At 63.7% G+C, this 461,373-nt stretch carries 344 protein-coding genes, 1 other RNA gene and 8 pseudogenes (2 of these 353 running past the window's edge); 201 read left to right on the forward strand and 152 right to left on the reverse strand.

Features of this window, described 5'->3' with window-relative positions:
* The 5 genes from petA to NFH98_RS07485 all read left to right on the forward strand — a co-directional run.
* Window positions 1-467: the 3' portion of a ubiquinol-cytochrome c reductase iron-sulfur subunit gene (gene petA / locus NFH98_RS07465; protein WP_045993364.1), read on the forward strand. Its footprint begins 133 nt before the window's first position; only the last 467 of its 600 coding nucleotides appear in the window; its start codon lies beyond the left edge, outside the window; the stop codon is at window positions 465-467.
* Window positions 467-1,726, forward strand: coding sequence for a cytochrome b (locus NFH98_RS07470; RefSeq protein ID WP_045993365.1), 1,260 nt, complete (start codon window positions 467-469; stop codon window positions 1,724-1,726). The genes petA and NFH98_RS07470 overlap by 1 nt, the downstream gene beginning before the upstream one ends.
* On the forward strand, window positions 1,726-2,496 hold the full coding sequence (locus NFH98_RS07475; protein ID WP_045993366.1) for a cytochrome c1: 771 nt from the start codon (window positions 1,726-1,728) through the stop codon (window positions 2,494-2,496). The genes NFH98_RS07470 and NFH98_RS07475 overlap by 1 nt, the downstream gene beginning before the upstream one ends.
* A 177-nt stretch (window positions 2,497-2,673) precedes the next feature.
* The gene (sspA, locus tag NFH98_RS07480) at window positions 2,674-3,300 is read left to right on the forward strand and encodes a stringent starvation protein SspA (protein WP_045993367.1); all 627 of its coding nucleotides are present in this window, start codon (window positions 2,674-2,676) and stop codon (window positions 3,298-3,300) included.
* Window positions 3,301-3,391: 91 nt separating this feature from the next.
* Entirely contained in the window at window positions 3,392-3,898 is a 507-nt protein-coding gene (locus NFH98_RS07485) for a ClpXP protease specificity-enhancing factor (RefSeq protein WP_349622433.1), read from the forward strand.
* Between the two features lie 188 nt (window positions 3,899-4,086).
* Here NFH98_RS07485 and NFH98_RS07490 read toward each other — a convergent pair whose 3' ends face one another.
* From NFH98_RS07490 to NFH98_RS07505, 4 genes are read right to left on the reverse strand one after another with little or no spacing between them, the layout of a single operon-like run.
* Window positions 4,087-4,677: a BON domain-containing protein gene (locus tag NFH98_RS07490; protein ID WP_108132656.1), complete on the reverse strand. Its 591-nt coding sequence runs from the start codon at window positions 4,675-4,677 to the stop codon at window positions 4,087-4,089.
* Window position 4,678: 1 nt separating this feature from the next.
* Window positions 4,679-5,272: a phosphoheptose isomerase gene (locus NFH98_RS07495; protein WP_045993370.1), complete on the reverse strand. Its 594-nt coding sequence runs from the start codon at window positions 5,270-5,272 to the stop codon at window positions 4,679-4,681.
* A gap of 43 nt (window positions 5,273-5,315) precedes the next feature.
* Window positions 5,316-5,690: a YraN family protein gene (locus NFH98_RS07500; protein WP_108132657.1), complete on the reverse strand. Its 375-nt coding sequence runs from the start codon at window positions 5,688-5,690 to the stop codon at window positions 5,316-5,318.
* Window positions 5,677-7,431 (reverse strand): penicillin-binding protein activator, encoded by a 1,755-nt coding sequence (locus tag NFH98_RS07505; RefSeq protein ID WP_349622434.1) that lies wholly within the window; start codon window positions 7,429-7,431, stop codon window positions 5,677-5,679. Before NFH98_RS07505 ends, NFH98_RS07500 begins: the two co-directional genes overlap by 14 nt.
* A gap of 46 nt (window positions 7,432-7,477) precedes the next feature.
* Between NFH98_RS07505 and rsmI the strand changes: the two genes are divergently transcribed.
* From rsmI to lpxC, 17 genes are all read left to right on the forward strand, one after another.
* Window positions 7,478-8,332 carry a 16S rRNA (cytidine(1402)-2'-O)-methyltransferase gene (gene rsmI / locus NFH98_RS07510; RefSeq protein ID WP_108132659.1) on the forward strand — a complete coding sequence of 285 codons (855 nt, stop codon included), beginning with the start codon at window positions 7,478-7,480 and terminating at the stop codon, window positions 8,330-8,332.
* A 288-nt stretch (window positions 8,333-8,620) separates the two neighbouring features.
* Window positions 8,621-8,972: RNase P RNA component class A (gene rnpB / locus NFH98_RS07515), an RNA gene on the forward strand.
* A 142-nt stretch (window positions 8,973-9,114) separates the two neighbouring features.
* Window positions 9,115-10,071 carry a 16S rRNA (cytosine(1402)-N(4))-methyltransferase RsmH gene (gene rsmH, locus NFH98_RS07520; RefSeq protein WP_349622435.1) on the forward strand — a complete coding sequence of 319 codons (957 nt, stop codon included), beginning with the start codon at window positions 9,115-9,117 and terminating at the stop codon, window positions 10,069-10,071.
* Window positions 10,072-10,080: 9 nt separating this feature from the next.
* A complete protein-coding gene (ftsL, locus tag NFH98_RS07525; protein WP_052704393.1) occupies window positions 10,081-10,404 on the forward strand; it encodes a cell division protein FtsL in 324 nt (107 codons plus the stop codon).
* Entirely contained in the window at window positions 10,401-12,125 is a 1,725-nt protein-coding gene (locus NFH98_RS07530; protein WP_349622436.1) for a peptidoglycan D,D-transpeptidase FtsI family protein, read from the forward strand. Before ftsL ends, NFH98_RS07530 begins: the two co-directional genes overlap by 4 nt.
* Window positions 12,126-12,148: 23 nt before the next feature.
* The gene (locus NFH98_RS07535; RefSeq protein ID WP_349622437.1) at window positions 12,149-13,657 is read left to right on the forward strand and encodes a UDP-N-acetylmuramoyl-L-alanyl-D-glutamate--2,6-diaminopimelate ligase; all 1,509 of its coding nucleotides are present in this window, start codon (window positions 12,149-12,151) and stop codon (window positions 13,655-13,657) included.
* The gene (locus NFH98_RS07540; protein WP_349622438.1) at window positions 13,654-15,039 is read left to right on the forward strand and encodes a UDP-N-acetylmuramoyl-tripeptide--D-alanyl-D-alanine ligase; all 1,386 of its coding nucleotides are present in this window, start codon (window positions 13,654-13,656) and stop codon (window positions 15,037-15,039) included. Before NFH98_RS07535 ends, NFH98_RS07540 begins: the two co-directional genes overlap by 4 nt.
* Window positions 15,040-15,048: 9 nt before the next feature.
* Window positions 15,049-16,131 carry a phospho-N-acetylmuramoyl-pentapeptide-transferase gene (gene mraY, locus NFH98_RS07545; protein WP_108132663.1) on the forward strand — a complete coding sequence of 361 codons (1,083 nt, stop codon included), beginning with the start codon at window positions 15,049-15,051 and terminating at the stop codon, window positions 16,129-16,131.
* 7 nt (window positions 16,132-16,138) lie between these two features.
* Window positions 16,139-17,554, forward strand: coding sequence for a UDP-N-acetylmuramoyl-L-alanine--D-glutamate ligase (murD, locus tag NFH98_RS07550; protein ID WP_349622439.1), 1,416 nt, complete (start codon window positions 16,139-16,141; stop codon window positions 17,552-17,554).
* The gene (gene ftsW / locus NFH98_RS07555) at window positions 17,551-18,795 is read left to right on the forward strand and encodes a putative lipid II flippase FtsW (RefSeq protein ID WP_045993378.1); all 1,245 of its coding nucleotides are present in this window, start codon (window positions 17,551-17,553) and stop codon (window positions 18,793-18,795) included. Before murD ends, ftsW begins: the two co-directional genes overlap by 4 nt.
* A 29-nt stretch (window positions 18,796-18,824) precedes the next feature.
* On the forward strand, window positions 18,825-19,877 hold the full coding sequence (gene murG / locus NFH98_RS07560; RefSeq protein WP_349623107.1) for an undecaprenyldiphospho-muramoylpentapeptide beta-N-acetylglucosaminyltransferase: 1,053 nt from the start codon (window positions 18,825-18,827) through the stop codon (window positions 19,875-19,877).
* Window positions 19,878-19,941: 64 nt separating this feature from the next.
* On the forward strand, window positions 19,942-21,354 hold the full coding sequence (murC, locus tag NFH98_RS07565; protein ID WP_045993379.1) for a UDP-N-acetylmuramate--L-alanine ligase: 1,413 nt from the start codon (window positions 19,942-19,944) through the stop codon (window positions 21,352-21,354).
* Complete coding sequence (locus NFH98_RS07570; RefSeq protein WP_045993380.1) at window positions 21,351-22,277, forward strand: D-alanine--D-alanine ligase; 927 nt, start codon at window positions 21,351-21,353, stop codon at window positions 22,275-22,277. Before murC ends, NFH98_RS07570 begins: the two co-directional genes overlap by 4 nt.
* Window position 22,278: 1 nt before the next feature.
* Window positions 22,279-23,004: a cell division protein FtsQ/DivIB gene (locus NFH98_RS07575; RefSeq protein WP_108132665.1), complete on the forward strand. Its 726-nt coding sequence runs from the start codon at window positions 22,279-22,281 to the stop codon at window positions 23,002-23,004.
* A 230-nt stretch (window positions 23,005-23,234) separates the two neighbouring features.
* Complete coding sequence (gene ftsA, locus NFH98_RS07580) at window positions 23,235-24,524, forward strand: cell division protein FtsA (protein WP_045993382.1); 1,290 nt, start codon at window positions 23,235-23,237, stop codon at window positions 24,522-24,524.
* Between the two features lie 34 nt (window positions 24,525-24,558).
* A complete protein-coding gene (gene ftsZ, locus NFH98_RS07585) occupies window positions 24,559-25,746 on the forward strand; it encodes a cell division protein FtsZ (RefSeq protein WP_124804360.1) in 1,188 nt (395 codons plus the stop codon).
* A 126-nt stretch (window positions 25,747-25,872) separates the two neighbouring features.
* Window positions 25,873-26,784 (forward strand): UDP-3-O-acyl-N-acetylglucosamine deacetylase, encoded by a 912-nt coding sequence (gene lpxC, locus NFH98_RS07590; RefSeq protein ID WP_045993384.1) that lies wholly within the window; start codon window positions 25,873-25,875, stop codon window positions 26,782-26,784.
* Window positions 26,785-27,009: 225 nt separating this feature from the next.
* Here lpxC and NFH98_RS07595 read toward each other — a convergent pair whose 3' ends face one another.
* Window positions 27,010-27,486 carry a DUF721 domain-containing protein gene (locus NFH98_RS07595; RefSeq protein WP_045993385.1) on the reverse strand — a complete coding sequence of 159 codons (477 nt, stop codon included), beginning with the start codon at window positions 27,484-27,486 and terminating at the stop codon, window positions 27,010-27,012.
* A gap of 163 nt (window positions 27,487-27,649) precedes the next feature.
* On the opposite strand from NFH98_RS07595, the gene NFH98_RS07600 reads away from it, so the two are divergent.
* From NFH98_RS07600 to NFH98_RS07615, 4 genes are all read left to right on the forward strand, one after another.
* Window positions 27,650-27,994 carry a hypothetical protein gene (locus tag NFH98_RS07600; RefSeq protein WP_222569329.1) on the forward strand — a complete coding sequence of 115 codons (345 nt, stop codon included), beginning with the start codon at window positions 27,650-27,652 and terminating at the stop codon, window positions 27,992-27,994.
* Window positions 27,995-28,064: 70 nt separating this feature from the next.
* Complete coding sequence (gene secA / locus NFH98_RS07605) at window positions 28,065-30,806, forward strand: preprotein translocase subunit SecA (protein ID WP_045993387.1); 2,742 nt, start codon at window positions 28,065-28,067, stop codon at window positions 30,804-30,806.
* A gap of 76 nt (window positions 30,807-30,882) precedes the next feature.
* Entirely contained in the window at window positions 30,883-32,100 is a 1,218-nt protein-coding gene (gene argJ / locus NFH98_RS07610) for a bifunctional glutamate N-acetyltransferase/amino-acid acetyltransferase ArgJ (RefSeq protein WP_222516966.1), read from the forward strand.
* A gap of 234 nt (window positions 32,101-32,334) precedes the next feature.
* Window positions 32,335-33,282 (forward strand): Nudix family hydrolase, encoded by a 948-nt coding sequence (locus tag NFH98_RS07615; RefSeq protein WP_045993389.1) that lies wholly within the window; start codon window positions 32,335-32,337, stop codon window positions 33,280-33,282.
* 210 nt (window positions 33,283-33,492) lie between these two features.
* Here NFH98_RS07615 and NFH98_RS07620 read toward each other — a convergent pair whose 3' ends face one another.
* The gene (locus NFH98_RS07620; RefSeq protein WP_348827896.1) at window positions 33,493-34,395 is read right to left on the reverse strand and encodes a carbon-nitrogen hydrolase; all 903 of its coding nucleotides are present in this window, start codon (window positions 34,393-34,395) and stop codon (window positions 33,493-33,495) included.
* Window positions 34,392-35,456 carry an agmatine deiminase family protein gene (locus NFH98_RS07625; RefSeq protein ID WP_348827897.1) on the reverse strand — a complete coding sequence of 355 codons (1,065 nt, stop codon included), beginning with the start codon at window positions 35,454-35,456 and terminating at the stop codon, window positions 34,392-34,394. The genes NFH98_RS07620 and NFH98_RS07625 overlap by 4 nt, the downstream gene beginning before the upstream one ends.
* A 142-nt stretch (window positions 35,457-35,598) precedes the next feature.
* Between NFH98_RS07625 and NFH98_RS07630 the strand changes: the two genes are divergently transcribed.
* Window positions 35,599-36,840, forward strand: coding sequence for a lipoprotein-releasing ABC transporter permease subunit (locus NFH98_RS07630; RefSeq protein ID WP_045993392.1), 1,242 nt, complete (start codon window positions 35,599-35,601; stop codon window positions 36,838-36,840).
* Window positions 36,833-37,564, forward strand: a complete 732-nt coding sequence (locus NFH98_RS07635; protein WP_045993393.1) for an ABC transporter ATP-binding protein — start codon at window positions 36,833-36,835, stop codon at window positions 37,562-37,564. Before NFH98_RS07630 ends, NFH98_RS07635 begins: the two co-directional genes overlap by 8 nt.
* 204 nt (window positions 37,565-37,768) lie before the next feature.
* On the opposite strand, the gene NFH98_RS07640 is transcribed toward NFH98_RS07635, so the two are convergent.
* Complete coding sequence (locus tag NFH98_RS07640) at window positions 37,769-38,302, reverse strand: DUF2062 domain-containing protein (RefSeq protein WP_045993394.1); 534 nt, start codon at window positions 38,300-38,302, stop codon at window positions 37,769-37,771.
* 288 nt (window positions 38,303-38,590) lie between these two features.
* On the opposite strand from NFH98_RS07640, the gene NFH98_RS07645 reads away from it, so the two are divergent.
* The 7 genes from NFH98_RS07645 (at window position 38,591) to murB (ending at window position 46,420) form a co-directional block, all read left to right on the forward strand.
* A complete protein-coding gene (locus tag NFH98_RS07645) occupies window positions 38,591-40,936 on the forward strand; it encodes a DNA internalization-related competence protein ComEC/Rec2 (protein ID WP_349622440.1) in 2,346 nt (781 codons plus the stop codon).
* Window positions 40,937-41,081: 145 nt separating this feature from the next.
* Window positions 41,082-42,818, forward strand: a complete 1,737-nt coding sequence (gene msbA / locus NFH98_RS07650) for a lipid A export permease/ATP-binding protein MsbA (protein ID WP_045993428.1) — start codon at window positions 41,082-41,084, stop codon at window positions 42,816-42,818.
* Entirely contained in the window at window positions 42,819-43,871 is a 1,053-nt protein-coding gene (gene lpxK, locus NFH98_RS07655; RefSeq protein WP_349622441.1) for a tetraacyldisaccharide 4'-kinase, read from the forward strand.
* A 41-nt stretch (window positions 43,872-43,912) separates the two neighbouring features.
* Window positions 43,913-44,134, forward strand: a complete 222-nt coding sequence (locus tag NFH98_RS07660) for a Trm112 family protein (RefSeq protein WP_349622442.1) — start codon at window positions 43,913-43,915, stop codon at window positions 44,132-44,134.
* Window positions 44,135-44,148: 14 nt separating this feature from the next.
* Window positions 44,149-44,928, forward strand: a complete 780-nt coding sequence (kdsB, locus tag NFH98_RS07665) for a 3-deoxy-manno-octulosonate cytidylyltransferase (protein WP_045993396.1) — start codon at window positions 44,149-44,151, stop codon at window positions 44,926-44,928.
* A gap of 23 nt (window positions 44,929-44,951) precedes the next feature.
* A complete protein-coding gene (locus tag NFH98_RS07670; protein ID WP_124804364.1) occupies window positions 44,952-45,422 on the forward strand; it encodes a low molecular weight protein-tyrosine-phosphatase in 471 nt (156 codons plus the stop codon).
* A 26-nt stretch (window positions 45,423-45,448) separates the two neighbouring features.
* A complete protein-coding gene (gene murB / locus NFH98_RS07675) occupies window positions 45,449-46,420 on the forward strand; it encodes a UDP-N-acetylmuramate dehydrogenase (RefSeq protein WP_349622443.1) in 972 nt (323 codons plus the stop codon).
* Window positions 46,421-46,560: 140 nt separating this feature from the next.
* Here murB and rne read toward each other — a convergent pair whose 3' ends face one another.
* Window positions 46,561-50,109, reverse strand: coding sequence for a ribonuclease E (gene rne, locus NFH98_RS07680; protein ID WP_349622444.1), 3,549 nt, complete (start codon window positions 50,107-50,109; stop codon window positions 46,561-46,563).
* A gap of 569 nt (window positions 50,110-50,678) precedes the next feature.
* On the opposite strand from rne, the gene NFH98_RS07685 reads away from it, so the two are divergent.
* The 4 genes from NFH98_RS07685 (at window position 50,679) to sppA (ending at window position 55,197) form a co-directional block, all read left to right on the forward strand.
* A complete protein-coding gene (locus tag NFH98_RS07685; protein WP_045993400.1) occupies window positions 50,679-51,626 on the forward strand; it encodes an RluA family pseudouridine synthase in 948 nt (315 codons plus the stop codon).
* Between the two features lie 232 nt (window positions 51,627-51,858).
* On the forward strand, window positions 51,859-53,085 hold the full coding sequence (locus NFH98_RS07690) for a bifunctional alpha/beta hydrolase/OsmC family protein (protein WP_045993401.1): 1,227 nt from the start codon (window positions 51,859-51,861) through the stop codon (window positions 53,083-53,085).
* Between the two features lie 160 nt (window positions 53,086-53,245).
* Complete coding sequence (locus NFH98_RS07695) at window positions 53,246-53,890, forward strand: HAD-IA family hydrolase (RefSeq protein ID WP_108447678.1); 645 nt, start codon at window positions 53,246-53,248, stop codon at window positions 53,888-53,890.
* Window positions 53,891-53,958: 68 nt separating this feature from the next.
* A complete protein-coding gene (gene sppA / locus NFH98_RS07700; protein ID WP_349622445.1) occupies window positions 53,959-55,197 on the forward strand; it encodes a signal peptide peptidase SppA in 1,239 nt (412 codons plus the stop codon).
* Here the strand turns inward: sppA and NFH98_RS07705 are convergent.
* Entirely contained in the window at window positions 55,185-55,805 is a 621-nt protein-coding gene (locus NFH98_RS07705) for a Maf family protein (protein ID WP_349622446.1), read from the reverse strand. The genes sppA and NFH98_RS07705 overlap by 13 nt on opposite strands.
* Window positions 55,806-55,955: 150 nt before the next feature.
* On the opposite strand from NFH98_RS07705, the gene NFH98_RS07710 reads away from it, so the two are divergent.
* From NFH98_RS07710 to NFH98_RS07780, 15 genes are all read left to right on the forward strand, one after another.
* Window positions 55,956-56,489: a YceD family protein gene (locus NFH98_RS07710; protein ID WP_045993405.1), complete on the forward strand. Its 534-nt coding sequence runs from the start codon at window positions 55,956-55,958 to the stop codon at window positions 56,487-56,489.
* Window positions 56,490-56,514: 25 nt separating this feature from the next.
* Window positions 56,515-56,685 carry a 50S ribosomal protein L32 gene (gene rpmF / locus NFH98_RS07715; RefSeq protein WP_010627954.1) on the forward strand — a complete coding sequence of 57 codons (171 nt, stop codon included), beginning with the start codon at window positions 56,515-56,517 and terminating at the stop codon, window positions 56,683-56,685.
* 34 nt (window positions 56,686-56,719) lie between these two features.
* A complete protein-coding gene (gene plsX, locus NFH98_RS07720; protein WP_083970469.1) occupies window positions 56,720-57,793 on the forward strand; it encodes a phosphate acyltransferase PlsX in 1,074 nt (357 codons plus the stop codon).
* Between the two features lie 9 nt (window positions 57,794-57,802).
* Window positions 57,803-58,750, forward strand: a complete 948-nt coding sequence (gene fabD, locus NFH98_RS07725; RefSeq protein ID WP_349622447.1) for an ACP S-malonyltransferase — start codon at window positions 57,803-57,805, stop codon at window positions 58,748-58,750.
* Window positions 58,751-58,810: 60 nt separating this feature from the next.
* Window positions 58,811-59,554 carry a 3-oxoacyl-ACP reductase FabG gene (gene fabG, locus NFH98_RS07730; protein WP_045993432.1) on the forward strand — a complete coding sequence of 248 codons (744 nt, stop codon included), beginning with the start codon at window positions 58,811-58,813 and terminating at the stop codon, window positions 59,552-59,554.
* Between the two features lie 121 nt (window positions 59,555-59,675).
* A complete protein-coding gene (gene acpP, locus NFH98_RS07735) occupies window positions 59,676-59,909 on the forward strand; it encodes an acyl carrier protein (protein WP_021820799.1) in 234 nt (77 codons plus the stop codon).
* Between the two features lie 266 nt (window positions 59,910-60,175).
* Window positions 60,176-61,414 carry a beta-ketoacyl-ACP synthase II gene (gene fabF, locus NFH98_RS07740; protein ID WP_045993406.1) on the forward strand — a complete coding sequence of 413 codons (1,239 nt, stop codon included), beginning with the start codon at window positions 60,176-60,178 and terminating at the stop codon, window positions 61,412-61,414.
* Window positions 61,415-61,417: 3 nt separating this feature from the next.
* Window positions 61,418-62,236: an aminodeoxychorismate lyase gene (pabC, locus tag NFH98_RS07745; protein WP_349622448.1), complete on the forward strand. Its 819-nt coding sequence runs from the start codon at window positions 61,418-61,420 to the stop codon at window positions 62,234-62,236.
* Window positions 62,237-62,342: 106 nt separating this feature from the next.
* Window positions 62,343-63,347 (forward strand): endolytic transglycosylase MltG, encoded by a 1,005-nt coding sequence (mltG, locus tag NFH98_RS07750; protein WP_108132683.1) that lies wholly within the window; start codon window positions 62,343-62,345, stop codon window positions 63,345-63,347.
* A gap of 32 nt (window positions 63,348-63,379) precedes the next feature.
* A complete protein-coding gene (gene tmk, locus NFH98_RS07755; RefSeq protein WP_108132684.1) occupies window positions 63,380-64,060 on the forward strand; it encodes a dTMP kinase in 681 nt (226 codons plus the stop codon).
* The gene (locus tag NFH98_RS07760; protein WP_108132685.1) at window positions 64,051-65,052 is read left to right on the forward strand and encodes a DNA polymerase III subunit delta'; all 1,002 of its coding nucleotides are present in this window, start codon (window positions 64,051-64,053) and stop codon (window positions 65,050-65,052) included. The genes tmk and NFH98_RS07760 overlap by 10 nt, the downstream gene beginning before the upstream one ends.
* Window positions 65,053-65,158: 106 nt before the next feature.
* Window positions 65,159-65,995 carry a TatD family hydrolase gene (locus NFH98_RS07765; protein ID WP_108132686.1) on the forward strand — a complete coding sequence of 279 codons (837 nt, stop codon included), beginning with the start codon at window positions 65,159-65,161 and terminating at the stop codon, window positions 65,993-65,995.
* 119 nt (window positions 65,996-66,114) lie between these two features.
* On the forward strand, window positions 66,115-66,717 hold the full coding sequence (locus NFH98_RS07770) for a DUF1285 domain-containing protein (RefSeq protein ID WP_349622449.1): 603 nt from the start codon (window positions 66,115-66,117) through the stop codon (window positions 66,715-66,717).
* The gene (locus NFH98_RS07775) at window positions 66,717-68,921 is read left to right on the forward strand and encodes an ATP-dependent helicase (protein WP_349622450.1); all 2,205 of its coding nucleotides are present in this window, start codon (window positions 66,717-66,719) and stop codon (window positions 68,919-68,921) included. Before NFH98_RS07770 ends, NFH98_RS07775 begins: the two co-directional genes overlap by 1 nt.
* Window positions 68,922-69,034: 113 nt before the next feature.
* A complete protein-coding gene (locus NFH98_RS07780; protein WP_348827906.1) occupies window positions 69,035-69,895 on the forward strand; it encodes a sulfurtransferase in 861 nt (286 codons plus the stop codon).
* Window positions 69,896-70,086: 191 nt separating this feature from the next.
* On the opposite strand, the gene NFH98_RS07785 is transcribed toward NFH98_RS07780, so the two are convergent.
* Both NFH98_RS07785 and NFH98_RS07790 read right to left on the reverse strand, forming a co-directional pair.
* Entirely contained in the window at window positions 70,087-71,346 is a 1,260-nt protein-coding gene (locus NFH98_RS07785) for a dicarboxylate/amino acid:cation symporter (RefSeq protein WP_349622451.1), read from the reverse strand.
* Window positions 71,347-71,658: 312 nt separating this feature from the next.
* Window positions 71,659-73,326, reverse strand: a complete 1,668-nt coding sequence (locus NFH98_RS07790; RefSeq protein WP_045993415.1) for an electron transfer flavoprotein-ubiquinone oxidoreductase — start codon at window positions 73,324-73,326, stop codon at window positions 71,659-71,661.
* A gap of 379 nt (window positions 73,327-73,705) precedes the next feature.
* Between NFH98_RS07790 and NFH98_RS07795 the strand changes: the two genes are divergently transcribed.
* The 11 genes from NFH98_RS07795 (at window position 73,706) to NFH98_RS07845 (ending at window position 82,708) form a co-directional block, all read left to right on the forward strand.
* A complete protein-coding gene (locus tag NFH98_RS07795) occupies window positions 73,706-74,458 on the forward strand; it encodes an electron transfer flavoprotein subunit beta/FixA family protein (RefSeq protein ID WP_045993416.1) in 753 nt (250 codons plus the stop codon).
* The gene (locus NFH98_RS07800) at window positions 74,455-75,381 is read left to right on the forward strand and encodes an electron transfer flavoprotein subunit alpha/FixB family protein (protein WP_108132691.1); all 927 of its coding nucleotides are present in this window, start codon (window positions 74,455-74,457) and stop codon (window positions 75,379-75,381) included. Before NFH98_RS07795 ends, NFH98_RS07800 begins: the two co-directional genes overlap by 4 nt.
* Window positions 75,382-75,687: 306 nt before the next feature.
* Window positions 75,688-76,542 carry a DUF3450 domain-containing protein gene (locus NFH98_RS07805; RefSeq protein ID WP_349622452.1) on the forward strand — a complete coding sequence of 285 codons (855 nt, stop codon included), beginning with the start codon at window positions 75,688-75,690 and terminating at the stop codon, window positions 76,540-76,542.
* Window positions 76,542-78,008 carry a MotA/TolQ/ExbB proton channel family protein gene (locus NFH98_RS07810; protein WP_349622453.1) on the forward strand — a complete coding sequence of 489 codons (1,467 nt, stop codon included), beginning with the start codon at window positions 76,542-76,544 and terminating at the stop codon, window positions 78,006-78,008. Before NFH98_RS07805 ends, NFH98_RS07810 begins: the two co-directional genes overlap by 1 nt.
* On the forward strand, window positions 77,986-78,525 hold the full coding sequence (locus NFH98_RS07815; RefSeq protein ID WP_045993418.1) for a MotA/TolQ/ExbB proton channel family protein: 540 nt from the start codon (window positions 77,986-77,988) through the stop codon (window positions 78,523-78,525). Before NFH98_RS07810 ends, NFH98_RS07815 begins: the two co-directional genes overlap by 23 nt.
* Window positions 78,518-78,928 carry an ExbD/TolR family protein gene (locus NFH98_RS07820; RefSeq protein WP_045993419.1) on the forward strand — a complete coding sequence of 137 codons (411 nt, stop codon included), beginning with the start codon at window positions 78,518-78,520 and terminating at the stop codon, window positions 78,926-78,928. Before NFH98_RS07815 ends, NFH98_RS07820 begins: the two co-directional genes overlap by 8 nt.
* Window positions 78,925-79,746: an energy transducer TonB gene (locus NFH98_RS07825; protein WP_108132695.1), complete on the forward strand. Its 822-nt coding sequence runs from the start codon at window positions 78,925-78,927 to the stop codon at window positions 79,744-79,746. The genes NFH98_RS07820 and NFH98_RS07825 overlap by 4 nt, the downstream gene beginning before the upstream one ends.
* A 33-nt stretch (window positions 79,747-79,779) precedes the next feature.
* Window positions 79,780-80,994, forward strand: coding sequence for a tetratricopeptide repeat protein (locus tag NFH98_RS07830; RefSeq protein ID WP_349622454.1), 1,215 nt, complete (start codon window positions 79,780-79,782; stop codon window positions 80,992-80,994).
* Between the two features lie 51 nt (window positions 80,995-81,045).
* Window positions 81,046-81,381: a hypothetical protein gene (locus NFH98_RS07835; protein WP_349622455.1), complete on the forward strand. Its 336-nt coding sequence runs from the start codon at window positions 81,046-81,048 to the stop codon at window positions 81,379-81,381.
* Window positions 81,382-81,481: 100 nt separating this feature from the next.
* On the forward strand, window positions 81,482-81,919 hold the full coding sequence (locus NFH98_RS07840; RefSeq protein WP_349588897.1) for a copper chaperone PCu(A)C: 438 nt from the start codon (window positions 81,482-81,484) through the stop codon (window positions 81,917-81,919).
* 135 nt (window positions 81,920-82,054) lie between these two features.
* Complete coding sequence (locus NFH98_RS07845) at window positions 82,055-82,708, forward strand: SCO family protein (protein ID WP_349622456.1); 654 nt, start codon at window positions 82,055-82,057, stop codon at window positions 82,706-82,708.
* Between the two features lie 148 nt (window positions 82,709-82,856).
* On the opposite strand, the gene xthA is transcribed toward NFH98_RS07845, so the two are convergent.
* Together xthA and NFH98_RS07855 are read right to left on the reverse strand one after the other, a co-directional pair.
* On the reverse strand, window positions 82,857-83,672 hold the full coding sequence (gene xthA / locus NFH98_RS07850; protein ID WP_349622457.1) for an exodeoxyribonuclease III: 816 nt from the start codon (window positions 83,670-83,672) through the stop codon (window positions 82,857-82,859).
* Complete coding sequence (locus tag NFH98_RS07855) at window positions 83,672-83,935, reverse strand: hypothetical protein (RefSeq protein WP_045993474.1); 264 nt, start codon at window positions 83,933-83,935, stop codon at window positions 83,672-83,674. Before NFH98_RS07855 ends, xthA begins: the two co-directional genes overlap by 1 nt.
* Before the next feature lie 214 nt (window positions 83,936-84,149).
* On the opposite strand from NFH98_RS07855, the gene rhlB reads away from it, so the two are divergent.
* Together rhlB and dinG are read left to right on the forward strand one after the other, a co-directional pair.
* Window positions 84,150-85,424 (forward strand): ATP-dependent RNA helicase RhlB, encoded by a 1,275-nt coding sequence (gene rhlB / locus NFH98_RS07860; protein WP_124804378.1) that lies wholly within the window; start codon window positions 84,150-84,152, stop codon window positions 85,422-85,424.
* A gap of 102 nt (window positions 85,425-85,526) precedes the next feature.
* Window positions 85,527-87,674: an ATP-dependent DNA helicase DinG gene (gene dinG, locus NFH98_RS07865; RefSeq protein ID WP_349622458.1), complete on the forward strand. Its 2,148-nt coding sequence runs from the start codon at window positions 85,527-85,529 to the stop codon at window positions 87,672-87,674.
* A gap of 181 nt (window positions 87,675-87,855) precedes the next feature.
* Here dinG and NFH98_RS07870 read toward each other — a convergent pair whose 3' ends face one another.
* Window positions 87,856-88,929 (reverse strand): 3-deoxy-7-phosphoheptulonate synthase, encoded by a 1,074-nt coding sequence (locus NFH98_RS07870; RefSeq protein WP_045993477.1) that lies wholly within the window; start codon window positions 88,927-88,929, stop codon window positions 87,856-87,858.
* Between the two features lie 301 nt (window positions 88,930-89,230).
* On the opposite strand from NFH98_RS07870, the gene rpoE reads away from it, so the two are divergent.
* The 12 genes from rpoE (at window position 89,231) to acpS (ending at window position 100,990) form a co-directional block, all read left to right on the forward strand.
* Window positions 89,231-89,833, forward strand: coding sequence for an RNA polymerase sigma factor RpoE (rpoE, locus tag NFH98_RS07875; RefSeq protein ID WP_108132698.1), 603 nt, complete (start codon window positions 89,231-89,233; stop codon window positions 89,831-89,833).
* 276 nt (window positions 89,834-90,109) lie between these two features.
* Complete coding sequence (locus NFH98_RS07880; protein WP_045993479.1) at window positions 90,110-90,850, forward strand: sigma-E factor negative regulatory protein; 741 nt, start codon at window positions 90,110-90,112, stop codon at window positions 90,848-90,850.
* Between the two features lie 91 nt (window positions 90,851-90,941).
* A complete protein-coding gene (locus tag NFH98_RS07885) occupies window positions 90,942-92,045 on the forward strand; it encodes a MucB/RseB C-terminal domain-containing protein (RefSeq protein ID WP_349622459.1) in 1,104 nt (367 codons plus the stop codon).
* A complete protein-coding gene (locus tag NFH98_RS07890) occupies window positions 92,042-92,467 on the forward strand; it encodes a SoxR reducing system RseC family protein (RefSeq protein ID WP_349622460.1) in 426 nt (141 codons plus the stop codon). The genes NFH98_RS07885 and NFH98_RS07890 overlap by 4 nt, the downstream gene beginning before the upstream one ends.
* A gap of 195 nt (window positions 92,468-92,662) precedes the next feature.
* Window positions 92,663-94,084, forward strand: a complete 1,422-nt coding sequence (locus NFH98_RS07895; protein WP_222516985.1) for a DegQ family serine endoprotease — start codon at window positions 92,663-92,665, stop codon at window positions 94,082-94,084.
* Window positions 94,085-94,290: 206 nt separating this feature from the next.
* Window positions 94,291-96,108 (forward strand): translation elongation factor 4, encoded by a 1,818-nt coding sequence (gene lepA / locus NFH98_RS07900; protein WP_045993482.1) that lies wholly within the window; start codon window positions 94,291-94,293, stop codon window positions 96,106-96,108.
* A 93-nt stretch (window positions 96,109-96,201) separates the two neighbouring features.
* Window positions 96,202-97,005 (forward strand): signal peptidase I, encoded by an 804-nt coding sequence (gene lepB / locus NFH98_RS07905; RefSeq protein ID WP_045993483.1) that lies wholly within the window; start codon window positions 96,202-96,204, stop codon window positions 97,003-97,005.
* Between the two features lie 57 nt (window positions 97,006-97,062).
* A complete protein-coding gene (gene rnc, locus NFH98_RS07910) occupies window positions 97,063-97,752 on the forward strand; it encodes a ribonuclease III (RefSeq protein ID WP_045993484.1) in 690 nt (229 codons plus the stop codon).
* On the forward strand, window positions 97,749-98,648 hold the full coding sequence (gene era, locus NFH98_RS07915; RefSeq protein WP_045993485.1) for a GTPase Era: 900 nt from the start codon (window positions 97,749-97,751) through the stop codon (window positions 98,646-98,648). Before rnc ends, era begins: the two co-directional genes overlap by 4 nt.
* Before the next feature lie 79 nt (window positions 98,649-98,727).
* Entirely contained in the window at window positions 98,728-99,426 is a 699-nt protein-coding gene (gene recO, locus NFH98_RS07920) for a DNA repair protein RecO (RefSeq protein ID WP_349622461.1), read from the forward strand.
* Window positions 99,427-99,715: 289 nt separating this feature from the next.
* A complete protein-coding gene (gene pdxJ, locus NFH98_RS07925) occupies window positions 99,716-100,525 on the forward strand; it encodes a pyridoxine 5'-phosphate synthase (protein ID WP_349622462.1) in 810 nt (269 codons plus the stop codon).
* An 84-nt stretch (window positions 100,526-100,609) separates the two neighbouring features.
* Complete coding sequence (gene acpS, locus NFH98_RS07930; protein ID WP_108132704.1) at window positions 100,610-100,990, forward strand: holo-ACP synthase; 381 nt, start codon at window positions 100,610-100,612, stop codon at window positions 100,988-100,990.
* 48 nt (window positions 100,991-101,038) lie between these two features.
* Here the strand turns inward: acpS and NFH98_RS07935 are convergent, their stop codons facing one another.
* Window positions 101,039-103,948 carry an ATP-binding protein gene (locus NFH98_RS07935; RefSeq protein ID WP_349622463.1) on the reverse strand — a complete coding sequence of 970 codons (2,910 nt, stop codon included), beginning with the start codon at window positions 103,946-103,948 and terminating at the stop codon, window positions 101,039-101,041.
* 170 nt (window positions 103,949-104,118) lie between these two features.
* Between NFH98_RS07935 and cysM the strand changes: the two genes are divergently transcribed.
* The 5 genes from cysM (at window position 104,119) to ppc (ending at window position 112,329) form a co-directional block, all read left to right on the forward strand.
* Window positions 104,119-105,015, forward strand: a complete 897-nt coding sequence (gene cysM, locus NFH98_RS07940) for a cysteine synthase CysM (protein WP_045993187.1) — start codon at window positions 104,119-104,121, stop codon at window positions 105,013-105,015.
* A gap of 1 nt (window position 105,016) precedes the next feature.
* Window positions 105,017-106,471 carry a TRAM domain-containing protein gene (locus NFH98_RS07945; RefSeq protein WP_349622464.1) on the forward strand — a complete coding sequence of 485 codons (1,455 nt, stop codon included), beginning with the start codon at window positions 105,017-105,019 and terminating at the stop codon, window positions 106,469-106,471.
* Window positions 106,464-108,722, forward strand: a complete 2,259-nt coding sequence (gene relA / locus NFH98_RS07950) for a GTP diphosphokinase (RefSeq protein WP_108132708.1) — start codon at window positions 106,464-106,466, stop codon at window positions 108,720-108,722. Before NFH98_RS07945 ends, relA begins: the two co-directional genes overlap by 8 nt.
* Window positions 108,719-109,600, forward strand: coding sequence for a nucleoside triphosphate pyrophosphohydrolase (mazG, locus tag NFH98_RS07955; protein WP_108132709.1), 882 nt, complete (start codon window positions 108,719-108,721; stop codon window positions 109,598-109,600). The genes relA and mazG overlap by 4 nt, the downstream gene beginning before the upstream one ends.
* 80 nt (window positions 109,601-109,680) lie before the next feature.
* Complete coding sequence (gene ppc / locus NFH98_RS07960) at window positions 109,681-112,329, forward strand: phosphoenolpyruvate carboxylase (RefSeq protein ID WP_124804386.1); 2,649 nt, start codon at window positions 109,681-109,683, stop codon at window positions 112,327-112,329.
* A 127-nt stretch (window positions 112,330-112,456) separates the two neighbouring features.
* Here the strand turns inward: ppc and NFH98_RS07965 are convergent, their stop codons facing one another.
* The 7 genes from NFH98_RS07965 to NFH98_RS07995 all read right to left on the reverse strand — a co-directional run bounded on the left by NFH98_RS07965 (window position 112,457) and on the right by NFH98_RS07995 (window position 121,518).
* Entirely contained in the window at window positions 112,457-113,932 is a 1,476-nt protein-coding gene (locus NFH98_RS07965; RefSeq protein ID WP_349622465.1) for a sigma-54 interaction domain-containing protein, read from the reverse strand.
* A 120-nt stretch (window positions 113,933-114,052) separates the two neighbouring features.
* On the reverse strand, window positions 114,053-115,645 hold the full coding sequence (locus tag NFH98_RS07970) for a sodium:solute symporter family protein (protein ID WP_349622466.1): 1,593 nt from the start codon (window positions 115,643-115,645) through the stop codon (window positions 114,053-114,055).
* Window positions 115,642-115,842: a hypothetical protein gene (locus NFH98_RS07975; protein ID WP_045993193.1), complete on the reverse strand. Its 201-nt coding sequence runs from the start codon at window positions 115,840-115,842 to the stop codon at window positions 115,642-115,644. The genes NFH98_RS07970 and NFH98_RS07975 overlap by 4 nt, the downstream gene beginning before the upstream one ends.
* Before the next feature lie 136 nt (window positions 115,843-115,978).
* Window positions 115,979-117,232, reverse strand: coding sequence for a M20 family metallo-hydrolase (locus NFH98_RS07980; protein ID WP_349622467.1), 1,254 nt, complete (start codon window positions 117,230-117,232; stop codon window positions 115,979-115,981).
* 318 nt (window positions 117,233-117,550) lie between these two features.
* Window positions 117,551-118,210 carry an outer membrane beta-barrel protein gene (locus tag NFH98_RS07985; protein ID WP_222516995.1) on the reverse strand — a complete coding sequence of 220 codons (660 nt, stop codon included), beginning with the start codon at window positions 118,208-118,210 and terminating at the stop codon, window positions 117,551-117,553.
* Between the two features lie 363 nt (window positions 118,211-118,573).
* Window positions 118,574-119,587, reverse strand: a complete 1,014-nt coding sequence (locus tag NFH98_RS07990; protein ID WP_349622468.1) for a ketopantoate reductase family protein — start codon at window positions 119,585-119,587, stop codon at window positions 118,574-118,576.
* Complete coding sequence (locus NFH98_RS07995) at window positions 119,584-121,518, reverse strand: DNA topoisomerase III (RefSeq protein ID WP_349622469.1); 1,935 nt, start codon at window positions 121,516-121,518, stop codon at window positions 119,584-119,586. The genes NFH98_RS07990 and NFH98_RS07995 overlap by 4 nt, the downstream gene beginning before the upstream one ends.
* A 206-nt stretch (window positions 121,519-121,724) precedes the next feature.
* Between NFH98_RS07995 and NFH98_RS08000 the strand changes: the two genes are divergently transcribed.
* Together NFH98_RS08000 and NFH98_RS08005 are read left to right on the forward strand one after the other, a co-directional pair.
* A complete protein-coding gene (locus NFH98_RS08000; RefSeq protein ID WP_253029409.1) occupies window positions 121,725-122,969 on the forward strand; it encodes an ABC1 kinase family protein in 1,245 nt (414 codons plus the stop codon).
* Window positions 122,970-123,037: 68 nt separating this feature from the next.
* Window positions 123,038-124,879 carry an SEC-C metal-binding domain-containing protein gene (locus tag NFH98_RS08005; RefSeq protein ID WP_349622470.1) on the forward strand — a complete coding sequence of 614 codons (1,842 nt, stop codon included), beginning with the start codon at window positions 123,038-123,040 and terminating at the stop codon, window positions 124,877-124,879.
* A gap of 215 nt (window positions 124,880-125,094) precedes the next feature.
* Here the strand turns inward: NFH98_RS08005 and NFH98_RS08010 are convergent, their stop codons facing one another.
* Entirely contained in the window at window positions 125,095-126,471 is a 1,377-nt protein-coding gene (locus tag NFH98_RS08010) for an AmpG family muropeptide MFS transporter (RefSeq protein WP_253029410.1), read from the reverse strand.
* 215 nt (window positions 126,472-126,686) lie between these two features.
* On the opposite strand from NFH98_RS08010, the gene rfaH reads away from it, so the two are divergent.
* The 3 genes from rfaH to ccoM all read left to right on the forward strand — a co-directional run bounded on the left by rfaH (window position 126,687) and on the right by ccoM (window position 128,226).
* Complete coding sequence (gene rfaH / locus NFH98_RS08015) at window positions 126,687-127,229, forward strand: transcription/translation regulatory transformer protein RfaH (protein ID WP_045994239.1); 543 nt, start codon at window positions 126,687-126,689, stop codon at window positions 127,227-127,229.
* Window positions 127,230-127,251: 22 nt separating this feature from the next.
* Window positions 127,252-127,758 (forward strand): FKBP-type peptidyl-prolyl cis-trans isomerase, encoded by a 507-nt coding sequence (locus tag NFH98_RS08020; protein WP_253029411.1) that lies wholly within the window; start codon window positions 127,252-127,254, stop codon window positions 127,756-127,758.
* Window positions 127,759-128,112: 354 nt separating this feature from the next.
* Window positions 128,113-128,226, forward strand: coding sequence for a cytochrome c oxidase subunit CcoM (gene ccoM / locus NFH98_RS08025; protein ID WP_349622471.1), 114 nt, complete (start codon window positions 128,113-128,115; stop codon window positions 128,224-128,226).
* A gap of 167 nt (window positions 128,227-128,393) precedes the next feature.
* Here ccoM and NFH98_RS08030 read toward each other — a convergent pair whose 3' ends face one another.
* Window positions 128,394-130,115, reverse strand: coding sequence for a proline--tRNA ligase (locus NFH98_RS08030; RefSeq protein WP_045994237.1), 1,722 nt, complete (start codon window positions 130,113-130,115; stop codon window positions 128,394-128,396).
* A gap of 305 nt (window positions 130,116-130,420) precedes the next feature.
* Between NFH98_RS08030 and NFH98_RS08035 the strand changes: the two genes are divergently transcribed.
* Entirely contained in the window at window positions 130,421-130,906 is a 486-nt protein-coding gene (locus NFH98_RS08035) for a hypothetical protein (RefSeq protein WP_253029412.1), read from the forward strand.
* A gap of 134 nt (window positions 130,907-131,040) precedes the next feature.
* On the opposite strand, the gene NFH98_RS08040 is transcribed toward NFH98_RS08035, so the two are convergent.
* Window positions 131,041-132,252, reverse strand: a complete 1,212-nt coding sequence (locus tag NFH98_RS08040) for a benzoate/H(+) symporter BenE family transporter (protein WP_083970565.1) — start codon at window positions 132,250-132,252, stop codon at window positions 131,041-131,043.
* 285 nt (window positions 132,253-132,537) lie between these two features.
* On the opposite strand from NFH98_RS08040, the gene NFH98_RS08045 reads away from it, so the two are divergent.
* Window positions 132,538-133,131: a helix-turn-helix domain-containing protein gene (locus tag NFH98_RS08045; protein WP_349622472.1), complete on the forward strand. Its 594-nt coding sequence runs from the start codon at window positions 132,538-132,540 to the stop codon at window positions 133,129-133,131.
* 19 nt (window positions 133,132-133,150) lie between these two features.
* Here NFH98_RS08045 and NFH98_RS08050 read toward each other — a convergent pair whose 3' ends face one another.
* The 6 genes from NFH98_RS08050 to NFH98_RS08075 all read right to left on the reverse strand — a co-directional run bounded on the left by NFH98_RS08050 (window position 133,151) and on the right by NFH98_RS08075 (window position 138,837).
* Window positions 133,151-134,197, reverse strand: a complete 1,047-nt coding sequence (locus tag NFH98_RS08050; protein WP_349622473.1) for an N-acetylmuramoyl-L-alanine amidase — start codon at window positions 134,195-134,197, stop codon at window positions 133,151-133,153.
* Window positions 134,198-134,217: 20 nt separating this feature from the next.
* Window positions 134,218-135,024: a DUF3307 domain-containing protein gene (locus NFH98_RS08055; protein WP_349622474.1), complete on the reverse strand. Its 807-nt coding sequence runs from the start codon at window positions 135,022-135,024 to the stop codon at window positions 134,218-134,220.
* Window positions 135,021-135,653, reverse strand: coding sequence for a hypothetical protein (locus NFH98_RS08060; protein ID WP_286985064.1), 633 nt, complete (start codon window positions 135,651-135,653; stop codon window positions 135,021-135,023). The genes NFH98_RS08055 and NFH98_RS08060 overlap by 4 nt, the downstream gene beginning before the upstream one ends.
* Before the next feature lie 157 nt (window positions 135,654-135,810).
* Window positions 135,811-136,989, reverse strand: coding sequence for a vWA domain-containing protein (locus NFH98_RS08065; RefSeq protein WP_349622475.1), 1,179 nt, complete (start codon window positions 136,987-136,989; stop codon window positions 135,811-135,813).
* Window positions 136,989-137,834: an AAA family ATPase gene (locus tag NFH98_RS08070; protein ID WP_108132724.1), complete on the reverse strand. Its 846-nt coding sequence runs from the start codon at window positions 137,832-137,834 to the stop codon at window positions 136,989-136,991. The genes NFH98_RS08065 and NFH98_RS08070 overlap by 1 nt, the downstream gene beginning before the upstream one ends.
* A gap of 85 nt (window positions 137,835-137,919) precedes the next feature.
* On the reverse strand, window positions 137,920-138,837 hold the full coding sequence (locus tag NFH98_RS08075) for an NAD(P)-dependent oxidoreductase (RefSeq protein ID WP_348815846.1): 918 nt from the start codon (window positions 138,835-138,837) through the stop codon (window positions 137,920-137,922).
* A gap of 164 nt (window positions 138,838-139,001) precedes the next feature.
* Here NFH98_RS08075 and NFH98_RS08080 point away from each other — a divergent pair, with 164 nt between their 5' ends.
* Both NFH98_RS08080 and NFH98_RS08085 read left to right on the forward strand, forming a co-directional pair.
* A complete protein-coding gene (locus NFH98_RS08080) occupies window positions 139,002-139,718 on the forward strand; it encodes a LysE family translocator (protein ID WP_349622476.1) in 717 nt (238 codons plus the stop codon).
* 22 nt (window positions 139,719-139,740) lie between these two features.
* Window positions 139,741-140,538 carry a metallophosphoesterase gene (locus NFH98_RS08085; RefSeq protein WP_349622477.1) on the forward strand — a complete coding sequence of 266 codons (798 nt, stop codon included), beginning with the start codon at window positions 139,741-139,743 and terminating at the stop codon, window positions 140,536-140,538.
* A gap of 1 nt (window position 140,539) precedes the next feature.
* Here NFH98_RS08085 and NFH98_RS08090 read toward each other — a convergent pair whose 3' ends face one another.
* The 4 genes from NFH98_RS08090 to NFH98_RS08105 form a co-directional block, all read right to left on the reverse strand.
* On the reverse strand, window positions 140,540-141,673 hold the full coding sequence (locus NFH98_RS08090; protein ID WP_349622478.1) for a nucleoid-associated protein: 1,134 nt from the start codon (window positions 141,671-141,673) through the stop codon (window positions 140,540-140,542).
* A gap of 73 nt (window positions 141,674-141,746) precedes the next feature.
* Entirely contained in the window at window positions 141,747-142,508 is a 762-nt protein-coding gene (locus tag NFH98_RS08095; protein ID WP_108132729.1) for an ABC transporter permease, read from the reverse strand.
* Complete coding sequence (locus NFH98_RS08100) at window positions 142,505-143,437, reverse strand: ABC transporter ATP-binding protein (RefSeq protein ID WP_108132730.1); 933 nt, start codon at window positions 143,435-143,437, stop codon at window positions 142,505-142,507. The genes NFH98_RS08095 and NFH98_RS08100 overlap by 4 nt, the downstream gene beginning before the upstream one ends.
* Window positions 143,438-143,603: 166 nt before the next feature.
* Window positions 143,604-144,149 carry a cytochrome b gene (locus NFH98_RS08105; protein ID WP_349622479.1) on the reverse strand — a complete coding sequence of 182 codons (546 nt, stop codon included), beginning with the start codon at window positions 144,147-144,149 and terminating at the stop codon, window positions 143,604-143,606.
* Between the two features lie 385 nt (window positions 144,150-144,534).
* On the opposite strand from NFH98_RS08105, the gene NFH98_RS08110 reads away from it, so the two are divergent.
* Window positions 144,535-144,987, forward strand: a complete 453-nt coding sequence (locus NFH98_RS08110) for a cupin domain-containing protein (RefSeq protein ID WP_261392186.1) — start codon at window positions 144,535-144,537, stop codon at window positions 144,985-144,987.
* 276 nt (window positions 144,988-145,263) lie between these two features.
* On the opposite strand, the gene NFH98_RS08115 is transcribed toward NFH98_RS08110, so the two are convergent.
* On the reverse strand, window positions 145,264-145,542 hold the full coding sequence (locus NFH98_RS08115; RefSeq protein WP_349622480.1) for a peptidylprolyl isomerase: 279 nt from the start codon (window positions 145,540-145,542) through the stop codon (window positions 145,264-145,266).
* A gap of 166 nt (window positions 145,543-145,708) precedes the next feature.
* Between NFH98_RS08115 and NFH98_RS08120 the strand changes: the two genes are divergently transcribed.
* A complete protein-coding gene (locus tag NFH98_RS08120) occupies window positions 145,709-146,245 on the forward strand; it encodes a 2-thiouracil desulfurase family protein (RefSeq protein ID WP_348815852.1) in 537 nt (178 codons plus the stop codon).
* Between the two features lie 11 nt (window positions 146,246-146,256).
* Here NFH98_RS08120 and NFH98_RS08125 read toward each other — a convergent pair whose 3' ends face one another.
* A complete protein-coding gene (locus tag NFH98_RS08125) occupies window positions 146,257-147,528 on the reverse strand; it encodes a ChaN family lipoprotein (RefSeq protein ID WP_349622481.1) in 1,272 nt (423 codons plus the stop codon).
* Between the two features lie 354 nt (window positions 147,529-147,882).
* On the opposite strand from NFH98_RS08125, the gene NFH98_RS08130 reads away from it, so the two are divergent.
* Window positions 147,883-149,091 (forward strand): methyltransferase, encoded by a 1,209-nt coding sequence (locus NFH98_RS08130; RefSeq protein WP_349622482.1) that lies wholly within the window; start codon window positions 147,883-147,885, stop codon window positions 149,089-149,091.
* Between the two features lie 163 nt (window positions 149,092-149,254).
* Here the strand turns inward: NFH98_RS08130 and NFH98_RS08135 are convergent, their stop codons facing one another.
* Window positions 149,255-150,553: a cation:proton antiporter gene (locus tag NFH98_RS08135; protein WP_349622483.1), complete on the reverse strand. Its 1,299-nt coding sequence runs from the start codon at window positions 150,551-150,553 to the stop codon at window positions 149,255-149,257.
* A gap of 558 nt (window positions 150,554-151,111) precedes the next feature.
* Between NFH98_RS08135 and NFH98_RS08140 the strand changes: the two genes are divergently transcribed.
* The gene (locus NFH98_RS08140; RefSeq protein WP_349622484.1) at window positions 151,112-151,771 is read left to right on the forward strand and encodes a DNA-3-methyladenine glycosylase family protein; all 660 of its coding nucleotides are present in this window, start codon (window positions 151,112-151,114) and stop codon (window positions 151,769-151,771) included.
* Window positions 151,772-151,900: 129 nt separating this feature from the next.
* Here NFH98_RS08140 and NFH98_RS08145 read toward each other — a convergent pair whose 3' ends face one another.
* Window positions 151,901-152,374, reverse strand: coding sequence for a secondary thiamine-phosphate synthase enzyme YjbQ (locus NFH98_RS08145; protein ID WP_213231798.1), 474 nt, complete (start codon window positions 152,372-152,374; stop codon window positions 151,901-151,903).
* 181 nt (window positions 152,375-152,555) lie between these two features.
* Between NFH98_RS08145 and NFH98_RS08150 the strand changes: the two genes are divergently transcribed.
* Window positions 152,556-153,005 (forward strand): carboxymuconolactone decarboxylase family protein, encoded by a 450-nt coding sequence (locus NFH98_RS08150; RefSeq protein ID WP_349622485.1) that lies wholly within the window; start codon window positions 152,556-152,558, stop codon window positions 153,003-153,005.
* Window positions 153,006-153,092: 87 nt separating this feature from the next.
* On the opposite strand, the gene NFH98_RS08155 is transcribed toward NFH98_RS08150, so the two are convergent.
* The 5 genes from NFH98_RS08155 to NFH98_RS08175 form a co-directional block, all read right to left on the reverse strand.
* Window positions 153,093-153,917, reverse strand: a complete 825-nt coding sequence (locus tag NFH98_RS08155) for a phytanoyl-CoA dioxygenase family protein (RefSeq protein ID WP_349622486.1) — start codon at window positions 153,915-153,917, stop codon at window positions 153,093-153,095.
* Complete coding sequence (argE, locus tag NFH98_RS08160) at window positions 153,914-155,116, reverse strand: acetylornithine deacetylase (RefSeq protein WP_162816360.1); 1,203 nt, start codon at window positions 155,114-155,116, stop codon at window positions 153,914-153,916. The genes NFH98_RS08155 and argE overlap by 4 nt, the downstream gene beginning before the upstream one ends.
* Before the next feature lie 25 nt (window positions 155,117-155,141).
* Window positions 155,142-156,557, reverse strand: coding sequence for a YfcC family protein (locus tag NFH98_RS08165; protein WP_052704477.1), 1,416 nt, complete (start codon window positions 156,555-156,557; stop codon window positions 155,142-155,144).
* Window positions 156,558-156,648: 91 nt separating this feature from the next.
* Window positions 156,649-158,187: a histidine ammonia-lyase gene (gene hutH / locus NFH98_RS08170; protein ID WP_222517010.1), complete on the reverse strand. Its 1,539-nt coding sequence runs from the start codon at window positions 158,185-158,187 to the stop codon at window positions 156,649-156,651.
* Between the two features lie 287 nt (window positions 158,188-158,474).
* Window positions 158,475-159,872 (reverse strand): aminotransferase-like domain-containing protein, encoded by a 1,398-nt coding sequence (locus NFH98_RS08175; protein WP_349622487.1) that lies wholly within the window; start codon window positions 159,870-159,872, stop codon window positions 158,475-158,477.
* A 107-nt stretch (window positions 159,873-159,979) separates the two neighbouring features.
* On the opposite strand from NFH98_RS08175, the gene NFH98_RS08180 reads away from it, so the two are divergent.
* Window positions 159,980-160,591 (forward strand): LysE family translocator, encoded by a 612-nt coding sequence (locus NFH98_RS08180; protein WP_349622488.1) that lies wholly within the window; start codon window positions 159,980-159,982, stop codon window positions 160,589-160,591.
* A 47-nt stretch (window positions 160,592-160,638) separates the two neighbouring features.
* Here the strand turns inward: NFH98_RS08180 and NFH98_RS08185 are convergent, their stop codons facing one another.
* The 14 genes from NFH98_RS08185 to NFH98_RS08250 all read right to left on the reverse strand — a co-directional run bounded on the left by NFH98_RS08185 (window position 160,639) and on the right by NFH98_RS08250 (window position 174,668).
* Window positions 160,639-161,055 carry a RidA family protein gene (locus NFH98_RS08185; RefSeq protein ID WP_045995003.1) on the reverse strand — a complete coding sequence of 139 codons (417 nt, stop codon included), beginning with the start codon at window positions 161,053-161,055 and terminating at the stop codon, window positions 160,639-160,641.
* Window positions 161,056-161,193: 138 nt separating this feature from the next.
* Window positions 161,194-161,535 (reverse strand): MliC family protein, encoded by a 342-nt coding sequence (locus tag NFH98_RS08190; protein ID WP_108447738.1) that lies wholly within the window; start codon window positions 161,533-161,535, stop codon window positions 161,194-161,196.
* A gap of 104 nt (window positions 161,536-161,639) precedes the next feature.
* A complete protein-coding gene (locus NFH98_RS08195; protein WP_349622489.1) occupies window positions 161,640-163,586 on the reverse strand; it encodes a cation:proton antiporter in 1,947 nt (648 codons plus the stop codon).
* A 360-nt stretch (window positions 163,587-163,946) separates the two neighbouring features.
* Entirely contained in the window at window positions 163,947-164,117 is a 171-nt protein-coding gene (locus NFH98_RS08200) for a hypothetical protein (RefSeq protein ID WP_157033145.1), read from the reverse strand.
* A gap of 17 nt (window positions 164,118-164,134) precedes the next feature.
* Window positions 164,135-164,344 (reverse strand): hypothetical protein, encoded by a 210-nt coding sequence (locus tag NFH98_RS08205; RefSeq protein WP_349622490.1) that lies wholly within the window; start codon window positions 164,342-164,344, stop codon window positions 164,135-164,137.
* Window positions 164,345-164,489: 145 nt separating this feature from the next.
* A complete protein-coding gene (locus NFH98_RS08210) occupies window positions 164,490-165,404 on the reverse strand; it encodes a hydroxymethylglutaryl-CoA lyase (protein WP_286984928.1) in 915 nt (304 codons plus the stop codon).
* Complete coding sequence (locus NFH98_RS08215; protein WP_222517015.1) at window positions 165,404-167,554, reverse strand: acetyl/propionyl/methylcrotonyl-CoA carboxylase subunit alpha; 2,151 nt, start codon at window positions 167,552-167,554, stop codon at window positions 165,404-165,406. Before NFH98_RS08215 ends, NFH98_RS08210 begins: the two co-directional genes overlap by 1 nt.
* Window positions 167,551-168,417: an enoyl-CoA hydratase-related protein gene (locus tag NFH98_RS08220; protein ID WP_222517016.1), complete on the reverse strand. Its 867-nt coding sequence runs from the start codon at window positions 168,415-168,417 to the stop codon at window positions 167,551-167,553. Before NFH98_RS08220 ends, NFH98_RS08215 begins: the two co-directional genes overlap by 4 nt.
* A 20-nt stretch (window positions 168,418-168,437) precedes the next feature.
* Window positions 168,438-170,045 (reverse strand): carboxyl transferase domain-containing protein, encoded by a 1,608-nt coding sequence (locus NFH98_RS08225; RefSeq protein ID WP_349622491.1) that lies wholly within the window; start codon window positions 170,043-170,045, stop codon window positions 168,438-168,440.
* A gap of 12 nt (window positions 170,046-170,057) precedes the next feature.
* A complete protein-coding gene (locus NFH98_RS08230) occupies window positions 170,058-171,227 on the reverse strand; it encodes an isovaleryl-CoA dehydrogenase (RefSeq protein ID WP_045994997.1) in 1,170 nt (389 codons plus the stop codon).
* Window positions 171,228-171,672: 445 nt separating this feature from the next.
* A complete protein-coding gene (locus tag NFH98_RS08235) occupies window positions 171,673-172,176 on the reverse strand; it encodes a cupin domain-containing protein (RefSeq protein WP_349622492.1) in 504 nt (167 codons plus the stop codon).
* A gap of 172 nt (window positions 172,177-172,348) precedes the next feature.
* A complete protein-coding gene (locus NFH98_RS08240; protein ID WP_349622493.1) occupies window positions 172,349-173,197 on the reverse strand; it encodes an ABC transporter substrate-binding protein in 849 nt (282 codons plus the stop codon).
* A gap of 50 nt (window positions 173,198-173,247) precedes the next feature.
* On the reverse strand, window positions 173,248-173,973 hold the full coding sequence (locus NFH98_RS08245) for an ABC transporter ATP-binding protein (protein ID WP_045994994.1): 726 nt from the start codon (window positions 173,971-173,973) through the stop codon (window positions 173,248-173,250).
* Complete coding sequence (locus NFH98_RS08250; protein WP_108132752.1) at window positions 173,970-174,668, reverse strand: ABC transporter permease; 699 nt, start codon at window positions 174,666-174,668, stop codon at window positions 173,970-173,972. The genes NFH98_RS08245 and NFH98_RS08250 overlap by 4 nt, the downstream gene beginning before the upstream one ends.
* A 157-nt stretch (window positions 174,669-174,825) precedes the next feature.
* Here NFH98_RS08250 and NFH98_RS08255 point away from each other — a divergent pair, with 157 nt between their 5' ends.
* Window positions 174,826-175,716: a substrate-binding domain-containing protein gene (locus NFH98_RS08255; RefSeq protein ID WP_349622494.1), complete on the forward strand. Its 891-nt coding sequence runs from the start codon at window positions 174,826-174,828 to the stop codon at window positions 175,714-175,716.
* 230 nt (window positions 175,717-175,946) lie between these two features.
* Here NFH98_RS08255 and NFH98_RS08260 read toward each other — a convergent pair whose 3' ends face one another.
* Both NFH98_RS08260 and NFH98_RS08265 read right to left on the reverse strand, forming a co-directional pair.
* Entirely contained in the window at window positions 175,947-177,263 is a 1,317-nt protein-coding gene (locus NFH98_RS08260) for an HlyD family type I secretion periplasmic adaptor subunit (protein WP_349622495.1), read from the reverse strand.
* Window positions 177,260-179,032: a type I secretion system permease/ATPase gene (locus tag NFH98_RS08265; RefSeq protein ID WP_108447747.1), complete on the reverse strand. Its 1,773-nt coding sequence runs from the start codon at window positions 179,030-179,032 to the stop codon at window positions 177,260-177,262. Before NFH98_RS08265 ends, NFH98_RS08260 begins: the two co-directional genes overlap by 4 nt.
* Before the next feature lie 760 nt (window positions 179,033-179,792).
* Between NFH98_RS08265 and NFH98_RS08270 the strand changes: the two genes are divergently transcribed.
* Complete coding sequence (locus tag NFH98_RS08270) at window positions 179,793-194,531, forward strand: carbohydrate-binding protein (RefSeq protein WP_349622496.1); 14,739 nt, start codon at window positions 179,793-179,795, stop codon at window positions 194,529-194,531.
* Between the two features lie 677 nt (window positions 194,532-195,208).
* Here the strand turns inward: NFH98_RS08270 and NFH98_RS08275 are convergent.
* Window positions 195,209-196,579 carry an HlyD family type I secretion periplasmic adaptor subunit gene (locus NFH98_RS08275; protein WP_108132759.1) on the reverse strand — a complete coding sequence of 457 codons (1,371 nt, stop codon included), beginning with the start codon at window positions 196,577-196,579 and terminating at the stop codon, window positions 195,209-195,211.
* A gap of 112 nt (window positions 196,580-196,691) precedes the next feature.
* On the reverse strand, window positions 196,692-198,383 hold the full coding sequence (locus NFH98_RS08280; protein WP_349622497.1) for a type I secretion system permease/ATPase: 1,692 nt from the start codon (window positions 198,381-198,383) through the stop codon (window positions 196,692-196,694).
* Between the two features lie 521 nt (window positions 198,384-198,904).
* On the opposite strand from NFH98_RS08280, the gene NFH98_RS08285 reads away from it, so the two are divergent.
* From NFH98_RS08285 to sodC, 13 genes are all read left to right on the forward strand, one after another.
* A complete protein-coding gene (locus tag NFH98_RS08285; RefSeq protein ID WP_349622498.1) occupies window positions 198,905-205,048 on the forward strand; it encodes a carbohydrate-binding protein in 6,144 nt (2,047 codons plus the stop codon).
* Window positions 205,049-205,229: 181 nt separating this feature from the next.
* On the forward strand, window positions 205,230-205,412 hold the full coding sequence (locus NFH98_RS08290) for a hypothetical protein (protein ID WP_045994856.1): 183 nt from the start codon (window positions 205,230-205,232) through the stop codon (window positions 205,410-205,412).
* Between the two features lie 19 nt (window positions 205,413-205,431).
* On the forward strand, window positions 205,432-205,707 hold the full coding sequence (locus tag NFH98_RS08295) for a hypothetical protein (protein WP_349622499.1): 276 nt from the start codon (window positions 205,432-205,434) through the stop codon (window positions 205,705-205,707).
* A gap of 154 nt (window positions 205,708-205,861) precedes the next feature.
* On the forward strand, window positions 205,862-206,626 hold the full coding sequence (locus tag NFH98_RS08300) for an AraC family transcriptional regulator (RefSeq protein WP_349622500.1): 765 nt from the start codon (window positions 205,862-205,864) through the stop codon (window positions 206,624-206,626).
* A 370-nt stretch (window positions 206,627-206,996) separates the two neighbouring features.
* Entirely contained in the window at window positions 206,997-208,049 is a 1,053-nt protein-coding gene (locus NFH98_RS08305; protein ID WP_045994863.1) for a TRAP transporter substrate-binding protein, read from the forward strand.
* A gap of 64 nt (window positions 208,050-208,113) precedes the next feature.
* Window positions 208,114-208,758 carry a TRAP transporter small permease gene (locus NFH98_RS08310; protein ID WP_348827948.1) on the forward strand — a complete coding sequence of 215 codons (645 nt, stop codon included), beginning with the start codon at window positions 208,114-208,116 and terminating at the stop codon, window positions 208,756-208,758.
* Entirely contained in the window at window positions 208,755-210,032 is a 1,278-nt protein-coding gene (locus NFH98_RS08315) for a TRAP transporter large permease (RefSeq protein ID WP_108132764.1), read from the forward strand. Before NFH98_RS08310 ends, NFH98_RS08315 begins: the two co-directional genes overlap by 4 nt.
* A gap of 41 nt (window positions 210,033-210,073) precedes the next feature.
* A complete protein-coding gene (locus NFH98_RS08320) occupies window positions 210,074-211,108 on the forward strand; it encodes a histone deacetylase family protein (protein WP_349622501.1) in 1,035 nt (344 codons plus the stop codon).
* An 81-nt stretch (window positions 211,109-211,189) separates the two neighbouring features.
* On the forward strand, window positions 211,190-211,546 hold the full coding sequence (locus NFH98_RS08325; RefSeq protein WP_108132815.1) for a RidA family protein: 357 nt from the start codon (window positions 211,190-211,192) through the stop codon (window positions 211,544-211,546).
* Between the two features lie 8 nt (window positions 211,547-211,554).
* Entirely contained in the window at window positions 211,555-212,766 is a 1,212-nt protein-coding gene (locus NFH98_RS08330) for a histone deacetylase-like amidohydrolase (RefSeq protein WP_349622502.1), read from the forward strand.
* Window positions 212,763-213,806 (forward strand): branched-chain amino acid transaminase, encoded by a 1,044-nt coding sequence (locus tag NFH98_RS08335; protein WP_349622503.1) that lies wholly within the window; start codon window positions 212,763-212,765, stop codon window positions 213,804-213,806. Before NFH98_RS08330 ends, NFH98_RS08335 begins: the two co-directional genes overlap by 4 nt.
* A gap of 450 nt (window positions 213,807-214,256) precedes the next feature.
* A complete protein-coding gene (locus NFH98_RS08340) occupies window positions 214,257-215,615 on the forward strand; it encodes a Na+/H+ antiporter family protein (protein ID WP_124804418.1) in 1,359 nt (452 codons plus the stop codon).
* A gap of 273 nt (window positions 215,616-215,888) precedes the next feature.
* Window positions 215,889-216,422 (forward strand): superoxide dismutase [Cu-Zn] SodC, encoded by a 534-nt coding sequence (gene sodC / locus NFH98_RS08345; RefSeq protein WP_349622504.1) that lies wholly within the window; start codon window positions 215,889-215,891, stop codon window positions 216,420-216,422.
* Between the two features lie 64 nt (window positions 216,423-216,486).
* Here the strand turns inward: sodC and NFH98_RS08350 are convergent, their stop codons facing one another.
* The 9 genes from NFH98_RS08350 to NFH98_RS08390 form a co-directional block, all read right to left on the reverse strand.
* Complete coding sequence (locus tag NFH98_RS08350) at window positions 216,487-217,320, reverse strand: RNA methyltransferase (protein ID WP_349622505.1); 834 nt, start codon at window positions 217,318-217,320, stop codon at window positions 216,487-216,489.
* A gap of 103 nt (window positions 217,321-217,423) precedes the next feature.
* Window positions 217,424-218,710, reverse strand: a complete 1,287-nt coding sequence (locus tag NFH98_RS08355) for a GNVR domain-containing protein (RefSeq protein ID WP_348815887.1) — start codon at window positions 218,708-218,710, stop codon at window positions 217,424-217,426.
* Entirely contained in the window at window positions 218,707-218,916 is a 210-nt protein-coding gene (locus tag NFH98_RS08360; protein WP_253028577.1) for a hypothetical protein, read from the reverse strand. The genes NFH98_RS08355 and NFH98_RS08360 overlap by 4 nt, the downstream gene beginning before the upstream one ends.
* An 825-nt stretch (window positions 218,917-219,741) precedes the next feature.
* Complete coding sequence (locus NFH98_RS08365; RefSeq protein ID WP_349622506.1) at window positions 219,742-221,031, reverse strand: GNVR domain-containing protein; 1,290 nt, start codon at window positions 221,029-221,031, stop codon at window positions 219,742-219,744.
* Window positions 221,028-221,270 carry a hypothetical protein gene (locus NFH98_RS08370; protein ID WP_349622507.1) on the reverse strand — a complete coding sequence of 81 codons (243 nt, stop codon included), beginning with the start codon at window positions 221,268-221,270 and terminating at the stop codon, window positions 221,028-221,030. The genes NFH98_RS08365 and NFH98_RS08370 overlap by 4 nt, the downstream gene beginning before the upstream one ends.
* A 441-nt stretch (window positions 221,271-221,711) precedes the next feature.
* Window positions 221,712-222,650, reverse strand: a complete 939-nt coding sequence (locus NFH98_RS08375) for a homocysteine S-methyltransferase family protein (RefSeq protein WP_349622508.1) — start codon at window positions 222,648-222,650, stop codon at window positions 221,712-221,714.
* 189 nt (window positions 222,651-222,839) lie between these two features.
* Entirely contained in the window at window positions 222,840-224,483 is a 1,644-nt protein-coding gene (gene groL, locus NFH98_RS08380; RefSeq protein WP_045994578.1) for a chaperonin GroEL, read from the reverse strand.
* A 69-nt stretch (window positions 224,484-224,552) separates the two neighbouring features.
* Window positions 224,553-224,846 (reverse strand): co-chaperone GroES, encoded by a 294-nt coding sequence (locus NFH98_RS08385; RefSeq protein WP_045994577.1) that lies wholly within the window; start codon window positions 224,844-224,846, stop codon window positions 224,553-224,555.
* Window positions 224,847-225,351: 505 nt separating this feature from the next.
* Window positions 225,352-225,897, reverse strand: coding sequence for an FxsA family protein (locus NFH98_RS08390; RefSeq protein WP_108132773.1), 546 nt, complete (start codon window positions 225,895-225,897; stop codon window positions 225,352-225,354).
* A gap of 441 nt (window positions 225,898-226,338) precedes the next feature.
* On the opposite strand from NFH98_RS08390, the gene NFH98_RS08395 reads away from it, so the two are divergent.
* Window positions 226,339-227,100, forward strand: a complete 762-nt coding sequence (locus NFH98_RS08395) for an SDR family NAD(P)-dependent oxidoreductase (RefSeq protein WP_045994575.1) — start codon at window positions 226,339-226,341, stop codon at window positions 227,098-227,100.
* 42 nt (window positions 227,101-227,142) lie between these two features.
* The gene (locus tag NFH98_RS08400) at window positions 227,143-228,225 is read left to right on the forward strand and encodes an Rpn family recombination-promoting nuclease/putative transposase (RefSeq protein ID WP_349622509.1); all 1,083 of its coding nucleotides are present in this window, start codon (window positions 227,143-227,145) and stop codon (window positions 228,223-228,225) included.
* 120 nt (window positions 228,226-228,345) lie between these two features.
* Here the strand turns inward: NFH98_RS08400 and NFH98_RS08405 are convergent, their stop codons facing one another.
* The gene (locus tag NFH98_RS08405; RefSeq protein WP_308812428.1) at window positions 228,346-228,705 is read right to left on the reverse strand and encodes a ComEA family DNA-binding protein; all 360 of its coding nucleotides are present in this window, start codon (window positions 228,703-228,705) and stop codon (window positions 228,346-228,348) included.
* A gap of 317 nt (window positions 228,706-229,022) precedes the next feature.
* Here NFH98_RS08405 and pyrF point away from each other — a divergent pair, with 317 nt between their 5' ends.
* Complete coding sequence (gene pyrF, locus NFH98_RS08410) at window positions 229,023-229,724, forward strand: orotidine-5'-phosphate decarboxylase (protein WP_349622510.1); 702 nt, start codon at window positions 229,023-229,025, stop codon at window positions 229,722-229,724.
* Between the two features lie 3 nt (window positions 229,725-229,727).
* On the opposite strand, the gene lapB is transcribed toward pyrF, so the two are convergent.
* Genes lapB through NFH98_RS08425 form a run of 3 tightly spaced genes read right to left on the reverse strand, consistent with a single transcriptional unit; the run spans window position 229,728 to window position 231,563 of the window.
* The gene (lapB, locus tag NFH98_RS08415) at window positions 229,728-230,906 is read right to left on the reverse strand and encodes a lipopolysaccharide assembly protein LapB (RefSeq protein WP_348827962.1); all 1,179 of its coding nucleotides are present in this window, start codon (window positions 230,904-230,906) and stop codon (window positions 229,728-229,730) included.
* On the reverse strand, window positions 230,907-231,212 hold the full coding sequence (locus tag NFH98_RS08420; RefSeq protein ID WP_045994572.1) for a LapA family protein: 306 nt from the start codon (window positions 231,210-231,212) through the stop codon (window positions 230,907-230,909).
* 54 nt (window positions 231,213-231,266) lie between these two features.
* Complete coding sequence (locus NFH98_RS08425) at window positions 231,267-231,563, reverse strand: integration host factor subunit beta (protein WP_045994571.1); 297 nt, start codon at window positions 231,561-231,563, stop codon at window positions 231,267-231,269.
* A 238-nt stretch (window positions 231,564-231,801) separates the two neighbouring features.
* On the opposite strand from NFH98_RS08425, the gene NFH98_RS08430 reads away from it, so the two are divergent.
* A complete protein-coding gene (locus tag NFH98_RS08430; RefSeq protein ID WP_045994570.1) occupies window positions 231,802-232,104 on the forward strand; it encodes an FAD assembly factor SdhE in 303 nt (100 codons plus the stop codon).
* A gap of 28 nt (window positions 232,105-232,132) precedes the next feature.
* A complete protein-coding gene (locus NFH98_RS08435; protein ID WP_349622511.1) occupies window positions 232,133-232,681 on the forward strand; it encodes a hypothetical protein in 549 nt (182 codons plus the stop codon).
* On the opposite strand, the gene dinB is transcribed toward NFH98_RS08435, so the two are convergent.
* Both dinB and lexA read right to left on the reverse strand, forming a co-directional pair.
* Window positions 232,667-233,725: a DNA polymerase IV gene (gene dinB / locus NFH98_RS08440; RefSeq protein ID WP_108132778.1), complete on the reverse strand. Its 1,059-nt coding sequence runs from the start codon at window positions 233,723-233,725 to the stop codon at window positions 232,667-232,669. The genes NFH98_RS08435 and dinB overlap by 15 nt on opposite strands.
* 40 nt (window positions 233,726-233,765) lie before the next feature.
* On the reverse strand, window positions 233,766-234,431 hold the full coding sequence (gene lexA, locus NFH98_RS08445; RefSeq protein WP_108132779.1) for a transcriptional repressor LexA: 666 nt from the start codon (window positions 234,429-234,431) through the stop codon (window positions 233,766-233,768).
* 309 nt (window positions 234,432-234,740) lie between these two features.
* On the opposite strand from lexA, the gene NFH98_RS08450 reads away from it, so the two are divergent.
* Window positions 234,741-235,421: a TetR/AcrR family transcriptional regulator gene (locus NFH98_RS08450; protein WP_045994566.1), complete on the forward strand. Its 681-nt coding sequence runs from the start codon at window positions 234,741-234,743 to the stop codon at window positions 235,419-235,421.
* A gap of 21 nt (window positions 235,422-235,442) precedes the next feature.
* On the forward strand, window positions 235,443-235,961 hold the full coding sequence (locus tag NFH98_RS08455) for a L,D-transpeptidase family protein (RefSeq protein WP_349622512.1): 519 nt from the start codon (window positions 235,443-235,445) through the stop codon (window positions 235,959-235,961).
* Window positions 235,962-236,098: 137 nt separating this feature from the next.
* On the opposite strand, the gene NFH98_RS08460 is transcribed toward NFH98_RS08455, so the two are convergent.
* Both NFH98_RS08460 and pilB read right to left on the reverse strand, forming a co-directional pair.
* Window positions 236,099-237,238, reverse strand: coding sequence for a type II secretion system F family protein (locus tag NFH98_RS08460; protein WP_349622513.1), 1,140 nt, complete (start codon window positions 237,236-237,238; stop codon window positions 236,099-236,101).
* A 367-nt stretch (window positions 237,239-237,605) separates the two neighbouring features.
* A complete protein-coding gene (pilB, locus tag NFH98_RS08465) occupies window positions 237,606-239,468 on the reverse strand; it encodes a type IV-A pilus assembly ATPase PilB (protein WP_349622514.1) in 1,863 nt (620 codons plus the stop codon).
* Between the two features lie 322 nt (window positions 239,469-239,790).
* Here pilB and NFH98_RS08470 point away from each other — a divergent pair, with 322 nt between their 5' ends.
* The 15 genes and pseudogenes from NFH98_RS08470 to NFH98_RS20990 all read left to right on the forward strand — a co-directional run bounded on the left by NFH98_RS08470 (window position 239,791) and on the right by NFH98_RS20990 (window position 256,115).
* The gene (locus NFH98_RS08470) at window positions 239,791-240,219 is read left to right on the forward strand and encodes a pilin (RefSeq protein ID WP_349622515.1); all 429 of its coding nucleotides are present in this window, start codon (window positions 239,791-239,793) and stop codon (window positions 240,217-240,219) included.
* A 96-nt stretch (window positions 240,220-240,315) separates the two neighbouring features.
* Entirely contained in the window at window positions 240,316-241,707 is a 1,392-nt protein-coding gene (locus tag NFH98_RS08475) for an MBL fold metallo-hydrolase (RefSeq protein WP_349622516.1), read from the forward strand.
* A 109-nt stretch (window positions 241,708-241,816) separates the two neighbouring features.
* Window positions 241,817-242,270: pseudogene (locus tag NFH98_RS08480) on the forward strand (transposase); the annotation flags it as partial.
* A 71-nt stretch (window positions 242,271-242,341) separates the two neighbouring features.
* A pseudogene (locus tag NFH98_RS08485) lies at window positions 242,342-243,739 on the forward strand (DDE-type integrase/transposase/recombinase).
* Window positions 243,740-243,806: 67 nt separating this feature from the next.
* A pseudogene (locus tag NFH98_RS08490) lies at window positions 243,807-244,270 on the forward strand (IS30 family transposase); the annotation flags it as partial.
* Between the two features lie 409 nt (window positions 244,271-244,679).
* Window positions 244,680-245,870 carry a hypothetical protein gene (locus NFH98_RS08495; RefSeq protein ID WP_349622517.1) on the forward strand — a complete coding sequence of 397 codons (1,191 nt, stop codon included), beginning with the start codon at window positions 244,680-244,682 and terminating at the stop codon, window positions 245,868-245,870.
* Between the two features lies 1 nt (window position 245,871).
* On the forward strand, window positions 245,872-247,107 hold the full coding sequence (locus NFH98_RS08500; RefSeq protein WP_349622518.1) for an O-antigen ligase family protein: 1,236 nt from the start codon (window positions 245,872-245,874) through the stop codon (window positions 247,105-247,107).
* Between the two features lie 6 nt (window positions 247,108-247,113).
* Entirely contained in the window at window positions 247,114-249,390 is a 2,277-nt protein-coding gene (locus tag NFH98_RS08505) for a polysaccharide pyruvyl transferase family protein (protein ID WP_349622519.1), read from the forward strand.
* A gap of 479 nt (window positions 249,391-249,869) precedes the next feature.
* Window positions 249,870-251,035 (forward strand): IS3 family transposase gene (locus tag NFH98_RS08510; RefSeq protein ID WP_349622520.1). Its coding sequence is split into 2 segments (ribosomal slippage): window positions 249,870-250,131 and window positions 250,131-251,035, totalling 1,167 coding nucleotides; the frame shifts between segments, so codons are not numbered across the junction.
* A gap of 30 nt (window positions 251,036-251,065) precedes the next feature.
* Window positions 251,066-251,473, forward strand: a pseudogene (locus NFH98_RS08515) (IS3 family transposase); the annotation flags it as partial.
* Between the two features lie 174 nt (window positions 251,474-251,647).
* On the forward strand, window positions 251,648-252,838 hold the full coding sequence (locus NFH98_RS08520; protein ID WP_349622521.1) for a glycosyltransferase family 4 protein: 1,191 nt from the start codon (window positions 251,648-251,650) through the stop codon (window positions 252,836-252,838).
* Window positions 252,835-253,623, forward strand: a complete 789-nt coding sequence (locus tag NFH98_RS08525) for a WecB/TagA/CpsF family glycosyltransferase (RefSeq protein WP_349622522.1) — start codon at window positions 252,835-252,837, stop codon at window positions 253,621-253,623. Before NFH98_RS08520 ends, NFH98_RS08525 begins: the two co-directional genes overlap by 4 nt.
* A complete protein-coding gene (gene gmd, locus NFH98_RS08530; RefSeq protein ID WP_349622523.1) occupies window positions 253,620-254,744 on the forward strand; it encodes a GDP-mannose 4,6-dehydratase in 1,125 nt (374 codons plus the stop codon). The genes NFH98_RS08525 and gmd overlap by 4 nt, the downstream gene beginning before the upstream one ends.
* Window positions 254,745-254,752: 8 nt before the next feature.
* A complete protein-coding gene (gene fcl, locus NFH98_RS08535) occupies window positions 254,753-255,721 on the forward strand; it encodes a GDP-L-fucose synthase (protein WP_349622524.1) in 969 nt (322 codons plus the stop codon).
* 241 nt (window positions 255,722-255,962) lie between these two features.
* Window positions 255,963-256,115, forward strand: coding sequence for a helix-turn-helix domain-containing protein (locus tag NFH98_RS20990; RefSeq protein ID WP_502878760.1), 153 nt, complete (start codon window positions 255,963-255,965; stop codon window positions 256,113-256,115).
* A 79-nt stretch (window positions 256,116-256,194) separates the two neighbouring features.
* Here the strand turns inward: NFH98_RS20990 and NFH98_RS08540 are convergent.
* Window positions 256,195-256,983: pseudogene (locus NFH98_RS08540) on the reverse strand (IS5 family transposase).
* Window positions 256,984-257,693: 710 nt separating this feature from the next.
* Between NFH98_RS08540 and NFH98_RS08545 the strand changes: the two are divergent.
* From NFH98_RS08545 to NFH98_RS08565, 6 genes and pseudogenes are all read left to right on the forward strand, one after another.
* Window positions 257,694-259,103 carry a mannose-1-phosphate guanylyltransferase/mannose-6-phosphate isomerase gene (locus NFH98_RS08545; protein ID WP_349622525.1) on the forward strand — a complete coding sequence of 470 codons (1,410 nt, stop codon included), beginning with the start codon at window positions 257,694-257,696 and terminating at the stop codon, window positions 259,101-259,103.
* An 11-nt stretch (window positions 259,104-259,114) separates the two neighbouring features.
* Window positions 259,115-260,497: an undecaprenyl-phosphate glucose phosphotransferase gene (locus NFH98_RS08550; RefSeq protein ID WP_349622526.1), complete on the forward strand. Its 1,383-nt coding sequence runs from the start codon at window positions 259,115-259,117 to the stop codon at window positions 260,495-260,497.
* Between the two features lie 413 nt (window positions 260,498-260,910).
* A protein-coding gene (locus NFH98_RS08555; protein ID WP_349622527.1) for an IS3 family transposase occupies window positions 260,911-262,076 on the forward strand; the annotation gives its coding sequence in 2 pieces (ribosomal slippage) (window positions 260,911-261,172 and window positions 261,172-262,076; 1,167 coding nt in all).
* A 31-nt stretch (window positions 262,077-262,107) separates the two neighbouring features.
* Window positions 262,108-262,296, forward strand: a pseudogene (locus tag NFH98_RS20995) (IS30 family transposase); the annotation flags it as partial.
* A gap of 64 nt (window positions 262,297-262,360) precedes the next feature.
* Window positions 262,361-263,680 carry an O-antigen ligase family protein gene (locus NFH98_RS08560; RefSeq protein ID WP_349622528.1) on the forward strand — a complete coding sequence of 440 codons (1,320 nt, stop codon included), beginning with the start codon at window positions 262,361-262,363 and terminating at the stop codon, window positions 263,678-263,680.
* Window positions 263,681-263,924: 244 nt separating this feature from the next.
* Window positions 263,925-264,038 (forward strand): annotated as a pseudogene (locus NFH98_RS08565) (transposase); the annotation flags it as partial.
* A 119-nt stretch (window positions 264,039-264,157) separates the two neighbouring features.
* On the opposite strand, the gene NFH98_RS08570 reads toward NFH98_RS08565, so the two are convergent.
* On the reverse strand, window positions 264,158-264,319 hold the full coding sequence (locus NFH98_RS08570; protein WP_349622529.1) for an integrase core domain-containing protein: 162 nt from the start codon (window positions 264,317-264,319) through the stop codon (window positions 264,158-264,160).
* A 176-nt stretch (window positions 264,320-264,495) separates the two neighbouring features.
* On the opposite strand from NFH98_RS08570, the gene NFH98_RS08575 reads away from it, so the two are divergent.
* Window positions 264,496-266,175, forward strand: a complete 1,680-nt coding sequence (locus NFH98_RS08575) for an IS1634 family transposase (RefSeq protein WP_349622530.1) — start codon at window positions 264,496-264,498, stop codon at window positions 266,173-266,175.
* A 61-nt stretch (window positions 266,176-266,236) separates the two neighbouring features.
* Window positions 266,237-266,443 (forward strand): annotated as a pseudogene (locus NFH98_RS08580) (IS66 family transposase); the annotation flags it as partial.
* A 47-nt stretch (window positions 266,444-266,490) separates the two neighbouring features.
* Here the strand turns inward: NFH98_RS08580 and NFH98_RS08585 are convergent.
* Window positions 266,491-267,837, reverse strand: a complete 1,347-nt coding sequence (locus NFH98_RS08585) for a PIG-L deacetylase family protein (protein ID WP_349622531.1) — start codon at window positions 267,835-267,837, stop codon at window positions 266,491-266,493.
* Window positions 267,821-269,008 carry a glycosyltransferase gene (locus tag NFH98_RS08590; protein WP_349622532.1) on the reverse strand — a complete coding sequence of 396 codons (1,188 nt, stop codon included), beginning with the start codon at window positions 269,006-269,008 and terminating at the stop codon, window positions 267,821-267,823. Before NFH98_RS08590 ends, NFH98_RS08585 begins: the two co-directional genes overlap by 17 nt.
* A 293-nt stretch (window positions 269,009-269,301) precedes the next feature.
* On the opposite strand from NFH98_RS08590, the gene NFH98_RS08595 reads away from it, so the two are divergent.
* From NFH98_RS08595 to NFH98_RS08610, 4 genes are all read left to right on the forward strand, one after another.
* Window positions 269,302-270,399, forward strand: a complete 1,098-nt coding sequence (locus NFH98_RS08595; protein ID WP_349622533.1) for a glycosyltransferase — start codon at window positions 269,302-269,304, stop codon at window positions 270,397-270,399.
* Window positions 270,400-270,474: 75 nt separating this feature from the next.
* Window positions 270,475-271,497, forward strand: coding sequence for a UDP-glucose 4-epimerase GalE (gene galE / locus NFH98_RS08600; RefSeq protein WP_349622534.1), 1,023 nt, complete (start codon window positions 270,475-270,477; stop codon window positions 271,495-271,497).
* 189 nt (window positions 271,498-271,686) lie between these two features.
* Window positions 271,687-272,814 carry a glycosyltransferase gene (locus NFH98_RS08605; protein ID WP_349622535.1) on the forward strand — a complete coding sequence of 376 codons (1,128 nt, stop codon included), beginning with the start codon at window positions 271,687-271,689 and terminating at the stop codon, window positions 272,812-272,814.
* Between the two features lie 11 nt (window positions 272,815-272,825).
* The gene (locus NFH98_RS08610) at window positions 272,826-273,782 is read left to right on the forward strand and encodes a glycosyltransferase family 2 protein (RefSeq protein ID WP_349622536.1); all 957 of its coding nucleotides are present in this window, start codon (window positions 272,826-272,828) and stop codon (window positions 273,780-273,782) included.
* Here NFH98_RS08610 and NFH98_RS08615 read toward each other — a convergent pair.
* Complete coding sequence (locus tag NFH98_RS08615; protein WP_349622537.1) at window positions 273,746-274,480, reverse strand: lipopolysaccharide kinase InaA family protein; 735 nt, start codon at window positions 274,478-274,480, stop codon at window positions 273,746-273,748. The genes NFH98_RS08610 and NFH98_RS08615 overlap by 37 nt on opposite strands.
* Before the next feature lie 3 nt (window positions 274,481-274,483).
* Entirely contained in the window at window positions 274,484-275,590 is a 1,107-nt protein-coding gene (locus tag NFH98_RS08620; RefSeq protein WP_108133857.1) for a glycosyltransferase, read from the reverse strand.
* 195 nt (window positions 275,591-275,785) lie between these two features.
* Between NFH98_RS08620 and NFH98_RS08625 the strand changes: the two genes are divergently transcribed.
* Entirely contained in the window at window positions 275,786-276,784 is a 999-nt protein-coding gene (locus NFH98_RS08625) for an NAD-dependent epimerase (protein ID WP_349622538.1), read from the forward strand.
* A 143-nt stretch (window positions 276,785-276,927) separates the two neighbouring features.
* Entirely contained in the window at window positions 276,928-278,271 is a 1,344-nt protein-coding gene (locus NFH98_RS08630; RefSeq protein ID WP_349622539.1) for a UDP-glucose dehydrogenase family protein, read from the forward strand.
* A 173-nt stretch (window positions 278,272-278,444) separates the two neighbouring features.
* Here the strand turns inward: NFH98_RS08630 and NFH98_RS08635 are convergent, their stop codons facing one another.
* On the reverse strand, window positions 278,445-279,248 hold the full coding sequence (locus NFH98_RS08635) for a GumC domain-containing protein (RefSeq protein WP_349622540.1): 804 nt from the start codon (window positions 279,246-279,248) through the stop codon (window positions 278,445-278,447).
* A gap of 217 nt (window positions 279,249-279,465) precedes the next feature.
* On the reverse strand, window positions 279,466-281,283 hold the full coding sequence (locus tag NFH98_RS08640) for a putative bifunctional diguanylate cyclase/phosphodiesterase (RefSeq protein WP_349622541.1): 1,818 nt from the start codon (window positions 281,281-281,283) through the stop codon (window positions 279,466-279,468).
* A 297-nt stretch (window positions 281,284-281,580) separates the two neighbouring features.
* Between NFH98_RS08640 and NFH98_RS08645 the strand changes: the two genes are divergently transcribed.
* Window positions 281,581-282,408 carry a 2OG-Fe dioxygenase family protein gene (locus NFH98_RS08645; protein WP_349622542.1) on the forward strand — a complete coding sequence of 276 codons (828 nt, stop codon included), beginning with the start codon at window positions 281,581-281,583 and terminating at the stop codon, window positions 282,406-282,408.
* Window positions 282,409-282,711: 303 nt separating this feature from the next.
* On the opposite strand, the gene NFH98_RS08650 is transcribed toward NFH98_RS08645, so the two are convergent.
* The 6 genes from NFH98_RS08650 to NFH98_RS08675 form a co-directional block, all read right to left on the reverse strand.
* Entirely contained in the window at window positions 282,712-283,833 is a 1,122-nt protein-coding gene (locus tag NFH98_RS08650; protein WP_349622543.1) for a pyridoxal phosphate-dependent aminotransferase, read from the reverse strand.
* 108 nt (window positions 283,834-283,941) lie between these two features.
* Window positions 283,942-285,372, reverse strand: a complete 1,431-nt coding sequence (locus tag NFH98_RS08655; RefSeq protein WP_349622544.1) for an FAD-binding oxidoreductase — start codon at window positions 285,370-285,372, stop codon at window positions 283,942-283,944.
* On the reverse strand, window positions 285,372-287,132 hold the full coding sequence (locus NFH98_RS08660; protein ID WP_349622545.1) for an ABC transporter ATP-binding protein: 1,761 nt from the start codon (window positions 287,130-287,132) through the stop codon (window positions 285,372-285,374). The genes NFH98_RS08655 and NFH98_RS08660 overlap by 1 nt, the downstream gene beginning before the upstream one ends.
* Window positions 287,133-287,135: 3 nt before the next feature.
* Window positions 287,136-287,969 carry an ABC transporter permease gene (locus NFH98_RS08665; protein ID WP_045993012.1) on the reverse strand — a complete coding sequence of 278 codons (834 nt, stop codon included), beginning with the start codon at window positions 287,967-287,969 and terminating at the stop codon, window positions 287,136-287,138.
* A complete protein-coding gene (locus NFH98_RS08670; RefSeq protein ID WP_045993011.1) occupies window positions 287,966-288,946 on the reverse strand; it encodes an ABC transporter permease in 981 nt (326 codons plus the stop codon). Before NFH98_RS08670 ends, NFH98_RS08665 begins: the two co-directional genes overlap by 4 nt.
* Before the next feature lie 95 nt (window positions 288,947-289,041).
* Window positions 289,042-290,739, reverse strand: coding sequence for an ABC transporter substrate-binding protein (locus NFH98_RS08675; protein WP_083970426.1), 1,698 nt, complete (start codon window positions 290,737-290,739; stop codon window positions 289,042-289,044).
* A gap of 258 nt (window positions 290,740-290,997) precedes the next feature.
* On the opposite strand from NFH98_RS08675, the gene NFH98_RS08680 reads away from it, so the two are divergent.
* The 3 genes from NFH98_RS08680 to NFH98_RS08690 all read left to right on the forward strand — a co-directional run bounded on the left by NFH98_RS08680 (window position 290,998) and on the right by NFH98_RS08690 (window position 294,283).
* Complete coding sequence (locus NFH98_RS08680; RefSeq protein ID WP_045993010.1) at window positions 290,998-291,696, forward strand: GntR family transcriptional regulator; 699 nt, start codon at window positions 290,998-291,000, stop codon at window positions 291,694-291,696.
* Window positions 291,697-291,924: 228 nt separating this feature from the next.
* A complete protein-coding gene (locus NFH98_RS08685; RefSeq protein WP_349622546.1) occupies window positions 291,925-293,232 on the forward strand; it encodes an ArgE/DapE family deacylase in 1,308 nt (435 codons plus the stop codon).
* Between the two features lie 406 nt (window positions 293,233-293,638).
* Window positions 293,639-294,283 (forward strand): lysozyme, encoded by a 645-nt coding sequence (locus NFH98_RS08690; RefSeq protein ID WP_349622547.1) that lies wholly within the window; start codon window positions 293,639-293,641, stop codon window positions 294,281-294,283.
* 72 nt (window positions 294,284-294,355) lie between these two features.
* Here NFH98_RS08690 and NFH98_RS08695 read toward each other — a convergent pair whose 3' ends face one another.
* Entirely contained in the window at window positions 294,356-294,976 is a 621-nt protein-coding gene (locus tag NFH98_RS08695) for a TetR/AcrR family transcriptional regulator (protein WP_045993008.1), read from the reverse strand.
* Window positions 294,977-295,104: 128 nt separating this feature from the next.
* Window positions 295,105-295,572 (reverse strand): DUF3592 domain-containing protein, encoded by a 468-nt coding sequence (locus NFH98_RS08700; protein ID WP_349622548.1) that lies wholly within the window; start codon window positions 295,570-295,572, stop codon window positions 295,105-295,107.
* A 119-nt stretch (window positions 295,573-295,691) separates the two neighbouring features.
* Between NFH98_RS08700 and NFH98_RS08705 the strand changes: the two genes are divergently transcribed.
* Both NFH98_RS08705 and NFH98_RS08710 read left to right on the forward strand, forming a co-directional pair.
* A complete protein-coding gene (locus tag NFH98_RS08705; protein ID WP_261395632.1) occupies window positions 295,692-296,153 on the forward strand; it encodes a tellurite resistance TerB family protein in 462 nt (153 codons plus the stop codon).
* A 136-nt stretch (window positions 296,154-296,289) separates the two neighbouring features.
* Window positions 296,290-297,531, forward strand: a complete 1,242-nt coding sequence (locus tag NFH98_RS08710) for an NAD(P)/FAD-dependent oxidoreductase (RefSeq protein ID WP_349622549.1) — start codon at window positions 296,290-296,292, stop codon at window positions 297,529-297,531.
* A 237-nt stretch (window positions 297,532-297,768) separates the two neighbouring features.
* Here the strand turns inward: NFH98_RS08710 and NFH98_RS08715 are convergent, their stop codons facing one another.
* Complete coding sequence (locus NFH98_RS08715) at window positions 297,769-298,311, reverse strand: hypothetical protein (protein WP_349622550.1); 543 nt, start codon at window positions 298,309-298,311, stop codon at window positions 297,769-297,771.
* A 260-nt stretch (window positions 298,312-298,571) separates the two neighbouring features.
* Here NFH98_RS08715 and pyrC point away from each other — a divergent pair, with 260 nt between their 5' ends.
* The 4 genes from pyrC to NFH98_RS08735 all read left to right on the forward strand — a co-directional run bounded on the left by pyrC (window position 298,572) and on the right by NFH98_RS08735 (window position 321,265).
* Window positions 298,572-299,612, forward strand: a complete 1,041-nt coding sequence (gene pyrC, locus NFH98_RS08720) for a dihydroorotase (protein WP_045993004.1) — start codon at window positions 298,572-298,574, stop codon at window positions 299,610-299,612.
* A gap of 468 nt (window positions 299,613-300,080) precedes the next feature.
* Window positions 300,081-310,694: a cadherin-like domain-containing protein gene (locus NFH98_RS08725; protein WP_349622551.1), complete on the forward strand. Its 10,614-nt coding sequence runs from the start codon at window positions 300,081-300,083 to the stop codon at window positions 310,692-310,694.
* Window positions 310,695-310,723: 29 nt separating this feature from the next.
* Window positions 310,724-320,812: a cadherin-like domain-containing protein gene (locus NFH98_RS08730; protein ID WP_349622552.1), complete on the forward strand. Its 10,089-nt coding sequence runs from the start codon at window positions 310,724-310,726 to the stop codon at window positions 320,810-320,812.
* A 123-nt stretch (window positions 320,813-320,935) separates the two neighbouring features.
* Window positions 320,936-321,265 carry a hypothetical protein gene (locus tag NFH98_RS08735; protein WP_045994806.1) on the forward strand — a complete coding sequence of 110 codons (330 nt, stop codon included), beginning with the start codon at window positions 320,936-320,938 and terminating at the stop codon, window positions 321,263-321,265.
* A 103-nt stretch (window positions 321,266-321,368) separates the two neighbouring features.
* Here NFH98_RS08735 and NFH98_RS08740 read toward each other — a convergent pair whose 3' ends face one another.
* The 5 genes from NFH98_RS08740 to NFH98_RS08760 are packed head-to-tail and all read right to left on the reverse strand — an operon-like array spanning window position 321,369 to window position 327,354.
* Window positions 321,369-323,297, reverse strand: a complete 1,929-nt coding sequence (locus NFH98_RS08740) for an EAL domain-containing protein (protein ID WP_349622553.1) — start codon at window positions 323,295-323,297, stop codon at window positions 321,369-321,371.
* A 33-nt stretch (window positions 323,298-323,330) separates the two neighbouring features.
* The gene (locus tag NFH98_RS08745; RefSeq protein WP_349622554.1) at window positions 323,331-324,041 is read right to left on the reverse strand and encodes a transglutaminase-like cysteine peptidase; all 711 of its coding nucleotides are present in this window, start codon (window positions 324,039-324,041) and stop codon (window positions 323,331-323,333) included.
* Window positions 324,042-324,065: 24 nt separating this feature from the next.
* Window positions 324,066-325,241 carry a cation diffusion facilitator family transporter gene (locus NFH98_RS08750; protein ID WP_286986241.1) on the reverse strand — a complete coding sequence of 392 codons (1,176 nt, stop codon included), beginning with the start codon at window positions 325,239-325,241 and terminating at the stop codon, window positions 324,066-324,068.
* Window positions 325,238-326,407, reverse strand: a complete 1,170-nt coding sequence (locus tag NFH98_RS08755; RefSeq protein ID WP_045994810.1) for a 1-acyl-sn-glycerol-3-phosphate acyltransferase — start codon at window positions 326,405-326,407, stop codon at window positions 325,238-325,240. The genes NFH98_RS08750 and NFH98_RS08755 overlap by 4 nt, the downstream gene beginning before the upstream one ends.
* Window positions 326,404-327,354 (reverse strand): recombination-associated protein RdgC, encoded by a 951-nt coding sequence (locus NFH98_RS08760; protein WP_108133792.1) that lies wholly within the window; start codon window positions 327,352-327,354, stop codon window positions 326,404-326,406. The genes NFH98_RS08755 and NFH98_RS08760 overlap by 4 nt, the downstream gene beginning before the upstream one ends.
* Before the next feature lie 208 nt (window positions 327,355-327,562).
* Here NFH98_RS08760 and NFH98_RS08765 point away from each other — a divergent pair, with 208 nt between their 5' ends.
* The 8 genes from NFH98_RS08765 to NFH98_RS08800 all read left to right on the forward strand — a co-directional run bounded on the left by NFH98_RS08765 (window position 327,563) and on the right by NFH98_RS08800 (window position 338,907).
* Window positions 327,563-327,982: an acyl-CoA thioesterase gene (locus NFH98_RS08765; RefSeq protein ID WP_349622555.1), complete on the forward strand. Its 420-nt coding sequence runs from the start codon at window positions 327,563-327,565 to the stop codon at window positions 327,980-327,982.
* 142 nt (window positions 327,983-328,124) lie between these two features.
* On the forward strand, window positions 328,125-330,878 hold the full coding sequence (gyrA, locus tag NFH98_RS08770; RefSeq protein ID WP_349622556.1) for a DNA gyrase subunit A: 2,754 nt from the start codon (window positions 328,125-328,127) through the stop codon (window positions 330,876-330,878).
* A 103-nt stretch (window positions 330,879-330,981) separates the two neighbouring features.
* Window positions 330,982-332,085, forward strand: coding sequence for a 3-phosphoserine/phosphohydroxythreonine transaminase (gene serC, locus NFH98_RS08775; protein WP_286986290.1), 1,104 nt, complete (start codon window positions 330,982-330,984; stop codon window positions 332,083-332,085).
* 102 nt (window positions 332,086-332,187) lie between these two features.
* Window positions 332,188-333,282 (forward strand): prephenate dehydratase, encoded by a 1,095-nt coding sequence (pheA, locus tag NFH98_RS08780; protein ID WP_045994814.1) that lies wholly within the window; start codon window positions 332,188-332,190, stop codon window positions 333,280-333,282.
* 47 nt (window positions 333,283-333,329) lie between these two features.
* On the forward strand, window positions 333,330-335,633 hold the full coding sequence (locus NFH98_RS08785; RefSeq protein ID WP_349622557.1) for a bifunctional prephenate dehydrogenase/3-phosphoshikimate 1-carboxyvinyltransferase: 2,304 nt from the start codon (window positions 333,330-333,332) through the stop codon (window positions 335,631-335,633).
* On the forward strand, window positions 335,630-336,331 hold the full coding sequence (gene cmk / locus NFH98_RS08790) for a (d)CMP kinase (RefSeq protein WP_349622558.1): 702 nt from the start codon (window positions 335,630-335,632) through the stop codon (window positions 336,329-336,331). The genes NFH98_RS08785 and cmk overlap by 4 nt, the downstream gene beginning before the upstream one ends.
* 176 nt (window positions 336,332-336,507) lie before the next feature.
* Window positions 336,508-338,184 carry a 30S ribosomal protein S1 gene (rpsA, locus tag NFH98_RS08795; RefSeq protein WP_253028711.1) on the forward strand — a complete coding sequence of 559 codons (1,677 nt, stop codon included), beginning with the start codon at window positions 336,508-336,510 and terminating at the stop codon, window positions 338,182-338,184.
* Window positions 338,185-338,526: 342 nt separating this feature from the next.
* The gene (locus tag NFH98_RS08800; RefSeq protein WP_045994818.1) at window positions 338,527-338,907 is read left to right on the forward strand and encodes a histone-like nucleoid-structuring protein, MvaT/MvaU family; all 381 of its coding nucleotides are present in this window, start codon (window positions 338,527-338,529) and stop codon (window positions 338,905-338,907) included.
* A gap of 424 nt (window positions 338,908-339,331) precedes the next feature.
* Here NFH98_RS08800 and NFH98_RS08805 read toward each other — a convergent pair whose 3' ends face one another.
* The gene (locus tag NFH98_RS08805; RefSeq protein WP_045992373.1) at window positions 339,332-340,138 is read right to left on the reverse strand and encodes a helix-turn-helix transcriptional regulator; all 807 of its coding nucleotides are present in this window, start codon (window positions 340,136-340,138) and stop codon (window positions 339,332-339,334) included.
* 361 nt (window positions 340,139-340,499) lie between these two features.
* Here NFH98_RS08805 and NFH98_RS08810 point away from each other — a divergent pair, with 361 nt between their 5' ends.
* Window positions 340,500-340,796, forward strand: coding sequence for a hypothetical protein (locus tag NFH98_RS08810; RefSeq protein WP_045992371.1), 297 nt, complete (start codon window positions 340,500-340,502; stop codon window positions 340,794-340,796).
* Window positions 340,797-341,087: 291 nt separating this feature from the next.
* On the opposite strand, the gene NFH98_RS08815 is transcribed toward NFH98_RS08810, so the two are convergent.
* The 4 genes from NFH98_RS08815 to NFH98_RS08830 all read right to left on the reverse strand — a co-directional run bounded on the left by NFH98_RS08815 (window position 341,088) and on the right by NFH98_RS08830 (window position 343,905).
* Window positions 341,088-341,972, reverse strand: coding sequence for a DNA replication terminus site-binding protein (locus tag NFH98_RS08815; RefSeq protein ID WP_222517241.1), 885 nt, complete (start codon window positions 341,970-341,972; stop codon window positions 341,088-341,090).
* Window positions 341,973-341,975: 3 nt separating this feature from the next.
* Window positions 341,976-342,212 (reverse strand): DNA gyrase inhibitor YacG, encoded by a 237-nt coding sequence (yacG, locus tag NFH98_RS08820; protein WP_045992369.1) that lies wholly within the window; start codon window positions 342,210-342,212, stop codon window positions 341,976-341,978.
* A 49-nt stretch (window positions 342,213-342,261) separates the two neighbouring features.
* Entirely contained in the window at window positions 342,262-342,867 is a 606-nt protein-coding gene (gene coaE, locus NFH98_RS08825) for a dephospho-CoA kinase (RefSeq protein WP_349622559.1), read from the reverse strand.
* A 180-nt stretch (window positions 342,868-343,047) separates the two neighbouring features.
* Entirely contained in the window at window positions 343,048-343,905 is an 858-nt protein-coding gene (locus NFH98_RS08830; protein WP_349622560.1) for a prepilin peptidase, read from the reverse strand.
* Window positions 343,906-344,103: 198 nt separating this feature from the next.
* Between NFH98_RS08830 and nagZ the strand changes: the two genes are divergently transcribed.
* Together nagZ and NFH98_RS08840 are read left to right on the forward strand one after the other, a co-directional pair.
* The gene (nagZ, locus tag NFH98_RS08835) at window positions 344,104-345,117 is read left to right on the forward strand and encodes a beta-N-acetylhexosaminidase (protein WP_349622561.1); all 1,014 of its coding nucleotides are present in this window, start codon (window positions 344,104-344,106) and stop codon (window positions 345,115-345,117) included.
* A 22-nt stretch (window positions 345,118-345,139) separates the two neighbouring features.
* Window positions 345,140-345,718 carry a hypoxanthine-guanine phosphoribosyltransferase gene (locus NFH98_RS08840; protein WP_045992365.1) on the forward strand — a complete coding sequence of 193 codons (579 nt, stop codon included), beginning with the start codon at window positions 345,140-345,142 and terminating at the stop codon, window positions 345,716-345,718.
* 274 nt (window positions 345,719-345,992) lie between these two features.
* Here NFH98_RS08840 and NFH98_RS08845 read toward each other — a convergent pair whose 3' ends face one another.
* A complete protein-coding gene (locus tag NFH98_RS08845; protein ID WP_349622562.1) occupies window positions 345,993-347,729 on the reverse strand; it encodes an AMP-binding protein in 1,737 nt (578 codons plus the stop codon).
* A gap of 127 nt (window positions 347,730-347,856) precedes the next feature.
* Window positions 347,857-348,312, reverse strand: coding sequence for a MerR family transcriptional regulator (locus tag NFH98_RS08850; protein ID WP_083970354.1), 456 nt, complete (start codon window positions 348,310-348,312; stop codon window positions 347,857-347,859).
* A gap of 305 nt (window positions 348,313-348,617) precedes the next feature.
* On the opposite strand from NFH98_RS08850, the gene NFH98_RS08855 reads away from it, so the two are divergent.
* From NFH98_RS08855 to NFH98_RS08875, 5 genes are all read left to right on the forward strand, one after another.
* The gene (locus NFH98_RS08855; RefSeq protein WP_213230695.1) at window positions 348,618-349,784 is read left to right on the forward strand and encodes an acyl-CoA dehydrogenase family protein; all 1,167 of its coding nucleotides are present in this window, start codon (window positions 348,618-348,620) and stop codon (window positions 349,782-349,784) included.
* Window positions 349,785-349,833: 49 nt separating this feature from the next.
* A complete protein-coding gene (locus tag NFH98_RS08860; protein ID WP_349622563.1) occupies window positions 349,834-350,961 on the forward strand; it encodes an enoyl-CoA hydratase/isomerase family protein in 1,128 nt (375 codons plus the stop codon).
* Window positions 350,962-351,020: 59 nt separating this feature from the next.
* On the forward strand, window positions 351,021-351,929 hold the full coding sequence (mmsB, locus tag NFH98_RS08865) for a 3-hydroxyisobutyrate dehydrogenase (RefSeq protein ID WP_045994917.1): 909 nt from the start codon (window positions 351,021-351,023) through the stop codon (window positions 351,927-351,929).
* Window positions 351,930-352,066: 137 nt separating this feature from the next.
* Window positions 352,067-353,248, forward strand: coding sequence for an acyl-CoA dehydrogenase (locus NFH98_RS08870; RefSeq protein WP_045994918.1), 1,182 nt, complete (start codon window positions 352,067-352,069; stop codon window positions 353,246-353,248).
* On the forward strand, window positions 353,245-354,549 hold the full coding sequence (locus tag NFH98_RS08875; protein ID WP_349622564.1) for a CaiB/BaiF CoA transferase family protein: 1,305 nt from the start codon (window positions 353,245-353,247) through the stop codon (window positions 354,547-354,549). The genes NFH98_RS08870 and NFH98_RS08875 overlap by 4 nt, the downstream gene beginning before the upstream one ends.
* A 154-nt stretch (window positions 354,550-354,703) precedes the next feature.
* On the opposite strand, the gene NFH98_RS08880 is transcribed toward NFH98_RS08875, so the two are convergent.
* The 5 genes from NFH98_RS08880 to ppsR all read right to left on the reverse strand — a co-directional run bounded on the left by NFH98_RS08880 (window position 354,704) and on the right by ppsR (window position 360,886).
* Complete coding sequence (locus tag NFH98_RS08880; protein WP_349622565.1) at window positions 354,704-355,813, reverse strand: DUF1513 domain-containing protein; 1,110 nt, start codon at window positions 355,811-355,813, stop codon at window positions 354,704-354,706.
* Window positions 355,814-355,817: 4 nt separating this feature from the next.
* Window positions 355,818-356,930: an imelysin family protein gene (locus tag NFH98_RS08885; protein ID WP_349622566.1), complete on the reverse strand. Its 1,113-nt coding sequence runs from the start codon at window positions 356,928-356,930 to the stop codon at window positions 355,818-355,820.
* Window positions 356,927-358,366 carry a di-heme oxidoreductase family protein gene (locus tag NFH98_RS08890; RefSeq protein ID WP_349622567.1) on the reverse strand — a complete coding sequence of 480 codons (1,440 nt, stop codon included), beginning with the start codon at window positions 358,364-358,366 and terminating at the stop codon, window positions 356,927-356,929. The genes NFH98_RS08885 and NFH98_RS08890 overlap by 4 nt, the downstream gene beginning before the upstream one ends.
* 127 nt (window positions 358,367-358,493) lie before the next feature.
* Window positions 358,494-359,774: an imelysin family protein gene (locus tag NFH98_RS08895; RefSeq protein WP_222517230.1), complete on the reverse strand. Its 1,281-nt coding sequence runs from the start codon at window positions 359,772-359,774 to the stop codon at window positions 358,494-358,496.
* A gap of 278 nt (window positions 359,775-360,052) precedes the next feature.
* Window positions 360,053-360,886, reverse strand: a complete 834-nt coding sequence (gene ppsR / locus NFH98_RS08900; protein WP_045994921.1) for a posphoenolpyruvate synthetase regulatory kinase/phosphorylase PpsR — start codon at window positions 360,884-360,886, stop codon at window positions 360,053-360,055.
* 417 nt (window positions 360,887-361,303) lie between these two features.
* Here ppsR and ppsA point away from each other — a divergent pair, with 417 nt between their 5' ends.
* The 3 genes from ppsA (at window position 361,304) to NFH98_RS08915 (ending at window position 366,381) form a co-directional block, all read left to right on the forward strand.
* Complete coding sequence (gene ppsA, locus NFH98_RS08905) at window positions 361,304-363,676, forward strand: phosphoenolpyruvate synthase (RefSeq protein ID WP_213230706.1); 2,373 nt, start codon at window positions 361,304-361,306, stop codon at window positions 363,674-363,676.
* Window positions 363,677-363,848: 172 nt separating this feature from the next.
* Complete coding sequence (locus tag NFH98_RS08910; RefSeq protein WP_349622568.1) at window positions 363,849-364,400, forward strand: hypothetical protein; 552 nt, start codon at window positions 363,849-363,851, stop codon at window positions 364,398-364,400.
* Between the two features lie 142 nt (window positions 364,401-364,542).
* A complete protein-coding gene (locus NFH98_RS08915) occupies window positions 364,543-366,381 on the forward strand; it encodes a gamma-glutamyltransferase family protein (RefSeq protein WP_349622569.1) in 1,839 nt (612 codons plus the stop codon).
* A gap of 71 nt (window positions 366,382-366,452) precedes the next feature.
* On the opposite strand, the gene NFH98_RS08920 is transcribed toward NFH98_RS08915, so the two are convergent.
* Both NFH98_RS08920 and rraA read right to left on the reverse strand, forming a co-directional pair.
* Window positions 366,453-368,327, reverse strand: a complete 1,875-nt coding sequence (locus NFH98_RS08920) for a glycerophosphodiester phosphodiesterase family protein (RefSeq protein WP_349622570.1) — start codon at window positions 368,325-368,327, stop codon at window positions 366,453-366,455.
* 141 nt (window positions 368,328-368,468) lie between these two features.
* Window positions 368,469-368,954 carry a ribonuclease E activity regulator RraA gene (gene rraA, locus NFH98_RS08925; RefSeq protein WP_045994927.1) on the reverse strand — a complete coding sequence of 162 codons (486 nt, stop codon included), beginning with the start codon at window positions 368,952-368,954 and terminating at the stop codon, window positions 368,469-368,471.
* Between the two features lie 708 nt (window positions 368,955-369,662).
* Between rraA and NFH98_RS08930 the strand changes: the two genes are divergently transcribed.
* Window positions 369,663-374,618, forward strand: coding sequence for an Ig-like domain-containing protein (locus tag NFH98_RS08930; protein WP_349622571.1), 4,956 nt, complete (start codon window positions 369,663-369,665; stop codon window positions 374,616-374,618).
* Window positions 374,619-374,811: 193 nt separating this feature from the next.
* On the opposite strand, the gene acnB is transcribed toward NFH98_RS08930, so the two are convergent.
* Window positions 374,812-377,415, reverse strand: coding sequence for a bifunctional aconitate hydratase 2/2-methylisocitrate dehydratase (gene acnB / locus NFH98_RS08935; protein WP_045994929.1), 2,604 nt, complete (start codon window positions 377,413-377,415; stop codon window positions 374,812-374,814).
* A gap of 251 nt (window positions 377,416-377,666) precedes the next feature.
* Here acnB and NFH98_RS08940 point away from each other — a divergent pair, with 251 nt between their 5' ends.
* The 5 genes from NFH98_RS08940 (at window position 377,667) to NFH98_RS08960 (ending at window position 400,805) form a co-directional block, all read left to right on the forward strand.
* Window positions 377,667-378,140: a DUF1289 domain-containing protein gene (locus NFH98_RS08940; protein WP_222517224.1), complete on the forward strand. Its 474-nt coding sequence runs from the start codon at window positions 377,667-377,669 to the stop codon at window positions 378,138-378,140.
* The gene (locus NFH98_RS08945; RefSeq protein ID WP_222517223.1) at window positions 378,137-378,769 is read left to right on the forward strand and encodes a MiaE family protein; all 633 of its coding nucleotides are present in this window, start codon (window positions 378,137-378,139) and stop codon (window positions 378,767-378,769) included. The genes NFH98_RS08940 and NFH98_RS08945 overlap by 4 nt, the downstream gene beginning before the upstream one ends.
* A gap of 32 nt (window positions 378,770-378,801) precedes the next feature.
* The gene (locus NFH98_RS08950) at window positions 378,802-382,713 is read left to right on the forward strand and encodes an ATP-binding protein (protein WP_045994932.1); all 3,912 of its coding nucleotides are present in this window, start codon (window positions 378,802-378,804) and stop codon (window positions 382,711-382,713) included.
* A gap of 405 nt (window positions 382,714-383,118) precedes the next feature.
* Window positions 383,119-394,623 (forward strand): retention module-containing protein, encoded by an 11,505-nt coding sequence (locus tag NFH98_RS08955; RefSeq protein WP_349622572.1) that lies wholly within the window; start codon window positions 383,119-383,121, stop codon window positions 394,621-394,623.
* Window positions 394,624-395,258: 635 nt separating this feature from the next.
* Window positions 395,259-400,805 carry a retention module-containing protein gene (locus NFH98_RS08960; RefSeq protein WP_349622573.1) on the forward strand — a complete coding sequence of 1,849 codons (5,547 nt, stop codon included), beginning with the start codon at window positions 395,259-395,261 and terminating at the stop codon, window positions 400,803-400,805.
* Between the two features lie 222 nt (window positions 400,806-401,027).
* Here NFH98_RS08960 and NFH98_RS08965 read toward each other — a convergent pair whose 3' ends face one another.
* From NFH98_RS08965 to queC, 4 genes are all read right to left on the reverse strand, one after another.
* Entirely contained in the window at window positions 401,028-401,333 is a 306-nt protein-coding gene (locus tag NFH98_RS08965) for a YkgJ family cysteine cluster protein (protein WP_124804677.1), read from the reverse strand.
* A 111-nt stretch (window positions 401,334-401,444) separates the two neighbouring features.
* Window positions 401,445-402,290 (reverse strand): 6-carboxytetrahydropterin synthase, encoded by an 846-nt coding sequence (locus tag NFH98_RS08970; RefSeq protein ID WP_124804678.1) that lies wholly within the window; start codon window positions 402,288-402,290, stop codon window positions 401,445-401,447.
* The gene (queE, locus tag NFH98_RS08975) at window positions 402,290-402,943 is read right to left on the reverse strand and encodes a 7-carboxy-7-deazaguanine synthase (protein ID WP_124804679.1); all 654 of its coding nucleotides are present in this window, start codon (window positions 402,941-402,943) and stop codon (window positions 402,290-402,292) included. The genes NFH98_RS08970 and queE overlap by 1 nt, the downstream gene beginning before the upstream one ends.
* The gene (gene queC / locus NFH98_RS08980; protein WP_349622574.1) at window positions 402,936-403,667 is read right to left on the reverse strand and encodes a 7-cyano-7-deazaguanine synthase QueC; all 732 of its coding nucleotides are present in this window, start codon (window positions 403,665-403,667) and stop codon (window positions 402,936-402,938) included. The genes queE and queC overlap by 8 nt, the downstream gene beginning before the upstream one ends.
* 257 nt (window positions 403,668-403,924) lie before the next feature.
* Here queC and trhP point away from each other — a divergent pair, with 257 nt between their 5' ends.
* On the forward strand, window positions 403,925-405,241 hold the full coding sequence (trhP, locus tag NFH98_RS08985) for a prephenate-dependent tRNA uridine(34) hydroxylase TrhP (RefSeq protein WP_124804681.1): 1,317 nt from the start codon (window positions 403,925-403,927) through the stop codon (window positions 405,239-405,241).
* A gap of 98 nt (window positions 405,242-405,339) precedes the next feature.
* The gene (locus tag NFH98_RS08990; RefSeq protein ID WP_045990888.1) at window positions 405,340-405,750 is read left to right on the forward strand and encodes an SRPBCC family protein; all 411 of its coding nucleotides are present in this window, start codon (window positions 405,340-405,342) and stop codon (window positions 405,748-405,750) included.
* 63 nt (window positions 405,751-405,813) lie between these two features.
* On the opposite strand, the gene NFH98_RS08995 is transcribed toward NFH98_RS08990, so the two are convergent.
* The 9 genes from NFH98_RS08995 to NFH98_RS09035 all read right to left on the reverse strand — a co-directional run bounded on the left by NFH98_RS08995 (window position 405,814) and on the right by NFH98_RS09035 (window position 416,340).
* The gene (locus tag NFH98_RS08995; protein WP_124804682.1) at window positions 405,814-407,319 is read right to left on the reverse strand and encodes a GGDEF domain-containing protein; all 1,506 of its coding nucleotides are present in this window, start codon (window positions 407,317-407,319) and stop codon (window positions 405,814-405,816) included.
* 310 nt (window positions 407,320-407,629) lie between these two features.
* On the reverse strand, window positions 407,630-407,866 hold the full coding sequence (locus NFH98_RS09000; protein ID WP_045994332.1) for a DUF2789 domain-containing protein: 237 nt from the start codon (window positions 407,864-407,866) through the stop codon (window positions 407,630-407,632).
* Between the two features lie 98 nt (window positions 407,867-407,964).
* Entirely contained in the window at window positions 407,965-409,011 is a 1,047-nt protein-coding gene (locus NFH98_RS09005) for an asparaginase (RefSeq protein WP_124804683.1), read from the reverse strand.
* 43 nt (window positions 409,012-409,054) lie between these two features.
* The gene (locus NFH98_RS09010; protein WP_045994330.1) at window positions 409,055-410,284 is read right to left on the reverse strand and encodes an MFS transporter; all 1,230 of its coding nucleotides are present in this window, start codon (window positions 410,282-410,284) and stop codon (window positions 409,055-409,057) included.
* Window positions 410,285-410,366: 82 nt separating this feature from the next.
* On the reverse strand, window positions 410,367-410,867 hold the full coding sequence (locus NFH98_RS09015; RefSeq protein WP_045994329.1) for a hypothetical protein: 501 nt from the start codon (window positions 410,865-410,867) through the stop codon (window positions 410,367-410,369).
* Window positions 410,868-410,986: 119 nt separating this feature from the next.
* Window positions 410,987-412,333 carry a DEAD/DEAH box helicase gene (locus tag NFH98_RS09020; protein ID WP_124804684.1) on the reverse strand — a complete coding sequence of 449 codons (1,347 nt, stop codon included), beginning with the start codon at window positions 412,331-412,333 and terminating at the stop codon, window positions 410,987-410,989.
* A gap of 218 nt (window positions 412,334-412,551) precedes the next feature.
* Window positions 412,552-413,133, reverse strand: coding sequence for a PqiC family protein (locus NFH98_RS09025; protein ID WP_124804685.1), 582 nt, complete (start codon window positions 413,131-413,133; stop codon window positions 412,552-412,554).
* A gap of 82 nt (window positions 413,134-413,215) precedes the next feature.
* Window positions 413,216-414,904, reverse strand: coding sequence for an intermembrane transport protein PqiB (pqiB, locus tag NFH98_RS09030; RefSeq protein WP_108133774.1), 1,689 nt, complete (start codon window positions 414,902-414,904; stop codon window positions 413,216-413,218).
* Window positions 414,901-416,340 (reverse strand): PqiA/YebS family transporter subunit, encoded by a 1,440-nt coding sequence (locus tag NFH98_RS09035; RefSeq protein WP_071211148.1) that lies wholly within the window; start codon window positions 416,338-416,340, stop codon window positions 414,901-414,903. Before NFH98_RS09035 ends, pqiB begins: the two co-directional genes overlap by 4 nt.
* A 170-nt stretch (window positions 416,341-416,510) precedes the next feature.
* Here NFH98_RS09035 and NFH98_RS09040 point away from each other — a divergent pair, with 170 nt between their 5' ends.
* The 6 genes from NFH98_RS09040 (at window position 416,511) to NFH98_RS09065 (ending at window position 424,843) form a co-directional block, all read left to right on the forward strand.
* The gene (locus NFH98_RS09040) at window positions 416,511-417,500 is read left to right on the forward strand and encodes a calcium/sodium antiporter (RefSeq protein ID WP_108133773.1); all 990 of its coding nucleotides are present in this window, start codon (window positions 416,511-416,513) and stop codon (window positions 417,498-417,500) included.
* 306 nt (window positions 417,501-417,806) lie between these two features.
* A complete protein-coding gene (locus tag NFH98_RS09045) occupies window positions 417,807-419,216 on the forward strand; it encodes a cytochrome ubiquinol oxidase subunit I (protein ID WP_108133772.1) in 1,410 nt (469 codons plus the stop codon).
* A gap of 4 nt (window positions 419,217-419,220) precedes the next feature.
* Window positions 419,221-420,219, forward strand: coding sequence for a cytochrome d ubiquinol oxidase subunit II (cydB, locus tag NFH98_RS09050; protein ID WP_108133771.1), 999 nt, complete (start codon window positions 419,221-419,223; stop codon window positions 420,217-420,219).
* A 130-nt stretch (window positions 420,220-420,349) separates the two neighbouring features.
* Window positions 420,350-422,014 (forward strand): thiol reductant ABC exporter subunit CydD, encoded by a 1,665-nt coding sequence (cydD, locus tag NFH98_RS09055; RefSeq protein WP_260425379.1) that lies wholly within the window; start codon window positions 420,350-420,352, stop codon window positions 422,012-422,014.
* Window positions 421,998-423,800: a thiol reductant ABC exporter subunit CydC gene (cydC, locus tag NFH98_RS09060; protein ID WP_124804687.1), complete on the forward strand. Its 1,803-nt coding sequence runs from the start codon at window positions 421,998-422,000 to the stop codon at window positions 423,798-423,800. The genes cydD and cydC overlap by 17 nt, the downstream gene beginning before the upstream one ends.
* A 47-nt stretch (window positions 423,801-423,847) precedes the next feature.
* On the forward strand, window positions 423,848-424,843 hold the full coding sequence (locus NFH98_RS09065) for an adenosine deaminase (RefSeq protein WP_124804688.1): 996 nt from the start codon (window positions 423,848-423,850) through the stop codon (window positions 424,841-424,843).
* 316 nt (window positions 424,844-425,159) lie between these two features.
* Here NFH98_RS09065 and NFH98_RS09070 read toward each other — a convergent pair whose 3' ends face one another.
* The 6 genes from NFH98_RS09070 to xdhA form a co-directional block, all read right to left on the reverse strand.
* On the reverse strand, window positions 425,160-426,122 hold the full coding sequence (locus NFH98_RS09070; RefSeq protein ID WP_124804689.1) for a cytochrome-c peroxidase: 963 nt from the start codon (window positions 426,120-426,122) through the stop codon (window positions 425,160-425,162).
* A gap of 648 nt (window positions 426,123-426,770) precedes the next feature.
* Window positions 426,771-427,817, reverse strand: coding sequence for an oxygen-dependent tRNA uridine(34) hydroxylase TrhO (gene trhO / locus NFH98_RS09075; protein WP_124804690.1), 1,047 nt, complete (start codon window positions 427,815-427,817; stop codon window positions 426,771-426,773).
* Between the two features lie 153 nt (window positions 427,818-427,970).
* The gene (gene guaD, locus NFH98_RS09080; RefSeq protein ID WP_124804763.1) at window positions 427,971-429,266 is read right to left on the reverse strand and encodes a guanine deaminase; all 1,296 of its coding nucleotides are present in this window, start codon (window positions 429,264-429,266) and stop codon (window positions 427,971-427,973) included.
* A 294-nt stretch (window positions 429,267-429,560) separates the two neighbouring features.
* Window positions 429,561-430,400, reverse strand: a complete 840-nt coding sequence (gene xdhC, locus NFH98_RS09085) for a xanthine dehydrogenase accessory protein XdhC (RefSeq protein ID WP_124804691.1) — start codon at window positions 430,398-430,400, stop codon at window positions 429,561-429,563.
* Complete coding sequence (gene xdhB, locus NFH98_RS09090) at window positions 430,397-432,805, reverse strand: xanthine dehydrogenase molybdopterin binding subunit (RefSeq protein WP_124804692.1); 2,409 nt, start codon at window positions 432,803-432,805, stop codon at window positions 430,397-430,399. Before xdhB ends, xdhC begins: the two co-directional genes overlap by 4 nt.
* Window positions 432,789-434,267 carry a xanthine dehydrogenase small subunit gene (gene xdhA / locus NFH98_RS09095; protein WP_124804693.1) on the reverse strand — a complete coding sequence of 493 codons (1,479 nt, stop codon included), beginning with the start codon at window positions 434,265-434,267 and terminating at the stop codon, window positions 432,789-432,791. The genes xdhB and xdhA overlap by 17 nt, the downstream gene beginning before the upstream one ends.
* A gap of 364 nt (window positions 434,268-434,631) precedes the next feature.
* Between xdhA and NFH98_RS09100 the strand changes: the two genes are divergently transcribed.
* Window positions 434,632-435,303, forward strand: a complete 672-nt coding sequence (locus NFH98_RS09100) for a TetR/AcrR family transcriptional regulator (protein ID WP_348828027.1) — start codon at window positions 434,632-434,634, stop codon at window positions 435,301-435,303.
* Between the two features lie 186 nt (window positions 435,304-435,489).
* On the opposite strand, the gene NFH98_RS09105 is transcribed toward NFH98_RS09100, so the two are convergent.
* A complete protein-coding gene (locus NFH98_RS09105; protein WP_249742876.1) occupies window positions 435,490-436,917 on the reverse strand; it encodes an NCS2 family permease in 1,428 nt (475 codons plus the stop codon).
* Between the two features lie 294 nt (window positions 436,918-437,211).
* Between NFH98_RS09105 and hrpB the strand changes: the two genes are divergently transcribed.
* The 3 genes from hrpB to NFH98_RS09120 all read left to right on the forward strand — a co-directional run bounded on the left by hrpB (window position 437,212) and on the right by NFH98_RS09120 (window position 441,413).
* Window positions 437,212-439,794: an ATP-dependent helicase HrpB gene (gene hrpB, locus NFH98_RS09110; protein ID WP_348828028.1), complete on the forward strand. Its 2,583-nt coding sequence runs from the start codon at window positions 437,212-437,214 to the stop codon at window positions 439,792-439,794.
* A 110-nt stretch (window positions 439,795-439,904) separates the two neighbouring features.
* Window positions 439,905-440,837, forward strand: coding sequence for a glutaminase (locus tag NFH98_RS09115; protein WP_349622575.1), 933 nt, complete (start codon window positions 439,905-439,907; stop codon window positions 440,835-440,837).
* A gap of 108 nt (window positions 440,838-440,945) precedes the next feature.
* Window positions 440,946-441,413 (forward strand): YchJ family protein, encoded by a 468-nt coding sequence (locus NFH98_RS09120; protein WP_348828030.1) that lies wholly within the window; start codon window positions 440,946-440,948, stop codon window positions 441,411-441,413.
* 214 nt (window positions 441,414-441,627) lie between these two features.
* Here NFH98_RS09120 and hutU read toward each other — a convergent pair whose 3' ends face one another.
* The 3 genes from hutU to hutI all read right to left on the reverse strand — a co-directional run bounded on the left by hutU (window position 441,628) and on the right by hutI (window position 445,657).
* Window positions 441,628-443,319 carry a urocanate hydratase gene (hutU, locus tag NFH98_RS09125; protein WP_045994314.1) on the reverse strand — a complete coding sequence of 564 codons (1,692 nt, stop codon included), beginning with the start codon at window positions 443,317-443,319 and terminating at the stop codon, window positions 441,628-441,630.
* Between the two features lie 36 nt (window positions 443,320-443,355).
* A complete protein-coding gene (hutG, locus tag NFH98_RS09130) occupies window positions 443,356-444,339 on the reverse strand; it encodes a formimidoylglutamase (RefSeq protein WP_287164515.1) in 984 nt (327 codons plus the stop codon).
* 106 nt (window positions 444,340-444,445) lie between these two features.
* Window positions 444,446-445,657, reverse strand: a complete 1,212-nt coding sequence (gene hutI / locus NFH98_RS09135) for an imidazolonepropionase (protein WP_349622576.1) — start codon at window positions 445,655-445,657, stop codon at window positions 444,446-444,448.
* A gap of 705 nt (window positions 445,658-446,362) precedes the next feature.
* Here hutI and NFH98_RS09140 point away from each other — a divergent pair.
* On the forward strand, window positions 446,363-447,685 hold the full coding sequence (locus tag NFH98_RS09140; protein WP_349622577.1) for a YjiH family protein: 1,323 nt from the start codon (window positions 446,363-446,365) through the stop codon (window positions 447,683-447,685).
* An 85-nt stretch (window positions 447,686-447,770) separates the two neighbouring features.
* Here NFH98_RS09140 and hutC read toward each other — a convergent pair whose 3' ends face one another.
* Window positions 447,771-448,478: a histidine utilization transcriptional repressor HutC gene (gene hutC, locus NFH98_RS09145; RefSeq protein ID WP_349622578.1), complete on the reverse strand. Its 708-nt coding sequence runs from the start codon at window positions 448,476-448,478 to the stop codon at window positions 447,771-447,773.
* A gap of 167 nt (window positions 448,479-448,645) precedes the next feature.
* Between hutC and NFH98_RS09150 the strand changes: the two genes are divergently transcribed.
* The gene (locus NFH98_RS09150; protein WP_349622579.1) at window positions 448,646-449,347 is read left to right on the forward strand and encodes a DUF938 domain-containing protein; all 702 of its coding nucleotides are present in this window, start codon (window positions 448,646-448,648) and stop codon (window positions 449,345-449,347) included.
* A 61-nt stretch (window positions 449,348-449,408) separates the two neighbouring features.
* Here the strand turns inward: NFH98_RS09150 and NFH98_RS09155 are convergent, their stop codons facing one another.
* From NFH98_RS09155 to NFH98_RS09170, 4 genes are all read right to left on the reverse strand, one after another.
* Complete coding sequence (locus tag NFH98_RS09155; RefSeq protein ID WP_348828036.1) at window positions 449,409-450,359, reverse strand: NAD-dependent epimerase/dehydratase family protein; 951 nt, start codon at window positions 450,357-450,359, stop codon at window positions 449,409-449,411.
* Window positions 450,360-450,422: 63 nt separating this feature from the next.
* Window positions 450,423-451,715, reverse strand: coding sequence for a TRAP transporter large permease (locus tag NFH98_RS09160; RefSeq protein WP_108447856.1), 1,293 nt, complete (start codon window positions 451,713-451,715; stop codon window positions 450,423-450,425).
* A gap of 6 nt (window positions 451,716-451,721) precedes the next feature.
* Window positions 451,722-452,234 carry a TRAP transporter small permease gene (locus NFH98_RS09165; RefSeq protein ID WP_349622580.1) on the reverse strand — a complete coding sequence of 171 codons (513 nt, stop codon included), beginning with the start codon at window positions 452,232-452,234 and terminating at the stop codon, window positions 451,722-451,724.
* Between the two features lie 141 nt (window positions 452,235-452,375).
* Complete coding sequence (locus NFH98_RS09170) at window positions 452,376-453,350, reverse strand: TRAP transporter substrate-binding protein (RefSeq protein WP_045994306.1); 975 nt, start codon at window positions 453,348-453,350, stop codon at window positions 452,376-452,378.
* A 167-nt stretch (window positions 453,351-453,517) separates the two neighbouring features.
* On the opposite strand from NFH98_RS09170, the gene NFH98_RS09175 reads away from it, so the two are divergent.
* Window positions 453,518-454,558 carry a LacI family DNA-binding transcriptional regulator gene (locus NFH98_RS09175; protein ID WP_349622581.1) on the forward strand — a complete coding sequence of 347 codons (1,041 nt, stop codon included), beginning with the start codon at window positions 453,518-453,520 and terminating at the stop codon, window positions 454,556-454,558.
* 60 nt (window positions 454,559-454,618) lie between these two features.
* Here NFH98_RS09175 and NFH98_RS09180 read toward each other — a convergent pair whose 3' ends face one another.
* The 7 genes from NFH98_RS09180 to NFH98_RS09210 all read right to left on the reverse strand — a co-directional run bounded on the left by NFH98_RS09180 (window position 454,619) and on the right by NFH98_RS09210 (window position 460,503).
* On the reverse strand, window positions 454,619-454,888 hold the full coding sequence (locus NFH98_RS09180) for a hypothetical protein (RefSeq protein WP_349622582.1): 270 nt from the start codon (window positions 454,886-454,888) through the stop codon (window positions 454,619-454,621).
* 162 nt (window positions 454,889-455,050) lie between these two features.
* On the reverse strand, window positions 455,051-456,301 hold the full coding sequence (locus NFH98_RS09185; RefSeq protein WP_231498723.1) for a TRAP transporter large permease: 1,251 nt from the start codon (window positions 456,299-456,301) through the stop codon (window positions 455,051-455,053).
* Window positions 456,301-456,801 (reverse strand): TRAP transporter small permease, encoded by a 501-nt coding sequence (locus NFH98_RS09190; protein ID WP_240184143.1) that lies wholly within the window; start codon window positions 456,799-456,801, stop codon window positions 456,301-456,303. Before NFH98_RS09190 ends, NFH98_RS09185 begins: the two co-directional genes overlap by 1 nt.
* Window positions 456,802-457,839: a TRAP transporter substrate-binding protein gene (locus NFH98_RS09195; RefSeq protein WP_108133743.1), complete on the reverse strand. Its 1,038-nt coding sequence runs from the start codon at window positions 457,837-457,839 to the stop codon at window positions 456,802-456,804.
* Window positions 457,840-458,245: 406 nt separating this feature from the next.
* Window positions 458,246-458,518 carry a type II toxin-antitoxin system YafQ family toxin gene (locus NFH98_RS09200; protein WP_349622583.1) on the reverse strand — a complete coding sequence of 91 codons (273 nt, stop codon included), beginning with the start codon at window positions 458,516-458,518 and terminating at the stop codon, window positions 458,246-458,248.
* Window positions 458,518-458,775 (reverse strand): type II toxin-antitoxin system RelB/DinJ family antitoxin, encoded by a 258-nt coding sequence (locus tag NFH98_RS09205; RefSeq protein ID WP_108133741.1) that lies wholly within the window; start codon window positions 458,773-458,775, stop codon window positions 458,518-458,520. Before NFH98_RS09205 ends, NFH98_RS09200 begins: the two co-directional genes overlap by 1 nt.
* A 108-nt stretch (window positions 458,776-458,883) precedes the next feature.
* On the reverse strand, window positions 458,884-460,503 hold the full coding sequence (locus tag NFH98_RS09210; RefSeq protein ID WP_108133740.1) for an OpgD/OpgG family glucan biosynthesis protein: 1,620 nt from the start codon (window positions 460,501-460,503) through the stop codon (window positions 458,884-458,886).
* 279 nt (window positions 460,504-460,782) lie between these two features.
* On the opposite strand from NFH98_RS09210, the gene NFH98_RS09215 reads away from it, so the two are divergent.
* Window positions 460,783-461,373, forward strand: the 5' portion of a protein-coding gene (locus tag NFH98_RS09215) for an HlyD family secretion protein (protein WP_349622584.1). Its footprint extends 471 nt past the window's final position; 591 of the gene's 1,062 nt are visible here — the first part of the coding sequence; the start codon lies at window positions 460,783-460,785; the stop codon falls past the right edge of the window.

A 461,373-nucleotide genomic window follows, 5' to 3' on the forward strand; every position in this document is an offset into this window, starting at 1 on the left:
CGGCGGGTGCGCCCGTTCAGGCGGATATTTCGAAGCTCGAACCCGGGCAGCGAATGACCGTCGAGTGGCGGGGCCGTCCTGTATGGGTCATCAATCGCACGCCGGAGATGATCGAACGTACCGAGGCGTTGACCGACGAGGTGCTGGCAGACCCGGATTCCGCCAAGCCGATGCAGCCGGACTATGCCGGCGGTTCGCTGCGCTCCATTCGGCCCGAGATCGGTGTGCTGGTCGGCATTTGTACGCATCTGGGCTGTTCACCGCTGTTCAAGCCGGAGCCCAACGCCGAAGGCGTCGGTGTCGATGACTGGCCCGGTGGCTTCTTCTGCCCGTGCCATGGTTCGCGCTTCGACCTGGCGGGCAGGGTGTTTCGCAATGTGCCCGCTCCGGTGAACCTGGAAGTTCCACCCTACTACTTTGTCAACGAGTCGGTCATCGTGGTCGGCGAAGACGGGGAGGGCGCATAATGGCGAATCCCAACAAGGCCAAGGCCGAACGCGGTTTCATGCGCTGGGTCGATGATCGCTTCCCCGCCACCCAGATGTGGCAGGAGCATCTGTCCGAGTACTACGCGCCCAAGAACTTCAACTTCTGGTACTTCTTCGGCTCCCTGGCGCTGCTGGTGCTGGTCAATCAGATCCTCACCGGTGTCTGGCTGACCATGAGCTTCAACCCCAGCGCGGAGGGTGCCTTCGCCTCCGTCGAGTACATCATGCGTGATGTCGAGTACGGCTGGCTGATCCGCTACATGCACTCCACCGGCGCCTCGGCGTTCTTCCTGGTGGTCTACCTGCACATGTTCCGCGGCCTGCTCTATGGCTCCTACAAGGCGCCGCGTGAGCTGGTGTGGATCTTCGGCATGGCGATCTACCTGGCGCTGATGGCCGAAGCCTTCATGGGCTATCTGCTGCCCTGGGGACAGATGTCCTACTGGGGTGCCCAGGTCATCATCTCGCTGTTTTCCGCCATCCCGAGTATCGGTCCCGATCTGGCCCAGTGGGTGCGCGGTGACTATCTGATCTCCGGGATCACGCTGAACCGCTTCTTTGCCCTGCACGTGGTGGCGCTGCCTATCGTGATCCTGGCGCTGGTGGTGTTGCACATCATTGCCTTGCACGAGGTGGGGTCCAACAATCCCGATGGCATCGATATCAAGGCCAAGAAGGACGAGACCGGCAAGCCGCTGGACGGCATTCCCTTCCATCCCTACTACACGGTGAAGGATATCGTCGGAGTGGCGGTGTTCCTGTTCGTGTTCTGTGCGGTGATCTTCTACTTCCCGGAAGGCGGCGGCTACTTCCTCGAGAAGCCCAACTTCGAACCGGCCAACCCGCTGAAGACGCCGGATCATATCGCCCCGGTGTGGTACTTCACGCCCTTCTACGCGATCCTGCGCGCCATCACCTTCTCGCTGTTTGGTCTGGACGCCAAGTTCCTCGGGGTCATCTTCATGGGGGCGGCCATTGCGGTGCTGTTCGTGCTGCCCTGGCTCGACCGCTCTCCGGTGCGCTCCATGCGCTACAAGGGCTGGATCTCCAAGGTGATGCTGGTGCTGTTCGCGATCAGCTTTGTCATCCTCGGGGTGCTCGGGGTGCTGCCGCCGACCGGCGCCAGGACACTGCTGGCCCAGATCTGCACCGTGATCTACTTCGCCTTCTTCGTGTTGATGCCCATCTATACGCGGCTGGAGAAGACCAAACCCGTTCCTGAAAGGGTGACTGGCTAATGAAAAAGCAACTGTTCGCACTGCTCTTCGCGCTGGTCCCGCTTTGCTCCTTCGCCGCGGGTGGCGAGGGGGTGCACCTGCGCAGCATGTCGCCGGATCTGGAGAACCAGGCCTCGCTGCAGAACGGGATGAAGCTCTACGTCAACTACTGCATGGGCTGCCATTCCCTGGAGTACCAGCGTTTCTCCCGCGCGGCCGAGGATCTGGGGATGCCCCAGGATCTGGTCGAGGACAATCTGATCTTCTCGCCGGAACTGGGGTACAACGACCAGATGCACAAGGCGATGAGTGCCGAGGATGCCGAGGTATGGTTCGGCAAGGCGCCGCCGGATCTGACCCTGGAGGCCAGACTGCGCGGCACCGACTGGATCTACAGCTATCTGCTGAGCTTCTATCGTGACAGCGAGCGTGCCACCGGGGTCAACAATGTGGTGTTCCCGGCGGTGGGCATGCCCAACGTGCTCGAGCCGCTGCAGGGGGTGCAGGAGAAGGTCTGTGCAGCCTCCGATCATGCGGTCGGTGACGCCGAACTCGATCCGCTGACCGGCAAGTACCAGTCCTGCGAGACCCTGCAGGTGACGTCGCCGGGCAGCATGGAGCCCAAGGAGTTCGAGCAGGCGGTGTATGATCTGACCAACTTCCTGGCCTACGTGGGTGAGCCGTCCAAGCTGCATGCCCAGGCGCTGGGACCGAAGGTGCTGATCTTCATCCTGCTGTTTGGCATCATCGCCTACTTCCTCAAGCGCGAGTACTGGCGAGACATTCACTGACCGATTGGTCCACCATGGCGGGCGCGGGGTCGATGACCACGCGCCCGTTGCCTTTTCTGGTATCATCGTTGCGCCCGGGCGGACCCGCTGCGGGAGCAAAGATGTGCCCCTGATGCCCCCCCGAGAAGGGGGTTGTCGTGTTATCATCCCGGCTTGAACTGATGCGAGGATTGTTTCATGGGTGTAGTGGCCAAGCGGTCGTCGATGATCTTCTACTCCGGTGGCGAGGACCATTTCAGCCATCGTGTGCGGATCGTGCTGGCTGAGAAGGGCGTGGCCGTGGATATTGTCGAGGTGACCGACGACAAGCATCCCGAGGAGTTGGCGGACCTGAACCCTTACAACAGCGTCCCCACGCTGTTGGATCGTGACCTGGTGCTCTACGAGTCCAAGGTCATGATGGAGTATCTGGACGAGCGTTTCCCGCACCCGCCGTTGCTGCCGGTCTATCCTGTCGCGCGTGCCCAGAGCCGACTGTGGATGCATCGTATCGAGCGCGAGTGGTGCCCGATGGTCGATCGCATCCTGTCCGGCAGCAAGAAGGAAGCCGACAAGGCGCGCAAGGAGCTGCGTGAAAGCCTGATCGGTATCTCGCCGATCTTCGAGGACATGCCCTTCTTCATGAGCGAGGAGTTCACCCTGGTGGACTGCTGCCTTGCGCCGATCCTGTGGCGTCTTCCTGCGCTCAATATCGAGCTGCCCGAGAAGCAGGTACGGCCGCTGATGGGCTACATGGAGCGCGTGTTCGCCCGTGATGGCTTCCGTGCTGCGCTGTCCGAGGCCGAGCGCGAAATTCGTCCCTGATGTTTTGCTTGAACGGAATGCCTGAGCCGTGTGTGTCCGGTCGCCACCGGAGTCGCCCGAGTTCCCATTCGCCAACCAAGAGGGCCATATCATGAAGTCGAGCCGTCCCTACCTGGCCAGGGCGCTGTACGAGTGGCTGCTGGATAATGAATTGACGCCGTATATCGTCGTCGATGCGGAGTACGAGAACGTCGAGGTTCCCAGGCAGTTCGTGCAGAACGGCCAGATCGTGCTGAACCTTGGCCCTACCGCCGTGCGTGATCTGGACATGGGCAACGACGTGATTCGTTTCTCGGCGCGCTTCAGTGGCAAGTCGGAGTTGCTGTTTGTACCGCTGCCTGCACTGATTGCCCTGTACGCCCGCGAGAACGGCGTCGGCATGGTCTTTGGTCACGAGCCTGAGCTTCCCGTCGAAGAGGCCAACGACGTCGATGCGCCGGCCCTGGAGAGCGTCAAGGATTCGTCAGAGGAGGATTCTCCTGCCGCTTCCGATGAGGACGCAGGCGGTGAGTCCGATGGCGGCGATGGCGTGGATGAAGGTGTCGAGAGGTCCAAGCCGCCTCGCAAGGGGCGTCCATCCCTCAGGGTGATCAAGTAAGGCCATCGGGCGCATCGCGCTCTAAAGGTGGTCGGCGGCGAGCTGTCGTCGGCTTGGTCTGCTGGAAAAGCGGGGCCTCTTCACAAGCGTGATCTCATAAAAAGCGGCGAGCCCTCAGGCTCGCCGCTTTTTTGTGCATCTTTTGCGCTTGAGGGGCGTGCCTTCTTGCGAGGGCACGCCTGTCGCCATCAGTCGATGTAGTCGAATACCTTGACGATACGCTCCATGCCGCCGGCGTTGGATACCACATTGACCGCACGGTCGGCCTCGGCGTGGGTCACCAGGCCCATCAGGTAGACGGTAGCGTTCTCGGTGACTACGGTGATGCGGCCGGAGTCGACCTGATCGCTGGTGGCGAGGGCGGTACGTGCCTTGGTGTCCAGCCAGGCGTCGTTGAGGCGCTGACTGGTGGGCAGGTTGGCCGCCACGCTGAGTTCATTGTGGACCCGGCGAACGTTGCGCACCTGGCTGACGATCTCTTCGGCGCGCTGCTTGAGCTCTTCGCTGGGGACCTGGCCGGTCAGCAGTACCACGCCGTTGTAGCTGTCGACGTTGATCCTGGCGTCCTTCAGGCGTGCATCGACGCGTCCCAGGTTGTGGGCGGCCTTGGTCTCGATGCTCTCGTCCTCGACGGTCGCGCCCAGGGTGCGCTCGCCGTAATCCTCGTCGATGGTGCCGGGGTTGGTCACCGAGGTTACGGTGGTGCAGCCGGCCAGCAGGGCGGACAGCAGCAGGGCGGTCATCAGGGGGCGTGTCGAACGGGAATCGCGTTGCGTCATGTTATTCACTCGCACCAAAGAGTTGTTCGTCGATAAGGTCACACAGGCAGTGGATCACCAGCAGGTGAACCTCCTGAATACGGGCTGTGGAGGTGGCCGGCACCCGGATCTCGCAATCGTCCTGTCCCAGCAGGGAGGCCATGTTGCCGCCGTCCCGTCCAGTCAGGGCCACCACCGTCATGTCACGGTCATGAGCGGCCTGGATGGCCTGGATGACATTGGCCGAGTTGCCGCTGGTGGAAATCGCCAGCAGCACGTCGCCAGGCTGGCCCAAGGCGCGCACCTGCTTGGAGAACACCTCGTTGTAGCTGTAATCGTTGGCGATGGAGGTCAACGTCGAGGTGTCGGTGGTCAAGGCCAGGGCCGGCAGACTGGGGCGCTCGCGCTCGAAGCGATTGAGCAGTTCGGAGGAGAAGTGCTGGCTGTCGCCGGCGCTGCCGCCGTTGCCACAGGCGAGAATCTTGCCGTCGGTGACCAGGCTCTGGACCATCATCTGGCTCGCGACCTCGATGAACGGTGGAAGCACTTCGCTGGCGTAGGTCTTGGTGTCGATACTGTCGTTGAACTGTCCGAGAATTCGGCTCTGGAAATCCATGCTGCCTTCCTGGTCCATGGGGGCTCGCCGGGAGCCCGCTGTGTCAGTTTGCTTCGAATGCACCGGCGATCCACTGGATGTCGAGGCTCGGTGACGAGCCGGTAACGGCCAGGACATCGAAGCGGCAAGGACATGATAGCCCGTTGCGGTGGAGATAAAAACGCGCCGCCTGGATCAGGCGGCGTTGTTTGGTGATGGTGATTGTTTCTGCAGGATGGCCGTGGCGGATGCTGCGGCGGTGGCGCACTTCGACGAACACCAAGGTCTCGCCGTCGCGCATCACCAGATCGATCTCGCCTCCCTTGGCGCGCTGGTTGCGCGAGATCGCTATCAGTCCACGCTGGCACAGCCAGGCCTCGGCGTGACGCTCGATGGCCTGGCCGCGGGCGACGGCGTCTATGGCGTCAGGGCGCCGCATCACCGAGGCCGTCACTGAACACGGGTGCCGGCACGCCGCTGCTGAACTGCGCCCATGGCAGTTCGCGGTAGATGCGGCCATCGCCGGCGGCGCTCAGGGTGCCGGTAGCGCCCTGCATGCGTGAACCCGGCAGGGCCTGGATCTGCGGCATGCGGCGTGCCAGTTCGTAGGCGTCGACGCCCATCGCCATCAGGCGGAAGATGGCTGGCTTGTTCTCGGCCTTGAGCTCTTGATAGGTGTCGTAGAACGGGAGGGCCTCGGCACCGCCCACGGCGGCGTCCGGAATGTTCCAGGGAATATCGGGGAACTGCACGCCGTCGAGGTCGCGGTCCAGGCGCGACTGAGGGGTGCCTTCGTAGAGGTGTGAGGTGGCGTACACCGGTAGATCGGAGGCCGAATAGTATTCCAGTGTCGGCGGCACCTGGCGGGCGAAGTCCGGCAGGGCCAGCAGGAACAGCATGTCCGGACGCGGGTTGCTGATGGCGCGGCGGGTGCTGTCGGTGGCCGAGGCGCCGGGGTTGTAGCGCACTGCCGTGGCGATATCGCCGCCCAGTTCGCTCCAGGTGTTCCAGAAGGCCTCGCCGACCCGCTGACCCCAGTCGTTGTCCGGTACCAGCATGGAGGCGCTGCGGTGGCCGTCCTGCCAGCCGCGGCGGGCCGCCTGGCGGGCTTCGTCTTCTGCCGACAGGCCGTACTCGTAGAGGTTTTTGGTCTGGTTGGAGGCAGACTGGCCGTAGTTCAGCGCCAGGGTCGGCAGGGGCACCTCGGCGCGGCTTTCGAGTCGGGTCACGTCGCTCTTGTCCAGCGGGCCGATGACCACCTGGGCGCCGCTGCTCTGGGCCTGCTGATAGAGTTCGTCGAGATTGCCGTTGGAGGCGTCGAAGAAGCTGAGCTGGGCCCCGTTTCCGCCGCCGTTGACCACATTGGCCTGGTGGCTGCGAATTCCCTTTTCGATGGCGTCGGCGACGCCGGAAAGCGGGCCCGACTCGGGCAGCAGCACCGCGATGCTCTGCACGCTCTTGCCACGCAGTTCACGCAACTGGGTGATCTGGGTAGGCAGGCGACGGTTGGCGGGGTGGTCCGGATTAGCCACGCGCCAGTCATCGAGACGAGCGAATAGCCTCTGGATGTCACCGCCGCTCTGGTTGACCAGGCGGGTCAGCTCGAGCCAGCCGGTGACGATGGCATTGCCGGGCTCTTCAAGTGCCTCGAGCTGGCGGCCGTTGAGTGCGCTCAACTGGTCCCAGATGGCGTCGTTGATGTCCTCGCGGCCGGTGGCGCTCTGCACCTGCATCAGCAGGCGAGCCGACTCGAGTGGTTCGCCCAGCTGGCCCAGCGCCAGCCCCTGGCGCAGGCGCAGCAGATTGGCTTCGTCGTTGGGCAGCTGCATCTCGTCGAGCACGCTGGCGGCTCTGACGACCGCCTGGGGATCGCCCTCACTGTCCCCCAGTTCGGACAGCAGCAGTGCCCACTGACGCCGGCTGTCGCCGGAGAGCTGGCTGTCGTCCAGGCTGTTGAGGACTTCCAGTGCCTGGGGGCGGCGTCCGGAGCGTGCTAGGATGTCGGCCGCCCTCAGCCGGGTCTGCGCGGCTTCGGCGCCTTGTTGCTGGGCGGCTTGCGCCAGTAGTTGGTCCGGGTCGTCGTCCATGGCCCGCTGTACGATGCTCGGCGTGAAGCTGCAGCCGGCCAGCGTGATGGCCAGTACAGCGGCGGCCACGGGGCCGCGAGTCAAAGTCCTCATGAATCCTTCCTTGTCCGTGTTCCGGATGGCAGCCCAGGGAGCCAAGATGTCAGAAGCGAAAGCTGGTTCATTGTACGTGGTCGCCACGCCAATTGGGAATCTGGAAGATCTCAGTCCCCGCGCCGCCCAGGTGCTGGGCCAGGTGGCGTTGGTCGCGGCGGAGGATACCCGCCACAGTGGCCGCCTGATGCGTCATCTCGGTCTGTCGCCGGCGATGATTTCCGTGCACGACCATAACGAGGCGTCCCGGGTCGAGACGCTCAGGCAGCGGCTCGTCCAGGGCGACGATGTGGCGCTTATCAGTGATGCCGGGACTCCCTTGATCAGCGATCCCGGCTACGTCGTGGTGCGTGAGCTCAGGGCGGCGGGTTTTCGGGTGGTGCCGATCCCCGGTCCCTGCGCCCTGGTCACTGCGCTGTGTGCCGCCGGGCTGCCTACCGATCATTTCAGTTTTCATGGCTTCCTGCCGGCCAAGGGTGCGGGGCGGCGAGCGCGCATCGAGGCCTGGAGGAATTCACCCGTCACCCAGGTCTGTTACGAGTCTCCCCATCGTATCCGCGACACCCTGGCCGATCTGGCCGCCGTACTGGGCGAGCGCAGAGTGGTGCTCGGGCGTGAGTTGACCAAGACCTTCGAAACCTTCCTCGACGGCAGCGCCGCGGAGCTGCTGACACTGATGGAGTCTGACCCTGATCAGGCGCGTGGCGAATTCGTGGTGATGGTGGCCGGGGCCTCGGGGCCGGCACCGGACCAGCGAGCGGTGGATGATGAAGCGCTGCTGCGCGCGCTGCTGGCCGAAGGGGTGGGGGTCAAGCAGGCCGCGGCCGTGGCCGCGCGCGTGCTCGGCGGGCCGAAGAAACAGTGGTACGCCCAGGCGCAGGCATTGAAGGACGCCGATTGAATCCAGCCCCGGTTCGCTGCCAGGGGGTCGTTAGGACGAGCTATGGGTTGTCCCGGGCCCGCCACGGCAAGGCGGGGATTGAGGGCGTCGAGAGGGCATCGAGAGGGCATCAGGAGCGATCGCCTGAAGAGGCTGGGGGTTGTCCCAGGCCCGCCACGGCAAGGCGGGGATTGAGGGCGTCGAGAGGGCATCGGGATCGATCGCCTGAAGAGGCTGGGGGGTTGTCCCGGGCCCGTCACGGCGAGGCGGGGATTGAGGGGGTGGCAGGGCACTGGTATGCTTGCCGCGGGAGTTGGCCAGACAGTCGCCGCCGCTTGATGCGGGGGAGGAAAGTCCGGGCTCCATAGGGCGGAGTGCCAGGTAACCCCTGGGCGGCGTGAGCCGACGGAAAGTGCAGCAGAGAGTAGACCGCCTACGTCTCCCTCGGGAGGCCGGCAAGGGTGAAAGGGTGCGGTAAGAGCGCACCGCGCGCCTGGCAACAGTGCGTGGCACGGTAAACCCCACTCGGAGCAAGACCAAATAGGAACCCGTTGGCGTGGCCCGCGCTGGGTTCGGGTAGGTTGCTTGAGGGTAGTGGTGACACTGCTCCTAGAGGAATGACTGTCCTCGACAGAACCCGGCTTATCGGCCGACTCCCCATTTTTCTTGCGCGCTCGGGCCTGGCTCGAGCGGCGCGATCACGAGTTTGTGCGGCCAGGAGTCCAGTGGCGTGAGGGTTTTCCACCGCTGACGGCGCTGACGGCTGGCCGCGCGTAGGAACACCGCCGTCGAACGAGACCCGCATGCCGTCACCTTCCCCTGAATCCTCCGTGCGCGGCTTCGCTCATGAAAGCGTCCTGCTCGACGGTGCCGTCGACGCCCTGGTGCATGATCCCGCCGGCGTATATCTGGATGGCACCTTCGGACGAGGCGGTCATTCCCGCGCCATCCTTTCCCGCCTTGCACAAGACGGCGGCCTGCTGGCCCTTGATCGCGACCCCCAGGCGATCGCCGAGGCGGCCAGCATCGAGGACCCACGCTTTACCATCGAACGTGCCGAGTTTGCGCGGCTGAGAGAGGTTGCCCGTGACCACGGTCTCGATGGCAAGCTGTCCGGTATCCTGCTCGACATCGGCGTGTCCTCTCCTCAGCTTGACGATCCCGATCGCGGTTTCAGCTTCCTGCGCGACGGCCCGCTGGACATGCGCATGGACCCGACCCAGGGCGAGAGCGCGGCCCAGTGGATTGCGCGTGTGGGCGAGGCCGAGATGGCTTCGGTGTTCAAGCGTTACGGCGAGGAGCGCTACGCTCGTCGGCTGGCGCGGGCCATCATCGCTCGGCGCCAGGAACGGCCTTTCACCCGCACGGCCGATCTTGCCGAGGTGGTCAAGGCCGCCCATCCCGCCTGGGAGAAGGGCAAGCATCCCGCCACTCGCGTGTTCCAGGCCATGCGTATCGAGATCAACGGTGAGCTCGATCAGCTCGATCAGGCGCTGGAAGCCGCGCTGGAGGCACTGGCGCCCGGCGGACACCTGGTGGTGATCAGCTTCCACTCGCTGGAGGATCGACGGGTGAAGAGATTTATCCGCGATCACGTCAAGGGCGATACCCAGGTGCCCCGGGGTATACCGCTGCGCGACGATCAGATCGCGCGACGGCTGGAGTCACTGGGCAAGGCGATGAAGGCCAGCGCCGAAGAGGTCGAGGCCAATCCACGCTCCCGCAGCGCCGTCATGCGCATGGCGCGCAAGCGCTACTGAGGACCTTCCATGGCTCAAGGACGACTGGACATCAACGCCTTTGGCTGGCCGCTGCCGCGCACCATGTCGCCACGCCTTTTGCTGGTGGTGGCGCTGCTGCTGGCATGCCTGGTGTCGGCGCTGGCGGTGATCAGCGTCAGTCACCAGACTCGCCAGCAGTATGCTCGGCTCCAGGAGCTGGAGCGTGAACAGCAGCAGTTGCAGACGGAGTGGGGGCAGTTGCTGCTGGAGGAGAGCGCCTGGTCGACGCCGTCGCGTGTCGAACGCCTGGCGGTGGAGCGTCTGGAGATGCGGCTGCCCGATATCCATGACATCGAGGTGATCACGCCATGACCGCGGAACTTCCCCGGGGCGTGACACCTCGCCGCCCGCCACCGATGGAACCGATGGGGCGGGCGCGCTACGTGGTGATGATGACGCTGATCCTGCTGGGCCTGGGTCTGCTGGCCGGGCGGATCGTCGATCTTCACGTCATCGATCGAAACTTTCTTCAGGTGCAGGGGGACGCCCGTACCCTCAGAACCGATCCGATCCCCGCCCACCGGGGCATGATCACCGATCGTCACGGCGAACCGCTGGCGATCTCGACTCCGGTGGTGACGCTGTGGGCCAACCCCCAGGACCTGCCCGCCGACGACATCCAGCGGTTACGCCTGGCCCAGGCGCTGGGCCAGGACCTCGATGCCCTCAACGAGCGCATCGCGCGTTACAGCGAACGTGAATTCATGTACCTGCGTCGGCGCATGACCCCGGCCCAGGCCGAGGAAGTGCTCAAGCTGCGGGTGCCTGGCGTCCACGCCCGGGAAGAGTACAAGCGCTACTATCCTGCCGGCGAGGTGACCGCCCAGTTGCTGGGGGTCACTAACGTCGACGACCAGGGCCAGGAAGGACTGGAGCTGGCCTATCAATCCTACCTGTCCGGTGAGCCCGGCAAGCGCCGCGTGCTCAAGGACCGCCGTGGACGTCTGGTGCGCGACCTGGAGGTGCTGCAGGAGGCAGAGCCAGGCGGCAACCTGACGCTGTCCATCGATCAGCGACTGCAGTACATGGCCTACCGTGAGCTCAAGGCTGCCGTGGATGAGAACGACGCCGACGGCGGCGTACTGGTGATGATGGACGCGCGCAGCGGCGAGGTGCTGGCGATGGCCAATCAGCCCTCCTACAACCCCAACAACCGCGCCGGCCTGGACCCCCAGGGGCTGCGCAACCGGGCCATGGTCGACGTGTTCGAACCGGGCTCGGTGATGAAGCCGCTGGCCATGTCGGCGCTGCTCGAGACCGGTCGCTTTCCACGTGACACCGTGGTGGATACGTCGCCTGGCTGGATGCGAATCGACCGCTACACCATCCGCGACGTCTCCAACAATGGCGAGCTGACCCTGGCCGGGATCCTGCGCAAGTCCTCGAACATCGGCATGGCCAAGCTGACCCTGCAGCTCGACGACCCGGTGGTGCCAGATCGCTACCGCGCGCTGGGCTTCGGCCAGGCCCCGGGCACCGGCTTCCCCGGAGAGGCCACCGGCAACATGCCGGCGCCGGCGGTGTGGTCGAGCAGTCAGTGGGCCGCGCTGTCCTACGGTTACGGTCTGTCGGTCACCGCCTTGCAGCTGGCCAGTGCCTATACCTCCATCGCCAATCATGGCCAACGCCTGCCGCCGTCGCTGCTGCGCCTCAACCGCGCCGCCCAGGGCGAGCCGGTCATCGAGCCTGACGTCGCCGACCGCGTCCTGGCCATGATGGATGAGGTGGTGGCACCAGGCACCGGCGCCCGACGCGCGCTGGTGCCCGGCTACAGTGTGGCCGGCAAGACCGGCACCGTGCGCAAGAGCGGCAGCGGTGGCTACGAGCAGAACGCCTACCGGTCGTTGTTTGTCGGGATTACCCCGGTCTCCGACCCGCGCATCATCACCGTAGTAATGATCGACCATCCCCGGGGCGACGCCTACTACGGCGGCGCCATCGCTGCCCCGGTGTTCTCGCGGGTGGCGGGCAGTGCCCTGCGCATCCTCGACGTACCGCCGGATCGCCCCGAACAGGAGGGCGACAGCCCATGACGCAGAAGGCGACGGAATCCGCCATGACCCTATCCCTGGCGCGTCTTGAAGACGTGCTGACCCAGTTCTGGAGTGAGCTTGCGCCGAACGCCGCGGTCGCCGGCGAGGTGGCGACCTGGCTCACTACCGACAGCCGCGAGGTGTCGCCCGGCGCGACCTTTGTCGCGATCCCCGGCGTCGCCGCCGATGGCCGCGACTACATCGACAAGGCACTGGATGCCGGCGCCTGCCTGGTGCTGGCGGAAGGTCCGCAAGACGCTCCGCCGCGGGTCGATGGTCGCGTACTGTGGCTGCCCGGGCTGCGCGCCCGACTCGGCGAGCTCGCGCGCACCCTGTATCAGGTGCCCGATGGGCTCGAGCTGATCGGTGTCACCGGCACCAACGGCAAGAGCTCGGTGACCCACTATATTGCCGAGCTGTCCCGCGCCACGGGCAGCGACTGTGGCCTGATCGGTACCCTGGGTCACGGTCGCCCGGGTGCCTTGACCCAGGGCATGCTGACCACCCCCGAGCCACTGGCGCTGCAGCGCCAGTTGGGTGAGCTCGCCGACCAGGGCATCACTCGGATAGCCATGGAAGTTTCCAGTCACGCCCTGGAGCAGGAGCGGGTGGCGGGCTGTCGCTTTACTGCCGCGGTGTTTACCAACCTGAGCCGCGACCACCTCGACTATCACGGCAGCATGATCGCCTACGCCGCCTCCAAGGCGAAGCTGTTCAAGCGCCCGGAGATCAGTCTGGCCGTGGTCAATGGCGACGATCCCCTGGCTCGGCTGATGCTGGCGGGCATCGGCGAGGGCACCCGGGTGCTGGCCTGTGGTGAAGACGATGCCGTCTCGCTCAGGGTGCTGGATGTCGAGCCCGACGTCGGTGGGCAGCGTGCGCTGATCGCCACGCCGGAAGGCGAGAAGGTGGTGGTGCTGCCGCTGCTTGGTCGCTTCAATCTCGACAACGTCCTGCTGGCCATGGCCACCCTCTACGGTCTGGGTGTCGGCATCGACGAGCTGGTGACTGCCGCCGCGACCCTGACGCCGGTGCCGGGACGGATGCAGGCGTTGACACGGCCCGGGGCTCCCACCGTGGTGATCGACTACGCCCACACGCCGGATGCGCTGGACAACGCCCTGGCGGCGCTTCGCGCCCACCTGCCCGGACGCGGGGCGCTGTGGTGCCTGGTCGGCTGCGGCGGTGATCGCGATAGCGGCAAGCGCCCGCTGATGGCCCAGGCGGCCGCAGGCCAGGCCGATCGACTGGTGATCACCGACGACAACCCCAGAAGCGAGGACCCGGACGCCATTCGCCAGGCGATGCTCGCGGGGCTGGAGGGCCAGGCCCGCCAGCAGGCATGGAACATCGCCGGTCGCGGTGACGCCATCGCCCGTACCATCGCCGAGGCGAGCGCCGATGACGTGATTCTGATCGCCGGCAAGGGACACGAGGCCTACCAGGAGATTCAGGGCGTGCGCCACGACTTCTCCGACCTGGCCGAGGCCGAAGCCGCCCTGGACCAGCGTCGACAGGGGCGGGACCAATGAGCGCGCCAGGGCTCTCGTCGCTGGGGTCGGCGTGCCGTGCGCTGGGTGTCGATGAAGAGGGCCGCGGCCTTCAGGGGCTTGCCAACTCGCCGATAGCCGCCATCGTCACCGACACCCGTCGGGTGGCGGCGGACACGCTGTTCGTGGCCTTGAAGGGCGAGCGCTTCGATGCCCATGACTTTATTGCTAAGGCCCGCGAAGGCGGTGCCGTGGCGGCGGTGGTCGAGCACCCGGTGGACGACCCCTTGCCCCAGCTGGTGGTGGGCGATACCCGCATGGCGCTGGGGCTGCTGGCCCGTGAGCGGCGCCGGGCCTGGGGCGGTCCGCTGGTGGCGGTGACCGGCAACAGTGGCAAGACCACGGTCAAGCAGATGCTGGCGACATTGCTGGCTCGTCAGGGCGAGACCCTCGCCACCCACGGCAACCTCAACAACGATATCGGCGCACCCTTGACGCTGCTGGCGCTTGCCTCGGACCACCAGAGAGCCGTGGTGGAACTCGGCGCCAATCACCTGGGCGAGATCGCCTGGACGGTAGCGCTGGCCGAACCCCAGGTCGCCATCATCACCAATGTCACCGGGGCCCACGTCGGCGAGTTCGGTGGCATGGGGCGCATCGCCCAGGCCAAGGGGGAGATTCTCGGCGGACTCGGCCCCGAGGGCGTCGCCGTACTCAACCGTGACGACCGCTACTTCTCGCTGTGGCAGAGCCTGGCGTCGCCCCGCGAGGTGATCGATTTCGGACTGACGCCCGAGGCGCGCCTCCATGCCGGGGAGCTGGTCTGCGATACGCTCGGGCGCTATGCTTTCACGCTGACTTTCGACGCTCAGGTGCTGGGGCGTGTCGAGCTGCCGCTGATGGGTCGTCACAACGTGTCCAATGCCCTGGCCGCAGCGGCCGGGGCGCTGGCCATGGGACTGCCCGCCGCCGACGTGGTGGCGGGGCTTGGCGAGGTGGTGCCGACGCCGGGACGCCTGACCGTGGAGGAGGGGTTACGCGGTGCGCGGCTGCTCGATGATACCTACAATGCCAACCCGGGGGCGATGAAGGCGGCCATCGACGCCCTGCTGGGACTGCCCGGCCCGCACTGGTGCCTGCTCGGCGCCATGGGAGAGCTGGGTGAAGCGTCTGCCGATCTGCACGCAGAGATCGGACGCTACGCGCGGGAACGCGGCATCACATTTCTCGGTACTCTGGGCGAGGCGGCCGAGACCGCCGCCCGAGCCTTCGGCGAAGGCGGGTACCATTTTTCTGATCAGGCGGCGATGGTCCGCCATGTGCGTCAACATCTGCCCGAGGCGGCCAGCGTGCTGGTCAAGGGCTCCCGCGCCGCGGGGATGGAAGGCGTCGTGGCGGCCTTGCGGCCGGATGTTTCAAGGTGAACCTGATACATGTTGCTTTTCCTGGCTGAATTGTTGGCGAACTATCAAAGCGCCTTCAACGTCTTTGGATACCTCACCCTGAGGATGATTCTGGCGACCATCACCGCGCTGGTGCTGTGTCTGTGGTTTGGCCCCCTGATGATCCGCCGTCTGGTGGAGCGTCAGATCGGCCAGGCGGTGCGCGACGACGGTCCCCAGTCCCACCTGTCCAAGGCCGGTACGCCGACCATGGGCGGCGCCATGATTCTGATGGCTATGGCCGTCAGTACCCTGCTGTGGGGCGATCTGACCAACCATTATGTGTGGGTGGTGCTGGTGGTCACGCTGGGCTTCGGCGCCATCGGCTGGGTCGACGACTATCGCAAGGTGGTGGAAAAGAACCCGCGTGGACTGCCGGCCCGCTGGAAGTACTTCTGGCAGTCGGTGATCGGCCTGGGGGCTGCCGTGGTGCTCTACCTGACCGCGGCCTCGCCGGTGGAGACCAGTCTGATCCTGCCGCTGCTCAAGGACTTCGTGCTGCCCCTGGGTGGCTTCTACATCCTGCTGACCTACCTGGTGATCGTCGGCTCCTCCAACGCAGTCAACCTGACCGACGGCCTGGACGGCCTGGCGATCATGCCCACGGTGATGGTCGCCATGGGCCTTGGCGTCTTCGCCTACGCCAGCGGCAACGCGGTATTCTCCGAGTACCTGCAGATTCCGATGATCCCCGGTGCCGGCGAGCTGGCGGTATTCTGCGCCACCATTTCCGGCGCCGGACTCGGCTTTCTGTGGTTCAACACCTATCCTGCCCAGGTGTTCATGGGTGACGTCGGCGCCCTGGCGCTGGGTGCGGCCCTGGGCGTGGTCGCGGTGATCGTGCGCCAGGAAGTGGTGCTGTTCATCATGGGTGGCGTCTTCGTCATGGAGACCATCTCGGTGATCCTGCAGGTCGGCTCCTACAAGCTGACCGGTCGTCGTATCTTCCGCATGGCGCCGCTGCATCACCACTTCGAGCTCAAGGGCTGGCCCGAGCCTCGCGTGATCGTGCGCTTCTGGATCATCACCGTGGTGCTGGTCCTGCTGGGTCTGGCCACCCTCAAGATCCGCTGAGGTGGCCATGGACGCCAGTCAGGATGTGCGACTGCCGCAACGCCATGTCGTGCCCGCCCACCTGAGCGTGGTGGTAGGGCTCGGCCTGTCGGGGATGGCGATCTGTCGTCATCTCAAGCGTGAAGGCCGCGATTTCATGGTGGTGGACACCCGCGAGGCGCCGCCGGGACTCGACGTCTTCCTGGCGGACTTTCCGGGGGTGCCGGTGCGCCTGGGGCCGCTCGATGGATTGGTGCTGGACGACGCGCGGGAGGTGATCCTGAGCCCCGGCATCGACCCCCATCAGGCGTGCTTCGAGGCGCCGGCCAGGCGCATCGATCCGGACACCGGCGAGCCCCGTCTGGTGGGTGAGATCGCGCTGTTCCGGCGGGCCTGTCGCGCGCCGCTGGCGGCCATCACCGGTGCCAACGCCAAGTCCACCGTGACCACCCTGGTCGGCGAGATGGCCCGCGAGGCGGGGCGGCGGGTGGCCGTGGGGGGTAACCTCGGTACCCCGGCGCTGGACCTGCTGGTGCAGGAACCCGAGGCGGATCTCTTTGTGCTGGAGCTGTCCAGCTTTCAGCTCGAGACGACCCCGTGTCTGGGGGCCGACAGTGCTGCCTTCCTTAACCTCAGCGAGGACCACCTCGATCGCCACGGCGACATGGCCGGCTATCGCCGCGCCAAGCTCGCGATCTTTCGTGGTGCCAGGCACGCGGTGGTCAACGCCGAGGACCCCCTGACCTGGCCGGACGAGGCGTTGCCTGCACTGTCACGCTTCGGCGTGACGGCGCCGCAATCCGGCGACGACTGGGGCGTGGTGGAGCACCAGGGCGAGCCCTGGTTCTTCCACGCGGACCAACCGCTGTTGCCGGTGGCTCGCATGCGCCAGAGCGGCCGTCACCACCAGGCCAATGCGCTGGCCGCCCTGGCCATGGGCCAGCGTCTGGGTTTTCCGCTGGAGGCCATGGCCCGGGTGCTCGAACGTTTCAGCGGGCTTGCCCACCGCAGCGAGTGGCTCGCCACCATCGACGACGTCGACTGGATCAACGACTCCAAGGGCACCAATGTGGGCGCGACCCTGGCCGCCATCGCCGGTCTCGGCCCGACCCTGGATGGGCGTCTGGTACTGCTGGCCGGCGGTGTCGGCAAGGGTGCCGATTTCTCGCCGCTGGCCGCCCCCCTGTCGCGCTACGCCCGTGAGGTGGTGCTGTTCGGTCGCGACGCCGAGGCGCTGGCCCAGGCCCTGAAGGGCGCGGTCGCCATCACCCGCGTCGACGACCTGGACGCCGCCATGTGTCGCGCACGGGAGGTGGCAAGGCCCGGTGATGCGGTGCTGCTGTCACCGGCCTGCGCCAGTCTCGATCAGTTCGTCAACTATCAGGCCAGGGGAGACGCCTTTCGCGCCTGGGTGCAGGACCTTTCCAGCGGAGCCAAGCCATGAGTCGTCTCGCCCGATCTCGCCAGCGCCTCGGTGCCCTGCGCGAGCGTCTTTCCACCCGCGACCATGCCTTCGATGGCTGGCTGGTGGTGGCTACTCTGTCGCTTCTGCTGATCGGCTGGGTGATGGTGACGTCGGCCTCCACCGAGGTGGCGTCGAGCCTGACCGGCAACGCCTGGTACTTCAGTATTCGCCACGGCATCTTCGTGCTGGGTGGGTTGACCGTGGGGTGCCTGGCGCTGCGCGTCCCCCTGGCCTGGTGGAAGGCCAATGGCCCGCTGCTGCTGGTGGTGGGGCTGGTGCTGCTGTTGCTGGTACTGCTGGTGGGGCGCGAGGTCAACGGCAGCCGCCGCTGGCTGTCGATCCCCGGGGTGCCCTTCAATCTACAGGCCTCGGAGGTCGCCAAGCTCTGCTTGATCGCTTACATGGCGGGCTATCTGGAACGCTTTCTGCCACAGGTCAGGCGTCAGTGGGGGGCCTTCCTGCGCCCGTTGGTAGTGGTTGGAGTGGTGGCCGTGCTGCTGATCCTCGAGCCCGACTACGGCGGTGTGGTGGTCATGACCAGCTGCGTCATGGGCATGTTGCTGATGGCCGGGGCGCCCTGGGGGCGCTTTCTGCTGTTGTTCGTGCTGGTGGGAACCCTGGGTGCCATCCTGGCGGTGGCCGAACCTTACCGCATGGCGAGACTGACAAGTTTCATCGATCCCTGGGCGGACCAGTTTGCCAGCGGTTACCAGCTGACCCAGGCGCTGATCGCCTTCGGTCGCGGCCACTTGATCGGCATGGGCCTCGGTAACAGCGTACAGAAGCTGTTCTACCTGCCGGAGGCCCACACCGACTTCGTCTTTGCGGTGCTCGCCGAAGAGCTCGGCATGGTCGGCGCGATCGCCGTGGTCGGCCTGTTCGCACTGCTGGTGTGGCGGGCCATGGCGGTAGGGCGTCGGGCCGAGCTTGCGAGGCTGCCGTTTGCCGCCTACCTGAGCTATGGCATCGCCCTGGTGATCGGCGCCCAGGCCTTTATCAACATCGCGGTGAGTACCGGCATGTTGCCGACCAAGGGGTTGACCCTGCCGCTGTTGTCCTACGGTGGGTCGAGCCTGGTGGTGAGCTGTATCATGGTGGCGTTGTTGCTGCGGGTGGACATCGAGACGCGCGAGCGCCAGCGTCGGCAGTCGCCGGCGGCGCGGCGTGACCAGGCCCGCGAAGCGCCCAGGAGAACCAAGGCTGCAGGAGTGAAGCCGTGAGTGACACACAGGGAAGGCGAGCGCTGATCATGGCCGGCGGCACCGGGGGGCACGTCATCCCGGCGCTGTCGCTGGCCAGGGGATTGCAGCAGCAGGGCGTCGAGGTGGCGTGGCTGGGTAGTCCCAGAGGTATCGAGAATCGCCTGGTGCCCGAGGCCGGCATAGTGCTTCACCAGATCGCCATCAGCGGCCTCAGGGGCAACGGTCTGGCGGGCTGGCTCAAGGCGCCGGTGCGCCTTGGGCGCGCCGTGTGCCAGGCGAGAAGCGTGATTCGCGAGTTCGACCCACAGCTGGTGGTCGGGCTCGGAGGCTTTGCCAGCGGTCCCGGCGGGCTTGCCGCCCGACTGTGCGGCAGACCGCTGGTCATCCACGAGCAGAACGCCGTGGCCGGGCTGACCAATCGTGCACTGTCGCACCTGGCCAAGCGAGTCTACGCCGCCTTTCCCCAGGCCTTCGGTGGCCGCGCCGAGGTCGTCGGCAATCCGGTCAGGGATGACATCGCCGCCCTTGGCGAGCATGCACGTGTGGCCGACCAGATGCGCGGACGACGCCTTCGTCTGCTGATGGTCGGTGGCTCCCTGGGGGCGCTGGCGCTCAACCAGCAGATGCCCAGAGCGCTGGCCGAGCTACCCCCCGAGTCGCGTCCCGAGGTGCGCCACCAGGCCGGTAGAGACAAGGACCAGGCGACCCGCGAGGGCTATCAGGCTGCCGGCGTTGACGCCGAGGTCAGCGACTTTATCGCAGATATGGCCGACGCCTACGATTGGGCGGATCTGGTGGTCTGTCGCTCCGGCGCGCTGACCGTGGCGGAGCTGGCGGCGGCGGCCAAGCCGGCGCTGTTCGTACCTTTCCCCCACGCCGTGGATGATCATCAGACGGCCAACGCCCAGGCGCTGGTCGGTGCCGGTGCCGCGGCGCTTATTCAGCAGCGTGACATGAATCCGACGTCCCTGGCCGAGCGCCTGGGGACCTTGCTTGAGCCCGACACCCTGGCGGCCATGGCGAGCAAGGCAAGGGCCGAGGCCCACCTTGACGCTGTGGAACGGCTGGTGGCGGGCTGTATGGAGACAGGTTTTGAGTAATTCGACCCAAGGGCCGGTCCCCGGCCAACTGAGCTCATCCGCTGCCACCAGGCCCGGTCTCGGCATGCGGCGCATTCGTCGTATCCACTTCGTCGGCATCGGCGGCGCCGGCATGTGCGGCATCGCCGAGGTGCTGGCCAATCAGGGCTACCAGGTCAGCGGCAGCGATCTGCGTCATTCGTCGGTGGTGGCGCGACTCGAACAGTGCGGCGCCCAGGTGTTCATCGGACACGCTGCCGAGCACGCCGCCGGTGCCGATGTGGTGGTGGTATCCACCGCCGTGGACGCGGACAACCCGGAGCTTGTGTGGGCCCACGAGCATCGCGTGCCGGTGGTACGTCGCGCCGAGATGCTGGCCGAGCTGATGCGCTTCCGTCACGGCATCGCCGTGGCCGGGACCCATGGCAAGACCACCACCACCAGCCTGACCGCCACTCTTCTGGGTGAGGGCGGGCTGGACCCGACCTTCGTCATCGGCGGCAAGCTGACCAGCGCCGGCACCAACGCCCAGCTGGGGCAGGGCGACTACCTGGTGGCCGAGGCGGACGAGTCCGATGCCTCCTTTCTGCACCTGCAGCCAATGGTCAGCATCGTCACCAATATCGATGCCGACCATATGAGCACCTATGGTGGCGACTTCGAGCGTCTCAAGCACACCTTCATCGAGTTTCTGCATAACCTGCCGTTCTACGGTCTGGCGATACTGTGCATCGATGACGACAACGTGCGTGGCCTGCTCGACCGCATCAATCGCCAGTTCGTCACCTATGGCTTCTCCGACGACGCCGACTATCGCATCGAGAACTTCACCCAGAGTGCCGGCGAAGTCCGCTTTACCGCAGTGCGGCCCGGCAACCTCGAGGATCTCGATGTCAGTCTGGCCATGCCGGGCCGTCACAATGCGCTCAATGCGCTGGCGGCGATCGCCGTGGCCAGCGACGCCGGGGTCGACGCCGAGGCGATTCTGCGGGGACTCGCGAGCTTTGCCGGGGTTGGCCGTCGCTTCCAGGTACACGGTCACTTCGCCGCGCCGAACGGTGAAGGTGAGGTGATGCTGGTGGACGACTATGGTCACCACCCCCGCGAGGTGGAGATGGTCATCAAGGCGGTGCGCGATGGCTGGTCCGAGCGCCGGCTGGTGATGGTCTACCAGCCCCATCGCTATTCGCGCACGCGCGATCTCTATGAGGACTTCGTCAGGGTGCTGTCCGGCGTCGATACGCTGGTACTGCTCGACGTCTACAGTGCCGGCGAAGCCGCGCTGCCCGGCGCCGATGGTCGCAGCCTGGCGGGTTCCATCCGTCAGCGTGGCGAAGTCGATCCGATCTTCGCCCAGGACAAGGCGGAATTGCCGGCGCTGCTGGCCAAGGTGCTCAGACCCGGCGATATCCTGATTACCCAGGGCGCCGGTGACGTGGGTGGCATCTCCCAGCGTCTGGCGGATGCCCAGCTTCAGTTCGACGAGGTGATCCTGTGACACGACAAGTACAGTCCTACGGCCATGTGGTGGTCATCTACGGTGGCCATAGTGCCGAACGAGAAGTGTCGCTGAACAGCGGTGCCGCCGTGCTGGCGGCGTGTCAGCGCCAGGGCCTTGAAGTGACCGGCTATGACCTTGCCGAGGGCGGCGTTGCCGGGCTGCAGGCGCTGAACCCCGATCTGGTGTTCATTGCCTTGCACGGCAGGGGAGGGGAGGACGGCTGTCTGCAGGGGGCCCTGGAACTGGCGGGAATCCCCTATACTGGCAGCGGTGTGCTGGCCTCGGCGCTGGGCATGGACAAGCTCAGGACCAAGGCGCTGTGGCAGACCCTGGGTCTGCCGACGCCCGAGAGCGTGCTGCTGTCGCCCGAAGCCGACTGGAACGAGGTGGCCGACCGACTGGGTCTGCCGCTGGTGGTCAAGCCGGTCCATGAAGGTTCGACCATCGGCATCAGCATCGTCAACAGCCGTGATGAACTCGAAACCGCCTATCGTGAGGCCGCCACCTTCGATACTCGGGTGATGGCCGAGCGTTTTGTGTCGGGAGACGAATTTACCTTGTCGGTACTTGGCGACAGCGCGCTGCCGGCCATTCGCGTCGAGGTGCCCAGCGGCTTCTACGACTACGAGGCCAAGTACCTGTCCAACGAGACGCTTTACCACCTGCCCTGTGGTCTGGATACCGAGCAGGAGACCGCGCTGGGCGAGCTGTGCCTGGCGGCGTTCGAGGCGGTGGGCTGTCAGGGCTGGGGCCGCGTCGATGTGATGCGCGACGCTGAAGGTCGGTTCTGGCTGCTCGAGGTCAATACCGTGCCCGGCATGACAGATCACAGTCTGGTGCCCCAGGCGGCGGCCCATGCAGGCATCGACTTCGACGAGCTGGTCCTGCGTATCCTCGATACCGCCAGGGAGCGCGGCTGAGATGGCCAGGCGCGGCACCTGGCTTGGCGTCGTGCTGCTGGCTGCCCTGGTGGGCGCCGGTGGCAAGGCGCTGTGGTTGTGGCTGGATCGGCCCATCGAGCGAGTGTCCATCGGTGGTGAGTTGCACCACGTGGACGCCAGCTACCTCAAGGGCCAGCTGGCGCCGCTGGTCAGGGGCCGGACCTGGCTGTCGGTGGACCTGGAGGCGCTGCGTGAGCAGGCATTGCAGGTGGGCTGGCTCAAGGAGGTGCGTATTCGTCGCGAGTGGCCCAATGCACTGACCTTCGAGCTCGAGGAGCAGCGCCCGGTGGCGCGCTGGAACGACGATCAACTGCTCAACGGCGATGGCGAGCCCTTTGTCTTTGCCCCGGTGGAGCCGCCCATGGGACTACCGGATATGGCGGGACCCGGTGGCGCTGGTCCCGAGGTGCTGGCCTACTTCGATGACCTGGGGCAGCGGCTGGATAAGATGGGGCTCGGGATCGACCAGCTACGTCTGGAAGCCCGCGGCGCCTGGCGCTTTCAGCTGGACAGCGGCGTCTGGATCATGCTCGGCCGTGGAGATCTGGACGCCCGCCTCGGGCGCCTCGAGGCGGCCTGGCGGCGTGAACTGGGTGAGGTCGCGTCGCACATTCGCTACATCGATCTGCGCTACCCCAACGGCGTCGCCGTGGCCTGGCATGGCGAGACGGAGCCGGTCGATGATGAGGCCGCGACTCGCGGTTAACGAAAAGACGGCATGGATCAGACGCGAGAACGGAATTATATGGCGACACTTTTCCGGCCATCGGCAAAGTTTTCTCGGTTTCTTTTGTTTAAATGTGTCCGTATCGTGGAATGAATGTACGCCCCGGGCTGGTCGAACAAGCGCTATTGTTCCTATAATCGTCCCAGGTTTTTTTATAACAGAGGCAGGTTCCGAGGTAACGGAATCCGTTCAAGGAGATTTCCCGGCTCATGGCAGGTCCATCCAACGTGTCCAATATGGTAGTCGGGCTGGATATCGGAACATCCAAGGTCGTCGCGATCGTGGGGCAACCCACCGACGATGGTGGTATCGAAATTGCCGGTATCGGCTCTCATCCCTCCCGTGGCATGAAGAAGGGAGTGGTGATCAATATCGAATCCACGGTCCAGTCGATTCAGCGTGCGGTTGAAGAAGCTGAGTTGATGGCCGGTTGCGACATACATTCGGTTTATGTGGGCATTGCCGGCAGTCATATCAGTTCCATGAATTCCGACGGGGTCGTGGCGATCAAGGAGCGCGAAGTTGCGCCTTCCGATATCGAGCGAGTGATCGACTCGGCGCGGGCCAGGGCCATTTCCGAAGGGCAGCGGGTGCTGCACGTGTTGCCCCAGGAGTTCGCCATCGACACCCAGGGCGGTATCCGTGAGCCGCTGGGCATGTCGGGTGTGCGTCTGGAGGCACGCGTTCATCTGGTGACCGCCGCACTCAACGCGGTACAGAACATCGAGAAGTGCGTGCGTCGCTGTGGGCTCGACGTCGACGCCATCATCCTCGAGCAGCTGGCTTCCAGTCATGCCGTGCTTACCGAGGATGAGCGTGAACTGGGCGTCTGCATGGTCGACATCGGCGGGGGCACCACCGATATTGCGGTATTCACCGAGGGCGCCATCCGCCACACTGCGGTGATACCCATCGCCGGCGACCAGGTCACCAACGATATCGCCATGGCGCTGCGTACCCCGGCCCAGTACGCCGAGGAGATCAAGGTCAAGTACGCCTGTGCGCTGACCCAGCTGGCTTCCAGCGACGAAATGATAAAGGTGCCGAGCGTCGGCGACCGTCCCGCCAGAGACCTGTCTCGACAGTCGCTGGCCGAAGTGGTCGAGCCGCGTTACGAGGAATTGTTCACCCTGGTGCGCGACGAACTGCGCCGCAGCGGCTTTGAGGATCTGGTCGCCGCAGGGGTGGTGTTGACCGGTGGCACATCGCGCATGGAAGGTGTGGTGGAGCTTGCCGAAGAGATATTTCACATGCCGGTCAGGGTCGCTTGTCCGCAGAATGTGAGGGGCCTGGCCGACGTGGTGCGAAATCCGATTTATTCGACGGGTGTCGGTTTGTTACATTACGCTCTACATGAGGCCCGTCAGGGTCGTGTCCACCAGGGGCAGGGTGGCACCATCTCGTCGCAATCGAGACGCGAGGACGTCTCCCGGCGTGGACCAGAGGAAAGGACTCCGGCGCTGGAAAAGATCAAAGGCTGGTTCAAAGGAAATTTCTGAAAGGGCCGCACAAGCGGCTCAGGAGACGGGGCAAATGTTCGAAGTCGTAGATAGCGCGCCCTCAAGCAGCGCGGTCATAAAGGTCATCGGCGTCGGTGGCGGCGGCGGCAATGCCGTCAATCACATGGTCGAGAGCAGCATCGAAGGGGTGGAGTTCATCTGCGCCAATACCGATGCCCAGGCGCTCAAGCGCGTCTCCGCCAAGACCGTGCTGCAGCTCGGCAGCGAGATCACCAAGGGGCTCGGCGCCGGTGCCAACCCTGACGTGGGTCGTCAGGCCGCGATGGAAGATCGTGAGCGGATCGCCGAGTTGCTCGGTGGCGCCGACATGGTCTTCATCACCGCCGGCATGGGTGGCGGTACCGGCACCGGCGGGGCACCGGTGGTCGCTCAGGTCGCCAAGGAGTTGGGCATCCTGACCGTTGCGGTGGTCACCCGCCCGTTCCCCTTCGAGGGCCCCAAGCGCATGCGCGCAGCGGAAGAGGGCATGAAGGAGCTGTCCGAGCATGTCGACTCGCTGATCACCATTCCCAACGAGAAGCTTCTGTCCGTGCTTGGCAAGAGCGCGACACTGCTGACTGCCTTCAGCGCCGCCAATGACGTCCTGCTGGGTGCCGTGCAGGGTATCGCCGAGCTGATCACCAGCCCGGGCATCATCAACGTCGACTTTGCCGACGTGCGCACCGTGATGTCAGAGATGGGCATGGCGATGATGGGCACCGGTGGTGCCACCGGCGAAAATCGCGCACGCGAGGCCGCCGAGAAGGCGATCCGCAGCCCGCTGCTCGAGGATATCGATCTGCACGGCGCTCGCGGCATCCTGGTCAACATCACCGCTGGGCCGGATCTGTCGATCGGTGAGTTCAACGACGTCGGCGCCACGGTGCAGGAGTTCGCCTCCCAGGACGCCACCATCGTCGTGGGTACCTCCATCGACATGGACATGACCGACGAACTGCGGGTCACCGTGGTCGCGGCGGGTCTCGACAATCAGGTGTCACGCCAGCAGAAGCCGGCGGCGCAGCAGCAGGTTCGTCGTCCCGAGGCGCGCCAGCGTCCTCAGCAGAGTGCGATCAATCGCGCCCAGGGCGGCGCCGGTGTGGCCGCAGCGAGCAAGCCAGAGGCGCAGGAATCACCGCGACCGCAGGCCGAGAAGCGCAAGTCTCAGGAGTTGGACGATTATCTCGATATTCCTGCCTTCCTGCGGCGTCAGGCGGACTGATCGAGAGCAGAGTGCGCGAAATTTCCGGGGTGCAGGGATCGAAAGGCGATGTTTTTTTGTTGAAACGTCCGTTTGGTGTTATAGTGAACGGTGTTTGATAACCAACGACTGCCTGGCGACTGCACAATGATCAGACAACGTACCCTCAAGAATGTCATCCGCGCCACGGGCGTGGGACTGCACTCCGGCAAGAAGGTCTACCTGACGCTTCGCCCCGCGCCGGTGGACACGGGCATTGTGTTCGTGCGCACCGACCTCGAGCCGGAGGTCCGCATTCCCGCCCAGGCGTTGAATGTGACCGACACCACTCTCTGCACCGCCCTGTCTCAGAATGGTGAGAAGGTCGCGACCGTGGAGCACCTGATGTCCGCCTTCGCGGGTCTCGGCATCGACAATGCCTACGTCGATGTGAGCGCGCCCGAAGTGCCGATCATGGACGGTAGTGCCGGACCCTTTGTGTTCCTGATCCAGTCCGCCGGGATCCAGGAGCAGAGCGCGGCCAAGAAGTTCATCCGCATCAAGCGTGAGATCAAGGTCAGCGAAGGCGACAAGGAAGCCGTCTTCCTGCCCCATCAGGGCTTCAAGGTCTCCTTTGCCATCGACTTCGATCACCCGGTGTTCGAGGACCAGAAGCAGACCGCCATGGTCGACTTCTCCACGACGTCCTTCGTCAAGGAGGTGTCTCGCGCGCGGACCTTCGGCTTCATGCGTGATCTCGAGTACCTGCGCTCGAACAACCTGGCGCTTGGTGGCAGCCTCGACAATGCCATCGTGGTGGACGACTACCGCATCGTGAACGACGGTGGTCTGCGCTACGACGACGAGTTCGTCAAGCACAAGGTGCTGGACGCCATCGGTGACCTTTACCAGCTCGGTCACAGCCTGATCGGCGAGTTCCGTGGCGTGAAGTCCGGTCACGCGCTGAACAACCAGCTGTGTCGTGCGCTCATCGAGCAGCCCGAGGCCTGGGAGATCGTGACCTACGAGAGCGAAGCCGAATCGGCGCCGATTTCCTACGCGGCACCGGCCATGGCGTGATGCGAGCCTCGGTGATGGCCAGGCCAAGGTTAGCCCCGCAGATCGCCAGTCTTCCGTAGCAACTTGTCTTCGGCCATCACTCGCTTGAACGCCGCCCCTCGGGGCGGCGTTCTGCTGTCTGGGGTTTCATGTTCGCCTCATGTTCACGTCGTGTTCGGCGTCGCCAAGCGGCGCGGGCAGGGTCGGGAGGCCGCGGCGATTCATGCGCGGGGAGCGCCGATGGCGTTAGGCGTCGTCTTTCCCTGAAGGCGATTCGGCGTGGGCCGCCAGGCGCTCCAGGGCGCGCTTGAGTCGCGGATCCTCGACATCGGCGGCGCAGCTCGAGAGCTCGTCACCGGCCTGGGCGGGCAGGCGCCTTACCTGGCGCGGCGCAACCTTGGCCGGGCGCACTGGGCGTACCTTGAGGTGGAAGCCGGTCACCGCCTGGAACTCCGGCAACTGGTGCAGGCAGTCGAGCAGACGCGGCTGCTCGTAGCGCAGACGGGTCAGCCAGGCTGCGCCATCGGTGATCAGGGTCAGGCGGCCGTCACGGAAGCCACCGACAAACAGGTGTTCCGCCAGGGTGGGCGAGAGTTCATTGCGCAGATGCTCCTGAGCGCGCTCGATCAGGCGCGCCATGCGCATCAGTCCGCCCAGTTCGCCGCGGCCCTGAAGAAGCCCTGTCATGGACTGGGCGCGGAACCGCTTAACCTTTATACTCATGTGCTTGTGTCTTGGGATGCCCCAGGATCAATGAATTTGTTGCTCGGCGGCGTTCGTCTGTGGAACGCAGGTGTCATGGCCGTTTGCATGATGGCCGCTCGAGTGATGGGCAGCCGGCATGGCGCCGGCCCGAGACTAGCACGCCAGGGAGTTCCCCGACAGCATGACTGCCATCGACCCACATCGCTGCTGCCCCCGCGAGGCTCGTGCCCGTCGGGTGGCCAGATGGTGGTTGGCAGGGCTGCTGGTGGGCTGCCTGCTGCCGGCGAGCCTGAGCGCCGCCGAATCTCCCCGAGCCACCGAGCGACTGGTGCAGATCTGCATCATGGCGCCGGCGGTCATCCGGGCCCATACCATGCTCAAGGCCTGCCGCCATCGGCTGGCCCGACATCCCCTCAAGACCCTGCCCAAACCATCGTCCCCGTCGGTGGCCTGGTCGGCGCCAATGCTGGTGCCGGTGGCCGCCCTCGACGTGGTGTCCCGCCGGGGTCCTCCTGACATCGCCTGAATTCGATGAAGCGTGACGGTCGCCAATGCCTGGCGGCCTCTTTTTCAGGTTCCAGATTTCAGGAAGTTTCATGATCAATTCTCTGCTGCGTAAAGTCGTCGGCTCCAAGAACGACCGCGACGTCAAGCGCATGTCCCGCCAGGTTCGCGCCGTCAATGAGCTCGAGCCGAGCCTCGAAGCCCTCGACGACGCTGCGCTGGCCGCCCGCACCGCTGAGTTCCGTGAGCGTCTGGCGGCCGGTGAGTCGCTCGATGCCCTGTTGCCCGAAGCCTTTGCCACCGTGCGCGAGGCCAGCAAGCGGGTGATGGGCATGCGTCACTTCGACGTACAGCTGATCGGCGGCATGACCTTGAACCGCGGCCGGATCGCCGAGATGAAGACCGGTGAGGGCAAGACCCTGGTCGCGACCCTGGCGGTGTACCTCAACGCCTTGCCCGGCAAGGGCGTGCACGTGGTCACGGTCAACGACTACCTGGCCCGGCGTGACGCCAACTGGATGCGCCCCCTGTACGAGTTCCTCGGCCTGTCGGTAGGCGTGATCTACTCCGGCCAGACCTCCGAGGAGAAGCGTGACTCCTACGCCTGCGACATCACCTACGGCACCAACAACGAGTTCGGCTTCGACTACCTGCGCGACAACATGGCGTTTTCGCTGGAAGACAAGGTTCAGCGGGAACTGCACTTTGCCATCGTCGACGAGGTGGACTCCATCCTTATCGATGAGGCGCGCACGCCGCTGATCATCTCCGGTGCGGTGGACGAGAACACCGAGCTGTACAAGGTGGTGGATCGGCTCGCCAGGGAGCTCACGCCCTGCACCGACGAGGAAGATCCCGAAAGCGGCGACTTTACCCTCGACGAGAAGCAGAAGCAGGTCGAGGTGACCGAGCGCGGGCACCACAAGGTCGAGGAGCTGATGCGCGCCCAGGGGCTGCTCGGCGAGGACGACTCGCTCTACGCCGCCCAGAACCTCAACCTGTTGCAGCATATGCACTCGGCGCTGCGTGCGCGCCACCTGTACCACCCTGACGTCGACTACATCGTCAGCGAGGGACAGGTGGTCATCGTCGACGAACACACCGGGCGTACCATGCCGGGCCGTCGCTGGTCAGAGGGCCTGCACCAGGCGGTGGAAGCCAAGGAGGGTGTGACCGTCCAGCGCGAGAGCCAGACCCTGGCCTCCACCACCTTCCAGAACTACTTCCGCCTGTACGAGAAGCTGTCCGGGATGACCGGTACCGCCGATACCGAGGCCTTCGAATTCCGTCAGATCTACGGGCTCGATGTGGTGGTCATCCCCACCAACAGGCCGCTGGCGCGCAAGGACATGAACGACCTCGTCTACCTCAGCGCCGAAGAGAAGTTCGAGGCGATCATCGAGGACGTCAAGGTCCAGGTCGAGGCCGGCCGTCCGGTGCTGGTGGGTACCGCGTCCATCGAGACGTCCGAATACCTGGCCGAGTTGATGCGCAAGGCGGGCATCGACTTCAACGTGCTCAACGCCAAGCAGCACCAGCGCGAGGCCGAGGTCATCGCCCAGGCCGGGCGCCCAGGTGCGGTGACCATCGCGACCAACATGGCCGGTCGTGGTACCGATATCGTGCTCGGCGGCAACTGGGAGGCCGAAGCGGCCAAGCTGGAAAACGCCAGCGACGCCGAGGTCGAGGCATTGAAGGAGGCCTGGCGCGAGCGCCACGAGGCGGTGCTGGCCGCCGGTGGTCTGCACGTCATCGGCTCCGAGCGCCATGAGTCACGGCGCATCGACAATCAGCTGCGTGGTCGTAGTGGCCGCCAGGGCGACCCGGGCTCGACCCGCTTCTTCCTGTCGCTGGAAGACAACCTGATGCGTCTGTTCGGTTCCGAACGGGTGCAGAAGCTGATGCAGGCGCTTGGCCTGGAGCGGGGCGAGGCCATCGAGCACAAGATGGTGTCCAACGCCGTCGAGCGTGCTCAGAAGAAGGTCGAGGGACGCAACTTCGATATCCGCAAGCAGCTGCTCGAGTACGATGACGTGGCCAACGATCAGCGTCGCGTGATCTACGAGCAGCGCAACGAGATCCTGGCCGCCAGCGACGTCTCCGACAACGTCATGGGCATTCGTGAAGAGGTGCTGGACGAGGCCATCAGTGCCTACGTGCCGCCCCAGAGCCTGCCCGAGCAGTGGGACCTGGCGGGGCTCGAGGCTCACCTCAAGAGCGAGTACCAGTTGGACGCGCCGGTGGTGCAGTGGGCCGAGGAGGACGAGCGCTTCCACGAGGAGCAGCTGCGCGAACGCCTGCAGACCCAGCATCGCGAGACCTACCAGGCCAAGGTCGCCATCGCTGGCGAGGAGCTGATGCGGCGCTTCGAGAAGCAGGTCATGCTGCAGGTGCTGGACACCCGCTGGAAGGAACACCTGCAGTCCATGGACCATCTGCGTCGTGGTATCCATCTGCGTGGCTACGCTCAGAAGAATCCGAAGCAGGAGTACAAGCGCGAATCCTTCGAGCTGTTCCAGAACCTGCTGACCAATATCAAGGCCGACGTCACCCGTATCCTCAGTCACGTGCAGGTGCGTGCCCCCGAGGAGGTGGACGCCCTGGAGCGTCAGCGTCGCGAGGCCCTTGCGCGCGAGAGCGCCCAGGCGGCCAGTCGCCACGACGCACCTGCCGCGACGGACGCCGAGATGGCCGACGAGGGCGGCGAGCGTCACGTCAACGAGGTTGCCGATCAGCGCCCGGTGCGTCGAGACGCCCCCAAGGTTGGCCGCAATGATCCCTGCCCCTGCGGCTCCGGCAAGAAGTACAAGCAGTGCTGCGGCAAGCTCAGCTGAGCAAGCCTCGCAACCCATGACGACGGCGACCCCGGGCTTCAAGGCCTGGGGTCGTCTTTGACGCAAGGAGAAAACAATGGCAGTCGGTGACAGCATTTTTCCGGCAATGGGGCCGATCCCCGGGGTTCGCCTGGGCAGTGCCATGGCAGGCATCAAGAAGCCGGGCCGGCGTGATCTGGTGGTGATCGAGGTGGCCCCGGGCGCCAGGGTGTCCGGCACCTTTACCCGCAACGCCTTCTGCGCGGCGCCGGTCCATGTGGCCCGCCAGCATCTGGCCGCGGGCGACGCGGTTCGCTACCTGGTCATCAATACCGGCAATGCCAACGCCGGCACCGGCGAGATCGGCATGCGCGACGCCCACGCCACCTGTCAGGCGCTGGCCGAACTCGCCGAGGTGTCGGCCGACCAGGTGCTGCCGTTCTCCACCGGCGTGATCGGCGAACCGCTGCCGATGGAGCGACTTCTCGGTGGCCTGCCAGAGGCGCTCGACCAGCTCGACGACGGTGGCGACGCCTGGGCTCGGGCGGCCGAAGGCATCCTCACCACCGACACCCGGACCAAGGGCGCGACCCGCCAGGTAACGCTCAAGCAGGGCACTGTCACCCTCAATGGCATCGCCAAGGGGTCGGGCATGATCCGTCCCGACATGGCCACCATGCTGGGTTTTGTCGCCACCGACGCGGCGATCGAGTCCGAGCGTCTTGATGCCCTGCTCAGGGAGGGCGTCAAGCGCTCGTTCAACAGCATCACCGTGGACTCCGATACCTCGACCAACGACGCCTGCATGCTGATCGCCACCGGCCAGGGCGCAGCACTCGCCGATGACGATGACGAGCGGATATTTCGTCAGGCCCTCGATGAGGTGCTGGTGGAGCTGGCCCAGGCGATCATTCGCGACGGCGAGGGTGCGACCAAGTTCGTCACCCTGGACGTCAGCGGCGCCCTGAGCGTCGAGGAGGCGCGCGAGGTAGCCTTTACGGTGGCCCATTCGCCGCTGGTAAAGACCGCACTGTACGCCAGTGACGCCAACTGGGGCCGTATCCTCGCCGCGGTGGGGCGTGCCCGGGTCGAGGACTTCGATGTCGATCGGGTGACCATCGATCTGGGCGATGTGCGCCTGGTCGAGAACGGTGGGCGTGCAGAGGGCTACAGTGAGGACGCCGGCAGTGCGGTGATGGCGGCAGAAGAGATCACCATTGCCATCGATCTGGGGCGTGGTGACGCTGCCGCGCGGGTGTGGACCTCCGACCTGTCCCACGACTATGTTTCGATCAACGCCGACTACCGCAGTTGATTCCGCATGGGTTCGTCGGCGGCAGATGAATCTCGGCCAGTGAATCGGTATCCTGTGTCGTTTTTTTGCCTGTCCGGCGGGTAGCGGTGGAGCCGATCCATCGGCGATGCATCAGCGGCAGATGAATCTCGGCGAGCGAATCGGTATCCTATGCCGACTTTATATCGCCCTCCCGACTGAAAACTGGTGCGGGCGTGGCCCGCGAACCGAAGCTGGTATTGTTGAATGAACACTATGGTGAAGAGAAGGGTGCACGTGGCGGCGGCCGCCATCATCAGCCCGAACGGTGACGAAGTGCTGCTGGCCCGGCGTCCTTCCAATGTGGACCACGGCGGCCTTTGGGAGTTTCCCGGTGGCAAGCTGGCGCCCTACGAGACCGGGCTTGAGGCGCTCAAGCGCGAGCTGCACGAAGAACTCGGCATCGAGATTCGTCGCGCCCAACCGCTGATTCGCATCCACCACGAGTACTCCGACAAGCACATTCTGCTCGACGTCTGGCAGGTCAAGGACTTCTCCGGTGAGCCCTTCGGTCGAGAAGGACAGGCGGTACGCTGGGTGCCCATGGGCGAGCTGATTGGCTATCCCTTCCCGGCCGCCAACCTGCCGATCCTGCGTGCGGTGATGCTGCCCTCGGAATACCTGATCAGTGACGAGGAAGCCGACGAGGACGCCTTCGACGCCAAGCTCGAGCGGGCCCTCGAGGAAGATGGCGTGCGTCTGGTTCAGCTGCGCGCCAAGACCCTCGACGAGGACGCCTACGTGGCCCGTGCGGAGCGTGCCCTGGCGCTGTGCCGTCGATACGGTGCCAAGCTGATGCTCAACGGTGAACCGGAGCTGCTCGAGCGGATCGATGCCGATGGTATCCATCTGACCAGCGAGCGGCTGATGGGCCTGGAGCGTCGCCCCATCGCCGAGGCCAAGTGGTTGGCGGCCTCGACCCACGACAAGGCCCAGCTCGACCAGGCCCACGCCATTGGCTGCGACTTCGTGACCCTGTCACCGCTGCGCACCACTCCGTCCCATCCGGAAGTGGCACCGATCGGCTGGCATGACTTCCAGCAACTGGTCGAACGCGCCGGCATGCCGGTCTACGCGCTGGGGGGCATGACGCGCCACGACGCCAGCCATGCCCGCGCCGTGGGGGCCCAGGGGATCGCGTCCATCCGTGACTTCTGGCGCTAGGGCATTGGCGAAAAGGGCCAGCACCGGCCGTTAGCTACCAGATGCAAGAAACCCCGCCAGGAAGACCTGGCGGGGTTTCTTGCGTTCAGGAGCATGTCGTTCCATTGCCGCGTGGCTCTGTTCTCAAGCTCGACGAGCGTCGGCGCTTTTCGTACAAGCCCTGGGCTTTATGCGAGAAGTCGACGAAGCCCGGCTCTTTGGCGGCAAGCCTTAGTCGCGGTAGCGGCGGGTCAGGTCCCCATAGGCGTCGATGCGCCGGTCCCGCAGGTAGGGCCAGATCCGCCGCACGTTTTCGCCATGGTCGAGATCCAGGGTCACCAGCAGGGTCTCGGGCTCGGTGCCGGCGTGGGCCAGCAGCTCCCCCTGGGGCCCGGCGACAAAGCTGCCGCCCCAGAAGTCGATGCCCTCGCTGACCTTCGAGTGATCCTCCTCGTGGCCCACCCGGTTGGCGACCAGCACCGGGACACCGTTGGCCACGGCGTGACTGCGCTGGATCAGCGTCCAGGCGTCCTTCTGGCGCGTCTTTTCGGCGTCGTCGTCGCCCGGCGCCCAGCCGATGGCGGTGGGGTAGAGCAGCAGTTCGGCACCGGCCAGGGCCATCAGGCGCGCGGCCTCCGGGTACCACTGATCCCAGCACACCAGTACCCCGAGCCGGCCCACCGAGGTGTCGATGGGGGTGAACCCTTGTCCGAGAGTGGCGTCATGGTCTCCGGGGGTGAAGTAGAACTTCTCGTAGAAGCCCGGGTCGTCGGGGATATGCATCTTGCGGTAGTGACCCACCGCGCCCTTGGCGCCGTCGTAGACCACCGCCGTGTTGTGATAGATGCCCGGCGCGCGGCGCTCGAACAGCGAGCCCATCAGCACGATGTCGAGCTCCGCGGCGAGTTCGGCCAGTCGTGTGCCGGTGGGCCCGTCCAGCGGCTCCGCCAGGTCGAACAGGGCCGGATCCTCGTACTGACAGAAGTAGTGGGTGGCGTGGAGTTCCTGCAGCATCACCAGTCTGGCACCACGGCCTGCGAGATCGCGGATACTCGCTTCACTGGCGTCAAGGCTTCTGGCCTTGTCGGGCCAGGCGGGTTGCTGGACCAGGCCTACGGTCAATTGGCGCGTCATCGGCGGTCTCCTTCGGCGGTGGTGGTGGCGGCGGCGAGAGCCCCCTGGGGCCACTGCATGGTCAGGCAGTGCAGGCTGCCGTGTTGAACGATGGCGGCGCTGGCGTCCACCGGGATGATATCCCGGTCGGGGAAGGCCCCGGCCAGGGCGTCGAGTGCCGCCAGGTCGTGACGATCGCCGTAGACCGGCACCAGCACCGCCCCGTTGATGATCAGGAAGTTGGCGTAGGTGGCCGGCAGGCGGTGGCCATCCTCGGCGTCATGGCAGGCGCCAGGCCAGGGCAGCGGTACCAGGCGATAGGGCGAGCCGTCGGCGCGGGTCAGCGCCTTGAGCTCGCGCTCCATGGCGGCGAGCTCGGCGTAGTGCGCATCGCTCGGATCATCGCAGCGCACATAGGCGATGGTCTGGGGATCACAGAAGCGCGCCAGGGTATCGATATGGCTGTCGGTATCGTCGCCTTCGAGATGTCCGTGGCAGAGCCACAGCACCCGGTGGATGCCCAGCGTCTCGGCCAGCCAGGTCTCGATATCGGCCCGTGACATCGAGGGGTTGCGGTTGGGATTGAGCAGACAGGCCTCGGTGGTCAGCAGCGTCCCCTCGCCATCGGTCTCCAGGGCGCCGCCCTCCATGATCACCGCGCTATCGCTTGTCGCGCAGGCGATCAAGCCGGCATCCTTGAGCTGGCGGGTCAGGGTGTTGTCGCGATCGGCCGGAAACTTGCCGCCCCAGCCGTTGAAGCCGAGGTCATGGAAGGTAACGCCGTTGCCGTCACCGGTCGCCAGCGGGCCATGGTCCCGGGCCCAGGTGTCGTCGGCGTCGACCACGGTCAGGCGCAGACGCTCGGGTGGCGCGCCTCGGGCCACCAGGCGGCCTGACAGCGCCTCGCCGGTAGCGTGGTCGGGCACCCCGATGATCACGCTCTGATAACGACTGATGATCAGGGCGAGCTGCTCGAGCATCGCCTCGATGGCGGGCAGCGTCGGCGCCCAGTCGCTGTCGCGGCGGGGCCAGGTCAGCTGGACGGCATCCTGAGGGTGCCATTCGGGTAGCAGGCGGGGCATGGGTGATGTCCTGGGGCCAAGAAACGGCGAAATGTAGGCGGCTGTGACCGAAGATGCAAGGATCTCGCAATTCCTCTGCCATGGCGATGCAGTCGCTCGCAAAAAACCGTACCATGACGGCCCGCCGACAAGGAACGAGTCCATGCTTGATCGATTGCCCTTTCTGATCGGGTTGCGTTATGTGCGAGCCAAGCGACGCAACCACTTCATTTCGTTCATCTCGCTGACCTCCATGCTGGGTCTTACCCTGGGCGTGGCGGTGCTGATCCTGGTGCTCTCGGTGATGAACGGCTTCGACCGGGAGCTGCGCCAGCGGGTGCTGGGCATGGTGCCCCACACCCAGATCGAACAGGCCGGTGGGATGACCGACTGGCAGCCCCTGGCCGAGCGCCTGACCCAGCGCGAACATGTCATCGGGGCGGCGCCCTATATCCAGCAGCAGGGCATGTTCTCGGTGGCCGGGCGCAATCAGGGCGCCATGGTCAACGGCATCGAGCCCGAGTGGGAGAGCCGGGTGTCGATCGTCGACGAGAACATGTCGCGTGGCTCGCTGGACGACCTCAAGGCAGGGGAGTGGCACATCGTGCTCGGCTCCATCCTCGCCAACAACCTCAACGTCGACGTGGGGGACAGCGTGACCCTGCTGGTGCCAGAGGCCTCGATCACCCCGGCAGGCGTCTTCCCCAGGCTCAAGCGCTTCACCGTCAGTGGCATCTTCAGTGTCGGTGCCGACCTGGACGCCAACCTGGCCTACGCCAACATCGAGGACATGCAGACCCTGGCGCGCATGGGTGACAGCATTGGCGGGCTGCGTCTGGAGCTCGACGATCTGTTCCTGGCCGGTCAGGAGACCCAGGCCATCGTCAATGAGCTGGGCGGTGGCTATCGCGGCTACGACTGGACCTTCACCCGGGGCAACCTGTTCCAGGCGATCCAGATGGAAAAGCGCATGATCGGCCTGCTGCTGACCGTGATCATCGCCGTGGCTGCCTTCAATATCGTCTCGACCCTGGTGATGGTGGTGACCGACAAGCACGCCGACATCGCCATCCTGCGGACCATAGGCGCCACCCCGGGTTCGATCATGGGCATCTTCATGGTCCAGGGTATCGCCATCGGGGTGATCGGTATCGTCATCGGGGTCGCGCTGGGTATTCTGCTGGCGCTGACGGTGTCCGATATCATTGCCTTCGTCGAGTCGACCCTGGGTATCCACTTCCTCGACGCGGGGGTCTACTTCATCAGTGACCTGCCGTCCCAGCTGATCTGGAGCGATGTCTATCAGATCGTGGGGGCCGCCTTCGTGCTGACTTTCCTGTCCACCCTGTATCCGGCCTGGCGCGCGGCGCGGGTCCAGCCTGCCGAGGTGCTGCGCTATGAATGATTCGGTAATCGCCAAGCCTGGTGTCGAGGCGTCGACCCCCGCCGGCAACGATCTGATGCTCGAGTGCCGCGAGTTGTCCAGGGTCTACGATGAAGGTCCCGCCGACCTGGTGGTGCTCGACCAGCTCGAGCTCAAGGTGCACGCCGGCGAGCGAGTCGCGGTGGTCGGCAGTTCCGGCTCCGGCAAGACCACCCTGCTCAACCTGCTCGGAGGCCTCGACAGCCCCAGCGCCGGCGAAGTACGGGTGGCCGACACCGTGTTGCACAAGATGGGCGACGCCGAGATCGGGCGCTTCCGCAATCGCCACATCGGCTTCGTCTACCAGTTCCACCATCTGCTGGCGGAGTTCTCGGCGCTGGAGAACGTGGCGCTGCCGTTGATCATTCGCGGTAGCCGCAAGCGTGACGCCGAGGACAAGGCGCGTGCTCTGCTGGACAAGGTAGGGCTGGGCCCCAGGGCCGAACACAAGCCCGGCGAGCTGTCCGGCGGTGAGCGCCAGCGTGCGGCGATCGCCAGGGCCTTGGTCACCGATCCCAGCCTGATGCTGATGGACGAGCCCACCGGCAACCTCGACAAGCACACCGCCGCCAGCATCCTGGCGCTGATGGATGAGCTTGCCGCCAGCGCTCGCTGCGCCTTCGTCATCGTCACCCATGACCCGGCCCTGGCCGCCCATCAGGACCGCGTGCTGAGACTCGACAACGGCAAGCTGCACGCCGAGTAGGTCTTTCGCAGCGTCCAGAAGAAGCCAGAAGAAGGCCCCGATGCAATCGCATCGGGGCCTTCTTTCGTAGGGGATTGCTTGTCCGGGCTTTCTCGGCAGACCAGCGGGAACGGCGCCGGGCCGAGCAGGGCCTTTTGCGCAGGCTGAGTCAGTGCGGCTGGGGCAGTGTGGCTGGGTCGATGCGGTTGAGTCAGTGTGGTTGGTTCAGTGCGGCTGGGTCCTGCGGCGTCGCCGGCGCGCGCGTGCCTTCCAGCTGCGTGCCACCTGCCAGCGCCATAGCAGGCGTATCACCAGGTTGGCCAGGCCGCCGACGGCGATCGCCGCCACAAGCGAGCCGATCAGCAGGGACGGCAGGATGTCCAGCAACTGGGACTGCAGCCAGTCGGTGGTCAGCCGATGGGGCGCCTCCAGCGCCGGGCGTTGCATCAGCCAGGCGCCGAGACAGTAGTTGGCGTAGAAGATGATCGGCATCGTCAGCGGGTTGGTGATCCACACCAGAGCCACCGACAGCGGCAGATTGCAGCGTCCGACACGGGCACCGAGGGCGGCAACGACCATCTGACACGGGATCGGCAGCAGCGCGCTGAACAGGCCAACGCTGAAGGCGTTGGCCACGCTGCGGCGCGTCAGCACCCACAGGGCGGGGTCGGCGATCAGGTGCGCCATGAAGCGTAGCGAGCGCTGCCGGCGCAGGGCGTCCGGTGAGGGCAGATAGCGCTTGAGTAGTCGACGCGGCATGGCGAATCAGCTCGAGGCTGCGGATGCGTGGCTATTATCCATACAAGCCGCCGCCCTTGCCATGACGTCGGCCAACGATGGGCATGCGCGACGCCGCCGACAGGCTGCCGGGCTTCGGGGCCCCAAGCCTCCAGGGCTCCAATGCTCCAGGGCTTCGGGGCCCCAAGCCTCCAGGGCTCCAGAGAGAGGGCGATGGAATCTGACGAAGATTGGCAACGATCGATACGTCGGCCGCCAGGCCGCTCCTGTCAAGGCACCTGTTCCCTCTCGCTGGCATGGGCGCTGGCCTTGGGCAGCGTCCTTGGAGGCGCCGGTCTGACGCTGCCCGAGGCCGCCCTCGGCCTGAATCTGCTGACAGCGGCGGCACTGGTATCACTGGCCTTGCGCCGGACGGCGGCGCTGCTGGTGTGTCTGGCCGGGCTGTGGGTGCTTGGCTGTCTGTTGCAGCAGCAGGCGGCCCGCTTGCCCTCGGGGCTTGCCGGGGTGCCGCTGACGGTCGAGGGGCGGGTGTTGGCAAGTCGCCAGAGCGATGGCCTGCAGCGTCTGACCATGAGGGTCGAGAGCTGCCGTCCCCTGGAAGCCGGACTGCCTGACTGCTCGGGACTCGAGCGGATACGGGTCAGTCGCTATAGCCCCATGGACGGCGAGGTCGGGGCCGCGCCGGCAGCAGCGCACACGATAATGGCCGTCGGTGAGCGCTGGCGGTTCGATGTACGACTGCGCCCACCTGGTGGCCTCGCCAATCCCGGGCGCTTCGACTATCGCCGCTGGCTGTGGCGGGAAGGCATCCACGCCACCGGGTCGGTCATCGCACAGCCGCCGCCGCAACGCTTGGCCGCCGCACCCCGGGACCCACGCCGAGTGTTACTGCGACAGCTCGATGGCCAGCCGCTGCATGAGACGACGCAGCGCTGGCTGGCGGCCTTGACCCTGGGCCGTGGCGAGCGGCTCGAGGCCGATGACTGGGCGCTGCTCAACGCCACCGGGACGACCCATCTGGCGGTGGTGTCCGGGCTGCACGTGGGCCTGGTGGCGGCGCTGGCGCTGACCCTGTCGCGACTGGTGGCGCGGTTGATTCAGCCGGGGCGCTGGCGGCTGTTGCGTTGGCCGTGGCTGGCCGCCGCAACGGCCACCACCGGCTTTGTCTGGCTGGTCGGCGCCGAACCGCCGGCGCTGCGGGCACTGGTGATGGTCCTTATCGCTCTTTGGGTGGCCGGGGGGCGGCATTCTCCTTCGCCGTGGCAGGGCTGGGCACTGGCCTGGGCGGTGGTCGTGCTGTGGGATCCTCTGGCGCTGTGGCGCCCCGGGCTTTGGCTGTCCTTCGGTGCCGTGGCCCTGCTGATCCTGATGTGGCAGGGCAGGCAGGTGCCGTCCGGGCTCAAGGGTGCCTTGGCGGCGCTATTGCGTACCCAGCTGTTGCTGGCGCTACCCATGGCGGGTCTGGTGCTGCTGGCGATGGGTCAAGTGGCGCCGTTGGCCCCCTTGGCCAATCTGGTCGCGGTGCCCCTGGTGACGCTGGTGCTGGTGCCGCTGGGGATGCTGGGCTGGGTGCTGTCGACGGTGTCGTCTGAGGCGGCGATGGCGAGCTGGTGGCTGTTCGAAGCGGGCCTTGAGGTGATGCTGGCGTCGTTGCGGATGTTCGCCGAACTGTCACCCGGTCTGTCGCTGCGAGAAGGAGGGCGCTGGACACTCGGTATTCTGCTGCTGGGCCTGGGCGCGCTGCTGTTGCTACCTGGCCTGGGTGCCGGGCTGCGATCAGCAAGCGTCCTGGCACTTGTTGCGGCCATGGCGATGATTCCGGCCTTCGGTGGCAGGCCCGGACCGGGCGAGGTGCGGCTGATGGTCTGGGACGTGGGGCAGGGGTTGATGGTGGAGCTGATCACCGCCCGTCATCGACTGCTGTACGACAGCGGTCCTCGCTTTCGCTCCGGCTTTACGCCGCTGGCGTCCATCTGGGCATCTCCGCAAGCCTTCGACGAGGTGGTGATCAGCCACGCCGACCAGGACCACGCAGGAGGACTCGCCAGCCTGGTGCGCGAGCATCGGGTGGCTCATTGGTGGTACCCCGAGGGCGAGACGCTGGCGCTGTCGGCGCACGCGCCGCGACACCCTTGTCATGCCGGCGAGGGCTGGCGCTGGGACGGTGTCGACTTCACCTTTCTGTGGCCGCCTGCCTCGGCCGGCAGCGCAACGGCAAGCGACGTTGCCGGGCATGGCAGCAATGATCGCTCCTGCGTGCTGCTGGTGAGTACCGCCGGTGGCAGTGTGTTGCTTACCGGCGATGCGGGAAAACGCGTCGAGCGCTTTCTGATTCCTCGCTTGCCGCTGGCGCCTGAGGTACTGGTGGTGGGGCATCATGGCAGCGCGGACAGCACCGGCGAGGCCCTGGTGACGGCCAGGCCGCCCCGCCTGGCGGTGATTTCCCGCGGTGCCTACAATGGCTTCGGTCATCCTGCCGACCAGGTGGTGCGTCGCCTGCGACGCGCCGGCAGTTGCCTGATGGACACCGCTGTGGATGGGCGAGTGAACATCCTCCTGTCGCAGGTCGGGATAGCGGCGGCGCAGGGTATCCATCCCCGTCTGACCGGTGGCGGTGTCGAAGGCCCCTGCCATGGGGTAGAATCGCGGCACTGAATCTCACTGCCCTGTGTGTCGGCCGGCCAGGAGCGACGCCGCGTCCGCTGTCGGCGGCAGACGGCCGTGCGGGCCCGGGTGATCGCCACCTGGCCATCCGTGGCGGCCAGACAGGACCGATTCCCTCGCAACTGGAGCCAACGTGATCGAATACTCCGGCTGGACGCTCTACAAGCGTCTTCTTGGTTACGTCAAACCCTTCTGGAAGTCCTTTCTCGTCGCCGTGGTCGGCTACGCCATCTACGCGGCGTCCAGTACCGCCCTGGCCGAGATGATGAAGCGCCTGATCGATGGCATCCAGAATCCCGACGCCGCCTTTCGTCTGTTTCTGCCGCTGTTCGTCGTCGGCATGTTTGGCGCCAGGGGTGTCGGCACCTTTCTCGGCACCTACTTCATGAGCAACGTCGCACGCAACATGGTGCACGCGCTGCGCTGTGACGTCTTCAACCATATGCTGCGCCTGCCGGGGCGCTTCTTTGACAATCATTCTTCCGGCCACCTGATCTCGCGGGTGACCTACCATGTGGAGCAGGTGACCGGCGCAGGCACCAAGGCGATCACGGTAATCCTCCAGGAGGGCCTGTTTGTACTCGGCCTGCTGGGCTATCTGCTGTGGACCAACTGGATGCTGACGCTCTTGTTCATGGCCGTGACGCCGCTGATTGGTGGCGTGGTGAGCTACGCCAGCAAGCGCTTTCGGCGCATTTCCAAGCGCATCCAGCGCTCCATGGGGGACGTCACCCACGTCGCCTCCGAGGCCTTGACCGGCTACCGCGTGGTGCGTACCCACGGCGCCGAGAAATACGAGATGGGGCGCTTCCACGACGCCAGTGAAGTCAACCGTCGCCAGAGCCTGAAGGAGGCCCTGACCAAGGCCACCAGCACCCCGGTCATTCAGATGCTGGTGGCACTGTCGCTGGCGCTGCTGGTGTGGCTTGCCATGTCACCGGCGCTGATGGACAACATGACGCCGGGCGAATTCGTGGCCTTCATCACCGCCGCCTCGCTGATGGCCAAGCCGATTCGCTCGCTCAGCGAGATCAACGGCACCATCCAGAAGGGTATCGCTGCCTCCAGTGAACTGTTCGGGCTGCTCGACGAGCCTGAGGAACGCGACACCGGAACGCTGATGCCCGAGCGCCTGCAGGGGCGGATACAGCTCGAACAGGTGCGCTTCGCCTACGGAGACGATCAGCCCGAGGTGCTCAAGGGCATCGACCTGGACGTGCGCAAGGGCGAGATGGTGGCCATCGTCGGCCGCTCGGGCAGCGGCAAGTCGACCCTGGTCAGCCTGTTGCCGCGCTTCTACCGACCGACGGGCGGGCGTATCCTGATCGATGGCACCCCCATCGAGGAGTACCAGCTGACGGCGCTGCGACAGCAGATTGCGCTGGTGTCCCAGCAGGTGACGTTGTTCAACGCCACCATCGCCGAGAACATCGCCTACGGGGTCCCCGATGCCGATCCTGCTGACATCGAGGCAGCGGCCCGCGCCGCCCACGCCCATGAGTTCATCGAGCGCATGCCCGGCGGCTACCAGGCGCTGGTCGGAGACAACGGCGTGATGCTCTCCGGTGGTCAGCGTCAGCGCATGGCGATCGCTCGGGCGATCTTCAAGGATGCTCCCATCCTGATCCTCGACGAGGCGACCTCGGCGCTGGACACCGAGTCCGAGCGCCATATCCAGGCGGCCCTGGAAGAGGTCTGCAAGGATCGCACCACCCTGGTCATCGCCCACCGCCTGTCGACCATCGAACGGGCCGACCGCATCCTGGTCATGGAGCAGGGCGAGATCATCGAGCAGGGCTCCCACGCCGAGCTGCTGGAACGCGACGGCGGTGCCTACGCCGCGTTGCACCAGCTGCAATTCCAGGAGGCGTAGATGGGGCTTGGGCAGCGCTGGCTCGAGGCGGCCTATCGTGGGGCTCCCTGGCTTGCCGTCCTGCGGCCGCTGGAGGCGCTCTATCGCCGCGAGGTACGCCGGCGAGCCGACGCCTTTGCGCGTGGCGACAAGCCGGTGTGGCGCGCTTCGGTACCCGTCATCGTGGTCGGCAACCTGACTCTCGGCGGCACCGGCAAGTCGCCGCTGGTCGCCTGGATGGGGCGGCACCTGGCTGAACGCGGCTTTCGCCCCGGGATTCTGTCACGGGGCTACGGTGGCAAGGCCGATGGCTACCCGCTGCACCTTGCCGCCGATACACCAGTAGCGGCCAGCGGCGATGAGCCGCGAATGCTGGCCGATCAGACCGGACTGCCGGTGGTGGTCGACCCGGACCGCCCGCGTGGGGCCCAGTGCCTGATCGATGCCGGTTGTGACGTCATCGTCACCGACGACGGTCTTCAGCACCATGCCCTGGGGCGTGATCTCGAGGTGGTGGTGGTGGACGGCAAGCGAGGCTTCGGCAACGGGCGCTGCCTGCCGGCAGGGCCGCTGCGCGAACCGCTGGAGCGGCTGGAGCGCATCGACGCGCTGATCGTCAACGGCGAATCGTCGAGCGCGCTTGCCGCCGACGGCTTCACCATGCAACTGGAGCCCGCCTGCTGGCGCAGGGTCGGTGACGACGAGCGGCGTCCACTGACGCCGCTGCCTTTCGCCACGCCGGTCACCGCGGTGGCAGGGATCGGTCATCCGGAGCGTTTCTTTACCACCCTGTCGGAGCTGGGGGTCGCCCATCGACCGGCCCCCTTTTCCGACCACCACCGGTTCAGCCCGGCCGACCTGACGACCAGCGACCAGCGACCTGTGGTGATGACCGCCAAGGATGCGGTCAAGTGTCGAAGCTTTGTTCCCGACGATTGCTGGGCCCTGGATGTCGAGGCTAGACCCGAGGCGTCCTTCGTGGCCTGGTTCGATCGGCGAGTGTCCGCCTGGCGAGGCACCGACGATGCGCAGGTCGCTCATGATACCGGGATCGCGCAGCGGCAGAGTGACTGAGCACTGCCGCCGAAGGCTCAAATTCAACAGGAGAAACGATGATGGACAAGGAACTACTGGCGATGCTGGTGTGCCCCCAGTGCCAGGGCAAGCTGCGCTACGACCGCGATGCCGGCGAGCTATGCTGCCAGTTCGATGGCCTGGCCTATCCGATCCGTGACGGCATCCCGGTGATGCTGGTCGAGGAGGCGCGGGTCATGGAGGTCGACCAGACCCTCAAGACCAACCCCGGGCGGGGCGCCTCCAGCACGGACCAGACGTGAAGGAGCGCTAGCCGATGCAGGATTTTATCGTTGTCATACCGGCGCGTTACGGCTCGAGTCGTCTGCCCGGAAAGCCGCTGGCGGATATCGCCGGCCGCCCCATGGTCGCCCGGGTCTGGGACCAGGCCCGGCGCTCCTCGGCGAGTCGAGTGGTGATCGCCACCGACGATGCGCGCATCGAAAGCGTGATGCTCGAACTGGGCGCCGAGGTGGTGATGACCCGCGAGGACCATACCACCGGGACCGATCGGCTGGCGGAGGTGGTCGAGCGCCTGGCGCTGCCGGACGAGGCGGTGCTGGTCAACGTCCAGGGGGACGAACCGCTGTTGCCGCCCGAACTGATCGATCAGGTGGCGGGGCGGCTGATGCGCGACGAGGGCGCCTCGGTCGCGACCCTGGCCGAGTCCATTGGCGACGTCGACACCTTGTTCAACCCCAATGTGGTCAAGGTAACCCGGGCCGCATCGGGCAGGGCGCTGAGCTTTTCTCGCGCCCCGATGCCCTGGGACCGGGAGGGCTTTCGTGAGCCTCCGACGCTGCTCACCACCGACGCCTGGCTACGCCATATCGGCCTCTATGCCTATCGAGCGAGCTTTCTGCGGGCCTTCAGCCAGTGGCTGCCGGCTCCCATCGAACAGCTCGAACAGCTCGAGCAGTTGCGCGCGCTGCACTATGGGCACGCCATCCAGGTGGCGCTGGCCGAGCAGACGCCCGGGGCGGGGGTGGACACCGCCGAGGATCTTGAGCGGGTTCGCGCCCATTTCGCCGGCCAGCAGACGTCGCCGGACCAGTGAAGGCCAACGATCAGGAGACAAGCATGCGGGTACTGTTCGTATGTCTGGGCAATATCTGCCGCTCGCCCACCGCCGAGGGGGTAGTGAGGCAGCGACTCGAGGAGCACGGTCTGGCGGACCGGGTGGTGCTGGATTCCTGCGGCACCGGGCCCTGGCACGTAGGTGAGCCACCGGATGCCCGCGCCCAGCAGGCCGCGCGCAAACGGGGTATCGACCTGTCGGCCCTGCGCGGTCGCCAGCTCGAGGCCGCCGATTTCGAAACATGTGACTACCTGCTGGCGATGGACGCCGACAACCTGAGCGTGCTCGAGCGCCAGGCGCCGGCGAATTGCCAGGCCCATATCGGCCTCTTGATGGAGTTCGCCGGGGAGCCCGGCGTTGCGGTGCCGGACCCCTACTACGAGGGCGGCTTCGATGGCGTCTACGCGATGATCGAGCGAGCCGCCGATGGCCTGGTGGCCACCTTGTCGCAGCGTCTGGGGGCGTCCTCTTGAGGCCCGTCATAGGCCTCGATCAGGACTTGACCCGAGCCAACACCCTGGGACTGCCCTGTATCGCCGAAGAGGTCGTCGACGTCTTCAGCCGTGATCAGCTCGCCACCCTGGTCAGGCAGGTCGAGGACCAGCGACTCACGCTGCTCTCCGGCGGCAGCAATCTGATTCTTCCCGACTATCTGCCGGGGATGACGCTGCGACCGCGCCTCGATTACTGGTGGGTCGAGCGGCGCGGGCAGGACGCCCTGGTGCATGTCGGCGCCGGCGTCAACTGGCATCGGCTGGTCATGGCGCTGGCCTCGAAGGGGTGGTGGGGCATCGAGAATCTGGCACTGATTCCCGGGCACTGCGGTGCGGCACCGGTACAGAATATCGGTGCCTATGGTGTCGAACTCGCCGATGTGCTGGAGTCGGTGACCCTGGTCCATCGCGACAGTGGCGCGGTGGAAAGCTTGCCGGCTGGTGCCTGTGGCTTCGGTTATCGGGAGAGCCGCTTCAAGGGGGAGTGGGACGGCAAGGTCATCATCACCGATCTCACCCTCAGGGTCAGCCGTCACGGCGCGCCGAAGCTTGGCTACGGCGACCTGGCGTCCCGGGTGGGGGAGAACCCCGCTCCTCTGGCGGTGGCCGAGGCGGTCTGCCAGGTGCGCCGCGAGAAGCTGCCCGACCCCGAGCAGCTCGGCAATGCCGGCAGCTTCTTCAAGAATCCTGTGGTCGAGGCAGCGCGTGCCGGGGCACTGCGCGAGAGCTATCCGGGTATGCCGGCCTATGAGCTGGAAGACGGACGGGTAAAGCTGGCGGCGGGGTGGCTGATCGATCAGTGCGGCCTCAAGGGCTGGCGACAGGGTCACTTTGGCGTCCATGATCGTCAGGCGCTGGTGCTGGTGCACCACGGTGGCGGCAATGCCACGGAATTGCTGGCGTTCGCCGACCAGGTGTCGGCGCGGGTCGCCGAACGCTTCGGTGTGACGCTCGAGCGAGAGCCGCGCCTGGCCTGATTTGTAGCACCTGACTTGGCCAGCACCTGACTTGGCCAGCACTGACTTGCCGGCACCGGAGGCGCTGTGTGAGTAACGAAAGCGCATAAATGAAAACGCCCGCGTCCTTGGACGCGGGCGTTTTGCTTTCCGGCGAGTGATCAGCTGTTGTGGCCGTCACTTGCCTTTTCGGCCTCGAGCTTGCGACGCTCGCGCGGGTCGTTGTGGGCCCGGCGACGGCGACGGCGGCGAGGCGCCTGGCCATCATCAGTGGCGCCACTCAAGGCGTCGTCTTCGGCCTTGGCGTCAGTCTTGGCTTCTGTCTTGGCGTCGTCGGCCTTGGCGTCAGTCTTGGGCGCCTCGGCTTTCTCTTCCGCCTTGGCATCGGCCTTGGGTGCCTCCGCTTTCTCTGCAGCTTTTGCTACGGCTTTCTCTGCAGGTTGGGCGTCAGCCTTGGGAGTCTCGGCCTTTGGCGTCTCGGCCTTGGCTTCGGCTTTCGGCTCGGCTTTCTCTGTAGGCTTGGTGTCAGCCTTGGGAGTCTCGGCCTTTGGCGTCTCGGCCTTGGGGACCTCAGCCTTGGCTTCGGCTTTCGGCTCGGCTTTCTCGTCAGCTTTCTCTGCAGGCTTGGTGTCAGCCTTGGGGGCCTCAGTCTTGGGAGCCTCGGGCTTGGGAGCCTCAGCCTTGGCTTCGGCTTTCGGTTCGGCTTTCTCTGCAGGCTGCGCGTCAGCCTTGGGAGTCTCGGTCTTGGCTTCGGCTTTTGGCTCGGCTTTCTCGTCAGCTTTCTCTGCAGGCTTGGTGTCAGCCTTCGGAGTCTCGGCCTTGGCTTCGGCTTTCGGCTCGGCTTTCTCTGCAGGCTGCGCGTCAGCCTTGGGAGTCTCGGCCTTGGCTTCGGTCTTTGGCTCGTCTTTCTCTACGGGCTTGGCGTCGTCCGACTTGGGAGCCGCGGCGTTGGCGACGGGCTTGGTATCCGCCTTGGGAGCCTCGGCTTTGGCGTCAGTCTTGGCGTCAGCCTTGGGGGCTTCAGTCTTGGAGGCTTCGGCCTTGGCGCCAGTCTTGGCGTCAGCCTTGGGGGCTTCGGCCTTGGCTTCGGCTTTTGCTTCGGCTTTTGCTTCGGGCTGGGTCTGTTCGGCCGTAGCTTCCGTAGCGCTTGCCTGGCCCGCATCGGGCTGAGCTTCCTGAGCCGCGGCCGCTTCCGCCTGCAGGCGTTGCTGCTCTTTCAGCGCCTCCGGGTTGATGGCGTGCTTGCGGCTGCGGTTGCGCGGATTGTTGCGGGTGCGCTTGGGCTTGCTGTCCTTGGCAGCATCGCTGCTGGCAGCATCTGCCTGCTGCGTTTCACCGCGGCTGGCGGAACGGGGCGACTTGTTGTCGTCGCTCTTGCGGCTATCCGGCTGGCGGTTTTCCTGTTGACGACCCTCCTGCTGACGACCCTCCTGCTGACGTCCTTCAGCCTGGCGGTTGTCCTGCTGACGATTGTCGTCACGGCGAGAGCGCTGGCGGTTGTCGTTGCCGTCATTTCTGTCGGCTCGAGTGTCTGCCTTGCTGTCGGTGCGTGCGTCGTTTCGAGTCTCGCTGCGAGCGTCGGTGCGGCCGTCGCTCTTGGCGGCCGGCTGACGGCGATCCTGCTGGCGACGGTCCTGGCTGTTGCCATCGCTACGGTTGGATCTATTGGTGCTCTGACGCTGGCCGTTCTGGCTGCCACCACGGCGACTGCGCTGGCGCGTGTCGCTACCGCGCTGCTGGCCGTTGTCGCTGCGCTGTTGGGCGCCGCGTTGAGCATTGTCGTCGCGACTCGAGGACTGAGTGCGAGTGCTGCTCGAGCCTTGGCTGCCGCTCGCGGCGCCGTTACTGGTTTCTTCCTCGCCGCCGAGGAAGCGGGCGAAGCCCTTGACCAGTCGACCGAACAGGCCGGCGTTCTGAACCGCCTGACGAGACTCTGCGGGGCTCTGACGGCCTGACTGGCGATTAGCCTGAGGGCTGCTCTGCCTGCGGCTGGACGACGAGGCCTGGCGACCGGATTGAGCGCCCTGAGCGCTGGGCTGACGACTGGGCTGTGCGGGCTTGTCCTCGCTGGCAGCCTCTTCCTGGCTCAAGGAAGCGGGGGCAGGAGCGTTGTGGACCACGCTCTTGACCGCGGCTTCGGCGCGTTGCACCGGCTTGCCGAAGGCGGCGTCGGGCTCCTTGCCGACCTCGGTGTCGGTGGACAGCTCGAAACTGGAGGCGTTGGCGGTGCCTTCCTCGTCGACGTGGTCGTCGCGCAGACGCTGGACGTCGTAGTGGGGGGTGTCCATGTCCGGGCTTGGCAGGATGACCACGCGGACGCCCTGGCGACGCTCGATATCGGCCAGGATGGCGCGCTTCTCGTTAAGCAGATAGGTAGCGACAGGCACCGGCAGGATGGCGCGGATCTGAGCGCTGCGTTCCTTCATGGCCTCTTCTTCGATCAGGCGCATGACCGACAGCGAGAGCGAACGCACGTCACGGATGGTGCCCTGGCCGTCACAGCGGGGGCATACCACGCCGCTGGTTTCGCCGAGGGACGGGCGCAGACGCTGACGCGACATTTCCATCAGGCCAAAGCGCGAAATACGGCCGATCTGTACCCGGGCGCGGTCGAGCTTGAGGGCATCGCGAGCGCGGTTTTCGACCTCGCGCTGGTTGCGTGCTGGCCCCATGTCGATGAAGTCGATGACCACCAGGCCGCCGATGTCACGCAGGCGCAACTGGCGAGCGATCTCGTCGGCCGCCTCCAGATTGGTCTGCAGCGCAGTCTCTTCGATGTCACTGCCGCGTGTCGCTCGCGCCGAGTTGATGTCGATGGACACCAGCGCCTCGGTGTGGTCGATCACGATGGAGCCGCCGGAGGGCAGCTTCACTTCACGCTCGTAGGCGGTCTCGATCTGCGACTCGATCTGGAAGCGCGAGAACAGCGGCACCTCGTCGGCGTAAAGCTTGATCTTCTGCTGGTAGGACGGCATCACCTGGCGAATGAAGGCCAGCGCCTCCTGGTGCACCTCGGGGCTGTCGATCAGTACCTCGCCGATATCCTGGCGCAGGTAGTCGCGCATGGCGCGAATGATGACATTGGACTCGCGGTAGATCAGGAAGGGGGCGGCGCGCTTGCCGGCTTCCTCGGTGATGGATTCCCACACCTGTACCAGATAGTCGAGGTCCCACTGCAGCTCTTCGGGCGAACGACCGATACCGGCGGTACGCACGATCAGGCCCATCTTGTCGGGCACGCTGAGCTGGCCCATGGCTTCCTTCAGCTGGGCGCGTTCCTCGCCCTCGATGCGACGCGAGATGCCGCCTGCGCGGGCGTTGTTGGGCATCAGCACCAGGAAGCGGCCGGCCAGGCTGACAAAGGTGGTCAGGGCGGCGCCCTTGTTGCCACGCTCTTCCTTGTCGACCTGAACGATGACTTCCTGACCTTCCTTCAGTACTTCCTTGATGCTGGGGCGGCCGGAAGGCTCCTTGACGAAGTACTCGCGAGCAATTTCCTTGAGGGGCAGAAAACCGTGGCGTTCGGCGCCGAAATCGACAAAGGCGGCTTCGAGGGAGGGTTCCACGCGGGTGATCTTGCCGCGATAGATATTGGCTTTTTTCTGTTCCCTGGCACCGGATTCGATGTCCAGGTCGTACAGGCGTTGTCCATCCACCAGGGCGACACGCAGCTCTTCGGGCTGGGTCGCGTTGATGAGCATCCGTTTCATGTTGTCTCGCAATATGGGCGCGCCGGAGGGCGCCCATGGGCAACGGCAAGGGTGAACCGTTGGTGCAGCGTGCTTGTGCTCAGCGCATGTCGCGGAAGCTGCGCCCGGCCGCGACGTTACTTCATCAGGAACGTCACGGCATGATCATGTTGAGTACGGGGCGGAGGGAGGACGTGTCTCGGTGGGGCCTTGCCCATCCGGTCCTGCCGTCACCGCCAACACCTGGCATTCATCGATTCACCGCTGCCGGCCTCCGGCACGGTGTTGTACGTCTCCCGGCGACGGCCCACCCCTTCGGAAAGGTATCCAGCTGGGGTGGAGCGCGCCGGGCTCGGTGTTGTCACTTGACATCGGCGGCGGGACCTCTGTGGGTCGTCGCGGCCTCTGTGGCAAACGCTGTGTCAGTCACGTTTCGCTCGGGCCTGCGTGTCTAGTCGTGCAGGCGCTTGCAGGGGTCAATCGGACCCGGGGAGCGAACAAGCAATATAACAGCAATGCCAGGGGTCAGCAATTGGCGACAAGCTGCGCTAGAATGGCGCTTTATTGCGGGTTTCGAGTGGGGTGACAGCGTGGCCGAAGGGCGTGAAGTGCAGTGGGTGGAAGTGACCGAAGGCCAGGTCGGCCAGCGCGTCGACAATTTTCTGATGAGTCGCCTCAAGGGCGCCCCCCGTTCGCTGGTGTATCGCATCGTGCGCAAGGGTGAGGTGCGCGTGAACAAGAAGCGGGTCAAGGCGGATACCCGTCTGGCGCTTGGCGATCTGGTGCGTATTCCCCCGCTCAAGCTGGCACCGCAGGAGGCAGTGCGCGAGGTCAGCGATAATCTGCGTAATCTGCTGGCCGGCAGCGTGCTGCTGGAAGGGCCTGACTGGATGGTCTTGAACAAGCCGTCGGGACTGGCGGTGCACGGCGGCAGTGGTGTCAAGATCGGACTGATCGAGGCGCTGCGGCAGGTGCGCGAGGACCTGGACTTCCTGGAGCTGGTGCATCGGCTGGATCGGGATACTTCAGGGTGTCTGCTGCTGGCCAAGTCCCGGCCGGCGCTGCTTGCGCTGAACCAGTCGCTCAAGCAGCACAAGATGAACAAGCAGTATCTGGCGCTGGTGGCAGGCCGCTGGCCAGCCCGTCGGGATTTCGTCAGTGCCCGCCTGGATCGCTACGACGCCGGCAACGGCGAGCGTCGAGTCAGGGTCGATCCGCAGGGCAAGGTGGCTCGGACCCGCTTTGGTGTGCGTGAGACCTTTGCCGGTGCAACCCTGGTGGAGGCGGAGCCGATCACCGGGCGTACCCATCAGATTCGCGTCCACGCTGCCCACGCCGGACACGTGCTGTTGGGCGACGACAAGTACGGTACCCGAGAGGGCGCTCGCCTTGGGCGCGAACTGGGGCTGGATCGCCTGTTTCTGCATGCTGCCTCGCTGACCTTCCCCGAGCCGACCAGTCAGCGGCCGGTGCAGATTCGCGCTCCCCTCGACGATGCCCTGGAAACTGTGCTCGACAAGGCTCGGCGGCGACAGTGAAAGATGTCGCCGGCGGCCTTGCCTGGTGCCCGCCTTGTGGCAAGAAAGACTGAAATTACAGTGCGCTAAATGAGCAAGTGTGGGTGAATCGCTGTGTCTGGCGGACGTGGTGAGCCCGCGCCGGGCAGGCGAGCCAGGTTGCCAAACGATCGTCCTCGGCCAAGGATTCAGGTAAGGCATCGGCGGTTTGTGCCGGCGATGCGCCCATGAGTCTTCGGAGGGTAGGACGGTCATGCGTGTCATCAGCGAAAGAGAACAGTTTCCCGGTCACGACGGCAACCAGCTGGCGGCGAGGTTCGACCGGCCGGAGGTGGGTGAGCCCCAGGCGGTGGCGATCTTCGCCCATTGCTTTACCTGTACCAAGGATATCCTCGCCGCCAAGCGTATCGCCGCACGACTGGTGTCGCGGGGCGTGGCGGTATTGCGCTTCGATTTCACCGGTCTTGGTCATTCCGAGGGTGAGTTCGCCAATACCCATTTCAGCTCCAACGTGGATGACCTGGTGGCCGCCGCCAAGCATCTCGAGGGGCGTGGGCTGTCGCCGTCTCTGCTGGTCGGTCATTCGCTGGGCGGCGCGGCGGTGATCGCCGCCGCCGAGCGACTGCCCGGGGTCAAGGCGGTGGCCACCGTCGGGGCGCCTTACGACCCGGCTCATGTGGTGCATAACTTCGGCTCGAACCTCGACGTCATCGAACGCGAAGGGGAGGCCGAGCTGGTCCTGGCGGGTCGTCCCTTTACCATCCGCAAGGCCTTTATCGAGGATCTCCAGAGTCAGCGTCAGCACGAGCGCATCGAGAACCTGGGGCGTCCGCTGCTGGTGCTGCACGCGCCCAACGACGAAACGGTGGAGATCGAAAACGCCTCGGCCATCTTCACCGCCGCCCGTCATCCCAGAAGCTTTGTTTCGCTGGATGACGCCGATCATCTGCTGACCCGGCCCCAGGACGCCGAGTACGCCGCCGAGGTCATCGTCGGCTGGGCGTCGCGCTATCTGGGCCTGGAGGCGCCGAAGCCCCCCGCTGGAGCGCCTGAAGGCGTCACCCGAGTATCCGAAGCCGATCCTGCAGGTTTTCGCCAGGACGTGGTGGCGGGTGCGCACCACCTGCTGGCCGACGAGCCGCTTTCCTACGGTGGGACCAATCTCGGTTTTACGCCGTACCAGCTGCTGGCGGCGGCGCTCGGCTCCTGCACGGCGATGACCGTGCGCAGCTACGCCAGGCGCAAGAAGCTTCCGCTCGATGATGTCACCGTGGACGTCTCCCATGACAAGATTCACGCCAAGGATTGTGGCGAGTGCGAGGCGACCAGTGGCAAAATCGACCACTTCGAACGTGTCCTTTTCCTGACGGGGGATCTCGACCAGGAGGCCCGCGACAAGCTCTTGGCCATCGCTGACCTGTGTCCGGTGCATCTGACGCTGGAAGGCAAGGCAAGGGTGGTGACTCGGCTGGCCGACTAGCCCTGGCGGGCGCATGCCGCTGTCACCGGCGGTCGCGGTGTCTGGCGGTCTCTGGTGCTGCGCCGAGCCGGTCTGCGTGCTTGAGTGACCCATCATCGGGGAAGAGGCATTTATCCATGGGCGATGGCGTGGACGCCGTCGTCTCTCGAGGAGTTGTCTCTTGCGCTATGACCTGACCATCTTTGACTGGGATGGCACCCTGATGGATTCCATCGCCCGGATCGTATCCTGCATGCAGGCGGCTGGCCGCGAGGCCGAGTGGGGCGAGCTGGGGGAGGGCGAGATTCGCGATATCATCGGTCTCGGCCTGCCGGAAGCCATCGCCACACTGTGTCCGGGTATCCAGCCGGAGCAGGCCGAGCGTTTGAAGGCACGCTATGCCTGGCACTTCGTCGAGGGTGATGCCACCCCGGTCACCTTCTATCCCGGCGTCGAGGCGGGTCTGGCCTCGCTATCCTCGACCTCGGCGCTGGCCGTGGCCACCGGCAAGAGCCGTCGCGGGCTCGATCGTATCTTCCGCCAGAGCGACACCGGTCGCTTCTTTCGTGCCAGTCGTACCGCCGACGAGACGCGTTCCAAGCCGGATCCCCTGATGCTGGTCGAGCTGCTCGAAGAGTGCGGCGTCGACGCCTCCCGCGCCGTCATGATCGGCGATACCGAGTACGATATGGAAATGGCGCGTGCCATCGGCATGCCGCGCATCGCTGTCTCGTATGGTGTGCACGATGTGCAGCGGCTGTCGCGCAGTGAGCCGCTGCTGGTGGCGGATCGCTTCGATCAGGTGCTGGATCACCTGGCTGGCTGAATCGCGTCGATCGTCTGGCAAATCGTTTTCTATTCCTGGTTGTCGCCAGGCTTGCAAGGAGTGGTGGGATGTCGGATACCCCCAAGGATGACCCCTGGACCCAGGGGGAGATGTCGTCGTCCAGCGGCAAGGGAGCGGCGGCTGCCGGCGGTAGTGGGCCGGACAAGAGCGGTGGCAGCGGGTCGGCTGAATCGTCCGGCGGCAGCGGGCCGGCTGAATCGTCCGGCGGCAACGGGCCGGTTGGATCGGGCGGTGGCAGCGGGCCGGCTGAATCGTCCGGCGGCAGCGGGCCGGTTGGATCGTCCGGCGGCAGCGGGCCGGCTGAATCGTCCGGCGACAGCGCCGAAGTATTGCGGGAGCGCCAGCGCCTTGCCCAGATCGAGAGCATGGACCGCTGGATCCAGAGCGTACTGGTCGAGCAGCGGCGCAGTCGGCGCTGGAAGCTGTTCTTTCGTTTCGCCTGGCTGGCGCTGCTGCTGGGAGTGGCGGCGCTGGTGGGCTTTGCACTGCTGATGGTGCCTGGCGATGAGCGAGAGCAGGCCAGGCATCTTGGGGTGGTCAAGGTCGACGGTGTGATCGATAGCGAGTCGCCGGCCAATGCCGAGCGCCTGATCGAAGGTATCGAAGCCGCCTGGGAGTCGCCCAGCAGCGCCGCGGTGGTATTGCATATCAACAGTCCGGGCGGCAGTCCGGTGCAGTCCCAGCGGGTCTACAAGGCGGTGATGGCCCTGCGCGAGCGCGGCGACAAGCCGATCGTCGCGGTGGTCGAGGACCTGGGGGCCAGCGGCGCCTATTACATGGCGTCTGCGGCGGACGAGATTGTCGCTGCGCCGTCCAGTCTGGTCGGCTCTATCGGCGTCATCTACGCCGGCTTCGGGCTGGAGGGGGCCATCGATGACCTGGGTGTGGAGCGGCGCGTCTTCACCGCAGGCGACAACAAGGCCTTTCTCGATCCCTTCTCCGAGATGCGTCCCGAACAGCAGGCGTTCTGGCAAGAGGTGCTGGATACGACCCATCAGCAGTTCATCGATGCGGTCAAGGCAGGGCGCGGTGATCGTCTGGCCGATGATCCCCGGATCTTCAGCGGCCTGATCTGGACCGGAGAGCAGGCGCTGGAGCTGGGCCTGGTGGATCGCCTGGGTACCCTGGACGAAGAGGCCCGTCAATGGCTCGACCAGCCGCGGATCGAGGACTACACCCCATCCCAGGACCCCTTCGACCGCCTGGCTCGGCGCTTCGGTGTGGGCGTGGCCCAGTGGATGGGGCTGCCGCAGGCGTCATCGCCGGTGCGTTATCAGTTGCCCTGATCGCCGTTCGCGACATCGGTGGCGGATGCCGCCAGGGGGTCGGCGCCAGCCTCGCGCAGCCACCGGCACAGCAGAATCAGAGGGAGGCCGATCAGACTGTTCGGGTCGTCACCCACCAGGCGCTCGAACAGGGTGATGCCGAGGCCCTCCATGCGAAAGCTGCCGGCGCACTGAAGCGGCTGCTCGCGGGCGACGTAGGTGCTGATCTCGGTGTCGGTGAGACGGCGAAAGACCACGTCATAGTGCTGGTAGCCGACCCAATGGCGATGCTCGGCGGTGTCGAGCAGCGCCAGTCCGGTGACAAAACGCACCCGGTGCCCCGAAAAGGCTCGCAGTTGTGCGCAGGCGCGCTCCTGGGTGTGGGGCTTGCCCAGGATCTGGTCGTCGAACAGGGCTACCTGGTCGGAGCCGATGATCAGGTGGCGCGAGTAGGCGTCGGCCAGCGCTTCGGCCTTGGTCAGCGACAGCCGCTGCACCAGTGATGTGGGCGTCTCGTCTGTGCGCCGGGTCTCGTCGATGTCCGGGCTCGCCCAGGAGAAGGGCAGGCCCAGCCGTTCAAGCAGTTCGCGGCGCCAGGGTGAGCTGGAGGCAAGCACCAGTGGGGTCATGCGTCCTTCCTTGCAATGTGTGGAGTCGTGTCGGGGAGGCCCGCTATGGGCAGGTTGTGCTCGTCGGGTTCGAGCGGATCCCGGGACATGGTAACCTATTGAGCACAGGGCTTTGACAGGGGCGGAACGAGTGCCTATCATTGCGCGCCTATGTTGACCTCACGATTGCCCGGCCGGGTCGAGCCCTACAAGCTCGCCGCCCAAGCCGAACACCTCGAAGGCCTGGTGGCGCTGGCCGACATGAGCCGCCTGACCGAAGAGGTCGGCGCTCAACAGGGCGATGCCAGCGCCTGGCTGGAATTCGCCATCGACGCTCAGGGGCGTCGGGTGATCCGGGGGCGCCTGGAGGCCGATCTGCAGCTGCCGTGTCGCCGCTGCCTCGAGCCCATGGCCCAACATGTCACGAGCGACTTCCTGCTCGGGCTCGTCAGCAGTGACGACCTGGCCGCCGATCTGCCGAGCACCCATGAACCGGTGCTGGTGGAGAATGAACAGCTGGACCTGCTGGGCGTGGTCGAGGATGAACTTATCCTCAGTCTGCCCCAGGTGGTCTACCACGACGAGTCAGAGTGTCCTGTCTCGCGCGACCAGCTGAGCAGCGGGGCGGATGCCGAAGTCTCGGAAGCGCCCTCTGGCAGTCCCTTTGACGTGCTCAAGCGCCTCAAGGGCAACACCGATACCTGATCGATTTTTTGTGGAGTGATTTCCCATGGCAGTTCAGCAGAACCGTAAGACCCGTTCCAAGCGCGGCATGCGTCGTAGCCACGACGCCCTGAGTGCACCGACCCTGTCCCAGGACAAGGAGACCGGCACCACTCACCTGCGTCACCACGTCTCCCCGGACGGTTTCTATCGCGGTCGCAAGGTCGTCGACGTATAAGTTGACGACGCCTCGATAGCGCCTGGCCGCCGGGATGCGGATTGCCGTAGATGCCATGGGCGGGGACAAGGGTCCCCGCGCCACCGTGGCGGGGGCGGCCAGGGCAGTCATCGAGGACCCGCAGCTCGACATTCAGCTGTTTGGCCCTGCGGGCCTGCTGGATGACGAGATTTCACGCCTGCCGCGGCCTCTGGCCGCGGCGGCGTCGCATCTGCACCTGTGTGACGCACCCGATATCATTCCCGCCGATATGCGCGCCTCTCAGGCGCTGCGCCGAGGCCATGCTTCAAGCATGGCTCGCATGCTTGACTGTGTGGCGGCGGGTGAGGCCGATGTCGGCGTCAGTTCCGGCAATACTGGCGCCTTGATGGCGCTGTCGCGCCGCGCCCTTGGCATGGTGCCGGGCGTGCCGCGCCCGGCCATCAGTACGGCGATTCCGACGCGAGGCGACGGACGCTGCTATTTGCTTGATCTGGGTGCCAATGTGGATGTGTCGGCGGAGCGCCTGGTGGACTTCGCCCTGATGGGCGATATCATGGCGCGCCACGTCGACGGTCTGGCGGCTCCACGGATTGCCCTGCTCAACGTTGGGGTGGAGTCGACCAAGGGCTCCCTGGCGGTACAGCAGGCCGATGCGGCACTGCGCCAGGTGGCCGGGATCGACTATCTTGGCTTTATCGAGGGCGATGGCGTGTTTGCCGGTCAGGCGGACGTCGTGGTCTGTGACGGCTTTGTCGGCAATGTGCTGCTCAAGGCCAGCGAGGGCCTGGCCAAGATGCTGGTCGGTCGCGTCCAGGCGACCTTCGAGGCGCACTGGGGGAGTCGGCTGGTGGGGATGCTGGCCCGTCCGGCGCTCAGACGATTGAAGAGTGAACTGGATCCGGTTCGCTACAACGGCGCCAGCCTGCTGGGGCTGGCGGGTATTGTGATAAAGAGTCATGGCAGCTGTGACGCTCAGGGTTTTTACTACGCCCTGAAGCGCGCCTCCCAGGAGGTCAGCCGTGACTTGCCGAGCCGGCTGGAGGCCGAGCTCGACCATCGTCGTCCATCTTCCGGTCCCTTGTCAGGGGGCAGTGTGGATATGGATGATGGCCAACAAGAGCTATAGGTGATCAAGATGACTCAACCGCTTGCCCTTATCTTCCCTGGGCAGGGGTCGCAACAGGTCGGCATGCTGCGCGATCTGGCCGAACGCTACAGCGTGGTGAGGACGACCTTCGAGGAGGCCTCGGAGGCTCTGGGTTACGACCTGTGGCAGGTGGTCCAGGAGGGTCCTGCGGAGGCGCTCAATGCCACCGCCTGCACCCAGCCGGCACTGTTGGCCTCCAGCGTGGCGATCTGGCGCGTGTGGCAGGAACTCGAGGGCCCGCGCCCCGGTGCCATGGCCGGCCATAGTCTCGGCGAATACAGCGCCATGGTGTGCGCCGGCGCGCTTTCCTTTGCGGAAGGGGTCCGTCTGGTTCGCCTGCGCGGCGAAGCCATGCAGCAGGCCGTGCCGGCCGGGCAGGGCGCCATGGCGGCGATTCTTGGTCTGGACGACGCGGCCGTCGAGCAGGCCTGCGCCAAGGCGGCCGACGGGGACGTGGTCTCTGCTGTCAACTACAATGCTCCCGGGCAGGTGGTGATCGCCGGCAGCAAGGCCGCCGTGGATCGTGCCATCGCCGCCTGTCAGGAGGCCGGGGCCAAGCGCGCGATGCCGTTGCCGGTATCGGTGCCTTCCCACTGTGACCTGATGCGGCCGGCCGCCGAGCGGCTGGAGCAGGCGCTTGGTGATATCGAGCTCAAGGCGCCGCGCTATACCGTGGTGCAGAACGTCGATGCCCAGGCCCATGCCGATGTGGCCACCCTGCGCACTCGTCTGATCGAGCAGCTCTACCAGCCGGTGCGTTGGGTCTCCTGCGTCGAGAAGATGGTCGACGGCGGTGCCGAGGTGTTCATCGAGTGCGGGCCCGGCAAGGTCCTCACCGGCCTCAACAAGCGTATTGCCCGGGGCAGTCGCGGACTGGCGGTGAATGATCCCGACAGTCTCAGTGCCGCCCTTGAGCTGGCTCGCGAGATCAGCTGATCGAAAGCCTCCTGGCCCGGCGCTGTGCCGGGCGACAACGACGAAGCAATGGAAGTGACCATGACAACCGAGCCTAGAGTCGCCCTGATTACCGGGGCCAGCCGCGGTATCGGCCGTGCCATCGCCCACGAGCTGGGGCGGCAGGGTCGCATCGTGATCGGCACCGCCACCACCGATGCCGGTGCCGACCGCATCGATGCGGACCTCAAGGAGCAGGGGTTTCAGGGCGCAGGGCGCCGCCTCGACGTCACCGATCCGACCAGCGTCGAAGCACTGCTGAAGTCGATCAATGACGAGTTTGGTGCGCCGACCATCCTGGTCAACAATGCCGGTATCACCCGTGACAATCTGCTGATGCGAATGAAGGAAGATGAGTGGGATGGTGTACTCGACGCCAACCTCAAGTCGGTCTTTCGCCTCAGCAAGGCGTGCCTGCGTGGCATGAGCAAGGCCCGTTGGGGCCGTATCGTATCCGTCAGTTCGGTGGTCGCCACCATGGGCAACGCCGGCCAAAGCAACTATGCTGCCGCCAAGGCGGGCATGGAAGGCTTCACCCGGGCGCTGGCGCGCGAGGTGGCCTCCCGTGCCATCACCGTCAACGCCGTGGCGCCTGGCTTTATTGCCACCGACATGACCCAGGCGCTGTCCGAGGATCAGCAGACGATGCTCAAGGGGCAGGTGCCTCTGGCGCGTCTGGGGCAGCCCGAGGAAATCGCCGCGGCGGTCGGGTTCTTGACCAGCGATAGCGCAGCCTATATCACTGGCGAAACCCTGCACGTCAATGGCGGGATGAACATGCGCTGAATGCGCTTCCTGCGTGTGTTGCGTCGACCCGAAGGGGTCTATAAACTACCCCGCAGTTTACTTGCGGAATTAACCAGCTGGTCATCAGAACGGCTAACGTGAACGACTGGAGTATGTCTAAATGAGCACCATCGAAGAGCGCGTGAAGAAAGTTGTGGCAGAGCGCCTGAACGTCAAGGAAGAAGATATTCAGAACTCCTCTTCCTTCACCGAGGACCTGGGCGCTGATTCCCTGGACACCGTTGAGCTGGTGATGGCGCTGGAAGAGGAATTCGATACCGAAATTCCTGATGAAGAAGCCGAGAAGATTACCACCGTTCAGGAAGCGATCGACTACGTCAACGCCAACCAGTAAGACCGGCTCGGTGTTCCGAGTCAGTCTGCCGGTGGCGGCGATGGCCGCTTGCTGAAAGGCGGGGATGCAATCCCCGCGGAAGCCGTCCTGGTTCGCCAGGGCGGCTTTTGCGTGTCCAGGCCTCGAAGGCAGGGTCCTGTGCCAGCGTTCCCGGTAAAGCCTCGGCGCCGGGGGGAGCACAGCGGCCTGTGTCTCGGGTATAATGCGCGCAACCGACGGTCCTCCACAGTTGGGCCGTAACTTTTTGGATGTCTGGAGGAAAGCTGATGTCTCGTAGAAGGGTAGTGGTGACGGGCCTCGGCCTGGTCACACCGGTGGGCAACACCGTCAAGGAAAGCTGGGACAGCATCCTGGCCGGCAAGAGCGGTGTGGCGCCCATCGAGCACTTCGATGTCAGCGGCTTCAACACGCGCTTCGGCGGTTCGGTGAAGGACTTTGATATCAGCCCCTACCTGAACCCCAAGGATGCCAGGAAGATGGACCTGTTCATCCAGTACGGTATTGCCGCGGGGGCTCAGGCCATCGAGGACGCCGGTATCGAGTGCACCGAGGAAAATGCCGATCGCATCGGCGTGGCCATCGGCTCGGGAATCGGTGGGCTGCCGATGATCGAGCACAACCACAACGCACTCAACAAGAGCGGCGCCCGGCGTATCTCGCCGTTCTTTGTGCCCGGCTCCATCATCAACATGATCTCGGGCAATCTGGCGATTCAGCACGGCTTCCGTGGTCCCAATATCGCCATCACCACCGCCTGCACCACCGGTACCCACAATATCGGCTACAGCGCCCGCACCATCGCTTACGGCGACGCCGACGTGATGGTCTGTGGCGGTGCCGAGATGGCGACCACACCGTTGGGGCTGGGCGGCTTCTCCGCCGCGCGGGCACTGTCCACCCGCAATGACGATCCCCAGGCGGCCAGCCGCCCGTGGGACAAGGATCGCGACGGCTTCGTGCTGTCCGACGGCGCCGGCGTGGTGGTGCTGGAAGAGTACGAACACGCCAAGGCACGTGGGGCGACCATCTACGCCGAGCTGATCGGTTTCGGCATGAGCGATGATGCCTACCACATGACCCTGCCGCCGGAAGACGGTCGCGGCGCGGCGGCCTCCATGGCCAACGCGATCAAGGACGCCGGCATCGACGCCAGCGAGATCGACTACATCAACGCCCACGGCACCTCGACCGCCGCCGGTGACCTGGCCGAGAGCAGGGCGGTGGAGAAGGTCATGGGCAGCGCCGCCCAAAGCGTCGCGGTCAGCTCCACCAAGTCGATGATCGGCCACCTGCTCGGTGCCGCCGGTGCGGTGGAGGCGGTCTTCAGCATCCTGGCGATTCGTGATCAGGCGCTGCCGCCCACCATCAACCTGGACAATCCCCAGGAAGGGTGCGTGCTTGACTACGTGCCGCATACCGCCCGCGATGCCAAGGTCGACGTGACCCTGTCCAACTCCTTCGGCTTCGGCGGCACCAATGGCACCCTGGTGTTCAAGAAGGCCTGATGGATGAATAGGCCGCCCGAGCCGACATTGCCCCTGAGTGACCGGGGGCTGGCCTACGGCGATGGCCTGTTCGAGACGGTGCTGGTGCGCGACGGCACGCCGCTGTTGTGGTCTGAGCACCTGGCACGACTGCTGAACGGCTGCCGGGTGCTCGACCTGCCCCCGCCCCGTACAGAGGCCCTGGCATCCGCCCTCGCTGGCGCGGGGCCGGGGCTTGGTGTGCTCAAGCTGGTCTACACCCGGGGCAGCGGTGGGCGGGGCTACGCGCTGCCGGCGTCCTCAGACCCCAGGCTCGAGGCGATATGGTCGAGCTTCGCACCCGATCAACAGCGCTGGGCAGCCGGGGTCAGGGTGCGTCGCTGCCGCCTGCGCCTGGCACGCCAGCCCGTGCTGGCAGGGATCAAGCATCTGGCCCGCCTCGAGAACGTGCTGGCACGAGCGGAGTGGCAGGATCCCGACATCGCCGAGGGGCTTCTCGAGGATGATCGAGGCCAGCTTGTCGAAGCCACCGCCATGAACGTGTTCTTTCTCGCCCGGGGCGCCGAACAGGTATCGACCCCGCCGCTGGATCAGTGTGGCGTGGCAGGTACCCTGCGAGCCGCCTTGCTGGAACAGGGCGCGGTGGTGGAGGCGCCGTTGCTGGCTGACGAGCTTTCGTCCTGCGAGGCTTTATGGCTTGGCAACAGCGTCCAGGGCGTGTGGCCGGTCGCGCGACTCGACGACAGCGAAGGGCAGCCCCAGCATGGCTGGGAGCTGAGTGATGTCCATCGCGCCTTTCAGCACCGAGCCCACCGCCTGCTGGGGTATGCCGGGGCCGACTGAGTCACCCGGGCGCTTCCAGCCGGGGTGCCTGCATCCGCTTTGCCGTACTATTCTGACCGCTTCAGACAAGCGCCGTGCGCCGGCGCGACCAGACTAAGGAACTTCCATGCGCACCGCGCTCAAGGTCTTGCTCACTCTTGTCGTCATTGCCGCTATTGGCGGCTACGGCGCTTATCACTATTGGCAGACGCGTCTGCAGGCCCCGATCACCCTCGATGAACCGATGCTCTACGAGGTGCCGCCCGGGGCCGGTTTCAATCGGGTGGTGGATGATCTCGAGGCCCAGGGTGTGCTGGCCGACGCCTGGGCCTTCAAGCTGTTGACGCGAGTGGAGCCTGATCGTGTGCCGTCGCTGAAGGTCGGCGAGTACTCGCTGGAGCCAGGCATGAGTGGCATGCAGGTACTCGATAAGCTCGCCAGCGCCGAGGTGGTCACCTACAGCGTGACCATTCCCGAGGGCTGGACCTTCCAGCAGATGCGTGCGGCCCTGGCCGAGGCCGAGAAGCTGGCCCACGCCAGTGCCGAGATGAGCGACGACGAGATCATGACGGCGCTGGGGCACGAGGGCGAGCATCCGGAAGGACGCTTCTTCCCCGATACCTACACCTACCACAAGGGGGTGGAGGATCTGGAGATTCTGCGCCAGGCCAATCAGAGCATGGAAGCCCTGCTTGAGGAGGTGTGGGCCGATCGCGCCGAGGATCTGCCCATCGATACGCCGTACGAGGCGCTGATCATGGCCTCGCTGATCGAGCGTGAGACCGGCGCCCCCGAAGAGCGGCGTCAGATCGCCGGGGTGTTCAAGCGCCGCCTGGAGCGTGGGATGCGGCTGCAGACCGATCCAACGGTGATCTACGGCATGGGCGATCGCTTCGAGGGCAATATCACTCGGGCCGACCTGCGCGAAGCCACCCCCTACAACACCTACGTGATCGATGGCCTGCCGCCGACCCCGATCGCATTGCCGGGGCGGGCTGCACTGGAGGCCGCCGTCGACCCGCAGGAGGGCGACACCCTGTACTTCGTCGCCAAGGGAGATGGCACCCACCACTTCTCCCGCACGCTGCGTGAGCACAATAACGCCGTCAATCGTTATATTCGGCGCCGTTGACGCGGACGTCTCCCGAACCAGGAGTGGTATCCATGACGCAGACACAACCGGCCGAGCCCACCTCCGGCGCGCGCGGGCGCTTCATTACCCTGGAGGGCGGAGAAGGCGTCGGCAAGTCCACCAACCTGGCCTTCGTGGTCGACGCCCTCGAGGCGCGTGGCATCGAGGTGGTACAGACCCGCGAGCCCGGCGGGACGCCTCGGGCCGAGGCCATTCGCGAACTGCTGCTGGCGTCCAGCGACGAGCCGCTGGACAGTGACGCCGAGCTGCTGCTGGTGTTCGCGGCACGGGCCCAGCATCTTGCCCAGCGTATTCGCCCGGCCCTGGAGCGCGGCGCCTGGGTGGTCAGCGACCGCTTCACCGACGCCACCTTTGCCTACCAGGGTGGCGGTCGAGGCCTGCCGTTCGAGCGCATCGTCCAGCTCGAACGTCTGGTCCAGGGAGAACTGACGCCGGATCTGACGCTGTTGCTGGACATGCCGCTGGACGCGGCGGAGCGTCGCCTGGCGGGTCGTCTGGACCGCACCGGCACGCGCAAGGATCGCTTCGAGCAGGAGCGCCGCGACTTTTTCGAGCGGGTGCGCCTGGCCTACCTGGCCCGGGCCGAGCAGGCACCGCAGCGGATGGTCAGGATCGACGCTGACGCCAGCCTCGAAGAGGTGCAGCGGCGGATCACGCGGGTACTGGACGAGCGGGTGGCGCAATGGACGTGAGTAGTAGCGTCGCCCAGCCGCCGATGCCCTGGCTGGCGCCGCGCTGGCACGAACTGGTGCGGCTGATGGACGCCGGTCGTCTGCCCCATGCCGTGCTGCTGTCGGGCCCCCGCGGGCTCGGCAAGCAGTCCCTGGCCGAGGCACTGATTGCCCGCGCCCTGTGTGCCCGCCCAGGCGAGACCGCCTGCGGTGAGTGCCACAGTTGCCATATGCTGGCCTCGGGCTACCATCCTGACCTGCTTCGGGTGGCGCCGGAGGAGGGCAAGCGGATGATTCGCATCGACCCGATCCGTCAGGTCAATGGCTTCGTCTCCCAGACCGCTCAGCAGGGTGGGCACCGGGTCATCGAGATCCGTCCTGCCGAGGCGATGAACGTGGCCGCGTCCAACGCCCTGCTGAAGAGCCTGGAGGAGCCGGGGCAGGACACCCTGTTCGTGCTGGTCTCCGACATGCCGTCCCACCTGCTGCCGACGATCCGTTCGCGCTGCCAGCAGTGGACGCTCAAGCCGCCGGAACTCGAAGACTGCCTGGACTGGCTGTCGAAGGAACTCGGTTCCGAGGACGAAGCACGCTTCTGGTTTCGAGCCGCCGGTGGGTTGCCGCTGGCAGCGCGACAGCTGGCCGAGCCGGGCTCGCGGGCGCTGCGTCAACAGCTGCACGAGACCTTCGACGCCCTGGTACGTGGCGCCGAACCGGTGGCCGAGGCGGCCCGGCTGGACCGCCAGGCCATCGATGCCATCCTGTGGTACGGTATCGCCTGGCTGGAGGATCTGATTCGCTTGGGGCTTTCCGGCGAGCCTGAAGGCCTCAGAAACCCCGACCTGGCACCGCTCTATCGTCAGGCGGTGAAAAATGGCCGGGTGCGCGACTGGTTCCGCCTGCTCGACTACGCCCGTGAGCAGCGTCGGTTGCTCAGTGAAGGCGGCAATCCCAACCCGCAACTGGTGCTCGAGGCCTGGCTGGTCCGCTGGGCGGCCCTGTTGCGTTCCTGAGCGACGTCGTGTGCCCAGACGTCCTCCCCGGAGGCTCGCTGGCGTCTCTGATCATCGTCGCCGGTATTCGTCCCTGACATCCGTATTCAAGCCCCGAGAGATCTTCATGTTCGTCGATTCCCACTGCCATCTCGATCGCCTTTCTCCTGATACCCATGGCGGCGATCTGTCGCGGGCCCTGGACGCCGCCCGCGAGCGCGGCGTCCAGCAGTTCCTGGCCATCAGCGTGACCCTCGACGGCGTGCCCGAACTGGCCGCAATTCGCCAGGCCCACGACGACGTGGTGATCTCCGCCGGGGTGCATCCGCTGCATCAGGTGGAGCACGAACCCGGCGTTGCCGAGATTGTCGCCTGCGCCAAGGAGCATGGTGCCGTGGCCATCGGCGAATCGGGACTGGACTATCATTACGACAGTGTTCCCGCCGAGGTGCAGCACGAGCGTTTCGCTCGCCATCTGCAGGCTGCCACCGAACTGTCGCTGCCGATCGTGGTGCATACCCGGGAAGCGAGGGAGGACACGCTCTCGCTGATTCGTCAGTACAGCGATCCCGAGGTCGGCGGGGTGCTGCACTGCTTCACCGAGGACCTCGAGATGGCGCGGGATGCGGTGCGCCTGGGCTTTTATATCTCCTTGTCGGGGATCGTCACCTTTCGCACCGCCGAGTCGCTGCGCGAGGTGGCAAGAAAAGTACCGCTGGATCGTCTGCTGATCGAGACCGACAGCCCCTATCTGGCGCCGGTGCCGCACCGTGGCAAGCCCAACGAGCCGGCCTGGGTGGTCGACGTGGCCCAATGCATTGCCGACGAGCGGGGAATCAGCGTGGAAGAGGTGGCGATGCAGACCACCGCCAACTTCTACCGGCTGTTTCCCAAGGCCCAGCCTGCCGCCCCGGAGGACCTCAAGCAGGCCCTTCGCGACGCGGGCTTTGTGGACCAGGGCTAAGCGGGCGTTGTGGACCAGGGCGAAGCAGGCTTTGTTGTGAACAGGGCCCATGGCCCCGGTCGGCACGGGCACCGGTCTGTTGGCCGGGCCTTGAGCGATAACTCGACGAGGTAGCCTCCATGCAACTCGATCACATCCTGAACGGCATCGCCGAGCTTGGTGAGCGTCCGCCCTTGTCTGACTGGCAGCCCGAACCGAGCGGCGAGATGGACCTGGTGATCGCCCGGGACGGGCGCTGGATCCACGAAGGCAGTCCGATCCAGCGTCCTGAGCTGATGCGCCTTTTTGCGCGCATCCTGCGACGGGAGGACGACGGCCACCACTACCTGGTCACGCCTATCGAAAAGTGGCGGATCAGCGTCGAGGACACCGCCTTTGTGGTACTGGAGGCCGAGCAGGCAGACGCTCGGCTGGAAGGCCAGTCAAAAGGCCAGCCAGAAGACCAGCCAGAAGACCACGTAGACAAGCGCTGGTGGCTGACCACCAACGTCGGCGAGCGTATCGCCCTGGGGCAGCAGCATCGACTATCGCTGTCGACGACACCGGCGGGCGAGGAGGTGCCCCAGGTGTGCCTGCCCTACGGCGTGAGTGCTCGACTCGGGCGTAACGTCTTCTACCGTCTGGTCGAGCAGGCCGAAGCGTGCACCGAGCGCGGCGAGCTGGGGCTTACCAGCGACGGCGTGTGGCAGCCGCTGGGACGCCTGGAGGGTGACGCGCACTGATGGCTTCACCTGCATTGGAGCGGCTCGCGCTGACGCCCGAACAACGCTGCGTTGTCGCCCACCCGGCAGGCCACGCCAGGGTCGCGGCGGTGGCCGGAGCGGGCAAGACCACCACCCTGGTGGCCAGGGTGCTGCACCTGCTGTCCCACGGAGTCAGCGCCCGGCGCATGATGGTGCTGATGTTCAACCGCGCCGCCCGGGAAGACTTTCAGCGCCGTCTGGTGGCCATGGCCGAACCCGGCATGGAACTGCCGGAGGTGCGTACCTTTCACTCTCTCGGACATCGTCTGAGTCAGAGCCTGACCCGCTGGGGCGCGCTGCCACGGCGCGAACTGCTGACCGCAGACTGGCAGCAGGAGCGACTGCTGCGCCAGGCGACCCTGGAGGCGTTGGCCCAGGTCGACGAGGATCGCGACGCCGCGCTCGAGCCCGATCGCATCGAGGAACTCGCCCACTTCTGTTCGCTGGTCAAGGCCGAGGTGATCGACCCCCAGTTGCTGTATGAGCGGCTCGAGCTTGGCGAGGGGACTCGCCACTTCGTCGTCGCCCACCAGTGTCTCGAGACATTGCTGGCCGATCACGGCGTGATGACCTATTCGGATCTGCTGTATCGACCGCTGCTGGCACTCGAAGGTGATCCCGCGCTGCGCCAGCGGGTTCAGGGCTTCCTCGACCATGTGATCATCGACGAGTATCAGGACATCAATGCCGCCCAGCAGCGGTTGTTGGCGGTGCTGGCCGGCGACCAGGCTTCGGTGATGGCGGTGGGTGACGCCAACCAGTGCATCTATGAATGGCGCGGTGCCCACCCGGAGGCCATGCTCGAGAACTTTACCCGGATCTTCGGTGCCGCCACCGACTACCCCTTGTCGACCACCTTTCGCCATGGTCACGCCTTGGCGCTGGCCGCCAATCATGCCATCGCCGGCAACCCGCGTCGCCCGGACCAGCTATGCCTGGCGGCGCCCACCAATCCGCGTACCGAGCTCAAGGTGGCACGGGGCGCCAGTGCCTTCCTCGATGGACTCAAGCGCTGGGTGGAAGCCGGCCGTCGTCTCGACGAAGCCTGTCTGCTGGTACGTAGCTGGACCCTGTCGGTGCCGATGCAGCTGGCGCTGTTGCGCGAAGGCATTCCCTTTCGCCTGGCCCGGGAGGATCGCTTCGTCTTTCGCCTGCCGCTGGTAGAGGCACTGGCCGGCTATCTATCGCTGGCGCTGTCGCCCGAGCAGCTGCGCGACCCCGGCGCGCTGATGCCGATGTTTGCCCAGCCGACCTGCTTTGTACCACGTGAAGTGCTCGCTGGCCTGGTGCAGCGCCTGGCCGACACCCAGACCTGGCCAGGGCCGGGCGATGCGCTGCTGGCGCGACTGAAGCCGCACCAGAAGCGCACCCTCAAGCGTCGCTGGCAACTGCTGTGCGAGCTGCCGAAGCTTGCCCATCTTTCCGCCGACGCGCTGCTCGAGCACGTGGTCGAGGAGGTCGAGGCGGAAAAGGTACTCAAGCGCGCCGCCTCCCGCCGCGACAAGGGCGAGGAGGACGTGCGCCTGCTCGACGTTCTGATCGAGCAGGCTCGGGAGGTCGGCGACATCGCCACCTTCATCGAGCTGCTGCGACGCCCGGTGCAGAACCGCGACGAAGGGGTGTTGATCAATACGGTTCATGGCGCCAAGGGCCTGGAGTGGCCGCTGGTGATGGTGGGGGCGGTCAATGAAGAGGACTTTCCCCACTACAGTCGTGACAACCCCCTGTCCCCCGAGCGTCTCGAGGAAGAGCGCAGGCTCTACTATGTGGCCATCACCCGGGCCATCGAACGCCTGGTCATCCTCCACGATGGCGGCGATCATCGTCCCAGCCGCTTTATCCAGGAGAGCGCCTGCCGCGACGCCAGCGCCGTGGCCAGGGCGCTGTACCGATGCGCTGACGGAGCCGACCCCGAGGAGGTGAGCGTCGCCGAGCCGGCACTGGTGGGGCGCTATCTGAATGCCCTGGGGCAGCCGCTGCCGATCAAGGCGCTTGAGCGAGCGCCAGGCAATGGCCATTACCAGGTGGGTGAGCGCATTCGCCACGGCGTCTTCGGTGACGGTGAGGTCGCCTTGGTGGAAGGCGACCCCGCCAATCCGGTCATCGAGGTGCGCTTCGATCGTGCCGGCAAGCGCCGCCTGATCGCCCATCGCGCCCCGATCGAGCGGCTGTCGAGCGCCTGATCAGGGCGCGGGCCACTTGTCGAGACGCGCGAAAGCGCTTCGATACGATAAGGCTCCGAAGCGATAAAGCCTTGCGCCACCAGACAGTGTTCTGACATGAGAAGGAGTTCGTCATGACCCATCCCTTGATCGACGCCGATAGCCTGCGACACGCGCTAGACGGCGACACCCCGCCGCTGGTGCTGGACTGCCGCGTGCGCTTGAACGACCCCGAGGCCGGGGCGGCGCTGTGGCGTCAGGCGCATGTCCCTGGCAGTCTGCACCTGGATCTGGACCGTGACCTGTCCGGGCCCAGGGACGCTGGCTCCGGGGCAGGCGGACGACACCCCTTGCCGAGCCACGCCGACTTCACCGCGACCCTTCAGCGACTGGGCGTCGCGCCTGAGCGCGAGGTGGTGGTGCTCGATGATGCCGGCGGCCAGCTGGCGGCGGCGCGGGCCTGGTGGATGCTGAGCGAGTGGGCCGGCCACCCGCGGGTGCGCCTGCTCGACGGTGGCCTCGCCGCCTGGGAGAGCATCAATGGCGACTGGGAGGTGGGGGAGGGTGCGCCTCCTGCGCCGTCGCAGTGGACACCCGAATTCGACGACAGTCGTTTCGTCGTCCTCGAGGAGATGGCGTCGACTGCGGCGCTGAAGGTGGACGCCCGGGCCGGTGAGCGCTATCGCGGCGAGGTCGAGCCGATGGACCCCCGAGCCGGGCATATCCCTGGTGCGGTCAATCGCCCCTGTAGCCTCAATCTCGACGACAATGGACGCTTCAAGTCGCCGGAGGCTTTAGCAAGAGAACTGCCCCAGAAGTCGCAGCAGGATCCTGGCGTGATTGCCTACTGCGGCTCCGGCGTTACCGCCTGCCATGACATTCTCGCCTATCGCCTGGCGGGTCTGCCGGCCCCGCGGCTCTATGTCGGCTCCTGGAGCGAGTGGAGCGGCGATCCCGCACGCCCGGCCGAGACCGGCCCCGCCACCGCTTCCTGACGCCACTGCTGACGGCGCCGCCTTGTGGCGCCTACAGCGGTCCTTCAGCGTCAACACCATCAACGAGCACGGCCCCGTCATCAGGTGACGGGGCCGTGCTCGTTGGACTATCAGCATGGCGCTGAATCATCAGTACCTGGTCGAGGTGGGGCCTGGCTCTCCTGCGCAGCCGGGCCCTGTCGATTCATCGTCTAGCGGCCTGCCTCGCTGGCGCCTGTCTGGCCAGAGTCTGGGTGGGCGGCTGGGTGGGCGGCATGGTGGCGGCCCTCCAGACGGCTCAGCAGCATGGCGTTGGCGGTATTGCCCATCACGTTCAGAGAGGTGCGGAAGCCATCGGTGAAGCGGTCCACCCCGGCGACCACGGCGACGCCTTCCAGCGGCAGCCCTGCAGCCGACAGCACGGTGCTCATGGCCACCAGGCCAGCGCCCGGCACGCCAGCGGTGGAGAAGGATACCAGCAGGCCGGTGGTGAAGATGGTGGCGGCCAGGGTCAGGGTCACCTCGACGCCGAACAGCTGCGCCACGAAGAGCGCATTGAAGCCCTGGAGCACGGCGGCGCCGTCACGTTTAAGGGCGGTCCCGAAGGGCAGGGCGAAGGCGCTGAGCTGGTGTGGCGCACCGTAGGCCCGGGCATTGTTGAGGGCGATCGGCAGGGTGGCGTTGGAGCTGGCGGTGCCAAGGGCAAAGCTCAGGGCCTCGCCGAAGTGGCGCAGGTAGGCCAGGGGGCGGGCACCTGTGATCGCCAGCAGGGCCAGATAGAACACCGCCATGGCGACGATGGCCGCCAGCAGGCCGATCACGTACAGGCCGAGCTTCAACAGCAGGTCGAACCCCTGGGTGGCCACCACCGAGGCGATCAGCGCGAACACACCGATGGGCGCAAGCTTGAGTACCATCGACAGGATCTTGAGAGTCACGTCGTAGCCGCTCTGCAGCAGCGAGACCAGCGGCCGACTCTGTTCCGGTAGCTGGCGGGCGGCCACGCCGACCAGGGCGGCGGCCAGGATGATCTGCAGCAGGTTGGCCTCGGCCAGCGCCTCGAAGGGGTTTTTCGGTACCAGGCCCACCAGCCACTGGGCCAGCGGGGTCGGGTCGCGGGCCTCGACGCCGGCGGCCTGAGCGCTGTCCACGCCGAGGCCTGGGCTCAGCCAGGCGGCCATGCCCATGCCGATGGCCAGGGCCACCGCGCTGGTCAGCACATAGAGCATCAGCAGCTTGCCGGCGTAGCGTCCGACGCTTTCGCTGCGATCGACCTGGGTAAAGCTCAGTACCAGAGCGCAGAACACCAGCGGCACCACGATAAATTGCAGAAGGCGCAGAAATACCTGACCCAGCGGGGTCAGCAGTTGGGTATCCAGGACGCCCGCCCACTGGGGCAGGAACAGATTGACGGCGCCGCCGGCCAGGATCCCGAGGATCAGGGCCAGCAGTATTTGACGGGTGTGGGCCATGGTATCTCCCTGTAGCGGCCTCGATCACGGCTGCCCTGTCGCTGTCCCTGGCCTGGAGCTCGACCGGATAGGCCGATGACAAGGCGGGTGTGCGGCAGGGGGGGGGCGATCGATAAGGGGGCACACTATTAGGGCTCGGCGATGTCTTGGCAAGAAGCCCAATAGACCGATTTGTTATGACGTTAAGTGTATGCCCAGCAATAAAAAAACGGACGGGGCTGGGCCCGTCCGCTGAGGGTGTTGGCTAACGGGCGTGTCAACGCCCTGGGTCATGGTGGAGGCGCGTTCGGCAGCGACGCGGCCCGCCCGCGATCACATATTGGGATAGTTGGGACCACCGCCGCCTTCCGGGGCGACCCAGGTGATGTTCTGGGCGGGGTCCTTGATGTCGCAGGTCTTGCAGTGGACGCAGTTCTGGAAGTTGATCTGGAAACGCGGCTGGCCATCGTCACCCTCGACCACTTCGTAGACCCCGGCGGGGCAGTAGCGCTGAGCGGGCTCGGCGTACTCCGGCAGGTTCTTGTGGATCGGAATTTCCGAATCCTCGAGCTTGAGGTGGCAGGGCTGGTCTTCCTCGTGATTGGTGTTGGACAGGAACACCGAGGAGGGCTTGTCGAAGGACAGCTTGCCGTCGGGCTTGGGGTAGTCGATCTTCTCGAACTCGCTGGCGGGCTTGAGCGCCGCATGGTCCGCAGTGGTGTCGTGGACCCTGGGCAGCTTGCCGCCGAGCAACTGATCGACGAAGTTGTAGGCGCCACCGCCCACGGTGCCGTACTTGTGGATCGCGGGACCGAAGCTGGCGGTCTGCTCGAGCTCCTTGTAGGCCCAGCTGTCCTGCCACCTGGCCTCGAACGCCTTGAGTTCGTCGCCGCCCTCGTTGCCGTCCTTGAGCGACTCGAACACGCTTTCTGCCGCCACCAGACCGGACTTCATGGCGGTGTGGATGCCCTTGATCTTGGCGAAGTTGAGGGTGCCGGCGTCACAGCCGATCAGCAGCCCGCCGGGGAAGGTCATCTTCGGCAGGCAGTTGAGGCCGCCCTTGGCGATGGCACGGGCCCCGTAGGCCACCCGCTTGCCGCCTTCCAGGTAGCGCTTGAGCACCGGGTGGTGCTTCATCCGCTGGAACTCGTCGAACGGCGACAGGTAGGGGTTCTGGTAGGCCAGGTCCATGATCAGGCCGACCACCACCTGCTGGTTCTCGGCGTGGTAGAGAAACCAGCCGCCGTGGGTGTTCTTGTCCAGCGGCCAGCCGGAGCCGTGCAGCACCAGCCCTGGCTCGTGCTGTTCCGCCGGTACGTCCCACAATTCCTTGAGACCGATGCCGTAGTGCTGGGGATCCTTGCCCTCGTCCAGGCGGAATTCGCGGATCAGGCGCTTGCCGATGTGGCCACGGGCGCCCTCGGCGAACAGGGTGTATTTCGCACGAAGCTCCATGCCCGGTGCGTAGCCGCCTTTCTCGCTGCCGTCGGCGGCCACGCCCATGTCGCCGGTCAGGATGCCGCGTACCACGCCGTCCTCGACGATGGCGTCCTGGGCGGCGAAGCCCGGGAAGATCTCGACGCCCAGGGACTCTGCCTGTTCGGCCAGCCAGCGGCACAGGTTGCCGGCGCTGATCACATAGCGGGTGATGTCGCCACCGGTGTTGTGCATGCTCTTGGGCACCAGCGCGTTGGGCAGCTTCTGGGCCTTCTCGGCGTCCTTGAGCAGGTACAGCTCGTCACGCACCGCCGGGGTGGTCAGCGGGGCGCCACGCTCCTCCCAGTCGGGGAACAGCTCGAATAGCGCGCGGGGCTCGAGCACCGCTCCGGACAGAATATGGGCGCCCACCTCGGAGCCCTTCTCGACCACGCAGACGGTCAGTTCCTGCTCGGCCTCGTTGGCCTGCTGCATCAGTCGGCAGGCGGCGGCCAGTCCAGACGGACCGGCGCCGACGATGACCACATCGAACTCCATGGTGTCGCGTTCTACTTGTTCTGCCATCGGGTGCTTTCCTCCTCGGCGTGACGTCGGGGTGCCACCAACGTCGTACAGATTTTAAACGGTCGTTTGCTTCACGGTGTGTCCCATGATAGGCATAATAGCGTCGTCGGGTCATCCTTACGATGGTCGACCCTCCCCAATGGTCGACTCGGCATGCGGGGATTGTTGCCAAGGCCCGGCCTGTGGCACATTGAAGGTACGCACCGAGCCCCTATCAAACGCTTGCATGAAACGCATAAGGGCATAGCGAAAAGTTCTCAATCGTGGTGTCCTCTCGGGACACGCGATGCGTAAATCGATGCGGTGCCCGTCACCGCCAACGTGTTGATGGTTCCTTCCTTACATTCAAGGTTCCCCAGATGAACCAAGCGAGGACAACATGAAAGTACTCGTCGCGGTCAAACGCGTCATCGACTACAACGTCAAGATCCGGGTCAAGCCGGATGGCAGCGACGTTGACTTGACCAACGTCAAGATGGCCATGAATCCCTTCTGCGAAATCGCCGTGGAAGAGGCGGTGCGCTTGAAGGAGAAGGGCGTGGCGACCGAGGTGGTGGCGGTGACCGTGGGGCCGAAGGCGGCGCAGGAACAGCTGCGCACGGCCCTGGCGCTGGGGGCCGATCGCGCCATCCACGTCGAGAGCGACGAGCGCGTTGAATCGCTGGGCGCGGCCAAGGCACTGGCCAAGGTGGTCGAGAAGGAAGCGCCGCAGCTGGTCATCCTCGGCAAGCAGGCGATCGACTCCGACAACAACCAGACCGGTCAAATGCTGGCCGCGCTGACCGGCATGGCCCAAGGCACCTTCGCCTCCGAGGTGGAAGTCGAAGGCGAGACCCTCAAGGTCATCCGCGAGATCGATGGCGGACTGCAGACGGTGTCGCTGAAGCTGCCGGCGGTGGTCACTACCGACCTGCGCCTGAACGAGCCGCGCTACGCCAAGCTGCCGGACATCATGAAGGCCAAGAAGAAGCCGATGGACGTGATGACCCCGGCCGATCTGGGCGTCGAGGTGGCCAGCCGTCTCAAGCTGGTCAAGGTCGAGCCGCCGGCCGAGCGCCAGGGTGGCGTCAAGGTGGGCTCGGTGGACGAGCTGGTGGACAAACTGAAGAATGAAGCGAAGGTGATTTCATGAGCATTCTGGTTCTGGCAGAACACCACGACGGCCAGCTGGCCGACGCCACCGCCCACGTGGTGGCCGCCGCCCAGGCTATCGGTGGTGATATCGACGTGCTGGTCGCCGGTCAGGACGTGGCCGCCGTGGCCGAGGCCGCAGCCAAGCTGGATGGTGTCAGCAAGGTGCGTGTCGCCGACAGCGAGACCTTCGCTCACCTGCTGGCCGAGCCCACCGCCGACCTGCTGGTGGCCCTGGCCGACGACTACAGCCATGTGCTGGCGGCCGCTTCCACCACCGGCAAGAACGTGCTGCCGCGCCTGGCGGCACTGAAGGATGTGGCCCAGATCTCCGAGATCATCGCGGTGGAGAGCGGCGACACCTTCAAGCGTCCGATCTACGCCGGCAACGCCATCGCCACCGTCCAGAGCGAGGACGCGCTCAAGGTCATCACTGTGCGTTCCACCGCCTTCGACGCCGTCGGCCAGGGTGGCTCCGCTGCCATCGAACCGGTCGAGGCGAGCATCGACAACAGCCTGTCGAGCTTCGTCGGTGAAGAGCTGGCCAAGAGCGATCGTCCCGAGCTGGGGGCTGCCCGCGTGGTCATCTCCGGTGGTCGCGGCATGGGCAGCGGCGAGAACTTCAAGATCCTCGACAACATCGCCGACAAGCTGGGCGCCGCCATCGGTGCGTCCCGTGCGGCGGTGGATGCCGGCTTCGTGCCCAACGACATGCAGGTCGGCCAGACCGGCAAGATCGTGGCGCCGGACCTGTACATCGCCGTGGGCATCTCCGGAGCCATCCAGCACCTGGCCGGGATGAAGGACTCCAAGGTCATCGTCGCCATCAACAAGGACGAGGAGGCGCCGATCTTCCAGGTCGCCGACTATGGCCTGGTGGCCGATCTGTTCGAGGCCATTCCGGAGCTCGACAGCAAGCTCTGAGTGCAAGATGTAGAAACGGCTGTGCCGGCTAGGCCGGCAACGCTGACAAACGCCGTGGCGGCCAACGCCACGGCGTTTTTATTGGTGGGTGTCTGGCATCGATGTGCATGGCCGCCAACCCCTCGCCAGGCGTGCCGATCCGCTGTCGGACAGGGGCGTCGATGCCCTTGCCCGAGAGGTGTTGACAGCGATGAACTCGGGGTAGAGGCACCTTGCTCGCATTGATAACAATTCGTGTTTCGGGTACTGTCGTGGCATTTGACGCGGCGCCCCAAGGCGGCGCGAGAGCAGGTCGGAGGCCTTGGAATGGCGAACAAGCAGATCAACGGGCGGCCCTTCGCCGGGCCATCACAGGCTAGCCCCAGCGATGTGGTGACGGCTGGCGCAGCGGCAAGGAACAGCCTGCTGGGCGTCTCCTGTGCGCTGGCGCTGGCGCTGGGGCACAGCGGGGTAGCCCAGGCACAGAACACGGCGGACAATCTCGGCGACGAGGCCCTGGCGGCCCAGACGACCCAGGCCGAGCTGCAGGCGCGGATCGACCAGGCCGACGACGAGGTGCGTCAGCGTATCGAGGCGCTGCGCCAGGCCGAGCAGGAGGCCCAGCGGCTTCAGTCCTACAACCAGGCGCTGGCCCCCCAGCTCGAGCAGCTCAAGGCGACCCTCGAGCAGCGCAGTCAGGGCATGGCGACCATGGCCGAGACCCGCGACGCCCTGCCGGGCCTGTTGAACGACATGACCCGCCGCCTCGACGCCTGGGTCGATCAGGACGTGCCATTCCTCCATGGCGAGCGCAAGGCCCGGGTGGCGTCGCTCGAATCCTCCCTGGCCAACCCCGAGCTGACCGCAGCCGAGAAGCTCGAGCGGGTGCTGGCGGCCTGGCGTGCCGAGCTCGACTATGGGCGCGATCTCGATGCCTGGCGCGGCACCCTGGAAGAGGGCGATCAGACCCGCGAGGTCGACTTCCTGCGACTGGGACGCGTGGGCTGGTACTACCTGACCCCGGATGGCCAGAACGGTGGCGTATGGGACGACGGAGGCTGGCAGTCGCTGTCCGCTGCCGAGCGCGACCAGGTGGAGAAGGGCCTGCAGATCGTGCGTGACCAGCGTGCACCGGAACTGCTGACGCTGCCGCTGACCCAACCGATCGAGGAGCGTTCCTGATGGTGTCTTTGACGGATTTCCCGGTGTCGCTGAACCGGCACAACCCGATGGGCAAGGGCCTCGCCCGCAGGCTGGTGCTGGGTGCCGCCGTGACCGCGCTGCTGGCCGCCGCTGCGCCTGCCGCCATGGCCCAGCAGCACAGCGATAGCGACAGCGTACTGTCGAGCTTCAAGCTGGAGCGAGAGGCCGCCGAGGCGCGTGATCAGGCGAGGTTGGCCGAGCTGGTGGAGGACAGTGACGCGCTGTCGGCCGCGCTCGAGGAGGCCGAGGCCCGTCGTGACGCCGCCCGGGAAGAGCGTGAGCGTCTGGAGGCCGAGATGGCCGAGGCGCGTCAGGCGCTGGACGAAATCGGTGCCCAGCGTGATGCCGAGGGCGGCGACCTCAACGCGGTGTTCAGCGCGGTGGCCGGCACCAGTGGTGAGCTGAGAGACGATCTCGGCCAGAGCCTGCTGACCCTGGGCGCCGACGTCGATTTGCCGCCGCGGCTGGACGACGACGCCATCCTGACCGTCGCCCAGATCGAGACCCTGGCCGACAGCCTGATGGGGCTGACCGCCGAGACCGGACTGGTGCGCCGATTCGAGGCGCCGGTGGCCGCAGGCAGCGGTGAGGTCGCGCCACGCCAGGTGACCCGTGTGGGTGACCTGATGGCCTTTGGCGGCGGCCAGTTGCTCGAGCGGGTCGGCGACGAAGGGCGGCTCTCCGCCCTCGAGCACACCCCGGAGCGCGTCGGCGCTGTGCTCGACGCTTATCAGTCAGGCGATGGCCAGCTGCTGCCGGTGGATCCCGTCGACGGACGGGTGATCGAGGCGCTGTCGCGCCAGCCCACGCTGCTCGAGCGCTTCCATCAGGGCGGTGCGGTCGGCTATGTGGTGGTCACCCTGGGCGCCCTGGGCCTTTTGATCGCCCTTGGCCAGTATCTGTACCTGCTGCGGGTCAGCATGACCACCCGTCGCCAGCTCGCCAACATGGATGAGCTGTCCAATGACAACCCCCTGGGCCGGGTGCTTCAGCGCTTCCACGCCTTCGGTGCCGGCCATGCTCCCGAAGCCCTGGAGGCACGTCTGGACGAGTCGATGCTGGCCGAGCAGCCGCGTCTCGAACGCGGCCAGGCACTGGTCAAGATGCTCGCTGCGGTGGCGCCGCTGCTGGGCCTGCTGGGCACGGTGACCGGCATGATCGTGACCTTTCAGTCGATCACGGTGTTCGGCACCGGCGACCCCCAGTTGATGGCCGGCGGTATCAGTCAGGCGCTGGTGACCACGGTGCTGGGCCTGATCACCGCGGTACCGCTGCTGTTCGCCCATACCGCCATGTCGTCACGCTCGCGCGCCCTGATCGGCACCATGGAAGGCCGCGCCAGCGCGGTGCTGGCCGACCGTCTGGAAGCCGATCGCAAGGCCCTGCAGCCGGCCACCGACGCTAAGCAAGGAAGCAGGCGCCATGCCGATGCACCCCTGGCTTGATCCCCTCGTCCGGCTGATCGACGCCGGCGGGCCGGTGCTGGTGGTGATCGCCGTGGTGGCCATGCTGCTGTTCTCGGTGGGGCTCGAGCGCTGGTGGTTCTTTCGCTTCCACTATCGCCCGGCCCGGGCCGAACTGATGCGCCGCTGGGTCGAGCGGCCCGACCACCAGAGCTGGAGTGCCCGCACCCTGCGCGAGGTCTGGGTAACGGAGCTGATCCGACGCCTGCGTGGCCCCTTGCCCTGGTTGAAGCTCCTGGTGGTGATCTGCCCGCTGCTCGGGCTGCTCGGCACCGTGACCGGCATGATCACGGTATTCGACAGTCTGTCCATGGCCGACAGCAACCAGGCCCGCGCCATGGCCGACGGCGTTGCCCGGGCCACCTTGCCGACCCTGACCGGGATGGCGGTGTCGGTGGTGGGGCTTCTGTTCATTACACGGCTTGAACATATCATTCGGCGCGAGGATCAGCGGCTGCACGACCGCCTTGCCCGCGCCGCGGAGGATGCACATGCGTAGACGTCGACTGTCCGCCGGCGCCGAAGAGGCCAGCGAGGTCAACCTGACCCCGATGCTGGACGTGGTCTTCATCATGCTGATCTTCTTCATCGTGACCACCAGCTTCATCAAGGAGAGCGGGGTAGAGATCGAGCGGCCCGAGTCCAGCGCCGCCTCTTCCCGTCCCGACGTCCAGGTGCTGGTGGCGATCACACCGGAAGGCGCCTTGTGGGTGGACGGTGAGCCGGTGGACATCCATCGCGTCGGCACCACCGTCGCCGGCATGCTCTCCGAGGATGGCTCGGTGGTGATCCAGGCCGATCGCAACGCCGCCACCGGGGTGCTGATCGAGACCATGGACCGGCTGCGCGACGCCGGTGTCGAAAAGGTTGCCGTCGCCGCCGAAAGGAGCTCCGACGCATGAGGCGAGTGGTCTCTCTGGCGGCGGGTAGCCTGCTGACCCTGGTACTGTTCGCCCTGCTGGCGCTGCTGGTGGTGCCACCGGAGGCCGAGCCTGAGCTGCGCGAGGAAATCACTCTGAGCCTGGCCGAGGCGGTGGCGCCCCAGGCCGAGGCCCCGGCGGAGGCCTCCGCTGCTTCGGCATCGGCGCCGCCACCTCCACCGCCGGTGGCCGCCGCGCCGCCGCCGCCGAGCCCGGCCCAGACCGCTGTCAGCGAGATCCAGTTGCCGGACCCCGAGGTGGTACCGCCGCCACGAGAGCCCAAGGCGCTGGACAGCGCCTTGCCGGAGCTGACCGAGACGCCGCCAGAACCTGAACCTGAGCCCGAACCCGAGCCCAGGCCCGAACCGAAACCCCGGCCGGAGCCGACGCCGCAGCCTGAGCCCGCACCGCAGCCCGAGCCCGCACCACAGCCAACGCCAGCGCCCAGCGTGGCCACCAATGCGACCAGCAACACGGGCAGCGCCAGTGCGGCGGGGGCCGGCGCCGCCGCGCCTGCCTCCAACGAGCCGGTGGACGTGGGCACCTCGGCCCGGGCCACGCGCAAGGTGCCGCCGGAGTACCCGCGCCGGGCCCAGCGTCGTGGGCTCGAGGGCTATGTGGTGATGCAATTTATCATCCGCGCCGACGGCAGCGTCGATCGCGGCAGCATTCAGGTACTCGAGGCCAGCCCCCGCCGGGTATTCGAGGACGCTGCGCGTCAGGCCATCGCCGGCTGGCGCTTCGAGGCGGCGTCAGGGCTTCGGCGGGCGCGTCAACGACTCGAGTTCCAGTTGAGATAGATGTCGAGATAGCCACACAAGGGGTCGATCGCCATGGCAGTACTGTTGAAGACCACCCCGCTGGGGCGCTACCTGCAAGGCACTGGTGCCGCCTTGGCGCTGGGCCTGATGGCGGGTCTGGCCGGCGCACTGGCAAGTCCTGCGGCAAGCGCCGCGCCGACCCTGTCCGGTGGCATCATCGCCGACCTCAAGGGCCTCGAGCAGCGCCTGGCCGACGACCCGGCAGGGGTCGAGGCCAAGGCCGAGAGCCAGGCCGAGCGGCTCACCGGAGGCAACGCCTCGGACCGCTGGGCCAGGGCGCTCTACCTGCAGCTTGCCGCCGGGGCGGCGTCGGCCCAGAACCGGCCCGAGGAGGCGGCCGATCACCTGGCCAGCGCCCGCCGGATCGATGGGGTCGAGCAGGCCCAGCGAGATCGCTGGCTGCGCCAGGAGATTGAACAGCGCATCCAGGCGCAGCAACGTCAGCAGGCGCGGGCGCTGCTGGAGGACTGGCTGTTACGCCACGAGGATGTCGAGGCACTTTGGACCCTGGCCGAGCTGGCGGCCGCCGACGAGGACTGGGAGGCCGCCGCCGATGGGGTCGAACGGGCCAAGGCGGCGGACCCGCAGCCGAGTCAGGCGCGGCTCGATTTCGCCGGTGGCGTGATGCACAAGAGCGGTCGTCTCGATCAGGCCCTGGCGGCCCTGGAGGCGCGGCTTGCCACCGATCCTGCTGATGCCGATGCCTGGCGCCGGGCCGCGGCCATGGCCCAGCGCCTGGGTGATCCGGTCCGGGCCGCGGCGCTGTGGGAGGCCGGCTGGCGTCAGGGCGCCCTGTCCGGCAACGATGACCTTGAACGTCGCATCGAGCTCCACTTGGCCGCCGGTACCCCCGCACGCGCCGCCGAGCTGCTCGAACGGGCGCTGGCGGAAGGCGTCCTCGAGGATAGCGAGCAACGTCGCCGGTTGCTGGCCGAGGCCTGGTTTCAGGCTCGCGACCATGACCAGGCGCTGGACGCCTGGCAGACTCTTTCCGAGCGTTCCGACGCTGGCTCGGACTGGCTCCGGTTGGGACAGATTGCCGCAGGCTGGGGCCGCGAACAGACCGCGCGCGAGGCATTGAACCGCGCACTCGCCAAGGGCGAGGACGAGGCGCAAACCTGGCTGGGCGCGCTGTCTGCGGGCTCGCAGACGGGGCAGGGCGCGGCCGCTGAACCTGGCGCTGGCGCCACGGATTCACCTCGAACCTCCGATGAAGGCGCTGGCTGAGGCGGCTCGCTGCCTTGTGGCAAAAATGACCCTCAGCGTAGAATTCGCCCCATGAAGAATTCCAGAAGCCTCATATTGCTGGTCATCGTTCCCGCGGTGGCCGTGGTGCTGCTCGGGGCGGCCATCTTTGGCTCCCAGGCGATGTCCGACAGCCGTCTGGACGATGACACGCGCGCCGCCCTGGCGGCGTCACTTCAGACCTCGGCACCGATCGAGCTCGCCAACTTGCAGGAGGTGCGCTACGGCTATGGCGTGTGCGGCTCCTATCGGCTGGCATCGGACGAAGGCTTTGCCTCCTTCTATCTTGATACTCAGAGCGGCGAGGTGGAGCTGGACGTCAACTCCCGTCGTTTCAATACCCACTGTGGCCTGTCGGCGCTGTGCTGACGGTCTCCATCGACGGTGACCGGTGTTGGTCGGCGTTTGACGACTGAGCCACCTTCGTCGACACAGGCTCGTGCCGGCACTTTCTCAAGGAGACGTTTTCATGCGCATGTTCAAGGGCACCCTGGTTGCCGGACTGCTGTCGCTGCTGGCGGCTACCCCGGTGCTTGCCGCCGAGCTAGAGATCAGCGACGCCAGGCTGCGCATGCTGCCCGGCGACCGCCCTGGTGCCGGTTACTTCAAGCTCTACAATGCGGGCGACGAGCCGGCAGCGGTGGTCGGAGCAGAGACCGACGCCTACGCCTCGGTGGAGCTGCACATGAGCATGGAGAAAGACGGCATGGCCATGATGCACGGCGTCGAGCGCTTCGAAGTGTCCCCCGGCGAGACCCGCGAGTTCGCCCCCCAGGGTTATCACCTGATGTTCATGAAGCCGCAACAGTCGCTGAACATTGGCGATGACGTCGAGGTCCGCCTGATCCTCGAAGGGGATGAGCGCGTCGAGACGACCTTCGAGGTGGTCTCGCCGGCAGCGCTGTAACGACGCTCTTGATACAGCTGAGACTGCTGAGACAGTTGGGTGGGCAAAGTGATGTCGAGAGAACGGTGTCGGGAGCAGGGGCTGCAAAGTAGAGCCGAGACAACGGCCCATGAATTGAAAGTTACGAGGTTGGCAATGCGACAGGGCAGAACCGGCGGCAATGGCAAGGTGCAGAGAAGGGGAGCTGGTGCGAGCCAGGCAGTCGCCAGGGCTGGTGCGGCACTGCTGCTTACCACAGCGCTGTTTGCCCTTGCCGGCTGCGAGGACGTCAACTGGCGTGGCACCGACATCTCCGACGCCATGCCGGCGCTGGACTTCGAGCTGATCGACGAGAACGGCCAGCCTGTCGATGAGGGTGACTACGCTGGCAAGACGACCCTGGTCTACTTCGGCTTCACCCACTGCCCGGACGTCTGTCCCACCGCGCTGGCGCGGCTGTCAGCGGTGATTCGGGAACTCGACGAGCCCACCCGCGACGCCGTCCGGGTGCTGTTCGTCTCGGTGGATCCCGAGCGCGACAGCCCCGAGGTGCTCGACGCCTATACCGAAGCCTTCGGACCGCGCTTTATCGGTCTTACCGGCGACAAGGCTGCACTCGACGCGGTCACCAACCGCTACCGTGTCAGCTATCGTCTGGGCGAACCCGAGGCCGACGGCAGCTACGACGTCGACCATTCCAGCGCCATCTTCGCCTTCGATTCAGGCGGCGACGCCCGTCTGTTGATGCGCGACACCGACCCGGTGGACTCCATCGCTGCAGACATTCGACGGCTGGTGGAGAAGGGGTAGAGGTCCCCATCTTCTTGCAAAAATGCAGCTGGAAAAGCAAAGGGCCACCTGAAGTGGCCCTTTCGCGTCTCGATGGTAACGCGCCTTCACGCCTCGCTGCGTGGCAGCTTGATGCAGTCTCTGGTGCCGCGCGTGGTGTTGTGAAGTTCTAAAGATCCAGTTCGGTCCACACCGGGGCGTGGTCCGAGGGTTTTTCCATGGCGCGCAGGTCGTAGTCGATGCCGGCGTCGGTGACGCGCTCGGACAGCGGTGCCGTGGTCAGGATATGGTCGATGCGAAGGCCCCGCTTGGGTTCGCGATCAAAGCCCTTCGAGCGATAGTCGAACCAGCTGAAACGATCGTCCACCTCGGGGTAGAGGCGGCGATAGCTGTCCTCGAGGCCCCAGGCCTTGATGCCATCCAGCCATTCGCGCTCGATCGGCTGAAAGCTGGTCTTGCCTTCGCGCAGCCAGCGCTTGCGGCTGGCCTCGCCGATGCCGATATCGATGTCGGCGGGCGAGATGTTGAAGTCGCCCATTACCGCCAGGCGTTCGCTGGGGGAGTGGTCCTCGTCGAGCAGGCGCTGGAGCTGGGCGTAGAAGGCGCGCTTGTGGGGAAACTTGGTCGGGTGCTCGATGTTCTCGCCCTGGGGGAAATAGCCGTTGTAGACCCATACATGCTCGCCGTCGGCGGCGCGCAGACGCACGCCGATCATGCGGCGCTGGGCGTCTTCACCGTCGTCGGGAAAGCCATAGCGAACCTCCTCCGGGGCCTCGCGGGTCAGCATGGCGACGCCGTAGTGACCCTTCTGGCCATGGAAGTGCACCTGATAGCCCATGGCTTCCACCGCCTCGCGGGGGAATTCACTGTCCTGGACCTTGGTTTCCTGCAGCCCGATCAGGTCGGGCTGGTGGGAGGCGATCAGCGCCTCGAGCTGGTGCAGGCGTGCGCGGATGCCGTTGATGTTGAAGCACACCAGGCGCATTACTGCTCTCCCTTGTTGCTGTCGCTGTTACTGCTGTCCGGCCCCTTGCCTTCGGGGTGAATCTCGATCGACGGGGCGGCGCGCATGCGCTCCAGCCGGCGTGCGGCCTGGGCCTTGCGCTGCTGGCGCTTCTTGGCGGAGAAGCGCCGTGATGAGGTGACCTCATCGGGATTTTCGTGGCGCCACTGCTTGTAGTCCTTGCGCCGACCGGTACGGATGGTCACCTTGTCGGCCAGGGAACGGGTCTTCTTGCGGCGTGTCATGACGCGGGGCTCCTGTATTCAATGGGCACATTCTATCAGTGCGGGGCCGCCAGGACAGCCGCTAGACACGATTCGATGCGCATCGGGCAAGCCCAAACGGCCAGACGCTGGTACAATACCCGGCTTGAGGAAACTCGAGGGGGCCCTGTGCCGTTGCCTCGACGCTTTCCGCTTTCCTTCAACTTCTCTTCGAGACGGACACACAGCACAGCCTATGAGCGAGTCGGAACAGACCACCGCACCGGCCGAGAGCCGCAAGCCCAAGCGTCGTCGCCGCAAGCCGAGGCGCCGCCAGTCCAACTGGGATCTGCGCCAGTTTCAGGTGCCCGCCGTGGCGGGCAAGTGGCGGTTCCACGACTTCGATCTGCCGCTGCCGCTGATGCGCGCCATCCATGCGCTCGGGTTCGAGTACTGCACGCCGATTCAGGCCGAGGCCCTCACCCACACCCTGATGGGTGGAGACGTGGTGGGCAAGGCCCAGACCGGTACCGGCAAGACCGCCGCCTTCCTGATTTCCATGATGGCCTACTTCCTCGAGGAGGAGGTGCCGGATGGCCAGAAGCCGGGGACGCCGCGCGCACTGATCGTGGCGCCGACCCGCGAGCTTGCCTTGCAGATCGAGAAGGACGCCAAGGCCCTGGCGCGCTTCACCTCGCTCAAGGTGACCAGCGTCGTCGGTGGCATGGACTACCAGAAGCAGCGCGAGGGGCTTGCCGGCAACGTCGATATCCTGGTGGCCACTCCGGGCCGCCTTCTGGACTTCCAGCAGAAGCGAGACATCGACCTCGGTCAGGTCGAGGTGTTGGTGCTGGACGAGGCCGATCGCATGCTGTCGATGGGCTTCATTCCCGACGTCAAGCGCATCATCCGCTACACGCCGAAGACCGAAGAGCGGCAGACCTTCCTGTTCTCCGCGACCTTCACCGAGGACATCCTCAACCTGGCCAGCCAGTGGACCCATCAGCCGGCCCACGTCGAGATCGCGGTCACCGTGGATAACGCCGCCGATATCGATCAGCGGGTGTACATGGTGGGCGACGAAGACAAGCAGCGACTGCTGGTCAACCTGCTGCAGCAGGAGTCGTTCGACCGGGTGATGGTGTTCGGCAATCGCCGCGATCTGGTGCGCAAGCTGCTGGACCTGCTGAAGAAGGCCGACATCAATGTGGCCATGCTGTCCGGCGATGTGCCGCAGAACCAGCGCATCCGCACCCTGGAGCAGTTCCGCGAGGGCGAGATTCAGGTGCTGGTGGCCACCGACGTGGCCGGCCGTGGCATCCATATCGAGGACGTCAGCCACGTGATCAACTACACCCTGCCCGAGGATCCGGAGGACTACGTCCACCGCATCGGGCGCACCGGCCGTGCCGGCGCCAAGGGCGTGTCGATCAGCTTCGTGGGTGAAGAAGACGCCTTCTCGCTGCCCGAGATCGAGCGCTTCATCGGCGATAAGCTGCCCTGCGAGCATCCGCCGGAAGGGCTTCTGTAAGCCCGTCAGGCGTTTGACGCTTGTACGCAGTCAGGGCCGGCCCAGCGCCGGCCCTTTGCGTCTCTCCCCCTTGTCCTTTTTTTCAATTGTCGTGGACCCGCCATGCTAGACGACGCCCTCAAGAGCGAGATTCAAAGCGCCTATCGTCGGGTGCTGGAGGCGCTGGAGCTGACCCCGCGCTACGGCCAGCGGCTGATGATCGCCGAGATCTCCCGCACCCTGGCCGGCATCGAGACCGACGAGGATGGCAAGCGGGTGAGCGATGAGCACGTCTGCGTGCTGGAGGCGGGCACAGGTACCGGCAAGACCCTGGCCTACCTGCTGGCGGCGTTGCCGGTGGCCAAGGCGCGCGGCAAGCGCCTGGTGCTGGCCACCGCCACGGTGGCGCTGCAGGAGCAGGTGCTGCACCAGGACCTGCCGTCGCTGAAGGCCCACAGCGGACTGTCCTTCGACTTTGCCCTGGCCAAGGGGCGCGGGCGCTATGTGTGCGTGGCCAAGCTCGACGCGGCCATGGACGGCGCCGAGGAAAACCCGACCCTGTCGCTGTTCGAGCAGAGCCTGGACGCCGCCACCGGCGATGACTTCAAGGCGCTGGTGGCCGCCATGGGAGATGCCTACGGCAACGGTCGCTGGGAAGGGGATCGCGATAGCTGGGGCGAAGCCATCGACGATAGCCATTGGCGGCGACTGACGGTGGATCACCGCCAGTGCACCAATCGCCGCTGCGGGCACTTCGGTGCCTGTGCCTTCTTTCGTGCTCGGCGCGACCTGGATCAGGCCGACGTCATCGTCGCCAACCATGATCTGGTGCTGGCGGATCTGGCGCTCGGCGGCGGCCTGGTGCTGCCCGACCCTGCCGACTGTATCTACGTCTTCGACGAGGGCCACCACCTGCCGGACAAGGCGATCTCCCACTTTACCCATCGCTTCAGCGTGGGCGGCGGGCTGCGCTGGCTGAGAAACCTCAGGGGCTCGCTGACCGAGCTGAATACGGCCCTGGGCGTGCAGCCGACCCTGGCGCGACTGCTGGGCGCGCTGCCCACCGCGATGGAAGCGCTGGAGCCACGCCTGGGCGAGGTGTTTGCGCTGGGCCACCAGCTGGCCGAGCGGCCCCATGGGCTCAACGACGACGAGGACGGTGCTCAGCACCGCTTCGAGATGGGGCGTGTGCCCGAGGCCCTGCGGGCCCAGGCCGAGGCGCTGGTGGTGCCCTTCGCCGAGCTCTGCCGTCTGCTCGAGTCGATGACCGACATCCTGCGCGAGAGCCTGGACCCGGAGAAGTCCACCGGCCTTGCCCGGGAGCAGGCCGAGGCCTGGCTGCCGCTGCTGGCGCTGCTGCACGGCCGGGCGCTGGAGGCCCACGCCCTGTGGCAGGCCTTTGCCGAGGGCGATCCGGCGGACGCGCCGCCGCGGGCACGCTGGCTGACCCTGGAGCGCTTCCAGGGCGAGCCCGAGCTGATCTTCTCGGCCAGTCCGGTATCCGCAGCCCATACCCTGGCGCGTTCGTTGTGGGGGCGCTGTCACGGCGCTGTGGTGACCTCGGCCACCCTGACCGCCCTGGGCCGTTTCGAGCGCCTGCAGGAGAGGGCGGGGCTGGCCAACCGCTATCGCTACCAGCGTCTGCCGAGTCCCTTCGACTATTCCCGAGCGGTGCTCAGCGTGCCCCGGGAGGCGGTGGACCCCGCCGACCGTGACGGCCACGAGCGGGCCATCGTCGACTTCGTCGAGGCTCTCGACGACAAGGAAGCGGTGCTGGTGCTGTTCTCGTCCCGGGCCCAGCTGCGCGGGGTGGAGAAGGCCCTGTCGCGGGAACGGCGAGAGCGAGTGCTGGCCCAGGACCGTCTGCCCAAGCGTGAGCTGGTCAGCCGCCATCGCCAGCGTATCGACGCCGGCGAGGGCAGCATCCTGTTCGGTCTGGCGAGCTTCGCGGAGGGCATCGACCTGCCCGGCGACTACCTGACCCATGTGGTGATCACGCGGCTGCCGTTCGCCGTGCCGGACGACCCGGTGGGAGCGACGTTGGCGGAATGGATCGAGAGCCAGGGCGGCAACCCGTTCATGCGCATAAGCGTGCCGGATGCCTCGATCAAGCTGGTCCAGGCCTGTGGTCGGTTGATCCGCAAGGAGGCCGACCGTGGCCGCATCACCTTGCTGGATCGCCGCGTGCTGACTCGCCGCTACGGCCGCGCGCTGCTCGACGCATTACCGCCCTTCGTGCGCGAGGTCGACGGCGTAAGCCAGGCCGGCTGAGGGACGCCGCGCCTCGCGAGGCAGGCGTGATATGCCGGCAGAAGCAAAGAGCCCGCCAACTTGGCGGGCTCCTTGCTGTCGTGGGCGTTGCTTCTGCAGGCGTCGCTGGCGCTGGGGATGATGGCGCCGCTGGCGCCTGGCGTCGGGGCCTTTCAGCCCCTTGCCTCGCACCAGGGGCGAATCAATTCACCCGCTTTGCCAGCTCCGGCGCCAGGCGTTCGTTCATGCTGCGGAAGGCCTCCACGGTGGTGTCCCAGTCGATGCAGGCGTCGGTCACGGAGACGCCGTAGGCCATTTCGCTCAGGTCCTCGGTGATCTTCTGGTTGCCCCAGCCGATATTGGACTCGACCATCAGGCCGATGATCGAACGGTTGCCGTCGAGAATCTGGTGGGTGACGTTGTCGAGCACCAGCGGCTGCAGGGCGGCGTCCTTGTTGGAGTTGGCGTGGGAGCAGTCGATCATGATGTTGGGCTTGACCCCGGCCTTCTTCAGCTCCTGCTCGGCCAGCGCTACGCTCACGCTGTCGTAGTTCGGCTTGCCGTTGCCCCCGCGCAGCACGACGTGGGCGTAGGCGTTGCCGCGGGTGCGGATGATCGCCACCTGGCCCTGCTGGTCGATGCCCAGGAAGTTGTGCGGGTGAGCGACCGACTGCAGCGCATTGACGGCCACGTCGAGGCTGCCGTCGGTGCCGTTCTTGAAGCCCACCGGGCATGACAGGCCGGAGGACATCTCGCGGTGGGTCTGGGACTCGGTGGTGCGGGCGCCGATGGCCGACCAGCTGATGCAGTCCTGCAGATACTGGGGCGAGATCGGGTCGAGTGCCTCGGTGGCCAGCGGCAGGCCCAGCTCGGAGAGCTCCACCAGCAGGCGACGGGCGATGTGCAGGCCTTCCTCGATCTCGAAGGAGCCGTTCAGGTGGGGGTCGTTGATCAGACCCTTCCAGCCCACGGTGGTGCGCGGCTTCTCGAAGTAGACGCGCATCACGATGTACAGGCTGTCCTTCACCTCGTCGGCCAGGCGGCGCAGGCGACGAGCGTAGTCCAGCGCGGCGTCCACATCGTGGATCGAGCAGGGGCCCACCACCATCAGCAGCCTGGGATCGGTGCCGTCGAGGATGTTCTGCACGGTCTTGCGGCCCTCGATCACCGTGGCCTCGGCCTCGGGAGAAAGAGGAATTTCCTGCTTCAACTGCTCAGGAGTGACGAGAACATCCTGGGCCAGGACGTTGAGGTTGTTCACCTGCTTGTCGGACATGAGGTCTACCTGTGTGTATCGTGTCAGCGCTGACGTTTCTGCGTGGCTCTACTATCCCTTGAGGGAGGGGTAAATTCAATCGCCTGAGGGAACCTTGTCGCGCACCCGATGTCGGAGCGGCGTCGAGAGATGCACTCAGAGAACGCTTGATGCGAGCCAAGGAAACAGGAACACTTGTGCCTTTTATCATGACGAGACCCATGACCTATACATCGCCGACAGGCGAAAGGTGGCACCCTGTTGCCAAGGGCCAGACCGAGGGTCCGGCGTCGTCAGCCCGACATCGTCGGGGAGGAGAGACATGACGCCCAAGGAAACGGACCAGCAGCTGGTGGCGCGCGCGCAGAAGGGCGATACCCGAGCCTTTGACCTTCTGGTCAAGAAGTACCAGCACAAGATTCTGGGCCTGATCGGCCGCTACATCAGCGACCATGCCGAGGTGCAGGACGTGGCCCAGGAAGCCTTCATCAAGGCTTACCGGGCGCTTGGCAAGTTTCGCGCCGAGAGCGCCTTCTATACCTGGATGTACCGCATCGCCATCAACACCGCCAAGAATCATCTGGTGTCCCGCGGGCGTCGTCCGCCGGGCAGCGATCTGGATATCAATGACGCCGAGATCGTCGACATGAGTGGCCGGCTGGCCGATATCGAGACGCCGGAGGCGTCCATCGCCAGGGACCAGCTCGAGGCGGCGGTATTCGAGGCGATCGAGAATCTTCCCGATGACCTGCGCACCGCCATCACCCTGCGCGAGCTCGATGGTCTTTCCTATGAAGATATCGCCCAGATCATGCAGTGCCCGGTGGGTACCGTGCGCTCGCGCATCTTTCGCGCCAGGGAGGCGGTGGATCAACATATTCAGCCGCTGATGACGACCTCGCGAAACGCCGAGTCACTTCCCTGATTCGCTATCGCGAGCCTGTGAGCTGGTCGTGGGCGCAGGGGTGAGGCAGGGCGACCCCTTTTGTTGCCGAATTCCCCATTTTTTTCAAATTGGGATGAACTGTTCGCCAGATTGGGCGTCTTACCCAGTGACCGGCCCGATGCAACAATCAACGACGGTCGTCACCTGGCGCTCGAGCCGGTGGCGAGTAACCGAGAATCGGTGGCGGAACCTGGCGCATCTCCGGTGGTCTATGGAGCTGGAGGCGCGACGCTTCGTCGAAATGAGGTGTGGAGAATGAGTCTGAACGCACGGGAATCGCTTTCAGCCCTGATGGACAATGAAGGTGACGAGCTGGAATTGCGTCGAGTGCTGAAGTCGCTCGAGAGCGACCAGGACAGCGCCGAGAGCTGGCGTCGTTACCATTTGATGCGTGCCGCGCTGCGCCGCGAGACCGATAGTGACCCCTCGGTGGATCTGTCCGCCGGTATCCTGGCTCGCCTCGAGGATGAGCCTGCGCCGCAGATGGAGGCTCCCGCCGACGGCGCGGTCGCCAAGCGCGGCGGAATGGGGCTCGCACGCGGTGCCGGTATTGCCGCGGCGGTCTCGTTGATGGTGATCAGCGGGGTTCAGTTCTACAACGGCGCCTTCGATGGCTCCATCGACGGTTCCGGTGCCGGTGTGGCCAGCAGCGGGGCTGCGGGTGGCGTAAGCGGCGGTGTAAATAGCGGCGCAGCACAGACGGCGTCCGCCGTGCCAGGTGCAGAGCTTGCCAGCGTAGCGGCATCCCGGCCTTCGCTGATGGATCTGCCGATGTTTCAGTCCGGCACAGGCTCCAGCAATGGCCTGATGACCGTCGGCGCCCAGGTGGCCTCGCCGATGATGCTGTCGCCATCTGCCCAGCAGTCGCGGGTCAGTGACCAGGCGCAGGCCCAGTTGTTGCAGTCGTACCTCGATCGTCATGCCCAGGGGGCGGCCTTCAGCAGTGCCGACAACTGGATGCCGATGCTGCGCAGCACCCCGGCGGAAGCCCGTTGAGGTGATCGATCTGGCATCGAGATAGCAATGATCTGCTCGGCCCTGTGGGGCCGAGCGCATTCTCAGCAGTGCCTGTCAGGACATGATTTCTATGCCACATCAGGGGTCGCTTGCAGCGTTGGCCGGCTGGCTGACGCTTTCCCTTGTCTGTCTTTCTCTTCCCGCCCAGGCCGTTGCCGACCCTGGTGTCGACGCCGTAACGGCGAACGCCGAGGCCTCGGCTGACTCGGTAGCTGATCCGAATAGTATCCAGAGCGTCTACGACTGCAGCGCCTTGACCGCCTTGTCACCTCCCGAGTCTCCGGGAGACTGGTTCGAGCGCAGTGTCTGGGCTTCCCATTGCTACCAGTATCAGGCGCGCGCCGTTCGCATCGTCGATGAGGAAGTGGTGACGCTGTCGGTGGCTCGCGACATCCAGCAGGGCGTCGAGCGCGATCGCCTCCACTTCCTCGATGGCCCCAGTCGCTCGCTGCTGCGAGAGGGGGGCGCCTTTCGCTTCGAGCTCGGTGATAGCCAGGGGGCGGCGCCGGCCTCTCCCCAGGCGCTGGTCGAGCACCTGTCACGCTTCTATCGGCTGCGCTTCGACGGCGAGGAGCGAATCGCCAATCGTCACGCGATCCGTCTGGAGCTGTTGCCGCTTGACGCCATGCGCTACGGCTATCGCATCTGGCTCGACCGCGAGACGGCCATTCCCTTGAAGCGCACCCTGATCGACGAGCGGGGCCAGGTGCTGGATACCTTCCAATTGGTGGCGATGACGCCGCCGGAACGCTACGACGGCAAGGTGGAGCTGCGCCGGCCGCCGTCCTCGGCCAGGCTCGACTGGCGCGCAGGCTGGCTGCCTCGCGGCTTTGTTGCCCAGCCGTTGATGGCGATGGCATCGGACAGCGATGGGCCTCGCCGCCACAAGTTGTACAGCGACGGCCTGTCGACCATCAGCCTGTTCGTCGAACCGGTAGCGGGTTCACGGGTACTAAGGCCGGGTGTCCATCGACTGGGTGCCAGTCACGCCGCGGTGCGCCGAGTGCAGCGTGAAGGCCAGTTGCTTCAGGTGGTGGCGGTAGGCGAGTTGCCCCCCAGCGTGCTGGTCAAGGTGGCCGAAACCCTTGAACTGGCCGAGGGGCAGTCGCAGGGTGTTAGCGATGGTGCGCGCCCTGAGGCGGTGAGCAATGTCCATCAGGAAGCGTCGTCATGAGCACCGACTGCGCGACCGCAGAGGCGCGAGTGGTGGGCTGGACGACCGCAGGGGTCAGGGTAGCGCTGGCGGCAACCGGCGGCTGCGGGCGCTGCGCTGCTCGGGGCGGCTGCGGGGCGCGTTGGCTGCTGCGCAGGAGCGACGATCGGCGTGAGCTCGAGATCGATACCGAGCAGCGTCCCGCCATCGGGCAGACGGTGACCCTGGCCCTGTCCCGGACGAGCCTGGTGCGCGCCAGCGTGCTGGTCTACGGCCTGCCGCTATGGCTGGCGCTGGGGGCGACCCTTGCCGCCAACGCACAGTCGCCGGATCACTGGTCGCTGCCGCTGGTGTTTATCGCGGGCCTGGCCCTCGGCGGCGTGGTGCTGCGCCGGCATCTGCGCCGCCGCGCCGAGGCGTATCGGCCCACCTTGGTGCCGTAGCCCCGTTGTGATAGCTCTGTTGTGATAGCCCTGTTGTGATGGCCCTTTGCCCGAACACTTCACGGGCCCTTGTCGCGTTATTTTGCCCGCTAATGACTGAACCTTTTGGCGGCGTGACGGTACTACAAGAAGCGACCCTCGAGGTTGCGTTCGATGCACTCTGAGTCCTATCTGAGTCTTACGCAGGAGCCTTGCATGAAGCCAATGACTCGCACCCTGTCCATGTGGATGACGCTGGTAGTGGGAATGGTTGTCGCCCAATCCAGCCTGGCCAGGGATCTTCCTGATTTCACCGAACTGGTCGAAGAGGCCGCCCCCGGCGTGGTCAACATCTCGACGACCCGGGTCACCGAGGGCTATTCCACGCCCTTCGGCGATTTCGGTGGCCAGGAAATCCCCGACATCTTCCGTCATTTCTTCGGTGATCGCTTCCCGGTGCCGCCCGGCGGAGGCGGTGGTCGCACCGAGGAGCGTCAGTCGTTGGGCTCCGGCTTCGTCATCGACGCCGACGGCTACATCATGACCAACGCCCACGTGGTGGAGGGCGCCGACGAGATCATGGTGCGCCTCAATGACCGTCGTGACCTCAAGGCCGAGCTGGTCGGGGCCGACGAGAAGACCGACGTGGCGGTACTGAAGGTCGATGCCAGCGATCTGCCGACGCTATCCCTGGGTGACTCCGACGATCTCAAGGTGGGGGAGTGGGTGGCCGCCATCGGTTCGCCGTTCGGCTTCGATCACTCGGTCACCGCCGGTATCATCTCGGCGATCAACCGCACCCTGCCGCGTGACGCCTATGTACCCTTCATCCAGACCGACGTGGCGATCAACCCGGGTAACTCCGGTGGACCGCTGTTCAACCTCGACGGCGAGGTGATCGGCATCAACTCCCAGATATTCACCCGTAGCGGTGGCTTCATGGGGCTGTCCTTCGCCATTCCGATCAATGTCGCCATGGACATCGCCGACCAGTTGCGAAGCGAAGGTCACGTCACCCGGGGCTGGCTCGGTGTGATGATTCAGCCGGTGTCCAAGGACCTGGCCGAGTCGTTCGGCATGGACCGCCCCGAGGGTGCCCTGATCGCCGACGTCGATCCCGACGGACCTGCGGCGCGTGACGGCGTCCAGGCCGGTGACATCGTGCTCGCGGTCAATGGCGAGACGGTGGAGCGCTCCAGCAACCTGCCGCGGTTGATCGGCCGTGTCGCCCCGGACAGCGAGGTCGAGTTGACCGTGCTGCGCGCCGGGGATCGCAAGACCCTCAGCGTCACCGTTGGCGACTGGCCCGAGGAACTGGCCGGTGGCAGCGGTCAGTCGTCCGGCAGCGCGTCGCCGGCACGCCTGGGTCTGGCGGTGCAGTCGCTGTCCGACGCCGAGCGTGACAAGTACGGCATCGACGCCGGCGTGCGGGTCAGCGACGTCGATCCGCGTGGCGTGGCGGCGGCTTCCGGTATCCGGCGTGGCGATATCATCGTCAGCGTCAACCAGGTCGCGGTGGAAAGCGGTCGCCAGCTTAGCCAGCTGGTGCGTGAGCTGCCTGCCGATCAGGCGGTGCCGGTCCGTCTGTACCGTGACGGTCGCTCGCTGTTCGTGGCGCTGCGACTGGCCGACGACTGAGGCGCGTCCCGCTGACCGACGACGCCCGAGGGCCGCCATGGCCCTCGGGCGTCGTCGTCCTGTGATATCGAATCGAGCCGCCGCAACGGCTTGGGATGCGCGGGGCAGGGGATGCCGGTACAATAGCGCCAACTTTTTTTTCCGCGTCATCGGGGCAGGGCGAGCCTGTCGCTGTCCGGTGCGTTCTCAAGATGGAATCATCCTGCATGTCTGATCCTGATAACCGCAAGGTAATCAATAATATACGTAACTTCTCGATCATCGCTCACATCGACCATGGCAAGTCCACCCTGGCCGATCGCCTGATCCAGAGTTGCGGTGGCCTGTCAGAGCGCGAGCTCAAGGATCAGGTGCTGGACTCCATGGATCTGGAACGCGAGCGCGGCATCACCATCAAGGCCCAGTCGGTGACGCTGGACTACCACGCCAACGATGGTGAGACCTACCAGCTCAACTTCATCGATACCCCGGGGCACGTCGACTTCTCCTACGAGGTGTCGCGCTCGCTGTATGCCTGCGAGGGCGCACTGCTGGTCGTGGACGCCGCCCAGGGTGTCGAGGCCCAGTCGGTGGCCAACTGCTACACCGCCATCGAGCAGGGGCTCGAGGTGTTGCCGGTGCTCAACAAGATGGACCTGCCCCAGGCCGACCCCGACAAGGTCGCCCACGAAGTCGAGGAGATCATCGGTCTCGACGCCACCGACGCCTGTCAGGTGTCGGCCAAGAGTGGTCTGGGCATCGATGCGCTGCTCGAGCGGCTGGTGCGCGATATTCCGCCGCCCAAGGGCGACCCCGAAAAGCCGCTGCAGGCGCTGATCATCGACTCCTGGTTCGACAACTACCTGGGCGTGGTATCGCTGGTACGGATCTTCGACGGCGTGCTCAAGAAGGGCGACAAGATTCGCATCCTGTCCACCGGACGTGACTGGCAGGCCAACGAGGTCGGCATCTTCACCCCGCTGCGCAAGGAGACCGACATCCTGCGCGCCGGTGAAGTGGGCTTCGTGGTGGCCGGTATCAAGGACATTCAGGGGGCTCCGGTGGGGGATACCATCTCCCACGCCAAGACGCCGGACGTCAAGCGCCTGCCGGGCTTCCAGAAGGTCAAGCCCCAGGTCTATGCCGGCATGTTCCCGGTCAGCGCCGACGACTACGAAGACTTCCGCGACGCGCTCGAGAAGCTGGCGCTCAACGACGCTTCGCTGGACTACGAGCCGGAAAACTCCGACGCCCTGGGCTTCGGTTTCCGCGTCGGCTTCCTCGGCACCCTGCACATGGAGATCGTGCAGGAGCGTCTGGAGCGCGAGTACGACCTGGACCTGTTGACCACCGCGCCGACGGTGGTCTACGAACTGGCGATGAAGAACGGTGACGTCAGCTACGTCTCCAACCCGTCCAAGCTTCCGGACATGGCCGACGTCGAGGAGATGCGCGAGCCCATCGTGCGCGCCAGCATCCTGGTGCCCCAGGAATTCGTCGGCAACGTCATCAGCGAGTGCGAGCTGCGTCGCGGCACCCAGAAGGACATGCTGTTCCTGGGTAGCCAGATCCAGCTGACCTACGAATTGCCGATGAGCGAAGTCGTCATGGACTTCTTCGACCGGCTCAAGTCCATCTCCAAGGGCTATGCTTCGCTCGAGTACAACTTCGAGCGCTTCGAGGCGGCCAAGCTGGTACGCCTCGACGTGCTGATCAACGGCGACCGGGTCGATGCCCTGGCGGTGATCATCCATCGCGATCACGCCCACAGCCGTGGTCGTGTGCTGGTCGAGAAGATGAAAGAGCTGATCCCGCGTCAGATGTTCGACGTGGCGATCCAGGCCGCCATCGGTGGCCAGGTCGTGGCCCGTTCCACGGTCAAGGCGCTGCGCAAGAACGTGACCGCCAAGTGCTACGGCGGCGACATGACCCGCAAGAAGAAGCTGCTCGAGAAGCAGAAGGCCGGCAAGAAGCGCATGAAGCAGGTCGGTCGCGTGGAGATCCCTCAGGACGCCTTCCTCGCCGTGCTCAAGGTGAACGACTGATGCCCCAGCGGCGGTCGATCCGTCCCGGTGTGACGCCGGGACGGCTTGCCCCTCCCTCAGATACCGACTTACAAGCCACCTGGAAACACTGATATGGACTTCTCCCTGCTGCTGGTGATCGCGGTCGCCGTCACCGGTCTGATCTGGCTGCTCGACCTGGTCTGGTGGCGCCCCCGGCGTCAAGCCGTCACCGCAGCTGCCGAAACCGGCACCACCGAAGGCGTGGATCTGTCCGCTCGGGAGCTTTCGCGCAAGGACCCCTGGCCGGTCGACTACGCCAAGTCGTTCTTTCCGGTGCTGCTGGTGGTGCTGGTGCTCAGAAGCTTCGTGGTGGAGCCGTTTCAGATTCCGTCAGGCTCCATGCGCCCGACGCTGGAGGTCGGGGATTTCATCCTGGTCAACAAGTTCACCTATGGCCTGAGGCTGCCGGTGGCCAACACCAAGATCCTCGATCTGAACGAGCCGGAGCGGGGTGACGTCATGGTCTTCCGCTATCCCCAGGACCCGGCGGTGAATTTCATCAAGCGCGTGGTGGCGCTGCCCGGCGATACCCTGCGCTACGTCGACAAACAGCTCTACGTCAACGGCGAGCCGGTGCCCAAGACGCTGCTCGACGACGCTCCGGAGAGCGCGCCAGGTGAGCTGCTGTTCTCCGAGCAATTGGGCGAACATCAGCATCAGATCTACAATAATCCCCGCGATCGCGGCCCGCTGGTCCACGACGTCGTGGTGCCCGAGGGCATGTACTTCGCCATGGGCGACAACCGGGACCACTCCAATGACAGCCGCTACTGGGGCTTTATCCCGGAAGCCAACATCGTCGGCAAGGCCTTCGCGGTATGGATGCATTGGGACGGTGGACTGCCGAGCTTTTCCAGCGTGAGGACGATCCCGTGATCGCTTCAACGCCGCTTGGTTCTTCCATCGCCAGCACAAAGAGTTAACAGGAGCGTCGTGAGCAATTCCCTGACCCCCTTCAGTCGCCGCATCGGCCATGAATTCCAGGACGCGAGTCTGCTGGAACTGGCCATGACCCACCGCAGCTTCGGTGGGCGCAACAACGAACGCCTCGAGTTTCTGGGTGACTCGATCGTCAACTTTGTCATCGCCGAGGCGCTGTTCGAGCGCTTTCCCGAGGCCCGTGAAGGCCAGCTTTCGCGCCTGAGGGCGCGCCTGGTCAAGGGCCAGACCCTGGCGGAGCTGGCCCGGGAGATGCGCTTTGGCGAATGCCTGCGCCTGGGTTCCGGCGAGATGAAAAGTGGCGGCCATCGGCGTGAATCGATCCTCGCCGACGCCGTCGAGGCGGTGATCGGTGCCATCTACCTGGACGCCGGCATGGACGCGGTACGCACGCGGGTGCTGGCCTGGTTCGAGGAGCGCCTGGCGCGCATCGACCTCAAGCAGTCCCAGAAGGACCCCAAGACCCGCCTGCAGGAGTTTCTGCAGTCCCGGCAGGCACCGCTGCCTCGCTACGAGGTGACCTCGGTGGAAGGCGAGGCCCACGCCCAGACCTTTACCGTGGAGTGCCACGTCGAGATGCTCGACGAACACACCGTCGGCACCGGCGCCAGCCGCCGCCACGCCGAACAGATGGCCGCCGAAAGCGCCCTGCAACGCCTCGATCCCAAGGGAGTCAGCGCATGAGTCAGACCTGTGGATTCGTGGCCATTGTCGGCCGTCCCAACGTCGGCAAGTCCACCCTGATGAACCGTATTCTCGGACAGAAGATCTCGATCACCTCGCGGCGGCCGCAGACCACCCGCCACCAGGTGCTGGGGATCAAGACCGAAGGCGACGCTCAGGCCATCTTCGTCGACACCCCGGGTATCCATATCCTCGGCAAGGACCGCAACAAGGCGATCAACCGCTTCATGAACCAGGCGGCGGTGCAGGCCCTGCGGGACGTGGACTGCGTGGTCTTTCTGGTCGACCGCACCCGCTGGACCGAGGAAGACCAGATCGTGCTGGACCGCCTGGCCAACGTCGAGGCGCCGGTGATCCTGGCGGTCAACAAGGTGGACCGCCTGCAGGACAAGGCCACCCTGCTGCCGTGGTTGGCCGAGCTCGGCAACAAGCGCGAGTTCGCCGCGGTGGTGCCGATCGCCGCCCAGCACGGCACCAATGTGCCGGAGCTCGAGGCCGAGATCGACAAGCACCTGCCCGAGGGTATCCACTTCTTCCCGGAAGATCAGGTCACCGACAAGAGCATGCGTTTTCTGGCTGCCGAAATGGTACGCGAGAAGGTCATGCGCCAGCTCGGCGACGAGCTGCCTTATCAGATGACCGTCGAGATCGAGGAGTTTCGTGACGAGGCCCGGGTGGTGCACATCAGCGCGCTGATCCTGGTCGAGCGTCAGGGCCAGAAGAAGATCCTGATCGGCGACAGCGGCGATCGCATCAAGAAGATCGGCCGTGAGGCACGCCTGGATATGGAGCGGGCGCTGGACAAGAAGGTCATGCTCAACCTGTGGGTCAAGGTCAAGCGTGGCTGGTCCGACGACGAACGCGCCCTCAAGAGCCTCGGCTACGACCTCGACTGAGCCGTTCCCCCGCGCCCCGGCAGGATCATCGACGACGATGGTCCTGTTGTGATCCTGTTGCCCCGACGTCGGGATCCCCATGCAGCTCCAGCCCGCCTTTCTGCTCCACAAGCGTCCCTACCGCGAGACCAGTGCATTGGTCGAACTGCTGACTCTGGACCACGGTCGTGTGCGCGCCGTGGCCCAGGGCGTGCAGCGTCCCGGTAGTCGCTCGCGCAGTCAGATGCAGCCGTTCGCGCCCCTGCACCTGACCTGGCAGGGCGATCGCGAGCTCAAGCGGCTGCGTTTGATCGAGTCCCGTGGCCCGGCGGCGATGCTCGCCGGCGAGGGACTGCTGTGCGGTCTCTACGCCAACGAATTGCTGACCCGCCTGCTGCCGGTGGAGTTGCCGGTGGGGCAGGTGTTTGCCTTTTACACCTCGGCGCTGGACGAGTTGGCGACGCCGGCCTCTCGCGCTGCGGCCCTGCGTCGGCTCGAGTTTGCGCTACTCGATGCGCTGGACGCCGCACCGCGTTTCACCACGCCCGACGGTGGCGGGCTGGATCCCCAGCGGCGCTACCGCTTCGAGCCCGGCAGCCGGGCCTTTGTCGTCGCAGAGCGCGGCATCGACGGGCGCACCCTGCGCCTGCTTGCCGGGGCCGACTGGGGCGAGGCCGGGCTCGCCGGGCCGGCCAAGGCGCTATCGCGTGCGGCCCTGGCGCCGCTGCTGGGCGACCGTCCGCTGCGCTCCCGTGCGCTAATGGTTGCCATGGCCGAGCGGCGCCGCCAGGCGCGCTGACCCTTGTCGCCCTGGCGCCGTTGCTGGGCGACCGTCCGCTGCGCTCCCGTGCGCTGATGGTCGCCATGGCCGAGCGTCGCCGCCAGGCGCGCTGACCCTTGTCGCCCTGGCGCCGTTGCTTGGCGACCGTCCGCTGCGCTCCCGTGCGCTGATGGTCGCCATGGCCAAGCGTCGCCGCCAGTCTCGCTGACGTTTCAGCGCGCTGATATCGCCTGGCCGCGGGTGACCGCCGGCCTGTCGGCGGTGCTACCATAGGGCTCGTCTTTCATCCCCATGACGGAGAACCTTGATGCATCCCCCTCGACTGCTGCTCGGCGTCAACATCGACCATATCGCGACCCTGCGCCAGGCCCGCGGTACCCGCTATCCCGACCCGATTCAGGCGGCCCTGGTCGCCGAAGAAGCCGGCGCCGATGGCATCACCGTCCATCTGCGGGAGGACCGCCGTCATATCCAGCAACGCGACGTGCGCCTGCTGGCCGAGGTTCTCAACACCCGCATGAATCTCGAGATGGCCGTGACCGAGGAGATGCTGGCGCTGGCCGAAGAGGTACGTCCGGCCCACGTCTGTCTGGTGCCGGAGAAGCGTGAGGAGCTGACCACCGAAGGTGGCCTGGACGTGGTCGGCCAGTTCGACGCCATCGAAGCCGCCTGTCGCCGACTGGCCGCCGTGGGGGCAGAGGTATCGTTGTTCATCGATCCCGATCCGGATCAGATCGCCAGCGCCAAGCGCGCCGGTGCTCCGGCCATCGAGCTGCATACCGGCGCCTTCGCCGAGGCCGATAACGACAGTGAGCGGGCGCGCGAGTACCAGCGCATCGTGGCCGCCGCCGAAATGGGCGTCGAGCTCGATCTGATCGTCAACGCCGGTCACGGCCTGCATTACCACAACGTCGAGGCCATCGCCGCCATCCCCGGCCTCAACGAGCTCAATATCGGTCACGCCATCATCGCCCGGGCGCTGTTCGTCGGCCTCAAGGAGGCGGTGGCGGAGATGAAGCGACTGATGCTGGCCGGCTACGAGGCGGGGCTGGTCGCGGCCATCGACGAATTTGAGCAAGAGCACGAGCATGAGCACGACCACGACCATCAGCACTGAAGCGTTGCCGATGTTAACGCCGGCTCGAGGAGGTCTGTCTGTCGGGACTTTGCTCGGGAATACCGGGTCTGTCGGAGCCCTGGCATGATCCTCGGCATCGGCACCGACATCGCGCGGATCGAACGCTTCGATGCGGCCATTGCGCGCCATGGCGCGCGCTTCGCCGAGCGTATCCTGGGGCCGCTGGAAGCCGAGCGCTACACCGAGGCGCCACGGCCTTCGGCCTTTCTGGCCAAGCGCTTCGCCGCCAAGGAGGCCTGGCTCAAGGCACTGGGCACCGGTCTTCGCCACGGCATGCGCTGGACCGAGATACAGGTGGTCAATGATCCCCTGGGGCGGCCGGAGCTGGTGGTCTCGGGGGAGGCGCTACGTCTGGCCGACCAGGCGGGCGTCGGCGCCTGTCACCTGAGTCTCAGCGACGAGAGCGATGTGGCACTGGCCTTCGTGGTGCTCGAAAGGCGTTGATCGTTGCGGGGGGCTGCCCGAAGTGCGAGCGACAGTTGCCCGCGTCGGCTAAACCGGTCCCTTGAGTGGGGTTTCTCCGCTGTCCTGCTGCCAGCGCTCGACCTGGGTCATGGCCTGCTCCAGGTTGGGCAGCAGCGGACGAACGCCGTCGATCCCGCGTGAGCGAAGTCGGGTCTCGAGGGTTTCCACCAGCAGCGCCATGCGCGGTACACCGCAGTAGCGGCAGGCACCGTTGAGGGCGTGGATGCTATCGAGCAGGGCCTCTTCGTCCTCGGCCGCCAGCGCCGCCTCGATCTCTCGACGGGTCTCGTCCAGCGATGCCCCCAGGCTCGCCAGCAATTGCCTGGCCAGCGCTTCGCGCCCACCCGCCAGGCGGGTGCCCAGGGCGATGTCGATGTCGGGCAGGTCGTTGCCCTGGTCATCGCTGTTGTCACGGGTCTGGCCCTGGTCCTTGCCAAGGTCCTTGCCTTGGTCCTTGCCAAGGTTCTTGCCAAGGTCCTTGCCATGGGCCTGGTCTGGGACGTCCGGCTCGACCGAGTCATCAGCGTCACTGGCGTCCTGTCGATACTTGTCGGTGACCGGCGAGTTCGGCGCCGGGGTCGTCTCTGTCAGGCCGCTGCCCAGCCTTTCTCTAAGCAGGCGGTCGAGGCACTCGGTGTCGAGTGGCTTGATCAGCACATCGTCCATGCCGCTTTGCAGAAGCGCTCGGCGCTGGTGTTCCAGCACGTGGGCGGTCACCGCGATGATCGGTCGCTTCGCCCAGGCGGGGCTGAGTTGGCGGATCGCCTGGGTCGTCTCCACACCATCCATGCCACCCATGCGAATATCCATCAGTACCATGTCATAGAGCTGCTGCTGGGCCAGCGCCAGGGCTTCTTCCCCACTGGTGGCCAGGGTCACGCGACGCTCCGGGCCTTCCACCAGTTCTCGCAGCAGCAGGCGGTTGGTCTCACTGTCATCGACGATCAGCAGGCTGGCCATAGAGGTTTGCGTGTCCGGCGAAGGCGGCGGGGTCTGCGAGTTGTTCCATTGGGGCGGTGCAGCCGGGGCCGCTGTCGACGTCTCGTCGGGCACATAGGGCTGGCGAGACGGTAGCGCCGGCGGGGACGTCGGCGCAGGCAGGCTCGGCCTGTGGCGAGTACCGGCGAGGGCGCCCTCCACCGCTTCCGCCAGGGTCTGGCGAGCCAACGGCTTGGACAGTACGCTCGAGCCATCGGGCAGGCCCAGTCCGGGCACATCCGGAAGTCCCGCATTGATCAACAGCAGGGTGGGGCAGTTGCGCTGCCTGAGTCGTGCGCGCAGCTCGCCGATGCGGCCCTCTTCGAGCTCCTCGATGGCGATGGCTTCCAGTGCCAGCGCAGCCTGCTGGGGGCTCGCCACAACCCGGGCGTCCCACTGTTCGAGCATATGCAAAAGGGCCCTGCGGGTGGGGCCGTGGGGTTCCTCGACAAAGATCGAGGCCTGGTCGAGCGCCAGTTCGGGGGCACGCACCTGGCTTGCGGTGCTGGTCAGGGGCAGGGTGAAGTGGAAGGTGGAGCCGTGGTCGAGGGTGCTGTCCACGCCGATGGTGCCGCCCATCTGCTCGATCAGCTGCCGCGAGATGGCCAGCCCCAGGCCGGTGCCGCCGTACTGGCGACTGTGTCCGGCGGTGGCCTGGCGGAAGGCCTGGAACAGCCGTCGCTGCTGGCTGTCACTGAGGCCGATGCCGGTATCGCTGACGCTGATGCGCAGGGTGAAGCGCTCGTGGCGGGACTGTTCGACCATGACCCGCACGATGATCTCGCCGCGGTCGGTGAACTTGATGGCATTGTTGACCAGGTTGGTGATGATCTGGCGCAGTCGCAGCGGATCACCGGTGATTTCCGCCGGTACGTCGTCATAGATCAGGCTGAGCAGCTGCAGGCCCTTCTGCTGGGCCAGTGGCGCCTGCAGCCCCAGCACCTCGTCGACCAGCGACTGGAGGTCCACCGGCACCTGTTCCAGCACCAGACGACCGGCTTCCAGCTTGGAGAAGTCGAGCACATCGTTGACCAGCGACATCAGGTTGTCGCAGGCCCGTTGCACCTGGTCGAGCCACTCGCGCTGACGCGGGTCCAGCGACGAGCGCCCCAGCAGCCGGCAGAAGCCGATGATGCCGTTGAGCGGCGTGCGGATCTCATGGCTCATGTTGGCCAAAAACTCCGACTTGACCCGGTTGGCCTCCACCGCCTGGCGATGGGCCATGTCGAGCTCGATGTTCTGCACCTCGATGGTCTCCATGGACTCCTGAAGTTCCGAGGTGGCGTGTTCGATCTGCTGCTGCAGGTCTTCGCGCGCCCGCGCCTGGTGGTCGATCAGGGCGTTGACCCGGCGCCCCAGCTCGGCCAGCTCCAGCGGGTGGTCCAGCGGCAGGTGGTGGGGCTGACGACCGGCGGCCAGCTGGTCGAGCAGGTGGGCGATGTCATCCAGCGGCTGGGTCAGGCGGCGGCCCAGGGTGAAGGCCACCAGAAACAGCAGAAGGCCGCAGACCAGCAGGATCATGGCGCCCCTGGCGATATCGCTGTAGGTGGCGAGTAACAGCAGCGAGGCGTCGATATCGAGGATCAGGTAGGCGCCGTCCACGGCAGTGATCGGCGTCGTCAACACCCACTGGCGATAGTGCTGGGTCAACAGCCCCTGGCTGGGAGCCTCGACGTTCAGCGCTTCGGCCCGCAGTCGACCGAGTTCAAGCACCACCTGATCCTGCTGCACCAGGCGCAGGGCACGGACGCTGGGAATATCCATCAGGCGATTGGCAGCGGCCTGAACGCCGGCAATATCGTCCAGCGACAGGGCCTCGCCCAGCTCCGGGGCCACCAGCCGCGTGGCGGTAGAGAGGTTTTCTTCCATGGCGGCCTCGCGCAGGGCATGGTCCTGATACAAGGCGAGGCTGATCGCCAGCCCCAGCAGCAGCAGCGGCAGCCCCACGAGGGCTAGCATCAACCGTGTTCTCAAACTCATAGGCGCTGCGTTCCTGGCCGGGAATAGGCGCGGACGAAGAGCGGCCACCGCCGCCTCGTACGTCTCCATGTCACCCCATGGGACCATGCCTGTCCAGTGGCGAGGGGCGTCGATATAATGGCGTCAGATGACGTTACAAGGAAAGTCTTATGGAATTCCCCTACCTCGACCAGCTGGTCGGCAAGACCCCGCTGGTCCGCCTCAAGCGCATCAGCGCCGGGCGCAACAATGTGCTGCTGGCAAAGCTCGAGGGTGACAATCCGGCGGGCTCGGTCAAGGATCGGCCGGCCCTGTCGATGTTCGACGAGGCCGAAAAGCGCGGCGAGATCGCCCCCGGCGACACCCTGATCGAGGCGACATCCGGCAATACCGGCATCGCCCTGGCCATGGTCGCGGCGATGAAGGGCTATCGCATGGTGCTGATCATGCCGGAGAACGCCTCCAGCGAGCGCAAGCAGGCCATGGCGGCCTACGGTGCCAGGCTGATCGAGGTCAGCAAGGAAGGCGGCATGGAAGAGGCCCGGGACCTGGCCGATACCATGGTCGCCCGAGGCGAAGGCAAGTCGCTGGACCAGTTCGCCAATCCCGACAACCCGCTGGGTCACTATCGCACCACCGGCCCCGAGCTGTGGCAGCAGACCGACGGTCGGATTACCCACTTCGTCAGCTCCATGGGGACCACCGGCACCATCATGGGGGTGTCGCGTTACCTGAAAGAGCAGCGCGCCGACATCGAGATCATCGGCCTGCAGCCCGAGGACGGCGCCAGCATCGCCGGGATTCGTCGCTGGCCCGAGGCTTACCTGCCGAAGATCTTCGAACCCCAGCGGGTCGATCGGGTACTGGACATCGGCCAGCACGAGGCCGAAGAACACATGCGCCGACTGGCCCGGGAAGAAGGGATCCTGGCGGGGGTATCCTCTGGGGGCGCCCTGGCCGGGGCGCTCAGGGTGGCCGAAGAGGTCGAGAACGCGGTGATCGTGTTCATCGTCTGCGACCGGGGAGACCGTTATCTCTCCACCGGTCTGCTGGCGCCGGAGTCCTGAGGTGGCTGGACTGGGAAAACGCCGTCCGCCGCGTCAGCGCTCCGGTGTCTCGGGGCTTGCTCACAAGCGCCCGTCGGACACTCGCCGGGCCTACCAGACCGACACGTCCGATGAGCTGCCCGACGAACTCGAGATTCAGGGGCTGTCCCACGATGGCCGCGGGATTGCCCGTTCGCCCGCCGGCAAGACCCTGTTTGTCGAGGGGGCCTTGCCCGGCGAGCGGGTCAGGGTGGCGGTGCATCGCACCCGCAAGCGCTACGACGAGGCCCACCTGCGTGAGCTGATCGAGGCCGCGCCGACCCGGGTGACGCCGCCCTGTCCCTACATCGAGCGCTGTGGCGGCTGTGATCTGCAGCATCTGGAACTCGACGCCCAGCGTCGTCACAAGGCCGTCGTACTGTCGGAGCTGCTGGCCCGTCAGGGCGTCGAGGTCGACCTCGAACGCATCGAGGTGCTGGCCAGTGATGACGTCGCCTATCGCCGCCGTGCTCGGCTGGGGGTCAGGGTCGATGCCGACGGCGGCATCCATCTGGGCTTTCGCGCCAGGCGCAGTCACCGGCTGGTATCGGTGGAGAGCTGCACCGTTCTGGTGCCGGAGCTGTCGTCGCTGCTGGCACCGTTGCACCAGCAGCTGGCGAGCCTCGAGGCGCCACGCCAGGTCGGCCATCTGGAACTGCTGGCCAGCGACGGCCAGGTGACCCTGGTGATCCGCCAACTGCGCGAGCAACCCGCGGACCTGGCACGCTGGCGTGCATGGGCCGATGAGCGAGGCATCGCCGTCGGCGTGCTGGCAGGCCGTGAACAGGTGCGCTTCGAGTGGCTGGTGACCCCGCCCCGAGGACTCCAGGTGACGGTCCCGTCGGCGCGTGGCCCGCTCAGCCTCGGCGTCGGACCGAGCGACTTCCTGCAGGCCAACGCCCAGGTCAACCAGCGCATGATCGAGACCGCGCTGGATTGGCTGGGAACACCTCACCGGGTCGATGAACCCCTGCTGGATCTGTTCGCCGGGATCGGCAATTTCAGCCTGCCGCTGGCGGCGTCGGGCTACGCGGTGAGCGCGGTGGAAGGCTCGCCGGAGATGACCGCACGCCTGGCCGACAACGCCGCGGGCGCGGATCTGGACGTGGCTGCCCTCCAGGGCAACCTGCATGACGAAGGGCAGGTGGCGAGGCTGTTGCGTACCCATGATGCCGAGGTGGTGGTACTGGACCCACCAAGGGAAGGGGCCGAGGCGCTGTGCCGGGCACTGGCCAAAAGTACGGTGTCCCGGGTCTTGTATATTGCCTGTGATCCCGCCACGCTTTCTCGCGATGCGGCACACTTGTTGCAGGGAGGTTATCGTCTGCAACGGGTCGCCATGGCGGACATGTTCGTGCACACCTCGCACCTCGAGTCGATGGTACTGTTCGAACGCCAGGGGCCGTCGCCACGCCAAGGAGTCAGGAAAGATGGTTAAAGTGCGGGAAGACCAGCCGTTGACCGCGGATGGTCGGGTCGATATCGATCAGTGGGTCGCGCGGCTGCAGGACGACGTCAAGCTGGCCGACGCCGATGAACTGGTCGAGGCCTGCCAGCTGGCGCAGTCGCTGGAGCAGGCCTCCGAGCGGCCCCACAAGTCCTGGTTGAAGGATGGCTCGAGCTTTCGCATGGGCCTCGAGATGGCCGATATCCTCGGTGAGCTGCGCCTGGATCAGACCGCCATCGAAGCCGCCGTGCTGTATCGCGCGGTGCGTGAGAACCTGATCAAGCCCGAGCAGGTGGCCAAACGTTTCGGCCGCGAGGTGGCGAGCCTGATCGAAGGCGTGCTGCAGATGGCCGCGATCAGCAATACCCAGGCCACCACCGCCGGCCTGCAGCAGCAGGATCAGCAGGACAACCTGCGCAAGATGCTGGTCAACATGATCGACGACGTCAGGGTGGCGTTGATCAAGATCGCCGAGCGCACCTGCGCCCTGCGCCAGGTCCGCGATGCCCCGCGCGAGAAGCAGGTGCGGGTCGCCCGCGAAGTGTTCGACATCTACGCTCCGCTGGCCCACCGCCTGGGCATCGGCCACCTCAAGTGGGAGCTCGAGGACCTGTCCTTCCGCTACCTCCACGAGGACGACTACAAGACCGTCGCCCGGCAGCTGGCCGAGAAGCGCCTGGATCGTGATCGCTACATCCAGGAGGTGGTGGAGACCCTGAAGTCGCTGATGTCGGCCCAGGGCATCCACCAGTTCCAGGTGGACGGTCGGGCCAAGCACATCTTCTCCATCTGGCGAAAGATGAAGCGCAAGCGCATCGACTTCTCCCAGGTTCACGACGTACGCGCGGTGCGCATCCTGGTGCCCACGGTGCAGGACTGCTACACCATGCTCGGCATCGTCCACTCGCGCTGGCACACCGTGCCCGACGAGTTCGACGACTACATCGCCAACCCCAAGAAGAATGGCTACCAGTCCCTGCATACGGCGGTCATCGGCCCCGAGAACAAGGTGCTGGAAATCCAGATCCGCACCTTCGCCATGCATGAAGAGGCCGAACTTGGGGTCTGCGCCCACTGGCGCTACAAGGGCCACGATACCAATGCCCGCAGCGACAGCTACGAGGAAAAGATCGCCTGGTTGCGTCAGGTGCTCGAGTGGCACGAGGAGATCGGCGAATTCGGCGACCTGCGCGAGGGCCTGACCAGCGACGTGGCGCCGGATCGCATCTATGTGTTCACCCCGGACGGTCACGTCATCGACCTGCCCAGGGTCGCCACCCCCATCGACTTCGCCTACCGCGTGCACACCGAGGTGGGCCACCGCTGTCGCGGCGCCAAGGTCAACGGTCGCATCGTGCCGCTGACCTACAAGCTCAAGACCGGTCAGCAGGTCGAGATCCTGACCGCCAACAAGAGCGCCCCGAGCCGTGACTGGCTCAACCCCAACCTGGGTTTCGTGCGCACCTCCCGGGCCAGGGCCAAGATCCAGTCCTGGTTCAAGCACCAGGCGCGTGACCAGAACCTGGAAGAGGGCAAGGCGCTGTTCGAGCGCGAGATGAAGCGTCTCGACGTCCACGACATGGACCTCGCCACCCTGGCCCAGAAGGTCAACTACGCCAATGCCGACGACATGTACGCCGCGCTTGGCGCCGGCGACCTGCGTATCGGTCAGGTGCTGCACCAGGCCCAGCAGCTGTTCGGCGACAGCGACGAGCAAGAGCACCTAGACCGGCTGCTGGCCAAGCCGCGTCAGAAGCCGGCCAAGACCCCGGACGGCGAGATCACCGTGCTGGGCGTCGGCAACCTCAAGACCAACATGGCCAACTGCTGTCATCCGGTCCCCGGCGAGCCGATCGTCGGCTTCATCACCCAGGGCCGTGGCGTGTCGATCCATCGCCAGGACTGCCCCAACATCCTGCAGCTTAGGGTCGACGAACCCCAGCGGGTGATCGAGGTGGAGTGGGGCGAGCGCTCCAGCAGCCAGTACCCGGTGGATATCGAGATCCAGGCCTGGGACCGCTCCGGCCTGCTGCGTGACGTCACCGCCGTGCTCGGCCAGGACAAGGTCAACGTGCTCTCGGTCAATACCCTGACCAACACCGACGACGGCATCGCGCGCATCTCGATCACCGCCGAGGTGGACGGCCTGGAGACCCTGGGCCGGCTGTTCTCCCGCATCCAGCAGTTGCCCAATATCATCGAGGTCAAGCGCAAGCGCGGTCAGGGAGGGCGTCGCACATGAGCCGGCGCTATTCCATCGATGACCTGCTGACCCTGATGGCGGTGCTGCGGGACCCCCAGCAGGGCTGCCCCTGGGACGTCAAGCAGCACTGGGACACCATCGTCCCCCACACCCTCGAGGAAGCCTACGAGGTCGCCGACGCCATCGAGCGACGCGCCTTCGACGAGCTGCCGGGGGAGCTCGGCGACCTGTTGTTCCAGGTGGTCTACTACAGCCAGTTCGGCAGCGAGGAAGGGCGTTTCGATTTCCATGACGTGGTGCACACGCTGACCGACAAGATGCTGCGTCGCCATCCCCACGTGTTTCCCGACGGCACCCTTGAATCCCGCCGCCAGGGCGTCAGTGCCGCCGAGGTCGAGACCCGTCAGGTCCACTCCCGCTGGGAGGCGCTCAAGGCCGAGGAACGGGAAGGGCGCAGCGGCCCGCAGCAGGGCGAGGCCGAAGCGGTGGTTTCTGTCTCGGCGCTGGATGACGTGCCGCGGACCCTGCCGGCGCTTAGTCGCGCCGCCAAGCTGTCCAAGCGCGCGGCCCGGGTGGGCTTCGACTGGCCGGACACCGACGGGGTGCTCGACAAGCTCGAAGAGGAGCTGGGCGAGATTCGCGAGGCGCTCTCGGCCGGGGATCGCGACCACGCCGCCACCGAGGTGGGCGACCTGCTGTTCGCCACCGTCAATCTGGCGCGCACCCTGGGCGTCGACCCGGAAGCCTGCCTGAGAGGCACCAATCAGCGCTTCGAGAGCCGCTTTCGCCATATGGAGCGGTCCCTGGATGCTCAGGGCACGCCGCTCGGCCGGGCCTCGCTGGAGCGCATGGAAGAGCACTGGCAGCAGGCCAAGCGTGCCGAACGCGCCGAGCCGTCCGATCCGACCATGGACTGACGAGGCCGGCCAGACCCTATCGATAACAAGGCGGGGCCGCACGCTCGGGACCCGCTGGACACCACACCCAAGGAGACCCCATGAGCCACGATCTGCACGAATCCTTGCGCGATAACGTCCGCATCCTCGGCGACAGCCTGGGACGCACCATCGCCGATGATCTCGGACCCGAGTTCGTGTCACGCATCGAGACGATTCGCGGACTGGCCAAGCGGGGCCGCCAGGGCGAAGAGGCCGGCCAGCAGGAGCTGATCGAGTACCTGCGCCGGCTGCCGGAGAAGGACCTGCTGCCGGTGACCCGGGCGTTCAACCAGTTCCTCAACCTGGCCAACATCGCCGAGCAGCACTACCGCGCCCGCTTTCGTCGGGTCGAGGACTACAAGCCGGGGATGCAGCCGGTGCTCGGTGAGCTGCTCGAGCGCGCCCGGCGCGAAGGCCACTCGTCGCGCACCCTGGTCGAGACGCTGGCCAACATGCGCGTCGAGCTGGTGCTGACCGCCCATCCCACCGAGGTCATCCGGCGCACCCTGATCCAGAAGTACGATGCCATCGATGACTGCCTCAGCGCCATCGAGTCCTCCAGCGAGTACCCCGAGCGTGCGGCCCGGGCCAAGGGGCGGCTCGAGGAGCTGATCAGCCAGGCCTGGCACACCGACGAGATCCGCCACGACCGGCCGACCCCGGTGGACGAGGCCAAGTGGGGCTTTGCGGTGATCGAGAATTCGCTGTGGCAGGCGGTGCCGGACTTCCACCGGGACCTGGATAACCTGCTGCTGGAAAGCGCCGGCGAGCGTCTGCCGCTGGACGCCGCGCCGCTGCGTTTCGCTTCCTGGATGGGTGGCGATCGCGACGGTAACCCCAACGTCACCGCCCGGGTCACCCGGGAGGTGCTGCTGCTGGGCCGCTGGATGGCGGCGGACCTGTACCTGCGTGATCTCGAGCAGCTCAAGATCGAGCTATCGATGTGGAGCACCAACAGTGCCCTGCGTGCCGAGGTCGGCAACGTCGCCGAGCCCTATCGCGAGCTGCTCAAGCGTCTGGTGGCGAAGGTCGAGGCCACCCGCGACTGGGCCAAGGCCGAACTCGACGGCAAGAGCTATGACGGCGGGCCGATCATCGAGACCCGGGACCAGCTCTATGCGCCGCTGCTGGCCTGCTACCGTTCGCTGTGCGACGTCGGCCTGGACACCATCGCCAACGGTGTGCTGCTCGATACCCTGCGCCGTGTGGCGGTATTCGGCGTCACCCTGACCAAGCTCGACCTGCGCCAGGAGGCCAGCCGCCACGCCTTGGTGATGGAAGAACTGACCCACGACCTGGGCCTGGGCAACTACCGCGAATGGAGCGAGGAGCAGCGTCAGGCCTTCCTGCTGGCGGAGCTCGAGTCGACCCGGCCGCTGATCCCGCGGCGTTGGGAGTGCTCCGCCGAGACCCGTGAGACCCTGGACACCTTCCAGGTGGTCGCCGCCGAGCACGGCGAGGCGCTGGGCACCTACATCATCTCCATGGCCGCGCAGCCCTCGGACGTGCTCACGGTGGCGCTGTTGATGAAGGAGGTGGGGGGCCGTGTCGGCATGCCCATCGCACCGCTGTTCGAGACCCTGGACGACCTCAATCGCGCCGGCGACGTCATCGATCGGCTGCTGGCGCTGCCCGGCTACCGCCAGTTCGCCGGTGATAGCCAGGAGGTGATGATCGGTTACTCCGATTCGGCCAAGGACGCCGGCCAGCTGGCGGCGGCCTGGGCCCAGTACCGCGCCCAGGAGGCGCTGGTCGATGTCTGCGAAAGCCACGGTGTCGACCTGACCCTGTTCCACGGCCGCGGTGGCACCGTGGGCCGTGGCGGCGGTCCGTCCCACGCCGCCATCCTGTCCCAGCCCCCAGGCTCGGTGAACGGCAGCCTCAGGGTGACCGAGCAGGGCGAGATGATCCGCTTCAAGTTCGGTCAGCCCGACATCGCCCTGCGCTCCATGGAGATCTACGCCTGCGCGGTACTGGAGGCGTCGCTGCTGCCGCCGCCCAAGCCCAAGCCGGCCTGGCGCGACGAGATGGACCGCCTGGCCGAGATCGCCCACGGTGCCTACGTCGGTGTGGTGCGCCAGGACCCCGATTTCGTGCCGTACTTCCGTGCCGTCACACCGGAAGGGGCGCTGGGCCGCCTGCCGCTGGGCTCGCGGCCGACCAAGCGGCGTCAGGACGGTGGCGTCGAGACCCTGCGCGCGATCCCCTGGATCTTCGCCTGGACCCAGATCCGCCTGATGCTGCCGGCCTGGCTCGGCACCGGCGAGGCCTTCGCCACCCGCCTGGCCGAGCCCGGCGGACTCGAGGTGCTGCAGGAGATGCGCGAGCAGTGGCCGTTCTTCGGCACCTACCTGGACATGCTCGAGATGCTGCTGGCCAAGGCCGACGTGGAGCTGGCCGCCTACTACGAGCATCGCCTGGTGGACGAGCCGAGCCTGGAGGCCCTGGGCAACCGCCTGCGCGAGCGTTTCGGCAGGCTCAACGAAGAGCTTCTGAAGATCCTCGATCAGCAGGAGCTGCTCGAGAAGACACCGCTGATTCGCCAGGCCATCGAGGTGCGCAACCCCTACATCGACCCGCTGCATGGCCTGCAGGCCGAGCTGCTGCAGCGTAACCGCGACGCCGACGGCGCCATCAGCGCGGACCTGTCCCGCGCTCTGATGGTGACCATGGCGGGGATCGCCGCTGGCCTTCGCAACACCGGCTGACGCGACCGCGAGCGTTACCCTGAACACCCAGCGCCCGGCCAGATGGCCGGGCGCTGGCGTCTTGGGTGAGCGTATCGGTTGGGTGTGTCGGTCGGGCGTTTCGGGATGTGTTGTGGATGCCGACGTTTCAGTCGGACGAGCTCGACCGATCGCGCTTGAGCCGTCGCATCAACCAGGACTGGCTGACGCCAAGGTCCTGGGCTGCCTTGCGGGTGCTGCCGGCGCGGGACAGAGCGTCATCGATGGCCTGGCGTTCGATCTCGGCCAAGCGCTCGGGCAGGGGGCGGGAATCGTCCAGTGGCAGCGATAGAGCACCGTCGCTTTGGCCGTCGTCTTGCCAGGAGCTCTTGCGCGAGCCGTTGAGGGAAACGCGGTCGGCAAGGCTAGCGGGCACAAGCTCCGGGTGGTCGAGGGCGAGATCGTCGATGCCGATGGTGTCGTCTTCACAGAACACGCTGAGCCGCTCGAGCAGGTTTTCCAGTTCGCGCACGTTGCCAGGCCAGGAGTGGTGGGTCAGCGCCCTCAGCGCGTCGCGCTCCAGGGTGATACGGCGCTTGTGGCGGCGGGATATCCTAGCCAGCAGCTGATTGGCCAGACCGGGGATGTCCTCGGCGCGCTCGCGCAGCGGTGGGATCTCGATGGGCACGATATTGAGTCGGTAGTACAGGTCGGCGCGGAAGCTGCCATCCCGCACCCGGGCGGCCAGGTCGGCGTTGGTGGCGGCGACGATGCGCACCTCGGCCTTGCGCGGCTTGCCGCCCAGCGGGTGGTACTGACGTTCCTGCAGCAACTGCAGCAGTTTGGGCTGCAGCGTCAGCGGCAGTTCGCCTATCTCGTCGAGAAACAGGGTGCCGCCCTCGGCCAGGGCCACGTAACCGACCCGCCCGTCGCGATGGGCGCCGGTGAAGGCGCCGCTCTCGTGGCCGAACAGCTCGGCTTCCAATAGGGCCTCGGGGATCGCCGCGCAGTTGACGTGAATCAGCGGCTTGTCCGAGCGCGGGCTGAACTGGTGCAGGCGATTGACCAGCCAGCTCTTGCCGACGCCGGTCTCGCCGCTGAGCAGCACCGTGGTATCGCTGGCGGCGGCGCGCTCGAGGCGCTCCAGACACCGGCGATAGCGCGGGCTGCGGCTGGATGAGGCGGGACTGGCCTCCGTTGCTACCTGTTCCTGACGGATGCGCTTGAGCTGATGCATGACGTGATCGAGCAGCGCCTGGGTGGTGTCCGGCGAACGCGAGGCCAGTACGTCGCGGTCCAGGTTGCGGGCCTGGACCAGCACCGCGTCGGGTTCGCCGGAGGGGTCGCCGCCCAGGTGAAACAGGCTGCCGTTGACCAGGTAGTCCTTGCCGCGATAACGGTGGACCACGCTGACCGGTCGCCGCTCCTCGATCACGAAGCGGGTGACCGAGGGCGAGAATACCCCTTCCTCCTCGAGCCGGTAGACGTCGCTCTGGTAGAGGTGCTCCGCGCTGGCATCGAGCTGTGACAGGCTCGCCTGGTTAACCCACAGCGGGCGTCCCTTGAGATCGGTGATGAAGATGCCGTCCTCGAGGGCGTTGAGGATGGCCAGTAGCTGTCGGGGCATGAGGGGGCCGTGGTTCATCGAGGCTCCAGGCAGGGTCCAGAACGTCAATGGTGTGCCGGGAGCGCGTGTTAGTAAAGCCAGGCCGGCGCCTCACGGCGCCGGCCTGGTGGATCAGTGACAGCAGCGGTGACGGTGGGCTCAGGTCCCCAGCTTGCTGAACAGATAGCCCCACAGGGCGCCTGCGATGATCACGAACAGCACCATGATGCCCCACACCTGGCGGTATTCGCGCACCAGCTCGCGGGCGCCATCGGGACGGGCCAGGATGTCGCGGATGGTGGTATCGGACAGTCGCCTTGCACGAATGTCGTCGAATACCTTGAGCTCGTACTCGGAAGGCTGGCTCTTCAGTCCCACTGCGATCAGCGCCAGGGTGCCGAGCAGGATGGCCACCTGCAGGTTGTCGATATGCAGCGGCAGGCTGACCAGGCCGTGGCGCTCGAGTTCGCCCACCACGATGAAGGTGATCGAGCCCACCAGCATGCAGGCCAGCGCGGCGTTGGCGTTCATCCGACGCCAGTGCATGGCGGCGACGATGGTCGGCAGCCAGGCCACGGCAAAGATCGCGCCGGCGTAGATCGAGATCCAGTAGATGCCCGCCGGGCGCGAGATCGCCACGGCGCACACGACCAGCGCTACCGCCGCCTGGGAGATGCGGCCGAGTACCACGCCCTTGCGTTCGCTGACCTCACGGTCGAACAACTTCTCGTAGAGGTCGCGGGCCAGGGCGAAGCCGGTCAGCACGAACAGTGTCGAGGCGGTGGACATGATCGACGCCATCAGGCCGGCCAGACCGATACCGGCCAGGGTCGGGTTGGTGTGTTCCATGAAGCCGACGATCATGGCGCGGTCGGTGGGCTCGATGCCGGGCTGGATTACCTGCATGGCGCTGGCCGCCAGAAACACCAGCAGCTGCATGGCCGGGGCGAAGAACACGCCGATCACCGCCACCTTGAGGATGACGAAGTCGTTCTTGGCCGGAAAGACGCGGGACACCAGCGCCGGGGTGCAGGCAAAGAACAGGATCCACACCAGGAACTGGGAGATCGACCAGCCCAGCGGGCGGTCGTTGGCGCCCCCTACCGTCCAGAAGCCGGGCAGGGTCTCGCCGAGGCCCTTCATCGCCTCGAAGCCGGCGTCGCCGATCAACATCGGCGCGATGACGAAGGCGATGGCCAGCATGGTGAAGAACATCATGGTGTCGGTGTAGACCACCCCGTACATGCCGGACAGCGAGCAGAACGCGAGCAGCGCCAGGGTGAAGGCGACGATGATCACCGGGAAGGGGATATCGATGATCTCGGCCAGCACCAGGCCGGCGCCGATCAGCTGGATGATGCCGTAGCCGAGCAGGCCGATCACCATCAGGATCAGTGCGACCACGCTGACCCACTTGTTGTTAAAGCGGTAGTCGAAGAAGTCCATCATGGTGCGGCAGTTCAGCGCCTTCAGCTTGCGACCGATGAACACCACCGCGATCAGGGTGCCGACCCAGGCGCCGAAGGAGCCCAGCGCCGCGATCACCAGCGGGCCTTCGCTGTAGGAGATACCGGCGATCCCCATCAGCGTCACGGCGCTGAGGAAGGTAGCGGCCAGGGTGCCGACGATCAGCAGCGTCGAGCCCTGCTCACCCATGACGTAGAAGTCGTCCTTGTTCTTGATGCGGCGTGCCAGCAGGGCCGCCACCGCCACGTAGGCGGTCAGTACGATGGCAAAGATGGCCAGGGTCATGACAGGTCTCTCAGGTCAGATGAAGTCTTGTTGTGGTTGGTGGTGTCGGCCGAGGAGGAAGCCGCTGCCTCGTCCTTCAGGCGACGAATGGTCGGCCGGTATTCGCGCAGCAGGATGACGCCAACGATGACCACCGACAGGGCGGTGGTCAGAAAGGCGTTGGCAAACAGCAGCAGCACATGGGAGTTGATGTCCATAGGGTATCTCTTGTTGTGAATGGCCTGAGCGTCCGGGGAGCGAGTCGGCTGATCGGGCAAAGGGCCTTTGATGCTATTCCGACTCGTTGAATCGAAATCGATTCATTGTGTGTTGTTCAGGGCGCTGATGGCGATCTCAGTCGCGCTCGGCGCGTGCCAGCACCGCGTCGCACAGCAGTTGGGTGCCCAGCGCGCAGTGCTCAGGCTCGGCGTATTCGGCCTCGTTGTGGCTGATGCCGTCGCGGCAGGGCACGAAGATCATCACCGTGGGGGTGACGTGGGACAGGTGCACGGCGTCGTGCCCGGCACCGCTCATCATGCAGGGGGCATCGAGCTCGCGCGCCTTGACGGCCTCGCGCAGGGAGTCGATCAGGGCGTCGTCGAAGGGGGTGACCGAAGAATGCCAGCGGCGCTCGAACGTCAGCTCCACGCCCTCGGCGTCGGCGGCGTCCCTGGCCAGACGTTCCAGTTCGGCATCCAGTGCATCGAGGCGTTCGTCGCTGACGTGGCGCAGGTCCAGCAGCAGGCGGACCTCGCCGGGGACCACGTTGCGCGAGGGCTCTACCACCTGGAAGTCGCCCACGGTCAGGCGCGCAGCGCCGTCCGGATCCGCCATGACCACCTCGCGCATGCGCTGGATCATGGCGGTCGCGGCGAGCAATGGGTCACGGCGATAGCTCATCGGCGTGGGGCCTGCGTGGGCCGACTGACCGCGCAGGCTCAGGTCGTACCAGCGGATGCCCTGGACCCCGGTGACGATGCCGAGGGGATGGCCCTGCTCCTCGAGCACCGGGCCCTGCTCGATGTGCAGCTCGAAGTAGGCGTCGAGTTCGGGTTCGCCCAGGGGCAGATCGCCGGCCTCGCCGCAGGCCGCGATGGCCTCGCCCAGGGTGACGCCCTTGCTGTCGCTGGCGCCGAAGAAGGTCGCCTCATCGAGTCGGCCTGTCCAGACGCCGCTGCCGCCCATGGCCGGGGCGAAGCGGCTGCCTTCCTCGTTGGTCCAGACGATCAATGACAACGGCCGGCGTGTGGTGATGGCATTGTCGTGCAGGCTGCGCAGCACCTCCAGGCCCGCCAGTACCCCCAGCACGCCGTCGAAGCGTCCGCCCAGCGGCTGGGTATCCAGGTGGCTACCCATGGACACCGGGGGCAGGTGGTCCTCGCGTCCGGCACGCCGGATAAACAGGTTGCCGGCCTTGTCACGCTGCCAGGTGCAGCCCAGCGCCTCGACCCAGTTCAGCAGCAGACGGCGCCCATCGGCATCTTCAGGGGTCATGGCAAGGCGGCGGCTGCCGCCGTTGGGGGAAGGGCCGACCTCGGCCATCTGCATCAGGCTGTCCCACAGGCGGTTGGCGTCGATATCGATGGAGCGGTGGGGGATCGATGACATGGCAGGAGATTCCTTGTGATTTGGTGTTATGCCAAACCACGAAGCTATTCTCATGCCGTAATCAAAAAAATGTATTTAAAATAAGCGCATAAAGATGAGATATGGCGCAAGGCGACGTCAAAAGTCACTGCGTGTAACGCGAGTGAGTCGATTTCGACTCGGTTTGCCGGCGGGGCTAGGCGCTGTCCGAAAAGTCGACGAGCGAAGGTTAGACAAGGCAAAAATCGGTGAGAAAGCGCAGTTTACGGGGTGTAAATGAGCATGTTGATCCGATTTTTAACGCCGTATTACCGAGCGCAGGCACTTTTCAGACGAGCCCTAGAAGGGGAGGTGGAACGAGGCCGTAATCATATTCAGATGCTCAAGTTCGGGGTCATTGACCTCCTCGAACTCGACCTGGCCGATCCAGCTGCGGGTCATCCAGCGGGCCCCGAGACCCTGGACCCGGGTGGAGCCACTGGTGGAATCGAAGGTGTTGCGACCGGTGACCGGATCGCTGACCCACTGGGCCATGCCGGTCTTGCCGTAGACGCCGAAGTGGCCGACACGGAAGCCGGCGACCAGGCTGCCCCCCAGGCTGGTCACGTCCTGGACATGCTGGCTGTCGCTGGAAGACATGGGGACGTCATCGCTTTGTCGATAGCGCAGCTCGGCCCCCAGGTCCCAGCCGGTTTCCTGCTGTGGCGCCATGCCGGCGGTCAGGCGGAAGCCGGAGGTGTAGCCGTCGGGAGTGTGGACCTTGTCGCCCTGCACCAGGACGCCACTGTCGAGCCTGACGATTTCCTGGCCCATGCCGGAAAAGGCCGGGGTGGCCGAGTGGGCAGCGTCATTGTCGGCCAGCGGGTCGGCAGCGTCTTCGCTCGCCAGGACAGGGGCCGAGAAGGCGACAAGGGTCAGTGCCGCAAGCAGGCCCGCCAGCAAGGTGTGCGACGTGGGGCGTCGAGCGGGGAGAGAGGGCAAGCGACAAGCAGTCATCATGGTTGTCCTGGCGGAATAGCCTCCGCGGGTGGCACCTGATCGATCATGCTTCGGTTTTATTCAAGGGCTCGGCACTCAATTCTAGACTCAGCCAACTTAAATCTCAGCAACCTCAGCTCTCACCTTGGCTCTCAATCTTGACGCGGCTCATTTTGAACGAGGCTGATTGAGAACACGGCGCAGTGTGAGCGCAGCTCGTAGTGAACATGGCTCACAAGGGCAAGACCGTATGCGGGGACACGGACTTGTTCGAGGGCCGGCCCGGCAAGGTGATTCGAGTCGATATTCAGGTGGGAGTCGAATCACTGCCAACCGTTAAAATAGCAATCGCTTTTGTGTACCGCCAGCCTGGGTTTGCTCGTTTCAGGCATTCAGAAAGCGCCAATGCGCGTCGAGCTGGGGGCAAGGGAGGCCCAGGCGTGTGGCGGCCTCGCGCAGCGGGCCGAGGATGGCGTCGTGTTCGGTGGGCCGGCCGGCCTCGATATCCTGCAGCATCGAGGCACGGTTGGCGGCGGTCCGCTCGATGACCTGCCAGACCAGGGCGCGCCAGGCGCGGTTGCCATCGTTGACGTCGCTGGCAGCAATGTTGATGGAGGGAACGTCGATGGCGGGAGCGGGAATCTCCAGTGCCGCCAGGATCTGCGCCACCTCGTCGACGTTGGCGTCGACCATGTCGCGGTAAGGATGCCCGCGCAGCTCGCCATTGCGCAGTCGGTAGCGTGCCACCAGGGGGTTGATGGCGGCGTTCACCGCCAGCTTGTGCCACAGCCGGGTGGCGATATCGTCCACCGCCTCGGTGGCCAGGCCGGCGGCGCTCAGGGTGGTGGCCAGTGATCTGGCCAGGGCTTGGGTCTGGAGGGCTTGGGTCTGGAGAGCGTCAGTCCGGAGGGGGTGGGTGTGGGGGCCGTGGCCTTCGCCTGGATGGCCGTCGAGGCCACCGTCGAGATGACCGATGACGGTCTGACCCTGGCCGGCGTGGACGACGCTGTCGTCCGCCTTGATAAAGGCGCCCTCGGTGGTGGAGGCGCACAGCACCGGCCCGCTCCAGGTATCGGTCAAGGGTCGCTGCACGCGCAGCCCGTTCTGCCACAGCACCAGCGGTGTGGCGGCAGGCAGATGGTCGGCCACCGCAGCGAAGGCTGCCCTGGCGGCGTAGGCCTTGGTGGTCAGCATGACCTGGTCGACATCGACGCAGGCAAGGCGTGGCTCGGTGGTGGTGGCCAGTTCAAGGCGCTGGGTCGTGCCATCCGGTGAGGTCAGGGTCTGGATCGTCGGCAGCGGTCGCCGCCCCAGCAGGCGCACGCTCTGGCCGCCAGCGGCAAGCCGACAGGCCAGCAGGCGGCCGATGGCGCCGGGACCGATGATCAGTGTGGTCATGTGGTGCTGCCTTTACGGGAGGGGCGGCGTTTACGCCCGGCGCTGCGGCGTGGCGAGTTGGTGCGGCGGCCTCGCTTGCTGGCGGGGCCGGCTTCCGGCGACTCGCCCTGGGCTGCGCCGAGGGCGGCACTCAGCCGCTGACTGTCGGCGCTGCCCACCAGCGTGCGAAGGTCCTCGACCAGCTGGGCGACGAAGGGTTCCGGTTCGGCCTGGGCTTCGGCGATGCCTTCCAGCCGCTGTTCCCACAGGGCGGTGCGCTCCGGGCGGCTGACCGCTTCGGGCAGCGAGTGGATCAGACCCACCCCCAGGCGTGTGGCGCGCAGCGCCTTGGCCTTGCGCACCAGATAGCCGCGCTCCAGCAGCGTCTCGATGATGCCGGCACGGGTGGCCTCGGTACCCAGGCCGTCGGTTTCCCTGAGGGTGCGGCGTACCTCGGGGTCCTCCACGTAGCGGGCGATATTCATCATGGCCTTGATCAGGCTGGCATCGGTAAACGGCTCCGGTGGGCGCGTCTCGCGCTGTTCGACCTGGGCCTCCAGTGCCTGACAGGCCTCGCCCTCGACCAGCGCCGGCAACGGCGGTGGCTCGTCACGGGTGGTGAACAGGGGCTTCCAGCCGGGCACCAGCAGCGTCTGGCCGGAGGCCTGGAAGCGCTCGTCCAGCAGGCGGAACTCGGCCTTCACCTCCTGGGTTTCCAGCGCCGGATAGAACTGGGCCAGCACGTTGCGCGCGATCAGACGGTAGACGTCGGCTTCCTGACGCGACAGGCGCTCGGCAACGAAGGGCTTGCCGGTGGGGGCCAGGGCGTGGTGGGCACCGACCTTGGCGTCGTCGAAGGCGCGTGAGCGAAGCCCCATGTCGGCGTTGGCCAGCCAACCGGACAGGGTGGTGTCATCGCGACAGGCGCTGGCCAGTTGGCCCGGCAGGCTCGCCAGGTGTTCACGCGGCAGGTAGCGACAGTCCGAGCGCGGATAGGTGATCAACTGATGGCGCTCGTAAAGGCGCTGGCAGATGTCCAGCACCGCCTTGGCCGAGAGCCCGTGGCGGCGTGCCGCATCGACCTGCAGCGCCGACAGAGAGTAAGGCAAGGGCGGCGGCTGGCGACGACGACGGGAGTCCACGCTGCTCACCTGGCCTTCAGCACCCGGCAGGCGCTCTGCCAGCGTCTGAGCAGGAGCGGCGTCGAGCAGCCGACCGCGCTCGTCCAGGCGATGGGGCTCGCCGGGGACCCACCAGGCCTTCAAGGTGCCGGCGCCGACGCGCAGGTGAGCCCACAGCACATAGAAGGGGTAGGGCGTGAAATGACGGATCTCCTCATCGCGGCGCACCACCAGGCCGAGCACCGGCGTCTGCACGCGCCCCACCGACAGCACGCCATCGTGGCCCGCCTGGCGGCCGATCAGGGTCCAGGCGCGGGTCAGGTTGATGCCGTACAGCCAGTCGGCGCGGGCGCGGGTCTGGGCGGCGCGGTAGAGCGGGTAATACCTGGCATTGTCCTCGATCCGCCCGAGTGCTCGAGCCACCGCAGGCCGGTTGAGATCGTTGATCAGCAGACGCTGGACGGGCCCCTTCCAGCCCAGGTGCTCGATCACCTCCTGGACCAGCAGCTGGCCCTCGCGGTCGGGGTCGCCGGCGTGCACCAGTTGGCGTGCCTGTTTCAGGCGCGCACGAATCACCGACAGCTGACCGCGGGCCTTGGGCCTGGGCACCAGCTTCCACTGACCGGGCACGATGGGCAGGTGGTCGCGTCGCCAGGGCTTGAAGGCCGGGTCGTAGGCATCCGGTGGGGCTTGTTCCAGCAGGTGGCCGAGGCACCAGGTGACCTCGGTGTCGCCGACGGACAGGTAGCCGTCTTTTTTCTGTGCTGCCCCGGGCAGCGCCTCGGCGATGGAGCGAGCCAGGCTCGGTTTTTCCGCAATGATCAATCGCATAGCGCACCGGTGCGGGTGAATCGTCTGGATATTCTTCCAGTATGTGTGATGAGATGCCAGGTGTACCATGGAGTGAAAAGTGTACAAGTCCTATATCATTTTTGTGTGCAGATGCGGGTAAGGTGACCGTCTTGTGACGCGCTATCCTCCCGGTGAGGCCAGCGTTGCCAGCATCTTGCATGGCGCCCGTACGGGCAGGAGGCAGCATGCGTCAGTCAGGCCGGACACGCCGGATGCTCGGGTTGTCCGCTCGTACCGGATCGACCCTGCTGCGCTCGAGAATCGGCGGCAAGGCCGATTGGCAGGCGCTCGGCGAGTCGCTGTTTGAAGGCCTTTCCGAGCTCAAGGGGCCGGCGATGAAGATCGCTCAGGTCATGTCCCAGTGGGATGACCTGCTGCCCCCGGCCCTGGCCGAAGAGCTTGCCCGGCTGCAGAAGGATGCTGCACCGGCGCCCTGGGCCGAGATCAAGGTGGCGCTTGAGGCAGAGCTCGGCGACCTCGATGCCCTGTTCGACGAGATCGAGCCCGAGCCCTTTGCCAGCGCCTCCATGGGACAGGTGCATCGAGCCTGGACCCGGGACGGTCGTACCCTGGTGCTCAAGGTGCAGTACCCGGGGCTTGATCGGGTGCTGGAACAGGACCTGGTGCAGGTCAGAAGGCTGCTGCGACTGGGTCGCTGGCTCAAGGTGTCCCAGGCACGCCTCGATGCTCTGTTCGACGAACTCGCCGATGGACTGCGGCGCGAGCTCGACTATCGCGCCGAAGCGGACGCACTGGAGCGCTACCGGCGGCGCTATGCCGATCACCCCGACCTGGTGATGCCGAAGCCCGTGAAGGAGCTCAGTGGTCCAAGGGTGCTGGCGATGGAGTATCTGCCGGGGACGCCCCTGCGTGACCTCGAAGGTGCCGACGATGCCCTGCGGCAGCGGGTGTCGCGCACCCTGGCGGACTGGATCACCGAGGAGCTGTTCACCCACCATGAACTGCACGCCGATCCCCACGCCGGCAATTTTGCCGTCGATGAACAGGGCCGGCTGGTGGTGTATGACCTGGGCGCCGTGATCGCGGTCCCCCGGGAGCGGCTGGCCGGTCTGGTGGCGCTGCTTGGGGCAACCCTGGACGGTGACCCCATGGCCATGGATGAGGCCGTGCGCGGGCTCGGCGGTCGACAGGGAGAGGGCGCGCCGCTGGCGCTGTATCGCGAATCCGCGGAAGCGGTGTCGCCGCTGTTCGCGCCCGGTGAGCAGGACTTCGGCGATGTACGGGTGCATCGGCGTCTGCGCGAGCTGAGCCCCCGGGTATGGGGCGCGCTGGACCGCCTGCAGCCCCCTGCCGGCATGCTGTTGCTGGCGCGTACGCTCAATGGTCATTACTGGAACCTGGTGCGGCTCGAGGGGCGCCTGGACATGCATTCACGGAGTGCACAGTTGCTGGATGCCTACGCCGTCTGAGGCGCGGGTCTGCCCAGCCGGTGCATGCACTGTTAGACTGTGCCGTTTTCAATTTCGGGGAGATAGCGATGCTGGCGTTATGGGTGGATCAACTGCTGGGTTTTGCCGCGGGCGCCCTGGCAGCCATTCGGCAGGATGAACGCTATCCGAGCTTGATGAGCTGGGCGCGCGAGGAGGGGCCTGCCTGCGTGGGCGGTGACAAGGCCCTGGCCCAGGCGCTGGCTCCCGAACTGTGGTCCCAGACGCCCCTGGCACGTCTCGACTTCGCCTGTGAAACCCTGGCACGCCCTGGCCGCAACGAACCTTGCTGGTGCGACTCTGGACGCAAGATGAAGCAGTGCTGCGGCGCCGTCAGCCTGCCCGGTCACCTGCCGCCTCATCTGATGTGGATGCTGTCGCTGAGGGAGTGGAAAGGGGAGACGCTGAAGGCTGCCCTGGCCAGTGGTCGCGCCCCTGCCCAGGCGCTATTGGAGGCAGGGCTGATCGCCGCCGAATCGGGCCTGCGGGGACGTGCCCAGCAGATCCTCGAGTCACTGTTCGACAATGCCGACTGGGAGCGCCTGCCGGAACAGGCCGAGCCCGCCTTCGAGATCCTGCTGGACCTTTTCCAGGAGCGCGGTTTCCACCGCAAGCGCGAGGCGCTGCTGGACGAGGTGCTGGAGCGGGGGCCGATGTTCCTGCGTGGCGTGGCGCTGGAGCGGCTGTGTCTGATGCACCTGGACAACGACGATCTCGACAGTGCTCGCTCCGCCTTCGTGCGTGCCCAGCAGGCCCTTCCCGATTCGCCGACCCTGGCCTATATCGAGGCCATGCTGCTGCTCCACGAAGGTCACGACGAGGAAGCCATGGAGCGCTCGCGCTTCTGGCTACGGCGGCTGACCCGCCAGGGTGATCTCGACCCCGACCAGCTGCAGTTCCTGGCGGACCTGGCCGACAACCCCGGCGCCACCCTGGCCGATCAGCTGCTGTGCGCCGAAGAGGATCTCGGCGAGCCCCTGGTGGGCCTGCAGACCCTGCTGGCGGAGTTGCCACCGCCCCCGCCGATCAAGGTGGTGGAGGAAGACGGGCAGTTGCTGTATCGCTCCACGGCGCGGGAGGACACGCTGTTCGCCGCCTTCCAGGAGGGTTTCCAGGTCGACGTGGACCCGGATGCGCCGATGGGCTTTCTCGGAGATCCATGGTTCAATGCCGCAGCCTGGTTGCCGGCGCTGTGTGCCAACCCCGAACAGCTTGATTCACCGGCGGTGCTGCAGTCGGTGTCGCTGGCGCTGACCAGCCGTTTTGGCAGTCTGCCGTGGATGGCGCCGAGTCTGTTCGAGCCCCTGGCCGAGCGTCTCGAGCGCTGGCTTCTGCAGATTCGTCAGAGTGGCGACGGCGCCTTCCAGTGGGACCAGGAAGACAACGCTCAGCTGCTGCGGGCGGGGCTAGCACTGGTGGTGGGCATGGAACGTGGCTCCCGCCAGCACTCGCGGGAACTGGCCGAGTTGCTGCTGTCGCTGGACGAGCAGGACAGTCTGGGGCTGCGCGAGCTGGTGCTCGACCAGTTGCTGCGTGAAGGCCGCGACGACGAGGCGCTGGAGATCAGCCGCCAGGCCCTGGAGGTCGGCCCTGCCGATGACGAGACGCCGCTGCTGGGCATGTACATGGGGCAGGTGCTGGCGCTGTACCGACTGGGCCAGCTCGACGACGCGGCCCTGGCATTGGAAAGCGCCCAGCGCCACAACGCCCACGCGGTGGCGCTTCTCTGCAGCGACAACCCCAAACGTGGCGCCATCCCCGGCAATGGCCAGCTGGCCGAGCCCGGCACCCGCGCCGAGGCCTGGCAGTACCGTACCCTGATGCGCGATCAGTGGCGTAGCACACCGGGCGCGCTGGCCTGGCTGGAAGAGCGCAGCGGACGGCGCGGTTGATCGCAAGCCCTGTTCAAGGGCGTACTACAAGGCGGCTTCAGCAATGGGGGGGGATCGCTGCCTGCGCTGGATGACGGCTCCGGCTGAGCGTTGGGGCGCGTAGCGCCGAAGGTCTACTCAGACCCCCAGGTACGAGACCGAACGCTGAAGCACTATGGAAAAAGAGGGCCGACAACGTCGGCCCTCTTTTTGTGATGCACACTGCATCGATGGCGTCATGGCTTGTCGAGGCTGACGGGGTGTTTCCCTGGCTCGCGCACATGGTGTCGCCAGACCCACAGCGCCATCAGGATGGCCGGCACGCCCAGCGCTGAGGCCAGCACGAAGAAGCTCGGGTAGCCCATTCCCTCCACCACCAGCCCGCCAAAGCCTGACAGGAACTTTCCGGGCAGCGTCATCAACGACGAGAACAGGGCGTACTGGGTGGCCGTGTAGGCCCGCGAGGTCAGGCTCGACAGGAAGGCGATGAACACCGCGCTTGCCAGGCCATTGCTGAGGTTGTCGCCGACGATAGTGAGCACCAGCAGCGAGTGCTGGGCGCCACTGAGCGCCAGCCAGGCGAACATCAGGTTGGTCAGCACGGTGGCCGTAGCGCCGAGCACCAGGATGCGTCCGATGCCGTAGCGCACCACCAGCACCCCGCCGACTAGCCCGCCGAGGAGACTCATGATGACGCCGAACACCTTGGTCACGGTGGCGATGGTGTCGAGGCTGAAGCCCAGGTCGACGTACAGCGGATAGGCCATCGAGGCCATCGCCAGGTCGCTGATGCGATAGATGCCGATAAACAGCAAAAGTCCCAGTGCGCCCAGACCGAAGCGCCCGAAGAAGTCGAGAAAGGGGCAGACCACGGAGCCGATCAACCAGGCGCCGGTGCGCCGGACCCATGCGGGCCGGCCGCGGCTGGCGCGCAGGAAGGCACGCACCCGGGGCTCCTTGGCCAGGCGACTGGCCAGCGGTTGGCGCGGCGGCTCGGGACGCAGCAGTACGGTGATCATGCCCACCGCCGTCAGTGCCGCCATGCACTGGTAGGACACCTGCCAGGAGAAGGCCGACGCCAGATACAGCGCCCCTGCACCGGCCATGATCAGGCCGCCGCGATAGCCGATGATGTAGGTGGACGCCATCGCCGCCTGGACCTCGTCCTCGGCCGACTCGATACGAAAGGCGTCGATGGCGATGTCCTGGGTAGCCGAGCCGAAGGCCACCATCAGCGCAAACAGCGCCACCGCGCCGAGCTGGGAGGCCGGGTCCAGCGACGAAAGGCCCAGCAGGCCGCCCATGATCAGCGCCTGGCCGGCAAGCATCCAGCTGCGCCGCTGGCCCAGCAGGCTGGTCAGCAGCGGCAGGCGGAAGGCGTCCACCACCGGTGCCCAGAAGAACTTTATCGAGTACAGCAGTCCAATCCACGAGAAGAAACCGATGGCGGCAACCTCGACCCCGCTGGTACGCAGCCAGGTGGTCAGGGTGGAGAACACCAGCAGAAAGGGAAGGCCCGCAGAAAAGCCCAGAAACAGCATGGCCAGCACGGGTAGTCGCAGGTAGACGCGCAGGGCGTCGACCCAGGGATGCTGGCCGGACGAGGTGGGCATGGATAGCCTCCTTGCAGTTGGTCGGCCACAGGCCGCCTTCCGAATGGTAAAATGCGCGCAACATCTCGGTGCGGCTCGACGAATTGTTGCAAAGCCGCAGGGGCGATACCAGCGGTGATCATCAAGGGTCGTCGGCAACGCACCGGGAACCGCGTCAATGACAGGCGATACTGCCGGCTTGGTGGCTGGTGGTGGTTGAGTCTGGAAGGAGTCACATGAGTCACAGCAATATCGAGGCGGGCCTGGGGGGCGATGCCACCCCGCGCTGGTACGTGGTCCAGTGCAAGGGCGGAGAGTCGTTCCGGGCCGCCGAGCATCTGGCCAACCAGGGATACGAGCTCTTTCATCCAGTGCTGGAGGTGCAGAAGAAGCGCCGCAACAAGCTGACCTGGGTCGAGGAGCCGCTGTTCCCCTACTATCTGTTTCTGCGGCTCGACCAGGTCGAGAGCAACTGGCGCCCGATTCGCTCGACCCGCGGAGTGTTGAAGATCGTGACCTTCGGGCTGTCGATGCCGGTGCCGGTCAGCGATGAGCTGATCGACCTGCTGCGCCAGCACGGCGAAGCCAAGGACGACGATCCTGGCCAGCTTTACTTCCGGGCCGGAGAGTCGGTGGAGATCACCGACGGCCCCTTCAAGGACCTCAAGGCGGTATTCGAGAGCCACAAGGGCGAAGAGCGGGCGATCGTGCTGCTCAACATGCTGCATCGCCAGCAGCGCCTGGAAATGCCCGTCGCCGCGCTCAAGCGCCAGGACTGATGTCGACCCCAAGGAGCCCGAGATGAGAGTTTCTCCCCAGTGTGTGGTGCGTCTGCACTATGTCCTGAGCAACCAGCAGGGCGACGTCCTGGACGATTCCTGGAAGCGCGATGAGCCGCTGGAGTATCTGCACGGCCACGGCAACCTGATGGAAGGCCTCGAGCGCGCCCTGGTCGACGCCGAGGTCGGCAGCCGCCTCAGCGTCACCCTGTCCCCGGCCGAGGCCTATGGACTGCGCGACGAGTCGCTGGTGCGCGAGGTGGGACGCCAGGCCTTTCCCGGTACCGATCTGCGCCCCGGCATGTGCTTCCAGACCCCCGGCGATGCCGGCCCACAGATCGTCAGCGTGGTAGAGGTCAAGGGGGACAGCGTGGTGGTGGACACCAACCATCCCCTGGCCGGGGAGACCCTGTCGTATCGCCTTGAGGTGCTCGAAATTCGCCAGGCCACCCGCGCCGAACTGGCCAAGGGGCACCCGCTGCCGCCCGGCACCGAGGCCTCCGAGGTGGAGGACCGCAAGGTCCTCTAGGCTCAGTCCGAAAAGTCGACGAGCGAAGGTTAGACAAGGCAAAAATCGGTGAGAAAGCGCAGTTTACGTGGTGTAAATGAGCATTTTGACCGGGCTGGCGCACCAGACGATTTTTAACGCCGCATTACCGAGCGCAGACACTTTTCAGACAAGCCCTAGGGTCCCGGCAGTGGTAGCTGGAGGCGCTTTCGCTGAAAGGGTGCCACAGACGACGAAAAAGCCGCCTGTTGAAGGCGGCTTTTTCGTCGTCATGGCGGGCCGATGTCTCGCGGTCACCCTTGACGCAGGTCAGCACAATTCAAGGGCCGAGCGGGTACCATGAATTCATCGACACAGAGACAGGAGGACAGCGCCATGTACGTCGACAACGCCGTCATTTTCGGGCTGGGTGCCGTCGCTCTCTCTGTGGCCTTCATGGCCGGCTGGATCGCTATTATCATCCGCGACGCTCACCGTCGCAAGCGATAGTCGTCAACCAGCGTCAGGGGAGGGGGAGTCATCCCCCTTTTTCAACCGACCCTTCGGGGTCGGTTTTTTTTTTTTTGCTTTATTGCACCTGAGCGCACCTGATCTCGCCTGAATTCCATCCGCCTGCCAGGCGCGCCGCGACAAGCCGCGGCGCGCCACGCGGGGCCTTAAAGGGCGATGCGCTGCTTGAGGAACTCGACGATCTCGTCGGCGGGCACCATGGTGGCCTCGCTGTCACGGCGACCCTTGTACTCGAGCTCACCCTTGTCGAGGCTGCGATCGCCCACCACCAGTCGATGGGGCAGGCCCATCAGTTCCTGATCGGCGAAGCGCACGCCGGGACGCAGATCACGATCATCCAGCAGCACGTCGAAGCCGGCGGCGCTGAGTTCGTCGTGCAGGCGCTCGCTGGTCTCGCGCACGCGCTGGGACTTGTGGGCGTTCATCGGCACGATGGCGATATGGAAGGGGGCGATGGCGTCGGGCCAGATGATCCCGCCCTGGTCGTGGTTCTGCTCGATGGCAGAGGCCACCACGCGGGTGATGCCGATGCCGTAGCAGCCCATCCAGGGGTGAACCGCCTTGCCTTCGTCGCCCAGCACGGTGGCATTCATCGCCTCGCTGTACTTGCGACCGAGCTGGAACACGTGGCCTACCTCGATGCCGCGCTTGATCGACAGCACGCCCTTGCCGTCGGGTGACGGGTCACCCTCGACCACGTTACGCAGGTCGGCGACCTTGGGCAGGGCCACGTCGCGCTCCCAGTTGATGCCGAAGTAGTGCTTGCCGTCGACGTTGGCACCGGCGCCGAAGTCGCTCATCAGCGCCACGCTGCGATCGATGACGATCGGCATCTCGAGCCCCACCGGGCCCAGCGAGCCGGGGCCGGCGCCCACGGCGGCGCGGATCTCTTCTTCGCTGGCCATGGTCAGCGGCGTCGCCACCTCCTCGAGGTGCTCGGCCTTGACCTCGTTGAGTTCATGATCACCGCGCACCAGCAGCGCCACCAGGCCGCCCTCGTGGCCGTGCACCATCAGGGTCTTGATGGTCTTCTCGATGGGCAGGCCGTGCTGCTCGACCAGGGTGGCGATGGTCTTGGCATTGGGGGTGTCGACCAGCCTCAGCTCCTCGGCGGGCTCGGCGCGGCGGGCATCGCTGTCCAGGGGCGCAGGCAGGGCCTCGGCCTTTTCCATGTTGGCGGCGTAGTCGGACTCGGTGGAGAAGACGATATCGTCCTCGCCGGAGTCGGCCAGTACGTGGAATTCGTGGGAGCCGGTACCGCCGATGGAGCCGTTGTCGGCGATCACCGGACGGAAGTCGAGACCCAGGCGAGTGAAGATGCGCACGTAGGCGTCGTACATCTTCTGGTAGGTGTCCTTGAGCGAGGCCTCGTCCAGGTGGAAGGAGTAGGCGTCCTTCATGATGAACTCACGCGAGCGCATGACCCCGAAGCGCGGACGGATCTCGTCACGGAACTTGGTCTGGATCTGGTAGAAGTTGGCCGGCAGCTGCTTGTAGCTGGCGATCTCCTTGCGTACCAGGTCGGTGATCACCTCTTCGTGGGTCGGGCCGACGCAGTAGTCACGCTGGTGTCGATCCTTCAGGCGCAGCAGTTCCGGACCGTACTGCTCCCAGCGGCCCGACTCCTGCCACAGCTCGGCCGGCTGCACCGCCGGCATCAGCAGCTCCTGGGCGCCGGCACGGTCCATCTCTTCGCGCACGATACGCTCCACCTTGCGCAGGGTGCGAAGGCCCAGCGGCAGCCAGGTGTACAGGCCGGAGGTGAGGCGGCGAATCATGCCCGCGCGCAGCATCAGCTGGTGGCTGATGACCTCGGCGTCGGCAGGAGTTTCCTTCAGGGTACTGATCAGAAGTTCGGTGGCGCGCATGGGTCCGCAGGTTCCTTCACATCGAGTCTGGTAAGCGCTGGAGGCGAGCAGGACAGCAGGCTGTCCCGTCGATGGCCGTCGAGGGGCATCCTCGGCGACTCGCATCCGGCCATGAAAGTGACGTGCATTGTACGGGGAAGGCGTCATGCCGGCAAAAGCAACCGCCACCGTTGGTGGCGACAAGGAGCGAAGGGTGGCGAACGTGGTAGGATGCGCATGAGTTTTATCATGCTGGGCAGCGGTCGAGTCGTTGTCGGCACCGCTTTCCGTCATTTATGCCAGATTACTGCAAGAGGAAGTTGTTCATGCTGCGTCCGCCCCGTCTGCTTACCGGCCTGGTGCTTGCCACCACCCTGACCTCGCTCGTCGGCTGCGGTACCGTCTTTCATCCCGAACGCAAGGGGCAGATCAGTGGTCGCATCGACCCGGTGGTGGCGGTGGCCAACGGCGTCGGCCTGCTGTTCTTTATCGTGCCCGGGGTGATCGCCTACGCGGTGGACTTCTCCAACGGCACCATCTACCTGCCGGGCACGGGCTCCGCCAGCGTCGATTCTCTGCCCATGGGCGAGGGGCGTGATCTGGCGAGCCTCGAGCGGCTGGTCAGCGAACGTGTCGGTACCGAGGTCAAGCTGAGCGACGAGCTGGTGCGTGTCGAGCAGGTCGAGAGCCTGGATGAGGCCCTGGCCATGGTGCGCATGGCCAGTGACGAGGCGACCCACGCTGGCCGTGGTTTGCCAGCCCGTGCCTTGCCAGCCAGTGCCTCGCCCGACAGCGTGTCGCTGGACGGCTGAGATCGATCACGCCGGGTGCGCCCACAGCACCCGGCGGTTGCTCCTGTGGTTCTTCCCTTGTCTTGTGGTTCTTCCATCGCCGCCTGAGCGGCCGCCCCCGCAGCATCCTTCCCGCAATCTCTACCGCCCCCGACTCAGCGCCTGCGCTGCAGTCTCAGCACGATCAGCCCCGCCACCAGGCCCCAGAAGGCCGAGCCGATGCCCGCCAGGGTCAATGGCGATGCGGTGATGGCGAAGGTGACCAGCACCGCGTCCAGGTTGTCGCCGTCGCTGAAGGCGGTACGTAGCGCACCGCCCAGGGTGGCCATCAGCGCAAGTCCCGCCACCACCGCGATCATGGCGCTGGGCAGGGCGTCGAACAACGACGCCACCGTCGCCCCCAGGGCGCCCAGCAGCAGATAGCCCATTCCCGCCGCAATGCCGGCGGTGTAGCGTCGCCCAGGCTCGCGGTGGGCCTCTTCGCCAAGGCAGGGGGCCGCGCTGATCGCCGCCATGTTGACGCCGTGGCCACCGAAGGGTGCCATCAGCAGCGACGCCAGGCCGGTGGCCCCCAGGCTTGCCGCCACCGGCGGCGTAAAGCCCGCGCTTCTGACCATGGCGAACCCCGGCAGGTTCTGGGTGGTCAGGGTGACCGCGAACAGCGGTATGCCGATACCCAGGCACACCACAGGATCGAAGGCCGGGGTCACCCAGGCAGGACGGGTCAGACTCACGGCAACACCCGCCAGACTCAAGTCGCCGCGGCCCAGGCACAGCGCCACCCCCGCGGCCAGGACCGTGACGATGGCCAGGCGTGGCGCCAGGCGGCGGCACAGCATCCATACACCCAGCAGAGCCAGCGGCAGCCAGGGGTCTGTCTGCACGGTGGTGAAGACTTCCAGCACGAAGGGCAACAGGATGCCGGCCAGCATGGCCGAGGCGATCGACGCCGGCACCACCGCCATGATGCGCTCGACCAGGCCGCTGGCGGCGACGGCGAGCATCAGCAGCGATGACAGCAGGAAGGCACCGACGGCCTGGTCGAAGGGCACGCCGGGCAACTGGGTCACCAGCAACGCCGCCCCGGGCGTCGACCAGGCGGTCAGCAGCGGCATGCGATAGCGCCAGGACAGCCCCAGCGATGTCACACCCATGCCGATGCCCAGGGCCCACATCCAGGAGCCGATCTGGGCCTGATCGATAGCGGCGGCCTGGGCCGCCTGGAAGATGATCGCGGCGGAACTGGCGTAGCCGATCAAGACCGCGGCGAACCCGGCGGCCAGCGTGGAGGGATGAAGGTCGTCGAGCATCTTCGGGCGATGCGTCTGGCCAGCCTTGGCGGCCAGTGAACTTGGCGAAGCTTTCATGAGACGGTCCAGAAAAAGCCAGGGAAACCGCGGAGCGGGTACATTGGAGTTTGTGCGTTATAACGTCCAAGGCTAGCAGTGGACGTTATAACGCACAAGCATGCTGAAGTGAGAGAAGAGAGAAGAGAGAAGAGACGAGAGACGAGGAACAAGAGAAGAGGAACAAGAGAAGACGAACAAGAGGCAGGAGTCGTGGCGCGTGAGGTGTGGTGTGCTGACCGCAAGCGACGGCGGGCCAGCGGCGTAAACCTTGCGTATACTGGGCCGACCTTTCTGGAGGCCGCCATGCAGGATATTGCCGACCATATCGCCACCACCCTGAAGGGACTGCGCCAGGCTCAGGGCTGGAGTCTCGAGCGTGCCGCTCGCGAAACCGGCGTCAGCAAGGCCATGCTCGGCCAGATCGAGCGTGGCGAGTCGAGTCCCACCGTCGCCACGCTATGGCGTATCGCCAGCGGCTTTCGGGTCAGCTTCTCGTCGCTGTTCGGGAGCCCGACACGGGCCATGGACGGCCCCCTGGAAGAACGGCGCGTGAGTATCGACGATTCGGTATGGGGCAGGGACAGCGCCGGCATGCGCGCCAAGCTGCTGTTTCCCTATGATCCCATGCTGGGTTTCGAGATGTTCGAGATCGAGCTGGCCGAAGGCGCCGAGAGCGCTTCGAGTCCCCATGCGCCGGGGGTGGTGGAGCATCTGGTGGTGGTGGAGGGCGAGCTGGTGCTGGTGATCGACGACGACTGGCATCTGTTGAAGGCGGGGGAGGGGCTGCGCTTCTTCGCCGATCGTCCCCACCTGATGCGCAATGAGGGGCCGGGGACGCTGCGCTTTCACGATGTGATCCACTATCTACCCGGTGCCGCCAGCGACGGTTCCGGTTGAAGCTCGTCCCGTCACGTCGTCAGAGTGCTTTCCGTTGCGCTCCTTGTTCCCATTGCTCCAGCGCCTCGGGTCGATAGCGCTCGAGCAGGGCCCATAGCCTTGCCGCGCTGTCGGCGTCTGGCTGGCCATCGAAGTTCGCCGGTCGAAAGTGCAGTTGGAAGGCCCGCAGGGTGGCGCGACTGGCGTCATCCCACACGCCACTGGCTTCGATCCCGTAGCCCCAGGCGGCCAGCGCCCGCTGCCATTCGATCAGCGCCGGTGGTTCACGCTCGAAGCGGCTGCGGTAGTGGGCGACGCGCGGGGCCTCGGGCCAGGCGCCGATGCCGGCCTCGTGAAGCTTGCGCCAGGGAAAGGCCGGCCCCGGGTCGAGCTTGCGCAGCGGTGCCACGTCGGAGTGCGCCAGCACGTGCTCCGGGGCGATCCGGTGACGCTCGATGATATCCCGGGCCAGCGGAATCAAGGCGTTGAGCTGGTCATCGGGGTAGCTTGCCCAGCGCACCGGGCCCTCGGGGGCATCTAGCTCGCTGCCGACCCAGGGGCGATCGGGCCCCTGGTTGACGATCTCGATGCCGATGGAGGTGTCGTTGAGCCCCACGCGATTGCCCCAGCGGCTGGCGCCGGCGTGCCAGGCACGGCGGCTCTCGGGCACGAGCTGGAACACCACCGGGGTATTCTGCAGGCGGCGTGTGGGCAGCGGCACCAGGTAGTGGCTCGATACCCGGGGCCCGGTCAGGGCGCGCAGGGAGTCGGCCTGGTTCTCGTCGGTGTAGTGCAGGATCAGAAAGTGCACGCGGCTATTGTGGCCTCGGGCCGGATGGCGATGGTCCACCACATAGCCGTCGCGCGGCTCCAGGGCGGGGCCCCGCTGGATCAGCGCTTCGGTGGCCAGGCCGCCGGCAAGGTCGCAGCCGGCAAGCCCCAGCAGCGACACCAGCAGGGTACCGGCGATCAGCCCAGGCCTGCGTCGATCGCGGAGATGCCCCGGCGGAGTCACAAAGGCCGTGGCGTTTTTCCTTGTCCACTTCCCTGTCCACCCGGTCAGCCACCTGGTCAGCCACCTTGTCATGCACTTTGGCATCCGTTCTGTCATCCGCTTTGGCCTCCGAGCCACAGTCGCACCAGCAGGCCAAGCACCAGGGTGCTGGTGACGCTGGCCAGGGTTCCCAGCAGCACATACTCGGTCAACTTGCGGTCTCGGCTCTCCTTCAGGTCACCAAAACGCAGCACGGACTTGGCCGCCAGCAGAAAGCCGACGGCGGTGAGTTGGTCGAGCAGGGTCAGGGTCAGTACCAGCAGGCGCTCGAGGATGCCGATGCGGGCGCCGGCCCGGTCCAGCGTACCGGGTGCCTTGAGTTGTCGAGCCAGGGGGGCCATGGCCAGGGCGATGGCGACCGCCATGGGCCGGGTGACCAGCAGATAGGCGAGCAGCAGGAGCAGCGAGGACGGTGTACTCAGGTGTGCAAGCATCGCTGTCAGTGGCGACAGGCTACCGACGAGCCACAGCCACACCACCACGATGGTCGCGCCGTGCAGGCCCTGGTCGAGCATGAACAGGCTAAGTTGCCGGGTGGGCCAGCGTCGCGTCGCCTTGGTCTTGGCGGCGTCGATCGTCCAGTGGGCGAGCCCCAGCATCATGGCCGCCAAGGTGGCGTCGATGCCGTCGTCGATACCGGCGACAGACCGCAAGGCGCACAGCGCAAGCCAGGCAAGGACGGCATGCACCAGAGCATGCAGTACCAGACTGGGACTGCGTATGCCGCGGGCCTGTCTATCCGCTACCCAGCGGTCCGGTTGCAGCACGAAGTCGCCAAGCAGGTGCGCCAGCAGCAGGGCCAGTAGAAGCGACAGCGACGACGATGACGCTGGTGCGAGATCCAGGACCAGAGTGTTCATGTGCGCTCCTGCGCCGCCGACGCCAGACAGGCCAGGGTATCGCTCAGCAGTGCCCAACGGGCGGTCTTCAGGCGCTTGTGGACACTGGGCTGGCGGATGCCCAGTCGGCCGGCCATCTCGGCCTGGGTCAGCTCGGGCTCGGCCAGGCTGAGGGCCACCACCTGGGCGGAGGGGCTGGACCAGGCGTCGATCATCTCGTCGAGATAGCGTATCAGCAGCGACTCGGCGGTGGTCTCGGACGGGTCGAAGCCAAGGTGAGCGCCATTGGCGGACAGACCGTCCAGGGCCTGCCCTGAGGCCATGAAGGGGGGATCATCGGCGTCGGCCAGGGGGGCGCCCGGGACCCAGCCCGCCGGGCCCCGGGCGACGGCGACACGAGCGTCCCAGCGTTCGTGGGCTGGGCTCTGGCCGATCAGGCTGGCGCGCAATGCCACCGCCGCCTCAAGGCCCCGGTCGCCCTGGCGGATGGCCAGTTGGAAGCCATCGCCACGAAAGCGGTGGAAGTCGCCGTCGTGGCGTCTGGCCAGGGCCTCGAGGGTGTCATCGAGGCAGCGGTAGAGGGCCTCGCGATCACGTTGACGAGAGGCAATCAGGTCGCCGGTGAGTACAGCGATGATGGGATCGGACATGACGCGGATGGCTCCGTGGTGAGCGCGGATAGCGCTAGAGACCTATTACGCCTATTTATAGCTCTTTTAGGCTATTTTCTCACGAAATTGCCTGATGTGGTTATTGCGGGCGACGGCGAGGTGGTGCCAACTGTCCGGTCCCCCAGCAACACTATGGTCATCGCGCCAGTTCGCGCATCGCTTCATCCAGTCCCTCCAGCGTCATGGGATACATGCGCTCGTGGATCAGCTCGCGAATCAGCCGGGTCGAAGGAGTGTACTCCCAATAGCGCGGCGGGTTGGGGTTGAGCCAGACCAGTCGCGGGTAGCGCTCGGCCAGGCGCCTGAGCCAGACCCCGCCCGGTTCCTCGTTGAAGTGCTCCACGCTGCCGCCGGGGTGGGTGATCTCGTAGGGCGACATCGACGCATCGCCGACCACCACCACCTGATAGTCGGCACCGTAGGTGCGCATCAACTCCCAGGTCGAGAAGCGCTCCTTGTGGCGACGGGCGTTGTTGCGCCAGACGCCCTCGTAGAGGCAGTTGTGGAAGTAGAAGTGCTCCAGGTGCTTGAACTCGGAGCGCGCCGCCGAGAACAGCTCCTCGCAGACGCGGATGTGGTCGTCCATGGACCCGCCCACGTCGAGGAACAGCAGCACCTTGACCGCGTTGTGACGCGGCGGGCGCATGCGCAGGTTGAGCAGGCCGGCGTCGCGTGCGGTATCGCGGATGGTGGCGTCGATGTCGAATTCCTCGAGCACCCCCTGGCGGGCGAAGCGACGCAGGCGACGCAGCGCCATCTTGATGTTGCGCGGCCCCAGCGCCTGGTCGTCGTCGTAGTCGCGAAAGCGCCGCTCGTCCCAGACCTTGACCGCACGCCGATGGCGCGAGCCATCCTGGCCGATGCGTACGCCCTCGGGATTGTAGCCGTAGGCGCCGAAGGGGCTGGTGCCGCCGGTGCCGATCCACTTGCTGCCGCCGGCGTGGCGCTCCTTCTGCTCGGCCAGGCGTTGCTTGAAGGTCTCGATCAGCTTCTCGAGCCCACCCAGCGACTGGATCTGCGCCTTCTCCTCGTCGCTGAGCTGACGCTCGAATTCACGGCGTAGCCAGTCGTCCGGGATCAACGCATCGATGGCCGCATCGAGGCCTTCCACCGACCCCATCCAGGCGGCAAAGGCGCGATCGAAACGGTCGAAGTGGCGCTCGTCCTTGACCATCACGGTACGCGCCAGCCGGTAGAAGTCGTCGATATCGGCGAATACTACGCCGGCCTCGACGGCGGCGTGCAGATCCAGCAGCTCGCGCAGCGAGACCGGCACCTGGTGACGGCGCAGGGTGTCGAATAGATCGAGAAACATCAGCGACCCTGACGCCGCACCATGAAGGCGAGGCGCTCCAGCAGAGCGGTATCCTGCTCGTTCTTGACCAGGGCGCCGGCCAGCGGCGGCAGGCTCTTGGCCGGATCACGCTGGCTCAGGGCCTCGCGGGCGACCTCATCGGCCATCAGCAGTTTCAGCCAGTCGACCAGTTCCGAGGTCGACGGGCGCTTCTTGAGCCCCGGCGCCTCGCGCAGCTCGAAGAACACCTCCAGCGCCTGGCTGACCAGCCGCGGCGCGATATCCGGGAAGTGCACAGCGACGATGCGCTCCATGGTGGCGCGGTCGGGAAACTCGATGTAGTGGAAGAAGCAGCGGCGCAGGAAGGCGTCGGGCAGCTCCTTCTCGTTGTTGGAGGTGATCACCACGATGGGCCGGTGACGGGCGCGAATGGTCTCTCCGGTCTCGTAGACGAAGAACTCCATGCGATCGAGTTCCTGCAGCAGGTCGTTGGGGAACTCGATGTCGGCCTTGTCGATCTCGTCGATCAACAGCACCACCCGTTCGTCGGCGGTGAAGGCTTCCCACAGCTTGCCCGGACGCAGGTAGTTGGCGACGTTGTCGACGCCTTCCACGCCAAGCTGGGAGTCGCGCAGGCGACTGACCGCGTCGTACTCGTAGAGCCCCTGGGCGGCCTTGGTGGTGGACTTGATGTGCCAGGTGACCAGCCGGGTGCCGAGCGAGGCGGCGAGCTCCTCGGCCAGCAAGGTCTTGCCGGTGCCCGGCTCACCCTTGATCAACAGCGGGCGCTTCAGCGTTACCGCGGCATTGACGGCCTGCTTGAGGGCATCCGTGGCGACGTAGGTGGAAGTCGAGTCAAACGCCATGGGCGAGGATCCTGAATAACGAAGTGGCAACGAAGTGATTTCAAACGAGTGTACGGTAGCCCCGTGGGCGGAACAATCCTCGGCGTCAGTGCTGGGCGTCGTCGTCTCGATACAGGCGAATCAGCGTTGCCGGGTCCTTTTCACCCTCGCCGCGGGCGAGCCGGCTGCGCATCAGCTGGGCGGCCAGGGCCGCCATGGGCGTGGCGCTGGACTGACGATGGCCCTGGGCGGTGGCCATGTCGACGTCCTTGAGCAGGGTGCGCAGGTGCCAGCTCGGCGCTTCGAAGTCGCGACTGGCCATGCGCGGGGTCAGCATGCGAAAGGGCGTCGAGTCGGCGAAGCCACCGGCCAGGGCGTCGGGCAAGCGACTGGCGTCGACCCCGCTGGCCTCGGCCAGCGCCACCATCTCGGCGATGGCCGCGGTGGTGCAGCCGACCAGTAGCTGATTGCACAGCTTGGTGACCTGGCCCGAGCCCACCGGGCCCATGTGGGTGATGCGTGAGGCCAGCGGGGCGAGGACCTCTCGGGCCGCCTCCACGTCCGCCGCGTCGCCGCCACACATGATCGCCAGGCTGCCCGCCTCGGCGCCGGCCACGCCGCCGGAGACCGGCGCATCCACCCAGCTCACGCCCGCCTCGCTGGCGGCCTGGGCCAGCTCCCGGGTGGCGGCGGGGTCGGCGCTGGTCATGTCGATGATGCGCTGTCCCGGTCGCGCCCGGGCGATGACGCCGTCGCTGCCGAGCATCACTTCGCGCAGCACCTCGGTATTGGCCACGCAGCTCAGGATCACGTCCACCTCCGCGGTCAGCTCGGCGACGTTGTCGGCCACCCGGGCACCGGTGTCGGCGGCCACCGCCTCGGCCTTGGCCCGGGTGCGGTTATACAGCGTCAACGGATGCCCGGCCTCGGCCAGCCGGCGGCTGAGTGGATCGCCCATCAGGCCGATACCGATAAAGCCGAGGCGAGGCAGCGCAGATGATGTGGTCGAGCGGGGAAGCGGCATGACGAACTCCTGTGCAGGGGCGGGTGGTCGTGACACCCCGGTTGGCCAGTGCCAGGGGGGGGCGTGAGTGGGGGGAAGCGTCTAGCATGCGTCAGTCGGTCGTGCTCCCTCAACTGATAGTGTGGACGCGCCCGGACGCGCGACCTAGTCTGGGGATTCACCCCATGCCCCCATCGGGGCGTCTGGCGTGTTCCTTTATTCGATACTCCACCTCTATCTCTATCCAGGCCAAGACCGCGATGCTCGAGTACTCCCTGGCCCACTGGGTCACGTTTCTGTCGGCGGCGCTGCTGCTCAACCTTTCCCCGGGGCCGGACATGGCCTACGTGCTGGGCCAGACCGCACGCCATGGCCGCCGTGGTGGCTTTGCCGCCATGTTCGGGGTGTGGAGCGGGGCGGGGCTGCACGTCGTCATGGCGGCGCTGGGTCTGTCGGCGATCCTCGCCACCTCGGCGCTGGCCTTCAGTCTGGTGAAGTGGCTGGGCGCCGCCTATCTGGTGTGGCTGGGGCTCAAGTCGCTGCTGGCGCGGGGGACAGAGGACGCCGCCACGGCGCCTGTGGTGCCTGCCAGCGGCGCCCGCATCTACCGCCAGGGAATCATGATCTCGCTGCTCAACCCCAAGGTCGCGATCTTCTTTCTGGCCTTCCTGCCCCAGTTCGTGGTGGCCGGGGCGGGACCCGTCAGCCTGCAGCTGGCGCTGCACGGGCTGGCCATCATCCTGGTGGCGGCCGTGGTCGAGCCTCCGCTGGTGATCGCCGGGGCCAGGCTGGCCAAGGCCCTGCGCGGCAGTCGCAGGCTTGGGCTATGGTGTGAACGAGGGCTGGGTGCCTTGTTCGTGGGATTGGGCGCGAGGCTGGCCCTGACCGAGCGTAACCTCTAGCCGGGAACCGGGAGGCGACACCATGCGCCTGAGAATACTGTCCGACCTGCACCTGGAACACTTCGACGGAGATCGCGAGCTACCGGAGATCGAAGCCGACGCGGTCATCCTGGCCGGGGATATCCACCTCGGGCTCAAGGGGCTCGAGTGGGCGGCCAGGCGCTTTGCGGATCAGTCGGTGATCTACGTGCCGGGCAATCACGAATTCTACAAGCACCGCATGGGCGCCCTGCGCCGGGAGATGGCCACACGGGCCGGGGAGCTTGGCATTCATCTGCTCGACAATGCGCGGCTGGAACTCGGCGGCGTGCGCTTTCTGGGCACGACACTGTGGACAGACTTCGCGCTCTACGACGAGCGTCCCGACCCGCAGGACATTCCCACCGAGACGCTGTCCGCAGCACTGCGACAGATGCCCGACTTCGCGGTCATCGAAGAACCCGAAGGTGAGGTCTTCTCGCCGGAACGCAGCGTCGAGCTGCACCGCCAGAACCGGGCCTGGCTGGAGACCGAGCTCGCCAGGCCGTTTGGCGGTGCCACGGTGGTGGTCAGCCACCACGCCCCCCTGGCCGAGTGCATTCCCGCCCACTATCAGGGCGACCCGCTGTCGCCGGCCTTCGCCTCGTGCCTCGAGTCGCTGATGGAGGGCGTGGCGCTGTGGGTCCACGGCCATGTCCACGACCCGGTGATGCTGACGGTGGGGGACGCCCGCGTGGTGGCCGTGCCCGGCGGCTATCCCGGCGAGCGCCCGGAGGATGACCTGCGCCTGGATCGTGTGGTCGAGGTCGAGAGCATGGCGTCGGAATCCCGGCAGGTGTGAACTAGCCGCCCTGGAGCTGTTCCTTGAGCTTGTTGGGCAGCTTCTTGATGATCAGCCGGTCGCGCTCTTCGTCGTACTCGATGCTGTTGCCGAGCAGATGGGAGTCGAAGCTGATCGAGACGCCCTCGGCGCGGCCGGTGAAGCGGCGGAACTGGTTCAGGGTACGCTTGTCCGGCGGAATCTCCGGCGACAGCCCGTAGTCGGCGTTGCGGATGTGCTCGTAGAAGGCCCGCGGCTTGTCGTCATCCACCAGCGCGGACAGCTCGTCCAGGGTCATGGCCTCACCACGGCTGGCCTGATCCTGGGCGTAGTCGATCAGCGCGTCGGTCTTCTCGCGGGAGGTCTCCTCGGCCATGTCCTCGCGCTCCACGTAGTCGCTGAACGCCTTGAGCAGGGTGCGGGTCTCGCTCTTCGGGTCGACCCCTTCGCTGGCGCCGAGCAGCGCCTGCAGGTCGTCCGCCAGCTTGCGCGCACCACGGTCGGCCAGCAGTGACAGGTACTGGCTCGACGGGCCGCCTTCCTGCCATTGGGTCAGGTTGAGGCGAAAGGCCAGCGACATCTGGCTGTGGTTGACCTGACCGGTAATGGCGACGCGGCCGTCGTCACCGATGACGAAGCCGTCACGATGGTGCACCAGCGCCAGAAACAGGTGACGGGTTTCGCCCTGGCGCTGGTCGGCGAGGATCAGGTGCCCACCGGTGGGCAGGTGGTCGTCGACCAGTGTCTTGATCGCTTCACCCAGAGACGCCGCGAGCGTCTGCAGGTCGCGTTCGTCCTGAAGGTAGGCCTTGAACTCGGCCGGGAAGCGGCTGGACGTGGCGACCGGGCCGGTGGTTTCCGCCGCGGCGTCGTCCCAGGGCGGGGCATCGTCAGCCGGGGGCTCGTCAGCCGGGGTCTCGTCAACAGGGGCATCGCTGGCGCCCACAGCGTCCTGCGCTACGTCGCTCACCGCGACAGTATGCTCATTGAGCCGTCCCCAGCGCTTGGCCTTGCCGTGGTAGGCATCGGTCAGGCGGGTGACCAGGCTGTCCAGGGCGTCACTGTCGGGATGCAGTTCGCTTGCGGGCACAAGGGTCGCCGGACTGTCGCTGGCGCTCTTCTCGAGGCGCTGGATGACACAGGCGGATATCGGCATGGGGACCTCGTGGGCAGGGGGCGGCGGCAGATGATAACGCAAGCGACAGGGTGGGTCGAAAGGGTCCCTGGATTCAGGGCTTGAGTCGATAGCCGCTTCTGAAGATGGCGTGGATCACCACCAGGGCCACGGCCATGAACAACAGGATCATGCCCAGGCTGATCCACACGCTGACGTCACCGAGCCCGTAGAAGCTGTAGCGAAAGCCCGACACCAGATAGACCACCGGATTGAACAGGGTCACCGTCTGCCATAGCGGTGGCAGCATGTCGATGGAGTAGAAGGTGCCGCCGAGGAAGGTCAGTGGGGTGATCACCAGCAGGGGCACCAGCTGGAGCTTCTCGAAGCCGTCGGCCCAGATACCGATGATGAAGCCGAGCAGGCTGAAGGTCAGGGCGGTGAGAACCAGAAACAGCAGCATCATCAGTGGATGCTCGATGGTAAAGGGCACAAACAGGCTGGCGGTACCCAGCACGATAAGCCCCAGGACGATCGACTTGGTGGCGGCGGCGCCGACAAAGCCCAGCACGATCTCCAGCGGCGAGATCGGCGCCGACAGGATTTCGTAGACGGAGCCGGAGAAGCGTGGAAAGAAGATCCCGAAAGAGGCGTTGGAGACGCTCTGGGTCAGCAGCATCAGCATGATCAAGCCAGGCACGATAAAGGCCCCGTAGGGAATGCCCTCGACCTCACTGATGCGTGACCCGATGGCCGAGCCGAACACCACGAAGTACAGCGAGGTCGACAGCACCGGAGAGACCACGCTCTGCAGGATGGTGCGCAGGCTGCGGGCCATTTCGGCCCGATACAGCGTCTTGACCGAGGTGAGGTTCATGTCCGTTCCTTGACCAGATTGACGAAGATCTCTTCCAGCGAGCTCTGACGGGTGTGCAGGTCCTTGAAGGTGATGCCGGCGGCGTCGACCTCGCCCAGCAGGTCGGCGATGGCGCCTTCGCCGTCGTCAGCACCATCGTAGCGATAGACCAGGGCGTGGCCGTCATCGGCCAGGGTCAGGCTGCGGTGGGCGAGCGCCTCGGGCAACTGGGAGAGCGGTTCGCGCAGGTGCAGGGTCAGCTCCTTGCGCCCCAGGCTCGCCATCAGTGTCTGCTTGTCTTCGACCAGCACCAGTTCGCCTGCGCGAATCACGCCGATGCGCTCGGCCATTTCCTCGGCTTCTTCGATGTAGTGGGTGGTGAGGATGATGGTGACGCCGCTCTGCCTGAGTCCACGTACCACCTCCCACATGTCGCGCCTCAGTTCGACGTCGACCCCGGCGGTGGGTTCGTCGAGAAACAGCACCTGGGGCTCGTGGGCCAGCGCCTTGGCGATCAGTACTCGTCGTTTCATGCCGCCGGACAGGGTGATCAGGCGATTCTTGCGTTTCTCCCACAGGCTCAGCTGGCGCAGTACCTTCTCGATATGCGCCGGGTCCTTGGGCTTGCCGAACAGGCCGCGGCTGAAGGAGACGGTATCCCAGACGGTGGAGAAGGCCTCGCTGGTCAACTCCTGGGGCACCAGCCCGATGCGCGAGCGGGCGGCGCGGAAGTCGTCGAGGATGTCATGGCCATCGACCAGCACACGCCCGGAGGACGGATTGACCAGGCCGCAGATGACGCTGATGAGGGTGGTCTTGCCGGCGCCGTTGGGTCCGAGCAGGGCGAAGATCTCGCCGCGACGAATCTCAAGATCGATGCCCTTGAGCGCCTCGAAACCGCCGTTGTAGACCTTGGTCAGTCCCTTGACGTCGATGATCGGGGCGCTCATGTCTGGGCCCCTTCGGCGGCAGGTACAGGCCGCCCGGGTGCGACCCGGGCGGATAGAGATGCTGAGAGATGCGGGCGAGGCATGGAGACGTCCTTATCGATTGACCCCGCCCATCCTAGCGCGACCGCTCTGATCTGCACACAGTCGGGCGCCGTCCCGGCGCGTCTCAGTCGCGTGGGGTGACGTTGGTCATCCGCGGCAGCACATCGGGACTGTGGCGGCTGACGCGATGGAGCACTGCCATTACCACATGGCCGAGAGCGAGGGCGAACAGGGCCCAGCCCAGCCAGCCATGGAGCAGGTTGGCGGGGGCCTCCATCCAGGCGATCTCGTCTCCTTCGAAGCCGGCCATCAGTTCGATGCCGAAAGGCGAGAAGGCGCGGCCGGAGCCGTACTGGCGAAGGAGCGCGATGGAGGGGATGAGAATCAGCAGGCCATAGAGCGCGACATGGCCAAGGTGCGACGCCAGGTTGACCCGTGCCGGGCGACGCCGCTGGTTGATCAGCGCCCAGCTCACGCGTAGCAGCATCAGTACCAGAATCGTCAATCCCACGGGCTTGTGGCTGCCCCACAGCAGTTCATCCAGCCAGGAGTCCTCGAACAGGAACCTGGCGCTGGCGGTAACGAGCTGCCACACCACCAGCGCGGTGATGGCCCAATGGAAGAAACGGCTGATGCTGCCGTAACGGTCGGGAGTGTCGGTGATCGGCATAGGGGTGTCCTCATCATCGGGTAACAGATAGCGTCGCGGTTCATTGGTTCTTGTTTTTTTGCCTAGGCTAACCCAGCCCAGCGGACCAGGCGGGTGAATTCTCCCAAGAGACTGTGCAAAAACCGGCAGTCACGCGTGGAACACGGTGTTCGACGATGTGCGTTGGACAGACTGGTGTAAGGAAGGCCGCAGCCGCGCTACTCAAGGATTCCCAATTCGACGGCGTCTTCGGCAAGAGGATCGATCCATGGCTCGAGTGTCCCCCCTGACGTATAAAAAAAATGTGGCTGAAGCAATGGCAAGCAGAGCAATCGCAAGCGGTGCTATGGCAAGCGGTGCTATGGCAAGCAGTGCATTGGCAAGCAGTGCATTGGCAAGTCAGCCAATGGCGAGCAGGGCAGTGGCGCTGGCGCAGTCACCCTGGCGTTCGCTGGTGCTGCTGGGACTCGGCCTGGCGCTGATGGTCGCGGTCTCGCCCCGGGCGTCGGCGCAGGCGGGCGAGCAGGTGACGCCGAGCGTGTCCCAGAACATCATGCAGCAGAAGTGGGTGTCCGATGACTCGAACCTGATCTCGACCATGGTGCTGGTCACCCTGGACCCGGGGGCCAGCCTGCCGCCTCACCGTCACGCAGGGCCGGCCTACGTCAAGGTGGCCACCGGTGAGGTGATCTCGCAGCTTGAAGGCGGGGAAGAAGAACGCTTTGGCCCCGGAGACGAATGGCGAGAACCCGAGGGCGTGCGCCACGTACAGCTGGTCAATGCCAGCGACGACACACCGGCGGAACTGATCGTGGTGATGATCCACACCCGTGGCGAACCCCTGACCCGGGTGGAATGACCCTGTCAGTGTCGCTCTGATAGCCCCGCTCCGACGGTATCGCTCTGACGGTATCGCTCTGACGGTATCGCTCTGACGGTATCGCTCTGACGGCATCGCTCTGACGGTATCGCTCTGATAGCCCCGCTCTGATAGCCCCGCTCGGATCGTGCCCTGCGGATTATTCGACACGCCGACACGACAACGCCGCGATCTCTCGCGGCGTTGTCGTTGCTACCCAGGCGGGTCTGAGGCTCGGTCGAAAGGTCGCCAAGCGTAGGCGCCTTGCTGGCAAGCCTAGCCGCGGCTGGTGACTTCCAGCAGATGATAACCAAATTGGGTCTTCACCGGGCCCTGGACCTTGTTGAGGTCGGCGGAGAAGACGACCTCGTCGAACTCACGCACCATCTGGCCGGGGCCGAAGCTGCCCAGGTCGCCGCCCTGGCGGCCGGACGGGCAGGAGGAGTGCTCGCGGGCAACCTCGGCAAAATCACGACCGTTCTCGATCTCGGTCTTGAGGGTTTGGCACTTTTCTTCGCCGTCGACAAGGATGTGGCGGGCGGTGGCCTGGACCATGGGATGACTCCTGAACTTCACTGAAGGTTGGCTGATGTTGCGAGACGCGAGCTTACCACGGGTGCCGCCGAGGCGGCACCGGGCTTGGTTTGTGTCCAGGTCCGGTGCACCATGGGACTGTCGTCGCCGCCCTTGCGCCCTCTCTTGTGTAGAACGAGTAGATACGATGGACCCGAAATCATCATCCGCCGCAGCAGAACTGACCCCACTTCTGGTCAGCGCCTGCCTGCTCGGGGATCCGGTGCGATATGACGCCGGGCACAAGTGGCTCGGCGACGAGCGTTTGGCCCAATGGCGTGACCAGGGACGGCTGGTGCCGGTGTGCCCCGAGGTGGCGGGAGGCCTGCCCACACCGCGGCCCGCGGCGGAGATCGCAGGAGGCAGCGGCGCTCAGGTGCTGGCAGGCGAGCTCAGGATCGTCGACATCGACGGCGGTGATCCCACCGAGGCCTTTGTGGCGGGCGCCAGGCGAGCGCTCGCGACCGCCAGGCGCTACCATTGCCGGTTGGCGCTGTTGACCGACGCCAGTCCGTCCTGTGGCAGCACCCAGGTGTACGATGGCCGCTTCAGTGGCAGCAGGATCGCCGGTGAAGGCGTGACCGCCGCGCTGTTGCGCGATGCCGGCATCGAGGTCTTCGCCCCGCACCAGCTAGAGGAATTAACCCGCCGTCTGGATGAGCTGGATACCGACCGGCGGCGTTGAACGCCGGAGCGCTATTCTTGAGGCACCTGCTCCTGCTCTTGTTGCTGCTCTTGTTGCTGCTCTTGTTGCTGCTCTTGTTGCAGTGCGGGTCGCTGGTGCTGTCGAGTCCCTTCACCTCGCTCGACGTCCAGAGCGGGTTCCACGATCGGGAAACTCACCGTCAGCGTCTGGCGCTGGTGGTCGCGCGTCACCGTGATGCTGGCCTGGGTGCCTGGCAGTACGCGAGGCACCAGTGCCTTGAGCTGGTAGGGATGCGCGATGCCACGCCCGGCAAAGCTCAGGATGCGGTCGCCGACGCGCAGCCCCGCAGCCTCGGCGGGGCTGTTCGGGACCACCTCGGTCACCACCAGGCCCGGTCGGTCCTCGCTTGATTCGACACCTACCCCGAGTCGCGGCCCCTCGCTCTGCTTGTCTTCGCGTACCACAAAGACGGCGTCGGCAAGTCCCGCTTCGGCCTCGCAGGCGTCGTCGGCAGACAGCGGCAAGAGGCTCGCGACATCGGCGATACCCAGGCTCTTGAGCTGTGCCTCGATTCCCTCGCCGTGGCTGGCGTGACCCATTCCCACCAGGCCCACCGCCAGGTGGCCATCTTCGACCAGCTCGGCGAGCCCCTGAGCCATGGCCATGTCCCACACCTGCTGGGCGTAGACGAAGCCGTCTATCATGTCGTCGTCGAAGCCCTGGCCAAAGCCCTCGGCACCAAGTTCCTGGGCGTGTTCCTCGAGACTCGCCTCGAGCCGTTCACGGTAGGACGGCATGGCCGCTACGGGTTCGGGTATGCCGTAGCGTTGTGCCGGCGGCAGTGTGGAGACGCCATCCTCGACCAGCCGTTGGCGCAGCTCAGGGGTGACGTTCAGTGCCTTCAGTGGCAGCGCCTGGTCCCGGGCAAAGCGCAGCACCGGCAGGTACAGCTCGGGGTCGAAGCCCCAGTAGCGGTACCACTGGCTCTGCTCGAGCAGGGCGGCCTCATCGATGTCACCGGCGATCCAGGCGTCCAGTGCCGGTTGGCTTTCCCTCGGCAGCATCTCAAGGCCAATGGCCAGATTCGGCTGATGGGCGTGCAGGGCGGCCAGGCTCGCCAGCTGGAAACGATGATGGTCGGGACGATCGTGCTGTTCACCCAGCAGGACCACCTGCTGGCGGGCGAGCATCGGCCAGCCCATCGCCGGCGCCGTATGGACGCGAGTGTCGCCGGGCGTGACCCAGTCGCCTGGCGCCAGGCCAGCGCCTGTTGCAGTGCTGGTGCAGGATGCCTGGGCATCGAGGCCGAGCACCAGCAGCATCGTCAGAGTAGCCAGCCTCGGCGTCGCCCATCGGCGCGGGAGAGAGCAGAGATGTGACGGTCGAAATCGCAGAAGGGGCATGAGCGGGGCCAGCGTGAATCCAGCGTGAATCAAGAGAGAACCAAGAGTGAACCAAGAGCGGAACCAGCGCAGCTTCGGACCGGAACGAAGCCGAAACCAGACCGAAGCGAGAGCCGAAAAGGTTCAGGCTAGCCGCCCCGGCGCCGACGATCCAGTGTGGCCTGCCCATCGCTTGATCGATGTCCCGCCTGCGGCCTGCTGGTACCATGACGCACGCCGTCCACTGTCCATCGCCCAACACCCACCTTTAGCTACCATGATCTTCGCGACCGCATGAACACTCCCTCGCTTCACGCCGAGCGCCTCGAGGCCTTGACCCGATTGCTCGCCGACTGGCACTGGCTCTGGTCGCCGGCGCCCTTTACCCATGCCGGGACTCCCTGGCCCGAGCGGGCGCCCGCCGGCGATATCGCCGCCTGCCTGCAGGCGCTGGACGACGCTCGGTGCCAGCGCTTGCAGCAGAGGCCTTTCGATGCCTCGCCGCTGGCCGCCTGGCTACCGGTGGATGAACTGGCGCGCCTGGTCAGGGTTCCCGATGGAGCGCCGCCGATCCAGGCGCCCGAGGCGTGGGCGGCCCACGTGGGAGGTCGCAAGTGGCAGCAGATGCTGGCCTTTGCACCCCAGGTGGCGGTCGGCCAGGGGCAGCGGCTTGTCGAGTGGTGTGCTGGCAAGGGACATCTTTCGCGTCTGCTGGCGCGCCGCCACGACGGCTCCATTTGCGCGCTGGAGTGGCAGCCGGCGCTGTGCGAAAGCGGCCAGGCGCTGGCCGAGCGGCAGGGACTGGAGGTGACGCTGGTCGAGCAGGACGTGATGGCGCCCAACGTGAGCCGACACCTCGGTGACGCCGATCGGGTGGTGGCGCTGCATGCCTGTGGCGATCTTCACGTGCGCCTGCTGGAGCTGGCACGTGAACAGAAGGTGGCGATCAGTCTGGCTCCCTGCTGCTACCAACGTACCCGTGACAAGATCTATCGCCCCCTGTCGCGTCAGGCGCAGCAACAGGCAGAGCGCCATGGTCTGTCGCTGGATCGAGAGGCGTTGGCGCTGTCGGTGCAGGAGACCGTGACCGCCAGCCTGGGAGAGCGACGCAAGCGTGAACAGGCGAACGCCTGGCGACTGGGTTTCGATGCTCTTCAGCGCCGGCTGCGCGGAGTCGACGACTATCTGGCGGTGCCGAGTCTGGCCTACGGCAGGATGCCGGAGCGCTTCGAGGACTTCTGTCGTTGGGCCGCCCGGGAGAAGGGACTGACAGTGCCCGACGGGATCGACTGGGACGCCTATCGACGTCGTGGCGAAGCGTGTCTGCAGCGGGTCAATCGACTCGAGCTGGTGCGCCATCTGTTTCGCCGGCCGCTGGAGGTGTGGCTAGTGCTGGACCGGGCCCTGTGGCTCGAGGAGGCCGGGTTCGAGGTCAGTCTGAGCCAGTTCTGCCCGCGCGCGCTGACCCCGCGCAATCTTGCCCTGGTGACGCAACCGACGTAAGGCCGCGTGATCACCAGCCGGTCGCGACGTTCCCGCAGGCGCGGCAAGTCCAGGTGCTGGCGCTGCCGTGGTGGTCGAGACGAGACGGCCCCGGACACTTGAACTGTCCGGGGCCGTGTTTTCTTCAAGGGAGGGGATAGCTCGGCTGTCGCCGCACGCCGGATCAGCTGCGCTTGTTGCGCCTGAATTGCTCGGTTTCCCAGACCTTGGCGCGCTTGATCAAGGGGGTGATGCTGGATCCCTGGATCAGGATCGAGAACACCACCACCGAGTAGGTCATTACCAGGATGATCTCGCGCACGTCGATGTTCTTTTCGGGAATCACGGTGATCCCCGACGGAATCGACATCGCCATGGCCAGCGCCAGGCCACCACGCAGTCCGCCCCAGGTCAGGATGCGCACCGAGTAGGGGTTGTAGCGACGAAAGCGCCGGAAGCCCAGGTAGGCCAGGCGCACGCTCAGATAGCGCGACAGCAGCACCAGCGGCACGGCGGCGATCATCAGCACCCAGTCCTCTGGGTGGAAGCTGAACGACAGCATGGTCATGCCGATCAGCAGGAACAGCACGCCATTGAGGAATTCGTCGACCAGCTCCCAGAAGTGGTCAAGATGCTGCCGGGACTCCTCGGAGAAGCCCTTGCGACGGGTACGGTTGCCGATGATGATGCCGGCCACCACCATGGCCAGGGGCCCGGAGACCTCGAGAAACTCGGCGAACACGTAGCCGGTGGTGGGCACCAGCAGCGTCAGCATCAATTCCATGGAGTGGTCGTCGGTGTGACGGATCAACTGGTGAAACAGCTGGCCGAGCACGAAGCCGTAGACGATGCCGCCGAGCGCTTCCTGCAGAAACAGGTGGCCGACGCTGGTCACCGTGGGGGTGGTGCCGCCGAAGGCGACGGCGAACAGGGTGACGAAGAGCACCAGACCGAAGCCGTCGTTGAACAGCGACTCGCCCTCGATCTGGGTCGAGATGCGCCGGGGCGCGTTCATCTTCTTGACGATGGCGAGCACCGCGATGGGATCGGTGGGAGAGATCAGGGCGCCGAACAGCAGGCAGTAGATCAGATCGAAGTCGATACCCAGCCAGCCCACCAGCAGCCACAGGCTGTAGCCGATGAAGAAGGTCGAGAACAGGGTGCTGCCCATGGCAAGGATGGCGATTTCCCACTTCTGGTCACGCAGGTGGGGGAGCTTGATCCCCAGCGCACCGGCAAACAGCAGAAATCCGAGGATGCCCTTCAGCAGGAAATCCTCGAAATTCAACTGATTGATGGCGGTTTTAGCGGTTTCGTCGAGGGCGAACCAGCCCGCGTGACCGGCGATGACGATGGCCAGCGACAGTATCAGAGCGCCAGCAGTGATCGCGATGGTGGTCTGAAATTTTCCGATCTTGCCGTTGATCAGGGAGATCACCATCGCCATCGCGGCGAGCAGGCAAAGGGTGTCGTACACCGACATGGAGGGAGGCCTCTAGGTAGGATGGGTGAGTCGTGTCGGCTCGAGCGCTGGCTCGAGGCCGTAAAAGGGGGGCAGCAGCAGGCACATCGGCTCGGCCCGTCGCATCGCCTGAGGAGGTCAGGCGCTGGTGTGACGGGGGAGGCGATTGTGACGTGTCCATCGCGGGAGTTCGGTCCTGAGCGTGGTGTGCTACGCCCTGGCCGGTTGGACCAGGGGGAGCGGATAGGGCTTGCGAACAGGTCTTGCAAATTGGGCTTGCGAATAGCGCCTGTACGCTGGATACGGATGTCCCGGCGGTCAGCATCTGCGGCGTCATGCTCGGAGGCGCTGAAGCCAGGCGTCCAGGCCTTCGACGCGTGAGACGCGAGTCGGCTATATCGGCGTTTCGCAGTGCAACAAAGTATACGCGGGTCGCGGTGCGGGTACATCCCGGATGTCGCTTTTTTTGAAGCGCGTGGGCGAGGATTGACAGGCGCCTGGCTTGTCTACGACAAAGGTCTGAAACCAAAGGCGTGTGTCGCTCGGTTCAAGCGAGCGCCCTGACGACAAGGAACCTCTATGCAAGTACACGATATCGCCGTACACCTGGGTCCTGCCCAGGCCCATCTGCGCCAGTTGGATGACGGTTGGGCGGGGCTGATCGATCGGGTGGGCGACTGCGGCCTGACCACCGCCCTCCATCGCAGCCCCTACGAGTCGTTGTCCAGGGCGGTGGCCTATCAGCAGCTCCATGGCAAGGCGGCGGCGGCGATTGTCGGCCGTCTGACGGCGCTGTTCCCGGGGCAGGATTTCCCCAGTCCCCGGCAACTGTCCGAGCTCCCCTCGGAGGAGCTCCGAGCCTGTGGCTTCTCGGCACGCAAGCAGGCGACCCTCCAGGGCCTCGCCGAGGCGGCACTGGACGGTCGAATCCCTAGCCGTGAACAGGCCGCCGAGATGGAGGACGAGGAGCTGATCAAGCGTTTCACCGCCATCAAGGGTATCGGCCGCTGGACCGTCGAGATGATGCTGATCAACACCCTTGGACGTCCCGATATCCTGCCGGTGGATGACTTGGGCATCCGCGACGGCGCGCGCTACCTGTTCGGCTGGGAACGCATGCCGACGCCAAGGGAGACCCGCGAGCTGTGCGAACCCTGCAGGCCCTGGCGCTCGGTGGCGTCCTGGTACCTGTGGCGCTGCAACGAACAACCGGATTACCGACGCCTGGCGAAGTCCTGAACCGGGCCAGGCAAGCCGAGAAGGCAAGGAAGGAGCAGAAGCAGCAGCGAGGATGACCGGCGACAGCCGTGCAGGGTTCGCAGCCGTTGCTGCGCACGCGGTACCCGCTGATGGCGACAGCAGGGTGACTTAGTCGCGACGGCGGTAGGGGTCGGGCATCGCCTGTTCCGGGCGCCAGCGGGTGCGCTCGCCGTTCAAGGTCAGCACAAGCTGGCGAGGCCCGCCGTGGTCGCGGTGCTCGCACAGATAGATACCCTGCCAGGTGCCCATCGCCAGGCGCCCTTCGGTGACGGGAATGCTGAGTGAGGGCCCCAGCAGGCTGGCCTTGAGGTGGGCCGGCATGTCGTCGCTGCCTTCCTGGGTGTGGCGGTAGTAGGGTGCGTCCTCCGGCACCATCACATTGAAGTGACGCTCGAAGTCGCCACGTACCGTGGGATCGGCGTCTTCGTTGATGGTCAGCGATGCCGAGGTGTGCTGGATGAAGACGTGGAGCAGGCCGATGCGCATGCTCGGCAGGTCCGGCAGTGCCTGAACGACCTCATCGGTGATCAGGTGAAAGCCCCGGGGGCGGGCAGCGAGGCGAAGGGTGCTCTGGAACCACATCTAGGACGGTCTCATTGTCGGCGTTGACGCTGGAGGCCATGGCACGGCAAGGCCCCTGCGCAGGAAAGCCCCTGTGCAGCAGGGCCATCGCTCGGGGCAGACAGGCGCCATCAGGCGGCCAGCGGTAAGGAATTTAAACGCGCAAAGACTACCTCCTTTCCCGTCCTGTGAGGAGTCCCGAATGAAAGATCAACGTCTGACCCGGGCCGACGTCTTTCGCCACCAGCCGATGCTGGCCAAGTCCCTGGTGGAACTCGAGCGTGCCGTGGCCGAGGCGGGCATCGAGTCTGAGCTGGTGCACCTGATCAAGCTGCGCGCCTCCCAGCTGAACGGTTGCGCCTTCTGTCTGCGCATGCACAGCCAGGAAGCACGCGAGGACGGTGAGCAGCAGTCGCGTCTGGATGTTCTGTCGGCGTGGCGAGAGACCCAGCTCTTCAGTCGCCGTGAACAGGCAGCGCTGGCCTGGACCGAGGCGCTGACCCTGGTCAGCGGCCAGGAGATCGGCGGCGGCGACTACACCCGCCTGGCCGCGGAATTCACCCCCGAAGAGCAGGTCAACGTGACGGCGCTGGTGGTCTCGATCAGCGCCTGGAACCGGATCGCGCTGGCGTTCGCCTTCCCGGTGGAGTGACGTCCTGCGGCGCGACCGAACGTCTCCCGCGCTGGTAGGCGAGGGCGTCTTGCCCCTATGTCCCGCCAAACTGGCCGGCGGGAAAGATCATCCTGCCAGCAGCGGAAACAGCGGGTGCTCCATGGGGCTGCCCGCGGGCAGTTCGTCGGCGAGGCCGGGAAAGGGCGGCGAGGTGGTCCAGGCCCGCGGTGCGTGGACCATGTCGTCACCCAGCAGGCGCACCGAGAAAGCGCGACGGCGATGAGGGCCGCTGACGCCGCCCGAGGCGTGCAGGGTCAGCATGTTGAAGAATACGGCGTCGCCGGGTTCCAGCGCCCAGCCAAGGATGGTGTAGCGCTCACGCTGGGCCTCGATGTCAGGCAGCTCGGCCAGACTGCCCTCGGGGAACCAGCTGGCCTGGTGGTCCATGAAGGTCCGCGGCATCAGCCAGGGCCCCTTGTGGGACCCGGCCACAAACTCCAGGGTGGCCGGCCGGGATACCGGATCCACCGGTAGCCACATGCTGACGTTCTGACTGCCTTCCACGTTGTAGTAGGGCTGGTCCTGGTGCCAGGGGGTACGCTGGCGGGTGCCCGGTTCCTTGACCAGTAGATGGTCGTGGTAGAGGCGTACCTGACGCGAGCCCATCAGGCGTTGCCCGATAAGCCCCAGCGGCGAGTCGAAGATGAAACCTCGATACGCTTCGTTGGTCTGCCAGTTGCAGAAGTCCTCGAAGAACCAGCCTGGGTCATCGGGTCGACTGGCGACCTTGGCCCGTGGGCTGGGATCGCGCAGGTTGTCCTCGATGCCCTCCGCCAGTCGCTTGAGCTCCTGGGGGCAGAAGATGCCGCGTAGACAGATGGCGCCGTCGCGCTGGAAGGCGGCGACGTCTTCGTCGCTGACCATGGTGTCGGGATGGATGCGCAGGTTCATGGGGCCTCCAGGCGGTGGAAGTCAGGAAGAGGAAAGGACAGCTGTGACAACAGCCGGTCGAAGAAGCCTTCGCACTTCGTGATCTGATCGAAGGCGATGAACTCGTCTGGCTGATGGGCCTGATGGATGCTGCCGGGGCCGCAGATCACGGTAGGGACGCCCAGCTGGGCGAACAGCCCGGCCTCGCAGCCGAAGCCGAGCGCCAACGGCTCGACGCTGCATTCGGCCAGTTCGGCGATCCATGACAGGTAGCCTTGGCGGCGTTCGTCCAGCGGTGGGTACTGGCCGCGGCATTCCAGGGTCAGTCTGGCGCGACGGCCGAGGCCGATCAGGTCGCGATCCAGGCCGCAGGGAAAGTCCTTGCGCAGGCGCTCGAGGATTTCCATGGCGGGCTGCCCGGGCAGCGGGCGCATCTCGAAGTCGATGCGGCAGTGCTCGGGGATCTGATTCAGCGCGCTGCCACCCTCGATCAGCCCGACGTGGACCGTGGAGTAGGGGGGATCGAAGCGCTGATCGGTGAGCGACATCAGGCGCTTTTCCCGTGCCAGCTGGCGGATCTGCGCAACCACGCCCGCGCCGACGTCGATGGCGTTGACGCCTCGCCCCGGGTAGCCCGAGTGGCCTCCCACACCCTCGATGGTGGCGCGCATGCCGACGTGGCCCTTGTGGGCGTTGGCGATGCGCATCGCGGTGGGCTCGCCGACGATGATGCCCCGCAGGCGTTCCTTGTGGGCCTCGAGAAACGGCAGCATCAGCGGGGCACCCAGGCACCCGACCTCTTCGTCGAAGGACAGCGCCAGCAACACCGAGTGACGCGAGTGCTCTGCCTGCCAGGCGGCCAGTTTCGTCAGGGCCACGCCGATGAATCCCTTCATGTCCGCCGTACCGCGACCGTAGAGGCGTTCAGCGTGGCGTTTCGGCGTGAACGGGGCGGTGACGCGCCAGTCTGCGGGGCTTGCCGGCACCACGTCGGTGTGGCCGGAAACCAGCAGGGCCGGGGCGTCGTGGGGGCCGAATTCGGCGATCAGATTGGCCTTGTCGCCGCTGTCGTTGTAGAGCAGGGTCACCGCCGCCCCACGCGCCTCGAGCCAGCCGGCGACGTCGTTGATCAGTTCAAGGTTGGAGCGATGACTGGTGGTGTCGAAAGCCACCAGGCGTTCAATCATCGCAAGGCTCAAGGGTAGCGTGTTGCTGGTCAAGACGAGGCTCCGTGAGTGCAGACCGTCAGGCGAGGGGCCAGACCACCAGGGTCGCCAGCAGGATGAGCACAGCGCCGAGGGCATAGAGCAGGGCGATCAGCGGCAGCATGAAACGCATCCAGCGGCTCCAGGGAATGCCGGCGATGGTGAGTCCCGCCATCAACCAGCCGGCGGTAGGAGTAAAGGCATTGGAGATGCCGTCGCCAAACTGGAAGGCCAGCACCGCGACCTGGCGGTGTACCTCGGCAAGGTCCGCGATGGGCGTCATGATGGGCATGGTCAGCGCCGCCTGGCCGCTGCCCGAGGTGACGATGAAGTTCATCGCGCTTTGCATGGCGAACATGCCCAGTGCTGCGGCCGACGCCGAGGTGTCGCCGATCAGCGTGGAAAGCGAATGGATGATGGTGTCGATGATCTCGCTGTGTTGCACGATGACCACGATGGTGAAGGCCAGGCCCACCGCCAGGGCGCCGTCCATCATGTCCTTGCAGCCGGTGGAAAAGGCTCCGGCGATGGTGTTGGCTCGCATACCGGCGAGCAGTCCGGTGACGATACCCAGCAGCAGGAAGACGCCGGCCATCTCCTTGAGGTACCAGCCGAAGGCACTGACTCCGGCGATGATCGCCACCAGAGCCAGGGCGAAGGCGCCGAGGATCAGCAGGTGGCGAGGGGTCAGGTCGACGTGATCGCCCGGTCCTTCTTCATCGGGCGGGGCCAGGCCGTAGACCACACTGCGCTCTGGCCGTGCCTGCACGCGACGAGCGTAGAACATCACGTAGCCGATGCTCAGGGCGACGAACGCAAGCCAGCAGACGAAGCGGTAGCCCATGCCGGAAAACAGCGGCAATTCGGCGATGCTCTGGGCGACGCCGACGTTGAAGGGATTGAGAAAGGAGCCGGTGTAGCCGATGGCGGTGCCGATCAGCGGGATGGCGGCGGCGACCACGGCGTCGTAGCCGATACGTCGCGCCAGCGGCAGCAGGATGAAGATGTAGACGATGCTGCCCTCGATCATGCCGTAGGTACCGGAACACAGGGCGAAGAAGGTCATCATCAGCGGGATGATCAGGATCTCGCGGCCCTTGAGCTTCACCAGCAGGAAGTGGACCAGCCCTTCGATGGCGCGGGAGCGCCTAAGGACCCCGAAGGTACCGCCGACGATGACCAGAAAGAAGATGATCGACGAGCCGCTCTTCATCCCTTCGAAGAAGGCGTTGAAGAACTCGAAGGGACCGATGCCCGGGGAGTCGATGGCCTGGTAGGTGCCGGCGACGATGACCGAGCGCCCGTCGGCGTTGGTGATGCGTTCGAAGCTTCCGCTGGGGACGAACCAGGTGACGATGGCCGCCAGCAGGGCGAGAAAGAAGAGGATGACGAAGGCGTGGGGGAGCGGCCTCTGTTGCTCGACGTGTGGTCTGGCGGCCATCTTGTCATGATTCATCGGCTGACTCTCGCTGGTGGCGGGGTTGTGGCACCTGGGGCTGAGTTCATTGATCCTTTCGGTTTAGTCCGAACCAGCGAAGCCTGTCGAGTCAGGGCGCGCGGCTGGGCAGAAGATCGTCGAGAACGAGGTCACACAATGCGCCTTCGTCCAGCAGACGTGTGGCGGCCTCGATGTCCGGTGCGAAGTAACGATCGTGGTCATAGTGGGTCACCCGGCGACGCAGTCGCTGACGGGCCTGCTCCAGCAAAGGTGTCGAGGCGAGCCCCTCGCGCATGTCGAGGCCCTGGCAACTTGCCAGCCATTCGATGGCCAGCACGCCGCGAACATTGGCCGCCATCTCCTTGAGTCGCCGTCCCGCCGCCGGCGCCATGGACACATGGTCCTCCTGATTGGCCGAGGTAGGCAGGCTGTCCACGCTGTGAGGGTGGGCCAGAGCCTTGTTCTCGCTGGCCAGCGCGGCGGCTGACACCTGGGCAATCATGAAACCGGAATTCACGCCGCCGTTTTCGACCAGGAAGGGGGGAAGCCGGGACATGTGGGTGTCCATCATCAGCGAGATGCGTCGCTCCGACAGGGCCCCGATCTCCGCCAGCGCCAGCGCCAGATTGTCGGCCACAAGGGCAACCGGCTCGGCGTGGAAGTTGCCGCCCGAGAGGATGTCGCCGTTGTCGGCGAAGACCAGCGGGTTGTCGGTGACAGCGTTGGCCTCGATCTCGAGCACCCTGGCCGCGTGGCGGATCTGGTCGAGCACCGCGCCCATGACCTGAGGCTGGCAGCGCAGCGAGTAGGGGTCCTGTACGCGGTCACAGTCGGCGTGGGAGGCCCCCACCTCGCTGGTGTCCTCGAGCAGGTGACGATAGGCCCTGGCAACGTCGATCTGCCCGGGTTGGCCGCGCAGTTCGTGGATGCGGGCGTCGAAGGGAACCCGTGAGGCCAGGCTCGCCTCGACGCTCAGGGCGCCGCACACGGTGGCGCTGGCAAACAGATCTTCGGCCTCGAACAGACCGCGCAGCGCCAGCGCGGTGGAGACCTGGGTGCCATTGAGCAGCGCCAATCCCTCCTTGGGTGCCAGGGTCAGGGGCGACAGGCCAGCCACGTTCAGGGCGTCCCGTCCCGAGAGGGTCTCGCCACGGTGGCGTGCCTGGCCTTCGCCCAGCAGCACCAGACTCATATGGGCCAGTGGCGCCAGGTCGCCCGAGGCACCTACCGAGCCCTTGGCGGGGATGACCGGCCAGACCTCGGTGTTGATCAGGGTGATCAGGGCGTCCAGGACTTCGCCGCGAATGCCGGAGTAGCCGCGTGCCAGGCTTGCCACCTTCAGCGTCATGATCAGCCTTACCAGCCCGTCGTCCAGGCGTTCACCGACGCCGGTGGCGTGGGACAGCACCAGCGAACGCTGCAGGTCCTCCAGGCGTTCGCGCTCGATGCGGGTCTGGGCCAGCAGGCCGAAGCCGGTGTTGACCCCGTAGGCGGTGCGTCCCTCGTCGATGACGCCAGCCACCGTCGCCACCGAGGCGTCGATGGCGGTGTATGCCGAGGGCTCCAGAGACACCACTGTCGGTGACGTAAGGAGCCGGCGCATGTCCTGGAGGGTGAGTTGGCCTGGGGTGATGACGAGTCGATGCATGGTGGCGAGCTCCCGAGACGTGGCCGAACATGATGGGAAAACTTTAATGTATATACATTAACAGCAGGGCAATGGCGCGGCGTCAAGGCAGCTATCGTCGAACGGCAGGCAAGAATCGCCAGGGGGGAGTGACGATGTGTGTCACAGACTGTGCCCGATCTTCTATACAGATTTCGCCGCTGACATGATCGGGGGCAGCGACTGGGTCGGCTAGTGCAGGGATGGCTCGATGGACGTCTGGACTCGGTTCACAACGTCAGCGAATTCAGGCAGGTGTCAAACCGTCGTTACAGTGTTGCCCAGGGGCTGGTGTCCCCCTGTTCCAGCACACGTCGCACGGTGGCGAGGGCCTGTTGCAGGGACTCGCGGCTGTCGGGGGCGCCCACGCAAAGGCGAATGGCCTGGGGCGCCGGCTCGCTGCCGGTACAGAAGGGTTCAGGCGTTGCCACCAGCACGCCTTCGCTCTTCAGCAGGGCCTGTACCTCGCTGGCCCGGCGGCCCTCGGGCAGCGGTAGCCAGAAGTTGGCGCCGTGGGTGAGATGGCGGGGCGTCAGGGCCTTGAAGCTTGCCCGTGCCAGACGCTGCCGAGCGGCCAGCTCTGCGGTCTGCCAGGCCAGCAGTTCGGGGTAGCGGGGCGAGGCGATCCAGCGCCGCGCCACCTCGGTCATCAGCGGCGGACACATCCATGACTGCGCCCGCAACAGGCTGCCGATGCGCTCGCGCAGGGTGGCCGGCATCTGCAGCGTGCCGACCCTGAGGCCACCGGAAAGCACCTTGGAGGTACTGAATACCTGCAGCGTGCGTTCCGGCGCCAGTTCCAGCAGAGACACACCGCGATCCTCCCGCGGCAGGTACTGGACGGCGTCCTCGATCAGCCAGAAGTCATGTCGGCGCGCCAGGGCGGCGAGCTGTTCCCTGCGCTGCGGCGAAAGCACCGCGCTGGTGGGGTTGTTCTGGTCCGGGGTCAGGTAGACCAGGCGGGGCACCTGGCGTTGGCACAGGCGTGTCAGTGCATCGATGTCCATGCCGTCGTCGTCCAGGGGCACCGCCATCGGCTTGAGGTGAGCGTGGCGGGTAGCGGCGTTGAACCCTGGATAGGTGAGGGCATCGGCGGCCACGCTGTCGCCGGGGCGGGTCAGGGCTCTCAGGCACAGGTCGATGCCGTGCTGGCCGCCCTGGGTAATCGCCAGCACCTCGTGCAGGGGAAAGCCGAGATCCTCAAGCCAGCATGACAGCGCCTCTCTGTGCTGCCGGGTGCCGATGTCGGGCTGGTAGGCGGCGACCATGGCAAGACAGGCCGGGTCCTCGGTCACCTCCGCCAGGGCCTGTTGCAGACACTGGTGACGCCAGGGGTGCGGCGGAGCAAAGCTCAGGCTCATGTCGACCACGCCATCGGAGTCGGCTGCGACGTGTACATCGAAGGGGCTGTTGCCGGCGGCGGCGTCATTGACGTAGGTGCCACTGCCGACCCGGGACGATACCCAGCCCCGTTGCTGGGCTTCGCTGTAGGCGCGGGTGATGGTGCCCACGGTGACGCCCAGCGCGTCGGCCAGGGCCCGTTGCGGGGGCAGTCGATCGCCGGCGGCGAGCTGGCCCTGGTCGATGGCATCGCCGATGGCCGAGGCGATCTGACGATAGCGGGCCGAGCGGGAGTCGAATTCGAGGGAGGGAGCCCAGATTGTCATGGTGACAATAAACTCTTTGACGGCAATTGTTGCCTGAGTATGCTTTAAAAACCGGGGTCAATTCACCTTGTTTCACACCATAATGCAAAAATTGTAGGGGTACAATCATGGAAGAGACCGCTAGTCAGCTCGCCTTTCTGCTTCCGGCAGCGCTGTTCATGGTGTCCATGACCATCACGCCGGGTCCCAACAACGTGATGCTGACCGCCTCCGGCGCCAACTACGGCTTCCTGCGTACCCTGCCACACCTGTTCGGCATCCTGGGCGGCTGTTTTGTGCTGTTCGCCTCGATCGCGCTCGGGCTCGGGGTGGTGTTCGAGCGCTATCCGGTGGTGCAGGGCGGACTCAAGCTGGTCGGCAGCCTGTACCTCTTGTACCTGGCGTGGAAGATCGCGACGGCCCCGCCGCCGGACCTGCGGGTAGGCGATGCCCGCCCGCTGTCCTTCGTGCAGGCGGCGGCGTTCCAGTTTGCCAACCCCAAGGCGTGGGTCATGGGTATCGCGTTGATGGCGGGGTTCCTGCCGGACGGCGGCAACCTCTGGGTCAACGCCCTGTTGCTGGCGGGCGTGGCGGAACTGGTGGGGCTGCCCTGCATCGCTCTGTGGGCAGGGTTTGGCACCGCCATCGGCCGCCTGTTGAAGAGCGACCGATCCTGGCGGGTGTTCAATGGGGTGATGGGGGCGCTCACCGCGGCCTGCGTGGTGATGATCCTGGCCTGAACCTTTCAGTCTAACGCGGTTGGGGCGTCAGGCTTGGTCGACAAGACTCAGCCCTCGCTGGGCTCATCTGGCGATGCCCCCTCGGGCCGCCGGGCGGTCAGGGTGATCTCCACCGCGGCGCCGCCATGCAGCTGTGGCGACACGGTGCAGGTACGCGCCGGATAGCGCGCAGCCTCGAACCACTCGGAGTAGACATCATCCACCGCCTGTTGCAGCGACAGGTCGGTGAGGTGTACCTGAACACGCACGGTGTCGGCCAGGGTGCAATCCGCCTGCTCGAGCAGGTGAGACAGACGCCTGAGGATCCAGCGAGTTTCTTCGGCGGCGTCACCGAGAATGGCGTCACTGCCCTGGATATCGGCGGCGGTCAGCCCCGACAGATGGACGTAGTGTTCGTCCATGACCAGATGGGAGCCCGGAAACTCGGGGCTGGGTAGGGTGGGGTCGTTGAAGTAGCGTGCCATCTTGCCTCCTGCTGCGGCTTGGTCGTTGTGCCGCTGGAGAAATGTCTGGCGAATGCCGCCGACTTTCCTTGCGGAAAGCAGGCGGCGGAAATGCGTTTGTCGGTTGACTGCGGAGAGCGTCCGGGAATAGCGCGGGCGTCAGCTGCTGACTTCGCACTGCACCGGCATGCGCCGGCCGATGGTCCAGGTGGCCTCGTTGCCCTTGCCACGGAAGACGTGCTGGCCGTTTTCCGAGGCGTAGTGCATGCCAGAGGCGGCGGGCTGGCGTTCGAGCGGGAAGCTGTCGCCGTGCATCTGTACCTCGGCGCTGTCCTGACTGTCGAAGACGATGGTGAACTGGCTGCCATCCTGGCAGATGTAGTCGGCGGAGGGCGAGGCTGCGGCGTCGGCGCTGTCATCATGGCCACTGCCGCCGGCACAGCCGGCCAGGGCGGTGAACAGCGCAGTGAAGGCGGCAACAGGGATCCAGCTGGCGTTCATGAAACATCTCCTTGTCATATGAAGGGAGCCGTGGAAAAGGCTCGCCTGGCGTTAGGCCTTCCCAGGCTACACAAGTTCCGCACCCGCCACGATACCTCGCCGGATCAGCCCTGCTCGGGCGGCTCGCGTCCGGGAGTCGTGTTGTCGCGGGAGTCGCCGTCGTCATCGTCATGGGCCCCGTCGTCAACGCTGACATCCGTCGAGCCTGATTCTGCCCCAGCCCCAGCCGCTGATTGTTGCTCCTGGCGTCTGGCGTGGCGCTCTGCCTTGTCCTGATGGGTGTCGTCGGGCACCAGGGCGAGCAGGGTCTCGCCGTCACCGGCATCGAAGCTTTCATCCTTGTGCATGACGCGTACTTCGCCATCCTCGTTGTAGGTCGAGATCACCCGGGCGTCGGGGTTGTCGCGTCGATAGTCCTCGAACGAATAGCTCTCGCTGAGGCGCGTCAGACGGACGCACCAGCCCTCGCGGATGTAGTTGGTGGCCTGTTCGAAGTCGAGTTCCTTGGCGAAGAAGCGCCCGCCCAGGGTCTGCTCGAGATGATCGCCACCGGCACCGCCCCCTGGGGCGAAGCGGTACACCTGATGGTGGCCGAATTCGGGAGCATAGTGCATGCACAGCAGGGCGTTGTAGTCGTCGTTGTCGGTCAGCGCCACCATGCTGTCGAAACGGCTGAACTCGAGTGTCAGTTCGGCCTCCTCGGTGAGTACCTCGCCGTAGTAGGTGGGAATGTCGCGGCCTCTGACCTGGCGCAGATGGTTGTAGTTGCGATCGGCGATCAGCACCGGGCGCCCGGTGGACTGGATGGCCTCGGCCAGGGCGACCGTGAAGGGGTTGGCGCCGATGATCAACAGCCCCTTGGTATCGGTGGACTGAAGATTGAAGCGACGGGCCAGGGGCTGCAGCGAGAAGCCGTGAAGCAGCACCGTGACCGCGACGATGGCAAAGGCCAATGGCGACAGCAGGGCGGCGTCCTCGATGCCGATGTCGACCAGGCGCGCGCCGAACAGACCGGCGATGGCCACCGCGACCACCCCGCGTGGACCGATCCAGCCGACCATCAGCTTTTCGCCGAAGGGCAGGTCGACCTTGATCAACGATATGAAGACCGCCAGCGGGCGGACCAGCAGCAGTACCACTGCGACGAACAGGATTTCGCGGGTCGTCAGGGTGGCCAGGGTGCCCAGGTCCACCTGAGCGGCCAGCAGGATGAATACCCCGGAGACCAGCAGTACGGTGATGTTCTCCTTGAAGCGGCGAATCTCGTCCAGCGACGACAGCGACGAATTGCCGATCACCACGCCCATCACGGTGACCGCCAGCAGGCCGCTTTCATGCAGCAGGGCATTGGGCAGGGCGTAGGTGGCCATGACGAAGAAGATGATCACCGGCACCTTGAGAAACTCGGGGATATGGCCGCCCTTGATCGCGCGGATCAGCCCCCAGGCGGTGGCCAGTCCCACCGCGCTCGCCACCGCGATGCCCAGCGCCATATGGCCGAGTGTCATCGACAGCGAGTGAGAGGAGTTGAGGACGATGGCGAGTTCGAAGGCCAGCACCGCCGCCAGGGCGCCCACCGGGTCATTGAGGATCGCTTCCCAACGCAGGATTTCCCCCGGACGTCGCTTGAGGCTGGCCTGGCGCAGCAGGGGAATGATGACGGTGGGGCCGGTGACGATCAGGATGCCGCCAAGCACCGAGGCCGATGCCCAGGTCAGCCCACCGATGTAGTGACCCGACAGGGTCGCCAGCAGCCAGACCAGCGGGCCGCCGAAGAACACCAGGCGCTTCACCGCAAGCTCGGCGCCCTTCAGCCGTGTCAGGTTCAGCGTCAGGCCGCCCTCGAACAGGATCATCGCCACGGCGACCGCGATCAGCGGTTCGAGCAACTCGCCGAATACCGAGCGTGGGTCGAGCACACCGGTTACCGGGCCGATGAGTACGCCGCTCAGCAGCAGCAGAACGATGGCCGGCACCTTCCAGCGCCAGGCCAGCCACTGGGCGCCGATACCGAGCGCCGCGATCAGGCAGAAGACGAGAACGGGGGTCATGAGGGCTTCCCTGTGGTCGAATCGGTGCAGCCAATACTTTGCCAACCAGGCTGGCTACGCAACGTCGAGCGCGAAACGTCAGGCACGACAAGTCAGGCGCGCAAAGTCGGCAAGCGATGCCATCTAACGCTAGGCGGCGCCCGCTGCATTCACAACCAACCCTGTAAACGCTTGCGACCCGATCGGCACAGTTGCCCGGAGACTCAGGGGCCCGCGCCACGCAGGCATTGAAGGAGCCTTCGTACTACCGAGGGCGGGGAAGTGTTTGCCCTGCTTGTTCTGTTCGTGACGAATGAAGCAATCGGAAGCGATGCCATGGTGGCGGGAGGAGGAGGCGTTGCAGATAAAGTCCGGTTGCCATCAGCTGGCGAACAGCAAGGCGACCACCGCGACAATAAGAATGCCGAACTGCGCGGCACGAATGTAGAGCGACCAGCCATGGTAGAGGCTGATACGGATGCGTTCGGCAGGGCTTTCGGTGAGGTAGATATAGCCACACACCAGCACGGGAAAGATGAGCAGCCCGATCATGGTGGGCGGCTACGCTGCTACTGGGTATCGTGGGAAGCCAGGGGGAAGCTCTGGTCGATGCGTTGGCGCTCGAGCTCGGCGGCGTCCTTGCTGGCGTACCTGCGCACCACCACGGTACCCGAGGCAGTGATATCCACGTCATCCCAGCCTGCCGTCTCTGCCGCCTCGGTAGATTGCTGCAGCTGCTGCTGAATCTGCTCGAGAATGCGTTGGCCCTGTGCGCTCATGTCCTGTTCCTCTCATGGACTGACACTGAGAATAGCACGATGCGATGTATGTCGCGGGATGGAAAGGAAGCGGAAGAGAGAGGGAAGGGAGGGAAGAATCGCTCAGGCCCTGTTTCTCGCTTTCCTCCTTCCCCCTCGGCATTGGTCAGCCCTTGGCAACCACCGCCACACCGGCCTTGGAGCGATTGGGACGCCCGATGGCGCGGGTGATCCAGTCGCCCACGGCGGCGATGCGCTCGAGGTCCACCGTGGTTTCGATGCCCAGGCCTTCAAGCAGGTAGACCACGTCCTCGGTGGCGACATTGCCGCTGGCGCCCTTGGCGTAGGGGCAGCCCCCGAGGCCAGCCACCGAGCTGTCGATCACCTGGACGCCGTCCTCGAGCACCGCGGCCAGATTGGCCAGCGCCTGGCCATAGGTGTCGTGGAAGTGGGCGGCCAGACGCTCGACCGGAACGTCACGGGCCACCGCCTCGAGCATGCGCCGGGCCTTGATTGGGGTACCGGTGCCGATGGTGTCGCCCAGTGACACCTCGTAGCAGCCCATCTCGTCCAGCGCCCGGGCGACCGCCGCCACCTGTTCTGGCGCGATCTCGCCTTCGTAGGGGCAGCCGAGCACGCAGGAAACATAGCCGCGCACCTGGATCCCCTGATCGCGGGCGCGTTCCACCACCGGGGCGAAGCGCTCGAGCGACTCGGCGATGGAGCAGTTGATGTTCTTTTGCGAGAACGACTCCGAGGCCGCGCCGAACACCGCCACCTCATCGACGCCGCACTCGATGGCCGCCTCCAGTCCCTTGAGGTTGGGAGTCAGCGCCGAATAGCGCACCCCTGGCTGGCCTTTGCCCTCTCGCATCAGGGCGGTCATCACCTCGCGGTGGTCGGCCATCTGTGGCACCCATTTGGGCGACACGAAGCTGGCCGCCTCGATATGGCGGTGGCCGGCCTTGGCCAGGCGTTCGACCAGTTCGAGCTTGGTCGCCGTGGTGATCGGGTCCGGCTCGTTCTGCAGGCCGTCGCGAGGCCCGACTTCGACGATGCGAACGCTGGCGGGAAGGGCCATCAGCGGGACTCCTTTTGCTCGGTTTCGGGCTGTGTCTCTGACTGCGCCTCTGTTGACGACGCGCCGGCGTCGAACTCCAGCAGCACGTCGCCCTGGCCGACGGTGTCGCCGGCGGCGAAGTGGAAGCTGGCCACGGCGCCGTCGGCCGGGGCGGTGAGGGTGTGCTCCATCTTCATCGCTTCCATCACCATCAGGGCGTCACCCTTGGCAACGGCAGCACCGGGCGCAACCAGCAGCGCCACCACGGTACCGTGCATGGGCGCGGTCAGAGTCGACTCGACCTCGTGCTGGCCGTGGTCGATGGCGTCGATACGCCGCCAGTAGAGGCGGACCTCGCCCTCGGGGCTCGACAGCACGATCTCGTTGCGCTCCTTGCCTTCGCCCACCAGGCGCGCCTGCAGGCGGCGGCGGTGGCCGTCCAGGGTGATCGCCACGGCGTCGCCGGGCAGATCGGTGAGGCTCGCCGATACCTGCTGAACCTCGTCGCGATTGGCCCCGCTGATGCTGAGCTGCCAGGCGTCGTCGCTGGCCCCATGACGTCCCTCGACCAGCGCCAGGCTGGCAGGCTCGGCGTCCAGCGCCTCGCGCGGGTCGCACAGGGCGATACGAATCTGGCGCGGGCCGTTCAGGCGAAAGCCGTCGTGGCGGTCCCAGGGCGAGTCGCTCTCGCACTCCCGAGACAGCTGATGCAGCGCCACCAGAGCGGCGCTGGCCAGGCTGTCCTGGTCGAGGCCGCGGGAGGCGAACAGGCTGTCCTCGTGGCGCTCGATAAAGCGGGTATCGAGGTTGGCCGCCTGGAAGTCCGGGTGGGTGGCCAGGCGCTGCAGGAAGCCGCGGTTGGTGACCACACCACGCACGTCCAGCGCCGCCAGGGCGCGGTTCAGGGTCGCCAGCGCCGAGGCGCGGTCGGGGCCGTGGGTGATCAGCTTGGCCAGCATGGGGTCGTAGTGCATCGACACCATGTCACCGCTTTCGACCCCGCTGTCCAGGCGCACCCTGGCCGGGTCCAGCGAGGCGCCCTCGAGGTCCAGCGAAAAGTGGCTGAGCAGGCCGGTGGCGGGCAGGAAGTCCTGGTCGGCGTCCTCGGCGTAAAGCCGCGCCTCGAAGCTGTGGCCATTGATGGTCAGCTCATCCTGGCTCAGCGGCAGGCGCTCGCCCATGGCCACGCGCAGCTGCCACTCGACCAGGTCCTGCCCGGTGATCATCTCGGTGACAGGGTGTTCCACCTGCAGGCGGGTGTTCATCTCCATGAAATAGAAGGAGCCGTCCTGCCCCGGTGAGGCGTCGAGCAGAAACTCCACCGTGCCGGCGCCGACGTAACCGATCTCCTGGGCCGCGCGCACCGCCGCCTCGCCCATGGCCTGGCGCAGTTCCAGGGTCATGCCCGGTGCAGGGGCTTCCTCGAGCACCTTCTGGTGACGACGCTGCACGCTGCAGTCGCGCTCGAACAGGTAGACGCCGCCGCCGTGGCTGTCGCAGAACACCTGGACCTCGACGTGGCGAGGCTGGGTCAGGTACTTCTCGATCAACATGCGGTCGTCGTTGAAGGCCGCGCGGGACTCCCGTCGGCAGCCGTCCAGGGCCGCCTGGAACTCGTCGGCGTTCTCGACCACGCGCATGCCCTTGCCGCCGCCACCGGCGCTGGCCTTGAGCAGCACCGGATAGCCGATGGCGTCGGCCTCGCGCTTGAGCAGGTCGTCGTCCTGATCATCCCCGTGGTAGCCCGGCACCAGCGGGACCCCGGCGTCCATCATGCGGGCCTTGGCGGCGGACTTGTCGCCCATGGCCTTGATGCTGGAGGCGGGCGGGCCGACGAAGACGATACCGGCGTCTTCGCAGGCGCTGACGAAGGCCTCGTTTTCCGACAGGAAACCGTAGCCGGGATGGATAGCGCCGGCGCCGCTGCGGCGGGCCGCCGCGATGACCTTGTCGACATCGAGATAGCTTTCCCGGGCCGGCGCCGGACCGATGCGGATCGCCTCATCGGCTTCGCGCACGTGGCGCGCGCCTTCATCGGCGTCGGAGTACACCGCCACCGTCTTCAGGCCCATGGCCCGGGCGGTGGCCATGACACGACAGGCGATCTCGCCACGATTGGCCACCAGCAGAGTGTCGAAGCGCGGCTGGCGGTCTGACGGATTCGAGCTCATGAGGCGCTCCCTTTTTTGTTGGTGGATGAGGGGGGGCTGGCGGATGAAGGGGGGCTGGTGGAAGAGGCGGTGTCGGCCCAGGCCGGACGGCGCTTCTCGAGGAAACTCGCCAGTCCCTCCTGGCCTTCGGCGCTGGTGCGCAGTTCACTGATGACCTGACAGGTGCGCTCGCGGGTGGCGTCGCTGTCGGTGTCCCTGGCGACTTCCGCCAGCAGGCCCTTGGTGGCCCGGCTGGCCTGGGGCGAGGTGGCCAGCAGGGTGTCGAGCATCGCGTCGATGGCGGCGTCGAGTTCCTCTGCGGCGACCACCCGGTGGACCAGGTCCAGTCGCTGGGCGGTGTCGGCGTCCATGACTTCGGCGCTGAGCGCGTAGCGGCGCATCTGACGGCTGCCGATGGCGCGCTGCACGTAGGGGCTGATGACCGCCGGCGACAGGCCGATGCGCACCTCGGACAGGCAGAACTTGGCTCTGTCGGAGGCGATCACGATGTCGCAGCAGGCGGCCAGGCCTACCGCGCCACCGAAGGCCGCACCCTGGACCCGGCACACCGTCACGCAGGGCAGGCTGTCGAGGCCGTGCATCAGGCGAGACAGCTCACGCGAGTCGGCCAGGTTGTCGTCGACGCTGTAGTCGACCATGCGCTTCATCCAGTTGAGGTCGGCGCCGGCGGAGAAGCTCTTGCCCTCTGAACCCAGCACCAGCACTCGTACCTTGCCGCTGTCGGCGGCCTGGCGTACCTGATCCAGGTGGGCGTTGAGCTCGCCGATCAGGGCGTCGTCGAAGGCGTTGTGCACCTCGGGGCGGGTCAGTGTCAACCAGGCAACCCCCCGGTCGTCGATCCGTAGTTGGGACATGTCTGACATGGGATCCATCCTTGAGGGCATTACATGCGGAAGACGCCGAAGCGCGTATGTTCGATCTCGGCATTCATCGCGGCGGCCAGCGACAGGCCCAGTACATCGCGGGTCTGGGCCGGGTCGATCACGCCGTCGTCCCACAGTCGGGCGCTGGCGTAGTAGGGGTGGCCCTGGTGTTCGTACTGTTCGCGGGTCGGCTTCTTGAAGGCCTCTTCGTCCTCGGCGGACCAGGACTCGCCGGCGCGTTCGATCTGCTCGCGCTTGACCTGGGACAGCACGCCGGCGGCCTGCTCGCCGCCCATCACCGAGATGCGGGCGTTGGGCCACATGAACAAAAGGTTGGGCTCGAAGGCGCGGCCACACATGCCGTAGTTGCCGGCGCCGAAGCTGCCGCCGATCAGCACTGTGAACTTGGGTACCTTGGCGCAGGACACCGCGGTCACCAGCTTGGCGCCGTGCTTGGCGATGCCCTCGTGCTCGTACTTCGAGCCGACCATGAAGCCGGTGATGTTCTGCAGGAACACCAGCGGAATCTTGCGCTGGGCACACAGTTCGATGAAGTGGGCGCCCTTGACCGCGCTCTCCGAGAACAGCACCCCGTTGTTGGCGACGATGCCCACCGGATGACCGTGGATATGGGCGAAGCCGGTGACCAGGGTATCGCCGTAGTAGCGCTTGAACTCGTCGAAGTCGGAGCCATCGACGATCCGCGCGATGACCTCGCGCACCTCGAAGGGCTTCTTGAGGTCGGTACCGACGATACCGTAGAGCTCCTCGGGGTCGAGGCTGGGCGGGCGCGGAGCGGCCATCGCCAGCTCGCCGCGCTTCTGCCAGTTCAGGCGGGACACGCAGCGCCTGGCGATCTGCAGGGCGTGGGCGTCGTTGTCGGCGTAGTGATCGGCGACCCCGCTGATCCGGGTATGGACGTCGGCGCCGCCCAGGTCCTCGGCGCTGATGGTCTCGCCGGTCGCGGCCTTGACCAGCGGCGGGCCGCCGAGAAAGATCGTGCCCTGCTCGCGCACGATGATCGATTCATCGGCCATGGCCGGCACATAGGCGCCACCGGCGGTGCAGGAGCCCATCACCACGGCGATCTGGGGAATTCCCTCCGCCGACAGGGTGGCCTGGTTGTAGAAGATTCGGCCGAAGTGGTCGCGGTCGGGGAACACCTCGTCCTGGCGCGGCAGAAAGGCACCGCCGGAGTCGACCAGGTAGACGCAGGGCAGGCGATGCTTGCGCGCGACTTCCTGGGCGCGCAGGTGCTTCTTCACCGTCAGCGGAAAATAGGTGCCGCCCTTGACGGTGGCGTCGTTGGCAACGATCACGCACTCGACGCCCGAAACGCGGCCGATGCCGGTGACGATGCCGGCCGCCGGCACTTCGGTGTCATACACCTCATGGGCGGCCAGCGCCGACAATTCGAGGAAGGGCGAGCCCTCGTCGAGCAGGTGGTCGATGCGGTCGCGCACGAACAGCTTGCCGCGGGATTCGTGACGGCTACGGGCCTTGTCGCCACCGCCACGGCGGATGGCAGCGGTCAGTTCGGCCAGTTTGCCGACTTCGGCGCGCATGGCCGCGTCCCGGGCCTGGAAGTCCTCGGAGCGCGGGTTGATCTTGGTGTCCAGAATCGCCATGACCGGCTCCCCTTACTTAGATTCGTTGAACAGCTCACGCCCGATCAGCATGCGCCGGATCTCGCTGGTGCCGGCACCGATCTCGTAGAGCTTGGCGTCACGCAGCAGGCGCCCGGTCGGGTACTCGTTGATGTAGCCGTTGCCGCCGAGCAGCTGGATGGCGTCCAGCGCCACCTGGGTGGCCTTCTCGGCGCAGTAGAGGATCACCCCGGCGGCGTCCTTGCGCGAGGTCTGGCCGCGGTCGCAGGCGGCGGCGACGGTATAAAGGTAGGCGCGGCAGGCGTTCAGGGTGGTGTACATGTCGGCAACCTTGCCCTGGACCAGCTGGAACTCGCCGATGGACTGGTTGAACTGCTTGCGCTCGTGGATGTAGGGCACCACCACGTCCATCGCCGCCTGCATAATGCCGATGGGGCCAGCAGCCAGCACGGTGCGCTCGTAGTCCAGCCCGCTCATCAGCACGCGCACGCCCTTGCCGACCTCGCCCAGCACGTTCTCGGCGGGGACTTCGCAGTCCTCGAACACCAGTTCGCAGGTGTTGGAGCCGCGCATGCCGAGCTTGTCGAGCTTCTGGGCGGTGGAGAAGCCGGCAAAGCCCTTCTCGATAATAAAGGCCGTCATGCCCTTGGAGCCGGCGTCAGGATCGGTCTTGGCGTAGACCACCAGCACGTCGGCGTCGGGGCCGTTGGTGATCCACATCTTGTTGCCGTTGAGGATGTAGCGATCGCCGTCCTTGCGGGCGCGCAGCTTCATCGACACCACGTCGGAACCGGCGCCCGGCTCCGACATGGCCAGCGCCCCTACGTGCTCGCCGGAGATCAGCTTGGGCAGGTACTTGGCCTTCTGTTCGGCGGAGGCGTTGATCTTGAGCTGATTGACGCACAGGTTGGAGTGGGCGCCGTAGGACAGGCCCACCGAGGCGCTGGCCCGGGAGATTTCTTCCATGGCGATGCAGTGGGCCAGATAACCCATGCCGGTGCCGCCGTCCTCGTCGGACACGGTGATGCCGAGCAGGCCCATGTCGCCGAACTTCTGCCACAGGTCGGCGGGGAATTCGTTTTTCTCGTCGATCTCGCCGGCGCGGGGGGCGATCTCGTCGCGGGCGAAGGCATTGACCTGGTCGCGCAGCATGACCAGGGTTTCGTCGAGGCCGAAATCGAGAGGCGTGTAGGGGCTGAACATGATGGGCTCCGGGGCATCCTTGATGGTCGATACGGCGCCAGGAGGGGGCCGGACCATCTTTATTGATGGTGTTGGTGACGAGGTGAAACGGCACCGCAGGCGGTGAGCGTTCACGGGATGACAAGAAGACTAGGCAAGGTTTACGTTAACGTAAAGTGCAGCTTGTGATGCTTGCGACCAAAGTTGGTAGATAAGTGCGGGTAGTCGAGCGGCAGGCGCCCGGCAGTGGGTCGCCACCAGAAGCGCCAGACGACGCCTTCGGGCCAGGGCGATGGGGTGAACAGGGTGGCCGTGCGGTTCAGATCGAGATCAGGATAATGGCAGTGGTTCAATGCCAGGCCAGATTCAGGGACGAGACCGGCAACGTCTGAGAAAGCGCGCCTGTCACAAGGCATGGAGCGACACGGCGAGGGTGAGTCGTCTGCCTCCAGGCACGCCCGTCCCATCAACCTTCGTCCTGCCAGTAGTCCACCGCGTTCTGGCGCATGCCGTAGTGTTCGAAGCTGCGCTCGGCCTTGTCGCCGCCCGGAGCGCTGCCGGCCAGTACACCAAACTTGCCTGAGTCGGGATACTCCATCACGTCCGGAGCGTTCATGCTGCTGATACACAGGTAGGTCAGGGGTTCGTCGGAGTCGTTGATGATCTGGTGGGCGCAGTCGGCGTCGCCGGCGGGGGCCGCGATCAGCTCCCCCTCGACGATGGGGTAGCGTTTCTCACCCAGACGCACGCTGCCCTTGCCCTTGAGCACGATGAACATCTCGTCATTGTTGTGATGGAAGTGGAAAGGCCAGGCGTGGCAGCCAGGTGCCAGGGTGACTCGGCGACAGCCGAGGTCGCGCATGCCCAGCACCGGCGTCAGGTTGATGATCTTGGCATCGACCTTGTCGCCGTGCTGGTGGTCCTGGCGGGGGATCGGGCAGTGGCACAGAGAGAGGATGCGAGCTCGCATTGAGGGTCCTTGTCGGTCATGGGGACGAACGAAGCACGCCGATCGCGTGCCTTCGCCCGTCTCGCGTCAATCCTCGTATCAGCCTAGACCGAGATATATGACCCTGCTACGACCCCGGTCAGTTGACGTTGCTGCCTCGGGCGCGGCCGCCGGCTTCAGCGCAAGCCAGCGATTACTCGCCGTCGGCGTTGGGAAAGAACAGCTGCTGTCCCTTGACCTCGAAGTCGCCGATGGCCTGCTGGCCCGCCTCGGACAACAGCCAGTCGTGCCACTGGGCGGCCAGGTCGTGCTTGAGCTCCGGATGGAGCTCGGGTGACAGCTTGAGGCTGCCGTACTGGTTGAACAGCACCTCGTCCCCTTCGAACAGCAGCTCGAGATCCTGACGGTTGTCGAAGGCCACCCAGGTGGCACGATCCGACATCACGTAGGCACCCATGCCCGCCGCGGTGTTGAGGGTGGCCCCCATGCCGCTGCCCAGTTCACGGTACCAGTCGCCGCCGGGTTCGACCCCCGCCGACTCCCACAGCCGCAGCTCCGCCCGGTTGGTGCCGCTGTCGTCGCCACGGGAGGTGAAGGGCGACGCGTTGTCTGCGATCAGGTTGAGCGCCTCGGCGGCGCTCTCGGCGTCACGGATGCCTGCGGGATCCTCGGCCGGGCCGATCAGCACGAAGTCGTTGTACATGACGTCGGCGCGCTCGGTGGCGTAGCCGTCCGCCACGAAGGCTTCCTCGCCGGCGGTGTCGTGCACCAGCAGGCTGTCGGCGTCCCCGCGCCTGGCGATCTCGAAGGCCTGTCCGGTGCCCACGGCGACCACACGGACGTCGATGCCGGAGTCCTCGGTAAAGCTCGGGATGATGGCGTCGAACAGCCCCGAGTTCTGGGTCGAGGTGGTCGAGGCCAGGGTGATAAAAGGGGGCTCATCCTCGGCCTGGGCACTGGTGGCGCACACCGCCAGACCGGCGACCAGCAGGGCGCCGGAGAGCAGAGCACTGGCAGGAGTGGAGTCTGGATATCTTGTCATGGGGGCCTTCCTTGCGTGGGTTGATCGGACTTCTGGATGGGGCAGGCCGCTCAATCGAGCAGCTCGCCGTGGACAAAGGCGTGGCCCTCGGCGGTGACCGGGGCGTCGAAGAAGGTCGCCGCCGGGCTCTGTTCGACCAGCCTGCCGTGGTGCAGCAAGATCACCTCGTCGGCCAGTCGGCGCGCCTGATGAAGGTCATGGCTGGTCATCACGATGCGTACCCCCTGGCGGTGAAAGTCGCCGATGGCGGCCTCCACGGCGCGAATGGCGGCGGGATCCAGGGCCGAGGTGGGCTCATCGAGAAACAGCACCTCGGGCGACAGCAGCCAGGCCCGGGCCAGCGCCAGGCGCTGCTGTTCGCCGCCGGACAGCACCCTGGCCGGTCGCCGGGCAAGTGCCTCCAGACCAAACCGCGCCAGCGCCTCCCTGGCCCGTTCGCGACGCTGACGCCGCGGCACCCGCTGCACCGCCAGGGCATACTCGAGGTTGGCCAGGGCCGAGCGTCTGAGCAGCACCGGGCGCTGGAACACCATGGCCTGGCGTGGCGCCGCGCCTTCCCACACCAGGCGACCCGACGTCGGCTGCAGCAGACCATGGGCCAGGCGCATCAGCAGGCTCTTGCCGGCGCCGTTGGGCCCCATGATCAGGGTACGGCGATGGCCCTCCAGGTTCAGCGACAGCGGCCCCAGCAGCGTCTGCCCCCGGGACGCGTAGCTGACGCGATCGAAGTTCAGGCGTGGCGTCGTGGCTGGCACCGAAAGGGTCAGATGGGTCATCCGAGCTGCCTCCGCGTCGCTTCGCCCAGCAGATGTGCCAATGCATTGATTACCCCCACCAGTGTCAGCAACACGATACCCAGGCCCAGCGCCAGGGGCAGGTTGCCCTTGCTGGTCTCCAGCACGATGGCCGTCGTCATGACCCGGGTGACGCCATCGATGTTGCCGCCGACTATCATCACCGCCCCGACCTCGGCGCTGGCGCGGCCAAAGCCGGCCAGCACCACAGTGATCAGCGACAGCCTGGCGTCCCACAGCAAGGTCGGAATACGGCGCCGCCGAGAAACCCCGATGGAGGCGAGCTGTTCGGCGTACTCGCCGTGGAGCTCCTCGACCTTCTGACGGGTCAGGGCCGCCAGGATCGGCAGCACCAGGATGACCTGGGCCACGACCATGGCGGTGGGGGTAAACAGCAGCCCTAGTGAACCCAGCGGCCCTGCCCGGGACAGCAATAGATAGACGGCGAGCCCCGCCACCACCGGCGGCAGGCCCATCAGGGCATTGAGGGTGACGATAAGAGGGGCTCGGCCTGGAAAGCGAAACAGCGCCAGCGCCGCCCCCAATGGAAAGGCCAGCAGGGCAGCGATGGCGACAGCGGTCAGCGAGATCTTCAGCGATAGCCCGACGATGTCGAGCAGGTCGGCGTCCAGACCGATGACGAGTTCAAGGGCAGTAAGGAAGGCAGAGTCGGTCATCGTGTCTCGGTCGATTTGGGGCGTCGGGTGCTTGCCGTTTTCCGGTCTACCGGCATGATGTGATGATCTACTGCGGCGCGCACCCCATGGCCGTAAAATATGCAGCCATAGACCACTTGCTGCAAAGTGGTCCTCTACACCTTTTGGAGGTAACCCGATGGTCGACCCCGTCCTGCCTCGCTACCTCACCACCGCAGAGGTGGCCGACTATCTGCGGTTGAAGCCACGCAAGGTCTACGATCTGGTCCGCCAGGGGCAGATTCCCTGCACCCGTGCCACCGGCAAACTGCTGTTTCCACGTCACGCCATCGACCTGTGGCTGATGAATCACCTGGAGGGGGATCAGTCTTCCGCGACCGAGCCGCTCGAGGTGATGGCCGGCAGTCAGGATCCGCTGCTGGACTGGGCGATGCGCGAGAGCGGCTGTGGCCTGGCGAGCCTTTGCCTGGGTAGCGGCGACGGTATCCAGCGGCTGATGGCGGGCAAGGCCATGGTGGTGGGTGCTCATCTGCTGGACGGGGCGGGGCGCTACAATGTGCCCTCGGAGCTTGGCCTCGGTGGCATGCGGGACCTGGTGGTGGTGCACTGGGCCAGACGTACCCAGGGGCTGATGCTGGCGCCGGGCAACCCGCTTGGCCTCGAAGGCCTGGGTGACCTGGCAAGGCCGGGGCTACGTGTCGGTCGGCGACCCGAGGGTGCCGGCGCCCACCGCTTGCTGGGTTGGCTGCTGGAGCGGCAGGGTATCGAGATTGAGCGGCTGGATATGGTGGAGCATCCGGCGACAAGCGAGGACGACCTGGCGCTTGCCGTTGCCCAGGGCAGGGCGGATGTAGGGCTTGGAGTGGAGGCCGCAGCAAGGCGCCAGGGGCTTCATTTCCTGCCCCTGCATCAGGAGTCCTTCGACCTGCTGTTGCGGCGACGCAGCTATTTCAGCGATGCCCTGCAGCGGCTGTTCGCCTTCGCCCGGGGTGAGCGTTTACGCGACCAGGCGGAAAGCCTTGGCGGCTACGAGGTGTCGCGGATCGGGACGATTCGCTTCAACGCCTGATGCGAGGTCGGTGATCCTTGGTGTTCCGCCTTTCACGCGCGCAAGGGTGTCGCGGAGGGCCGATGATCCTTGGTGTTCCGCCTTTCACGCGCGCAAGGGTGTCGCGGAGGGCCGGTGATCCTCGGTGTTCCGCCTTTCACGCGCGCAAGGGTGTCGCGGAGGGCCGGTGATCCTCGGTGTTCCGCCTTTCACGCGCGCAAGGGTGTCGCGTGAAAAGGCGGTCTCCCTTCTTACTCCTCCCGCATCGCCCGTGCCAGCATGTCCACGATCGGTTTCGCCACATAGCTGGCGAAGCTTCTTTCGCTGGTGCGGATCATCACCTCTGCCGGCATGCCGGCCATCAGCCGCATATTCTCGGTCATGTCCTTCTCGCCGAGTTCGGTGACCTGGATGCGTACCTTGTAGTAGCGCTGGCGCGTCGCCTCGTCCTCGAAACTGTTGGCGCTGACGTGGACGACCTCACCGTCGATGACGTTGGACAGCCGCTGGTTGAAGGCGCTGAAGCGGATTTCCGCCGGTTGGCCAAGGTACAGATGGTCGACGTCGTGGTTGGCCACCTTGGCCTCGACGATAAAGCCGTCGCCCATGGGCACCAGGTCCATCAGCGGGTCGCCGCCGCGCACCACCGCGCCCAGGGTATGCACCTTGAGCCCGACCACGGTGCCCGCTACCGGGGCGGTGATCTCGGTGCGCTTCAAGGTATCGTTCAGCGCCACCAGGCGTTCTTCAGCGTCCGCCACCTCGGCCTGCACCTGGCGCAACGCCTCGCCGACCTGCTGCTGAAACTCCTGCAGGCGTATCTGCTTGTTCAGGGTGTTCTCGCTGATCTGGGCCCTGAGCCTGGCCACCTCGGAGACGTGACGAGCGTTGTCGCTCTGGTACTCCAGGCTCTCGCGCTCCATCTCGCGCATGCGCTGGCTGCTGATCAAGCCATCACGAAACAGCTTGCGATGGTTGGCGACATCGCCGTTGAGGGAGTCGATTCGCCGCTGGGTGATGACCTGGGTCTCCTCGAGTCCGGTGATCTGCTCCTCGAGCTGGAGAATCTGCTGGTCGAGTGCGGCCAGGGTGCCCTCCAGCGAGTCGCGGCGTACCTCGAACAGCCGTCGTTGAACCTCCAGCACCGCCTGTACCCGGGCGTTGTCCGAATCGATCAGGGCCTGGGGGAAGACCAGCGTTTCGGCGCCGGACTGTTCGGCCAGCAGGCGTACTTCGCTGGCGCGGGCGATCAGGTACTCGGTCTCGACGATACGACTCTGGGCCATCGCCTGGGTGTCATCCAGGGTGATCAGCGGTGCGCCGGCCTCGACCTGGCTGCCATCCTCGACGTGGATCTGCTCGACGATGCCACCCTCGAGATGCTGCACCGTCTTGGTGAAGCTCTCTACCGACACCGAGCCTGGAGCCACCACCGAGACCGCCAGGCTGGCCATCACCGACCAGCTGCCGAAGCCGCCGAAGGCGACCAGCAGGATGATCAGGCCCATGCGCCGATAGCGAGTGTCCTGCAGCGGCAGGTCGTCCTGGGAAGGGGAGGGGCTGTTCATGATGAGGTCTCCTCACCGCCGCTGCGGCGGTTGACGGGGGAGCGCCCCCGGGCGCTGGGGTGCAGGGTGGTGACGCCGGGCGAGCGCCGTCCAGCGGTGGCCACGGCGGCCGCCGGCGTGTTGCGGCGGGGCGGCGTCAGCGAGGCGATCTGGCCGTCCTTGAGTACCAGGATACGATCGACGTTGCTCAGCAGGCGTTGGCGATGGGTGATCACCAGCGCGGTGGTGCCCTGCTGGCGCAGCTGGAGCAGGCACTCGGCCAGGGCGGCCTCACCGGCATCGTCCAGATTGGCGTCGGGTTCATCCAGCACGATCAGCGCGGGGTCGCCGTAGAGCGCTCGGGCCAGGCCGATACGCTGGCGCTGACCGGCAGACAGCGCGGTGCCGCCGTGATCCAGATAGGTGTCATAGCCTTCGGGCAGCTTCAGCACCAGTTCATGCACGCCGGCACGGCGGGCGGCACGTACGACCTGCTCGGGGTCGACCTCCTGGAAGCGGGCGATGTTCTCGGCCACGCTGCCGTCGAACAGCTCGATGTCCTGGGGCAGATAGCCGAGGTAGGGGCCCAGCGCAGTGCGATCCCACTTGTTGATATCGGCGCCATCCAGGCGCACACAGCCAAGCTGAGCCGGCCATAGCCCGAGCACCACCCGGGCAAGGCTCGACTTGCCCGAGGCGCTGGGGCCGACCACGGCCAGGTGTTCGCCCTTGGCAAGCTTGAGGTCGATGTTGGTCAGGGTCGGCAGGCGCACGCCGGGAGGCGCGGCGCTGACACCTTCCAGGCTGAGCTGACCCCGGGGCCGGGGCAGCGGCATGGTCGGCGGATCGGCGGGCACCTCGTCGAGCAACGCCTCGAGTCGTCCCTTGGCCGTGCGTGCCCCGGAAAAGCCCTTCCAGCCGTTGATCATCTGGTCGATGGGGGCGAGGGCGCGGCCCATCAGGATCGAACCGGCGATCATCATGCCAGGGGTCAGCTCGCCCCTGAGCACCAGAAAGGCACCGATGCCCAGGATCAGCGACTGGAACATCAGCCGCAGCACCTTGGAGGTATTGGTCAGCAGGCCCGAACGATCGCTGGCCTGGGATTGCAGCACCAGGTATTCACGATGGCGCGCCGCCCAGCGGCCCTGGATCCCGGGCAGCATGCCCATGGCGTGCAGCACCTCGGCGTTGCGCAGGTTGCTGTTGGCCAGGTCCTGGGACTGCACGTGGCGACCGTTGGCCTCGGTCAGCAGTTGCTTGGTCATACGCTCGTTGATGACCGCGATGGTGGCCAGGATCACGCCGGCGCCCAGGGCAAACAGCCCAAACCACGGATGAAAGAGTGCCAGCACCCCGATGTAGACCGGTACCCAGGGCGCATCGAAGAAGGCAAACAGGCCGTTGCCGGAGAGGAACTGACGCAGGCTGGTCAGGTCGTTGAGCGGTTGGGCGGAGGGCTTGCCGGGACTCGACAGGGTGCGCTTGAACATGGCGCTGTAGAGCCGGGGACTGATCAGCGCATCGAGGCGATTGCCGACCCGGACCAGGATGCGTGAGCGCATCAGCTCGAGCCCACCCATCACCAGAAACAGGAACACCACCACCAGAGTCAGCATCCACAGGGTTTCCTGGCTGCGGGTGGTCAGCACCCGGTCATACACCTGCAGCATATAGAGTGGCGGCACCAGCATCAGCAGGTTGATGAACAGGCTGAACAGGGCCACATAGCCAAAGCTGCGCCGGCAGAAGGCCAGCACCTTGCGCAGATCGTTGTGTTCCGCAGACATCTTCCCTCTCCCCCTGGACGTTACGTCATTTTTCTTGTTTGGCGAACATTACGCCGTTTTTTTAGAAAATCGGTCGGGCCATTTGCCTATAGATGGTCAATGTCGTGGGTCAACGCGGGCGTCGAATGACTAAAGATGTTATGCGGATTTTTCTACCTTGCAACTACTTTGCAGGGGCTTTTGCCTAGTTATTCTTTGGATTTTATTCCCCAGTTATCTGCGGGCTGTATCTCTGATTTTTTAATAGTGGAAATCTGAATATATATCCGATGTTGGCATAATAAAAGTCTCATGTTGGAGTGTTGTTACGCTGGACTTCAAGGTGCCTTGTTTTTGGTTTTGGGGTGGTGGGTATACTGCATGCAGATAGGTTAGAAATTTAATAAAACAATAAAAAACAACAAGATATAGCACCGTTGATGAGGGTTTTTCTACCGTTTATTTCGCATGGTTAGCGCTGTCAAAAAAATCTTGATGTACCTCCGTCGGGTTATAGAATCAGAGAGAGCCATCTCTTTCTGGCTGCCGGTTCGTTTGTTGTCTCAGCGGAAGTTGGGGATTCGTCTGGGCGGACTGTAAAGCGGCGAGAGAGATCTTCGAAGAAAGTCGATGGGTTCTTGTTGGTAGTTGGTGGCAATCACTATCCAAAATAATCGTCAGGGGGCAGGCCATGTTTTCCATGTCATTTGTGAGCCGTGGGCAAAAGTCATTTCAAAAGCGTCTGGCAGATAAGGCGGAATTTCGGACAAAAGATTTCGAGATGCATGATCTGGTGGTCGCACCGCATCCTGGCCAATGGCGGGACGCGGTCGAAGCCGTGCGGATGACCTGGAAGGATGCCGCCGGCGCACAAAGCGTCTTCGAGCGTTTCGAACGGCCCTTTGTGTTTGACCATCTGCCGACGCCGCAACCGGGCAAGCTGGCCATGGTGATCGATGCCCTCGATGGGCAAGGGCAGGCTCTGGGCGGACTTCGTGCCGCCTTCGATGTGCTTATCGAGGACGCCGAGGCTGCCAGTGACGAAGAAGTCGCAGGCCCGAGTGGCCAGGTGGAAGCGGGGCAGGACGGTGAAGGTCTGGAAGCATCGGAACAAGCGTCTGGTGATCAGGGTATCCCGGCAGATGCAGCGCCGGCGTCGGCACCAGGCGCGCCTGCTGCGTCCGATAGCACAGCGCCTTTGGCAACCCCAGCATCAAGCTCGGCAGCAACCCCAGCAGCGCTTTCTACCACCCCAGCCGCAGCGCTTTCAGCCACCCCTTCAGCCACCCCCTCAATAGTGGCCGCGGCCGCACCGATCGGCTTTTCGCTGCGTATCCAGGCCGAGGACGATGACGCCAGCGACGGCGCCTCGGCCAGTATTGCCGGCGATACCGGAATCGCCGTGGTCAGTGATCCGGCTAACCCTGACGCCGCCGACGCCGAGGGCAACGCCTACGTGGACTACGGCAACGGCGTGGCCGGTGGCGAGAGCCTGACCTTCACCTTCGAGGCGCCGGAGGCCGGTGAATACGACCTGGTGCTGCGCTACGCCATGGGCGACGGCAACCGTCCACTGCGACTGGACGTCAATGGCGAGCTGTTCGACCGCATGTTCGACCTGCCCGCCACCGGCGATGATTTCACCAACTTCGAGCTGACCCAGCCGGTACGGGTGACCCTGGCCCAGGGCACCAACACCATTACGCTGACCTCCAACGGGGCCAGCGGGCCTAACATCGACTATCTGGAAATCACCGCCCCGGACCCCGATCGCTACGTGGTGCAAGGCGAGGACATGCTGCTGTCGCCCGCCGAGGACGTGAACGACAGCGGCACCAACCGGGTGGCGACGCTCGACAGCATCGCTGACTTCACCAACGGCAACGAGACCTTCCGGGTCGGCGCCGAAGGCGCAGGCTACCTGGACTGGGCGTTCGACAATGCCAATGCCACCGCTGACTTCACCCTGGACGTGGCCACCGCCGGCACCTACACGGTAAGCGTCACCTACGCTACCTCCAGCCCCCGTCCGCTGGACCTGATACTGGTGGACGGCGCGACCACCACCACCCTGGGCACCTTTGCCTTCGCGACAACCACGGCGCCGGACTACTACCCCGACGATGTCGAGTCCGATCTCGACGCTGCCAACCGGCCCAATCAGAGCAGCCAGTGGGAAGGCTGGACCGTCGAGACCCTGGAGGTCGACCTGGCTGCCGGTTCCAATACCCTGCGTCTGGTCGGCGGCTATACCAATGGCCCCAATATCGACAAGATCGAGCTGGCCCTGGTCAGCGCTGCGGTCACCAATCCAGTGATCGACCCGCTGGTGGTGCAGGCCGAGGACGCCGAGCTCGGCGTCGACAACGGTGCCGCCACCCTGGTGCGCGACGCCGAGAACCCCGAGAGCGGCGGCTTTGTCGGGCTGCGCCCGGACTACTCCGGCACCGGCTATGTGGACTTCGGCAGTGCACCCGGCGACAGCCTGACGTTCACCGTCAACGTGGCCGAGGCGGGTGACTACGACCTGAACTTCCGCTACGCCAGCAACGGGGCGCGCCCGCTGGATCTGTCGATCAACGGGGGAGACGCCTCGACCCAGGCCTTTGCCAGCACCGACCCCAACGCCGGCAATGTCGATCCCGAGGGATTCGATGTCTGGGGTTACCAGACCCTGACGGCGAGCCTGCAGGCCGGCGACAACACCATCACCCTGGCGATCCCGGCTGGCCGCAACAATGGACCCAACGTCGATCGTCTCGAGGTCACCACGGCGGGTACCGGTCCGGTCGGCGATGTCGAGGGCGACGAAGGTGACGACCTGTCGTTCAGCTCCGCTTCCGCCCTGATCAATGCCGACGCCGCTGCCTCGGCGGGTTTCAACGTGACGGGGCTGGATGATGACATCGTCTTCGTCGGCGTCAGCTTCGATGGCGGCGTCAACGTCGAGGAGGTCACCCCGGACGCCAACGGTGACTTCAGCCTCGACCTGTCCGGCCAGGCCGATGGGCCGCTGGCGGCCAGCCTGATCGCGATGGATGCCTTCGGCAACCGTGCGACTCGCGAGCTGTCATTGACGCTGGATACCACCGCCGACGAGGGTGCTGACCTGGCGCTCAGCGGCCCGGTCGATCCGGTAGCCGCGGATGACAGCGACGCTGTCACCTTCAACCTGGCGGGGCTGGACACCGACGCCGACGTCGTCGAGGTAAGCTTCGACGGCGGCACCACCCGCACCCCGGTAGGCGTCGATGGCGGCAGCGTCCAGCTGGACCTGTCCGGCCAGGACGCCGGCACCCTGGACGTCACCCTTTACGTCACCGACGCCGCCGGCAACGAAGCCAGCACCAGCACCCAGGTCACCCTGGAAGCCGACGATGCCCCGCTGACGGTGGACTTCTCGGCGGGGGCGATCTCGTCCTACGGCGGTAATCAGGACAACCCGTCCCAGGGCACCGGTGCGGCGGTGGAAGACGCCGGCGCGACGCTTGCCCTGACCGACAACGTGTGGAAGCGGGTGGCCCTGGGCGAAAGCTACCAGATCACCGCCGACACACGCCTGACGCTCGAACTCAGCGCCTCTGACACCCCGGTGTCGGAGATCATCGCGATCGGCTTTGACCTCGACGACAACCCCTTCAACGGTGGCAACAGCGCCTACCAGCTGGCCGGCACCCAGAGCCAGGGTGGTTTTGTCGACCTGCGTGGCCAGGGCGTCGATGACGACGGTGATGGCGTCGTCAGCTTTACCATCGATCTGTCGGCCCACGCTGGCACCACCATCGATTCGCTGGTGTTCGTCAACGACGACGACCTGGGCGCCAAGGGCAGCGCGCGCTTCTCCAACGTGACCCTGAGCGAGGCCACCACCGGCGACGTCAATCAGGCGCCGCAGGTGGTCGGTGGTGGCGTCGCCGACCTTGCCCTCGATGAAGGTTCCACCCTCGAGGTCGACCTGGCCTTCGAGGACCCCGACGGCGACGATCTGAGCTACCGCTTCGAGGTGGCCGACGCCGATGGTGCGCCTGTCGACGCCGCTGGTCTTGCCATCGACGGCAGCGTGCTGAGCGGCAGCCTGGATGGGCTGGAACCCGGTGATTATACCGTTACCTTGTTTGCCGATGACGGACAGATCGAGACCTCCGACAGCTTTGTGCTGACCATCGACAACGTCAACGACGCTCCGGTAGCGGAACCGGCGGCGCTGGAGCCGTTCTTCGGTGAAGTCGGCGAGGCCTTCGGTCAGGTGGCGATCGCCGACTTCGCGCCGCTGTTCTCCGACCCCGACGGTGACGACCTGACCCTGACGGTCGAAGACTTGCCGGCAGGACTCGAGGTGGTCAATGGCTTGATCCAGGGCACGCCCTCCCAGGGCGGCAATTTCAGTGTGACCCTGCGCGCCACCGATCCCGGCGGTCTGTCCGCGACCCAGGTGCTGGAGTTCCAGATCGAGGGCACCGATATCGGTGACGTCGTGACCATCGAGGCCGAGGCCTTTACCGACCTGGACGCCGACAACGTCATCGCCACCGGCAACGCCAGCGCCTCGGGCAACGAGCTCATACGGGTGACCAGCAACACGCCCGCCACCGTGGGCACCGAGCTTGCCGCCGCAGGCGTCGAGCCGGGCTGGTATCGCGTTACCCTGTACGTCTTCGACGAGACCGACGGTGAGGGTGAACTGACCCTGTCCATCGACGGCAATGCCCTCGAGGCGCGCAATCTTTCGAGCGACAGCCTGACCTCCGACGTCGTCTTGAGCGACGACTTCGGCACCCTGGTGGGCAGTGGTGGCCGGGGCAACGCCGGTCAGAGCGGCAACCGCAAGGAGATCGTGTTCGAGACCCCGGTGGAGATTACCGCCGATTCACTGCTGTCGCTGGAGCTCAGAGGCGAGGGCGGCGAGCTGATGCGCATCGACTCGCTGGACTTCCTACGCATCGAGGAGCCGGTCAACAACGCCCCGACGATTGACGGCCTCGACGACAGCGTCAGTGTCGATGAAAACACCAGTGCCGTGGCCACCCTGACACTGGACGACCTGGACGGTGACGCCCTGACGGTGACCCTCGAGGGCGCCGACGCCGCGCTGTTCAGCTTCGACGCCAATACCGGTGTGTTGAGTTTCGTCAATGCCCCGGACGCCGAGCTCGCCGCAGACGCCAACGAAGACGGCGTCTATGAGCTGACGGTCATCGTCAGCGACGGCGAAGACAGCGTGTCCCAGGCGACCCTGGTCACGGTCAACGACATCAACGAGAGTCTCTCGATCGGTGCAACCGCACTTGCCATCGACGAGAACCTGACCGAGATCGGGTCCATCGCGGTGCTCGATGAGGACGGTCAGCCGGCCACCCTGACGGCGCCGGTGTTCGCCATCACCGGTGGTGTCGACGCGCCGCTGTTCACCATCAACGCTGATACCGGAGCGCTGGCCTTCACCTCGGCGCGTGACTTCGAGCTGGCGGCGGACGCCAACGAAGACAACGTCTACGAGGTCGAGGTCAGCGTCAGCGACGGTGATCTTTCCACCACCGAGCTGGTGTCGGTCACCGTCAACGACGTCGACGAAGCGCCTTTCTCGCCCTTGAGCCTGCAGGCCGAGGACGGTGTGGTCGAGAGCTTCGATACCGACCCCAACAACACCGACACCCAGGTCCGCGACCCGGACAACCCCGAGCCGAACCAGCCCACCGGACTGCGTCCGGGCTTCAGTGGCACCGGTTACCTGGACTTCGGTGACACCCCGGGAGACAACGTCAGCTGGCAGATCGACGTGGCCCAGGCCGGCCAGTACGACATCAGCGTACGCTACGCCACCAATACCGATCGCCCGCTGGATCTGGTGATCAATGGCGGTGATCCGCTCGCCCTGGCCATGGTCAGTACCGACCCGGACGGCACCGGGCCTGAGGAAGGCTTCGACCACTGGCTGTTCGAGACCGTCACCGTGACCCTGGAGGCGGGCAGCAATACCATCGCCCTGGCGATCCCGGCAGGTGCCAATACCGGTCCCAACATCGATCGCATCGAGGTGACCGAGGGCGGCAGCGGCCCGATTGCGGAAGACGTCAGCGCTGACGAGGATGGCGATCTCGCCATCGTCGCCGACGACGATACCCTCGACGCCAGCCAGCTGGCGGCGGCGGTGTTCAATGTCTCGGGTGTCGATGACGACGTTACCACCGTCGAGGTGTCCTTCGACGGTGGCGCGACCCGCACCGAGGTGACGCCGGATGCCTCGGGCAACATTACCCTGGACCTGAGCGGCCAGCTCGACGACCAGAGCGGTGATCTCACCGTCTCGCTGTTTGTCACCGACGCCGCCGGCAACGAGGCCAGCGCCACCGAAGTGGTCAGCTTCGAGGACGACGACGTGGTGGTGGCGCCGATCACCCTGCAGGGCGAAGACGCCGACATCGTCGACGTGGGCGGTACCGCCCAGGGCGAGGTCACCCGGCCGGTGGATGCGGACAATCCCGACGACTTCGGCAATCATCGTCCCGGCGCGGTGGGTGACGCCTACCTGGACTTCGGCTCCAACCCCGGCGACCAGATCACCTTCAACGTCAACGCGGTGGAGGCCGGCAGCTACACCGCCACCGTGCGTTATGCCAATGGAGGTGATGCCCCGCGGCCGCTGGATCTGACCGTCAACGGCGATGATCAGGGCCAGCTCGGCTTCCCCAACGCCACCGGCGCGGACGCCTGGAACGAGTGGCAGACCCTGGAAGTCGAGGTAGAGCTGGTCGAGGGCGCCAACACCTTCACCCTGACCATGCCCGCGGGCGCCACCGGCGGTCCCAACATCGACCAGGTGGTGTTCGACTTCAACGAGGCCGACGTCGGCACCCCGGCGTTCAACTTCGCCATCGAGGGTGAGGCGCTGACCATCGTCGACGCCGACGGCGACACCCAGGTGCGCGACGCCGACAATCCGGAAACCAACACCGCAGCCGGCCCCGACGGTCTATGGAATGGCTTCTCCGGTAGCGGTTACCTGGACATGGGCGCCGACGCCGGTGACGCCGCCGAGTTTCAGGTGAGCGTCGATGAGGCCGGCACCTACACCCTGGAGGTGCGTTATACCAACGCCGGCACCAACGGCGCCGACCGTCCCATGGATATCCTGGTCGACGGCCAGAGCCAGGGCAGCCTGGCCTTTGCCTCCACCGGAACCGACGCGGCCGGCTGGGAGAACTGGACCACCACCACCATCGAGGTGGAGCTTGAGGCCGGCGAAAACACCATTCGTCTGGCCAATATCGGCAACGCTGGCCCCAACATCGACAGCCTGACGGTGAGTCGTGACGGGGTGGCACCGGATCGTCCGGTGGAGCCGGGCGATCGCTTCTCGGTCAAGATCAACTTCCAGCCCGAGGGCACCGCGGTGCCGGATGGCTACATCGCCGACAACGGCAAGGCCTTTGGCACCCAGTCGGTCACCGTCGACGGCCAGACCTACCAGTACGGCTGGGTCACCGAGGAGTCGATCTACGATGGCGATCCCGGCACCGAGCCACTGGACATCAGTTCGCTGACCAGCGTTGCGGTCAATGATCGCACCGATGACATCGCCGGCCTCGACCCGCGTCAGGGAACCTACGCCCACTTCGACCAGCCGGGACCCAACTATGTGCGGGCCGGCTGGGAGATCGAGCTGGAAGACGGCTTCTACGAGGTCACCATCTCCATCGGTGATACCAGTGGGCCCTACGACAGCAACAACGTGCTCAACGCCGAGGGCGAGCTGTTCAACGACCCCTTCACCCCGTTCCGCCCGGATGACTTCCCGGCCGACACCAACCCGTCCAACGACACCGACGGCGTGCGCTCTGACCTGGTCACCCGCATCGTCCAGGTCACCGACGGTCGTCTGACCCTGGATTCGATGGGGCTCAACAATGAGAACACCGAGATCCAGTACATCGAGATTCAGGCCCTGCCGGACCTGACCCCTGGGGACGATCGCGACGCCGCCGAAGACTACGCCTTCTTCACCGACGCCCGGGCGATCGCCGGGGTCGGCCAGAACGAGGTGGAGGTGGATCTCGATCCGGATGACGGTGCCATTCCCACCGGGGTCGATCCGACCTCCGACATCTTTGTCGGCATCTCGGTGGTGGACGGACGTGGTGGAGCCCTGCTCGAAAGCCTGGGCGACGGCTCGATCCGGTTGTTCGAGACCGTCACCGGTCAGGAAGTCAGCTTCAACGCCAACACCACCGGCGGCTTCGATTCGCTGACCATCTCGCCGAGCCAGACCCTCAAGCCGTTCACCAGCTACACCCTGGTGATCGACGGCTTCCAGGACCGTGGCCCCAACGACGATGCGAGCGCGCCGACCCGCGAGTTCCAGAAGTACACCAACACCTTCGTCACCGGCGCCGAGCCGGAGGTGGTCGCGCGCGACGTGGCCTTCAACGACGTGGTGGAACTCAACGGCGCCGCCGACGGTGCCTTCGGCTTCACCTCGCTGGAGATGAGCCCGGATGGCGCCTACATGTACATCGCCACCATCAGCGGTGAACTGTTGCGCTACGACGTCGACCCGATCGACGGTTCGCTGTCCAATCGCCAGGATCTGAGTCTGCCCAACGACTATTTCGACCAGCCGGGACAGAGTCAGCAGCGCGGCATCATCGGTCTGGTGGTGGACCCCACCGATCCCAATGTGCTGTGGATCACCGACAACTATCCGATCCCGCTGACCGGACGTGACAACGGTGTGCCGGACTTCAGCGGACGGATCACCAAGATCACCCTGGACGATGGACCCGGCTTCTCCGGTACCGCCGAGGCCTATATCACCGGCTTGCCGCGCTCCAACGGCGACCACGTGACCAACAGCCTCGAGTTCCGCGAGAACCCGGACTACGACCCGGACACCAACCCGGACGTGCCGAGCCATCTGCTGTATCTGATCCAGGGCTCGAACACCGCCATGGGCGAGCCGGACAGCGCCTGGGGCAACCGTCCCGAGCGTCTTCTGAACGCCGCGGTGCTGGAAATCGATCCAACCCGTGACGTGTCCAACGGGCCCTTCGACGTCAGTACCGAACCGCTGCCCGACGATGGCCTGAACCGGCGCTTCGATGACCCCGACGGTCATCCCAAGGATGATCCCATCCCCATGGGCAACGGCGAGTTCCTGGTGTTCGACGATCGCGGCGTAGCCACGGTCCAGGACGCCAGCGGCAACGTGCTGGAGGCCTACTACGACCCCTACGCCCCCGACGCGGTGTTGACGATCTTCGCCACCGGGGCGCGTAACGCCTACGACCTGGTGTGGCACTCCAACGGCTTCCTCTACGTGCCGACCAACGGCTCGGCGGCCGGTGGCAACGTGCCGGACGATCCCTCCACGCCGGAGAACGAGCGCTACACCAATGTCGAGAAGCAGGATGACTACCTGTTCCGTATCGAAGAGGGCGGCTACTACGGCCACCCGAACCCGCTGCGTGACGAGTACATCCTCAACGGCGGCAATCCCACCGGTGCCAACGACCCCAACCAGGTCGACAAGTACCCGACGGGCACCATTCCCGAGGGCACCTACGACATCGCCGGGGTCTATTCGCTGGGCGAGAACCGCTCACCCAACGGCGCGGTGGAATACACCAGCGGTGTGTTCGGCGGCAACCTCCAGGGCAACGTGCTGTTCACCGAGTACTCCGGCGGTGACGACGTGCGCTCCATTACCCTGGACGCCAACGGCAACGTCATCGGTGACGATGTGCTGCGTGATCCCGACGGCAACGTCATCACCTACGTCGACCCGCTGGACATCATCGAGAACCCGGCTACCGGCCAGCTCTACCTGCTGACCCTCAACCGCGGCAACGGCCAGAGCCAGATCATTCGTCTCGACCCGGCCCCGGGTGGCACCACCGGTCCCGTCGATCCGGATCCCGATCCCGACCCCGTCGATGATCTGGTCATGGTGCTGGCCATCCAGGCCGAGGACATGACCCCGGATGACGGCACCTCGGTGGTCGTGGCCTCCGGTGCTGGCGCCGAGATCGAGATCCGCGACATCAACAACCCCGAGCCGAACCAGGCAGATCTGCCCAACGGCCTGCGCCCCGGCGCCTTCGGGGTCGATGGCAATGACGTCGACGATGACGGTGTGCCCGGCGGTTACGCCGACTTCGGTAGCACCAATGAGGACTTCATCACCTTCAGCTTCGAGCTGGACCCCGACCAGGCCGGCGACTCGGTGCTCAGGGTGCGCTACGCCAACGGCGGCAATGCCGATCGTCCTCTGGAGGTGTTCGTCAACAACGTCTCGGTGGGCGTCGTATCCTTCCCGCCGCCCCAGGACCCGGCACTTGATGACGCAGACTCGCGCTGGGCCGAGTGGCTGACGGTGGATATCGATGCCGATCTGGCAGCCGGTCTCAACACGGTGCGCTTCCAGGCCACCGACAACACCGGGCCCAACATCGACCAGCTGGCGATCCTCCAGGAAGAAGGGGATGCAACGCCCGGCTTCACCCTCTACGAGGCCGAGGACGCCGCGCTCGGCGGGGCGGTAGTAGTCCCCGAGAGCCAGGACGACCGTAACGCCTCCGGTGACGGCTTCGTCGACTTTGCCGGTGCCGGGGACCAGACCATCACCTGGACGGTGAACGTGGACGAGGCGGGCAGCTACGAGATCGGCTTCCGCTACGCGCTGGCCGCGAGCAAGGCCGACCGTCCGCTGGGTCTGACCATCAACGGCAATGACCTGGGCCAGCTCAATTTCGTCGGCCAGAGCAACGACGACGAGACCGACTGGTTCTTCCAGGACGTGCTGGTCAACCTGGAAGCCGGCAGCAACACCATCGTGCTGACCGCGCCGAATGCAGTGGGCCCCAATATCGACCTGCTGCGGGTGCCGGACGACAGTGGTGACATCTTCATCCCGGTCTACGCCGATGTCTCCGATGGTGGCCGCATCGAGCTCGAGGATGGCAACAGTGCGCGTACCGTCAATGAGCTGACCGCCGACTTCTACTTCACGGTGGACAGCGACGGTCTCTATCGTCTGGACCTGGCGGCCAACGCCGGTGCCGATGACGGTGGCTCGCTGGCGCTGACCCTCAATGGGCAGACCATCGATAGCCTGGCCTATCCCGGGGTGGGTGACGCCGGCGAGCAGGGCATCTACGTCGAGCTTCAGGCCGGCGTCGAGTACAACCTGCGCGCGGTATCCAGCGCCGATGGTGCCGATGACCTCGACTACCTCGACGTGTCGCCGCTGACCGGTAACGACAACGCCGATATCGAGGTGCAGAGCGGCGATGCTGCCTACTTCGCCAACCGCCTGCACTTCAGCTACCTGGAGAACAACAGCGCCTCGAACGATGATCGCGAGTTCAAGGACAGCGCCACGGTGACGATCTCCAATAGCGGCAGCGAGCCGCTGGAGATTCTCGAGTCCGATATCGACGGGCCCTTCGTGCTGGCCGATCCGGGCGCGTTCGACGGCCTGACCCTCGCTGCCGGTGAGTCGCTCACGGTCACGGTGCTGTTCGACCGGGACGCCTATACGGCGCCGACCACCGACGCCGGGGATGGCGTGTTCGAGGGTCGCATTCGACTGGTGACCAATGACCAGGACTCGCCGGTGGCCGAGATCCACATGGCCGGCTTCTGGCAGGCTCGTGACGAGGGTGGCTGGGAACCCAACGTCAACGAGGTCTGGGAGGTGTTCGGCTTCGGCAACCAGATCGATGGTCTGGCGACCACTGGTGGCGGCCAGAACTCGGTGCTCAACGACTTCGACCTGTATCGGCCGGTCAACGACGACGAGGTGCTGTCGCGCTACTGGTCGCTGGCCGACGGCGTAAGCGAGGCCAAGATCACCCAGATCGCCGCCTACCACGGTGGTGGCGGGGCGACGCTGGGTATCCATGCGCCGGGCAACAAGAACCAGGACATCATCTTTACCAACCACCAGGGAGACAACAACCAGACGCTGTTGCCGCTGGTCAACAACGGTGACTTTGCCACCGCGACGTTCAGCCGGGATACCATCCCCGATGGCTGGGCCGGCGAAGAGGTCTTCGGCATCGAGATGGCCGGCCTTTCCACCGATCCGTCGCTCAACCCCCAGGGTGGAGGCACGCCGCCGGCGGACGCCGACGGCATCGAGCGGGGCTACACGGTGCGCATGTTCCGGGCGCTGGACGCCGACGGCAACGTGATCCCCAATACCTACCTGGGGATCATGGACTACACCGGCATCAACTATGACTACAACGACAACATGTTCGTGATCGAAGGGGTCAAGCCGGTGTCCGGTGGCTCGCTGACCGTGACCAACAACGACGGCGTGCCTTCCGACGAGCGCCTGGTGATGTCGCGCATCGAGAACCCGGTCAATGATGCCCAGGAGGTCCACGACGAGGTCACCATCACCCTGTCCAACGACGGCTTCGATGCCCTGACCATCGACGACGTCGAGGTCAGCGATACCTCGCTGTTCGAGCTGACCGAGGCGTTCAGTGCGGTGACCCTGGCGCCGGGCGAGTCGGTGGAGGTGACGGTGCGCTTTATCGCCGATGACCCCAACGACGGTTCGCTCTACGAGGCCAGCCTGATCATCAGCTCAAGCGACGCCGACGAGGCCGAGAAGGTGATCGAACTGGCCGGCATCAGCCAGAACCAGTCCGAGAGCGGCCAGGAGCCGACGGTGCAGGAGATCGTCAACGCCTTCGGCTACTCCACCGACGTGGCCCAGGGACAGATGAACCAGGGCGGCCTGGTGGAGGCCAACGGCGACGAGGTTCTGGCGCCGTACTTCCAGCGCGCCGACGGGGCCTCGCCGATCACCATCACCCAGCTGGCGGCCTACCATGGCCAGGGTGACATCGCCCGGCTGTTCATCCACGACGTCGACAGCCGCGACATCGACGAGATCATCGCCCATGACGAGGCCGACGGTCAGACCCTGTTGCCGCGTACCCTGAACGATGGCGACAACCTGGCGGTGGCGACCCTGGATCGTGACGATCCCTTCGGCTTCTATGCCGAGATCTCCGATCGTCCGGGATACATCTCCTGGTCCGATCCCGATGCCAACCTCTACGAGGACACCATCGATGCCATCGGTATCCCGGGGGCCAACCTCAACTGGGACGAGAACGACGGTCACCTGATCCGGGTGTACGTGGCCAAGGACGCCGACGGCAACGTGATCCCGAACACCTATATCGTCATCCAGGACTACGCGGGGGTGAACTACGACTACAACGACAATATCTTCCTTGTCGAGAACGTCACCACCTATGATCCGACCGGCGCCGAGGACGCCGACGGCAACGGCCGCGTGGACCTCTACGACGACGATGACGGCGACGGTACCCCGAACTTCCTCGACGACCCGACGCCGGTGGAACAGACCGCCTTCAATGACGACCAGAGCGCCTGGGCCGTCGGAGCGGACGGCCTGACCCTGGAGGCGAGGTTCTTCGACAACGGGGGTCAGGGAGTGGCCTACAACGACACCACCGACGCGCACCAGGGCGATGGCTTCCGCTCCGACGAGGCGGTGGACATCTCCAACGGTAGCCTGGCCATCGGCTATGTGGCCGACGGCGAGTGGCTGGAGTACACCCTGAACGTGGAGACGGCAGGCACCTATACGCTGAACTTCTCCACCTCGGCGGTCTCAGGTGGCAAGTCGATCACCGCGGCCTTCGAGCAGGATGGCAACTTCTACACCGATGCCCAGACGCAGGCCTTGCCCAACACCGGCAGCTTCACCAGCTTCACCGAGGTGGGTCCCCTGACCTTCGATCTGGAAGAGGGTGAGCAGGTGCTCAGGCTGACGTTCAACGGCGGTCAGCTCGATCTGGCATCGTTCAGCCTGGATCTGGTGGAGCCGGTGGACGACGGTCAGGACCCGTTCAACGACACCCAGACCCCGTGGCTGGTGGACGCCGACGGTCTGACCCTGGAGGCGCGGTTGTTCGATAGCGGCGGTCAGGGGGTGTCGTACAACGACTCCACCGCGGCGCATCAGGGCAACGGCTTCCGCTCGGACGAGGCGGTGGACATCTCCACGCCGTCACTGGCCATCGGCTACATCACCGAAGGCGAGTGGGTCGAGTACACCATCAACGTGGCCGAGGACGGGCTCTATGATCTTGGTTTCCTGACCTCGATGGACACCAATTTCCCCGGGCCGCGCACCATCACCGCAAGCTTTGCCAAGGGCGGCGACAGCCCCTACGTGAGCGCCTCGCCGGTGGCGGTGAACGACACCGGTAGCTGGAGCAACTTCGTGCCGACCGAGACCACCCAGGTGGCGCTGGAGGCGGGCGAACAGGTGGTACGCCTGACCTTCAACGGCGGCTCCATGGATCTGGCGAGCTTTACCCTGGCGCCGGTGGGAGCGGTGGACGATGGCCAGCAGGCGTTCACCGACGATGGCCAGCCCTGGCAGGTGGGCAGCGAGTTCAGCCTCGATGCGGTGAACTATGACGAGGGCGGACAGGACGTCGCCTACAACGACACCAGCGAGGCGCAGCTCGGCAGCAACGTGCGCGGCGAGGGGGTGGATCTGTCCAACGGCGGCAGCGCCATCGGCTGGATCGAGGATGGCGAATGGGTGGAGTACACCCTGAATATCGAGCAGGCGGGGACCTATGACATGGCCTTCCTGGCCTCGCTGGGTACCACCGGTGGTGGGCAGCGCTCGATTACCGCCAGCTTCACCAAGGACGACGGCACGCCCTACGCCACCGCCACGCCGGTGGGGGTCGAGCCCACCGGTGGCTGGACCAACTATGTCGAGACCGAAAGCACCCAGGTGACGCTGGAGGCCGGCGAGCAGGTGCTGCGCCTGACCTTCAACGGCGGGTCCATGGACCTTGAGGGCTTCTCGCTGTCACGGGACGGCCAGCAGGCGTTCAACGCCGGTGGTACCCCCTGGCTGGTGGACGCCGACGATGGCCTTGCGCTGGATGCGGTGCAGTTCGACGAGGGCGAGCAGGGCGAGGCCTTCAACGAGCTGAGTGCGGCGCAGTTCGGCAGCGACTTCCGCGATACTCCGGTGGATATCGTCGGCCAGGGTGAGGCCGTGGGCTGGATCGAGGATGGCGAGTGGCTCGAGTACACCATCAACGTCGAGCAGGCCGGTAGCCACACCCTGTCCTTCGTCACTTCTGGCCCCAATGGCGGACGCAGTATCACCGCCTCGGTGGAGCAGAACGGCAGTGTCTACGAGCAGGGCAGCGTCGACACGCCGGTGACCAGCGACTGGGGCGTGTTCGTCGATACGGCGTCGATGACCCTGGATCTGGAGGCAGGCGTGCAGGTGCTGCGACTGACCTTCAACGGCGGTTCCCAGGACATCGCGTCCTTCGAACTGACCCGTGATCCGGACGCGGCGGCGGCCAACGCGGCCAGCGCCAGTCTGCTGCTGGCGGACGATCCGCTCGCCAGCCAGGCCGACGATGGTATCGACAGTCAGCCGATGAGCGACGATGTCGGGGTCCAGGGCGTTCAGCAGGACGACGCCGGCTTCTGAGGCTGAGGCTTGGAGAACAAGCCAAGGCTGAACAGAAAAACGAGGGAGGAAGCCATGTCAGGCCCCGGCAACGGGGTCTGACGACAAGAAAAATGGAGGAGGGAGGATGGCCGGGGGGCCACCCTCTGCTCCAGAAAGATGCAGCAGAGTCGCTGTCATGGAGTCCCGTGCCGGCAGGGAGCTGGCCCTGCGCGGACCGTCCCCCCCCTGAACCTTGGTCCGCGCAGTTCTTTTTCTTGCCATCATCGAGCCGAGTGGTCCAACTCGGTCCTCGTCATTTTGTTCTGCTTGATCCCAGTACTTGATCCTACTGCTTGATCCCTCTGGGGGGGGGCCTTCCTGGAACTGGCAGTCTGCGCGTGCGCATGGCGCCATCGAACCAGCGGTTTGGTGATTGCTCTTTCGTCATTCCTCGCGCATTGCCCTAGCGAGCATGTCGCCATTGAATCAGTGGTTTGGTGATTGCTCTTTCGTCATTCCTCGCGCATTGCTCTAGTGAGCATATCGCCATTGAATCAGTGGTTTGGTGATTGCTCTTTCGTCATTCCTCACGCATTGCTCTAGCGAGCATGTCGCCATTGAATCAGTGGTTTGGTGATTGCTCTTTCGTCATTCCTCACGCATTGCCCGGGCTAGCATGTCGCCATTGAATCAGTGGTTTGGTGATTGGTCTTTCGTCATTCCTCGCGCATTGCCCTAGCGAGCATGTCGTTGATCGGTTTGGTGATATAGCTGGCGAAGCTTCTCTCCCCGGTGAGGATCATCACCTCTGCCGGCATGCCTGCGACAAGACGCATGTTGTCGGTCAGCTGCGATTTGCCCAGGTCGGTCACGCCGACGCGGACCTTGTAGTAGCGCTGGCGGGTGGCCTCGTCCTCGAAGCTGTCGGCGCTGACGCGGACCACCTCGCCGTCGATGACATTGGACAGGCGCTGGTTGAAGGCGCTGAAGCGGATTTCCGCCGACTGGCCGGGGTAGAGGTGATCCACATCGTGGTTGGGGACGCGGGCCTCGATCACGAAACCGTCGCCGGCCGGGACCAGGTCCAGCAGCGGGTCGCCACCACGTACCACGGCGCCCAGGGTATGTACCTGCAGGTCCACCACGGTACCCGCCACAGGGGCCGTGATTCGCGTGCGCGCGAGGGTGTCATTGAGGGCGACCAGGCGCTCTTCGGCGTCGGCGACCTCGGCCTGGACCTGACGTAGCGCTTCGCCCACCTGCTGTTGAAATTCCTGCAGGCGAATCTGCTTGTTCAGGGTGTTTTCACTGATATGGGCGCGCAGTCGGGCGATCTCCGAGGCGTGTCCCGCGTTGTCACTCTGGTACTCCAGGCTCTCGCGTTCCAGCTCACGCAGACGCTGGCTGCTGATCATGCCGTCACGAAACAGCTTGAGGTGGTTGGCGACCTCACCCTCCAGCGAGTCGATGCGTTGCTGGGTGATCGAACGGGTTTGCCCCAGGCCGGTGATCTGCTCTTCCAGTTGAAGAATCTGCTGGTCCAGGGCGGCCAGCGTATCGTCCAGCGATTGCCGGCGTACCTCGAACAGGCGCCGCTGCACGCCCAGCACCTCCTGAACCCGCGAATTGCTGGACGCGATCAGTTCCTGTGGAAAGACCAGGCTGTCGCTGTCGGCCTGTTCCGCCAGCAGTCTCACCTCACTGGCCCGAGTGATCAGGTACTCGGTCTCGGCGATGCGCTGTTGCGCCAGCGCCTGGGTGTCGTCCAGCACGATCAGTGGGTCGCCGGCTTCCACGTGATCACCGTCCTCGACCAGCACGTCGGCGACGATGCCGCCTTCCAGGTGCTGGATCGTCTTGGTGAAGCTTTCCACCGAGACCGAACCGGGGGCGACCACCGACACCGCCAGGTGAGCGGTGACCGACCAGACCCCGAAGCCGCCGAAGGCCACCAGCAGGATGGCAAGGCCCCAGCGTCGATAGGGCCGAAGGTCCACCGGTACTTGATTCTCAGGACCGGCGGTGGCCGAGCTCGAGTCGATGGCGGCGGTCTCGACGGGCACCGAAGTAGAGACTTGAGCGCTCATCGTGGTGTCCTCGAGCTGTTGGATGAAGGGGGATCCGTTGGCAGCGGGTTCGATGGCGCAACGCCGGACGGGGCTCGTTGAGAAGAGGGCGTGCCGGCACCGGCGACTTGCTTCACCACCCGTGCCGAGGACACCGTTCCCTTGAGTCTTGCCCCGCCGGCCGGGAGGGAGGAGCCAGGGACGTCACTCGGCCGTTGTCGAGGAACATTACCCGGTCGACCTGGGCCAGCAGGCGCTGTCGGTGGGTGATCACCAGGGTAGTGGTGGCGAGCCGGCGCAGGCGGACCAGGGTTTCCACCAGGGCTCGCTCACCGCTTTCGTCCAGATTGGAATCGGGTTCGTCCAGCACCACCAGCGATGGTTCGCCGTACAGGGCTCTGGCAAGGCCGATGCGTTGACGCTGGCCGGCGGATAGACCCGTGCCGCCGTGTCCGATGGTGGTGTCGTAGCCTTCGTCGAGCTTGAGGATCAACTCGTGGACGCCGGCCAGGTGGGCTGCCTTGAGTACTGCGTCGGCGTCGACCGGGCCGAAGCGAGCGATGTTGTCTGCAATGCTTCCGGCCAACAGCTCCACGTCCTGGGGCAGATAGCCCAGGTGGGGCCCCAGGGTGCTGCGTTCCCAGCGCAGGATGTCGGCGCCATCGATGCGTACGCATCCGTCGAGACTCGGCCAGATGCCCAGGGCTACCCGTGCCAGGGTCGATTTTCCCGAGGCACTCGGGCCGACGATAGCGAGTTGTTCGCCAGCCTTGAGGTCGACGCTGATCGCGTTGAGTGAGGCGACGGTCGCTCCAGGCGGGCCGGCACATACCTGCTGGAGGGAAAGCTGGCCCTTCGGGGCGGGCAGCGGCATCGGTGGTGATGGTGCCTCGCTGTCGATGAGTTGGCCCAGGCGTTCACGGGCGTTACGGGCGGCGATAAAGCTCTTCCAGCCATTGATCAGTTGATCGATGGGGGCCAGAGCTCGCCCCAGCAGGATCGAGCCAGCGATCATCATTCCTGGGGTCAATTCCGCCTTCAGTACCAGCCATGCCCCCAGGCCGAGGATCAGCGACTGGGACAGCAGCCTTAGTATCTTCGAAAGGTGGGTGAGTACACCTGAACGATCACTGGCCCGGGATTGCAGTGCGAGGGAGTCACGGTGCTGCGACTGCCAGTGTCGCTTTACGCTCTCCAGCATGCCCATGGCATGGAGCACCTCGGCGTTGCGCAAGTTGGCGGCGGTTTCATCACGGCTGGCGACCTGGTGGGCGCCAGCCTGTTTCAGCAGACCCCGGGTGCAGGCCTCGTTGATCGCGGCCAGGGCCAGCAACAGGATGCCGGCGGCCAGGGCAAAGAGCCCGTAGAGCGGATGAAACAGCGTTAGTACCCCCAGGTAGAGGGGGATCCATGGCGTGTCGAAGAAGGCGAGCAGGGCGGGGCCGGAGACGAACTGGCGCAGCGTGGCCAAATCATCCAGCGCCTGGGTCGAGGTGGCACCCGGACGGCGCAGGGCCTGATCGTAGATGGCCTGATGGATAGCCGGCTGGAGCCGTTCATCCAGGGCATTGCCGATGCGCACCAGCAGTCGCGAGCGAACCCACTCGAGTCCGCCCATGACGGCGAACAGGAACACCACGACCAACGTCAGCATGACCAGGGTCTCGACGCTGCGACTGGCCAGCACCCGGTCATACACCTGCAGCATGTATAGCGAAGGCACCAGCATCAACAGGTTGATGAACAGGCTGAACAGTCCGACGTCGAAGAGGCCGCGTCGGCAGCGAAGTATCGCCTCCCGAATATTGTAACGGGTGGGGGTCATGTAAAGGCGTCTCGTTTTCTGGATTTGCGGCGAAGTTCTGGTGGTGTTGGCAGCCGGAGCGAAGAGTGATGCCTGACGTCGTTTAGCACCTTGTCGTGCAGGGTGTCCGAAATCTGATGGAATGAAGTATGGAGTTGGCAGGGAGTGAGAGGCTAGGGAGAAGTTCGCCGAAACGACTTTTTTAGAGCTTACAAATCTATGTAAAACGGCATAAAAATGAAGAATCGCAATAGATGTTTCCGTATTCTTTTGTTGAATTTTTGAAGAATTCTGTGCTGATTTTGTCGACGATTATTGTGAGGAATATTGAAGTCATTGTTTTTAGAGGGAGTAAATAGGTTTTCGGCCGCTTTTGGATGCGTCAAAAAAGTTCTGTTGTGGAAGGGCGAGTTGATCAAGACGAAGTAGTTGGATCAAAAAAACCCTCAACTTCTGATGTTGGTGTAAGATATTTGCTATTTGTTTCCGAATGTAAAACGGTTTTCATGGGGTATGACATGTAGAAAATATATGGAGTCACCATGAGCAGTAACGATGAGATGGTCAGCCCGATCACGGGAAGAACCGCCCAGATGTTGGTGGTGCCACAGGATGCCGATCTTCTGGTTTGGCAGGCGGAAGAGGGCACCATCATCGACGTTGGCGGTAGACCCTCCGGCGCTGTCACCGAAGTGGTGTCGGGTAGCAACGCCAGGCCCGGTGCTGTCGACAATGCCTATGTGGATCTTTGCAGGGATCCCGGTGATGGTGTCCAGTATGACATCAGTGTCGATACGGCAGGCAGCTACCAATTGACCCTGCGCTATGCCAACGGCAGCAACAGTGATCGTCCGTTGGCGCTTCAGGTGGATGGCGGCGTCACGACGTCGGTGAGCTTTCCTGGAACCGGTGGCTGGAGCAGCTGGCAGGAGGTGACGGTCGAACTTGAGCTTGAGCCGGGTTCGCATCAGCTGTTTTTGTCGATCCCCACGGCGGAACAGGGTGGCGTGGGCCAGGGACCCAACCTGGATCAGCTGACACTGGTAAAGGTGGAAGACGAACCAGATCCCGACCCTGACCCAGATCCCGACCCTGACCCAGATCCTGATCCTGATCCCGATCCCGATCCCGATCCTGATCCTGATCCCGATCCGGAGCCGGAAACAGGCATCATGTCGTTCGAGGCGGAAACCTTTACCATCGACGATCAGGAGTCGGATCCAGGCAGCCCGGCCGATACGACGGCGCGTCTGGAAGCCGATGGCGTGGATTCGCTCAGGCCTGGCTACAGTGGCGAGGGTTACCTTGACCTGGGCAACGATGTCGGCGATGCCGGGGTATTCGAAGTCACCGTGGAGGAAGGCGGCAATTTCCGACTGGACGCCCGCTACGCCAATGGAGGCAACGCTGATCGCCCCATGGCGCTCTACATTGATGGCGTCAGGGTAGGCGAGTTCGAGTTTGCTTCCACCGGGGCTGGTGATGATGGTTGGCAACGCTGGCGGGAAGAGTCGCTTGAACTCAAGCTCGAAGCCGGAACCCATTCTGTTCGCCTTGAGAATCTCACGTCAGGGGGGGCCAACCTTGACCTGGTCAAGCTGTCTCCGCTCGTCGTCGAGCCCGGCGAGCGTCCGACACTGAAGATCAACTTCCAGCCACAGGGGGCCGACGTTCCCGAGGGCTATGTCGCGGACACCGGCCAGGCCTTTGGAACACAGATGCTGGAAGTGGACGGCAAGACCTACCGCTACGGCTGGGTCACCGAGCAAAGCATTGCCGATGGCACGGAGAACGGCACCGATCCATTGTCGCTGGCGAGTCAGGGTGCTTTTACCCTGGTGGATCGCTCCGAGCGCTTCGTCGGCCTGGACCCGCGCCAGGCGACCTTTGCCCAGATGACCAGCGAGCGCGACGGCTTCGTCGATGCAGGCTGGGAAATTGAGCTGGAGCCCGGCTTCTACGAGGTGACCCTGTCGGTGGGCGACGCTTCCGGCAACTTCGACGCCTTCTACGGGGTCAATGCGGAGGGTGTTGCCTTCACCGATGCCTTTGCCCCAGGGCGTCCAGACGACTTTTCCATCGATGCGACGCCGACCAATGACACCGAGGGCCTGCGTTCGGATCTGGTCACTCGGGTGGTTGAGGTGACCGATGGTCGTCTGACGCTGGATGCGCTCGACGTCGACAGCAAGAACGTCAAGCTGCAGTATCTGGAGATCCGACCGCTGCCGGACCTGACTCCGGAAGATGACCAGCCAGCGAGCCTCGACTATGCGCACTTTACCGATGCCCGGGCCATCGCCGGTGTTGCTACCAATACCGTTGTCGTGGATCTGGACAGGGAAGACGGTAGCCTGCCCACCGGAGTCGATCCCACCTCCGATATCTTCGTCGGCGTTCAGGTGGTCGAGGGCCGAGGAGGCGCACTCCTGAAGAGCCTGAGCGATGGTTCGGTACGGTTGTTCGAGACCGTCACCGGCATCGAGGTGGCGTTTGATATCAACACCACCGGCGGTTTCGATTCACTTACCCTTTCCCCCAAGGAAACGCTGAAGCCTTTCACCAGCTATAGCCTGGTGATCGATGGCTTTCAGGATCGTGGCGACAACAGCGACAGCAGTTTGCCGACCCGGGAATTCCTGAAGTACACCAATACCTTCGTTACCGGGCCAGAACCGGATATCCTGCCCAGTGATGTGGCCTTCGAGGGAACGGTGGAGTTGAACGGTTCCGTCGACGGAGCCTTCGGTTTTACCTCCCTCGAGGTCAGCGCCGGGGGTGATGCGCTGTACGTGGTCAGCATGGGCGGCCAGATCGTGCGCTACGCGCTGGACCCTGAGGACGGCTCGCTGGGCCCCGGGGAGGCCCTGTCGCTGGCCCTGGATCCCTTCATGGAGCCCGACGCCGACGCCTTCAACAATCGGCGGGGTATCATCGGCATCGCGGTGGACCCGACCGATCCAAAGGTGTTGTGGGTGACCGACAACTATCCGATCCCGCTGTCCGGACGCGACACCTCGACCCCCGACTTCAGCGGTCGCTTGTTGAAGATTACCCTGGACGAGGGAGACGACTTCAGCGGTAGTGCCGAAGTCTACCTGACCGGACTTCCCCGTTCGGTGGCGGACCACGTCACCAACAGCATCGAGTTTCGGGAAAATCCGGCGTTTGATGCAGAGGCGTCGCCCACTGAACCCTCGCATCTGCTTTACCTGACCCAGGGGTCCAATACCGCCATGGGGGACGGCGACAGTGCCTGGGGCAATAGGCCCGAACGTCTGCTGTCTGCGGCGGTGTTGGAGGTGGATCCGACGCGCTCGCCGCCCGCTGGTGGCTTCGATGTCACCACCGAGCCCCTGCCGGAAGACCAGACACGCTTCCTCGACGTCGACAATGACCTGAAAAATGCCCCCATTCCCATGGAGGAAGGGCGCTTTCTGGTGTTTGACGACAAGGGTGTCGCCAGCGTCCAGGACGCTGATGGCCTCGTGCTGGAGAGCTTCTACGATCCCTTCGTCGATGATGCCGTGGTCAAGATCTTCGCCACCGGGGTCCGCAACGCCTACGATCTGGTCTGGCACTCCAATGGCTACTTGTACACGCCGACCAATGGCTCGGCGGCGGGCGGTGCCGTGCCGGATGACCCCTCGACGCTGATCGACGAATCGGCGACCAACGTGGTCAAGCAGGATGACTATCTGTTCAAGGTCGAGCAGGGGGGGTACTACGGCCACCCGAATCCTCTGCAGGACGAGTACATCCTTAACGGCGGTAACCCCACCCGGCTGGAGGACATCAACGAGGTCACGTCCTACGATCCAGGCATCGAGCCCGACCCCAACTATCGCATCGACGATGCCTACTCGCTGGGGGAGAACCGCTCTGCCAACGGCGCGACCGAATACGTCGGTGATACCTTCGGCAATGCCTTCAAGGGCAGTCTGCTGATCACCGAGTATTCCGGAGGAGACGACATTCGCTGGATCACGGTGAATGCCGAAGGCAAGGTCATCGGTGACGACGTTCTTCGGAATGCCGCCGGCAAGGTCATCACCTATACCGATCCTCTGGATATCATCGAGAACCCCGCCACAGGGCGCCTGTATCTGGTCACCCTGAACCGCCGGACCGGCGAGAGTCAGCTGGTCCGCCTGGATCCCGTCGAACCCATGTCGTCCGGAGGGGCTGGCACTGACTCGATGAGGATACTGGCAACCATCCAGGCCGAGGACAACACCCCTGACGACGGCACCAGCGCCACCATCAGCGAGGGCGGCGCTGCCGAGATCATCATCCGTGAAGGGATCGCCAGTGAGGTGCCGGGGCTACAGCCGGGCAGCTTTGGCAATGACGGCAATCTGGATGACAACGACGGGGTCGGTGGCGGTTACGCTGATTTCGGCAGGAACTCGGACGATGCCATCACCTTTGGCTTCACCCTGGAAGCCGGTGATGGTGGTGACACCGTACTGCGGGTGCGCTATGCCAATGGTGGCTTTTCGGATCGACCTCTCGAGGTCTTCGTCAATGGCCTGAGTGTGGGTATCGCCGACTTTCCACCGGCACCGGACAGCCTCGAGGGTTCCGACCGCTGGCGTTTCTGGATGACCCAGGATATCGAGGTGAACCTGACGCCGGGCGATGTCGAGGTGCGTTTGCAGTCGGTGTCCCGGGCTGGGCCTAACGTGGATCAGCTGGAAGTGGTGCACGAGCCTTCGCCCGGTTTCGGCATCTACGAGGCCGAGGATGCACTGCTCAACGGTCCTCGAGTGATCGAAGTGGGTGACGTGCGCGACGTCTCGGAGAACGCCTACGCCGACTTCAGGGGCACGCAAGACCAGACTATCACCTGGTCGATTCGTGTCGAAGAAGCGGGAACCTATGAAATCGGTTTCCGCTACAACCTTTCTCAGACCAAGGCGGATCGACCGCTGTCTTTCAGTATCAACGGTGTCGCCCAGGATGAACTCGACTTCGCAGGGCTGAGTGAGAATAACGCTGACTGGATCTATCATAACGTGCTGGTCAGCCTGAAGGCGGGGATCAATACCCTGGTAGTGACCGCGCCGGCGGCGGTTGGGCCGGACATGGACCTGTTGTGGGTGCCCGACCAGTCGTTGGAAGCGATTCGGGCCGCCGTTCTCGGGCCAGCCGACGCCACCGATGGCGTGCGCATCGAGCTTGAGGATGGCATCTCGGCGCTCAGCGTCGACCCGCGAAGCGCTGACTTCTTCTTCGAGGTCGATACTCGAGGCCTCTACCGGCTCGATCTGGCGGCGAATGCCGGTGTGCTGCGTGGCGAGGATCTGGCCCTCAGTCTCAATGGCAAGCCGTTGACCGTGATGTCCTTTCCCGGAGCAGGAACGGCGGGTGAAGAGTCCTACTACGTCGAGCTGGAGCCCGGGATCGAGTACCGCCTGCACATGGTGTCCGATGATCTGTGCAGTCAGCGCATCGACTACCTGGATGTGACGCCAGTCGCCGTCACTGCCGAGGCCGTGGCCCACCTGGAGAGTGGTGACGTCAACTACTTCAGTGATCGCCTGTTGTTCAACTATCTCGATGAAAACGACTTTGGTGGCCCGGATCGGGACTTCAAGGAAAGTGCTACCGCCGTCATTTCCAATGATGGCAGCGACCCGCTGACCATTCTCGATGTCTCACTGGATGGCCCCTTCGTGCTTGCTGACGCGGCGGCCCTTGAAGGGGTGACACTGGCACCGGGGGAATCGCTCGAGATCGATGTATTGTTCGATCGCGCGAATTATCGTCCGCCCGCCAGCAACGCCGATGACGGCAGCTTCTTCGGGAGTCTGAGGCTGGTGACCAACGACGCCGATGCCCCGGTCCAGGAGTTGACGCTTGCCGGGTTCTGGCAGGCTCAGGATGAGGGCGGCTGGGAACCGACCGTCGACGAGGTCTGGAATGTGGCCGGATTCGGCAACCGGATCGGCGGTATTCCGACGGACGGTGGCGCCAGAGGCTCGGCCTTCGATGACTACGGTTTCTATCGCGCCGTCAGCGAGGAGGAAGTGCTGTCGCGCTACTGGACCCTGGCCGACGGGGTCGATGAAGCCAAGGTGAGTCAGATAGTCGCACTGCATGGGGCGGGTGTGGCTGCCTTTGGACTCCACGCCTTCAAGAATACCTCCCAGGATATCAAGTTGATCCGCCACGATGCGGACCAGAACCAGTCCTTTCTGCCGCTGACCTATCTTGATCGTCAGGAACCGGCAGCCACCTTCACCCGAGACGATATTCCTGACAATTGGGGAGGCAACGATCTGTTCGGCCTCGAGGTGGCCACCCTGTCCTCCGATCCCTCGTTGAATCCTCCCGGCAAGGGCAAGCCACCGGCGGATTCGCCGGATCTGGAGCGTGGCTACTACGTTCGCGTGTTCAAGGCGCTGGACGATGAAGGTAACGAGATTCCTGATACCTATCTGGTGCTTCAGGACTATTCCGGATCCAACCTCGACTACAACGACAACATGTTCGTTATCGAGGGTATCAAGCCGATGTACGAAGGCAACGGTGTCCCGCCGGAGGAAACCGACCAGGTGGTGCCATCGTCGCGCTTCACCGTGGCCGCCGAGCAGGGTGAGTCTGCGCAGGAAGTGCCCGATGTGGTCGATCCGCTGGATCTGCAGGGCCTGCCCCAGCAGCAACCCGACGAACTGTTCTGACAGGCTTGCCACTGTCAACCGTGTGAATGCCGCTCCCCCGGGAGCGGCATTTTTCTGGGCGCCGGATCCAGAGAGTAGTTGTCGCTGTTGGCAGACACCGGGTGTTGCAGGGCGTCGACAGCGGCGAAAAGGCGACCTTTGCGTTAGGCTGGTGTCAATTTGAACGGAAGGAGTCATGCATATGCGAACCGCTGGATGGATTGTTTTCCTGGTGATGGCCGTGTTGATGGTGGGCTGCAGCTATGACCCCGCACGGGTCTCGCCGGAGCCACTGATCATCATCGATGACGATCATCGCGACCATCGAGATCATGACGGTGGCGACTTCTGTCCGCCGGGACAGGCCAAGAAGGGTCGTTGCTGAAGGTGGCCGGGAAGTGCGCATGAAGACAGTGAGTACAGCCGTACTTTTGCTCGTGCTGATGGGTCTTGCGGGATGCAGTTACGATCCCGCACGGATCAGTGCAGAGCCCTTGATCGTCGTCGACGACCATCGTGACCGCGACTACCACCGTGATGACGACTGGCATGATCGCGATTGGGACCATGACCGCCATCGCCACGATGATCACGATCATGACCATGATCGCTATTACGACGACCACGATCGGCGTGGCGACTTCTGCCCGCCGGGACAGGCCAAGAAGGGTCGCTGTTGAGAAGACGCCGAGTCTGACAACGGCCGCCATGCCCCCGCCACAAGGATGCCCAGGCGACAAGCGTTGAGGTCGCGTGAAGCCGGGCGTTCGCCCCGGCTTGTCAGGCTGTTCGGTGAGCGGCATGGTAGAGGTATCTTCTTCAGGCGAGGCGATCGTGAGCCGGATCGATCTCAGGACCAAGACCCTGGCCAACGAGCACGTCTCCCACGTGCACGGCTACCACCAGTTGATTCTGCCCACCTGCGGCAGTACCGAACTATCCCTTGAGGGGCGGGAGCAACGGGTCACCGCCGAGCGTGGTTGCCTGATTCCAGGCAACTGCCATCACGACTACCTGGGAGACGGCAACAATCGTACCTTCGTGCTCGACGTGCCGGTGGTCTTCGGGCTGCCAGACGTCGACGTGGCCCGACTGTTCGAGCGACCGCGTTTCTTCGCGGTGCCCCCCGAATTGCAGCGACTTGCCGACAGCCTGATGCGGCAACTGGATCAATTCCCCACCCTGGGCAACGATATCGCAGCGCTTCTGTTACGCGCGCTCTATCTCCATCTGGAGGCTTCCAGCGAAACCTGTGCCCCAACACGATCGACGGGCGTCAGCGGTCGGCTCGATCTGCGTCTGCTGGACGACTGGATCGATAGGCACCTGGCCAGCGACATTCGCGTGGATGACCTGGCGTCCTTGTGCGCGCTTAGCCCCGGTCACTTCCACGCCAGCTTTCGCCAGGCCACCGGGATGACGCCGCAGGCCTATGTTCGCCGACGCCGGTTGAGCCACGCCCAGGCGCTGATCCGTCACAGCGAGTTGCCGCTGGGGCAGATTGGGGCGCTGGTGGGCTTTCGTGACCAGGGCAGTTTTTCCCGAGCTTATCGCAGGGTTCATGGGGTGGCGCCCTCCCAGGAGCGCACAGGTTTCTAAACAGCGATTCAGCCTCTCTCCGCTCTCGCGCTCAGCCACCTGTCACTTTTCTCCTCTCGTCGCGGTGACGTTGTGTCCGACGACACGGTTTGCCTGAGTCCCGGGCAAGGTTTTCGTAGTCTCGGGCAAGTTGACGATGGGTTTCGCGCATAGCCTGAAAAGGAGTCTCTCGGCGCCGGCCTCGATTCGGCGCCATCAACAATGACAACAACCATGACAACAACCGGAGTTACTGATGTCTTCGACCTCCCTTCCTGCCTCCGCCCGCACTGACGACCGCATTGCGGCTGACCGCCGCTCGCACGATAACCACGAGGTAGGCGCCCGGCGTGGCCGTGGCCAACGGGCCAGACAGCGGCGACGAGCGCCGATGCTGGCGCTCGCGGCGTTGCCGCTGGCGCTGATGGCGTCCCAGGCGCAGGCTCAGTCCTACGAGATGGCCATCGCTACCCTGATCCCCGAGAACCTGACCAACAACGCCATCTATCCTGCCCTCGTCCACTTCAAGGAACTGGTGGAAAGTCGCACCGAAGGCGACGTCACCGTCAGCATCTTCGGTGGCGGCCAGATGGGCTCCGAAGTCGAGACCGGCTCCCAGGTCCAGGCCGGTGGCAGGGCGCTGCAGTCCGCCATTCTGACCTCCGGCGCGATGTCGTCGTTCTACCCCGAGTATCAGGCGGTGACGGCCCCCTTCCTGTTCGATGACTGGCGCCAGGCCTGGGCCTTCTTCGATGGCGAGTGGTTCGCCGACTTCATGCAGGGCGCCATCGAACAGGCGGACATGCGCTATCTGGGGACCTTCGATGATGGTGGCGGCTTTGTCGCCTTCACCAACAACGAGCGGCTGATCAAGACCGTGGATGACCTCGAGGGGCTCAACATCCGCACCGAGGAAAACCCGGCCCACGTCGCCACCATGGAGGCGCTGGGTGCCTCCGCCACACCGCTGCCGTGGGGCGAGCTGATCACCGCGCTGGAGACCGGACTCGCCGACGGTCAGTTCAACGCGCCGGTGATCAACACCACCTTCGGCCTGGACGAGGTGACCGACTACACCACCCTGACCGGGCACGTGTACAACAGCGCCAGCTGGATGGTCAGCGAGAGCTGGTTTCAGGAGCTGCCCGAGGAGCACCAGCGGGTCATCACCAACGCCGCCCGTGAGGCGGTCAGCCTGAGCCATGGCGCTTCCGGCATGCTGGCGACCGCCAGCTGGCAGACGTCCTGCGAGATCTTCGAGGAGTGCTACCTGATGCCGGCAGAAGAGCGCCAGCGCATGGCAGAGGTGGCGCGTCCGGCCTGGAAGAGCTGGATCGTCGATGACTTCGGACTCGACGCCGCCTTGATCGACGACCTGCTGGCCGAGGTCGATGGCCTGCGCCAGTCGCTGCCGCAAGAGGCCTACAGCCGCTACGGCCAGTGATTGTCGCGGCGGGGCGGCCAGGCCGCCCCGCCAGTGCCCACCGCCTTGCCCGAGTTCTCCTGTCATGTCATCACTGCGATCTCTTCAGGCCTGGCTCCAGCGCCTGAGCAACGGCGTCAATCGCCTCGCCATCGTGTTCTGCGTCGGCTGCGTCCTGGCCATGCTGGGTATTTCGTTCACTGGGTTTCTGTACACCCTGTTTACCGGCGGGGCGCTCAGCTGGACCTATTCCCTGGCCCGCCTGTTCCTGCCGTGGATCGGGCTCATCTCCTCGACCATCGCGCTGCATTCCGGCGAGCACGTGGCCATGACACTGCTGGTCAAGCTGCTGCCGCGCCCGCTGGTGGTGCTGGCAGCCGGCGCGACCCTGGCCGTCATCGGCGCGCTGGCGGTGCTGATGATGTTCTACGGCTGGGACTTCTTCTCCAACGCCCGCCAGAGCTACATGGTGTCCGACAGTATTCAGATTTCCTACAAGTGGACCACCTTCGCGGTGCCGCTGACCGGCGCCATCATCGCGCTGCATCTGGTGCACGGCTTTGCACTGCTCGAGCACTTCATCGACAGCGACGCGGTGATCGAGCAGGCGATCCATTCCAATGACAATGGCACCGGCAGCAATGCCGAGCAGGCGGTCGACAGCCGTGTCGAATCCTCCGATCCCTCTTCACCACAAGGCGACGCTGTCGCCCGGGAGCCACGCTCATGACCGCCGCGATTCTGGCCTTTATCCTGGTGTTGGCGATCGGCGCCCCGGTCGCAGTGGTCATGGCGATCTCGGGGGTTGCCGGGGTCTATGAGCTGGGCGGCGAGCGCCTGGTGGGGATCATCGCCGATCGCATGTTCTCCGGTGTCTCCGGCTACATGCTGATCGCCGTGCCGTACTTCATCTTTACCGCCGAGTTGATGAACCAGGGCGGGCTGACCCAGAAGCTGATCGCCTTCAACAATGCGCTGTTCGGCCGGGTGAGGGGGGCGCTGTCTCACGTCAACGTGACGGTATCGCTGTTCTTCGCCGGGCTGACCGGGGCCGCCATCACCGATACCGTGGCGATCGGCAAGATCATGATTCCGGAGATGAAGAAGCAGGGCTACGACGCCGAATACGCGGCGGCGATCACCGCCTGTTCCTCGATCATCGGGCCGATCATTCCCCCAAGCGTGGTGATGGTGGTGTACGCCACCCTGCTGCGGGACGTCTCGGTCATCGACCTGTTTGCCGGAGGCATCGTGCCGGGCATTCTGATGACCGTGGCGCTGCTGGCCACCAGCATCGTGCTGGCCTGGCGACGGGGCTACCCCAAGCAGGCGCCGACACCGCTGAAGATGGCACTGCTGGCATTCTTCTCGGCGCTGCCGGCCATGCTGGTGCCGTTGATCATCCTCGGCGGGATACTCTCGGGCATGACCACCATCACCGAAGCTTCAGGCTTTGCCGCAGTGTACGCGATCCTGATCGGCATGCTGTTCTATCGCAACCTGACTCTGGCCAAGGTGGCCCAGGCGCTCGTGACCACGGTCAAGTTTTCCGGTGTCGTGTTCTTTCTGCTGGCGACCTCGGCGGTGCTCGGCTGGTTTGTCACCCGCTCTGGCGTCGCCCGGGAGGCGGCGAGCCTGATCACCTCCCTGAGCGATGTCGCCTTCGTGCAGATCTTGCTGGTGTGCCTGTTGCTGATCGTCATCGGCACGGTCATGGATGTACTGCCGGCGCTAGTGGTCATCGGCCCTGTGGTGGTGCCGGCGATGGTCAGCCTGGGCTTCGATCCACTGCACTTCGCCATCGTCATGATCGTCACCCTCAACATCGCCAACGTCACGCCACCGGTGGGCATGACGTTGATGACGGCGGCAAGAATCGCCCAGGTCCCCTACGAAAAGGCGATCCTGGCGTCGCTGCCGTTTTATACCGCCTTTATCCTGGTAGTGGTGTTGCTGGCGGGTTTTCCGGCACTATCGACATGGATCCCCTCGCTGCTCGACTGATGTGAGCAGTGACGGAGCGTCATCACCGGAGACAGATGCAGATGAAACTTTTCTACCATCCTGACCAGGAACGTCACGCGCCGCCTCAGTTCCTGAAGCGTGGAGCCCTTACCGATTCTCCCGAAGGGCCCCGCCGGGCGGAGCTTCTGAGCGAAGGCCTGGCCGAGGTCGGCCTGGCCCTGACCGCGCCGGCCGAGGTCGACAGTCCCACGCTCAGGGAGCGTCTCAAGGAGATCCACAGCGAGCGCTACCTGGATTTTCTCGAGACCATCCATGCCCGCTGGCAGGCGTTGCCGGACGCCACCGAATTCGTGGCGCCGAACGTCCACCCCTGCGGCGGCGGCAAGCACTACCCGCGCCATCCGGTGGGGCAGGTGGGCTGGCACATGCACGACATGGCCTGTCCGATGACCGAGACCAGCTTTCAAGGCATCCTGGCCAGTGCCGCTACCGCCCAGGCCGCCGCCGAAAGCATCGTCGCCGGCGGCGGCACCGCCTACGCTCTGTGTCGTCCGCCGGGGCACCACGCCGGTCCCGATCGTGCCGGGGGCTTCTGTTTTCTGAACAACGCGGCCCTGGCGGCCACGGTGCTGCGCGAGCATGTGTCCCAGGTGGCGATTCTCGACATCGACCTCCACCACGGTAACGGCACCCAGGACATCTTCTACGACCGTGGCGACGTCTGGACAGGATCGCTGCACGTCGATCCCAGCGACTTCTATCCCTACTATTGGGGCGGTGCCGGCGAGACCGGCATCGGTCCTGGACTCGGCGCCAACCTCAATGTGCCGCTGGCACTGGGCAGCGGTATCGAGGCCTTTCAGGCCGGTCTCGATGAACTGCTCGACGCCATGGCGAGCTTCAGCCCGGACGCGCTGGTCGTGGCGCTGGGACTCGATGCCCACAAGGACGACCCGCTGGCGGGGCTGACGCTTGAAACCCCGGACTTCGTCGCCATCGGTCGCCAGATCGGTGAGCTGGGCCTGCCCACCGTGCTGGTGCAGGAGGGCGGCTATCCGACCGTGGCCTTGAGCCATAACCTGGCCGCCTTCCTGCGCGGATTCAACGACGCCTGACCATAGCTTAATAAAGCCTGATACAGCTCAATACTTAGCCCAACGATCATCCCGCGGATGATCCCCCACAAGGAAAAGACCATGAGCCCGACCCTTCACGACAGCAACGACCGCATGAGCCAGATCGCCGTGCACAATGGCACCGTCTACCTCTCCGGCCAGGTACCGGCTGACGCCAGCCAAGGCATGCGCGGCCAGACCGAGCAGGTGCTGGCGCGAATCGACGAACTGCTGGCCAAGGCCGGGACCTCCAAGGATCGACTGATCTCGGCCCAGGTGTGGGTTACCGACATGGCCGAGTTTGACGAGATGAATGCCGCCTGGGACGCCTGGGTCAGCCCCGGACGTCCGCCGGTACGTGCCGCGGTGGAAGCGCGCCTGGCCCGGCCGGAGTGGAAGGTCGAGATCATGGTGGTGGCCGCCTTGCCCCAGGCCTGAGGTCACCCATGAGCTACAGCAAGACGACGGGTTTCTATTGGCACGAGCGCTGCTTCTGGCACGACCAGGGGGCGATCGGGGTATTTTCGGCGCCAGGGCCCTGGCTGCAGCCCCAGCCGGCCTCGGAGAGCCCGGAGAGCAAGCGCCGTCTCAAGAACCTGCTGGAGGTCAGCGGGCTCATCGACGAGCTTGAGGTGGTAAAGCCGCCGGCGGCCGGCCGCGAGGACCTGCAGCGCTTCCACACGAAAGACTACCTTGATGCGCTGGAGGCGGGTGATGCGGGCCTGGGTGGCGATGCCGGCGAGGCTGCGCCCTATCGCCCGGGCAGCCTTGCCAGCGCCCGGCAGTCCGCCGGGCTTGCCATCGCAGCGGTGGAGGCGGTGGCCCGTGGCACCCACGCCAGCGCCTATGCGCTGTGCCGTCCACCGGGGCACCACGCCGAAGCCGATCGCGGTCGCGGCTTCTGCCTGCTCGGCAATATTCCGGTGGCGGTGATGCGAGCGAAGGCACTGGGGCTGGTGCGGCGGGTGGCGATCCTCGACTGGGACGTGCACCACGGCAACGGCCAGCAGAGCGCCTTCTGGGACGACCCTGAGGTGCTGACGGTATCGCTGCACCAGGCCGGCAACTATCCGCTCGAGACCGGTGGCTTCGACGAGCAGGGCGGTGAGGGCGCGTGGGGGTCCTGCCTCAACCTGCCGTTGCCGCCGGGCTCGGGGCTTGGCGCCTACGACTATGCGGTCGAGCGCCTGGTGCTGCCGGCCATCGAGGCCTTCGCGCCGGATCTGATCGTGGTGGCCTGTGGCTATGACGCCTGCGCCAAGGACCCGCTGGGCAAGATGCTGCTCAATAGCGATGCCTTCGGGCGCATGGCCCAGTCGGTCAAGGCGCTGGCTCAGCGATGTTGTGAAGGGCGCCTGGTGGTCGTCCACGAAGGCGGCTACTCGGAAGGCTATGTCCCGCTGTGTGGCCACGCCGTGATTCAGGCGCTGGCCGACAGCGACATCGGCGTGGATGACCCACAGAACGACGAGATCGCCGCCTGGGGCTATCAGGCACTGCAGCCCCACCAGCGTGAACTGATCGATGGCTGGCGGCGCGACTGGCCTGGGCAGATCACCGAGGCCCGCGGCGACAGCCAGGCTGAAGAGGCTAACGCCTGCGTCTGTGGCAGGGACAGCGACGCAAACAGGAACAGGGACAGGGAGCCAGGCACATGAGTGGACTGCACCAGCGCGACGGCTGGATCTGGAAGAACGGCGAATGGCTGCCCTGGCGGGAGGCCACGACCCATCTGCTGACCCATTCGCTGCACTATGGCATGGGCTGCTTCGAGGGCGTGCGCGCCTATCGTGACGACAACGGCAATGCCCGGCTGTTTCGGGTCCACGAGCATACCCGACGCCTGCTGGACAGCGCCCATATCCTCGACCTCGAGGTGCCCTGGAGCCATGAAGAGCTGATCGAGGCGCAGAGCCAGTGCCTGATCCGCAATGGGCTGACCGATGCCTATCTCAAGCCCACCGTGTTTCTCGGTCCCGAGGGCCTTGGGCTGCGGGCCAAGGCGCTTAGCTGCCAGGTGATGGTGGTGGCCTGGGACCTGGGACCCTACGACAGCGCCGAGACCGCTGCCGTCGGGCTCAGGGCCCTGACCTCGTCCTGGGCGCGCCATCACGTCAATATCAGCGCCTGTCGGGCCAAGACCAGCGGCCACTACGTCAACAGCATGCTGGCATTGAATACGGCGGTGAAGGCGGGCTTTGACGAGGCGATCATGCTTGACGCCGAAGGCTACGTGGCCGAGGCCAGCGCGGCCAATGTCTTTCTCTATCGAGACGGGGTGTTGCACACCCCGGAGGTCACCTCCTGCCTGCAGGGGATCACCCGGGACAGTGTGATCCGATTGGCGCGTGAGGTGTTGGGCGTGGAGGTGCAGGAGCGCCGCATCACCCGCGATGAGCTGTACATCGCCGACGAGGCCTTTGTTACCGGCACCGCCGCCGAGATACTGCCGTTGCGGGAGCTCGATGGTCGCCATATCGGCGCCCGCGCAGGGGCACCCGGGGTCGCTGAGCCGATAGCCGCCGATAGCCTGACGGCAAGACTGCAGCGACTGTATCGCGACGTCTGTCGAGGTCGGTTGTCACCGGCGACCAACGGAGATCGCCATGACCTGGCGCGCTACGCCGACTGGCTGAGCCTGGTCCCGACGGATAACGAAGTGGATATCGACGCAGACAGCGATACGGACAGCGACTAGGTCGGTTTACACAACCAGGCGGCTGCACGATGGCCACAAAGAAAGGCGCCACGACCCTTGAGTCGTGGCGCAGCTAGCCGTCTTTCCTCCCTGGGGCAGCTTCCCTGTGCCCGTGTTGCTCCCTTGGCGCTTCCCGCGCCGTCGCCTCCGTGACGCTCGAGGGGCAGTGTCCCTTGCCCGGTGTCGCCTGAACACAGAGGTAGTATCGGCCAGGCGTGTGTCAGTCAGATAACCGCCTCATGACCCTTTGGTGACATCCCGGCCACAGGACTTTTCTGGTACCATTCGCGCCGCCTGTTACCGGCGAAATGCCCAGGCGCCGTCGCGTACGGCAGTCGAGGCCGTCTCGCCAGGCACCAGGCTTGGCACGAAAAGCCGGCGAGCGCCGGTGCTTTTCCGACAAGCCTCGATTGCGCAAACCCTCTCTCGAACATAAACCTGGATTCGTCTATGAACGCTGTAATCCTTGCCGTGCTGGTGATGGTGGGACTGTCGCTGGCGCGGGTCTCCGTGGTGCTGGCCCTGGTGGTAGGGGCGTTGGTGGGCGGCCTGGCCGGTGGTCTGTCCATCGAGGACACCCTGGCGGCCTTCAACGACGGTGTCGGTGGCGGTGCCAAGGTGGCGCTGGCCTACGCCACTCTCGGTGCCTTCGCCGTGGCGATCTCTCGCTCGGGCCTGCCGGACCTGCTGGCACGCCGCCTGATCACTCTGCTGGGGCAGGAGTCCAGCGCGTCCCGTCAGGCCACGGTCAAGTACCTGCTGATCGGTAGCGTGCTGCTGGTGGCGATCTCCTCCCAGAACCTGATCCCGGTCCACATCGCCTTTATTCCGATCCTGATTCCGCCGCTGCTCAAGGTGATGAATCAGCTCAGAATGGACCGCCGTGCGGTCGCCTGTACCCTGACCTTCGGCCTGACCGCGCCCTACATGTTGCTGCCGGTAGGCTTCGGGGCGATCTTCCTCAACGACATCCTGCTGGCCAACATCAACGAGGCTGGCGCCGCACTTGGCCTCGAGATCGACCGCGCCATGGTCCCCATGGCCATGGGCGTGCCGGTCGCCGGCATGTTCCTCGGGCTTCTGGTGGCGGTGTTCCTGTCCTACCGCAAGCCTCGGGTCTATGACGAGGTGGAGCTCGGCAATACCCCGGCCCACGGCCATGGCCACGACCACAGCGAGATCGAGGAGCCTCACACCCTGGGCCTGATCATGTCGGTGGTAGCGATCGTCGCTGCGCTCGGCATCCAGCTCTATACCGGCTCGATGATCCTGGGTGGCCTGGTGGGCTTTTCGCTGTTGTCCATGGGCGGCATCTTCCGCTGGCGTGAAGCCGATGATCTGTTCACCAGCGGCATGCGCATGATGGCCCTGATCGGCTTCATCATGATCTCGGCCTCCGGCTTCGCGGCCGTGATGACCGCCACCGGCGAGATCGAGACCCTGGTCAGCGCCAGCGTCGAGGTCATCGGCGACAACCGTGGCCTGGCGGCGCTCTTGATGCTGCTGGTGGGGCTGTTCATCACCCTGGGCATCGGCTCGTCGTTTTCGACCATCCCGATCATCGCCGCCATCTTCGTTCCGCTGGCGGTACAGTTCGGCTTCTCCGATCTCGCGACGGTGGCCCTAGTTGGCACCGCCGCCGCCCTGGGTGACGCCGGCTCCCCGGCGTCGGACTCCACTCTCGGGCCGACCTCCGGCCTCAACGTGGATCGTCAGCATGATCATATCTGGGACAGCGTGGTGCCGACCTTCGTGCACTACAACATCCCGTTGATCGGCTTTGGCTGGCTGGCGGCGATGACGCTGTGATCGCCCACCGGAAAGCCCAGACGCCCGCGCTATTCGCGCGGGCGTTTTTTTGTGCGCCAGGCCTGGCCCGAACATCGACGGGTGAGCCGCCGCAATAGTGAGACATGAGTGCTACGGGTTGTGCAGATCCGTCGATATGGTCCACGCTGGGGGAGACTCATCGACCGGTGGGTCGTGGCGCTCCCGGGAAGATGAAGGAGTTATCGAGCCTAGGGCGCAGCAAGACACTTGTTCACAGATGGAGAGGATCGACACATGGACAGGAGCGACAAAATGCTGAAGGCACGCGTATTTGCCGGATCGTGCTTGTTGGGGGCAGGCCTTTTAGTGGCAGGCACCGCCCACGCCGCCACGGAGGTGGAGATGCACAGCGTCAGCACCGACGGTATTGGCGACTCCCTCGGCACCATCAGTTTCGAGGATAGCGAGCATGGTCTCAGGATCACCCCCGACCTCGAGGGTCTGGACACCGGCATCCACGGCCTTCACGTTCACGTGAACCCGAGCTGCGAGCCGGCCGAGAAGGACGGCGAGACGGTAGCGGCGGCTGGCGCCGGAGGCCACTTCGACCCGGAGGACACCGGCACCCACCAGGGCCCCTACGGTGACGGCCACCTGGGTGACATGCCGGCGCTGGCGGTGGGACAGCAGGGCGAGGCGACACTGCCGACCCTGGCGCCGCGCATCAGCGAGGAGGACCTGGCAGGTCACGCCATCATGATTCACACCGGTGGTGACAACTACTCCGACGAGCCCAAGCTCGGCGGTGGCGGAGCCCGCGTCGCCTGTGGCGTCATCGAAGGCTGATCGACACCACCCCCGACATGGCCATCCAGGCCCCGCTCAGGCGGGGCCTTTTGCTGTAGTGACGTCAGTCCTGGCGATCGTCGCTGGAAGGTGGCAGGTGTGCCTCAAGGGATGACAGCAGGCCGCGCAGCAGCGAGAGTTCCTTGCGCGTGGGCGTGGCCCGGGCGAACAGCGCCTGGAGCTGTTCCTCGGTGCGTGCGTGGGGCTGGGTAATAAAACCACTGTCGCGCATCACCCGGCCCAGATGTGCCTGAAAGTGGGCGACCTGCTCGCGGGTGGGCTGGCGCAGTCGGGACGGGGTCCCCGAAGTGGCGACGTTGTCGGTGTCGGTATCGGTGTCGGTATCCGTGTCGGCATCGCTATCGACGGCGACATCGATATCAGGGCAGGGGAGTCGGCGCCACGCCCGGCGCAACTCGTAAGCCAGCACCTGCACCGCCTGGGACAGGTTCAGGATGCCGTAGTCGGGATTGGCCGGAATGCTGACCTGATGCGAGCACAGACGGATTTCGTCGTTGGTCAGACCGAAGCGCTCGCGGCCGAAGACCAGTGCCACCGGGTCGTGCACCGCGTCCTTCACCAGCGCCTGGGCCATCTCGTCCGGTTCGTCATAGTGAGGCAGTGGCAGGCTTCTCAGCCTGGCGCTGGCCCCGACCACCCTGACACAGTCATCGATGGCGTCCTCGAGACGTTCGACCACACGGGCGTTTTCGACCACATCTGCCGCACCTGCGGCCAGGCGGGTGGCCTCTTCATCGGGAAAGACGCGTGGATTGACCAGCACCAGATCGGTCAGGCCCATGGTCTTCATCGCGCGAGCGGCGGAGCCGATGTTGCCGGGATGGTAGGTCTGGACAAGAACGATGCGCAGATTGGCGAAGGGCAAGGCTTGAGTCATGGAGCACGGCAACCGTCGATGGGAAAACGAGCGACACCATACCGCCACTTTCGCCCAAAGCGAAGGGGCCGCGATGGCGGCCCCTGAGACGGTGGTGGAAAGATCAGGCTGTCTGTGAACGATACCGCCTGAGGCTGCGGCTGAACGCCACCAGCATCACCAGCATCACGCCGAGCATACCCCCGAGGATCACGGCGAGCGCCATCACCAGGGCCTTGCCGGGGCCCTCGGGCTGCATTGGGCGATAGGCCACATTGACCACCTCGACGACGTGGATGTCGTCGGCGGTGATGCGGTTGGCCCTCAGCAGAGTGTTTTCCTGGCGTAGCTGGTTGTAGGCGTCAATGAACGCCGAGTCGCTCTCGCGAGACTTGAAAGCCTCGATACGTCGCTGGTGCTGCAACTGTTCGAGCTGCTTTTCGATCTGACGGATGGCCGGCGAGGAGATGGGCTGGTCGAGCCCCTGCTTCAATACCTCGCGCTCGGCCGCCAGGGCTTCGGTACCCAGGAAGTACAGTGGTAGATCATTGCCGATGCTGACGTTGTCGTAGACGATACGGGCGGCGTCATCGGCGTCTCCCAGCGATAGTGGGGACGTCGGCTTGGTGATGCCAAGCATGCCGGCGATCTCTTCTGCTACTTCCAGGGTGCGAATGCGCTCTTCGCGGGAAGCGCGCTCCGCGGCGCGTTCGGCGGCAAGCTGATCCTGGAGCTCGAGCCGGCGAATCGAGTGCTCCTCGCTCATCCGCGTGACGGTCGCGTCAAGCTCGGCGTCGTAGGCCTCCAGGTGGGCTTCCATGTCTGCCTCATTGCGTGAAATGGCGCTGGCCAGGCTACGATCGACGCGCGCGAGCAGGTCTTCGGTGTACTGCCGCTGCGACCACTGGAAGTACTGGTTCAGCAATGCAGCGCCGTCGATATCTTCACGATAGGAGAAGCTAACCTCCCCGGGGCTACCGGAGGCGAGGTCGCCAGGCGCGACCTTCAGCTCTCGGAACTGCGTGCGAAGCACCGTGCCTTCGAGTTCCGGAGCGCTATCCTGCATCAGCATGTCGGCGTAGTCGGGGTGCTGGTCGAGGAAGCCGCGGAAGCGCTCGTAACTCCCCAGGCGGATCTCCAGTTCGGAAACGGCCTGCTGGGGAGTGATGGCAATCCCCGGAATGCGGTTGATCACATTGAGACCATCACTGGTCTCGGTGTAGGCGAGCGAAGAATGGTATGACGGTGTGGATGCCACCAGATAGAGCGTCGCCAGTGCGAGGCAGGTTGCCATGCTGACGGCGATCCAGCGCCATCCGTTGATCAGCATGATGGCAATGTCTCGCAGGTCAATCTCGTCAGAGGAAGGATGCTCAGGTTGATCGACGGCTTGGTGGTTGAAAGAGTTCATGCGTGAGGATTCCAGACAGCAAGCCTCGCCGTCAGAGCGAGCAGGTGAACGAGCAGGACAGACACTTCCGCAAGAAGAAAATGAGAGGTATCGACCAGGTCCAGATACAGCAGGAAGATGGGCGCAAGTGCCGCGGCGAGCATGATGGCCGCCGAGATATAGCGTCGTTCGCTGAACGCCAGAGCGCCCGGAAGCAGCAGCATCATGGGGGATGCCACCAGGTGTTTAAGTGTTGACATGGCGTTTATCAGCCCTGCGTGAGCCAAGGGATAGTGCTTATATGCACTTTATATTGCGGTTGAAAGTAGCAGGGAGAATGTAAGTATGTAAGTCTATGTTAACTTGAAATGCGCATATGGACTGGTCGGCTTATTAAAAATATAGCGTTTATATGCTGATATGAGTTTGATAGATTTTTTATGTGCCAATTCGGTTGATTACCGAGGTGCTCTGTAAAACATGACCAACCAAGTTCTGACAACGCGAATGCCACTGAGGCAGCGTGGTTTCCAGAGTGCGTTAGGCATATTGTTCCCACTTGATGCCAGCTTGACGTTCGCAGGCGCTATGCAGGATAAGCCATGATGCCCAGGTTGGCGCGCACCTATTCAGGGAACCAAGGGTAGTGGGTCAAGCCGGGGTGATGTCCAGCACGGTCAATGGTGCAAGGAGTGATCCGTTGTTCCCTTTGGCTCCTGAATTCAACCAATGAGCGTGACAGGCAAGGTGGGTAGGGACGAGGCGCTTCCCCGAGTCAGGCCATGATCTGACTCGGGGCTAGGCGCTGTCCGAAAAGTCGACGAGCGAAGGTTAGACAAGGCAAAAATCGGTGAGAAAGCGCAGTTTACCGGGTGTAAATGAGCATTTTGACCGGGCTGGCGCACCAGCCGATTTTTAACGCCGTATTACCGAGCGCAGGCACTTTTCAGACAAGCCCTAGTGCTGGAGGACGTATTACGGGATGGCGTGGGAGAGCCAGCGGATCGTGGCTAGGGGTGCAGCGCTGGCGCTGCCAGGTCGGGTTGGCAAGATCAAGCCCGCTGGGCCCTGTAGCGCTTGAGGCTTCGGCTGAACGATACACACATCACCAGCATGACGCCCAGCATGCCCCCCAGTATCACGGCAAGTGCCAGCACCAGGGCCTTGCCCGGGCCTTCCGGACGGTTAGGACGATAGGCCAGGTTGACCACCTCGATGATGTCGATATCGTCGGCGGTGACGCGGTTGGCGCGCAGCAGGGTATTTTCCTGGCTCAACTGATTGTAGGCGTCGACAAACGACGAGTCGTCGGATCGTTGCTGCAACGCTTCGATTTGGCGCTGATGCCGCAATTGCGCGAGCTCTTTCTCGATTTCGCGGATGGCAGGCGTGCTGGCTTCCTGCTCCAGGCTTTGCTCGACGACCTCTTTTTCTGCGGCCAGTGCCTGGGTGCCCATGAAGTAGAGCGGCAGGCTTGTCGCGTTGCCGCTGTCACCGCGGCTAACTTGGGTTTGTCCGTTTTCGCCGAACGCCGGCGGTGAGGTGGGCTGGGTGATGCCGAGCCTCTGTGCGATGGCCTCTGCCTGGGTCAGAGTGCGAATGCGCTCTTGGCGAGACTTGCGCTCGGCATTCTTTTCGGCCTGAAGCTGGTCATCGAGTTCGGCTAACTGAACGTCATGTTGCTCTTGCAGCCGTGTGATCTCGACGTTCACGCTGTCCCGGTAGGCTTCCAGATGTGCCTGCATCTCTTCACTATTGCGTGCCAGCGCCGTTTCCAGTGAGTGTTCGGCGCGCTGCGCCAGAACCTGGGCATATTGCCTCTCCGTCCATGCCAGATAGTCATTGAGTAGAGCAGCCCCCTGCAGCGACTCTGGATACACAAGGCTCAACTGGTGCGGGCCTGTCCCGTCTTTGCCGGGACGCGTGATCGTTAGCTTGTCGAAGTAGTGAAGGCGCAGATGCTCATCCAGGGTCACGTCCTGTTCGTCGGCCTCCGACTGGGCGATGGACTGCCATTCGGGATGGTCGTCGATGAAGTCGCGCAGGTTGCCGAAGCTACCGAGCTTAAGTTCCAGTTCTGTCTGAGTGGAGGCCGCTGAGTAGTCGATGTCGGGCATCTCGTTGAGAAGACGCAGTCCTTCCGACGAGGGCGTGTAACTGGTGGACGCAGGGTAGCTTTGCGGGGCTATGGTGACAAACACCAGGGCCAGCACCACGGCGGTGGCCACGCTGCCAAGGATCCACTTCCAGCCGTCAAGCAACATCAGGGCGATGTCGCGCAGGTCTATCTCATCATCGCGCCGATAGGAAAGCGCGGGAAGTTGGCTGTCGTGATCGGTCATCGCTGCGGCCTGTACAGTGCCAGATGTATGCTGTGGACCAGGCCATGGGTAACAAGATTGGAAGACTCCGCCAGGCGGGCGACGACCAGGCTCATCAGCCCCAGTGCTGATGCGACCAGCGGTGACAGCCAGGCAAGGAAGACGATGGCGGCACGCCGGGAACGCCCACCTAACAGAGTAAAGCCCCCGGGAAGCAGCAAGGCGATGGGGCCGAGAAGTAGTAGCCGAGAGGGTGACATCGGAGAGTCCTGATCGAGCGTTGAGGAATTGGCGGTCGATGAGTCATCGGTGTGCCACAGGGGCAACCTTCAAGGACGGAAAACCACGGGCTATCTGCTGGGCGAACAGCCTAGCGACGTGGAGGCGGCGTGACGCTGCCGTGGATCAGGAAGGGGAAAAGTACAGGTCGCCACGCTGCGTCGTCCTGTCGAAGATCAAGGACGTCGCAGCCGTGGTCTGGGCTCTTGGGTGTCGTGCCGCTGACAGGGCGGAGCGAAGGGGAAGCGCGGCAGAACTCGTTGCTAGGCGCTGTCCGAAAAGTCGACGAGCGAAGGTTAGACAAGGCAAAAATCGGTGAGAAAGCGCAGTTTACGGGGTGTAAATGAGCATTTTGACCGGGCTGGCGCACCAGCCGATTTTTAACGCCGTATTACCGAGCGCAGGCACTTTTCAGACAAGCCCTAGTGATGGGCGGCCTGTTTCCAGGCATCTAGTGTTTCGATATGAGCCGGATGGATGCCGCAGCATCCGCCGATCAGGCTTGCTCCCAGGGAGTGCCAGCGCTTGGCGTAGTCCAGGTAGCCTGCCGGGGTCAGCTCCCGGTCTGCCGTCAAGGTGGTGTTGGCCCGGTGAGCATCGCCGATCGGCGAGAAGCTGTTGGCGTAGGCGCCCAGCGGGCGCGATAGCTTGAGTCGTTGCATGGCGTCGCCGGCGTCGACCAGGGCCTGCGCCATGACCTCCGGAATCGAGCAGTTGAACAGGATGGCGTCGGCGCCGCCCTGACATAGCTGTTGGGTCGCCTCGGCAACGGACTCTCCGGAGCGCAGGCGTGCGATGTCGGACACCTCGTCCTGCAGGGTGAGGGCGTACCAGCGAGGCTTCTCGGAAGCCGCCAGAACCTCCTGCATGACCGAGATCTCGGCAAGACTCGACAGCGTCTCGGCGAGCCACAGATCCACGTGTGGGTCCTGCGCATGATACAGGGCGGTGGTGATCTCCCTGGCGCGGCAGGGGTCGAACAGATCGGGACGATAGCTGCCCAGGGCAGGAGGCAGGCAGCCCGCGACGCTAAGCGAGGCTTCTGGGGCATTTGCCTGCGGTGGTGGCTGGACGGATTCTTCCTGCCAGCGGCTTGCCGCTTGCGTTGCCAATCGTGCTGCAAGAGAAGCGAGTGCCGGCCCCTCTTCTCGATAGCGCCGCTCGCCAAGATGGAACGGCACGCAGGCGTAGCTGTTGGCAGTAATCACTTGGGCGCCGGCCCGAATAAAGTTGAGGTGGGCCTCGATGACCCGGTCGGGAGCTTCGATCAGCGCCTGGGCGCTCCACAAGGGCTGTGAGAAGGGGGCGCCGATGCGCTTGAGCTCGCGCCCCATGCCGCCGTCCAGTAGCGTCAAATCCATGATGTTGCCTGCAAGTTGATCCAGCCGATAGTGAATCATGTCCCGGGGGCGGGAATAAATTGAAAAGTCCTCAACCTCTGGATGAGGCGGCTCGATGAATGGTGAAGAACAAAAAAGCCCTGCCATAAGGCAGGGCTTTGTGCGCTTGGGGTGCGCGGGTCGGGCAGCCGGAGCTGCCCGGGGCAGGCGTTACATCATGCCGCCCATGCCGCCCATTCCACCCATGCCGCCCATGTCCGGAGCAGCGTCCTTCTCGTCCGGATCGTCGGCGATCATGGCTTCGGTGGTGATCAGCAGGCCAGCAACGGAGCCAGCGGACTGCAGCGCGCTGCGAGTCACCTTGGCCGGGTCCAGCACACCCATCTCGAACAGGTCGCCGTACTCGCCGGTCTGGGCGTTGTAGCCGAAGTTGCCTTCACCGTCCTTGATGCGGTTGACGATGACGGAGGCTTCCTGGCCGGCGTTGGTGACGATCTGACGCAGCGGTGCTTCCATGGCGCGCAGGGCGATGGCGATACCGTGGGTCTGGTCTTCGTTGTCACCCTTGAGACCAGCGATCTTGGTCAGGATGCGGATCAGGGCAGTACCACCGCCAGGCACGACACCTTCTTCGACCGCGGCGCGGGTAGAGTGCAGGGCGTCCTCGACGCGGGCCTTCTTCTCCTTCATCTCGACTTCGGTAGCGGCACCGACGCGGATGACGGCAACACCGCCGGCCAGCTTGGCGACACGCTCCTGGAGCTTCTCGCGATCGTAGTCGGAGGAAGTCTCTTCGATCTGGGCGCGGATCTGGTTGACGCGTGCTTCGATGTCACCATCGTTGCCGGCACCATCGATGATGGTGGTGTTTTCCTTGGACATGGTCACGCGCTTGGCGGTGCCCAGGTGGTCCAGGGTGGCCTGCTCGAGGTTCAGACCCACTTCCTCGGAGATCACGGTGCCGTTGGTCAGGATCGCGATGTCCTGCAGCATGGCCTTGCGGCGATCACCGAAGCCAGGCGCCTTGGCGGCGGCGACCTTGACGATGCCACGCATGGTGTTGACCACCAGGGTAGCCAGCGCTTCGCCTTCGATGTCTTCGGCGATGATCACCAGCGGCTTGCCAGCCTTGGCGACGGCTTCCAGGGTCGGCAGCAGTTCGCGGATGTTGGAGATCTTCTTGTCCACCAGCAGGATGAACGGATCTTCCAGTTCCACCGCCATGGTGTCCTGGTTGGTGACGAAGTACGGGCTCAGGTAGCCGCGGTCGAACTGCATGCCCTCGACCACGTCCAGCTCGTCTTCGAAGCCACGGCCTTCATCGACAGTGATGACGCCTTCCTTGCCGACCTTCTCCATCGCCTCGGCGATGATCTCGCCGATACGCGAGTCGCCGTTGGCGGAGATGGTGCCGACCTGGGCGATGGCCTTGGAGTCGGTGCAGGGCACGGACAGAGCCTGGATTTCCTTGACCGCAGCGATGACGGCCTGGTCGATGCCGCGCTTGAGGTCCATCGGGTTCATGCCGGCGGTCACGCCCTTCAGGCCTTCGGCGACGATGGCCTGGGCCAGCACGGTAGCGGTGGTGGTACCGTCACCGGCGACGTCGGAGGTCTTGGAAGCCACTTCCTTGACCATCTGCGCGCCCATGTTTTCGAACCGGTCCTTCAGTTCGATTTCCTTGGCGACGCTGACGCCGTCCTTGGTCACGGTCGGCGCGCCGAAGGACTTCTCCAGCACCACGTTGCGACCTTTCGGGCCCAGGGTAGCCTTGACGGCATTGGCCAGGACATCGACACCACGCGCCATGCGCTTGCGGGCATCATCAGAGAACTTGACTTGTTTCGCTGCCATTTTCTGTACTTCCTTAGAATCTAAGCGTCAAAAGTGAACGTTGAAACGAGTGAGTCTGCGGGGCAGGGCTTAGCCCTCGACGACCGCCAGGATGTCGGACTCGCTCATGATCAGGACTTCCTCGCCGTCGATCTTCTGCTTTTCGACGCCGAAGCCATCCTTGAAGATCACGGTGTCGCCGACCTTGACGTCCAGAGGACGCACGTCGCCGCTCTCGAGAATCCGGCCGTTACCGACGGCGAGAACTTCGCCACGAGTCGGTTTTTCCTGGGCGTTGCCCGGAAGCACGATGCCGCCTGCGGTCTTCTGCTCTTCCTCAACGCGACGGATGACGACGCGATCGTGCAAGGGACGGATGTTCATTGCTCACGTTCTCCTGATGGTTTTGCAAGGCCGGGGCATCCACCCCGGCGGTTCATTGTTCACTCTCGTCGTGACGCCCTGCGACTCGGCGAGAGCTGGAGGTCATTGCCGGGCTGCCGATGAAGTGGCAGGCCCTTGTCGGCCCTCCTGTCAATGGCGGGGGAGCGTACTCCCTCACCGAAGCTTGGTGCTGCTCTGGTAAGTGGGGCTGGAGTGGGGGCTTTCAAGGGCTTGGATGAAAATTTTTTTGTCTTCTTGCATCCAAGGCTGACGGGGCCCATGAAACGGCATCGGCACCCCGAAGGGTGCCGATGCGAGGGACAAGACGATGATGCGGCAAGGGTGGGTCCACCGCGCAAGCCTCAGGCTCAGTCCGAAAAGTCGACGAGCGAAGGTTAGACAAGGCAAAAATCGGTGAGAAAGCGCAGTTTACGTGGTGTAAATGAGCATTTTGATCCGATTTTTAACGCCGTATTACCGAGCGCAGACACTTTTCAGACAAGCCCTAGCGGCGTCGCTCATCCTTGCTGATAAATTCGCCCTCCAGCGGTTCTTCATCGCCGGCCGAACTTTCGCGCCAGCTGGTGTCATCCCGGCGGCGGCCGGAAGCCTCGTCCCATCCATCGGCATTGGCCTTCGGGCCCGCAAAGCCCCCTTCCTCGGTACCGCCGAAATGGGTGCCGCCCATCTGGAAGCCCTTCATGCGCACCCCGACCTTGGCCAGCGCCTTGCCCAGCAGGCGGCGAGCGTTGGGAATCAGGCACATGAAGCCGAGTGCGTCAGACAGAAAACCCGGCGCCATCAGCAGGGCGCCACCGAAGATCAGCGCGGCACCGGTCATCAGCTCCGAGGAGGGGATCTCGCCGCGTGACATCCGCTCCTGGGCGCGTGCGAAGGTGGCCACACCTTCGCGACGGATCAGGTGCAGACCGATGAAGCCGGTGGCCAGCACCAGCGCCAGGGTGGAAAGCAGACCGATTTCGCTACCCACCGAAAAGAGTACAGCGAAGTCGAGCAGGGCGAAGATGGTGAAGATAAGAAGAAAGGGCATGTCAGCTCCGCGTTGTGATCTCCGTTCAAGATGGGGGTGGCCTCCTCGGAGTTCAAGCGTTGCTGTGGCTTTTGCTGACTGCGCCTTTGTTTTGCTGGCGGCGGCTTTCATTTGCTGGCAGCGCCTTGCCGACTCTGGCGCGGCCACTCGCGCAGTCGTGCTTACGGTTTCAGCCGCTCGGCGTGGCAAAGATCTTCTTTTTTTGCCCGTTTCGGTCGCAGGGGGTTGCGCAGGCTTGCGCTAGACCAAGGAAGAGTGGCGGGGGTTTTGAAAGGTTGTCATGATGCGGTGCACCAATGGTTAGTGGGCTCATATGTGGTGCTTTGGTGTATCACGCGGCCGCTTTGCCTGGCGGCAGGTGCGGCCTGTCACGCCTTGGCGCCTTACCAAAAAACCATCTGAAAACGCGCGTGTATGACGCGTCTTGCAAGGGGAAACCGTATGCAACTCAACGATGCCCTGATCGCCATCACCGGCGGAGCCCGTGGACTCGGCCTGGCCATGGCGCACCATCTGGGACGCCGTGGAGCGCGGGTCGCGCTCATCGATACCGACAACGACCAGCTGGACCAGGCCGTCAATGGTCTGTTCGATGCCGGCATCACCGCCAGAGCCTTCGTGGCTAACGTGGCAGACGAGGCCTCTGTCACTGAAGCCTTTGCGGACATTCGCGAGCACATGGGGCCGCTCGACGGTCTGGTCAACAACGCCGGTATCCTGCGTGACGGCCTGCTGGTCAAGGCGCGCGACGGCAAGGTCGAAAAGACGCTGGGACTGGACGAGTGGCAGGCGGTCATCGATGTCAATCTGACCGGTGTATTCCTGTGCGGGCGTGCCGCCGCCACGGCCATGATCGAGGATGATCGTCGGGGTGTCATCGTCAATATCTCGAGCATCTCGCGCGCTGGCAACATGGGCCAGAGCAACTATGCCGCGGCCAAGGCCGGCGTTGCCGCTCTGACCGTCACCTGGGGCAAGGAGCTGGCCCGTCATGGTATTCGCGTGGGCGCGGTGGCACCTGGCTTCATCGAGACCGAGATGACCGCCTCCATGCGTGACGACATGCTCGAAAAACTGACCGCAGGCGTGCCCCTGCGCCGCCTTGGCGCCCCTGCCGACATCGCCGAGAGCGTTGCCTTCATCTTTGACAACGACTACTTCACCGCCCGTGTCATGGAGGTGGACGGGGGGCTGCGGCTCTAGGTCTAGCCAAGGGAAGAGGCCGGCCGCCTGGCCGGGCACGCCATGAAAAACCAGCATGATCGAAGCTACAAGCTGCTATTCAGCGAGCCGAGGGTGATCCGAGACCTGCTGACCGGCTTTATCGGTGAAGACTGGATCGAGAAGCTGGACCTCGACTCGCTGGAGCGGGTCAGTGGCAGCTTCGTCACTGATGACCTGCGTGATCGCGAAAACGATGTCATCTGGCGCGCGCGCTTCGGTGATGAGTGGTGCTACGTGTACCTGTTGCTGGAATTTCAGAGCACGGTGGATCGTTTCATGGCGCTTCGCACCATGACGTACGTCGGGTTGCTCTACCAAGATCTGGTCAAGCAGAAACAGCTGACTCGGTCGGGCAAGCTACCGCCGGTGTTGCCTATCGTGCTCTATAATGGAGAGCGTCGCTGGAGCGCGCCTGTCAACGTTCGGGATCTCATTCAGGCAGGGCCTGGCAGCCTGGCGCAATACCGACCGGATCTGTCCTTTCTGCTATTGGATGAAGGTGCCCTCGTTGCCGACCAGCAGTTCTCCAGCGAAGCGCGTAATGTGGTGTCGGCCATCTTCCAGCTGGAGCATCACCGGAGTCCCGCAGATGCGGTTGAGCTGATCGGGTTGCTGGTGAAATGGTTGCAGACACCAGAGCAGGCAGATTTGCGTCGACACTTCGTCATCTGGATCAAGCGAGTACTATTGCCAAACTGGGTGTCAAATGAGGAACAGGGCGGATGGCAGGCCCTGAATGAATTGAGCGAGGTGCACAATATGCTGGCAGAAAGAGCTAAGCGGTGGCCTGAGCAGTGGAAGCAGCAGGGGCTGGCGGAGGGCCGTCGGGAAGGTCGCGAGGAAGGTCGCGAGGAAGGTCGCGAGGAAGGTCGCGAGGAAGGTCGCGAGGAAGGGCGCGAGGAAGGGCGCGAGGAAGGTCGTCAGGAAGGGCGTCAGGAAGGGCGTCAGGAAGGGCGTCAGGAAGGGCGCGAAGAAGGCAAGCTAGAGGTAGCCCGCAATATGATTCAGCAGACTTCGCTGGATGATCAGACGATCGCGCAAGTGGCCGAGATTTCGATAGAACTGGTCAGCGAACTGCGAGAGCAAATCGAGCGCTCCAGCTGATGGTCTATCATGGCTTGTTGGTTGCTAACAGAAATCCCGTTGCCTGAAGTGTTGATTATTCCTCACCCCCACAAGCCCTCCGCAGCACTGCGCGGCGGAGGGCTTGGGTGCAGCCGGTGTCTAGCGCAGGCTGATTTCATCCTTGAGCCGAGCGACGGTGGCGTCACCGATGCCCTTTACTCGAGTCAGGTCCTCGATGGTGGTGAAGGGGCCATTGGCCTGGCGGTCTTCGACGATGGCCTGAGCCTTGCCTGGGCCGATGCCGGGGAGTTCCGCCAGCAACTCGACGCTGGCCTCGTTGATGTTGATCGGCTCGATACTCAGCTGCTCTTCGGCCATGACTGGCTGTGCCAGCAACATCCAGGTCAGTGCCAGTAGTGCGATAGTCCATAACCTGGACCGCTTGCTTGCGGAAAGGGTGCTCGAGTTGTCGTTCATCGATGGATGGCGAACAGCCTGTTGTGCGTTGTGGGTCTGCATCGGACATCTCCTTGGTGTTGAAAGTCGTCTTCATGACGTAGGGGGCTTGCCCCTTCGAGTCCGTTCGACGTGATGCCGTTGGGTCTCGACTTTCACCTTAGGCGCCGAGCGACGAATCCAGTTATAAGAAATTACTTATAAAAATATCAGTGGAATTAGATATTCAGATGAGGCCATAGGGCCGCGCGGAAGTCGCTTGGGCTGATATACTGCGGCGTTTTGGCGCTCCGGGTCCTGTGTCTCGCGACCGGGCCGGCTTGGCTCACGTCATGCAGGCCGCAGGTGCGCCCTTCGATTCCACTGTGCCGGAGGCCTCCGTGACTACCTCATCGCCCTTGATCATCGCACTCGATTATCCCTCCATGGACGCCGCGCTGTGCATGGCGGACCGACTGGACCCCGAGCGCTGTCGTCTCAAGGTTGGCAAGGAGCTGTTCACCCGCAGCGGCCCCAATGTGCTCGAAGCGCTGCATGGCCGGGGTTTCGAGGTCTTTCTCGACCTCAAGTTTCACGATATTCCCAATACCGTGGCGGCTGCCGTTCAGGCGGCGGCAGAGCAAGGCGTGTGGATGGTCAATGTTCATGCCAGCGGCGGCGCCCGCATGATGGAAGCGGCGCGCGAACGGCTCGATAGAGAGGGCCTTGCGACCCGCCTGATCGCGGTGACGGTGCTGACCAGCATGACCGCCGAGGAACTTGCAGCTACTAATGTTTCGGTAGCCCTGGACGAGCAGGTGGAGCACCTGGCGCGACTGGCCAAGGCCAGCGGGATGGATGGTGTGGTGTGCTCGGCGCAGGAGTCGGCGCGTCTCAAGGCAGCCTGTGGCGAAGACTTCCTCAAGGTCACCCCGGGTATTCGCCCGAGCTTTGCCCAGGCCGGCGATCAGCGCCGAATCATGACCCCGCGCGAGGCCATGGACGCCGGTAGCACGCACCTGGTGGTAGGAAGACCTGTCACTCAGGCAGAAGACCCTATGGCCGCACTCGAGGCGATCGAGAAGGAGCTAGAGGCCAAGTGACCGCTACTCTCCCTCTATACCGGTGATGGGTTTGGTGGTGCCCCAATTCCTGCATCTGGGGCACTGCCAGTGCAGGTGTTCACCTGAGAAGCCGCAGCGCCGGCAGCGGTGGCGGGGGAGCGCTTTGATCAGCGGCTGGGTGTGCTGGCGCAGCAGGTCGAAACGGGGATCGCCTTCGCTTGCCTCGCTACGCTGGTACAGCCCCATCAGGTAGTCCACCCCACCAAGGCTCGGCTCCTTCCTGAGCTGTTCGGTGATCAGCGCTATCGCCTCCTCATCACTCCCTCGCACCTGGCGCAGCGTCTGCGCCAACAGCAGCATTACGCTGGTGCAGGGATTCAGCTCCAGCAGCCGGTGCAGGTGCGCGATCAGTCCCTCTGCGTCGTCAAGAAGCTGATAGGTGCGTTCCAGCGGCTCAAGCAGCGTCGGGATAAAGTCGGCGTCCTGCTGGGGAATGCGATCCAGATGCTTGAGCGCCTGCCGGTACTGGCCGGTGTCGTGGCACAACTCGGCCTGGATCATGTTGGCGCGGATGCAGCGTTCGTCGATGGAAAGCGCCTGCTTCAGGTGCTTTCTGGCGATGCCGTGGCTATTGGATGCTCGCGCCTCTGCGGCCAGTTCGCAGTGCCAGTGGGCAGCGGCCCGACGCAGGTCATCATGGCGTCGGGTCAACTGGGGAACGGCCTCGTCGATCGCCTGCTGCCATTCACCCTCGCGCTCGAACAGGTCCACCAGCAGCCGCTTGGCATGGTGGCGTACTTCGGCGTGGGTTTCTTCCTTGACCAGCCCCTTCAGCAGCCGTTCGGCGCGATCGTGCAGACCCAGCTGCAGAAAGTCCCGGGACAGCTCGAGCTGAACCCAGGCTCCCTGGTGACCGTCCAGGAAAGGACGGGCGAGCAGGTTCTGGTGAATCTTGACGGCGCGGTCGGCCTCACCGCGAGAGCGAAACAGGTTCCCCAGGGTGACGTGAGTCTCGATGGTATCGCTGTTGACCTCCAGCGCAGAGATGAAGGTCTCGATGGCCCGGTCCTGCTGATCGTTGAGCAGGTAGTTCAGACCGACAAAGTAGTCGCGGTGAAGACTTGGGGCGGGGCGTTCTTGCTGTCGACTCTCCCGCCGGCCGAGCGCCCAGCCAATGGCGAGGGCGACGACCAGCAGGCCCAGCAGCAGAAGATCGGGCATTCAGGGAAGTTCCTTCATCTCCTGCACGCGAAGACGATCGAGTTCCTTGCGCTGCTGCTGGTTATGGCGTTGGGCGCGAGTCAGCAGGGCGCGCAGCCGAATGTAGACGCCGCTCATCGCCAGCATGCCAAGCAGCACACCGACAGCCAGGGAGGCCAGCAGCCACACCGACAGGGAGGCCTCGGGCAATTCGAACCAGATGAGGTTCAGCGGCAGGGCCTGTTGGTTGTTGGTCGCGAACAGGATACCGATGACCAGTACCGCCAGCAGAATGATGGCCATGATCAGGCCTTTTAGCCAACGCATGTGTGACTTCCCATAGTGAGACAAAGAGAACGGAGAGAGCGGTTGTCAGCAAACTCAGTAGCCCAGCGCACGGCTGGCGTCGACTTGTTCGCGCAACTCCTTTCCGGGCTTGAAGTGTGGCACGAACTTGCCTTCCAGCTCCACCGCTTCACCTGTCTTGGGGTTGCGGCCGACCCGGGGCTCCCGATAGTGCAGAGAGAAACTGCCAAAACCCCGTATCTCGACCCGCCCACCATCGGCGAGGGTATCGGTGATGTCATCCAGAATGAGGCGCACCGCGGCCTCGACGTCCTTGATCGACAGCTCCGGCTGCCGCATGGAGATCTGCTCTATCAGTTCGGACTTTGTCATCGGTTGTCTCCGTGAGTCCCACCTGGGTGTTGAGCGCTGGCCAAGCCAGTGGCGAAGGCCGTATCCGTCACAGCCTCTTGTTTTTAGATAGCATACTTTTCAAGTCTTGAGAAAACAACGCACTACATTCGTGGCAATGATCTTGCGCCGGGTCACCTTCGGGATACGCCGGCGGCTGCCTGGCGGATCGTGCTGCGGTATACTGAGGCCACACATTCCATCCCTGACGAGGTTCCCCTTGGATCAACCGTCTTCCGTGGCCTCCCGCCTCGAGGCCGAGCGCAAGCGACTGCACTGGCACTCCCGCCGTGGCATGTGGGAGCTGGACCTCTTGCTGCTGCCGTTTCTCGAGCATTGCTACGATGAACTCGACGAGGCCGATCAGGCCGCCTATCGCCAGCTGATCACCGAAGAGGACCAGGACCTGTTCATGTGGTTGATGCGTCGCGAGTGGCCGGAAGAGCCCAGCCGTCGCCGTATCGTGCAGATGATCGTGGACTATGCCGAGACCAGCGGTCACGGTCACAATCGGGGCCTCTGAGCAGCAGCATCTCTTCCAGGGGGCGCTGGTGGCGACCATCGCGCTGGTCGTCGCCGGCGCCACTCCCTCGCCGGTGGGGGCGCTACTCACCGCAGCTCTCTGCAGCAGACTGATTCACGCCCACCGCCATCCGCTTCAGGGTCAGCTAAGGTGCCTGGTCGAGAGTGAGCCAGCAGCGACAGCTGGGGCAACGCTGGGCGCCGTGGATGACGAGCAAACCGAAGAGGTGGGCCTTTCCGTATGGCAGCGTCGGCAGCGACGCCTTCTGCGCGCCCTGAGTCAGGCGCTTATGCGCTGGTGGGGCAAGCCCAAGGCCCCGGTACCTGGGCGTTGGCAGTGGTGTCCGTTGGCGTCATCTGCGGGCAAATCCGTGAGGCTTTATTCGGATGACGCTGACTGGCGCGAGATCGAGCTGACCTGCGAAAGCGTCGGCGCCAGGCTGATCTCCCTGCGTTGGCAGGGGCACACCCACTGGCTGTGGCCCGATTCGATGACACCCGAGGAACACCGTGTGCTGAGACGTTACCTGCTTGGCATGCCTGTGGCGTTGGGTTCTCAGACGTCAAAACGGCAATGACAGCTGTTGCCTGGCTTCCTGTGGCACCAGGCGCACGCCGACGCCGAGCAGGCGCACCGGGCGGTGGGCGCGTTGCCAGGCCTGGTCGAGCAGTTGGCGGTAGCTGGCGAGATCCGGCTCCAGGCCCTTCGACTCCAGGGTGGTGGTGGTGAAGTCGTCAAAGCGCACCTTGACGAACACGCCGGCCAGGGGCGGGCGACCATTGCGGTCGATGCGCGCCTTCAACTTCTCGCAGAGGGTGACCAGCGCCTGCTGGGCCGCGGCCAGATCCGGCAGGTCCCGGCCGTAGGTGCTTTCGACGCTGATCGACTTGCGTTCGCGCTCCACCTTGACCGGGCGCTCGTCGATGCCGCGGGCGAGTTCATAGAGGCGTCGCCCGAATTTGCCGAACTCGTCCAGCAGCTTGTCGATGGGCTGTTCGCGCAGCTCCTCACAGGTGGTGATGCCCAGCGCGTCCAGGCGGGCGCCGGTGGCGGGCCCCACGCCGTGAAGCTTGCGCACCGGCAGGGCCAGTACGAAGCTTTCTACCTGGTCGGGTGGTATCACCGTCAGCCCATCCGGCTTGTCCCAGTCGCTGGCGATCTTGGCCAGGAACTTGGACGGTGCCGCCCCCACCGACACCGTGATGCCGGTGCGCGCCAGACACTCCTCCTTCAGCCAGCGGGCCATCCAGGTGGCGCTGCCCTTGAATCCCTCGACATCGCTGACGTCCAGATAGGCCTCGTCCAGCGACAGCGGTTCGACCAGTGGTGTCAGCTCATGGAAGATCGCCTGAATTTGCCTCGACACCTCGCGGTACTTGTCGAAGTCAGGCGGAACCAGCGTTAGTTCCGGGCACAGGCGCAGCGCGCGGGCGGTCGGCATCGCCGAATGGATGCCGAACTTGCGCGCCGGATAGTTGCAGGTGGTGATGACGCCGCGGCCCTCGCGCGCGCCACCCACCGCCAGCGGAATGTCCCGCAGGGCGGGATTGTCGCGCATCTCGACCGCGGCGTAGAAGCAGTCGCAGTCGGCATGCAGAATCTTGCGTACGGGTGCTGGCATGGGCGGGCAGGCGCTGGCACGACGTCGGTGAAAACGGCGACTAGCCCAGGGCCTGGCCGTTGCCGCCGCGAATGACCCCAACCCCGACACCCTCGATATCCAGGCTGTCACGACGCAGGTCCAGGGTGATGGGCGCGAAGTCGGGGTTTTCGGCTTCCAGCGTGACCTGATGGCCGTCACGCTGGAAGCGCTTGACCGTCACCTCATCTTCCAGGCGTGCTACCACGATCTGGCCGTTGCGGATGCGCTCGGTGCGATGCACCGCCAGCAGGTCACCCTCCAGGATGCCGACGTCTTTCATCGACAGCCCGCGCACGCGTAGAAGATAGTCTGCGCGCGGGGTGAAGTAGTCCGGCGGCAGCGGGCAGTAGCGGTCGATGTGCTCGGCGGCGAGGATCGGGCTGCCGGCGGCGACCTCGCCGATGATCGGCAGGCCCTGCGAGGGGCTGGCTTCCTGGGGCGACTCGTTGGCGGCGCCGGAGTCGGCCTCCTGGGCCGGCAGGCGGATGCCGCGAGAGGTGCCGCGAATCACGCGAATCGCGCCCTTGCGCTCGAGCGCCCGCAGGTGTTCTTCGGCAGCATTGGGGGAGCGAAAGCCCAGGGCGCGTGAAATCTCCGCGCGGGTGGGCGGGTACCCCAGCTCGTTCATGGTCTTGACGATAAAGTCATAGACGTTTTGCTGGCGAGGGGTCAGGGGACGTGTCATGCGGCCTCCCACGGGCGGCGATGGAACAGGGTGGCTTGGCGGCGGCTTGCTGCCGGCGCTTGCCAGTGCTGGGGGCGTCAATGCTCGCCCTTGGTGAAGTGTACAGTATGGATGTACATCCAGTAAAACCGCGAAAGGCCAGGAATAGTGTGCCAGGGCACTGGTGTAGTGGGCCGCCGCCTGATGCATTCGTTTGAAACAGGGTGGAGCCAGGGTTGATTGTGCGAGAAGGGCGGCTCCCTTACACTCAAGCCAGTATTCAAACAATTGTTTCCAACTGCCCTTGACAAGACTGGACGGAGCCCGCGAATGGCCCAGACCGATACCGTGACGCGCATCCTGGACACCGCAGAGGTGCTTTTCGCCGAACGCGGCTTCGCGGAAACGTCGCTGCGCAACATTACCGGCAAGGCCAAGGTCAACCTGGCCGCCGTCAACTACCACTTCGGCTCCAAGAAGGCCCTGATCCAGGCGGTGTTCTCCCGCTACCTGGATCCCTTCTCCGATCGCTTTCATGCCGCTATCGACGAACTCGAGCGTGGTTACGGTGATCGCGTGATTCCGCTGGAGGTGCTGCTAGAGACCATGGCCCGCACCGTGCTCGAGGTACCGGCCGAGCGGCACAGCCTCAAGGTGTTCATGCGCCTGCTGGGGCTGGCCTACAGTCAGGCCCAGGGACATCTGCGTCGCTATATCCAGGACCAGTACGGCACCGTGTTCACCCGTTTCGTGGCGCTGGTGCGCAAGGCCACGCCGGAGCTGCCGGACTCCGAGCGCTTCTGGCGTCTGCACTTTGCGCTGGGCACCGTGATCTTTACCCTGTCTGGGCTCGATGCCCTGCGCGACATCGCCGAGAAGGACTACGACGAGCACGTCTCGGTACGCGACCTGGTGCGCCGCATGATGCCGGTGGTGGTGTCGGCGCTGAAGGCGCCACTGCCGGAGCCGGCGCCGACGATGCCACCGGCGACGCGCGAGCCAACTGCATAAGCCGAGAAGGGAGTCAGGGTCATGCGAACCCCGCAACTGGCAGTGCTTCCCCCCACCGACGGTGTGTGGGTGGAGGTCGACACCGCCCGTCAGCAGCTGACGCTGTGGCGGGGCGAAGCCCCTTCCTGGCAATGCCTGGTGTCCACCGGTGCTGCCGGTACCGGCCAGCAAGAGGGCAGCGGCCAGACCCCGCTGGGCTGGCACCAGATCCGTGCCGCCATCGGTGACGGGCAGCCCGTGGGCTGCGTCTTTCGTGGCCGTCGGCCCACCGGCGAGGTTTTCAGCGAGGCGCTAGGCCAGGCCCAGCCAGAGCGCGACTGGATCCTGACCCGGATCCTCTGGCTCAGCGGACTGGAGTCGGGCTTCAATCGTGGCGGCGACGTCGATTCCCAGCGCCGCTATATCTATTTTCACGGCACCCCGCCGGACAAGCCCATGGGGGTGGCCGACTCCCATGGCTGTATTCGTCTGCGTGACGACGACCTGTTGCGGCTTTTCGATGAAGCGACGCCCGGCACGCCGGTGTGGCTGCACGACTGATCACGTCTACTGATCAAGCGAGTGCAGGCGTCAATAAAGGCCTCACTGAGCGAAGTCCTCGTCGGCTCAGGCTTCGTCGAGCCTGGGCTCCTCAGGTCAGGATTCGACATGCCTGGATTCATCAGTCCGGGGCTTGGTCAGATGACGTTGCCCAATTGGAAGATCGGTAGATACATCGCCAGCACCAGGCCACCCACCACCACGCCCAGCACCACGATGATCAGCGGCTCCAGCAGGCTTGTCAGGGTGTCGACGCGATCGTCCACCTCGCGCTCGAAGTGGTCTGCTACCCGCGTCAACATGCTGTCCAGCGCACCGGCTTCCTCGCCGATGACCACCATCTGCAGCGCCAGTGGCGGGAAGCGCCTGGTCGCCCGCATCGCCAGGTGGAGTCGCTGGCCACTGGCGACCTCGGTCTGCACTGCCGCCACCGCCTGGCAGTAGACGTCATTGCCGCAGGCGCCGGCGGCGGTCTTCAGCGCCTCCACCAAGGGCACGCCTGCGGCGAAGGCGGTGGCCAGGGTGCGACAGAAGCGTGCCACCGAGGCCTGTTCCAGGATCGTCCCTACCACCGGTAGCCTGAGCGCCAGGCCGTGAGCGGCGAAGCGCGCCCTGGCCGAGCGCTTGATCCACCATCTCGCCGCACCGGCCATCACGCCTGCGCTTCCCAGCAGCACCAGCCACCATTGCTGGGCGAACTCCGAAAGCTCGATGGTCAGGCGAGTCAGCGGGGGCAGGCTTGCCCCGACGCCCTCGAACATCTGCTCGAACTGGGGCACCACCTTGATCAGCAGGATGGCGCTGACCGCGATGCCTACCGCCACCACCGTGGAGGGATACCATAGCGCCTTGCGAACCCGTGCCTTCAATCGCTCGCGCTTTTCCAGGTGGCCGGCCAGACGCTCGAGCATGCGGTCCAGCGTACCCGACTGCTCACCGGCAGCGACCAGATTGACGTACAGCGCATCGAAGGTGAGCGGGTGGCGGGACAGTGCCTGGGCCATGCTGGCCCCGGCGCTGACGTCCATGCCCAGTGCCTGAACGACTAGCCGCATGGCTGGCTTTGAAAGGCTTTCGCCCAGCACGTGAAAGGCCTGCAACAACGGCACGCCGGCGGTCAGCAGGGTCGCCAGCTGGCGCGAGAACAGGGTGAGATCCCGGGGCGATATCTGGCGCTCGAAGCGCGCAAGCGTGCCGCCCTGGCGCAGCTTGCGCGGGATCACACCAAGCTGATGCAGCTGTCGTTGGGCCTCGGGACGGCCGGTTGCCAGTAGCACCCCGTTGCGCCGCTGGCCCTGGCGATCCTCGCCTTTCCAGTGCCAGCACCTCTGGCGCGGATGCGGGGGAGTAGAACGGCGTCCACTGCGCGGGGGCTCACTTGACCCGTTTGACCCGTTTGACCCGTTTGACCCGGCTGAAAGGTGGCTGTGGCCAGCGTGGGAGCCCGATCCGCCGGAGGCAGAAGAGGTCGTCTCCCCCGGCGTTGCATCAGGTGTGTAGCCACCCACCTGCCCGGGGGGGCCAGGAGGAGAGGCCGGCGAGGACGACGACAGGGACGAAGAGGCTGGCGGAGCCGTCGAAGGCGAGCGATGACGAAAGGGCACGTGTCGGTGGACTCAAATGGTGGAGGGAAGGGCGGAGGTCTCATGCGGCGGTGATGCGGCAGACCTCGGCCAGGCTGGTCACGCCTTCGAGCACCCGATCAAGGCCGCTGCGACGAAGATTCGGGTAGCCCTGGGCGCGGGCCAGGGCGTCGAAGTCATCGGCGCTGCCCCCTTCCAGGATCAGCCGGCGCATGCGTTGGTCCACCGGCACCACCTCGAACAGCCCGACCCGCCCCTTGTAGCCCTGGGTGCAGTGACGACAGCCCACGGCCTCGTACAGCTGGGCGGTCTCGGCCTCGGCCTGGTTCAGGCCCCGCTGCACTAGTACCTCGGCAGGAAGGGTGACCGGGGATCGACACTGGCTGCACAGGCGCCTCGCCAGGCGTTGGGCCACGATCAAGCTGACCGCACTGGCGATATTGAAGGCTTCGATGCCCATGTTCGAAAGCCGTGACAGGGTATCGGCGGCGGAATTGGTGTGCAGCGTGGACAGCACCAGGTGGCCGGTCTGGGCGGCCTTGATCGCGATCTCGGCGGTTTCCCGGTCGCGCACCTCGCCGACCATCACCACGTCTGGGTCCTGGCGCAGAAAGGCGCGCAGTGCATTGGCGAAATCCAGGCCAATGCGGGGCGCCACATTGACCTGATTGATCCCGGACAGCTTGATCTCCACCGGGTCCTCGGCGGTACAGATATTGCGCTCGACAGCGTTGAGCTGATGGATGCCGGTGTACAGCGTCACCGTCTTGCCGCTGCCGGTGGGACCGGTGACCAGAATCATCCCCTGGGGACTTGCCAGGGCGGTCTCGAACAGCCGTCGCTGGTCCGGTGAAAAGCCGAGCTGCTCGTCGATACCCAGGCGTGCCGACCTGGAGCCCAGCAGTCTAAGCACGATCTTCTCGCCGTAGACGGTAGGCAGCGAGTTGACCCTAAAGTCGATGTCCTCGCCATCGTCGAGCTGGACCTTGATGGTGCCGTCCTGGGGCAGGCGGCGTTCCGAGATGTCCATCCGCGCCATCACCTTGAGGCGCGAGGCGATGCGACCGCGAAGGTTAAGCGGCGGCTGGGCCACCTCGTGGAGTAGGCCATCGATGCGAAAGCGCACCCGAAAAGACTCCTCGAAGGGCTCGAAGTGGATGTCCGAGGCACGCTTTCTTACCGCGTCACGCAGGATAGTATTGACGAACTTTACCACTGGGGCGTCATCGGCCTGGTCGTTCAGGCTGGAGCTGAGCCCGGAACCCAGCCCGGCATGGAGCTCCTCGTCTAGATCTGCATCCTGTTCAGTGTCGAAAGCCACGCCCTGGCCAGAAGCCAGATCCGATTGCCGTGACGGATCCAACTTCCCCGTCCGCTCGTCGGCGCCCCTACTGTTCGCGCCTGAGGCACCAAGCGCGCCCAGAGCGACGGCGATGGCGCCATCATCGGGGCGATCGGCCCCCAGGTAGGCGTCGAGCAGCATTCGGATCTGATCCAGCGGCGCCAGCGCCGGCTTCAAGCTCTTGCCGGTGACGAACTGCAGCTCACCCAGACGGGCAAGAGTAGAAGGGTAGGGCACCGCCACGTGCAGTTGATGATCATCGAGGCTAAGCGGCAGCACCGAATGCTCGCGTAACAGGGCTTCGGGAAAGTGAGATAGCGCCGGTAGTTCGTCCAGCTCATGTTCCTGCAGGTCGACAAACGGCAGGTCATACTCATCCGCCGCCGCCCGCGTCGCCGGCCCGACGCTGACCAGCTCATGCTCCACCAGGTAGCGCAACAGCGTGCTGTGGCTGTCCTGGGCCTCCTGCTCGGCCCGAAGCGCCGCCGGAGGACTCAGTAACCCCTGTGACACCAGCCGTTGGGCCAATCCACTGTTTGGCCCCTGCGGCGAGCCGTTTCCGAACCCCTGGTCAAATGGCACAGCACCCTCCCTGGGAGTGGGCCCCACGATGGGCCCGTTCACTCCCGTCGGCGACATCCTGAATCTAGCCATCAGTCTACCCCGCGACAGAGCGCCCATAGAGGCCGCACAGGCGGTTTTGTTGTCCGAACCCGAATCGGCGTCAAGGTTTGGGCGTATAGCCCTCAGGGGCGCTCGCAGCGCCAAGTAAGATGCTCCGAACCCGGTAGGGCGGCGTTATGGGGGTTGATGGCCTGGCTCAGCGCCATTTTCGCCATGCCGAACGCCGTTCAGTTAGAACGCCACCGGGTAAGCGCAAAAAAGCCGACAGGGAGCATCAGACATGGAAGACAGTAAAAGCAGCACCAGTACCAATTGTTCAGAGCAGAGCGGAACCGTGATACCGGCAGGGCAGGGCGGCTTTACCCTGATAGAGCTGTTGGTGGTGGTGGCCATCATCGGGCTGCTATCGGCCATCGCCATACCGCAGTACACCAACTTTCAGAAGCGTGCCGCGGTGAATGCCTGCAAGGAAGAGCTGGCGGCGGCCAGGACGGCGTTGGCGGTTGATGGCACCTTTGATGAAGCCTCGCCCGACATGGCCAATGCGTATGCGTGGTCTGCATGTCTGGATTCCAGTATTGCCTATACCGCTCCAACCACGACGGAAGAAGGTTCGCTCCTGGGCTGGCCATCCCCGAGCCAATTCGCGGTAGCAGAGAATGCCGCCACCCTCGTCCTGCCCAAGGTGATTGATATCGATAGTCCTTGAGACTAGGCGGGCAAGCTCCAATCGCGTGTTCTCAAGCGCCCGGCAGCGGGCGTCGGGGCTTGTCACCCTGATTCAGGCAACAAGGAGCAGGTTTCATTGGAATATCCGTCCATTATCCACCACGGTGGCGCCGATGGCGTCACCGGAAGCTGCCACCGTCTACAGATTTCTCCTGACCACGCCATCCTGATCGACTGTGGGCTATTTCAGGGAGAGGACCTCAAGGGCCAGTCCAGCTTCGAGCGACACCAGATCGAATTTCCGATCGATGACGTCATCGCCTTGGTGGTGACCCATGTCCATATCGACCATATAGGTCGCTTGCCCTACCTGATGGCAGCAGGGTTCGAGGGCCCCATCGTCTGTACCCCGCCGAGTGCGCGGTTGCTGCCGCTGGTGATCGAGGATGCCCTTAAAATCGGCTTTACCCGTGACAGTAGGCTAATCGAGCGGTTTCTTGATACCGTTCAAATGCATCTTGATCCAAGTCCCTATGGGGCTTGGAAAAGCTTGCTGAACGATGAGCGTTACAAGGTCAAGGTGCGTCTACAGAACGCGGGGCATATACTCGGTTCAGCATACGTCGAAATTGATGTTGAGGACGAGCGCGCGAGTCTGGATAATCGCTACGTCTTCTCGGGGGACCTTGGGCCGCCCGACACTCCGCTGTTGCCGGATCCCACACCACTGGAGCGGGCAGACGTGCTGGTGCTTGAGAGCACCTACGGTGATAGAAGGCATGAAGGTCGCAGGACGCGGCGCGCACAGCTCAAGGAAATGATTTATCGTGCACAGCGCGAGGGCGGTAGCGTGGTCATTCCAGCCTTCAGCATCGGCCGTACCCAGGAACTACTCTACGAAATCGAAACCCTCTTGCACGAGCGACAGGAAGGAGAGAAAGGCGAGCGCCCCCTGATCATTGTCGATTCCCCGCTGGCTGCCCGCTTCACCGAAGTATACCGAGACCTCAAGCCCTGGTGGGACAGCGAAGCCAAGGAGCGACTCGACCAGGGCCGCCACCCCCTCAGCTTCGATGGCCTCGTCACCGTAGACAGCCACGACGACCACCTCGCCATGGTCGAGCACCTCGCCACCACCAACACCTGGGCCATCGTCATCGCCGCCAGCGGCATGGCCACGGGGGGCAGGGTGGTCAACTACCTTAAGCGATTGCTATCAGACCCTCGGCACACTGTTCTGTTTGTGGGGTATCAAGCAGAGGGTACGCCAGGAAGGCAGATTCAGCGGGCGAAACGTGGAAGCGAAGTCGTTGTCGACGGAGAGCGCATGGCGGTGAATGCCTACGTCAAGAATATTTCGGGGTTTTCAGCACATGCTGATCAAAAAAACTTAATCGAATTTGTTTCACAGCCTGATCAGAAAGTCGATAATGTGGGACTAGTTCACGGAAGTTATAAAAGCCAATGTATGTTTGCTGATGCTCTTAAACCATTCGTTTCGAATGTCGTGCTGACTAGTAAATTTTGACTTCAATACCTCTTGAGCGAAGCATTCTGAATGCAAGACCTGACCTAGTCGAGAGAATGTTCTAGTTATGTCATATGCTAAACTTTGCATGCAATAACGTACAAGTACCTTGGTTAACTTCGTGCAGGGCTTGAGCATCAGGCAGGTGGCGGCTCTACCGAGCGCTTCCCAACGACGATTAGTCGAGAGATATGCCGCAATGGTTCGGCTGATGGCAGATATCTTGCGCCAAACGCGCAACAGCGCCGAGCCGTCTGGCGGCCTAGGCGCAAGCTGCTTCCTGTAAGCCCTCGGTTTGCCTTGATTCAGTACATGCTGTGTCGGTGATCGTCCCCCGAGTAGATCAGCGGCAAGCTCAAGCATATGAATATCCCTGACCTCCGAGACGCTTACGCCTGCCGTGAAACGATATACAGCGCTATTTATGCGCAGCCCGACGGAGATCTACGAAAAGAACTGTTCCACTGCTTGCGGCAAGGAAAGCGACTCGCAAGCCGCCGCGAGGGGGAGTCGATCGGCGCAACCAGATCCCTGATATGGTCAGCGTTCACCTCCGTCCTCCCCCCACTGCCAAGCTGGTTGGAGCCTCAGCAGCTGTTAGACTCTGAACCATGTGGGGCGTGATGAGGTTCGGATGAAGTACTCCGACGAGCGCCAAGAAGCAATTCTTAAGAAGCTGCTCCCGCCGCATAGCCGCACGGTGGCAGAGGTGGCCCAAGAAGAAGGCAGCTCACAGCCACGCTATACAACTGGCGTAAGAAGGCTCGCCAAGCGGCCCGTTTGCTACCTGATCAGAGCGATGATCCCGAGGGCTGGAGTTCGCAGGAGAAGTTCCACGCCGTGCTGGAGACGGCGGCCCTCAGTGAGGCCGAGCGTGCCGAGTACTGCCGGCAGCGCGGCCTCTATCCTGAACAGATTCAGCGCTGGCGGGCGAGCTGCGAAGACGCCAACGACCGGAGTGAAGTCGCCTCCAAGCAGGAGAATGAAGCCCGCAAGGCGGACCGCCAGGAAAACAAGGATCTCAAGCGTGAGCTGCGCCGCAAGGAGGCCGCTCTCGCGGAATCCGCAGCCCTCTTGGCGCTACGAAAAAAGGGGCGAGCGATCTGGTGGGGGGACGAATGATCAGCACTTCAGATCGCCAGGACGCCCTGTCACCTGAAGAGCGTCAGCAAGTGCTGGAGATTTGTCATCGTCCCGAGTTCGCCAGCCTGCCGCCCGGGCAGATCGTGCCGCGGCTGCTGGACGAGGAAGGGCTATACGTGGCGTCAGAGGTCAGCTACTACCGTATCCTCCGGGAGCGCGGTGAGCAGCACCAGCGTGGCCGCGCTCGTACCCCACGCCCCAAGGGGGATCCTCAGCGATACCGCGTGACTCGCCCAATGCCTGTTGGAGTTGGGACGTGACGTACTTACCGACCCGGGTGCGTGGGCAGTTCTACTACCTCTACATGATCGTCTACATATACAGCCGCGAGATCGTTGATGCCGAGGTCTTCGACCAGGAGTCCGTGGGCAACAGCAGCGAGGTCATCCAGCGCGCCGTGTTGCGCGAAGGCTGCATCAACAAACCATTGGTTTTGCATGCTGATAATGGCTCCGCCATGAAAGGGTCGACGCTTCAGGCGACACTGCAGCGACTGAACACCACCCCGTCGGACAGCGGCCCCCGAGTCTCTAATGACAACGCCTTCTCGAAGTCGCCGTTCAGGACATGCAAGTACCGGCCTGACTATCCGTCGGAAGGCTACGAGAGCCTGGCAGCGGCGCAGCAGTGGGTCACTGGCTTCTTGCGCTGGTACAAACACGAGCACCGCCACAGCGCCATCTGCTTCGTCACCCCAGAGGAGCGGCATGCCAGCCAGGATGACGAGTTTCTGGCAAGGCGGGATGCCATCTATGCCGAGGCGAAACGGCAACATCCCAGACGGTGGAGCAGCGCTACCCGCAACTGGACGCCACGTCGGACGGCCTGGCTGAATCCCGATCAGGAATATCCAATCTTCATGCAGAATCAGCGGTTAGAAGCCGCATGATCCCGTGTTCCAACAAGCTTGACAGGCATCTCCCTAGGTTGAGAGACGTTAATCCCACGTGCACTGAGAAGGCGCCCTGATCACAGCCAAGGGCAATGCATCGGCCGCCGGCACCCTCGTAGATTGAAAAGCTGTTACCTGATTCTGGTGTAGATGTACGATGTGACCGCCACCACTGCCGTGTAAGGCTTTAGCACTGCGCTGAAGCGAATGCTATTGGCTGTACGGAAGACCATGACGTATGGGGGGGATGCGAGATGACGTAGCATGCCCAGAATACCTATGTTGCCATCTACTTCTGTGACCCGCATAGTCCGTGACATAGAGGTGCCAACGAAAATATCAATGGACTCATACGGCAATATCTTCCCAAGGGAATGGACCTATCGGTCTCTAGCCAGAAAGAACTAGATAAAATCGCGCTTGAGTTGAACATGCGCCCGCGAAAGCCCTTCTTTTTCAAGTGCCCCAATGAAATGATGAGCGAACTGATGGTAACGCCACCATGTGGCACCGGCATCAACGCATTGACGGTCTAGCACTCAGGAACTGTATCCGCCGTCAGGAGATGCGTCTCAGTGGACGCCCCGGTGGCAGATATAGAAGACCTATTGCTGATGGATTGAACTTTGTCTATGACTGGCCGTTATTTTCATTCGCTTTAATCAGGGTATGTGTTAAAAGTTTCGTTTGATAATATCGTAGTCGAATGTATTTAGGGTGAACACTACTAGATTTGAAATCTCTTGGAATATCTAAAACTGAGCTATAACTGGCAGTCCCCAGGTCTACTGAATGTTATGGTGCAGCAGCCATCGAAGCTGGGATTATTGCTTAGACCCGCATCCAAAATATCAAGCAAAAAACTCAAATTCATGATTTCTTCTAGAGGTCTGAATCAATATATGGCGAGAAAAAATGAAGAAAAGGTAAAACTTACGTGGTTAAACTATTGATAAGCAGGTATAAAAAACTTTTCTACGCAATGACGGAGCAAGCGATATATTCTGTAGGAAATTTATTATTATCAATTTACATTATTAATAATTTTCCAAGCCAACTTTCAGGACAAATACTGTTCATTCTTTCGATCGCAATTGTTTCCGCAGGCATTTGTGGCGCGTGTTTCGTTGAGACAGCTATGGTTTTTGAACGCGCTCAGGGAAAGACCTTTGTAGCATCGTCGGGAAGTTTAATCTTCCGAATGACTGTAATTGTAGTGGCGTGCCAGGTCTTGTTTTTCGCACTTGACATGCCGCCGCTATCAGAGATGTTTACCTCCGTTGGGATTATTATATTAACTGGAGTGTTCTTTTCGTTAAGGAAAAGTTCAAATGTATCAGAAATGCAGGGTATGTCTGTCATTTCTTCCTGTGTATATTTTTCATCATTAATGTTGATGTTACTCGTCTTGCCGGACGGGAAAAATAGTATTCTTCTTGCAATATTCTTAAGTTTAGTTTTTGGCATATTTACGTTTATTGCGTTTACAAAAATGAAAAGAGCCTGTGTAAATTCCACTTACTGCATTGTAGTACTGAAGGAAGAAAGGTACTTAGTACTTAAAAATGTACTGCTGTCGTTTTTATATTGGTTGCCAATGAATGGAATATATATAATTGCGGCACTTTGTTCAAATGAAGAGGTTATCTCAGAGTCGAGGAAGTACCTTAATCTATTTATTCCAATATTCCAGTTTAATTCAGTGTTTGCAGTTTACTATTTATCAAGGCTGACGGTGTCAGAAACCAGCCATACTAAGATGCTGTTCAACATAGGTTTTGTAGTTAATTTATTTTATGCGGTAATGGCAATGTTAGGCGGTGAGGTTGTATATAAGTTTCTGTATAGAGGTTCTGATGAATATTCCCAGGCCATTAGTGTTGCATTAGCCCTAGTGGCAATGGTTGTTTTTTGTTTAAATAGAAGTTTAGCGAGAGCTAAGATTGATAGAGACCAAACGGCAATTGGAAAAGCGTATTTGATGTGCGTGCCGATTTTCGTATTGTTTTACGTCTTCTCCGACATCCTTTCGGTAAATATTGTTGTTTTTTATATTTGTGTATCTTATGTTGTTGTAACAATAGCGCTACGCCAGTTTGTTGGGAAAAAATCGTTAACAAAGGTCTAAAATGAAAAAGTACTACTTTCTGTTGGCGATTGCATTGTTTCCGGTTTTTGGAGTAGAGGTTGTTGACAAGACTGGTTTGACAGATATGCCGCTTTTGAGTGCCAATAAGATTGTCAGACTACTATGGTTCTTCTCAACAACTGTAGTGTTCATAGCATTAATTAAGTTGGGAAGTCGTGCGGTTTTTACTAAAAGCCATCGGCAGTGGCTACTTGTGTCTTTCCTTCTGATACTTTCGGTTGGATTAAACACCCCTCAATCGGTTGTTGCTTGGTATCGTGTTGCGGAAATTATCGTACCTCTTGCGGTTATAGTTTTTGTAGTAAATAAATCAGTAGAATATAATGTGCCTGTGGAGATTTTATTGCATAAAGCAGTTTATTTTATAGCTGCAACGTCCTTGATAGTCGTGTTTTTATATTTAATATTAGATCAAGATATGGTGTGGGTAAAAGAGACACAAGGAAGAACGCGTCTTGGGGGATATGTATATAGCCCGAATATGTTGGGTGCATTTATGTCTTTCGGTTTCGTGAGCGCGTTAAGTCTTTCAAAAACCGAAAGAAACAATACGATAAAATCAGTATTCTACATCATGTCAGCCATAGCTTTTGTGTCTGCATTAATCTTTACCGGCAGCCGAACATCACTTGCTTTGCTTTTCTTGTTGATTCTTATACACACACATATATATATGAAGAAAAGGTTCTTACTCTTTGAAAAAACAATTCTCTTTCTAGCCGCAATAATAGTAGGTTTCTGTGCGCTTATCTATCTTATGCTAAACATTATGGAGTTGATTGAAGTAGTAGGTAAAGGCGAAGACCCAATTAGAGAGATATTTACATTAAATAACCGTACTGTTGTATTCAGTACTGCGCTTCATGCGCTAATAGAAAATCCACTGACTGGCGTAGGTTACGTAGTAGGGGTCGAAGACTACTACGCTGAAAATTTCCCTCAACGTTTCTGGTTGCCTCCGCACACACATAATGGTGTGCTTGAGATTCTAATGGCATTGGGCGGCGTTTTTGGACTGATACTGCTGTTATATATTTTAAAAAACCTTCTGTTACACTTTGGACGTATTGTTCTGTTAAAGAATGGTGGAGGAGCAGTTAGCACATATTATGTTGTTGTGTTTGCGCTTTCAATGACTACGGTACCGTTTGGCAATGTATATGGGCCGCTGTGTGGAATCTTCTGGATGACATTTGTTTTAACAAATAAGGTTTAGTTCCAAATGAAGAAAATCATCAAATATATTTTTGAGTGGATAACAAAGCCGGAAAGGCATGGGAAAAAAATTGGCAGACCAGTAGTGATCAACTTTCCAATTACTGATAATTGCAATTCACGGTGTGTGATGTGCAATGTTTGGAAAGATTCGGTAAAAGGAGAGTTGTCACCCGAAGAGATATTTAAAATTCTTAGCAATGAATACTATGAAAGAGTTGAGCACTTGGGTATCTCAGGAGGAGAGCCCACATTACGTTCAGACTTAGCAAAATGCGTCGTTAGCATTCTTGAAGCTTTGCCCAAGCTAAAAACACTCTCTATTACTTCACATGGATTCCATACAAGCAAATGGAGGCGTTTAGGAAGACTAATAGATGCGGAATGTAAAAAGAGAGGGGTTGATTTTTCAGTTAATATATCTTTAGATGGTGTTCAGAAAACACACGATGCTATTAGAGGTGTCCCTGGGGTTTTTTCGAAGGTTGAGTCTACAATTGGTGTGCTTCAAGAAAAAGGGGTGCGTCTTCAACTGCAATGTACAGTAAGTAAAGATAACATTTATAATGTAACTGAAACTCTTCGGTATGCTAGAGATAAGCGAGTTGAAATTGTATTTAGATGTGCGACAGAGATAAATCGATTGTATAATAAGGATGTCATACCAGAAGTTTTTCTTGATTTCGAACAAAGAAGTTATTTGTCAGACTTTTTCCGTTCCTATGAGTTGAACAAACAAACTAGATCTTTGTCCAGAAAGTTATACTATGAAGCAATGTCGAAATGGTTAGTAAACGGCGGCAAACGGCCAATGCCTTGTGCTTTCCAAAGAGAGGGGGTGCTCATAACATCTCTTGGAGAAGCATACGCTTGCAGTGTTTCAGATGAGATGTTAGCCAATGTTAGGTATTCTGATAGTTCCCTCGAATTAGAAAAAAGCAATGTGATAAATAAGAGGAAAATATTTAACGCTGAAAAGTGCACTTCCTGTATTCACGATCAGAGTGGAGCTTGGGATCCCCTAACACTAATTTTGTTTAAGCTTAAGTCACATGGAAAAATTGTAAATATTCTAGATGTTGTTAAGAAGATGTTTTCTTCAATTTTTCTTATCTACACAGTCCTTTATCACTCGGTTAGTTCAAAGATAATAAATAAAGTACGTGCCAGCACCATAGTCAAAAGTTCATCTTCATATGTTTCTTCAGTTCTTGTCGTTGGAGCATACGGAGGTGAACACGTTGGGGATGCCGCAATTTTGGGCGGAGTTATTCTGCGGACGATCGAGAAGAATCCGGGGATAAAAAGGGTCTATGTTTCGAGCTTCAGACCTGATAGGACAAAGGTATGGGTAGGAAAGCTTTCACTTCCGGTTGATATTGAAGTAATCAATGAAAGTGAAAGATGGAGATTTCTTCGTTCTGTAGATATGGTCGTTTATGGTGGAGGTCCTTTGATGGAGCTTCCGCTTCATCTTCTAAAGCATTTTTCAACTCTTTACGTGGCTAAGAAGAGAAGAGGACTGTTTTGCACTCTTGAAGGCGTGGGTATTGGGCCTCTAAAAACAAAACTCTCAAGCCATATTGTCAAGAAAATGCTGGGTTTGTGTGACTCTGTGGTGGTTAGAACAGAGGCATCTGCAGATTTTTGTAAAAATAATAACCAACCTTATATATTGAAATCGGATCCGGCCTTCGACTACCTAGAATACCGCAGAAAATCACTTGTGAGCACAAAATCGGATGAAAATAAAATTGTTGTAAAAGATAGTATGATTAGTGTTGCAATAAATCTCAGGCCTCTTTGGGCGAAGTATTCATTTTCTCCTTCTAAAAACTTAGAGGAGCTACAGAAAGAATATATTGTGGAACTTTCACAATTTCTTAAAATGTTTTACGATGAGAATAACGGTAATGTTAATTTTTCGTTCTTTCCAATGAATGCCGACCAATATGGGATGTCCGACTTTGATGTCGCCTATGATTTGAGAGATGAAATGGGGCATCTTGGTATGAAACTTAATATTTGGCACGAAGAGCCGGGTGTTGATGAAGCTATGGAGTTTTTGAGGAAGCAGGATTTGGTAGTAGCTATGAGGTTCCATGCTTGTATTTTTGCACTTAGCATAAACAAGAATAATGTTATTTCATTGGACTACCAAGTTGGTAAGGATGGGAAGGTTACTGACGTTATGCGGGCGCACAGTGAAAATCTGGATGGTATTTTCAGGATAGATAACCTAGAAAGTAGTAAGTTGCTAGAAGCAGCAAATGCTATGGTTTGATGATTTTAATACGTAACCCCTGAATTCCGATGATAAGTGTCAAGGTGAAGTACCACCCTCACGAGCTGCACATGCTATAGTGCAGCCATTGGGAGGGCAGAACGGGCGACGAAAGCCCCATCAAGCGATGCACCACGAAGCGCAAGGCCACCGTGTTCACGGATATCTCCATGGGCAAGATCATAGCTGCTGAAGTGGCGCGCCAATACGATCTCACCGTCTCCGAAATCGAAAGTTAGGTCGATGAGGCCAATCTGAAGATTTATACTCTTAAAAAAGTTTGGCCGCTTGCTCGGCGAGGACAAGAATTCGTAGGGGCCCTGCAGTAGGAAATGGCCTGCCACGGCCATGGGGTTCGCTCGTCAACGTGTGTCAATGGCAGGGGCTTCTCCGGCGGACGTTGTACTACCGTGTCCAAAGTGATCTTGCCCACCAACAGTGGACACCCCGTTAAGGAACTACGCTGAACGACGTGACCCATGACAAAGCCAGCTACCCCCATGAAGAAACAGCAACGTGCCCACTACACCGATGCCTACCGCGAGGAAGCTCTATTGCTCGCTGAACGGGTAGGTGTCACCACTGCCGCCCGTGACCTCGGCCTCCAGCCTAGTCAGATCTATCAATGGCGCACGAAAGCCCAGCAGCGCAAAACGGTGACGGAACGCGAACAGGCTCTTGCTGACGAGAATGCCCGTCTCAAGCGCCAGATGGCTGATATGGCGGAGGATCTGGCCATCGCAAAAAAGGCAGCGGTGTACTTCGCAAAAAGCCTGAAGTGAAGTACGCCTTCATCCAGCAACACCACAAGGCCTACCACATCCGGCGGATGTGCGCGTTTCTCTGCGTCGCCCGTCGTGGCTACTACGCTTGGCGCAAACGTGTCGATGAGGCGTCTCCACGGCGACGTCAGCAGGCCGAGACGGACCGGCGTGTGGCAGAGGCCTTCCACCATCGCAAGGGGCGTTCAGGCGCCCCCAGGTTGGTTCTCGACTTGAAGGAGGATGGGGTTTCGATCTGTCGCAACACCGTCGCGGCCAGTCTCCGGCGGCAAGGCCTGCGCGCCAAGGCGGCGCGCAAATTCAAGGCAACCACCCACTCGAAACACTCCTTGCCGGTGGCGCCGAACCTCTTGGATCAGGACTTCGACGCCAAAGGGCCGAACCAAAAATGGGTGAGCGACATCACATATCTGGGCACAGACCAAGGCTGGTTATACCTGGCCGTCGTTATCGATTTGTTTTCTCGACGAATTATTGGCTGGGCGACGAGCAGTCGGATGAAAGCAGATCTCGTCTGTGAGGCGTTAGAGATGGCGCTCTCATGGCGCGGTTACCCGAAGACGGTGATCACCCATTCAGATCGCGGAAGTCAGTATTGTTCTACGGATTATCAAAGGCTTATCAAGCGACACAAGCTCTTATGCAGCATGAGCGCCAAGGGCAATTGCTACGACAATGCCTGTGCTGAAAGCTTCTTTCACAGTCTCAAAGTCGAGGCTATCCACGGTGAGCGCTTCGGGACCAGGGATGCGATACAAAGGCAGGTCTTCGAATACATTGAACTGGACTACAATCGGCAGCGCCGCCACAGCGCCATTGGGATGATCAGCCCAGTAGCCTTCGAAGCTCGAATGATCGCATAGACAGGTGTCCACTTTTGTTGGGCAAGATCAGACCTGTATTCACGCAAGGTGATCGGCTGGGCGATGAGCGAGCGCATGACCGGTGACCTGGTCGGTGACGTGCTTCAGATGGCGCTGTGGAGCCGCAAGATGCCCAAGGGCGCCATCGTGCATAGCGACCGTGGTAGCCAGTATTGTTCGTCCCTGTACCAGTCGTTGCTGACCCGGCACGACCTCCGGTGCAGCATGAGTGCCAAGGGCAACTGTTACGACAATGCCTGCGCCGAGAGCTTCTTTGACAGTCTCAAGGTCGAGGCCATTCACGGCGAGCGACTCACGACTCGAGAAACCATGCAACGGCAGGTGTTCGAGTACATTGAGTTGGACTACAACCGGCAACGCCGGCACAGCGCAATCGGGATGATCAGCCCAGAGGCCTTCGAGGCTCGAATGATCGCTTATACCGGTGTCCACCAGTGCTGGGTAAGATCAGTGTCGAATCTTTGTTCTTTATTAGCATTCTTGATGAAAATGCCTTTAAGAATAGATGTTTTATTAAGTATGAACTCGTAATTACACAATGGCTGTCCACCCGGAACAATATATTTTCAAGGTTAAAGTGAATTTACTTATATGAATATAATATTGGCCCATAATTTCTATTCTTCAAAGCAGCCCTCTGGCGAAAATGAAGTGGTGTGGTCGGAGAAAAAACTATTAGAAAAAAATGGTAATGTCGTTAATATGTTTTCTAGGCACAGTGATGATTTGAATGAAAAACACTTGTCTGGAAAAATAAGAGGAGCCATTTGTACTCCGTGGAACATTTCTACTACCGGAGAAATAAGAAGAAGAATTGCTGAAACTTCTGCTGAAGTTGTTCATGTACACAATACTTTCCCTTTGATTTCGCCGTCCATCTTTTATGGAGTCGGCGATCGTGCTGCGAAGGTGCTTACTTTACATAATTATAGACTTTTTTGTTCTGCGGCGATACCGATGAGAGATGGACGAGTATGTGTAGAGTGTCTTGAGAAAAGAACGTCAATTCCTGCACTCAAGCATGGTTGCTACAGAGGAAGTAGGCTGTCCACAGTGCCGCTCGCAGCAAATATAGCGTTACATCGTTTCGCAAAGACATGGAAAAACAAGGTTGATGCCTTCATTGTCTTATCGGAATTCCAGAAGTCTGTTATGATTGATGCAGGACTTCCAAGAGAGAAGGTTTTTGTCAAGCCAAATTTTTATAGCGGACGTCCAAAAGTTATCCCTTGGGGAGATAGAGAACCGTGCGTTGTTTTTGCAGGACGATTGTCACGAGAAAAAGGTATAATTTCACTGATAGATGCATGGAAAATTTGGGGAAAAAAAGCACCATTACTTAAGGTTGTTGGTGATGGGCCACTCAATGACAAGGTAAGAAATTACGCAGACGGACTAAATATAGAATTTTACGGAAGGCTTTCACAAAGTGATACCGTCGAACTGATTTCAAACGCAAAATTGCAGATTCTACCTTCGGAATGGTTTGAGGGATTTCCTATGGTTGTAAGAGAGGCATTTGCCTTCGGTACGCCTTCAGCAGTTTCTAACATAGGTCCACTTCCATCAATAGTCAGTCACGGAACGAGTGGAATTGTATTTGAACCGTCAAATCCCACTTCAATCCATAAAATGGTGGCAAAATGTTGGGAAGATGACGGTTTATTAAAGCATATGGGGGAGAATGCTCGGTTGGAGTTTGAAAGTAAATATACAGAAGAGTCAAACTATGAAACTCTGCTTGAAGTTTATCGTAGCGCTATACAGATATCAAAGAGATGAAAATATATCCACGAGAGAATAGAAAAATAGCTCACGTAACTGGGATTCCAATTGATGAATTGTCTTGGAATGATGCTATCTCAATAATTTCTCAATGGGCAGAAAAAAATGAGAGTAAATACGTTTGCATATGTAATGCACATTCAATTGTAACAGCCAAGAGGGATTTAGAATTTAACACTGTCATTGATGAAGCAGACATGGCGACTCCTGATGGTGCCCCCGTGGCATGGATGATGTCGCGAGGTAATAAGAAGCGGCAGGAGCGGATTAACGGGCCAGATCTAATGATAAAATACTTTGACCAGGCAAATAAATCGGGGCAATCTGTCTTTCTCTATGGTGGCATGCCGGCTACACTTTGCCTGTTAGAGCAGAAAATACGCGAAAAATTTCCGTTCTTAAAGATCGCGGGTACTCATTCGCCACCATTTAGAAAACTTAGCAATCATGAGAAGCAAGAGATTGTTCGTAAGATTAATGAGTCTGGCGCAAATACTGTATGGGTTGGCTTAGGATGCCCGAAGCAAGAGAAATGGATGTATGAACATCGAGGTGAAATTAGTGCTGTTATGATAGGAGTTGGTGCCGCATTCGATTACCATGCTGGCGTTATAAAAAGGGCGCCGATGTGGATGCAAAATAATGGTCTGGAGTGGCTACATCGGTTGATATCTGAACCAAGAAGGTTGTGGCGTCGATATTTTTTCACTAACACCCTGTTTGTTATGTATGCACTTAAGGAAATTTTTTCCTCAATAGTTCTTGGTTGGAAGAAGAAATGAAAAAGAAGACTGCATTAATTACTGGTGTGACAGGTCAAGATGGTTCCTATTTGGCCGAGTTTTTGCTTGAGAAAGGGTATGAAGTTCACGGTATAAAAAGACGAGCGTCTTTGTTCAATACTCAACGAATTGATCATATTTATCAAGATCCACACGTTGAAAATAGCAACTTCATCCTGCACTTTGGTGATTTGTCAGACACCTCCAACCTTACTAGAATTTTACAGCAAGTGCAGCCTGATGAAGTTTATAATTTAGCCGCACAATCTCATGTCGCTGTAAGTTTTGAGTCGCCTGAATATACGGCTGACGTTGATGCATTGGGCACTCTTAGGATCCTTGAAGCTATACGATTGTTAGGCCTAGAGAAAAAAACTAGATTTTACCAAGCATCGACATCTGAGCTATTCGGAGAAGTCCAAGAGATCCCGCAGCGGGAAACGACACCTTTTTATCCGCGTTCACCTTACGCAGCTGCAAAACTATACGCCTACTGGATTACTGTAAATTATAGAGAGTCCTATGGCATGTATGCATGTAATGGTATTCTCTTCAATCATGAATCTCCAAGACGAGGTGAGACCTTTGTCACAAGGAAGATTACTAGAGGGCTTTCCAATATTGCTCAAGGCTTAGAAGATTGTCTGTATTTAGGTAACATGGACGCGTTGCGTGACTGGGGGCATGCACGGGATTATGTAAGAATGCAATGGCTGATGCTCCAACAGGATATGCCTGATGATTTTGTTATCGCGACCGGAAAGCAGATATCTGTAAGGGATTTTGTTGTTATGAGTGCTTCTGAATTAGGACTTGAGCTTGATTTTGAGGGAGATGGCATTAATGAGGTGGCTAGGGTAAAGGCTATAATCGGCAATAATTGTCCAGGTATTAAAGTTGGCGATATCGTTATTCGAGTAGATCCTCGATATTTTAGACCTGCTGAAGTCGAAACGCTCTTGGGCGACCCTGCCAAAGCTAAAAAAGAACTTGGTTGGGAACCGGAGATATCAGTTCAAGAAATGTGTTCTGAAATGATTTCCGAGGACATTAAAATTGCAAAACGGCATGCGCTACTGAAGAAGCACGGTTTTGAAATTCCGGTCGCTATAGAAGGATAAAGCTAAAGATGAGTGGAAAACGAAGAGTGTTGATTTGTGGCCACAACGGCATGGTTGGCTCTGCAATTTTACGTAGACTAGCATTTGAAGACAGAGTTGAGATATTAACCGCTAATCGTGATGAGCTGGATCTTAGCAATAGAAGTTCTGTAGATCAATTTTTTTCGAATAATTCGATTGAACAAGTCTACTTGGCAGCAGCAAAAGTCGGTGGTATTAATGCTAACAATAAGTATCCCGCAGACTTTATTCACCAGAATTTATTAATCGAGATGAATGTAGTCGAAGCTGCATACCGACATGGTGTAGACAGACTTTTGTTCCTTGGGTCATCTTGCATTTATCCGAGAAGTGCAAAGCAACCAATTAGGGAAGAATATTTGTTGTCAGGAGGGCTTGAGCCGACTAATGAACCTTATGCTATAGCAAAGATAGCTGGAATTAAGTTGTGTGAAAGTTATAATAGACAGTATTCTTGTGATTATCGAAGTGTAATGCCAACAAATCTTTTTGGAAGAAACGACAATTTCCATCCAGATAATTCTCATGTCATTCCAGGCTTGCTTCGCCGCTTCCATGAGGCAAAGCTTAACGGTGCTAATGAAGTTGTTGTATGGGGGAGTGGTAGACCAAAACGCGAATTCTTGCACGTCGACGATATGGCTGAAGCTTGTGTTCATATAATGAATTTGCCAAAATCAGAGTACTGGTCGAGGGTGTCGCCAATGCAATCCCATATTAATGTCGGCTCAGGGGTTGATAGCTCTATACATGATGTCGCTGAAATGATTAAGCACGTCACAGGATTTACTGGGGATATCGTGTACGATACTAGTAAACCCGATGGAACACCTAGAAAACTACTTGATGTCTCGACTATAAATGAGATGGGGTGGAAAGCAAAGATTTCCTTACTTGAGGGACTGAGAGACACTTATTCCTGGTATTTGGATAACTCAAATTGTCTACGTTCTTAAAGTGCGGCGAAATGGCTTTGAATTTCACTTCTTTGGTTCGTGAATTGGAGCTGTGATCGTTGCAGTGTCCACACTGTCAAGTTGGTGGGAGCTAGTTGCTGGCACACTCGGAACGATATGGGGTGTGGCGAGGTTGACAGTGTCAATGAGCAGGTGTAGCACCAAATCGATCGGGTACGCTATCGCTATGACTCATTGCTACTAACACCGTACTGCTGAAGAATGTGCCACCATCATGATGATGCGTAGGGGTCACTCGATACGTTGCATCGCCAAGTACCTAATGAAAGTTGCGAGCACGATTTCTCGAGAACTGGCTCAGCATGTGGTTCCCACACCAGCGGGCCATGGCGACAGTTTAGTGGGTTTTGAATCCACGCTGACGTGGCATTGAGCACAACGACGATCGAAGTTGCGCCTTGATACACCTCTCTTCGACCTGGTTACCTACGTGTTATGCATACTCTTGTCTCCTAGGTTTTATCTGAAAGGTCGGCGCGTAAGCAGTTATCGATACAGGCCGGGTTTACCATTGCTTTGAAACTGCTGGCCAACTTAGCGTAGTGGGCGCAGACACGGTGTAGGTCTTTGACCCTGCCGAAAAAAAACGATTGATGATGTTTCGCTCTCGATATGGTGCATGTCAAAGCCCCTTGAGGCGCTGAGGCGCGTCTTTCGCTCAATGATCGGATTCACGCATTGCCGATTGCAGTAGCTGCGAAGCGAATCGCTGTCATAGCCTTATGTCCGCCACAATATGGCGACAGCGCTTACGCGGTCTGCCCCTACTTCCAGGCTGATGAACGTGTCCAGAGCGGGGATGATGTGGCCTGTATCCGAGTCCTGCCCGGGCGAGAGCGCGAAGGCCTGCTGCCAATCATGTCGATGGCAGACCGTGTGGATTGTGGTCGTCAGGCCGCCTCGGCTGCGGGCCAAGGCATGGTCTACGGGCTCTTGCTATCCCGTTTTTTGCCTCCTCCACAAGCGGCACGGGTACCGCGGATCGATGTCGAGCCGATCATCCGGGTTCCTAGTCCATCAGACCATCCCCGTGCAAGGGGAGTTGGAGGCGCTTCAGAATAGCATCAAAGGTGCCGTCATCGCGCCACTGGCGGCCGCGGCGATAGGCGGTCTGCCATGGGGCGTAGCGCTCTGGTAGATCTCACCACTTGGCACCCGAGCTGAGGAACCAGAAGATGCCGTTCAGCACCTGGCGGCCTTCGCGGCGGGGGACGCCCCGTTCTCTGCGGCGGCGACAAAATGTTCTCGGCGCGGGTTCAGCCGTTGTCGGAGATCTCGTAGCGTCCTGGCATGGTTCACCTATGCTGTTGCGGCATTCACGACATTAGCAAGTTCGACCTTTCGGACAAAACCTAGGCAAATAGCCATCACAATGAAGTATATGTATCCATACGTGATTTTTCGCAAGAACATTGGGCAATGGCTTGGAGTTCGCTGATCACCAGACCGTACAAAAGGCGATACCGGCGGCGACTTACCTTTGCGAATCCTATTGTTCCGGACACTATGTGACCAATGAAAACATTAATGGCCTGATGCGGCAGTATTTTCCGAAGGCAACTGGTTTCGGGAGGATCACCGGTGTCGAGTTATGCACGGTGGTCAATACGCTGAAAGTTCACTCCCGAAAACGATTGAGATATAGGACAGCGGAAGAGGTAGTCCTGAGGGAAAACGCAGGAGCTTTAGATACCGCCAGTGCTGCGCTTATTTATTCTATGCTGGACTCCGAGCTGCAGAGTTTGATCAAGGCATTATATTGCCTCTCTCGATATCTCTGGGACATTGCATTCCGATATTGCTGTTTCGGGGGAAACACTTCGGGGCACTCGATGTTGCATGCACTACACTTCTCTCTTGCATTCACGGAAATAAATGTAAGATCATCTTTGGTAAAACAGAAGGTGGTGTTAGCGATGTTATTCCATCAAAACTGAAATTGAGACTTGCTATGATAATTCCTGTTATTTTGGCCGGTGGAAGCGGTACGCGCTTGTGGCCGCTTTCTCGCAGTATGTATCCAAAGCAATTTTTAAGATTGCTCGGGAGAAAAAGCATGCTGCAAGAAACAATTAATAGGCTAAAGCCATTTGATAGTGACAACGCGATAGTTATCGGTAATGAAGAGCACAGGTTTCTAATAGCCGAGCAACTTCGCGGTTGTGGCCTAAGGTCTGTGGATATCCTATTAGAACCGCAGGGGAGAAATACGGCACCGGCCATTGCATTGGCAGCCCACCAAGCAGTTAATAAACATCCCGAGGCAATGCTTCTGGTCCTTTCTGCGGATCATGCAATAGGGGACACTGGTCTTTTTTTTGATCTCATAAACGAGTCTGCTAAGGTTGCTGCATCGGGAAAATTGGTGACATTTGGTGTGAATCCCACGCGTGCAGAAACTGGATATGGTTATATCGAACGGGGTAAGTCGGTTGGAGATGGTGGGTATGAAGTTTTAAGGTTTATTGAAAAACCAAATTTACAGACAGCCGAAAAGTTGTTCGCAGAAAGTGGTTACTACTGGAATAGTGGAATCTTTTTATTTCGAGCAAGTGATTTCTTGAATGAACTGGAAAATTTCGAGCCGGAGGTCTATGTAATTTGTAAGAAAGCACTTGATAATGCTAGCTCTGATCTCGATTTTATTCGTCCCGAAAAGTCTATATTTGAAACATGCCCGGCCGTTTCTGTCGACGTCGGAGTAATGGAAAGAACAACGAATGCATGTGTTGTACCGTTTACTACGGACTGGAGTGATGTGGGGTCTTGGTCTTCACTATGGGATATATCGACTAAAGACTCAATGTTGAATGTTACGCATGGAGATGTTATAAGTTCTACGAGTTGCAGAGGGTCTTATGTGTACGCTAGCCATCGACTTGTGGCTACGATAGGAATTGAAGATCTAGTAATTGTTGAAACTGAAGATGCTGTCTTGGTCTCACGGAAAGATATGGTGCAGGACGTAAAGGAAGTTGTTGATAAGCTCTCGTTAGATGGACGAAATGAAGGGGTTACTCATAGAGAAGTCTTTAGACCGTGGGGGGCATACGACAGTATAGACGTTGGTGAGCGTTATCAAGTCAAACGAATTACTGTCAATCCAGGAGAGAAACTTTCCGTACAAATGCATCACCACAGGGCGGAGCACTGGGTTGTTGTTTCAGGGACTGCTAAAGTTTTAAATGGGGAAGAGTCGTATCTGGTCAGTGAGAATCAGTCGACATACATACCTGTCGGACAGATTCATTCACTTGAAAATCCCGGAGTTATTCCGCTTGAGATAATAGAAGTTCAATCAGGTAGTTATCTCGGGGAAGATGATATTGTTCGGCTTAAAGACATGTATGGTCGAGAATAAGGCGTTATTATATGTCTAAGTTTAGTTACGGATTATCCGACAGATACCCCGCACAGCTAATAATAGCAATGGCGGATTTGGGTTTTGTTGTCTTTAGTGGTTTTATTGTATATCGTCTACGTTTTGGTGACTTTTATCTCCATGAACGGTACGTGCTAGCCGTATCTGTTATCTCTCTTTTTGTACTATTACTCAACAGCTTGTTTGGTTCTTATTCTAGATGGCGTGTAACTAGAATCACAACCCTCGTGGCTAGACTTTTTATGGTTTGGGTGTTCGTGGGACTTTTGGCAACTTCAATAATATTTTTTGCACATGCTGCCGATAGATTTTCACGTTTGTGGGTGGTTGGCACACTTTCTTTATCCTTGTTGTTGGCTTGCTGTGCAAGAGCAACTGTTCAATTGATGCTGAAGAAGTATAGAATAAAGGGTAAAGCAAGACGATCGGTCTTTCTTATCGGCCCCGGGCATCAGTTGATAAAAGTTGCCAAAGGTATGAGATCATCACCTGGTGAAGGGTATTCTATTGCTGGTGTTGAGCGTGTTAGTAATGAGAACGATAGGTATCTTGTTGACCGAATAGTAAGGCGCGTTATTAGTTCTGGAGCCAAGGAAATTTGGATATGCCTGCCTCTTGAATTGGGAGGAGTCGTTAGAACTATATCCTACGCTCTTCGGAATCATACTGGTGAATTACGTTTTCTTCCGGATCTACAAGGTATGCAACTTCTGAACCATAGCGTCAGTGAAGTTGCTGGGCATTATTCGATTGACCTCAGTGTATCTCCGCTAAATGGTATGGCAAGGGTTGTCAAGCGTTCTGAAGATTTACTTGTAGCTTTGTTCGCTTTGATTATAATTTTGCCCATCTGTCTTGCTATAGCTATAGCTGTAAAGCTATCTTCTCCTGGGCCTGCTCTTTTTAAACAGTATAGAACCGGCGCGAATGGTAAGAAGTTTAAAGTGTATAAATTCAGAACCATGAAGTTTCATGAAGAAAGTGATGGCGTTGTTTCACAGGCAAAAAAAGGTGATGATAGAATAACACCGGTTGGAAGATTTTTAAGAAGAACATCCTTGGACGAACTCCCTCAGTTTTATAATGTTGTGCAAGGAAGAATGTCCATTGTCGGACCGAGACCGCATGCGTTAGCTCACAATGAATACTATAAAGATATAGTTGAATCGTATATGAGGCGTCATAAAGTAAAGCCTGGGATCACCGGATGGGCTCAAGTTAATGGTTTTCGCGGGGAAACAGACACACTGGGAAAAATGCAGTCCAGGGTTGAGCATGATCTTTGGTACATTGATAACTGGTCAGTTTGGTTAGATATTAAAATTATAATCCTAACGGCTTTCAAGATTTTTAGTGACAAGAATGCGTACTGATTCGCTACAAGTATTCTCTACTCCCGCCAGGGGTTGGGTATTGATCTATTCGTACTTTGTTCTATGATATTTATAAAGGAAAGTAATATCGAGTATAGCGAATAGCATTCGCTCGAGAAAGCAGAGCGTTCTGCAAAGCCCCCGGTTCATGTGCCCATTCGTTGAGGGTGGAAGCCCCCCCACTGCCAAGCTGATTGGAGCCTCAGCAGCTGTTAGACTCTGAACCATGTGGGGCGTGATGAGGTTCGGATGAAGTACTCCGACGAGCGCCAAGAAGCAATTCTTAAGAAGCTGCTCCCGCCGCATAGCCGCACGGTGGCAGAGGTGGCCCAAGAAGAAGGCAGCTCACAGCCATGATCTTGCCCACCAACAGTGGACACCCCGTTAAGGAACTACGCTGAACGACGTGACCCATGACAAAGCCAGCTACCCCCATGAAGAAACAGCAACGTGCCCACTACACCGATGCCTACCGCGAGGAAGCTCTATTGCTCGCTGAACGGGTAGGTGTCACCACTGCCGCCCGTGACCTCGGCCTCCAGCCTAGTCAGATCTTTCAATGGCGCACGAAAGCCCAGCAGCGCAAAACGGTGACGGAACGCGAACAGGCTCTTGCTGACGAGAATGCCCGTCTCAAGCGCCAGATGGCTGATATGGCGGAGGATCTGGCCATCGCAAAAAAGGCAGCGGTGTACTTCGCAAAAAGCCTGAAGTGAAGTACGCCTTCATCCAGCAACACCACAAGGCCTACCACATCCGGCGGATGTGCGCGTTTCTCTGCGTCGCCCGTCGTGGTTACTACGCTTGGCGCAAACGTGTCGATGAGGCGTCTCCACGGCGACGTCAGCAGGCCGAGACGGACCGGCGTGTGGCAGAGCCCTTCCACCATCGCAAGGGGCGTTCAGGCGCCCCCAGGTTGGTTCTCGACTTGAAGGAGGATGGGGTTTCGATCTGTCGCAACACCGTCGCGGCCAGTCTCCGGCGGCAAGGCCTGCGCGCCAAGGCGGCGCGCAAATTCAAGGCAACCACCCACTCGAAACACTCCTTGCCGGTGGCGCCGAACCTCTTGGATCAGGACTTCGACGCCAAAGGGCCGAACCAAAAATGGGTGAGCGACATCACATATCTGGGCACAGACCAAGGCTGGTTATACCTGGCCGTCGTTATCGATTTGTTTTCTCGACGAATTATTGGCTGGGCGACGAGCAGTCGGATGAAAGCAGATCTCGTCTGTGAGGCGTTAGAGATGGCGCTCTCATGGCGCGGTTACCCGAAGACGGTGATCACCCATTCAGATCGCGGAAGTCAGTATTGTTCTACGGATTATCAAAGGCTTATCAAGCGACACAAGCTCTTATGCAGCATGAGCGCCAAGGGCAATTGCTACGACAATGCCTGTGCTGAAAGCTTCTTTCACAGTCTCAAAGTCGAGGCTATCCACGGTGAGCGCTTCGGGACCAGGGATGCGATACAAAGGCAGGTCTTCGAATACATTGAACTGGACTACAATCGGCAGCGCCGCCACAGCGCCATTGGGATGATCAGCCCAGTAGCCTTCGAAGCTCGAATGATCGCATAGACAGGTGTCCACTTTTGTTGGGCAAGATCAGATCGCCGGCGTCGCCGACCGGCTGAGGGAGGAATGGAGCCCGGAGCAGATCAGCGGTTTCATGGCGCCCTTATCTGGCTTAGGAGTCAGTCACCAGTGGATCTACGCCTGGATCTGGGATGATAGGGCTCGTGGTGGCGATCTCTGGCAGCATCTCCCTCAGCCCAAGCGACGCAGCAACCACCGTGCCTAGGCGAGGTTGCCTACAAGCTCTTATTTTTCAATTTCCTATATGTTCTAGATATGGACGTTGCATGATATTTTATACGAGAAATTTTGATTGTAAGGTCCCTCGCAATTTTTTAGCGTGTGGCATTTTGCTTGTTTTTTTGTACTCTTTTTTTCGAATTTTTTATCCTCCTGTTGGTAGCTTTAGTGAAACCGCTTTTGCTATAACTGGTTTGTTTTCACTTCTGTATTTTTCGAAATTTTTGCGGTTTTCATTTCCCGTTTTTCTCCTTTTTCTAGCATTGTTATCTCAAACGTTGTCTTGGGTCGTTAACTATATTGAAAACCCAGATTGGGTTGCTGATAATCCTCAGATAGATAGACTGGCAAAGATTTTTATTTTTATATCAGTTGCTTGGTGGCTCAGAGGGAGTGCAAATAAAGTTATTTTTTCTTGGTTTCTAGGGCTCTTGGGTGCAGTTGTTGGAATTTGGAGTCAGAGTGATGGTGTCTCAGAGTGGCTATTAGGCTTGGAGGGCGTTCGGGTAAATTTAGGGGTAAGGAATTGGCAGCATTCGGCAATGCTGTTGGGTGTTTGTTTTATCGGGTTGTCCGTTTTTTTTCCTAGGATTATTGCGACAGAAAAGTATAGAACCCTCAAATGCCTATTTTGGGTGGGAGGACTTCTGTATTGTCTCATTGGATTATATATAACTCAAACAAGGGCTGTGTTTGTAGGTCTTTTGTTAGGGTTTTTGACTTTTTTCTTTGTTTTTTTCTTTGCTACTGAATTTAAGAGTATTTTGTTCCGTCCCCTGAGGAATCGAATTATTCTGATGTTCTCTTTGATCATTGGGATTTCCTTGTTGTTCCTCTATAGTGCTGGAGGGAGAATACTTATAGAATTTTCGTATATTCTACCTAAGATTTTTGATCTTCAGTTTCCACTTCCTGATACTAGTTTAGGTGTCAGGATTAATACATGGGTTGCTGCATTTCCATGGATATCTGAAAAGCCTTTTTTTGGTTGGGGAGGCTCCGCTAGGGGGCTTGTTATTGATCATACTCCGTGGTTGTCCGAGTGGACAAAGGAGAATATTGGGCATCTACATAACTACGCCCTGGAAGTCCTAGTTTCATATGGTGTTTTTGGTTTGTCGATAATATCGGCGCTTTATGCTTGGTTTGTTTTCGTCGTATATAAGTCTTGGAGAAAAAGATATATATCGGGTGATATAGCAGCATTTGGATTGATTTTTCTCGTTTACTGGATTTTTATTAACCAGTTTGAGTCCTATTTGTCTTTTTGGACTGGTGTTTATGTTCATAATTTGATTTTTGGCGGTTTTGTTTCAATCTATTGGTTGGGGTGTTTAGGAGAAAGAATTGATTCATCAGAAAAATGAATTGTCGCTTGCTAAACTAGCTTGGCAGTGGGGGTGTAGGAGGCGCGAATATTCCCGAGCATCCGCTGGTCCTTGAACAACCGCTCTGACAATTGCCTATGTAAAAAGACGTAGTGATCTTACCCAAGACCATTGAACACCCCGTTAAGGAACTATGGACTTCCCCGGCTTCTTCTGGACACTTCTGGCCTATGATTTGAGCATAGGAGGAAGTGCCATGAGCAATCAGATATATACCCCCTAAATCAAGAACGAGGCGGTTCGGCATGTGCTGGATCGCGGCTACCCCGTCGCCGATGTGGCCGAACGGCTCGGTGTGTCGGCTCACAGTCTGTACAAGTGGGTGAAGGCGGTGAAGCAAGTCTACGCAGAGCTGTAATGGCCCCCTGGTTTCTGCACACCTCATCCAGTTAATGCGAGGTGTGCTCGGGGTGCCACATAGCCCAGAGACTGATGTGGTCGCTCTTCGTTGTAGTATCAGATCCAGCGCTCGATCACGATTCTGGCTTGGCCCAGCGACTCGAAGCGATGCTGCCAGATGCACTCCTCCTTCAAGGATCGGAAGAAGCGCTCCACGAGTCCGTTCTGTTCCGGTGTATACGGCGTCGTGAACTCCTGGGTGAGACCATAGGCCTTCACCGTGCCCGTGTAGTGGCGGCCCCGAGTTCGACACTTTCAGCCCGATTTTGGCCTGAAACCGGCCCCTGTGGTCTGAGAATTCAGTGACTTATCGAATCGTGGCCAACATTCTTGTAGTGACACGTTTTTCTCGTGGTACCTTGCCAATAGCTGAGTAGGCTGTCTATGGTGGTGACATGTTCGTCAAAGTCACCAAATCCGGGCCGCGCCGCTACGTGAAGCTCGTCGAGTCTTACCGCGACGAAGCTGGCAAGTCGCGGCAACGCGTGATCGCGACGCTGGGACGCCTGGAAGCCGTCACGGCGGGGGAATCCAGCGCGCTGATCAATGGCCTGCTGCGCGTCTCCGGCCAGCCGACGCTTGAAGACGGCACCGGCGAGACCGACTTTGCGCCGGCGCGATCCGTTGGCGATACCTGGCTGCTGACGTCGCTCTGGAAAGAGCTTGGATTGGATGACGCCTTCCGGCGGGTGCTACGCACCAAGCGGCAGTTCGATGCCGAGCGGCTACTGCGGGTCATGGTATTCAATCGGCTATGCGATCCCGAATCGAAGCTCGGTGTGCTGCGCTGGCTGGAAGATGTACTGGTGCCCGATGTCGATACAGCCTCGATCAGCCATCAGCACCTGCTGCGCACCATGGACACGCTGTCGAACTGCAGCGAAGCCCTCAATAACGTGCTGGCACAGCAGCTCAAGCCGCTGATCGATCAAGAGCTGTCGATCGTCTTCTATGACCTCACCACGATCCGGGCAGAAGGCAGTACCTCACTCGATGGTGATGTTCACCATTATGGTCCCTCGAAGGAGGGCGGGATCGCCCGACAGTTCATGCTGGGCGTCGTGCAGACGGCGGAAGGCCTGCCCATCCACCATGAGGTATTCGATGGCAACGTCGCGGAAACCAAGACGCTGCTGCCGACCATCGAGACCGTGGTCAAGCGCTTCAACGTCCGCCGTGTCGTGCTGGTGGCCGACCGTGGGCTGCTCTCCCTCGATAACCTGGAGGCCTTGTCAGCCGTGCGTGTCGAGGGACGCCCCCTCGAGTTCATCCTGGCGGTTCCGGGTCGCCGCTACAGCGAGTTTGATGATCTGTTGAAGGTGTTTCATCAGACCCACTGCCAGGACGCCGACACCGAAGCCTATGGCGAGATGGCATGGCAGGATCACCGGTTGATCGTGGCGCACCGGCCGGAAGTCGCCAAGGTGCAGACGGCGGCGCGCGATCAAAAGCTCGAGGCACTGCACGCTGATGCTCGCCAGTGGTTCGAGAAGCTGGATAACCAGGATACCGGGCGTCGCTATCGCGGCAGAAAGCTCTCTGATGCCGGCGTGACGGCCAGGTTCTACAAGGCCGTCACTGATGCTCACCTCGGGCATATCCTGAAGGTCGACCTGACGGCCGAGACGTTTAACTACGTGCTGGATCAGCGAGCGCTCGATCGCGCCAGGATGCTGGATGGCAAGCTGCTGCTGGTCACCAATATGGCTGATCATGAGCCACAACAGATCGTGGAGCGCTACCGGGCGCTGGCTGACATCGAGCGCGGCTTCCGAGTGCTGAAGAGCGACATCGAGATCGCGCCGGTCTACCACCGGCTACCGGATCGCATCCGCGCTCATGCGCTGATCTGCTTCCTCGCCTTGGTGCTCTACCGGGTGCTTAGGATGCGACTGAAGGCGAGCAGTCATCCGCTGTCGCCGACGCGGGCACTGGAGATTGCCCGCAAGATCCAGTTCCACCAGGTCCTGCTCCACCGTCGCGAGACGGCGAGCGGCCTGACCAAATTGAAGCCTGAACAGCGCGACCTTTTCGAGGCGATTGGCCTGCCGGCACCTGCTGCATCACGCTTGTAGTGCCAATTTTGAAAACGCGTTTCCAGGATAATCAGTAGGTTATGCTTCTAACTGTCGAACTCGGGAGGCCCAGTCGCTGAGCGCTGAAGAACGCCAATGGCGACGCGACACCCGAGCGAGGCCTATCGCCGACGCGCTACACCGCTGGATGCTGGCTCACCGCGAGAAGGTGCCCAACGGCTCGGCGACGGCCAAGGCACTGGATTACAGCCTGAAGCGCTGGGTAGCACTGACACGCTACCTGGATGACGGCGCGGAGCCTGTCAACATAGATGTCCATGACCACGGCGGCCTGCGCTTCGCGGTCCATTGTTGTCACTCATTTTCTCCGTCTGGTGGCTGCACTATAGCCTCTGGAGTTTTGGAGGTACTCACACCACATCTCCTGAGCACGAAGTTTTCGTGAGCCTTGATATGGGTCTGGAAGAAATCATGACCACCATAGTCATTCCAGTCTGCAGGGGTGATTCCGCTCAGTAACCTCTTCAGCTTGCGTTTTAGTTGTCGCTCTAGCCCTGGCGTGCCTCCAAGATCGTGCATGGAGTGCAGTGCCAGGGCTTTTTGTTTCTGGATTTCCATACTAAGTGGAAAGCTGGCGATCTTGTCGTCTCGCGGTGATGGTGTGCCGGTTTGGGTTGGCCACACTCCTGCGGCGGCGTGAGCGGGGCCTCTTGGGAAGCCGCGGGTGCTCTTCAAATGGTTGGCGTATAGCAAAAGGTGGTCAGGGACATGTCCACTTTGTTCGATGGCTGCCTGAAGGTGTCGGGTGCTGGCGATATGGTCGGCATGAGGGTCGATGTCGGTGTGGGGCGTAATGATGGTGGTCGGTTTGATTTTGTTTAGTAACGATGCGAGGTCGCGCTGGAGATTTTCCCCAGTATTTTGCGCTTGCCCGTCGGTTGGGAGAGACAGTTTGTTCCACTGGCGATAGGCGTCGGGTGTGATTGCCGGCGCTGAGTACGAGGGCACGACGGTACCCGACTCCTCATACAGCTCTGCAAGGGTGTCGTTGAAGTAGCCTAGCATGATGAGTTGCTCTGCCGACACACCGGCGAGCAGCGGGGTGGTGGCGCTATTCCAGGCGCGAATAAAGCCTTTACGTTGTGAGGCTTCTTCTAGTGAATCATCGAGCCCTGGCCAATATTGCTTGTCGAGGCGTTTGAGGCGCTCGCCCGCAGTGATGGTGACGATCCAGGTGTTCTTGGGGTACTGGCTGTAGACACCAAAGGCAGCGAGTTCGGCGTCATCAGGGTGGGGCGCGATGATAAGGAGCGGTCCGCTTGCCAGGTCCGGATTGCGAAAGCCGAGTAGAGTGGCGTCCGCCTCAAGCGTCAAATGTTTCAGCGTTAACTGGAGTTGGCCGAGTGACTCTATGCCTGTGAGGTTGATCAAGCGCTTGCCGGTCTCGTTGGGCTCGAGATACTGGGTGAAGAGTTCCGTAGCTTGGCTTTTGCTTCGGTCAAAGATGGTGACTGCTGGCAACTTCCAGCGGGACGTCGCCCGGTAGCGTACCTCCAGCATCCAAGTGTTGGGTTGAACGTCGCCCGGGTTTAGTGAGGCAATGGTGGGGTCAGCCAACTGAATATTGCCATTGTCGTCGATAGTGGCCTTGCATTCCCAGTCGGGTGCGAGGGGGAGGTGGTGGTCACGCAGGATGGGCATAGAGGCGTTCCGAAGGGGCTTCTGTCAGTGCCATAAGTTGCGCGATAACACTTTGCGGTTCAAATACTTTGATCATCTTCTCGTCGACGATGAGAGGGTCTTGAACAGCTTCGAGAAGCTTTTCGGCAAGGCCAGCATCGCTGGGCTCGGCCAGTAGTCTAGCCTGTGGGCCTGTTAACACCTCGCTAATGCCGCCTGGTACCTTGCAGGCGACGCACTGGGTTCCGAGGGCCAGGGCTTCGATCAAGACGATACCGAGTCCCTCGAAGTCGGAGCTGAGCACGAGGGCGGTTGCGTCTTTCATCCAGGGGTAGGGGTTGTCCCGTTGCCCCAGAAAGTGGACCCGGGCGGCAAGACCGAGACCCAGTGTCATCTCTTCAAGGTGGCGACGTTCGGAGCCATCGCCGATGATCACCAGATCGTGGTCGAGGCCTTCATTCACCGCCTGGTGGTAGGCCTTAAGTAGCCGTTGCTGGTTCTTCACTGGAACGAGTCGTGCAACATGTACAAGGTAGGGGCTGGGGATGGCCGGTTCTGCTGGTTCTGTTGCCTTGCGGCGTATGGCTTCGATCGGTACCGCGTTGTAGAGAAGTTCACTCCTGCTGACTTTGACCCCTTGGCGCTCCAGATAGTCGCCGACTTCCTGCTGTACCCCTCTGGAGACGTGAAGTAGTTTCTTGCCCTGGTACAAGGTTCTCGTCAGCCAGCGGCCTTTGGCGGTGTTTGGAAATCGCCCTGTCACGGCCTCGACGACGCGCCATGTGCGTTCGTCATCGAACGCCCAAAGGTTTTCGAAGGCGCCTTGGCCTCGAATCAGGATCAGGTCGAAACGACCATGTTGAGCTTCCAGCGTTGCCACATAGTCTTTGAAGGTGATCGAACAGCGCCTGCCGCGCCAGACGAATCCCGATTGCTTGATAAGAGGAGACAACAGCGCCTTGTCGGCAAGATGGATGAAGCGACCGAGGCCATTGCGACTCTCCCGGTCTATGTCGTATTGGTGGAGCCTGCAGGTTTCTCTATCGGCTGACGAGACTGCCCCCTTGAGGACCAGCAGGTGAGCCTCATGGCCGTCGTTCTGCAGCGCCCTTGCCAGGGTTCTTGTGGCCTGCTCTATCCCGCCCATGCCCATTCTCCTTAGCACGAGCAGAACACGCTTTTTGTCCTTCATGCTCCCGGTCCCAGCTTTTTCTTCGATTTTTCGTTAGTTTAGCAGGTGATTGGTCGGTGTGAGTGGCCAATATTGCGCGATATATGATCCAGCATAGTCGTCCTACGGGTCGGGGCGGCCCATGGTGAGAGGGGTAAAGGAGGTTAGGAAGCTTCGCCGTTGATGTTTCGCGAGCAGTCGGCTCGAACCTGCATAGCATTGTGTGGTCTCATTGGGCACTTTTGCGATGGCAGGATATAAGGGCGCCTATCATGAGAACGCTGGTGGTGGTGAGATCGCTCAAGATGGGCGGGATGGAGCGGGTGGCGGTCAATCTGGCAGATGCTTTTCATGAGGCAGGCTATGAAAGCCATCTGGTGCATTTTCGTAAGGTTAAGCGCCCGCTGAGTCCGGAGCATTCCGAGGTCAAGGTGCATCACCTGCCGCTTCAGCAGCGCAATCGCTTGACGCTGATCGGCTATGGTCTCGAGGTGTTGGCCCGTCTGTTACTCAACCCGCTTATAGGCAGGGCGCTGTTCCTGGGGCTTGGAGTGATGGGCGGAGTCGTGTTCCGGCACTGGTTGAAGCGCTTCGAGCAAGAGCATGGAAAAGTAGACCGCATCGTGTTTCGGGGTATCGGTACCTTCGAACTGGTCTGGAGCTTCCGCGATAAGCGTGCCCGCTACGTGCTCGAAAATATCTTCCACTTCAATGGCGCCAGTCGTCGTAAGGCACTGTTTGCTCGCTGCCTCTACCATCGCCGGGATCTCGTGGCAGTGTCTCAGGGGGTGGCAGACAGCTTGCGCAAGGCGCAGACACTCTGGAAGTTTCGCCCACGCTCTCTCACGGTGATTCCCAACCCTTGTCCGCTACGCTCGATCCGTGAGGCGATGGTGGATGCCAATGACGCCTTACCATCCGAGCCATACCTTTTGAATGTGGCGCGTCTGGTGCCGGCCAAGGGACAAGACCTGCTACTGCGTGCCTACGCGCGATCCGGTACTAGCCTGCCGCTGGTGCTGGTAGGGGATGGTCAGGAACGAGATAGCCTGGTGGCTTTGGCGAATGAGCTTGGCATCGCTGACAAGGTCATCTTCGCCGGCAATCAGCACAACCCTTACCCCTGGATGGGTCACGCTCGGTTGTTTGTGCTCAGCTCGCGTTTTGAAGGCATGGGCATTGTGCTGTTCGAGGCGCTGGCCTGTGGTACGCCGGTATTGTCGGTGGACTGCCCGGGGGGCGTGCGTGAGATTCTCAAGGGTGAGCTCGAGACCAGTCTGGTTGAGCGTAGCGAGGAAGCCCTCGCTGCCGGGATCACCGCTGCGCTCGAAGGGCCCAAGCCTGAAGTGCGTGAGCAATGGCTTGACGACTTCAGACCTGAGCGAGTGGCACAGTCCTTCGTTGCTTGCTGAAGATAGTATTCAAGACGTTTCTAATTTTGGCAGTGGATATAGTAACTGCCAGACAATGTCGTAAGGACGAATAGAATGAAGGTATTAGTCACCGGTGGAGCCGGCTATATCGGGACCCACACCCTGGTCGAGCTGATCGCCGCCGGGCATGAGGTCGTTGTCTACGATAACTTCTGCAACAGCTCACCCAGGGCTATCGCCAGGGTCGAAGAGCTGGTCGGGCAGAAGGTGCCGGTGGTGCGCGGTGACATTCGTGATCGCGCCTGTCTGGACAGGGCCTTTGCCGAGCACTCGGCGGAAGCGGTGATCCATTTCGCAGGGCTGAAGGCCGTCGGCGAAAGCTATCGGCAGCCGCTTTCCTACTACGACAATAACATCACCGGCACCCAGCGCTTGCTCGAGGCCATGGAGGAGGCTGGGGTCCGATCGATCGTGTTCAGTTCCTCCGCCACGGTCTACGGTGAGGACGCACCGGTGCCTTACGTCGAAGCCATGGGCCGAGGCAGACCTTCCAACCCCTATGGCGCGACTAAGGCCGTGGTGGAGCAGATGATCGAGGATCTGGTCCGGGCCGACGATCGCTGGTCCGCGTCCTTGCTTCGCTACTTCAACCCGATCGGCGCGCATCCCTCCGGGCGTATCGGTGAGGATCCCCAGGGTATCCCCAACAACTTGCTGCCGTTTATCTCCCAGGTGGCGGTGCGGCGTCTGCCGGAGCTGTCCATCTTCGGGGATGACTATCCAACCCGGGACGGCACCTGCGAGCGTGACTATCTGCACGTGGTAGATCTGGCTGTGGGGCACGTCAAGGCGCTGGAGGCGATGAAGGAAATGACATCGTCGGGTGTCGCAACCTATAACCTGGGCACCGGCAGGGGCACGACGGTCCTCGAAATGGTCTATTCCTTCGAGCAGGTGACGGGGCAGCGGGTACCGTATCGCATCGCTACGCGCCGGGAAGGCGACCTGCCTGCCTTCTGGGCAGACGCCTCGAAGGCAAGATTGGAGCTTGGCTGGAGTGCCAGGAAAACGCTGGAAGACATGATGCGGGATAGCTGGCGTTGGCAGTCGGCCAATCCTGAGGGGTATGGAGGCTAGTTGTGATTTCTATTTTGGCTGGCGTGGCGCATGGCTGCGGCTTCCGTCTAGTGCTGTAAAAACTGCGCTAGAACGCTTGTTTTGTGTTTAAGCACATCAGTTGCGCACGTTAGGGCCAAGTATCTGTTCTCGTGAACGTAAGAAGCCGCTGATGATAGGGAGCTCCTTTCTTGGTCGGATGCTTCCTGCATGTCTTCTCGCAGCGTATTACGCGTTCTTTTTATCGTGGATCATCTGGACTCAGGCGGAGCGCCTGTAGTGGTCAGGGATCTGATCGCTGGCATGGTCAGCGCTGGTGCAGAGGTCACCCTGCTGATCCTGAGTGACCGACAACGTCACCGTCTGCCTGCTGAGGTGCACCTGGTGACGATGCCCTATGTGGTCAAAGGGAACCTCAGCAAATGGATGCGCTATCGGGCCCACGCGAAGATGCTGGATCGCTGGTTGAAGGAGCAAGAGCACGCCTTTGATCTGGTGTACGCGCACCTGCACCACGCCCATCAGGTGGTATCGCGCTCAGGGCTCAGGGACGTCGCCTGGTATTGCCTGCATGCCGACCCGGTGATTGGCTTTCTTGGTAACAAGCATGGTTTCTCGCGGTTATTGAAGAAGCGCAAGGTGCGTGCCTTGTACCAGGGCCGCAAGCTGGTCACCGTATCTCAGGCGATGCTGGATCGATTGTGTCTGCACTTTGGTGTGACGCCGTCTCGTGGCGTGGCCATCCATAATCCGGTCGCCATCGACAATATTCGTCGCTTGGCGGGTTGTGCCGTCGATGACGTGCCTGACGACTACCTCATCTATGTGGGGCGAATGTATATGCGCCAGAAGCGTCTGGACCGGCTGCTCGACGCCTACCTGGCCAGTGGCACCGCCTTGCCATTGATCATGGTAGGTGGAGGGGCGGGGCTCGACGAGGTCAGGTCGATGGTAAAACAGCGCCAGTTGGAGGGGCGAGTCCTCACCCTGGGGCCCCGGGAAAATCCCTATCCGTATATCGATCGGGCGCGAGCGCTGCTCCTGAGTTCCGACTATGAGGGGTTTCCGCTTGTTCTGCTCGAAGCTTTGGCCTGCCAGACCCCTGTGATCAGCGTCGATTGTCCCACTGGCCCGGCAGAGATACTGACGGACGACTTGGTGCCTTGGCTAGTGCCCCTCAACTGCATCGAGGCATTTGGAGCCTGTATTGCTCGCCTGGTGAATGACACGCCGCAGATTGATGCCACCCAGTGCGAGCACTATCGACTGGAGAACGTCGTCGAGCGTTACCTGGCGCTTAGCGACGACCACAGAGGCGCAGTCGATTTGGCCCCCTGACGCGGCACATCTTGTTATACTCCGTTGCGAATTTTTCTTCAGGTGGTGGCAAGGCTGTGGAGCAATACGGTGTCAGCGTCGTTATTCCTTCGTACAACCGGCGTGATGCGGTCGTACGTGCCCTAGACTCCGTGCTGAGCCAGGATTACCCGAATCTCGAGTGTATCGTGGTCGACGACGCCTCGACCGATGGCTCAGGCGAGATGCTGCGCGGCCTGGCCGGTGAGCGGGAAGCGCTGCGCGTTATCGAGCTTGAGCAGAATGCCGGTCAGGGCGCTGCCCGCAATGTGGGGGCGCGTGCTGCGCGGGGACGGTGGGTCTGTTTTCTTGATTCCGACGACGAGCTTCTGCCGGGCTCCATCGAGAGCCGGGTCTCGGTGTTTATCGAAGACCCTGAATTTGATGGCATCGCCTTTGGTGGCAACATCGTTGCGGGCAAGTCCGAGGTGCTGTTTCCCGGCTCTGTCGAGAAGGGGGAAGACATCTCGCTTCAGGACTATCTGAAAGATCGCGGCTGGCTTCACACCAACGCATTCATGATCTCGCGCGAGCGGTTTCTTGCGTTGGACGGGTTCCGCGAAGACCTGCGACAGAAACAGGACGTGGAGTTCTTTATTCGAGCGCTGTGTCGGGTCAACGCCAGATACTGCGGCCAGGCCTGTTCGAAGATGCACGATCTCGGTGATGTGCGTGCCCGCAATCACCATGAACGTATCGCCCGCCAGGGGTATCGGTTTATCGATGCCGTGCGCACCAATCCCGAAGTGCAGGGGCGCGTGGAACCTGACCTGCTCAAGGACCTGGTCAGTCGAGGCGTATCCACCTACCTCAGTGCCCTGTACCGCACCGGTCAGTATTCTCAGTTCCGCAAGGCGTTGCGACGCAGCGTCCGTCAGGGAGAGCTCTCGCCGAGCTCGCGTTGGCTGAAACGCTACCTGCTGTCCTGGCTGAGATCTCCGTCGAACTGATCCAGGTAGTGGTGGAGTCGGTTGGAGACTTCCTTGAGGTTGTCGTGGCCACGCAGCTTGTTGGGTGTCAGCGAGTCTTCCAGCAGGCGCCATCGCTTGGCCGTCTGGCGTGGCAGGGGCCTGACGTGGGCGTCGACCCAGGTAAAGTCACCCTGCTTGTCGATCAGCAGGTTGTTGAAGTGAAGGTCCCTGTGGACAAAGCCTGCCCGGGCCAGTTGGGCCACCTCTTTGCTGAACTTGTCGAGAAAGCTTTTCTGCTGAGGGCGGGGGAGTTGATCAAACACATCGCCCGCCGTTGTTGCACCGCTGACCCGTTCCATCAATAGAAGTGAGGCGTTTCTGTTGAGCGGATTAAGGCTCAACCCCCAGCCGTGGAACCGTGGTGTGCGCAGTCCCGCCTGCTTGAGGATGCGCATGCTGAGGTATTCCTTGCGCGCATCCGACTGGCCCAGCCAGCGTTTTTCGAGGTAGTCGCGCGTCAACCACTTGAAGGGCTCAAGCGTCTTCGAGAACTTGTCCGGCACCACCTTGGCCAGAATTCTGCCGTCCTGGGAGACAAAAAAGCGGCTGGAGCCCACCGCCTCGAAGGCGGCGGTTGTCGTGGTCTGAGACAGCGCAAGACGCTCCGGCAGGTCCCGGGTGTGGAACATCAGGTAGCGCCGGCGCCGGTCGTTGAAGGGAATATCCAGAAGCTGCATGGTTCAGGCTGAACCTGACTGCAGGGCTTCGAACTTCGGCAGCACGTTTTGTGTGAGAAACTGCTGATAGTGGCGCGGTTCGATGGTGACGGGCGCCTCGGCCATGCGCGCCAGGGCGCTGGCAAGCCCTGCCTCGTCGTCGCGTGCCACCAGAAAGTCTTCGAGTTCCTGGGTCAGGATCTCCTTCGGGCCACTGGGGCAGTCGACACTGATCACTGGTGTGTGCAGCAGCAGCGCCTCGATCAGCACCCGTGGCAGGCCTTCGGCGTCCGAGGTCAGTACCATGGCAAGGGCGTTTAGTATGTAGGGGTAGGGGTTGGCGGTATAGCCAAGCCAGTGGATGTGATCATCGAGCCCCAGCTCGCCGATCATGGCCTTCAGTCGTTGTTCATTTTCTGGCTTGCCCTTGCCCAGCAGCACCAGGGGCACATCGAGGCCATGCTCGTCCCGGGCCTGGCGATAGGCCCGCAGCAGGCGGTCCTGGCGTTTGCGCGGCTCGATGGCGGCCACCGACAACAGGTAGCGGCCTTTTTCGACCCCTGGTGGCAGGTTAAGGGGCTCATCTGCCATTGCGACAAAGGGCTCCCGCTCGTAGGGGTTGTAGATCGGGATGATCGTCTCGGCTTCAAGTCCCACCACCTGCTCGAGGTTTTCCTTGACGCCCTTGGACACTGCAATCACCTTGCGCCCGCCGTAGAAGCGGCGCACCTTGGCAAAGGCCTTTTCCCGGGCGGCCGGGTCGCTGAACTTGGCGCTGACGTCGGACTTGATCCAGAAGTAGAGGTTGGGCCAGTCCAGGTGGCGGGTGATCTTGTCGCAGGAGCAGGAGATCACCACCTCTGGCCGCCAGGTTTCAAGGGCCTTCTGGACCTTGCGGGCCTGCCACTTTTCGGTCAATACCGTGGAAGTCGCCTTGGTCAGGCGCGTGACCACCGCCAGGTTCTCGATATCGAGGCCGTCCGGCAGGCGGTGCTCCACCTTGTCGCGCAGGGTGAAGACCTTGACGGCGTGACCACGCTGGCGCAACTGGTCCGCCGTGTACAAAAGCGACTTCTGGGCGCCGCCTCCGTAGAGGTCTTCGATGACAAAGGCGATTCGCTGATGGTTCACGGCGGCTCCTGCTGGGCTGGCGATGTTGGATCGTCGCGAATCCTACCATAGCCGAAAAGCCAACACGCAAAGGGTCGCCTTTCGGCCTAGCAGTGGATGCTTTGGGTAGCCACGTCCAAGTGATTCGCGATGTGACGCGCAGCGTTTTGCCGGATGTCGCGTTACAATGGGCGCGCACTTGGCAAGGACTCTGCGATGAAACTCCTGATTACAGGTATGGCAGGCTTTATTGGCCATGCCGTGGCAAAGCGGCTCAGCGGTGCGGGCCATCGAATTGTCGGTATCGACAACCTCAATGACTACTATGATGTCGCCCTCAAGCAGGCACGCCTTGATGACCTGGCGGGCTGTGAGGATGTGCGCTTCCTGAAGATCGACTTGGCCGATCGGGCGGAGGTCGCAGCGTCGTTCGAGCAGGAGCGCTTCGATCGAGTCATCCATCTTGCCGCACAGCCTGGTGTGCGATATTCCATCGACAATCCCCACGCCTACGTTGACGCCAACCTGGTGGGGCACCTCAATATCCTGGAGGGCTGCCGTCACGGTCGGGTGGAGCACCTGGTCTACGCCTCGTCTAGTTCGGTCTACGGGGCCAATGACAAGGTGCCCTTTGCCACCGACGATGATGTCGACCATCCCATCAGCCTCTATGCGGCCACCAAGAAGGCCAACGAGCTGATGGCCCATACCTACTCCCACTTGTATGACCTGCCCACCACCGGGCTCAGATTTTTCACCGTCTATGGGCCATGGGGGCGTCCTGATATGGCGCTGTTCAAGTTTACCCGGGCGGTGCTGGAAGGTCGGCCCATGGACGTCTACAACCATGGTGACATGTCCCGGGACTTCACCTACATCGACGACATCGTCGAGGGCGTCGTGCGCGTGCTGGATGTGGTGCCTACACCACGGGGTAGCACCGAGGTCACCACCGATACGGCCTCTGCCCCCTACGCGCTCTACAACATCGGCTGTGGTAGCCCGGTGTCGCTCATGGACTTCGTTCGCGCCATCGAAAAAGCGGTGGGGCGAGAGGCGATCTGCCACTACAAGGACATGCAGCCGGGTGATGTGCCGCGTACCTGGGCGGACACCGAGGCGCTGTATCAGGCAACCGGGTATCGCCCACAGATGCCGGTGGAAGAAGGCGTGAAGCGCTTTGTCGACTGGTACCGCCACTTCTACGCGGTGTAAGCCAAGTGGGGACAAAGTGCGATAGGTTGTGCCTGCGGGGCCTTCTTGCTATCCCATTTGCCCCAGGCAAGGAAACGGCTGTGCCATTTGCAGGGCGGGATTGCTATCCTTGGCCGATCAAAATGTTCAGTGAGTGACAAGGGATGAAGATCACCATTTTTGGCACCGGCTACGTGGGCCTGGTCACAGGTGCTTGTCTGGCGGACGTCGGTCACGATGTCATCTGCATGGACGTGGATGAGAACAAGATTGCACGCCTCGAAGGCGGGGAGATCCCGATCTTCGAGCCGGGGCTTGAGCCCATGGTCAAGGCCAATGTGGCGGCGGGGCGGCTCAAGTTCACTACCGATGCCGCCAGGGCGGTCAACCATGGTGTGCTGCAGTTTATTGCTGTGGGCACTCCACCGGATGAGGACGGCAGTGCAGACCTGCAGTACGTGCTGGCGGTGGCCAAGGCCATCGGTGAGCATATGCAGGACGACAAGGTGGTGGTCGACAAGTCCACCGTGCCGGTGGGCACCGCCGATCGGGTCAAGGCGATGGTGGAGTCCCAGCTCGAGCAGCGCGGTGTCAGCCTGAACGTTGACGTCTGCTCCAACCCTGAGTTTCTGAAGGAAGGCGCGGCCATCGAGGACTTTGCCCACGGTGCGCGTATCGTGGTCGGTACCGACTCCGACAAGGTCAAGCAGCTGATGCGGGAGTGCTACGCGCCCTACATCCGTCTGCAGGAAAAGCTGATGTTCATGGACGTGCGGGCGGCGGAGCTGACCAAGTACGCCGCCAACGCCATGCTGGCCACCAAGATCAGTTTCATGAACGAGATCGCCAATCTGGCCGAGCGCCTCGGCGCCGACGTGGAGCAGGTGCGTCGCGGAATTGGTAGTGACCCGCGGATCGGCTACCACTTCATCTACCCGGGCTGTGGCTACGGCGGTTCCTGCTTCCCCAAGGATGTCCAGGCGCTCGCTCGCACCGCCCGCGAGGTGGACTACGAGGCCGAATTGCTGGGGGCGGTGGAAGCGGTAAACCAGCGTCAGAAGCAGACACTATTCGCCAAGCTGGCCAACGCCTTCGACGGTGACCTAAAGGGCCGCACCATCGCCATCTGGGGACTGTCGTTCAAGCCCAATACCGATGACATGCGTGATGCCCCCAGCCGTACCCTGATGGAGGCCCTGTGGGAGGCCGGCGCCAGGGTCCAGGCCTATGACCCTGAGGCCATGGGCGAGACCCGTCGCATCTACGGCGAGCGTGATGATCTGATGCTGGCGGGCGATCGCATCCAGGCGGTCAAGGGCGCTGACGCCTTGGTCATCTGCACCGAGTGGAAGGAGTTCCGCTCGCTGGACTTCCCCTGGCTCAAGGACCAGCTGTCGATGCCGGTGGTGGTGGATGGCCGCAACCTCTATGACCCCGAGAGCGTGCGCCAGGCCGGGCTGATGTACTACGCCGTCGGTCGTGGTGATTCGCTTGAGGGCGTTGCGTAAAGAACGCTGAAGGAGAAGGGGCTATCTGGACGGCGTTTTAACAGACAGCGCGTGAGCCGCATTGCCTGCTAGCTCTAATAAAGATAGCCGTAAAGAGAAACGCCCCGAAGGCCTTGGCCTTCGGGGCGTTTTGTTATTGGCGCAGATGTCCGCCTGGCGGGAGCGAAAGGCCCTTAGTCCTTGCGGGCTGACGCCTTGCGCACCGTGCCGGCGAATTCGGCCAGGAAGGCGGCCATCACCGCCAGCATGCCGCCCAGCACGATGGCCAGTGCCATGATCAGGGCCTTGCTGGTGCCCACCGGTTCGCGACTCTGCGCTGCCACGCGCTGAATACTACCTTCGGCGAGGTAGGCCAGCTTCTCTTCGATGTCGACCACATTTCCGGTGTAGGTGGCCACCAGTTCGGCGGCACTCTCCGAAGTTGACTCCTTGGCGGCCTCGAGGCTCTCGTTAGCGCTGGCGAGCTGCTGCTCCAGTGTCTCGCGACGCTTGGCGACAAGCTCATCCTGGTCGGCCTTGACTGTGTCCAGAAGCCTCTGGTGATACTCGGTGGCCAGTTCGGCGTCTGCTTCGACAGCCTCCGAGGAGAGGGTCAGGAAAGCCACGTCTTCCGGCGCCTTGGCGGTAGTCTCGAAGTCCAGCTTGTCGAGGGATTTTTCCTCCAGCAACTGGCTTGTCACCATGTCGAAGTAGTAGTTGTCGATCTTGGCGACCACACTTTCCGGGGTTTCCAGCAACCCGACACCGGCGTCACCGCTGGGCTGGCGTTCGGCCACGTGGTAGACCGACACGTAGCGGTAGCTGTCGGCCTTGATCAGTGCAAAGGCGAGCGCCAGCAGCACAATGACCAAAAACACCCCTGCCATCATCTTCCAGCGCCTGACCAGAATCAGGGTGATATCGACCAGCGATATCTCGTCATCCGCCGGTGGCCTTGGATAGTAGTGCTCCGGAGGTTGGGTGGGGGTGTCAGCCATTGCAGTGGGGTCCTTGCTCGCGCTTCGCCGTGTCCGAGGAGTCGGTGGCGGAGTGTTCAATGTTATGTAGAAAGTTGATGGCACAATTCATTGCGAGGTGCCTTGCAGAGGATACAGAAGCCGCTGTAACGCGCAAGCGCCTGCGTGCAAGATGAGGCTATAAAAGGGCTGGCGCGCAATGGTTGGTGAGAAGTGGGGCATCCTGACAAGGGCGCGCCTAGTGACTCATTTTACCTGTTGGCGAAAGTGCCGACTTGTCGGCACGTAACAGCCTCGCCGCCAGATTGGCATCCATGGGGCGGTGGTAGTAGAAGCCCTGGAGCAGGTCGCAGCGCATTTCCTGCAATAGCGCCTGCTGCTCGTCGGTTTCCACGCCTTCGGCGACGACCTCGAGACCGAGGCGGTGGCCAAGAAAGATGCTGGCTTCCATGATCGCCCTGTCCCGGGGGTCCTGGGTGCATTCGGCGACGAAGGTGCGGTCGATCTTGAGCGCGGTGATCGGCAGCACCTTGAGGTAGCTCATCGATGAGAAGCCGGTACCGAAGTCGTCGATGGCGATCTTGTAACCCTGGTCATAGAGTCTGCGCAGGCTGTCCAGCACGTCCTGGCCGGCCTCGATCAGCACGTTCTCGGTGAGTTCGATGCCGATCTCGCGAGGCCCCAGGCCGTATGACGCGACGCAGGAGGCGAAGGCCTCGAACATGCCGGGCATGACCGCGTGACGCCCGGAGACGTTGACGTCCACCCGCACTTGGCGGCTGCCCTCGGCGCGCCATTGGCGCTGTTGCTCGCACACCTTGTGCAGCACCCAGTTCTCCAGGCGTTTGATCAGTTCGCTTCGTTCGGCCACCGGGATGAACTCCGCGGGGGAGATGGCTTCACCGTCTCGGGTCGTCCAGCGTAGCAGCGCCTCGAGGGAGTCGATATGCCCGCTGGCGGCAGCCACCTGGGGTTGGTAGACCAGGCCAAGTTCGCCGCCGCCGTCCTGATCGAGCAGGCGCTGCAGGCGTTCGGCGATGGTGTGCTGGCGCACCATCGCCGCGTGGGCTTCGGGGCTGAAGAACTGGTAGGTGTTGCGGCCGGTGAGTTTGGCCCGGGTCTTGGCGGCGTCGGCACTGCCCACCAGTTCCTGCACCTCGCTGCCATTGTCGGGAAAGGTGCTGATGCCGATCGATGCGTGGATTCTCAGTTCGCGGCCGTCCACCCGCATCGGACGGGAGAGGCTTTCCAGCAGGCGCTCTGCCACCTGTATGGCGTCGGTGGCCATGTCCACCTGGGGCAGGGCCAGCACGAACTCATCGGTACCGAAGCGGCAGAGCAGGTCATCGCTGCGCCGGAAGGCCTGCAGGCGATTGGCCGCCTGGCGGATGACCTTGTCGCCGCAGTCGTAGCCATGGGTGTCGTTGATCTCGTTGAAGTGGTCGAGGTCGACAAACAGGATTAGCAGGCTGTCGTTGTGGCGCCGACATTCTGCCAGGGTCCGCTTGAGCTCGATTTCGAAGGCGTGGCGGTTGGGCAGGCCGGTCAGGCGGTCGAAGCGCGTCATGTAGTCCAGATCACGACGCGCCTTGCGCTCACCCGCCAGATCGATGTCGATACAGAACATCAGCGGATTGTCGGTCTCCCGGCCCAGCATCACGTGGTGGGAGAAGACCGGTACGCTGGCGCCGGAACGGTGCTTGAGCTCGAGCTCTTCGGCGGGGATCTCCACGCCCCGGTAGACCCACGCCTGGTGAGCATCGATCACCGCGTCCACCATGGCCTCCGGTATCAACAGCTGTTCCAGACGCTTGCCCAGGGCTTCCTGCTCGCTGTAGCCATACAGCGCCTGACTGGCGCCATTCCAGTAGATGACGCGCCTGTCCCTGTCATACCCCTGCACCGCGACGCGCGAAAGGCTCATCAGCAGTTCACGAAAGCGCCAGTCGCTGAGCGTCAGGGACGGCAGCGGGAGGGCGTTCTCTGCGCCGCTACCGGCATCGGCAGCGGTCGAGCGCGGTGCGTGGAATCTGTCACCGATGTGCAATGGCGTCATTTCCTGAGCAAGGGCAGCGAGGTGTGCCAGAGGGTGTGCCCGAACAAAAGTAACGAATCCGCATATATCGGCAGTGTCGTACAAATTGTCGCTAGCAGCGAGTACCAAACGCCGGAATGAGTTTTTCCATTATCGGAATAAACGTCGCAGATACTCTCTTTTGGCAGCAAGTTGGTCAACGAAGTTTCTTCGTTCGCGGTATTTGACCGCTGTGTGGGCGCTCCACATGATCCTCGGTGTTGCATATGCAACATCCATGAAGTGCACATGTTTGTGCAAAAAACCGAGGTTAATGACATGAAAATAGCGCAGAAAGTCGCACAAGATAGGCATCTTGCCGCCATCGAGACGATCAACGTTGGGCTCCGGATTCCTGAATCCGGGTACTGGGATTTCTCTGTCCTAGAGGAGGTTGCCTCTCAGTCCTGGAGCAAGACGCGCCTGTCGCATATTGATCTGTCCGCCTGGCAGTCATTTCTCGGCGACCTGCCGCGGGACCCCTACGTCAATCGCCGCTGGAAGCGCATGTCCTGGCTGCACCTGAACGACGAGGGAGAGGTCGAAACCCTGGGCGAGTGCCCCATGGCCCAGGGGGGACGCTTCAATGACGCTGCCAGCATGGCGGATCGGCTGCGCTACTACGAGCCGCTGTTGCCCGAGTTTACCGAGCGCGAGGACGTCAAGGCGTTCGTCAAGGCCTGGGCGGAGCTATGGGGGCTCGAGCGCCGCGCGCCCATTCTGATGCAGATCACCGGTGTGCGTGGTGACGGCACCGTGGATCCGTTGCAGGGGCAGGGCATCCACGCCGACGGCTGCAAGTACCTGAGCATCGTTGTGCTCAATCGCGACAACGTCAGTGGGGCGGTGAACACCCTGTATCGGGACAAGGCCGGCCAGCAGGAAGTCGGCCGGGTGACGCTGGCGCCGGGGGAGGTGCTGCATCTGCGTGACGATCGCCTGTTCCATAGCGTCGATGCGATCACCCAGTGCGAGCCAAGCGCCCCTTTCGAGCGCTTTATCATCATCATCAACGCATGCTTCGTGGACGAGTTCCAGAATCGCATGTTGCGCCGCCACTTCCCCAAGGCGGTGTTGAACGAAGCGATACTGGAAAGCGCCAGCTGAAGGCCGGCGTCCACCAGGCAAGGTGGCGTCGGTGGCGTTTTACCGACGTTGAGGGTCCGTGGCGAGGTCCGGGTCGAGTGCTCGGGCCAGCCGCTTGCTATGCTGGCATGCGATAGGGCTTAAGGCGCTTACATCACCCCAGCATTACCGCCAGGCGACCTCGGTCGCCTGGCGGTACTTTTTGTTGAGATATCCTCTGCTATTGAGACCTCGCCTGCCGTTAATATCCTGTCTGGCATCGAGGTCTCGCTTGCCATCGAAACCTTGCCTGGAAACTGACTTTCCATCGCCTCAGCGTTGGCCTCAGACCCCCTCACGCACCGCCTGCTCCAGGCGGGCAAGTCGCCCGGGCTCGAGGGCGTCGGCCACGGCGGTGATGCGCAGCACATGTCCGAGGGCCGGGTGGGCCGGGCGTGCGATCAGCTTGCCTTCGTCCAGCAGGTCGGCGTTGACCCGCTTGGCCAGATCCGCGTCGGCCAGACGAATGCCGATAAAGTTGGTACCACTCTCCAGCACGTCGGCGCCCAGTGCCTTGAAGTGCTCGGCGAGGCGCGCCCGGCGCTCCAGCACCGCCCGGATGTGGGCGTCGGTCTCGTCCTGGTGGTCCAGCACCACCTCGGCGGCGGCCAGGCTCAGGGTCGACACCGCGTAGTGGATGCGCACCTTCATCAGCATCGCCAGGGTGTCGGGCTCGGCGATGGCGTAGCCGACGCGCAGCCCGGCCAGGCCGTGGGCCTTGGACAGGGTGCGACAGCGAATCACCCCGGGCAGGGCGCGGGTAAAACTGGGCTTTGCGGCGTCGTCGCGAAAGTCGTGGTAGGCCTCGTCCAGCAGCAGCCAGCAGTCATCAGGCAAGGCGTCACGCAACCGCGCGACCGTAGCCTCGTCGTGGACGAAGCCGGTGGGGTTATCCGGGTTGGCCAGGTAGACGAGCCGAGCGTGGTGGCGGTGGGCGGCGTCGATCAGGGCGTCGATGTCCGGCGCCAGGTGGTCGGCGGTCTCCTCGTAGTCGACCTCGATCAGGCGGCAGCCCTGGCCCTTGGCGAAGTAGCCGAAGGTGGGGTAGGTGCCGGCGGAGCTGACCACGCTGGTGCCGGCGGGGGCGGTGGCCCGCAGCACCAGCGCCAGCAGGCTGTCGCAGCCGGCGTCCACCAGCAGGGTATCCAGGTCGAAGCCGTGCAGCCGGACGAGCCGTTCGCGCACGCCCAGGGCCTCGGAGTCACCGTAGCAGTAGACGTGCTCGACCATGGCGTCACCGAAGTGCTCGCGCAGGGCGCGATGGGGCATGTCCAGGCCTTCGTTGGAGCCCAGACGGTGGGGGATCTCCTTGCCGATACGGCGCTTCAGCACCCAGATGCCAGGGAAGGGGTTGTCCGGTCCCGGGGAGTAGAGGTGGTCGGCGAAGGTGGGGGTATCGGATGCCATGGGATGTCCTGTGGGAGTTGGCTTGAAGGGTGCGGAGGCCTGTCAGAGAGTGTCCGAGAGCGTTACGACAGCGGCCTATGCTAATAGGTCACGTCAGGTCAGGTCAGGTCAGGTCTGTGGCGCGGTCCAGGGCACCACCTTGTGGCGGTTGAGCAGGCCATGGGGGTCGAGGGTGCGCTTGAGCGTCGCCATCAGCGCGAGTTCCTCGGGGCTTCGTGAGATAGCCAGCCAGTCGCGCTTTTCCAGGCCGATGCCGTGCTCGGCGGAGATCGATCCCTTGACCCGGGCCAGCGGCTCGTAGAGGCAGGCCTCGACCTCGTGGCGGGTGTCCGGATCGTCGCTGCCCACACCCACCGACAGGTGCAGGTTGCCGTCGCCCAGATGGCCGAACACCGCCAGGCGTACCTGGGGCCAGCGGGCCTCGAGGCGTGCCTGGACCTCGGCGACATAGTCCTGCATCTCGCCGATCGGCAGGCTGACGTCGAAGGCCATGATCGGCGAAAGCGCCTCCACCAGTCCTTCGATATCATCGCGAATCGCCCATAGCTTGTCGCGCTGGCTTTCCGACTGGGCGATCACGGCGTCGACCACCCAGCCCTGTTCGACGGACGCTTCGAGAGCCGCCTCGAACTGCTGGCGGTGGTGGTCCTCGTCGTTGGCCAGCGACTCGATCAGGGCGTAGTAGGGCGCGTCGGTGTCCAGCGGCGGCTGATGACGCTCCTGTTCGGTGATCAGGGCGAAGTGGTTCTGCCACATGGCCTCGAAGGCGGCGAGGCTTCCGCCAAGGCTGTCACGCAGGTGCGTAAGCAACGACGTCATCGAGGTGAAGTCTGGACAGGCGACCAGCGCGGTGCGGGTGTCGCCAAGCGCCGGCTGCAGCTTGAGCACCGCCCGGGTGACCACGCCCAGGGTGCCTTCGCTGCCGATGAACAGCTGCTTGAGGTCGTAGCCGGCGTTGTTCTTGAGCATCGGGCTCATGGCGCTGATCACCTGGCCATCGGCCAGGACCGCCTCGAGCCCGAGCACCTGCTGGCGCATCATGCCGTAGCGTATCACCCGGTTGCCGCCGGCGTTGGTGGCGATATTGCCACCGATGCTGCAGCTGCCACGGGCGCCCAGGTCGAGTGCGAACTGCATGCCGACCTCGCGGGCGGCCTCCTGGACCTTCTGCAGCGGCGCGCCGGCCTGCACGGTGATGGTGCCGGCCACCGGGTCGATCTCCTCGATGGCGGCAAGACGCTCGAGTGACAGCGCGAGCTCGTCCGGGGCCGCCTCGGCGCCGTGGACCAGCCCGGTCAGGCCGCCGTGGGTGACAATAGGCTGGCGGGCCTGGTGGCACAGGGCGAGCACCTCCGCTACCTGCTCGGGGGTGCCGGGCCGCACGATGGCCGCGGCGCGACAGGGCGCCCCGCTCAGCCAGTCCACCTGGCGGCTTGCCACGTCGTCGCCGGTCAGCACCTGGGCTGTGCCCAGGCGCTCGCGCAGTGTCTCGATCAGGGTGGCAAGCGATGACGATAGTTGCTGGGAGGTGACGGCCATCAGAGTGTGGTCTCCTCGTTGCTGGTCTTGTCATCGGTGGTCTTGTCGCGGCCGGGAATGGCGGCGAGCAGTTCGCGGGTGTAGTCGGCCTGAGGTCGGGTGAAGACTTCCTGGGCGCTGCCCTGTTCGACGATGCGCCCCTTCTGCATGACGATGATGCGATCGCAGATCTGGGCGGCGACGCGCAGGTCGTGGGTGATGAACAGCAGCGACAGCGAGAAGCGTTGCTTCAGGTCCTCGAGCAGCTCCAGCACCTGGGCCTGGATCGATACGTCCAGCGCCGACACCGCTTCATCGGCGACGATCAACTCCGGGTCCAGTGCCAGGGCGCGGGCGATGCCGATGCGCTGGCGCTGACCGCCGGAGAACTCATGAGGGAAGCGGTCGGCGCTGCCGCCAAGCCCCACCAGTTCGAGCAGCTCGTCGGCCTTGGCCAATGCCTGGTCGCGGGGCACGCCGTTGGCGATGGGGCCCTGGGCGATGGCCATGCCCACCCGGGTGCGCGGGTTGAGTGAGGCGTAGGGGTCCTGGAACACCATCTGCACCCGGTGGCGCTGGCGCCGCAGGGCGTCGCCCTTGAGCGCGGACAGGTCTTCGCCGCCGAGCAGGATCTCGCCGCTGTCGGGGCGCTCCAGGCGCACGACACAGCGTCCCAGGGTCGATTTGCCGGAGCCCGACTCGCCGACGATGCCGATGGTCTCGCCGCGTGACAGGGTGAAGCTGACCTCGTCCAGGGCGCGTACCTCACGGGAGGGCTTGAACAGCCCTCCGCGGGAACGGAATACCCGATTCAGGTCGCGTACCTCGAGGATCGGCGTCGGCGCCATCGGCTCGCGCTCGGGCGGTGCGGCGTCGCTGGGAATGGCCTCGATCAGCGCCCGGGTATAGTCGTGACGGGGGTTGTCGAGCACCTCGTCACGGCGACCGATCTCGACGATCCGACCGTGGCGCATCACGCACACCCGGTTGGCGATCTCTGCGACCACGCCGAAGTCGTGGGTGATGAACATCACCGCCATATGGTGGCGACGTTGCAGGTCGGCGATCAGCTCGAGGATCTGCGCCTGGGTGGTGACGTCCAGCGCGGTGGTGGGCTCATCGGCAATCAGCAGCTTCGGTTCCAGCGCCAGCGCCATGGCGATCATCACCCGCTGACGCTGGCCGCCGGAGAGCTCGAAGGGGTAGGCGCGGATGGCCCGTTCGGGCTGGGGCAGGCGGACTTCCTTGAGCAGCTCCAGTGCCCGGGCCTGACGCTCGGCGCCCTTGAGCTCGCCGTGGGCCTCGAACACCTCAGCGATCTGGTCGCCGATACGCATCAGCGGGTTGAGGGCGGTCATCGGCTCCTGGAAGATCATGCCGATCTTCTTGCCGCGCAGCGCCCGGTGGCGCTTTTCGTCGAGGGTCAGCACGTCGTCGCCCTCGAACATCACCCGCCCGGCCACCGGGCGCACGCCCTTGGGCAGAAGGCCCATGACGGTGTTGGCGGCCATGGACTTGCCGGAGCCGGATTCGCCCACCACGCACAGGATCTCGCCGGGGCTGACTTCGTAGGACAGCTCTTCCACGGCGTATTCGCGATCGGCGCCGGCGGGCAATGCGACGCTCAGGCCCTCGATGCGCAGGATCGGTTCTGGGGCGGGATCGCCGCTGTGATCGCCGCAAGGATCGCCAGCGGTTGCTCCCTTCGGCACCTTCACCGTTTCGCTGCGCGGTGCAGTGGAAGCGCTGGTGCCGCTGGTGCTGTTGTCAAAGGTATTCATGGCTCAGCGCTCCCGTGCGAGTTTGGGGTTGAGGGCGTCATCGAGCCCTTCGCCGACCAGGTTCAATGCCAGCACGGTCAACAGGATCGCAAGGCCGGGGAAGAACGACAGCCACCAGGCCTGGCGGATCACGGTGCGCGCAGCGCCGATCATGTAGCCCCAGGACATCACGTTGGGATCACCGAGGCCGAGAAACGACAGCGCCGACTCCAGCAGGATGGCGGTGGCCACCATCAGCGAGGCCAGGACGATGATCGGTGACAGGGTGTTGGGCAGGATCTGGCGCAGGATGATCTGGGTGTTGGTCTGGCCGACCAGGCGCGCCGCCTCGACGTATTCGCGATGGCGCAGCGACATGAACTCGGCGCGCACCAGGCGGGCCACCGGCGGCCAGCTGACGATGGCGATGGCCAGCACGATGGAGGTCACGCTGGGCTGCATGATCGCCACCAGCACGATGGCCAGGGCGAAGTTGGGGATGGTCTGGAAGAACTCGGTGAAGCGCATCAGGGCGTCGTCCACCAGGCCGCCGTAGTAGCCGGCGATGGCGCCCAGCGGCACGCCGATGGCCAGCGCCACGGCGGTGGATACCAGGCCGATCAGCAGCGATACCCAGGCGCCGTGCATCAGTCCGGCGGCGACGTTGCGGCCCATGGTGTCGGTGCCGAGCCAGAAGCCGTCCTGGGCCAGCGGCGGCAGGAAGGGGCGCTGCACCATGCGCCAGGGGGATTCGGGGAACAGCACCGGGGCCAGCACGGCCATCAGGATGATCGCCCACAGGATGATCAGTCCCACCAGGGCGCCTCGGTTCTGGGCGAAACGGGCGAAGAAACTCATGCGGCGGCCCCCTTGATGCGTGGATCGGCCAGTCGATAGACCAGGTCGGTGGCGATGTTGAACAGGATCACCAGGGCGGCGGAGAAGAAGAAGATGCCGAGCAGCAGGTTGTAGTCACGTTGCATCAGCGCCTCGTACATCAGTCGGCCGATGCCCGGCCAGGCGAACACCGTCTCGGTGAGGATGGCGCCGCCGACCATCTGGCCGGCCTGCAGCCCCGCCAGGGTGATGATCGGCAACAGGGCGTTGCGCAGGATATGGCGACGCTGGATGACCCTTGGCGCCAGGCCCTTGGCCTTGGCGGTCTTGACGAAGTCCTGCTGGGCGGCGTCGAGCATCGAGGCGCGGGTCATGCGCGTATAGATGGCCATGAAGAACAGGCCCAGGGTGGTGGCCGGCAGTACCAGGTGCTTGGCCACGTCCAGGGCGTAGGCCAGGCCTTCCAGGTTGGCGCCGACGGTAAACATGCCGTAGGCGGGCAGCCAGTCCAGGTACACCGAGAACAGCACCACCGCCATCAGCGCCACCCAGAACAGCGGGGTGGCGTAGAACAGCAGGGCCAGCGCCATGATCAGCGAGCCCGAGGCCTTCTTGACGCGCATGGCGGCCATGGAGCCGGCGAGGATGCCGAGCACCAGCGACAGCACGAAGGCGGTGCCTGTCAGCAGCAGGGTGGCGGGCAGGCGGTCGAGGATCAGGTCCAGCACCGGCATCTGCTGGCGGTAGGAGTAGCCGAAGTCCAGGGTCAGGATGCCGGACACGTAGTGCCACAGCTGGACATACATGGGCTGGTCCAGCCCGAACTGCTCGCGCAGCTGGGCGATGAAGGCTTCATCGGCGGCGCCGGCTTCCCCGGCCAGGATGGCCGCCGGGTCGCCGGGGGCGAGCTGGATCAGCACGAAATTGAACACGACGATCAGCAGCAGCACGATGGCGGCCTTCAACAGTCGTGAAATGATCAGGCGGGCGTAGAGCATGGTGAGGTCCCGGGCAGTAAGCCTGTGGTGATGGCAGCAGCGAAATCAGGGCTGGCGCGGCCCGTGGCGGGCCGCGCCGTATCGCCTTTTTTGGCTCAGTCGGCGATCCAGGCGTCCTTGAAGCCGTCGTTGACGCCCACCGCCGAGGTCACCAGATTGTTGACGTTGCAGCGGTAGATGGTCGGGAAGCCGAGCTCCAGCAGCCAGCCGAGCGGTGCGTCCTCGAGCAGGATCTGCTGCACCTCGTGGTAGAGACGCTCACGCTCGCTGTCCGGATAGGCGGTGGCGGCGGCGTTGAACAGTTCATCCACCTCGGGGTTCTGGTAGCCCTCGACGTTGTTCCAGGGCGAGCCCTTCTCGGTGTTGGTGGACAGGTAGGTCCGCGAGATACCGAGCGCCGGGTCGCCGTACTGGTACAGGTAGGTGAAGGCCAGGTCGAAGTCACGCTCGCCAAGGCGCTGGTTCCAGCCGCCCACGTCGGTGGCCTCGGTGCGCACGTTGATGCCCACCTCCTTGAGGTTCTGCTGTACCGCCTCGGCCCAGCGATTCCAGGTCTCGCCGTAGGGCAGCGGCAGCAGAGTGACCTCCTCGCCGTCGTAACCCATCTCGTCGAGCAGTTCCTCGGCCTTGTCCGGGTCGTAGCTGTAGCCCTCGAGGTCCGGGTCATTGAACTTGGCGTTGGAGCCAAACGGTCCTGCCGGTACCTGGCCCATGCCGTTCCACAGCACGTCCCGGGCGAACTCGCGGTCCATGGCGTACATCACCGCCTGGCGGAAGCGCTTGTCGGCGGTCGGTCCTTCACGATTGTTCATCCACAGCATGGCGAAGGGGCTGAAGTACTCGTGGCCCTTCTCGGTCACGCAGGTGTTGTCCATGGCGGTCAGCCGGGGGACGTCGAAGTTCTCCACGGTGCCGTAGGGCAGCACGTCGACGGTACCGTTCTCGTAGGCCACCGCGCGGGAGGCGCCGTCCGGGATAACGTGCCAGTTGATGCCATCGAGGTAGGGCAGGCCTTCCTCGTAGTAGTCATCGAAGCGGGTCAGCTTGATGACGGTGCCGCGGTCCCAGCTGTCGAACTGGAAGGGACCGGTGCCGATGGGGTGGTTGTTGGCCTCGTTGTTGCGGAAGTCGGTGCCGGCGTAGATGTGCTCGGGCACCATGGTGAAGGTGCCGGCCTCAAACGAGATCAGGAAGGGGCCGAAGGGCTTTTTCAGGGTGAACACCACGGTGTGGTCGTCGGTCGCCTCGATGCTCTCGACGTGCTCGAGCACCGCACGGGCGCTGGGATTCAAGTCGCGGTGGAAGACGTCGGCGGAGAACACCACGTCTTCGGCGGTGAAGGCCTCGCCGTCATGCCACTTGGCGTTTTCCTGAAGGTGGAAGGTGTAGGTCAGGCCGTCTTCGCTGATCTCCCAGCTCTTGGCCAGTTGCGGCATCGGCTCCATGTCGGTGGAGTAGCGCAGCAGGCCCTCGTAGATGTTGCCGGCCACCGTGCGGGTGGGGGCGTTCTGGATCATGCCCAGCACCAGGCCCGGCGGCTCCGGTTGGATGATGGTGTCGATGACACCGCCCCGCTGGGGTTCCTGGGTGGCCTCTTGCTGGGCGTCCTGGCCGTCGTCCTGGGCCAGCGCCGGGGTGGCCGCCAGCGGTAGCAGGGCGGCGAGCCCCAGCGTCAGCAGGGAAGTGTTGAAGCGAGAGGCGCGTGCCTGAGTCGAGCTTGCCCGGGGCGAGGGGGACAGCGGCGAGCAAGATGGCAGAGCGGCGAAGTGGGGGTGGCGGGAGTTCGAGGTCATATCAGGGCACCTTGGTGGCCCGGAGGTGTTGCCAGAGGTGCGTGAAGCCAGGGGCAGAAAGCGCCGCCAGTGCGCTGTTGCCGGGCTTTCGCGTCGCTGAGGCCAGCTCCGGGACTGTTGTTGTTGGGGATTTCCGTAAGCCCTTTAGAACCTAGCAGCCTCGGCACAAACTGTCGACAGTCGGCAATCGACTGTTGTTCGACGCAGGATGCGGTCATACTGGGGTATGACCCTTCAGGCCAACTACGGGAGTCGAGCATGGCCAATCCTCGGGACCCCTCAGCCGCGCCCTTCGTGGTTCAGCGCAACCTGGTGGACCAGGTGGTCGACTACTTGACCGAGGCGATCCTGGCCTCGCGCTTCGCACCGGGCGAGCGGTTGTCGGAGGCGGGGCTGGCGGCGGAGCTCGGCATCAGCCGGGCCCCGGTACGCGAGGCCGCCAGGCTGATGGAGAGCCGTGGCCTGCTGGTATCGCGACCGCGGCGCGGGTTCTTCGTGCGTACCCTGGATGTGGCCGAGCTGAGCGATGTCTTCGATCTGCGCATCGGTCTGGAACGCCACGCCTTCGAGCGTGTGATGACGCGCTTCGACGCGGCTATCGAGCAGCGTCTGCATCGGCAGATCAGTCGTCTGTGCGAGGTCGCCGCCGGTGATGACGAGGGGCTCAAGATCGAGGAGGACCTGGCCTTTCATCGCCTGGTGTTCGAGCTGGCCGACAACGCCCGGCTGGCACGTGCCTTCGACGACCTGAGCTTCGAGCTGCGGCTGTGCATCACCCTGATCACCCGTACCCACGAGACCCCCGAAAGCATCGCCGCTTCCCACTGGCGGCTGCTGGAGGCACTGAAGAGCGGTGATCCTCAGCGCTGCCGGGACGAGGTGGACTACCATATTGGCGTGGCCAGGGACTCGGTGATCGAGCGGTTGGCCGATCACGCCGGGGTGGCGCGTGGCTGAACGACTGGGCGACGTCGGGAGTGACGTCGTGGTCGAACTAGCGACTCCAGCAGTGACTCAAATACCGATTCAAATTGCGACTCAAATAGCGACGTAAGTCCTGGTCGAACGGTGGGCCCAGGGCCGCGGCTAGAGCCTGTATCGGGTGCGGTGGGCTTGTGCTGCAGGTGCTCGAAGGTGCATAACTAGTACGCGTAAAACACATTTAACATGCGGGATTTGCCGTCAATGACGACACCACAACTATCCACCGATGCCCTGGACGCCAACGAACGGCGGCTGCTCGATGCCTGCGACGAACTGATGCCGGAGACCCTTGCCCTGACCAGCGCTCTGGTGCGCGAGTACAGCGTACTGGGGGCGGAGGCCGGGGTACTTGAGGTGATGGAAAGCCATCTGCTGGACATGGGGCTGCCTGTCGAGCGCGTACCACTGCCCGAGAAAGGCGCAGATGCCGAGCAGGCACCGGTGGCCAGGGGCGTCGACCGACACAACCTGATCTCGGTGATCAACGGCACCTCGTCCAGGCCGCATCTGATCTTCAACGGCCACCTGGACGTGGTGCCGGCGGAGCCGCTGTCGATGTGGTCTCGTCCGCCCTGGGAAGCCTGGCAGGAGGACGGCTGGCTTTACGGGCGCGGCGCTGGCGACATGAAGGCTGGCATCGCCGCCATGGTGACGGCGGTGGCGGCGATGAAGCGGGCAGGGCTCGACATCGATTTTCCGCTGACGCTGCAGACGGTGATCGAGGAAGAATGCACCGGCCATGGCGCGCTGGCCTGCCTGGCCCGTGACGGCCGCGGCGACTTTGCGCTGATTCCCGAGCCTTTCGGGGCGACCCTGACCACGGCCCAGATCGGCACCCTGTGGTTCAAGGTGTCGCTGGATGGGGTGCCGGCACATGTGCTGGATACCGCCGCCGGGGCCAACGCCATCGAGGCGATCCAGTTGGTGGTGGCGCCGCTCAAGGCACTGGAGGCGGAACTGAACGCCGGGCGCGAGCCGCCCTATGACGAGATCGAGCACCCGTTCAACCTGAATATCGGCAAGATCGAAGGGGGCAACTGGGCGTCCAGCGTGCCGTCCCGGGCGACCCTGGAGGGGCGTATCGGCTTCGCGCCCGAAGTTCGGGTGGAAGACATCATGGAAAAGGTGCGGCGCTGTGTCGAGGCGGCGAGCGCCTCGCTGGGCCCGGGTATCTCCGGGCTGGACGTCGAGTTTCACGGCTTCCGCTCCGAGGGCCACCACGTCGACACCGACAGCCCCGGGGTCGCCCTGCTGGCCGATTGTCATCGTGCGCTGACCGGTGAGGAGCTGCCCTCGGTGGCGTTGACCTGCACCACGGATCTGCGAGCGCTCAATCGACACGGCATCGCCGGGACCTGCTACGGGCCCGTGGCCGAACGCATCCATGGCATCGATGAGCGGGTCGAGATTGCCTCTATCCAGCACACCCTCAAGGCCTACGCGCTGTTTCTGTATCGCTGGGGGCGCTGGGCCGAGGGCCAGGCCGCTTCCGATAGCTGTCCGCAGTGATACCCATGGTCCGGCCAGCCCTGGCCCGGCCAGCCCTGGTCGGGCCTTCACGTTCGCCGTGCAAGCCCGGCCTGCACGCTCGGTCCACAAGCACAGCCTGCAAGCTCAGCGCGAAAGCCTGACCCGCAGGCCTGTCTGCAAGACCCGCCCGAAAGACCCGCCCGCAAGTCCAGCCCGCCAAATCCCTCGCCTCAAGCTCGACCCATTAAGGTTGACTGGGTCGAGCACTTTCGTCTGTGACCGCCGAACGACTCGGTTTCTGTTGTCCTGAGTCGGGGTTTTGCCGTCAGCAGGCTGACACTCTAAAAGCGTTGTTCCATGGAGTGGAGCGGCGGGTGCTGCACGAGCGGGCTCAGGAATGTCGACCTTTCATGCAGAGCTCGCGTCAATTGGCAGGGAGGGTGGCATGGCAACACAAGTGGGCGGGAAGGATGACCCCGAGGAGAATCCCGCAGACAGCGGGACAAGACGTACAGGGCCGAGACCGGTTTCGCTCTACGATGCGATCGACGCGGAGGTCAGTCCTCCGCCCGGTCGGCTGAGCCCGAGAGGGCGACGATGGTTGATCAACGCCGAGGGCTGCCGGCTGATGCCCTATCTCGACCTGAGCGGAGCGCCCATCCACCACTGGCAGAAGGGGGCGACGATCGGGGTGGGGCATCTGATCATTCGGCAGCAGTGGCCGTGGTTTGCCAATGGCATCGACAAGCAGTGGGCGGAGTCACTGTTGCGCCAGGACCTGCAGCACGTGGAGCTTGGGGTGCTCGATCGCCTCGAGGCCTGTCGTCCCTGGGTGGGCGCGCGAGGTCTTCGTCAGCACCAGTTCGATGCCCTGGTGTTGCTGGCCTTCAATATAGGACTGGCGGCATTTTCGAACTCTTCACTGGTAGCCATGCTGTGTGATTCGCGTACGGTGACCCCCTACGCGACGCTTGAACAGGCGTGGCTTGCCTGGAAGTACGCTGGCGGCGAGGTGATGCCAGGATTGGAGCGGCGTCGCGCCGAGGAGTGGCGCATCTTCAATGAGGGTGACTACGGGCCTGACATCTAAGCCGGTTTTCTTGTAGGGAGCCCGCTAGAAGAGGTGCCCGAAGCGGGGTGGGGCGAGGTGTCAGCCCTATCTTCAAGTCGGTGCATGCCCCGCCAGAAAAAGCTCGGTCGCGTAGCGTGCGCGGTGGTCTCTCGCCTCCAGTGTCAGCGAGGGTGGGCGCCCGACCAGCGAATCGAGCATCCATTCCCCGAGCACCATGCCGGTAAACAAGCCGGCCGAGGTGCGCGGGTCCTTTACCACCAGCTTGCCGCGGGCATGCTGGTCGCGCAGGTAGTCGGCCAGTTCACGGCGGGTACGATCCGGGCCGTGATCGAGAAACAGTGCTCCCAGCTCCGGGGCACGCTCGGCCTCGGCGGCGATGCCACGAATCAGGCGGATGTTGGCGTTTGGCAGCGCCAGGTCGATCAGGTCTCGGGCAAGCTCCTCCAGCACCTCTTGCGGCGGACGCTCGCCGGCCTGTCCCAGTCGACACCAGACACTGGACGCCTGGGCTTCCAGGGCCGCGGTGAACAGCCCCTCCTTGTTGCCGAACAGCTTGTAGAGGGTGCTTAGCGAGCCGCCCGCGCGGGCGACGATGTCATTGACGCTGGCGCCGGCGTAGCCCTTGTCCAGGAATACCTCGCGGGCGGCGGCCAGCAGCCGCTGGCGGCGGGCCTCGCCCTTCGGTGTAGAGCATGAATCTGCGGACGTCATCGTGGCTTCCATCAATCCAGGAGGGGGCGATATCAGGCTGTCGGGACGATTGTAGTCTGCATTACACATCCATGTTTCAACGCCAGGATGTGCGGGGCTGGCGACAGCGAGTGGGCGTGAGGCGTGATTCAAGTCTTGAACGAGAACAGGGCAAAGGCGCCGAGGCTTGCCACCAGCAGGAAACCCGCCAGGCCGATGCGGCCCCAGGGCAGCGAGGCGTTGCCCACATGCATCAGCTCAGGCTTGCGCGGTGAGTAGCGCACACGCACGACGCTGCCTACGGGATAGTCGGCGATGTAGGCATCGGCGTCTTCCTGTCGGGTGAAGGAGGGAACGCCATCGAAGCCCGCGTTGTCGGATTGAATACGCCGACCGTCGATGGTGGCTTCGAAGCGCAGCACTGCCAGGTAACGCCTTTGCTGATCGTCTCGCTCGCGCTGGTGGCGCTGGGCTTCCGCCAGCCGGACCTCGGCGTGGGTCACGGTGGCCTCGGCGGTCGGCCAGCGGTTGACGTCGCGGACCTTGTACGCGCCGACGCCGGCGATGACGGCACCGATCAGAGCGGCGAGGGAGACGATCAGCAGCGGATGAGGCATGGTGGTATTCCGAATGAGCCCATGAATGTCGAGGGCGAAGCAGGGGGCGCCGTCACGGGCGGTTCATGAGCCTCCTGGAAGGCGCAACTCTTGGAAGGCGCAACAACGAGGAAAACACGATGACGATGATGGCGTCCCTGAAGCGTTGGATCAATGATGTGGCGCAGCAAGAGGATGCGTCGTCCAGGGTGGACCTGTCACTGGCCACGGCGGTGCTGCTGTGCGAGGTGATGCGTGCGGACTACCGCCTGGATGACAGCGAGATCCATCTGATGCGCAGCCAGCTCAAGGAACAGTTCGAACTCGAGGACGAAGCGCTGGACGAGCTGATGACACTGGCTCGGGAAGAGGCCGAGGGTGCGGTGGATCATCACCGCTTCGTGCGTGAGTTGCGTGACCGCACCGGCTACCAGGATCGGGTCGCGCTGGTACAGCAGATGTGGGCGCTGGCGTTTGCCGACGGCGAGAAGGATGCCCTGGAGGAACACCGTATCCGCGCCCTGGCGGAGCTGTTGCACGTCAGCCACTCGGACTTCGTGCGCACCCGCATCGTCGAACAGAATCGCGCCGAGGGTGTGTAGCGAAAGTCTTGACGCTACAATAAGTTTTTCTGCATATGACGCCGTGGTCGCCATGGTTTTACTGGCGAGGGGCGGCATGTCCAGGTAATCACACGTCATCAGACGTTAGCAGGCGTTATAGGACAAGGAGGAAATGATGTCGCGCAAGATGGTGGTAGTGGGAGCCGGCATGGTCGGTGTGTCGGTGGCGTGGCATCTGAGGCGCCGTGGCCACCAGGTCACACTTGTCGACCGCCGTGAGCCCGGTCGCGAGACCTCCTACGGCAACGCCGGCATCATCCAGCGCGAGGCGGTGCGTCCCTATGCCTTCCCGCGCGATCTGGCGACCTTGTTGCGGGTGGTACCCAATCGTCAGATCGACATCCGCTATCGTCCGGGCGCGATGTTCGCAAGCGCCGGGACGCTGCTCAAGTACTGGCAGAACTCGGCGCCCGCCCGTTACGAACAGATCGTGCCGGAGTACGCCTCGCTGATAGGCGGCTGCCTGGAGGCCCACTCGGCGATGATCGAGGCTTCCGGTGCCGACGCGCTGGTACGTCGCCAGGGCTGGCTCGAGGTCTATCGGAGCAGCAAGGCGCTGGGCGAGCGAGCGGCCCAGGCCGAGTTGGATGCCAAGCGCTTCGGCATCCGCTTCGACTACCTCGACAGCGAGGCGCTGGCGCGCCTTGAGCCGGATCTGGAGCCCGGACTTGCCGGGGCGATCCACTGGCTCGATCCCTGGACGGTGGCAAGTCCGGGTGATCTGGTGGCCGCCTACGCCAAGTCATTTTCCGATGATGGCGGTGAGATCATCCAGGCGGACGTCACCGATGTGCGCCGGCAGGGCGATACCTGGCGCATCGATACTTCGGGCGACAGCCTGGAGGCAGATGGGCTGGTGATGGCGTTGGGTCCCTGGTCACAGGACTGGATGAAGGCCCTGGGGCTGTCGATCCCGCTGTTCGTCAAGCGTGGCTACCATATGCACTATGGTCAGTCGAATAACGCCAGACTGACCCACTGGGTGATGGACGCCGAGGTAGGCTATCTGCTGGCGCCCATGAGCAGCGGGATTCGCCTGACCACGGGAGCCGAGCTCGAGCGTTTTGATGCGCCGGCCCACCTGGAACAGCTGGAGGCAGCGGAGCAGCAGGCACGCAAGCTGTTTCCGCTGGGGCAGCGTCTCGAGCCCACGCCGTGGAAAGGCGCCAGACCCTGTACCCCGGACATGAAGCCGGTGATCGGTGGCGTACCCGGGCAGTCAGGCTTGTGGCTGGCCTGTGGCCACGGTCATCAGGGCTTCACCCTGGGCCCGGTGACCGGCAAGCTGCTGTCGCAGGTCATCGATGGCGAGCAGCCGGACATCGATATGGCGCCGTTCAGGGTGGACCGCTTCTGATCCCGCGCTGGCGCCGGTCCATGCCGGAAGTGCGTTAGCGCCTGCCCATGCCGGCAGTCCGGGGCCGTGCCGCCTGTGCAAGGGGCGGTCTGGCGTGGCAGTCAGCGAGGGCGAAAGAGGTGGGGAAGCGGCGGGCAAACTGCGTGCAAGCGCCGTTGTCGGCGGCGGCGGCGGGGCTGGTCAGGCTGGGGCCAGTCGGTGACCAGACATCGGCCCCGTCATGATCTGAGGCCTTTATCAGGCCTCGTCGGCGTCACGACGGTGAAGGCCGGAGGCTGAGTTACCGTCGTTCGAGGTATCGTTCAAGGTAGCGTTCGCGCTATTGGTCGAGCTATTGGTCGAAAGAGCAGGCTCGGCGCCGGATGACCCGCGGCGATCGGCCAGGGCGCGTGCCAGCAGCTTGATCAGCAGCGTCACCAGGAACACCAGCCAGCTTGCCGTCGCCAGTACATTGAACAGCAGCATCTTCTGGGCGCCGCTCATCGGTGTAATCAGATGGTCGATGCCGATGGCCAGCAGAAATGCCAGGTTCAGCGGCAGCGCCAGGATGTGCATCCACATCTCCGTGCGCCGCTTGCGGACGTGGTAGCGGCCCAGCATCACCCGAACCGGGCGGTGAACGAAGCTCACCAGGATCATGCTGCCGAGCAGCAGCAGGGCGGCCAGGGCCGGCTCGGCGCTGCCGATATGCAGCGACACGCTAATCGACCAGTAAAGCATCAGCCACATCAGGCCTGCCAGGGTGGCGACGAGGTCGGCGTAGTGACGAACCTTGGGCATGTAACTCTCGCTAGGATGTTTCTGTAATAAGTCTGCGCGCGGCCAGAGGCCCTGGGACTAGTCGGCTCGTTGACGGCGCCTTGACAACGTATCGCCCCGGACATCGATGGTAACGTGCCGCGACTCCTCGACGGTGCGGATCAGATCCGGGCGCATGTCCCTCGAATGATACGCGAAATCTCACCCCGTTTGGGCCATGAAACCTTGCCCTTTACGGTATACTGCGCCCGACCATGGATCACTCGACGACAGGATAACAAGTGACTGCGATTACCTTGACCCGGCCCGACGACTGGCACCTCCACCTGCGCGACGGCGTCGCTCTGGCCTCCGTGGTGGCCGATACCGCCCGCCAGATGGGCCGTGCGATCATCATGCCGAACCTCAAGCCGCCGGTGACCAATCTGGACCAGGCACTGGACTACCGCCAACGCATCTTGGCTGCCTTGCCTGCGGAAAGCCAGTTCGAACCGCTGATGACCCTCTATCTTACCGATCGCACCACTTCGGAAGACATCGAGACGGCCTGGGGCAGCGGCAAGGTGCAGGCGGTCAAGCTGTATCCGGCCGGGGCCACCACCAATTCCGACTCAGGCGTGACCGATCTGCGTCACTGCGAGGAAGCGGTAGCCACCATGGCACGGCTGGGGATGCCGTTGCTGGTGCATGGCGAGGTGACCGATCACGAGATCGACATCTTCGATCGCGAGGCGGTGTTCATCGAGCGGGTCATGAAGCCGCTGCTGTCCCGTCATCCTGATCTCAAGGTGGTGTTTGAGCATATTACCACCGCCGACGCGGCGCGCTTCGTGGCCGAGTCGCCGTCGAATATCGGCGCAACCATCACCGCTCATCACCTGCTCTACAACCGCAACCACATGCTGGTGGGCGGGATTCGCCCGCACTACTACTGCCTGCCGATCCTCAAGCGCGAGCGTCATCGGGAGGCGCTGATCGAGGCGGCGACCTCGGGCGACAAGAGCTTCTTCCTCGGCACCGACAGCGCGCCCCATGCCCGTCACGACAAGGAAAGTGACTGTGGCTGTGCCGGCGCCTATACCGCGCTGACGGCCATCGAGCTGTACGCCACCGCCTTTGAACAGGCCGGCGCGCTGGATCGGCTGGAGGGATTCGCCAGTCACCACGGTCCCGACTTCTATGGCCTGCCGCGCAACAGCGACTCGATCACCCTGGACAAGGTCGAGTGGCAGGTACCGGCAGAACTGCCGTTTGGCGAAGGCAAGACGCTGGTACCGCTGCGTGCCGGTGAAACTCTGGGCTGGAAGATGCGCCAGGACTGACAGACCTGATGCGATGACCTGGCGTGGCGACCTCGAGCCGCGGCCTGGTACCCGGACCTCATACTCGGATGAGATGTTCTGGACGGTAATCTGCTTTAGCTAGCCCTGATGATATGACTCAGGGTTTCTTGACCACGAAAACGGCGCGCCCAAAAGGGCGCGCCGTTTTCGTATCTGGCCCCTGGGCAGCGCCGAGGTGCGGGCCAAGGGAATGCCAGGGGAGGCGGCTCTGTATTGGAGGAGGGCTCAACAAGGACTGACGTGAAGCATCAAAGGGGTAGCGAAGAGGCATGGGAAAGTTGGGCCATTGGATTAGAGGTAGTTCATTGTCCTCTAGTACAGTATTGACCTATACCCCATGCATGTAATGTGCGCATAAGCACAGTTTTGTTGCTGCCGGACTAGGTTTGTCATCCCTTTGTTCACAAGGCCTAGGTCTGTCATCCAAAAAAAGAGAGACGCGCCCCTATGATCATCGCCATCGTCGTACAAGTTACCGGCCAAGCCTGGGCCAGAGATGCTGAAGGCAACCTGAGGCCCCTGGCCGAGGGCGACCGCCTGACTGAGGGCGAGGTGGTGATCACCGAAACCGGCGCTCGAGTGAACCTCGTGCAACCCGATGGCACCCGCCTGGCGCAGCTCGGTGGCGAAGTCGAGGTGGCGATTAGCGAGGCGATCAACGAGCAAGGGTCGGCCGATGACGAGGTGATAGAAGACGCCGAGGTCGCCAGGGTCCTGGCGCTGCTCGAAGAGGGCGAAGGAGATCTGCTCGAGGCGTTGGAAGCTCCTGCCGCTGGCTCCGCGGGGGGCGCCGGCGCCGAGGGCGGGCACGATTTCGTGCGTCTTTTGCGTATCGTCGAGGAAGTGTCGCCGCTGTCGTTCGAGTACGGCTATCAGCGCGAGGTCTACGACGTTCAGGAGCAGGATGGCGGGACCGCGGCCGATGAGGACGAGTCGGTCACCCTGACGGGGCTCGATGGGCCTGCGGGAGCAGCAGGCAGCGCCGATATCGGCTTTTCCTCTGCCGAACAGACTGTCAGTGAGGCAGGACTTCCTGGCGGTAGTGGATCAGGCACCGCCGCGACATCAGCGAGTGGCAGTTTTGGTGTATCCGCACCCGATGGCCTGTCGTTCATTACCGTTGGCGGCAGTGGTCCGATCAGCTTGGATCGGCTCAATGGCCTGTCCGGCAATCCGCTGACCATCGAGACGCCCCTGGGCAGCCTGACGCTGACAAGCTATAGCGGCGATGACACCGGTGGTAGCGTTGCCTACACCTACGATCTGACCGACAACGTCGACAACGACAGCGTCGACGGCGCAACCGACGATGGCGTGGTCGACAGCATCGAGATTAGTGCTGTCGACAGCGATGGCAGTACCACCAGTGGCACTCTGGATATCGCGATTCTCGACGATGCGCCCGAGGCGGTGGATGATGCCACCACGACCGGCGAGGACACAGCGGTCACCTACAACGTGCTGGTCAATACCGACGGCACCAGCGATGTTCAGGGCGCTGATGGTGCCAGTGTCACCGCCGCGAGCTTGCGAAATCTGAGCCAGGGCAGTGTGAGCTTCGACAGCAACACCGGTGAGGTGACCTTCACCCCGGCGGACGGCTTCGAGGGCGACGCGGTCATCGACTACACCATCACCGATGCCGATGGCGACACCAGCGACGCGGTGTTCACCGTCACCGTAGCGGCGGACTCCACGCCCACCGTCAGCGTGCCGGACGAATCCCCCGATGCCGAAGGTGGTCAGTTCAGCGTCAGTGAAGCCGGATTGCCGGGCGGTAGCGCGGCAGGCGACGGCAGCCAGTCCACCGGCGGTAGTCTGCCGATCACCACCGGCGGCGACAGCCTGGCCTCGTTGGTGATCAACGGCCAGAACGTGACGGGCGGCGGCACGGTCGAAGGCGACTACGGCACCCTGAGTGTCAGTGTCTCTGACGGCGAGTACAGCTGGAGCTACACCCTGGACGGCAGCACCCAGGATCACACCAGCCAGGGCACCGGCAGCGACGATCTGGCGGATCAGTTCGCCATCGTCGTCACCGACAGCGATGGCGACGAGGCCTCGACTAGTCTGACCATCGACGTCAACGACGATGTGCCTGTGGCCGTGGATGACGCCGCCAACACCGGCGAAGACACCCCCGTCACCTACAACGTGCTGGCGAACGACACCCAGGGCGTGGACGGTGCCAGTGTCAGCGACGCCACCCTGCGCAATCCGAGCCAGGGCAGCGTGTCCTTCGATAGCGACACCGGTGAGGTAACCTTCACCCCGGCGGCAGGCTTCGAGGGCGATGCGGTAATCGACTACACCATCCGCGACGCCGATGGCGACACCAGCGACGCGGTGTTCACCGTGACGGTGGCGGCGGACTCCACGCCGACCGTCAGCGTGCCGGACGATTCGCCCGATGCCGAAGGTGGTCAGTTCAGCGTTAGCGAGGCGGGCCTCGCGGGCGGTAGCGCGGCGGGCGACGGTAGCCAGACCACCGGCGGCAGTCTGCCGATCACCACCGGTGGCGACAGCCTGGCCTCGTTGGTGATCAACGGCCAGAACGTGACGGGCGGCGGCACGGTCGAAGGCGACTACGGCACCCTGAGTGTCAGTGTCTCTGACGGCGAGTACAGCTGGAGCTACACCCTGGACGGCAGCACCCAGGACCACACTAGCCAGGGCACCGGCAGCGACGACCTGGCGGATCAGTTCTCCATCGTCGTTACCGACAGCGATGGCGACGAGGCTTCGACCAGTCTGACCATCGACGTCAACGACGATGTGCCTGTGGCCGTGGACGACGCCGCCAACACCGGCGAAGACACCCCCGTCACCTACAACGTACTGGCGAACGACACCCAGGGCGTGGACGGCGCCAGTGTCAGCGACGCCACCCTGCGTGATCCGAGCCAGGGCAGCGTGTCCTTCGACAGCGACACCGGTGAGGTGACCTTCACCCCGGCTGCAGGCTTCGAGGGCGATGCGGTCATCGACTACACCATCACCGATGCCGATGGGGACACCAGCGACGCGGTGTTCACCGTGACGGTGGCGGCGGACTCCACGCCGACCGTCAGCGTGCCGGACGAATCCCCCGAGTCCGAGGGTGGTCAGTTCAGCGTCAGCGAAGCCGGATTGCCGGGCGGTAGCGCGGCAGGCGACGGCAGCCAGTCCACCGGCGGTAGTCTGCCGATCACCACCGGCGGCGACAGCCTGGCCTCGTTGGTGATCAACGGCCAGAACGTGACGGGCGGCGGCACGGTCGAAGGCGACTACGGCACCCTGAGTGTCAGTGTGTCTAACGGTGAGTACAGCTGGAGCTACACCCTGGATGGCAGCACCCAGGATCACACCAGCCAGGGCACCGGCAGCGACGATCTGGCGGATATGTTCGCCATCGTCGTCACCGATAGCGATGGCGATACGGCTTCGACCAGCCTGACCATTGACGTCAACGACGATGTGCCGAAGGCTCGTGATGACCGCAACACTATTGCCGAGGAGACCGCTTCTGTTTCCGGCAATGTGCTGGGCAACGACACCACCGGCGCCGACACCACCGATGCCGATCCGGCCAGCGTAGCGCTGGACGCGCCGACAGGCGCCGGCCAGTACGGCACGCTGACGCTCAACAGCGACGGCAGCTACACCTACCAGCTCGACAACGACGATCCGCGGGTGCAGGCACTCAGCGGCAAGGAGACCCTGACCGAGACCTTTGCTTACACCCTGACCGACGCTGATGGGGACACCTCACCGGCGACGCTGACCATCACCGTGACCGGCACCGACGACGGTGTCAGCCTCTCGGGCCTGGCGAGCGAAGGCAGTGATGTATCGGTCAGCGAAGCGAATCTTGCTGGTGGCAGCGATGCCGACAGCAGCGCACTGACCCAGCCTGGCAACTTCACGTTCGCCAGCGTTGATGGCGTGGCCAGCGTACAGGTGGGCAACCAGTCGTTGACCCTGGCCCAGCTGCAGGGTCTGTCCGCCGATAGCCCGGTGGTGGTCGATACCGAATACGGCAGCCTTAGCCTGACCGGCTTTACACCGTCGGATAGTGCCAACCCGGCCGCCGGCGGCACCGTGAGCTATAGCTACACGCTGGACACCCGCGTCGACAACGACAGCCAGGCTGACGCCACGGATGCCGGCTTCACCGAGACGGTGGCCCTGGTGGTCACCGACGATGACGGCAGTGCGGCCAACGGCAGCCTCAGCATCGCGATCGCCGACGATAGCCCGTCCGCGAGTAACGACAGCGACACTATCGCCGAGGAGACCGCTTCCGTTTCCGGCAATGTGCTGTCCAACGACACCACCGGCGCCGACACCACTGATGCCGATCCGGCCAGCGTTGCACTGGGCGCCCCGACGGGCGCCGGCCAGTACGGCACCCTGACGCTCAACAGCGACGGCAGCTACACCTACCAGCTCGACAACGACGATCCGCGGGTGCAGGCACTCAGCGGCAAGGAAACCCTCACCGAGACCTTTGCCTACACCCTGACTGACGCCGATGGGGATACCTCACCGGCGACGCTGACCATCACCGTGACCGGCACCGACGACGGTGTCAGCCTCTCGGGGCTGGCGAGCGAAGGCAGCGACGTAGCGGTGAGCGAAGCCAATCTCGCCGGCGGCAGCGATGCCGACAGCAGCGCACTGACCCAGCCTGGCAACTTTACGTTCGCAAGCGTTGATGGCGTGGCCAGCGTGCAGGTGGGCAACCAGACGCTGAGTCTGGCGCAGCTGCAGGGCCTGACCGCCGATAGCCCGGTGGTGGTCGATACCGAATACGGCAGCCTTAGCCTGACTGGCTTTACACCGTCGGATAGTGCCAACCCGGCCGCCGGCGGCACCGTGAGCTACAGCTACACGCTGGACACACGCGTCGACAACGACAGTCAGGCTGACGCGACGGATGCCGGCTTTACCGAGACGGTGGCCCTGGTGGTCACCGACGATGACGGCAGTGCGGCCAACGGCAGCCTCAGCATCGCGATCGCCGACGATAGCCCGTCCGCGAGTAACGACAGCGACACTATCGCCGAGGAGACCGCTTCCGTTTCCGGCAATGTGCTGTCCAACGATACCACCGGCGCCGACACCACTGATGCCGATCCGGCAAGCGTAGCGCTGGACGCGCCGACAGGCGCCGGCCATTACGGCACGCTGACGCTCAACAGCGACGGCAGCTACACCTACCAGCTCGACAACGACGATCCGCGGGTCCAGGCGCTCAGCGGCGAAGAGCAACTCACTGAGACCTTTGCCTACACCCTGACCGACGCCGATGGCGACACCTCACCGGCGACGCTGACCATCACCGTGACCGGCACCGACGACGGCGTCAGCCTCTCTGGCCTGGCGAGCGAAGGCAGCGACGTTTCTGTCAGCGAAGCGAATCTGGAAGAGGGCTCCGCGGCGGATGCTGCGGCTCTGACCCAGCCTGGCAACTTTACGTTCGCCAGCGTTGATGGCGTGGCCAGCGTGCAGGTGGGCAACCAGACGCTGAGTCTGGCGCAGCTGCAGGGCCTGACCGCCGATAGCCCGGTGGTGGTCGATACCGAATACGGCAGCCTTAGCCTGACTGGCTTTACACCGTCGGATAGTGCCAACCCGGCCGCCGGCGGCACCGTGAGCTACAGCTACACGCTGGACACACGCGTCGACAACGACAGTCAGGCTGACGCGACGGATGCCGGCTTTACCGAGACGGTGGCCCTGGTGGTCACCGACGATGACGGCAGTGCGGCCAACGGCAGCCTCAGCATCGCGATCGCCGACGATAGCCCGTCCGCGAGTAACGACAGCGACACTATCGCCGAGGAGACCGCTTCCGTTTCCGGCAATGTGCTGTCCAACGATACCACCGGCGCCGACACCACTGATGCCGATCCGGCAAGCGTAGCGCTGGACGCGCCGACAGGCGCCGGCCATTACGGCACGCTGACGCTCAACAGCGACGGCAGCTACACCTACCAGCTCGACAACGACGATCCGCGGGTCCAGGCGCTCAGCGGCGAAGAGCAACTCACTGAGACCTTTGCCTACACCCTGACCGACGCCGATGGCGACACCTCACCGGCGACGCTGACCATCACCGTGACCGGCACCGACGACGGCGTCAGCCTCTCTGGCCTGGCGAGCGAAGGCAGCGACGCTTCTGTCAGCGAAGCGAATCTGGAAGAGGGCTCCGCGGCGGATGCTGCGGCTCTGACCCAGCCTGGCAACTTTACGTTCGCCAGCGTTGATGGCGTGGCCAGCGTACAGGTGGGCAACCAGTCGTTGACCCTGGCCCAGCTGCAGGGGTTGTCCGCCGATAGTCCGGTGGTGGTCGATACCGAATACGGCAGCCTTAGCCTGACTGGCTTTACACCGGCAGATAGTGCCAACCCGGCCGCCGGCGGCACCGTGAGCTACAGCTACACGCTGGACACACGCGTCGACAACGACAGTCAGGCTGACGCGACGGATGCCGGCTTTACCGAGACGGTGGCCCTGGTGGTCACCGACGATGACGGCAGTGCGGCCAACGGCAGCCTCAGCATCGCGATCGCCGACGATAGCCCGTCCGCGAGTAACGACAGCGACACTATTGCCGAGGAGACCGCTTCTGTTTCCGGCAATGTGCTGGGCAACGACACCACCGGCGCCGACACCACTGATGCCGATCCGGCCAGCGTAGCGCTGGACGCGCCGACAGGCGCCGGCCATTACGGCACGCTGACGCTCAACAGCGACGGCAGCTACACCTACCAGCTCGACAACGACGATCCGCGAGTGCAGGCACTCAGCGGCAAGGAAACCCTCACCGAGACCTTTGCCTACACTCTGACCGACGCCGATGGGGACACCTCACCGGCGACGCTGACCATCACCGTGACCGGCACCGACGACGGCGTCAGCCTCTCGGGTCTGGCGAGCGAAGGCAGCGACGTTTCGGTCAGCGAAGCGAATCTTGCTGGTGGCAGCGATGCCGACAGCAGCGCACTGACCCAGCCTGGCAGTTTCACCTTTACCAGCGCCGATGGCGTGGCCAGCGTGCAGGTGGGCAACCAGTCGTTGACCCTGGCCCAGCTGCAGGGGCTGTCCGCCGATAGCCCGGTGGTGGTCGATACCGAATACGGCAGCCTTAGCCTGACCGGCTTTACACCGGCAGATAGTGCCAACCCGGCCGCCGGCGGCACCGTGAGCTACAGCTACACCCTGGACACCCGCGTCGACAATGACAGCCAGGCTGACGCCACGGATGCCGGCTTCACCGAGACGGTGGCCCTGGTGGTCACCGACGATGACGGCAGTGCGGCCAACGGCAGCCTCAGCATCGCCATCGCCGACGATAGCCCGTCAGCGAGTAACGACAGCGACACCATTGCCGAGGAGACCGCTTCCGTTTCCGGCAATGTGCTGGGCAACGACACCACCGGCGCCGACACCACCGATGCCGATTCGGCCAGCGTGGCGCTGGACGCGCCGACAGGCGCCGGCCATTACGGCACGCTGACGCTCAACAGCGACGGCAGCTACACCTACCAGCTCGACAACGACGATCCGCGAGTGCAGGCACTCAGCGGCAAGGAAACCCTCACCGAGACCTTTGCCTACACCCTGACTGACGCCGATGGGGACACCTCACCGGCGACGCTGACCATCACCGTGACCGGCACCGACGACGGCGTCAGCCTCTCTGGCCTGGCGAGCGAAGGCAGCGACGTTTCTGTCAGCGAAGCGAATCTGGAAGAGGGCTCCGCGGCGGATGCTGCGGCTCTGACCCAGCCTGGCAACTTTACGTTCGCCAGCGTTGATGGCGTGGCCAGCGTACAGGTGGGCAACCAGTCGTTGACCCTGGCCCAGCTGCAGGGTCTGACCGCCGATAGCCCGGTGGTGGTCGATACCGAATACGGCAGCCTTAGCCTGACCGGCTTTACACCGGCAGATAGTGCCAACCCGGCCGCCGGCGGCACCGTGAGCTACAGCTACAGCCTGGACACCCGCGTCGACAACGACAGCCAGGCTGACGCCACGGATGCCGGCTTCACCGAAACGGTGGGCCTGGTGGTCACCGACGATGACGGCAGTGCGGCCAACGGCAGCCTCAGCATCGCCATTGCCGACGACAGTCCGTCCGCGAGTAATGACAGCGACACCATTACCGAAGAGACCGCCACGGTCACCGGCAATGTGCTGTCCAACGACACCACCGGCGCCGACACCACTGATGCCGATCCGGCCAGCGTTGCACTGGACGCCCCGACGGGCGCCGGCCAGTACGGCACCCTGACGCTCAACAGCGACGGCAGCTACACCTACCAGCTCGACAACGACGATCCGCGGGTGCAGGCTCTCAGCGGCAAGGAAACCCTCACCGAGACCTTTGCCTACACCCTGACTGACGCCGATGGGGACACCTCACCGGCGACGCTGACCATCACCGTGACCGGCACCGACGACGGCGTCAGCCTCTCTGGCCTGGCGAGCGAAGGCAGCGACGTTTCTGTCAGCGAAGCGAATCTGGAAGAGGGCTCCGCGGCGGATGCTGCGGCTCTGACCCAGCCTGGCAACTTTACGTTCGCCAGCGTTGATGGCGTGGCCAGCGTACAGGTGGGCAACCAGTCGTTGACCCTGGCCCAGCTGCAGGGTCTGTCCGCCGATAGCCCGGTGGTGGTCGATACCGAATACGGCAGCCTTAGCCTGACCGGCTTTACACCGTCGGATAGTGCCAACCCGGCCGCCGGCGGCACCGTGAGCTATAGCTACACCCTGGACACCCGCGTCGACAACGACAGCCAGGCTGACGCCACGGATGCCGGCTTCACCGAGACGGTGGACCTGGTGGTCACCGACGATGACGGCAGTGCGGCCAACGGCAGTCTCAGCATCGCAATCGCCGATGATGCGCCGGAAGCGGTGGCCGACACCAACAGCATTACCGAAGAGACCGCTACGGTCGGCGGCAATGTGATCGGCGGTACCGACAGCGGAGCGAGTGCCGGTGATGCGGCTGATACTCTGGGCGCCGATACCACCACCGTGACCGCCGTCAGCAGTAACAACGCCAGTGGCAACAGTGCCAGCACGGTCGACGGCAATCTGGTCATCGAGGGTCAGTACGGCACTCTGACCATCGCCTCGGACGGCAGCTACAGCTACGCGCTGGATAACACCAATCCGGCGGTGCAGGGCCTGGACGGTGACGAAAATGCCACCGAGGTCTTTACCTACACCCTGACCGATAGCGACAACGACGTCAGCAGCACCACCCTGACGCTGACCATCCAGGGTCAGGAAGATGATGCGCCGACCGTGACGGTCGAGGACAGCGATGCCGACGTCAGTGGTGCCGACAACAGCGTGACAGAAGCCAGTGGCGAGACCGTCACCGGCAGCTTCACGGTGGGCGGCAGTGCCGGCCTTGCCAGCGTCACCATTGCGGGGGTGGAGCTGGTCGGGGCGGACTTTACCACCCCGGTGACCATTCCCAATGACGCGGGCCAGGGCAGCCTGAGTATCACCGGCTTCGATGCCGACAGCGGTACCTTCAGCTACAGCTACACCGAGACCGGCGGTGCGGCGAGTCACAACGCGGCTGACGACAACATCGTCGACAGCTTCGCGATCGTGGTCACCGACCACGAAGGTGACATCGCCAGCAATAGCCTGGACATCCAGATCCTGGATACCGCGCCGGATGCAGATGATGACTCCACCACGACCGGTGAAGACCAGTCTGTCGCCTACAACGTCCTGGCCAACGACACCCAGGGCGCGGACGGTGCCAGTGTCACCGACGCCACCCTGCGAAATCCGAGCCAGGGCAGTGTGTCCTTCGACAGCGACACCGGTGAGGTGACCTTCACCCCGGCGGCGGGCTTCGAGGGCGATGCGGTCATCGACTACACCATTCGCGATGCCGATGGCGACACCAGCGACGCGGTGTTCACCGTCACCGTGGCGGCGGACTCCACGCCCACCGTCAGCGTGCCGGACGATTCGCCCGATGCCGAAGGTGGTCAGTTCAGCGTCAGCGAAGCCGGACTGCCGGGCGGTAGCGCGGCAGGCGACGACAGCCAGAGCACCAATGGCAGTCTGCCGATCACCACCGGGGGCGATAGCCTGGCCTCGCTGGTGATCAACGGCCAGAACGTGACGGGCGGCGGCACGGTCGAAGGCGACTACGGCACCCTGAGCGTCAGTGTCTCTGACGGGGAGTACAGCTGGAGCTACACCCTGGACGGCAGCACCCAGGACCACACCAGCCAGGGCACCGGCAGCGACGACCTGGCGGATCTGTTCGCCATTGTCGTTACCGACAGCGATGGCGATACGGCTTCGACCAGCCTGACCATCGACGTCAATGACGATGTCCCTGTGGCCGTGGATGACGCCACCACGACCGGCGAGGACACAGCGGTCACCTACAACGTGCTGGTCAATGCAGACGGTACCAGCGACACCCAGGGTGCGGACGGTGCCAGTGTCACCGACGCCACCCTGCGTGATCCGAGCCAGGGCAGCGTGTCCTTCGACAGCGACACCGGTGAGGTGACCTTCACCCCGGCGGCAGGCTTCGAGGGCGATGCGGTCATCGACTACACCATTCGCGATGCCGATGGCGACACCAGCGACGCGGTGTTCACCGTCACCGTGGCGGCGGACTCCACGCCCACCGTCAGCGTGCCGGACGATTCGCCCGATGCCGAAGGTGGTCAGTTCAGCGTCAGCGAAGCCGGACTGCCGGGCGGCAGCGCGGCGGGCGACGATAGCCAGAGCACCAATGGCAGTCTGCCGATCACCACCGGTGGCGATAGCCTGGCCTCGCTGGTGATCAACGGCCAGAACGTGACGGGCGGCGGCACGGTCGAAGGCGACTACGGCACCCTGAGCGTCAGTGTCTCAGTGTCTCTGACGGCGAGTACAGCTGGAGCTACACCCCTGGATGGCACCAGCACCCAGGACCACACCAGCCAGGGCACCGGCAGTGATGCCCTGGCGGATCAGTTCGCCATTGTCGTCACCGATAGCGATGGCGATACGGCTTCGATACGGCTTCGACCAGCCTGACCATCGACGTCGTCAACGACGATGTACCTGTGGCCGTGGATGACGCCACCACGCCGGCGAGGACACAGCGGTCACCTACAACGTGCTGGGTCAATGCAGACGGTACCAGCGACACCCTGGGTGCGGACGGTGCCAGTGTCACCGACGCCACCCTGCGTGATCCGAGCCAGGGCAGCGTGTCCTTCGACAGCGACACCGGTGAGGTGACCTTCACCCCGGCGGACGGCTTCGAAGGCGATGCGGTCATCGACTACACCATTCGCGATGCCGATGGCGACACCAGCGACGCGGTGTTCACCGTCACCGTGGCGGCGGACTCCACGCCGACCGTCAGCGTGCCGGACGATTCGCCCGATGCCGAAGGTGGGCAGTTCAGCGTCAGCGAAGCCGGACTGCCGGGCGGTAGCGCGGCAGGCGACGACAGCCAGAGCACCAATGGCAGTCTGCCGATCACCACCGGTGGCGATAGCCTGGCCTCGCTGGTGATCAACGGCCAGAACGTGACGGGCGGCGGCACGGTCGAAGGCGACTACGGCACCCTGAGCGTCAGTGTCTCTGACGGTGAGTACAGCTGGAGCTACACCCTGGATGGCAGCACCCAGGACCACACCAGCCAGGGCACCGGCAGTGATGCCCTGGCGGATCAGTTCGCCATTGTCGTCACCGATAGCGATGGCGATACGGCTTCGACCAGCCTGACCATCGACGTCAACGACGATGTACCTGTGGCCGTGGATGACGCCACCACGACCGGCGAGGACACAGCGGTCACCTACAACGTGCTGGTCAATGCAGACGGTACCAGCGACACCCAGGGTGCGGACGGTGCCAGTGTCACCGACGCCACCCTGCGTGATCCGAGCCAGGGCAGCGTGTCCTTCGACAGCGACACCGGTGAGGTGACCTTCACCCCGGCGGACGGCTTCGAAGGCGATGCGGTCATCGACTACACCATTCGCGATGCCGATGGCGACACCAGCGACGCGGTGTTCACCGTCACCGTGGCGGCGGACTCCACGCCGACCGTCAGCGTGCCGGACGATTCGCCCGATGCCGAAGGTGGTCAGTTCAGCGTCAGCGAAGCCGGACTGCCGGGCGGTAGCGCGGCAGGCGACGACAGCCAGAGCACCAATGGCAGTCTGCCGATCACCACCGGTGGCGATAGCCTGGCCTCGCTGGTGATCAACGGCCAGAACGTGACGGGCGGCGGCACGGTCGAAGGCGACTACGGCACCCTGAGCGTCAGTGTCTCTGACGGTGAGTACAGCTGGAGCTACACCCTGGATGGCAGCACCCAGGACCACACCAGCCAGGGCACCAGTGATGCCCTGGCGGATCAGTTCGCCATTGTCGTCACCGATAGCGATGGCGATACGGCTTCGACCAGCCTGACCATCGACGTCAACGACGATGTACCTGTGGCCGTGGATGACGCCACCACGACCGGCGAGGACACAGCGGTCACCTACAACGTGCTGGTCAATGCAGACGGTACCAGCGACACCCAGGGTGCGGACGGTGCCAGTGTCACCGACGCCACCCTGCGTGATTCGAGCCAGGGCAGCGTGTCCTTCGACAGCGACACCGGTGAGGTGACCTTCACCCCGGCGGACGGCTTCGAGGGCGATGCGGTCATCGACTACACCATTCGCGATGCCGATGGCGACACCAGCGACGCGGTGTTCACCGTCACCGTGGCGGCGGACTCCACGCCGACCGTCAGCGTGCCGGACGCATCGCCCGATGTCGAAGGTGGGCAGTTCAGCGTCAGCGAAGCCGGATTGCCGGGCGGTAGCGCGACAGGCGACGGCAGCCAGAGCACCAATGGTAGTCTGCCGATCACCACCGGTGGCGACAGCCTGGCCTCGCTGGTGATCAACGGTCAGAACGTGACGGGCGGCGGCACGGTCGAAGGCGACTACGGCACCCTGAGCGTCAGTATCTCTGACGGCGAGTACAGCTGGAGCTACACCCTGGACGGCAGCACCCAGGACCACACCAGCCAGGGCACCGGCAGCGACGATCTGGCGGATCAGTTCGCCATTGTCGTTACCGACAGCGATGGCGATACGGCTTCAACCAACCTGACCATCGACGTCAACGACGATGTGCCGACGGCACGCAACGATGACACCACGACCGGTGAAGACCAGTCTGTCGCCTACAACGTCCTCGCCAACGACACCCAGGGTGCGGACGGTGCCAGTGTCACCGACGCCACCTTGCGTGATCCGAGCCAGGGCAGCGTGAGCTTCGACAGCGACACCGGTGAGGTGACCTTCACCCCGGCGGACGGCTTCGAAGGCGACGCGGTCATCGACTACACCATTCGCGATGCCGATGGCGACACCAGCGACGCGGTGTTCACCGTCACCGTGGCGGCGGACTCCACGCCCACCGTCAGCGTGCCGGACGATTCGCCCGATGCCGAAGGTGGTCAGTTCAGCGTCAGCGAAGCCGGACTGCCGGGCGGCAGCGCGGCGGGCGACGATAGCCAGAGCACCAATGGCAGTCTGCCGATCACCACCGGTGGCGATAGCCTGGCCTCGCTGGTGATCAACGGCCAGAACGTGACGGGCGGCGGCACGGTCGAAGGCGACTACGGCACCCTGAGCGTCAGTGTCTCTGACGGCGAGTACAGCTGGAGCTACACCCTGGATGGCAGCACCCAGGACCACACCAGCCAGGGCACCGGCAGTGATGACCTGGCGGATCAGTTCGCCATTGTCGTTACCGATAGCGATGGCGATACGGCTTCGACCCGCCTGACCATCGACGTCAACGACGATGTACCTGTGGCCGTGGATGACGCCACCACGACCGGCGAGGACACAGCGGTCACCTACAACGTCCTGGTCAATACAGACGGTACCAGCGACACCCAGGGCGCGGACGGTGCCAGTGTCACCGACGCCACCCTGCGAAATCCGAGCCAGGGCAGTGTGTCCTTCGACAGCGACACCGGTGAGGTGACCTTCACCCCGGCGGCGGGCTTCGAGGGCGATGCGGTCATCGACTACACCATTCGCGATGCCGATGGCGACACCAGCGACGCGGTGTTCACCGTGACGGTGGCGGCGGACTCCACGCCGACCGTCAGCGTGCCGGACGCATCGCCCGATGCCGAAGGTGGTCAGTTCAGCGTCAGCGAAGCCGGACTGCCGGGCGGTAGCGCGGCAGGCGACGACAGCCAGAGCACCAATGGCAGTCTGCCGATCACCACCGGGGGCGATAGCCTGGCCTCGCTGGTGATCAACGGCCAGAACGTGACGGGCGGCGGCACGGTCGAAGGCGACTACGGCACCCTGAGCGTCAGTGTCTCTGACGGCAAGTACAGCTGGAGCTACACCCTGGATGGCAGCACCCAGGACCACACCAGCCAGGGCACCGGCAGCGACGATCTGGCGGATCAGTTCGCCATTGTCGTTACCGATAGCGATGGCGATACGGCTTCGACCCGCCTGACCATCGACGTCAATGACGATGTGCCGACGGCACGTGACGACAGCGACACCATTGCCGAGGAGACCGCTTCTGTTTCCGGCAATGTGCTGGCCAACGACACCACCGGTGCTGACACCACCGATGCCGATCCGGCCAGCGTAGCGCTGGACGCACCGACGGGCGCAGGCAATTACGGCACCCTGACGCTCAACAGCGACGGCAGCTACACCTACCAGCTCGACAACGACGATCCGCGGGTGCAGGCGCTCAGCGGCGAGGAAGAGCTGATCGAGACCTTTGCCTACACCCTGACCGACGCCGACGGGGACACCTCACCGGCGACGCTGACCATCACCGTGACCGGTACCGACGACGGCGTCAGCCTCTCGGGGCTGGCTACCGGGGGCAGTGACGTATCGGTGAGTGAAGCCAATCTGGAGCAAGGTTCTGCCCCGAGCGAGGACGCGCTGACCAAGCCCGGTAATTTCACCTTTACCAGCGCCGATGGCGTGCAAAGCGTGCAGGTGGGCAACCAGTCGCTGAGCCTGGGCGATCTGCAGGACCTGACTGCCGATAGCCCGGTGGTGGTCGATACCGAATACGGCAGCCTTAGCCTGACCGGCTTTACACCGTCGGATAGTGCCAACCCGGCAGCCGGCGGCACCGTGAGCTACAGCTACACGCTGGACACCAGCGTCGATAACGACAGTCAGGCAGGTGCCACGGATGCCGGCTTCACCGAGACGGTGGCCCTGGTGGTCACCGACGATGACGGCAGTGCGGCCAACGGAAGCCTCAGCATCGCGATCGCCGATGACAGCCCGTCCATCGAGTTCGTCGAAGCGCCTGCCAGCGTGGTCGAAGGCGAGAGTGTAGACGGCACCTGGAGCACCGACGCCGGTGCCGATGGTGCCACCGTCAGCGTGACAGCGGCAGGCGAAACCAAGCCGCTGGGCGATGGCGATACCGATTTCGTCAGCTTCAAGCTCGCCGAAGGCACTCTGACCGTCACTGGCGACGGCAACTGGACCTTCGAGGCCAAGGACAACCTCGACCAGGCCAACATTCCGTCGATCGACTTCACCATCACCACCGAAGACAGCGATGGCGATACCGCCACCGATAGCCACACCGTCACCATCACCGACGGCAGCGGCCCGAGTGTCAGCATCAAGGAAGGCGACGATGATGCTACTACCGAGGCGCTGGATCTGACACTGCAGGACGCCGACACCGGAGTCTCTGCGGATCAGGACAGTGGCGTACTGACGTTTAACGCGGGTAGCGACAGCCTGGTGAACTTCGGCTTTGGCAATATCGGTGCCGATGACAGCGTCACCGGCATCAGCGTCCAGGGTCTGGCGGCTGGTGAGTCTTTGGTCTGGAGCGCAAACGACGAGGGTGAACTGGAGGCTCGACTCGCTGGCAGCGACGACCTGGTGCTGACCCTGAGCCTGCAGGCGCCGGCCTCGGTGGCGGCTCAGAACAGTGGCGATGTCAGTGTCACGGCCACGCTCAGCGACAGTCTGCCCCATGAGGTGGCAGCGACGCTGAAGAACTCACTGTCTATCGAGGGCGTGAGTGTGGTGGCGAGCCAGGCTGATGGGGATAGTACGACGGCGACCGTCAAGGTTTCGGTGGTCGATGACGCGCCGGAGGCGGTGAATGATCAGCTCGATGGCGTGCAGTCTTCGCAGGTGATCAGCAAGGGTGCCGATGTTGGTCTGCTGGCCAATGACACCCAGGGCGCCGACGGCGCCACCGTGACCTTCGTCGATGAGTCTTCCCTGCAGGGTTCCCTGACGTGGAACGCCGATGGCAGCTTTGACTATACGGCCAAGGACAACGCCAGCTACACCGAGGTGGTCAACTACACCATTACCGACGCCGACGGTGATACCAGTCAGGCCACCCTGACCATCAATGTCGAAAACGGTACGCCGACGACTCAGCCGACCAACGTGCAGGTCAACGAGGCCGGGCTTGACGAGGGTTCCCAGTCGGCGACCAATTCAGAGCAAGTGAATGGGCAATTGGTGGCGACCGATGCCCAGGGCGACGACTTGACCTTCAAGGCGGAGACTATCAAGGGCAACTATGGCGAGATCGACATCCGCGCCGATGGTTCCTTTACCTACACCCTGACCAAACCGGTCACCTCGTCGGATAACCCCGTCGATGACGCCGAGAGCTTTGTCTATACGGTGACCGACAGTCACGGCAATTCCGCCACCGGCACCATTACCGTCGATGTCATCGATGATGTGCCTCAGGCCGTCAATGACACCCCCGCCGCGCTGCAGTCCGGTACCTCGTTGACCACCACAGCGGGCAACGGAATGCTGGCCAATGACGTCCAGGGTGCGGACGGGGCCACGGTCATCTCCGTCGATGACAGCGGGCTGCGTGGTCAGCTCAGCTGGAACGCCGACGGCAGTTACACCTACACCGCCGACGCCAACGATAGTTATGAAGAGGTAGTGAGCTACACCATCAGGGACGCCGATGGCGATACCAGCCAGGCGACCATCAAGTTTGTGGTGAACGACGGCTCGCCCACGGCCAATGCCAGCGCAGCTACCGTCAGCGAGGCCGGGCTTGCCACGGGCAGCGATGCCGCCAGCAATAGCGAAGTGGCGGAAGGCCAGCTTCAGGCAAGTGATGCCCAGGGCGATGCACTGACGTTCACCGCCACGACCCTGCGCGGCAGCTACGGCACTCTGGTCATCGAGGAGAATGGGTCCTACACCTATACCCTCGATACCGCCGTGACCGGCGCTGAGGCGGATAACGGTCAGAACACCCTGAATGGCCAGGACGTATTCAGCTATACCGTGATCGATGCCCACGGCAATAGCTCGACTGCCAGCATCAGCATCAATATTGTCGATGACGTGCCAACGGCGGTCGATGACGTTGTGAGCACCGCCGAGGACACTGAGGTCACCGTCGACGTACTGGCCAACGACGAGGGCGGAGCCGATGGCGCCACTCTGGTGTCGGCGAGCATGGCGTCGGGCTACGAGAGTGCTGGCAGGGTGACCATCGATAGCGACAGCGGTGAGGTGACCTTCACTCCGGCGGCGGGCTTCGAGGGCGCCGCGGTCATCGACTACACCATCACCGATGCCGACGGCGACACCAGCAACGCCACCTTGACGGTCAATGTGGCGGCTGACTCCACGCCGGAGGCCACCAATGGTGTCGCTCGCGTGGACGAAGATGGCCTGTCGGGTGGCAATGCCGGTGGCCCGGGTGATGCGGCCGGTGAGGCGACCGTCGTCACCGGGACGCTTGGCTATTCCTTTGGCAACGATGGGGCAGCGAGCTCAAGTGCCTTTAGCTGGAGTCTTGATGGCCTGCCCACGGTAACGGCCAGTGGCCAGGCGGTGTCCTACACGTTGAGCGACGACGGCCGCACGGTCACGGGGCGTGACGCCTCCAACGCACTGGTGTTGACCGTTGCCCTGACCGGGGTGGCGAACGGCGCCTACAAGGTGACACTGCACCAGCCTCTGGACCATGGTGAGCAGGGTACGGAGGACTCTCTGGCGTTCAATGTCGGCTACACCATCGTCGATTCCGATGGCAGCCCGGCCAGTGGTCAGTTGCAGGTGCTGGTCAACGACGACAGCCCGGAGGCCTTTACCTCGGATTCGGCTGCTCTCGTCGATGGTCGAGGCGGTCAGCTGAACTTTGCTGGCGTGTCTGGTGCCGATGGGGTCAAGGACGTGACCTTCACCGATGTGCAGGGGCAGCCAGCCACTGACGCGGACGGCAACCCCCTCTACTTTGACAGCGAGGCGCTGACCTATCAGGTATCCACCGACGGTCATCAGTTGCAGGCGGTGACTGCGGATGGGGTTGTCGGCTTTACGGTCACCCTGGATCCGGCCGGAGACGGCTATCAGATCAACGTTGCCGATGGCGAGATCAGCAACGGGCGTGTCGAGCGTGCCGATATCTCTGAACTGAGTCTCGATGGTGTCGTGCAGTACCACGGCATTAACTACCAGGACGATGAGGGTGACAACGACGTTCTCTACTCGACGCCCAATGGCGTTGGCATGGTGCCGCTGGACGGCACGCTCGGTGTCTTCGGTGGTGTAAGTCCCGGTATCGAGCTTAACGAAGTCATCCGCATCAGTTTCCTCGATAGCCTGGGGTTCTCTGTCACCGGTGAGCCGAGCTGGCAGGGGCACGAAAGTGTGTCCGAGGTGACCCAGACCATCCATGTTGAAGGTGACGGTGCCAAGGCAGTGGTCACCGTGGCTGCCTTCAACTACGCAAGTGATGTGCCGGGTTCTGGGTCTCCCAGCCAGACGGTGGACAACGATATTCGTCTGAGCGCCGATGACGTCCGCATTCTCGATCAGACAGGCACCGATGTTACCAACAAGGTGTCCGTCAGCGTCGATGGGGCCGGCCGTCTGATTCTGGATGGTGTGGAGGATGGATGGTCGTTCGAACTCAGTCCGGATGGTGGGCTCCAGGGTATCGAGGTGGTGGGCGGTAGCAATACGCCCTTTACCCTGGGCGATATGGACTATCGGCTTGGTGAGGCGGGGGATGCCTTTGACATCGAGCTCGGATTGACCGGTATTGATGGTGACGGCGATAACGCTGCGGGCAGCCTGACCGTCGAAGTCAGCGCTCCAGATCAACTGTTCGTCGGTGATAACTCCGACAATAGTGTTTCCGGCGGTGGCGGCAGTGATGTCATGGTCGGCGATGGCGGTGGCAGGTTCACCGTGGTGAATCAGGCTCAGAACTACAACATCTCTCTGATTCTCGATTCCTCGGGCAGTATGGGCGAGGATTCAGGTACTGAAGGCTTGACTCGTATGGAGCTGGCCAAGAGAGCACTAAAGAACCTGGTCGAGCAGCTCGCTGACTTTGAAGGTACCGTCAACGTTCAAATCATTGATTTTGATGAAGGCGCAAGCGCAGTAGAAGCGCTTGACTTAGGATCCTCGTCGGAAGACCTCGAGGACATTATTGAGCACATTGATGAGGCGTTAGCCAGTGGGGGGACGAATTACGAAGCGGCATTTACCGAATCTGAAGGATGGCTGAAGGCGCTTTCGGAGAATAATGGTTACGAGAATTTGACGTTTTTCTTGACGGATGGTCAGCCGACCTTCTATGTCACCGATACAGGCGATGTCGGTGGAACCGGTAGGAGCTTTGGGGTCGATGAGTTTGTGAATTCTATCGATGCCTTTGGAGAGCTTTCTGCGATCAGTCGCGTCGAAGCGATTGGTATAGGTTCTGGTGTTGATAAGGATATTCTAAGATTTTTTGACAACACCGATGTACTGGATGAAGGAAGCGGTAGAGCGATTGAGCTGAGCGGTTCCCGTGTACTGGCCGACTTTTCGGGTAGAAACGATGAGTTGGATGCCCGGGGAGCGTGGACGCTGTATGGGGATCAGCGGAGCTCCTTGCGAGTTTCTGGCGGGCAACTCGAGCTGACGGACGTAACGTCCGGGACAAACAGTTGGAGTGCGTACGCGATTAGCGATTCCTTTGCGTTAGATTCTGCGCCTGGCAAAGAAACGGCTATAGAAATTCGTTACAGAACGGATCTGTATGGCCCCGATGATGAGTTTCAATACCTGATTCAGAAATACGATAGTCAGGGGGGATGGAGCACTGTATACAGTGAAGTAGGCGGTGAAAGCGAAAGCTGGACAACGTTAGAAAGTAGCTTCCTCGATTCTGGGGTTTATCGAATTATCGTTAACGTGGTGAACGGTTCGGGGCAATCTGACAGCATCACTTTGGATAAGATTACGGTAAACGAGTACGTGCTGTCTGCGGCCTCAGGCGAGCCTTCCATCGTCAACACCGCCGAGGAGCTCGAGGCGGTGCTCAAGGGCGGCTCGTCCTTCGACAAGCTGGCGGAACTCGGCGACGATGTACTCGATGGAACGGATCGTGGTGACATCATCTTCGGCGACACCATCAATACCGACCATCTCGAATGGACCAATGGCGATGGTGAGGAGTTCAGGGCAGGCGAGCATGATGGTCTTGGTTTTGCCGGGCTGTTCGAGTTCCTCAAGTGGTCGGAAAATGGCGGAGCGGATCCCGACGAGACCCAGGTGCTCGAGTACATTCGCGGCAACTATGAATCCTTGATGGACACCGAGCGCAAGGATGGCGGCGCCGATACCCTCAAGGGTGGTGACGGTGACGACACCCTGATCGGCGGCGGTGGTAGCGACACGCTATATGGTGAGGAAGGCGATGACCTGCTGCTCGGTGGTGCCGGCGATGACACCCTGGTCGGAGGACTCGGTGCGGATACCTTCGCCTGGGTGCTGGGTGATGAGGGAGTGGGCGGGGATCCCGCCGACGACGTCATCACCGACTTCCACGTCGCGCCGGCCGGTGTCGACGCCAGCCAGGACCCAGAGGCCGATGTGCTGGATCTCAGCGAGTTGCTGCAAGGCTACGACAAGGACGACGACCAGCAGTCGCTGAATGACTATATCCACGCGGAGCAGGAAGGGGATGATATTGTGCTGTACGTCAAGAGCGATGGAAATCTGGCGGACGACAATGGCAACGCTGATCAGGTCATTACTCTGGAAGGTGTGGCCAACGCGGCCCCAAGCCCCGATGATTTCCTGACGCAGTTGCTCAACCAGGGCCAGCTGGATGTGTAGGCAGGCGCTCGGTCCCGTCGTATAGCGCGAAACGGGCAAGGCCCTCGGCGGTAAACGCCGAGGGCTACTGATCAAGGGAAACTTGATATATGCTCGACCAACAAAGATTGCGGAGAACGTGACATGTACGTCCAGCGTGACGGGGAAGGAAAGCTTGTCTGTGTCAGCCGGGAGCCTACAGCGACCTGCGACGAATTTATGGCGCCGGATGATCAGGAGCTGTTGTTCTTCCTGTCAGACGGTAACGAGCGCAACGAACAGTCCCAGTTCCATGCCTCCGACCTGGCCTTCGTGCGGGTGCTCGAGGACGTGCTTGATCTGCTGATGGACAAGGGCGTGATCAGCTTCACCGATCTGCCTGACGCGGCGCGCCGCAAGATCATGGACCGCCAGTCATTGCGTCGTCGCTACAATGATGTGGATCTGGTAGGGGACGACGACCCGCTCATCTAAGCGCTCAGCATCTGCACCTCTCAAGTCGCATGCGTCGACCTGGGCAAGACAAAGGGCCACCTTCGGGTGGCCCTTTGTTGTGTACCCTTCATGTCATCGACGTTCACGAGTGCCTGTCGGTTTCCATCCTGGCGGACACGGCGGGGCCGGTGACACCGTCCAGGCCCAGCTCGAACAGGGTGTCGATATCGCGATCCTCGTCGATGCCCTCGGCGATGGCCTGGATCGCCAGCGAATGGCACAGGGTCGCCATGCCCCTGAGAATAGTCTGCTGCTCCGGCCGCTCCGACACGCCACGACACAGGGTTGCGTCGATCTTGATGTAGGACAGCCCAAGGTCCTGCAGATCTCCCAGCTGGCGGAAGGCCGCACCGACGTGCTCCATGCCCAGATGACAGCCGAAGGGGGCCAGCGACTGGCAGAGATATCGGAAGCTCTCGAGATCGCTTCGGGCGATCGACTCCGGCACCTCGATCCACAGGAAGGGGGCCGAGTCCGGGCGGGCGCTGAGTCGTTGCTGCAGGGCGATCACGACATTCGGCTGGGTAATCGCTGCATGGGACAAATTGATGCCAAGCGGCTGCCGGTGGTGATGGATGGTGTCGAGAGCGGCATCGATCACCTTGATATCCAGGCTGTCGTGGAGGCGCAGACGGGCGATCCAGGGCATGAAGACACCCGCCTGACGCCATTCGCCCTTGATGTTGAGCCGTGCAGGGGCCTCGTGATGCAGCAACTGTCCGCGTCGATCCAGCACCGGATACTGCCCCAGCAGGACGCCGTGCTCCATCGCTTCGACCAGCGATGAGCGCCACTCGGCGCGGCTGCGGTAGAGCGTCTCCTGTTCCACGTTGTGGCAGGACTCGATCGCCTGTCCAGGACGGCTCTCGGCCAGCGACAGGGCGCCATCCAGTGCGGCCATCAGGGTGGTGCGCTCCTGGCCGTGGTGGTAGACCGCCAGGGCAGCGGGGAGCCGCAGTACCGGTGCGTTCTGTTCGGCCAGTGTCGACAGATTGTCGTCCAGCCGTTCGCGGGCCCAGCTTTCGTCGACGTTGCCGCACAGCATCAGGGCGAAGTCACTGCCGTTGAGGCGACCCACATAGCCTTCGCCATGGGCCTCGGCGATGGCGGTCAGGCGTTGGCAAAGGTCGCTGAGCACGCCGTTGGTGTGCAAGTGGCCGCGGCGTTCGTTGAGCGCGGCCAGGTCGGTGGCACGGATCATCGCCACCACGCCGTAGCTGGATTCACCCTGTTGCTCGAGGCTGTAGTTGAGGCGGTCGATAAAGGCTTCCCGGGTCAAGGCCCCGGTCACCGTGTCATGCAGCAACTGGCGGCGTAGCCGGTCGATCTGCTCGCTCTCGCGCTGGAGCATCTCGCGCACGCTTTCCGACAGCCGGTTCATGGCGTCGGACACTTCGCGCAGTTCCAGTGTGCGGGGCAGCGGGGCGACGGTGAAGCGACGCTGGCCGATATCGTTGGCCTGGCGCGTCAGGGTCTTCAGCGGGGTGCGGATCTGGCGTACCAGCAGGTAGGCAATCAGCAGGCTGAGGGCACCTGCTGCCATGAACCAGGCGGCCATGCGCAGGGTGCTCTGCCACAGCGACTGGTAGGCGAAGCCATGTGCGCTTTCGAGCTGCAAGGTGCCAAGCTGCTGCCAGCCATCCTGGATGACCGCAGTGCCGGCGGGGACCTCGAAGGCGACCAGCTCACGGAACCATCCCGGTACGCCAGTCTCTTCGGGGGCTGAAGAGACGCGACGAATGATCGGTCTGTCCTGGGTGTCCAGCAGCTGGATCTTGCGGTAGTGGCCAGTATCGAACTGCGCCGAAATCAAAAGCTCCAGCGTCACTTCATCCTTGTCAGGCATCTGGCTCATGCTCAGCGCCAGGGCATTGGCGTTGTCCGCGTTCTTAATCAGTATTTCTTTTTCGATGTAGGCGCGGCTGCCTGATACGGCCACCACCAGACTGCCGATCAGGGCAATCAGCAGGATGGCAATGATGGCGAGCCAGAGTTGTTTGATCAACGACATGGCGACGTCTCTAGATGAAGGATTGGCATGATGTCACTGGATTCCCTGTTGGCGCATGCGATCCAGCGCGTTTCGCCAGCGCGACAGGCGCGCCAGGGGATCCGCCCGTGATTGGGTGGTGCCACCCGCCCACAGGCCACTGCTGTTGAAGCTGAACAGCGGGTCCAGATCGGTGCGCAGGCTGGCACGGGAAATGCCGGCGGCAATGTTGTCGAGAATCAGGGGCTCGGCGCCTGGCGTCTCGTAGTAGCCGAGCACCATATGGGCCTGGGTGATCTGGCTACGTCCCAGTCGAGCACGCACATAGATCATGCGCAACTTGCTGATGGGAATGCCGAGCTCCTTGAGGGTCACGTATTTGGCGATGGAGTAATCTTCACAGTCGCCTGCGCCGCGTCCCAGCGATTCGATGGGAGTAGCCCAGTAGTCGCTCTGGCGCCAGATGGTGCGATCCTCGAGCCACTGCATCTTGCGATTGAAGAAGTCGTTGACGTCGCGCAGCTGAGTACGAAGGTCGGCGCCTCTCAGGCGATCGATCAGGTTGAGCCATTCGTCCAGGGCTCTTACCCCCTGACTGCCGTACTCGGCGCTCATGGCCGCGTGCATTCGCGCATGGTCGAGCGTCGCGTCCACCGGTGCAGGTGCCAGCACCAGGAAGGCGCCCAACAGGCTCGCAGATCCCCAGGCGAGCCAGGAAGGGGGGCGGCGGCGAGACGGGCGAGACAAGACGGCATCTGGGCTCATGGCGAGTTCCAAGCCGGGCGGAGGTCAGGCCTTGCCGGGCCCTTGCCACAGCTTCAGTTGGCCTACCCAGGGCAGGGTGTCGAGGTCTCGGCACAATTGATGAGCCAAGTCATCGAGATCCCCATGATGGATATCAGAGTCAACGTACAACGAAATGTCGATGCGGTCATCCAAATAGTGCAGATTCAGCGCCGTACGGTGTTGCCAGGCACGCTGATGCGACCAGCGTTCATCCAGCAGTTGCTCGATCTCCTCGCGCAGCGGCAAGCCCGGGCGCAGGCTGTGTTCGGTCTGTCCTTCGTCGTCCTCGGGGTCGATGTGGAAGGTGACATCCTTCAGGCGGGTGTGCGCTTCGCGTAGTTGTCGACTGACCGCATTACCGATCTCGTGGGCTTCGGACACCGTGACCCTGGGAGCGACCACGATATGCAGATCGAGCACGACGTCGCTTCCGAGCTGGCGGGTGCGCAGATCGTGCACGCTCTTGACGCCCGGCACCGACTCCGCCAGTCGGCGCATCGCACGCTGCTCTTCGACCGGCAGGGCGGTGTCGATCAGCTCCCGCGAAGACTGCCACATCAGCCGTCCGCCGACCCAACCCACCATCAGACCGACCACGATGGCGGCCACCGCGTCCATCCAGCCGACGCCGAACTGCCCCGCCACCAGGCCGACCAGCACCACCAGGGTGGACATGGCATCGGTACGCGAGTGCCAGGCATTGGCCTCGAGCAGCGGTGAGTCGAAGCGGCGGGCGGCGCGCAAGGTGTAGTGGTAGATCGCCTCCTTGGCCAGCAGCGAGACCACGGCCACGGCGATGGCAACGAGGCCGGGTGCGGCGCTGGGAGACCGATCGAGCAGGCGCTCGACACTCGACCAGGCGATGGCACCCGCGACGAAGATCAGCACACTGCCGAGCCACAGCGTCGCCAGGGTCTCGATTCGGCCGTGGCCGTAGGGATGGTCGCGGTCGGGTTCCTGGCGGCCGTAGTGGGTGGCCGCCAGCACGAAGGCGTCGGTGACGATATCCGAAAAGGAGTGGATGCCGTCGGCGATCAGGGCGGCCGACCCGACGATCACGCCGGTCACCAGTTTGAGTACGCCGACGACAAGGTCCACGCCGGCGCCGATCAGGGTGACGCCTTGGGCCGTCCAGGCAAAGGCGTGTCTGGAGCGCCCCGGCTGGCTTTTCTGGCTCACGACGAAGGCTCGCTCCGCGCGCAGTTGATGACAGGGTTGGCGTACTGGGCCAGCCACCAGGATCTGAGGTCTTCCGGAACTTCGGAAAGCCGTTGCGCGAACCGATCGCGGTCGGCCTCTGACACCTCGGACAGGTCCACCAGCTCAGGATGGCTGCCCAGGGCCTCCAGCGCCAGATGGTGGCTGGGAAAGAGGTGATAGCCGCTCAGCACCTGGCGGTCGATCTCGGCAGCGACCGCTTCCGGCGTATCGAAGCTGCGATCGATCGGCGTGCCGAAGCGCAGATGAACACGCCCCTTGTGGCCGGTGATGCCGGCGACGATGGAGCTGATGTCCTCGAACTCGCTCTTGTTGTAGCTGCCGTCTTCACTGACGGCTTTCAGCTCCCTTGCCTTCTGCACGTCGCAGGGGTCGTACTCGTAGCTGATCGATACCGGCACCAGGCGCAGGGCTTCAATGCCTTCCCCGAGCGGCGCATGACGGTTGTCGGCACGGTGGGCCATGGTCATCATCTTGATGATCGCGGGGTCGGTACGATCGATGCCGTCCTTGGCCCGGCCTTCGCGCTGGGCCATCCAGATCGAGTGATTGTCGTCCTGAATGGAGTGGCGGATGTAGCTCGACAGCTTGTGGTAGGCCTGCAGCATGGCGCGCTTGCCGCGAGCACTGCGCGGCACGATGAAGCTCTTGTTGAGCCGCATCAGATCGGTGACGTAGGGCTTCTTGAGCAGGTTGTCACCGATGGCAATGCGTACGGTGTTGCGGCCGGCGAGGTACAGCGCATAGTTGACGAAGGCCGGATCCAGAGAGATATCGCGATGGTTGCCGATAAACAGGTAGGCGGTATCGGGGTCCAGACGATCGAGGCCGTCGACGCGAAAGTCGTCGGTGGAGGTCTTCAGCATGCGCTGCATGTAGGCCGCGATGCGTTGCTGAAACGCCGTCACGCTGGTGACGTCGCGTGTCTCGCGCTTGATCGCCCAGCTGGCCAGCGTGCGTGACAGGCGGGGCATCATGCGGGAAAGGCGCGGCAGCCGGTAGCGGGTCAGGGCGCTCAACAGCTCCGGGTCCTCTGCCAGGCGAGTCAGGGTCGTCGCCACCTCGTCGTCCTGATAGGGGCGAATATCGTGCCAGGGATCCTGCGGGGCATCGGATGTCGAAGTCATGGTGTCGTCGCAGTGAGGTCAGTAGCCGAAACAGAAGAACTCTGGGCTTCGCCGCCCAGCCAGTCGATCAGGCGGTCGACGCTTTCACCCAGGGTCTGGGCCATCAGAATGAAGTCGGTTTCCATGCGCAGCACGGCATCGTCGCCGTCATCTGCCTGGTTGGCTTCGTCGATCAAGGCGTCATCGAAGGCCAGTGACTTGACCGCCAGGTCGTCGTGGAGCACGAAACGCAGGCGCCCCTCCATGCCCAGCGCCAGCTTGCTGGCCTGTCGGCCGCTTTCGAGCAGTTGCTGAATGTCGTCGCCGTCCAGGTCCACCTGGCGCGCCTTGAGCACGCCATCGTCGCCCTTGGCCTTGAGTTCGACCTGGTCGCCGAGCAGCATGTCGGCGGGGCGCGAGGAGGCGTCGTTGAGCCAGGTGGTCATGGCGCGAATCGGCAGTGTCTGGGCCGAGAGCGGCGTTACCTTGAGGCTTCCCAGGGACTCGCGCAACAGATCCAGCAGCTCTTCGGCGCGCTTTCGGCTGGAGCTGTTGACGGCGATCAAGTTTCGCCGGGTATCCCACCAGAGGTCAGTCTTCTGGCTGCGTACGAAGGCCCTGGGCAACAGTTCCTCGTAGACCTGCTCCTTGATTGCCTGCTTTTCCTGGCGGCGCAGCTTGCGGCTTTCCTGGGTCTCGATGACCTCGACGCGCTCGTCGACTTCTTCGCGGACCACCGAAGCGGGCAGGATGCGCTCCTGGCGCAGGGCGGTCATCAGGCGCTGGCCCTGCAGCTCGTGGAGATAGCGATCGCTACCCCGTCCGGCAGGCGTCGTCCAGCCGATGCGGCGGGCTTCGGTGCCACCGAGCGGGCGGAAAGCCTGTTCGGCGAGGGCCGTCTCCAGCTGCTCGCTGTCCAGGGTGCTGGCGTCGTGCAGACGGTAGAGGTGCAAGTGCTTGAACCACATGGAGCAATTCTCGGGTCAAAAAGGAGGCACATTATGGCGAATGGTCCCTTCGGGTGCCAGTTGCCAGCCATCGCAATGGTCGATTGAACAGGGTTGCGGCAAGCCTAGCAGGCTGCGTCGCCCGCGCCCGTCCCTCTTTGGTGACAGTGTTGCCACTTTGCCCGCTCGAGGTCAGAATCAAACAGTAGTTTAAATGAGGAGCAATGACATGGAAGACGCTATCAGCACCACTTCGCTGAAGGTTCGTGGCTACCACCTGGACGGGTATGGCCACGTCAATCACGCCCGTTACCTGGAGTTCATGGAGGAAGGGCGCTGGGACTATTTCGACAAGCATCCGGCGCTGATGTCTCGCCTGGGAAAGGGAGATGTCGCCTTCGTCGCGGTCAATCTCAATATCGACTATCGCCAGGCGGCGGTGGCCGGTGACGAGCTGGACATTTCCACCCGTCTGTCGGCCCTGGGCGGGCGCAGTGCCAGGATGCGCCACGAGATCCTGCGCCGCCACGATGGTGCCCTGGTGGCTCGCGCCGAGCTGACCTTCGTGCTGCTGGACGTGGCCAGCAACAGTGCGGTGGCGATCGAGGGTGAGCTGCGTGATGCCCTGGCGCCGCTGGTGGTGTCATGACGGCAGCGGTCAAGGCGCCGCACGCAACGACAGACGCTGCGCGGAAGGCCCCAAGGGTGGTATGCTAGGTCGCTGTATTTGTGCGCCTTGTCACGGCTGCGTGACGCGCCTACCTGTTGCTGTGCAAAGGACTTGACGACCCATGGGTGACATCGCCAGAGAGATTCTGCCAGTCAATATCGAGGACGAGCTGAAGCAGTCGTACCTCGATTACGCGATGAGCGTGATCATCGGCCGAGCGCTGCCGGACGTGCGCGATGGCCTGAAGCCGGTTCATCGGCGTGTGCTGTTTGCGATGCACGAGCTGGGTAACGACTGGAACAAGCCATACAAGAAGTCCGCCCGTGTGGTGGGTGACGTGATCGGTAAGTACCACCCCCACGGCGACAGTGCGGTGTACGACACCATCGTGCGTATGGCCCAGGACTTCTCGATGCGCCACGTGCTGGTCGATGGCCAGGGCAACTTCGGCTCCATCGACGGCGACAACGCCGCCGCCATGCGTTACACCGAGGTGCGCATGGCGCGCCTGGCCCACGAGCTGCTGGCCGATCTCGAGAAGGATACTGTCGACTGGGTCGACAACTACGACGGTACCGAGCGGATCCCCGACGTGCTGCCGACCAAGGTGCCGAACCTGCTGGTCAACGGCTCCTCGGGCATCGCCGTGGGCATGGCGACCAATATCCCGCCCCACAACATGAACGAGATCATCAACGCCTGCCTGGCGCTGGTCGACGACTACACCCTGAGCGTCGATGATCTGATGGAGCATGTGCCGGGGCCCGACTTCCCCACCGGCGGTATCATCAACGGCCGCGCGGGCATTCTCGAGGCCTATCGTACCGGCCGCGGGCGCATCTACATTCGCGCCAAGCACACCATCGAACACGACGACAAGTCCGGCCGTGACCACATCATCGTCACCGAGCTGCCTTACCAGGTGAACAAGGCGCGGCTGATCGAGAAGATCGCCGAGCTGGTCAAGGACAAGAAGATCGAGGGTATCGCCGAGCTGCGCGACGAGTCCGACAAGGACGGTCTGCGGGTGGTGATCGAGGTCAAGCGCGGCGAGAGCGGCGAGGTGGTGGTGAACAACCTGTTCGCCCAGACCCAGCTGCAGAATGTCTTCGGCATCAACATGGTGGCGCTGGAAGACGGCGAGCCGAAGACCATGAACCTCAAGCAGGTGCTCGAGGCCTTCATTCGCCACCGTCGTGAGGTGGTCACCCGGCGCACCCTGTTCGAACTGAAGAAGGCGCGTGAGCGCGGCCACATTCTCGAAGGCCTGGCGGTGGCGATCTCCAACATCGACGAGGTGATTGAGCTGATCAAGGCCTCGCCGAATGCTGCCGAAGCCAAGGAAAAGCTGTTGGCCAAGTCCTGGCAGCCCGGTCAGGTCACCGGCATGCTGGAGCGCGCCGGTGCCACCTCGTGCAAGCCCGAAGACCTGGAAGAAGGCTTTGGTCTGGACCAGGCGGGAGGCGAGTACCGTCTGTCGCCGGCCCAGGCCCAGGCCATCCTCGAGCTGCGCCTGCACCGCCTGACCGGCCTCGAGACCGAGAAGCTGCTCGACGAGTATCTGTCGATCCTCGAGAAGATCGCCGAGCTGATGGCCATCCTGGCCTCCGCCGATCGCCTGCTCGAGGTGATTCGCGAAGAGCTGATCGCGGTGCGCGATCAGTTCGCCGACGAGCGTCGTACCGACATTCAGGCAAGCCACCTGGACCTGTCCATCGAGGACCTGATCGCCGAGGAAGACATGGTGGTCACGGTGTCCCGCTCGGGTTACGCCAAGACCCAGCCGTTGTCGGACTATCAGGCCCAGCGTCGTGGTGGTCGTGGCAAGTCGGCCACCGCGATGAAGGACGAGGACGTCATCGAGCACCTGCTGGTGGCCTCGACCCACGACACCGTGCTGCTGTTCTCCAATCGCGGCAAGGTCTACTGGCTCAAGGTCTACGAGATGCCTGCGGCCAGTCGCGGGTCCCGCGGCAAGCCGCTGGTCAACCTGCTGCCGCTGGAAGAAGGCGAGTCGATCAACGCCATCATGCCGGTCAAGGACTATGATCCGGACTGCTATATCTTCTTTGCCACCGCCCGGGGCACGGTCAAGCGCACCAGCCTCGAGCAGTTCTCGCGGCCGCGCAGCGTTGGCCTGATCGCCATCGACCTGGAGGAGGGCGATCGCCTGGTGGGCGCCGCCATTACCTCCGGCAGCGACCACGCCATGCTGCTGTCGTCCAACGGCAAGGCGATCCGCTTCGAGGAGTCCCAGGTCCGTGCCATGGGCCGTACCGCGCGCGGTGTGCGCGGCATGCGACTGCTCGATGGCGCCGAGGTGATCAGCCTGATCATCCCGCAGAGCCTCGAGATCGATGCCGACGCCGAGGGCGGTGAGCGTGGCGAGGCCGGTGATGTCGACGCCAGCGGTGACGACGGCCAGATCTACATCCTCACCGGCAGCGAAAACGGCTACGGCAAGCGTACCCGTCTCGAGGAGTTCCCGCTGCGCGGTCGTGGCGGCCAGGGCGTGATCGCGATGCAGACCAGCGCCCGCAATGGCGCCATGGTGGCGGCGATGCAGGTCTGTTCCAGCGACGAGATGATGCTGATCACCGATCGCGGCACCCTGGTGCGCACCCGGGTCGAGGAAGTCTCGATCAGTTCGCGCAACACCCAGGGCGTCACCCTGATCCGCCTCGGCGAGGCCGAGGCGCTGGTCAAGACCGTGCGTATCCAGGAGCTTGAAGGCGACGACGAGCTCGATGCCGAGGGCGAAGAAGGTAGTGAGGATGCCGTCGAGAACTCGGCAGATGACGTCGCCGAGGGTGGCAGCGCCGAACCGGGCGACGACAGCGCGGCCGACGACAGCAACACCGACAATAACGACTGATCCGGGGTGCCACGGTGTCCGCGATGGACGCCGTGGCCCACCTATATAGTGACTGGCGGGCGTCGCCGGACGCCTGCCCTTGACGATCAATCGCCAGGACACCATGACACGCCACTACAATTTCTGCGCGGGCCCCGCCGCGCTGCCTACCGCAGTACTCGAACGCGCCCAGCGCGAGATGCTGGACTATCAGGGCCGTGGGCTCTCGGTGATGGAGATGAGCCACCGCTCCAGCGAGTACGTGGCCATCGCCGAGCGTGCCGAGGCCGACCTGCGTGAACTGCTCGCCGTGCCCGATAACTATCGGGTGCTGTTCACCCAGGGTGGTGCCACCCAGCAGTTTGCCGCGGTGCCCATGAACCTGCTTGGCCGCGGCGGCCGGGCCAACTTCATCGAAACCGGTATCTGGGGCAACAAGGCGGTCAAGGAGGCGCGGCATCTATTCGGCAGCGCCCACATTGCCGCCTCAAGCGCCGAGAATGGCCATGTCGAAGCACCGCAGCAGGCTGATATCGCGCTGTCCGACGACGCCGCCTACCTCCACGTGACCCCCAACGAGACCATCGGTGGTCTGGCACTGGACTTTGTGCCCGTGGCGCGGCGCGGCGACGGGGTCGAGGTGCCGCTGGTGGCGGATCTTTCCTCGACCATTCTGTCTGAGCCGCTGGACGTCTCGCGCTTCGGTGTGATCTACGCTGGCGCCCAGAAGAACATCGGGCCGGCCGGTCTGGTGCTGGTGATCGTGCGTGATGATCTGCTCGACCAGGCGGTGAGCGAGATGCCGTCCTTGTTCAGCTATCGTCAGTTGGCCGAGGCAGGGTCGATGATCAACACGCCGGCCACCTATAGCTGGTACCTGGCGGGCCTGGTGTTCGACTGGCTCAAGCGCGACGTCGGTGGTCTCGAGGCGATGGCCGAGATCAATGACCGCAAGGCGGCCAAGCTTTATGACGCCATCGACCGCAGCGACTTCTATTCCAACCCCATCGCGGTGCGTAATCGCTCGAAGATGAACGTGCCCTTCGTGCTGGCCGACAGCGCCCTGGATAACGCCTTCCTCGAAGAGGCGGAAGCGGCGGGGCTTTTGAATCTCAAGGGCCATCGCAGCGTCGGCGGTATGCGCGCTAGCCTCTATAACGCGGTGCCTGAGGCCGCGGTGGACGCCCTGGTGGCGTTCATGGGCGATTTCGAAAAGCGGCGCGGCTGAGGTTCGTGCGAGAGCTGGCGCACCCAGTAAAGAGGTGGCGGGGCCAGGTTTCGCCAGCCATGCGTCAACGCCCGGTCACGGGGCGTTACAAGGAGACAACCCATGAGTGATTCGCAAGAGCCGAACCTCTCGTCGCTGCGTCAGCGCATCGACCATATCGACACCGAGATCCTGCGCCTGATCAGCGAGCGTGCCGAGTGTGCTCGCCAGGTGGCGGAGACCAAGACCGCAAGCGACCCCCAGGCGGTGTTCTATCGCCCCGAGCGCGAGGCCCAGGTGCTGCGCCGGGTAATGGAGCTCAACCAGGGGCCGCTGGACAGCGAAGAAATGGCACGGCTGTTTCGCGAGATCATGTCGGCCTGCCTGGCGCTGGAACAGCCGATCAAGGTGGCCTATCTCGGCCCCGAGGGCACCTTTACCCAGCAGGCCGCGCTCAAGCACTTCGGCGACAGCGCCATCAGCCTGCCCATGGCGGCCATCGACGAGGTCTTCCGTGAGGTCGAGGCCGGCGCGGTGAACTACGGCGTGGTGCCGGTGGAAAACTCCACCGAAGGCGTGATCAACCATACCCTGGATTCCTTCATCGATTCGGGGCTGCGCATCAGCGGAGAGGTGGTGCTGCGCATCCATCATCACCTGCTGGTGGCCGACACTACCCTCAAGGACAAGGTGTCGCGTATCTACTCGCATCCCCAGTCCTTCGCCCAGTGTCGCAAATGGCTAGATGCCCACTTCCCCCACGCCGAGCGGGTACCGGTGTCGTCCAACGCCGAGGCGGCCAGGCTGGTCAAGAGCGAGTGGCACAGTGCGGCCATCGCCGGCGACATGGCGGCCAAGCTCTACGGCCTTAGCCACGTGGCCGAGAAGATCGAGGATCGCCCGGACAACTCCACGCGCTTCCTGATCATCGGCAACCAGGACGTGCCCATGTCCGGGGTCGACAAGACGTCGCTGGTGGTGGCGACCCGCAACCAGCCGGGTGCCTTGCACGACCTGCTCGAGCCGTTCCACCGCCACCAGATCGATCTGACGCGTCTGGAGACGCGACCCTCGCGCACCGGTGCCTGGAACTATGTGTTCTTCATCGACTTCTGTGGCCACGTCGAGGAGCCGCGGGTGTCGGCGCTGCTCGAGGAGGTGCGCCTGCGTGTCTCCGAGGTCAAGGTGCTTGGCTCCTACCCCCAGGGGGTCCTGTAGTAATGCAGGAAGAAGGAATGCAGCAAGAAGGAATGCAGGACGTCGCAATGCAGGAAGTTGCAACGCGTGGCGCAGTACCCGCATCCTTGCCTCGGGCTTCACGCATCGTCATCGTTGGACTTGGCTTGATCGGAGGGTCGCTGGCCGCTGCCTTGCGCAAGGCGGGGGTGGGGCAGGGGGATGACAGCCTCATCCTGGCCTGTGACCCAGACCCGAAGGAGCTTGAGTGCGGACGTCGCATGGGGTTGATCGACGCGGGGTCGACGGAACTCTCCGAGGTCATCGAGGGTGCTACCCTGGTGGTGCTGGCGGTACCGGTGCTGGCCATGGGCCAGGTCATGGGCGAGCTAGGCGCGTTGCGTGGCCGCGCCGCCGGCGATCTGGTGATCACCGACGTCGGCAGTACCAAGGCAGCGATCGAGGCGGCCGCCATCGAGGCCTTTGGTGAGCTTCCCGCGCGCTTTGTGCTGGGGCATCCCATCGCCGGGTCGGAAAAGAGCGGAGTGGCCGCGGCCAATCCGGAGCTGTACCAGGCCCACAAGGTGATCCTGACGCCGACCTGCGCTACCGACCCCGAGGCGCTTGAGCGTGTGCGGGCCCTGTGGCAGTTGACCGGTGCCGAGGTGCTGGAGATGGACGTGGCTCGCCACGATCAGGTGCTGGCGCGCACCAGCCATCTGCCGCATCTGCTGGCTTTCTCGCTGGTGGATACCCTGGCGCGCCAGGATGAGCGCCTCGATATCTTCCGCTACGCCGCCGGCGGCTTTCGCGACTTCACCCGCATCGCCGGTAGTGATCCGGTGATGTGGCGAGACATCTTTCAGGCCAACCGGGGTGCCGTGCTCGAAGCCCTGGATGACTTCGAGTCAGGTCTGGCCCGACTCAGGGACGCGGTGAACCGTGGTGATGGCGACGGTCTGCTGGCCACCTTCGACCGCGCCAGTCATGCGCGCCACTATTTCGATACTCTGTTGAATCAGACCAGTTATCAGGCGGAATATCAGATGCAAGAATCAGCCATGCTGCGCTACCGGGTGGCCCCGGGCGGAAGCGTCACCGGTCGCATCCGGGTCCCCGGCGACAAGTCGATTTCCCATCGTTCGATCATGCTCGGTGCGCTGTCCGAGGGCGTTACCGAGGTGTCCGGATTCCTCGAGGGCGAGGACAGCCTCGCCACACTCCAGGCCTTCCGCGAGATGGGGGTGGCCATCGAGGGCCCGCACCAGGGCCGCGTGACCATCCACGGGGTCGGCATGCACGGCTTGAAGAAGCCGGCAGGTCCGCTCTACGTCGGCAATGCCGGCACCGCCATGCGGCTGTTTTCCGGGCTGCTGGCGGGGCAGGCCTTCGACACCGAATTGACCGGTGATACCTCGCTGACGCGTCGTCCCATGGGGCGGGTGGCCGATCCGCTGCGCCAGATGGGGGCGGTGATCGACACCGCCGAAGGCGGGCGTCCTCCGCTCAGGATCAAGGGCGGCCAGGCGCTGAAGGGCATCCACTATGACATGCCCATGGCCAGCGCCCAGGTGAAGTCCTGTCTGCTGCTGGCGGGGATGTTTGCCGAGGGTGAGACCCGAGTGCGTGAACCCGCACCGACCCGCGATCACACCGAGCGCATGCTCAATGGCTTTGGCTACGCCGTCGAGCGCGAGGGCGATACCTGCTGGCTGCAGGGCGGCGGCAAGCTGGCCGCTGGCCCGATCGATGTACCCTCGGATATCTCCTCGGCGACCTTCTTCCTGGTGGCGGCGGCCATCACCCCGGGGGCGGATCTGGTGCTGGAGCACGTCGGCATCAATCCGACCCGGATCGGGGTGATCAATATCCTGACCGCCATGGGGGCGGATCTGCGCCTCGAGAACGAGCGAGAGGTAGGGGGCGAGCCGGTCGCCGACCTGCATATCCGCTATCGGCCGCTAAAGGGCATCGACATTCCCGAGGACCAGGTGCCGCTGGCCATCGACGAGTTCCCGGCACTGTTCATTGCCGCGGCCAACGCCGAAGGCACCACGCGACTGCGCGGCGCCGAGGAGCTCCGGGTCAAGGAGTCCGATCGCCTGCAGTCCATGGCCGACGGCATGAGCGTGCTGGGTATCGACAACACCCTTTATGACGATGGCATCGACATCGTCGGCAATGGCGGCGATGGCGCCAACTATGACGGCGGGCGCGTGGACAGTCATGAGGACCATCGCATCGCCATGGCCTTCACCATCGCGGCCCTGCGCGCATCAAGCCCGATCGAGGTCAACGACTGCGCCAACGTGGCCACGTCCTTCCCCGGCTTTGTCGAGCTGGCACGAGGTGTCGGCCTTGAACTCGAAGAGGTACGCGAGGAGCAGGCATGAGCGATCATGACGACCATTCGGCCCCGGTGCTGACCATCGATGGCCCCGGCGGCGCCGGCAAGGGCACCATCAGCCGGCTGATTGCCGAGCGACTGGGCTGGCATCTGCTGGATAGCGGCAGCCTCTACCGACTGACCGCGCTGTCGGCTATCGGCAAGGGCATCGCGCTGGACGATGAGCCGGCGCTGGCGGCACTGGCCTCGGCCCTCGATGTGGTCTTTCGTGCCGAGAATGGCGAGGCGGTGGTCGAGCTCGAAGGGCGTGACGTGACTCGCGAGATTCGCACCGAGCAGGTGGGAAACAGCGCCTCTCTGGTGGCGGCGTTGCCGGCGGTGCGCCAGGCGCTGCTCGAGCGTCAGCGGGGCTTCCGCCAGGCGCCCGGCCTGGTCGCCGATGGCCGTGACATGGGCACCGTGGTGTTCGTCGATGCGCCCCTGAAGATATTTCTGACCGCCAGCGCCGAGGAAAGGGCGCGCCGGCGTCACCTGCAGTTGCGGGAGGCCGGGGTGGATGCTAGTCTATCGAGTCTTTTGAAGGAGATTCAGGCGCGCGACGACCGCGATACGCAGCGTAGCGTGGCGCCGTTGGTGCCGGCCGATGATGCCATCGAGCTCGACACGACCCGCCTGAGCATACCGGAAGTGGTTGATCGGCTGTCCGAACTGTTGTCCCGAAAGGGGCTCCTGTCCGGCACCTGAACTCCCTTGCGGCGTCCCCGGCCAGATGTCACGACGTGCCCGAGTACAGGAAACGGAAAACTCGGTCAGGTCCAACCAGTGCCAACATCCCCGGGGGTTTTTGAATATGGCCCGCACTTGCTGGTGGTGCGGAGAAGCGGCCCTGCCGCACTCAACGTTGATCACGTAGGAACATCATGAGCGAAAGCTTTGCTGAACTGTTTGAACAGTCTCTCCAGGACATCAACATGGAGCCGGGCGCGATCGTCGCGGCTACTGTCGTCGACATCGAAGGTGACTGGGTCACCGTCAATGCCGGCCTGAAGTCCGAAGGTCAGATCCCTGCCGCGCAATTCCGCGACGACAGCGGCGAACTGACCATTGCCGTCGGTGACGAGGTCCACGTGGCCCTCGAAGCTGTGGAAGACGGCTTCGGCGAAACCCGCCTGTCCCGCGAGAAGGCCAAGCGTGCCGAAGCGTGGAAGGTGCTGGAAGCTGCCTTCGAGAAGGAAGAGATCGTCAAGGGCGTGATCAACGGCAAGGTCAAGGGCGGCTTCACTGTCGACGTCGACTCCATCCGTGCCTTCCTGCCCGGCTCTCTGGTCGACGTTCGTCCGGTGCGCGACACCACGCACCTGGAGAACAAAGAGCTCGACTTCAAGGTCATCAAGCTCGATCCGAAGCGCAACAACGTTGTCGTTTCCCGTCGTGCCGTTCTCGAAGCCGAGAACAGCGCCGAGCGTGAAGCGCTGCTCGCCACCCTGCAGGAAGGCCAGCAGATCATCGGTATCGTCAAGAACCTGACCGACTACGGTGCCTTCGTTGATCTGGGCGGCGTTGACGGCCTGCTCCACATCACCGATATGGCCTGGAAGCGCATCAAGCATCCGAGCGAGATCGTGGCTGTCGGCGACGAGATCACCGTCAAGGTGCTGAAGTTCGACCGCGAGCGCAACCGCGTCTCCCTGGGTCTGAAGCAGCTGGGCGAAGATCCGTGGGTCAACATCAAGGATCGTTACCCGGAAGGCACCAAGGTGCACGCCCGTGTCACCAACCTCACCGACTACGGCTGCTTCGCCGAGCTGGAAGAGGGTGTCGAGGGTCTGGTTCACGTCTCCGAAATGGACTGGACCAACAAGAACATCCATCCGTCCAAGGTGGTTCAGGTCGGTGACGATGTTGACGTCATGGTGCTGGATATCGACGAAGAGCGTCGTCGTATCTCCCTGGGTATCAAGCAGTGCACCGCCAACCCGTGGGAAACCTTCAACGCCCAGTTCAACAAGGGCGACCGCGTTGCCGGTACCATCAAGTCCATCACCGACTTCGGTATCTTCATCGGTCTGGACGGCGGCATCGACGGCCTGGTTCACCTGTCCGACATCTCCTGGACCGAGACTGGCGAAGAAGCCGTGCGTTCCTTCAAGAAGGGCGATGAGGCCGAAGCCGTCATCCTGTCCATCGATCCGGAGCGTGAGCGCATCTCCCTGGGTATCAAGCAGCTCGATACCGACCCGGTTGCCGAGTTCCTGGCTGTCAACGACAAGGGCACCATCGTTACCGGTCGTGTCGTCGAGGTTGACGCCAAGGAAGCTCACGTCGAGCTGGCGACTGACGTCGTTGCCGTGCTCAAGGCGTCCGAGATCAGCGCTGACCGTGTCGAAGACGCGCGCAACGTGCTGAACGAAGGCGACAGCGTCGAGGCCCGTATCGTCGGTGTCGATCGGAAGAACCGTCAGATCGCCCTGTCCGTCAAGGCCAAGGACCAGGACGACACCCGTCGCAACATGAGCAAGCTGCGCGACCAGGAAGTCGAGACCGGTGGCCCGACCACCATCGGCGACCTGATCAAGCAGCAGATGGGTCAGGACTAAGCCGGACCCCGACACTGTTCGGGACTGGTAATGGTCAAGAGCGCTTCCTTCGGGGAGCGCTCTTTTTTTATATGTAAGAAATTGTAGAGGGCTGGAATGTCCCTCGTGGCGGCGCTGCCTCAGTATTATTGGTGAGTTGGGCGAGTTTTTACCGCATATGCTTGAGGGGACGTGTTTTAGGGTTGATGCCCTTGTTATAAGCATCTACCGTTTGTTTGACAGGATTTTGACTTTGCTTTTGGCCAATAACGTTTGAATAACGTCGTTTGGCTGGTTGTCATATACTCATGCAGGAGTGATAATGCCCCTGCATCCGAAAGCAACTACTATAGGCGTACCTTAATGTCTTCACTTTTGAATGACTATATGCAGATGGAGCAGCAGCTCCAGCAACTGCAGGAAAGACTTGGTCAGCTCCAGAACGATGACCGTCTCAAGTCCGAACTCGAGTTCAAGGGAAAGCTCGAAGAGCTGATGAAAGAGTTCGACAAGAGCGCATCTGACGTCATCGCCATCCTGGATCCGAAGTCCGCTGCTTCCCCGGCAAAGGCCGCTGCCCCGGCCGCTGGCGGTCGTCGCAAGCGCAAGCTCAAGATCTACAAGAACCCGAATACCGGCGAAGTCGTCGAAACTCGTGGTGGCAATCAGAAGACGTTGAAGGCCTGGAAGGAAGAGCACGGTAATGACACCGTCGAGTCCTGGCTGGTGCGTGTAGAAGACTGATGATTGTTTGAGCCGCAGATGAGCCAGTGCCTTGGACGTTGCATCGGTCCGGCACTGTTTCGATCTTCAGGCTTGCGGTGCCAGAAGCCGTCTTGAACCATCGACATGACAGTGACGTCGTCGTATTGTTCGGGACGGTTTCTTTTTGCACGGTATTCCTTGATCGGCTGCGTCTCGTTGGAGGCGAAGCCCGAAGCCCGTAGCTTCGACTGCCCCTTGCGATGTTTCTGGTTTCCGGGGAGGGGACGAAGCGTGGCCTCCCACTGCACCGGTGTGATGCAGGAACAGTGTGATCCAGGCGAAGCGGGGCTGTGGCCTTGTCGTTGCCGGTACTCTGCTTGAATTCTGGTATGATGGAACGCAAAAGGTGGCCACCGAAGTGGCCACCAGAAGGGAGGCTTGCGGGCTCGGAGAGGCTAAGCGATCAGTCCTCTTCGAGTAGCGGCAGTCGCAGTTCCAGCCCATACTTGCCTTTGACCAGCTGAGGCGCTTCGCCGCTCAGGTAGACGCCGTGTTCGGACAGGCCGCGACAGGCCATGAACAGCATGGCGCTGGTCAGGTGTGAGCTGTCCTCGAGGGTGATGCAGGCGTGTCGCTGGGCCGGCAGCATGACCAGGCGGAACGGCAGTGGCAGCGCCAGGCGGTGTGCGTGTTCTTCGTCGACGTGGACACCCAGGTCGATACGGGGCGCCTCGCTGGCCAGCGGGTGATCGTGAAGAATAGCGATCGGTGCCGCGTTGGTGAGGCGTGCCGGAAGATCGTAGGCGCCTTCGGCATTACGCTGCCAGTTGTCCAGGTTTTCGATGATTTCGGGCGGCTGATAGAGGCGGGTGACCGCGGCACGCCGCAGCGGCAGGTCGGCCATCTTCACCGAGAAGTGGGGCAGATTGTGGCGCTGGCGATAGAGTTCCAGGCGCTGGTTCTGGCGGTACTCCCGGGGAGCGACACGGTAGCGGCGCTGGAAGGCGCGGGTGAACGCCGAGTGATTGCGATAGCCGCAGCGTTTGGCGATATCATGCACGCCGTGGGGCGTATGGATCAGCAGCCTGGCGGCCTTCTCGAGCCGCAGCATGTCGCGGTAGGCACTTGGCGAAATGCCGAACGACTGGCGGAAGCGCCGACGCACCTGGGATGAGGAGTACCCCATACGCGTGGCAAGATCTTCGATACTAAGCTGACTGTCCAGGGTTTCCTGGAGCCAGATTTCGGCGCGCATCATCTCGTTGAACATGGTCTTGCCTCCCTGAACCATCGGCGCGGATCCGACCCTCCCTGGGTCCTCGGAGAGCGAATCCGAGCGTCCGTATCGCTGGTCGTTGTAGTCGGAACATCCGCCTGTCCCGAGGTATGATGGTGTAGGTTTGTAGCGTTAGGATACATCCTGTTACGTAGTTATGCAGTCTAGCGCGCCTGTCTGGCAAGTGCAATGTGCCGTTTTGATCGTTTGTGCACAAAACGTCAGTGATGGATTGCATATCTAACATGCTGTTGTGAAAGTAAAAAAGGCGTTATTTTCGAGCCTTTCTTGATAAGGTGGTGCCGCAGGATACTGAATCTGTCGCACCTCCATCGACGTTAACGACTGGTAACAAATGAAATCTCAGAGTTCCCAAAAGCCTATGGACGAACGCGAGAAGCTTCGCCGCTTTCGTGAATTGGATGACGCCTTCGCGGAAGCGCTGCGCAGCCTGGACAACCCGAACAAGGCCGCCGAGATCCCCACCGGCCCTCCGGTCCGCTCCATCGACAGCCTGGAAGAAGAAGAGCAGCGTCGTAAGGAAGAGGACTTCGAGCGGCGGCTGCTGGGCTTGATCCAGGAATATGCCCAGACCCCTGAATCGGTGCGGGAATTGGTCGCCACGCTGCAATCGATGGGGCGCATCGCCTGACCGCATGACCTCTGCCTTTGTCAGGGGTCATCGAGATGGGTCTTGCCGGACTTCAACCTGTGCGATTTTGACAGGGATTTTCCGACGGCTCTGTGGGTAAAGGCCGTGGCGTCTTTGCGCAAATACTGCAAAATGATGTCAGCAATTGCTGATGTCAGCGCTTGCCGACAGGCGCGCGCTACGTATGGCGGTTGCCGGAACGCAGGCGCCTGAGGCGGGGTGCAGGTGCTTTGGCAGGTCAGGGGCAAGCCTCGTTGAGCGGGCGCGCTGGCGTGCGCCGCACCGGGCCCTTCAGCGGTAGCGAAAGACTCTCAAGCTTGGCAGGAAGGGGGTGTCCTCGAGGCGTTCGTCGCTTCTCCGGGCGCGTTGGCGTTCGGCTGGCGGTTGTGCCGGCGGAAGGTTGTGATGGGGGAGTTGCGCCTGGGGCACAAGCAGGGGTAGAGCCGCATTCATGGCACGCCTGAGGCGACCGTCCGGCAGAGGGTCCCGGTAAAAGAGGTTGGCTCGCATCAGCGGTGCCTGTCGTTGCACCTGGGCCAGGGGCTCGCTGGAAGGAATGCCGGCGAGGCGCTCGAGTTGAATGCGAATGTGCGGTGACTCGGTGTCGAAGGCCATCAGCTTGCGCTCGACTTCGGCCACGCTCAAGCGGGTGATGGAGCGTCCGCTGGCGTACCAGGCCAGACGAACCCGCTCCACCGGCGCCTCGGCGATGGGCAGGGCGCGCCAGGTCTGTTTCAGATGGAGGCGGGCGAGGCCAGCGCCCCCCAGGTGATCATTGAGTTCCGGGTGGCGTATCGGCAGCCTGGCCTTGATCTCGGGTATCAGTTGGGGCGATTGCTGGCGAATGACACTCAGCCGTTCAGAAAACTCCGCCTTGGCCTGGTTCAGCGCCAGAGCCGCCTCGCAGGTGACAGGGTCTGCGGCCACCAGACCGATATAGCTGCGTGTGACACGGCCGTCCTGGCCGTCGACATACCACAGATCCAGTAACGCCTGGCGCAGCCAGTCCGCATCGGCTGTCTCGCGATCGAAGGACCAGGCAGGAAGGCGTGATGCCTGCCAGCGGTCGACGACCGCTCTGGCGCACGCGATGATCCGATCGAACCCTGCGTCGAGCTCTGCCAATAGCTGGTAGGCGGGCCGTGACGGGGCGCTGGCATTGCCTGGCCGGTCCATCGTTCAGTCCTGGTTGTGCAGGTCGCGTTCGGCTCTGGCGACCCATTCATCGATGCTGGTTTCGTCCATGGCGGGTTCGCCGGCAATGCGATGGCTGCCATCGGCCCAGGCCCCCAGGTCAATCAGACGACAGCGCTTGCTGCAGAAGGGGCGATAGCTGTTCTCGGGCGTCCAGAGTACTTCCTTGCGACATTGTGGGCAGGCAACCTTCAAGGTGCCCTGACGAGTGCTGTGTGACATGTGGGGCTCCTGATGCAAGACGTAAACGTCGATAGCGGAAGTGAAAGGCTCAGGCCTTGGCGGCGAGCCTGCGATAGGTGGCATCCAGTACCTTGACGGCCTCGGAGAGCGCCGCTAGATCACCGTCATTGGTGATGACATCGTCGGCCAGTGACACCCGCTCGTCACGCCCCATCTGCGAGGCCACGATAGCCTTGGCCTGGGCGAGATCGACATCATCGCGCTGGGTAGTGCGTTCGATCTGCAGCGCTTCTGGTACGTCTACCACCAGGGTGCGCTGAACCATGTCCACCTGCCCGGATTCAAACAGCAACGGGGAAACCAGCAGCACATAGGGGGCGTCTTGCTGCCGCAACAGCGACAGTCTCGTGACCAGCCGTTCGCGCACGCGTGGATGGGTGGTCGCTTCAAGCCAGCGGCGTTCCTTTTCGTCTGCGAAGACGAGGGCGCGCAAGGCAGCACGGTCGAGGCGACCTTCTCTGGTCAGTATGGCATCTCCATATCGGTCGACGATGGCCTTGAGGGCCGGCTCGCCCGGGGCGACGACCTCTCGCGCGATATCGTCGGCATCGACCCAGCGAGCGCCGAGATCGCCAAACAGACGGGCTACCGTCGATTTGCCTGAGGCGATGCCACCAGTCAGTCCAATTATCATGCCACCCATACTCCCTTCGTGTGTTCAGCGTAGTGCTTGTGTAGTGCAGTAGCCTGGGCCTTGAGTGCAACGTCGGCAAGCGACGATCAAAGGTTGCAGCGCTGAGAGAACGCAGTTTACGAGGTGCAACTTTCCATTTCGAGACGCCATTCACCCCGTGTCACCGAGCGCAGCGTGTCTTCATGTCAGTCCCGACAGCGCCTGATATCCGGTGAGCAGTTCATTGCCGGCGAGCAGGCCAAGACCGCCGGCCAATACCAGCGAAGGACCGAACGGCAAGGGCTGGCCCTTCAGGTGTCGGGACCTCCACTGTATCAGCAGACCCGAAATTGCACCTAGCAAGGCGGCGATCAATATCACCAGTGGCAACAGTTGCCAGCCGAGCCAGGCGCCGAGTGCGGCAATCAGCTTGACGTCACCAAGCCCCATGCCGTCGCGTCCGGTGAGGACGTGAAAGGCCTTGCCGATGGCCCACAGCACGGCGTAGCCGGCGGTGGCCCCGATCACCGCATCATCCAGACTGGCGAGGCTGAACAGCAGCTGGTAAAGCAGTCCACACCATAAAAGGGGCAGGGTAAGGGCGTCGGGAAGCAGTTGGGTGCGCAGATCGATCACCGCCAGGGCCAGCAGCGTCAGGCTGGCGCCGTAGAGCCACAGGGCAGGCCAGGTGGGTCCGTGGAGGATGCAGAAGCAGACCGCGAGCAGGGCGCTGGCCAGTTCCACCAGCGGATACTGGATGCTGATGCGTCCCTGGCAGTTGGCGCAGCGTCCGCGACGCTTGAGCCATCCCAGCAACGGCAGGTTGTCGTGCCAGGCGATAGGGGTGAGACAGCGCGGACAGCGAGAGCGTGGGTGGGCCAGTGACAGTGGCTCCTCGATATCGTCCGACAATTCGAGAGCCGCGCGGGCCTCGGTGCGCCACTGTTGCATCAACATGACCGGAAGGCGAGTGATGACGACATTGAGAAAGCTGCCGAGGCATAACCCCAGCAGAGCAACAAGAGCAAGAGAAGCGAAAGTGACATCCGAAAAAAGCAAAAGGAGCTCCGTGGTTCGGGGGCGGTCAAAGGAGGCTATTCTACCGTTGGCAAGAGGCGATTGTCTGGTGATACGGCAAGGCAGCGGGTGATGTCGGGGGCTGGACGTCCCTTGCCGGGCTTCCTGCGTCGCCCTTGGGGTGTCACCTGCTCAGCCATTAGTCTAAAATTGTTCCCTTTTTCCGATCAGGTAAGCGACATGACCCAGACGTTCGGACCCGTGATGCTGGATCTCGATGGCCATGAGCTATCGGCAGAGGAGCGATCGCTGCTCGAGCATCCCGCCACCGGTGGTGTCATCCTGTTTGGACGCAACACTCGAGATGCGCACCAGGTGCGCGAACTGTGCCGGTCGATTCGAGAGGTGCGTCCTGATCTTCTGCTGGGCATCGACCAGGAAGGAGGGCGTGTCCAGCGCCTGAAAGACGGAGTCACCCGGCTGCCGCCGATGTCCCGCCTGGGGCAGGAGTACTTGGACTCACCCGAGACGGCCGTACGGCTGTGCCAGGACGCCGGCTGGCTACTGGGTATGGAAATGGCCGCCTGTGGCCTCGATCTGAGCTTCGCGCCGGTGCTGGATGTCGACGTCGGGCTGTCATCGGTGATCGGTGATCGCAGCTTTGCCGGTGATCCCGAGACCGTGGCGCTGCTGGCGGGTGCCTTCGTCGAGGGGCTGCACGACGCGGGGATGGCGGCGGTCGGCAAGCACTTTCCGGGGCATGGCGGGGTGAAGGCCGATACCCACCATGAAGTCGCGCGTGACGAACGTAGCCTCGACGAACTCCGACAGCACGACCTGGTGCCGTTTCAGTCTCTGGCACCCAGGCTCGATGGCATGATGCCGGCTCATGTGGTGTATCCCGCCTTTGACCCAAGGCCTGCAGGATTTTCGCGCCCCTGGCTTGGCATGCTGCGTGAGAGCCTGGGCTTCAAGGGCCTGATCTTTTCAGATGACCTGACCATGGCCGGCGCTCAGGTCGCCGGTGGGCCGGTGGAGCGCGCCCAGGCGGCCCTCGACGCCGGCTGTGACATGGTGCTGGTGTGCAATGACCGAGCCGCTGCCAAGGCGGTGCTCGATGCCTGCGCCGAGCGTACCGTTCGCCGGGCTTCACGCTTGCGCTATGGTCGCGCTCGTCCTGACCTGGACGCCTTGCCGGCCCTGTCTCGCTGGCGCCGGGTACATGCTCGCCTCGAGGCGATGACTTCCGATTGATGTTTGAAACGAGTTGACTGTTATGCCGAAACTGGACCCTGCCCATAGCGCTTCACGTGACGATATGCGTGAGGTGATGGACACCGCGGATTGCCTGATCAGCCATGATGAAGTCGAGCGTGCGCTCGATCGCATGGCCGAGGAGATTACCCGGGATCTCGGCGATGAACTGCCGGTGTTCTACTGCGTAATGAACGGTGGCTTGATCACGACCGGTCATCTGCTGCCGCGCCTGGGCTTCCCGCTGGAGGTGGACTACCTGCACGCCACTCGCTATCGCGGCAAGACCCGAGGGGGCGAGCTGTTCTGGCGTGTCTCGCCGGAGATTCCCATGGCCGGACGTCATGTGGTGATCGTCGACGATATCCTCGACGAAGGTGCCACCCTGGCGGCCATCCTCGACTATTGCCGCGAGGCCGGCGCCAAGAGCATCTCCACCGCGGTACTGGTGGACAAGAATCACGACCGCAAGGCAGTGCCTGGCCTCAAGGCCGATTACTGCAGCCTGGAGGTCGCCGACCGCTATGTCTTTGGTTTCGGGATGGACATTAAAGGCTATTGGCGCAACGCCCCGGGGATCTTTGCCCCCAAGGGGATGTGAAAAGGTAAGGCCGACCACTACGTCTTTGGTTTCGGTATGCTGATATAAGGTCGGTAAAGGTTACTGGCGAAACGCCCCCGGCATCTTCGCGCCGAAGGGGATGTAAAAAGGTTAGGGCAAGACCGACCGCCAGTGTCCGGCGTCAGCAATACAAGAAGCGCCCCGGGGATAGCCTCCGGGGCGCTTCTGACTTTGGGTACCAGGTAAGCCAGGAGCTTGGCTTTCAAGTTCTTGGCTTTCAGGACCTTGGCTTTCAGGTCCTGCTATTCAGGACTCAGGCCAGTCCAAGTTCGTGGGTGGCTTCCTCTCGCATCTTGAACTTCTGCACCTTGCCGGTGACGGTCATCGGGAACTCGTCGACGAACTTGACGTAGCGCGGCACCTTGTAGTGCGCGATCTTGCCCTTGCAGAAGGCCTTGAGTCCTTCCTCGTCGAGCTGTTCGCCTTCGCTGAGCTTGACCCAGGCCATGACCTCCTCACCGTACTTCTGGTCGGGTACACCGATGACCTGAACGTCGGAGATGGCGGGATGGGTGTAGAGGAAGTCCTCGATCTCGCGGGGGTAGATGTTCTCGCCACCGCGGATGATCATGTCCTTGATACGCCCGACGATGGCCACATAGCCTTCATCGTCCATGGTCGCCAGGTCGCCGGTATGCATCCAGCCGGCGTTGTCGATGGCCTTGGCGGTGGCTTCCTCGTTGTTCCAGTAGCCGAGCATCACGCTGTAGCCACGGGTGCAAAGCTCGCCGGTCTCGCCCTTCGGGACTACCGCGCCGCTTTCCGGATGCACCAGCTTGACCTCCAGATGCGGGTGGATGGTGCCCACCGTGGTGACGCGCTTGTCCAGCGGGGCATCGGTGGTGGTCTGGAAGCTGACCGGGCTGGTTTCGGTCATGCCGTAGCAGATGGTCACGTCCTGCATGTTCATCTGGTCGATGACCCGTCGCATCACCTCGATCGGGCAGATGGAGCCTGCCATGATCCCGGTACGTAGCGACGACAGGTCGTAGCGTTCGAAGTCCGGGTGTTCGAGCTCTGCGATGAACATGGTGGGGACACCGTACAACGTGGTGGCCTTTTCTTCCGCCACCGCTGCCAGGGTGGTCTCGGGGTCGAAGCCGTCGGCGGGGTAGATCATGGTGGCGCCGTGGGTCACGCAGCCCAGGTTGCCCATCACCATGCCGAAGCAATGGTAAAGCGGTACCGGAATCACCATGCGGTCCTGATCGGTCAGGTTCATCGCCCTGGCCACGAACATGCCGTTGTTGAGGATGTTGTGGTGGGACAGGGTGGCGCCCTTGGGCGCACCGGTGGTGCCGGAGGTGTACTGGATGTTGATTGGTTCATCGAACTGCAGACCTGACTGCACCTCGGCCAGTTCCTCGGCGCTGACTTCGTCGCTGCGCTCGAAGATGCGCTCCCAGGCCAGCATGCCTGGCAGGGTCTTGGCCGAGTCGAGGCAGATGACACGCTTGAGCTCGGGTAGTCCTGCCAGTTTGAGCGGGCCAGCCCCCTGGACGTCGTTGAGCTCCGGGGCAAGCTCCGCCAGGGTGGCTACGTAGTCCGAGGTCTTGAAGCTGCCCTGGAGGATCAGCGTCGAGGTGCCCGACTGCTTGAGCGCGTAGTCGAGCTCATGGGTGCGGTAACTCGGATTGATGTTGACCAGGATGGCGCCGATCTTGGCGGTGGCGAACTGGGTGATCGTCCATTCAGCGCAATTGGGTGACCAGATGCCCACCCGGTCGCCTTTCTTGACGCCCATGGCCAGCAGCGCGCGGGCCGCCTGGTTCACCTCGTCCTGGAGCTCGCACCAGCGATAGCGTAGCCCCTGGTGGCGGCTGATCAAGGCGTCCTGGTCGGGGAAGCGGGATACCGTTTCGTCGAAGCAGTCACCGATGGTCTGGCCCTTCAGGGGCAGGTCACTGATGCCGCTGACGTAGCTCACGCTCGAGGGTGAGGGCGCGGTCGAGGGAGCGAGATCGGGAGAGGAAGCAGACTGGCGTGTCATCGTGGCTCTCGTCTTGTCGTCTGGTGATTGCCGTGGGGCAGGGTGTTGTCATTGTTCGGGGCAGAGCATTGGCAGTCAGGGTGTCGCAGCAGGCGAGGGACCAGCAGCCAGTCGTGGAGGACGGGAGCTAGCCCTTCTCGCCGAGCTGACCCAGGGCGTCCCGGGCTCGCCGGTCGACATCGTCCATCTCGAGGCGCATCAGGCGGATATCCTCGAGCTGACGGTCGAGCTCGGCACGCTTCTCGGCGATGATCTCGAGTAGACGCTTGAGCTGGCGGGCGTTTCCGTCCGGCATGGCGTCGTACATCATCACCACCTCGCGTATCTCGGCCAGCGAGAACCCGAGCCGCTTGCCTCTGAGCGTCAGTTTCAGGCGCACCCTATCCTTCTCGCGATAGATGCGCTTCTGACCCTGGCGTCGGGGCGCCAACAGCCCTTCCTGCTCATAGAAGCGGATAGTCCGAGGCGTCACCTCGAACATCTTGGCCAGCTCTCCGATACTGTAGGTGCGGGAGATCGCGGTGGGCTGGCGAGCTTCGCTGGAGGAGCCTGAGGCGCGGTTGGCGCTGGCGGTTTTGCTCATGATGCTCTGTCCTGTTGGGAGGACCCGACGCGGCGGGGTCCTTGGAAAAGACACTAGTCAAAGTTTACGTTAACGTAAAGTGGATGTAGCGAAATTGACCCTCGCCTGGGCAAGGCGCCCCGGTGTTCAGGGCCGCAGCGCCGTGTACGACTATGGGTTGATAGGTCGAAAACCGAGCAAGTGCTAGGTTGGGTCCCATTGCATGGCGGGGAAGCCGCCCGGCCGGCTGAATGGCCAGCCGAACGGTTCGCTGTCCGACTCGCTGTCTGGCTCGCCATCGACGTCTTGAACATGAGGATGCCACCATGGACTTTTCCCTTACCGACGATCAGAAGGCCCTGGTCGACGCCGCCGCCGACTTTGCCCGAGTCGAACTCAAAGATCACGCCGCCGAGTGGGACGCCACTTCGCACTTTCCGCTGGACGTCATCCGGCGTGCCGGCGAAGCGGGCTTTCTGGGGATCTATACCCCGGAAGAACACGGCGGTCTGGGGCTCTCGCGCCTGGATGCGTCGCTCATCTTCGAGCAGCTGTCGCAGGGCTGTATCGCCACCACCGCCTACCTGACCATCCACAACATGGTCACCTGGATGATTGCCAACTGGGCCACCGACGGCGTCCGTGATCGCTACGTCGAGGCCATGGTCAGTGGTGAGTGGCTCGGTTCCTATTGCCTGACCGAACCCGGTGCCGGTTCGGATGCCGCCAATCTGCGTACCAAGGCCGTGCGAGACGGTGATGATTATGTCATCGATGGGGCCAAGATGTTTATCTCCGGTGCCGGTTCCACCGAGGTGCTGGTGGTGATGGCGCGCACCGGTGAGCCGGACAGCGGCGCCCGTGGCGTCTCGGCCTTTGTGGTACCGGCGGACGCCGAGGGCGTCAGCTATGGCAAGAACGAGGACAAGATGGGCTGGAAGAGCCAGCCGACTCGGCTGGTCAGCTTCGATGGTGTGCGGGTCGCCGCCGACCATCGTCTGGGTGAAGAGGGCGAGGGTTTCCGGTTTGCCATGAAGGGGCTGGACGGTGGCCGTCTCAATATCGCCAGCTGTTCGCTGGGGGCGGCCCAGCATGCGCTGACCCTGGCGCGCGACTACCTCGGCGAGCGCAAGCAATTCGGTCGCGAGCTGTCGTCCTTTCAGGCGCTGCAGTTCCGTCTCGCCGACATGGCCACGGAATTGATGGCGGCCCGTCTGATGGTGCGCCAGGCCGCCTGGCGGCTGGACCAGGGCGATCCCGAGGCGACCGCCCACTGCGCCATGGCCAAGCGCTTTGCCACGGACATCGGCTTCAAGGTCTGCAACGAGGCACTGCAACTCCACGGGGGCTACGGTTACATTCGTGAGTACCCGCTGGAGCGCCTGGTCCGCGATACCCGGGTGCACCAGATTCTCGAGGGGACCAACGAGATCATGCGCCTGATCGTCGGTCGTCGCCTGCTCGCCGACGGCGTGGTCGAATCGCTGCAGTGACGTCGGATTGAACAGACAGCGCATGGAAAAGAGTGCAAGGAGCCAAACAATGAGTCACGACCTGGTCAGATTCGAACGCCGCCCGGCGGCCGGCGGCGGTTGCATCGGCATCGCCACCCTGAACGCGCCCAAGGCCTTGAACGCCTTGTCGCTCGAGATGATCGAGCTGCTCGACGAAAAACTCGAGGAGTGGGCCCAGGACCCCGATGTTCACGCGGTATGGCTTGACGGTGAGGGGGACAAGGCCTTCTGCGCCGGTGGCGATGTGGTGGCGCTGGTGCGAGAGCTCAAGCGCGAGCAGGAGGCCGGGCGTGGTGTCGGCAGCTATGCCAGCCACTACTTTTCCGCCGAGTATCGCCTCGACTATCGGCTGCATACCTATCCCAAGCCGTTGCTGGTGTGGGCGGACGGCATCGTCATGGGCGGTGGGCTCGGCCTGACCGCCGGTGGTCGGCATCGTCTGGTGACCGAGACCACTCGGATCGCCATGCCGGAGATCACCATCGGTCTGTATCCGGATATCGGGGCCAGCTGGTTTCTCAACAAGATGCCGCCGGGGGTCGGGCTCTACCTGGGCCTTACCGGTGCCAGCATCAATGCCAGGGACGCCCTCGACCTGGGCATGGCGGATCGTTTCGTGCCGCGCGAGCGGCGCGACGAGCTGCTCGCGCGACTCTGCGACTGCCACTTCGCCCCCGGCCACGTGGATGACGCCGAGGCGCTGGTGTGCGACGTACTCGGTGAATTCGAGGCGCCGGAGAAGGCCCCCGGGGCGCAGGTCTGGCCGCATCTGGATCACATCACCTCGCTGACCCTCAAGGGCCGCGTAGAGGACGCCGTGGCTGCCATCCTGGGCGATGATCGCGACGATGACTGGCTTTCGGCTAATCGCGCACGACTCGAGAAAGGCTGTCCACTGACCGCGCACCTGGCCTGGCGGATGCTCGAGCGACATCGCCACTCCTCGCTGGCCGACGCCTTCCGCGACGAGCTGGTGGTGTCGATCCAGTGCAACGTGCTGGGCGACTTCGCCGAGGGAGTGCGCGCGCTGTTGATCGACAAGGACAAGTCACCGCAGTGGCGGCATCGAGACGTCGCAAGCGTAGGCAGCGCCGATCTGGCGGCGATGTTCGGAGCCCCCTGGGGCAACGGTCCCGGGCCACTGGACGACCTTTGATCGCCGCGAAACGCGACAGCACAACAATCACAATTCGTTAGATAGCCAGGAGACATCTTATGCAAATCGCCTTTATCGGCCTTGGCAACATGGGCGCGCCGATGGCTGCCAATCTGGTCGGCGCGGGCCACCAGGTGCGGGTCTTCGACCTGGTCGAATCGGCCATGGCGACGCTTGAAGAGCAGGGCGCGAGTCGGGCGAGTTCCGCCCTGGAGGCCGCCGAAGGCGCCGAGGTGGTGGTCTCGATGCTGCCGGCGGGGGCGCACGTCAAGGCGCTGTACCTCGGCCGTGACGGTGCCGAGGGACTGCTTGACCAGCTTTCGTCGCGGCCCTTGCTGCTCGATGCCTCCACCATTTCGCCGGACGATGCCCGGCTGGTGGCGGGCGAGGCCGCCAAGCGTGGTCTGGCCTACCTCGATGCGCCGGTGTCCGGCGGCATCGGGGGCGCCAAGGCCGGCACCCTGACCTTTATCGTCGGTGGCGACGCCGACGCCTACGAGCAGGCCCGTCCGGTACTCGAGGCCATGGGCAAGAACCTGTTCCACGCAGGCCCAAGCGGCAGCGGTCAGGTGGCCAAGATCTGCAACAACATGCTGCTTGGCATCCTGATGAGCGGTACCGCCGAGGCGCTGTCTCTCGGGGTCAAGAACGGCATGGATCCGGCCGTGCTGTCGGAGATCATGAAGCAGAGCAGCGGCGGCAACTGGGCATTGAACGTCTACAACCCCTGGCCCGGGGTGATGGAGGGTTCCGCCGCCTCACGTGACTATCAGGGCGGCTTCTTGACCGACCTGATGGCCAAGGACCTGGGGCTTGCCTGGGAGCTGGCGCTTGAGTCCCGCGCCAGCGTGCCGATGGGTTCCCAGGCGCGCAACCTGTTCGCGCTGCACAGCGCCCAGGGCAACGGCGGTCTGGATTTTTCCAGCATCCAGTCGCTGTACCGGGCCGGCGAGTCGTCCGGCCAATAGCCGGGCTGACGACGTTCGGGCCTCGTCGTTCGACGTCGAGGTCCGTGATTCGTCATCGCTCGACCAAGGTGGGGGTTGGCAAGATCGACCATTAGGTCTACATTTGGTGAAAATGTAGAAATTCTGGAGCCCCCGCCATGACCAGCATCACCCCCGTTACCTGGGAAGATCCCTTCCGCCTCGTCGATCAACTCGACGAGGAAGAGCGTATGGTCCAGCAGACCGCCCACGACTACTGCCAGGAAAAGCTGCTTCCCCGGGTGCTCGAGGCCAACCGTCACGAGCGCTTCGATCGCGAGATCATGAACGAGATGGGGGAGCTTGGACTGCTCGGCGCCACCATCGATGGCTACGGCTGCGCCGGCATGAACTACGTCAGCTACGGCCTGATCGCCCGTGAGGTCGAGCGGGTCGATTCCGGCTATCGCAGCGCCATGAGCGTGCAGTCGAGCCTGGTCATGTACCCGATCCACGCCTTCGGCAGCGACGCTCAGCGCGATCGCTACCTGCCGAAGCTTGCCAGCGGTGAGTGGGTGGGCTGCTTCGGCCTGACCGAGCCGGACCATGGCTCCGATCCCGGCAGCATGTCGACTCGGGCCTATCGCACCGACTCCGGCTGGCGCCTGAACGGCACCAAGACCTGGATCACCAACTCGCCGATCGCCGACGTCTTCGTGGTCTGGGCACGGGACGAGGAGGGGGTGGTCCGCGGCTTCGTGCTCGAGAAGGGCATGCCTGGTCTCAGCGCGCCCAAGATCGAGGGCAAGTTCAGCCTGCGCGCCTCCATCACCGGCCAGATCGCGATCCAGGACGTCGAGGTTTCCGACGACCAGCGTCTGCCTGGGGTGCAGGGCCTGAAGGGGCCTTTCTCCTGTCTCAACCGCGCCCGCTACGGCATCAGCTGGGGTGCCATGGGCGCCGCCGAGGCCTGCTGGCACGCCGCACGTGACTACACCATGGAGCGCAAGCAGTTCGGCCGCCCGCTGGCCGCCAATCAGCTGATCCAGAAGAAGCTCGCCGATATGCAGACCGAGATCGCCCTGGGCCTGCAGGCGTCGCTGCGGGTGGGGCGGATGATCGACGACGGCCAACTGGTGCCCGAGGCGATTTCGCTGATCAAGCGCAATAACTGTGGCAAGGCGCTGGATATCGCCCGGGTCGCCCGGGACATGCATGGCGGCAACGGCATCAGCGACGAGTACCACGTCATCCGTCACGTCATGAACCTCGAGGCGGTCAACACCTACGAAGGCACCCACGATGTGCATGCGCTGATCCTCGGGCGTGCCCAGACCGGCCTGCAGGCCTTCACCGGGTGAGTGACACCGCCATGCACCAGGCAGACAGCTCAGCGGAGGCCGGCGCCGGCAATACGGCAGGCGGTAGCGGTCCAGGCAAGAGCGCGCAAGCTGCCAGCGCCGCCAGGCCGCTCGAGGGGGTTACCGTGCTGGACATGTCGCGGGTGCTGGCCGGCCCCTGGTGCGGCCAGCTGCTCGGCGACCTCGGCGCTCGGGTGATCAAGATCGAGCACCCCGGTCGTGGCGATGACACCCGCGGCTGGGGGCCGCCCTGGCATCAGGGCGAGCCGATCGACGGTGATGCGGTCGAACGCCAGGCCGCCTATTACCTCTGCGCCAATCGTGCCAAGCAGTCGTTGGCGGTGGACATCGCAAGCGCGGATGGCCAGCGCCTGATCAAGGCGTTGGCCAAGGGCGCCGACATCGTGCTCGAGAATTTCAAGGTCGGCGGGCTAGCTCGCTATGGCCTCGACGCTGCCTCGCTGCGAGAGATCAATCCGGCGCTGGTGGTGTGTTCCATCACCGGCTTTGGCCAGACCGGCCCCTACGCCCACCGGGCAGGCTACGACTTCATGATTCAGGCCATGGGCGGCTTGATGAGTCTGACCGGCGACGCCGATGGCATGCCGATGAAGACCGGAGTGGCGATCACCGACGTGATGACCGGGCTTTACGCCACCGTCGGGGTGCTGGCGGCATTGCATCGCCGGCGCGAGACCGGTGAGGGCAGCCACGTGGACCTGGCGCTGCTCGACGTTCAGGTGGCGACCCTGGCCAACCAGGCGCTCAACACCCTGGTCAGCGGTGTGGCACCGCAGCGCTTCGGCAATGCTCATCCGAATATCGTGCCCTACCAGGCGTTCGCCTGCCGCGATGGTCATCTGGTGCTCACCGTGGGCAACGACGCCCAGTTCGCCCGCCTGGCTGAGCTGCTCGGGCACCCCGAATGGGCCGAAGGCGACTACGCCACCAACGAAGGACGGGTCGCCCATCGCCAGGATCTGGTGGCCTTGATCCAGGGCATTCTGAGCGGTGGCGAGCGCGATCACTGGCTCGCCGAATGCGAGGCCCGGGGGATACCGGCAGGGCCCATCCATACCTTGCCGGAAGTGTTCGCCGATCCTCAGGTGCGTCACCGTGGCATGGCCCGGGAAATCGACGGCGTACCCCAGGTCGCCAACCCGCTGCGCTTCGATGGGGCCAGTGCCACCGCCGATTCCGCGCCACCACGCCTTGGTGAGCACAGCGACAGGGTGCTGGCCGAGATGGGGCTGTCGGCGTCCGATATTGAGCGGCTGCGCAGGGAAGGCATCATCCGCTAAGCCCCCCAGCAGTACTTGAGTGCACAACGGCCAGGCCCGAAGGGGCCTGGCCGTGTTGTTGGCGCGGTCGTCGATGCCAGGGGCGATGACAGGATTGATGCCAGGAGCGATGTCTTGGTCGACGGCCTGATGGCCGATAACCCGCGGGTGGTGATCAGGTCAGGTGGTTGTCCCAGCGCAGCGGCAAGGCGGCCAGTTGGTAATGGCGGCCGCCATCGTCGATGCGGTGGACCTCGCCACCGCCGGTGGTGACCAGATAGCCTCCGGCGCCGTCGCAGCGAACGCCTGCCGCGTCCTCGATATCGAACTGTGCCAGCAGCTCGCCGCTGTTCCTGCCCAGCACCAGCACCTTGTTGCCTCGTGGGGCGGAAATCGCCGCACTCGGGCGCACCTGGCTGGCCGCCACGCTGGCGGTGTACTGGGCCAGACGCCCTTGCAGGGGCGAGGGCAGCACCTGCTCGCTGAAGCTGCCGTCCGGTGCGCGCCTGGCGATCAGCGGGTGGTCGGTCTCCCACTCGGGGCCCTGGAACTGGTAGCCGGCGACGACGGTGCCGTCGGGGGCGATGTCCAGATGGCGACAGCTCAGCTGGTGGTGGGATGGCCGATGGCGTTCGAGGATCTCGCCGCTATGGCGATCGAGCAGCAGCAGGGCGGGGTCCATGTCCGAGAGGTTGAGCTTGGCCCGCCCGCTGTCGGGATGGGTGCGGATACCGCCCAGCGCCACCACCAGGGTCTCGCAATCAGGCATCAGGCCGACCTCGTGGGGACCGATGCCGTCGAGAAGGTGGTCGCCCACATGCCGGTAGCCTTGCTCGGCGTCGTGCACCTGAACCAGCCCCATGGCGTCGTCGATGCGATTGGCGGTGACGTAGAGCCAGCGACCGCTCGGGTCGAACACGCCGTGGCCGTAGAAGTGCCGCCCCTGGCTTGCGCTGATCTCGAGTGTCGATGCCTGGCGCCTGGCGTCGAGCACATGGAAGCGTTGGCCTGGCCGTCGAGCGAACAGTACTACCTCGTCGCGGCCTGGTCTGAGGCAGCCGCCGTGGCAGCGCTCCGGGCTCGGCAGCAGAAAGTGACCCGCGCCGTCGCGGCGCAGCCCTGCCAGGTGGTGTCCACCGTCGCTGTCGTCCACCGCGCTGAAGTACCACTGCCGGCGGCCATCATCGTCCAGCGCCCACAGACTGGCCGGCAGGCCGGTGGCGGCCAGTCCCAGCAGCGACGCCTTGAGCAGGCGCCGCCGGGACAGAGAAGGAAGTGACGCCACCGGGTCAGTCTCCGTCGCTGGAATTGAAGCCCTTGACCACCCCCAGGGCGGGGGCGATCTGATCATCGAGCAGCGCCCGCAGCTGGGCCACCTCCAGGTAGAGGGCCGCCAGTTCTTGTTGTGCAGCCGGGGAGCTGGAATCGCCATCGGAATGGTCGGCCAACGCATCAACGATACCGGTGTCGATCGCCTCGGCCTGATCGAGCGTGTCCTCCAGCTGGCGAGCAAAGGCGTCGCCCAGCTCGGCATGGCCGGCCTGGTCCAGCCAGGTCGCAAGGCCCGGCTCGAAGTACTGCTGGAGACCCGCCAGGCTGGCGGCCGCCAGGGCCACCGACTGGCCACTGCGCCAGGCCTCTGCGCGATAGGCATTGGGCGCGGCGCCCATCAAGCCGAGCGGCTCGCCGAGGCGCTTGTCCTCCAGAATCTCGAGAGACTGCATCGCACCGTGCAGGGTCGCCTCGTTGTAGCTGTCGGTGGCCAGGTAGTGCGGCGCAAAGGCCTGCCAGTCGGCAACCACGGCGTCGCTGACGGCGACCAGGTGGCTGCCGATGGCCCCAGCCAGGGCGCAGGGCAGGGGATCGCCCAGCGAGTGGCTGGCCATGACGTCGTCGTAGAGCAGCACTTCCAGCGCCGGGAAGCCCTGCTCGGCGACGCCGGCCTCGGCGATGTCGTCGGCGCTGACGGGGGCGTCCTGGCGTAGCCTGGCGCCGACGCGGGTACCCACAAGATTCTTGGCGTCGGGCCAGAACTGCAGCTGCCAGGCGCGGCTGTCCACCTCGATCGGCCCGAAGTCGACAAAGCGCACCGCTTGCCAGGCCTGGTAGGCCGCAAGCCATTCACTGCGCAGCGCTGGGCGGTCGACCTCGCCGCAGCTGGCCTTCAGGCGTTCGGCCAGTGCCTGAATTCGGCTCGCCAGTTGCCGATAGCCAAGCCCGATATCGTGATGCCAGACGCTGCGCGGGGTGCTTTCGTTCTCTGCATCATGCGTGGTGTCAGCGCTGGCGTCAGAGGACCCCTGGGCCAGGGCCGTCCCGGGCCCACCTAGCGTCAAGCCGGCGGTCGCCAGCAGCAGGGCGGCTGCCAGGGCGCTGCCCGAGTGTCGTGGAGAAGTCGTCATAGGGAGTTCAGGAAGTCCAGTAGTTGTTGGCGCTCGTGGGCCTCGAGCGCCTTGTAGGCATCTCGTGAAGCGTCAGCTTCACCGGCGTGCCACAGGATCGCCTCTTCCAGGGTGCGAGCCCGTCCGTCGTGCAGGAAGCCAGCCTGGGGATTGACGCTCTGGGCCAGGCCAAGCCCCCACAGCGGCGGGGTGCGCCACTCATTGCCGTCGGCCTGGTACTCGGGGCGACCGTCGGCGAGGCCCTCGCCCATGTCATGCAGCAGCATGTCGGTGTAGGCCCACAGGGTCTGTCCGGCCAATTCGGCGCGCTCGGTGTCTTCCGGCGTGGTCAGTGACGGGCGATGACAGCTGGCGCAACTCAGGGTGTTGAAGTGACGGGCGCCGGCCTGGACGTCTGGCGAATCCATGTCGCGTCGCTCGGGTACGGCCAGGCTCGAGGCGTAGAAGGTGATGAAGTCGGCGACCTCGTCACTGACTTCGGGATCGCCGCCATCGGGGAAGTCCTCGCAGCCCTGGCCCGGCATGCAGTCGGTGCTCGCGGCCAGGCGCGACGTCAGGCCCATGTCGCCGGCAAAGGCATGCAGGCTCTGCTGTTCCACCGTGGGCTCACCGGCCTTCCAGCCGAACCGTCCCAGCACGGTGGCCTGCTGGCGCACGTCCCACACCCGGTTGGGCCGGCCCGAGATGCCGTCGCCGTCGGCGTCCTGCTCATCCGCCCAGGCCAGGATCTGCGCCTCGTCGACCACCTCGAGCAGGCCCAGGCCGATCATCGGCGGGGCGACCCGGGGGGACGTCAGCAGATTCTCGGGCAGCTCCCCGTAGGCGGGGTTCTCGATGGAATAGACGGGCGCCGTGAGGACCACGCGGTGTCCGTCGTCGAAGCTGATCTCGCGATCCTCGAGGGTGCGTACCATGTCGGCTTCCGGCGTGGCGCCGGGAATCGCCGCGGTCTGAAGCTGGCGCCCGTAGTGGGGCACCGGAACGGCGCCGGTGCGCCTTACGATGTCATGATCCTCGTCGCTTTCGGCGGGCAGCGACAGGCGCAGGAACAGTGACACCGGCGCCTCGCCAGGGGCCGGAGGGTGACCGCGGCCGTCCTTGATATGGCAGCCCTGGCAGCTGTTGGTGTTGATCAGCGGTCCGAGGCCGTCACGCGCATCGGTGCTGGCCGGTGCCACCACCCAGGGGTTGCGGAAAAAGCTGTTGCCGACGCTGAAGTCCAGGCGCTTGGTCATGCTCATGTTGCCAAGGGGCAGCGAGTAGGCGTTATGGTCGAACTGGCTAACCGAGCCTTCGCCACCCGAGCGTGGGTCGTTCTGGATGGGCGGCTCGTCGTTTGCGCTGACCGGCGCGTCGTTTGCGCTGACCGGCGCGCTGATGACGAGGGCCGTAAGCAACGCTGACAGAGTAGGGGGGAGCGACGGAAATTGACGCATCAGGCGTTTCCTTGAAACAGGTGAGCCGCACGCGGGCCGTGCGGCTTCTTGGGGCGAATGACTCTCATTGCATCATCCGCCAAGGCGTTATCACCTGATCTGGATCAAGCGGGGTCCAGTGACGGGGTCAGAAAGTATGACCGGCGTCGTCGGGCTGCAGCGAGGTGACACCCAGTTCGCCTGCGGCCTGCTCGATGGAGCCGGTCTGGGTGACCAGCGCCAGGATGGCATCGTTGACGATGGCGGCGCCCTGATCATTGCTCGGTGCGATCATCATATCGAAGGTCATCGGCGAGTCGCTGCGCTCGGCGGTCTCCTTGAGGGTGCCGAGCGCGTCCATGGAGGCCTCGATCTGCTGCTCCAGGGTCTGGGCCAGCTCGCTGTCGCGCTGGGCCAGCAGGGCTTCCACGCCCGGGCCTTCCAGGGTGGTGCCGTCGATGCGCTGGTAGCTGCCGGTGTAGACGTTCTGGATGCCCTGACCGTTGTAGTAGTGCGAGTTATGAGTGTTGTCGCTGAAGCAGTCGTGCTCGTCCTCGTAGGAGTTGGCCTCCAGCGCGACCTTCATGCGCTCACCGGCGAGCTCCCCCAGTGACAGAGAGCCCATGCCGAAGAGGATGCGGCGCAGGCCTTCTTCAGCCGGTTGCGCGGTCAGTTCGCTGCGGTAGTTGTCGCCGTCTACCGGCGCCCACTGGGCGACCATCCATTCCAGGTCGTTGATCAACAGCTGACTGGCTGCCTTCAGATAGGCCCGACGGCGGTCGCAGTGGCCGTTGCTGCAGTCTTCGCCCTGGGCGAAGTCGCTGGCGGGGCGCTCGCCGGCGCCGGCTTCGTAGCCGTGCTGATCCTGGCCCCACAGCAGAAACTCGATGGCGTGGTAGCCGGTGGCCACGTTGGCCTCGGAGCCGCCGATCTCGTTGAGCTCGGCCAGCAGCTCCGGGCTCAGGGTACTGACGTCGATCTCTTCGCCGCCGACGTTGATGCGCTCGGAGGCAATGATGTTGGCGGTAGCGCCGGCGTTGCCCAGCTCGTGCTGGTAGCCGTCCTGAGCGACGTAGTCGATCATGCCTTCGTCCAGCGGCCAGGCGTTGAGCTGGCCTTCCCAGTCGTCGACGATGGCGTTGCCGAAGCGGAAGACTTCACTCTGCTGGTAGGGCACCCGCGCCTCACGCCAGGCCTTCTTGGCCGCTGCCAGGGTCTCGGGGGTCGGCGCGGCCAGCAGGCTGTCGATGGCCTCGTCCAGCGCCTTGGCCGTCTTCAGCGCGTCGCTGTAGGTGGTGTGGGCGAGATCGGTGTAGTGGCTCACCACCGCCTCGGCGGTAACGTCTTCGGCGGCGACGTGGCTAGACACGACAAGGGCACTGGCGGCAATGGCAAGCGCCAGGGGACGGCGGACGAGACGGGAGATCATGGGGCGTTACCTTTTCTCAGGGCGGTTATTCTTGCGCGGCGACGACAGGTAAGGGATGGCTGCGCCGGGGAGTCCACTACGGAAAGAAATAGTAACGAGATTGACTATCATTGCAAGTCGCTGGGTGCGCTGGAACGGTCCGGAGCCTGGTGACTCAGCCCTATGCCCAAGCCCACGGACCCTGCGCTGCGGTGCAGCCGAGCAGGGGCAGCGACTCGACCGGGAGATGGCGGAAAGGAGGCACCTTCCCGCCATGGACCGGCGGACGCAGGCGGGCGTCAGCGCGGTGAGAAGCGGCGGTTGATGCCGGTCTCGGCGATCATGCGGGTGGAGATTTCCTCCACCGAGAAGCGGGTGGCATCGATAAAGGGGATATGCAGCTGGCGGAACATGGATTCGGCCTGGGCGACCTCCTGCATGCACTGGTCCATGCTGCTGTAGCGGCTGTTGGGGCGACGTTCGTGGCGGATGGCGGCAAGCCTGCGCGGGTCGATGGTCAGGCCGAACAGCTTGTGGCGCTGTTTGGCCAGTACCGGCGGCAGCTTCAGGGTGCCGCTGTCGTCCTGGTCGTCTTCGGTCAGCGGGTAGTTGGCCGCGCGCACCCCGAACTGCAGCGCCAGGTACAGCGAGGTCGGCGTCTTGCCGCAGCGTGACACCCCGACCAGGATGACATCCGCCTGGTCGTACTGGTGGGTACGGGCGCCGTCATCGTTGTCGAGGGCGAAGTGTACCGAGTGGATGCGGTCCATATAGACATCGTCGCTGGAGATGGCGTGGGTACGCCCGACGCTGTAGGAGGAGTGGGTGTCCAGCTCGCGCTCCAGCGGCTCGAGGAAGGTGGAGAAGATGTCGACCTTGAAACCCGGTGCCTGGCGAATCACCGCGCGGATCTTCTCGTCGACGATGGTGTCGATGATGATCGGCTGCACGCCATCGCGCACGGCGGTGGCCTCGATGATGCTGACCAGCGAGCGCGCCTTCTCGATGGTGTCGATGTAGGGCTTGGTCAGCTTGCGGATGTCGACGTTCTCGAACTGAGCCAGCAGACTGCGGCCCAGGCTCTCGGCGGTGATGCCGGTGCCGTCGGAAATGAAGAAGGCGGTTCGGGTCATGACGATTCCCTTGAAGACAGTGATGGCATTGTCCGTTTACCGCTGCGGTGAGACAAGTTGTCGCTGTTCCAAAGTAAACCTAAGGCGGCACAGGCGTCCCCGACTACAAGATAGGCTGGCTTTCGATCAGCCTCTGAAACGGGGCCTGGCGGTGGGGCCGAGCCAAGCATTCGCGCGCCTTTCAGGTACTTTGACGCCAGCATCCGACGTCATGATTTGCGCGCCCTGGCGGAGACCTCGATAGCGGCGTCAGGGCGCTGACTACAGGAATCGTCGATTTCCCCCGGGTGTTGTAAAAATCCTCCAGTGACTTCGCTCTTAGACCAATGGCGAATATGGCGAGGCGCTGATAGAGTCGCCAGCATCCAGTCATGACGGCGCGTCACGGACGAGGTCGTCGACATCCAAGGGGGTCACGTGGACAAGTACATTCTGTGGTTTGATCAGCTGGGCATGAACGACGTCGAGCGAGTCGGGGGCAAGAATGCTTCCCTGGGCGAGATGATTTCCAACCTGTCCGGCGCCGGCGTCACGGTGCCTGGCGGTTTCGCCACCACCGCCGAAGCCTATCGCGAGTTTCTCTCCCACGAGGGGCTCAACGATCGAATCAACCAGGAGCTTGCGCGTCTCGACGTCGATGACGTCAATGCCCTTGCCGAGGCCGGCAGCAAGATTCGCCAGTGGGTCATCGATACCCCGCTGCCGCCGGCCTTCGAGGCCGCTCTGCGTGAAGCCTACGAGCTGATGCTCGGCAAGCATCCCAACCTCAAGGTGGCGGTGCGCAGCTCCGCTACCGCCGAGGATCTTCCTGACGCGTCCTTCGCCGGCCAGCAGGAAACCTTCCTCAATATCGAAGGCTACGACAACATCAAGCGGGCGGTGCACGAGGTGTTCGCGTCCTTGTTCAACGACCGCGCGATTTCCTACCGGGTGCACCGTGGCTATGCCCACGAGAACGTGGCGCTGTCCGCCGGCGTGCAGAAGATGGTGCGCTCCGAGACCGGGGCCAGCGGCGTGATGTTCACCCTGGACACCGAGTCCGGCTTCCGTGATGCGGTATTCGTGACCTCGTCATGGGGTCTCGGCGAGACCGTGGTGCAGGGCGCGGTGAACCCTGACGAGTTCTACGTCCACAAGACCACCCTGGCGGCAGGCCGCCCGGCGGTGCTGCGGCGTAACCTCGGCTCCAAGCTGATCAAGATGGTCTACACCGGTGATGCCAGCGCCGGCAAGTCGGTGGAGACCGTGGATGTGCCGCTGTCCGATCGTGGCCGTTTCAGCATCAACGACGAACAGGTGATGGCGCTGGCGCGTCAGGCGATGACCATCGAAGAGCACTACGGCCGTCCCATGGACATCGAGTGGGCACTGGACGGTGACGATCAACAGCTCTACATCGTTCAGGCGCGTCCCGAGACCGTGGTGTCCCAGCAGGAGGGCGGCTCGCTGGAGCGCTTCCAGCTCAAGGAAAAGGGGCGCACCCTGGTCACCGGTCGCGCCATCGGTCAGCGCATCGGTCGTGGTGCGGTCAAGGTCATCCTCAGCCCGGACGAGATGGACAAGGTCAACGCTGGGGACGTGCTGGTCACCGACATGACCGACCCGGACTGGGAACCGATCATGAAGCGCGCTTCTGCCATCGTCACCAACCGTGGCGGGCGCACCTGTCACGCGGCGATCATCGCCCGCGAGCTGGGTATCCCGGCGGTGGTGGGCTGTGGTGACGCCACCGACGTGCTGCGCGATGGCCGTGAAGTCACCGTGTCCTGCGCCGAGGGCGATGCCGGCCACGTCTACGATGGTCTGCTGGAGTTCGACCGCAACGTCACCAGCGTCGATGCCATGCCGGACATCCCGTTCAAGATCATGATGAACGTGGGCAACCCGGATCGCGCCTTCAGCTTCTCCACCCTGCCCAACGCCGGTGTCGGCCTGGCGCGTCTGGAGTTCATCATCAACCGCATGATCGGCGTTCACCCCAAGGCGCTGCTGGAATACGACACCCTGCCCAGCGAACTGCAGCAGACCATCGATCTGCGTATCGCCGGCTACGATGATCCGGTCAGCTTCTACGTCGACAAGCTGGTGGAGGGTATCTCGACCCTGGCGGCGGCCTTCTATCCGGAGCGGGTCATCGTGCGAATGTCGGACTTCAAGTCCAACGAGTACGAGAACCTGATCGGCGGCAAGCTCTACGAGCCCGGTGAAGAGAACCCGATGCTCGGTTTCCGCGGCGCCTCGCGCTACATCTCCGAGAACTTCCGGCCGTGCTTCGAGCTTGAGTGTCGGGCGATGAAGCGGGTGCGCGACGAGATGGGCCTCGACAACGTCGAGCTGATGATTCCCTTCGTGCGTACCACCGAAGAAGCCAGTGAAGTGGTCGACCTGCTGGCGGCCAATGGCCTCAAGCGCGGCGATAACGGGCTCAAGGTCATCATGATGTGCGAGCTGCCGGCCAACGCCCTGCTGGCCGATGAGTTCCTCGAGTACTTCGACGGCTTCTCCATTGGCTCCAACGATCTGACCCAGTTGACCCTCGGTCTCGATCGCGATTCCGGTATCGTCGCGCACCTGTTCGATGAGCGGAACCCGGCGGTCAAGAAGCTGCTGGCCATGGCGATCCAGGCCTGCAAGGCCAAGGGCAAGTACGTCGGGATCTGCGGCCAGGGGCCGTCTGATCATCCGGAACTGGCCAAGTGGCTGATGGAGCAGGGCATCGATTCGGTGTCACTGAACCCTGACGCGGTGCTGGAGACCTGGTTCATGCTGGCCGGCGAGACCATCGGCTGAGCATCACCATGCTGTGAGACGGCGACGCGATCGCCCGCCTGTCGACGCCGCGGACCTTCCGCGGCGTCGTTGCGTTGTGCGGGTGTGCGAAACTCGCTCAATCGCCTCGAGGGGCTCCCCAAGTGCCCGCTAACTTGGCACCATGGGAAGCTTTTCTTTTCAGGATCTTGTGATGGCGTATCTGTTGGTCATGGGCAGCGTGCTGCTGTCCATCGGGGTGTGCCTGGGCTGGGCCTGCTGGTCGCTGGGGCGCTGGACTCTCGGGCGGCTGCTGCCAGGGGGGCGTCAGTCATCGGGCACGGCAACACAAAAGGCGAAGCCAGGACCCAGGGCCCGCAGTCGCAGCGATGCCCCGACCAAGGCGTCGAGCAAGGCCGCGAACAAGGCCCAGGCCAAGTCAGAACCCAGCCAGGAACCCAGGGCCTCACGGGGCAAGGCTGCTCCGGCAAAGTCGGTCAAGAACAAGGAGCCTACGCCTCCCTGGGCATTGACTCGGGGCCTGTCACGCTTTGGCTCGGCGCTGCCGCTGGGCCTGCTGGTGGCGTTGATATACGGTGTGGTACGCCTGGCCGAGAAGGGCATGGCGGCCAGGGCCGAAAGCACCCCTGAGGGTTATCACCAGTTGGTGTCGGTGCTCGGTGTGACCGCCGTGGCGCTGCTGGCGCTGGCACTGGTCTCGCGGTTCTGCCGCTGGCGTGTCGATCGCTACGAGCGCCGGCAATGAGTCAGCGCTGCTCGTCGGCGGTAAAGGATGCCGGTGAAACACGCACATGACAGCGAGCCTGCGTGCCGTCTCGACGCTCAGGGCCTATGCTGAATTGAGCAATAAAGACTCTCCCGTATTACTCATCACAAAAGGAGCGGTGATGACATCGCGTACTTCGCCACGGTTGGCGCGTCTGGCGTCTTCCATCGTTTGCGGCAATCTGCTGCTGGCCGGCCTGCTGACGACACCGGCACTTGCTCAGGAAGGGTTTGAATACGCCCGCCCGGATATCTCGCCGGAATCGAGTTCCGGCTACCAGGAGAAGCCCGGCTGGTCGACCTCGTCCTTTGCGGTGGCGGCGGCGAACCCTCTGGCCACCGACGCCGGCTATCAGGTGATCAAGGCCGGAGGCTCGGCCATCGATGCCGCCATCGCGGTGCAGATGGTGCTGACGCTGGTGGAACCCCAGTCCAGCGGCATCGGCGGTGGTTCCTTTCTGATGCTGTTCGACGGGGAAGAGGTCCACGCCTTCGATGGCCGTGAAAAGGCCCCATTGGGCGCCGACGAGTCCCTGTTTCTGAATGCCGACGGCGATCCGATCGACTTCATGACCGCGGTCGAGAGCGGGCGTTCGGTGGGGGTGCCCGGTACCTTGAGGATGCTGGAGCTGGCGCACGACGAATACGGCGAGCTGCCGTGGAAGTCACTGTTTGCGCCGGCCATCACCCTGGCCACGGAAGGTTTCGAGATCAGCCCGCGTCTGCATCAGAGCCTGGTGTCGACGCCAAGCCTTGCCGAGGACGAGATCGCCGGGGCCTACTTCTTCGATGACCAGGGCGAGCCGCTTGAGGTGGGAACGACCCTGCGCAATCCCGCCCTGGCGGCGATTCTGACCAAGGTGGCCGAGGAGGGCAGCTCTGCGTTGCACACCGGCGAGTTTGCCGAGGATCTGGTGTCCCGGGTGCGGAATCACCCGGAGCTGCCCGGTACCCTGAGTCTCGAGGACATGGCGGGTTACGCAGCACTCGAGCGTGAGCCGCTGTGTACCCCCTGGCGTGACTGGGAGGTCTGCGGCTTCCCGCCGCCCTCGTCGGGACACCTGACCGTGATGCAGATACTCGGCATGATGGAGGCCTTGCCGGAGATCGAGACCGCCATCCACGAGGGCGTACCCACGGTGGATTGGCTGCATCCGTTTCTCGAGGCCTCGCGCCTGGCCTTTGCCGATCGCGGCCGCTACATCGGTGACAGCGATTTTGTCGAACCCCCCGGCGATGACTGGAACACGCTGCTGGCACCGGACTATCTGGCCAAGCGCGCCGAGCTGATCAAGCAGCAGAGCATGGGTAGCGGCGAGGCGCGCCCCGGCAACCCCGGTTCGCTGGAGACCGCCTACGCCTCCCAGCCCCAGCAGCCCGAGCACGGCACCAGCCATATCAGCATCGTCGATCCCCGGGGTCAGGCGGTCGCCATGACCTCGAGCATCGAGCAGGCGTTTGGTTCGCGCATCATGGCCAACGGTGGCGGCGAGCTTGATGGCGGCTATCTGCTCAACAATGAGTTGACCGACTTTTCCTTCACGCCGACGGATGAGCAGGGCACACCGATCGCCAACCGGGTGCAGCCCGGCAAGCGGCCGCGTTCGAGCATGAGTCCAACGCTGGTGTTCGAGCGTGAGAGCGGCGAGCTGGTAGCGAGTCTCGGGTCTCCCGGAGGCGCCGCGATCATCCACTACACCGCCCAGACGCTGGATGCCATGCTTACGCGTGGTGTGGACGCCCAGCAGGCGCTCGATCTGCCCCATGCGATCACCACCGGTGGCACCGTCTATCTGGAGCAGGGGCGCTTCCCCGAGGCCACGCTGGGCGATCTGCGGGGGCTTGGCCACGAGGTCGAGACCCGCGAATTGACCAGCGGTCTGCAGGCGCTGAAGGTCACCGAAGACGGCTTCTATGGGGGTGCTGACCCCCGCCGTGAAGGCGTCGTCATGGGCGATTGAAGCGCGCCATTCGCTCCGCGGACTGATGTTTGCCCCCGCTTCCGGCTACCGCCGGGGCGGGGGTTCTTCGTTCAGTCGTCGGCCAGCCAGTGGCGCAGCTTGGTCAGCAGTAGCTCGGCGTCGCTCATCCTGCGTCGTTCGCGCAGCAGTGCGCTGAGTCTTTCGGGGCGGTCGGTGATGATGCCGTCCACGCCCATGTCGATAAGTCTGGCCATGCGGCCAGGATCGTTGACCGTCCAGGCGTAGAGCGGCGTCTGGTTGAGGTGGGCGCGTCGCAGTTGATCATCGTCGATCTGGCTGTTGCGCAGGCCGAGTCCGTCGAAGCGACGCTGCGGCAGGCTGCCGGGCAGGGCCCACTCTGCCAGCAGCAGTGTCCTGGCGCGAGGCTCCTGGGCGTCGATCAGGTGGATCTGACGGTACGACAAGGACGCAAGCCAAGTGGTCTCGAATAGCCTGGGATCGCCACAGATCATGCGCGCCAGGCGGTCTTCTGCCTGGTCTCGGCAGTGCAGGCGCCAGCGGCGTTCGGCGTCAAGCTCTGCCACGACCGCCTCGATCAGCGCCTGTTCCTGGCCGCGGCTCGGCTTGAGCTCGATGATCAGGTCGGCGCGGCCACGCACCGCAGCCAGGGCCTGGTCGAGCCTGGCCAGGCGTTCGCCGGCGAAGGCGTGGCTGAAGCCTGATCCGACATCCAGCGTTGCCAACTCCTGCCAGTTCAGGTCGGTGACCCGCCGCGGGTCTCCCGCAAGACGCTGTAGCGTGGCATCGTGGCTCAGCACCACGCTGCCGTCGGCACTCAGGCGCACATCGATCTCGATCTGATCGGCGCCGTCTTCCAGGGCCTGACGGATAGCCGACAGGCTGTTCTCCGGCGCTACTTCCGAACTACCTCGGTGGGCGATCACCTCGACCTCGTCATTGAGCTCCTGTCGCTCCACCATCAGCCACGCCTGGGAGACGGCGAATACCAGGATGCCGACCTCCACCGCCCAGGCCAGCCGCCCCGGGTGGGCGTCAGCCGGTGGGGGATCGGGGCGCGGCAGGCGATGGGCGCGGCGCAGGTACAAGCAGGTCGCCAGCAGGGCGTTGAGCACGATCACCGCGAAGGCGACACTGAGCGTCAGCAGGGTTGCGGCGGTGACCACCAGCAGCATGGTCATGATCACCACCGCGCCGATCTCGGGCAGTGTCGACAAGAGGGGGGCGACCCAGGCGCTGAAGGCGATCGACACCGCCGATGGCAGCACCAGCAGTACCGCCAGCATCGAAAAGATGACCCGAGCAAGTCCCCCCTGGCGGTGCCGGGTCAACTGGTAGCTTCGGCGCATCGCTGCGACAGGCGAGAGACCTTCCAGTACCACGCAGGGCAGCGCCAGCCACCATCGGATGTAGAGTCGCGCCGCCAGCGCGGCCCAGAGTCCGACCAGCGGAAGCAGGGTCGAGGCGTAGAGCCAGAAGGCCGGTGGGCGCACCCGCCGCACATAGTAGGGATCCAGGTGACCGAGCAGGGAATCGTGGACCAGGCTGGCACAGGCGGCAACGAGGGTCAGGGCCAGCAGGTGAATCGACACCTGCAGGCTGGCGAGGCCCAACAGCCTGGGAAGACGATGCAGGCTCTGCCACAGGGCGATCAAGGCCTGGCGCGCGTGGGAGCCCTGGCGCTCCACCGCCACCAGCATCATCCCGGCCTGCTGCAGGTAAAGCAGCGTCAGCAGGATGACGGCAAAGGCGAGGATCCAGCTGAAGCCGAGCGGCGACAGCAGCAGTTCGACCGCATCCACCGTGGTGACCAGGGGGCGGCCAACCCGCGATAGCCAGCCGGCCAGCAGCCAGCCCATGGCCGGCAGCAATGCAGCCGAGGCGAACAGCGTGAACAGTAGATGGTAGGCCAGCAGAGGACGCAGGTGGTCATGCAGGCTGGTGTAGACATCCCTGGCAAGCGTCATGAGTCTAAAGTGTGCCGTTGGACGTGGGTAGCAGGAGCAGGGGGCGCTGCGCGCCGAGGACCCACCGAGTGGGCGATGGCGTCAGTGGTGGGGGGCACAGGACCCCCGACGGTCGGTGGACCAAGGAAGAGCGATGGCCCGTCAATCGAGTTCGAGGCGGGACTCGGCGACCAGAATGCCGTTGTTGTCGGCGTAGACCCATTGGCCCGGTGCGAAGTCGACACCGGCGAAGGCGACGGGGACATCACGCTGGCCTTCGCCGCGCTTCTCGCTCTTGCGTGGGTGGGCGCCGAGGGCCTGGATGCCCAGATCGGTCTCCGCCAGGATGTCCACGTCGCGCACGCAGCCATACATGATCACCCCGGCCCAGCCATTGCCGGCCGCCTGTTCCGCGAGCATGTCGCCGAGCATGGCGCAGCGGGTTGACCCGCCTGCGTCCACCACCAGCACTGCGCCGTCTCCTGGTTCGGCGACCGCCTGCTTGACCAGCGAGTTGTCTTCGAAGCACTTGACCGTTTTCACCGGGCCGAAGAAGGCCTCCTGGCCCCCGTAGTTGACGAAGATCGGGTCGCACACCGCCACCTCTGGGTAGGCGTCGCAGATATCGGGCGTGACAATCTGGGTCATTGGAGCGTCTCCGTGGCTAGTCCTGGCATGATGCCACAGGTGTCGATGTTATCCAGCCCCCGGGGGATGACGGGCTGAGGAGGTCGAGCGTGGGAATGGATTTCGGTGATCTCTGATAAATTGTGCGCGAGTCGTCAAATCGGTCGTTGAAAAGTGGCGTCGTTTCACCGGCTTGTCCACGTTCAGCCCAGAGATGTGATCGATGCCTTGGCGAAACGCCCTGGCAATCCGCCTGATCTTTTTCCACTGAAGGTACGATGATTTGCCTGGCACCCGAGTGCGAGTGCATGTCGTTGGCCTCCGTTCGCTGTTGGTGAGTTCCTCTCATGATTCCGGCATCAGACCGGCGCTGATCTTTCGTGGTGCTGGCGAATCGATAGCGGGCCGGGCCGAGGGTCGGTCGTGCAAGGCCGGTACTATGCAGCGCTGCAAGCCACGGGGGAAGCCGGAGACGCCAGCGCGATAGCGGTGTGGCCAGGCTCGCCCCTCGAATCCAAAGATCCGTTGCGGATAAGGGGATCTTGAGGCCATTGCCGATTTCCGCATAAGCCATCGGCGATGACCAAGTTCGGCCGTCGCAATGCCAGCCGTCCGCATATCTTTGGCCAGGTGAAAGGCGTCACTCGGCCAAGCTCCAGTCGTGCGTTGATCGTGCAAGCCGCGGACCCGGCGTCTTTCCTTCTTGGCATCGACACAGGGGATGGCGTCATGGCGAACCAGAGCAGTGATTTCAGGGTGGATGAGGCGGGGCTGGATGACGGCACCCGGGCGGGTACCGTTGCGACCTCGGTAGGGGGCGTCTATGAACGGCCGCCAGGAGGACAGATCGAGGGCTTTGTCGTCAACGGTGTCGACCTGACCGGTGGCGGCAGCCTCAGCGGTGACTTTGGCACCCTGACGGTGGCGGTGGACGACCAGGGCAACTATCGCTGGGACTACCAGTTGACCGACAACTCTGACGATCACCGTTCCCAGGGGCGCGGCGACGAGGGCATCAACGATCCGTTCAAGGTGGAAGTGAACGGCGGAAGCCAAGGGACGCAGACCGACAATCTGCGGATCTTCGTCAAGGATGACGTGCCCGATGCCACCGCCACGGCACCGAGTTCGGTGGCCGAAGGGGAGGTGGCGCGCGGCACCTGGTCGGTCAATGCTGGCGCCGATGGTCTGCGTGAAATGCGCGTCTACGTGTCGGAGGAGAGCGGCTTCTATCGCCTGGACACACCCATCGAGTTGTCGGTGGGCACCCTGATCGTGAACTCCGACGGTAGCTGGGAGTTCGAGGCCAAGGACGGGCTCGACCAGACCACCCATCCGGAGCTCGAGTTCACCCTCAGGCCCATCGATAACGATGGTGACCGCGGACGGGCGAAGGTCACCGTAGAGATCACCGACGCCAATGTCCCCACGACGCCGACGAGCGATGACGATCCCTACACCCGGTCTCCTTCGGTGGTGCTCGACGAGGACGGCCTGGCCGGGGGCAACCCCGGAGGCCCTGAGGACGTGGCCGGTGAGGCCACCAGCGCCAGCGCGCGGCTGGGCTATGACTTTGGTGCCGATGGACCTGCCGCCAGCGGGGCCTTCTACTGGACCACGGACGGCCTGCCGACCAATCTGCAGAGCCAGGGCAGCGCCGTCGTCTACGAGGTATCGGCCGACGGCCTCAGCCTGACCGGCCGTGACGAGGTGAGCGGCGAGGCCGTGTTCACGGTGGTGCGCGCAGATGACTCGGATCTGGTGACGGTGTCCCTGCTGCACCCGCTGGATCACTTCGCCACCGGCACCGAGGACGACATCGATCTGTCTTTCGGCTATGTGGTGAAGGATGTCGATGGCAGCGAGGCCAAGGGCTATCTGGCGGTCACCGTCGACGACGACACCCCAGTGGTCGTCGACGACTATTCCAGCGCCGGGTCCGGCGAGTCGGTGAACGCGGATGTGCTGGCCAATGACAGCCCGGGCGCAGATCTGGGGCACCTGGTCAGTGCCGAAGTGGTATCCGGCCAGGGGCAGGTGGTGATCAATGACGACCAGACGCTGACCTTCACCCCCACTGACGATTTCAGCGGCACCGCCCGCATCAAGTACAAGGTGCTGGACTGCGACGGAGACCCGATGGTCGGCCATTGGACCGTCAAGATCGAGGACACCGATGGCAAGCCGGTGACCAGTGATGTGCATCGCATCGTGCTCGATGAGGATGGATTGCCAGGGGGCAATGCCGGTGGCAATGGCGACGTGGTCGGTGAGCCGATCAGTGCCGTGAGGGATCTCCAGATTGACTTTGGTGCCGATGGGCCGGCGGCGGGAGGCGGCTTCACCTGGAGTGCGGACATCGCGCTGACCGCCGGCCCCCAGAGCCCTACCGACGACAATCCTCGCAGCGATCTCGATGGCCTCACCTCCCAGGGTAGCGAGGTGAGCTTTGAGGTGGTCGATGGGGGGCGTGGCCTGATCGGCCGCAACGAGGCCGGCGAGAGTGTCATCACGGTGAGTCTGGAAGACGGTTCGGACGTGGCTCGCGCCGTTCTGCATCGGCCCATCGATCATCTGCGGCCGTTCAGCGAGGACAATATCTTCCTTGGTCTGTCCTACACGGTCACCGACGCCGACGGTGACACCGCTCAGGGGCAGCTCGAGCTGCTCATCGATGACGACACCGCAGAGACCGAGGATGACAGCTCGGTATCCGACAATGGTGCTGCGGTGACCCTGGACGTGCTGGCCAATGATGCCGTCGGCGCCGATGGTGGCCGCGTGACAGCCGCCAATGTGGTGGGAGACAGCGAGGTTACCGGCTCGGTAGTGCTCAACCAGGATGGCACCCTGACCTTTACCCCCGACCCCGGCCAGAGCGGTGTGGCCACCGTGCGTTACACCCTGACCGACGGCGATGGCGATCCGCGTTTTGCCGAGTGGACGATCATCGTGGACGCCGACGGTACCCCGACGACGCCGAGTGGTGGTGACGTGCCCTTGGCGGTGGTCGACGAAGATGGCCTGGCGGGAGGTATCGCGGGGGGTATCGACGATGTCGCGGGTGAAGCGACTCAGGTGGCTGGAGTGCTTGGCTACGATGCCGGCACGGATGGCGCCGGCGACTTTCGCTGGTTGGCCCCGAGTCCGAGCGGGCTGACCTCCGGGGGCACGCCGGTCATGTTCTCGGTCAGCGGCGATGGTCGCCAGCTGGTGGGCAGCGCGGGCGGAAGCGTCGTCTTTACGGCGGTACTGACCAATCTGCTCACGGGCGCCTATCAGGTCACCCTGGCCGGTCCGCTGGACCACAGCGACCCTGGCTCCGAGGATGACATCGGCCTGACCCTGAACTACGTCGTCAGCGATAGTGACGGCGACGAAGCCCAGGGCAGCTTGAATGTCGTGGTCGACGACGATTCGCCGCTGGCGGCGGATGACGCGGCAAGCGCGAGCGGCGGCGCGCCGGTGGTCATCGAGGTGCTCGACAACGATCAAGCGGGTGCCGATGGGGCAAGCGTGACGGCGGCTGCGGTGCGTGGAGGAGACAGCGTCGGTACGGTAAGCGTGAACACCGACGGATCGCTGACCTTCGTCCCCAACCCGACCTTTGGCGGGCAGGCGGTGATCGATTACACCCTGACCGACAACGATGGGGATAGCGCCGAGGCCGAAGCGACGGTCAGCGTCGAAGGTCCTGCTGACGAACTGGTGGTGGGCGACAACGACGACGATAACGAAGCGACAGGGGCCGGCGGTGACGTGCTGATCGGTGATCGAGGCGGCCTGGAGGCGGTGCTGACGCCGGCCACCAACTACAACATTTCGCTGATTGTCGATACCACCGGCAGCATGGTGGTGCCGTCGGGGACGCCAGGCCTGAGTCGACTCGAGCTGGTTCAGGCGGCGCTCAAGAACCTGTTGACCGACCTTGTGGCCCATGACGGCCAGATCAACCTGCAGATCGTCGATTTCGGCACCAATGCCGTCGATCATATCGTCATCGACCTCAACAGTGCTGACGATATCGCCAATGTGGTGAGCTTCATCGACGGTTTCAGGGCGGAGGGCGGCACCAATCTGGAAGCCGGCATTCGCACTGCATCTGGGTGGCTGGCGGCGCAGGACGCCGATCCCCAATTTGCCGACTTCGAGGACCTGAGCTTCATCCTGACCGATGGCGGGCCCACACACTACATTGATGATGCCGGACGTACGGTGAGCGCCACAGCGATCGACGCTACCGCCATCAAGGAGGCCGCCGACGCCTATACCGAACTGGCCGCGCTCAGTAGCGTGCGAGCGGTGGGCATCGGTGACGCCACCAGGGAAGATGTTCTCGAGTTTTTCGACAATACGGATGTGTCGGGCACCGGGGCGCTGTCTTACCAGGGCACCGTGGTCGATGGTGTCAGGCTTGCCAATTTCACGCGCGGTTCGACGGACGCGCTGAGGGTGGAGACCTGGACCAAGGTCTCCGGCGCCAACACGGTGGCGGCCCAGTTCGGGGGCAAGTTGCGGATCAGGGACAACGCCAATGACGACCAGGCGGCGGAAGTGGTCAGTACCTCTTTCTTCGTCGATGACGATCCCGATGACCAGCTGTACACCTCGCTGCTGTTTCGCTACAGCACCAGTGTGTTCAGTCAGTCGAACGATTCGATGGGTTATGTGGTCGAGGTGCGCGAAGGTGGCCAATGGCAGGAGTACGCCAGCAGTTCACTGACCTACGCCCCGAACTGGACGACGGTCGATACCGGCTTTCTCGAGTCGGGGGAGTATCGTCTCCGGTTCCTGGTCGACAGCGGCAACCGCACCAACGACAGTCTCGATATCGATCAGATCCGACTGGAGCAGCGCCTGCTCGACGATGGAGACATTCTCGAGACCGGGCAGGTGGAGGTGGTCAATACCGCCAAAGAACTGGAAGCGGCCCTGTTTGGCGGAGGCAGCCAGGCCGAGTTGGCCGCGCTCGGCGATGATGTCCTGGCAGGCAACGAGGGAGACGATGTCCTGTTCGGCGATACCGTCAACAGCGATGGACTGTCCTGGGTGGATGGCGACAGTGGCGAGAGTTTCCAGGCGGGAGAACACGATGGCTTGGGTTATCTCGGCCTTGTCGAGTTCCTGAGGTGGGACGTCAATGGTGGGGCGGAGCCGACGGATCAGCAGATCATCGACTACGTCAGGGACAACGTCGAGACCCTGGCTATCGCGGATCGATCTGACGGTGGCAACGACAGCCTGTCCGGCGGTGCCGGTGATGACATCCTGATCGGTGGCGGCGGCGACGACCTGCTGGTCGGCGGTGCCGATGATGATCTGTTGGTCGGCGGTGCCGGGGCCGATGTCTTCGCCTGGGAGTTTGGTGACGCGGGCAGCACAACGTCACCGGCGCAGGACACCGTAGCCGACTTCACCGCCGGCGAGTATGGCGTTGAGGCCGAGGCCGACCGGCTCGATCTTGCCGATCTTCTTCAGGGCGCCGACGAGGACAATCTGGCGGACTACCTTCAGGCCAGTCAGGACGGGGACGATACCCTGTTGTCCATCAGCAGCGAAGGCAACCTGGCGGCTGGAGGTGCCAACGCCGATCAGGTCGTTGTGCTTCAGGGCGTGCAGATGGGCGCAGACGGTGACGCCTTCCTGCAGAACCTGCTCGACGATGGTCAATTGAGGGTCGAGTAAAGCAGGCGAGGGAAGCACGTGAGGGAAGATGGGGTGGGCGGTCAGCCGCCCACCCAGTGACACGGCCTTTGCTGGCAAGCCATGAAAAAGCGCCCAGGGGAGTTGAACGCAACTCGCTCCCCGGGGCGCTTCCTTGTGATTCAAGGCTCGAGTCGGTCTGGCGACAGGCTCGAGCCGTTGACCGTCAGATGACTCAGGCTTCCTGAGCCACCGGAATCACGTTCGAGGCGGCCTTCTGGTACTCCTCGATTTCGTGGAAGTTCATGTAGCGATAGATCTCGCCGGCCATGGCGTCGAACTCGCCCATGTAGCGACGGTACTCATCGACGCTCGGCAGGCGACCTTCCACGGCGGCCACGGCGGCCAGTTCGGCGGAGGCCAGGAAGACATCGGCGCCATCACCCAGACGATTGGGGAAGTTACGCGTGGAGGTGGACACCACCGTGCTCTTGGCGGCGACACGGGCCTGGTTACCCATGCACAGCGAGCAGCCCGGCATTTCCATGCGCGCGCCGGCGCGGCCGTAGATGCCGTAGTAGCCTTCCTCGGTCAGCTGGTGCTGGTCCATCTTGGTCGGCGGGGCGAGCCACAGCTTGGTCTTCAGGCTGCCGGCGGGCTGCTTCTCGAGCAGCTTGCCGGCGGCGCGGAAGTGACCGATGTTGGTCATGCACGAACCGATGAACACCTCGTCGATGCTCTGACCTGCCACCTCGGACAGCAGACGGGCGTCGTCCGGGTCGTTGGGGGCACACAGTACCGGCTCCTTGAGCTGCTCCAGGTCGATCTCGATGACCTCGGCATACTCGGCGTCGGCGTCTGCGCGCATCAGGCTCGGGTCGGCCAGCCACTCTTCCATGGCTAGGATGCGACGCTCGATGGTGCGCTTGTCACCGTAGCCATTGGCGATCATCCACTTGAGCAGGGTGATGTTCGACTTCAGGTACTCGGAGACAGAGTCTTCGGACAGGGTGATGGTGCAGCCCGCCGCGGAGCGCTCGGCACTGGCATCGGACAGCTCGAAGGCCTGCTCGACGGTAAGATCCTCGAGGCCCTCGATCTCCAGCACGCGACCAGAGAAGGCGTTCTTCTTGCCGGACTTCTCGACGGTCAGAAGCCCCTTCTGGATGGCGTAGTAGGGAATGGCGTGGACCAGGTCACGCAGGGTGACACCAGGCTGACGCTTGCCCTTGAAGCGCACCAGGATGGACTCCGGCATGTCCAGCGGCATGACACCGGTGGCGGCGGCGAAGGCCACCAGACCAGAGCCCGCCGGGAAGGAGATGCCCATCGGGAAACGCGTGTGGGAGTCACCGCCGGTGCCGACGGTGTCCGGCAGCAGCATGCGGTTCAGCCAGGAGTGGATGATGCCGTCGCCCGGGCGCAGCGATACGCCGCCGCGGTTCATGATGAAGTCCGGCAGGGTGTGGTGGGTTTCCACGTCCACCGGCTTCGGGTAGGCACTGGTGTGGCAGAACGACTGCATGACCAGATCCGCCTGGAAGCCCAGGCAGGCCAGGTCCTTGAGCTCGTCACGGGTCATCGGACCGGTGGTGTCCTGAGAGCCGACGGTGGTCATCTTCGGCTCGCAGTACATGCCGGGACGCACGCCTTCCAGGCCGCAGGCCTTGCCGACCATCTTCTGGGCCAGGGTGAAGCCCTTGCCGGTGTCCTTGGGCTGCTCGGGCAGACGGAAGACGTCGGACTGCTCCAGACCCAGCGTCTTGCGGGCGTTGTCGGTGAGACCGCGACCGATGATCAGCGGGATACGACCGCCTGCGCGGACCTCGTCGAGGATGACCTGGGTCTTCAGCTCGAAGGTGGAGATCACTTCGTCGGTGTCGTGACGGCAGACCTTGCCTTCGTAAGGGTAGACGTCGATGACGTCGCCCATTTCCATCTTCGACACATCCATCTCGACCGGCAGGGCGCCGGCGTCTTCCATGGTGTTGAAGAAGATCGGGGCGATCTTGCCGCCGAAGCAGAAGCCACCGGCACGCTTGTTGGGCACGTTGGGGATGTCGTCGCCGAAGAACCACAGCACCGAGTTGGTGGCGGACTTGCGCGAGGAACCGGTACCCACGACATCGCCGACGTAGGCGACCGGGAAGCCCTTGGCCTTGACCGCTTCGATCTGCGCCATGGGGCCCTTGGTGCCGGGGACCTCGGGCTCGATGCCGTCACGCTCGTTCTTGAGCATGGCGTTGGCATGCAGCGGAATATCCGGACGTGACCAGGCGTCGGGGGCCGGGGACAGGTCGTCGGTGTTGGTCTCGCCGGGCACCTTGAACACGGTCAGGGTGATCTTGTCGGCCAGTGCCGGCTTAGACAGGAACCATTCGGCGTCGGCCCAGGACTGCATCACGTCCTTGGCCACCTCGTTGCCGGCCTTGGCGCGGTCGGCGACGTCGTGGAAGGCGTCGAACATCAGCAGGGTGTGCTTGAGCTGCTCGCCGGCTTCCTTGGCAAGCTCGGCATCATCGAGCAGTTCGACCAGGGTCGCGATGTTGTAACCACCCTGCATGGTGCCCAGCAGCTTGACGGCATGCACCTTGTCGATGAGCGGAGATTCGGCTTCGCCCTTGGCCAGGGCGGTCAGGAAACCGGCCTTGACGTAGGCGGCCTCGTCCACCCCGGGCGGAACGCGGTTGGTCAGCAGATCGAGGACAGTCTCTTCTTCTCCGGCGGGCGGCGCCTTGAGCAGTTCGACCAGTTCGGCGACCTGTTCGGCGTTCAGCGGCTTGGGGGGAATGCCTTCCTGGGCACGCTCTTCGACATGTTGGCGATAGGCTTCAAGCACGTGGGGGCCCTCATTGGTTTGTGGTGGTCACGCTCGAACGCGTCTCGCTCGAACGTGAGGGACACGCTGTCAACGGTGGCCGGGATTCTAGAATAAACTGTCGACAATGTTAAGAGAGCCCGTCATGACGGGCTTTGAACTTTGGTCGCCGAGGCCGGTTCGTGCCTATTCGACTGGGGTAGGGGTGTGTCCGCTCGAGGCAGGCGTTACCATGTGCCGATTCAATTTTTAGCACGATGAGGTGTCCGACGATGACCCAAGTTGTGGTGTCGCCCTGCGTCGGGCTGTGTTCGACCACGGTGGGCGATAACGTCTGCCGCGGCTGTCAGCGCCATGATCAGGAAATTCTGCGCTGGTTCTCGCTGGATGGCGATGAGCGCGAGAGGCGGATCGGGGAACTGGACGCCCTGCGTATCGAGGTGGCCGCGAATTTCGTCGAGGTGATCGACGAAGACCTGCTGGAGCGCCAGATGCGACGTCATCGCGTGCGTTTTCGTTCGTCCCAGCCGGCGGCGTCACGGGTGATAGAGCTGCTGCGGGTGGGGCGTGATCGTATCGGCGACCTGGCAGCCTACGGTATCGTGCTGCGCCCAGGCGTTCCTGGCCAGCCTCAGCAGTTGTACGCCGCCATCAGCCAGGCCCTTCAGCAGGCCGCCGAAGAACGTCGGACACTTCATCTCGAGTCCGGGCCCGATGGGGCCCAGCAATGGAAACCGCTTTCATGAATGTCACCATCAGCCCCGACCATGACACCTCGCTGCCTGAGGAGCTTCTCGATTTCCTGCCGTGTGCGACGCCGAATGCATGGGTCGAGTGGGCGCTGGAGAATGAAACCCTGTTGTTGATCGATCACGCCCAGTGCGAGAAGAAAGCGGCGTCCACGGCCATGAGTCTGATGTATCGCTACGTGGATCACGTCGACCTGCTGACCAAGATGTCGCAATTGGCCCGTGAAGAACTTCTGCACTTCGAGCAGGTCGTGAAAATCATGCGCGCCAGGGGGATTGAGTACCGCCATCTCAGCGCATCGCGCTATGCTGAAGGACTGAGGGAACTGGTCAGGCGCGATGAGCCGGAGCGTCTGGTGGATGTGCTGATCGTCGGTGCCTTGATCGAGGCGCGCAGTTGTGAACGCTTTGCGCGACTTATTCCACATCTCGACGACGAACTTGCCAAGTTCTACCGAGGTCTGGTTAAGTCGGAAGGACGCCACTTCGAGGACTACATCACACTGGCGAGCCAGCTTTCAGACGCGCCGATAGAAGCGCGCATTGCGGTCTTCAAGGCCCGCGAAGAGCAACTTGTGACGACCCCGGACGTCGCCTTTCGATTTCACAGCGGTGTGCCGGCCTGAGGCCGATAGCACCGCCACGCAGGGACACCATCATGCGGGACGCCCAACACGATGCTTCCCAGATAACGGACCAGGACCACCTGGCACTCTTTGGGCACTTTTCCCTCAACCTGGGAGACGATGTCCTCGTTCAATTCAGCTACGACAAGGTCAAGGCGCTGCTGGTCTACCTGCTGCTGCATCAGCAGCCGGTCAACCGCGCGACCCTGGCCGAACTGCTGTGGCCCGACCAGGGGTTGTCCTCCGGTCGTACCAACCTGAGACATGCCCTTCACTGTCTGCGCCAGTCGCTGGGGGATGAGGCCGACAAGGTGTTGACGGTGTCGCGCCAGACCATCGCCTTTCAACTGCCGGCGCAATGGGGGTTCGATGTTCATGACCTGCAGCGGCTGCTGGAGGGTAGTCGTGACATCGACACCCTGGAAGAATTGCTGGGGTTGTATCGAGGCGACCTGGTGGAGGAGCTGCAGCTGCCGGCCTGTCCCGATTTCCAGCGTTGGCTGATTCAGGTGCGCAACGAGTGGCGCCAGCGGGTCATTCGCTTCGCCGAGGACGTGCTCGACCAGGAAGGCAGCATCCCCGATGCGCTGTTGCAGGAGCTGGTCAGCCGATTTTCCGGCTACGCTCCCTTTCATGAAAAGCTGGTGCGCCAACTGGCCGAGCAAGGCCAGATGGCGGCGGCGCATGAGCAGTACAACGCCTTTTTGCAGTTGCTGGCGCTGTCCGGGCAACAGCCAGACCCCAGTTTCCTGCAGTTGGCTTGTTACTGGTCCGACGGACAGCCCGAAAACCCGTCCTTGTCGCCCAAGGGCGCCTTCTCGCGGACCCTGGCGATGGACAGTCCGCCGCTCGGTGAAGAAGAGGTCGAGCACCGACAGCTGTCGGTCATGGCGATTCGCCTGACACTGGACGGCGACATGGGTAGCCGGGCCGAGACGCGGGCCTGTCTAGCATTGCAGATCGAACTGATGCGCTGGCTCGAGAAGCAGTGCCACCATCTGGGTGGCTTCTGGTTGCCCGGGGCCACGGGCGGGCTGGGGCTTGCCTGTTTCGGTACCCATGGGCCGGCGCATCAGCTGGCCGAACTGGTGGCCCTGTACGAACACTGTCGACGTCTGTTGGCGGAAGAGTCGCAGCGACACTGGACCGGTGAAGGGAGCCTGCCCCACATGACCCTGGCGGCGGGCCTGAACAGTGGCCAGGTGGTCTATCTGCCGTCGCGCCACCTGGTGGATCCACTGGGTCAGGTGACCCAGCGGGCACTCGACCTGATGAGCGCCGCCGAGGGCAGCGAACTCGTCATTTCTCAGGAGGCCAGCCAGCACATGCCGCCGGCGCTGGACCTGCAACCGAGGTTGTTTTCCCGGTTGGTGGCAAGCGACGGCCGAGTTCGCCTGCGTGCCCTGGTGCTGGGCACCAATGAGGGCGGCCGTGACGCGACGCCACCAAGCCTGGTGGGGCGCGAGAACGCGCTGCGCATGCTGCGCGACGCCCTGGCGCGGGCCGGTATCGGTCTGCGTCAGAGCGTGCTGGTGAAGGGGCCATCGGGGCTTGGCAAGTCGGCACTGCTGGTGGGGTTTCGTCACCTTGAGCAGAGTCGCGACGCCACCATCTGCTGGCAGCCCAACACCCGCATGTCGGTGCAGGAATCCTATGGTGTGGCGCGCCACCTGGTGCGCTGGCATCTGGGGGGCGAGATCGACAGCGAGGGCCTGGCCGCGTTGGTCGAGCGCCTGGGGCTAAGCGAGCTGGATGACGACGATATTCGTTGGCTCGAAGAGGCCATGGGTATTCGCGAACCTCACGAAGTCTCGCTGCTGGCGCAGAGCAGCGAGGCGGTGGAAGCGGTGGTGGCGCTTCTGCATGGGCTGATTCATGAGCTGTCACAGGAACGTCCGCTGGTACTGATGATCGACGACCTGCAGTGGGTCGACGAGCCATCGTTCAAGGTGCTGGCCGGCCTCCAGGCGCGGCTGCCGATCAACTGTCCGCTGTTGTTGATCGCCAGCCATCATGGTCGTGAATCCTTGCCCACCCGACTGCACTGGGATCAGCAGATTGCGCTTGGCAGGCTCGATGCCATGCAGTCATCGCGGCTGTTGACCCAGCTGGCTCGGCGCTATCGGCTGCATCTGTCGCCGCGCCTGCGAGGCCAGATCATCGAGCGCTGCGATGGCGTCCCGCTCTACCTGCAGGAGATCTGTCGTCGTCTCGACATGGACCGGCGGGAAGGGCGTAGCGTCCAGCTCGACGAACTGCCCCACGGCCTGCTTGGCCTGTTGACCAGTCGCATCGATCAACTGGATGGCGATCGCGAAGTGGCGCACATCGCTGCAGTGCTGGGTCGCCACTTCCGCTTCGACTTTCTGGCCGAGTGCAGCGGTTGGGAGCCGGAACGGCTGAGCCGGGCGCTGGAAGAAATGCGTCGACTCGAGATCATCGAGCCGTCCGATGGTGACGTGGGGGCGCGAGAATTTCAGTTCACCCACCAGCTGCTGCATGAGGCAGCCTATCTTTCCTGTCCGCGTGACGTGCGGGTCGACATGCATCGCCGCGTGGTTCAGTTGATCGAAGAACGTTTCCCGGTGTGGATCAGTCGTCATCCCGGTGACTTCGCCATGCACCTGCGGCGCAGCGGTCACTACGCTCGAGGCGCGCGCTACTTCGAGCTTGCCGCCCGGGAGGCGCTCAAGGTCAGTGCCAATCGCACGGCGCTGAAGATGGCCGACGCCGGCCTCGCCAGTCTGCGCCAGGTCGAGCCCCAGGCAGAGCGCGAAATCAGCCTGCTGACGGTGCGTGGCCAGGCCGCTTTCGCCCTGGAGGGGCATGGTTCGCCTACCGCCCACGAGAGCTTCGTCAAGGCACGCGAGCTGCTGGCTGAGTGCACCACCGACCTCGAGGATGAGGACGATCTCGAGCAGGCGTTCCTGGTCAAGTGGGGACTATGGGTTGGCTGCAGTCAGCGCAACGCCCACGCCGACGCCTTTCTGCTGGCCTCGCGGCTGAACGATCTCGCCTTGCGCCTTGAGGACCCGCGCTACCAGCGCCTGGCCGACTACGCCGGGGCAAGCTGTGAGTACTGGGCTGGCAGAATTCGCCAGGCCTATGACCATCTGGAAGAGCTGGATCCGCTGAACAAGCCGATGATGATCGAGTGGTTGCCGTTCTCTGACCACCCCCAGGTGGCGGCTGCCTGCTTCCAGGGATGGGCGCTGTGTCTGCGTGGCGACTACCAGCGGGCGGAACGCCATGTGGAATCGGCCATCCGCCTGGCGGAAGAGATCCATCATCCCGGCAGTCTGGCGATGGCGCTGATGTACGCCTCTGCGTTGTATCGCCAGCTTGGGCATGTCCACGAGGCGGCCAATCGGGCCCAGCGAGCGTATGAGCTCACCGGCAGCTCCGATCTGCACCTATGGCAGGTCGCCTCCCGTGCGGTACTGGGATGGCAGCAGGCGTTGGCGGGGAGTCGTGAAGGCCTGCAGCAGCTTCAGGCGGCCCACGAGGAACTGGCGGAAGTGACCGGCCGGGACCCGAGTCAGCGTCCGAACCTGTGGTACGTGGACGCCTGTCTTGCCATGGGGGAGCTGGAGCAGGCCGAAGACTATCTGGATCAGTGTCTGCTGATGGCCCGAGAGCGCACGACGCTGTTTGTCCCGGAGCTTGCCACCCAGTTGGCGCTGGTACGCCACCGCCTGGGTCGCGACGCCGAAGCGGTACGGACCCTCGCCGAGCAGGCGCGTACCCAGGCGGAGCGGGACGGCAACCTTCATCAATTGCTCGGGGCCCTGGAAGTCTGGCTGACGTGTGTCGATCCCGACGACGATGCGGTTCGAAGCGAGTTTCGCCGCCTGCTGTCCCAGGTCAGCCTGAGCGATGCGCCGGTGTTGATGCGCTGGCGAAGCCTGCTTGATCGTCGGGTATCGCAGACCACCGACGCTTGATGCGCTAGCTACCCATTCACTGACGTCTCACCGACAAGACGACGCCCGACTGGCTTGGCCAGTCGGGCGTTTCTGTTTGTTTCTCCCAGGCGCCTCGCGCTGTCAGCTCCAGGCGTCCCCAGTCTGCGTGTTCTCGTCGCCAGCGCTCCTGGCAAGGGCCAATTTCGCACCACGCTGTTCCGAAATCAGCATGAAACAGACGATAAAACGTACAAAAGTGGCAGCAAAAAGCATGACTTTCTATGGTGACTAGGAGGAAAGCAGTATCTCGGAAGGTGCATTACTTGATCGTAGCGACTATTGGCCATTGGTACAGTGTGTAACGATGTGTAACGTAAGTAGTATTATTCGTACCAGTTTACTAGCCATTGTCTTACGCTCCGTTACGAAAAATTCGAGGTCCCCGTGCCTGTTACCATCGCTACTGTCAGCTCATTGCAAGGAAACGCCTGGGTCAAACGGCCGAATGGCGACGTCATCGCTCTGGAAGAAGGGGATCGTCTGGACGTCGGCGATATCGTCATCACGGCGGACGGCGCCCTCGTGACGCTGCAGTTTGCGGACGGCAGGCCCGGTGTCACGCTGGTCGATGCGCAGCAGGTTTCGTTGCCCGAGGATATGGGGCAGGGCGACGCTTCCTCGGTCGAGATTCTGGACCAGCAGCAAGTAACGGAGCTGTTGCGTCTGCTCGAGTCGGAGGTACCCGATCTGCTCGAGGCGATAGAGGCACCTGGCCTGGGGGAAAGTGGCGGTGGCGCGGAAGAGGGCTTCGATTTCGTGCGCCTGTTGCGCATCTCCGAGTCTGTTGATCCCCAGAGCTACTCCTTTGGTGGGGCGGGAGCAGTGGAGTCGCTGGAGTCGGTAGAGGGCGGTGGGACTCCCATCGCCGACGACGAAGAGGTTTTCCTGGCGGAAGGTGAGCCCGATCTACCGCCGATCGAAGCGGGAGAGGGCTCCGTTTCGGCCGGAGACAACAGCGTCGTTGAAGGAAGTGGCCAATCTGTCACCGGCAGCGTGACAGTGACGGCTCCTGCCGGTGTGGCGCGTGTTGCTGTCTCGGGCGTCGATGTATCGGGCGCTTCGGCCGCAACGCCAGTCCTGATCGATGGGCAGCACGGTACCCTTGCGATCACCGGCTTCGATCCTGATACCGGGACGATCGACTACGTCTATACCGAAGACGGTCAGCCAGCCGACCACTCTGCCGGTGACGACAGCGTGTTTGATCGCTTCGAGGTGGTGGTGACCGACAATCGGGGGTCGCAAGCCGGTGACAGCCTCGACATCAATATCCTCGATACCGTGCCGTTGGCTGAAGATGACGCTGCCCGGGTCGGCGAAGATAGCAGTGCGCCGATTTCCGGTGACCTGCTGGATAACGACCTTGCCAGGTCCGATGGACTGAGTTTCGTAGGTTTCGACGACACTTCAGCAAGATATGGCTCCTTCACCGATCACGGTGACGGCACCTGGAGCTACTCCGTCAATACGGTGAATGCGGCGGTGCAGGCCCTTGATGATGGCGAGCATCTGATGGAGACCTTCAGCTACACCGTCAAGGACGCCGATGGCGATATCAGTACTGCGACCTTGACCGTGCTGATCGACGGTAGCACGGATGGTGATCCCAATGTGGTGATCCAGGACAGCGATGGTGACGTCACGGCCGGCGACAACAGCGTAGTGGAGGGCAGTGGCGAGACGGTCTCAGGCGAGATGCTGCTGACAGCCAGCGCAGGAATCGGCACTGCGACCATCGCCGGGTCGGATATTACAAAGGCTACCGCCGACAATCCAGTGGTAATAGAAACCGACCAGGGCAAGCTTGAGATCATCGGCTTTGCCAATGGTGCCGTTGATTATCGCTATACCGAGAACTCGCAAGGCGCGGATCATAGCGCCGGCGATGACAGTGTTGTCGATCGCTTCGAGGTAGTGGTCACCGACACTGCCGGTGAAAGCCGTTCCGACAGTCTGGACATCAACATCCTCGATACCGAGCCCGAGGCCGTGGCCGACACCACCAGCACCGCCGAGGACTCGGCGGTCAGCTACAACGTGCTCAGCAACAGTGATGACACCAGCGACACCCAGGGTGCCGATGGCGCGACCCTGACCGCGGCCAGCGTGCAGGGCGGGGCCAGTGTGGGTTCGGTGAACTTCGCGTCCAATGGCGAGATCACCTTTACCCCGGCGGCGGGCTTCGAAGGCAAGGCGGTCATCGACTACACCCTCACCGATGGCGACGGTGATACCGCGTCCTCGACCCTGACCGTGACGGTGGCGGCGGACTCCACACCGACCATCGACCCGAGTGGCCCGGACGGCGATCCGGCGACCGCCGATGGCGCCTACAGCGTGCAGGAAGCAGGACTGGATGGCGGTGCAGGTCAGTCCCCGGGCAGTAACGCCGCCAGCAACAGCGAGACCACCAGCGGCCAGTTCCAGAGCAGCACCGGCAACGATGACCTGGCGCGCTACGAGGTGAAGGACAAGGACGGCGACTGGGTCCCGGTCAATGCGAATGGCACCACGGTCGCCGGTGATTACGGCACCCTGACGGTGAACACCGACGGCAACTGGTCGTACACCCTGACAAGCAGCGCGAGTCAGGACGATAAGGACAAAACGGGTCTGGATGACAGCGTGCCGGAGACCTTCGGCGTGCGGGTGGTGGACAGCGATGGCGATACCTCCGACCCGGCCGATCTCACTATCGCCATCGGTGACGATGGCCCGAGTGCGGTGGCCGACACTACCAGCACCGCCGAGGACACGGCGGTCAGCTACAACGTGCTCAACAACAGTGATGACACCAGCGACACTCAGGGTGCCGATGGTGCCACCCTGACCACCGCCGCTCTGCGCAATTCGAGCCAGGGCAGCGTGAGCTTCACCAGCGACGGCAACGTCACCTTTACCCCGGCGGCGGGCTTCGAAGGCCAGGCGGTGATCGACTACACCCTCACCGATGGCGACGGTGATACCGCGTCCTCGACCCTGACCGTGACGGTGGCGGCCGACTCCACACCGACCATCGACCCGAGCGGCCCGGACGGCGATCCGACGACCGCCGATGGCGCCTACAGCGTGCAGGAAGCAGGACTGGATGGCGGTGCAGGTCAGTCCCCGGGCAGTAACGCCGCCAGCAACAGCGAGACCACCGACGGCCAGTTCAAGAGCAGCACCGGCAACGATGACCTGGTGCGCTACGAGGTGAAGGACAAGGACGGCGACTGGGTCCCGATCAATGCCGATGGCACCACGGTCAGCGGCGAGTACGGCACCCTGACGGTGAACACCGACGGCAGCTGGTCGTACACCCTGACAAGCAGCGCGAGTCAGGACGACAAGGACAAAGCGGGTCTGGACGATAGCGTGCCCGAGACCTTCGGTGTGCGGGTGGTGGACAGCGATGGCGATACCTCCGACCCGGCCAATCTCACTATCGACATCGGTGACGATGGCCCGAGTGCGGTGGCCGACACCACCAGCACCGCTGAGGACACGGCGGTCAGCTACAACGTGCTCAGCAACAGTGATGACACCAGCGATACCCAGGGCGCCGATGGCGCGACCCTGACCGCGGCCAGCGTGCAGGGCGGGGCCAGTGTGGGTTCGGTGAGCTTCGCGTCCAATGGCGAGATCACCTTTACCCCTGCGGATGGCTTCGAAGGCAAGGCGGTCATCGACTACACCCTCACCGACGGTGACGGTGATACCGCGTCCTCGACCCTGACCGTGACGGTGGCGGCCGACTCCACGCCGACCATCGACCCGAGCGGCCCGGACGGCGATCCGACGACCGCCGATGGCGCCTACAGCGTGCAGGAAGCAGGACTGGATGGCGGTGCAGATCAGTCCCCGGGCAGTAACGCCGCCAGCAACAGCGAGACCACCGACGGCCAGTTCAAGAGCAGCACCGGCAACGATGACCTGGCGCGCTATGAGGTAAAGGACAGCGACGGCAACTGGGTCGAGATCAATGCCGATGGCACCACGGTCGCCGGTGATTACGGCACCCTGACGGTGAACACCGACGGCAACTGGTCGTACACCCTGACAAGCAGCGCGAGTCAGGACGACAAGGACAGAACGGGTCTGGATGACAGCGTGCCCGAGACCTTCGGTGTGCGGGTGGTGGACAGCGATGGCGATACCTCCGCTGATGGCACCCTGAGCATCGCCATCGGTGACGATGGCCCGAGTGCGGTGGCTGACACCACCAGCACCGCCGAGGACACGGCGGTCAGCTACAACGTGCTCAACAACAGTGATGACACCAGCGACACCCAGGGTGCCGATGGTGCCACCCTGACCACCGCCGCTCTGCGCAATCCGAGCCAGGGCAGCGTGAGCTTCACCAGCGATGGCAACGTCACCTTCACCCCGGCGGCGGGCTTCGAAGGCCAGGCGGTGATCGACTACACCCTCACCGACGGTGACGGTGATACCGCGTCCTCGACCCTGACCGTGACGGTGGCGGCCGACTCCACGCCGACCATCGACCCGAGCGGCCCGGACGGTGATCCGACGACCGCCGATGGCGCCTATAGCGTGCAGGAAGCAGGACTGGATGGCGGTGCAGGTCAGTCCCCGGGCAGTAACGCCGCCAGCAACAGCGAGACCACCGACGGCCAGTTCAAGAGCAGCACCGGCAACGATGACCTGGTGCGCTACGAGGTGAAGGACAAGGACGGCGACTGGGTCCCGATCAATGCCGATGGCACCACGGTCACCGGTGACTACGGCAGTCTGACGGTGAACACCGACGGCAGCTGGTCGTACACCCTGACAAGCAGCGCGAGTCAGGACGACAAGGACAAAACGGGTCTGGACGATAGCGTGCCCGAGACCTTCGGTGTGCGGGTGGTGGACAGCGACGGTGATACCTCCGCTGATGGCACCCTGAGCATCGCCATCGGTGACGATGGCCCGAGCGCGGTGGCTGACACCACCAGCACCGCCGAGGACACGGCGGTCAGCTACAACGTGCTCAACAACAGTGATGACACCAGCGACACCCAGGGTGCCGACGGCGCCACCCTGACCACCGCCACTCTGCGCAATCCGAGCCAGGGCAGCGTGAGCTTTACCAGCGATGGCAGCGTCACCTTTACCCCGGCGGCGGGCTTCGAAGGTAAGGCGGTGATCGATTACACCCTCACCGATGGCGACGGTGATACCGCGTCCTCGACCCTGACCGTGACGGTGGCGGCGGACTCCACACCGACCATCGACCCGAGTGGCCCGGACGGCGATCCGACGACCGCCGATGGCGCCTATAGCGTGCAGGAAGCAGGGCTTGATGGCGGAGCAGGTCAGTCTCCGGGCAGTAACGCCGCCAGCAACAGCGAGACCACCGACGGCCAGTTCAAGAGTAGCACCGGCAACGATGACCTGGCGCGCTACGAGGTGAAGGACAAGGACGGCGACTGGGTCCCGATCACCGCCGATGACACCACGGTCGCCGGCGATTACGGCACCCTGACGGTGAACACTGACGGCAGCTGGTCGTATACCCTGACAAGCAGCGCGAGTCAGGACGACAAGGACAAAACGGGTCTGGACGATAGCGTGCCCGAGACCTTCGGTGTGCGGGTAGTGGACAGCGATGGCGATACCTCCGCTGATGGCACCCTGAGCATCGCCATCGGTGACGATGGCCCGAGTGCGGTAGCCGACACCACCAGCACCGATAAAGGTACGTCGAAATCCTACAACGTGCTGAAGAATGATGACGGCACCAGCGACACCCCGGGCGCCGATGGCGCGATCCTGACCGAGGCCAGGGTGCAGGGCGGCGATAGCGTCGGTCGCGTAACCTTCACCAGCGACGGTAACGTCACCTATACCCCGGCGGCGGGCTTCGAAGGCAAGGCGGTCATCGACTACACTCTCACCGACGGCGACGGTGACACCGCGTCCTCGACCCTGACCGTGACGGTGGAGCCCGACGCCACGCCAACCACACCGTCGACCGACACCGATCCGACCACCCAGAGCCCCGTGGCGATCGTCGATGAGGATGGTTTGTCCGGTGGCAACAAGGGCGGTACTGGCGATGTGGACGGACAGTTCACTGTCGCCACTGGAGATCTGGGTTACCGCTTTGGCGACGATGGTGCGGCTAGCACCAAGGCTTTCCAATGGAATCTGACGGATCTGCCCGAGCTCTATACAGCAGACGGGCGCAAGGTCGCGTTCTCACTTGTCGACGGTGGACATACCGTGGCCGGCAGCGTAGCCGGCGCCAGCGGCGCCGAGTCAGTCATCACCATAAAGCTGACAGATGAGGCCGCCGGCGATTACCAGGTGACGCTGCATCAGGCGCTCGAGCACGCCGAGCGCGAAGACGAGAATGATGTGTCATTTGACGTCGGCTATACCATCACCGATGGCGATGGTAGCAAGGCGATAGGCAAGTTGACGGTAGTGATCGATGACGATACGCCGGTGGCCTTCGATACCGTCGATGGCGTGTTGTCTTCAGGCACCGTTGGCGATATCAACTTCGCAGATGCAGCGGGAGCCGACGGTATCGGCGCCGTGCAGTTTTCCTCGGCGTTGGATGGCAGCGCTGTGCTGAGCCTGAACGGCGCGACCCTGGTGACCTCAAATGGCGAACGTCTCACCTACCGGCTGAACGATGGAGGAAAGACGCTTGAGGCGACGACGGCCGGTGGCGACGTGGCCTTCGAAATAGCTCTGGCGGCGGATGGCTCCAGCTACGAGGTGAATGTCCTTGATGATGCCATCATGACGCTGGCGGACTCAGGCCAGGCTATCAGTGATGGCAGAACAGAAGTCTTTTATGAAGGGCACAATACCTCTACTCAAGGCCATCGGTTTGTGGCGTTTGACGGTAGCGATGGCGGCCCCGATGTGGTGGTGTCCGCCTGGTCTTTCAATTTTCCGGGCGAGTCCTGGTTGAGAACGGATGGCGGCACCCAATTGGCACCAGGCGGTGACGACAGGACCACGTACAACGAAGTGGCACGTTTCGACTTCGTCGATAATCTGAGCTTTTCCGACGAGGAGCCCAATTGGGAGCAACACCGGGGCGTTACTCGTTTTGAACAGGTAGTCGACCTCGCCAACCTGGATGGGCGGACAACACCCGCATCGTTCAAGGTAACCGCCATTGCCTTGGCCCCTGACGGTGACAACACCAGCGGTCATCCGCACGAGGTCAGCGGCGATGCGCTTGCCCTGGATGTTGATGAGCTCCGTTTTCTGGATGGCTCAGGAAACGACATTACCGCGTCCGTGACGATCGTGGAGAATTCTGATGGAACTCTTTCGGTGTCTGGGGTTCCCGATGGCGCTCGGCTCGTTCTCGAGACCGAGAGTGCGTTCGAGGCGATCGAAATCCGCGCCACGAATACCAATACGCGAGTCGGTTTTACCCTGGGGGATTTCGAGTACACCTGGCTGAACGGGACCTTCGATGCTGACGACGCATTGTCCCTGGGGCTGCAGGGAACCGACGGGGATGGTGACACCGCCGAGGGGACTCTGGAGCTTACGCTGCCGGGCAGGGCTCAGTTGGCCGGACTCGACCCTTTCGCTTCCGAACTGGTCGTCAGCGAGGCCAACCTGGCCGATGGTAGTCAGCGCAATAGCAGCGAACTGACACGCGCCGGCAGCTTCGATGTCGATACGCCGGATGGACTCGAGACGCTGAGCATCGGAGGTCGAAGCCTGACGCTTGCCGACCTGCAAGCCTTGTCCGGCGATCCCGTCGCCCTGGATACCCCGTACGGCACTCTGACCTTGACGGGATACAGCGGTGATGCGAGCGGAGGTACGCTCAGCTACGAGTATCTGCTGGAGCGTAAGGTCGACAACGACAGTCAGAGCGGGGCCACGGATACGGAATTCGCGGATACCTTCGCTGTTGAGGTGGTTGATGTCCGGGGCAATACGGCGTCTGGCGAACTGGATGTCGCCATCATCGATGATACTCCCTCTGATTTTGTGGCAGACACCGGGCTCCTGGTGACGGGCTCCAGCGGCCATATCAACTTCGAAGAGGCCGGCGCAGACGGTCTTCGCGATATCGGCTTCGACGCCTCGCTCGATGGACAGCGAGTGTTTGATCAGGATGGTAACGCGCTTTTCCTGGTGACTCGGCCGCTACTCTGGAAGTTGAGTGCCGACGGCTTGACCCTTCAAGCGGTCGCTGGCGACACAGTGGCCTTTGAGGTGGGCCTGGCAGGAGACGGCTCACAGTACGATGTGACCAGCTTCGAGCGTATCAACGCTGGCCAGGTACAATCTGGTTTCGTTCAACGGGATGCCAAGACCTTCGGGGGAGGAAATAGCGCTCGTACCTTTACCAACTCCGCTGATGACGAAGCCCCGGTCGTGTTGTTTACCGGCTATAACACCAATGCCAACAGTGCGATTGGTGCGAATTTCAACAGTGCCAGTAGTGCGGATCGGCTCTTTGTTGGCGGGTTCAACGGCAATGATGCGGGAACGCAGAAGACCGGTGCCAACGAGGTGATGCGCTTCGATTTTGTCGATTCAGCCACCTATGGCGGCCAAGGCCTATCCTGGGGGGAGCATCAAGAGGTCGTTCGCTTCAGCTACGGTATCAACCCCGGCGCGGCCGGCGGTCCTTCCAGTCAGGCAACCTCTACCCATATCTTGCAGGCTATCGTCTATGACGGTGATGGGGGCGGTTCAGGGATACCCTTCGAGCAGCAAGGCAGGGTGCTTGCGCTTTCGCCAGACGATGTGAGATTTCCGTCGGGTGGCAACGTGACGGTGCTGGCTGACGGTAGTCTGAGGATCAGTGGCGTCCCCAGTGGCGGATACGTGCATCTAAACACCGATGAGCCGTTCGAGGCCATCAACTTGTATGGCGTCAGTAATGCCAGTGCCTTCTATCTGACGCGCACGTCGAACTCGGCCTTGACCGAGGCCGGCAGCATCGACATCGCCCTGAGTGCGACCGACAACGACGGGGATGCCGCCAGCGGTACCTTGACGCTGGAAAACAGGGAGGCAGCGATCCCGTCAACGCCGGAAAGCGATGGCGATCCGAGCACCCTGAACCCGACGGCCACCCTCGACGAGGATGGCCTGGCCGGTGGCAACGCTGGCGGCAGCGGCGATGTGGCGGGTGAGGACACGGTCACGAGCGGAACACTGGGCTACAGCTTTGGCAACGATGGCGCTGCGGCGAGCGGGGCCTTTACCTGGAACGTCGCGAGCCTGCCGGGCGATCTGAAGACGGCAGATGGTCGAGCGGTAAGTTTCCAGTTGAGCAGCGATGGCCACACCCTGACCGGCACGGCGAGCGATGGCAGTGGCGGCAGCGAAGACGTGGTCACCATCGCCTTGACCGATCAGAGCAGTGGAGCCTATCAGGTGACGCTGCACCAGGCGCTCGCTCATGCAGCCGGCAACGACGAAAACGATCTGCTGTTCGATGCCACCTATACCATCGTCGACGCCGATGGCAGCCAGGCCGATGGTGCCCTGTCAGTGGTCATCGATGACGATGCCCCGGTGGCGACGAGCGACACCAACGCCATCATCGAGAACATGGCGCCGGTCTCCGGCAACGTGATCGGTGGTCCGGGGGCGTCCAGTGGTGATCAGGCCGACGCCCCCGGTGCTGATGGGGCCAGCGTCACCGCCGTCAGCCAGGGTTCTACCACGGTGTCCTCGTTGAATGCCGACGGCAAGCTGGTGATCAAGGGGCAGTACGGCACCCTGACCCTCGACACCCAGGGCGGCTATAGCTACGCGCTTGATAGTGACAATGCCGAGGTCGCGGCGCTCGACAAGGGCCAGACCGTCGATGAGAGCTTTACCTATACGCTGACCGATGGGGACGGCGATGCCAGTGACGCCAGCCTGACCATTACCGTGACCGCCACCGACAACGACGCCCTGGTGGTTGGAACCAACAGCGACGATACCGTCCAGGGTGGTGGTGGCAATGACGTCCTGATCGGCGACACCGGCGGCAAGTACACCGTGGTGGAGCCGGCGCAGAACTATAACTTGTCCTTTATCCTGGATACGTCGGGCAGCATGGCGTTTAAGCTTGGCGATACCGGCAAGACGCGGCTTGAGGTCGCGGTAGAGGCGCTCAAGGCCAAGCTTGATGAGCTCGCGACGTTTGAGGGCATCATTAATGTACAACTTGTCGGTTTTGCCCAGGCCGCGAAGTCGGAACCGTTCTTGAACTTGTCACAGGACAATGTCCAGGATGCCAAGGACTTTCTGGATTCTTTAGAGGCGAAAGATGGCACCAACTACCAAGAAGCCTTTAACGTCGCCAGCGACTGGATGACGGAAACCAGCTCCAATGGCTACAACAATGTGGCTTACTTCCTGAGTGACGGTAGCCCGACACTTCATAACACCACTGCGGGCACTGGTGTGACCGCTTCGCCCAACGATTCCACTGCGCTGGACGTCTCGCAGGCTGTCAAGGCGTACGAGACACTTGCCCAGATTAGTCAAGTGGAAGCCATTGGTATCGGCAACGATGTCAATCGCGAGATACTCAAGGTGGTTGATAACACCGCTGACGGTGGCTTGACAATGGTGCCGTTACCCTATGCGTCAGGTGAGACGCAATCGGTCGATTATCCAGCAACCTTCGATGCCGGTGACACGGGCAGCCTGGGACAACTGGAGAACTGGCACCAGACAGGTGGCAGCGGGTCGGTCAGCGTCGTGAGAAATGGCAGCAGGACGTATCTACGTATCGCTGACAGCGGCACCAATGATGGAGCTACCACGGTGGTCAGCGACAGCATCACAATGTCTGAGCCGGTTAACGCCAACGACTTCTACAGTCTTGCCTTTACTTACCAGACAAGTGACAGAGAAAGTTCCAACGGAATTGTTCGGGACCACTTTGTCTGGCGAGTGGAAAAGCTGAACGATGATGGCACCTGGGAAGTCGTGTCAAACAATTTCGAGAATGCGGTAGGTACCACCACCACTACCCAGATCATGGCCAATAGTCTGAAAGGGGGGACGTACCGGCTCGCTTTCGATGTGGATAACGGTACCGGTTCGTCCGACTTCGTATTAGCGGTGGGAGGCGTTTCACGCAGTCTCTATCGCTACACCGACGACGAACTGGTGCCAGCCGGTGAAGATCTTATCGTCAATTCCGCCGAGGAGTTCGAGACCGCACTCGATGGTGGCTCGTCTTCCGATGTGCCGCAGGAGGTGGGCAACGACCATCTGATCGGGGGGGCGGGGGACGATATCCTGTTCGGCGATCAGATCGAACCCGCAGGCGTCGGTGGTGAGGCCGGTAGTGGCTACGACGGTCTGGTCGACTATCTGACTGGCCAGAACGGTGCGGAGCCGACCCAGGAAGAGACGCTCGACTTCATCAAGGCCAACTACGACAAGTTGATCGATAAGACCCGTGCCGATGGCGGCCAGGACCTTCTGGAAGGCGGGCAGGGCGACGATCAATTGTTTGCCAGCGCCAACGATGACATCTTGATCGGCGGCGCCGGTGACGACTTCCTGCTGGGTGGACTGGGGTCCGACACCTTCAAATGGAATCTGGGAGACGCCGGCAGTGCCACCGACCCGGCCCTCGACGTGGTCAGTGATTTCCACGTCGAGGACCAGACTCTGAGCATGGATCCGAATGCCGACAAGCTGTCCCTGGGGGATCTGCTCAACGACTTTGACTCCTCGAGCACTGACCCTGACCAGTCGGCGTTGGATAGTTTTGTCTTCGCCCAAGAGGAAGACGGTGGCACCGTGCTCTACATCAAGAGCGATGGCGGGCTCGATGATCAGCACAGCAACGCCGATCAGAAGATCACCCTGAGCGGTGTCAGCATGGGCGGTCAGTCGTCGGAGGCCTTCCTGACGATGCTGCGTAATTACGGGCAGCTCGACGTGGAGTAGGCCTGGGTCGTCATGACCAGAGTTGCCATAAGAGAGAGCCGGGCCACCTTTGGGTGGCCCGGCATTTTCTTGTTCTTGGATTGCAAACAGGATGTTAAAAGGCAACGTTTATTTCTGCTCGATTCCTTAGGGCTTGTCTGAAAAGTGCCTGCGCTCGGTAATACGGCGTTAAAAATCGGATCAAAATGCTCATTTACACCCCGTAAACTGCGCTTTCTCACCAATTTTTGCCTTGTCTAACCTTCGCTCGTCGACTTTTCGGACAGCGCCTAGTTCTTTGCCCCTTTTCCTTTCGCCTTTAATTGCCTATTCAAGATTCGCCTTTCCTGTATTTTCTCAAGCCGTCGGTCACTTGCAACGGAGTATCTAGCGACACGCTGTTCTAGATCGGGCACAACAGAAAGAAATGTCCTACAAAATCTGCAATAACAAGCATATCCGTTTACGGCGGAGAGTAAAAAAATACCGTAACTGCAAAGAAAAAAGGAAAAATCAGGGCGAAACATTTCAAGATCTGATGTCCTATTGTCCATTGGTACACTGTGTAACCTCCTGTTACACGGATAGCATGATTCGTATTAGTTTGTGGTTATATTCTTACTTTTATATACGAATATTGCGAGGTCCATGTGCCTGTGACAAACGTCGTCGTCACTTCTCTGCAAGGTAAGGCCTGGGCTAAACGCCCGGATGGTGAAGTTATCGCTCTGGAAGAAGGAGATAGCCTGAACGCCGGCGATATCATTGTCACTGCCGAGGGTTCGCGTGTGGCTCTTCAGTTCGATGATGGTAGACCCGCGGCCCTCCTCGTAGGAGCCCAACAGGTTTCGTTGCCCGAAGAGCAGGGACAGGGCGATGCAAGCTCCGTCGACTTTTTGGGCCGGGAGGATGTTTCGAAACTGTTGGAATTGATCGCTGAGGGTTCCACCGACATTCTCGAAGCGCTCGAGGAGCCCAGTGCGGGTGGTGGGGAGGGGGCAAGCCATGATGGGTTTGACTTTGTACGTTTGATGAGAATTACCGAAACCTCTGGCTCACAGTCCTATTCCTTCGGTGATCCTTTCATTGTCGAATCGGCTGGGCACGGGGAGGTGGGTGGTATAGCTGATGACATGGATGATAACGATGCCGACTCGGGCGCTCCGTCAATAGAGTTTGAAGACGGTGATGGAGGGGCAACTGCCGGGTTCCACAGTGCCGTGGAGGGCAGTCAGGCGTTTGTGGCCGGCAGTTTTACTGTGTCGGCGCCGGCTGGAGTCGCATCGATCAGTGTTGGTAGGCGAGACATCGCAGGTACTTCTGACGAGAATCCACTGGTACTTGAAGGGGAGCACGGTACGTTAACCATTACCGGTTTTAATCCGGAAAGCGGAGTCGTTACCTACCAGTACACCGAGAATGGACTGGCTGCCAACCACGCGGCTGGTGACGGTAGCGTGGTTGATCGTTTTGACATCGTGGTGACCGATTCTACCGGTGAAACTGTCAGCGAGAGTCTGGACATCAATATCATCGATACCGCCCCGGAGGCCAAGGATGACAGCGCGGCACTGGGTGAAGAGGCGGTGACGGCGATCAGCGGTAATGTGCTCGACAATGACAGCGCCGGCGCCGACAGCATGACCTTTGATGGTTTCACCGGCAACGCCTCCGCCAGCTATGGAAGCTTCATCCACAATGACGACGGTAGCTGGAGCTACCGCGTGGATCCTGACAACGCCGACGTTCAGGCGTTGAAGGACAACCAGACGCTGAAAGAAACCTTCAGCTACACCCTCACCGATGCCGACGGTGATACCAGCAGCGCGACGCTGACGATCACCATCAACGGCAGCGACGACGACGTGCCGACGATCGAGATTCCCGACGGCAACGAGCCGGGCGGCAACGAGCCTGATGGCAACGAGCCGGACGACAGTGATCCGAACGGTCCAGAGGTGGTGGCCGGCGATCACAGCGTGGTGGAAGGTAGCGGAGCCACGGTCACTGGCAGCATGACGGTGGCGGCGGATGCCGGCATCAAGCAGGTGACCCTGACCGACCAGAGTGGCAAGACCGTCGATATCACTGGGGCGAGCACTGGTCCGGGGGCACCCAAGAGCGTTGTGGTGGAAGGCAAGCACGGCAGCGTCACGGTGACCGACTACGACGCGGCCAGCGGCAAGATCACCTACTCCTACACCGAGAATGGCGAGAGGGCAGATCACAGCGATGACGCCACGGTGCTGGACAGCTTTGCGCTGACGGTGACCGACAACGAGGGCGATAGCACGAGCGCCAACCTGGAGATCAACATCCTCGATACCTCGCCAGAGGCGGTCGCCGACACCACCGAGACGGCGGAAGACACGGCGAAAACCTACAACGTGTTGACCAATAATGACGGCACAAGCGACACCCAAGGCGACGATGGCGCAATCCTGACCAAGGCCTCGGTCCGGGGTGGGGAAGGCGTCGGTACGGTGGCCATCGCGTCCAACGGTGAGATCACCTTTACTCCGGCAGGGGCCTTCGAAGGCGACGCCGTGATCGACTACACCATCACCGATGGTGACGGAGACAAGTCGTCTTCGACATTGACGGTGAAGGTGGCGCAAGACTCCACCCCCAGCGTTCCCGGAGATGGCGACAACCCGACTACCCAGAGCCCGAAGGCGACCGTCGACGAAGACGGACTGGCTGGTGGCAACGCCGGAGGTACCGGCGATGTGGCAGGAGAGGCCTCCGTCGTGAAAGGCGAGCTGGGCTACCGCTTTGGCGACGATGGCGCCGCCGATAGCAACGCCTTCCAGTGGAACCTGGCTGGTCTGCCCGACGACCTCAAGACAGCGGACGGTCGTGAGGTGAGCTTTGAGCTCAGCCCTGATGGGCACACGCTCACCGGGACGGTGACCGATAGCAACTCCGAAAAAGAACCGGTGATCACCATCGCCATGGCCGATCAGGCCGAGGGCAAGTACAAGGTGACGTTGCACCAGGCGCTTGAGCATGCGGCGGGCGATGACGAGAACGACCTGACGTTTGACATCGGCTACACCGTGACCGATGCCGATGGCAGCGAGGTCCAGGGCACGCTGTCGGTGCTGATTGACGATGATACGCCTGTTGTCTGGGAGGCGGAGCAAGCGCAGTTAAAATCTGGCCAGACGGGTGAGGTTCGCTTCGAGGCGGGTGCCGATGACATTGGTAAAGTGACATTCAGCGACGTAATGAACGGTACCGAGGTCACGAGTGTCAATGGCGGGACGCTGCTCACGTCGAACGGCGAGGTTCTGACTTACCAATTGAGTGGCGACGGCAAGACGTTGGAGGCGAAGACCGCGAGTGGCGGCGTGGCCTTCAAGGCGAGCCTGTCGGCGGATGGCTCTACCTACGAGGTAGAGGTCATCGATGAGGGGATCAGGGCATTTGATGATGCCAGCAAGGAAATCAGTGAAGGCAGCAAGCACGTTGTGCGTGAGTTTGGCACCGATGGGTCCGGCTCGGGCCATCGTTTCATCGCCTTTGAGGGTGCCGATGGAGCAGCCGATGTCGTGGCGTCCGCCTGGACCTATAAAGGCCCCTGGGCGTCCTGGTTGCGAACTGATGGGGATACACAACTAGCCGCGGGTCACGACAATCTGACGGGACTCGACGAAGCTGTACGCCTCGATTTCGTTGATAACCTGCGTTTTTCTGACACCGCACCAAGCTGGGATAACCATCGAGGCATTACGCACTTCCGTCAGTTTATCAATGCGGAAAACGGGACGTTGACGGATGTCGGGATCAAAGCGATTGCCTCGGCTCCAGATGGTACCGATACCAGTGGCCATCCGGTTGCCGTCAGCGGCCACGTGCTGGAACTTGCGAAAAGTGATGTTCGCTTGGTGAATGGTGCCGGCAAGGATATCACCTCGTTGGTGACGATTGAGGAAAACGCCGATGGCACCCTCAATGTGAGAAACATTCCCGCCGATGCCCAGCTGATGCTTACAACCGGCGAGGCCTTTGAAGCGATCGAGTTTCGTGGCTTGGACGGCACAAGGCCATTTTCGGTCGGCGACTTCGCCTATTCCGAGGCGGAGAAAGATCCGGCGCTGTCCTTGTCACTGGCCGGAACGGATGGTGACGGCGACACTGTCGATGGCACCCTGACCCTGGCACTGCCGGATGATGACCAGCTACTCGTCGGAGGCGGTGGCGATGACAGCATCACCGGTGGGAGTGGTGATGATGTGGTTCTCGGTGATGCTGGCGGGAAGCATGCCGTGCTTGAACCTGCCAAGGACTATAACCTTTCCTTTATCGTGGATGTTTCGCCAAGCATGGGCGCCGTGTTGGAAAACGGCAATTCACGCTTCAAGGTGGCGATCGAGGCGATACGTGCCAAGCTTACCGAGCTGGCCGATTTCGAGGGGACAATCCATGTCCAGATCGTGGCGTTCGGCGGGAAGTATTCGCCTTCGATCGCATTCAATGATTTCTCACCTGAAGATCTGGGTGACGTCAATGACTTTCTGGATAGTAGAGCGATTATTTCTGGAACCAATTTCGAGCAAGCCTTTGTTACCGCTACTGAGTGGATGACGGATGTTAGTCGGAGCGGTTTCAATAACGTTGCCTACTTCATGACGGATGGTCAGCCTAATTCTCACAATGACAACGGTCAAGTTGGTGTCAGTGATGCGGGGAATATTACCACCTATAAGGATGTTACCAATGCGCTTGAAGGATACAAACCGCTGGCCGCCATCAGTCGGGTGGAAGCGATCGGGATAGGTGATGATGTAGGTCGCGATTTTCTGAAGATTTTCGACAACACGGCAGATGGTGAGTTGGAGATGGTGCCGATTCCTCTGGAATCCGGGGCTTCGGTAGGCAGTACCGAAATGCTTGCCACTTTTGACACGGGGGACACGGGAAGACTCGCTTCCATCGATAATTGGGCGGTGGAGACAACCAATGGCCACATAGCCATTGATAGAACCCCGGTCGGCACCTATCTGCGCGTTCGAGACAGTGGTGCTGGCGATGGCAGTACTGTCGCCACCAGCGATGCTATCGTCCTGGATGAGCCTGCTGGTACCAACCAGTTCTATACCTTGTCATTTGACTACGTGACCGACACCCCAAACGACTTCGAAAAGGAAGGGAATCCAAGCGACAGATTCTCTTGGTCGCTGGAAATGCAAAATGAGGAAGGCGACTGGGATGTTGTTGCCACCTCGCTGCCAATATCGCCGTCGGGCAGTATCAATAGTAGCTCGACTCAGTTTATGGAAAATGGGTTGAAAGGAGGAACATACAGGCTGCAGTTCGAAGTAGAAAACGCTGCTGGGAACTTCTTCTCACTGCTTATTCATGACATTTCACTCGATCTTTACAGCTATACGGACGACCAGCTTGTACCGGCCGGTGAGGTGGCCATCGTCAATTCTGCCGAGGAGTTTGCAACGGCGCTGGAGGGGGGGGCGTCCTTCGATCAGCCAGCGGACCTTGGCGGTGACACCCTGGACGGTGGCGCGGGTGATGACGTGCTGTTCGGTGATCAGATCGATCCTGCGGGTGTCGGTGGTGAGGCGGGTAGTGGCTATGCTGGGCTCGTCGATTACTTGACCACTCAGAACAGCGGGACAGAGCCGACCCAGAAAGAGATATTGGCCTTTATCAAGGACAACTATGAAGCCCTGTCGGGTGACAGCCGTAACGACGGTGGTCAGGATCGCATCGATGGTGGAAAAGGCAACGATCAGCTCTTCGCGGGCAGCGGGGACGACGTGCTGATTGGCGGTGCTGGCGATGATCTTCTGCTTGGTGGGCTCGGTTCCGACACCTTCCAGTGGAGTCTGGGTGATGTCGGTAGTACGACGGACCCCGCCCACGATACGGTCAGTGATTTCCACGTCAAGGATGCGGCTCTGAGCATGGACCCAGAGGCCGATAAGCTGGCATTGGGGGATCTGCTCAACGACTTTGACTCCACGAGTACTGATCCCGATCAGTCGGCGCTGGACAGCTTTATCTTTGCCCAGGAGGAGAACGGAGACACCGTGCTCTACATCAAGAGCGATGGCGGGCTCGACGTCCAGCACAGCAACGCCGACCAGAAGATTACCCTGGACGGTGTCAGCATGGAGGGTCAGTCGTCGGAGGTCTTCCTGACGATGCTGCGCAATAACGGGCAGCTCGACGTGGAATAGTTTAGTGCCGTCACCACCTGGGTTGGGGTTTATACAGCCCGGAGTGTCATAAAGAGTGCCGGGCCACCTTTGGGTGGCGCGGCCTTTTCTTGTTGGTGGATCACTGATGAGGAGGCAGTGGAGAGGGCGTCAGTAGGGAGCGCGGAAATGAGGGTTGCCTGAACATAGACAACCGGTGCAGAAGACGCTGAGCGACGGCTACTCGGCGCAAGTAAGCCCGACTCAGGTCAGGCGTTCGAGTTCGTCAATATTGGCCAGCGCCTGGTCTCGATGGCTGCCACAGATATCGGCATCGTAGTCGAAGCGCTCGCACACCGCCGGACGCTCGGGTCGGCCGAACAGGCGGCACAGGTTGTCGTCGTCGAGCTGCACGCAGCGGATGCCGGCGGGCTTGCCCGCCGGCATGCCGGGAATCGGGGAGCTGATCGACGGCGCAATGCAGCAGGCGCCGCAGCCGGGGCGGCAGCCCTGTTCGCCGGTCGCTGTGCGGGTCTCTTGCGGCGAGGAGGAGGTGATCAGTTCGCTCATGACGTTGGTTGGCTCATGGCATTCTTCAAATGCGCTTGGTTGTCTCGGTGGTCGGTCTCTCTTGCGGATCTCGAGATGCTATCGAGAAGTTATCGAGAAGTTATCGAGACGTTATCGAGATCGTTCGCCGGGGCTTCTTGCCGTGGCGCCCTTGTCGACGCCTTCATAGGCGCGCACCGCGGTGTCCTCTCCGGTGTCTCGGGCGACGGTCGCCGCCAGCCACTGGGCGATGCGTTCCACCGTGGTGGCGCCGGGCAGGACATGACAGCGCTCGCGGGGCAGGCGCAGGTGAAACAGGCCCTGGGGCGAGCGGTAGCCGCACTGCAGCATGTCGCCCTGGTGCTGTTCCAGGTCGTGTTCGTCCACCAGGTAGGTATCGTCGAGCCAGCGGGCGTAGCGGCGCTCGAGCTCCGGCTGTCGCACGCCGCGCTGAACGATTTCCAGCCGCGAGCGGTGGCCGTGGGCGATACGCTGGCAGTTGCCGGCGTGGCGGCGAAGGCCGTGGCTGTATGTGTAGGCGGCGCCATCGATGGACTCATCGGCGAGGCTGAGTTCGATGCTGGATACCCGCTCGGGCGGTTGGCGCATCAACTGGCGTGACAGGTGCTCGGCCATGGCCTCGGGGGTGATTCTGCGCCAGGGTAGCAGGGTAAAGGCCTGGCGGGGCCCGCGCACCTCCATCGCGTATGGCGTCGTGGTGCGTACGCAGATACCTTCGCGACATTCGCTGACGCTGACGCCAGGGGCTTCGGTAGGCACCAGCAGGGTGTGATCGGCGCCGCCGTCGAGACGTGCTTTGATCCAGGGTTTGACCTCGCCGAAGTCGAACAGCATGCCGTCTTCACCGAGCTCTCCATCGAGTTCGACGTCGACCAGCCAGCTTGCGCCGATCAGTCCACGATCGGGACACCAAAGCGACACGTCGAGATGTGTCAGTCGTCGTACAAAGAGTGCCATCAGTCGATTCCCGCGATCTTGTGGGTCTGCAGCGACAGCCGCCAGCGTGGATGCGCCATGCAGTGCTCTACCGTGGCACAGAGTGGCTCCTTGCGAGCGTCGCTGGCCATCAGCCCGGAGGTGTCCATCGGCTGCAGCAGAAAATGGTCGAAGTCGAGCCCCTCGAAACGTTCCGGCGGGGCGTCGGTCTGGGGATGGACGAGCTTCAGCTCGTCACCGCGGGTCTGCACCAGCGGCGCATTGCCCTTGGGGCTGACACATAGCCAGTCGATACCGTCCGGCGCGGCCAGAGTACCGTTGGTCTCCACGCCAATCTCGAAGCCGGCAGCGTGCACCGCGTCGATCAAGGCGGCATCCAGCTGCAGCAGGGGCTCGCCACCGGTGAACACGACGTAGGGCGTGACACCCTCGTGGGGGTGTGGCCACAAGCGGGTGATGTGCTCGGCCAGGGCGTCGGCGGTGGCAAAGCGTCCGCCGTTCTGACCATCGGTGCCGACGAAGTCGGTGTCGCAGAAGCGACACTGGGCGCTGGCGCGGTCCTGCTCGCGACCCGACCAGAGATTGCAGCCGGCAAAGCGACAGAAGACGCTGGCGCGGCCGGCCTGTACGCCTTCTCCCTGAAGGGTATAGAAGGCTTCCTTGACGCTATACATCCTGGTGCGCTCCGCTCTGGTCTGCCTGTGCAATCGCCGACTCCTGCCGGGTATTGGCGGCGTAGGCCAACGGATCTTCGACACCCTGGTCGGCGAAGGCGGCGAGCCGCTCCAGACAGCTGCCGCAGCGGCCACAGGCCAGGCGCCGGCCCTCGTAACAGGTCCAGGTGTCGCGGTAGTTCAGTCCCATGGACAGTCCGTCGGCCAGAATCTCGCTCTTGCTGGACCGTAGATAGGGTGCGTGGATCTCTACCGGCGAGAAATTGGCGATGGCGGCCACCGCATTCATCTGCTCGACAAACTCGGGACGACAATCCGGATAGAGCACGTGGTCACCGCCGTGGGCGCCGTAGTCGACGCGACTGGCGCCGATATTCACCGCCTTGGCGATGGCCAGCGACAGCAGCACCATGTTGCGATTGGGGACCACGGTGGCGGCGAGGTTGTCTTCGGCGTAGTCACCGCCAGGGATCTTGCGATTGGCGTCGGTCAGCGCAGAGTTGTCGATCAGGCCATGAATGGCGGTGATGTCGACGACCTGATGAGGGATCTTCAACTCCTGACAGACATGGCGGGCCACCTCGAGTTCGCGGGCGTGGCGCTGGCCATAGTCGAATGACAGGGCGTGAACTTCGAGGCCTTCGTGCAAGGCGCGATGAAGTACGGTGAAAGAGTCCATGCCACCGGAGTAGATCACCACGGTGGAGCGGGAAGTCGTGCTCATGAAGGGGGTCTCGATTCGGAGAATTTGGGGTGGCGACAAGAATCGCCAGCGGCCGGGGTCCGGTCCGGCGCGACAAGGGTAACGAAAGCCGGACGGCAACACCAGTGCGGCGTTGATGCCGGCGACTTGCTCCTTGTCAACGTCCGTTGCTCGCGGTTGTGGCAGGCTGCGCGGTTTACTGCTGTCTGCCCGGTTTAATCCCGAACCATGCCCGGCACAAGCCCGGACCAAGCCCGGCCCACGAGAGAGACGCCTGGATGAATGCCCCTGAACTACTGTCACCGGCCGGCACCTACCGGCATATGCGCTTCGCCTTCGCCTATGGCGCCGATGCGGTCTATGCCGGTCAGCCGCGCTACTCACTGCGTGTACGCAACAATGACTTCGGCCTCGACAACCTGACCCGAGGCATCGCTGAGGCCCAGGCGCGTGGCAAGCGCTTCTACGTGGCTTCCAATATCGCTCCGCACAATGCCAAGCTCAGGACCTACCTGAAGGACATGGCACCGATCGTCGAGGCGGGGCCGGATGCGCTGATCATGTCCGACCCTGGCTTGATCATGATGGTGCGTGAGCGTTGGCCTGACCAGGTGATCCATCTGTCGGTGCAGGCCAACGTGGTCAATCACGCGGCGGCTCGCTTCTGGCAGTCCCAGGGGATCTCCCGGGTGATCCTGTCGCGAGAGCTGTCGCTTGAGGAAATCGCCGAGATCCGTGCCGAGTGCCCGACCCTGGAGATCGAGACGTTCGTTCACGGTGCCCTGTGCATCGCCTATTCCGGGCGCTGTCTGCTGTCGGGCTACTTCAACCGGCGCGACCCCAACCAGGGCACCTGTACCAACGCCTGTCGCTGGAACTACCGGACCCACCCGGCCGGCACTGACGCCTGTGGCGACCTGATCCCGGCGCAGGACGTGGCACAGGGCCGGGAGGAGCGCTCGGCGCTGATCGAGGACCCACAGCGGCCTGGCGAACTGATGCCGGTGTTCGAGGACGAGCACGGTAGCTACATCATGAATTCCAAGGATCTGCGCGCCGTTCAGCACGTGGCGAGGCTCACCGAGATGGGGGTCAGTTCGCTGAAGATAGAAGGGCGAACCAAGTCGCCCTACTATGTAGCACGTACCGCCCAGGTCTATCGTCGTGCCATCGATGACGCCGTGGCCGGGCGCCCCTTCGACATCGGGCTGATGGATGAGCTCGAAAACCTGGCCAACCGGGGGTATACCGAAGGCTTCTACCGACGCCACGTCCACGACGAGTACCAGAATTACGAGCGTGGGCACTCGGTGGGCGTTCACCAGCAGTTCGTCGGCCAGATCCTGGGACAAGCGCCATCAGGTTGGCTGGATATCGAGGTCAAGAACCGCTTCGAGGTCGGCGATCGCCTCGAGCTGATGCTGCCCTCCGGCAACCGTCGTTTCACCCTTGAGGCGATGGAGGCGGGCAACGGCAGCGCGCTGAAGGTGGCGCCCGGGGACGGTCACCGGGTAAGGGTCAAGCTGCCGGGGGAGTCGCCGTCGCCCGACGAGTTCGAGTTCGCTCTGTTGCTGCGGGACCTGCCGTCAGCCTGATGATAGGCACGTCTTTACAAGGGCCTGGGGAACCGGGATGCTAGGCTCCGTAGCAGCCTTACCTTGGAGCATCCCTCAGGCAAGGAGTCGGTCTGGCCATGCCCACCATCGAACACAGCGCCACGCTTCCCGCGCCTCCCGAGCGCGTCTTCGCCCTGCTCGAAAAGGTCGAGGATTTCGCCGACTATTCGGATCTGATCACCGAGATCGAGCCGCTCGGGGACGATCGCTATCGCTGGCATGTCCACGCGGTCGGCATGGACTGGACCTTCGAGGTGCAGGTGACCGAGAAGTCGCCACCCAGCCGACTGGCCTGGGAGTCGATCGACGGTGTGCGCAATCAGGGCCGCTATGAACTCGAAGCGGTCGATGAAGGTACCGCGGTCAGCCTGATCGTCGACTACCAGATCCGCAATCGGCTGGTCGCCAAGGCGGTCAATCGCGCGGCTCGCCCGCTGGTCGCCAAGGTCAGCGCCCAGATCCTGGAGCGGGTCGAGGCGCGTCTCTAGCGAGTGCCTTGGCGTCTACTGCCGCGGCGTCTGGCAGAGATCTTGTTCTGATCAAGTGCTGCTTCAGGGTGTTTCCCCGGCGCGCTCCTGCAGTTGTTGAGCTTGACTGATGCGGGCACGGCCGGCCTGCTTGGCCTGGTACATCTGCAGGTCCGCCTTTTCCACCAGCGACGCTGCGTCGATGCTGTCCATGCCGGGCTGCCATTGGGCGATGCCGATGGAGGCGCTGACGTAAAGGGGGCGCTGGTCGACCTGGGCCATCGGCTGCTCGGCAAGCCACTGCTGTAGCCGCTGCGCGACCCGCAAAGCTCCTGGCTCCGGCGTGTTCCGCAGGGCGATGACGAACTCCTCTCCGCCGTAGCGGGCCGCCAGGTCCGACTCACGGATGGCGTCACGCAGGGTAGCGGCGACATTGACCAGCACGATGTCGCCGAGTCGGTGGCCGTAGCGGTCGTTGAGCGGCTTGAAGTGATCCAGATCGAGAAATAGCACCGACAGAGGCTTGTCTCGCGCATGGGCGTCCTCGAGCATCTCCTCGAGGCGCCGTTCCAGCGCGGCGCGATTGGCGAGACCGGTGAGGGCATCGGTGCTGGCGCGCACATCCAGCGCCTCATTGTCGCGTTGGAGCGAAATCAGCTGGTCCTCACGATGGTGCAACCGCTCGGCCAGGCTCATGGTCAGCCCATGCAGGCGCTGCTTGCCGGCGACCAGCAGGCGTTCGATATCCTCATCTGCCGACAGCGAGGTGGCGAGAAAATCCGGCAAGGTCTCAAGGCGACTCGCGAGTTCATCGACAAGACGTGCCTGGGCATTGCCGTCCATGTTCATGCGTTGCTGAAAACGATGAAGCACGGCGGGGATGGCGTCGCTGTTGTCGTCCAGACAGCATCCGGCCAGTTCGTCGGCGAGCTCCAGGCAAAGGCCGTCGAGCCATTCGTGGTGACGCTGGCCTTCCGGCTCGAGAGGGCGCTGAAGGAACAGGTTGGTGGGCAGCTGCCAGCGCCGTGCCAGCCAGCTCGACGCCTGGTCGCGGTCGCAGCCAAGATGCCGGTGTTCCAGAGCCAGGCGCTGTTCGCGGGTGGCGGCCTGGGCGGTCAGCTCGAAGTAGTTCGGGTCCAATGCGTACAGCAGCAGTACCCCGACCTCGCGTAGCAGGGCGCGCGTCGACAATTCGCCCGGATGGCGGGGATTTACCACCTTGGCGATGGCCGGAATCAAGTGCGCGGCTGCGAGGGTGCGTCGCCAATAGTCGGCCAGGGGGCCGCGGGTCGCGTCGCGCACCAGGGTGAAACCCAAAAGCGCGGTGAGGGTGCCATCGATACCGAGGCGTGTCACCGCGTGCTCGCAGCAGATGACGGGATCGCAACCGCGGCGATAGTAGGGGCTGTTGGCCAGCCGCAGCAGCTGCAGGCACAGGGCCGGGTCACGGGACAGCAGGGTCGCGAAGTCGGTCAGCGGCGCGTCGTGATTGCTCGCCAGTACCAGCAGCTCGGACACCACGGCAGGCAGAGAGGGAAGACGCGTGGCGGGCTCGAGCCGCGCTTCGATATCAGGGGGAAGACAGGTCACGTCGAAAAGGCCATCGATTGTCGTTGTGCGATTGGTGTCAGGGCCGATCCATCGGCCTGATAGTGGCGCGAGCCGCCGACATCAGCGGCTCGCGCAGCTTGTAAAGGACTTGTCCGAAGAGTCGACGAGCGCAGCTACTTTTCAGACGAGCCCCAGGCTTTATACGAAAAGTTGACGAGCGATGGTTAGACAAGGCAAAAATCGGTGAGAAAGCGCAGTTTACGAGGTGTAAATGAGCATCTTGACCCGATTTTTAACGCCGTATTTCCGAGCGCAGGCACTTTTCGCACAAGCACTTTTCGCACAAGCCCTAGGGTTTGCGCAGTGAAGCGTCCAGATGATCGACCACCTCGGCCCAGTCGGCATCGGCCTCGATGGCTTCGCGCAGAAATTCCGACTGTCCCTCGTTCCAGCAGGCCGCATCGGGCAGTTCGACCCCCTCCGGAATCGGCGAGTTGCGATCGATGAATCGTTTGATGGCTTCCGGCTCGGATGCCAGGCCCAGCTGTTCAAACAACTCGCTGAAGGGGTGATCCGGGTGTTCCATGAGCAACTCCTTGTCATGACGGGGACTCCCTAACCTTACTCCATCATCGCCCCTTGAGTGTCAATAGAGCATAAAATTGCTCCGTGACCTGTGTGATGTCAACCTCGTTCTCCGACCAGCGGAGTTCGAAACAGCCGACGTCTCTGTTCCTGCGAGAGGGGCAGCGACAGCAGATGCACCAGTTTGGTATAGGCCGACTCAGGGGTCATGTCGTCGCCGGATACCACCTCGGCGTCGGCCAGCATCTTGCCGGCAGCGTAGTGTCCGATGTCGATGGTGCCGTGTGGGCATTGGCTGATCGCGACCAGTAGCTTGCCCTGGCCACTGGCCTCTGCCAGCACGGCGCCAAGCTCGGGGTCGTCAGGTACATTGCCGCCGCCCCACACCTCGATCAGGGCGCCCTTGACGCGGTCATCACCCAGCCAGGCCGCCAGCTGCCAGGGTTGAATGCCCGGCCACAGGACCACCCGCACCACCTGCTCTCCCAGGCCATGATAGTCGCCGAGCTCGTAGCGGGGTGCGCCGCGCTGCGTAGCCTCGAGGCTGTGCTCGCGATGCAGCCGGAAGTCGTTGCCGTGGCGCTTCCCCAGCAGGTCAAGGTTGGGGCTTTCGAAGGCATCCGGCTCGCGAGTGTGCCACTTGCGAGCCCGGCTGCCCCGCAGCAGCTTGTCGCCAAAGCTCACCGCCACTTCCTGCAATTCAGGCATGGCGGCGTAGCGCAGCGCGCTCTCGAGATTGTACAGGGCGTCACTGTGCTGCTGGGCCAGCGGCGCCATGGAGCCGGTCACCACCACCGGGCGATCGATGCCCTGAAGCTGGTAGGCCAGGCTCGAGGCGGTCCAGGCCAGGGTGTCGGTGCCGTGCAGCACGACCACGCCGCGATGGCGATTGGCCTGCTCGGCGACAAGCGCGGCCAGCCGGGCCCAGTCCTCGGGACGGGCGCCGCTGGAGTCGATGGGTTGGTCGACCTCGATCCAGGTAAAGGGTGGCAGAGCGGTCCTGCGATCGTCGGGTAGTGTGGCCAGGGCGTCGCGCACCCGGGCTTCCATGTCGGGGCCGGGGGCGAGGCCTGAGGGGGTGTCGATCATGCCGATGGTGCCGCCGGCGTAGATCACCAGCACCGGGTCCAGGGGTGAGTGGGTCATGGGTGGGCTTCCTGCACAAGGAGTGAAGACACGAGTGACAGTATCAGCGTGAGCCTCGGCGAGGCGCGCAGCGGGTGATGACGTTATCGTCGGCGTCGAAGCAGAGCTGACGCTGACGACCGGCGAACCAGGCGAAGCTGGCGGCGGCGGCGGCGATCCCCATCAACAGCCAGGCGATGGCGGTGATCGGTGCCTGCAGGTCAAGCATGATACCGACGCTCAAGGGGCCCAGGGCGGCCAGGGCATAGCCGCCACCCTGGGCCAGTCCGGACAGGCGGCCTGCCAGACGCGAATCGGCGCTGCGCAGCACGATCAGGGTCAGCGCCAGGGAGAAGTTGCCGCCCTGGCCGAGCCCCAGCAGTAGTGCGCCGAGGTAGCGCAGGGAGGTGTCGGCCATCAGCAGGATCCACAGGCCACTGGCGGTGCTGGCAAGGACCAGCAGCAGCGCCGGGCGCTGATCGCGACCGAAGCGGGCCAGCCAGGGTGCCAGTAGCGCAGAAATCAGCTGGACCATCACCGACATGCCCATCAACAGGCCGGCCTCGGCCTCGCCGATGCCGCGCTGCATCAACAGCGTCGGCAGCCAGCCGAAGACGATGTAGGCCAGCGACGATTGGGTGCCCATCAATAGCGCCACCTGCCAGGCCAGGGGCTGGCGTAGCAGGCCACGGGTCATGCCGGTGCCGGGGTCACCCGCCATCCGCGGGGTAGCGGCGGTGCGCGGCATGTAAAGCTCCCAGGCGATCAGCGCTGCCATGGCCAGCAGCGACCAGGCCGCCAGACTGCGTGTCCAGCCACCCAGCAGGTCGCTCAGGGGAATCGCCAGGCCGGCGCCCAGGGCGCCACCCAGACACAGGGCCATGGTGTAGACCCCGGTCATCAGGTCGGCGCCCCGGGGCAGCTCGCGCTTGACCAGCGCCGGTAGCAGGGCCCCCGATACACCGATACCGGCACCCACCAGCAGGGTGCCGGCGTAGAGCGCGAGGGGACTTCCCTGCCAGCGCAGCAGCAGACCGCTGGTGATGACCACCAGACCCAGCGACAAGGCGCGTTCCGGGCCGTACTGGCGCGACAGGCGGGGCGCCAGCGGAGCGAACAGACCCAGGCACAGCACCGGCAGGGTGGTCAGGGCACCGATGGCGCTGGGGGACAGGCCGGTATCCTGCTGCACACGGGCGAGCAGCGGGGCAAGCGAAGAGAGTGCCGGTCTCAGGTTGAGGCCGACCAGTACCATCAGCACCAGAAAGCGCCAGGGCAGGGACGTGACCTTCATCGGGGGCTCCAGCGGGTGGACCACCGCAGCGGGGAAGGCGCGCCGCCGGAGGCGCAGGCCCCGCGGACGGCGGCCTGTACGGTTATTTCAGGAAGCGACGCAGATCGCCACGCACCTGATCATTGAAGGTCAGGAACTGGCTGTGGCGATCGCCGTCGACGCCATCGATGCGCACGGCGGTGGCCATGCCCTTGTCGACCAGTAGCTGGTCGTAGATCTCCAGGGTGATCTTTTCGACCGGGGTGTCGCCGGGGGCGCACTGGCCATTCTCCAGGCGGAAGGTCTCGAGCAGGCTGGCGCGTACGCGAGTGGCACCGCCTTCGGCCAGCACGCGACGCACGAACATCCAGCCTTCGCAGGTCAGTGCCACGCCGTCATGGTCGCGCAGGTAGAGGGTGCGATAGCAGGCCCCCTGCTCGGCGCCTTTCTCTGCCATGCTGCGGTAGGCCTCGGTCATGCGAGCGGCACTGACCCGCGCCTCGTCGATCTTGGTCTGGGCGCCGCGATGCTCGTTGTCGAGTTGCGCCTGCTTCTGGAAGGCCCGGAAGCGGCGATATTCCTTGATCAGTTCTGGAGATGCCATATCGCTGTCCTGCTGAGATGGAAGGGGGCGGCAAGCCGCCCCCCGGATTGCTCTTGTCCAGCCGCTCGGGGCTCTGCCTGCACCGACGCTCAGGGCTATGCCTGAGCCGATGCTCGAGCTTATGCCTGTCCCTGGCGGTTGCCCTGGCCGGAGCGCCTGCGCCTGCGACGTGCAGGCTGCTCGCCATTGCCGTTGCGGGCATTGCCGCCGCCACCGCCACCGTCACCACGTCGTCCGTTGCCGCGCTGGGAGCTATTGTTGCCACCCTGGCTGCGGCGCTGACCACCACCGCGCTTGTTGCGGCCGTTCTCGATGGGCTCCGGCTTGGCGTTGGGGTCGGGCTCGAAGCCCGGTTCGATGCGCTTCTCGAGGTCACGCTTGATCATGCGCTCGATGTTCTTCAGCAAGCCATGTTCATCGACGCACACCAGCGAGATGGCCTGGCCTTCGTTGCCGGCACGGCCGGTACGACCGATGCGGTGGACGTAGTCCTCGGCGACGTTGGGCAGCTCGAAGTTGACCACGTGGGGCAGTTCGTCGATGTCGAGACCACGGGCGGCGATGTCGGTGGCCACCAGAACCTGCAGCTCGCCGGCCTTGAACGCCGCCAGGGCGCGGGTACGGGCTGACTGGCTCTTGTTGCCGTGGATCGCCATGGCAGAGATGTCGCGCTTGTCGAGGTGCTCGGCCAGGCGGTTGGCGCCGTGCTTGGTGCGAGTGAACACCAGCACCTGGAACCAGCGTTGGCTAGTGATCAGGTGTGACAGCAGCTCGCGCTTGCGTTCCCGGTCCACTCGGTAGACGGCCTGGTCGACGGTCTCGGCGGTGGTATTGCGGCGTGCGACCTCGATCATCTCCGGGCGGTCGAGCAGCTTGTCGGCCAGCGCCTGGATCTCGCTGGAGAAGGTCGCCGAGAACAGCAGGTTCTGACGCTTCTCGGGCAACAGCTTCAGCACACGGCGGATGTCGTGGATAAAGCCCATGTCGAGCATGCGGTCGGCTTCGTCGAGCACCAGGATCTCGACGCTCGACAGATCCACGTGGCCCTGCTGGTGCAGGTCGAGCAGGCGGCCAGGCGTTGCCACCAACACATCGAGACCGGGCCGCAGGGCGTCGATCTGGGGCTGTTGTCCGACGCCACCGAAGATCACGTGGTGACGCAGTGACAGGTGCTGACCGTAGTCGCGCACGCTCTCGCCGACCTGGGCGGCGAGTTCACGGGTGGGCGTGAGCACCAGGGCACGGACCTGGCGCTTGGAGGGGCGAGGGCCATCGGCCAGGCGCTGCAGCATCGGCAGGGTAAAGCCCGCTGTCTTGCCGGTGCCGGTCTGGGCACTGGCCAGCAGGTCACCACCCTTGAGTACCGCGGGGATGGCCTGACGCTGAATCGGAGTCGGGGTGTCATAGCCTTGCGCCGTGACGGCGCGAAGCAATTCGGCACGCAGGCCGAGATCGGAAAAACTCATGCAAACTCCAGCACGCACGCACTCGCTGGACGCCACCGTTCTGATGGCGTCGGTCCCGGACAAGGCGTGGGGAAAAATTCGGTGACCGCTCTAGCGGGGGACCCCCGTCACCGTTGCGGGCATGATGCCAGATTTGCCGGCCCGGCGCATCGGCGGGGGTGAAAAGAAGTCGGGCCGGCAGAACCTTGATGAGGGGCGCGGAGGCGTTGTCGAGACGCTCAGGGAGCGACACGGACCCGGGCGGCGATATCATCGGCCACCTGATCCCAGGTGCGCCCCAGCGCCCGTACCAGTGCCGAATAGCCGTCGCTGTCCAGCGACTCGGTGGCCTCGAAGCTGTCGCTGTCCACCACCTGGCGCTGGCTGTCACGCAACAGCCACTGGCCCGAGGCCACGGCGTAGCCGTCATAGTGGCCCTGGAAGCGGTCGACGCTCAATTCCAGCGTCAGGGCGTTGCCGCTGTCGCCGGACAGGAGCACCCGGCGTCCAGGCAGTCTGGCCTCCAGGCGGTCGCGTAGGCCGCGTTCGAGTTGCTGTGCCAGCGGTGCCGCCCATTGGTGGGACTTGGCCTCGTTCAGCGAGATGTCGTCGAGTTGAAGGACGATGCCTTCGGCCTCGAGGTAGTTGGCGAGCCTGGGTGTGGACACCAGCAACGGCGTTTCGTCGGCGCTGGGGACCCGGGCATCGCTGCTGCCTGCATCCGAGGGCAGCACATAGTGGTTCATGGGGGCGGTGCCGCTGGCGCAGCCGCCCAGCCACAGCGCCAGCAGGGGAACACACAGGCGATGTATCGGCCTCATGGAGAACTCCTTTCCGGTGAGGTCAGTGTTGTCGATGCTTCCGTCTATCCCGCCCGAGTCCGCAGACTCGGGCGGGAGGCGATCAGCGCGGTGCCCGCGGGATCGGGTCCTCGGTCTGGATGCTGTCGAACAGCAGCGCGCGGGGATCGTCGCTGATCTTGCGAGCGGCCGGCTGCAGGTCACGCACCAGACGTTCGACCTCGTTCAGGGTGCGGGTCAGGTCCTGGTAGACGCTGGATTCCGGCGACAGCCCGTCGAGGGTGCGGCGCAGCTCGACCAGGGTCTGGTTGAGGTTGCCGGGCAAGCCCTGGGTCTCGGGGTTGTCGAGCAGACTGTTCATGCTCTGCACCAGTGAGCGGGCCTGAGTCAGCATCGCCTCTGAGACCTGAAGGTTGCGGTCGAGTCCCGACAGGATAGGCTCGATCTCGAGGCGGTTGAGCTTGTCGAGCAGGGCGGTGACCTGGGCCTGGATCTGGGCAAGGCCAGCCGAGGCGGTGGGGAACACCGGGCGGTCGGCGAAGGTCTCGGCCAGATACTGGCCCTGCAGCTCTTCGTCGATCTTGAGGTCGACGAACAGCGCCCCGGTCAACAGGCTGCCGCTCTTGAGGGTCGCGCGCAGGCCACGCTCGAACAGCCGGTCGAAGCGCTCACGCCACTCCTGCAGATCCAGCTCATTGGCGCCGATGCCCAGACGCTGGGGTTCGATGCGGATCAGCACCGGGATGGCCAGCTTGTCGCGGTTTTCCGGCTGGGGCGAGGTGAAGTTCCAGGGGACGGCTGCCACGGTACCGATGCGCACGCCACGGAATTCCACCGGGGCTCCGCGGGACAGGCCGCGTACCGTATCTTCGTTGAGCAGCACGTACTCGAGATAGCGATTGAAGGTACCCTGGCGGGCGGCCTCCTCATCGGCATAGAGTTCGTAGGAGGCGTCCTCTTCCGCCTCCTTGCCGGCGGGAACATCGTCGGGCACGCCAAAGGTGACGCCGCCGCCGAGCAGCGCTTCCAGCGACTCGACCTGCACCTGAAAACCGTCGGAACCGAAGCGCACGTCGATGCCGCTGGTGGCCCAGAAGCGGGTGTTCTCGGTGACCAGGGTGTCGTAGGGGCTCTCGATGAAGATGCGGTGGTGCATGCTCTGGGTGGAGACATCGAAGTCGGCCTCCTCGACCCGTCCGACGCTGACCCCCTGGAAGGTGACGGCGTCGCCGACGCTGAGCGAGTTGCCGACCTGGCTGACCAGGTTGAGGCGCAGCCCCTGGGCGCCAGGTGGTGCCACCGGAGGCTGGTCGCTGACGTCGAATTCACGGGCATCCACCTCGCTCTGACCCGGCTCGAGCTGGATATAGGCACCGGAGAGAACGGTGCCGAGTCCGCTGATACCCTCGCGCCCGATGCGCGGCTTGACCACCCAGAAATGGGTGTCCTCGACCAGCATCTTCTCGGCCTGGGGTTCCATCTGAGCGGTGATCTCGACGCCGGAGAGATCGTCGCTGAGTGCTACCGAGGTGACCTTGCCGACCTCCACGTTACGGGTCTTGATCAACGTCTTGCCGGCCTCGATGCCGTCGGCGGATGGCAGGTGCAGCGCGATCTGGGGGCCGCGGCTGGCGTAGTTGTCGTAGACCAGCCAGGCGCCGATCAGCAGTGCCACAAAGGGCACGATCCACACCGGCGACAGCCGTTTCTGCTGGGTCGGCGCGGCGCGGTGCATGTCCTTGCTGGACGGCGCTGGCGGGTTGTCGGGGTGGCGCTTATCGGCGTCACTCATGGTGTGCTTCCTTGTTCATCCGGCGCAGTGCGATGGGGTGAAGGGGCGGCGTCGGACGCCAGGCCCGAGTGGTCGCCGTGCAACCCGTCATTATCCGGGGAGTCCATCGGGTTGCAGGGATCCTCGCTGCCGTCCCACAGCAGGCGAGGCTCAAAACTCATGGCCGCCAGCATGGTGATGATCACCACGCCACCGAAGGCCAGCGCAGCGGGGCCAGGATCGATCGACATCAGCGCACCGGCGCGGATCAGGGCCACCAGGATGGCTACCACGAAGACGTCGACCATCGACCAGCGTCCGATCAGTTCGGTCAATCGGTAGAGCCGCGCTCGCACCACCGAGCGCATGCCCGGTGCCCGCGGCGCCACCAGGCACAGCCAGACCAGCGCCAGCAGCTTACCGATGGGCACGATGACGCTGGCCACGAAGATCACCAGCGCCACCGGCCAGGAACCGTGGCTGACCAGGTAGATGACACCGCCGATGATGGTCTGCGGGTCGGAGCTGCCTAGGCTGGTGGTGTACATGATGGGATAGACATTGGCGGGGATATAGAGCACTGCGGCGGTGAACAGCAGCGCCCAGGTGGTCTGCAGGCTGCGCGGCCGGCGGGCGTGCAGCTTCTCGCTGCAGCGCACGCAACGGCCATGGCCCTCGCTGTCCAGGCAGTTGATCAGCCCGCAGGTGGGGCAGCCGGTGAGCCCCTGGGAAGCCGCGGTCTCGCCGGTGCGCGTGCCCTCCGGTGCCAGCGGCTCGCCGCTGAGCGAGAACCACAGCCAGTCCTTGTCCAGTGACAGGGTCGTCGCCAGCAGCAGGATGGCGTAGGCGATAAAGGCCCAGAACGACGGTCCGAGGGAAATTTCGGCAAGTCCTGCCACCTTGATCAGCGCCACCATGGTGCCGACGATAAAGACGTCGGCCATCAGCCATGGCGCGATGTGGGAAAGTCCACGGGCCAGGGTGCGGCTATAGGGCAGACGGCGGGGCAGCATCAGGCTGATCTGCAGCCACACCACCGTCAGCAGATAGATCGCCGGCAACACGATGATCGACATCAGCACCACCATGGCGACGATGGGCTGGTGGTGCTCGAGCATCTGGGTGGCGGTCTGGGCCACTTCTATTTCGTTGCCGACGCCACGCGTACTGAAGCCGATAAACGGAAAGGACAGGGCCAGCGCCAATGCCACCAGCGATGCCAGCGACAGCGCCAGGCTGCGCTGGGCGGGGAAGGCATGACGCTTGACCAGGTCGTGACCACAGCGGACACAGTCCGCTTCTTCACCGGGACGCAGCGGCGGCAGCGCCATGATCCAGTCGCACTCGTGACAGGCACGCAGGCGCCGGCGCGACCTGATGCGCACCTCGGGGGGAGGATGCTGGGTGACGGAGGCGTTGCGGATCCGTTCCAGGGGGCCACGTACGGGGGTCGTCACAGTGGTAGGGGGACTCCGGTCTTGAAAGAGGGTTCTGTTCGTCTGCATTTCGTCGCGAATCAGGCGCTGATGGCTTAACAAGCTGATCCTGCGAATTAAATAGTGTGGCACGTTGACGTGGGTGACACCATAGACAAAGATGCGACCGATATCATGGGTGAGGAGTTGACATGTTGCTTCCCGTTTTGGCGGTTCTGGGTGGCCTGGTGGTGCTGGTGTGGAGCGCCGAACGCTTTGTCGAGGGCGCCGCGGCCACCGCTGCGCGGCTGGGACTGTCGCCCTTGCTGGTGGGCATGCTGGTGATCGGCTTCGGCACCTCGGCACCGGAATTGACGGTGTCGGCGCTGTCTGCGGCACAGGGCAACCCGGGGCTGGCACTCGGTAACGCCTATGGCTCGAATATCGCCAACATCGGCCTGATCCTGGGGCTGGTGGCGCTGATCTCCCCGCTGGCGGTGCATTCATCGGTGATTCGGCGCGAATTGCCGGTGCTCGGTGCCGCCACCCTGGTGTCGGCGTTGATGATGTGGGGCGGGCTTATCTCCCGGCTGGAGGGCGCGCTGCTGCTGCTGGCGCTGCTGGTGTTCATGGTCGCAAGCGTGATCCAGAGCCGGCGCGAGGAAGCCGCCGCCAGGGCGGACGCCCTGGCCACCGATACCGTGCAGGAACTCGATGCTCATCCCATGTCGCTGGGCAAGGGCATCTTCCTTACCGTGCTGGGCCTGGCCCTGCTGGTCGTCAGTTCCCGGCTGCTGGTGTGGGGCGCGGTGGATATCGCCCAGGGACTCGGGGTGTCCGACGTCATCATCGGGCTGACCGTGGTCGCCATCGGCACATCGCTGCCGGAACTGGCCTCGTCCATCAGTGCCCTGCGTCGCAAGGAGCATGATCTGGTGCTGGGCAACGTGGTCGGCTCCAACCTGTTCAACACCCTGGGGGTGGTGGGGCTGGCCGCCGTCATCGCGCCGATCGAGGCCGGGCGTGAGGTGCTGATGCGAGACTGGTCACTGATGACCGCCATGACCCTGATGATGGCGGTGTTCGCGTTGGGCTGGAAGGGCCGGGCGGGGCGCATCAATCGGTTCGAGGGTGGCGTCCTGGTTGCCGTCTACCTGGCCTACACCGCCTATCTGGTATCGCTGGTGCTGGGGCAGTCCTGACCTGACACCTGGCTACGTTCCCTTGTCACGGCAAAGGCAAGGGAGGTGGGCTGACAAGCGGGTAGGTGATCGGCCATGGGTGCGTGCGACAATTGGCCATGGGACAGAGGCCTGCGGGACCTCTATGCTGAGGGCAAGCGGGATCGAAGATGCATGATTGTGCATAGATAGATTGCCAGGCTAGCCGAGCAAGGCTGCGCTCTATCGACTCGATTCCGCTCGGGTTCGATGCTGTCCTGCCAGGGTCGGGTTGTGTTCCCGAGGCAGGGCGGTGCCGTCGGTCATCCCTGCCTCGAGGAGTCGCTCATGGAACTGGATCCCGTGCTTCTGTCACGTATACAGTTCGCCTTCGTCGTATCCTTCCACGCCATCTTCCCCGTCTTTACCATAGGGCTGGCGTCCTATGTCGCTGTCCTGCATGGACTCTTCTACAAGACCGGCAATCCCGCCTGGGATCGACTGGCCGCCTTCTGGGTCAAGGTCTTCGCCGTGGTCTTCGGCATGGGCGTGGTCTCCGGGATCGTCATGGCCTTCCAGTTCGGAACCAACTGGAGCAACTTCAGTCAGGCGACGTCCAATTTCCTCGGCCCCATGCTGAGCTATGAAGTGGTCACCGCCTTCTTCCTGGAAGCCGGCTTCCTCGGGGTGTTGCTGTTTGGACGTGGCAAGGTGGCCGAGGGGGTTCACCTGTTCGCCGCCATCATGGTCGCGGTGGGCACCTTCATCTCGGCCTTCTGGATCCTGTCCACCAATAGCTGGATGCAGACCCCCGCCGGGGTGGAAATGATCGACGGCCACTTCAGCGTCACCAGTTGGGGCGAGGCCATGTTCAATGCCTCCTTCCCTTATCGCTTTGCCCACATGGCGCTGGCTTCCTTCCTGACCGGCGGCTTCGTGGTGGCCGGCGTCAGCGCCTGGTATCTGCTGATCGGTCGCGACGTCGAGGCCAACCGCAAGGCCCTGTCCATGTGCATGTGGCTGTTGCTGGTGCTGGCGCCGGTACAGGCGGTGGTCGGCGACGCCCATGGTCTCAATACGCTTGAGCATCAGCCGACCAAGGTGGCGGCGATGGAGGCCAACTGGGAGACCCAGTCCGGGGTGCCCCTGCTGCTGTTCGCCTGGCCGGACAAGGAGGCCCAGGAAAATCACTTCGAGATCGGCATTCCGCGCCTGGCCAGCCTGATCCTGACCCATGACCTGGACGGCGAGGTACCCGGGCTCAAGGAGGTCCCGGTAGAGGAGCAACCACCGGTGTGGTTCGTGTTCTGGTCATTCCGCGCCATGGTCGGCATGGGCATGCTGATGATCGCTGTGGCCTTCACCGGCCTGTGGTTGCGCCGTGGCGGTCGCCTGTACAAGAGCCGCCCCTTCCTGCAGACGCTGAGACTCATGAGCGTGGCGCCCTTTATCGCGGTGCTGGGTGGCTGGTTTGTCACCGAAGCGGGCCGCGCGCCCTGGCTGGTGTACGGCATGATGACCCAGGCCGAGGGGGTGACGCCGTCGCTCAGTGGCTGGATGGTGCTCGCTACCCTGATCGGCTATGTGCTGGTCTACGCGGTGGTGTTCCTGACCGGGGGCTACTACCTCACCCGGGTGGTGCGCCAGGGCATGCTGGCCGAGGAGCCCCACGACGACGAGGTCGAGACGGCCAAGCGACCGCTGTCCGCCGCCCACGCCACCCTCGAGGCCGACGCCGGCCGCCAGTTCGGGAGTTGATGACATGGAATTGATCAACCTTTCTGCCATCTGGGCCCTGATCATCGGGTTCGGCGTGATGATGTACATCCTGATGGATGGCTTCGATCTCGGGGTGGGTATCCTCTACCCCTTCGCCCCGGACGAGCACGCCCGGGATGTGATGATGAACTCGGTAGCGCCGATATGGGACGGTAACGAGACCTGGCTGGTGCTCGGCGGGGCGGGACTTCTGGCGGCCTTTCCGCTGGTCTACACCATCCTGCTGCCGGCGCTCTATCTTGGGGTCTTCCTGATGTTGGCCGGCCTGATCTTCCGTGGCATCGCCTTCGAGTTCCGCTTCAAGTCGGTTCGTAATCGTCACTGGTGGAACCGCGCCTTCTGCTGGGGCTCGATGGTCGCCACCTTCTGTCAGGGGGTCGTGGTCGGCGCCTACATCGAGGGCTTCGAGGTCGCCAACAATGTCTACGTGGGCGGTCCTTTCGACTGGCTGACGCCTTTCACCGTGATCACTGGCCTTGCACTGATGGCGGGCTATGCGCTGCTGGGGGCGACCTGGACGATTTTGAAGTCCGAGGGGCAGGTGCAGGAATGGGCCTACCGCATCACGCCCAGGCTGCTGGGACTGGTGCTGGCGGGCTTTGCCGTGATCAGTATCTGGACGCCGTTCGTCGACGACTTCGTGCGTGAGCGCTGGTTCGGCCACCTGACACTGTTCTGGGTGTTCCCGGCACTGGCGTTGCTGTGCGCCGCCATGGTGTGGCGTTCGGTGGCCCGTCGCCGTGAGGGCCAGCCGTTCGTGGCTACCCTGGGACTGTTCTTCTTCACCTACCTGGGGCTGGTGGCCAGCAAGTGGCCCTACCTGATCCCGCCGGACATCACCCTGTGGGATGCCGCCTCGGCTCCGGAGAGCCAGCTGTTTCTGCTGCTCGGGGTGCTGTTCGTGATCCCGGTGGTACTGGGCTACACCGCCTGGTCCTACTGGGTGTTCCGCGGCAAGGTAAGAGGGGGCGGCTATCACTAAGTCGTCTGGTGCTGAGTCGTCTCGTCCTGAGTCGTCTCGTTCTGAGTCGTCTCGTTCTGAGTCGTCTCGCGGCGAGGCCACCAGGGCGCGGCTGTGGCTCGACCAGCACACCGGGGCTCAGCGTCGTCCGCTGACCCTGGCCGCGGCCTTCGCGGTGCTGGCAGGACTCGCGGGTGTGGTCCAATGGGTACTGCTGGCCAAGGTGCTGGTACTGGCGATCGAGGGTGAGCGTTCCCTGAGCCAGCTATGGCCCTGGCTTGTCTCTCTACTGGGGTTTCTGGCGCTGCGTGCCGGGGCTGGCTTTGCTCAGGAGTGTCTGGCCCAGCGAGCCAGCCAGCGCCTTCGCCGCGCGGTACGCCACGAGTTGCTCGAGCATCTGTTTGCGCTGGGACCGGTGCGTGCTGGTCGCCATCACAGTGCCGGGCTGGCCCATCGCCTTGTCGAGCAGGTCGAGGCACTGGACGGCTACACCTCACGTTTCTGGGTGCAACTTCGGGTGGTGATGGTGGTGCCGCTGGTCATCTTCGCCATCATCGCCTGGCACAACTGGCTGGCGGCGCTGCTGCTGGCGATCACCGCGCCGCTGATTCCCTTGTTCATGGCGCTGGTGGGCATGGGCGCCGAATCGCTCAATCGCGACCAGTTCGCGGCGGTGACGCGACTGTCCGGGCACTTCGTCGATCGGGTGCGGGGCATCGCCACCATTCGACTGTTCGGTGCCGGCGACAGGGTCACCGACGAGGTTGCCCAGGTCGCCGACGACTATCGCCGGCGCACCCTGAAGCCCTTGCGACTGGCCTTTCTGTCATCGGCGGTGCTCGAATTCTTCTCCTCGGTGGCGATTGCGGCGCTGGCCATCTACATCGGCTTTGGCCTGCTCGGGGACCTGCCGCTGGAGGTGGCCGATTCGCTGACGCTGGCCAGTGGCCTGACCATCCTGCTGCTGGCCCCGGAGTTCTTTCAGCCGCTGCGCACACTGTCCCAGCACTACCACGACCGTGCCTCGGCGCTGGCCGCCGCCCAGGCCCTGACGGAACTGCTCGATGAACCCGTCGATCCGTCGCGAGTGTCGCCCGTCTCGGCGCCTGGCACCGCCGAAAGTCCCGCTTCTTCAGTGTTGTCCGGTGGCCAGCTTGCGCGGCTCGAAGGCGCCTGCCTGGATCACCCTGGGCGTGGCCGCGTGCTGGGTCCGCTGGACTTCCGGGTGGACACCGGTGAAGTGGTGGTGATCAGCGGCCCATCGGGTGCCGGCAAGTCGAGCCTGCTGGCGATGCTGGCGGGGTTTGTCGGGCCTGGCGAGGGGACGCGCCAATCGGCACCGGGCATCGCCTTTGCCTGGATGGACCAGCGCCCGCTGCTGATCCAGGGCAGCCTCGCCGACAATCTTCGCCTGACGGCACCGAACGCTGGTGATGACGACCTGCGTACAGCGCTCGAGCAGGCGGGGCTTGGGACGCTGGTCGCGGCTCTGCCCGAGGGACTCGATACCCGGATCGGCGAAAATGGCCTGGGCCTGTCCGGCGGGCAGGCCCAGCGCCTGGCGCTGGCTCGGGTGTTCCTGAGTGATGCCGCGCTGGTGCTGCTGGACGAGCCGACGGCGAGTCTGGATCGAGAGACCGAAGCGGTACTGATCCGCGGCTTTCGGCGTCTGGCCGGCCAGGGCCGGGCGCTGGTCATCGCCAGCCACCACCCGGCCATCCTGGCGATGGGGGACCGGCGTGTGGAGCTGCTCGATGGGCGAGTCACCGCGAGTGGAAGGGAACAGCAAGAGGTGGCCGATGGCGTTGTCGACTGAGCGCACGGATACGGGATTCGCTGCGGCGATTGCCAGTCTGCGTCCGTGGATCGAGGTGCATGCGTCGTTTCGTCGGCGCCTGGTGCTTGGCGTGGTGCTGATGGTGCTGACCGCGCTGTCGGCGCTGGGGCTGCTGGCGGTGTCGGGCTGGTTCATCACCGCCAGCGCGCTGACCGGCGCGGCCTTGGCCGCGGGTATGGCGGCTACCCTGGACGTCTACACCCCCGGGGCGGGCATTCGTCTGTTTGCGGTGTCCCGTACCGTGTCACGCTACGTCGAACGCCTCTACAACCACGACACCATCCTGCGACTGCTGGCACGCCTGAGGGCGCGCTGCTTCTCGGGCCTGGTGGTGATGGACGGCGCCAGCCTCGGGGCAAGGCGATCCGGCGACTGGCTCAACCGTCTGACCGCCGATATCGATACCCTGGACGCGCTTTACCTGCGGCTGCTGGCGCCGGCGGCGATGGCGCTGGTGCTGGGGGCGGCGCTGGTAGCGTTGGTGGCGGTGTGGCTGCCCCAGGCCGCGCTGGTGCTGGGTGTCTTGCTGCTGTTCGGCTGGAGCTGGCTGACCCTCGGACAGGCCCGCCTGGGCCTGGCGGCCTGTCGTCGCCGCGTCGCCGGGCTGGAGCGACTGCGCTCAGCCATGATCGAAACCCTTGGCGGTCTGAGTGAACTCGAATCCTACGGCGCATTGGCGCGCCGCCGTGGCGAGCTTGAAGCCCTCGAGGACGAGCTGCTGGCGGCCCAGTGGCGACTGTCACTGATCACCGGGTTTGGCAATGTTCTGACGACGCTGGTGATGGGGGGCGCCTGGTGGCTTGTATTGATCGGTGGCCTCGCCGCCTTCGGCAGCGGCCAGTTGGGCGCCGCCGTGCTGGTGATGTTGCCGTTGGCCTCGCTGGCCCTGGCCGAGGGGTTGGCAAGCCTGCCCGCCGCCTTCACCCAGGCCGGCGCGAGTCTCGCCGCCGCCGAGCGGCTCAACGCTATCGACCAGCAGCGTGCAGCGCCAGTACAAGCCTCAGACACCACCCGAGCTGTTGCAGTGCACGCTGCGCCTCGAAGCGGGACCGCCGAGTGTGGAGGGCTGGAGGTCTGTGCTACGTCGCTGAGTTTTCGTTATCCGCAGGCGCTCGATCAGGCGCTGTCGCCCCTGAGCTTCCGGCTGGCGCCGGGGGAGAGGGCCGCGATCTGTGGCCCCTCAGGCAGTGGCAAGTCGACGCTGCTGGCGCTGCTTGCCGGGGAGTTGCGGGGCTACCAGGGTCGCTTGACCCTGAACGGCCAGGCGGTGGAAGCCCTCGACACGCAGTGGTTGAGCAGCCAAGTGGGCTGTCTGACCCAGCGGGTGGAGCTGTTTGACGCAAGCCTTGCCGAGAATCTGCGTCTGGGCGCCCCCGAGGCGAGCCCGGAGCGGCTGTGGCAGGCGCTTTCTGCGGTAGACCTGGCCGACTGGGCGCAGGGTCTGCCCGCTGGGCTCGAGACACGCGTGGGGGAAGGGGGACGACAGCTTTCCGGCGGCCAGGCGCGACGTCTGGGCCTGGCGCGTCTGTGGCTGACCGATCCCGCCCTGGTGGTGCTCGATGAGCCTTATGCCTCGCTGGATGCGGCCACCGCGCAGCGGGTGGCCGAGGGCATCGGCCCCTGGTTGGCCGCACGCACGGTGCTGATGCTGGTGCACCATCATGATCCCGACTCGCCGTCGCCCGGCATGGAGCACATCCCCAGGGTCATCGACATGGCGGCCGGTACGCCATGGCAAGCCGGGGGCGAATGCGTCACCATGTGAACGACGACACCTGATTTCTACGGTTCGATGCCACAGGGCCAGACACCATGACCGACGACTTTCTGACCCGCCTGCCCAAGGCGGAACTGCATCTGCACATCGAGGGTACGCTGGAGCCGGAGCTGATGTTTGCGCTGGCCGAGCGTAACGGGGTCAGCCTGCCTTACGCCGATATCGAGGCGGCCCGACAGGCTTACGACTTCAGCGACCTGGAGTCCTTTCTCGATCTTTACTATCAGGGCATGAGCGTGCTGGTCCGCGCCCGGGACTTCGAGGACCTGGCGATGGACTACTTCCGGCGCGCCGCCGCCGAGGGAGTGGTGCATATCGAGATGCACGTGGACCCCCAGGCCCACCTGTCCCGTGGCGTGGCGCTGTCCGAGGTGATGGAAGGCCTGACGGCCGCTTGTGCCAAGGCCCGCTCCGAGCTGGATATTTCCACCGCCATGATCCTCGCCTTTCTGCGTGATCAGCCCGCCGCCGATGCCATGCAGCTGCTCGAGGACAGCACGCCCTGGCATGACCACTTCAGTGCCGTGGGGCTGGACAGCGCTGAGCGAGGCAATCCGCCGAGCAAGTTCCAGGAGGTCTTTGCCCGGGCGCGGGAGCTGGGCCTCGAGCGCGTGGCCCACGCAGGTGAGGAGGGGCCACCGAGCTATATCCGCGAGGCGCTGGATGAGCTTCAGGTGTGTCGCATCGACCATGGCGTAAGGGCGATCGAGGACGTCGAGCTGATGGAGCGGCTGGCCGACGAAGGCACCGTGCTGACGGTGTGTCCGCTGTCCAATGTGCGCCTGAAAGTGGTGGAACGGCTCGAAGATCATGGCCTGCCGACGCTGATCGACGCAGGACTGGTGGTAACCATCAACTCCGATGACCCGGCCTACTTCGGCGGTGGCATGCGCGACAACTTCGCCGCCTGTCAGCGGGCCTTCGGCTGGTCCAACGAGACCCTCAAGTGGCTGGCCGGCAACGCCATCGAGGCTGCCTTCATGGATGAGGAGAGGAGGCAGGCGCTGAGACAGCGGCTGGTGGAATCCTAGGGCTTGTCTGAAAACTGCCTGCGCTCGGTAATACGGCGTTAAAAATCGGATCAACATGCTCATTTACACCCCGTAAACTGCGCTTTCTCACCGATTTTTGCCTTGTCTAACCATCACTCGTCGACTTTTCCGACAGCGCCTAGGCCTTGCCGTAAAAGTGCCTGCATTCGCCGACGTTTCAGACAGTGCCTGACGCCGGGACTGGCACGTCAAGCGCCGCCTTGCCCCTTGTCGGGGGAGGCGGCGCTGGCGTTTGCAGGGGGCTATTGGTGATAGTACCGGGTCAGGCCTGGCCCGGGGCTGGATCAGGACTGGATCAGGGCAGAGCAGGTACCGTGACCACTGGCTGCTCTCCTGTCAGGGCATGCAGGAAGCTGACCAGCCGTTCGACGGTCGCTTCATCAAGCTCCCGCTTGAGCATCTGCTCGCCCATGATGGGCACGACGTCTTCAAGCGTCTCGGCTGAGCCGTCGTGAAAGTAGGGGTAGGTCAGGGCGACATTGCGCAGTGACGCCGTCCTGAAGGCCTGTCGATCGCTTTCCTCGTTGGTGACCGCGAAGCGCCCGAGATCATCTGATCCCGGCACCTGGATCGGGTGGAACAGGCTGTCGCTGAAGTTGGCGCCGCGGTGACAGCTGATGCACCCGACGTCCACGAAGTCCTTCATGCCGGCCTTCTGCTGATCGGTCAGGGCAGCCTCGTCACCGAGCAGGTAGCGATCGAGCGGAGCATTCGGCGTATTCAGCGTGCGCTCGAAGCTGGCGATGGCGTCGGCCAGGTTGCCGGAGGACAGCGGGGCCTCGTCGGCGGGAAATGCCGTCTGGAAGTGATCGGAATATCCGTCGACGGCGGAAAGGCGGGCAAGGGCGCCGTCCAGATCGTGGGCCATCTCGATGCTGTTCTGGATAGGACCCAACGCCTGGCCTTCCAGGTCGGGTTCGCGACCATCCCAGAATTGTGAGCCAAGAAAGCCCGAGTTGAGCACGGTGGGGGAGTTGCGTTCGCCTGTCTGGCCATCGTGGCCGACCGCCGTCGGCAGTCGATCCGTCCACGCCAGGGCCGGGTTGTGACAGGAAGCGCAGCTGATGTTGCTGCTCTTTGACAGCCGGGGTTCGAAGAACAGCATCTTGCCAAGCGCTACCTTCTCAGCGGTGAGGCTGTTGTCGGCGGGGATGGGGGGAAGCGAAGGTAGCGGGGTGAAATACTGCCGATAGTCCTGTTGCTCGGCGGATTCGGCGCTGGATTTTGTTGCCGCTGGATACTGGGAGGCGACGGCCATGCTGCAGGCCAGAAAAGTGCCGGTTAAAAGAGTGCCGGTCAAAAAAGTGCCAGTCAATAAAGCGCAGGCAAGAGCAGGGGGACGGTTGCTGGGCCAAGGTCGCATCATGTATTCCCTTCGTTGCGTCACGGTATGCCGTCTGGGCGGGCGACCTGGGGCTGCCGTTTTTCGGCGAACGGCATGGGGTAAACCAGTATCGGCACAGGTCGACGACGAATCCCGATGCTCAAGGCGTGCTTGTTGTCACCAGATGGCACTGAGGCTTGCCCGCGCTGGTGTTAGTAATAGGTGATCCTGTGTGGGCTGCGGCCGCTTTTCGGGCAACGGGCGGTGTGGAAGATTGCTGAGGCATGTTGTCGAAGCGAAAGCGTCGGAATTTGAGGCGTTTTCGGCGTGATCGCCGACCGAGGCGAGGAAGAGGTTGAACAGGCCCAGGCCGTTTCTTTCAGTACACTTGGGGGCGCTTCGGCGCGCCCTTCGCTACCGGCGAAGCCCTCGGTGACACGCAAAAGAGGCGCCCGTCTCTGGTAAAAATCCCAGGGCGCCTCTTTTTTGGTCTGGCGGTTGGTCTGGCAGGTGTTGTGGCTGGAGGGCCGGCGTGCATGAGCCGGCATGCATCAACGGGCGTGCAACACCAGAAGCCGTGTATCAGCCTTGTTGGCGATTGGCCTCGCGCGCCGCTTCCCTGGCGCGTCGCTTGGCCTCGCGACGCTCTTCCATGCGTGCCACCGCGTCGGCACCCAGGTGGGCCTCGCCGCGCTCCCGGGCGAGGCGCATCTGGCGCTCACGCTCGGCGAAGCGGGCCTTCTGCTCGTCGCTCAGGCGGTCGTAGCAGCGCGGGCAACAGACGCCTTTTTCATAGTACTCGCTCTGCTTGTCCTGCTCGGTGATCGGCATGCGGCAGGCGTGACACTGGTCATAGCGTCCCGGCTTGAGGTCATGGTCGACGGTGACCCTGTCGTCGAACACGAAGCACTCGCCACGCCACAGGGTCTTGTCCTTCGGTACGTCCTCCAGGTACTTCAGGATGCCGCCCTTGAGGTGGTAGACGTCCTCGAATCCCTGCTCCTTGAGGTAGGCGGTGGACTTCTCGCAACGGATGCCGCCGGTACAGAACATCGCCACCTTCTTGTGGCGACTCGGGTCCAGGGTCTTCTTCACGTACTCGGGGAAGTCGCGAAAGGCGCTGGTGGCCGGATTGACCGCGCCCTCGAAGGTGCCTACCTCGACCTCGTAGTCGTTGCGGGTGTCGATCAGCAGAACCTCGGGGTCCTGGATCAGCTCGTTCCAGTCCTTGGGGTCCACGTAGGTGCCGACGGTATGGCGCGGGTCGATGCCCTCGACGCCCATGGTCACGATCTCGCGCTTGAGCTTGACCTTGGTACGCATGAAGGGCGCACGTCGGGTCAGCGACTCCTTGGTGTCGAGCTCGGCCAGGCGCGGGTCGGCGCGCAGCCAGGCGAGCACCGCGTCGATGCCCTGGCGGGTGCCGGCGACGGTGCCATTGATGCCTTCACGGGCCAGCAGCAGGGTGCCGCGCACCTGATGCTCGAGCAGGGTGTCGAGCAGCGGCTCGCGCAGCGCCTTGTAGTCGTCGAGGGTGACGAACTTGTACAGCGCGCACACCACCAGGGTGTCTGGACCAGAAGTGGCGGTTTCGGTGGCTGTGTCAGGGGATGAAGTATCGTGACTCATGGTTGTCCTCGTGCGAGCCGGAGCGTAAATCCGGAGCAGCGTTGGCAGCGTGTGGTATTCAAGGCGCGCATTCTAGCGCACTCGCCGAGGAATTTCCCGGCCAGCCATCCACCCCATGCAAGCGCCGGTCGCCGGCGCCTGTCGTCGGGTTCTTCAGGTCTGGCGGCGGTGCTGCAGGCGTCCCCCCGCCCAGGTCTCGTAGATGGCGCGGTCGTCCCCCAGCATCATCAGGGTGAACAGCTCCTCCGCCAGCGACTGGGTGCGCCCCATGCGTCGAGCCAGCAGCGGCGAGGCGAACAGGTCGATGACCACGAAGTCGGCGTCACGACCGGGGGTCAGGCTGCCGATGCGATCGTCCAGTGACAGCGATACGGCGTTGCCTCGGGTCAGGTCATGAAAGCCTGCCCAGGCGGTCAGTGGTGTGCCCCTGAGCTGGCCGACCTGATAGGCCGCCTTGAGGGTGGCAAGTCCCGACAGGTCGGTACCGGCGCCGATGTCGCTGGCAAGCGTCAGATTCAGCCCCTGGGCCCGGGCGCCGGCCCGGTCAAACAGGCCACTGCCGAGAAACAGGTTGGAGCTGGGACAGAAGGCGATGTTGGCGCCGCGCTCGGCCAGTCGCGCACGCATCTCGTCGTCCAGGTGGATGCCGTGGGCAAAGGTGCTGCGCGGCCCCACCAGCCCGGATTCCTCGTAGACCGCCAGGTAGTCGCGGCTGCCCGGAAACAGCTCGGCCACCCAGTCGAGCTCACCCAGGTTCTCCGACAGGTGGGTCTGCAGCCACAGGCTCGGATCATTGCGCAGAAGGCCACCGGCGGCGTCGAGCTGGGCGCGGGTGGAGGTAGGCGCGAAGCGTGGGGTGACGCTGTAGCCGAGACGCGCGGTGCCGTGCCAGTCACTGATCAGGCGCTCGCTGTCGCGGATGCCGCCGTAGGTGTCGTCGGTGAGCGCTTCGGGGGCATGGCGGTCCATCAGTACCTTGCCGGCCAGCATGCACAGGTCGCGGCGTTGGGCCGCGCTGAAGAAGGCGTCGGTCGAGGCCGGGTGGCTCGAGCAGAACACCTGGGCGGTGGTGGTGCCTACCCGCATCAGTTCGTCGAGGAAGACGTCGGCCATCTGCTCGGCGTGTTCGCGCTGGGCAAAGCGACATTCCTCGGGGAAGGTGTACTCGTTGAGCCAGTCGAGCAGCTGGCGTCCGTAGGAGGCCATGATCTCGAGCTGCACATAGTGCACATGGCTGTCGATGAAGCCTGGCATCACCAGCTTGTCGCGGTGGTCGATGACGCTGGCGTCGGCGGGCAGGTGGGGGGCGAGCTCGGTATAGTCGCCCACCGCCTGGACGACACCCTCGGCCCACCACAGCACGCCGTCGGCGAAGTAGCTGACGCTACCCTCGAGCGGGGTGTCGCCGTCACCGGGATCGGCGTTGAAGCTGAGGATGCGCGCGCGCATGACCCAGCTCGATGAGCAGGGGCCGCCGGCGGGACTGGTGGAGGCGCCGGCGTAAGTTCCGGAGAAAGCCTCGGGCTTGGGCGCGGTGCTGGCAGAGGCGTTAAGGGTCTCGGTCATGGGGCACTCTTTATCGGGTCGTCGCTTATAGGGTCATCGCGTCATCGCACTGTGGCGGTGACGTTGTGGTCAGGGGCGGCTGGCCTGGCGGCTTGATCAGGTGGCAGGCGCGGCGGCCAGGGAGGCAGACGCCTGGCGCTACCCGGCCAGACGGGTAACGGCCGGGCCAGGACAGGTTCAGGAAAACAGGCGTCGTACCTCTGCGCTTTCCAGGCCGCGCAGCGCGTCGCGACGTGCCCCCTCCGGCCTGGGGCTTGCCAGTGGCAGCAGCTCGGCCAGGGCGGCCAGGGCGACGGCGTAGGGCGTCTTGTCGCCGCCGGAGTCGCCGATCGGGCAGCGCACGGCGTCGATGCGATCTTGCGGGATGCCGGCACGCTCCAGTCGCCCGCGGAAGCTGGCCCACTTGCTGCGCGAGCCGATCAGCCCGATCGAGGCCATGTCGCCGCGCCTGAGCAGTGCCTCCACCAGGGCGTAGTCCTCGGCGTGGTCGTGGGTCAGCACCAGCACGTGGCTGCCGCCAGGCAGCGACTCGGCGCTGGTGTTGCAGTCGTCCAGCCGGTGGTGGTGCTGGCCTGGTGCCGGGTTGAGCCCGCTGAAGGCGTCCTCGCGGCTATCGTACCAGTCGAGTCGCCAGCCAAGCGGCGCCGCCAATGAGGCCACCGCGCGGCCCACGTGGCCGGCGCCGAACAGCGCCAGGCGCGTGGCCGTACCGAGATCCGTTTCGAGCAGCACGTTGACGAAGCCGCCGCAGCACTGGCCACTGCGGCCACCCAGCGAAAAGGCCTCCATGCTGAGGCCGGCCTCACCGCGCTCGAGGCGTTCCCGGGCGCAGGCGATCAGTTGCCATTCGAAGGTGCCGCCGCCCAGGGTGTCGATGATGGCGTCGGCGGTGATCACCATCCTGGCGCCAGGCTCACGTGGGGTCGACCCCTGGCTGGTCACCTGGGTGGCCAGCACATGGGGCAGGCCGGCGCGTCGGAGGCGGGCCAGGGCGTCGTACCAGCGCTCGCCGCTCATGGGGTGCCTCCTGCACGACTCTCATTCACCCAGCGTGCCAGGCGTGCCGCCGCCATGACCCGCTCAGGTGTTGCCGGGGTGTCCAGCCGTACCGCCTGGCGGTAGTCGGTGAGGCTCGCCAGGGCGTCGCGCAGCGCGCACCACACCGACATCCCCAGCATGAAGGGCGGCTCACCCACCGCCTTGGAGCGGTAGATGCTGGCCATGGAGTTGGGGTGGCCCTGCATCAGCTCGACGTTGAAGGTGGCCGGCAGATCGCCGTAGGCGGGGATCTTGTAGGTGGCCGGGCCGAACGAGGTCAACTGGCCCCGCTCGTTCCACTTCAGTTCCTCGCTGGTCAGCCACCCCATGCCCTGGATAAAGCCGCCTTCCACCTGGCCCACGTCGATGGCCGGATTGAGCGAGTCGCCCACGTCGTGGAGGATGTCGACCCGATCCACCTGGTACTCGCCGGTGAGGGTGTCCAGTGCCACCTCGGCGACGGCGGCGCCATAGGCGAAGTAGTAGAAGGGGCGTCCGCTGCCGCTGGCCCGATCGTAGTGGATCAACGGCGTTGCGTAGAAGCCTTTCTCGGACAGCGACACCCGACCCAGGTAAGCGTCCTGGATGAGCTCGCCCCAGGCGATACGTCGTTCGCTGCCACCGATGCCGGCGATCAGCTCGCCCTGTTCCAGACGCATGTCCTGACGGTCGAGCTGGTAGCGTTCGGCGGCGAAGTCGAACAGCCGCGACTTCAGCTTGCTGGCCGCGTCGCGGGCCGCCTGGCCGTTCAGATCGGCCCCGCTGGAGGCCGCCGTGGGTGAGGTGTTGGGCACCTTGTCGGTACGGCTGGCGCTGATGCGTACCGCTTCGAGATCGAGCCCCAGCTCGCGGGCGACCACCTGGCACACCTTGGTGTGCAGGCCCTGGCCCATCTCGATACCGCCGTGATTGATCATCACGCTGCCGTCGGTGTAGACGTGCAGCAGGGCACCGGCCTGGTTGAGGTGCTGGGCGGTGAAGGAGATGCCGAACTTCACCGGGGTCAGCGCCAGGCCCCTGCGGATGACCGGGCTGTCGGCGTTGAACTCGGTGATCGCCTGGCGCCGGGACCAGTAGTCGCTCGAGGTCTCGAGCCGCTCGATCAGGTCATGCAGCAGCGTGATCTGGTCCACCGTCTGGCCATAGTGGGTCTGGTCGCGGCCTTGGCGATACAGGTTGCGCTTGCGCACCGTCAGGGGATCCTCGCCCACGCGGCGGGCGATGTCCTCCATGGCGGCTTCGATCACCATCATGCCCTGGGGACCACCGAAGCCACGAAAGGCGGTGTTTGACGCGGTGCTGGTACGGGCGCGATGACCGGTGACCCGAGCCTGGCCCAGTGAATAGGCGTTGTCGGCGTGGAACATGGCGCGGTCGACGATGGCTTCGGACAGATCCGGCGAGTATCCGCAGTCGCCGATGACGGTGATGTCACCGCCCTGGATCACGCCCTGTTCATCGACACCGAGCCGATAGCGGTTGTGGAAGGGGTGGCGCTTGCCGGTGACCTTCATGTCCTCGGCCCGGGGCAGGCGAACACGGCAGCTCTTGCCGGTGCGGCGGGCGATCAGCGCCGCCAGGCAGGCCCAGGGCGAGGCCTGGGTTTCCTTGCCGCCGAAGCCGCCGCCCATGCGGCGTACCTCCACGGTGACCGCGTGGAAGGGGATGCCCAGCACCTCGGCGATCAGCTTCTGGGTCTCGCTGGGATGCTGATTGGAGGTGTGGACCATCACGCCTTCGTCTTCGGTGGGGTGGACCACGCAGGCCTGCCCCTCCAGATAGAAGTGCTCCTGGCCACCGACGAACTGCTCGTCCTCGATGACGTGTGTCGCGCCGGCCAGGGCGGCCTCCCAGTCACCGCTCTGCTGGCGGTGGGTCGGGCGCACCACGTCGCCGGCCTCGGCGGCGGCCACTGGGTCGAGGCTCGCCTCGACCTCATCGATCTCCAGGCGCGCCTTCTTGACCGCCTGACGCGCCGCACGATGGCTGGTGGCGGCGACGCAGAAGATCACCTGGCCGGCGTAGAGTACCTCGCCGTCGGCCATGATCGGATCGCCGGGAAAGACCGGGCCGATATCGGTGTGGCCCGGGACGTCGGCGACGCTGATCACGTCGACCACGCCCGGGGCGCTGCGCACGGCGGACAGGTCCAGCCCGGTGATGCGTCCGCTGGCGACCGGCGAGAGTCCCACCGCCAGGTGCAGCGCGTCCGCCGGCAGCGCCAGGTCGTCGATGTAGGCGGCGCGCCCGGTGACGTGCTTGACCGCGCTTTCGTGGCGAGCGGCGCTGCCCGAGAAGCCCTTGGCCGCCGGCGCGTGGCGGGGAGTATCGGCAGTATCGCTGGCCGCGGAGGCAGGTGTGGTCAGATCAGTGAGCGTACGCATGGAGCATCACCTCCTGGGTCGGGTGCTGAGAGTCCTGGGATGCCGCGTCGGCGACGACCAGGCGCAGGCGTTCGATCAGTGCAGCGGCGGCGTGCCGACGATAGTCGCTGCTGCCACGCACATCGCTCATGGGCTGAAAGTCTTCGGCCAGCGCATCGATGGCGGCGGCGAACCGCTCGGGTGAAGGGGCATGGCCTTCCAGTGCCGCCTCGGCGCCGGTTGCCCGGGCCGGGATCGCAGCCATGCCGCCGAAGGCCAGGCGGACCTCGGCCAGGGCGCCGTCCTTCAGGGCCCAGCTAAAGGCACCGAGTACCGCCGAGATGTCGTCCTCACGCCGTTTTGACAGTTTCCAGACCTTGAGCTGGCGGTCAGCTGCCAGCGTCGGCAGGAAGATCGCTTCCAGGCACTCGTCCGGCGCCAGGGCGGTCTTCTTGTAGTCGATGAAGAAGTCCGCCGCGGCGAGTTCGCGACTGCCGCCGGGTCCGGTCAGGCACAGGCAGGCGTCGAGTGCCAGCAGTACCGGTGGGGTGTCGCCGATGGGCGAGGCGTTGGCCACGTTGCCACCCAGGGTGCCGCGGTTGCGCACCTGACCAGAGCCCAGTCGATGCAGGAGGTGATGGAAGGCGGGATAGCGCTCGGCAAACAGCGGTTCCAGTTGCGTGTAGGTGACGGCAGCACCGACCCACATCCCTGGTCGACCGCTGGCGTCGTGGCCCGCTTCCAGCACCTTGAGCTGTTCTACCCGGGTGACATCGATGACCTCGGCGAAGTCCGCCAGATTCTGGGTGACTTCGAGCCAGAGATCGGTGCCGCCGGCCACCAGGCGGGCGTCGGGGTGGCGGGCGCGCAGTTCGACCAGCTCATCGAGGCGGCGCGGCTGGTAAAAGCCGCTGTGGGTAGCAGGCTCACCCACATTGGTGGCAAGCGTTTGGGCAAGGGCGTCATCGTCGAGCCATTCGGGCCGGAAGCCCGGGGTGTCGCCCATGGCCAGGGCGGCGTCGCGGATCGGGCGATAGCCGGTGCAGCGACACAGGTTGCCGCCCAGCGCCGCTTCCAGTCGCTCAGGCGTCAGTGGCGCGGGCCGCGCGCGGTCATCTTCATGAAGGGTGAACAGCGACATGACGATACCCGGGGTGCAGAAGCCGCATTGGCTGCCGTGGTGTTCCACCATGGCGGCCTGGCAAGGATGCAGCTCGTCCCCCCGGGACAACCCCTCGACGGTGACCAGGTGGCGTCCATTGAGCTGGTGGGCCGGCATGATGCAGGCGTTGGCGCTGTGATAGCGCAGGTTGCCGTCGGCATCGGGCTCGCCGATCGCCACGGTGCAGGCACCGCAGTCGCCGGAGGCGCAGCCTTCCTTGGTGCCGGTCTGGTTGAGGCGCTCGCGCAGCAGGTCGAGCACGCTGAGGTGGGCCTCGGCGTCGACGCGCCGTGGCCGCCCGTTGAGGAAGAACTCGATCATGGTCAGGTCCGCTTATGTTGTCGTTGTCGTCGTTGATGTCCTGGTCGATGTCCTGGTTGCAGGCTGAGCCGAGTGGTTGTCAGCGAGTCGGTACCAAGGGGCATCGCCATGGCAAGGGGGTAACTTCATTCTTGACCAATCGGTCAGCTTCTTCAAGTCACGCCGTCGAGTTTTTTTCGGTGCCCGCCGCGTGTTCCTGTCGGCGACCACAGCAGAGGCCTAAAAAGCTGCCCGTCACAGGCGCTGTCGCGCCAGGTTAGCCGCTTTGCCCAATTGCCAGAGCGGTGGGGTTCAGGCACTCTTTTCCTCCTTGCCGACCCACCTGCAACCGGCGGTGGCGGGCGATTCGACGACCGGGATAACCATGGGCTCACAGCTTGATGACACGGCGCTGAAGGCGCCGCTGGAGGCGGAGGCTGGTGCCATTCGCCAGCGTAACGAACGCGACATACTCGACGCCGCCGAGCGAGTGTTTTCGCGTCACGGCTATCGGGGCGCCAGCCTGAAGCTGATTGCCGAGGAAGCCGGGCTGCCCAAGTCCAATGTGCTCTACTACATGGGCAGCAAGAAGGCGCTGTACGTTCGCCTGCTGGAAGGGGTGATGGAGCGCTGGAACATGATGCTCGACGATATCTCGGTGGATGATGATCCCGCCGAGGTGCTCAGTGCCTTTATCCGCTCGAAGATGGAGATGTCTCGACGCCACCCCGAGGCCTCGCGCCTGTTTGCTGGCGAGATCCTTCAGGGCGCTCCCTTTCTGCAGGACTATCTGCGTGGCGAGCTGCGCGACTGGGTCGAAAGCCGTGCCGAGGTGTTTCGTCAGTGGGCCGAGCGCGGCCTGATGGACCCGGTGGACCCGGTATCCTTGATCTTCCTGATCTGGTCGGCGACCCAGCACTATGCAGATTTTCAAAGCCAGGTCGCCGGCATCACCGGCCATGACGACTTCACCGATGACGATATGCAGCGGGTCACCGATTTTCTGATCCAGGTGGTCCTGAAGGGCTGTGGGGTAAGATCTTCCTTCGCGCCATAGCAGGGGACGTCGCCAGCACTACGCTGCTCATTACCTGCCAAAGCCAGGTCGCCGGCATCACCGGCCATGACGACTTCACCGACGAAGATATGCAGCGGGTCACCGACTTTCTGACCCAGGTGGTATTGAAAGGCTGCGGGGTGGTGTCGGCGCCACGGGGCTGAGGCCCGGTGGCGCTTGCTTACGCTATTGCGCTGTCACCAGCATGATCGCGGACAGCACCGCGGACACCCACATGGCGGGTTTGATCTCGGTGAACTTGCCGGTGGCCAGCTTGATCAGCACGAAGCTCATGAAGCCGAAGGCGATGCCCAGGGTGATCGAGTAGGTCAACGGCATCAGGATGATCGCCAGAAAGGCAGGAAAGGCCTCCTCGAAGCGTCCCCAGTCGATCTTGCCCACCGGGGCCATCATGAACAGCCCCACCAGCACCAGCGCCGGCGAGGTGGCGATGCCCGGCACCAGCGACAGCAGCGGCGACAGGAACAGAAACGGCAGGAACAGCAGCGCGATCACCAGCGCGGTCAGGCCGGTGCGCCCGCCCTGGGCGACCCCTGCGCCGGACTCGATAAAGGTCTGGGCGGCGCTGGTGCCAAGCGGAGCGGCGATCATCGAGGCGAAGGCGTCCACCGTCATCGAGCGCTTGAGATTGCGCGGGTTGCCCTTGGCGTCCTTGAGCCCCGCGGATTCCGACAGCGCCATGAAGCACGACAGCGCATCGAAGAAGTTGGTGAACAGCATCACGAAGATAAAGGGCAGGTAGGCGACCTTGAGAGCCCCCAGCACGTCGACCTGACCCAGCGCCGAGAAGTCTGGCCAGGCGGCCAGTCCCTGCCATGCCACGACCACCTCGTCACCCCACAGACGCCCCATCGGTGCGGCCAGCAGGGTGGTGGTGGCGATGCCGAGGATCAGGGCGCCGTTGAAGCCGCGGATGACCAGCACGGCGGTCACGATCAGGCCGATGAAGAAGGTGGCGAGACTTGCGTCCAGGCTGCCCAGGCTGACCAGGGTGGCGGGGCTTGCCACGATGAAGCCGGCGTTCTTGAGCCCGATAAAGGTGATGAACAGGCCGATACCGCAGGTGATGGCGTAGCGCAGCGACGGCGGAATGGCGTCGATGATCGCCTCGCGGACGTTGAACATGGCCAGTACGGCGAACATCACACCGGACCAGAACACGCACCCGAGCGCGACCTCCCAGGACAGGCCCGCCCCCAGTACCAGGGTGTAGGTGAACAGGGCGTTCATGCCCATGCCGGGTGCCACCAGGATGGGGTTGCGCGCGTACAGCGCCATGGCCAGGCTGCTCAGAAAGCTGATGACCACCGTGGCCGACAGCGCCGCCGAGAAGGGAATGCCGGCGTCCGACAACACCGCTGGATTGACCACGATGATGTACATACCCGCCAGAAAGGTGGCGATCCCGGCCAGCAGTTCGGTCTTCAGCGAACTGCCCCGGCGGCTGACGTTGAAGTAGCGATCCAGCCAGGCAAGCCGGCCGACGGCGTCCTGGCTGGTTTGATCCGCAGTGCCGTCGTCGCCGTCAGGGCGACTCGCGCTGGCTGCCGGATGACGGTCGCGCGGTGAAAGCGTGGACGTGGTCTCGCTCATCTCAGGGTCCTCTTGTCGTTGTAGTGGCCGCTGTCGATTGTCTGGGTGATGCCGCGACGGGCGTCGCGCTTAAAAAACCTGACCTTTCGGTCAGCTTGAAGAGCGTAGACAAAAACGTCATCTACTGGCAACAAAATGTTGTTGCTGGTGTATACAGGTCGGGCCTCGGGCGGGGTCGCTGCCGCCGGGCCATGTGGCAGCGGCGTGCTATCATCGGCGGCGCATTACTGCCTTGCTTGTGCAGTCCAGTACAGCCCAGTTCAGTCCCGTCCCACGCCAGGAGCCCCCGAGCCGATGTCTTCACCGCCCAGCCTGCCCATCGACGCCCGACTGCCTCAGCTCACCGCAGCGCTCGAACAGCAAAACCGGGCGCTGCTGGTGGCCGAGCCCGGGGCCGGCAAGACCACCCGGGTACCGCTGGCCCTTCTCGACTGTGACTGGTGCGGTGGCGACGATGGTCGTGGGCGTCTGCTGCTGTTGGAGCCTCGTCGGGTGGCGGCGCGTCTGGCGGCGGGCCATATGGCCGATCTGCTGGGCGAGCGGCCGGGCGAGACGGTGGGATACCGCATGCGTGGCGAGAGCCGGGTCGGCCCGACGACTCGCCTCGAAGTCGTCACCCAGGGCGTGCTGTCGCGCATGCTGCAGCATGACCCCATGCTGGAGGGCGTCACCGGCATCCTCTTCGACGAGTTCCATGAACGCAGTCTGGAGGCCGACCTGGGGCTGGCGCTGGCCCTCGACGTCCAGCAGGGGCTGCGCGAGGACCTGCGCCTGGTGGTGATGTCCGCCACCCTGGACGTGGCCGCCATGCAAGGCGTGCTGGGGCAGGACGTGGCGGTGATCGAGTGCCCGGGGCGGCAGTATCCGGTCCAGACGCTGTATCGGCCGCTGTCCCAGCGCGCCTCGGCGGAGGAGCAGCAGGGCCGGGTGGTCATGGAGGCGCTGCAGGCGTCCGATCCTGTGTCCCATGGCGGGGATGACGATGCCAGGGTTGGTGGTGATCCTGCCGGCGACGTGCTGGTGATCCTGCCTGGGGTTGCCGAAATCGAACGTCTCGGGCGCTGGCTGGGCGAGCGGCTGGAGGATATCGCGGTACTGCCGCTGCATGGACGCTTGCCGCTCGAGCAGCAGCGCGCTGCCCTTCGTCCTGACCCGAATGGCCGGCGTCGGGTGGTGCTGGCCACCGCCATCGCCGAGTCCAGTGTCACCGTGGATGGCGTGCGCAGCGTGGTCGATGCCGGACTGGAGCGGGTGCCGGTGTTCAGCCCGCGTACCGGGCTTTCGCGTCTCGAGACCCGCCGTGTCAACCGAGCCAGCGCCGATCAGCGGCGTGGGCGGGCAGGGCGCCAGGGGCCTGGACGCTGCTATCGGCTGTGGGCGGAAGAGCAGCCGCTGCCGCCCCACGCCGAGCCGGAGATACACCAGGCAGACCTGTCCGGCCTGGCCTTTGAACTGGCTCGCTGGGGCGTCAAGGACGCGTCCGCGCTTGCCTGGGTGACTTCGCCAGGGACAGCGGCCCTGGACAGCGGGCATCGACTGTTGCAGTCCCTCGGGCTGGTCGAGCCTGATGGCGGCTTGAGTTCGCTGGGCCGGGTAGCCGGACGCTGGCCGGTGCATCCCCGGCTCGCCGCCATGCTGGAGCGAGCCAGCCGCGCCGGCGAGGCGTCGCTGGCCCTGGCCTGCGCCCTGGCTGCCTGGCTCGAGGGTCGTCAGGGCGCCTCGCGGGAGCCGGATCTGGAGCGGGTGTTTTCGCAGCTGTTGTCGTCGCAAAGGCCTGATCCCGCCTGGCAGCGGGAGGCCCGGCGACTGTGCAAGCGTGCCGGGGTGGCGCTGGGCAAGGCCCGTATGGGCGAGCCGCGTGGGAGAGGCGAGACGGGCGCCTCAATAACCCTGGGCGAGCTTCTGCTCTGCGCCTACCCCGACCGAGTCGCTCAGCACCTTTCGCCCGGACGCTTTCGCCTGCGTGGCGGTGGCCTGGTGACGCTGGCAAGCGATCACCCCCTGGCCCACGCGCCCCTGCTGGTCGCGGTGGACCTGGACGGTCGCCAGCGTGAGGCTCGGCTCTATCGTGGTGTGCGGATCGAGGAGGCGGCGCTGCTGGCGCATTTTCCTGAACTTGGCGACTGGACCGAGCGGGTCGCCTGGAAAGCATCGGCGGGACGCTTGGAAGGCGAGCGGGTACGCGCCCTCGATGCCGTGGTGCTGGAGCGCAAGCCCCTGGCAGGACCGCCGAGTCGAGAGGCGAGGCATAGGGCGCTGCTCGACGCCCTGGGGCAGCGCGAGGCGCTGCCGCTGGACGAGGCGGCAGAACAGCTCAGAAGACGGGTAGCGCTGCTGCGACGGGCGCATGATCCCCAGTGGCCGGAGCTTGACGACGCCAGCCTGATGGCCGAGCTCGAGGACTGGCTCGGTCCGCATCTGGATGGCCTGTCGCGGCTCGATCAGGTGTTGGCGCTGCCCTGGGAACGGCTGTTGCGCGAACGTCTGCCGTGGCCGTTGGCGGGCCAGCTGGACGAGCTGGCACCGCGACGGCTGGCGCTGCCAAGCGGTGACAGTGCGGCCTTGCGCTATGAGCGTGAGGTCGATGACGGCGACGAGCACGGCACGCGTATCGTGCCGGTGCTGGCCGCCAAGCTGCAGGCCCTGTTCGGTTGCGAGGCCACACCGCATATCGTCGACGGGCGGGTGCCGGTACGCCTGGAATTGCTGTCCCCGGCGCGGCGTCCGCTGGCGACGACCATGGACCTTCGAAGCTTCTGGCACAACGTCTACCCCGAGGTGCGCAAGGAGAACCGCGGCCGCTACCCCAAGCACCCCTGGCCAGAAGATCCGCTTGCCGCCGAGGCGACCATGCGCACCAAGCGGCGCGGGCGCTGAGCGGGACATATCGCCCGGGAGATTGTCCCCGGCCGGGAACCGGCGTTGACAGCCACGAAGGAGGGGGCGACCATCGCCAGCCTTGTCAGGCTCCTGGAAGAATCACGCTCATGGGAAAGACCCTTACGCCGGAACAACTGCAGGCGCTGGTCGAGAGGCTGGATCGCGAGGCTCGTCAGGCTGGCGAGTGGGGCCAGGTGGCAAGCTATATCCCCGAACTTGCCTGTGTTGATCCCCGCCAGTTCGCCATCAGTGTGTGCACCGTGGATGGACAGGAGTTTCATGCCGGCGACGCCGCCAAGGCCTTTTCGATCCAGAGCGTGTCGAAGGTCTTCACCCTGGCGCTGGCGCTGGGGCGCCACGGCGATGGCCTGTGGCAGCGGGTCGGGCGCGAGCCATCGGGCCGGGCCTTCAACTCCATCGTCCAGCTGGAGGTGGAAGACGGCATTCCCCGCAATCCCTTCATCAACGCCGGGGCGATTGTCACCACCGACGCGGTGCTCGGGTGCAATGCGCCACGCGACACCCTCGGCGAGATTCTGCGCTTTCTGCGCGAGGCCTCCGGCGACGAGGACATCCACATCAACGAGCAGGTGGCGCGCTCCGAGCATGCCACCGGGGATCGCAACTTCTCCCTGGCCTACTTCCTGCGTTCCTGCGGCAACCTGACCAACGACTGTGACCGGGTGCTGGGCACCTACTTCCATCACTGCGCCATCGAGATGTCCACCGCCCAGCTCGCCAGGGCCACACGCTTTCTGTGTGGTGGCTTCGAGGGCCAGCGCATGATCGGGCTCGAGCGGGTACGGGCGATCAATGCGTTGATGATGACCTGCGGCCACTACGATGGCTCGGGGGACTTCGCCTATCGGGTCGGCTTCCCGGGCAAGAGCGGTGTCGGGGGCGGGATCATGGCGGTGGTACCCAACGTGGTCTCGATCGCGGTGTGGTCGCCGGGCCTGGATCGCTACGGCAATTCGCTCAAGGGCACCGCCGCCCTGGAAGGGCTTTCCAAGGCCACAGGCTGGTCGGTATTTGCGTGAGGCCGGTACAGGTCGGCAGTCTGTTTAAAGCGTTGCCACCCACGTCGGGTGTTCGTACAAGGCCCGCGCTGTGGCAAAGCGCAAGGTAGATAAGAGGAGAGCCGTACCTTGACTACAACGTCATCCACCCGCTGCCCCTGCGGCAGTGGTCTGGTCCTCGAGCACTGCTGCGGTCTGCTGCACCAGGGCGAGAACGCAGGTTCGCCTGAGGCGCTGATGCGCTCGCGCTTTGCGGCCTTCGCCCTCGGGCTCGAGGACTACCTTCGCCATAGCTGGCACCCGGACAGTTGCCCGGCGCAACTGGGCGATGACGACGATACCCGCTGGAAGCGTCTCGAGATACTCGATAGCGGTGAAACAGGCGACCAGGGCTGGGTGCAGTTTCGTGCGACCTTTGCCGAGGGCACGCCGGGGCGGCAGCGCTGGGGCGTGCTGGAAGAGCGCTCGCGCTTTGTGCGCCACCAGGGACGCTGGGTCTATCTGGATGGCGAGGCCCGGGTGTCTCGACTCAAGCCGGGACGCAACGATCCCTGTCCCTGTGGCAGTGCGCGCAAGTTCAAGCAGTGCTGCGCCTGACCCGTCGCCGGCCGCTTCAGGGGCGTCGGCGCACGTTTCAAGTGGCATCGAAGTGAACCAGGGTTGTAAACGATAAAGGCCGCCCCGAGGGGCGGCCTTTGTGCAGGCGTTCGCGCTTTTTGCATGGCGCTCCCTGGCAGGAGGCGCCCTCAGGGACAAGGCGCCTCGATGCCAGGGTCGGGCGCGCCAGCGGCTGGCCGCGCCCGGGACGGCATCAGTCCTTGAGCATCGGCAGGTCGAGGCCGTTGTCGCGGGCACACTGCCTGGCGATGTCGTAGCCGGCGTCGGCATGGCGCATCACGCCGCTTGCCGGGTCGTTGCGCAGGACGCGGGCCAGGCGGGCATCGGCCTCGTCGGTACCGTCGGCGACGATGACTACACCGGCGTGCTGTGAGAAGCCCATGCCGACACCCCCGCCGTGGTGCAGCGAGACCCAGGTAGCGCCGCCTGCGGTGTTGGCCAGGGCGTTGAGCAGCGGCCAGTCGGACACGGCGTCGCTGCCGTCCAGCATGGACTCGGTCTCGCGGTTGGGGCTGGCCACGGAACCGGAGTCGAGGTGGTCACGGCCGATGACGATGGGTGCCTTGAGTTCGCCGTTCTTGACCATCTCGTTGAAGGCGCGGCCGAGGCGCGCGCGATCCTTCAGACCGACCCAGCAGATACGCGCCGGCAGACCCTGGAAGCTGATGCGCTCCTTGGCCATGTCGAGCCAGTGGTGCAGGTGCTCGTCGTCGGGGATCAGCTCCTTGACCTTGGCGTCGGTCTTGTAGATGTCCTCCGGATCGCCGGACAGCGCCACCCAGCGGAACGGGCCGATGCCCTGGCAGAACAGCGGACGAATGTAGGCCGGGACGAAGCCGGGGAAGTCGAAGGCATTCTCGACGCCTTCTTCCTGGGCCATCTGGCGGATGTTGTTGCCGTAGTCGAAGGTGGGCACGCCCATCTTCTGGAACTCGAGCATGGCGCGCACATGCACCGCCATGGACGCCTTGGCGGCCTTGACCACTGTGTCGGGCTCGCTCTTGGCGCGGGCCACGTACTCGTCCCAGGTCCAGCCAGAGGGCAGGTAGCCGTGCAGCGGATCGTGGGCACTGGTCTGGTCGGTGACCATGTCCGGCTTGACGCCGCGCTTGACCAGTTCCGGCAGGACGTCGGCGGCGTTGGCGCAAAGACCGATGGAGATGGCCTTGCCTTCACTGGTGTAGCGCGCAAGACGCTCGAGCGCGTCGTCCAGGTCGTTGGCCTGCTCGTCCAGATAGCGGGTACGCAGACGGAAGTCGATGCTCGTCTGCTGGCACTCGATGTTCAGCGAGCAGGCGCCGGCCAGGGTCGCCGCCAGCGGCTGGGCGCCGCCCATACCGCCGAGGCCGGCGGTCAGTACCCAGCGGCCCTTGAGGTCGCCGTTGAAGTGCTGACGGCCAGCCTCGACGAAGGTCTCGTAGGTGCCCTGGACGATGCCCTGGGAGCCGATGTAGATCCAGGACCCGGCGGTCATCTGGCCGTACATCATCAGTCCCTTCTTGTCGAGCTCGTTGAAGTGCTCCCAGTTGGCCCAGGCCGGCACCAGGTTGGAGTTGGCGATCAGCACCCGCGGCGCGTCCTTGTGGGTCGGGATCACCGCTACCGGCTTGCCGGACTGGATCAGCAGGGTCTGGTCGTCCTCCAGGCGCTTGAGCACCTCGACGATCTTGTCGAAGCATTCCCAGGTGCGGGCAGCGCGACCGATGCCGCCGTACACCACCAGATCCTCGGGACGCTCGGCGACGTCAGGGTGGAGGTTGTTCATCAGCATGCGCAGGGCGGCTTCGGTCAGCCAGCTCTTGCACGACAGCTCGGTGCCGGTGGGGGCGGCGATCTTGCGCGAAGGATCGTGACGGTCGTTCAGCGAGGGCGTGATCTGGTTCATGTCGGTACCTGTAGTGAAAGGGAATAAAAGGCTCGGTCAGGCGTTGGACCGGGTCAGTTGATGGACCAGGCGGGCGGCGAGACGCGCCGTGCGTTGGTCGATGTCATACGCCGGGTTGACCTCGGCGATGTCGATCAGGCGTAGCTTGCGCGAGCGACGCAGGAACTCGAGGATCGGCTCGAAGTGGGTCAGAATCACGCCCCGCGAGGCGGGAGCGCTGACGCCAGGGGCATCGCTTGCAGGGAAGACATCCATGTCGATGGTCAGGTAGACGTGATCGCAGTCGGCTACCAGACGCTGCACGTCGCGCTTGATGTACGCGATGCGGCTATCGCGAAACTCGCGATCCTCGACCACCAGCGACTTGAGCCGCTTGGCGGTGTGAAACAGGGCACGGGTGTTGGCCGCCTGGCTGACTCCGAGGCAGGCGTAGCGGAACGGCCAGCGACGCCGGGCGCAGTCGGCGGCGATCTGGGCGAAGGGCGTGCCGGAAGACGTCTGTTCGCTGGGGTCGCGCAGGTCGAAGTGGGCGTCCAGGTTGATGATCGCCACGGTGGGCCTGCGGTGGCCCTTGTCCAGATGCTCGGAGAGGCCGCGCCAGCTGGCGTAGGCGACTTCGTGACCGCCGCCCAGCACCACCGGCTGGTGGCCCTGGTCGAGGATCTCGGTCACCCGCGCGCCCAGCGCCTCCTGGGCATCCTCGAGGCCATTGCCGACGCAGTGCACGTCGCCGGCATCGTAGGCCGGGGCGTCGCGGTGCCAGGCCATGGGGGCGAGGGCACGGCGAATGGCGGCGGGGCCATCGGCGGCGCCCACCCGCCCCTTGTTGCGGGCGACACCGGCATCACTGGCAAAGCCCGTCACCACGACGCCAGGCTCGGCGCCGGAACGGTAGGCGGCGATGCGCTGGTGCCAGCGCTCGCTGTTGGGCTCGGGGTCGGTACGCCCCTGCCAGATGCCCATGTCCGCTTCGGTCAGCGGCGCGATGGGAGACGAGGGGGAAGCGAGCTGCTCATCCATGGGTCAATACGCCCTCCAGCAGGCGATGCTTGAGCCGTCCCGGCTGGACGGCATGGTGTCTGGGTCAGCCGCCGGGGTCATGGATGACCAGGGGGAAGATAGCTGCTCATCCATGGGTCAATACGCCCTCCAGCAGGCGATGCTTGAGCCGTCCCGGCTGGACGGCATAGGCCAGTTCGGCCGGGCTATCGATGTTCCAGACGCACAGGTCGGCGGAAGCGCCGACAGCGATGCGTCCAAGGTCTGGCTGGCCGATGGCCTGGGCGGCGTGGCGGGTCATGCCGGCCAGTGCCTCCTGGGGCGTCAGGCGCAGCAGGGTGCAGGCCATGTTCAGCATCAGGGTCGGCAGCACGATGGGCGAGGTGCCCGGATTGGCGTCCGAGGCCACCGCCATGGCGACGCCGGCACGACGCATGGCGTCGATCGGTGGGTGCTGCGTTTCGCGCAGGGTGTAGAAGGCACCGGGCAGCAGGACGCCGACGGTCCCGGCATCGGCCATCGCCGCGATGCCGTCGTCGTCCAGGTACTCGATATGGTCGGCGGATAACCCTCGGAACTGGGCCACCAGGGCCGCGCCACCGGACAGCGAAAGCTGCTCGGCGTGGGCCTTGACCGGCAGGTCAAGCGCCCTGGCCGCCTCGAACACGCGTCGGGACTGTTCGCTCGAGAAGGCGATGCGCTCGCAGAACACGTCGACCGCATCGACCAGGCCCTCGGCGTGGGCCGCCGGCAGGATCTGGTCGCACACCAGCTCGATGTAGCCATCGGCGTCGTCTGCATACTCCGGTGGCAGGGCATGGGCGGCCAGCAGGGTGGTAGTGATGCGCACGGGCAGTTGCTCGCCGAGACGTCGCGCCACCCGCAGCATCTTCAGTTCGTCGGCCAGGGTCAGGCCGTAGCCGGACTTGATCTCGACGCTGGTCACGCCGTCCTCGATCATCGACGTGAGGCGCTTTGCAGCGGCGTCGAACAGGGCCGATTCGTCGGCTTCCCGGGTCGCCGTAACGGTGCCTAGAATGCCGCCACCGCGACGCGCGATCTCTTCGTAGGAGGCGCCTTGCAGGCGCAGCTCGAATTCGTCGCTGCGCTGCCCGCCGAAGACCAGGTGGGTATGGCAGTCGATCAGGCCCGGCGTCATGACGCCGCCTTGCCCCATGTCGACGGCGTCGCGATGTTGACTCGGGTCAAGGGTCTGCATGGTGCCCAGGGCGCAGATCCGTCCATCCTCGACCGCTACCCAGTGACGCTCGGGCAGGGTGGTCAGTCCGTCGAAGATCGCCAGATCGCGCCACAGCAGGCGCTTGGATTGCTCGGACATGGGGATGCTCCGTGTCGGGTAATGTATATACAAATAATGCCTTCAAGCCGTTTCGTCAAGCCGCCGAGTCGCCAGTGATGCATCGTCCGAACCTCGGGTCTGGCCTGATGGATGGTTGTTGAAACAGCGGCTTGCAGGCGTTTTTTGGGCTTGGTTCCAGGCCGTGACGCATCAGTAGACCATGGTCGTAGTGCGCGGATAGGCGTGAAATCTCGACGGATTGCTTCGGTAAACGTATATACAGGGTCGCGGGTGCACCAGGCCTGTCCTCTGTGAAGCATCGCACCGGGGGAGCGCAGGTCGGCTAGGCCGAGTGCACCCCGTCTTGGCCACGGGATCGTTACCGGCTTTTCTGAACCCCGAATCGTCCAGGGACCTGAGAGCGTTTCGAGCACGCGCGGGAGACGTCGGGTGCCCAACGGGATCGCTCGACAGCATCATGTATATACAGGAAAGTGTGGTTCTGGAGCCCTTGCCGGTTCGTCCGATGCCCTGACCGGCGGCCTGTCTGCGACGCTGCAGGAAAGAGGTGTGGTGGAGCGTGATAACGCCGTTTAACGAACGAATCTGAGGAGAAGCTTGTGGCATATTAGACCATCGTCTAAAGGCGCTGTGGGGGAGTGCTTTGCCACTATAGCGGTTTAAATGTATATACAAACAAGATGACACTTACGAGTTGGTTCACACTTCGACGAGGTTCCCTTCATGGCGACGACTCCTGGTTCCTCGGTAGGCCAGCCACCCCTCGGCCTGCTGTTGTTCAAGCTGTTGGTGCCCAGCGCCATCGGCATCTTCATCTTCTTTGTTCCGGTTGCCTGGGAAGGTCGAACCACGATTCCGCTGGATCATCTGGTGACCGCGGCACGGGCCGGGCTCGGTGACTGGGCGAGGTTCTACGCCCTGGCGCTGATCATCGCCGGCGCGGCCTATCCGTTGATCAAGGGAGACTGGCGACGCAGTCTCACCGACAAGATCTTCACCGTGCTCAAGCTTCTGGGGGTGGTGGCGGCGCTGTTGACCATGACCACCGCCGGTCCGGCACTGCTGCATCAGCCGGACATGCTGCCCTTTCTCTACGACAAGCTGGTGATTCCGGTGGGGCTGATCGTGCCGATCGGTGCCATCTTCCTGGCGCTGCTGCTGAGCTATGGGCTACTCGAGCTGATCGGCATCCTGGTTCAGCCCGTCATGCGCCCGCTGTGGCGTACCCCGGGTCGAAGCGCCATCGACGCGGTGGCCTCCTTTGTCGGCAGCTACTCGATCGGACTGTTGATCACCAGCCGTGCCTACGCCGGTGGCCAGTACTCGGCCCGAGAAGCGGCCATCATTGCCACCGGTTTCTCTACCGTCTCCGCGCCGTTCATGATCATCGTCGCCAAGACCCTGGGGCTGATGGACTACTGGAACGCCTACTTCTGGATCACCCTGGTGATCACTTTCGTTGTCTCGGCGGTGACCGCGCGGTTGTGGCCGCTGTCAGGCATGGACAACACCGCGACCGACGGCGAACCTGAAGCGCGGAAGGGGGATCGCCTGGCGCTGGCGTGGCGCACCGGTATCAAGGTGGCCGAGCAGGCGCCGCGGCTGGGATCCAGCGTACGCAAGAATCTGACCGAAGGGCTGGTGATGGCGATCAGCATCCTGCCGTCGATCATGTCGGTGGGGCTGCTGGGACTGCTGGTGGCCAAGTACACGCCGGTGTTCGAGTGGCTGGGCTGGCTGTTCTATCCGGTGGTGGCGATCTTCGGCATCGATAATGCCCAGGAACTGGCCCAGGCCAGCGCAGCGGGCCTGGCCGAGATGTTCCTGCCGGCGCTGCTGCTCGGTGGCGACGCGGGAATCGACTTCGTGGCGCGCTTTGCCGCCGGCGTGGTGTCGGTGTCGTCCATCCTGTTCTTCTCGGCGTCCATTCCCTGCGTGCTGGCCACCCGAATTCCCATCACCATCTGGCAGATGCTGGTGGTGTGGGCGGTGCGGGTGGCACTGACCCTGGTAATGGCGATCCCGGCGGCCATGCTGCTGCAGTAACCTTGTCGATCGCTGTAGCCTTAAGCCCGAGGGCCGGACAATCACTGACCGGCCCTAGTGCGTTGGTGGAAGCTGTGTCTGTCCCTCAGTCCTTCCACGCCGAGCGCAGCTTGTAGCGATCTCCCGGGTGGATCAATACGGCGTAGCTGATGAGCAGGTCATTTGACCAGGTGCGCCGCTGCAGCTGTAGACAGGGAAGGGAAGTGGAGATGGCCAGCTCCGCGGCCTGTTGTATGTCTGCCGAAACGGCCTCGACCACGTGTTCGATATCGGTGATCGGCCAGGTTTGGATCAGCACCTGATGGGGCGTGGTGAGCGTAAAGTCGGCGTCCAGATAATCGGGCACGTGGCGGGGATTGACGTAGCGCATCTCGAGCTGGATGGGCTCGTCGTTTTCGTGGTGAACGATGCGGGTATGGAAGACCTTGCTGCCTCGCTTGACCCCCAGTTGCAACGCGATGTCCTCACTGGCGTCGATCGCTTCGGCACGCTGCACCCTGGCCCGATAGTGATGGCCGCGACCGCGGACCTCTTCGGCGATATTGTGGACCTCCATCAGCGAGGATTCCGCCTTGCGTTCGGTGACGAAGGTTCCGGCTCCCGGCTGGCGGGTAAGGTAGCCGCGCTGAACCAGTTCGCGGATGGCCTTGTTGGCGGTCATGCGACTGACGTTGAAGTCGAGCGCCAGCTGCTCCTCACCCGGAATGCGATGGTCGGTGGGCCATTCCCCCCGCTGGATCTTGGCCAGGATGTGCTGTTGAATCTCGAGGTAGCGAGGCGCGGGTCGAGCCATGGGCCGTCCTTGGTGAAGATGAAGGGTATCTTTTGCTAGTGTACCGGGACGATCATCGCTTGGCATCGTTGCGCAAGCCGTTGATGCCAGACGTTACCATGCTTCCGTTATATCCGTTTGGCCATTGCCGCTCTTGTTACTCCCCTTGTTTACCGTGAGGTTTTCCCATGTCCGACGCGAGACTCTCCAGTCCAGCGGCGCTTCGCAATCGCGAGCCCATCCACGCGGTGCTGCGCCAGTGCCTGGGACGCCATGCCCGCGTACTGGAGCTCGCCAGCGGCAGTGGCGAGCACGGACTCTATATGACGCAGTGCCAGCCGGGCTGGCATTGGCAGCCGAGTGACGTTTCCGAGGCGGCGCTGGCGTCCATCGCTGCCTGGCGCGCGCTTGCAGCAGCAGAAGATAGGCAAGGGGCAGCGGAGGGTGACAGGCAAGGCGAAAGCGAAGCGCAACGGGCAGGGTCATCTGGGCGAGAGCCGGAACAAGCGACGCAAGGGGGCGGCAATCTGCTGGCGCCGGTGCGCCGCGACGTGCTGGAACCCTGGCCGGATGACACCTTTGACGCCCTGGTGGCGATCAATCTGATCCATATCTCGCCGTGGGAAGTGACGCCTGCGCTGATGGCAAAGGCCCAGGCCCACCTCGAGCCGGGTGGCGTGCTGTTGCTGTACGGCCCTTACCGACGTGGTGGTGAGCATACCGCGCCGTCCAATGCGGCCTTCGACGCCGACTTGAGGCGCCGTGACCCGCGCTGGGGCGTGCGGGACCTGGAGCAGGTAACCGAGGTTGCCGCCGAGCACGGCCTGAGCCGGGAGGCCGTCCACGAGCTGCCGGCCAACAATCTGGCGCTGGTGTTCCGTCGGCAGTGATGGCGGAAGCGGATCGACCCGTCTTCGAGCGGCCGGCCTTTGACAGGCCGGCCGTGTCGTTTCAGGCGTTCTTCTTGAGCCAGCGATGGTAGTCCTCGAGCCCCTCGCGGATATCGGTAAATTGCGGCTCGAAGCCCAGATCCGTGCGCGCGCGGGTGATGTCCAGGGGGCTGCCACGCACCACGAAGGGGCCAGGCCCCAGACGCATGCCGCTGTCGTGGCCGAGCAGTTCGGTGACGCTGTCGACGATGTCCTGGTGGGCGATCGGCACCCCGCAGGAAATGTTGTAGTGGCGGTGAGGCACGCTGTCGGCATCGAACAGCGCCAGGATGCCCCTCGCGGTGTCCTCGACGTGGGTCCAGTCGGTGGTCTGGTCGCGTCCGTTGTCAGGGTGCACATCGCGTAGCCCTTCGAGTGGCCCGAACATCGCCTGGTAGACCGCGTGCATGTGGGACGGGCGCTTGCCGGGGCCATACACGAAGAACAGTCGGGCCTGACGGATATCCATGCCGTAGGTCGCCGTGTACTGGTCGCCGTAGAGCTCGCCGGAAATCTTGGTGGCGCCGTAAAGGTCGGTGGCCTTGTAGGGCATGGTCTCGACCTGGGGGCCGGCGGCGTCGCCGTAGACCGCGCCGGAGCTCATGTTGACCACCTTGTCGATGCCCAGCAGGCGGCAGGTCTCGTAGACGTTCAGGGTGCCCATGGCGTTGATCGACAGGTGCTTGAACGGGCGGGTCTGGAAGCTTGGCCCGGCGATCACCGAGACGCCGTGTATGACCCCTTCCAGCTCGTCGCGATAGCGCAGAAAGGTCTCGAACAGGGTGTGGGTGTCGAGCACATCCACCGCTTCGAAGTGGACGTTGTCGCGCACTTCCTCGAGATAGTCGAGGCCCATGCGGTCGACGTGGGGGGCGGCCATATCGCAGATGATGACCTTCTTGCCCTGGCGGGCGAGCAGGGTGGCGACCCAGGAACCGACGTGGCCGAGGCCACCGGTGATCAGTACAGCCATGGCATGACTCCTATTGAGATAAGCCCGCCGGGCAAGGACCTGGAGCCTTGCCCGGTCGCGGCGTCATTTGAGCAAGAGGTTGGGGAGGAACATCACGATGGACGGAAACAGCGTGATCACGATCAGCACCGCCACCAGCGGGATGTAGAACGGCAGGGTGGCCCGCACCAGGGTGTTGAAGGGCAGGTTGGTGATCTTCTGGATGGCGAACAGCACCGTGCCCACCGGTGGCGTGATCAGCCCGATCATCAGGTTGAAGATCATCAGCACGCCGAAGTGCACCGGATCGATGCCGTACTGCACCACCACCGGCACCAGCAGCGGCGTCAGCAGAAACAGCGCCGGCACCGAGTCGATGAATAGCCCGATCAGCAGGATGAACAGGCTCAGCAGCAGAAGCAGCAGCATCGGATCGCTGACGGTAGCGAGCAGGAAGTCGGCGACCAGGGCGGTGACCTGATAACGCGCCAGGATCCAGCTATAGAGCGCGCTGCCGGCGATGATCAGCAGCAGCACCGAGGTGTCGATGGCGGTGTCACGCAGGATCTGGACGAACTCGCGCAGGGTGATCGAGCGATAGACGCAGAACGAGATGATCATGCAGTAGAGCAGCGCCACCACCGAGGCCTCGGTGGGGGTGAAAAGCCCCGACAGGATGCCGACCAGGATGATCACTGGCGTCAGCATGGGCAGCAGACCCCGCGACAGTGCACGGGTGAATTCGGCCATGGTGGCGCGGGCCCGGGTCGGGTAGCCACGACGATGGGAGATCACCGCCACCATCACCATCAGGCCGGCACCCATGAACAGGCCCGGCAGGATGGAGCCGAGAAAGATCGCGGCGATGGAGGCGTTGGCCAGGGCGCCATAGATGACCGCCGGAATGCTGGGCGGGATGATCGGCCCGATGGTAGCTGAACTGGCGGTGACCGCGGCGCTGAAGTCGGTGGGAAAGCCATCGTCTTCCATGGCCTTGATCTCCACCGCGCCAAGCCCGCCAGCATCGGCCACCGCCGAGCCCGACATGCCGGCAAACAGCATGCTCGCCAGCACGTTGACGTGGCCGAGCCCGCCCTTGAGGTGACCCACGGCGCAGCGCGCCACGTCGAACACCCGATCAGAGATGCCGGCGGAGTTCATCAGCCGGCCGATCAGCAGAAAGGCGGGAATCGCCAGCAGGGTGAAGCTGTTGACGCCGTACAGGGTGCGCTGGGCGATCATCTCCAGCGGGATCTCGGCGAAGCCACGGGTGTAGGCCAGCACCGCCGCCGATGAGGCGATCATCGCAAAGGCGACCGGCACCCCCAGCATCAGCAGCACGATCAGGCCGACGAACATGATGGCAAAGATTTCCATGGTGTCTTACTCCTTGGGTTCGTCAGGCAAGGTGGGAGGCTTGCCGCGCAGACGAACGACGAGGTCCTCCACCAGCAGCAGTGCCATCAGGCCGGCAGCGACCAGCTGCATCAGGTACAGGTAGGAAAAGCTCATGTCGAAGGTGCTGGCGAAGATGCCGGCGGTGCGCTCCATCATGTTGAAGGCGCCCCCCATGATCATCAGAAGCACCAGGATGCTGATGGCGTCGGCGGCGACCGCCGCCCAGTGCTGGGCGCGCGCTGGCAGCAGGTCGGTGACGACGGTGATGCGGATGTGTTCCTGGTAGCGCAGTGCCAGCACCGAACCGAGAAAGATCTCCGCCAGGAACAGATAGCGGGAAACCTCGTCGGTCCAGGGCACCGCGACGCCGAGGGCATAGCGTGCGATTACCTGAATGGCCATGACCAGCAGCATCAGGCCGAAGGCACCGACTACCACGGTGGTCAACAACCACCAGAAAGCACCCAGTGCCCGGGACAGGGTAGGAGAAGAGGTCATCGGACACTCCGTTGCCCCCGCCGGGTGGCGGGGACTTGACTCAAGGGAGGGAGGCCTCGGTCAGCGAGGCCCCGTGGGACGGTCAGATGCTGTGCAAACCCTCGAGGCAACAACGCCTTCGGGGTTAGCGCCGCCTCGGACTTACTGGATCAGTGACAGCACATAGTCACGAACGGCCGGGTCGTAGTCCTGGGCGATCTCTTCCACGGCGGGGCGCGCGGCCTGACGGAAGGCGGCGACATCGGGCTCGACCACCTCCATGCCTTCTTCCTTGAGTTTTTCAAACAGCTCCGCCTGACCATCGCTGACCAGTTGATCGCCCCAAGTGGTGGCGTCGTCGATGGCGGACAGGACGATGTCACGGTGTTCGTCGGACAGCTCCTGATAGACGTCTTCGTTCATCAGCCAGTGGAAGAACGAGTAGACGTGCTCGGTGCGGCTGACATAGTCCTGCACCTCGAACAGCTTGCCGGCGTAGATGTTGTCCACCGGGTTTTCCTGCATGTCGATGACGCCGGTCTGCAGCGAGGTGTAGACCTCCGGCCAGGCGATCGGGCTCGGCAGTGCGCCGATCTCGCCCCATACCGCGACCCAGGGCGCGATCTCCGGCACGCGCATGCGCACCTCGCTGACGTCTTCCGGGGTCTTGACCGGGGTCTTTGAGGTCAGGTTGCGGGGGTTACGCGCCGACAGGCCCACCAGGCGCATGTTGCCCTTGGCGATCAGGCTCTGATTCAGCGCCTCGCCGATCTCGCCTTCGTAGATCTTGCGCGCCTGGTCACTGGAGTCGTAGACGAAGGGCAGGTCGGCGGCGGCAAACTCGGGGGCATACAGGGTCATCGGCATGGAGCCACCGAGGGCGATGGCGTACTCGCCGTAGCTGGCGCCTTCCAGGTGGTCGCGCTCGCCACCGACCTCGGTGCCAAGCAGGGTCACCGTCAGCTCGCCATCGGACTCGCTCTCGATGGTGTCCTTGAGGCGCTCGCCGATCTTGAACATGGCGTGAGACGGGTCGGTGTGGATGGCGATGGCCAGGTCTTCGGCGGCGGCGGTGCCAGCGGCGCCGAGCGAGATGGCGGTGACCAGGGCAAGGGGGGTGAGGCTGCGTGCGTTCATTGTCGTTGTCTCCTCGGGGCGTATCGTCCGACGACGCTATTGCGTCGAGGCGTAGTCGAAAGGTAGCCGACATTGCATGGGTAGCGCTACCATTAAGATGGTAGCGCTACCCATACTTTGGTCTTGGGTTACACTGTGGCCAAAGGAATCTTCGAGGAAGGACGCCAATGGACAGCCAGGAAATTCGCTCACGCAAGCGCCACCGGGGCAAGGGCCGAGTGACCCTGGCCGACGTGGCCCGGCAGGCGGGGGTCGCGCCGATCACCGTATCGCGGGCGCTGAATACGCCGGGGCGAGTCTCCGCCGAGGTCAAAGAACGCGTCGACGCGGCGGTGGAGGCGCTTGGCTATGTGCCCAACCTGATCGCCGGGGGGCTTGCCGCAGCGGGCACCCGGGTGATCCCGGTGATCGTGCCGTCGCTGGCGATCCTGACCTTTATCGAGGTCATCGACGCCATCCAGAAGCGACTGGAGGCGGCGGGCTATCAGATGCTGCTGGCCACCACCGACTGGGATCTGGACCGCGAGGCCAGTCTGGTCGATACGGTGCTCGGCTATTCGCCGTCCGGGGTGATCCTGACCGGTCTACGCCACCGGCCCCGGGTGATCTCGCGACTCAGGGACTGGGGGCGCCCGGTGGTGGAGATCATGGAAGTGGGTGACGACCCCATCGACATGAACGTGGGGGTGGACGGCGTTGCCCTGGGTCACGCTATGGCGTCCCATCTGCTTGAGCAGGGCTATCGGCGTATCGCCTTCGTCGGCTCTCACCTGGGGCATGACTACCGGGCGGCACAGCGCCTGGAGGGCCACCAGCGAGCGCTGGAGGAGGCGGGCGCGGCCTGTGGCGGGGTGCTGGAGTACCACGAGCCGGCGTCCTACGAGGTCGGCGTACGAGCGCTGGAGGATGTGATGGCGATGACACCGCGACCGGAAGCCATCCACTGCTCCAACGATATCGTCGCCAGCGGCGTGCTGCTGGCGGCCAGCCGCCAGGGCATCAGGATTCCCGAGGAGCTGGCGGTGGGTGGCTATCTGGGGTTGCCGCTGGCGGAGCACCTGACGCCGAAGCTGACCACCCTGGCGGTGGCCCGCAGCGAGATGGGCACCCAGGCGGCGGAACTGCTGCTCGAGCGTCTGTCCGGCAAGACTCCGGAACGGCCGATCCGCGATCTAGGATTCACCCTGGTGAAGGGCGGCAGCACCTGAGCGTCAGCAGGTCCTGGCGAGGCCTGTACCACCGGTGAAGTGGGGGGGTAAATCGGGCCATCATTCTTCCGGGATAACGCCCGGTTCACGATATTTGACGCCTTCGTTCTGGCGCTCCTGTTCGGTCTTGTGCTCATCCACCGGGGGAACGCCCCAGACCGTCTCCTTGTGTCCGTCATCGTAGGTGTAAGTGGTGCAGCCGGCGAGGCTTGCCAGCAGCAGGGCGGCGATCATGGCGGTGATCATGGCGCGGTTCGGCAGGCCGATCCTTGCTTGGTGCAGGAAGGCGCGAAGGCCGGGACGGGCAACGACAGGCAGGCGAAGGGACATGAGGGCTCCGGATGTCAGGGTACGGTGAAGCTGCAAAGGAGTCGCCGATGAAGCGGTCCATCGCCAGTATGGCGCTGTGGCAGCAAAGAAAAAACCGCGGATGCTGATGACAGCATCCGCGGCTCGCTTGTTGGCGCTAAATAGGCTCTTTCGCCTCCAGCGTCAGGACGATAGCCACAGGGGCACGTAGACCACCAGCAAAAGCACGCCGATCAGCCCCAGCAGGTAGGGCAGGATGGCACGGGTGATACGCTCGAGCGGCAGCTGGGTCACCGAAGAGGCCACGTACAGGTTGATCGCCACCGGGGGTGTGATCATGCCGATCGCCAGCCCCACCACGATGATCAGACCAAAGTGCACCGGATCGATGCCGAGCTGGGTCACCAGCGGCAGCAATACCGGGGTCAGGATGATCAGGGCGCTGGCGGTCTCGATGAACACCCCGGTCAGCAGGATCACCGCCACCACCAGCAGCAGGATGACGTAGGGATCGGTGGACAGCGACAGCACCGACTGGGCGATCTGGGCCGGCACCTGGGCGCTGGACAATGTCCAGCTCAGCACCGCCGAGGTGGCGATCACCAGCATGATCACCGAGGTGGTGATCGCCGAGCGAATCATCACGGCGTAGACGTCCCGATAGGTCAGGTCGCGATAGACGAACAGCGACACCAGCAGGGCGTAGACCACCGCCACCACCGCCGCCTCGCTGGGGGTGAACACCCCCGAGAAGATCCCGCCGAGGATGATGACCGGCGTCATCAGTCCCCAGCTTGCTGCTCGCAGGGTTCGCCAGATGGTCGCCAGCGACAGCGGGCTGCCGTGGGGGTACTGGCGACGGTGGGCCTGGACCAGGGCGATGGCACCGAGGCCAAGACCCATGGCCAGCCCCGGCAGAAAGCCCGCCAGAAACAGGTCCGACACCGACTCCTGGGCGATAACCGCGTAGATGATCATCGGCACCGAGGGTGGGATCACCACGCCGATGGTGCCGCTGGCGGCGATCAGGCTGGCGGCGGAGGCCGGGTCATAGCCCTTGCGCTTGAGTTCCGGCACCAGGCTCGAGCCCACCGCAGCGGTGGTGGCCGCACCGGAGCCTGAGATGGCGGCAAAGAACATCCCGGCCAGTACCGACACCAGCGAAAGCCCGCCCTTGAGAAAGCCGAACAGGCTGTCGGCGAAGTCGACCAGCTTGCGGCTGACCGCGCCCTGGGCCATCAGATCACCGGTGAGGATAAACATCGGCACCGCGACCAGGGCGAAGGTGTTGATGCCCTGGAACATCTGCTGGGGCACCACGGCGAGCGGTGTGCCCTGTACCACCAGCGTCGCCAGGGTGCTGGCGCCGATGGTGAAGGCGATGGGCACGCCGATCAGCATCAGCACCACGAAGGAGATGAACAGCAACAGCATCACGCCACCTCCTGCGGGCTCGCTGGTGTCTGGCCGGTGAGCTCTCGCACGATCGCCACCAGGGTGGTGAAGGCCATCAAGGCGCCCGCCAGGGGCATCACCGCGTAGACCCAGGTCATCGACAGGCGTAGTGACGCCGACTTCTGGAAACTCTGCAACTGCATGTAGTTCCAGCCGATGACGATCAGCGCCAGCAGAAAGGCCAGCACCACCAGGTGGGCGATGATCCTGGCGATTCGTCCACCAAGGCCGGGCAGGGCGTCGACCACGAAGGTCACGGCGATATGACGGCCGGCGCGGTAGGCCAGGGTAGCGGCCAGGAAGGTGATCCAGACCAGCAGAAAGCGTGCGACCTCTTCGGTCCAGCCCACCGCGGTGAAGGCCACCCGGGAGATGATCTGCAGGGAGATGACGCCGATCAACGCCGCCATGGCGGCGAACACCACCGGGCGTGTCACGGCGTCGAGTCCCCGCTCAAGGCGTTCGAGCAGGGACAGCACTTACTTGGACTCCCCGGCCTTCAGCGCTTCCTGGATGCGCGGCAGGTAGTCGCCGAACTGCTCGCCGTAGGTCTCGTAGACCGGAGCGACGGCGTCCTGGAAGGCGGCGATGTCGGGAGACTCCTCGATCTGCATGCCGGCTTCCTTGAGTTCGGCAAGCTGCTGTTCGGCCATGGCGGCGTTCTGCTCGCGCTCGTACTCGGCGGCTTCCTGGGCGGCGGCCTCGACGACTTCCTGGGCGGCCTCGGGCAGCTTCTGCCAGGACGGCATGCCCATCACGAAGATCGCCGGGGCATAGGTGTGACGCGACAGCGTCATGTAGTCCTGGGTCTCGTTGAGCTTGAACGAGTGGATCACGTTGATCGGGTTTTCCTGGCCGTCGATGGTGCCCTGCTGCATGGCGGTCAGCGCCTCGGTCCAGGCCATCGGCACGGCATTGGCGCCGAGTTCGCGGAAGGTGTCGACGTAGACCGGGTTTTCCATGACGCGGATTCGCAGGCCGTCGATGTCCTCGGGGCTTGCCACCGGGCGTTCGGAGTTGGTCAGATTGCGGAAACCGCGTTCGGCGTAGGCCAGGCCCTTGAGGTTGACGTCGGCCAGCCTGTCGAGCAGTTCCTGGCCGATGGGGCCGTCGAGTACCGAGTAGGCCTCCTCGGGCGAGGCGAACAGGAACGGCAGTTCGAATACCGCCATGGGCTCGACGAAGTTGGCCACCGGGCCGTTGGTGATCACGCCCATGTCGACGGTGCCGATCTGCATGCCTTCGAGCAGGGTGCGTTCATCACCCAGGGTGGCGTTGGGGAAGATCTCGACGTCGACCTTGCCTTCGGTACGGGCTTCGACCAGCTCCTCGAACTTGGTGGCGGCGATATGGAAGCCGTCCTGCTCGTTGACCACGTGGGCCAGGCGCAGCTTGACCGGGTCCATGTCGGCGAAGTCGTTGGCCTGGGCGGCGGACGTGGCAAGCGCAGTGGACAGAGCGATGCCGGCGGCCAGGGTGGTCAGGGCAAGGGGGCGGGGCGCGATGTGGCGTGTCATGGGGGTTCCTTGGTGGTGTTCAGCGAAATGGCGTCTTCTCGGCGGGCCGTCACTTTACGATGGTAGCCGCCTAGCGCCTTGTTTTTGTTGAGAGGTTGGAGTGATCTAGCAGCCACGATCATGCCGGAAGCGGCGCCACGCGGTCAATTCGGCTGGGTTGAGGGGGAAGAGCAAAGGATGAGAGCAGGGGAATTACCCTGTGTCGTGGTGTCGGGAACCGCCATGCGGGGAAGGGTTTCAGGCTAGGCGCTGTCCGAAAAGTCGACGAGCGAAGGTTAGACAAGGCAAAAATCGGTGAGACAGCGCAGTTTACGGGGTGTAAATGAGCATTTTGACCGGGCTGGCGCACCAGCCGATTTTTAACGCCGTATTACCGAGCGCAGGCACTTTTCAGACAAGCCCTAGCCTACTCGCGGAAGAGATCTGCGTGGCTACCTGTCCGGGCCAATTGCAGTTGGTCATCCGCGACGCGATACAGCAACAGCCAATCGGGCTCGATATGGGCATCTCGGTAACCCTTCCAGTTTCCCTGCAATGCATGATCCTGGTAGGTATCCGGCAAGGGCGCTTGCTCAAGCAGCCGGCCCAGCAGTCGGCGTAGCTTGTCCATGTCCTTGCCGCGCTTCTGGACCCGCTTTACGTCTCGCTTGAACTGGCTTGAGCGAACTGGGGTCAGCATTAGATGCCTAGATCGTCGAACAGCGCATCCGCGCTATCGAAGCGCTTGCCCTTTCCGGCTTCCAGCTCTTCCAGCGCCTTGGTCGTGGTGGCGTTTGGTACCTGCACCGCAAACGGCAGGCGCTTTTCGTCGGCGATCCGCAGCATCAGCAGGCGGATGGCGTCTGACACGGTCAGGCCCATGGCATCGAGGGCGGCGGTGGCGCGCTCTTTGGTCTCGCTGTCGATGCGAGCTCGGACCACGGTATCGGTACCCATGAATGTCTCCTTCTCATTGGTAGCCACTGTGTAGCTACATTGTGGCCTGGCCCTGGCAACTTGTCATCAAGGAAGGAGGGCGCCCCGCATCATCGGTGGGTGGGGCGACTACAAGTGATCGGGGTTATGTAGCTCGCGCTCATCGCCGGGAGGCGGCGTCCACTGGTAGATCCAGGTCTCCGACAGCGGCTTGCCTTCGCTATCGCGCAGATACAGGCGCAGATTGATCGGCTCGGTGCCCTCGTCCGGTGGCACCACATCGAACATGGCCCGGTAGCCCTGAATGGCGTCCAGTGGTCGGGCCGAGGTGATCTCGATACGCCCGGCGCTGGTCTCGATGACCGGCTCCACCTCGACCTCGCTTGCGTCATCGAAGGGAAAGGGACCGCCGCGGAAGTCCACGGCGAAGCGCCAGCTGAAGTACTCGCGACGTTGGCCGACGACGCCACCCAGTCCGGTACGGGTCGCCACACAGCGCGACAGGCTGGGTTGCTGTGGCGGCAGGTCGTACCAGCTCAGACGATAGGCGTAGCGCAGCTCCTGGCCGGCCTCCACCGGAGTCTTGGGTTGCCAATAGGCCACGATATTGTCGAAGGTCTCGTCCTTGGCAGGCAGCTCGACCAGGTCCACGCTGCCTTCGCCCCAGCCCTCGGTAGGTTCGACCCACACGCTGGGTCGGCGATCGTAGTAGACGCCATCGTCCTGGTAGTGGTCGAAGTCGTGGTCGCGCTGGGCCAGGCCGAAGCCCTGAACATTGGTGGCGGAATAGGCGTTGTAGCGAAGCTGGGGCGGGTTCACCAGCGGGCGCCACAACCATTCGCCGCTTTCGGTGTGGATCGACAGCCCATCCGAGTCATGGATCTCCGGGCGCCAGTCATAGTTGACGTCACGATCGTTCTCGCCGACCAGGTACATGCTGGTCAGTGGCGCGATGCCCAGACGCTCGATCGTCTTGCGCGGATAGAGGGTGGCGGCCACGTCCATGACCACGCCTTCGACGTCGCGACGAATATCGAAGCGGTAGGCCCCGGTGGTGCTCTCCGACTCGAGCAGGGCGTAGACGATGAGCTTGTCTTCACCCTCGGGCTGTTCCAGCCAGAAGCGGGTGAAGTCGGGGAATTCCTCGGGTTCGCTGCCGGCGGTGTCGATGGCCAGGCCCCTGGCCGACATGCCGTACTGCATGCTCTGACTGACCGCACGAAAGTAGCTGGCGCCCAGGAAGGAGGCGATATCGCGCTTGGGGTCCTGATGATGGTGCAGGCGGAAGCCGGCGAAGCCGAGGCGTTCGGACAGCGTATCGGTATCGACCACGCTATCCCCATCGCCGTTGGAAAAGTTGAATAGCGCCGGGTCGTAGGCCAATTCCTGCGCCTGTCCCTGGCTGACCTGGTAGATCCTGACCGGGGTGGTGAAGCCACGACCCAGGTGAAACAGCTGGGCCGTATAGGGCGCGTCGCTGTTGCTCCACAGGGCGTGGTCGGCGCGGTAGCCGATGGCCTGGTAGTCGTCCCAGGAAAGGGACTTGAGCTGGTCGGGCAGTTCGCCTTCGTGATCCTGGTGAGGTTGCCCCGACAGATGGCGGGCGAAGCCTTTCAGCCAGGCGTAGTCGAAGGAGACCTTTTCTCCGGTGGTCATGAGCCGCTGGTCCAGCGCGGCCAGCAGCGGGGAGATTGGCAGGGCGTAGGCGCTGAGGGCGGTGGCCGCCTTGAGGAAGTCACGTCGCTGCATTTCCATCATCCTTGTGGGTCGAGCATGTCGGGTGTCGGGCGACTGCCTGGGTAAGCAGTCGCTACGCCTGGTCGAGCACGTCGAAGGGTACGACTGCACGAATCAGCAAAGGTTCAGGAAGGGTGCATGAAGAGTGGATGAAGGGTCGCAATATTGTTAACAGGCTAACAAAATGCTAGTCTACGCGGCCGGTCGACGGGGGACGCCTTCGTCAAATACCGAGCGGCTCCGTCACGTGAGCCCGTCAAGTCAGCCCGTCGTGTAACCAAGAGGAATACCATGACCCCCGACCAGCGCTTCAGGTGGATCGTTCGCCTGGCCTTGGGCATGTTCGTCCTGATGTTTGCCTATTTTGTGGTGGCAGATACCTACATGCCGATGACCCCGGAGGCGCGGGTCATGCGCCCGGTGGTGCGTATCGCCCCGGAAGTCAGCGGCCCCGTCGAGCGGGTCCACGTCAGCAACAACGACCATGTCGAGGCGGGTGATCCGCTGTTTCGTATCGACCCCGCGCCCTTCGAGCTGGCGCTTGAGCAGGCGCGACTGGAACTGGAGGCAGCGCGTCAGCAGAACGCGACTTTGAGCGCCAGCATCGCATCGGCCCGCGCCGCCCTCGAAGCGGCTCGCGCCAGGGCCCAGGAGAGCGCCCAGGAGCGCCGGCGAGGTGAGCGCTTGATCAGCCAGAACAGTATCTCGCGCCAGCGCCTCGATGGCCTGGTAGCCACCGACCGTCAGGCCCAGGCCGAGGTCAAGTCCGCCGAGGCCGAAGTGGCGCGCCTGGAGGCCGAACTGGGCGCCGAAGGGGAAGCCAACTTGCGTTTGCGTCAGGCCCGCAACGCCCTGGAGCAGGCCGAGCTCGATCTCGACCAC

Source organism: Halomonas sp. H33-56 (assembly GCF_040147035.1).
Taxonomy (GTDB): Bacteria; Pseudomonadota; Gammaproteobacteria; order Pseudomonadales; family Halomonadaceae; genus Halomonas; species Halomonas litopenaei.

Coding starts and splice junctions, on each gene's coding strand:
- NFH98_RS08120 (WP_348815852.1), top strand. CDS start 145,709: ATGGACCCGAAATCATCATCCGCCGCAGCAGAACTGACCCCACTTCTG.
- NFH98_RS07890 (WP_349622460.1), top strand. CDS start 92,042: ATGAGCACCGACTGCGCGACCGCAGAGGCGCGAGTGGTGGGCTGGACG.
- NFH98_RS08700 (WP_349622548.1), bottom strand. CDS start 295,572: ATGCCTCATCCGCTGCTGATCGTCTCCCTCGCCGCTCTGATCGGTGCC.
- NFH98_RS07760 (WP_108132685.1), top strand. CDS start 64,051: ATGGACGTGAGTAGTAGCGTCGCCCAGCCGCCGATGCCCTGGCTGGCG.
- NFH98_RS07620 (WP_348827896.1), bottom strand. CDS start 34,395: ATGACGCGCCAATTGACCGTAGGCCTGGTCCAGCAACCCGCCTGGCCC.
- galE (WP_349622534.1), top strand. CDS start 270,475: ATGAAGGTATTAGTCACCGGTGGAGCCGGCTATATCGGGACCCACACC.
- NFH98_RS08420 (WP_045994572.1), bottom strand. CDS start 231,212: ATGCGTTGGCTAAAAGGCCTGATCATGGCCATCATTCTGCTGGCGGTA.
- NFH98_RS07790 (WP_045993415.1), bottom strand. CDS start 73,326: ATGGCAGAACAAGTAGAACGCGACACCATGGAGTTCGATGTGGTCATC.
- NFH98_RS08190 (WP_108447738.1), bottom strand. CDS start 161,535: ATGAACGCCAGCTGGATCCCTGTTGCCGCCTTCACTGCGCTGTTCACC.
- tmk (WP_108132684.1), top strand. CDS start 63,380: ATGACGCAGACACAACCGGCCGAGCCCACCTCCGGCGCGCGCGGGCGC.
- pdxJ (WP_349622462.1), top strand. CDS start 99,716: ATGCATCCCCCTCGACTGCTGCTCGGCGTCAACATCGACCATATCGCG.
- NFH98_RS07500 (WP_108132657.1), bottom strand. CDS start 5,690: ATGCGGCGCCCTGACGCCATAGACGCCGTCGCCCGCGGCCAGGCCATC.
- fabD (WP_349622447.1), top strand. CDS start 57,803: ATGACTCAACCGCTTGCCCTTATCTTCCCTGGGCAGGGGTCGCAACAG.
- NFH98_RS08180 (WP_349622488.1), top strand. CDS start 159,980: ATGGAAGAGACCGCTAGTCAGCTCGCCTTTCTGCTTCCGGCAGCGCTG.
- NFH98_RS09015 (WP_045994329.1), bottom strand. CDS start 410,867: ATGGCATCTCCAGAACTGATCAAGGAATATCGCCGCTTCCGGGCCTTC.
- NFH98_RS07800 (WP_108132691.1), top strand. CDS start 74,455: ATGAGCATTCTGGTTCTGGCAGAACACCACGACGGCCAGCTGGCCGAC.
- NFH98_RS08890 (WP_349622567.1), bottom strand. CDS start 358,366: ATGCGTCAATTTCCGTCGCTCCCCCCTACTCTGTCAGCGTTGCTTACG.
- NFH98_RS08665 (WP_045993012.1), bottom strand. CDS start 287,969: ATGAGTTTCTTCGCCCGTTTCGCCCAGAACCGAGGCGCCCTGGTGGGA.
- NFH98_RS08505 (WP_349622519.1), top strand. CDS start 247,114: ATGAAGAAAATCATCAAATATATTTTTGAGTGGATAACAAAGCCGGAA.
- NFH98_RS08615 (WP_349622537.1), bottom strand. CDS start 274,480: ATGCAGCTTCTGGATATTCCCTTCAACGACCGGCGCCGGCGCTACCTG.
- NFH98_RS07780 (WP_348827906.1), top strand. CDS start 69,035: ATGACCCATCCCTTGATCGACGCCGATAGCCTGCGACACGCGCTAGAC.
- NFH98_RS08080 (WP_349622476.1), top strand. CDS start 139,002: ATGCCCCCATCGGGGCGTCTGGCGTGTTCCTTTATTCGATACTCCACC.
- NFH98_RS08660 (WP_349622545.1), bottom strand. CDS start 287,132: ATGAATACCTTTGACAACAGCACCAGCGGCACCAGCGCTTCCACTGCA.
- NFH98_RS07885 (WP_349622459.1), top strand. CDS start 90,942: ATGCCACATCAGGGGTCGCTTGCAGCGTTGGCCGGCTGGCTGACGCTT.
- NFH98_RS08205 (WP_349622490.1), bottom strand. CDS start 164,344: ATGAGCGCACAGGGCCAACGCATTCTCGAGCAGATTCAGCAGCAGCTG.
- NFH98_RS07625 (WP_348827897.1), bottom strand. CDS start 35,456: ATGCCCCGCCTGCTACCCGAATGGCACCCTCAGGATGCCGTCCAGCTG.
- NFH98_RS07935 (WP_349622463.1), bottom strand. CDS start 103,948: ATGCTAGCCCTCGTGGGGCTGCCGCTGCTGCTGCTGGGGCTGGCGATC.
- NFH98_RS07785 (WP_349622451.1), bottom strand. CDS start 71,346: ATGGCCCACACCCGTCAAATACTGCTGGCCCTGATCCTCGGGATCCTG.
- NFH98_RS09115 (WP_349622575.1), top strand. CDS start 439,905: ATGGGAAAGACCCTTACGCCGGAACAACTGCAGGCGCTGGTCGAGAGG.
- NFH98_RS08110 (WP_261392186.1), top strand. CDS start 144,535: ATGGCGAGCAGGGCAGTGGCGCTGGCGCAGTCACCCTGGCGTTCGCTG.
- NFH98_RS07795 (WP_045993416.1), top strand. CDS start 73,706: ATGAAAGTACTCGTCGCGGTCAAACGCGTCATCGACTACAACGTCAAG.
- NFH98_RS07855 (WP_045993474.1), bottom strand. CDS start 83,935: ATGACACGCCGCAAGAAGACCCGTTCCCTGGCCGACAAGGTGACCATC.
- NFH98_RS08575 (WP_349622530.1), top strand. CDS start 264,496: ATGTTCGTCAAAGTCACCAAATCCGGGCCGCGCCGCTACGTGAAGCTC.
- NFH98_RS08285 (WP_349622498.1), top strand. CDS start 198,905: ATGAGCAGTAACGATGAGATGGTCAGCCCGATCACGGGAAGAACCGCC.
- hutH (WP_222517010.1), bottom strand. CDS start 158,187: ATGCATCGACTCGTCATCACCCCAGGCCAACTCACCCTCCAGGACATG.
- NFH98_RS08275 (WP_108132759.1), bottom strand. CDS start 196,579: ATGAGCGCTCAAGTCTCTACTTCGGTGCCCGTCGAGACCGCCGCCATC.
- NFH98_RS08000 (WP_253029409.1), top strand. CDS start 121,725: ATGCGTCAGTCAGGCCGGACACGCCGGATGCTCGGGTTGTCCGCTCGT.
- NFH98_RS08140 (WP_349622484.1), top strand. CDS start 151,112: ATGCAAGTACACGATATCGCCGTACACCTGGGTCCTGCCCAGGCCCAT.
- NFH98_RS08635 (WP_349622540.1), bottom strand. CDS start 279,248: ATGGCTGACACCCCCACCCAACCTCCGGAGCACTACTATCCAAGGCCA.
- NFH98_RS08810 (WP_045992371.1), top strand. CDS start 340,500: ATGAAATCTCAGAGTTCCCAAAAGCCTATGGACGAACGCGAGAAGCTT.
- NFH98_RS07670 (WP_124804364.1), top strand. CDS start 44,952: ATGCGGGTACTGTTCGTATGTCTGGGCAATATCTGCCGCTCGCCCACC.
- NFH98_RS08470 (WP_349622515.1), top strand. CDS start 239,791: ATGGAAGACAGTAAAAGCAGCACCAGTACCAATTGTTCAGAGCAGAGC.
- rpoE (WP_108132698.1), top strand. CDS start 89,231: ATGACGCCCAAGGAAACGGACCAGCAGCTGGTGGCGCGCGCGCAGAAG.
- rraA (WP_045994927.1), bottom strand. CDS start 368,954: ATGACCCAGATTGTCACGCCCGATATCTGCGACGCCTACCCAGAGGTG.
- NFH98_RS08455 (WP_349622512.1), top strand. CDS start 235,443: ATGCGAACCCCGCAACTGGCAGTGCTTCCCCCCACCGACGGTGTGTGG.
- coaE (WP_349622559.1), bottom strand. CDS start 342,867: ATGATAATTGGACTGACTGGTGGCATCGCCTCAGGCAAATCGACGGTA.
- NFH98_RS08885 (WP_349622566.1), bottom strand. CDS start 356,930: ATGACGACTTCTCCACGACACTCGGGCAGCGCCCTGGCAGCCGCCCTG.
- NFH98_RS08315 (WP_108132764.1), top strand. CDS start 208,755: ATGACCGCCGCGATTCTGGCCTTTATCCTGGTGTTGGCGATCGGCGCC.
- NFH98_RS07615 (WP_045993389.1), top strand. CDS start 32,335: ATGGTGAAGAGAAGGGTGCACGTGGCGGCGGCCGCCATCATCAGCCCG.
- ppc (WP_124804386.1), top strand. CDS start 109,681: ATGAGCCACGATCTGCACGAATCCTTGCGCGATAACGTCCGCATCCTC.
- NFH98_RS09045 (WP_108133772.1), top strand. CDS start 417,807: ATGGAACTGGATCCCGTGCTTCTGTCACGTATACAGTTCGCCTTCGTC.
- NFH98_RS07770 (WP_349622449.1), top strand. CDS start 66,115: ATGCAACTCGATCACATCCTGAACGGCATCGCCGAGCTTGGTGAGCGT.
- mmsB (WP_045994917.1), top strand. CDS start 351,021: ATGCAAATCGCCTTTATCGGCCTTGGCAACATGGGCGCGCCGATGGCT.
- NFH98_RS08235 (WP_349622492.1), bottom strand. CDS start 172,176: ATGCGAGCTCGCATCCTCTCTCTGTGCCACTGCCCGATCCCCCGCCAG.
- NFH98_RS07815 (WP_045993418.1), top strand. CDS start 77,986: ATGCCGATGCACCCCTGGCTTGATCCCCTCGTCCGGCTGATCGACGCC.
- NFH98_RS08105 (WP_349622479.1), bottom strand. CDS start 144,149: ATGCCGATCACCGACACTCCCGACCGTTACGGCAGCATCAGCCGTTTC.
- lpxK (WP_349622441.1), top strand. CDS start 42,819: ATGGGGCTTGGGCAGCGCTGGCTCGAGGCGGCCTATCGTGGGGCTCCC.
- NFH98_RS08095 (WP_108132729.1), bottom strand. CDS start 142,508: ATGAACCTCACCTCGGTCAAGACGCTGTATCGGGCCGAAATGGCCCGC.
- NFH98_RS08220 (WP_222517016.1), bottom strand. CDS start 168,417: ATGTCAGACATGTCCCAACTACGGATCGACGACCGGGGGGTTGCCTGG.
- cmk (WP_349622558.1), top strand. CDS start 335,630: ATGAGCGATCATGACGACCATTCGGCCCCGGTGCTGACCATCGATGGC.
- lapB (WP_348827962.1), bottom strand. CDS start 230,906: ATGCCCGATCTTCTGCTGCTGGGCCTGCTGGTCGTCGCCCTCGCCATT.
- sodC (WP_349622504.1), top strand. CDS start 215,889: ATGCTGAAGGCACGCGTATTTGCCGGATCGTGCTTGTTGGGGGCAGGC.
- NFH98_RS08860 (WP_349622563.1), top strand. CDS start 349,834: ATGAGTCACGACCTGGTCAGATTCGAACGCCGCCCGGCGGCCGGCGGC.
- NFH98_RS08990 (WP_045990888.1), top strand. CDS start 405,340: ATGCCCACCATCGAACACAGCGCCACGCTTCCCGCGCCTCCCGAGCGC.
- NFH98_RS08545 (WP_349622525.1), top strand. CDS start 257,694: ATGATAATTCCTGTTATTTTGGCCGGTGGAAGCGGTACGCGCTTGTGG.
- NFH98_RS08735 (WP_045994806.1), top strand. CDS start 320,936: ATGTACGTCCAGCGTGACGGGGAAGGAAAGCTTGTCTGTGTCAGCCGG.
- NFH98_RS08390 (WP_108132773.1), bottom strand. CDS start 225,897: ATGCCCTTTCTTCTTATCTTCACCATCTTCGCCCTGCTCGACTTCGCT.
- NFH98_RS08910 (WP_349622568.1), top strand. CDS start 363,849: ATGGCGTATCTGTTGGTCATGGGCAGCGTGCTGCTGTCCATCGGGGTG.
- NFH98_RS07505 (WP_349622434.1), bottom strand. CDS start 7,431: ATGAGGACTTTGACTCGCGGCCCCGTGGCCGCCGCTGTACTGGCCATC.
- rhlB (WP_124804378.1), top strand. CDS start 84,150: ATGAGCGAGTCGGAACAGACCACCGCACCGGCCGAGAGCCGCAAGCCC.
- NFH98_RS08745 (WP_349622554.1), bottom strand. CDS start 324,041: ATGAGCCCAGATGCCGTCTTGTCTCGCCCGTCTCGCCGCCGCCCCCCT.
- NFH98_RS09065 (WP_124804688.1), top strand. CDS start 423,848: ATGACCGACGACTTTCTGACCCGCCTGCCCAAGGCGGAACTGCATCTG.
- NFH98_RS08550 (WP_349622526.1), top strand. CDS start 259,115: ATGTCTAAGTTTAGTTACGGATTATCCGACAGATACCCCGCACAGCTA.
- yacG (WP_045992369.1), bottom strand. CDS start 342,212: ATGTCACACAGCACTCGTCAGGGCACCTTGAAGGTTGCCTGCCCACAA.
- NFH98_RS08230 (WP_045994997.1), bottom strand. CDS start 171,227: ATGTTCAGCCCCTACACGCCTCTCGATTTCGGCCTCGACGAAACCCTG.
- NFH98_RS07660 (WP_349622442.1), top strand. CDS start 43,913: ATGGACAAGGAACTACTGGCGATGCTGGTGTGCCCCCAGTGCCAGGGC.
- NFH98_RS07575 (WP_108132665.1), top strand. CDS start 22,279: ATGGCCAGGCGCGGCACCTGGCTTGGCGTCGTGCTGCTGGCTGCCCTG.
- NFH98_RS08855 (WP_213230695.1), top strand. CDS start 348,618: ATGGACTTTTCCCTTACCGACGATCAGAAGGCCCTGGTCGACGCCGCC.
- NFH98_RS08870 (WP_045994918.1), top strand. CDS start 352,067: ATGACCAGCATCACCCCCGTTACCTGGGAAGATCCCTTCCGCCTCGTC.
- NFH98_RS08715 (WP_349622550.1), bottom strand. CDS start 298,311: ATGCCCAAGGTTCGTCACTACGCCGACCTCGTCGCCACCCTGGCAGGC.
- NFH98_RS08605 (WP_349622535.1), top strand. CDS start 271,687: ATGTCTTCTCGCAGCGTATTACGCGTTCTTTTTATCGTGGATCATCTG.
- NFH98_RS09040 (WP_108133773.1), top strand. CDS start 416,511: ATGTTGCTTCCCGTTTTGGCGGTTCTGGGTGGCCTGGTGGTGCTGGTG.
- NFH98_RS08765 (WP_349622555.1), top strand. CDS start 327,563: ATGGAAGACGCTATCAGCACCACTTCGCTGAAGGTTCGTGGCTACCAC.
- NFH98_RS08320 (WP_349622501.1), top strand. CDS start 210,074: ATGAAACTTTTCTACCATCCTGACCAGGAACGTCACGCGCCGCCTCAG.
- mraY (WP_108132663.1), top strand. CDS start 15,049: ATGTTGCTTTTCCTGGCTGAATTGTTGGCGAACTATCAAAGCGCCTTC.
- NFH98_RS07635 (WP_045993393.1), top strand. CDS start 36,833: ATGAATGATTCGGTAATCGCCAAGCCTGGTGTCGAGGCGTCGACCCCC.
- NFH98_RS08680 (WP_045993010.1), top strand. CDS start 290,998: ATGGCCAATCCTCGGGACCCCTCAGCCGCGCCCTTCGTGGTTCAGCGC.
- NFH98_RS08800 (WP_045994818.1), top strand. CDS start 338,527: ATGTCTTCACTTTTGAATGACTATATGCAGATGGAGCAGCAGCTCCAG.
- murD (WP_349622439.1), top strand. CDS start 16,139: ATGGACGCCAGTCAGGATGTGCGACTGCCGCAACGCCATGTCGTGCCC.
- NFH98_RS08115 (WP_349622480.1), bottom strand. CDS start 145,542: ATGGTCCAGGCCACCGCCCGCCACATCCTTGTCGACGGCGAAGAAAAG.
- hutI (WP_349622576.1), bottom strand. CDS start 445,657: ATGTCCGAGCAATCCAAGCGCCTGCTGTGGCGCGATCTGGCGATCTTC.
- NFH98_RS08525 (WP_349622522.1), top strand. CDS start 252,835: ATGAAAATATATCCACGAGAGAATAGAAAAATAGCTCACGTAACTGGG.
- ftsA (WP_045993382.1), top strand. CDS start 23,235: ATGGCAGGTCCATCCAACGTGTCCAATATGGTAGTCGGGCTGGATATC.
- pqiB (WP_108133774.1), bottom strand. CDS start 414,904: ATGAGTGACGCCGATAAGCGCCACCCCGACAACCCGCCAGCGCCGTCC.
- dinB (WP_108132778.1), bottom strand. CDS start 233,725: ATGCCAGCACCCGTACGCAAGATTCTGCATGCCGACTGCGACTGCTTC.
- NFH98_RS08340 (WP_124804418.1), top strand. CDS start 214,257: ATGAACGCTGTAATCCTTGCCGTGCTGGTGATGGTGGGACTGTCGCTG.
- xdhA (WP_124804693.1), bottom strand. CDS start 434,267: ATGATCGAGTTCTTCCTCAACGGGCGGCCACGGCGCGTCGACGCCGAG.
- NFH98_RS08405 (WP_308812428.1), bottom strand. CDS start 228,705: ATGCAGACCCACAACGCACAACAGGCTGTTCGCCATCCATCGATGAAC.
- NFH98_RS07530 (WP_349622436.1), top strand. CDS start 10,401: ATGACCGCGGAACTTCCCCGGGGCGTGACACCTCGCCGCCCGCCACCG.
- mltG (WP_108132683.1), top strand. CDS start 62,343: ATGCGCACCGCGCTCAAGGTCTTGCTCACTCTTGTCGTCATTGCCGCT.
- NFH98_RS09200 (WP_349622583.1), bottom strand. CDS start 458,518: ATGCTGACCCCAGTTCGCTCAAGCCAGTTCAAGCGAGACGTAAAGCGG.
- NFH98_RS08895 (WP_222517230.1), bottom strand. CDS start 359,774: ATGATCTCCCGTCTCGTCCGCCGTCCCCTGGCGCTTGCCATTGCCGCC.
- trhP (WP_124804681.1), top strand. CDS start 403,925: ATGAATGCCCCTGAACTACTGTCACCGGCCGGCACCTACCGGCATATG.
- NFH98_RS09100 (WP_348828027.1), top strand. CDS start 434,632: ATGGGCTCACAGCTTGATGACACGGCGCTGAAGGCGCCGCTGGAGGCG.
- NFH98_RS09010 (WP_045994330.1), bottom strand. CDS start 410,284: ATGAAGGTCACGTCCCTGCCCTGGCGCTTTCTGGTGCTGATGGTACTG.
- NFH98_RS08930 (WP_349622571.1), top strand. CDS start 369,663: ATGGCGAACCAGAGCAGTGATTTCAGGGTGGATGAGGCGGGGCTGGAT.
- NFH98_RS08705 (WP_261395632.1), top strand. CDS start 295,692: ATGACGATGATGGCGTCCCTGAAGCGTTGGATCAATGATGTGGCGCAG.
- lexA (WP_108132779.1), bottom strand. CDS start 234,431: ATGACACGTCCCCTGACCCCTCGCCAGCAAAACGTCTATGACTTTATC.
- NFH98_RS08845 (WP_349622562.1), bottom strand. CDS start 347,729: ATGACACGCCAGTCTGCTTCCTCTCCCGATCTCGCTCCCTCGACCGCG.
- NFH98_RS08950 (WP_045994932.1), top strand. CDS start 378,802: ATGCGGGACGCCCAACACGATGCTTCCCAGATAACGGACCAGGACCAC.
- NFH98_RS08365 (WP_349622506.1), bottom strand. CDS start 221,031: ATGACCGATCACGACAGCCAACTTCCCGCGCTTTCCTATCGGCGCGAT.
- NFH98_RS09210 (WP_108133740.1), bottom strand. CDS start 460,503: ATGCAGCGACGTGACTTCCTCAAGGCGGCCACCGCCCTCAGCGCCTAC.
- NFH98_RS07985 (WP_222516995.1), bottom strand. CDS start 118,210: ATGATGACTGCTTGTCGCTTGCCCTCTCTCCCCGCTCGACGCCCCACG.
- ftsW (WP_045993378.1), top strand. CDS start 17,551: ATGAGTCGTCTCGCCCGATCTCGCCAGCGCCTCGGTGCCCTGCGCGAG.
- NFH98_RS08785 (WP_349622557.1), top strand. CDS start 333,330: ATGCAGGAAGTTGCAACGCGTGGCGCAGTACCCGCATCCTTGCCTCGG.
- rpmF (WP_010627954.1), top strand. CDS start 56,515: ATGGCAGTTCAGCAGAACCGTAAGACCCGTTCCAAGCGCGGCATGCGT.
- NFH98_RS08585 (WP_349622531.1), bottom strand. CDS start 267,837: ATGCCCATCCTGCGTGACCACCACCTCCCCCTCGCACCCGACTGGGAA.
- NFH98_RS07975 (WP_045993193.1), bottom strand. CDS start 115,842: ATGGACATCAACTCCCATGTGCTGCTGCTGTTTGCCAACGCCTTTCTG.
- lepB (WP_045993483.1), top strand. CDS start 96,202: ATGGACTTCTCCCTGCTGCTGGTGATCGCGGTCGCCGTCACCGGTCTG.
- NFH98_RS08215 (WP_222517015.1), bottom strand. CDS start 167,554: ATGAGCTCGAATCCGTCAGACCGCCAGCCGCGCTTCGACACTCTGCTG.
- groL (WP_045994578.1), bottom strand. CDS start 224,483: ATGGCAGCGAAACAAGTCAAGTTCTCTGATGATGCCCGCAAGCGCATG.
- NFH98_RS07840 (WP_349588897.1), top strand. CDS start 81,482: ATGCGCATGTTCAAGGGCACCCTGGTTGCCGGACTGCTGTCGCTGCTG.
- NFH98_RS08270 (WP_349622496.1), top strand. CDS start 179,793: ATGCATGATCTGGTGGTCGCACCGCATCCTGGCCAATGGCGGGACGCG.
- NFH98_RS08945 (WP_222517223.1), top strand. CDS start 378,137: ATGAATGTCACCATCAGCCCCGACCATGACACCTCGCTGCCTGAGGAG.
- NFH98_RS08260 (WP_349622495.1), bottom strand. CDS start 177,263: ATGAACAGCCCCTCCCCTTCCCAGGACGACCTGCCGCTGCAGGACACT.
- NFH98_RS08070 (WP_108132724.1), bottom strand. CDS start 137,834: ATGGCGTTTGACTCGACTTCCACCTACGTCGCCACGGATGCCCTCAAG.
- NFH98_RS08100 (WP_108132730.1), bottom strand. CDS start 143,437: ATGAGCGCCCCGATCATCGACGTCAAGGGACTGACCAAGGTCTACAAC.
- pheA (WP_045994814.1), top strand. CDS start 332,188: ATGAGTGATTCGCAAGAGCCGAACCTCTCGTCGCTGCGTCAGCGCATC.
- fabF (WP_045993406.1), top strand. CDS start 60,176: ATGTCTCGTAGAAGGGTAGTGGTGACGGGCCTCGGCCTGGTCACACCG.
- NFH98_RS08145 (WP_213231798.1), bottom strand. CDS start 152,374: ATGTGGTTCCAGAGCACCCTTCGCCTCGCTGCCCGCCCCCGGGGCTTT.
- sppA (WP_349622445.1), top strand. CDS start 53,959: ATGTCGGATACCCCCAAGGATGACCCCTGGACCCAGGGGGAGATGTCG.
- NFH98_RS08295 (WP_349622499.1), top strand. CDS start 205,432: ATGAAGACAGTGAGTACAGCCGTACTTTTGCTCGTGCTGATGGGTCTT.
- rsmI (WP_108132659.1), top strand. CDS start 7,478: ATGTCAGAAGCGAAAGCTGGTTCATTGTACGTGGTCGCCACGCCAATT.
- NFH98_RS08645 (WP_349622542.1), top strand. CDS start 281,581: ATGAAAATAGCGCAGAAAGTCGCACAAGATAGGCATCTTGCCGCCATC.
- NFH98_RS08035 (WP_253029412.1), top strand. CDS start 130,421: ATGCTGCGTCCGCCCCGTCTGCTTACCGGCCTGGTGCTTGCCACCACC.
- NFH98_RS08940 (WP_222517224.1), top strand. CDS start 377,667: ATGACCCAAGTTGTGGTGTCGCCCTGCGTCGGGCTGTGTTCGACCACG.
- NFH98_RS09005 (WP_124804683.1), bottom strand. CDS start 409,011: ATGACCCACTCACCCCTGGACCCGGTGCTGGTGATCTACGCCGGCGGC.
- NFH98_RS09150 (WP_349622579.1), top strand. CDS start 448,646: ATGTCCGACGCGAGACTCTCCAGTCCAGCGGCGCTTCGCAATCGCGAG.
- NFH98_RS08265 (WP_108447747.1), bottom strand. CDS start 179,032: ATGTCTGCGGAACACAACGATCTGCGCAAGGTGCTGGCCTTCTGCCGG.
- NFH98_RS08850 (WP_083970354.1), bottom strand. CDS start 348,312: ATGAGCAAAACCGCCAGCGCCAACCGCGCCTCAGGCTCCTCCAGCGAA.
- xdhB (WP_124804692.1), bottom strand. CDS start 432,805: ATGCGTACGCTCACTGATCTGACCACACCTGCCTCCGCGGCCAGCGAT.
- cydC (WP_124804687.1), top strand. CDS start 421,998: ATGGCGTTGTCGACTGAGCGCACGGATACGGGATTCGCTGCGGCGATT.
- xthA (WP_349622457.1), bottom strand. CDS start 83,672: ATGCGCCTGGTGTGCTTCAACATCAACGGCATCCGCGCACGCCTGCAC.
- NFH98_RS08045 (WP_349622472.1), top strand. CDS start 132,538: ATGCAGGATATTGCCGACCATATCGCCACCACCCTGAAGGGACTGCGC.
- NFH98_RS09020 (WP_124804684.1), bottom strand. CDS start 412,333: ATGAGTTTTTCCGATCTCGGCCTGCGTGCCGAATTGCTTCGCGCCGTC.
- ftsL (WP_052704393.1), top strand. CDS start 10,081: ATGGCTCAAGGACGACTGGACATCAACGCCTTTGGCTGGCCGCTGCCG.
- NFH98_RS08630 (WP_349622539.1), top strand. CDS start 276,928: ATGAAGATCACCATTTTTGGCACCGGCTACGTGGGCCTGGTCACAGGT.
- NFH98_RS09170 (WP_045994306.1), bottom strand. CDS start 453,350: ATGAACGCACGCAGCCTCACCCCCCTTGCCCTGGTCACCGCCATCTCG.
- NFH98_RS08400 (WP_349622509.1), top strand. CDS start 227,143: ATGAAAAACCAGCATGATCGAAGCTACAAGCTGCTATTCAGCGAGCCG.
- NFH98_RS08175 (WP_349622487.1), bottom strand. CDS start 159,872: ATGACAATCTGGGCTCCCTCCCTCGAATTCGACTCCCGCTCGGCCCGC.
- NFH98_RS09140 (WP_349622577.1), top strand. CDS start 446,363: ATGGCGACGACTCCTGGTTCCTCGGTAGGCCAGCCACCCCTCGGCCTG.
- NFH98_RS07710 (WP_045993405.1), top strand. CDS start 55,956: ATGTTGACCTCACGATTGCCCGGCCGGGTCGAGCCCTACAAGCTCGCC.
- NFH98_RS08740 (WP_349622553.1), bottom strand. CDS start 323,297: ATGTCGTTGATCAAACAACTCTGGCTCGCCATCATTGCCATCCTGCTG.
- NFH98_RS08725 (WP_349622551.1), top strand. CDS start 300,081: ATGATCATCGCCATCGTCGTACAAGTTACCGGCCAAGCCTGGGCCAGA.
- NFH98_RS08325 (WP_108132815.1), top strand. CDS start 211,190: ATGAGCCCGACCCTTCACGACAGCAACGACCGCATGAGCCAGATCGCC.
- NFH98_RS09070 (WP_124804689.1), bottom strand. CDS start 426,122: ATGGCCGTCGCCTCCCAGTATCCAGCGGCAACAAAATCCAGCGCCGAA.
- NFH98_RS08815 (WP_222517241.1), bottom strand. CDS start 341,972: ATGGACCGGCCAGGCAATGCCAGCGCCCCGTCACGGCCCGCCTACCAG.
- NFH98_RS08135 (WP_349622483.1), bottom strand. CDS start 150,553: ATGTCGGTGTACGACACCCTTTGCCTGCTCGCCGCGATGGCGATGGTG.
- NFH98_RS08305 (WP_045994863.1), top strand. CDS start 206,997: ATGCTGGCGCTCGCGGCGTTGCCGCTGGCGCTGATGGCGTCCCAGGCG.
- NFH98_RS08425 (WP_045994571.1), bottom strand. CDS start 231,563: ATGACAAAGTCCGAACTGATAGAGCAGATCTCCATGCGGCAGCCGGAG.
- NFH98_RS07870 (WP_045993477.1), bottom strand. CDS start 88,929: ATGTCCGACAAGCAGGTGAACAACCTCAACGTCCTGGCCCAGGATGTT.
- NFH98_RS08225 (WP_349622491.1), bottom strand. CDS start 170,045: ATGGCGATTCTGGACACCAAGATCAACCCGCGCTCCGAGGACTTCCAG.
- NFH98_RS20990 (WP_502878760.1), top strand. CDS start 255,963: ATGCGTAGGGGTCACTCGATACGTTGCATCGCCAAGTACCTAATGAAA.
- NFH98_RS08155 (WP_349622486.1), bottom strand. CDS start 153,917: ATGAACCTGCGCATCCATCCCGACACCATGGTCAGCGACGAAGACGTC.
- secA (WP_045993387.1), top strand. CDS start 28,065: ATGATCAATTCTCTGCTGCGTAAAGTCGTCGGCTCCAAGAACGACCGC.
- NFH98_RS08280 (WP_349622497.1), bottom strand. CDS start 198,383: ATGACCCCCACCCGTTACAATATTCGGGAGGCGATACTTCGCTGCCGA.
- rfaH (WP_045994239.1), top strand. CDS start 126,687: ATGAGTCACAGCAATATCGAGGCGGGCCTGGGGGGCGATGCCACCCCG.
- NFH98_RS08710 (WP_349622549.1), top strand. CDS start 296,290: ATGTCGCGCAAGATGGTGGTAGTGGGAGCCGGCATGGTCGGTGTGTCG.
- murC (WP_045993379.1), top strand. CDS start 19,942: ATGCGGCGCATTCGTCGTATCCACTTCGTCGGCATCGGCGGCGCCGGC.
- murG (WP_349623107.1), top strand. CDS start 18,825: ATGGCCGGCGGCACCGGGGGGCACGTCATCCCGGCGCTGTCGCTGGCC.
- NFH98_RS08030 (WP_045994237.1), bottom strand. CDS start 130,115: ATGCGCGCCACCGAACTTCTGATCAGTACCCTGAAGGAAACTCCTGCC.
- NFH98_RS07880 (WP_045993479.1), top strand. CDS start 90,110: ATGAGTCTGAACGCACGGGAATCGCTTTCAGCCCTGATGGACAATGAA.
- NFH98_RS08055 (WP_349622474.1), bottom strand. CDS start 135,024: ATGAACACTCTGGTCCTGGATCTCGCACCAGCGTCATCGTCGTCGCTG.
- NFH98_RS08075 (WP_348815846.1), bottom strand. CDS start 138,837: ATGCCGCTTCCCCGCTCGACCACATCATCTGCGCTGCCTCGCCTCGGC.
- NFH98_RS08335 (WP_349622503.1), top strand. CDS start 212,763: ATGAGTGGACTGCACCAGCGCGACGGCTGGATCTGGAAGAACGGCGAA.
- NFH98_RS08010 (WP_253029410.1), bottom strand. CDS start 126,471: ATGCCCACCTCGTCCGGCCAGCATCCCTGGGTCGACGCCCTGCGCGTC.
- cysM (WP_045993187.1), top strand. CDS start 104,119: ATGGAATTCCCCTACCTCGACCAGCTGGTCGGCAAGACCCCGCTGGTC.
- NFH98_RS07820 (WP_045993419.1), top strand. CDS start 78,518: ATGCGTAGACGTCGACTGTCCGCCGGCGCCGAAGAGGCCAGCGAGGTC.
- NFH98_RS08650 (WP_349622543.1), bottom strand. CDS start 283,833: ATGGCATCCGATACCCCCACCTTCGCCGACCACCTCTACTCCCCGGGA.
- NFH98_RS07705 (WP_349622446.1), bottom strand. CDS start 55,805: ATGACCCCACTGGTGCTTGCCTCCAGCTCACCCTGGCGCCGCGAACTG.
- NFH98_RS08685 (WP_349622546.1), top strand. CDS start 291,925: ATGACGACACCACAACTATCCACCGATGCCCTGGACGCCAACGAACGG.
- NFH98_RS07805 (WP_349622452.1), top strand. CDS start 75,688: ATGGCGAACAAGCAGATCAACGGGCGGCCCTTCGCCGGGCCATCACAG.
- argJ (WP_222516966.1), top strand. CDS start 30,883: ATGGCAGTCGGTGACAGCATTTTTCCGGCAATGGGGCCGATCCCCGGG.
- NFH98_RS08130 (WP_349622482.1), top strand. CDS start 147,883: ATGAACACTCCCTCGCTTCACGCCGAGCGCCTCGAGGCCTTGACCCGA.
- NFH98_RS08310 (WP_348827948.1), top strand. CDS start 208,114: ATGTCATCACTGCGATCTCTTCAGGCCTGGCTCCAGCGCCTGAGCAAC.
- kdsB (WP_045993396.1), top strand. CDS start 44,149: ATGCAGGATTTTATCGTTGTCATACCGGCGCGTTACGGCTCGAGTCGT.
- xdhC (WP_124804691.1), bottom strand. CDS start 430,400: ATGAGCGGCGAGCGCTGGTACGACGCCCTGGCCCGCCTCCGACGCGCC.
- NFH98_RS07810 (WP_349622453.1), top strand. CDS start 76,542: ATGGTGTCTTTGACGGATTTCCCGGTGTCGCTGAACCGGCACAACCCG.
- NFH98_RS08755 (WP_045994810.1), bottom strand. CDS start 326,407: ATGACTTCGACATCCGATGCCCCGCAGGATCCCTGGCACGATATTCGC.
- NFH98_RS07600 (WP_222569329.1), top strand. CDS start 27,650: ATGACTGCCATCGACCCACATCGCTGCTGCCCCCGCGAGGCTCGTGCC.
- NFH98_RS08590 (WP_349622532.1), bottom strand. CDS start 269,008: ATGAAGGACAAAAAGCGTGTTCTGCTCGTGCTAAGGAGAATGGGCATG.
- NFH98_RS07470 (WP_045993365.1), top strand. CDS start 467: ATGGCGAATCCCAACAAGGCCAAGGCCGAACGCGGTTTCATGCGCTGG.
- NFH98_RS07970 (WP_349622466.1), bottom strand. CDS start 115,645: ATGACCCTGGCCATCTTTGCCATCGTACTGACCGCCTACGTGGCGGTG.
- ppsR (WP_045994921.1), bottom strand. CDS start 360,886: ATGACCCGAACCGCCTTCTTCATTTCCGACGGCACCGGCATCACCGCC.
- NFH98_RS08350 (WP_349622505.1), bottom strand. CDS start 217,320: ATGACTCAAGCCTTGCCCTTCGCCAATCTGCGCATCGTTCTTGTCCAG.
- NFH98_RS09105 (WP_249742876.1), bottom strand. CDS start 436,917: ATGAGCGAGACCACGTCCACGCTTTCACCGCGCGACCGTCATCCGGCA.
- NFH98_RS09000 (WP_045994332.1), bottom strand. CDS start 407,866: ATGGAACACCCGGATCACCCCTTCAGCGAGTTGTTTGAACAGCTGGGC.
- NFH98_RS08595 (WP_349622533.1), top strand. CDS start 269,302: ATGGAGCGGGTGGCGGTCAATCTGGCAGATGCTTTTCATGAGGCAGGC.
- era (WP_045993485.1), top strand. CDS start 97,749: ATGAGTCAGACCTGTGGATTCGTGGCCATTGTCGGCCGTCCCAACGTC.
- lpxC (WP_045993384.1), top strand. CDS start 25,873: ATGATCAGACAACGTACCCTCAAGAATGTCATCCGCGCCACGGGCGTG.
- NFH98_RS08050 (WP_349622473.1), bottom strand. CDS start 134,197: ATGACAAGGTGGCTGACCAGGTGGCTGACCGGGTGGACAGGGAAGTGG.
- NFH98_RS07895 (WP_222516985.1), top strand. CDS start 92,663: ATGAAGCCAATGACTCGCACCCTGTCCATGTGGATGACGCTGGTAGTG.
- NFH98_RS08125 (WP_349622481.1), bottom strand. CDS start 147,528: ATGCTGCTGGTGCTCGGCCTCGATGCCCAGGCATCCTGCACCAGCACT.
- NFH98_RS08090 (WP_349622478.1), bottom strand. CDS start 141,673: ATGCCGATATCCGCCTGTGTCATCCAGCGCCTCGAGAAGAGCGCCAGC.
- NFH98_RS07640 (WP_045993394.1), bottom strand. CDS start 38,302: ATGCCGCGTCGACTACTCAAGCGCTATCTGCCCTCACCGGACGCCCTG.
- NFH98_RS09155 (WP_348828036.1), bottom strand. CDS start 450,359: ATGGCTGTACTGATCACCGGTGGCCTCGGCCACGTCGGTTCCTGGGTC.
- NFH98_RS08655 (WP_349622544.1), bottom strand. CDS start 285,372: ATGGCCGTCACCTCCCAGCAACTATCGTCATCGCTTGCCACCCTGATC.
- NFH98_RS07765 (WP_108132686.1), top strand. CDS start 65,159: ATGTTCGTCGATTCCCACTGCCATCTCGATCGCCTTTCTCCTGATACC.
- acpS (WP_108132704.1), top strand. CDS start 100,610: ATGATCCTCGGCATCGGCACCGACATCGCGCGGATCGAACGCTTCGAT.
- acpP (WP_021820799.1), top strand. CDS start 59,676: ATGAGCACCATCGAAGAGCGCGTGAAGAAAGTTGTGGCAGAGCGCCTG.
- NFH98_RS08560 (WP_349622528.1), top strand. CDS start 262,361: ATGATATTTTATACGAGAAATTTTGATTGTAAGGTCCCTCGCAATTTT.
- relA (WP_108132708.1), top strand. CDS start 106,464: ATGGTTAAAGTGCGGGAAGACCAGCCGTTGACCGCGGATGGTCGGGTC.
- NFH98_RS08355 (WP_348815887.1), bottom strand. CDS start 218,710: ATGAACTCTTTCAACCACCAAGCCGTCGATCAACCTGAGCATCCTTCC.
- NFH98_RS07495 (WP_045993370.1), bottom strand. CDS start 5,272: ATGGATTTCCAGAGCCGAATTCTCGGACAGTTCAACGACAGTATCGAC.
- lepA (WP_045993482.1), top strand. CDS start 94,291: ATGTCTGATCCTGATAACCGCAAGGTAATCAATAATATACGTAACTTC.
- rne (WP_349622444.1), bottom strand. CDS start 50,109: ATGAAACGGATGCTCATCAACGCGACCCAGCCCGAAGAGCTGCGTGTC.
- NFH98_RS07630 (WP_045993392.1), top strand. CDS start 35,599: ATGCTTGATCGATTGCCCTTTCTGATCGGGTTGCGTTATGTGCGAGCC.
- NFH98_RS08965 (WP_124804677.1), bottom strand. CDS start 401,333: ATGAGCGAACTGATCACCTCCTCCTCGCCGCAAGAGACCCGCACAGCG.
- NFH98_RS07475 (WP_045993366.1), top strand. CDS start 1,726: ATGAAAAAGCAACTGTTCGCACTGCTCTTCGCGCTGGTCCCGCTTTGC.
- NFH98_RS08640 (WP_349622541.1), bottom strand. CDS start 281,283: ATGACGCCATTGCACATCGGTGACAGATTCCACGCACCGCGCTCGACC.
- NFH98_RS08040 (WP_083970565.1), bottom strand. CDS start 132,252: ATGAAAGCTTCGCCAAGTTCACTGGCCGCCAAGGCTGGCCAGACGCAT.
- NFH98_RS09205 (WP_108133741.1), bottom strand. CDS start 458,775: ATGGGTACCGATACCGTGGTCCGAGCTCGCATCGACAGCGAGACCAAA.
- cydB (WP_108133771.1), top strand. CDS start 419,221: ATGGAATTGATCAACCTTTCTGCCATCTGGGCCCTGATCATCGGGTTC.
- NFH98_RS09175 (WP_349622581.1), top strand. CDS start 453,518: ATGGACAGCCAGGAAATTCGCTCACGCAAGCGCCACCGGGGCAAGGGC.
- plsX (WP_083970469.1), top strand. CDS start 56,720: ATGCGGATTGCCGTAGATGCCATGGGCGGGGACAAGGGTCCCCGCGCC.
- NFH98_RS07595 (WP_045993385.1), bottom strand. CDS start 27,486: ATGAGTATAAAGGTTAAGCGGTTCCGCGCCCAGTCCATGACAGGGCTT.
- NFH98_RS07825 (WP_108132695.1), top strand. CDS start 78,925: ATGAGGCGAGTGGTCTCTCTGGCGGCGGGTAGCCTGCTGACCCTGGTA.
- fcl (WP_349622524.1), top strand. CDS start 254,753: ATGAGTGGAAAACGAAGAGTGTTGATTTGTGGCCACAACGGCATGGTT.
- serC (WP_286986290.1), top strand. CDS start 330,982: ATGACACGCCACTACAATTTCTGCGCGGGCCCCGCCGCGCTGCCTACC.
- NFH98_RS07995 (WP_349622469.1), bottom strand. CDS start 121,518: ATGCGATTGATCATTGCGGAAAAACCGAGCCTGGCTCGCTCCATCGCC.
- NFH98_RS08005 (WP_349622470.1), top strand. CDS start 123,038: ATGCTGGCGTTATGGGTGGATCAACTGCTGGGTTTTGCCGCGGGCGCC.
- NFH98_RS08395 (WP_045994575.1), top strand. CDS start 226,339: ATGCAACTCAACGATGCCCTGATCGCCATCACCGGCGGAGCCCGTGGA.
- NFH98_RS08020 (WP_253029411.1), top strand. CDS start 127,252: ATGAGAGTTTCTCCCCAGTGTGTGGTGCGTCTGCACTATGTCCTGAGC.
- NFH98_RS08240 (WP_349622493.1), bottom strand. CDS start 173,197: ATGACAAGATATCCAGACTCCACTCCTGCCAGTGCTCTGCTCTCCGGC.
- queC (WP_349622574.1), bottom strand. CDS start 403,667: ATGAGCACGACTTCCCGCTCCACCGTGGTGATCTACTCCGGTGGCATG.
- recO (WP_349622461.1), top strand. CDS start 98,728: ATGCAGCTCCAGCCCGCCTTTCTGCTCCACAAGCGTCCCTACCGCGAG.
- NFH98_RS08625 (WP_349622538.1), top strand. CDS start 275,786: ATGAAACTCCTGATTACAGGTATGGCAGGCTTTATTGGCCATGCCGTG.
- NFH98_RS08330 (WP_349622502.1), top strand. CDS start 211,555: ATGAGCTACAGCAAGACGACGGGTTTCTATTGGCACGAGCGCTGCTTC.
- NFH98_RS07830 (WP_349622454.1), top strand. CDS start 79,780: ATGGCAGTACTGTTGAAGACCACCCCGCTGGGGCGCTACCTGCAAGGC.
- NFH98_RS08970 (WP_124804678.1), bottom strand. CDS start 402,290: ATGGCACTCTTTGTACGACGACTGACACATCTCGACGTGTCGCTTTGG.
- guaD (WP_124804763.1), bottom strand. CDS start 429,266: ATGCGCGCGCGCATCCTCAGCTTCAACGCCGATCCCGGTGACGGCGAC.
- NFH98_RS08255 (WP_349622494.1), top strand. CDS start 174,826: ATGGTCGACCCCGTCCTGCCTCGCTACCTCACCACCGCAGAGGTGGCC.
- hutC (WP_349622578.1), bottom strand. CDS start 448,478: ATGGCTCGACCCGCGCCTCGCTACCTCGAGATTCAACAGCACATCCTG.
- NFH98_RS08915 (WP_349622569.1), top strand. CDS start 364,543: ATGACATCGCGTACTTCGCCACGGTTGGCGCGTCTGGCGTCTTCCATC.
- gmd (WP_349622523.1), top strand. CDS start 253,620: ATGAAAAAGAAGACTGCATTAATTACTGGTGTGACAGGTCAAGATGGT.
- NFH98_RS09160 (WP_108447856.1), bottom strand. CDS start 451,715: ATGGAAATCTTTGCCATCATGTTCGTCGGCCTGATCGTGCTGCTGATG.
- nagZ (WP_349622561.1), top strand. CDS start 344,104: ATGACCCAGACGTTCGGACCCGTGATGCTGGATCTCGATGGCCATGAG.
- NFH98_RS08060 (WP_286985064.1), bottom strand. CDS start 135,653: ATGTCCGATCCCATCATCGCTGTACTCACCGGCGACCTGATTGCCTCT.
- NFH98_RS08195 (WP_349622489.1), bottom strand. CDS start 163,586: ATGACCCCCGTTCTCGTCTTCTGCCTGATCGCGGCGCTCGGTATCGGC.
- hutG (WP_287164515.1), bottom strand. CDS start 444,339: ATGGATGAGCAGCTCGCTTCCCCCTCGTCTCCCATCGCGCCGCTGACC.
- NFH98_RS07990 (WP_349622468.1), bottom strand. CDS start 119,587: ATGACCACACTGATCATCGGTCCCGGCGCCATCGGCCGCCTGCTGGCC.
- ccoM (WP_349622471.1), top strand. CDS start 128,113: ATGTACGTCGACAACGCCGTCATTTTCGGGCTGGGTGCCGTCGCTCTC.
- gyrA (WP_349622556.1), top strand. CDS start 328,125: ATGGGTGACATCGCCAGAGAGATTCTGCCAGTCAATATCGAGGACGAG.
- NFH98_RS08150 (WP_349622485.1), top strand. CDS start 152,556: ATGAAAGATCAACGTCTGACCCGGGCCGACGTCTTTCGCCACCAGCCG.
- rsmH (WP_349622435.1), top strand. CDS start 9,115: ATGCCGTCACCTTCCCCTGAATCCTCCGTGCGCGGCTTCGCTCATGAA.
- hrpB (WP_348828028.1), top strand. CDS start 437,212: ATGTCTTCACCGCCCAGCCTGCCCATCGACGCCCGACTGCCTCAGCTC.
- NFH98_RS07980 (WP_349622467.1), bottom strand. CDS start 117,232: ATGTCATCGATCCCCCACCGCTCCATCGATATCGACGCCAACCGCCTG.
- pabC (WP_349622448.1), top strand. CDS start 61,418: ATGAATAGGCCGCCCGAGCCGACATTGCCCCTGAGTGACCGGGGGCTG.
- NFH98_RS08290 (WP_045994856.1), top strand. CDS start 205,230: ATGCGAACCGCTGGATGGATTGTTTTCCTGGTGATGGCCGTGTTGATG.
- fabG (WP_045993432.1), top strand. CDS start 58,811: ATGACAACCGAGCCTAGAGTCGCCCTGATTACCGGGGCCAGCCGCGGT.
- NFH98_RS09180 (WP_349622582.1), bottom strand. CDS start 454,888: ATGTCCCTTCGCCTGCCTGTCGTTGCCCGTCCCGGCCTTCGCGCCTTC.
- NFH98_RS08760 (WP_108133792.1), bottom strand. CDS start 327,354: ATGTGGTTCAAGCACTTGCACCTCTACCGTCTGCACGACGCCAGCACC.
- NFH98_RS08385 (WP_045994577.1), bottom strand. CDS start 224,846: ATGAACATCCGTCCCTTGCACGATCGCGTCGTCATCCGTCGCGTTGAG.
- NFH98_RS08210 (WP_286984928.1), bottom strand. CDS start 165,404: ATGGCCCTTCCCGCCAGCGTTCGCATCGTCGAAGTCGGGCCTCGCGAC.
- mazG (WP_108132709.1), top strand. CDS start 108,719: ATGAGCCGGCGCTATTCCATCGATGACCTGCTGACCCTGATGGCGGTG.
- NFH98_RS07775 (WP_349622450.1), top strand. CDS start 66,717: ATGGCTTCACCTGCATTGGAGCGGCTCGCGCTGACGCCCGAACAACGC.
- NFH98_RS09185 (WP_231498723.1), bottom strand. CDS start 456,301: ATGCTGTTGCTGTTCATCTCCTTCGTGGTGCTGATGCTGATCGGCGTG.
- NFH98_RS08375 (WP_349622508.1), bottom strand. CDS start 222,650: ATGGATTTGACGCTACTGGACGGCGGCATGGGGCGCGAGCTCAAGCGC.
- NFH98_RS08840 (WP_045992365.1), top strand. CDS start 345,140: ATGCCGAAACTGGACCCTGCCCATAGCGCTTCACGTGACGATATGCGT.
- NFH98_RS07490 (WP_108132656.1), bottom strand. CDS start 4,677: ATGACGCAACGCGATTCCCGTTCGACACGCCCCCTGATGACCGCCCTG.
- NFH98_RS08695 (WP_045993008.1), bottom strand. CDS start 294,976: ATGACGTCCGCAGATTCATGCTCTACACCGAAGGGCGAGGCCCGCCGC.
- NFH98_RS08065 (WP_349622475.1), bottom strand. CDS start 136,989: ATGTTTCTCGATCTATTCGACACCCTGCGCCGTCACCAGGTGCCGGTC.
- NFH98_RS08360 (WP_253028577.1), bottom strand. CDS start 218,916: ATGATGCTGCTGCTTCCGGGCGCTCTGGCGTTCAGCGAACGACGCTAT.
- NFH98_RS08670 (WP_045993011.1), bottom strand. CDS start 288,946: ATGCTCTACGCCCGCCTGATCATTTCACGACTGTTGAAGGCCGCCATC.
- NFH98_RS08690 (WP_349622547.1), top strand. CDS start 293,639: ATGGCAACACAAGTGGGCGGGAAGGATGACCCCGAGGAGAATCCCGCA.
- NFH98_RS07965 (WP_349622465.1), bottom strand. CDS start 113,932: ATGAACCACGGCCCCCTCATGCCCCGACAGCTACTGGCCATCCTCAAC.
- NFH98_RS08920 (WP_349622570.1), bottom strand. CDS start 368,327: ATGACGCTTGCCAGGGATGTCTACACCAGCCTGCATGACCACCTGCGT.
- NFH98_RS08370 (WP_349622507.1), bottom strand. CDS start 221,270: ATGTCACCCTCTCGGCTACTACTTCTCGGCCCCATCGCCTTGCTGCTT.
- NFH98_RS08805 (WP_045992373.1), bottom strand. CDS start 340,138: ATGTTCAACGAGATGATGCGCGCCGAAATCTGGCTCCAGGAAACCCTG.
- NFH98_RS08245 (WP_045994994.1), bottom strand. CDS start 173,973: ATGACCCATCTGACCCTTTCGGTGCCAGCCACGACGCCACGCCTGAAC.
- NFH98_RS07485 (WP_349622433.1), top strand. CDS start 3,392: ATGAAGTCGAGCCGTCCCTACCTGGCCAGGGCGCTGTACGAGTGGCTG.
- rpsA (WP_253028711.1), top strand. CDS start 336,508: ATGAGCGAAAGCTTTGCTGAACTGTTTGAACAGTCTCTCCAGGACATC.
- NFH98_RS08185 (WP_045995003.1), bottom strand. CDS start 161,055: ATGGCACGCTACTTCAACGACCCCACCCTACCCAGCCCCGAGTTTCCG.
- NFH98_RS07835 (WP_349622455.1), top strand. CDS start 81,046: ATGAAGAATTCCAGAAGCCTCATATTGCTGGTCATCGTTCCCGCGGTG.
- sspA (WP_045993367.1), top strand. CDS start 2,674: ATGGGTGTAGTGGCCAAGCGGTCGTCGATGATCTTCTACTCCGGTGGC.
- NFH98_RS08675 (WP_083970426.1), bottom strand. CDS start 290,739: ATGACCTCGAACTCCCGCCACCCCCACTTCGCCGCTCTGCCATCTTGC.
- ftsZ (WP_124804360.1), top strand. CDS start 24,559: ATGTTCGAAGTCGTAGATAGCGCGCCCTCAAGCAGCGCGGTCATAAAG.
- queE (WP_124804679.1), bottom strand. CDS start 402,943: ATGTATAGCGTCAAGGAAGCCTTCTATACCCTTCAGGGAGAAGGCGTA.
- NFH98_RS07690 (WP_045993401.1), top strand. CDS start 51,859: ATGCGTGTCATCAGCGAAAGAGAACAGTTTCCCGGTCACGACGGCAAC.
- NFH98_RS09025 (WP_124804685.1), bottom strand. CDS start 413,133: ATGAGGCCGATACATCGCCTGTGTGTTCCCCTGCTGGCGCTGTGGCTG.
- NFH98_RS07845 (WP_349622456.1), top strand. CDS start 82,055: ATGCGACAGGGCAGAACCGGCGGCAATGGCAAGGTGCAGAGAAGGGGA.
- NFH98_RS08250 (WP_108132752.1), bottom strand. CDS start 174,668: ATGACCGACTCTGCCTTCCTTACTGCCCTTGAACTCGTCATCGGTCTG.
- hutU (WP_045994314.1), bottom strand. CDS start 443,319: ATGAACCAGATCACGCCCTCGCTGAACGACCGTCACGATCCTTCGCGC.
- NFH98_RS07535 (WP_349622437.1), top strand. CDS start 12,149: ATGACCCTATCCCTGGCGCGTCTTGAAGACGTGCTGACCCAGTTCTGG.
- NFH98_RS08450 (WP_045994566.1), top strand. CDS start 234,741: ATGGCCCAGACCGATACCGTGACGCGCATCCTGGACACCGCAGAGGTG.
- NFH98_RS08200 (WP_157033145.1), bottom strand. CDS start 164,117: ATGATCGGGCTGCTCATCTTTCCCGTGCTGGTGTGTGGCTATATCTAC.
- NFH98_RS08165 (WP_052704477.1), bottom strand. CDS start 156,557: ATGAATCATGACAAGATGGCCGCCAGACCACACGTCGAGCAACAGAGG.
- trhO (WP_124804690.1), bottom strand. CDS start 427,817: ATGAGTCACGATACTTCATCCCCTGACACAGCCACCGAAACCGCCACT.
- NFH98_RS09195 (WP_108133743.1), bottom strand. CDS start 457,839: ATGACACGCCACATCGCGCCCCGCCCCCTTGCCCTGACCACCCTGGCC.
- NFH98_RS08500 (WP_349622518.1), top strand. CDS start 245,872: ATGAAAAAGTACTACTTTCTGTTGGCGATTGCATTGTTTCCGGTTTTT.
- NFH98_RS07540 (WP_349622438.1), top strand. CDS start 13,654: ATGAGCGCGCCAGGGCTCTCGTCGCTGGGGTCGGCGTGCCGTGCGCTG.
- dinG (WP_349622458.1), top strand. CDS start 85,527: ATGCTAGACGACGCCCTCAAGAGCGAGATTCAAAGCGCCTATCGTCGG.
- NFH98_RS09165 (WP_349622580.1), bottom strand. CDS start 452,234: ATGACCTCTTCTCCTACCCTGTCCCGGGCACTGGGTGCTTTCTGGTGG.
- NFH98_RS08520 (WP_349622521.1), top strand. CDS start 251,648: ATGAATATAATATTGGCCCATAATTTCTATTCTTCAAAGCAGCCCTCT.
- NFH98_RS08085 (WP_349622477.1), top strand. CDS start 139,741: ATGCGCCTGAGAATACTGTCCGACCTGCACCTGGAACACTTCGACGGA.